This window comes from Chitinophaga pendula (assembly GCF_020386615.1).
GTDB classification, from domain to species: Bacteria; Bacteroidota; Bacteroidia; order Chitinophagales; family Chitinophagaceae; genus Chitinophaga; species Chitinophaga pendula.
In genome coordinates this window covers 4,729,062-5,190,434 of sequence record NZ_CP077769.1, presented here as the reverse complement: position 1 = coordinate 5,190,434, position 461,373 = coordinate 4,729,062, and the positions used below count along the sequence as shown (strand labels likewise).

393 protein-coding genes, 7 tRNA genes, 1 other RNA gene and 2 riboswitches (1 of these 403 cut by a window edge) are annotated in these 461,373 nt (G+C 47.2%); of the genes, 296 read left to right on the top strand and 105 right to left on the bottom strand.

All coding sequences use genetic code 11. From position 1 onward, the window contains the following. The first annotated feature begins 277 nt into the window (after positions 1-277). Genes KTO58_RS18975 through KTO58_RS18965 form a run of 3 tightly spaced genes read left to right on the top strand, consistent with a single transcriptional unit; the run spans position 278 to position 8,462 of the window. On the top strand, positions 278-3,526 hold the full coding sequence (locus KTO58_RS18975; RefSeq protein ID WP_157752858.1) for a hypothetical protein: 3,249 nt from the start codon (positions 278-280) through the stop codon (positions 3,524-3,526). Positions 3,527-3,544: 18 nt separating this feature from the next. Beyond that, a complete protein-coding gene (locus tag KTO58_RS18970) occupies positions 3,545-8,020 on the top strand; it encodes a DUF6443 domain-containing protein (RefSeq protein ID WP_198315188.1) in 4,476 nt (1,491 codons plus the stop codon). Beyond that, on the top strand, positions 8,007-8,462 hold the full coding sequence (locus KTO58_RS18965; RefSeq protein WP_095837873.1) for a hypothetical protein: 456 nt from the start codon (positions 8,007-8,009) through the stop codon (positions 8,460-8,462). The genes KTO58_RS18970 and KTO58_RS18965 overlap by 14 nt, the downstream gene beginning before the upstream one ends. Positions 8,463-8,583: 121 nt before the next feature. Here KTO58_RS18965 and KTO58_RS18960 read toward each other — a convergent pair whose 3' ends face one another. Then, positions 8,584-8,814 (bottom strand): helix-turn-helix domain-containing protein, encoded by a 231-nt coding sequence (locus KTO58_RS18960; protein ID WP_095837874.1) that lies wholly within the window; start codon positions 8,812-8,814, stop codon positions 8,584-8,586. A 19-nt stretch (positions 8,815-8,833) separates the two neighbouring features. Here KTO58_RS18960 and KTO58_RS18955 point away from each other — a divergent pair, with 19 nt between their 5' ends. The 4 genes from KTO58_RS18955 (at position 8,834) to KTO58_RS18940 (ending at position 10,194) form a co-directional block, all read left to right on the top strand. After that, positions 8,834-9,001 (top strand): hypothetical protein, encoded by a 168-nt coding sequence (locus tag KTO58_RS18955; protein WP_157752859.1) that lies wholly within the window; start codon positions 8,834-8,836, stop codon positions 8,999-9,001. Positions 9,002-9,009: 8 nt separating this feature from the next. Next, a complete protein-coding gene (locus tag KTO58_RS18950; RefSeq protein ID WP_095837875.1) occupies positions 9,010-9,258 on the top strand; it encodes a hypothetical protein in 249 nt (82 codons plus the stop codon). A gap of 1 nt (position 9,259) precedes the next feature. Further along, on the top strand, positions 9,260-9,616 hold the full coding sequence (locus tag KTO58_RS18945; RefSeq protein WP_095837876.1) for a hypothetical protein: 357 nt from the start codon (positions 9,260-9,262) through the stop codon (positions 9,614-9,616). A 65-nt stretch (positions 9,617-9,681) separates the two neighbouring features. Continuing rightward, complete coding sequence (locus KTO58_RS18940) at positions 9,682-10,194, top strand: HEAT repeat domain-containing protein (RefSeq protein WP_095837877.1); 513 nt, start codon at positions 9,682-9,684, stop codon at positions 10,192-10,194. 30 nt (positions 10,195-10,224) lie between these two features. Here the strand turns inward: KTO58_RS18940 and KTO58_RS18935 are convergent, their stop codons facing one another. After that, positions 10,225-10,818: a DUF4291 domain-containing protein gene (locus KTO58_RS18935; RefSeq protein ID WP_095837878.1), complete on the bottom strand. Its 594-nt coding sequence runs from the start codon at positions 10,816-10,818 to the stop codon at positions 10,225-10,227. A 336-nt stretch (positions 10,819-11,154) separates the two neighbouring features. On the opposite strand from KTO58_RS18935, the gene KTO58_RS18930 reads away from it, so the two are divergent. Then, complete coding sequence (locus tag KTO58_RS18930) at positions 11,155-11,469, top strand: hypothetical protein (RefSeq protein WP_095837879.1); 315 nt, start codon at positions 11,155-11,157, stop codon at positions 11,467-11,469. A 131-nt stretch (positions 11,470-11,600) separates the two neighbouring features. Here KTO58_RS18930 and KTO58_RS18925 read toward each other — a convergent pair whose 3' ends face one another. The 3 genes from KTO58_RS18925 to KTO58_RS18915 form a co-directional block, all read right to left on the bottom strand. After that, positions 11,601-11,831, bottom strand: coding sequence for a helix-turn-helix domain-containing protein (locus KTO58_RS18925; RefSeq protein ID WP_095837880.1), 231 nt, complete (start codon positions 11,829-11,831; stop codon positions 11,601-11,603). 240 nt (positions 11,832-12,071) lie between these two features. Continuing rightward, entirely contained in the window at positions 12,072-12,548 is a 477-nt protein-coding gene (locus KTO58_RS18920; protein ID WP_095837881.1) for a bactofilin family protein, read from the bottom strand. A 14-nt stretch (positions 12,549-12,562) separates the two neighbouring features. After that, a complete protein-coding gene (locus KTO58_RS18915; protein WP_095837882.1) occupies positions 12,563-13,645 on the bottom strand; it encodes a ParM/StbA family protein in 1,083 nt (360 codons plus the stop codon). Between the two features lie 223 nt (positions 13,646-13,868). On the opposite strand from KTO58_RS18915, the gene KTO58_RS18910 reads away from it, so the two are divergent. From KTO58_RS18910 to KTO58_RS18895, 4 genes are all read left to right on the top strand, one after another. Then, positions 13,869-15,794 carry a 7TM diverse intracellular signaling domain-containing protein gene (locus KTO58_RS18910; protein ID WP_225859826.1) on the top strand — a complete coding sequence of 642 codons (1,926 nt, stop codon included), beginning with the start codon at positions 13,869-13,871 and terminating at the stop codon, positions 15,792-15,794. A 543-nt stretch (positions 15,795-16,337) separates the two neighbouring features. Next, positions 16,338-19,292, top strand: a complete 2,955-nt coding sequence (locus KTO58_RS18905) for a SusC/RagA family TonB-linked outer membrane protein (RefSeq protein ID WP_225859825.1) — start codon at positions 16,338-16,340, stop codon at positions 19,290-19,292. A 20-nt stretch (positions 19,293-19,312) separates the two neighbouring features. Next, positions 19,313-20,788 carry a RagB/SusD family nutrient uptake outer membrane protein gene (locus KTO58_RS18900; protein WP_095837884.1) on the top strand — a complete coding sequence of 492 codons (1,476 nt, stop codon included), beginning with the start codon at positions 19,313-19,315 and terminating at the stop codon, positions 20,786-20,788. An 84-nt stretch (positions 20,789-20,872) separates the two neighbouring features. After that, complete coding sequence (locus tag KTO58_RS18895) at positions 20,873-22,327, top strand: glycoside hydrolase family 30 protein (protein ID WP_095837885.1); 1,455 nt, start codon at positions 20,873-20,875, stop codon at positions 22,325-22,327. A 58-nt stretch (positions 22,328-22,385) separates the two neighbouring features. Here the strand turns inward: KTO58_RS18895 and KTO58_RS18890 are convergent, their stop codons facing one another. From KTO58_RS18890 to KTO58_RS18870, 5 genes are all read right to left on the bottom strand, one after another. Further along, entirely contained in the window at positions 22,386-23,585 is a 1,200-nt protein-coding gene (locus KTO58_RS18890; protein WP_095837886.1) for a DUF3570 domain-containing protein, read from the bottom strand. A gap of 20 nt (positions 23,586-23,605) precedes the next feature. Next, the gene (locus KTO58_RS18885; RefSeq protein WP_095837887.1) at positions 23,606-23,818 is read right to left on the bottom strand and encodes a DUF4266 domain-containing protein; all 213 of its coding nucleotides are present in this window, start codon (positions 23,816-23,818) and stop codon (positions 23,606-23,608) included. Continuing rightward, on the bottom strand, positions 23,811-24,743 hold the full coding sequence (locus KTO58_RS18880) for an FAD:protein FMN transferase (RefSeq protein ID WP_095837888.1): 933 nt from the start codon (positions 24,741-24,743) through the stop codon (positions 23,811-23,813). Before KTO58_RS18880 ends, KTO58_RS18885 begins: the two co-directional genes overlap by 8 nt. Further along, positions 24,691-25,179 (bottom strand): thioredoxin family protein, encoded by a 489-nt coding sequence (locus tag KTO58_RS18875; RefSeq protein WP_095837889.1) that lies wholly within the window; start codon positions 25,177-25,179, stop codon positions 24,691-24,693. Before KTO58_RS18875 ends, KTO58_RS18880 begins: the two co-directional genes overlap by 53 nt. A gap of 84 nt (positions 25,180-25,263) precedes the next feature. Further along, complete coding sequence (locus KTO58_RS18870) at positions 25,264-27,870, bottom strand: mechanosensitive ion channel family protein (protein ID WP_095837890.1); 2,607 nt, start codon at positions 27,868-27,870, stop codon at positions 25,264-25,266. Between the two features lie 137 nt (positions 27,871-28,007). Here KTO58_RS18870 and KTO58_RS18865 point away from each other — a divergent pair, with 137 nt between their 5' ends. From KTO58_RS18865 to KTO58_RS18780, 18 genes are all read left to right on the top strand, one after another. Beyond that, positions 28,008-28,358 carry a PadR family transcriptional regulator gene (locus KTO58_RS18865; protein ID WP_095837891.1) on the top strand — a complete coding sequence of 117 codons (351 nt, stop codon included), beginning with the start codon at positions 28,008-28,010 and terminating at the stop codon, positions 28,356-28,358. 28 nt (positions 28,359-28,386) lie between these two features. Then, positions 28,387-29,886: a glycerol kinase GlpK gene (gene glpK, locus KTO58_RS18860; protein WP_095837892.1), complete on the top strand. Its 1,500-nt coding sequence runs from the start codon at positions 28,387-28,389 to the stop codon at positions 29,884-29,886. 463 nt (positions 29,887-30,349) lie between these two features. Continuing rightward, positions 30,350-31,921 (top strand): glycerol-3-phosphate dehydrogenase/oxidase, encoded by a 1,572-nt coding sequence (locus tag KTO58_RS18855; protein WP_095837893.1) that lies wholly within the window; start codon positions 30,350-30,352, stop codon positions 31,919-31,921. Positions 31,922-32,178: 257 nt separating this feature from the next. Then, positions 32,179-35,382 carry a SusC/RagA family TonB-linked outer membrane protein gene (locus tag KTO58_RS18850; RefSeq protein ID WP_198315191.1) on the top strand — a complete coding sequence of 1,068 codons (3,204 nt, stop codon included), beginning with the start codon at positions 32,179-32,181 and terminating at the stop codon, positions 35,380-35,382. A gap of 21 nt (positions 35,383-35,403) precedes the next feature. Continuing rightward, positions 35,404-36,852: a SusD/RagB family nutrient-binding outer membrane lipoprotein gene (locus KTO58_RS18845; RefSeq protein ID WP_198315192.1), complete on the top strand. Its 1,449-nt coding sequence runs from the start codon at positions 35,404-35,406 to the stop codon at positions 36,850-36,852. A 71-nt stretch (positions 36,853-36,923) separates the two neighbouring features. Beyond that, positions 36,924-38,402 (top strand): calcineurin-like phosphoesterase C-terminal domain-containing protein, encoded by a 1,479-nt coding sequence (locus tag KTO58_RS18840; protein ID WP_095837896.1) that lies wholly within the window; start codon positions 36,924-36,926, stop codon positions 38,400-38,402. Positions 38,403-38,426: 24 nt separating this feature from the next. Then, complete coding sequence (locus KTO58_RS18835; RefSeq protein WP_095837897.1) at positions 38,427-39,113, top strand: GDSL-type esterase/lipase family protein; 687 nt, start codon at positions 38,427-38,429, stop codon at positions 39,111-39,113. A gap of 21 nt (positions 39,114-39,134) precedes the next feature. After that, positions 39,135-40,034, top strand: a complete 900-nt coding sequence (locus KTO58_RS18830; protein ID WP_095837898.1) for a glycerophosphodiester phosphodiesterase family protein — start codon at positions 39,135-39,137, stop codon at positions 40,032-40,034. A gap of 246 nt (positions 40,035-40,280) precedes the next feature. Next, on the top strand, positions 40,281-40,880 hold the full coding sequence (locus KTO58_RS18825; protein WP_095837899.1) for an RNA polymerase sigma-70 factor: 600 nt from the start codon (positions 40,281-40,283) through the stop codon (positions 40,878-40,880). 90 nt (positions 40,881-40,970) lie between these two features. Next, a complete protein-coding gene (locus KTO58_RS18820; protein WP_095837900.1) occupies positions 40,971-41,978 on the top strand; it encodes a FecR domain-containing protein in 1,008 nt (335 codons plus the stop codon). A gap of 202 nt (positions 41,979-42,180) precedes the next feature. Beyond that, positions 42,181-45,762, top strand: coding sequence for a TonB-dependent receptor (locus tag KTO58_RS18815; RefSeq protein ID WP_198315193.1), 3,582 nt, complete (start codon positions 42,181-42,183; stop codon positions 45,760-45,762). Between the two features lie 18 nt (positions 45,763-45,780). Beyond that, positions 45,781-47,517 (top strand): DUF4397 domain-containing protein, encoded by a 1,737-nt coding sequence (locus KTO58_RS18810; RefSeq protein ID WP_095837901.1) that lies wholly within the window; start codon positions 45,781-45,783, stop codon positions 47,515-47,517. Between the two features lie 5 nt (positions 47,518-47,522). Continuing rightward, positions 47,523-48,716 carry a hypothetical protein gene (locus KTO58_RS18805; RefSeq protein ID WP_095837902.1) on the top strand — a complete coding sequence of 398 codons (1,194 nt, stop codon included), beginning with the start codon at positions 47,523-47,525 and terminating at the stop codon, positions 48,714-48,716. Positions 48,717-48,758: 42 nt separating this feature from the next. Next, positions 48,759-49,814: a fasciclin domain-containing protein gene (locus KTO58_RS18800; protein WP_095837903.1), complete on the top strand. Its 1,056-nt coding sequence runs from the start codon at positions 48,759-48,761 to the stop codon at positions 49,812-49,814. A 29-nt stretch (positions 49,815-49,843) separates the two neighbouring features. Next, on the top strand, positions 49,844-51,112 hold the full coding sequence (locus KTO58_RS18795; protein ID WP_095837904.1) for a fasciclin domain-containing protein: 1,269 nt from the start codon (positions 49,844-49,846) through the stop codon (positions 51,110-51,112). Between the two features lie 11 nt (positions 51,113-51,123). Then, on the top strand, positions 51,124-52,122 hold the full coding sequence (locus KTO58_RS18790; protein WP_095837905.1) for a fasciclin domain-containing protein: 999 nt from the start codon (positions 51,124-51,126) through the stop codon (positions 52,120-52,122). Between the two features lie 33 nt (positions 52,123-52,155). Next, on the top strand, positions 52,156-55,449 hold the full coding sequence (locus tag KTO58_RS18785) for a TonB-dependent receptor (protein ID WP_225859824.1): 3,294 nt from the start codon (positions 52,156-52,158) through the stop codon (positions 55,447-55,449). An 18-nt stretch (positions 55,450-55,467) separates the two neighbouring features. Beyond that, positions 55,468-57,633 carry an IPT/TIG domain-containing protein gene (locus KTO58_RS18780; RefSeq protein WP_225859823.1) on the top strand — a complete coding sequence of 722 codons (2,166 nt, stop codon included), beginning with the start codon at positions 55,468-55,470 and terminating at the stop codon, positions 57,631-57,633. 94 nt (positions 57,634-57,727) lie between these two features. Here the strand turns inward: KTO58_RS18780 and KTO58_RS18775 are convergent, their stop codons facing one another. Genes KTO58_RS18775 through KTO58_RS18760 form a run of 4 tightly spaced genes read right to left on the bottom strand, consistent with a single transcriptional unit; the run spans position 57,728 to position 59,931 of the window. Then, entirely contained in the window at positions 57,728-58,327 is a 600-nt protein-coding gene (locus KTO58_RS18775) for a nitroreductase family protein (protein WP_198315194.1), read from the bottom strand. A 34-nt stretch (positions 58,328-58,361) separates the two neighbouring features. Next, positions 58,362-58,799, bottom strand: a complete 438-nt coding sequence (locus KTO58_RS18770; protein WP_095837908.1) for an acyl-CoA thioesterase — start codon at positions 58,797-58,799, stop codon at positions 58,362-58,364. A 28-nt stretch (positions 58,800-58,827) separates the two neighbouring features. Further along, positions 58,828-59,406 carry an RdgB/HAM1 family non-canonical purine NTP pyrophosphatase gene (gene rdgB / locus KTO58_RS18765; protein WP_225859822.1) on the bottom strand — a complete coding sequence of 193 codons (579 nt, stop codon included), beginning with the start codon at positions 59,404-59,406 and terminating at the stop codon, positions 58,828-58,830. Between the two features lie 24 nt (positions 59,407-59,430). Then, positions 59,431-59,931 (bottom strand): hypothetical protein, encoded by a 501-nt coding sequence (locus KTO58_RS18760; protein ID WP_157752860.1) that lies wholly within the window; start codon positions 59,929-59,931, stop codon positions 59,431-59,433. A gap of 205 nt (positions 59,932-60,136) precedes the next feature. On the opposite strand from KTO58_RS18760, the gene KTO58_RS18755 reads away from it, so the two are divergent. From KTO58_RS18755 to KTO58_RS18720, 8 genes are all read left to right on the top strand, one after another. Further along, positions 60,137-61,246: a branched-chain amino acid aminotransferase gene (locus KTO58_RS18755; RefSeq protein ID WP_225859821.1), complete on the top strand. Its 1,110-nt coding sequence runs from the start codon at positions 60,137-60,139 to the stop codon at positions 61,244-61,246. A 224-nt stretch (positions 61,247-61,470) separates the two neighbouring features. Then, positions 61,471-61,764: a hypothetical protein gene (locus tag KTO58_RS18750; RefSeq protein WP_095837910.1), complete on the top strand. Its 294-nt coding sequence runs from the start codon at positions 61,471-61,473 to the stop codon at positions 61,762-61,764. Between the two features lie 180 nt (positions 61,765-61,944). Beyond that, entirely contained in the window at positions 61,945-62,325 is a 381-nt protein-coding gene (gene rpsL / locus KTO58_RS18745; RefSeq protein WP_012789278.1) for a 30S ribosomal protein S12, read from the top strand. A 31-nt stretch (positions 62,326-62,356) separates the two neighbouring features. Next, positions 62,357-62,824 (top strand): 30S ribosomal protein S7, encoded by a 468-nt coding sequence (gene rpsG, locus KTO58_RS18740; protein WP_095837911.1) that lies wholly within the window; start codon positions 62,357-62,359, stop codon positions 62,822-62,824. A gap of 266 nt (positions 62,825-63,090) precedes the next feature. Then, on the top strand, positions 63,091-65,238 hold the full coding sequence (gene fusA, locus KTO58_RS18735) for an elongation factor G (protein ID WP_198315195.1): 2,148 nt from the start codon (positions 63,091-63,093) through the stop codon (positions 65,236-65,238). A gap of 157 nt (positions 65,239-65,395) precedes the next feature. Further along, on the top strand, positions 65,396-66,613 hold the full coding sequence (locus KTO58_RS18730) for a glycosyltransferase family 87 protein (protein ID WP_095837912.1): 1,218 nt from the start codon (positions 65,396-65,398) through the stop codon (positions 66,611-66,613). 50 nt (positions 66,614-66,663) lie between these two features. Beyond that, positions 66,664-67,455, top strand: a complete 792-nt coding sequence (locus KTO58_RS18725; RefSeq protein WP_095837913.1) for a glycosyltransferase — start codon at positions 66,664-66,666, stop codon at positions 67,453-67,455. A 6-nt stretch (positions 67,456-67,461) separates the two neighbouring features. Next, a complete protein-coding gene (locus tag KTO58_RS18720) occupies positions 67,462-68,247 on the top strand; it encodes a polysaccharide deacetylase family protein (protein WP_095837914.1) in 786 nt (261 codons plus the stop codon). Here KTO58_RS18720 and KTO58_RS18715 read toward each other — a convergent pair. Continuing rightward, the gene (locus KTO58_RS18715; protein WP_095837915.1) at positions 68,244-69,359 is read right to left on the bottom strand and encodes a PQQ-dependent sugar dehydrogenase; all 1,116 of its coding nucleotides are present in this window, start codon (positions 69,357-69,359) and stop codon (positions 68,244-68,246) included. The genes KTO58_RS18720 and KTO58_RS18715 overlap by 4 nt on opposite strands. 355 nt (positions 69,360-69,714) lie before the next feature. Between KTO58_RS18715 and KTO58_RS18710 the strand changes: the two genes are divergently transcribed. Further along, on the top strand, positions 69,715-70,332 hold the full coding sequence (locus KTO58_RS18710; protein ID WP_095837916.1) for an outer membrane beta-barrel protein: 618 nt from the start codon (positions 69,715-69,717) through the stop codon (positions 70,330-70,332). 932 nt (positions 70,333-71,264) lie between these two features. Here the strand turns inward: KTO58_RS18710 and KTO58_RS18705 are convergent. Both KTO58_RS18705 and KTO58_RS18700 read right to left on the bottom strand, forming a co-directional pair. Further along, complete coding sequence (locus KTO58_RS18705; protein ID WP_095837917.1) at positions 71,265-71,453, bottom strand: hypothetical protein; 189 nt, start codon at positions 71,451-71,453, stop codon at positions 71,265-71,267. 302 nt (positions 71,454-71,755) lie between these two features. After that, positions 71,756-71,962: a hypothetical protein gene (locus KTO58_RS18700; RefSeq protein ID WP_157752862.1), complete on the bottom strand. Its 207-nt coding sequence runs from the start codon at positions 71,960-71,962 to the stop codon at positions 71,756-71,758. A 352-nt stretch (positions 71,963-72,314) separates the two neighbouring features. Between KTO58_RS18700 and rpsJ the strand changes: the two genes are divergently transcribed. From rpsJ to carA, 32 genes are all read left to right on the top strand, one after another. Beyond that, positions 72,315-72,620, top strand: a complete 306-nt coding sequence (gene rpsJ, locus KTO58_RS18695) for a 30S ribosomal protein S10 (RefSeq protein ID WP_012789286.1) — start codon at positions 72,315-72,317, stop codon at positions 72,618-72,620. A gap of 277 nt (positions 72,621-72,897) precedes the next feature. Beyond that, a complete protein-coding gene (gene rplC / locus KTO58_RS18690; RefSeq protein WP_095837919.1) occupies positions 72,898-73,515 on the top strand; it encodes a 50S ribosomal protein L3 in 618 nt (205 codons plus the stop codon). A 1-nt stretch (position 73,516) separates the two neighbouring features. Then, a complete protein-coding gene (rplD, locus tag KTO58_RS18685) occupies positions 73,517-74,161 on the top strand; it encodes a 50S ribosomal protein L4 (RefSeq protein ID WP_095837920.1) in 645 nt (214 codons plus the stop codon). Between the two features lie 101 nt (positions 74,162-74,262). Next, complete coding sequence (gene rplW, locus KTO58_RS18680; RefSeq protein ID WP_095837921.1) at positions 74,263-74,562, top strand: 50S ribosomal protein L23; 300 nt, start codon at positions 74,263-74,265, stop codon at positions 74,560-74,562. A 90-nt stretch (positions 74,563-74,652) separates the two neighbouring features. Beyond that, a complete protein-coding gene (gene rplB / locus KTO58_RS18675; RefSeq protein WP_095837922.1) occupies positions 74,653-75,486 on the top strand; it encodes a 50S ribosomal protein L2 in 834 nt (277 codons plus the stop codon). A gap of 99 nt (positions 75,487-75,585) precedes the next feature. Continuing rightward, the gene (rpsS, locus tag KTO58_RS18670; protein WP_225859820.1) at positions 75,586-75,852 is read left to right on the top strand and encodes a 30S ribosomal protein S19; all 267 of its coding nucleotides are present in this window, start codon (positions 75,586-75,588) and stop codon (positions 75,850-75,852) included. Positions 75,853-75,941: 89 nt separating this feature from the next. Beyond that, positions 75,942-76,292 (top strand): 50S ribosomal protein L22, encoded by a 351-nt coding sequence (gene rplV, locus KTO58_RS18665; RefSeq protein WP_095837924.1) that lies wholly within the window; start codon positions 75,942-75,944, stop codon positions 76,290-76,292. Positions 76,293-76,355: 63 nt separating this feature from the next. Continuing rightward, on the top strand, positions 76,356-77,141 hold the full coding sequence (rpsC, locus tag KTO58_RS18660) for a 30S ribosomal protein S3 (RefSeq protein WP_095837925.1): 786 nt from the start codon (positions 76,356-76,358) through the stop codon (positions 77,139-77,141). Between the two features lie 74 nt (positions 77,142-77,215). Continuing rightward, the gene (rplP, locus tag KTO58_RS18655) at positions 77,216-77,635 is read left to right on the top strand and encodes a 50S ribosomal protein L16 (RefSeq protein WP_095837926.1); all 420 of its coding nucleotides are present in this window, start codon (positions 77,216-77,218) and stop codon (positions 77,633-77,635) included. Positions 77,636-77,718: 83 nt separating this feature from the next. Next, a complete protein-coding gene (rpmC, locus tag KTO58_RS18650) occupies positions 77,719-77,919 on the top strand; it encodes a 50S ribosomal protein L29 (protein WP_095837927.1) in 201 nt (66 codons plus the stop codon). 103 nt (positions 77,920-78,022) lie between these two features. After that, positions 78,023-78,280 carry a 30S ribosomal protein S17 gene (gene rpsQ, locus KTO58_RS18645; protein ID WP_198315196.1) on the top strand — a complete coding sequence of 86 codons (258 nt, stop codon included), beginning with the start codon at positions 78,023-78,025 and terminating at the stop codon, positions 78,278-78,280. An 82-nt stretch (positions 78,281-78,362) separates the two neighbouring features. Continuing rightward, positions 78,363-78,731, top strand: coding sequence for a 50S ribosomal protein L14 (rplN, locus tag KTO58_RS18640; protein ID WP_012789297.1), 369 nt, complete (start codon positions 78,363-78,365; stop codon positions 78,729-78,731). 186 nt (positions 78,732-78,917) lie between these two features. After that, positions 78,918-79,256 carry a 50S ribosomal protein L24 gene (gene rplX / locus KTO58_RS18635; RefSeq protein WP_095837928.1) on the top strand — a complete coding sequence of 113 codons (339 nt, stop codon included), beginning with the start codon at positions 78,918-78,920 and terminating at the stop codon, positions 79,254-79,256. Beyond that, complete coding sequence (gene rplE / locus KTO58_RS18630) at positions 79,256-79,831, top strand: 50S ribosomal protein L5 (protein WP_095837929.1); 576 nt, start codon at positions 79,256-79,258, stop codon at positions 79,829-79,831. The genes rplX and rplE overlap by 1 nt, the downstream gene beginning before the upstream one ends. 64 nt (positions 79,832-79,895) lie before the next feature. Continuing rightward, positions 79,896-80,165 (top strand): 30S ribosomal protein S14, encoded by a 270-nt coding sequence (rpsN, locus tag KTO58_RS18625; RefSeq protein ID WP_095837930.1) that lies wholly within the window; start codon positions 79,896-79,898, stop codon positions 80,163-80,165. Between the two features lie 66 nt (positions 80,166-80,231). Beyond that, positions 80,232-80,630 carry a 30S ribosomal protein S8 gene (rpsH, locus tag KTO58_RS18620; RefSeq protein ID WP_095837931.1) on the top strand — a complete coding sequence of 133 codons (399 nt, stop codon included), beginning with the start codon at positions 80,232-80,234 and terminating at the stop codon, positions 80,628-80,630. Positions 80,631-80,769: 139 nt separating this feature from the next. Then, a complete protein-coding gene (gene rplF / locus KTO58_RS18615) occupies positions 80,770-81,324 on the top strand; it encodes a 50S ribosomal protein L6 (protein WP_095837932.1) in 555 nt (184 codons plus the stop codon). An 88-nt stretch (positions 81,325-81,412) separates the two neighbouring features. Continuing rightward, complete coding sequence (gene rplR, locus KTO58_RS18610; RefSeq protein WP_095837933.1) at positions 81,413-81,766, top strand: 50S ribosomal protein L18; 354 nt, start codon at positions 81,413-81,415, stop codon at positions 81,764-81,766. A gap of 97 nt (positions 81,767-81,863) precedes the next feature. Further along, entirely contained in the window at positions 81,864-82,382 is a 519-nt protein-coding gene (rpsE, locus tag KTO58_RS18605) for a 30S ribosomal protein S5 (RefSeq protein ID WP_095837934.1), read from the top strand. 64 nt (positions 82,383-82,446) lie between these two features. Beyond that, positions 82,447-82,632 (top strand): 50S ribosomal protein L30, encoded by a 186-nt coding sequence (gene rpmD, locus KTO58_RS18600; RefSeq protein WP_095837935.1) that lies wholly within the window; start codon positions 82,447-82,449, stop codon positions 82,630-82,632. Positions 82,633-82,745: 113 nt separating this feature from the next. After that, entirely contained in the window at positions 82,746-83,192 is a 447-nt protein-coding gene (gene rplO, locus KTO58_RS18595) for a 50S ribosomal protein L15 (RefSeq protein WP_095837936.1), read from the top strand. Between the two features lie 183 nt (positions 83,193-83,375). Then, positions 83,376-84,719, top strand: coding sequence for a preprotein translocase subunit SecY (secY, locus tag KTO58_RS18590; protein WP_095837937.1), 1,344 nt, complete (start codon positions 83,376-83,378; stop codon positions 84,717-84,719). 135 nt (positions 84,720-84,854) lie between these two features. Further along, a complete protein-coding gene (map, locus tag KTO58_RS18585) occupies positions 84,855-85,655 on the top strand; it encodes a type I methionyl aminopeptidase (RefSeq protein WP_095837938.1) in 801 nt (266 codons plus the stop codon). Between the two features lie 108 nt (positions 85,656-85,763). Next, positions 85,764-85,982: a translation initiation factor IF-1 gene (infA, locus tag KTO58_RS18580; protein WP_012789309.1), complete on the top strand. Its 219-nt coding sequence runs from the start codon at positions 85,764-85,766 to the stop codon at positions 85,980-85,982. A 40-nt stretch (positions 85,983-86,022) separates the two neighbouring features. After that, positions 86,023-86,139: a 50S ribosomal protein L36 gene (rpmJ, locus tag KTO58_RS18575; RefSeq protein WP_074240009.1), complete on the top strand. Its 117-nt coding sequence runs from the start codon at positions 86,023-86,025 to the stop codon at positions 86,137-86,139. A 52-nt stretch (positions 86,140-86,191) separates the two neighbouring features. Beyond that, a complete protein-coding gene (gene rpsM / locus KTO58_RS18570) occupies positions 86,192-86,572 on the top strand; it encodes a 30S ribosomal protein S13 (protein ID WP_095837939.1) in 381 nt (126 codons plus the stop codon). A gap of 122 nt (positions 86,573-86,694) precedes the next feature. Then, entirely contained in the window at positions 86,695-87,096 is a 402-nt protein-coding gene (gene rpsK / locus KTO58_RS18565) for a 30S ribosomal protein S11 (protein WP_095837940.1), read from the top strand. A 164-nt stretch (positions 87,097-87,260) separates the two neighbouring features. Next, complete coding sequence (rpsD, locus tag KTO58_RS18560) at positions 87,261-87,866, top strand: 30S ribosomal protein S4 (RefSeq protein ID WP_095837941.1); 606 nt, start codon at positions 87,261-87,263, stop codon at positions 87,864-87,866. Between the two features lie 89 nt (positions 87,867-87,955). Continuing rightward, positions 87,956-88,951: a DNA-directed RNA polymerase subunit alpha gene (locus KTO58_RS18555; protein ID WP_095841500.1), complete on the top strand. Its 996-nt coding sequence runs from the start codon at positions 87,956-87,958 to the stop codon at positions 88,949-88,951. A gap of 86 nt (positions 88,952-89,037) precedes the next feature. Then, a complete protein-coding gene (gene rplQ / locus KTO58_RS18550; protein ID WP_095837942.1) occupies positions 89,038-89,538 on the top strand; it encodes a 50S ribosomal protein L17 in 501 nt (166 codons plus the stop codon). Positions 89,539-89,671: 133 nt separating this feature from the next. Then, positions 89,672-90,508 (top strand): hypothetical protein, encoded by an 837-nt coding sequence (locus KTO58_RS18545; protein WP_095837943.1) that lies wholly within the window; start codon positions 89,672-89,674, stop codon positions 90,506-90,508. Between the two features lie 147 nt (positions 90,509-90,655). Further along, positions 90,656-91,765 carry a glutamine-hydrolyzing carbamoyl-phosphate synthase small subunit gene (gene carA / locus KTO58_RS18540; RefSeq protein ID WP_095837944.1) on the top strand — a complete coding sequence of 370 codons (1,110 nt, stop codon included), beginning with the start codon at positions 90,656-90,658 and terminating at the stop codon, positions 91,763-91,765. A 621-nt stretch (positions 91,766-92,386) separates the two neighbouring features. Here carA and KTO58_RS18535 read toward each other — a convergent pair. Next, on the bottom strand, positions 92,387-93,583 hold the full coding sequence (locus tag KTO58_RS18535) for a pyridoxal phosphate-dependent aminotransferase (RefSeq protein ID WP_095837945.1): 1,197 nt from the start codon (positions 93,581-93,583) through the stop codon (positions 92,387-92,389). A 225-nt stretch (positions 93,584-93,808) separates the two neighbouring features. Beyond that, positions 93,809-94,213 (bottom strand): DUF1573 domain-containing protein, encoded by a 405-nt coding sequence (locus KTO58_RS18530; RefSeq protein WP_095837946.1) that lies wholly within the window; start codon positions 94,211-94,213, stop codon positions 93,809-93,811. Between the two features lie 200 nt (positions 94,214-94,413). Between KTO58_RS18530 and KTO58_RS18525 the strand changes: the two genes are divergently transcribed. The 3 genes from KTO58_RS18525 (at position 94,414) to KTO58_RS18515 (ending at position 98,858) form a co-directional block, all read left to right on the top strand. Next, the gene (locus tag KTO58_RS18525; RefSeq protein WP_095837947.1) at positions 94,414-96,813 is read left to right on the top strand and encodes an alpha-ketoacid dehydrogenase subunit alpha/beta; all 2,400 of its coding nucleotides are present in this window, start codon (positions 94,414-94,416) and stop codon (positions 96,811-96,813) included. 301 nt (positions 96,814-97,114) lie between these two features. After that, positions 97,115-98,122: a FecR family protein gene (locus KTO58_RS18520; protein ID WP_095837948.1), complete on the top strand. Its 1,008-nt coding sequence runs from the start codon at positions 97,115-97,117 to the stop codon at positions 98,120-98,122. A 61-nt stretch (positions 98,123-98,183) separates the two neighbouring features. Further along, the gene (locus KTO58_RS18515) at positions 98,184-98,858 is read left to right on the top strand and encodes a beta-helix domain-containing protein (protein ID WP_157752863.1); all 675 of its coding nucleotides are present in this window, start codon (positions 98,184-98,186) and stop codon (positions 98,856-98,858) included. Positions 98,859-99,182: 324 nt separating this feature from the next. Here the strand turns inward: KTO58_RS18515 and KTO58_RS18510 are convergent, their stop codons facing one another. Continuing rightward, the gene (locus tag KTO58_RS18510) at positions 99,183-99,713 is read right to left on the bottom strand and encodes an RNA polymerase sigma-70 factor (protein WP_225859818.1); all 531 of its coding nucleotides are present in this window, start codon (positions 99,711-99,713) and stop codon (positions 99,183-99,185) included. A 250-nt stretch (positions 99,714-99,963) separates the two neighbouring features. On the opposite strand from KTO58_RS18510, the gene KTO58_RS18505 reads away from it, so the two are divergent. From KTO58_RS18505 to KTO58_RS18495, 3 genes are all read left to right on the top strand, one after another. Further along, the gene (locus KTO58_RS18505) at positions 99,964-101,094 is read left to right on the top strand and encodes an AI-2E family transporter (protein ID WP_095837952.1); all 1,131 of its coding nucleotides are present in this window, start codon (positions 99,964-99,966) and stop codon (positions 101,092-101,094) included. A 78-nt stretch (positions 101,095-101,172) separates the two neighbouring features. Continuing rightward, entirely contained in the window at positions 101,173-102,132 is a 960-nt protein-coding gene (locus KTO58_RS18500; protein ID WP_095837953.1) for a D-2-hydroxyacid dehydrogenase, read from the top strand. A gap of 330 nt (positions 102,133-102,462) precedes the next feature. After that, positions 102,463-103,182, top strand: a complete 720-nt coding sequence (locus KTO58_RS18495; RefSeq protein WP_095837954.1) for a response regulator transcription factor — start codon at positions 102,463-102,465, stop codon at positions 103,180-103,182. A 109-nt stretch (positions 103,183-103,291) separates the two neighbouring features. On the opposite strand, the gene KTO58_RS18490 is transcribed toward KTO58_RS18495, so the two are convergent. Next, positions 103,292-104,002: a YebC/PmpR family DNA-binding transcriptional regulator gene (locus KTO58_RS18490; RefSeq protein WP_095837955.1), complete on the bottom strand. Its 711-nt coding sequence runs from the start codon at positions 104,000-104,002 to the stop codon at positions 103,292-103,294. Positions 104,003-104,203: 201 nt separating this feature from the next. Further along, positions 104,204-105,661 (bottom strand): amino acid permease, encoded by a 1,458-nt coding sequence (locus KTO58_RS18485; RefSeq protein WP_095837956.1) that lies wholly within the window; start codon positions 105,659-105,661, stop codon positions 104,204-104,206. A gap of 196 nt (positions 105,662-105,857) precedes the next feature. On the opposite strand from KTO58_RS18485, the gene KTO58_RS18480 reads away from it, so the two are divergent. From KTO58_RS18480 to KTO58_RS18470, 3 genes are all read left to right on the top strand, one after another. After that, the gene (locus tag KTO58_RS18480) at positions 105,858-107,117 is read left to right on the top strand and encodes a dicarboxylate/amino acid:cation symporter (RefSeq protein WP_095837957.1); all 1,260 of its coding nucleotides are present in this window, start codon (positions 105,858-105,860) and stop codon (positions 107,115-107,117) included. 112 nt (positions 107,118-107,229) lie between these two features. Beyond that, positions 107,230-107,910, top strand: a complete 681-nt coding sequence (locus tag KTO58_RS18475; protein WP_095837958.1) for a DedA family protein — start codon at positions 107,230-107,232, stop codon at positions 107,908-107,910. Between the two features lie 43 nt (positions 107,911-107,953). Then, on the top strand, positions 107,954-109,195 hold the full coding sequence (locus KTO58_RS18470) for an MFS transporter (protein WP_095837959.1): 1,242 nt from the start codon (positions 107,954-107,956) through the stop codon (positions 109,193-109,195). Positions 109,196-109,197: 2 nt separating this feature from the next. On the opposite strand, the gene KTO58_RS18465 is transcribed toward KTO58_RS18470, so the two are convergent. Further along, positions 109,198-109,659, bottom strand: a complete 462-nt coding sequence (locus KTO58_RS18465) for a MarR family winged helix-turn-helix transcriptional regulator (protein ID WP_095837960.1) — start codon at positions 109,657-109,659, stop codon at positions 109,198-109,200. Positions 109,660-109,941: 282 nt separating this feature from the next. Next, positions 109,942-110,511: a YceI family protein gene (locus KTO58_RS18460; protein WP_095837961.1), complete on the bottom strand. Its 570-nt coding sequence runs from the start codon at positions 110,509-110,511 to the stop codon at positions 109,942-109,944. Between the two features lie 372 nt (positions 110,512-110,883). Here KTO58_RS18460 and KTO58_RS18455 point away from each other — a divergent pair, with 372 nt between their 5' ends. The 3 genes from KTO58_RS18455 to KTO58_RS18445 all read left to right on the top strand — a co-directional run bounded on the left by KTO58_RS18455 (position 110,884) and on the right by KTO58_RS18445 (position 113,315). Next, positions 110,884-111,720 carry a sporulation delaying protein family toxin gene (locus KTO58_RS18455; RefSeq protein ID WP_095837962.1) on the top strand — a complete coding sequence of 279 codons (837 nt, stop codon included), beginning with the start codon at positions 110,884-110,886 and terminating at the stop codon, positions 111,718-111,720. A gap of 97 nt (positions 111,721-111,817) precedes the next feature. Further along, on the top strand, positions 111,818-112,366 hold the full coding sequence (locus tag KTO58_RS18450) for an SdpA family antimicrobial peptide system protein (RefSeq protein WP_095837963.1): 549 nt from the start codon (positions 111,818-111,820) through the stop codon (positions 112,364-112,366). Further along, positions 112,347-113,315, top strand: coding sequence for a sporulation-delaying protein SdpB family protein (locus KTO58_RS18445; RefSeq protein ID WP_095837964.1), 969 nt, complete (start codon positions 112,347-112,349; stop codon positions 113,313-113,315). Before KTO58_RS18450 ends, KTO58_RS18445 begins: the two co-directional genes overlap by 20 nt. Positions 113,316-113,395: 80 nt before the next feature. Here KTO58_RS18445 and mdh read toward each other — a convergent pair whose 3' ends face one another. Continuing rightward, positions 113,396-114,334 carry a malate dehydrogenase gene (gene mdh / locus KTO58_RS18440; protein WP_095837965.1) on the bottom strand — a complete coding sequence of 313 codons (939 nt, stop codon included), beginning with the start codon at positions 114,332-114,334 and terminating at the stop codon, positions 113,396-113,398. Between the two features lie 213 nt (positions 114,335-114,547). Further along, complete coding sequence (locus KTO58_RS18435) at positions 114,548-115,072, bottom strand: peroxiredoxin family protein (protein WP_095837966.1); 525 nt, start codon at positions 115,070-115,072, stop codon at positions 114,548-114,550. 237 nt (positions 115,073-115,309) lie between these two features. Here KTO58_RS18435 and efp point away from each other — a divergent pair, with 237 nt between their 5' ends. The 8 genes from efp to KTO58_RS18395 all read left to right on the top strand — a co-directional run bounded on the left by efp (position 115,310) and on the right by KTO58_RS18395 (position 125,858). Next, a complete protein-coding gene (efp, locus tag KTO58_RS18430) occupies positions 115,310-115,876 on the top strand; it encodes an elongation factor P (protein ID WP_095837967.1) in 567 nt (188 codons plus the stop codon). Positions 115,877-115,930: 54 nt separating this feature from the next. Further along, complete coding sequence (gene accB / locus KTO58_RS18425; protein ID WP_095837968.1) at positions 115,931-116,407, top strand: acetyl-CoA carboxylase biotin carboxyl carrier protein; 477 nt, start codon at positions 115,931-115,933, stop codon at positions 116,405-116,407. A 115-nt stretch (positions 116,408-116,522) separates the two neighbouring features. Continuing rightward, the gene (gene accC / locus KTO58_RS18420) at positions 116,523-117,860 is read left to right on the top strand and encodes an acetyl-CoA carboxylase biotin carboxylase subunit (protein WP_095837969.1); all 1,338 of its coding nucleotides are present in this window, start codon (positions 116,523-116,525) and stop codon (positions 117,858-117,860) included. Positions 117,861-118,254: 394 nt separating this feature from the next. Beyond that, positions 118,255-120,630 carry a TonB-dependent receptor domain-containing protein gene (locus KTO58_RS18415; protein ID WP_198315197.1) on the top strand — a complete coding sequence of 792 codons (2,376 nt, stop codon included), beginning with the start codon at positions 118,255-118,257 and terminating at the stop codon, positions 120,628-120,630. Between the two features lie 248 nt (positions 120,631-120,878). Then, a complete protein-coding gene (locus tag KTO58_RS18410; RefSeq protein WP_095837971.1) occupies positions 120,879-121,133 on the top strand; it encodes a hypothetical protein in 255 nt (84 codons plus the stop codon). Between the two features lie 102 nt (positions 121,134-121,235). Beyond that, entirely contained in the window at positions 121,236-122,612 is a 1,377-nt protein-coding gene (locus KTO58_RS18405) for a radical SAM/SPASM domain-containing protein (protein ID WP_095837972.1), read from the top strand. Between the two features lie 35 nt (positions 122,613-122,647). Beyond that, positions 122,648-123,655, top strand: coding sequence for a hypothetical protein (locus tag KTO58_RS18400; RefSeq protein ID WP_095837973.1), 1,008 nt, complete (start codon positions 122,648-122,650; stop codon positions 123,653-123,655). 16 nt (positions 123,656-123,671) lie between these two features. After that, positions 123,672-125,858: a peptidase domain-containing ABC transporter gene (locus KTO58_RS18395; protein ID WP_095837974.1), complete on the top strand. Its 2,187-nt coding sequence runs from the start codon at positions 123,672-123,674 to the stop codon at positions 125,856-125,858. Between the two features lie 157 nt (positions 125,859-126,015). On the opposite strand, the gene KTO58_RS18390 is transcribed toward KTO58_RS18395, so the two are convergent. After that, complete coding sequence (locus tag KTO58_RS18390; RefSeq protein ID WP_095837975.1) at positions 126,016-128,208, bottom strand: glutamine synthetase III family protein; 2,193 nt, start codon at positions 128,206-128,208, stop codon at positions 126,016-126,018. A gap of 374 nt (positions 128,209-128,582) precedes the next feature. Here KTO58_RS18390 and purL point away from each other — a divergent pair, with 374 nt between their 5' ends. The 4 genes from purL to KTO58_RS18370 all read left to right on the top strand — a co-directional run bounded on the left by purL (position 128,583) and on the right by KTO58_RS18370 (position 133,873). Beyond that, entirely contained in the window at positions 128,583-130,808 is a 2,226-nt protein-coding gene (gene purL, locus KTO58_RS18385; protein WP_095837976.1) for a phosphoribosylformylglycinamidine synthase subunit PurL, read from the top strand. Positions 130,809-131,603: 795 nt separating this feature from the next. Then, positions 131,604-132,506, top strand: coding sequence for a hypothetical protein (locus KTO58_RS18380; protein WP_095837977.1), 903 nt, complete (start codon positions 131,604-131,606; stop codon positions 132,504-132,506). A gap of 121 nt (positions 132,507-132,627) precedes the next feature. Further along, positions 132,628-133,080 (top strand): MarR family winged helix-turn-helix transcriptional regulator, encoded by a 453-nt coding sequence (locus tag KTO58_RS18375; protein ID WP_095837978.1) that lies wholly within the window; start codon positions 132,628-132,630, stop codon positions 133,078-133,080. A 208-nt stretch (positions 133,081-133,288) separates the two neighbouring features. Then, positions 133,289-133,873: a YceI family protein gene (locus KTO58_RS18370; protein WP_198315198.1), complete on the top strand. Its 585-nt coding sequence runs from the start codon at positions 133,289-133,291 to the stop codon at positions 133,871-133,873. A 93-nt stretch (positions 133,874-133,966) separates the two neighbouring features. Here KTO58_RS18370 and KTO58_RS18365 read toward each other — a convergent pair whose 3' ends face one another. Then, complete coding sequence (locus KTO58_RS18365; RefSeq protein WP_095837980.1) at positions 133,967-135,208, bottom strand: aminotransferase class I/II-fold pyridoxal phosphate-dependent enzyme; 1,242 nt, start codon at positions 135,206-135,208, stop codon at positions 133,967-133,969. A gap of 329 nt (positions 135,209-135,537) precedes the next feature. Here KTO58_RS18365 and pafA point away from each other — a divergent pair, with 329 nt between their 5' ends. From pafA to KTO58_RS18350, 3 genes are all read left to right on the top strand, one after another. After that, a complete protein-coding gene (gene pafA, locus KTO58_RS18360) occupies positions 135,538-137,205 on the top strand; it encodes an alkaline phosphatase PafA (protein WP_095837981.1) in 1,668 nt (555 codons plus the stop codon). Positions 137,206-137,366: 161 nt separating this feature from the next. Continuing rightward, entirely contained in the window at positions 137,367-138,143 is a 777-nt protein-coding gene (locus tag KTO58_RS18355; protein ID WP_095837982.1) for an enoyl-CoA hydratase/isomerase family protein, read from the top strand. A 77-nt stretch (positions 138,144-138,220) separates the two neighbouring features. Beyond that, positions 138,221-138,886 carry a hypothetical protein gene (locus KTO58_RS18350; protein WP_095837983.1) on the top strand — a complete coding sequence of 222 codons (666 nt, stop codon included), beginning with the start codon at positions 138,221-138,223 and terminating at the stop codon, positions 138,884-138,886. Between the two features lie 76 nt (positions 138,887-138,962). On the opposite strand, the gene KTO58_RS18345 is transcribed toward KTO58_RS18350, so the two are convergent. Further along, entirely contained in the window at positions 138,963-139,379 is a 417-nt protein-coding gene (locus tag KTO58_RS18345; RefSeq protein WP_157752865.1) for a hypothetical protein, read from the bottom strand. A gap of 150 nt (positions 139,380-139,529) precedes the next feature. On the opposite strand from KTO58_RS18345, the gene KTO58_RS18340 reads away from it, so the two are divergent. The 4 genes from KTO58_RS18340 (at position 139,530) to truB (ending at position 143,505) form a co-directional block, all read left to right on the top strand. After that, positions 139,530-140,978 carry a tetratricopeptide repeat protein gene (locus tag KTO58_RS18340; protein ID WP_095841501.1) on the top strand — a complete coding sequence of 483 codons (1,449 nt, stop codon included), beginning with the start codon at positions 139,530-139,532 and terminating at the stop codon, positions 140,976-140,978. A 267-nt stretch (positions 140,979-141,245) separates the two neighbouring features. Beyond that, a complete protein-coding gene (locus KTO58_RS18335) occupies positions 141,246-142,010 on the top strand; it encodes a phosphosulfolactate synthase (protein ID WP_095841502.1) in 765 nt (254 codons plus the stop codon). Between the two features lie 57 nt (positions 142,011-142,067). Continuing rightward, on the top strand, positions 142,068-142,805 hold the full coding sequence (locus tag KTO58_RS18330) for a shikimate dehydrogenase family protein (protein WP_095837985.1): 738 nt from the start codon (positions 142,068-142,070) through the stop codon (positions 142,803-142,805). Between the two features lie 16 nt (positions 142,806-142,821). After that, the gene (truB, locus tag KTO58_RS18325) at positions 142,822-143,505 is read left to right on the top strand and encodes a tRNA pseudouridine(55) synthase TruB (protein WP_095837986.1); all 684 of its coding nucleotides are present in this window, start codon (positions 142,822-142,824) and stop codon (positions 143,503-143,505) included. A gap of 75 nt (positions 143,506-143,580) precedes the next feature. Here the strand turns inward: truB and tamL are convergent, their stop codons facing one another. Continuing rightward, the gene (gene tamL / locus KTO58_RS18320) at positions 143,581-145,980 is read right to left on the bottom strand and encodes a translocation and assembly module lipoprotein TamL (protein ID WP_157752866.1); all 2,400 of its coding nucleotides are present in this window, start codon (positions 145,978-145,980) and stop codon (positions 143,581-143,583) included. A gap of 158 nt (positions 145,981-146,138) precedes the next feature. Here tamL and KTO58_RS18315 point away from each other — a divergent pair, with 158 nt between their 5' ends. Further along, a complete protein-coding gene (locus KTO58_RS18315; protein ID WP_095837988.1) occupies positions 146,139-146,891 on the top strand; it encodes a TrmH family RNA methyltransferase in 753 nt (250 codons plus the stop codon). Here KTO58_RS18315 and KTO58_RS18310 read toward each other — a convergent pair whose 3' ends face one another. Beyond that, entirely contained in the window at positions 146,892-148,127 is a 1,236-nt protein-coding gene (locus KTO58_RS18310) for an ABC transporter permease (protein WP_095837989.1), read from the bottom strand. A gap of 156 nt (positions 148,128-148,283) precedes the next feature. On the opposite strand from KTO58_RS18310, the gene KTO58_RS18305 reads away from it, so the two are divergent. Then, positions 148,284-149,588: a type IX secretion system plug protein gene (locus KTO58_RS18305; RefSeq protein WP_225859817.1), complete on the top strand. Its 1,305-nt coding sequence runs from the start codon at positions 148,284-148,286 to the stop codon at positions 149,586-149,588. A gap of 79 nt (positions 149,589-149,667) precedes the next feature. On the opposite strand, the gene KTO58_RS18300 is transcribed toward KTO58_RS18305, so the two are convergent. From KTO58_RS18300 to ffs, 5 genes are all read right to left on the bottom strand, one after another. Then, positions 149,668-150,978, bottom strand: coding sequence for an NAD(P)/FAD-dependent oxidoreductase (locus tag KTO58_RS18300; protein ID WP_095837990.1), 1,311 nt, complete (start codon positions 150,976-150,978; stop codon positions 149,668-149,670). A gap of 428 nt (positions 150,979-151,406) precedes the next feature. Next, the gene (locus KTO58_RS18295) at positions 151,407-152,114 is read right to left on the bottom strand and encodes an MIP/aquaporin family protein (RefSeq protein ID WP_095837991.1); all 708 of its coding nucleotides are present in this window, start codon (positions 152,112-152,114) and stop codon (positions 151,407-151,409) included. A 65-nt stretch (positions 152,115-152,179) separates the two neighbouring features. Further along, positions 152,180-153,676, bottom strand: coding sequence for a glycerol kinase GlpK (glpK, locus tag KTO58_RS18290; protein ID WP_095837992.1), 1,497 nt, complete (start codon positions 153,674-153,676; stop codon positions 152,180-152,182). 483 nt (positions 153,677-154,159) lie between these two features. Beyond that, positions 154,160-154,810 carry a fructose-6-phosphate aldolase gene (fsa, locus tag KTO58_RS18285; protein WP_095837993.1) on the bottom strand — a complete coding sequence of 217 codons (651 nt, stop codon included), beginning with the start codon at positions 154,808-154,810 and terminating at the stop codon, positions 154,160-154,162. A 153-nt stretch (positions 154,811-154,963) separates the two neighbouring features. Continuing rightward, positions 154,964-155,063, bottom strand: an RNA gene (gene ffs, locus KTO58_RS18280) — signal recognition particle sRNA small type. Positions 155,064-155,360: 297 nt separating this feature from the next. Between ffs and KTO58_RS18275 the strand changes: the two genes are divergently transcribed. The 3 genes from KTO58_RS18275 to KTO58_RS18265 all read left to right on the top strand — a co-directional run bounded on the left by KTO58_RS18275 (position 155,361) and on the right by KTO58_RS18265 (position 156,865). Beyond that, positions 155,361-155,762: a DUF5684 domain-containing protein gene (locus tag KTO58_RS18275; protein WP_095837994.1), complete on the top strand. Its 402-nt coding sequence runs from the start codon at positions 155,361-155,363 to the stop codon at positions 155,760-155,762. Positions 155,763-155,901: 139 nt separating this feature from the next. Further along, positions 155,902-156,330: a DUF5684 domain-containing protein gene (locus tag KTO58_RS18270; protein ID WP_095837995.1), complete on the top strand. Its 429-nt coding sequence runs from the start codon at positions 155,902-155,904 to the stop codon at positions 156,328-156,330. A gap of 82 nt (positions 156,331-156,412) precedes the next feature. Then, entirely contained in the window at positions 156,413-156,865 is a 453-nt protein-coding gene (locus KTO58_RS18265) for an RDD family protein (RefSeq protein ID WP_225859816.1), read from the top strand. 4 nt (positions 156,866-156,869) lie between these two features. Here KTO58_RS18265 and KTO58_RS18260 read toward each other — a convergent pair whose 3' ends face one another. Beyond that, the gene (locus KTO58_RS18260) at positions 156,870-157,601 is read right to left on the bottom strand and encodes an RDD family protein (RefSeq protein WP_095837997.1); all 732 of its coding nucleotides are present in this window, start codon (positions 157,599-157,601) and stop codon (positions 156,870-156,872) included. 81 nt (positions 157,602-157,682) lie between these two features. Between KTO58_RS18260 and KTO58_RS18255 the strand changes: the two genes are divergently transcribed. From KTO58_RS18255 to KTO58_RS18235, 5 genes are read left to right on the top strand one after another with little or no spacing between them, the layout of a single operon-like run. Beyond that, positions 157,683-158,681, top strand: a complete 999-nt coding sequence (locus KTO58_RS18255; RefSeq protein ID WP_095837998.1) for a stage II sporulation protein M — start codon at positions 157,683-157,685, stop codon at positions 158,679-158,681. Between the two features lie 10 nt (positions 158,682-158,691). After that, positions 158,692-159,561: a hypothetical protein gene (locus KTO58_RS18250; RefSeq protein ID WP_095837999.1), complete on the top strand. Its 870-nt coding sequence runs from the start codon at positions 158,692-158,694 to the stop codon at positions 159,559-159,561. Then, entirely contained in the window at positions 159,558-160,766 is a 1,209-nt protein-coding gene (locus tag KTO58_RS18245) for a DUF4350 domain-containing protein (RefSeq protein ID WP_157752868.1), read from the top strand. Before KTO58_RS18250 ends, KTO58_RS18245 begins: the two co-directional genes overlap by 4 nt. After that, positions 160,766-161,746, top strand: coding sequence for an AAA family ATPase (locus tag KTO58_RS18240; protein WP_095838001.1), 981 nt, complete (start codon positions 160,766-160,768; stop codon positions 161,744-161,746). The genes KTO58_RS18245 and KTO58_RS18240 overlap by 1 nt, the downstream gene beginning before the upstream one ends. Positions 161,747-161,767: 21 nt before the next feature. Then, positions 161,768-163,108, top strand: coding sequence for a DUF58 domain-containing protein (locus tag KTO58_RS18235; RefSeq protein WP_095838002.1), 1,341 nt, complete (start codon positions 161,768-161,770; stop codon positions 163,106-163,108). 3 nt (positions 163,109-163,111) lie between these two features. Here KTO58_RS18235 and KTO58_RS18230 read toward each other — a convergent pair whose 3' ends face one another. The 3 genes from KTO58_RS18230 to KTO58_RS18220 all read right to left on the bottom strand — a co-directional run bounded on the left by KTO58_RS18230 (position 163,112) and on the right by KTO58_RS18220 (position 165,634). Then, on the bottom strand, positions 163,112-163,834 hold the full coding sequence (locus KTO58_RS18230; protein ID WP_095838003.1) for a hypothetical protein: 723 nt from the start codon (positions 163,832-163,834) through the stop codon (positions 163,112-163,114). An 81-nt stretch (positions 163,835-163,915) separates the two neighbouring features. After that, positions 163,916-164,518, bottom strand: a complete 603-nt coding sequence (locus tag KTO58_RS18225) for a riboflavin synthase (protein ID WP_095838004.1) — start codon at positions 164,516-164,518, stop codon at positions 163,916-163,918. A gap of 192 nt (positions 164,519-164,710) precedes the next feature. Further along, positions 164,711-165,634, bottom strand: a complete 924-nt coding sequence (locus tag KTO58_RS18220) for an alpha/beta fold hydrolase (protein ID WP_095838005.1) — start codon at positions 165,632-165,634, stop codon at positions 164,711-164,713. Between the two features lie 394 nt (positions 165,635-166,028). On the opposite strand from KTO58_RS18220, the gene rpsU reads away from it, so the two are divergent. From rpsU to nusG, 11 genes are all read left to right on the top strand, one after another. Further along, positions 166,029-166,226: a 30S ribosomal protein S21 gene (gene rpsU / locus KTO58_RS18215; RefSeq protein ID WP_095838007.1), complete on the top strand. Its 198-nt coding sequence runs from the start codon at positions 166,029-166,031 to the stop codon at positions 166,224-166,226. Positions 166,227-166,289: 63 nt separating this feature from the next. After that, positions 166,290-167,252, top strand: coding sequence for a tyrosine-type recombinase/integrase (locus tag KTO58_RS18210; protein ID WP_225859815.1), 963 nt, complete (start codon positions 166,290-166,292; stop codon positions 167,250-167,252). Positions 167,253-167,721: 469 nt separating this feature from the next. After that, entirely contained in the window at positions 167,722-168,021 is a 300-nt protein-coding gene (gene hpf, locus KTO58_RS18205; protein WP_095841505.1) for a ribosome hibernation-promoting factor, HPF/YfiA family, read from the top strand. 231 nt (positions 168,022-168,252) lie between these two features. Next, positions 168,253-168,326, top strand: a tRNA-Thr gene (locus tag KTO58_RS18200). Between the two features lie 87 nt (positions 168,327-168,413). Continuing rightward, positions 168,414-168,496 (top strand) — tRNA-Tyr (locus KTO58_RS18195). Positions 168,497-168,588: 92 nt separating this feature from the next. Next, positions 168,589-168,661, top strand: a tRNA-Gly gene (locus tag KTO58_RS18190). Positions 168,662-168,762: 101 nt separating this feature from the next. Then, positions 168,763-168,834, top strand: a tRNA-Thr gene (locus KTO58_RS18185). 209 nt (positions 168,835-169,043) lie between these two features. After that, positions 169,044-170,231, top strand: coding sequence for an elongation factor Tu (gene tuf, locus KTO58_RS18180; protein WP_095838008.1), 1,188 nt, complete (start codon positions 169,044-169,046; stop codon positions 170,229-170,231). A gap of 140 nt (positions 170,232-170,371) precedes the next feature. Beyond that, positions 170,372-170,445 (top strand) — tRNA-Trp (locus KTO58_RS18175). Positions 170,446-170,555: 110 nt separating this feature from the next. Next, entirely contained in the window at positions 170,556-170,744 is a 189-nt protein-coding gene (secE, locus tag KTO58_RS18170; RefSeq protein WP_095838009.1) for a preprotein translocase subunit SecE, read from the top strand. 3 nt (positions 170,745-170,747) lie between these two features. Next, positions 170,748-171,320, top strand: coding sequence for a transcription termination/antitermination protein NusG (gene nusG / locus KTO58_RS18165; protein ID WP_095838010.1), 573 nt, complete (start codon positions 170,748-170,750; stop codon positions 171,318-171,320). An 88-nt stretch (positions 171,321-171,408) separates the two neighbouring features. Here nusG and KTO58_RS18160 read toward each other — a convergent pair whose 3' ends face one another. Further along, positions 171,409-171,993, bottom strand: coding sequence for a DUF1579 domain-containing protein (locus KTO58_RS18160; RefSeq protein WP_095838011.1), 585 nt, complete (start codon positions 171,991-171,993; stop codon positions 171,409-171,411). Positions 171,994-172,282: 289 nt separating this feature from the next. Between KTO58_RS18160 and rplK the strand changes: the two genes are divergently transcribed. The 17 genes from rplK (at position 172,283) to KTO58_RS18075 (ending at position 195,319) form a co-directional block, all read left to right on the top strand. Beyond that, positions 172,283-172,726 (top strand): 50S ribosomal protein L11, encoded by a 444-nt coding sequence (gene rplK / locus KTO58_RS18155; RefSeq protein ID WP_095838012.1) that lies wholly within the window; start codon positions 172,283-172,285, stop codon positions 172,724-172,726. 41 nt (positions 172,727-172,767) lie between these two features. After that, the gene (gene rplA / locus KTO58_RS18150) at positions 172,768-173,457 is read left to right on the top strand and encodes a 50S ribosomal protein L1 (protein ID WP_095838013.1); all 690 of its coding nucleotides are present in this window, start codon (positions 172,768-172,770) and stop codon (positions 173,455-173,457) included. A gap of 81 nt (positions 173,458-173,538) precedes the next feature. Then, the gene (gene rplJ, locus KTO58_RS18145; RefSeq protein ID WP_095838014.1) at positions 173,539-174,075 is read left to right on the top strand and encodes a 50S ribosomal protein L10; all 537 of its coding nucleotides are present in this window, start codon (positions 173,539-173,541) and stop codon (positions 174,073-174,075) included. Positions 174,076-174,183: 108 nt separating this feature from the next. Beyond that, complete coding sequence (rplL, locus tag KTO58_RS18140) at positions 174,184-174,558, top strand: 50S ribosomal protein L7/L12 (RefSeq protein ID WP_095838015.1); 375 nt, start codon at positions 174,184-174,186, stop codon at positions 174,556-174,558. Between the two features lie 215 nt (positions 174,559-174,773). Then, positions 174,774-178,583, top strand: a complete 3,810-nt coding sequence (rpoB, locus tag KTO58_RS18135; protein ID WP_095838016.1) for a DNA-directed RNA polymerase subunit beta — start codon at positions 174,774-174,776, stop codon at positions 178,581-178,583. A 103-nt stretch (positions 178,584-178,686) separates the two neighbouring features. Beyond that, the gene (rpoC, locus tag KTO58_RS18130) at positions 178,687-182,982 is read left to right on the top strand and encodes a DNA-directed RNA polymerase subunit beta' (protein WP_095838017.1); all 4,296 of its coding nucleotides are present in this window, start codon (positions 178,687-178,689) and stop codon (positions 182,980-182,982) included. A 153-nt stretch (positions 182,983-183,135) separates the two neighbouring features. Continuing rightward, positions 183,136-183,837 carry a DUF4397 domain-containing protein gene (locus KTO58_RS18125; protein ID WP_095838018.1) on the top strand — a complete coding sequence of 234 codons (702 nt, stop codon included), beginning with the start codon at positions 183,136-183,138 and terminating at the stop codon, positions 183,835-183,837. 124 nt (positions 183,838-183,961) lie between these two features. Then, complete coding sequence (locus KTO58_RS18120; RefSeq protein ID WP_198315200.1) at positions 183,962-185,011, top strand: glycerophosphodiester phosphodiesterase; 1,050 nt, start codon at positions 183,962-183,964, stop codon at positions 185,009-185,011. A gap of 164 nt (positions 185,012-185,175) precedes the next feature. Beyond that, positions 185,176-185,784, top strand: coding sequence for an OmpH/Skp family outer membrane protein (locus KTO58_RS18115; protein ID WP_157752869.1), 609 nt, complete (start codon positions 185,176-185,178; stop codon positions 185,782-185,784). A 429-nt stretch (positions 185,785-186,213) separates the two neighbouring features. Then, positions 186,214-187,638 carry an APC family permease gene (locus KTO58_RS18110; protein ID WP_095838021.1) on the top strand — a complete coding sequence of 475 codons (1,425 nt, stop codon included), beginning with the start codon at positions 186,214-186,216 and terminating at the stop codon, positions 187,636-187,638. Between the two features lie 871 nt (positions 187,639-188,509). After that, positions 188,510-189,115: a DUF4254 domain-containing protein gene (locus KTO58_RS18105; RefSeq protein ID WP_095838022.1), complete on the top strand. Its 606-nt coding sequence runs from the start codon at positions 188,510-188,512 to the stop codon at positions 189,113-189,115. A gap of 39 nt (positions 189,116-189,154) precedes the next feature. Then, complete coding sequence (locus tag KTO58_RS18100; protein WP_198315201.1) at positions 189,155-190,213, top strand: glycosyltransferase family 9 protein; 1,059 nt, start codon at positions 189,155-189,157, stop codon at positions 190,211-190,213. Between the two features lie 133 nt (positions 190,214-190,346). Next, a tRNA-Gln gene (locus KTO58_RS18095) sits at positions 190,347-190,417 on the top strand. Between the two features lie 329 nt (positions 190,418-190,746). Beyond that, a complete protein-coding gene (locus KTO58_RS18090) occupies positions 190,747-192,093 on the top strand; it encodes a TolC family protein (RefSeq protein ID WP_095838023.1) in 1,347 nt (448 codons plus the stop codon). 12 nt (positions 192,094-192,105) lie between these two features. Next, positions 192,106-193,338: an efflux RND transporter periplasmic adaptor subunit gene (locus KTO58_RS18085; protein WP_095838024.1), complete on the top strand. Its 1,233-nt coding sequence runs from the start codon at positions 192,106-192,108 to the stop codon at positions 193,336-193,338. Further along, positions 193,335-194,084 carry an ABC transporter ATP-binding protein gene (locus KTO58_RS18080; RefSeq protein WP_095838025.1) on the top strand — a complete coding sequence of 250 codons (750 nt, stop codon included), beginning with the start codon at positions 193,335-193,337 and terminating at the stop codon, positions 194,082-194,084. Before KTO58_RS18085 ends, KTO58_RS18080 begins: the two co-directional genes overlap by 4 nt. 14 nt (positions 194,085-194,098) lie before the next feature. Next, complete coding sequence (locus tag KTO58_RS18075) at positions 194,099-195,319, top strand: ABC transporter permease (RefSeq protein WP_095838026.1); 1,221 nt, start codon at positions 194,099-194,101, stop codon at positions 195,317-195,319. 56 nt (positions 195,320-195,375) lie between these two features. Here KTO58_RS18075 and KTO58_RS18070 read toward each other — a convergent pair whose 3' ends face one another. Further along, complete coding sequence (locus KTO58_RS18070; protein WP_095838027.1) at positions 195,376-196,941, bottom strand: malate:quinone oxidoreductase; 1,566 nt, start codon at positions 196,939-196,941, stop codon at positions 195,376-195,378. A 190-nt stretch (positions 196,942-197,131) separates the two neighbouring features. Between KTO58_RS18070 and KTO58_RS18065 the strand changes: the two genes are divergently transcribed. The 4 genes from KTO58_RS18065 to KTO58_RS18050 all read left to right on the top strand — a co-directional run bounded on the left by KTO58_RS18065 (position 197,132) and on the right by KTO58_RS18050 (position 199,517). Beyond that, complete coding sequence (locus tag KTO58_RS18065) at positions 197,132-197,665, top strand: OmpA family protein (protein WP_095838028.1); 534 nt, start codon at positions 197,132-197,134, stop codon at positions 197,663-197,665. A gap of 129 nt (positions 197,666-197,794) precedes the next feature. Next, positions 197,795-197,865, top strand: a tRNA-Gln gene (locus KTO58_RS18060). Positions 197,866-198,252: 387 nt separating this feature from the next. Continuing rightward, positions 198,253-198,747, top strand: a complete 495-nt coding sequence (locus KTO58_RS18055) for a hypothetical protein (protein ID WP_157752870.1) — start codon at positions 198,253-198,255, stop codon at positions 198,745-198,747. Positions 198,748-199,004: 257 nt separating this feature from the next. Further along, the gene (locus KTO58_RS18050; RefSeq protein ID WP_095838030.1) at positions 199,005-199,517 is read left to right on the top strand and encodes a hypothetical protein; all 513 of its coding nucleotides are present in this window, start codon (positions 199,005-199,007) and stop codon (positions 199,515-199,517) included. 51 nt (positions 199,518-199,568) lie between these two features. On the opposite strand, the gene KTO58_RS18045 is transcribed toward KTO58_RS18050, so the two are convergent. Continuing rightward, on the bottom strand, positions 199,569-200,642 hold the full coding sequence (locus KTO58_RS18045; RefSeq protein ID WP_095838031.1) for a type I restriction endonuclease: 1,074 nt from the start codon (positions 200,640-200,642) through the stop codon (positions 199,569-199,571). A 472-nt stretch (positions 200,643-201,114) separates the two neighbouring features. Here KTO58_RS18045 and KTO58_RS18040 point away from each other — a divergent pair, with 472 nt between their 5' ends. The 32 genes from KTO58_RS18040 to KTO58_RS17885 all read left to right on the top strand — a co-directional run bounded on the left by KTO58_RS18040 (position 201,115) and on the right by KTO58_RS17885 (position 233,788). Then, complete coding sequence (locus KTO58_RS18040) at positions 201,115-201,672, top strand: RNA polymerase sigma-70 factor (RefSeq protein WP_095838032.1); 558 nt, start codon at positions 201,115-201,117, stop codon at positions 201,670-201,672. A gap of 23 nt (positions 201,673-201,695) precedes the next feature. Continuing rightward, the gene (locus tag KTO58_RS18035; RefSeq protein ID WP_095838033.1) at positions 201,696-202,700 is read left to right on the top strand and encodes a FecR domain-containing protein; all 1,005 of its coding nucleotides are present in this window, start codon (positions 201,696-201,698) and stop codon (positions 202,698-202,700) included. Next, a complete protein-coding gene (locus KTO58_RS18030; RefSeq protein ID WP_157752871.1) occupies positions 202,687-203,973 on the top strand; it encodes a hypothetical protein in 1,287 nt (428 codons plus the stop codon). The genes KTO58_RS18035 and KTO58_RS18030 overlap by 14 nt, the downstream gene beginning before the upstream one ends. A 79-nt stretch (positions 203,974-204,052) precedes the next feature. Beyond that, entirely contained in the window at positions 204,053-205,066 is a 1,014-nt protein-coding gene (locus KTO58_RS18025) for a radical SAM/SPASM domain-containing protein (protein WP_095838035.1), read from the top strand. Positions 205,067-205,174: 108 nt separating this feature from the next. Then, a complete protein-coding gene (gene xseA / locus KTO58_RS18020; RefSeq protein ID WP_095838036.1) occupies positions 205,175-206,602 on the top strand; it encodes an exodeoxyribonuclease VII large subunit in 1,428 nt (475 codons plus the stop codon). Then, positions 206,592-206,789: an exodeoxyribonuclease VII small subunit gene (xseB, locus tag KTO58_RS18015; protein WP_095838037.1), complete on the top strand. Its 198-nt coding sequence runs from the start codon at positions 206,592-206,594 to the stop codon at positions 206,787-206,789. Before xseA ends, xseB begins: the two co-directional genes overlap by 11 nt. A 92-nt stretch (positions 206,790-206,881) precedes the next feature. Beyond that, positions 206,882-207,187 carry a DUF3817 domain-containing protein gene (locus tag KTO58_RS18010; RefSeq protein WP_095838038.1) on the top strand — a complete coding sequence of 102 codons (306 nt, stop codon included), beginning with the start codon at positions 206,882-206,884 and terminating at the stop codon, positions 207,185-207,187. Between the two features lie 96 nt (positions 207,188-207,283). Then, positions 207,284-209,563, top strand: a complete 2,280-nt coding sequence (gene bglX, locus KTO58_RS18005) for a beta-glucosidase BglX (protein ID WP_198315202.1) — start codon at positions 207,284-207,286, stop codon at positions 209,561-209,563. Positions 209,564-209,862: 299 nt separating this feature from the next. Next, entirely contained in the window at positions 209,863-210,717 is an 855-nt protein-coding gene (gene hisG / locus KTO58_RS18000) for an ATP phosphoribosyltransferase (RefSeq protein WP_198315203.1), read from the top strand. Positions 210,718-210,735: 18 nt separating this feature from the next. Continuing rightward, entirely contained in the window at positions 210,736-212,028 is a 1,293-nt protein-coding gene (hisD, locus tag KTO58_RS17995) for a histidinol dehydrogenase (protein WP_095838040.1), read from the top strand. A 29-nt stretch (positions 212,029-212,057) separates the two neighbouring features. Beyond that, positions 212,058-213,134, top strand: a complete 1,077-nt coding sequence (gene hisC / locus KTO58_RS17990) for a histidinol-phosphate transaminase (RefSeq protein ID WP_095838041.1) — start codon at positions 212,058-212,060, stop codon at positions 213,132-213,134. Positions 213,135-213,137: 3 nt separating this feature from the next. Continuing rightward, a complete protein-coding gene (hisB, locus tag KTO58_RS17985) occupies positions 213,138-214,274 on the top strand; it encodes a bifunctional histidinol-phosphatase/imidazoleglycerol-phosphate dehydratase HisB (protein ID WP_095838042.1) in 1,137 nt (378 codons plus the stop codon). A 187-nt stretch (positions 214,275-214,461) separates the two neighbouring features. Further along, the gene (locus KTO58_RS17980; RefSeq protein WP_225859814.1) at positions 214,462-215,979 is read left to right on the top strand and encodes an anthranilate synthase component I family protein; all 1,518 of its coding nucleotides are present in this window, start codon (positions 214,462-214,464) and stop codon (positions 215,977-215,979) included. Between the two features lies 1 nt (position 215,980). Further along, positions 215,981-216,550 carry an anthranilate synthase component II gene (locus KTO58_RS17975; RefSeq protein ID WP_095838043.1) on the top strand — a complete coding sequence of 190 codons (570 nt, stop codon included), beginning with the start codon at positions 215,981-215,983 and terminating at the stop codon, positions 216,548-216,550. Positions 216,551-216,603: 53 nt separating this feature from the next. Beyond that, positions 216,604-217,596, top strand: coding sequence for an anthranilate phosphoribosyltransferase (gene trpD / locus KTO58_RS17970; protein WP_095838044.1), 993 nt, complete (start codon positions 216,604-216,606; stop codon positions 217,594-217,596). Positions 217,597-217,632: 36 nt separating this feature from the next. After that, positions 217,633-218,436, top strand: a complete 804-nt coding sequence (trpC, locus tag KTO58_RS17965; protein WP_095838045.1) for an indole-3-glycerol phosphate synthase TrpC — start codon at positions 217,633-217,635, stop codon at positions 218,434-218,436. After that, the gene (locus KTO58_RS17960; protein WP_095838046.1) at positions 218,433-219,068 is read left to right on the top strand and encodes a phosphoribosylanthranilate isomerase; all 636 of its coding nucleotides are present in this window, start codon (positions 218,433-218,435) and stop codon (positions 219,066-219,068) included. The genes trpC and KTO58_RS17960 overlap by 4 nt, the downstream gene beginning before the upstream one ends. Positions 219,069-219,074: 6 nt before the next feature. After that, complete coding sequence (trpB, locus tag KTO58_RS17955) at positions 219,075-220,283, top strand: tryptophan synthase subunit beta (RefSeq protein ID WP_225859813.1); 1,209 nt, start codon at positions 219,075-219,077, stop codon at positions 220,281-220,283. A gap of 11 nt (positions 220,284-220,294) precedes the next feature. Beyond that, a complete protein-coding gene (gene trpA, locus KTO58_RS17950; RefSeq protein ID WP_095841509.1) occupies positions 220,295-221,068 on the top strand; it encodes a tryptophan synthase subunit alpha in 774 nt (257 codons plus the stop codon). A 24-nt stretch (positions 221,069-221,092) separates the two neighbouring features. Beyond that, positions 221,093-221,686: an imidazole glycerol phosphate synthase subunit HisH gene (gene hisH, locus KTO58_RS17945; RefSeq protein WP_095838048.1), complete on the top strand. Its 594-nt coding sequence runs from the start codon at positions 221,093-221,095 to the stop codon at positions 221,684-221,686. Between the two features lie 8 nt (positions 221,687-221,694). Next, positions 221,695-222,837, top strand: a complete 1,143-nt coding sequence (gene hisA, locus KTO58_RS17940) for a 1-(5-phosphoribosyl)-5-[(5-phosphoribosylamino)methylideneamino]imidazole-4-carboxamide isomerase (protein ID WP_095838049.1) — start codon at positions 221,695-221,697, stop codon at positions 222,835-222,837. Positions 222,838-222,869: 32 nt separating this feature from the next. Next, on the top strand, positions 222,870-223,625 hold the full coding sequence (gene hisF / locus KTO58_RS17935) for an imidazole glycerol phosphate synthase subunit HisF (protein ID WP_095838050.1): 756 nt from the start codon (positions 222,870-222,872) through the stop codon (positions 223,623-223,625). 19 nt (positions 223,626-223,644) lie between these two features. Beyond that, complete coding sequence (gene hisIE / locus KTO58_RS17930; protein ID WP_095841510.1) at positions 223,645-224,241, top strand: bifunctional phosphoribosyl-AMP cyclohydrolase/phosphoribosyl-ATP diphosphatase HisIE; 597 nt, start codon at positions 223,645-223,647, stop codon at positions 224,239-224,241. Positions 224,242-224,322: 81 nt separating this feature from the next. Continuing rightward, on the top strand, positions 224,323-225,408 hold the full coding sequence (locus tag KTO58_RS17925) for a TlpA disulfide reductase family protein (RefSeq protein ID WP_095838051.1): 1,086 nt from the start codon (positions 224,323-224,325) through the stop codon (positions 225,406-225,408). Between the two features lie 129 nt (positions 225,409-225,537). Continuing rightward, positions 225,538-226,677: a TlpA disulfide reductase family protein gene (locus KTO58_RS17920; protein ID WP_095838052.1), complete on the top strand. Its 1,140-nt coding sequence runs from the start codon at positions 225,538-225,540 to the stop codon at positions 226,675-226,677. A gap of 152 nt (positions 226,678-226,829) precedes the next feature. Then, positions 226,830-227,357, top strand: coding sequence for a carboxymuconolactone decarboxylase family protein (locus tag KTO58_RS17915; protein WP_095838053.1), 528 nt, complete (start codon positions 226,830-226,832; stop codon positions 227,355-227,357). Positions 227,358-227,373: 16 nt separating this feature from the next. After that, entirely contained in the window at positions 227,374-228,180 is an 807-nt protein-coding gene (locus KTO58_RS17910; protein WP_095838054.1) for a mycofactocin-coupled SDR family oxidoreductase, read from the top strand. A 31-nt stretch (positions 228,181-228,211) separates the two neighbouring features. Beyond that, positions 228,212-229,450 (top strand): dicarboxylate/amino acid:cation symporter, encoded by a 1,239-nt coding sequence (locus KTO58_RS17905; RefSeq protein ID WP_095838055.1) that lies wholly within the window; start codon positions 228,212-228,214, stop codon positions 229,448-229,450. A gap of 100 nt (positions 229,451-229,550) precedes the next feature. Next, positions 229,551-229,913 (top strand): BlaI/MecI/CopY family transcriptional regulator, encoded by a 363-nt coding sequence (locus tag KTO58_RS17900; protein ID WP_095838056.1) that lies wholly within the window; start codon positions 229,551-229,553, stop codon positions 229,911-229,913. Positions 229,914-229,940: 27 nt separating this feature from the next. Beyond that, entirely contained in the window at positions 229,941-231,749 is a 1,809-nt protein-coding gene (locus KTO58_RS17895; protein ID WP_157752872.1) for a M56 family metallopeptidase, read from the top strand. A 140-nt stretch (positions 231,750-231,889) separates the two neighbouring features. Continuing rightward, on the top strand, positions 231,890-232,306 hold the full coding sequence (locus KTO58_RS17890) for a hypothetical protein (RefSeq protein WP_095838057.1): 417 nt from the start codon (positions 231,890-231,892) through the stop codon (positions 232,304-232,306). Positions 232,307-232,399: 93 nt separating this feature from the next. Continuing rightward, positions 232,400-233,788 (top strand): GH1 family beta-glucosidase, encoded by a 1,389-nt coding sequence (locus KTO58_RS17885; protein WP_095838058.1) that lies wholly within the window; start codon positions 232,400-232,402, stop codon positions 233,786-233,788. Between the two features lie 5 nt (positions 233,789-233,793). On the opposite strand, the gene bamG is transcribed toward KTO58_RS17885, so the two are convergent. Together bamG and KTO58_RS17875 are read right to left on the bottom strand one after the other, a co-directional pair. Further along, a complete protein-coding gene (gene bamG, locus KTO58_RS17880; RefSeq protein WP_095838059.1) occupies positions 233,794-235,026 on the bottom strand; it encodes a BamG family beta-barrel-assembly machinery protein in 1,233 nt (410 codons plus the stop codon). A gap of 9 nt (positions 235,027-235,035) precedes the next feature. Further along, positions 235,036-236,376, bottom strand: coding sequence for a DUF4270 family protein (locus KTO58_RS17875; RefSeq protein WP_095838060.1), 1,341 nt, complete (start codon positions 236,374-236,376; stop codon positions 235,036-235,038). Positions 236,377-236,626: 250 nt separating this feature from the next. Here KTO58_RS17875 and KTO58_RS17870 point away from each other — a divergent pair, with 250 nt between their 5' ends. The 4 genes from KTO58_RS17870 to KTO58_RS17855 all read left to right on the top strand — a co-directional run bounded on the left by KTO58_RS17870 (position 236,627) and on the right by KTO58_RS17855 (position 240,293). After that, a complete protein-coding gene (locus KTO58_RS17870) occupies positions 236,627-237,613 on the top strand; it encodes a Kelch repeat-containing protein (protein ID WP_157752873.1) in 987 nt (328 codons plus the stop codon). A gap of 13 nt (positions 237,614-237,626) precedes the next feature. After that, entirely contained in the window at positions 237,627-237,959 is a 333-nt protein-coding gene (locus KTO58_RS17865; RefSeq protein WP_157752874.1) for a DUF4907 domain-containing protein, read from the top strand. A 188-nt stretch (positions 237,960-238,147) separates the two neighbouring features. Further along, positions 238,148-239,617 (top strand): sensor histidine kinase, encoded by a 1,470-nt coding sequence (locus KTO58_RS17860; RefSeq protein WP_095838063.1) that lies wholly within the window; start codon positions 238,148-238,150, stop codon positions 239,615-239,617. Then, a complete protein-coding gene (locus KTO58_RS17855; RefSeq protein ID WP_095838064.1) occupies positions 239,589-240,293 on the top strand; it encodes a LytR/AlgR family response regulator transcription factor in 705 nt (234 codons plus the stop codon). The genes KTO58_RS17860 and KTO58_RS17855 overlap by 29 nt, the downstream gene beginning before the upstream one ends. Here KTO58_RS17855 and KTO58_RS17850 read toward each other — a convergent pair whose 3' ends face one another. Together KTO58_RS17850 and KTO58_RS17845 are read right to left on the bottom strand one after the other, a co-directional pair. Continuing rightward, positions 240,294-241,340 carry an SO2930 family diheme c-type cytochrome gene (locus KTO58_RS17850; protein ID WP_198315205.1) on the bottom strand — a complete coding sequence of 349 codons (1,047 nt, stop codon included), beginning with the start codon at positions 241,338-241,340 and terminating at the stop codon, positions 240,294-240,296. It abuts the gene before it with no gap. 5 nt (positions 241,341-241,345) lie between these two features. Continuing rightward, positions 241,346-242,572 (bottom strand): parallel beta-helix domain-containing protein, encoded by a 1,227-nt coding sequence (locus tag KTO58_RS17845; protein WP_095841513.1) that lies wholly within the window; start codon positions 242,570-242,572, stop codon positions 241,346-241,348. A gap of 338 nt (positions 242,573-242,910) precedes the next feature. On the opposite strand from KTO58_RS17845, the gene KTO58_RS17840 reads away from it, so the two are divergent. Continuing rightward, positions 242,911-243,060, top strand: a complete 150-nt coding sequence (locus KTO58_RS17840) for a hypothetical protein (RefSeq protein ID WP_157752875.1) — start codon at positions 242,911-242,913, stop codon at positions 243,058-243,060. A 497-nt stretch (positions 243,061-243,557) separates the two neighbouring features. On the opposite strand, the gene KTO58_RS17835 is transcribed toward KTO58_RS17840, so the two are convergent. Both KTO58_RS17835 and glmM read right to left on the bottom strand, forming a co-directional pair. Beyond that, positions 243,558-244,685: a cysteine desulfurase family protein gene (locus KTO58_RS17835; RefSeq protein WP_095838065.1), complete on the bottom strand. Its 1,128-nt coding sequence runs from the start codon at positions 244,683-244,685 to the stop codon at positions 243,558-243,560. A 167-nt stretch (positions 244,686-244,852) separates the two neighbouring features. Continuing rightward, positions 244,853-246,235: a phosphoglucosamine mutase gene (gene glmM / locus KTO58_RS17830; protein ID WP_095841514.1), complete on the bottom strand. Its 1,383-nt coding sequence runs from the start codon at positions 246,233-246,235 to the stop codon at positions 244,853-244,855. A 292-nt stretch (positions 246,236-246,527) separates the two neighbouring features. Here glmM and KTO58_RS17825 point away from each other — a divergent pair, with 292 nt between their 5' ends. From KTO58_RS17825 to flxY, 29 genes are all read left to right on the top strand, one after another. Beyond that, positions 246,528-248,540, top strand: a complete 2,013-nt coding sequence (locus KTO58_RS17825) for an LTA synthase family protein (RefSeq protein ID WP_095838066.1) — start codon at positions 246,528-246,530, stop codon at positions 248,538-248,540. Positions 248,541-248,543: 3 nt separating this feature from the next. Continuing rightward, a complete protein-coding gene (locus KTO58_RS17820) occupies positions 248,544-249,335 on the top strand; it encodes a class I SAM-dependent methyltransferase (protein ID WP_095838067.1) in 792 nt (263 codons plus the stop codon). A 2-nt stretch (positions 249,336-249,337) separates the two neighbouring features. Further along, entirely contained in the window at positions 249,338-249,916 is a 579-nt protein-coding gene (locus KTO58_RS17815; protein WP_095838068.1) for a phosphatase PAP2 family protein, read from the top strand. Then, on the top strand, positions 249,913-250,656 hold the full coding sequence (locus KTO58_RS17810; RefSeq protein WP_095838069.1) for a ZIP family metal transporter: 744 nt from the start codon (positions 249,913-249,915) through the stop codon (positions 250,654-250,656). Before KTO58_RS17815 ends, KTO58_RS17810 begins: the two co-directional genes overlap by 4 nt. A gap of 24 nt (positions 250,657-250,680) precedes the next feature. After that, complete coding sequence (locus tag KTO58_RS17805; RefSeq protein ID WP_095838070.1) at positions 250,681-251,979, top strand: hemolysin family protein; 1,299 nt, start codon at positions 250,681-250,683, stop codon at positions 251,977-251,979. Positions 251,980-252,378: 399 nt separating this feature from the next. Further along, the gene (gene flxA / locus KTO58_RS17800; RefSeq protein WP_095838071.1) at positions 252,379-253,917 is read left to right on the top strand and encodes a flexirubin biosynthesis tyrosine ammonia-lyase FlxA; all 1,539 of its coding nucleotides are present in this window, start codon (positions 252,379-252,381) and stop codon (positions 253,915-253,917) included. Between the two features lie 26 nt (positions 253,918-253,943). Further along, the gene (flxB, locus tag KTO58_RS17795) at positions 253,944-254,672 is read left to right on the top strand and encodes a flexirubin biosynthesis SDR family reductase FlxB (protein WP_095838072.1); all 729 of its coding nucleotides are present in this window, start codon (positions 253,944-253,946) and stop codon (positions 254,670-254,672) included. A 54-nt stretch (positions 254,673-254,726) separates the two neighbouring features. After that, a complete protein-coding gene (locus KTO58_RS17790; protein WP_095838073.1) occupies positions 254,727-255,953 on the top strand; it encodes a beta-ketoacyl-[acyl-carrier-protein] synthase family protein in 1,227 nt (408 codons plus the stop codon). Positions 255,954-256,155: 202 nt separating this feature from the next. After that, positions 256,156-256,413 (top strand): phosphopantetheine-binding protein, encoded by a 258-nt coding sequence (locus tag KTO58_RS17785; RefSeq protein WP_095838074.1) that lies wholly within the window; start codon positions 256,156-256,158, stop codon positions 256,411-256,413. Further along, positions 256,413-257,336 carry a lysophospholipid acyltransferase family protein gene (locus KTO58_RS17780; RefSeq protein WP_095838075.1) on the top strand — a complete coding sequence of 308 codons (924 nt, stop codon included), beginning with the start codon at positions 256,413-256,415 and terminating at the stop codon, positions 257,334-257,336. Before KTO58_RS17785 ends, KTO58_RS17780 begins: the two co-directional genes overlap by 1 nt. Positions 257,337-257,453: 117 nt before the next feature. Beyond that, positions 257,454-257,876, top strand: a complete 423-nt coding sequence (locus tag KTO58_RS17775; protein ID WP_095838076.1) for a hotdog family protein — start codon at positions 257,454-257,456, stop codon at positions 257,874-257,876. Positions 257,877-257,915: 39 nt separating this feature from the next. Further along, the gene (locus tag KTO58_RS17770; RefSeq protein ID WP_095838077.1) at positions 257,916-258,350 is read left to right on the top strand and encodes an acyl-CoA thioesterase; all 435 of its coding nucleotides are present in this window, start codon (positions 257,916-257,918) and stop codon (positions 258,348-258,350) included. A gap of 39 nt (positions 258,351-258,389) precedes the next feature. Further along, entirely contained in the window at positions 258,390-259,541 is a 1,152-nt protein-coding gene (locus tag KTO58_RS17765) for a beta-ketoacyl-[acyl-carrier-protein] synthase family protein (RefSeq protein ID WP_095838078.1), read from the top strand. 62 nt (positions 259,542-259,603) lie between these two features. Then, the gene (locus KTO58_RS17760; RefSeq protein WP_095838079.1) at positions 259,604-260,671 is read left to right on the top strand and encodes a class I SAM-dependent methyltransferase; all 1,068 of its coding nucleotides are present in this window, start codon (positions 259,604-259,606) and stop codon (positions 260,669-260,671) included. Between the two features lie 52 nt (positions 260,672-260,723). Beyond that, entirely contained in the window at positions 260,724-261,971 is a 1,248-nt protein-coding gene (locus KTO58_RS17755; protein WP_095838080.1) for an NAD(P)/FAD-dependent oxidoreductase, read from the top strand. After that, positions 261,968-262,579, top strand: a complete 612-nt coding sequence (locus KTO58_RS17750; protein ID WP_095838081.1) for a hypothetical protein — start codon at positions 261,968-261,970, stop codon at positions 262,577-262,579. Before KTO58_RS17755 ends, KTO58_RS17750 begins: the two co-directional genes overlap by 4 nt. 31 nt (positions 262,580-262,610) lie before the next feature. Beyond that, positions 262,611-262,874: a phosphopantetheine-binding protein gene (locus tag KTO58_RS17745; protein WP_095841515.1), complete on the top strand. Its 264-nt coding sequence runs from the start codon at positions 262,611-262,613 to the stop codon at positions 262,872-262,874. Next, on the top strand, positions 262,871-264,070 hold the full coding sequence (locus tag KTO58_RS17740; protein ID WP_095838082.1) for a beta-ketoacyl-[acyl-carrier-protein] synthase family protein: 1,200 nt from the start codon (positions 262,871-262,873) through the stop codon (positions 264,068-264,070). The genes KTO58_RS17745 and KTO58_RS17740 overlap by 4 nt, the downstream gene beginning before the upstream one ends. 25 nt (positions 264,071-264,095) lie before the next feature. Continuing rightward, the gene (locus KTO58_RS17735; RefSeq protein ID WP_095838083.1) at positions 264,096-265,160 is read left to right on the top strand and encodes a beta-ketoacyl synthase N-terminal-like domain-containing protein; all 1,065 of its coding nucleotides are present in this window, start codon (positions 264,096-264,098) and stop codon (positions 265,158-265,160) included. Further along, positions 265,154-265,930 (top strand): polysaccharide deacetylase family protein, encoded by a 777-nt coding sequence (locus KTO58_RS17730; RefSeq protein WP_095838084.1) that lies wholly within the window; start codon positions 265,154-265,156, stop codon positions 265,928-265,930. The genes KTO58_RS17735 and KTO58_RS17730 overlap by 7 nt, the downstream gene beginning before the upstream one ends. After that, positions 265,923-266,561 carry a flexirubin biosynthesis/transport protein LolA2 gene (gene lolA2 / locus KTO58_RS17725; protein WP_095838085.1) on the top strand — a complete coding sequence of 213 codons (639 nt, stop codon included), beginning with the start codon at positions 265,923-265,925 and terminating at the stop codon, positions 266,559-266,561. Before KTO58_RS17730 ends, lolA2 begins: the two co-directional genes overlap by 8 nt. Then, the gene (gene lolB2, locus KTO58_RS17720; protein ID WP_095838086.1) at positions 266,539-267,159 is read left to right on the top strand and encodes a flexirubin biosynthesis protein LolB2; all 621 of its coding nucleotides are present in this window, start codon (positions 266,539-266,541) and stop codon (positions 267,157-267,159) included. Before lolA2 ends, lolB2 begins: the two co-directional genes overlap by 23 nt. Continuing rightward, complete coding sequence (locus KTO58_RS17715; RefSeq protein ID WP_095838087.1) at positions 267,159-267,530, top strand: ApeI family dehydratase; 372 nt, start codon at positions 267,159-267,161, stop codon at positions 267,528-267,530. Before lolB2 ends, KTO58_RS17715 begins: the two co-directional genes overlap by 1 nt. Continuing rightward, on the top strand, positions 267,527-268,741 hold the full coding sequence (locus tag KTO58_RS17710) for a DUF2062 domain-containing protein (protein ID WP_095838088.1): 1,215 nt from the start codon (positions 267,527-267,529) through the stop codon (positions 268,739-268,741). Before KTO58_RS17715 ends, KTO58_RS17710 begins: the two co-directional genes overlap by 4 nt. 115 nt (positions 268,742-268,856) lie before the next feature. Next, positions 268,857-272,648: a trifunctional MMPL family transporter/lysophospholipid acyltransferase/class I SAM-dependent methyltransferase gene (locus tag KTO58_RS17705; RefSeq protein WP_225859811.1), complete on the top strand. Its 3,792-nt coding sequence runs from the start codon at positions 268,857-268,859 to the stop codon at positions 272,646-272,648. Next, complete coding sequence (locus KTO58_RS17700) at positions 272,635-274,146, top strand: phytoene desaturase family protein (RefSeq protein ID WP_095838090.1); 1,512 nt, start codon at positions 272,635-272,637, stop codon at positions 274,144-274,146. The genes KTO58_RS17705 and KTO58_RS17700 overlap by 14 nt, the downstream gene beginning before the upstream one ends. 18 nt (positions 274,147-274,164) lie before the next feature. After that, complete coding sequence (locus KTO58_RS17695) at positions 274,165-275,850, top strand: C45 family peptidase (RefSeq protein ID WP_225859810.1); 1,686 nt, start codon at positions 274,165-274,167, stop codon at positions 275,848-275,850. 5 nt (positions 275,851-275,855) lie between these two features. Next, on the top strand, positions 275,856-276,233 hold the full coding sequence (acpS, locus tag KTO58_RS17690; RefSeq protein ID WP_095838092.1) for a holo-ACP synthase: 378 nt from the start codon (positions 275,856-275,858) through the stop codon (positions 276,231-276,233). 54 nt (positions 276,234-276,287) lie between these two features. Continuing rightward, the gene (flxY, locus tag KTO58_RS17685) at positions 276,288-277,592 is read left to right on the top strand and encodes a flexirubin biosynthesis putative acyl-CoA ligase FlxY (protein ID WP_095838093.1); all 1,305 of its coding nucleotides are present in this window, start codon (positions 276,288-276,290) and stop codon (positions 277,590-277,592) included. A gap of 11 nt (positions 277,593-277,603) precedes the next feature. Here flxY and KTO58_RS17680 read toward each other — a convergent pair whose 3' ends face one another. Further along, complete coding sequence (locus KTO58_RS17680) at positions 277,604-278,092, bottom strand: DUF6702 family protein (RefSeq protein WP_095838094.1); 489 nt, start codon at positions 278,090-278,092, stop codon at positions 277,604-277,606. Between the two features lie 68 nt (positions 278,093-278,160). Here KTO58_RS17680 and KTO58_RS17675 point away from each other — a divergent pair, with 68 nt between their 5' ends. Together KTO58_RS17675 and KTO58_RS17670 are read left to right on the top strand one after the other, a co-directional pair. Beyond that, the gene (locus tag KTO58_RS17675; RefSeq protein ID WP_095838095.1) at positions 278,161-278,754 is read left to right on the top strand and encodes a HupE/UreJ family protein; all 594 of its coding nucleotides are present in this window, start codon (positions 278,161-278,163) and stop codon (positions 278,752-278,754) included. Positions 278,755-278,803: 49 nt separating this feature from the next. Beyond that, complete coding sequence (locus KTO58_RS17670) at positions 278,804-281,131, top strand: M1 family metallopeptidase (RefSeq protein ID WP_198315206.1); 2,328 nt, start codon at positions 278,804-278,806, stop codon at positions 281,129-281,131. Between the two features lie 35 nt (positions 281,132-281,166). On the opposite strand, the gene KTO58_RS17665 is transcribed toward KTO58_RS17670, so the two are convergent. From KTO58_RS17665 to KTO58_RS17610, 12 genes are all read right to left on the bottom strand, one after another. Then, positions 281,167-282,480: a hypothetical protein gene (locus KTO58_RS17665; protein ID WP_157752876.1), complete on the bottom strand. Its 1,314-nt coding sequence runs from the start codon at positions 282,478-282,480 to the stop codon at positions 281,167-281,169. 12 nt (positions 282,481-282,492) lie between these two features. Continuing rightward, the gene (locus tag KTO58_RS17660) at positions 282,493-282,678 is read right to left on the bottom strand and encodes a type II toxin-antitoxin system antitoxin (RefSeq protein ID WP_095838098.1); all 186 of its coding nucleotides are present in this window, start codon (positions 282,676-282,678) and stop codon (positions 282,493-282,495) included. Positions 282,679-282,716: 38 nt separating this feature from the next. Next, positions 282,717-283,586, bottom strand: a complete 870-nt coding sequence (locus KTO58_RS17655) for an SPFH domain-containing protein (protein WP_225859809.1) — start codon at positions 283,584-283,586, stop codon at positions 282,717-282,719. A gap of 298 nt (positions 283,587-283,884) precedes the next feature. Continuing rightward, positions 283,885-285,474, bottom strand: coding sequence for a SusD/RagB family nutrient-binding outer membrane lipoprotein (locus KTO58_RS17650; RefSeq protein WP_095838100.1), 1,590 nt, complete (start codon positions 285,472-285,474; stop codon positions 283,885-283,887). A gap of 57 nt (positions 285,475-285,531) precedes the next feature. Then, on the bottom strand, positions 285,532-288,648 hold the full coding sequence (locus tag KTO58_RS17645) for a SusC/RagA family TonB-linked outer membrane protein (RefSeq protein WP_095838101.1): 3,117 nt from the start codon (positions 288,646-288,648) through the stop codon (positions 285,532-285,534). A gap of 614 nt (positions 288,649-289,262) precedes the next feature. Then, positions 289,263-290,846 carry a SusD/RagB family nutrient-binding outer membrane lipoprotein gene (locus KTO58_RS17640; protein WP_095838102.1) on the bottom strand — a complete coding sequence of 528 codons (1,584 nt, stop codon included), beginning with the start codon at positions 290,844-290,846 and terminating at the stop codon, positions 289,263-289,265. A 40-nt stretch (positions 290,847-290,886) separates the two neighbouring features. Continuing rightward, positions 290,887-294,009, bottom strand: a complete 3,123-nt coding sequence (locus tag KTO58_RS17635; protein ID WP_198315207.1) for a SusC/RagA family TonB-linked outer membrane protein — start codon at positions 294,007-294,009, stop codon at positions 290,887-290,889. Between the two features lie 394 nt (positions 294,010-294,403). Beyond that, positions 294,404-295,969, bottom strand: coding sequence for a SusD/RagB family nutrient-binding outer membrane lipoprotein (locus KTO58_RS17630; protein WP_095838103.1), 1,566 nt, complete (start codon positions 295,967-295,969; stop codon positions 294,404-294,406). A gap of 28 nt (positions 295,970-295,997) precedes the next feature. Continuing rightward, the gene (locus KTO58_RS17625) at positions 295,998-299,441 is read right to left on the bottom strand and encodes a SusC/RagA family TonB-linked outer membrane protein (protein WP_157752877.1); all 3,444 of its coding nucleotides are present in this window, start codon (positions 299,439-299,441) and stop codon (positions 295,998-296,000) included. A gap of 62 nt (positions 299,442-299,503) precedes the next feature. Beyond that, entirely contained in the window at positions 299,504-300,523 is a 1,020-nt protein-coding gene (locus tag KTO58_RS17620; protein ID WP_095838105.1) for a FecR family protein, read from the bottom strand. 146 nt (positions 300,524-300,669) lie between these two features. Next, complete coding sequence (locus tag KTO58_RS17615; protein ID WP_095838106.1) at positions 300,670-301,260, bottom strand: RNA polymerase sigma factor; 591 nt, start codon at positions 301,258-301,260, stop codon at positions 300,670-300,672. A 378-nt stretch (positions 301,261-301,638) separates the two neighbouring features. Next, positions 301,639-302,514 carry an AraC family transcriptional regulator gene (locus KTO58_RS17610; RefSeq protein ID WP_095838107.1) on the bottom strand — a complete coding sequence of 292 codons (876 nt, stop codon included), beginning with the start codon at positions 302,512-302,514 and terminating at the stop codon, positions 301,639-301,641. Positions 302,515-302,970: 456 nt separating this feature from the next. Here KTO58_RS17610 and KTO58_RS17605 point away from each other — a divergent pair, with 456 nt between their 5' ends. From KTO58_RS17605 to KTO58_RS17590, 4 genes are all read left to right on the top strand, one after another. Further along, positions 302,971-304,008: a LacI family DNA-binding transcriptional regulator gene (locus tag KTO58_RS17605; protein WP_198315208.1), complete on the top strand. Its 1,038-nt coding sequence runs from the start codon at positions 302,971-302,973 to the stop codon at positions 304,006-304,008. 621 nt (positions 304,009-304,629) lie between these two features. Next, entirely contained in the window at positions 304,630-307,935 is a 3,306-nt protein-coding gene (locus KTO58_RS17600; RefSeq protein WP_095838109.1) for a SusC/RagA family TonB-linked outer membrane protein, read from the top strand. A gap of 30 nt (positions 307,936-307,965) precedes the next feature. Further along, positions 307,966-309,678, top strand: coding sequence for a SusD/RagB family nutrient-binding outer membrane lipoprotein (locus KTO58_RS17595; protein WP_095838110.1), 1,713 nt, complete (start codon positions 307,966-307,968; stop codon positions 309,676-309,678). A 298-nt stretch (positions 309,679-309,976) separates the two neighbouring features. After that, positions 309,977-310,135, top strand: coding sequence for a hypothetical protein (locus KTO58_RS17590; protein ID WP_157752879.1), 159 nt, complete (start codon positions 309,977-309,979; stop codon positions 310,133-310,135). Positions 310,136-310,494: 359 nt separating this feature from the next. On the opposite strand, the gene mutS is transcribed toward KTO58_RS17590, so the two are convergent. After that, entirely contained in the window at positions 310,495-313,251 is a 2,757-nt protein-coding gene (gene mutS / locus KTO58_RS17585; RefSeq protein ID WP_225859808.1) for a DNA mismatch repair protein MutS, read from the bottom strand. 17 nt (positions 313,252-313,268) lie between these two features. Here mutS and KTO58_RS17580 point away from each other — a divergent pair, with 17 nt between their 5' ends. The 10 genes from KTO58_RS17580 (at position 313,269) to KTO58_RS17535 (ending at position 319,957) form a co-directional block, all read left to right on the top strand. Beyond that, a complete protein-coding gene (locus tag KTO58_RS17580) occupies positions 313,269-313,811 on the top strand; it encodes an RNA methyltransferase (protein ID WP_307728738.1) in 543 nt (180 codons plus the stop codon). Continuing rightward, positions 313,808-314,674: a UbiA-like polyprenyltransferase gene (locus KTO58_RS17575; RefSeq protein WP_095838111.1), complete on the top strand. Its 867-nt coding sequence runs from the start codon at positions 313,808-313,810 to the stop codon at positions 314,672-314,674. Before KTO58_RS17580 ends, KTO58_RS17575 begins: the two co-directional genes overlap by 4 nt. A gap of 47 nt (positions 314,675-314,721) precedes the next feature. Further along, positions 314,722-315,132, top strand: a complete 411-nt coding sequence (ruvX, locus tag KTO58_RS17570; RefSeq protein WP_095838112.1) for a Holliday junction resolvase RuvX — start codon at positions 314,722-314,724, stop codon at positions 315,130-315,132. Positions 315,133-315,193: 61 nt separating this feature from the next. After that, positions 315,194-315,772 (top strand): peptide deformylase, encoded by a 579-nt coding sequence (gene def / locus KTO58_RS17565; RefSeq protein WP_095838113.1) that lies wholly within the window; start codon positions 315,194-315,196, stop codon positions 315,770-315,772. A 123-nt stretch (positions 315,773-315,895) separates the two neighbouring features. Continuing rightward, entirely contained in the window at positions 315,896-316,399 is a 504-nt protein-coding gene (locus KTO58_RS17560) for an RNA polymerase sigma factor (RefSeq protein WP_225859807.1), read from the top strand. A gap of 4 nt (positions 316,400-316,403) precedes the next feature. After that, positions 316,404-317,318, top strand: coding sequence for an anti-sigma factor (locus tag KTO58_RS17555; RefSeq protein ID WP_095838115.1), 915 nt, complete (start codon positions 316,404-316,406; stop codon positions 317,316-317,318). Positions 317,319-317,511: 193 nt separating this feature from the next. After that, a complete protein-coding gene (locus tag KTO58_RS17550; RefSeq protein ID WP_095838116.1) occupies positions 317,512-318,063 on the top strand; it encodes an RNA polymerase sigma factor in 552 nt (183 codons plus the stop codon). An 11-nt stretch (positions 318,064-318,074) separates the two neighbouring features. After that, a complete protein-coding gene (locus KTO58_RS17545; RefSeq protein WP_157752880.1) occupies positions 318,075-318,302 on the top strand; it encodes a hypothetical protein in 228 nt (75 codons plus the stop codon). Between the two features lie 54 nt (positions 318,303-318,356). Beyond that, on the top strand, positions 318,357-318,911 hold the full coding sequence (locus KTO58_RS17540) for an anti-sigma factor (RefSeq protein ID WP_095838118.1): 555 nt from the start codon (positions 318,357-318,359) through the stop codon (positions 318,909-318,911). 107 nt (positions 318,912-319,018) lie between these two features. Beyond that, a complete protein-coding gene (locus KTO58_RS17535; protein ID WP_095838119.1) occupies positions 319,019-319,957 on the top strand; it encodes a hypothetical protein in 939 nt (312 codons plus the stop codon). Between the two features lie 20 nt (positions 319,958-319,977). Here KTO58_RS17535 and KTO58_RS17530 read toward each other — a convergent pair whose 3' ends face one another. Further along, positions 319,978-321,675, bottom strand: a complete 1,698-nt coding sequence (locus KTO58_RS17530; protein WP_095838120.1) for a T9SS type B sorting domain-containing protein — start codon at positions 321,673-321,675, stop codon at positions 319,978-319,980. A gap of 388 nt (positions 321,676-322,063) precedes the next feature. On the opposite strand from KTO58_RS17530, the gene KTO58_RS17525 reads away from it, so the two are divergent. Continuing rightward, entirely contained in the window at positions 322,064-323,257 is a 1,194-nt protein-coding gene (locus tag KTO58_RS17525; RefSeq protein WP_095838121.1) for an ankyrin repeat domain-containing protein, read from the top strand. A 17-nt stretch (positions 323,258-323,274) separates the two neighbouring features. Beyond that, positions 323,275-324,633: an ankyrin repeat domain-containing protein gene (locus KTO58_RS17520; protein WP_095838122.1), complete on the top strand. Its 1,359-nt coding sequence runs from the start codon at positions 323,275-323,277 to the stop codon at positions 324,631-324,633. Between the two features lie 374 nt (positions 324,634-325,007). On the opposite strand, the gene KTO58_RS17515 is transcribed toward KTO58_RS17520, so the two are convergent. Further along, positions 325,008-325,559, bottom strand: a complete 552-nt coding sequence (locus KTO58_RS17515; protein WP_095841519.1) for a dihydrofolate reductase family protein — start codon at positions 325,557-325,559, stop codon at positions 325,008-325,010. Positions 325,560-325,669: 110 nt separating this feature from the next. Between KTO58_RS17515 and KTO58_RS17510 the strand changes: the two genes are divergently transcribed. After that, entirely contained in the window at positions 325,670-326,665 is a 996-nt protein-coding gene (locus tag KTO58_RS17510; RefSeq protein WP_157752881.1) for a phosphotransferase enzyme family protein, read from the top strand. 74 nt (positions 326,666-326,739) lie between these two features. Here KTO58_RS17510 and KTO58_RS17505 read toward each other — a convergent pair whose 3' ends face one another. Further along, positions 326,740-327,801 (bottom strand): RluA family pseudouridine synthase, encoded by a 1,062-nt coding sequence (locus KTO58_RS17505; RefSeq protein ID WP_095838124.1) that lies wholly within the window; start codon positions 327,799-327,801, stop codon positions 326,740-326,742. Positions 327,802-328,015: 214 nt separating this feature from the next. Here KTO58_RS17505 and lipB point away from each other — a divergent pair, with 214 nt between their 5' ends. Then, the gene (gene lipB, locus KTO58_RS17500) at positions 328,016-328,726 is read left to right on the top strand and encodes a lipoyl(octanoyl) transferase LipB (RefSeq protein ID WP_095838125.1); all 711 of its coding nucleotides are present in this window, start codon (positions 328,016-328,018) and stop codon (positions 328,724-328,726) included. Continuing rightward, the gene (locus KTO58_RS17495) at positions 328,723-330,042 is read left to right on the top strand and encodes a flavin monoamine oxidase family protein (protein WP_095838126.1); all 1,320 of its coding nucleotides are present in this window, start codon (positions 328,723-328,725) and stop codon (positions 330,040-330,042) included. The genes lipB and KTO58_RS17495 overlap by 4 nt, the downstream gene beginning before the upstream one ends. Here KTO58_RS17495 and KTO58_RS17490 read toward each other — a convergent pair. From KTO58_RS17490 to KTO58_RS17475, 4 genes are all read right to left on the bottom strand, one after another. After that, the gene (locus KTO58_RS17490) at positions 330,030-330,737 is read right to left on the bottom strand and encodes a hypothetical protein (RefSeq protein ID WP_095838127.1); all 708 of its coding nucleotides are present in this window, start codon (positions 330,735-330,737) and stop codon (positions 330,030-330,032) included. The genes KTO58_RS17495 and KTO58_RS17490 overlap by 13 nt on opposite strands. A gap of 147 nt (positions 330,738-330,884) precedes the next feature. Continuing rightward, positions 330,885-331,796, bottom strand: a complete 912-nt coding sequence (locus tag KTO58_RS17485; protein WP_095838128.1) for a 1-aminocyclopropane-1-carboxylate deaminase/D-cysteine desulfhydrase — start codon at positions 331,794-331,796, stop codon at positions 330,885-330,887. After that, entirely contained in the window at positions 331,789-334,071 is a 2,283-nt protein-coding gene (locus tag KTO58_RS17480) for a family 20 glycosylhydrolase (RefSeq protein ID WP_157752884.1), read from the bottom strand. Before KTO58_RS17480 ends, KTO58_RS17485 begins: the two co-directional genes overlap by 8 nt. Before the next feature lie 39 nt (positions 334,072-334,110). Beyond that, a complete protein-coding gene (locus KTO58_RS17475; RefSeq protein ID WP_095841520.1) occupies positions 334,111-335,454 on the bottom strand; it encodes an alpha-L-fucosidase in 1,344 nt (447 codons plus the stop codon). A 244-nt stretch (positions 335,455-335,698) separates the two neighbouring features. On the opposite strand from KTO58_RS17475, the gene KTO58_RS17470 reads away from it, so the two are divergent. The 8 genes from KTO58_RS17470 (at position 335,699) to ilvA (ending at position 345,964) form a co-directional block, all read left to right on the top strand. Beyond that, positions 335,699-336,601 carry a sugar phosphate nucleotidyltransferase gene (locus KTO58_RS17470; protein WP_095838130.1) on the top strand — a complete coding sequence of 301 codons (903 nt, stop codon included), beginning with the start codon at positions 335,699-335,701 and terminating at the stop codon, positions 336,599-336,601. Positions 336,602-336,749: 148 nt separating this feature from the next. After that, positions 336,750-337,829, top strand: a complete 1,080-nt coding sequence (locus KTO58_RS17465) for a phosphotransferase enzyme family protein (protein WP_095838131.1) — start codon at positions 336,750-336,752, stop codon at positions 337,827-337,829. 445 nt (positions 337,830-338,274) lie between these two features. Next, positions 338,275-339,177, top strand: a complete 903-nt coding sequence (locus KTO58_RS17460; protein ID WP_095838132.1) for a branched-chain amino acid transaminase — start codon at positions 338,275-338,277, stop codon at positions 339,175-339,177. Positions 339,178-339,451: 274 nt separating this feature from the next. Further along, positions 339,452-341,131 (top strand): dihydroxy-acid dehydratase, encoded by a 1,680-nt coding sequence (gene ilvD, locus KTO58_RS17455; protein WP_095838133.1) that lies wholly within the window; start codon positions 339,452-339,454, stop codon positions 341,129-341,131. Then, positions 341,097-342,857, top strand: a complete 1,761-nt coding sequence (gene ilvB / locus KTO58_RS17450; protein WP_095838134.1) for a biosynthetic-type acetolactate synthase large subunit — start codon at positions 341,097-341,099, stop codon at positions 342,855-342,857. The genes ilvD and ilvB overlap by 35 nt, the downstream gene beginning before the upstream one ends. Before the next feature lie 53 nt (positions 342,858-342,910). Next, positions 342,911-343,513: an acetolactate synthase small subunit gene (gene ilvN, locus KTO58_RS17445; protein WP_225859806.1), complete on the top strand. Its 603-nt coding sequence runs from the start codon at positions 342,911-342,913 to the stop codon at positions 343,511-343,513. Between the two features lie 51 nt (positions 343,514-343,564). Then, complete coding sequence (gene ilvC, locus KTO58_RS17440; protein ID WP_095838135.1) at positions 343,565-344,608, top strand: ketol-acid reductoisomerase; 1,044 nt, start codon at positions 343,565-343,567, stop codon at positions 344,606-344,608. A 99-nt stretch (positions 344,609-344,707) separates the two neighbouring features. After that, a complete protein-coding gene (ilvA, locus tag KTO58_RS17435) occupies positions 344,708-345,964 on the top strand; it encodes a threonine ammonia-lyase IlvA (RefSeq protein WP_095838136.1) in 1,257 nt (418 codons plus the stop codon). A 73-nt stretch (positions 345,965-346,037) separates the two neighbouring features. Here the strand turns inward: ilvA and KTO58_RS17430 are convergent, their stop codons facing one another. Then, the gene (locus tag KTO58_RS17430; RefSeq protein ID WP_095838137.1) at positions 346,038-346,760 is read right to left on the bottom strand and encodes a LytR/AlgR family response regulator transcription factor; all 723 of its coding nucleotides are present in this window, start codon (positions 346,758-346,760) and stop codon (positions 346,038-346,040) included. An 8-nt stretch (positions 346,761-346,768) separates the two neighbouring features. Continuing rightward, positions 346,769-347,776 carry a sensor histidine kinase gene (locus KTO58_RS17425; protein ID WP_095838138.1) on the bottom strand — a complete coding sequence of 336 codons (1,008 nt, stop codon included), beginning with the start codon at positions 347,774-347,776 and terminating at the stop codon, positions 346,769-346,771. A gap of 215 nt (positions 347,777-347,991) precedes the next feature. Here KTO58_RS17425 and KTO58_RS17420 point away from each other — a divergent pair, with 215 nt between their 5' ends. The 9 genes from KTO58_RS17420 (at position 347,992) to KTO58_RS17380 (ending at position 361,139) form a co-directional block, all read left to right on the top strand. After that, on the top strand, positions 347,992-350,403 hold the full coding sequence (locus KTO58_RS17420; protein WP_095838139.1) for an outer membrane beta-barrel family protein: 2,412 nt from the start codon (positions 347,992-347,994) through the stop codon (positions 350,401-350,403). A 131-nt stretch (positions 350,404-350,534) separates the two neighbouring features. After that, a complete protein-coding gene (locus KTO58_RS17415; protein ID WP_095838140.1) occupies positions 350,535-351,665 on the top strand; it encodes an NAD(P)/FAD-dependent oxidoreductase in 1,131 nt (376 codons plus the stop codon). A 41-nt stretch (positions 351,666-351,706) separates the two neighbouring features. Next, complete coding sequence (locus KTO58_RS17410) at positions 351,707-354,073, top strand: glycoside hydrolase family 95 protein (protein WP_095838141.1); 2,367 nt, start codon at positions 351,707-351,709, stop codon at positions 354,071-354,073. Between the two features lie 130 nt (positions 354,074-354,203). Next, positions 354,204-355,877, top strand: coding sequence for a sodium/sugar symporter (locus KTO58_RS17405; protein WP_095838142.1), 1,674 nt, complete (start codon positions 354,204-354,206; stop codon positions 355,875-355,877). 22 nt (positions 355,878-355,899) lie between these two features. Next, positions 355,900-357,384, top strand: a complete 1,485-nt coding sequence (locus KTO58_RS17400) for a xylulokinase (RefSeq protein WP_095838143.1) — start codon at positions 355,900-355,902, stop codon at positions 357,382-357,384. A gap of 8 nt (positions 357,385-357,392) precedes the next feature. Further along, on the top strand, positions 357,393-358,721 hold the full coding sequence (gene xylA, locus KTO58_RS17395; protein WP_095838144.1) for a xylose isomerase: 1,329 nt from the start codon (positions 357,393-357,395) through the stop codon (positions 358,719-358,721). A gap of 138 nt (positions 358,722-358,859) precedes the next feature. Next, the gene (locus KTO58_RS17390; RefSeq protein ID WP_095838145.1) at positions 358,860-359,843 is read left to right on the top strand and encodes an aldose 1-epimerase; all 984 of its coding nucleotides are present in this window, start codon (positions 358,860-358,862) and stop codon (positions 359,841-359,843) included. A 194-nt stretch (positions 359,844-360,037) separates the two neighbouring features. Further along, complete coding sequence (locus KTO58_RS17385; RefSeq protein ID WP_095838146.1) at positions 360,038-360,223, top strand: CsbD family protein; 186 nt, start codon at positions 360,038-360,040, stop codon at positions 360,221-360,223. A gap of 181 nt (positions 360,224-360,404) precedes the next feature. Further along, positions 360,405-361,139 (top strand): carboxypeptidase-like regulatory domain-containing protein, encoded by a 735-nt coding sequence (locus tag KTO58_RS17380; RefSeq protein WP_095838147.1) that lies wholly within the window; start codon positions 360,405-360,407, stop codon positions 361,137-361,139. Between the two features lie 74 nt (positions 361,140-361,213). Here the strand turns inward: KTO58_RS17380 and KTO58_RS17375 are convergent, their stop codons facing one another. Both KTO58_RS17375 and KTO58_RS17370 read right to left on the bottom strand, forming a co-directional pair. After that, the gene (locus tag KTO58_RS17375) at positions 361,214-362,311 is read right to left on the bottom strand and encodes a S1C family serine protease (protein WP_095838148.1); all 1,098 of its coding nucleotides are present in this window, start codon (positions 362,309-362,311) and stop codon (positions 361,214-361,216) included. A 15-nt stretch (positions 362,312-362,326) separates the two neighbouring features. Then, a complete protein-coding gene (locus tag KTO58_RS17370; protein WP_095838149.1) occupies positions 362,327-362,893 on the bottom strand; it encodes an RNA polymerase sigma factor in 567 nt (188 codons plus the stop codon). Positions 362,894-363,173: 280 nt separating this feature from the next. On the opposite strand from KTO58_RS17370, the gene KTO58_RS17365 reads away from it, so the two are divergent. The 8 genes from KTO58_RS17365 (at position 363,174) to KTO58_RS17330 (ending at position 371,683) form a co-directional block, all read left to right on the top strand. Next, positions 363,174-363,407 (top strand): hypothetical protein, encoded by a 234-nt coding sequence (locus tag KTO58_RS17365; protein ID WP_095838150.1) that lies wholly within the window; start codon positions 363,174-363,176, stop codon positions 363,405-363,407. Positions 363,408-364,094: 687 nt separating this feature from the next. Continuing rightward, positions 364,095-364,922, top strand: coding sequence for a prephenate dehydratase (locus tag KTO58_RS17360; RefSeq protein ID WP_095838153.1), 828 nt, complete (start codon positions 364,095-364,097; stop codon positions 364,920-364,922). A 36-nt stretch (positions 364,923-364,958) separates the two neighbouring features. Then, complete coding sequence (locus KTO58_RS17355; protein ID WP_095838154.1) at positions 364,959-366,125, top strand: pyridoxal phosphate-dependent aminotransferase; 1,167 nt, start codon at positions 364,959-364,961, stop codon at positions 366,123-366,125. Between the two features lie 30 nt (positions 366,126-366,155). Next, complete coding sequence (locus KTO58_RS17350) at positions 366,156-366,998, top strand: prephenate dehydrogenase (protein WP_095838155.1); 843 nt, start codon at positions 366,156-366,158, stop codon at positions 366,996-366,998. Between the two features lie 75 nt (positions 366,999-367,073). Next, on the top strand, positions 367,074-368,171 hold the full coding sequence (locus KTO58_RS17345) for a chorismate mutase (protein WP_095841522.1): 1,098 nt from the start codon (positions 367,074-367,076) through the stop codon (positions 368,169-368,171). Between the two features lie 98 nt (positions 368,172-368,269). Further along, the gene (gene aroB / locus KTO58_RS17340; RefSeq protein ID WP_095838156.1) at positions 368,270-369,295 is read left to right on the top strand and encodes a 3-dehydroquinate synthase; all 1,026 of its coding nucleotides are present in this window, start codon (positions 368,270-368,272) and stop codon (positions 369,293-369,295) included. A 49-nt stretch (positions 369,296-369,344) separates the two neighbouring features. Further along, on the top strand, positions 369,345-370,628 hold the full coding sequence (gene aroA / locus KTO58_RS17335) for a 3-phosphoshikimate 1-carboxyvinyltransferase (RefSeq protein WP_095838157.1): 1,284 nt from the start codon (positions 369,345-369,347) through the stop codon (positions 370,626-370,628). 47 nt (positions 370,629-370,675) lie between these two features. Then, on the top strand, positions 370,676-371,683 hold the full coding sequence (locus tag KTO58_RS17330; protein ID WP_095838158.1) for a chorismate synthase: 1,008 nt from the start codon (positions 370,676-370,678) through the stop codon (positions 371,681-371,683). An 82-nt stretch (positions 371,684-371,765) separates the two neighbouring features. On the opposite strand, the gene bamJ is transcribed toward KTO58_RS17330, so the two are convergent. Then, positions 371,766-372,485, bottom strand: coding sequence for a BamJ family beta-barrel-assembly machinery protein (gene bamJ / locus KTO58_RS17325; protein WP_095838159.1), 720 nt, complete (start codon positions 372,483-372,485; stop codon positions 371,766-371,768). Positions 372,486-372,661: 176 nt separating this feature from the next. Between bamJ and KTO58_RS17320 the strand changes: the two genes are divergently transcribed. Further along, a complete protein-coding gene (locus KTO58_RS17320; RefSeq protein WP_095838160.1) occupies positions 372,662-373,843 on the top strand; it encodes an acyloxyacyl hydrolase in 1,182 nt (393 codons plus the stop codon). Positions 373,844-373,857: 14 nt separating this feature from the next. Here the strand turns inward: KTO58_RS17320 and KTO58_RS17315 are convergent, their stop codons facing one another. Both KTO58_RS17315 and KTO58_RS28935 read right to left on the bottom strand, forming a co-directional pair. Then, entirely contained in the window at positions 373,858-374,583 is a 726-nt protein-coding gene (locus tag KTO58_RS17315) for a membrane or secreted protein (protein WP_095838161.1), read from the bottom strand. A 166-nt stretch (positions 374,584-374,749) separates the two neighbouring features. Continuing rightward, on the bottom strand, positions 374,750-374,998 hold the full coding sequence (locus tag KTO58_RS28935) for a winged helix-turn-helix domain-containing protein (protein WP_095838162.1): 249 nt from the start codon (positions 374,996-374,998) through the stop codon (positions 374,750-374,752). 644 nt (positions 374,999-375,642) lie between these two features. Between KTO58_RS28935 and KTO58_RS17305 the strand changes: the two genes are divergently transcribed. After that, positions 375,643-376,758 carry a hypothetical protein gene (locus KTO58_RS17305; protein WP_095838164.1) on the top strand — a complete coding sequence of 372 codons (1,116 nt, stop codon included), beginning with the start codon at positions 375,643-375,645 and terminating at the stop codon, positions 376,756-376,758. Positions 376,759-376,763: 5 nt separating this feature from the next. Further along, positions 376,764-377,297, top strand: coding sequence for a hypothetical protein (locus KTO58_RS17300; protein ID WP_095838165.1), 534 nt, complete (start codon positions 376,764-376,766; stop codon positions 377,295-377,297). A gap of 203 nt (positions 377,298-377,500) precedes the next feature. On the opposite strand, the gene KTO58_RS17295 is transcribed toward KTO58_RS17300, so the two are convergent. From KTO58_RS17295 to KTO58_RS17265, 7 genes are all read right to left on the bottom strand, one after another. Next, on the bottom strand, positions 377,501-378,619 hold the full coding sequence (locus KTO58_RS17295; RefSeq protein WP_157752886.1) for a hypothetical protein: 1,119 nt from the start codon (positions 378,617-378,619) through the stop codon (positions 377,501-377,503). A gap of 245 nt (positions 378,620-378,864) precedes the next feature. Further along, positions 378,865-380,757 carry a CocE/NonD family hydrolase gene (locus tag KTO58_RS17290; RefSeq protein WP_095838167.1) on the bottom strand — a complete coding sequence of 631 codons (1,893 nt, stop codon included), beginning with the start codon at positions 380,755-380,757 and terminating at the stop codon, positions 378,865-378,867. 140 nt (positions 380,758-380,897) lie between these two features. Then, positions 380,898-381,236 (bottom strand): MmcQ/YjbR family DNA-binding protein, encoded by a 339-nt coding sequence (locus KTO58_RS17285; RefSeq protein WP_095838168.1) that lies wholly within the window; start codon positions 381,234-381,236, stop codon positions 380,898-380,900. Positions 381,237-381,326: 90 nt separating this feature from the next. After that, positions 381,327-382,406, bottom strand: coding sequence for a PP2C family serine/threonine-protein phosphatase (locus tag KTO58_RS17280; RefSeq protein ID WP_095838169.1), 1,080 nt, complete (start codon positions 382,404-382,406; stop codon positions 381,327-381,329). Between the two features lie 70 nt (positions 382,407-382,476). Further along, positions 382,477-383,190 carry an HAD family hydrolase gene (locus tag KTO58_RS17275; protein ID WP_095838170.1) on the bottom strand — a complete coding sequence of 238 codons (714 nt, stop codon included), beginning with the start codon at positions 383,188-383,190 and terminating at the stop codon, positions 382,477-382,479. 105 nt (positions 383,191-383,295) lie between these two features. Then, positions 383,296-383,973: a TerD family protein gene (locus KTO58_RS17270; RefSeq protein WP_095838171.1), complete on the bottom strand. Its 678-nt coding sequence runs from the start codon at positions 383,971-383,973 to the stop codon at positions 383,296-383,298. Positions 383,974-384,356: 383 nt separating this feature from the next. After that, positions 384,357-384,872 (bottom strand): hypothetical protein, encoded by a 516-nt coding sequence (locus KTO58_RS17265; protein ID WP_095838172.1) that lies wholly within the window; start codon positions 384,870-384,872, stop codon positions 384,357-384,359. Between the two features lie 336 nt (positions 384,873-385,208). On the opposite strand from KTO58_RS17265, the gene KTO58_RS17260 reads away from it, so the two are divergent. Then, positions 385,209-386,279, top strand: a complete 1,071-nt coding sequence (locus KTO58_RS17260) for a serine hydrolase domain-containing protein (RefSeq protein WP_095838173.1) — start codon at positions 385,209-385,211, stop codon at positions 386,277-386,279. 326 nt (positions 386,280-386,605) lie between these two features. On the opposite strand, the gene KTO58_RS17255 is transcribed toward KTO58_RS17260, so the two are convergent. The 3 genes from KTO58_RS17255 to KTO58_RS17245 all read right to left on the bottom strand — a co-directional run bounded on the left by KTO58_RS17255 (position 386,606) and on the right by KTO58_RS17245 (position 388,970). Further along, positions 386,606-387,370 carry a hypothetical protein gene (locus KTO58_RS17255; RefSeq protein ID WP_095838174.1) on the bottom strand — a complete coding sequence of 255 codons (765 nt, stop codon included), beginning with the start codon at positions 387,368-387,370 and terminating at the stop codon, positions 386,606-386,608. A gap of 55 nt (positions 387,371-387,425) precedes the next feature. Continuing rightward, positions 387,426-388,037, bottom strand: a complete 612-nt coding sequence (locus tag KTO58_RS17250) for a class I SAM-dependent methyltransferase (protein ID WP_095838175.1) — start codon at positions 388,035-388,037, stop codon at positions 387,426-387,428. Between the two features lie 78 nt (positions 388,038-388,115). Further along, positions 388,116-388,970, bottom strand: coding sequence for a helix-turn-helix domain-containing protein (locus tag KTO58_RS17245; RefSeq protein ID WP_095838176.1), 855 nt, complete (start codon positions 388,968-388,970; stop codon positions 388,116-388,118). Between the two features lie 186 nt (positions 388,971-389,156). Between KTO58_RS17245 and KTO58_RS17240 the strand changes: the two genes are divergently transcribed. Together KTO58_RS17240 and KTO58_RS17235 are read left to right on the top strand one after the other, a co-directional pair. Further along, the gene (locus KTO58_RS17240; protein WP_095838177.1) at positions 389,157-389,360 is read left to right on the top strand and encodes a hypothetical protein; all 204 of its coding nucleotides are present in this window, start codon (positions 389,157-389,159) and stop codon (positions 389,358-389,360) included. Between the two features lie 134 nt (positions 389,361-389,494). Beyond that, positions 389,495-389,644 (top strand): hypothetical protein, encoded by a 150-nt coding sequence (locus tag KTO58_RS17235; RefSeq protein ID WP_157752888.1) that lies wholly within the window; start codon positions 389,495-389,497, stop codon positions 389,642-389,644. Between the two features lie 208 nt (positions 389,645-389,852). Here KTO58_RS17235 and gcvP read toward each other — a convergent pair whose 3' ends face one another. After that, entirely contained in the window at positions 389,853-392,720 is a 2,868-nt protein-coding gene (gcvP, locus tag KTO58_RS17230) for an aminomethyl-transferring glycine dehydrogenase (protein WP_095838178.1), read from the bottom strand. 206 nt (positions 392,721-392,926) lie between these two features. On the opposite strand from gcvP, the gene KTO58_RS17225 reads away from it, so the two are divergent. Continuing rightward, on the top strand, positions 392,927-393,418 hold the full coding sequence (locus KTO58_RS17225; RefSeq protein WP_095838179.1) for a YkgJ family cysteine cluster protein: 492 nt from the start codon (positions 392,927-392,929) through the stop codon (positions 393,416-393,418). An 8-nt stretch (positions 393,419-393,426) separates the two neighbouring features. On the opposite strand, the gene KTO58_RS17220 is transcribed toward KTO58_RS17225, so the two are convergent. Next, on the bottom strand, positions 393,427-394,689 hold the full coding sequence (locus KTO58_RS17220) for an MFS transporter (protein ID WP_225859805.1): 1,263 nt from the start codon (positions 394,687-394,689) through the stop codon (positions 393,427-393,429). A gap of 174 nt (positions 394,690-394,863) precedes the next feature. Here KTO58_RS17220 and KTO58_RS17215 point away from each other — a divergent pair, with 174 nt between their 5' ends. The 6 genes from KTO58_RS17215 to KTO58_RS17190 all read left to right on the top strand — a co-directional run bounded on the left by KTO58_RS17215 (position 394,864) and on the right by KTO58_RS17190 (position 405,182). After that, complete coding sequence (locus tag KTO58_RS17215; RefSeq protein ID WP_095838181.1) at positions 394,864-395,439, top strand: RNA polymerase sigma factor; 576 nt, start codon at positions 394,864-394,866, stop codon at positions 395,437-395,439. A gap of 96 nt (positions 395,440-395,535) precedes the next feature. After that, positions 395,536-396,495, top strand: a complete 960-nt coding sequence (locus tag KTO58_RS17210) for a FecR family protein (RefSeq protein WP_198315209.1) — start codon at positions 395,536-395,538, stop codon at positions 396,493-396,495. Between the two features lie 30 nt (positions 396,496-396,525). Beyond that, positions 396,526-399,912: a SusC/RagA family TonB-linked outer membrane protein gene (locus KTO58_RS17205; RefSeq protein ID WP_225859804.1), complete on the top strand. Its 3,387-nt coding sequence runs from the start codon at positions 396,526-396,528 to the stop codon at positions 399,910-399,912. Between the two features lie 19 nt (positions 399,913-399,931). Further along, on the top strand, positions 399,932-401,443 hold the full coding sequence (locus KTO58_RS17200; RefSeq protein WP_095838184.1) for a RagB/SusD family nutrient uptake outer membrane protein: 1,512 nt from the start codon (positions 399,932-399,934) through the stop codon (positions 401,441-401,443). A gap of 175 nt (positions 401,444-401,618) precedes the next feature. Further along, entirely contained in the window at positions 401,619-402,821 is a 1,203-nt protein-coding gene (locus tag KTO58_RS17195) for a PQQ-dependent sugar dehydrogenase (protein WP_095838185.1), read from the top strand. Positions 402,822-403,049: 228 nt separating this feature from the next. Further along, positions 403,050-405,182 (top strand): carboxy terminal-processing peptidase, encoded by a 2,133-nt coding sequence (locus tag KTO58_RS17190; protein WP_095838186.1) that lies wholly within the window; start codon positions 403,050-403,052, stop codon positions 405,180-405,182. Positions 405,183-405,307: 125 nt separating this feature from the next. Here the strand turns inward: KTO58_RS17190 and KTO58_RS17185 are convergent, their stop codons facing one another. Then, entirely contained in the window at positions 405,308-406,180 is an 873-nt protein-coding gene (locus tag KTO58_RS17185; protein ID WP_095838187.1) for a transglutaminase-like domain-containing protein, read from the bottom strand. Positions 406,181-406,346: 166 nt separating this feature from the next. Then, complete coding sequence (topA, locus tag KTO58_RS17180; RefSeq protein ID WP_095838188.1) at positions 406,347-408,701, bottom strand: type I DNA topoisomerase; 2,355 nt, start codon at positions 408,699-408,701, stop codon at positions 406,347-406,349. Between the two features lie 474 nt (positions 408,702-409,175). Between topA and KTO58_RS17175 the strand changes: the two genes are divergently transcribed. From KTO58_RS17175 to KTO58_RS17160, 4 genes are all read left to right on the top strand, one after another. Continuing rightward, the gene (locus tag KTO58_RS17175) at positions 409,176-409,955 is read left to right on the top strand and encodes a Rossmann-like and DUF2520 domain-containing protein (RefSeq protein ID WP_095838189.1); all 780 of its coding nucleotides are present in this window, start codon (positions 409,176-409,178) and stop codon (positions 409,953-409,955) included. An 87-nt stretch (positions 409,956-410,042) separates the two neighbouring features. Continuing rightward, complete coding sequence (locus tag KTO58_RS17170) at positions 410,043-410,564, top strand: KdsC family phosphatase (protein ID WP_095838190.1); 522 nt, start codon at positions 410,043-410,045, stop codon at positions 410,562-410,564. 106 nt (positions 410,565-410,670) lie between these two features. Further along, positions 410,671-411,612 carry a geranylgeranylglycerol-phosphate geranylgeranyltransferase gene (locus KTO58_RS17165; protein WP_225859803.1) on the top strand — a complete coding sequence of 314 codons (942 nt, stop codon included), beginning with the start codon at positions 410,671-410,673 and terminating at the stop codon, positions 411,610-411,612. Further along, positions 411,612-412,181 (top strand): Maf family protein, encoded by a 570-nt coding sequence (locus KTO58_RS17160; protein WP_095838193.1) that lies wholly within the window; start codon positions 411,612-411,614, stop codon positions 412,179-412,181. Before KTO58_RS17165 ends, KTO58_RS17160 begins: the two co-directional genes overlap by 1 nt. Positions 412,182-412,289: 108 nt before the next feature. Here the strand turns inward: KTO58_RS17160 and KTO58_RS17155 are convergent, their stop codons facing one another. Next, positions 412,290-413,471 (bottom strand): homoserine dehydrogenase, encoded by a 1,182-nt coding sequence (locus KTO58_RS17155; protein WP_095838194.1) that lies wholly within the window; start codon positions 413,469-413,471, stop codon positions 412,290-412,292. 87 nt (positions 413,472-413,558) lie between these two features. Beyond that, complete coding sequence (locus tag KTO58_RS17150; protein ID WP_095838195.1) at positions 413,559-414,737, bottom strand: trans-sulfuration enzyme family protein; 1,179 nt, start codon at positions 414,735-414,737, stop codon at positions 413,559-413,561. Between the two features lie 232 nt (positions 414,738-414,969). Then, positions 414,970-415,087, bottom strand: a riboswitch (SAM riboswitch). Between the two features lie 431 nt (positions 415,088-415,518). Between KTO58_RS17150 and KTO58_RS17145 the strand changes: the two genes are divergently transcribed. Next, positions 415,519-416,805: a DUF2851 family protein gene (locus tag KTO58_RS17145; protein ID WP_095838197.1), complete on the top strand. Its 1,287-nt coding sequence runs from the start codon at positions 415,519-415,521 to the stop codon at positions 416,803-416,805. 123 nt (positions 416,806-416,928) lie between these two features. Here KTO58_RS17145 and KTO58_RS17140 read toward each other — a convergent pair whose 3' ends face one another. Then, positions 416,929-417,336 carry an OsmC family protein gene (locus KTO58_RS17140; RefSeq protein ID WP_095841523.1) on the bottom strand — a complete coding sequence of 136 codons (408 nt, stop codon included), beginning with the start codon at positions 417,334-417,336 and terminating at the stop codon, positions 416,929-416,931. A 230-nt stretch (positions 417,337-417,566) separates the two neighbouring features. Here KTO58_RS17140 and KTO58_RS17135 point away from each other — a divergent pair, with 230 nt between their 5' ends. The 11 genes from KTO58_RS17135 (at position 417,567) to KTO58_RS17085 (ending at position 431,842) form a co-directional block, all read left to right on the top strand. After that, positions 417,567-418,418 (top strand): hypothetical protein, encoded by an 852-nt coding sequence (locus tag KTO58_RS17135; protein ID WP_095838198.1) that lies wholly within the window; start codon positions 417,567-417,569, stop codon positions 418,416-418,418. 41 nt (positions 418,419-418,459) lie between these two features. Further along, positions 418,460-419,356: a lipoyl synthase gene (lipA, locus tag KTO58_RS17130; RefSeq protein WP_095838199.1), complete on the top strand. Its 897-nt coding sequence runs from the start codon at positions 418,460-418,462 to the stop codon at positions 419,354-419,356. Between the two features lie 94 nt (positions 419,357-419,450). After that, positions 419,451-420,791, top strand: a complete 1,341-nt coding sequence (locus KTO58_RS17125) for a SecDF P1 head subdomain-containing protein (protein ID WP_095838200.1) — start codon at positions 419,451-419,453, stop codon at positions 420,789-420,791. 288 nt (positions 420,792-421,079) lie between these two features. Beyond that, positions 421,080-422,429 (top strand): TolC family protein, encoded by a 1,350-nt coding sequence (locus KTO58_RS17120; RefSeq protein WP_095841524.1) that lies wholly within the window; start codon positions 421,080-421,082, stop codon positions 422,427-422,429. A 20-nt stretch (positions 422,430-422,449) separates the two neighbouring features. Further along, entirely contained in the window at positions 422,450-423,604 is a 1,155-nt protein-coding gene (locus KTO58_RS17115; RefSeq protein WP_095838201.1) for an efflux RND transporter periplasmic adaptor subunit, read from the top strand. 77 nt (positions 423,605-423,681) lie between these two features. Next, positions 423,682-426,864 (top strand): efflux RND transporter permease subunit, encoded by a 3,183-nt coding sequence (locus KTO58_RS17110; protein ID WP_095838202.1) that lies wholly within the window; start codon positions 423,682-423,684, stop codon positions 426,862-426,864. Positions 426,865-427,010: 146 nt separating this feature from the next. Next, positions 427,011-429,857, top strand: coding sequence for an outer membrane beta-barrel protein (locus tag KTO58_RS17105; RefSeq protein WP_095838203.1), 2,847 nt, complete (start codon positions 427,011-427,013; stop codon positions 429,855-429,857). 42 nt (positions 429,858-429,899) lie between these two features. Beyond that, the gene (locus KTO58_RS17100; RefSeq protein ID WP_225859802.1) at positions 429,900-430,481 is read left to right on the top strand and encodes an RNA polymerase sigma factor; all 582 of its coding nucleotides are present in this window, start codon (positions 429,900-429,902) and stop codon (positions 430,479-430,481) included. A gap of 47 nt (positions 430,482-430,528) precedes the next feature. Continuing rightward, a complete protein-coding gene (locus KTO58_RS17095) occupies positions 430,529-430,867 on the top strand; it encodes a hypothetical protein (protein ID WP_095838205.1) in 339 nt (112 codons plus the stop codon). A 2-nt stretch (positions 430,868-430,869) separates the two neighbouring features. After that, positions 430,870-431,382 (top strand): Spy/CpxP family protein refolding chaperone, encoded by a 513-nt coding sequence (locus KTO58_RS17090; protein WP_095838206.1) that lies wholly within the window; start codon positions 430,870-430,872, stop codon positions 431,380-431,382. A gap of 46 nt (positions 431,383-431,428) precedes the next feature. Continuing rightward, positions 431,429-431,842: a hypothetical protein gene (locus tag KTO58_RS17085; protein ID WP_095838207.1), complete on the top strand. Its 414-nt coding sequence runs from the start codon at positions 431,429-431,431 to the stop codon at positions 431,840-431,842. 123 nt (positions 431,843-431,965) lie between these two features. On the opposite strand, the gene KTO58_RS17080 is transcribed toward KTO58_RS17085, so the two are convergent. Further along, entirely contained in the window at positions 431,966-432,451 is a 486-nt protein-coding gene (locus KTO58_RS17080; RefSeq protein ID WP_157752890.1) for a hypothetical protein, read from the bottom strand. A 459-nt stretch (positions 432,452-432,910) separates the two neighbouring features. On the opposite strand from KTO58_RS17080, the gene KTO58_RS17075 reads away from it, so the two are divergent. Beyond that, a complete protein-coding gene (locus tag KTO58_RS17075) occupies positions 432,911-433,174 on the top strand; it encodes a hypothetical protein (RefSeq protein WP_095838209.1) in 264 nt (87 codons plus the stop codon). A gap of 68 nt (positions 433,175-433,242) precedes the next feature. Here KTO58_RS17075 and KTO58_RS17070 read toward each other — a convergent pair whose 3' ends face one another. Both KTO58_RS17070 and KTO58_RS17065 read right to left on the bottom strand, forming a co-directional pair. Then, entirely contained in the window at positions 433,243-433,620 is a 378-nt protein-coding gene (locus KTO58_RS17070) for an SdpI family protein (protein ID WP_095838210.1), read from the bottom strand. A gap of 86 nt (positions 433,621-433,706) precedes the next feature. Then, complete coding sequence (locus KTO58_RS17065; protein WP_095838211.1) at positions 433,707-436,391, bottom strand: AsmA-like C-terminal region-containing protein; 2,685 nt, start codon at positions 436,389-436,391, stop codon at positions 433,707-433,709. Between the two features lie 170 nt (positions 436,392-436,561). Here KTO58_RS17065 and KTO58_RS17060 point away from each other — a divergent pair, with 170 nt between their 5' ends. Further along, positions 436,562-437,152 (top strand): TrmH family RNA methyltransferase, encoded by a 591-nt coding sequence (locus tag KTO58_RS17060; protein ID WP_095838212.1) that lies wholly within the window; start codon positions 436,562-436,564, stop codon positions 437,150-437,152. 69 nt (positions 437,153-437,221) lie between these two features. On the opposite strand, the gene KTO58_RS17055 is transcribed toward KTO58_RS17060, so the two are convergent. Further along, positions 437,222-438,757, bottom strand: a complete 1,536-nt coding sequence (locus tag KTO58_RS17055; RefSeq protein ID WP_095838213.1) for a RagB/SusD family nutrient uptake outer membrane protein — start codon at positions 438,755-438,757, stop codon at positions 437,222-437,224. A 21-nt stretch (positions 438,758-438,778) separates the two neighbouring features. Then, positions 438,779-441,883, bottom strand: coding sequence for a SusC/RagA family TonB-linked outer membrane protein (locus KTO58_RS17050; protein WP_095838214.1), 3,105 nt, complete (start codon positions 441,881-441,883; stop codon positions 438,779-438,781). Between the two features lie 512 nt (positions 441,884-442,395). Between KTO58_RS17050 and KTO58_RS17045 the strand changes: the two genes are divergently transcribed. Further along, positions 442,396-442,575 carry a hypothetical protein gene (locus KTO58_RS17045; RefSeq protein ID WP_095838215.1) on the top strand — a complete coding sequence of 60 codons (180 nt, stop codon included), beginning with the start codon at positions 442,396-442,398 and terminating at the stop codon, positions 442,573-442,575. A gap of 60 nt (positions 442,576-442,635) precedes the next feature. On the opposite strand, the gene KTO58_RS17040 is transcribed toward KTO58_RS17045, so the two are convergent. Beyond that, positions 442,636-443,016, bottom strand: coding sequence for a winged helix-turn-helix transcriptional regulator (locus KTO58_RS17040; RefSeq protein WP_095838216.1), 381 nt, complete (start codon positions 443,014-443,016; stop codon positions 442,636-442,638). A gap of 119 nt (positions 443,017-443,135) precedes the next feature. Here KTO58_RS17040 and KTO58_RS17035 point away from each other — a divergent pair, with 119 nt between their 5' ends. After that, complete coding sequence (locus KTO58_RS17035) at positions 443,136-444,131, top strand: MBL fold metallo-hydrolase (RefSeq protein ID WP_095838217.1); 996 nt, start codon at positions 443,136-443,138, stop codon at positions 444,129-444,131. Positions 444,132-444,210: 79 nt separating this feature from the next. On the opposite strand, the gene KTO58_RS17030 is transcribed toward KTO58_RS17035, so the two are convergent. Continuing rightward, positions 444,211-446,589 carry a ribonucleoside-diphosphate reductase subunit alpha gene (locus KTO58_RS17030; protein WP_095838218.1) on the bottom strand — a complete coding sequence of 793 codons (2,379 nt, stop codon included), beginning with the start codon at positions 446,587-446,589 and terminating at the stop codon, positions 444,211-444,213. 73 nt (positions 446,590-446,662) lie between these two features. Next, the gene (locus tag KTO58_RS17025; RefSeq protein WP_095838219.1) at positions 446,663-447,634 is read right to left on the bottom strand and encodes a ribonucleoside-diphosphate reductase small subunit; all 972 of its coding nucleotides are present in this window, start codon (positions 447,632-447,634) and stop codon (positions 446,663-446,665) included. Positions 447,635-447,769: 135 nt separating this feature from the next. Continuing rightward, positions 447,770-447,998: riboswitch (cobalamin riboswitch) on the bottom strand. 374 nt (positions 447,999-448,372) lie between these two features. On the opposite strand from KTO58_RS17025, the gene KTO58_RS17020 reads away from it, so the two are divergent. Next, the gene (locus tag KTO58_RS17020) at positions 448,373-449,014 is read left to right on the top strand and encodes an ABC transporter ATP-binding protein (RefSeq protein WP_095838220.1); all 642 of its coding nucleotides are present in this window, start codon (positions 448,373-448,375) and stop codon (positions 449,012-449,014) included. A 16-nt stretch (positions 449,015-449,030) separates the two neighbouring features. Next, a complete protein-coding gene (locus KTO58_RS17015; protein ID WP_157752891.1) occupies positions 449,031-450,155 on the top strand; it encodes a hypothetical protein in 1,125 nt (374 codons plus the stop codon). A gap of 60 nt (positions 450,156-450,215) precedes the next feature. Here KTO58_RS17015 and KTO58_RS17010 read toward each other — a convergent pair whose 3' ends face one another. After that, positions 450,216-450,773, bottom strand: a complete 558-nt coding sequence (locus tag KTO58_RS17010) for an NADPH-dependent FMN reductase (RefSeq protein WP_095838222.1) — start codon at positions 450,771-450,773, stop codon at positions 450,216-450,218. A gap of 450 nt (positions 450,774-451,223) precedes the next feature. Between KTO58_RS17010 and KTO58_RS17005 the strand changes: the two genes are divergently transcribed. Beyond that, positions 451,224-452,147 carry a terpene synthase family protein gene (locus KTO58_RS17005; RefSeq protein ID WP_095838223.1) on the top strand — a complete coding sequence of 308 codons (924 nt, stop codon included), beginning with the start codon at positions 451,224-451,226 and terminating at the stop codon, positions 452,145-452,147. Between the two features lie 260 nt (positions 452,148-452,407). Next, complete coding sequence (locus KTO58_RS17000) at positions 452,408-454,060, top strand: ATP-binding response regulator (RefSeq protein WP_198315210.1); 1,653 nt, start codon at positions 452,408-452,410, stop codon at positions 454,058-454,060. 13 nt (positions 454,061-454,073) lie between these two features. Here KTO58_RS17000 and KTO58_RS16995 read toward each other — a convergent pair whose 3' ends face one another. Both KTO58_RS16995 and KTO58_RS16990 read right to left on the bottom strand, forming a co-directional pair. Continuing rightward, positions 454,074-455,165, bottom strand: a complete 1,092-nt coding sequence (locus tag KTO58_RS16995; RefSeq protein ID WP_095838225.1) for a FecR family protein — start codon at positions 455,163-455,165, stop codon at positions 454,074-454,076. A gap of 49 nt (positions 455,166-455,214) precedes the next feature. Next, a complete protein-coding gene (locus tag KTO58_RS16990; RefSeq protein WP_157752892.1) occupies positions 455,215-455,760 on the bottom strand; it encodes an RNA polymerase sigma factor in 546 nt (181 codons plus the stop codon). A 274-nt stretch (positions 455,761-456,034) separates the two neighbouring features. On the opposite strand from KTO58_RS16990, the gene KTO58_RS16985 reads away from it, so the two are divergent. The 3 genes in view from KTO58_RS16985 to KTO58_RS16975 are tightly spaced (at most 15 nt apart) and all read left to right on the top strand, a layout consistent with a single transcriptional unit that may run on beyond the window. Continuing rightward, positions 456,035-459,394, top strand: a complete 3,360-nt coding sequence (locus tag KTO58_RS16985; RefSeq protein WP_095838227.1) for a SusC/RagA family TonB-linked outer membrane protein — start codon at positions 456,035-456,037, stop codon at positions 459,392-459,394. A gap of 9 nt (positions 459,395-459,403) precedes the next feature. Further along, entirely contained in the window at positions 459,404-460,810 is a 1,407-nt protein-coding gene (locus KTO58_RS16980) for a RagB/SusD family nutrient uptake outer membrane protein (protein ID WP_095838228.1), read from the top strand. 15 nt (positions 460,811-460,825) lie between these two features. After that, positions 460,826-461,373: the 5' portion of a DUF3738 domain-containing protein gene (locus KTO58_RS16975; protein WP_095838229.1), read on the top strand. It continues 328 nt past the right edge of the window; only the first 548 of its 876 coding nucleotides appear in the window; it begins with the start codon at positions 460,826-460,828; its stop codon lies beyond the right edge, outside the window.

The following is a 461,373-nucleotide window of genomic DNA, read 5'->3' as shown; positions in this document are numbered from 1 at the left end:
GATAAAAATATTTGTTTATTCAAAAAATCTTATCTTTTTTTGTTAGCGAAATGCTTTGTATACACCTATATTCTGATTATTGTAAGTTTTTGTGTCCTGATCTATGAATTTTAGCTTGTCATTCTGTAATGCCTATGTGTTGACAAGTGATTAATAATCAGATATATAGAAAAAGTGTGCCAATGACTAAAATACTTAGTCAATCTTCTTTAAATTAATACTTGAAGTAATTATGCCCAGCAGTTTAATGCTCATTCGTAGTTGGAAACCCCAGCTAATGTTGTTAGTATTCATTTTAGTAGTTAGCTCATCTGCATTAGCACAATACGAAGACAAAGTCTCTGTGACTTTACCGTCCCCTAACAACATATTTGCCACTTCTTATTTGAATTCCAATATAAACCTTTATACCGGAGTACCAGATATCGGCATCCCCATCTACACTGTACCATCTAAAGAGTTATCAGTTCCTATCAGCCTGAGTTATAAGGCAACAGGTGTGAGGTTACAAGATATTGCTTCGTACGTGGGTATGAATTGGACGCTTAATGCCGGAGGAATGATTACCCGTATAGTTAGAGGACTACCAGATGAATCAGAGAAAGGATACATTGGAAAGAATAAAGCTGGTGTAGAGATCAATGACGGAGCGGAACATAATTCGGCTCGTGCTGATAAAATAGGAAAAGGGGACCTGGATGGAGAACCAGATCTTTTTTATGTTAACACACCATCCGGTAAATATTCATTTGTTTTTGATGAAAATGGCAATGCAGTGTTTAATAGACCAACCCGGATTGAAGTGGTGATGGATGTTACGAATAGGGGAACAGACAATCTGGGAATATTCTTCAAGGTAACAGATGAAAAAGGAGTAAAATACATTTTTGGGGCGAATGCTGCAGAGAGGGAAATCGCTGCTGTGACAGATGGATCGGACCCCAAACCTGATTTTATCTCTACATGGTATCTAAGTACTATGGAATCCTTCAATGGTACCGATAAAATAGAGTTTAGTTATGTAGCCGGGAGTAATATTGTTACCAAAATTTACAACAAAGTACGCATTCGCTACTCAACTTCCGGAAGTTGTTCCGGCCCTGGTGAAACTATTAGTACTTCAGATAATAACCGGACGTATAAAGCACCAAAGTATATCTCTACGATAAAGAGTAATACTGCGCTTGTTAAGTTTAACTATTTGACAGACAGAAAAGATGTCAGCAATGGATACCAGCTATACCGGATAGATATCCAAAGCATTTCAGATAATATTATCCTGAAAAAGTACATCTTGAACTATGAGTATTTTCATCCTGTTAATGCAGATATAGACTTAAACAGACTGTGTCTTAAGAAAATCTATGTAGCTTCTGGTGATGGTAATGCTTCAATGAGATTGTATGAATTTAAGTATTTCAATAACCCGCAGTTAAAATTCCCTTCCAGAAGTAGTGTAGCCTACGATCATTGGGGATTTTATAATAACAATAGCGAATCTACTCCTTTCGTCCCGGAAGCTGATAAACAGCCTGATTTAGATAAGACATTACAATATTCCTTGCAAACTATAGAACATGCTCAAGGTGGCAAGACTGAATTTGAATTTGAGTTGAATAGTTGTTTTGATGCTGCCACAAACATGAATAAGGTGATAGGCGGTCTCAGGGTCAAAACGATGAAAGAGTATGACAATTTAGGTAATGTATACACCCGCTCGTATGAGTACAAACAGCCTAGTGGAATCTCTTCTGGACAGCTCTTTATGAAAGCATTTAATTACTCAAAAACAATTTCACTTGGAGTGCCAAGTCCTGGAGGAATCTGTGTTATTTCCGGAGAGAGTGTTAACGCTGGTGTACTATTTAATCTGGCTGATGTAAATGGGACTGTAGTTGGATATTCCAATGTAAAGGTGACGAATGGAGATGGAAGCTATGAGATCAGCACATTTAATAACTTTAATGACTTCCAGGATAATTTTGCCATTACAGATCGTGTTGGTAACACAATAAGCGCGGATGCTATCAGGCAGTTCAGCTTTCCTACGTCAAATGCCTATAAACGTGGATTACTCGTTAATAAAGCAGCTTATACGGCATCTAATCAATTGGTGACTTCTACTGCCTATAGATATGGCCCTCTATCTGCTCAACAAAAAAAGGCAAGAGGAATAGGAGTTACGCTGTTTTACAGAGTGGGTACTGGAACCAACGGTTGGTTTGAAAATGCCTATTATCAACCAACAGAAACTTACAATCTCGTTAGTGAAACCGAACGTACTTACGATCAGCTGAATACAGCATTGTATCAAGATCGGGAAAAGACATATGAGTATAATCCAGATGGTTCATTGCTTAGAAAAGTTACTTATAACACATCGGAAGGACAACAGTTTTTTGACAAATATTACTATCCGGAAAACAGAGCTGAGTTACCGAACTTGAGCCCTGAAGAAATAGGTGCTTACACCAGAATGAACTTACAGAGTATACCCATACGTGAGGAGCGTCACCATGCCGATGGCAGTGTCGATACAAAGTATACTATGTTTCAGCTAAAGCTGGGAGGGCAACCAGTAGTTCCCAAAGTATTTCCTGTCAAGGCACAGAGTACACGAAATACAACACCTTTTACGGATGAGGTTATCTATGCATATGATTTCGAGACAGGAAATATTATTACCGAAGCAAAACGGAATGGAACGCTTAACGGTTATCTATGGGACAAAAACAATGCTTTAGTAGCAAAAAGTACGCAGGCTGCGGGCAATGAGATATATTTCCAGAGTTTTGAAGATATGGCTGGGGCATCCATAGGTAATGCATATTCTGGAAGAAAATATTTTAACGGTAGTTTCCCTATCCCTTTTACAAAACCTAACAATAAAGTATATAACCTTACTTACCGCAGGCTGATAAGTGGTAAATGGGAATTTGTTACTAGAAATTATACAGATAACTATACAATTAATGAATCATACCCGATAGATGATATCAGGATTGCTCCAGTAGGGACGAGGATGAATACGTATACTTATATACCATTGATCGGAATGAATTCCGCCTGCGACGAAAATGGTGATATAAAGTACTATGAGTACGACCACTTCCAGCGACTGAAGGTGATGCGGGATCTTAACGGAAATATCCTCAAGCAATTGGAGTATAAATATGCCTATGATAACCCATTACCTGTATTGTATGCTCGCTTGGAGGAACGGAATGTGATAGAGCGATCAAATACTAGTCTCCACTATTGGAAAACGGGCAATATATATGTGGTGCTGGAAGATGAAGCTGGCAACCGCGTAAATAACCCGGGAGTCACTATTAATTATGTACTTACCGAATCTAGAAATGGAAATACGACTACAACCAATCAGATTGCTGCATTTTCAGACAGCGAATTCAGAATATATTCAGGTACACTATTGGAATATGATATAGACGGTAATGGTACTCCATTCAATTATGTAAATATAATGTTGAACCTGGCACCAGGAGAAGGGTACAAAATTAGATAAGACCTCACTAAGATATTTATGCGTAACATCATATTATTGCTGATCCTCCTTTTCAATTGTCATATAGCTGGTGCCCAGTATAAACCAGCTCCTTATGGTAGTGACGTAAAGGTGAATTATATGCGTAGCTGGGAACCGGTAATGCCTGTGAAGGATACTGGATTCTTAATTTCAACAGCTAGAACTATTGATGAAGTAAAGCAAACCTTTGAATATATCGACGGTATGGGACGTGTAATCCAAACCGTAGATAAAGGACTATCACCAGTAGTGAATGGATCGGGGAAACTCGATATGGTCAAGCCCGTAGTTTTTGATGCCGTTGGTCAGCAATCCTACAAGTTTGCGCCTTATGTTGCAAATACATCGTCCGGTAATTTCAGATTTGATCCTTTCGGAGAACAGCGTACTTTTTTACAGACACAATATCCTGGAGAAAATTTCTTTTATGAACAAACCATTTATGAAAAATCTACTTTAAAACGTACGATTAAAAGCCTTCCTGTCGGTAACAGCTGGGCAGGAAGCGATAGGGGAACTGTACAGCAGCACCTCTACAATACGTCTGCCGACGCGGTACGTATATGGACTATTGAAAATGCAGCCGGCAGTATTCCTAAGAGTACCGTTATATATCCCGCAGGTACCTTATCAAAGTTGGTGATGATCAACGAGAATGGCAAGAGAACGGTGGAGTTTAAGAGTATGAAAGGGAAGACGATACTCAAAAAAGAGGAGCTCACGACTACTGTTGATGGACACAATGGTTGGTTATGTACTTACTTTATATATGATGTTTTCGATCAGCTACGCTTTGTAATTCCGCCTAAAGCGGTAGCAGCCATTTCAGGCGACTGGTCATTAACTTCAAAACCGGAGTTGGTAGATGAACTTTGTTACAGCTATGCTTATGATGATCGGAATAGAATGATCCTTAAGAAAATTCCTGGATCCACTGTTGAAGAAATGGTTTATGATAGCCGTGATCGATTGGCATTTAAGAGAGACGGTAATCTGAAAAGTGCTAACAGATGGTTTGTGAATTTTTACGACAATTACAACCGGACGATTATGACCGGTTTTTACAAGTCTGCTGTCAGTAGAGAAGCCTTACAACAGTCACTGAATACGGCGACGGGAACAATAATTATAAACAATATCATTGCTGATAAAGGATATTACGATCTTGTTGTGCCTTTAAAGCAACCTGGAATTACAGTATATAAGGCAAGAAACAGCATAGATTTTATAGATGGATTTGATAGCGGAGCAGAAGAGATGGAGGGTGTAATTACAAATGAGGGGAGTAACAGTAATATAAGTTTAAGCGTAAATAACCCATTACCAGGGATTAGTGAAGCCGATATTATGCCGCTAAGTTACGCTTATTATGATGATTATAGTTGGCCGGGAGTTAAAGCATATGAAGGGGGATATGCTGCTAAATTGATTGCAGGTAATAATCCCTATCCGGTTGCCGTAACAAAGTCGGATCGTGTTATAGGAAAGCTAACAGGTACCAAGACCAGAGTGCTGATTCCGGGTGGAGGTGAACAATGGTTATCCCGCACCGCATATTTTGACGAAAACAACCGTGAAATTCAAAATTTAAGCGATAATATAACCGGCGGTGTTGATATTTTAACCACCAGATACAACTTTATAGGCGCAGTTATCAGTACTTACATGCATCACCGTAACCCGCAAAGTAGGAATACACTTGAGATGAAGGTACTGACAGTAAAGGAATATGATCATGGCGGGCGTCTTATGACAGTCAAACGTCAGCTGAATGATGCAGGTAGCCTGAAAGATGTTGTAAAATATACCTACAATCCGGTAGGGCAGATGGCGGCCAAAGTTTTTGGAGACAACCTGCAGCGGATGACGTTTGATTACAATATCAGAGGTTGGAAGACTGGTATGAACAAGTCTTACCTCAACAATGACGATCAAGATTACCGCTTCGGATATGAATTAGCTTATGATAAAGTAGAATCTGTAATTTCTGGTGCAAACTATAGTAATGCAAGCTATAATGCGAATATCGCAGGTATGACCTGGCGTGGCGTGGGAGACGGTTTACCCCGAAAGTATGATTTCCTCTATGACGCCAGAGACCGGTTAATGAAGGCTGATTTCCAGGAAAAGAGAGGGGCCAACTGGAATAATACCGTTATAGACTACACCGTTCGTATGGGAGATGGTGCAAATCCGGGATCTGCATATGATGCAAACGGTAACGTTTTACGGATGCTTCAGAAAGGACTGAAAGGTACTCAGCCTGATGTTATTGATAATCTGGAATATAAATATATCAGTGACTTCTCTAACAGGTTAAAATATGTCGTGGATGAAGCCAATGATGAAAGAAGTGTGTTGGGGGACTTTAAAGAGCCTGCAGCTAATAATACAGCCAATAAAACTCAAGGGATATCGGATTACAGTTATGATATAAATGGTAATATCACGGCAGATAAAAATAAAGGGATTACCAACATAATCTACAATCACCTTGATTTACCTGAGAAAATCACTTTTGAAGGGAAAGGAAGTATAGAGTTTTTCTATGATGAAAAAGGAGAGAAATATCGTAAGAAAGTAATTGACCTGACTACAAGTCCCACCAAGACTACCATAACTGATTACGATGGAGGTTTTGTATACCAGAATGACAGCCTGCAGTATTTTGATCATATGGAAGGCCGTACTCGTATGGTCTATAAAGCCGGTCAACAACCAACCCCAGTATATGATTATTATGTAGAGGACCATTTAGGCAATACCCGGATTTTACTTACGGAACAAACGGATTTCACTATGTATTCCGCTACCATGGAAGCTGGTAGTGCCGAAAAGGAGCTGGCGTTGTTCAGTAACATAGACAACACCCGTAGTGCAAAGCCTAATGGATATCCGGAAGACAATACAACTGATAAAAACGAACAGGTTGCTAAACTCAATGCAAAAGCTGGTGGTCAGAAGATAGGGCCTTCTATTGTACTAAAAGTAATGGCCGGAGATACAGTACAGATAGGGGCAAAAGCATTTTATAAATCAATAGGTCCCAGCGATAATAAGCAGCCAGCTCCCGTCGAAGATATGGTAATGGGACTTGTACAGGCGTTTAGCGGTAATGGGTCGGCAAAAGATATTCATGGAGGCTCTTCTGCAGGCCCAGCCAATCCATTTACAAACGAATTCTACAATAATAATTATCAACGGCTAAAAGAGAAGGATCCGAATCGTTCAACACAAGAAAGACCGAGAGCCTATTTGAACTATGTACTGTTCGATGAGCAGTTTAACCTGGTGGAAGAAAACAGTGGTGTGCGACAAGTAAAAGCTACACCTGATGAGCTGCAATCGCTGGTCCAGGATAAAATGAAGATTCGAAAAAATGGTTTTCTATATGTATATACCAGTAATGAAAGCCAACAGGATGTATATTTCGATAATATTATGCTGGGGATAAATGCCGGCCCTGTACTGGAAGAAACACATTATTACCCCTTAGGACTGACTATGGCTGGTATCAGTTATAATGCATTAAAAGATAGTCGTTATGCCGCGAATAGGATAAAGTATAATAAAAAGGAATTACAACAAAAGGAGCTTACAGATGGTTCAGGATTAGATTGGTATGATTTCGGAGCCCGAATGTATGATGTACAGACTGGTAGATGGAATCATATAGACCCAAAGGCGATGGATGCACCTAATTGGTCGCCTTACAATTCGATGTGGAATAATCCAATTAAATATGTAGATCCGGATGGTGCATGGGCAGGACCACCTTCCACGCATACTGATATGAAGGGAAATGTGATAGCTGTAAGGAATGATGGTCATTTAGGTATTTATCGACATTCCGCAGCTGATATCCAATCCGGAAGGATAAATAATGATCTTCAAAAAATGATAGGATTTACGCTATATGAAAAATCTTTTATGGTAGGAGATAGAATAAATTTCAAATCTTATAGGGCGAAAGAATGGTTGAATGCGTTCGAGGCGAATCAACAGGCAATGCTTGGAGTTCAGCCGATACCACTTATCCGAAAAGCTACATATGCAATGTATGCTAGAAATGGGCAAGTATTTGATCCTAAATCTTATATGGAAGGAGGAGTGAACGGAGGCTCTCAAATTAGTGAAGGTGTGTATATCAGTAATCGTGATCTAGGTAATTATGCAGCTGGGGCATTCGCACGCATTAATGGTTTACATAAGGAAAGTTATTTACTTGAAACAGGAGCATTTAATTTGAGTCGTAATAATTTAAAATCTTTTCTCGCGAACCATGCAAAATATATAGATGAAGCTCAAAGATTTGACCCCCAAGATAAAATTTTTCAAAAGACATATGGTGAAGATGAAAGATCTAATTATTTTATTAGACTTGGCTATGAAAATATACATACCCTAAATGAGTTTAATAGAAATTTCAAAACAATTTTTTATACTGATAATAGGTATTATGGACAAAAATAAAGTAACTCATAAGCTACTCATTATATTGCTAGTGCTCATTACTAATGCTTGCTCAAATAAGGCTAACTGTGACAAAATAAGTAGTGAGGAAAAATTATTGCAAGAATATGAAACAAATGTAGGGCATGTGCGATTGACATATATAGCTCAAGGAGCTCTTGGAGGATATGTTAAACTAAGGATTTGCGATAGGCGGAATATAGTAGTTGAAGAAGTTAGTATGAGAGGGGAAGATTATTATCCAGCTATTGATAGCATAAAGGGTGAAAATGTGTATATGCACTATGAAATGCCTACTTCTCAAATTGTTGGTGAAATAACAATACTTAGTAATAAGAATGTATTTCTTGGAGAGACGTTGTTAAACAGAGACAAGCTAAAATATAAGTATTTCTTTTTAAATATTGTCCCTGATCCTTCAAAAAAACACACACGGTTTTAGGATTAGAAAATGTCTACCTGGATTGCACTCGGATCTAAAACTACCATGTTGATTTATCTAAATAAGTTAACACTGCGATTTTGTACGAAAACTTATCAGACACACTGATTCGTGAAGTAACCTACCCCTCCACATTCAACAATTCCCCCGGCCGTACACCCAGTGCTGCTGCCAACTTCAATATCATGATCATCGTGATATTTTTCTCACCATGTTCTATCTTGTCCAGGGTACTATTGTCGGTATGTAATTTAGATGCCAGGTAGAGCAGGGAGTAGCCCTTCTGTTCGCGTACTGCTTTGATGTGAGCATCTACTTGTTGCAGCAGCTGTCTTTCATGTAAGTCGATCATAACGGGTAAGTATTGCAAGGTGGAAGATGGAAATAAAAGAACTGCCTCGTTGGCGGTTAAAATTTTTGCGGAACAACATGGCTTATCAATTGTTGGACAATCTCAGATTTCAAACGTAGCCTTACAAGTTGCTACTAATCAATTAGTAGATGTGGCAGAGATTTCAAGAATACTGTTTAAAAAATAGAAATACTAATGAAACTATCAGAATTAATAAACAAAGAAATTTTGTCAGCTGGGGATATCCTAAGTATTATCCAACAGGTTGGTGAAAATAAGGATGCAATATTGGTGAAGAACGATCGAATAAGAGAGGAGAACCAGTATACGGTAGTGATTATCTTATCAAGGAAAATGGAAAAGAGCTTTAGGTGTGATGATGGCTCATTGGCGAAGGCAATGAAGATAGTGCTAAAGGAATATGTAAAAGAGTACAATCTTTAGCATGGACATAGTAGCAAACCATATTCTAGATAAATTTCTGTATCTCCTAAAGACCACAGAATCGAATTATTTATTACTCAAACTTTTGAAGAATGATGATTTATTAACAACGGATTTTGAAGAGCGATACATATTAAATGCGATAGATAAACAATTTAAAGACATTGAAATTGCAGAGCTTTCTTCCGAAAATATAATTATCTATTTAGATGCTATAGACAACCTTACCTACAGAATAGAAATGAAAAAAAAAGAAAAGACCTGGAAGATTAAGTCTTTTTTATTTCAATGTCAGGGATGTTTTGGTGAAGATCCATCTCGTGGGGTTTGCGATGGAAGTGGATGGGGCGTTCAATAAGCAGATCATTTAAACCATGAAGCATTATATACCTTTATGTGATATTAGCTTATAAGTAATAATAAATGAAAACATTAGATAGTATAATTGACGAGTTAAATAAACTTGAAAGATTTTTAATAGATGCTCATCCGCTGGACGGAATTTTCGATCCTGAAGATTGGAATAAGTTTTACTATACGGATGAGCTGCTGGAGAAATTCGAACAAGTGATGCTGATGCATGACGAGACAATGCTTATGTATTTGACGCTAATCAGTAGTGAAGATGGACTTAGTAATAAGTATACAGACGTTTTATGTAGACTTTTAAAAGCTTCTTGGCATAATAGTCAGGAGGATATCACCGAAATGTTAGGCGATATTAAAGACCCGGCTAGTATTGATGCACTTTATGAGCGAGCACTGGATATTCCGGAAAATGATGATATGCGGGCTTTGGCAAGGAAATGTATCTGGGCACTACTCGCAATAAATACACCCGAAGCGATAAAGAAGATAGAGCTGCTGGCTGCTTTAGATGATAAGTATATTAGCAATTTCGCAGCTGTTCGTTTGGGATGGAAAGAAGACAAATAATGAAAAGCAATATCCATACAAGAATATTTTTTAATCCGCATTTATTATAGGAGCTATATTTTCAGGCAAAGGATAAAGCTGTTCGTTGGGTAGTAAATCCATTGCTTGATTTATTTCATCCGCTTTAATAAGTTCATAGATCTCTTTACAATGTGTTGTGATATCTTCTATGTCAACGATCCAATCCTCAATATAGCTTGCTACGGCAATACCCGATAGCCCGATTTGAATGGAGCGGTAGCCTAATGGTTGTAGATAAATGTCTTTCTCCGGATCCCATTGAATACGAATAGGAGAATTGTTGAGTACTGCTTTCCAATTATCATAGGAAGAATGAATGGCACTGTCAAAATGTGATAAACAGGAGTTTTTTAAAGCCCATTCAAACCCTGAACGTTTTATTCTGATGGATAAAACATGTTCCTGATTTTCTTTACCTGCCCATCCTGACCGATACATCATCCATAAGAAGGAAGGCTTAATCCAGGTCATTCTTTCTTTTTTAAATGGAGGCGATACAAATGTTTGGTTGTTTACAGCTGATTGAGCTATTTGTTTATTAAATGCCTGATAAACAGTAATCGTGTCATTGTCATAAGAGGCCCTTATTACTCTCTCTTTCATTGGTACTTGATTAGATTTTCGGAATGTAAAATACTTACTTTTGAACTGTTATAATTTGATCTGGTGTATCACTATGAGGAGTGAGAAACAATTTTTTCCCAAGATGCAGCATTTTAGCGAACATACGGAGAAGAAGATGGATCTAACTAGCCTAAAATAATAGTAATAGAATTTCTTCTGCCGGCCTTAGGTATTATGGACAAAAATAAAGTAACTCATAAGCTACTCATTATATTGCTAGTGCTCATTACTAATGCTTGCTCAAATAAGGCTAACTGTGACAAAATAAGTAACGAGGAAAAGTTACTGCAAGAATAGGAAACAAATGTAGGGCATATGCGATTAACATATATAGATCAAGGAGCCCCTGGAGGATATGTAAAACTAAGAATTTGCAATAAGCAGAATATAGTAGTTAAGGAAGTTAGTACGAGAGGGGAAGATTATTATCCAGCTATTGATAGCATAAAGGGTGAAAATGTGTATATGCACTATGAAATGCCTACTTCTCAAATTGTTGGTGAAATAACAATACTTAGTAATAAGAATGTATTTCTTGGAGAGACGTTGTTAAACAGAGACAAGCTAAAATATGAGTATTTCTTTTTAAATATTGTCCCTGATCCTTCAAAAAAACACACACGGTTTTAGGATTAGAAAATGTCTATGATATCTATCTGGATTGTACTCGGATCTAAAACTACCATGTTGAATTTATCTAAATAAGTTAACACTGCGATTTTGTACGAAAACTTATCAGACACGCTGATTCGTGACGTAACCTACCCCTCCACATTCAACAATTCTCCCGGCCGCACACCCAGTGCTGCTGCCAGTTTCAATAGCATGATCATCGTGATGTTTTTCTCTCCGTGTTCGATCTTGTCTAATGTGGTATTGTCGGTATGTAACCGCGAGGCCAGGTAAAGCAGGGAATAGCCTTTTTGTTCCCGTACTGCTTTGATGTGAGCACCTACTTGTTGTAGCAGCTGTCTTTCATGTAAGTCGATCATAACGGGTAAATATTACAAGGTGGAATGTGGAATAAACTACCGTCGGTCGTAAGGTCGTATCGCTATATTCCTAATTTACGGGAAATTCTTCATTTGACAGCATTTCCATTTTATAGAAATTAGCGTGCAAGGCATTCCATCATTTGCATCGGGATGCGATATTTTGGCAACATCCGAATAAAAACACAACAGCCCGGCACATACGTGTCGGGCTGTTGCAATAATGTCAAGGGATAGGTATTACCACCAGGTCTCCTGCTCGTCTTTGGGCTGGCGGATAATAGTATCAGGAGGGATGTCGTTGATGTCAGTTGCTTCTCCTCCTTCAGGAGCAGGGGAGGGGAGGGGGGGGCCTATGAGGGCTGCCATCGCATCCCTCCGGATCTTCCCGTCTATAGTAGCACCTTTGTCAATGTCCAACACCGGTGCATAAATGTCTCCCTGGATGTAAGCCCTGTTACCGACAACAGCTTTGTCCGTTACGATCACATGGCCATATATCTTACCATGCAATACTAAACTCGTGGCAGTCACATTGCCTTTGATGCTGGCATCTTTACCGATCACCAGTTTACCGTTCACTTTGGCATCGCCCTCCACATGCCCGTCTATACGTCCGGGGATGTCGGAGTCCAGCGGCCCATATATGGTGATCTGCCGGGGTAGCAGAAAACCACCTTGACCGGTAGCTTCTCGGATGAGGTCTCTTACAGTCATTAATTAGATTGGATTTAAACGATGGGGGGCGCCGTAGGCGCTGCCGCTGGGGCAGGAGCTACCGGTGCTTCCTTCTCGAAGATGGAAATGATAGAGCTGGCATTACCCAGGTCCATACCTACGCATACATTAGGTTTGTTGTCAGATATACGCAGTGAATTATACAGGTATCCCATGCTGATCAGGTCCTCCGGATTAGGAGCTACCTCCACAGGTATAAAGTTATTGTATTCTTCCGCAAAAGCATCCGTCAGCTCCTTATAGTGAGCACCACCACCCATCAGGTAGATCTTCTCACAGCTCTCAAAGTCACGGTCCGTAAAATACTGCCGCATCAACGGGGAGATCACTTCCTTATAATATTGCGTCAGCAGCTCCTTCCGCATATCCTTCAGGTCAATACGTTTACGGTTAGTGAAGATGGATGCCTTCATAAATGCCTCATCCAGCTGATGCTCGTTCTTCATCTCCAGGTAATACTTCTTACTCAGCTCACGCGCCAGGTTGTTGATAGCATACTTGATACCAAAAGAGCTGAAACAAGTACGGTGTACCAAACCCTCACTGGCAGCCAGTCCACCCTCTACCGTACCAAAACCGAAACTCACCGCGATGAAGTTCTGGTCAGCAGGAATATCCAACGCTTTCTTCAGCCCGATAATACCTCCCACGATCTCCGGAATGATCTCAAACTTCTCAATGTCAAACATCCCTTTCTTTACGCCGCCTTTGGTATTAAAGGTCTGCGTATCGTACTCCATCAGGAAATGACGCTTCGCCAGGAACTGCTCCGCTGCCGTTTTATATACGTTGTAAGTAGAAAAAGGAAAACCCATCGTCAGCGATATAGGCTGCTGTACACGGTCGATCGTATTCAGCATGGCAGCCTTGAATAAAATATCATAATCCTCCTCTTCCGGCGATGCATTCGTCACCCGGCCAGGATTAATGCCGCCACGCTTCGCTAAATTGCCAACCAGGTACCAGGTATTGTCTTTCTTTACCTTCAACCCATTCAGCAAATCTTTGGAAGAATTTTCTGTATTACCGAATGCCGTCTCAAAAACGCTCGGAAACTTAATAGTGGATACTTTCATAGTGCTGTAAATAATGAAGCTGGATGTGTGAATAGTTTAGGATAATTCTTGCATTCTTTTTCCCGAATCTCTAAGTTACATATAAATCAGAGTAATACATAACTTCTTTTTGCTGCCCCTTCTTGATAATATTTTGTTAACAATACCCCCGTTTACCTCCCCGCCTCCTCCACCCATACCCTCGATAAAAAACGCAGAATTCACTATCTTGGACCGTTGTTCTATGATGAAAAGGAGGGGATTAATACAAAAATGTTGCTGGTGGTGGCTACTGTGCATGCTGTGGGGAAAAGGAGCCTCCGCACAACAAGTGGTGCCCATCACCAACACCCTCAAACAACATATCTTCACCTTCGCTGAGATCGAATACCTCGAAGACCCCTCCTCCAGCTTTACCTTCGGTCAGATCACCAGCCCGGAATGCAGCCGCCGCTTTAAACCGAGTGCCAAAAGCACGCCGCAAAATGTACGACGCACCTCCGCTTACTGGTTCCGTATCCGCATACAACACGATCGCTCCCTGCAAAAACACTTCCTGCTGGAGTTCTTCGATCAAACCATCGATGAGATCAACGCCTACATCCCACAGGTAAATGGCAACTACCACGAAGTCACCATCGGCGATAAACTACCATTCCCGCAACGCACCTTCCGGCACAAAAACTTCGAAATCCTCCTCGACGACGATATGGCAGGCACCTATACTTACTACTTCCGGGTACATTCCCTCCAAACCGCCGACGTCATCATCGTCCTCCGCTCCCTGGACCATTTTGTGTCCTACGGACTCACCGAATACCTGTCCTTCGGCATCTTCTATGGCATGATCCTCATCTTCAGCTTCTACAACCTGATCATGTTCATCGCCATGCGCCAACGGCAATACCTGTATTACGTATTATATATATTAAGCGTCGCCCTCTACGAAATGTGTACCGATGGGATCGCCTATCAATACCTCTGGCCCGATGCACCGGCCTGGAACCAATTCGCTTACGGAATACCACTATTCTGCATGAGCATATTCGCCCTGCTCTTTACCCGCACACTACTCCATGTCAGGTTCCGTGCCCCACTGCTCAACAAGATTATCATAGGGGTCATGATCGCCCGCACCACCTTCCTCGTTGGATGCCTGCTGATCAATCCCTCCTGGTTCAACTATAAGTTTGTCGAGATCATCCCCCTGGCCGTCGCATTCGGCACCGGCATATACGTCTGGACAAAAGGATACCATGCTGCCAGGTTCTTCGTCCTGGGATACAGCTTCCTATTCGTTGGCTTCATGCTCAAGTTTTTTATCATGCTGGGATACAGCTGGCTCAACTTCGGCATCATCAGTTACTATAGCCTCAGCTTCTGCTTCATCCTGGAAATGTTCTTCCTGTCATTCGCCATCGGCGATAAAGTACGCCTCCTCAAACGCAAAAAAGAAGTCGCCCAACGCCAGATGATACGCCAGATGACAGAAAACAACCGCCTCAAAGACGATATCAACAGAGAACTGGAATCCCAGGTCCAGGCCCGTACCCGCGAACTGGCGGCCAAATCCGCCGTTATCGCCACCCAAAACGAAGAACTGCTCCAGGTCAATGACCTCCTCCGTGAACAGGCCGATGAGATCTCCCGCATGAACGCCCTCCTCGAACAAGACAACCGTCAGCTACAGACCAATGTGGAAAAAGTATCCCGCGCCCGTGCCCTGTCCACCCCCGTCGACTTCGAAGAGTTCAGCAAAATATACCCCGACAAAGAAAGCTGCTTCGCCTTCCTCGCCTCCCTCAAATGGAAGGATGGCTACCAATGCCGTAAATGTAACAGCGACCACTACTTCAATGGTCATCAACCCCACAGCCGCCGCTGCGGCAAATGCGGCTACGAAGAATCCGTTACCGCCAACACCATCTTCCAAAATAGCCGCATCCCGATCAACAAAGCCTTCTACCTCACCTTCCTCGTATACTCCTCCCGGGGCAAGATATCCTCTCATAAACTGTCCGATATCCTGGAGATCCGCCAAAGCACCTGCTGGGCCTACGCCTCTCGCATCACCAAATTGATGGAACTCCGCAAAAAAGAACTCCGCCAGGATAACGGCCAGGGATGGAGCCGCCTCGTACTCGAAGAAATAGACACCACCACCACCTGACACCCTCCACCATCCCCGACGCTACGCACCCACCCTCTCCACCGTCTCGCTCCACCAACCCCTACACGATAACCACATAATATATTATATACCCTCATTCCCCCCGTCCACCTCCCATATTCAACGGTACTATTCCGTATCAAAACTATCTAGCCCATTTAACCGTATATCTGCCCATTCCTTTATTTATCAAGCAGTTTATCATAGTGGAGATTACGGTATTGAAGCGTATCAATTTTGTTATAACTATTTAATTATCAGTTGATTGTGAGAAATATTTTTGTTTGTTACGATATTTTCCCCATAACTTTACATCATAAGACCACTTTTGTAAAGCTGATTTTTCCACTTCATTAAAGTCATTTTAAGAGATACAAAAAATTCAGGGGGGACTTTTTTTACCACAAAACCACGAGATCATCGTAACCAATATCTGTAAACCGCACATAAATCACGTTAAGTCGCACAACACGCCAATTTCAAAAAACAAATAGCTAACATTCAAAAAACAGCATTTATCCGCTAACCATTTATGATCATGTTATGAAGAAAAGGCTCGCTTTTTTCACAGCCATGCTACTCCTCGTTTGCTCAGTAGTACTGGCCCAGGATCTTAATATCCAGGGACTTGTCCGGGACCGCCAGGGTAATCCGATCCCCGGAGCTACCATCAGGGTAAAAGGTACTTCCAAAGGTGGTACCACCAAACCAGATGGTACCTATGCTATTCAGGCAGCGTCCACTGCTGTCCTCGAATTCTCCTTTATAGGCTACAAAACACAGGAAATCGCCGTCGGCGGCCGCACCCAAGTCAATGTCACCCTCGAAGATGGTAACACCGACCTCGACGAAGTGGTAGTCGTAGGGTATGGTACCCAGAAAAAGAAAGACCTGACCACCGCCGTAGCCGCCATCAGCACAAAAGACATCTCCGAACGTCCCATTGTGATCGCAGCAGGTGCCCTCCAGGGTAAAGCCGCCGGCGTTCAGGTATCACAACCTTCCGGTAAACCAGGCTCCGGATTCTCCGTTCGCGTACGTGGCGCCACCTCCGTACTAGCCGGCAACGATCCCCTCTACGTAATTGATGGAGTACCCACCGGCGATGCCCGTGACCTCAACTCCAACGATATCGAATCTATCCAGGTACTGAAAGATGCTTCCTCAGCCGCCATCTACGGTGCCCGCGCTGCCAACGGTGTCGTGATCATCACCACAAAAAGAGGCCGCGCCAACACTTCCCAGATCAATTTCAGCGCTTATTATGGCGTGTCCAACCTGGCGAAAAAAATCAACGTACTGAATGCCGACCAATACAATGCCCTCATCACAGAAATGGGCATCCCACTGGTAGCAACAAAAGAAACCACCGACTGGAATAAAGAAGTATTCCGCACCAGTATCAACCAGAACTACCAACTGTCATTCTCCGGTGGTACCGACAAATCACAGTACTTCATCTCCGGTGGTATCACCCAGGACAAAGGTATCGTACGCCCCGCCGGCTATAACCGCTATTCCTTCCGTTCTAACACCGACAACCAACTCCGTTCCTGGTTAAAAGTCTCTACTAACCTGAGCTACTCCAACGTACAGTTGAAAGATGTAAAGGATAATGCCAGCGCCGGCCGCAACGCCGTAGTATTAGGTGCCCTCAACGCGCCGCCTACCATCGGTAAATACATGTACGACGCCAACGGTAACAAACAATTTACCCAGAACCCATACAAATCAGGCTGGGATAACCCCCTCGGCGCTATCGAAGGCCCCACACAGGGCACTATCGACAACCGCATCCTGGGTAACGTGGCTGCCGACGTATTCCTCACCAAAGGACTGAAATTCCGCAGTAACTTCGGCGCCGACTACTTCAACCATAAATACGACTACTACCTCGATTATATCATGACCACGCCCGGTCGCCTGGATCACGGTACAGCCACCTCGCAGAAGTTTAACAGCCTGACCACCCTCTGGGAGAATACCCTGAACTACGACAAGAGCTGGAAAAAACACAGCCTGTCCGCACTGGGGGGTATCACAACACAGCAGAATAAATACAACGTATCCGATATCAACGGCCGCGACTTCCCTGCTGACCCAACCGTAAAAACACTCAACGCCGCCAACCAGGTAACAGCATCCACCTTCGAATCAGAGTGGTTCCTGATGTCCTACATCGGCCGCGTAATGTATAACTACGATAGCAAATATCTCCTCACAGCCAACTTACGTTACGATGGTTCCTCCAAACTGGATAAAAGACATAAATGGGGCGCATTCCCGTCCGTATCTGCTGGCTGGCGTATCTCCGGAGAACCGTTCATGAAAGATATCAAAGCCATCTCAGACCTGAAGATCCGCGCCAGCTGGGGCCAGAATGGTAACCAGGAAGGACTGGACCCGTACGCCTCCTACGGCCTTAACACCTTTAACCGCCGTACACCTACCAGCCCGCTCTCCGGTCCTGCAATCGTACCGCCAACCATCGGTCCTAACCCCGATCTCAAATGGGAAACAACCACCCAAACCAACATCGGTATCGACCTGAGCCTGTTCAATTCCAGACTCACATTCACCGCAGACGCATATATCAAAAAGACAAACGATCTCATATTGAATGTACCCTTACCTAACACCGCTCCTTACACATCCATCCCCCGTAACTCCGGTGCTCTGCAGAATAAAGGCCTCGAATTCGTGATCTCCAGCATCAACATCGACAAAAAGGACTTCACCTGGAAAACAGACTTCAATATGACCTTCAACCGTAACAAGATCACCCGCCTCGACCTGAATAAAATATACCGCTTCGCCGGTATAGAAGGCCGCGACGAAGTAATCCTCCTACAGGAAGGAGTACCCCTGGGTACCTTCTTCGGATATATCTCTGAAGGCGTAGATCCGCAAACAGGTAACATTAAATATAAAGATGTAAATGGCGATGGCGCCCTCACTCCCGAAGACCGTACTATCATCGGCAACGCACAGCCTAAGTTTACCTATGGCCTGAACAGTGACCTGCGCTATAAAGACTGGTCATTCGCTTTCCTCATCCAGGGCTCTCAGGGTAATGATATCTTCAACGCATCCCGCATAGAGACAGAAGGCATGTACGATAGTAAAAACCAATCTACAGAAGTATTGCGTCGCTGGACTACCCCCGGCCAAAACACAGATATCCCCCGCGCCAGCAACGGCGATATCAACAACTCCAGGGTATCTTCCCGCTTCGTGGAAAATGGTTCCTTCCTTCGTCTGAAAAGCGCTACCATCGGTTACAGCCTGCCAAAGTCACTGGCAGAAAAGATCAAACTGAACCGCCTCTCTGTATACGTTACCGCACAAAACCTGTTCACCATCACCAAATACAAAGGCTTCGATCCCGAGATCAACGCCTATGCAGCGGATAAGAACAACGGCCCTGCCCTGGGTATAGACTACGGTACTTACCCTACCGCCAGAGCTTTCATCTTCGGTGTTAATATGTCATTCTGATCACCTTTTACATGTGCAATATGAAAAAACTGCTTTTTATATTAGTCTCCGCTGCAACTGCCTCCGGCTTGTTGCCCTCCTGTGCGGACAAACTGGATCTGAAGCCTATATCGCAAACAACCGTTGGCGATGGCGGTCAGGGTACAGCCGGATCATTCATTAAAGATCGCGCTACCGCAGAAGCCGCAGTAGCCGCTTGCTACGCCTACTTCAAAAATGGCGCCGCCGAATACTACGTGCTGGATTATTTTAATGTCGGCGACGCCCAGTCAGATAATGCCTACGCCGGTGCCGACAACGCAGATGGCTTCCAGATAGATGAATTCAAAATACAATCTACCAACGTATGGGTAGGCCGCGACTGGAGATACCTCTACGCACACATCAGCAGCGCTAACGCGGTCATCATCAACGTTCCCAAAGTGACAGACCCTAATCTCTCACAGGCACGCAAAAACCAGATCGTAGCCGAAGCCAAATTCATCCGCGCACGCGCCTACTTCGATCTCGTACGCCTCTTCGGTGATGTACCCCTGGTAATAGAAGAACTGCCGACCATCACCTCCGACAACCTGGCACAGATATATCCACTGCTATATCCGTCCCGCAAACCAATAGCCGATATCTACGCACAGATCATCAAAGACCTGGAAGAAGCAGGCCCCGACGCTCCAACTACAGCAACTAACAAAGGTTTCGTAACTCAGGGCGCTATCTACACACTCCTGTCTAAAGTATATGCGACACAACAACCTGCCAATTGGAACAAGGTTAAAGAAAATACCGATAAGGTCATCGCCCTCGGTTATAGCCTCCTCCCTGTATACGAACAACTCTGGGATGGCGCGCACGAAAACTCCGCCGAATCCATCTTCGAACTCAACTTCGATAGCTGGGAAACAGGTGGCAACTGGGGTACCAACATGTTCAATGGTAACGACTGGAAGAAATTCTGCAACCCGTCCAACGATATGATCAAAGCCTACGACGACGCAGGAGATGCCGTACGTAAAGCATCCACCATCCGCTTCGAAAACGTAACCGGCAAATGGAGCGATAGATACCTGCCGGTAAGCAACTTCCCGTTCTTTACCAAAATGCGTAAAACAGATGGTACACAAAATATCATCATCTACCGCCTGTCAGATGTACTCCTGCTCCGCGCAGAAGCACTCAACGAACTGAGCGACCTCGAAGGCGCCCGCACCCTCGTCAACAGAGTACGCAACCGCGTAAACCTCAACGGTACCACCGCCGCCGATCAGGCGTCCATGAGACTGGCAATAGAAAAAGAACGCCGCCTCGAACTGGCTTTCGAAGGCCAACGCTGGTACGACCTGCTCCGCACTAATAGAGCCATCACCGTTATGCAGGCCGTAAAAGATGGAAATGGTAACAGCCTCGGATACCAGCTCAACGAAAACAAATTGAAATGGCCCATCCCGCAGGGCGAAAAAGATAAGAACGCAAACCTTACCCAGAACCCGGGATACTAATAGTCCCTGTGTAATAAAAGGGTCTGTTATAAGGTACACCACCTCACAACAGACCCTTTTGCTCATCCTTCTAAATCCACGACTATGACAAGACACATCACCGGCCTCTTTGCTGTCGGCCTCTGCGCCATCAGCCTTGCTTGTAGCAGGTCCTCCGCAGACAAAGACACCTCACCCACCCCAAACCCCGCCAACAACACCACCGGAAAAGCCAGCATATGGGTCACCACCGGCGACCAGCAACGGCTGCTCAACAAAGGCTCAGACATCGACATCACCAAACCCACCGCCAACAACCCCGCCGCCATCACCGTCGACTTCTCCCAGTCCCTGCAGGAAATAGATGGTTTCGGCGCCGCCCTCACCGGCTCTTCCGCCTATCTCATCAATAAAAAGTTAAACCCCGCACAACGCGATCAACTACTCCGCGACCTCTTCGATCCCAACACCGGTATCGGTATCAGCTACCTCCGTACCACCATCGGCGCATCCGATTTCTCCTTGTCTGATTATACCTACAACGACCTCCCCTCAGGTCAGACAGACCCCCAACTGCAAAAATTTTCTATCAACAAGGAAAAAGACGATGTCATACCCGTATTCAAAGCCATCCTCGCCATCGCTCCTGCCATTAAAATAATGGCAACACCCTGGAGCGCCCCCGCCTGGATGAAAACAAATGGACTACTGGGAAGAGGCAAACTCAAACCCGAATGGTATCCCACCTACGCCAATTACCTGCTTAAATACCTCCAGGCGATTAAAGCAGAAGGGATCTCCATCGAAACCATGAGCGTACAAAATGAACCACTGCACGAAGCAACATACCCGTCCATGAGAATGGAACCTGCCGAACAGCTGGACTTCATCAAAAATCACCTGGGCCCCCTCTTCAGACAGCAAGGCGTTACCACAAAACTCCTCCTGTACGACCACAACTGGGATCGCCCGGACTATCCACTCACCATCCTCAACGACCCACAGGCCAAATCATTCGTCGCCGGATCCGCATTCCATGCCTACGGTGGCAACGTATCCGCCATGTCACAGGTCCACAACGCACATCCCGATAAAGACCTCTACTTCACCGAAATATCCGGCGGAGCCTGGGCTACCAACTTCTCCGATAACATGAAGTGGAACATGCGGAACATATTTATCGGTACCACCCGCAACTGGTCCCGCAACGCACTCCTATGGAACCTCGCCCTGGATGAAAACAGCGGCCCCACCAACAGAGGCTGTAACAACTGCCGGGGCGTAGTCACCATCCAGGCCTCCGGCAATATCGTTCGTAACGTAGAATACTACACGCTGGGACACATGTCCCGGTTCATCCGCCCGGGCGCATTCAGGGTCAGCAGCACCGCCACCGGCCTGCAAGACGTAGAAAGCGTAGCATTCAAAAATACCGATGGCTCCAAAGTGCTCGTAGTACTCAACGGTAGCACCGACAGAAAAGCCATTACCGTACAGACAACTGATCAGCAATTTATCTGCTCGCTCGAAGGCAACGCAGTAGCAACAATAGTTTGGTAAAAGTGTAGTTGATGTCAAACCAGTAGGAGGGGGGTAGATAGAGATACCTCCCTCTTTTTTATCTCCAGGCTTCCAGTAACAACGACAACATATGCGCCTTCAACTGGTCCGATCGCTGGTAATACGCATATCGTAACGTCACCGCCTTAAAAGTGTAACGACGCAGGAAACGCTGCTGCGGCGCAAACCGGATATCTAACCCGCCCTTATAAGTCTGCAACCGCGATAGATCATAATCAGAAGTATAATAAGCCGCCTGGCTGTCATGCTGGCCATAAGGCTGAAAATAACTGGACCCCGTCTGCGTATGGAACCGTATCAATGGCGACAACGTCAACATAGGTGTCACCTTGATAGGCGCCTCCAGCTGAAAGGTATGCCCCGTAATACCAAAATTATCCGCATAAAACCGGTAATAGGAGCGAAGTACCACCCGGCTCCCCGTAAATGAATTCAGCTGGACACCTATCGGAAACTTCCACCGCTCCCCGGGCAATTTCTCCACCCGCAACGGCGCATCCTTAAAATAAACCCGGTGAAAAGGTGTAGACAACAAACCGCGCTGGTACACCACCTCCGGGAACAACGCCAGCTGCATTCGCGCATTGATCACCTGGTAAAAAGAAGTGTTCAGGTTCACAGAAGTACGCCGGTACTCGCTAAACCATTCCGTATTACGCAGCTCCGCCGGATACACCAGCTTCTCCGGACGGTAATAATCCGGGTCCAGCCGCCCCCAACGCAGATCATCAAAATAACAGAGCAAACTCGCACCCACCTCCCGCATCCCCGATGCCGCCGTATGCGTAAAATGAACACCCACCGGTATCGAGAAATAATCAGACTCAATAGAGAACCCCGACTGTATTCCCAACCGCGTACGCGTACCCTTCAGCCGCCGGCTGTAACCACCATTCATATGTATACGGGCATCCACCCGCGAAGCCGATGACAATACCGCATCGATCCGGTCCGTAGATGCAGAAGTAATAACATCTACTCCGGCATTCAACTGGTAAGTCTGCAACGTATCCCGCTGGTAATTCAGGTTGATCTCCGGTGCATACACCTGCAACGCCTCCGTACCTATACCGCCCGTCACAGCAGAATGATCACCGTCCTGCGTATAATAAGAGAAAAGCACCTGGATATCCGTCTTGGATACCCGCTGTTTTTTGTAAGGCTTATCCACCGGCGCCTGTGCCCGGGCATAAAGAGAAGTAGCCAGTAATCCGAATAACAGGTATCTTTTTTTCATGATCGTTCCTACAGTACAGGTTAATTACAGCCACAACCACCGCTGGCCTTACCAGTGCCACCACCACTGGCGCCCTCCCGGTAAGTATGCACGTTGTCGTCAAATTTTTCGATCATAGCCTTACCTGGTTTCATCTGCTCATCATTGAGATATACCCGCTGGTAAGGCCGAACCGTCGCACAACTGCATAGCAGTAATGCAACGGACAACAGTAGTAATACATGTCTAAGCATGAGTATGTAATTGTATTTGCCGGGAAGTATGGATACGGTTTTCCTCATCTATCACGATCGCATGTACATCAGGCAACTGATCTGTCAGATATAGCCCCGCACATACGCCCATCACCGTTACCGCCGTCGCTAAAGCATCCGACAGCTCCGCACTGGGACTGACAATCGTTACACTCTTAATTCCCTGTACAGGCATCCCCGTTCTTGGGTCTATATTATGTGAATAACGCTCACCGTTCACCTCAAAATATTGCTCGTAATTACCGGAAGTAGCAACAGAAGATTGTTGGATAGGTAACCATAGTAATACCCGCTCTGCCGACACCGGGTCTGCTATTCCCACCTTCCAGGCCTCCCCCGAAGGTTGTTGCCCCCACGCCGTCAGATCACCACTTGCATTGATAACGCCACTCCGCACACCGCGCTGAAGTAATAACGCTTTCACCCGGTCAGCAGCATATCCCTTGCCGATCGCACCAAAACCAATCTGCATACCGCTTTGCCGTAAGAACACCTGCCCCGCTCTCGTCAGGTCTATATGTTGATAACCAGTCTGCCGTTGAGCTGCTTGCAGCTGGCCCTTAGTGGGTAACGCAAATGCCCGGCCTTTAAAATTATATAACGCCTTCAACGCGCCGGTAGAAATATCGAAAGCACCTTGTGTCATCGCCGATAACCGCATACATCGCTGCATCAACGCATAGACTTCTGCCGGTACGTCCACCGCCATACGCCCCGCCGACTGGTTAATGACAGCGGTAACAGATGCCGGGTCAAATACAGTCAGCAACCGCTCTATACGTTGTATCTCCGCCACGCCGGCAGCCAGATGAGCCTGTGCTGACTGCTCGTCAGTATCCGTCACCGTTAGCTCAAAGTCCGACCCCATGAGCCGCTGCCGGAGCTGGTACTTTTGAAGTTGCATATGGCTGGTTTTTGATCAGCGCCTGAATACTAGATATAAAATCAGCGGGCGAGCGCACAGTAGAAGGTACCGTGCCAAGCGACTGCTGAGACGCCGTAAGTAATACAACATAAGGGAAAGCACCGTCCGGATTAAAACGCGAAGCCAGGTCCTCATACTGTGCCCGCAACTCCGCAGCTACCCGCTTACGCTGCGGAAAATCAGCTTTCATCACCACCAGTTCCATACGGGCATACCGCACAAAACTACTGTCAGACAATACCGCCTTCTCCAATTGTATACAGGGAATACACCAGTCCGATCCCGAAAATACCAGCAACACGGGCCGGTGCTGCTCCCTGGCCTCCCGAAACGCCTGAGTGGTATCCGTCACCGCCTGCCCATTCACATGGACCATCGCTGATAAGAGGAACAACAATAACAAACAACTACGCATAAGCTGGTTTTCATGATGCAAATGTAAGGCTTAAGTATATGGCGGCTATATTATCAAACTAACAGGAAAAGTTAAAATAACGGCTTACGATGACGGTACCGGTGGTACTACCGGTGGCACATCTCCCTCCGATACATCTCCCCTCGGTGAGGGTGGATGATCAGGCCCTTTCCCGCTATCCTTCGGGGCCGCCTCCCGCTGCTGATGCAGATCGGCCTCCCATCGCTGCCATAACTTGGGATCTATAGAACGTATATGCAGTTCACGTTGGGGATTGGGAATACGTATACCCGCCGCCTGTAATTGCTGGTAAATGTCCGCCAGGATATCACTTTGCAACGATCCCGCCAGACCAAGATCACTGATCCAGAGGAATATCCGGAAGTTAATGGCATTGTCCCCGAACTGGGAAAGGAACACCACCGGCTCCGGCAACGTCAGCACTCCCTCCCGGCCCACAATAGATTCCTTCATTATCGTGATCACTTGCTGCACATCAGCACCATAAGCCACACCGATCAATAACTCCAACCTGCGCGTACGGCCACTCAACGTCCAGTTGATCAACTGCTGCGATATCAGGTCCCCATTAGGTACCACCACATCCGAACCGTCATAAGCCGATATCTTACTCGACCGGATACCAATCTCCTTCACAACTCCCGACCGGGTCCCCAACTCTATCACATCACCCACCTCTATCGGCTTCTCAAACGCAAGGATAATTCCAGATACCAGGTTGTTCACCACATTCTGCAACCCAAAGCCTATACCCACACCCAACGCACCAATTACAATCGCCAGTTTGTCCATCGGAATACCCGATGCCGCAAAAGCGATCAATACCCCAATAGTAAGCACACCCAATCGCACCAGCAACATGGCAGATCCCAGCTTCCCCTTCTTGAACGTCCCCGAAGGCTCTCCCGTATTACCGAAAAAATACGAGATCAATTGCGTCACGATCGTAGCCACCCAGATCACCACCAGGAACACTAATATACTCCCGTACGAAAATGCCGTATTGCCGATCTTACGCTCCTTACCCAGAAAAACACTCAACGAATCAAATATCGCATCAAATACATACAGGTTACGCGCAATCAGGGTCAACCAGGCTATCGCTGCCAGTATCGTAAACATATTCTTTAACTTCGACTTCACCCGCTGATAGTCGATAAACGAAATGAAAGTACTCGAATTTTTATTCGCCTCCACCTGCAGATACACCGCCTCCATCAATATCTCTATAAACACCATCAGGTTTACCGCCATCACAATGTTAATAACACTGCTCGCGCCAATAATTTTGGCTGCCGTCACCCGCGCTATCAAAACCATCAGCAACGAAATACTACTCATCACAATAAACAACCAGATCACCGCCCGGCTATACCTCGGCAATGCCAGCGTAGTATGTTTCGTAGCTTTCAACAACCGGATACCCAACACGATACAAAAGATCGCGCCGGCAAATAATGCCCAGTGCTCCACAAACGTCGCCTCGATCAATAAGTTGTTAACACAATACAGAAATAATAACACCGTCAGCACAACCCACCAGCGGAAAAAATTACTAGGTAGATAACTGTATAATACCAACGTCAGCGCAGCAATCGTCACACCCCAGTTCAATTCTGTGTACATAAGCGGATACCGTATGGAAATAAAGGAAGACAAAGTAAATACCACAATCAGCATACTTGCCAGCGGAAAACGATACACATACCGCGAATGCTGTAAAATCGACTCCGCTTCCGTCTCCGGATGCCGCTGCCTTATCTTATGAATATTACTGAATATCCACCACGCAAAAAGCACTCCTACCAATATCCAGATCAGGATCACCTGCCACTGCACCGCCAGAAAAATAATCAACACCTTCAGATTTTTGACGATCGAACTACGAAGCACCGGCAGGAACATATGCGCCTTCTTCGCATTCTCCGCCCGCTGCCACAAATAAGTATAGTCCTTGTTGAACATCCGGTTGCCAAAAGTGGAAAGCTGGAAATCCATCTCCTCCAGCAGGTTCGTAACATCAATATAACGGTTCGCTATATTGTTCTGCAGAAAACCCAACCGCAATAAACTTACCTTATTGGCACTGTCCGCTTGCCGGAACTTTTTCACCAGCGTAATGATCTGCCCCTTGTATTGATCAAATAACTCGTCATCCGCCGGTATACTACGCATCGTACTATCCCGCGTGATCTGCACCATCGTATCATTGATCTGTACCAGCTTACTGTAATAACGGTTCACCTCCTCCTGCCATAGATCCAGCTTCCGCTCCAGTTGCACCAACATCACCTTGTTGGTATACAGGTCATGCACATTAGGCGTACTCCCCAGTGTGGCAATATTCCGCTTGATCACATGCAACGACGTATCCACCAACGGCATATTATCAACGATGTAAGAACTGTCATATCCCCGCTTCAACGTACTGATCACCTTATTAAACATCACCGTATAACCCTCTATCCGGTTCAGGATAATAGCCACCACCGTATCCGACTTTCGGAAACGGTTCGTATCCCGCGCAGCCCGGTTCAGGTTTTTACTCATCGCAATACTGTCTAAAGGTTTAGTGTCAACAGGTGGCGTCTGACCTGCAGCATGCAGGCAAAACAAGCTGAGTAAGAACACCAGCCCGAAAAAAGGGGTATTTATTGTGGTTGTACGCATAGCTTAGTTACAGTGAGGCTGCCCTCGCAACCCCAAATACTTTGCCATTTAATAACATTTAATTATTCCATTATGCTTAAATTTATCGCCAGCCGCTATGGATAAAGAATAAAACCATCCTGTAGCCTATACTCTTTATGGATAATAGCCAAAGTGCATATTTCATCAATCGCTGGCAATCGCAGATCAAGAAGGGCCTCTTCGAATATATCATCTTGCTGCTGTTGCAAAAAAAAGAACGCTATGGGTATGAGTTGATCAGCGAGATCAAAAAACTGGCAGACATGGATATAGCAGAGGGCACCATCTATCCGCTCCTCAGTCGGCTCAAAAAAGAAAAACTGGTGGAATCCAGATGGGTTGAAATGGAAGAGGGCGTACCACGCAAATATTACCAACTAACCGAACTGGGTAACGAATACCTGGAAGCCATGTATAAATACCTCGGCGAGCTGATGCAGGCCATCGCAGACCTGAAAAAATTATAATAGGGAACCGTCCGTAAATAGGAAACAGATGCTACAGCAACCGTCATACATTCTCTCCCTCGACCTCGGCTCCAGTACAGCCGGAGCCGTTCTGTTCAATCGCCAGGGAGAAGTCGTCAAACAGTGCCAGAAAGAATACGAAAAATATTACCCGCAACCCGGCTGGATAGAAGTAGACCCGGATGAAATATGGTTCACCATGCTCTCCGTAATCGAAGAACTGGTCGCCGACACCAACCTGAAAGCCGCCCAGATCGCCGGCATCGGCATCGCCAATCAACGCGAAACAACTGTCATCTGGGATAAATCATCCGGAAAACCCATCTACAATGCCATCGCCTGGCAAGACCGCCGTGGCTCCCGCCTCTGCGACGAACTCCGCTACCAGGGATTCGCCGAACTCGTAAGAGGAAAAACCGGCCTCATCCTCGATGCCTACTTCTCCGCCAGCAAAATCCGCTGGATATTAGATAACGTTATCGGAGCCCGGCTCGCCGCCGAACAAGGACAACTCGCCTTCGGTACCATCGACGCCTGGCTCATCTGGAAACTCACGGGTGGCAAAGAACACCTCACCGAGATCACCAACGCCTCCCGTACCATGCTGTTCAACATATTCACACAGCAATGGGATGAAGAACTATTACGCCTCTTTAAAATACCCGTCCAGCTATTGCCCAAAGTATGTGGCAACAGCGAGATCATCGCCCATACCGCCCCCGTCATCCTCGACGCCCCCGTACCCATCGCCGGCGTCGCCGGCGACCAGCATGCCGCCCTCTTCGGACAACTGTGCTTCGAACCAGGTACCGTTAAAAATACCTACGGCAGCGGCTGCTTCGTACTCATGAACATCGGTACCGCACCCATCCTCTCCGCTCATAACCTGCTCACCACCGTCGCCTGGAAGATCAACAACCAGGTCATATACGCCCTCGAAGGCTCCGTATTCGGTGGTAGCTCCGTATTCCGCTGGATAAGAGATGGCCTCGGTCTCATCGACCATACCGCCGAAATAGAAGACCTGGCCCGCACAGAAGAAGACAACGGCGGCGTCATGTTCGTACCCGCCCTCTCCGGACTAGGCGCCCCCTACTGGGACCCCTACGCCAGAGGTATGATCATCGGCATCACCCGCGGCACCTCCTCCGGACATATCGCCCGCGCCGCCCTCGAAGGCGTCGCCCTCGGTATCGACGACGCCCTCCAGGCCATGCAGAAAGATACCGGTCAACGCATCAGCATGCTCAAAGTAGATGGCTCCTCCGCCGGATACGACTGGTTCATGCAACTCCAGACCAATATCATCCAATCCCCCGTACAGCGTCCAGCCGTTATGCCCGTCAGCGCACTCGGCGTCGCCTACCTCGCAGGACTGGCTACCGGCTTCTGGAACAATCTCAACGAGATCCGCCGCAACGAACGGATAAATAGCGTGTTCTCACCCGAACTACCCGCCGAAAGCGTACTCCCCCTCAAACAACGCTGGCAACGCGCCATCGCTCGCGTACAGCAATGGGATATATAATTGATAAACAATGAATTGCAGGTTAGCATCATGCGCATAAGGCTATGATGCTGACCTGCCCCTCGAATCATGCTCGGCTATATTTGCTATATCTCCCGTCCACCTCTTCCATAGTTTAGATATATCATTCCTATATCTCCCGTCCACCTCCGGCCAGCTTCCCGATCGCCCTCCGCTCATCGCCACATCGCTCTTCCCACCCCGCCAGCCGCTCACCAAACTTTCCCTTATCCACCTCCAAATCCCCCAAAAACCACCCAAACTGCACTTAAAATCCCTCCTCTCAGCCCACTAAACACAATAGCAAGTTAATTTTACATTAATCGAGCTTTAACATTTTGTTAAGTATCGTATTCCGATGTATATTGTATTCAAATGAATATACCTTTACTACGTATTCGAAAGTACACCCGATCAATATGGGCCCTTTCTTGTTAATAGTAATGAGGTAATTACCAATCGTATGAACAGAGAGACCATCATTACAACATTGCAACACGATCACCAGCCTTGGGACATCGTGGTGATAGGAGGAGGGGCCACCGGCCTCGGTGCAGCACTGGAAGCAGTGACAAGAGGATACCGGACTATATTACTCGAACAAACGGACTATGCTAAATCAACCTCTAGCAAAAGTACCAAACTGGTACATGGTGGCGTTCGCTACCTCGCTCAGGGTGACGTCTCCCTCGTTAGAGAAGCTAGTGTAGAACGGGGACTACTCCTCCGGAATGCTCCCCACCTCGTCCGCAACCTGTCTTTCGTAATACCCACTTTCAGCCTCTGGGAAAATGTGAAATATACCATCGGTCTGAAACTATACGATTGGATGGCCGGCAGGCTCAGCCTCGGCAGATCCAGACACATATCGAAAAAAGAAGCGCTGAATAGATTAGCCACACTGAAAACAGATCGCCTCGCAGGAGGTGTCCTGTATCATGATGGACAGTTCGACGATAGCCGCCTGGCAATCAACCTCGCTCAAACCATTCACGATAAAGGAGGCATCGCCCTCAATTATGTGAAAGTGACCAGCTTGCAAAAAGATGCCAACGGACATATCAACGGTGTAACAGTAATGGACACACTGGGAAATGTAGAAATGAAATTGCAGACAAAGGCCGTCATCAACGCTACCGGCGTATTCGTAGATGATATCCTCCGCATGGATGATCCCAGTGCCCGTAAGTCCATCACCGCCAGCCAGGGAGTGCACGTCGTCCTCGACAAAGCATTCCTTCCCGGCCACGATGCCCTCATGATACCGCAAACCAGTGACGGCCGCGTATTGTTCGCCGTACCTTGGCACAACAAAGTAGTCGTGGGTACCACCGATACACCGGTCAGCTATATCAGTCTCGAACCGCATGCACTGGAAAAAGAAATCAACTTCATCCTCCAGACCGCTGCACAATACCTGGTCCGCCAACCTACCCGCAACGATGTTCAAAGCGTATGGGCAGGCCTCAGACCACTAGCCGCTCCGAAAGAAGAAGGCCACAAGACAAAAGAAATATCACGTAGTCATAAGATCATGGTGGCAGCCTCCGGCCTCGTCACCATCATAGGAGGAAAGTGGACTACATACCGCCGAATGGCAGAAGATGTAGTGAACAAAGTCGAACAGTCGCAACAGTGGAAGCCGACTCCTTCCGTTACACATCACATGCCCGTTCACGGCGCCGTCGAAGGAATGGACTGGAACGATCCCTGGTACTTCTACGGAACCGATGCACAGGAAATCCGCAAACTGGCTGACAATTCCCCACAAGGAAACGAAATAGTCAGCCACTCACTTGGTATCGTCAAAGCCCAGATCATATGGGCCGTAAAAGCAGAAATGGCGCGACATGTAGAAGACTTCCTGGCTCGTCGCACAAGAGCACTCTTCCTCGACGCCACAGAAGCACAACGCATCGCTCCCTTCGTCGCCAGTATAATGGCAGCCGAACTGGGATACGATAACAACTGGATACAACAGGAAGTAACAGCCTTCGATACATTAGCAAAAGGCTACCTTTTACACCAACAATGAACCAACGTTAGTATTTAACGACGCTATATAACAACTTGGAGAATAAGTAGATCGACCTGGGAACAATGTCGTACGGGATTGCTCGTCCTGTACCCTCCACGTTAACCATTGTATTCCCATAATAAAAAAGAATGAAAAGTTTGTACTCCTGCTTCACTGTCAACAACAGCGGAGGCGGGCAGGGGAATTTATACACATAAAATCAGGAACAGATAAGGGACAATATCGACCTATACTAAAACAAAAATGACCTTCTAATGCGAACATTTACGCACCAAAAGTTGCAGCAATCACTGCATGGACTATGTATGATTGCATTCCTCCTCCTGTGTGCCTCCAACGGTTTTGCACAGGTACTCACCATCACCGGTAAAGTCACCGACGCTAAAAATAACCAGACCATCCCTGGTGTTAGCGTACAACTCAAAGGCACCTCCAAAGGCGCCTCCACTAACGGCGATGGAGAATTTAAAATCAATGCCGAGAAAGGCGATATCATTATCATCAGCTTCGTAGGCTATCTCAAACAGGAAATCACCGTGGGCGACAAAAAACATATCGACGTCTCCCTCAAAGAAGATGTAAGAGAACTACAAGGCGTTGTAGTTACCGCATTAGGTATCAAAAGACAACAGGAATCCCTGGGCTTCGCTACTCAAACCATCGGCGACAAAGACATGACCGATGCACGCGCCAACAACTGGGTATCCGCACTCTCCGGTAAAGTAGCAGGGCTTACCCTCACCTCACCGGGCTCCGGCCCCCTCGGCTCCACCCGCATCACCCTCAGAGGCGATAAATCCCTGTCTCCAAATGGTAACAACGCCCTCATCGTACTCGATGGAGTACCCATGACCAGCGATATCACCAGCTCCGGTGCAGGAAATGCCTACCAGGCAGGTAGCGGCGCAGACGTTCCCATCGACTTCGGTAACGGTATCAATGATATCAACCCCGACGATATCGAAAGCATCACCGTACTCAAAGGTGCCGGTGCCACCGCCCTCTACGGTAGCCGCGCCGCAAACGGTGCACTCATCATCACCACCAAATCCGGCTCCCGCAAAAACAAAGGCTTAGGCGTTACCGTTAACTCCAGCATCGCAGTCAACGATGTACTCAAATGGCCGGCTTATCAATACGAATACGGTCAGGGCGTTGGTAAAACCTTCGATCCGGCTGCTAACTTATACTACTCCTTCGGCCGCTCCGATGATGGCGCCAACACCGGCAGCACCAGTAGCGCCTTCGGCCCTAAATTCAATGGCCAGCAATACTTCCAGTACGATCCAGAAATAGAAGGCCAATCCCTCACCCGCAAACCCTGGCAGCCTTATACCAACAATATCAAAGGCTTCTGGAAAACAGGTCATACCCTCACCAATAGCGTAGCCCTCGAAGGCGGTGGCGAAAAAGGTAGCACCCGCGCCTCCGTGACCCACTCCAAAAACGAATGGATCATGCCCAATACCGGCTTCGAAAGACTCACAGTAGCCCTCAGCACCAACCAAAAAGTGTCTGACAAACTGCGCATCAACGCCAAAGTGAACTATACCAACAAAAAAAGCGATAACCTCCCGGCTACCGGCTATAACAACCAGTCTATCGCATACTTCATGATATTCCAGAACCCTAACGTCGACCTCGATTGGTACAGACCCATCTGGAAAAAAGGTAGAGAACAACTCGAACAGGTACACCCGTTCAGCTCATATATAGACAACCCTTACCTCATCGCCTACGAAATGACCAACTCACTCAACAGTCATAACGTAGTAGGTAACCTGTCCGCCAACTATGAAGTGTCCAAACATTTCGACTTCATGGTACGCTCCGGTATCAACCTCACCGCCGAAAGCCGCCAGCAACGCCGCCCTTATAACACAGCGAACTTCGCTGCAGGTTACTATAAAGAACAAAACATCAATCGCTACGAGATCAACACAGACGCGTTACTGACATACCACCAGGACCTGTCTGCCAAATTCAAACTGTCAGCTTCCATAGGAGCCAACGCATTGCGTAGCCGGTACACCGCTAACAGCGCATATATCAACGGCCTCGTAACACCCGGCGTATACAAACTGTCCAATGGCCAGTATAACATCATCTTTACACCAGACCACGCCAACAAAAATGTAAACAGCGCCTACGCATTTACTAACTTGTCCTACGACAATAAAATATTCCTCGACCTGACCGCCCGTAACGACTGGTCCAGCACATTGCCAAGGGCAAACTCCAGCTTCTTCTATCCTTCAGCTAACACCAGCTTTATCCTCAACAGGATATTCAAATTGCCCGAAGTGATATCTTATGCTAAACTCAGATTGTCCGTAGCTAAAGTAGGTAACGATACCGATCCGTATCGCGAAAGAAAATACTACATCATCAACGAGTTCCCCTCTTCCGCTACTACTGATAATACCTTATATAACGTCAACTTCAAACCCGAACTTACCACCAGCTACGAAGCAGGTCTGGAATACCAGCTCTTCGGTGGCCGCCTCGGTATGGACGTAAGCGTATATCGTACCAACACAGAAAATCAGATCATCCCCATCGCCCTCGAACCCTCCACCGGTTACGCCAGAGCGATCGTAAACGCCGGTACCATCCAGAACAGAGGCGTAGAGATCGTCCTCAACGCCAAACCACTGGCTAAAGGCGACTTCAAATGGAATACCACCATCACCTGGGCCAGGAACGTCAGCAAAGTACTCGAACTGGCAGAACGTTTCGGCGGCGATAAACAACTCCTCATCGGTACCGGCGGTACCGCCAGCGTAATCGCTCAGGTAGGTGGCAGAATGGGTGATATCTATGGCTACGGCTTCGTACGTAACCCCGAAGGAAAGATCGTATACAACAAAGATGGCCTCACCGAAAAACCAGCAGAGATACAATATATCGGCAACGCATATGCCGACTGGAAAGGTGGTATCAGCAACGAATTCTTCTATAAGAACTTCCGCTTTAGCTTCCTCATCGATGGCCAGGTAGGAGGGATCGTATACTCTCAGACACATCATAAAATGAGCGAACAGGGTAAACTGAAAAGCACATTACCAGGCCGCGAAGAAGGATTCATCATCGGCGATGGCGTAGTCCTCAATGCAGATGGCTCCTACTCGCCCAATACGAAAAAAGTAACCGTAGGAGACTACTACGCCGACTACTATCGTCGCGCCAATGTAGAAGCCAACGCATTCGATGCCTCCTTCCTCAAACTGAGAGAAGTACGCCTCGAATACAACTTGCCTAAACGGCTGCTCGCACGCGCACGCATCAACTCCGCCAGCGTAGCACTCTATGGCCGCGATCTCGCAATGATCACAAACTATCCCATGTTCGATCCCGAAACCGCTGCCCTCAACGGCAACACCATCCTCCCGGGCATAGAAATGGGCCAGTTACCTTCCATGAGAACCTTTGGTTTGAATCTCACCCTTAAATTCTAACCGACTCAAATGCTAATGATTATGATGAACATAAAGAAAATAATGGTAGCCGTCCTCGCTGGTATCACACTGGCTGCCTGCACCAAAGACTTCGAAAAGATCAACACAGATCCCGATAACCTAGAGAAAGTAAGTGCAGCTACCTTACTCAATCCTATCCTCTACGAAATGTCCACCTTCAACGCCAGCCGCAGCGAAGGCTTCACCATGGACATCATGCAGGTGAGATTACCATGGCCCAGCGTATCCGGTGGTACACACCGATACGTTGTTACCGAAAATGCCGGCAACTCCACCTGGAACACCTACTACCGCTGGCTCAATAACATCCGCGAAGTAGATGAAGCAGCCATCGCTGACAATAACAACCTGAGCTACCGCGCCATCGCACTCACCCTCAAAGCTTGGGGCTTCTCCCTGCTCACCGACTGCTTCGGCGATGTACCCATGTCTGAAGCACTCAAAGCAGAACAAAACCAGCTGAAACCAGCGTTCGACAAACAGGAAGATATCTATAAAGAACTTCTGAAAAACCTCGACTCCGCCAACAGCTGGCTTACCGCTCCTAAAGATGTCCTCAGCAACAACCGCGAAATGCTGTACGACAACGATCTGAAGAAATGGCGCAAATTCGCCAACTCCCTCCAGATGAGACTCCTCCTCCGTATCAGCAACAGAACGGAAACCAAAGCATACGAAAAACTGGCTGCAATGGTCGCCGACCCAGTGAAATACCCGGTCTTCTCCAACAACGCCGAAGCCGCACTCTATAAGATCACCGGCATTACACCTAATATCTCCCCCTGGAGCCGCGTACAGGACTTCGTCAACTTCCGATGCGCAGGCGAATTCTTCGTGAATACACTCAACGACTTCGCCGACCCCAGAAGGGATAAATGGCTGTCACAAGCCACCGATACCGCCAAAGTGCCTAAAAAGATCGGCTTCAAAGGCATACCCGCCGGCCACGATGGCAGCGATGGACAGTTCTTTTTCAACCCGTCCAACATGCTCGCACCACTGGGGGTAGCTCCTACCATGATAGCTGTAGTAATGACCTACTCCGAAGTAGAATTCATCAAAGCAGAACTGGCACAAAAAGGCCTCATCGCCGGTGGCGCACAGTCCTACTACGAAAACGCAGTAAAAGCCTCCATCGAACAATGGGGCGCTACCGTACCTGCCAACTACTTCCAAAACCCGAAAGCAGCATACGATGGTACCCTCGAACGTATCATGCTGCAAAAGTATATCGCCCTCTTCTTCAACGACTACCAGCAATGGTTCGAATACCGCCGTACCAAACTACCCGTACTACCCGTAGGCCCTGGCATGCTCAACGACAAGAAAATGCCGGTTAGATTCAAATATCCACTCACCGTTCAGACTGCTAACCCTGATAACTACAGACGCGCAGTAACAAACATGGGTGGTGATGACATCAATACCAAAGTATGGTGGGAAAAATAATTAAGTAAAATCCAGCTCGCAAAACGGTATCTTCAAGGATACCGTTTTGCGTTCTTCAAAGTAGATATACTATGAACAGACGAATATTTGTACGCACCGTCTCCCTGCTCGTCGCCGGCGCCATGACGGGCCTCCGCAAAGTAGCAGGGGCAATGCACATCCGCGCTAAAGCCGTAAAAGTAAATGGCCGCGTCACCGCCGCAGGTAAACCCGTAAAAGGTGCCCTCATCTCCGATGGCGTGAATATCGTTAAAACAGACAACCAGGGTAAATACACCCTCACCACCGATGCCGATGCCGAATTCGTATGGATATCCGTACCCGCTGGTTTCGCATTCCCACACCACAACGGCATCGCCGACTTCTACCGCCGCATCAACCAGGAAAAAAATGAACAAGCCATCGACTTCAAACTCGATCGCCTCTCCCGCGACGACAGAAAACACCAGTTCGCACTCTGGGCCGACCCGCAGATCAAATACGATGAAGATGCCCGCGAACTCATCAACGTCTCCGCACCCGATCTGAAAGCAGTAATAGAAAGCTATGGCAAAGATGCCCTCTTCCATGGCGTCGGCTGCGGCGACCTCGTTTGGGACGAACCTCGCCTCTTCCCAGATTACAACAAAGCAGTAGCCATCGCCGGCATCCCCTTCTTCCAGGTCATCGGCAACCACGACATCGACTACAACGTCGACGACAGCCAGTCCGATCGTACCTTCAAATCACACTACGGCCCCACCTACTACTCTTTCAACCGTGGCAACGCTCACTACATCGTCATAGACGACGTATACTACGAAGGAGAAGACAAAAAATATAAAGGCTTCATCACCGACAAACAAATGGCCTGGCTCGAAAAAGACCTGGCACTGGTAAAGCCAGGTTCCCTCGTCATCGTCAATATCCACATCCCTTCCTATACCGAAATGCACATCCGCAACAAGAAGGAAAACCCCGCACCGGGAGGTACCGTATCCAACAGAGAAAAACTGTACGCCCTGCTGGCGCCATTCAACACACACATCCTCAGCGGACATACCCACTACAACGAAAACATCGTCAACGGCAATATCATGGAACACGTACATGGCACCGTATGCGGCGCCTGGTGGACTGGTCCCGTATGTAGCGATGGTACACCTAATGGATATGGAATATACGAAGTAGAGGGCAACGACCTGAAATGGTATTACAAAAGCACCGGAAAGTCCCGCGACTACCAACTCAGCATATACAGCATCGCCCTCGATGGAAAAGCTGCCAACGCCATCATGGCAAACGTATGGAACTGGGACCCGCAATGGAAAGTAGAACTGATCGCAGACAATACCAACATCGGCGAAATGAAACAACATACCGGCCTCGATCCGCAAGCCGTTATACTTTACCAGGGTAAAGACATCCCAGCCAAACATAAATTTGTAGAACCTACCGCTACCAGCCACCTCTTCCTCGGCAACGTACCGGCAGGCACCAAAAAAGCAACCGTAAAAGTAACCGATCGCTTCGGACAGGTATACACCCAATCCATAGCACTCGACGCCTGATAACATTAAGATAATAGATAGCTTATGAAGATCTTTACTAAATTTCTCGCCGGTTGCAGCGCCATACTATTACTGGCCACAACCGCCAATGGACAGACAAACGGTTATGACAGCACCGCACGTCCGAATAGTTTTAAAATGCAGGTAGAACGCTTTAACTCATATCCTAACAGCAAAAAGGATATCATATTCCTCGGTAACAGCATCACCGCCGGCACCGACTGGGCAGAACTCCTGCAGGAACCAAATGCTAAGAACAGAGGCATCTCCGGAGATATCACCTTCGGCGTCCTCGAACGTCTCAGCGAAGTCACAGAAGGCAAACCGGCAAAAGTATTTATCCTCATCGGGATCAACGACCTGGGCCGCAAAATACCCGACGACGTCATCTTCCATAACTATCAACGGATCGTACAACGCATCAAAACAGAAAGCCCGTCCACAAAAATTTATTTCCAAAGCGTATTGCCCACAAACGATAGCTTCCCAGCCAAAAATCAATTCCACAAACAGGAAAATATACACTTCCTCAACAACGGATTGAAACAACTGGCAGCTAAAGAACATTTCACTTTCATCGATCTGCACAGCAGGTTCCTCGACAACGCCGGACAGCTGGATGCCCGCTTTACATACGATGGCCTCCACCTCAACCCGGCCGGATACCTCCACTGGGCCCAGATACTGAAAGAAGGAGGATACCTTAAATGATCGCTTAAAACTCGGATAGATATGGTTAAGAAAAGTATCGCCATCATGTCACTGCTGGCTACCGTATGTACACTGCAAACCGCTACAGCACAACACAAATTCCCCGCCTTCGATACAGAAGGACACAGGGGTAGCCGCGGCCTGATGCCCGAAAACAGCATCCCCGCCATGAAAAAAGCCGTCGACCTCGGCGTTACCACCCTCGAAATGGACGTGGTGATATCCCGCGATAAAAAGGTCGTAGTATCGCACGATGCCTACATCAACAGCATATTCTCCCTCGACCCCTCCGGCAAACCATTCACCAAAGAAGACCAGAAAAAGTATGTCATCTACCAGATGGACTACGCAGAGGTGAAACGTTTCGACGTAGGCAGCAAAGGAAATCCCGGGTTCCCCAAACAAACACTTATTAAAACATACAAACCTCTCCTCGGAGAACTTATCGACTCCGTAGAACAGTACATCAAACAAAAAGGCCTACCCCCGGTTTGGTACAACATCGAAACCAAATCCGAAGAAGGACACGATGGCGAACTGCAACCTGCTCCCGATGAATTCGTAGCTCTACTCGTCGCCGTACTCAAAGAGAAAAAGATCACCGACAGAACCGTCATACAATCCTTCGACAAACGCACCTTACAGGTACTGCATAAAAAACATCCAAAGATCAAAACATCCTACCTCATAGGCCCCGATATCCTCGGCCTGAAAGGTAATCTGGATGCACTGGGCTTCAAACCCTTCGCATACAGCCCCTACTATAAAGGCGTCACCGCACAACTCGTAAAAGAGTGCAAAGAACAGGGCATCAAGATCATTCCCTGGACAGCCAATACCCTGGAAGAACTCAAAGCCCTCAAAGCTTTAGGCGTAGATGGTATCATCACCGACTATCCGGATCTGTTCAAAGATTTATAACTGTCACATTTTTAATTGCAAAGGAGCTGACCACCAAGGTCAGCTCCTTTTTTAATGACTACAATAAAAAGATAAACTTAACATAAACGCGTACCGCAGGTACACCCACAAGTCGCACAGGTAGCAAACCCATTCCTACAATTAGCTGTATAGACGGCAACGTAAGCACCGGTACAGCCGATTTAATATTTAGATAATATACAACATAAATTTTTGCTGGTAAGTTTGCCAAAAAAGTGGGTTGTTATGGGGATAACTTTACAGGAATTGTCAGATGATATGTTATTGGCAGCATGCAGACAGGAAAATGTAAAGGCCTTTGACGTATTATTCGATCGTTACGCTGCCCGCTTATACCACTACGCACTTAAATACATCAAAGACGAAGCCGTAGCCGAAGAAACAATGATGGACCTCATGTGCTGGGTATGGGAAAAAAGACACCAGCTGAATGAAGATATCCGCTTCGCGCCTTACATCTTCCGGGCAATGAAAAATGCAGTGATCAAAGTACTAACCCGGAAACCCTACGCCACCCTACCCCTGGAAGAAAAATTCGCCGACGAAATAACAACCTCCGCTCATGCCGCCGATCAGCGCTTATCCGATATGGAACTCAACGAAGCATACCACGAAATGCTCGATGGCCTCAGCCAGCAACGCCGCCTCGTATTCGAACTGAGCCGGCATAACAATCTCAGCCACGCAGAGATCGCTAAAGAAACTAACCTGTCCCTGTTCACCGTAAAGAACCATATCAAAGCCTCCCTCACCCATTTCCGCCGCCATTTAAAAGATCACCTGGACATCACCACCCTCATACTCTTCTGTTTATTAACACACTAAAAATATTTTCCTCCACAGTAGCCCTCCTACTCATTTTCTGGCCCTTATATAGTATACGGTCATATTTAGTGACCGCCTACATTCATATACATGGGAAAATCAGTCGAGAAACTTTTTATAAAATACCTGGATGGAGCTTGTACACCGGAAGAAAAGGCAATGGTCGAAATCTGGCTGCAGGATGAAGGCAACAGCGCCATATTAGACGCCTTATTGAAGGAAAGACTGGCAGAAGATATGTTAATGGATACGAAAGACACCGTATCCCCCGAACGCGTGGCCGAATGGAAAGAAAAACTGCATCAGCGCATACAACCAAAGGAAATACCCGTACGCCGGTTGTCTTACCGATTCTGGCTACGGGCAGCTATCCTCGTAGCTGTCGTCTGCGGCATGGGCTACTATGCCTTTTATATGCATGGCAACATGCCTGCCGCAACACAGCAAATGGCCTGGGAAGAAACCGCCAACCAAATGGGGAAAAGAGCCACCGTCACACTAACAGATGGAACCGTCGTTCTACTGGGGCCCAACAGTAAGTTGTACTACCCGCAGGAATTCAGCGGCCCCAACCGGCTCGTCAGGCTAACAGGAGAAGCCTTCTTCGACGTGAGCGAAGATGCCGCTCATCCCTTCGTCGTTAATACAAACGATATACAAACAACCGTATTAGGAACCTCCTTCCGCATCAGCGCATTTACAAACATGCCCGTTACCGTCGCAGTAGCGACAGGCCGCGTAAGGGTAGACCGCCGCCAGCAAAATGGATTACAGGAACTGGCCGTCCTCACCCCGGGCCGCGAAGTCACCTGGCTGCAGGAACAACAACAGGCAACCGTATCAACAGTCAATATACAGGACGTAGAAGGTTGGAAACGGGGACGACTGGTGTTTAATAACCAACCACTGAAAACAATAGCAGAAACACTGGAAAGATGGTACGATGTAGATATCCGCTTCCAACATCCCCATACAGCAAAGACAAGAATAACAGTTACACTTTTTGCATCAGGTAGCATCAGACAGACATTAGAGACGTTGTCCGTTGGCAGCAACTTTAAATACACAGTGAAAGATCGCCAAATAATTATTCATTAAAATATCTACTCAGCAGTCATGTAGTAAAAACAAAAAAAACGTTCCCGTTTGCATTGGACCGCTTACAGGAACGCTTTCAGTTTGAATGCTTACCTGTCATGTTTTGGACGACCGACAGGTAAACTGAACATACCGGACATTGGACTGTCCGGTCGTTAACAGATTTCCGGCAAAGCCGGATTAACCAGTAACAATCAAAAATATGAAAAAAGGATTAAAAAATCCTTTAGGACGTACTGCGGAACCCGTTTCCCTAAACCTTCATCATGCGGATGCTGCTGAAGTTGGTGCAGTAAGATCGCTGGTCAATAGCAGACAGCAACGCGCAATTTATTACTTCCTGATGAGATGCTCATTTATCATCGTGGCCGTTCAGCTTACTTTCGTTAGCCTGCTGTTCGCAGATCACGCAAAGAGCCAGGACCTGGATGCACGGCTGAACCTGCAACTAAAGGAGAAAAGCCTGAAAGAAAGCCTCTTGGTTATAGAAGAAAAAACTGGAGTTCGCTTCCTGCTGCCGGAAGAACTATTGGCCTCCGTCAGTAAACGCATTACCATAGATCGCGAACACATCCGCGTCCGCGAAGCACTGGATGCATTACTGGTAAATACCACACTGACCTACCGGCCAGTGAACGGGTACGTCGTACTGACACGAAAACCAATACCCATTAAAATCACCGGCCGCGTCGCAGATGGTAGAACCAAAGAACCCCTGCCTGGCGTATCCATCCGCCTCAAAGGCGCACAACAGGGCGCCACCACAGATGCTAATGGCTACTTTACCATCAACGTACCCGAAGAGGGCGGATCACTCGTATTCGCTTTCATTGGCTATGAAGCCAGGGAACTACGCGTAGACGCCAAAACCGGCCACCTCAATATCCTCCTAAATGCCTCCACCAGACTGCTGGGAGAAGTACAGGTACAAGCTCGCCGTAAAACAAATACAGAAATCACCGTACTCCAGGAAAGAAGAAACGCCGCCATCGTGCAGGATGCCATCTCCGCTCAGCAAATCGAAAGAACCGCCAGCATCACCACCACCCAGGCCCTCCAAAGAGTATCCGGCGTAACCGTAACAGACGATAAGTATGTCGCCATCAGAGGACTCGGAGACAGAAGCGTGATCGGCCAGCTCAACGGCGTACGCCTCGCTTCCTCCGACCCCGATCGCAGCACCATCCCACTCGATCTCGTACCTGCCTCCCTACTCGATAACATCACCATCTATAAAACAGTCACCCCCGATAAACCTGCCGACGCCGCCGCAGGTATCGTAGAACTGAAAACAAAATCCGTCCCCGAAAAACAAACACTGGAAATCATCCTCCAGTCAGGGTTCAATTCCAATATAGGATTGGGCGGAAAAATGAACAGCTTCTACAATAGCGATATGGGTTTCCTCGGACAAAAGGTAAATAATAAAAACCTCTCCCGCGAATTCCTCGACCTGTCAAAACAATACCCGGGCGGATTGGCAGATATACAACGCCTGATCGGCAACAATAACGGCGATCCCGCATTACAACAAGAAGCCGGCCGCATCAACCGCATCATGCACCAATTCGATCCCGTACTGACATCCCGGTATAAAAGCGCCCCTTTAAATCAATTGTTCTCCGTCACCTATGGTAACAATATAAAGGCGTTCAAATCACATCGCCTGGGTATCATCGCTGGCGCAAACTACTACCGCCGCAGTGTAGACATCTATGGCGGCGATCTCAACCAATACAGCATATACCAGGGCGTAATCACCGGCAACCCCGACGTTTACAGCCCACGCAATATCCCCAACTACATCACGCCTAATAACATGTTCATGGGCCGGTACCAAACCTATAAGGAATATACAGGTACCGAAACCCTCAACTATGGCCTACTCACCGGCCTGACCTATCAGTTTAATCCTCGCCACGAGATCAGCTTGCAATACCTGGGCAGCTGGGGCAGCGAATCCATGGCATTACATATGGATGGGAAATATGAATATGCCAGCCTCCCGGGAGAAGTAACCAGCACGATCTATTCCCTTAAACAGACACGTCGTAATCTCAATACCTATAACCTCCAGGGCGAACATAAATTCTTCACAGGCGAATACTCCCCTCGCTTAAGTTACAACCTGGCCACATCCAGCTCCTACCAAAACGATCCCGACTTCCGATTCGTAACACTGACAGACTATGCACCGCGTAAAGGCGCATGGTATAAAAAACCAGTAGTAGGACTTCCCGGCAGTGAAGGATATGAATGGACATTTACCAAACACTTGTATGCACTGAACTCCGGATATGTAAATGGATACGGTACCTACGGCATTATTCAGGCAGAACCCAACGGCCGCCGCTGGCGCCAGCTGAGAGAAACCAACTACAACTACAAAGCTGATCTCGCATTCCCATTCCCGCTGATGAGCCAACGCCAGGAACTGAAAGTAGGATTCAACTACCTGAATCGGGATCGCCGGTTCTCAGAAAATATGTTCTTCCTGCCTGGCTCTAACTTCACCACTTATGGCGCTGCCGCATTATATGAAGTGGAAGGCAACCTGGATCGCCTCGTAGGACCAGGAATAATAGGAATAAGAACACCCACCGGTGGAGTAGGAGAGGGCGCCGATAAAGTAGGCGGATTCCTATACAACAGCCAGAAATCACCCAACAACTATAAAGGGTTCTTTGAAACAAACGCCTTCTACGCAATGCTGGACCTCCGTCCGCTTAAACAATTGCGCCTCACAGGTGGAGTACGCTTCGAAAGAACCAACATACAATCCGCCGTAGACACCGCTAACGTATTCCTAGACCCGGCACTCACAAAAAAAGATGCCGACGGTCATGTCATCCCAGTCGTACTGATCAACCCTAATACAGTATACAAAACGACTTACAAACCTTATTATTCTGCCAATATAACCTATACACTACACGAGAATATGAACTTCCGCCTGGCGTACAATACCACGCTGGCACGTCCCGAACTACGTGAACTGACAAACGTATTCGAATTCGACGCATTCCAGATGGGACTAGTAGTAGGCAATCCGAAACTCGTAAATCAACACACCGAAAACATCGACTTCCGCTGGGAATGGTTCCCCGCCAGTGGCGAAGTGATCTCCGCCTCACTATTCGGTAAACGCATCAACAACCAGCTGGTAAAAGTATTCAGCCTGAAAACAGAAGGACTGGCCGCAAAATATCCCGAATACCCCACCATCCAGTTCCAGAACGACCCGAACACCGGTACCGTTTGGGGAATGGAACTCGAAGTCGTAAAAGACCTGGGTAAAATGTTCGACCCACTGAAAAATTTTAACCTGGGTACCAACCTCTTACTGGCACAAAGCAACATCCTCAAAACCGAAGAACGATACAAAGCAAATAAGTCCCTGGATCGCCATACACCCGAAAACAGTGCCTTGTTCGAACAAGCACCGTATTCAATCAACGTCTGGCTGAACTATGCCAATAAAAAATCCGGTACCGACCTCACCGCCACATTCAACATGGTAGGAGAACGCCTGGTACAGATCAACCTCACCGGAGAACCAGATCTGTATACCCGCCCCGTCCCCGTACTGGACCTCGTATTCAGCCAGCGTATCAGCAAACGTATCCTGTTCAAAGGCTACGCCAAAAATATACTCAACCCGGCCATCGAAACCGTATACGCCAACCCGGGCACCGGTGGGCGCTGGTATGGTGGGAAATATGTGAACAGAAGCTATAAACGTGGCAGCGAGATCATGATGGGCTTCACAGTGAACTTGTTTTAAACTTTAAAAGAATCACGCATGAAATATACTTGTGCAAAACTGCTATCAGCATGGCTGCTGTCCGGGGCGCTTATTTCTTCCTGCGTAAAGGAAAAAGAAGACCTGCGTTCAGACAACCGGGTGATCAACGATGCCCGCAAAGCGTCCAATATCCGGTTAGTCAACCCCATCGGCTACAACCAGGTGGTCATCAATGGAGATACACTCACTAACTATGTCATCATACCCAAATCACCACAGTATCCGCAATGGGAATATCCCGGTACTACCTACTTCCCGTCCAATGGAAGATTAGGTAACAACTGGTCCATACCGCGTTCATTACTGAAAGACGATGGTACCGCAATGCTGAAAGTGGAAATGAATGGCTTCCAGCTACCACTCCGGACACTGGAATTTAAAGTACAGGAAGACCACAGCCGGCCAATGGACTATTACCTGCTGGCACAAAAAGAAGATGCCTTCGTAATAGATGCACCGCCGAGTGTAATGCCAATACCACGCAGCATCAACCCTTCACCACGCCCAGACCATTTCAAAATAAGGGTGGTGAACATGGCCGCTCGCCTCGCCGACCAGGGCGCCAATGTCGAAAATGTAGCATTACCCCTCACACTTACATATGCTGATGGCAACACCGTCAGTGCCCTCACTAGCAATATCGCACCAGGACAATACTCCGAATATGTAGAAGTACCCTACGGTACCTACCAGTTTAAAATATTGACGCCTGCCGGTACTCAAGTAGCAGCACATGGTGGCAGCCTTAACGAAGATGCACACAAAACAGAGCCTACCACTTCTACCATAGCAAAAGATACCTCCGGCCGCCCGCATGCAGTGAGTACCGGACTGACCTATGCACCAATTCGTACCTATCAGCCCGGAGGGATCTATACCATCGTTATCACGCCAAAAAAGTTTATCATACCGTACTACAACGGCAACCCGGGCGAAGAAGTAGACATGATGCAAAATGGCTTCGACGTGATCGCCGACATCAGCGAACCGTATAACTATCAATACACCCGTATACAGTGGGTCAACGCCCTGCCCGGTAGCGCCGGTATCACCATGCACATGAATGGCCGCAAAATGGATGATGGCCTCTCCTTCGCCGCCAGCAGTAATTATATGACCACGGTAGCCGAAAAAACAGCATTCAAAGCAATAGATGCCGCCGGTAAGGAAATAGCCTCAGCAGAATATCAGCTGAAAGCCGGTGACAACTACAGCGTATGGCTATACGAAGACGCAGCAGGAAAAGCAATGATTCATGTAGTAACCAACAACCTCAGCGGAATATATACCACTATTGGCAACGGCGGACAAGATGCCACCTACGATCGCTTCAAACGCAGTTTTTCCACAGACATTCGCTTCCTCAATTACTGCCCCGATCTGCCCTACATCACCTTTACCGGCACAAACGGACAGCCTTTTACCTCCGGTGTGAATATGGCGCTGGCCCAAATCCCGGCAGGTAGCTCTCCCTACGCCAGGTTCGGCGCAACTGCTGTCGGCTATCAGATCATGGCCTACCGCTCCACACCCTCCGTAATACCGGGTAGATGGCTGGAAGACATTCCCGTAGTGAAAAGCGAACAACTCATAGCTCGCAGAGCACTATACGTAAGGAATAAACTGCCCATACAGGAACCAGGAGTGTATACCATCGCACTCATAGGTGGATACAAGAATAACACACCGTCCGCCCAAAAAGCCCGGATGATCATCGTAAAACACACCAAATAAGCAACATGTATAAACAATTGATGCGTTATCTCACCATGACCGTACTGTCTGCTGTTATGGTGTCCTGCAGTAAAGTCAACTACACAAAAGTAGATAACCCCGCATACCTGCGGGTATTCAACAACCTGAACTATATCGTAGGCTTGTCTAACAAAGACGAACCTACGCCCTTCCTCACCATGCTGATAGATCCCGTGCTCGATAAAGATGGGATACCTATAGGAGCCGCTATCAAAGGCGACTTCCTGGATAAACGTGATTGGTATGCACCACCATATCCCTCCCACATCGGAAGCAGTACCTCCGTGAAAAACCCCGAGTACCCGGGTAAAGAAGATGTCCCCGTCGCACCCGTGCTGAATGGTTTCGACCTCTCTAGCTGGGCACAGATACCATCCGGAAAACATCGCTTCCTGTTCTTGTACCGGCCCAATAGTAACACACCCTTTTTCGAACTGGAACCAATCTATCGCCGTAAAGTCATGATAGATACCGTCCTGGAACTATCTCCCAAAGAGGTATATACCATGCACATACTGCAACAGGATTTTAAAACCAAACGCAACGGACTCATACTCCGCCAGGAAAATTTCCATAAACAGTCACTGTCCGATTCCATGATATATGTCAATTGCTACAACATGAGCGCCAAAGGATTCTGGGAAGCAGACAATAGCCTCAAACCACGCCAGCGCACCGGAGGTACCTACCTGATGGAAATGGGATTGAAAGACCAGCTGACCATCTGGTACTCCCTGTTCAAAGGCGACGATCTGAAAGCGCCAGTACCCGGATACTTGTTCAACTATCTCGCCACCGTATACAGAGACACCGAATCATCCGCCGTCGCTCCATACTACAGCATACCCCTGTTCCCCGAAGCAACAGGAGATAAAATATACACCGACGTATGGCAACGGTTCAGCTTCTTCGGTGGTGGCATACACCCCAGCAATAATCCTTACAATGACAACGAAAGTAATACCTACGGCAACTATGGCCTGATCTCCTGTTATAAAAATGGACAAACAGGCGCTATTGGAGAAAGAGGAACTTTCGCGCTGCCTAACATGATTGTAAATATCCATTCCGGTGTATACAATCCCCGATCCTTCGCTACCGTCAATACAATCGAGATCGTAAACGGGGTCGCTTACCTGACCACCATACAGCGAAAATATGCACCGCCAATCTACTAAAGACACGGGCATACAAACTATCACAATTTCAAATCAAGAAGGATGAAGAGGTATCACCACTATCTATATAAACTGCTGTTGTGCCTGTCTGTATTGACAGTAGCCTGTAAACACGAACAGCTGGAAGTATATCAGGAAAATATCAGCTACCGCCCGGGTGCAGATTTCCTGAAAAATAACTATGACCTGACATTTTTTGCCGCAGCAGTAGAAAAAGCAGGAATGACCGAAGAGTTGAATACCAGGAACCCAATCACAATACTGGCGCCCAATAATAAAGCATTCCGCCTGCTGGGTATCCAGTCCGTAGAGGACTTTGATAAAATGAACAAGGATAGCCTCCGCCAGATGGTACAGTATCATATACTCGACAGACGACTGGTCGATGCAGATATCGCTAAAAAAGTCATCGATGCCAGATATACCACACTCGCAGGCGGCCGCCAGTTATTCATCTCTAATGAGTACACCTCCTGGACATCCCGTTACTATTTTAATGGTGCAAAGGCAGATCCTATGAATGCCATCATCTCTAATGGAGTGGTCCATGTACTGAATAAAGTGCTCCGGTATCAAAGCGGCACATTACGCGACTGGCTGAATAAACAGCCTGACTATAGCATCCTCGCCGCCGCCTTTAAAAAATTCGGCTACTGGGAACTACTCGCACAGGATGGCCCGTTCACAATTTTTGCACCCGACAATGCCGCATTCCTGGCCAAAGGTATTGACGCAAATGTTATTAACAGGATGGATACCGCCGCTTACTTCGGACATAGATTATTTGGCGTTTATATCCAACGCAATCGCAGGTACTTCATATCCGATTTCAAAGTGTTTGCAGTCAACAATGGAGAATTTAAACTGGAAGAAGCAATCTGGGGAGACACTTACTACATGACCCTGGGACACAATGAAGATCCGGTAGTAAAAGAACTCCAATATGTTATTTCAATCCGGACAAAAAAAGAATATCCGTTCGAAAGCGTCGGTAGCGCAGTGGGAAAACTACCCCCGTACCAGGACTACCTGTCCGACAATGGAGTCGTACAGCCCTTGACAGACGTGATCGTACTACCCAATCAAGCAAAAAAATAATTAAGATAAAACGAATTAAAATCTGAATCATGAACGGAGCAAAACAAGTATGGCTCACGCTCGTAGTCGTTCTTAGTATCATAACCGGGTGCCGTAAGAAAGAATTTGTACACCTGCCGGAAGGACAGAAGGTGCCCTATGAAGAAGTGAAGGTCACTCTTAAAGAAGTACTGCAAAGACCCGAATATCAATTGTTCAATAAAGCCTGGCTCAAAAGTAATATGTCCGGCATCATCGCTGCCAATGGAAATGCGCCTGTTACATTACTGGTGCCAGACAACGCAGCCATGCGGGCTGCCGGACTGGATGATGCAGGCATCGATAAAACGACACAAACCGCACTCGATACCTTACTCATGTATCATACCCTCACCGCCAGGGTAGAACAACAAGGATTGCAGTCCCTGACCGGCAACGTCGCCTGGCGCACCTTCCTGCTTAACCCCGCATATACAGAAGGTCTCAACGGTGTAGGATCTGCCGTATCGCGGGATAGCATGTACCGATACCGTCACTACCTGGGCCTGAGCCAGAAAAATGAATTGATCGTAGAAGGCAAACAACTAGGTACAGGCGCACCGGTGATCGCAAAAGATGGTAACATCTGGCCAATCAATAAAGTATTACGCCCTGCCACTAAAACCATGTTGGAAACATTGAAAGATGATGGCAGGTTCACCTTGTATCTAGAAGCTTTACAGATGACTGATGATCTCTACGGCACCCTGCCAGAGATCGATGAATACAGCGTAGGACCCTATCTGTTCCTGAGCACCGTCATGAATGCCACCATTTGGGATATAGATTGGGAAGAATGCTTCTGCCCGATTTTTGTTCGTGGAAAAACACAGCGCTTCAGCTTGTTTGCACCTACAGATGATGCATTCCGCCAGGCAGGACTAGCTACCAAAGAAGACCTCCTCGCATTAAATAGCCGCACACCTCCCCGATTCCAGGGTTTCACCTTAGTACATTTTGCTGTATTGGATAGCCTGCTGGGTATAAATGTATGGGGCAAACAAAGGCAAATGTTTGCGACCAGCGCCCCGCCCATTTTTTACTCCAATGACCTGGTACCGGCAATAATGAACGAGTACACCGTCAGTTCCAGCTTCACCGGCAAAACATGGCAACCATTCGAATGCTCAAAAGATGGCAATGGCCGCGTACAGCTGAAAGCAAAGGGCAGCACCGCAGAAAAAGCAACGATCATAGAAGGCGACATCCCTACCATACAAGGACCCATCCATGTAATAGATCGCCTGCTCCCACCGCCCGGTTTTTCATTTACACACTAATCGAATCTGTTATGCGCTTTAAATATGCTTATATCGCCGCACTAATACTGTTGCCCATAGCACAAGGGATGTCCGGCTGTAATAAAGAAGATAATATCCGCTTGCGGGATAACAATATCCTGCCTTCCGTGATCAAGGACAACTTCAACCTGAAAATATTCAGTACCGCACTGGATCGCAGCAACCTCACTCCCCAGGTGTCAAAACCAGGCCCGTTTACCTTACTCGTACCCGCCGATGCCGCATTCATCGCAGCAGGATACAGTAACCCCGGTGCCGTACAGACCGCCAGCCAGGAAACCATCAGACGCCTCACCGCCTATCACATCCTGGAAGGAACATACGAACTGGATAAACTGCCTTTCCTGTTCAATCAGGAAATCAACTCCTACAGCGGCGGAAAATTATTCGTAACAAGATGGGTAAAAGGAAAAGATACCATACTAACCGTCAATGGTAGCCGCATATTGCTCTCCTCCGTAAAAGCCTCCAATGGCATCATGCATATCATGAACCGAGTACTGAATCCAAACCAGTTCGATATACTGGCAGATGCACTCGCAGGAGATCGTAACCTGACATTGTTCTACCAGGCAGTGCGCATAAGCGGCCTCGAACAAATGCTCACCGGACAAACACTTTATACCGTCTTCGCACCCAATAACAACGCCATGACTTCCTATGGATACAACACCCTGGAGGCCATACAAACGGCAGATCCCGCTGCATTACGCGAATTTGTAAAGTATCACATACTGTCAGACCGCCACTTCGTTAACGACTATGTATTGAGCGCCGGCCCCTCCGCCACCGCCACCGCTACCATGCTTAATAACAATGCAGTAAAGGTAACCCTCATACCAAATAGCACCGTACCAGGTGGATACGAAGGCATTACCCTGACAGGTATAGGCAATGGCAACACACCTGCCAAAATATTCAAACAGGATGTCATCACCAACAATGGCGTATTGCACACGATAGATCAGGTATTGAAACTCTCCCAATGATCTGCAGGGCACTAACAAATTAATATGCGAACCATGAACATACAATTACATAGACTTAATATACACTATCTGTGGATAGCAATGCTGGGGCTATTACTCCTGGCACTACCTTTCGCAGGCATCGCACAGGAAACCAGCGGAGGCATCACCGGCAAGATAACGGACGAAAAAGGGAGCCCCCTGGCAGCAGCCGATGTCATCATCGTCCACCTGCCTTCAGGTACCACCTATCCCGTCTCTACCGAAAAAGATGGACGCTACCGCGTACTGGGACTACACCCGGGCGGCCCATACGTCGTTACCGCCAGCACTCCCGGCCTCGCCTCCATACAATTTGACAACCTGTTCGTGAAACTCGGAGAACCCTTACAGCTCAACATCGTATTACGGAAAGGCAATGAACAACTTAAAGAAATAGAGATCAAAACATCCCGCCAGCGAACCACCGCCAATACATATGGCGCAGGTGAATACATCAGTAAAGATCGCATCAAAAACATGCCGGCCATCAACAGAAGCCTGCAGGACATGACACGATTGGTGCCGCAGGGTAGCAAGGACAACAGCTTTGGTGGAACAAACTTCCGCTACAACAACGTCACCATAGATGGTGCCATCAACAACGATGCGATCGGATTCAGCCCCTCCATGGGCGGACAGAACGGTACCTCCGGACAACCGGGCAGCAGCACCCGCACAAACCCCGTCTCCCTGGATGCCATCGAAGACATTCAGGTATATCTCGCCCCCTTCGATGTCAAAATAGGCAACTTCACCGGCGGTAGCGTCAATGCCGTTACCCGCAAAGGAACCAACAAGTGGAGCGGATCCATCTACGGATTTGGTCGCAATGCAACCCTGGTAGGTAAAGACCGCAAAGGAAACTCCGGCAGCATGCCGGCAGACTTCCAGGACTACCAGGCCGGTTTCCGACTGGGATTCCCTATCGTCCGTAACAAATTGTTCTTTTTTACAAATATGGAACTGACCAGGCGTACAGACCCATTACTGCTACGCGTCGGTATCCCCGAAACCAGCGGCATATTAAGTGTAAAAGACGCAGCAGATATTATTAGCACCACCCGTCAACGCTACGACGCTTTCGATCCAAGCACCGGCGGCAATTATAATACCTCCTCCCGCTCTAACAAATTCTTCGGCCGCATCGACTGGAATATCAATAGCAAACACCAGCTGTCCTTACGCAACAATACCATCTTCTCCAACGCCATGCACATGGACCGCGATCAGCAAGACTTCCGCTTCAGCAGCATGGCCTTCGAACAGACCAATAACCAAACCGGAACAGTAGCAGAACTCAAAAGCCGCTTCACAAACACCTTGTCAAACAGCCTCGTAGTTGGCTACTCCTCCGTCAATGACTACCGTACACCACAAAGTAACCCCAACCTGCCGCAAATACAGATCGCCGGCCGCTCACCGGGTACAACCATCTACATCGGTACCGACCGCGAAGCTTCCATCTTTAATATGAAACAACGGGTACTCGAGATCACAGACAACATCACCTGGACTAAAGGTAAACATACCTTCCTGTTCGGTACCCACAATGAACTATATAACATCAACTACGGATTTGTCAACAGCTGGAACGGTCGCGTCGACTACCTGAGCATCGAAGATTATATCGCCAACAATCCCTACCGGGTAAGAGGCAGTTATAACTATATCAACAATAGCCGGGATTATATCCTGAACCATCCCGCAGCAGTATTCCGCGTCAATATGTACAGCGCCTACGTACAGGACGAAATACAACTGAACGACCGCCTGAAGATCACTCCCGGATTAAGGATCGACTACACACACCTGCCAGACAAACCTTCCCTGACAGATCGTGTGCAGGACTCGCCCGCCGACCCCTTCTACGGCAACACTTACTATTACACGCCCTTACAACGGCTATCCGGCAACTACCTCAATCGCGTACAACTTTCACCGCGCATCGGCATACGCTACGACGTACTGGGCGATCAGCGCCTGATAATCAGAGGTGGCGCGGGCATATTCACAGGCCGCATACCTTTCGCATGGCTGGCATATGCCTATTACAATAATGGACTTTCTTATGGCTCCTTTGACCAGCGGGCAGACCAGCAACCATTTGCGCCTGGTAGTGATGCAAACAGACCTGGCAACAATGGTATAGCAGACTTTATCTCGCAGAATGGTGTCCTGATCAATAACCCTCGTACCGGCAAAACACAGGTGGACCTCGTCGACAATAATTTCACCATGCCCAAAGTATTGAGAGCAAGCGCAGCGGTAGCATATACAACAGATAGCCGCTGGAAACTGGGCATCGAAGGAATCATTACCAAAACCCTGAAAGATGTATTCTTCCAACAGGTAAACATCACCGATAATCCCGTGTACTACTATTATGACAAACAACGCCAGCAACCAATATATACAGGTACCATCAACCCGGGTTTCTCAAATGCGTATCTGTTAAGTAATACAAACAAAGGATTCCGGTACAGCATCACCGGTACAATTAGTAAAGACTTCGCCAAAGGATTATCCCTGTCCGGCGCTTACACCTATGGTAAGAGCAAAGATGTATTCAATGGCGTACGTAACTCCATGGAGTCTAACTGGCAACTCAACCAGGCACTCAATCCTAACAATGCCGGCTTGTCATACTCTAATTTCGATATCAGGCATCGCATCATTTTTAATGCGGATTACCGGAAGCCATGGAACGATAAGTGGATAAGCAGCCTGCACCTGTTTGTAAGTGCACAATCCGGTAGCCCCTTCACTTACGGTATCCTCAATAATAGCATACAGGGCCTGCCACAACAAGTGAACCTGGCTTATATCCCTTCCAGCACAGAAGCAGTAGAGTTCTTCAATACCTATCAGGCCGCCAACGGCGCCATCATCACAGCAGCAGAACAAGCCGCCGCATTCAACACCTTTATCGATGGAGACAAATACCTGAGCAGCCGCCGCGGACAATTTACAGAACGTAACAGCGGACGTACCCCCTGGAACGTACAGGCAGACCTGCATTTCACACAGGAATATCACTTCAGAGGTAGTAAAGACAAGTTCCTGAGCTTTACAATAGATGTGATCAACCTGACGAACCTGCTCTACAAAGAATGGGGAATACAATATTTCTCACCCAATACCTTCAACGCTACCGCCAGCATAGGATTGACACCAACACTGTTCCCGCCGCAACAAAATCCGAAACAAGGTCCCGTATACCGGTTCAATCATCCGGGAAAACCCTATGCCATCGACTACTTCGGATCGAGAAGCCAGGTACAGCTGGGCGTACGCTATACATTTTAATCGTGTAAATATTAAAGCATGAGAAACATCATTATAAATACGGCCTTGTGTTGCCTGCTTGCCTTCGCAGCACTCTGGCAATCGTGTAAGAAGGAGTCAAAAGACGTGCAGATACCGCTGAAAGTAGAACAATACTTCCCCAACAGCGGAAAGGCAGGAACATTGGTAACCATCAAGGGCACCGGCCTGCCCACCGATCGCAATAATGTCAAAGTATACTTCGGTAGCCAACAGGCTACCCTGGTAAGCACGCAGGAACAAAAACTGATCGTACAGGCCCCGGTAGAGGGCACCACAGGCGCCGTAACCATCCGCGTAGGAGATCAGACCACGGAAGTAGGTAACTATACCTACCAGTCACTGAGCGTACGGGATGCATTACCAGCCAACGGCCCGGCAGGAGCAAGTATACGTATCGTCGGTGAAGGTTTTAGCAGCCTCAAACAACCGGCTGTAGTCACCATCAATGGCAAGACCGCCAGTATTGTAAGCGCCAGCGATACAGCAATAGTAGCAGAGATACCCCAAGACGCAGGCAATGGCCCTATCGTCGTGGAAGTAGAAGGAAAAACCTCTACAGGCCCGAATTTCCGTTACCAATCAATCACAACAGCCCAGCCTTTGACCGGCGGCACAGGTACGCGTGTAGTTATCAAAGGACAGGGCTTCGAAAGCCTGGCCGCACAAAATAAAGTAACATTCAACGGCCTGGCAGCAATAGTAGAAGAAGCCTCCGCAGAACAATTGATCGTCATCGCGCCTCCCCAGCTCAAAACAGGCGTTCTGGCAGTCACCATCAACGGTCAGCAGATCACAGGTCCCACATTCACAGTCGTGCCACCGCCTGTTATAGTAGCCGTTACACCCCTCAGCGGTCCCGCTGGTACCCGGATGACAATAGATGGCCTGAACTTCAGCACCAACATCACAGAAAATGTGGTGACGCTCAATAACAAACCTATCCCCGTTAAAACCGCCAGCGGCCATGCCCTTACCTTGGAAATCCCCGCCGGTATTGGCAGCGGCGAATTGAAACTGGCCGTTAACGGACAGGAAGTGGCCGGCCCCGCATTTAAAGAACAAACATTGGGCATCAGCAGCATCTTGCCCGACAACGGCCTGGCAGGATCTGAAATAACGATCAAAGGCACCGGCTTCAGTAACGTACCGACAGAGAACATAGTCACCTTCAATGGCCTGACAGCCACCGTAACAAGCGTAAATACCAATGGAACAGAACTGATGGTAAAAGTACCGGCAGGCGTAACTACAGGTAATATCACCGTAACACGGGGCCCACTGAAAGCAGAAAGTCCGGAAAGATTCAGAAGGGCAGGAGTGACCACCCTGGCCGGTGGACCGGGCGATCCACTCATAACCGCCGCCACCAGTTCCATCGTAGTCGACACCAAAGGCAACGTATATGTAAATGGCTACTTCCACATAGTGAAGATTACACCACAAGGCAATACCAGCTTATTTGCCGGCAATATACAACAACCCGGTGCCACAAATGGAACAGGTACCGCCGCCCGCTTTAAATCCATCAAAGGACTGACGATCGATGAAAATGACAACCTCTATATCAGCGATGACTATACTATCCGCAAAATAACACCTGCCGCAGTAGTCAGCAATTATGCCACCTTATCCGTTCAAATGAACAATATATGCCTCGATAAACAATACAACCTATATGGTACCAGCGGCCACGGGGGTATTACTAAACTGTACCCCTCCGGAGAAACAGAGAAAGTAGTGTACAACCTGGTGAACGATAAGTGTCGCCCTGCAGTAGATACAAAAGGTACACTCTACTACTCACCGGATATGTTCGACTCACGCATCGTCCGGGTTCCCAGTACTATAATGTTCACCATGATGGGATACCAGGACGGACTGCTCAGCAATGCCGCCATGATGGATGGAACAGTCGCACTCCAGTTCGACACTAAAGGACGATTGTTTATCATGGACCCAAAGAACTATGCTATTCGTATGGTAGATTTCGCAGCTGCACGCGTAAGCTCTCCAATGAAACTCGCAAATAACCGTGGCTTCGCGGATGGAAGTTTTACAGAAGCAATGATCGGAAGTGTAACCGATATGGCTATCGATAATCAAGGTGTCATTTACCTGCTGGATGCTTCGAACCAGGCAGTCCGCAAGGTATTTGTACAATAGATATACATAAACACTATCAACTATAATAAACCAAAACAAAAAAAAGCCGTCGCATACATGCGACGGCTTTTGCTATCATAGTCAATGACGGATATTATTTCCACACAATCTTCTCACTAAGCGGCTTCACACGTTTACCCGCTGGCAACTCCTCATCGGTATAACCCAGGTAGAATAATCCCATTACCTTATCCTGTTCACCAAGTCCCAGATACTCACGCATAGCAGGCTGTAATGTCATACCACCGGTACCCCAATAAGCACAAAGGCCCATCGCAGTTGCCGCCAGCCACATATTCTGCACCGCACAAGATACCGCTGCGATCTCCTCCATCTCAGGAATGTTAGGCTTGTCACCACGCTTCATAGCAATGGCGATCACATGCGATGCCTGATCTCCCATCTGCGCCAGCTTGTCGAAAGTACCGGCAATAAACCGCTCCGCCGGCGTGTGCGTCCGGTATAAAGCAGCATGGTCCGCACAGAATTGTTGTACAGCGGCACCACTGTATACAGTAAAATGCCAGGGCTCCGTATAACCATGGGTAGGTGCCCAGTTAGCCAGCTCTAACAACTGATGTATTTTCTCGTCCGCAATCTTCTGACCGTTCATACTCGTCGGCTTCACATTACGACGACGCGCGATAATGTCAGCGATCACAGTCTCTTGTTCATTATTGATATTAATACTCATATCTTTCATTTAATAATTGGTTGCTGATGATAAATTATTTTGCCTGGCTTAATCGCTCCTCCCATCCCTCAGGCAAACGCGCCAGCTTACGGACCGTGTAATCAAAACAAAGCATCCCCGTTTTAGCCTCCGCAATAAGAAAGGATCGCCCATCCCGGTCACTGGTAATACGATAATACAACTCAAAACCAAAAGCAGAAAACTCCGTAGCCGTCACCGATATCGTAAACACATCCCCGTGAAATCCCTCCCCTTTAAACACTAATGCCGCATCCGCCATGATCAGGCTCGTATGCCCGGGATCCAATTCCTTCACACCAGCCGCCGTTAGAAAATGTAATCGCGCTTCATGAATGATAGACAGGATAGCATCATTACCTACATGCCCGCCATAGTTCACATCTGTAATACGCACCGGAATATTCGTACGGAACGTGAAATGCTCCGGCATCGTTATTTTTACTCTAGCCATATGTATTGACGAAGATTAAACAGGCAGGTTATCGTTGTGTTTTCAAAAAAGCGATCAACTTGGCAAAGGCCCGCGCACGATGACTATACTGGTTCTTCTCCGGCAGGTCCATCTCCGCAAAACTACGCTCCGTTCCCTCCGGTATAAATATAGGATCATAACCAAATCCCTTATCCCCCCGACGTTGCAACGCAATACGACCCGCTACCACACCTTCAAACTGATGCTCCTCACCATCAAGGATCAACGACAGTACCGTACGGAACTGCGCCCCACGATCCGTTACTCCTTCCAACTGCTGCAACACCAACGCTATATTATCGTCGGCAGATTTCTGATCGCCTGCATAACGGGCAGACAATACACCGGGCGCACCGCCCAACGCAACTACCTCCATACCCGTATCCTCCGAAAAACAATCCCGCCCCGTCATATTATGTATCACCGTCGACTTCTCCCGCGCATTCTCCTCCAGCGTATCATGTGGCTCCGGAATATCAATGTCAATACCCGCCTCCCGCAGCGTAATGATCTCAAACGCATCCCCCAGCATCGAACGCATCTCCTTTACCTTATTCTCATTATTAGTAGCAAATACCAGTTTCATGATCCATTAGTTTATTTGATAGTCTTATATGCCAAGCAACTGCTTCAACGCATTCCACAACCGACCCTTCAACTGCTTATCCTGCCCGATCATTTCCAACGGATCAGAAAAAAGCAACGTAGTCCCCTTCGCCGCCGCCACCACCTGGTACACCGGCACATCCTCCAATCCTAACGAAGATGCCGTAATACCAAAAAAGATCGCCTGCTTCAAAGGCAACGCTTCCTGCCACACCGAAATCGGCTGATTCCCATACTGCACCGTATTAATAAGCGCAATATCCTGCATCCCGAGTTTACAGGCATTCAATATATTTGTAAGAAGGTTAAACAACTCCTCGTTTAAATATGCTTCATTTCCGTTTTGTATGAAGACCCCGATGTTTTTTTGATTTTCACCTAAAAATTTCACTTTGGGAAGCGAATTTTGAACCGGCTCAACAGTAACCGCACTACCGGGAATGATAGGCTGGGCATATATCTTAGCCAAAAAATATGGGTCCAGCTGTACTTGATCTAACGGCATCCTTATTAGTTTAATAATATATATGATGGTCCCGGGTGGGGAAAAAATCAGTTTATTTGCAAAATGGATCGGCAAAAGGCCAACTATACATGAAGCTGGTTGCCTATTGTAAAGGATAACGACAGCTAATCCTTCACCCACTTTTGGGAGAAGCAGCTAAACACCAAAACAAAATGTAAAATTATTGAGATAAAACCGATTTACCATGATGCTTGCAGATTATCCAAACATAAAAACGACAGTAATGGAAGAAGCCCTCAAGCGGATCAAAGTCACCAAAACGACAGACAGCCGATTAGGAGAAGTGGATTTTAACAACCTGGTATTTGGAAAAAAATATGCCGACCACATGCTGGTGGCAGATTTTGATGGACAAAACTGGACCAACGCAGAAATACTGCCGTTCCAAAATCTTTCCGTAAGCCCCTCCAATGCCGCATGGCACTACGGACAGGCTATCTTTGAAGGTATCAAGGCCTATAACGATCAACAGGGCAACCCCATGATCTTCCGCCCCTACGATAACTACAAACGCTTTAACCTCTCCGCCGAACGCATGGGTATGCCCGACGTTCCCGAATGGCTCTTCATAGGTGGCCTCTCCATGCTCGTTTCCATGGACAAAGGATGGGTACCCTCCAATCCCGGATGCTCCCTCTATCTCCGGCCTTTCATGATCGCCGCCGACGAATTCATCGGCGTAAGACCTTCCGATACCTACAAATTCGCAATCATCAACTCACCGTCCGGTCCCTATTTTAATAAACCAATTAAATTACTGGTACAGGACAAATACGTAAGAGCATTCCCCGGAGGCGTAGGATACGCAAAAGCCGCAGGTAACTACGGTGGCGCTATGTACCCCACTATGCAGGCCCGCCAGAAAGGTTTCGACCAGATACTCTGGGTAGATGGATACGAACACAAATACCTGCAGGAATGCGGTACCATGAACGTATTCGTGATCATCGGCAACAAAGCCATCACCCCGGACCTCTCCCAGGGAACCATCCTCGCCGGCGTAACCAGGGCCAGCGTAATGTCCATCCTCTCCGATATAGGCCTCGAACTGGAAGAACGCCCAGTATCCATAGAAGAAGTAGTAGCCGCCTATAAAGATGGCTCCCTCCGCGAAGTATTCGGCACCGGCACCGCCTCCAGCGTAGCCTATGTCGAAGAACTCCACTACCTGGACAACAAGATCACCCTCGACACCACCAAATACAACGTCGGCGCCGAAGTGATCAACCGCCTCGATGCCATCCGAACCGGCAAAGTAGAAGATATTCGCGGCTGGAACTTCATCGTAAAATAAACAATACCAACATCAGATATTATAACCGGCCCGGTACGATCGTCCCAACAGACCTTCCCGCCGGGCCGGATACTTTCCCCTAACTCCCCTCCAGCCGCAGATCCCCCCTCACATCCCCGCCCGCCCAAACCACTTAACAATAACATAATTTCAGTTCCGTACTACTGATGTTCATTCGAACAATTTCCTTATCTTTGCCCCTCTTTATCCGGAATAGCTCGAATATGACCTTATCTGCCTTTACAGCTACGCTCCAGGACAAAACCCCTCCGCAGGAGTTATCAGTGCTCTTACAGGCACTTTGGTGGGACGGCAAAGGCGATTGGGAACGAGCTCACGACCTGGTACAGGACCTCAGCGGCAAAAACGCCGCCTGGATCCATGCCTACCTCCACCGGAAAGAAGGAGACCCCGGCAACGCCGCCTATTGGTACAGCCGGGCCAGTCAGCCGGTATGTAAAGAAGACCTGACCATAGAATGGAACCAAATTACAGGTACATTATTACAAAGCCACTGATCAACAACGAATTAAATAAGAAAAGCGAGAAGGAGAAAAGGTTTGATTGCAGTGTCCGCTTAAAAAAATCTCGAAACAATTTTGTTATTCACATAGATAGTTTTACCTTTGCCCTCCCAAATTCCCATATGGGATGTTTTGGATGTCATTGTAAACCGACAGTAAAAAACTAGGTAAAGAATGCCTACTATACAACAATTAGTAAGAAAAGGAAGAGAAATTATCCGGGCTAAGTCCAAGTCCAGGGCATTAGATAGCTGCCCCCAGCGCCGTGGCGTTTGTACCCGCGTGTACACAACCACTCCTAAAAAGCCAAACTCCGCTCTGCGTAAAGTGGCTAAAGTGCGTCTGACCAATAAAGTTGAGGTGATCGCTTATATCCCCGGTGAAGGACACAACCTGCAGGAACACTCTATCGTACTAATCCGTGGCGGTAGGGTAAAAGACTTACCTGGTGTGCGTTACCACATCGTACGTGGCTCACTCGATACTGCTGGCGTGAAAGACAGAAAGCAAAGCCGTTCCAAGTATGGTACCAAAAAGGAAAAGGCTAAAAAATAATCTTAATAAATAGTTGAAATTTTCTACATAAATGAGAAAGCAAGCTGCTAAAAAACTGCCCCTCGCTCCGGATCCGCGGTTTAATGACAAACTGGTTACCCGTTTTGTTAATAACGTGATGGAGCAAGGTAAAAAAAGCGTAGCCTACAAAATATTCTACGATGCAGTGGATAAAGTAAGCCAGATCACTGGGGATAACGGATACGATGTATGGAAAAAAGCATTGACCAACGTAACACCAGCTGTAGAAGTTAGAAGCCGCCGTATCGGTGGTGCTACCTTCCAGATCCCTGCTGAAGTTCGTGCAGATAGAAAAATCTCCCTCAGCATCAAATGGCTGATCCGTTACGCCGGTGAAAGAAATGGTAAGAGCATGGCCGAGAAACTGGCTAACGAGATCGTAGCTGCCAGCAAAGGTGAAGGTGCCGCTTTCAAAAAGAAAGAAGATACCCACCGTATGGCTGAAGCGAACAAAGCGTTCTCTCACTTCAGAATCTAGTCCGATATCTTATCGCTATCATATTCACAAACGCTTCCTTCTATACGATGGAAGCGTTTGTCGCTTTCTAAAGCATTCATCAGCCTCCAGCCTTGAATGCCTTCAGGTTATCAGTAGGCTATTTATATAATATGTCAGTAGCCTGGCATAACCCCCAAATCATCAGAATTAAATAACATTTTGGAAAGAGGGCAGGTTTCATTTATTGTTAAAAATAAACTACCTTTGCCCCCCAAATTGCATTATTATACAGTCATTTTAATATTATGGCAGACTTAAAATTTCAAAGAAACTTTGGTATTGCAGCGCACATTGATGCCGGTAAGACAACTACCACTGAGCGTATCCTGTACTATACAGGTAAAACGCACAAAATCGGTGAGGTACACGAAGGTGCCGCTACCATGGACTGGATGGCGCAAGAACAGGAAAGAGGTATCACCATCACATCCGCTGCTACCACTTGTTTTTGGAATTTTCCCACTTTGCAAGGAAAAAATACGCCAGATACCAAACAATATAAATTTAATATCATCGATACCCCAGGCCACGTGGACTTCACCGTTGAGGTAGAACGCTCCCTCCGTGTACTGGATGGTCTCGTTGCCCTGTTCTGCGCCGTATCCGGCGTTGAACCCCAATCCGAAACCGTTTGGCGCCAGGCTAACCGCTACCGCGTTCCCCGTATCGGTTTCGTAAACAAAATGGACCGCGCTGGTGCCGACTTCCTCAATGTGGTAAAACAAGTGAAGGAAATGCTGGGCGCTAACCCCGTTCCCCTCGTACTACCCATCGGCGCCGAAGACTCCTTCAAAGGCGTAGTAGACCTCATCACCATGAAAGGTATCATCTGGGATGAAGAAGGTAAAGGCGCTACCTACCAGGAAATCGAGATTCCTGCCGATATGAAGGACGAAGCAGAAGAATGGAGAGCTAAACTCGTTGAAGCAGTAGCCGAATACGATGACACCCTCATGGAAAAATTCTTCGAAGATCCTAACTCCATCTCCGAAGGCGAAATCCACGAAGCAATCCGTAAAGCAACCATCGATATCGCCATCATCCCTATGATGTGCGGTTCCTCCTTCAAAAACAAAGGCGTACAGAAAATGCTCGATGCAGTATGCCGCTACCTCCCTTCTCCCCTCGACCTGGAAGCCGTAAAAGGTACCAACCCAGACACCGGTGAAGAAATCGAACGTAAACCAGATGCTAAAGAACCATTCTCCGCACTGGCTTTCAAAATCATGACCGATCCGTTCGTAGGCCGCCTCGCATTCTTCCGCGCTTACTCCGGTCGCCTCGATGCCGGCTCATACGTACTCAACACCCGTACCGGCAAAAATGAACGTATCAGCCGTATCATGCAAATGCACGCCAACAAACAAAACCCGATCGACTTCATCGAAGCCGGCGATATCGGCGCTGCCGTTGGTTTTAAAGATATCAAAACAGGTGATACCCTCTGCCACGAAGATAATCCTATCGTGCTCGAGTCTATGACCTTCCCGGAACCAGTTATCTCCATCGCCGTTGAGCCTAAAACTCAAGCCGACGTTGATAAAATGGGTATGGCAATCGCTAAACTGGTAGAAGAAGATCCTACCCTCAGAGTGAAAACAGACGAAGAAACCGGTCAAACCGTACTGAGCGGTATGGGTGAACTCCACCTCGAAATCATCGTGGATCGTATGAAACGCGAATTTAAAGTGGAAGTAAACCAGGGCGAACCACAAGTAGCCTTCAAAGAAGCCCTCACCAAAACCATCGAACATCGCGAAGTGTTCAAAAAACAAACCGGTGGTCGTGGTAAATTCGCCGACATCCAAATCGAAATCGGACCCGCCGACGCAGAATGGCTCAAAGAAAATGAAGGTAAAAACCTCCAGTTCATCAACGATATCTTCGGTGGTGCTATCCCTAAAGAGTTCATCCCTGCCGTACAAAAAGGTTTCGAACAGTCACTCAACCAGGGTGTACTCGCTAACTACCCACTCGATAACCTGAAAGTACGTCTCTTCGATGGTTCCTTCCACCAGGTTGACTCCGACGCAATGTCATTCGAACTTTGCGCCAAATCCGCCTTCCGTGAAGCTGCCCGTAAAGCTAAACCAGTACTGCTCGAGCCTATCTTCAAAGTAGAAGTAAGCACCCCAGACCAGTACATGGGTGATGTTACCGGCGACTTGAACCGCCGTCGTGGTATGCTCGAAGGTATGGAGTCCCGCGCCGGCCTCCAGGTGATCAAAGCTAAAGTACCGCTGAAAGAAATGTTCGGCTACGTTACACAGCTGCGCTCCCTCTCCTCCGGTCGTGCTTCTTCCGTAATGGAATTCTCTCACTACTCACCTGCACCTAACAACATCGCAGATGAAGTGATCGCTAAAGTAAAAGGTAAAGTGAACGCTGACTAATCTCAGCCCACTTTATTAAAATAATAAAAGCCGTTCCGTATCCCGGAACGGCTTTTACTTTTTATACCACCCCAGTAATAGGGGTATCCCCCAATTAAGATTTGTTAAGTAGGAAACCGGCTTACATACATACAGCCACCTTAAAGATACTTGACAAATGAACATGCAGACAGCGCCCACCGCTGACATTTCCCCGGCTAGTAAATGGAAAAAATGGATAGACAACCCGTCTGTCATCACCATCATATATTTCCTGGTCACCATCCTACTCTTCATACAGGTAGCCTCCTTCGGCAAATACAACAACTTTATCATCTTCAGAGACTCCCTGCAACACCTCATACACAAACTACCACTCTACAACCTATACCCGGCAGAATATTACGACTACTACCTATACCATCCCTCATTCCCGGTATTATTCGCTCCATTCGCCATACTACCCAAAGAAATAGGCCTCGGCTGCTGGCTCCTCTGCAGCACCGCCATCTTCCTCTACGCTATATGGCAACTGCCATTCGAAAAGAAGACTAATAACATGATCGCCTGGTTCCTGCTCGTAGAACTCAGCAATGCTATCCAATCCTCGCAAACCAACCCGGCTATGACCGCCTTGATGATACTGGCCGTCGTTCATATGCATCGCCGTCAACCCGCCTGGGCCGCACTGTACACCTGCCTCTGCTTCTTTATCAAAGGATACGGCGCTGTCGTCGGTATAGCATTCCTGTTCTTTCCTAAGAAAGGTAAATACCTGGGCTGGTGCGTCATCTGGACACTAATAGGCTCGGCACTGCCACTCCTGTTCCTCTCTCCAACCGAATTAAAACAACAATACATCGATTGGATACAACTCCTCACCAGCACCACCATCAAAGAAGATGGCTCCCTCCTCGGAATGCTGCATGTAATGTTGCACCTCCCCGAATCCATCATCCCAGGCTTCGATAAAATAGCGTTGGCCATCGCAGGCATCTCCCTGCTCTGGATACTGGGTAAAGGCTTCTTTACCAAAAATCCATTATACCCATGGCTTCTGCTCGCATACCTCCTCATCTGGATCGTAATATTTAACCAAAGCACAGAAGCACCCACCTATATCATCGCCCTCACCGGTACCGCCATCGCCTGTTATGCATTACCCCTCTCCTCAACCTGGAGAAAGATATGCCTCTGGTCCCTTTTTATCATCACCTCCCTGTCGCCCACCGAACTGGTGCCTCCTTTTATCCACCAGTACGCAATCGCCTGGCATATAAAAGCATTGCCCTGTGCAGTAATTTTAATTTTGTTGCAATACTACATAGGGGTATGTAATGATTCTGTGTTTATTAAAGTATCCCATAGGGGGCAGGACCTGTATGACCGTAACTAAAAAACGTTGGTGGCCGACGAAAGAGTTCTGTACAAAAACCACAGCAGTCTATGTTTACTAAATATTTAATGTTTCAGTCAGCACCTTTACCTACAATTGTACACTCAAGGCCGGCGTACCATGCTACGGATACGACCGGCTTTGACCTAATATTGCCTTGCTGCAATCCCTCGCACGGCTGGATGGAAACGTTAGTAAAACATTATAAAGAAGTAACTGCCGAATTGTACCCCGTTCGTATCCAGCTCATACTGGTAAACGACGGATCCGTGAAAAACTTCGAACAAGTACACATAGAATGGCTCCGCAAAGCCATCCCCGGCATCATCATAGTAAGCTATACAGAGAATAGAGGAAAAGGGTATGCCATCCGCGAAGGCGTAAAACACGCCCGCTCCCGCTACCAGATATATACCGATCTCGATTTCCCGTTCGGTACCGCCGTAATACGCGAAGTCTATGATCACCTGCTGGCTGGAAAAGACATCGTAGCCGCAGAAAGAGGAACCGGCTATCTCAACGTACTACCCAGAAAACGGAAGATCATCACCCGCCTCAGCCGCGCCGCCAACAAATACCTCCTCCAGCTTAAAGTCAACGACGCACAAGCCGGCCTCAAAGGATTTAATAACCGCGGTAAAGCCATATTACTCTCCACCAGGGTCGACGGATTCCTCTATGACAGCGAGTTTATCCACAGAGCTGGCAAACAGAAAGCACTGTCCATAGTACCCGTACCAGTACACTGCCGCGAAGGTATCGCGTTCTCCTCCTTCAGATTTAAACTGCTCTGGAAGGAATTGAATAATTATTTGCGTATTATCGGCAAAAGTCAAGGATAGCAAATAATGAAATTAACGAATAAGATATTGATCAGTGTGGATGTAGAAGAGTTTGATATACCCGAAGAATTCGGATGGCACGTGCCACTCGATCAAAAACTCGATGTATCCTATCGCGGCCTGAAACGTACACTCGAACTCTTCGATCAGTACGGCGTAACCGCTACCTTCTTTATTACCGCATTCTGGGCAGAACATTACCCCGATCTGGTAAAACAAATGGCCGCCAAGCACGAAATAGCTTCGCATGCCTACCACCATAGCTCCTTCTCCGAATCCGATCTCGAAAGCTCCCGCCTCCTGTTACAACAGATCAGCGGACAAACAGTCACCGGCTTCCGCATGCCCAGGCTCCGTCCCGTAAGCCTGCAAGCCCTCAAACAAGCCGGCTATACCTACGATGCTTCACTAAACCCTACCTGGCTACCCGGCAGGTACAACAACAGACACATGCCCAGGCTGCCCTTCAAAAAAGAAGGCCTGTGGATCATGCCCTCCTCCGTATCGCCCATCCTGCGATACCCTATATTCTGGCTCAGTGTAAAGAATGCCCCACTTTGGGTAACCTCCCACTTCAGCAAAACCATCCTGAAAAAGGACCATATGCTGTCATGCTACTTTCACCCTTGGGAACTGACTAACCTCGAAGGATACCGCCTGCCCGCCTACATCAGACGTGTCTCCGGTCAACGTATGGAAACACGCCTGAAAGGATTCCTGCAAATGCTACAATCCCAGGGCTCCTTCTGCACACATCGCCAATGGCTCAGTAATACAGAAAATACCCACTAAAATTTCGATACCTCTATCAACTTGTCGTTACTGCCATTACTGGTGCACAAATACACACGCCCGGCAGGAGACACACATACATCCCGTAACCGGCCAAATGTATTGACAAAATAGGTCTGTACCGACGATACCTGCCGGCCATCAGCACTTAGCTGTAACTGATACAAACGGCTGCCCTTTAACGTCACCAGCAACAAAGATTGCTTCCACCGCCCGATCCGGTCACTGCCATAATAATCCATCCCCGATGGCGCCACCGTACTACCCCCAGACGACCAAATAGGGGCCTTCACATTGTTCGCATTACAAAACGCCATCTCCGCCGGCTGGTCACATGGCCCATTCACAGTAGGCCAGCCGTAGTTACGCTGCCGCTCAATGATGTTGACCTCGTCTTCTATGTCAGGCCCATGCTCCGCCGCATACAATACGCCATTGGCCAATACCAGACCCTGCGGGTTTCGGTGCCCGTAACTCCATACCGGGTTGCCGGGAAACGGATTGTCAACAGGAATAGTCCCGTCCAGGTTAATCCGCAAGATCTTCCCGTTCGCCACTTGCGTGTTCTGCGCATCCGACTGCCTGGAAGCATCACCCGTACTGATATATAACTTTTGATCCGCAGAGATCAGTAGCCGCGAACCATTATGTATGCCGGATGCATTCAGATTATCTAGTAGCAGCTGCGGCGCCGTAAGTACATTATTGGCATAAGTATATCGGACCACCTTCTCCTTATACACACCGGATTGGTCATAATTATACACAACGTATACATATGGCTGTGAGGAAAAAGAAGGATGCAACGCCATACCTAATAAACCGCCTTCACCTGTACGCTTTACGTCCGCTACCGTCAACAAAACCCGTACAGTCCCGGTTTTTGGATCCACACGACTGATTCGCCCGCCACGCTCCGTCATCCAGATGTGATCATCCGGCCCCCATAATATCTCCCAGGGATACGCTAACCCCTGTACGACCGTACGGATACTGTCCGTAGGCCAGGTCGGATCATCCATCACCGTTGATTTGGAATCTTTTTTGCAGGCAGTAAGCATAGCTAACAGGAAGAGTGTAAATGCTAACGATAGGAGAGGGGTGAATTTCATAAAACAAGTATTAAGGCTGATATGTTAATATAACGTGACCGCATACGCCTGAGTGATGCCAGACAAACCGCGATACAATACACAAATCAAAGACCGTGCAGAACAATTTCGCTCGTTTGGGGTTATAAACAGTTTATTACATTCATTTTCAGTAGTTTTGGCCTGGTGTTTGAGAGCCTACCCATGAAGTGAGTAATGTGAGTGAATAGTGCTGTAACCCTTATCCCCGATACCTCCCTTTTAATAATTAAAAATGTGAACGCAGTGATGCGAACAGGTCCGCTCATATATCCTGTCGCTGAACATAAAATTTTGAATGGCAAGTCTTAAATCTTAAAAACTAAACAAAAAAAACATGAGAAGAATTCATCAATTAACCCTCGCCTTGATCGCCTTATTATTCAGTACCGCTGCGGTAGCGCAAACGCAGAAGGGTAATATGATGGTAGGAGCAAGTTTGACTGATCTTGGATTGAACTTTCAGAAAGACAATACTAGCTTTACGCTCAACCTCAGTCCCCGCTTAGGATGGTTCATAAAAGACGATCTGGCAATAGGTGGTTACGCCAAATTAGGCCTGCAGACAGCAAAAGGTGCCGGTACACAAACCAACTACGGCATCGGTGCATTCGCTCGCTACTTTATCCAGGACAAAAATGTTAGACAACTGGAATTCTCCAAAAGAACCCGCTTCTTCCTGGAAGCTGAAGCAGGTTTCGGTGGTACAAGCAACTCTAAGACCAGTACCAGCACCACCGGTCTGGATTTAGGCATCGGGCCCGGTCTCGCCTACTTCATCACGCCGAACGTAGCCCTCGAAGCGTTGCTGAAATATAACCTGACCGTTGGATTCGGTAGCTCCACCACTTCTAACCGTCTTGGCCTTGGATTAGGTTTCCAGATCTACTTACCTACTGCCCGCGCTAGACAACTGATCAAAGAAGAAACAGGTAGAGATATCCGGGTGAAATAATCCCGTCAATATTATAAATATTTCATGCGCATAGCTTAGCAAAAGATCCCGGCACCAACACGCCGGGATCTTTTTTTATACTTTCTCCTGATGTCTTATAGCTTGATTTGCAAATAGTGAACAGACTAATCCACGAAGGAGAAGAATGAATATAATGAACAGTTTGCAGCTGCTTTTACCGCCATACATTCGCCCTGGCTTTATGTTTCCCCCATAAACCCCTGGGATTGCCGAAAACCAGTATAACAGAGTAGGCATAACACCCATTTAAAACTATACACCATGGATTTATTGAGTGGACTTTCCAATCTCTTAGCCTCAGTCATCGCACTGCTAAAATCATTACTGGGTAGCCTCTGATCAGGTTGCACCAGCCCTGAAGAGACCGGGAGCCAAACCCGGCACCTCTTTCCGCTTGGCTCCGGAAATCATAACCCGGAGCCTTTCCTCTCCATCTTCTAAAACAGACCACTATGGACGCAATTATCAACTTCCTCAGCTTTATCGGCCTCGGCAGCGTGGGCATTTTGCTCAAAACCCTGATCAATGGTTTGACAGGCGGACGATAACCTCGCAAACGTCCGATATAGCAGCCGCTCCAATAACCGGCTGTTGGCAAAAATAACATCATCAACCTTTTATTACTCCGGACCGTTTGGCCGGAGTTTTTTATCCCGTATCAAAAAGATGAACTCGGTCTGTAAATCACTGAACACAGTGAGTTTGAAGTATTTGAATGAACGAAATGAACGAATGCTATCTGGTTAAATGCCCCTACTTTAGCATTCGTTAATCCGGATTTAACACTTGGGGAATTGCCGAAAACCCGCCTAAAAGAGAGTAGGCCTCATCTTACAAAACCTTATAACATGGATCTCGTAAATCAAATCCTCGCTGCAGTATTCGCATTGCTGAAAGCACTGCTGGGTGGCTTACCACTGTAATGAACCACTGTCATTAATCGCATTCTGGGAGGCTGCTTCGGACAGGAAGCAGCCTTTCTTTTTTTCCACGCACTCCCCTATAATATTCCATCCCCCTTGCCGGCCACTCCCCTCGTCGCCCCTGACTGCCTCCATCTCTTCACCTATCCCAACTCCTACAGTAACGTTCCAAACCATGCAAAAGCTTACTGGGTTCGCAGTATGAACCAATGAACAGCTTGTTTAAATGTGTTGATAATGAACAAAATGAACGACTGTAGAATGACCACGAGCCACTATTTTAGCGGCACGTTAATGCTAGCAAAACGTACTAATTGGGATTGCCGAAAACCAAATAACAGAGTAGGCGTAACCTTATGAAAAACCTTATCTCATGGATTTAGGAGGATTAATCACAGGCTTATTGAATACGGTGCTCGGATTATTAAAATCCCTGCTCGGTGGTTTACCGCTGTAATTGCTACTTTAGCGGACAACCCTTATTGCATTCCGGCTGCTTCCTCACAGAAGCAGCCTTTTTTTGCCCATCCCTCCCTTTCTGTCCCGTCTCCCCATCCGTGACCTCCCACCTGCCGCTCTTTCCACCCATGTACGCCTTCCCTTTCTGTCCCGTCTCCCCATCCGTGACGCCCACCTGCCGCTCTTTCCACCCATGTACGCCTTCCCTTTCTGTCCCGTCTTCCCATTCGTGACCCCCCTTAACTGTCCCTCCTATAGCTGCCCAAAACACCTTCCTTTCCTCCTGATTACCCCTGACTCAATAACCCCTTTATATTCCCATATTTTCCCTACCTTTGCCGACCTCCGGCAGAAAACAAACCCTGCCGGAAAAAAAATTTAACATACAGCCTCGGGTAGGGGAGTAGTGATCTAAAAGGATGGCATTCAACTCATAATATTTGGTGTCAACGGTACCCGAAATCAGAAGCAAACACAGGCTGGAATTAAATCTTTGAGAAAATATTTGTCAAATAAAAAAAACGGGTTACCTTTGCCCTCCCAAATTGTAAAGGGTAAACAAGAAGAAGTTCATTGCATATGTCTCAGAGAATTAGAATTAAGCTGAAGTCCTACGATCACAACCTGGTAGACAAGTCTGCTGAGAAGATCGTTAAAACCGTGCGTAACACGGGTGCCGTGGTAACAGGTCCAATTCCTTTACCCACAGAGAAGAAAATTTTTACGGTACTGCGTTCTCCGCACGTTAACAAAAAGGCACGCGAGCAATTCCAGCTGTGCACTCACAAGCGCCTGTTGGATATTTACACCTCTTCTTCCAGAACAGTGGATGCACTGAGCAAACTGGATCTGCCTTCCGGCGTGGAAGTGGAAATCAAAGCGTAGGACATCGGTGTAGGCGGGCAAAAGGCCTGCCTGATCTGATTTATATACGACTGGTCGTATTGCTGCTGTTATACAACAGCACGACCCCTTGCAAGGAACTGGAATGTGAGCCGTTGAACTATTTCAATAGTTCTAGGCCTGACAGATGTAACTTGTAATTTTATTTATATATCATATTAGGTCACGCCTTCTGGGTGGCCGCCCAATAAAGTATTTAAACCGCCCATCCTGGGGAGAGCTAGAACACCCCCAGGCGCTGGGTAATAATTATATAAAAATGAAAGGTATTATTGGTAAAAAGATTGGCATGACCAGCATCTTCGAGCCTAATGGTAAGCAAACAGCTTGCACCATTATCGAAGCAGGTCCCTGCGTTGTAACTCAGGTGAAAACACAAGCCTCAGATGGTTACAATGCTATTCAAGTCGCTTACGGTGATAAGAAAGAGAAACACTCCACCAAAGCCGAAAGCAATCACTTCGCGAAAGCAAACACCTCTCCCAAACGATTTGTAACTGAATTCCGTAACCCGGACGTAGAAAAAGCCCTCGGCGATGCTCTCACCTGTGAAATATTCACAGAAGGTGAGAAAATTGACGTTGTAGGTACCTCCAAAGGTAAAGGCTTCCAAGGTGTTGTAAAACGCCATGGCTTCTCCGGTGTGGGCGAAGCTACCCACGGTCAGCACGATAGAAGCAGAGCACCCGGTTCCGTTGGTGGCTCCTCCTATCCTTCCCGCGTTTTCAAGGGTATGCGGATGGCAGGTCAGACAGGTAACGAACGCGTGAAAGTGAAAGGCCTCAAAATCCTGAAAATATTCCCTGAAAAGAATTATATCCTGGTAAGTGGTTCCGTTCCCGGCCATAATGGTTCAATCGTTTTAATCCAGAAGTAACATGCAAGTTGATATTTTAAATATAGAAGGTAAGAAAACAGGAAGAACTCTCGAACTTCCTGAAGAGATTTTCGGTGTCGAGCCTAACAACCATGTGATCTACCTGGCTGTAAAACAATATCTGGCCGCACAACGCCAGGGCACCCACAAAGTAAAAACCAGAGCTGAAGTTAAAGGTGCGTCCCGCAAATTGCACAAGCAAAAAGGTACTGGTGGCTCCCGTAAAGGTAACATCCGTAACCCGCTCTATAAAGGCGGTGGTACCATCTTCGGTCCTAAACCTCATGGTTATGCCTTTAAGCTGAACAGAAAAGTAAAAGATCTCGCTAAGATATCCGCACTCTCCCTGAAAGCTAAAGAAAACAGCATCATCATCGTAGAAGATGTAAACCTCGAGGCTCCTAAAACAAAACAATTCGTAAGCATCCTCAAGAACCTGAACGTGAACGTAGACGGCCGCAAAACTATGGTAGTACTGCCCGAATACAATGACAACGTTTACCTGTCCCTGAGGAACATACCAAGCGTAGACGGCGTTATGCTCAGCGATATCAATACCTATGATATCATGAACAGCAACTACCTGGTGTTTACTGAAAGCGCTGCCAAGATCTTCACCGAAGAACCCGTTGAAGCAGAAGCTTAATAAATACCAACACACCCGCCCCAGCGGCAGGTACTAGGAGTCTGAATCAAATAAAAAAACAAGCTGTAAGCCTCAACACTCACAGCTCAAAGCAATAAAAGATGAAACTTTCAGATGTTTTAATCAAACCTGTGGTTACAGAAAAGGTGAACAAAGCCACCGAAAAATTCAACCGCTATTACTTCATTGTTGACAAAAAAGCCAACAAACTGGAGATCAAAAAAGCAGTGGAAGAATTCTACGGTGTAGCAGTAGCAGAAGTAAACACAGCTGTGATGCCCGGAAAAACTAAAACCCGCTTCACCAAAGCAGGATTTATCTCCGGTAGAAAACCGTCTTACAAGAAAGCAGTGGTAACACTGGCTCAAGGTGAAACAATAGATCTGTATGCTAACATATAGTGCCCACCCCGCCCGCTAAACACGGAAAGGAGATGGTTGTATATACAGATCACTTTTATAATATCTAAGAAACTAGACAAGAACTAGATTATGGCACTGAAGAAGTTTAAACCGATGACAGCCGGTACTCGCTGGAAAATAGGCAATGCGTACGCAGAGCTCACCACCGATACCCCTGAAAAAAGCCTCCTGGCTCCGGCTAAAAGAACCGGCGGTAGAAATGCTCAAGGTAGAAGGTCCATGCGCTACATCGGCGGCGGCCACAAAAAACACTACCGCGTAGTAGATTTCAAACGTGATAAAGAAAATATCCCGGCTACCGTAAAAAGCATCGAATACGATCCAAACCGTAGCGCATTCATCGCCCTCATCAACTACGCTGATGGTGAAAAACGCTACATCATCGCTCCTCAGGGCCTCCAGGTAGGTGCTACCGTTCTGAGCGGTTCCGATATCGCTCCTGAACTGGGTAACTCCCTCCCCCTGAAAAATATGCCACTCGGTACCGTTGTACACAACATCGAACTGCAACCAGGTAAAGGTGGCGCCATCGCCAGAAGCGCAGGAACCTACGCCCAGCTGTCGAACAAAGAAGAAAAATACGCAGTGCTCAAAATGCCTTCCGGTGAACTCCGTAAAGTACTCAGCACTTGTAAAGCTACTGTTGGTACCGTCTCTAACTCCGATCACGCACTCCAATCCATCGGTAAAGCAGGTGCTAACCGTTGGAGAGGTATCCGCCCCCGCGTTCGTGGCGTTGCCATGAACCCCGTTGATCACCCAATGGGTGGTGGTGAAGGTAAATCCTCCGGCGGTCACCCTAGATCCAGAACCGGCAAATACGCTAAAGGTCTGAAAACTAGGAAACCTCAGAAGAGCTCCGATAAACTGATCATCAGCAGGAAAAACGGCAAAAAGTTATAATAACAACTAACTAGTTCCAATTTCCAGGAAGCTGAAACAACAAGAGAAAGAGAAATAGCAGCAAACACTTTTTGGAAATTGGATTTTAAATAAAGCAACATGGGTCGTTCCATTAAAAAAGGTCCTTACATAGACTTTAAACTCGAGAAAAAAGTAGAGAAAATGAATGAGGGCACCAAGCGTTCCGTGATCAAAACATGGAGCCGCCGTTCCACCATCACCCCCGACTTTGTGGGCCATACTTTTGCAGTGCACAACGGTAACAAATTCATACCCGTTTACGTAACGGAGTTCATGGTGGGTCACAAGCTGGGTGAGTTCGCTCCTACCCGCAACTTTAAAGGACACGCCGCTAAGAAAATGTAATAAAAGTCGCTCGTTTCTGGTTCGCCATCCGTTAGCAAAACCGGAAGCACGAATCCAGAAACAAGAAACATAAACAAGAAATTAATACAATGGAAGCAGTAGCTAAGCTTAACAATAATCCAACATCCACCCGCAAAATGCGTTTGCTGGCAGACCTCATCCGCGGTCTGGATGCGGAAAAGGCTTTGAATATTTTGAAATTCCATCCCAAGCATCCCAGCGTTCCGTTGGAAAAGCTGTTGCTTTCTGCAATCGCTAACTGGAAAGTTAAAAATGAGGGAGTAAGGGTAGAAGATGCTAATCTGTACGTGAAAACAATCTTCGTTGACGGCGGCCGTACCCTCAAAAGAATGCGCCCTGCCCCCCAAGGTAGAGGTTATCGCATCCGCAAGAGAAGTAACCACGTTACAATCGGCGTAGATAGCAGAAGTGCTCAATAATCCGGGCATAGCAAGCAGAAAGAAATAAAAACTATTCAACTAATAGACAAATAAACCAGGAACATGGGTCAGAAAACAAATCCTATTGGTAACAGGTTAGGTATCATCAGAGGATGGGACTCTAATTGGTATGGCAGCAAAAAGGATTTCGCTACCAAACTGATCGAAGATAACAAGATCAGAACTTACCTGAATGCACGTATCAACAAAGGCGGCATTTCTCGTGTAGTGATTGAAAGAACACTCGGTAAGCTGATCGTTACCATTCATACCTCCAAACCTGGTATCATCATAGGTAAAGGTGGTACAGAGGTTGATCGCATCAAAGAAGAGCTGAAGAAACTGACCGGCAAGGAAGATGTTCAGATCAACATTCTGGAGATCCGCCGCCCGGAAGTAGATGCAAATATCGTGGCCGAAACAATAGCTAAACAAATTGAAAGCCGTATCAACTACAAACGCGCTATCAAAATGGCTATCGCTACCGCTTTAAGAATGGGTGCTGAAGGTATCAAAGTAAAGATAGGTGGTCGTCTGGGTGGTGCCGAAATCGCTCGCTCCGAAGAAATGAAACAAGGTCGGGTGCCCCTGCATACCTACCGTATGGATATTGATTACGCTTCTTTGTTCGCCTTAACCGTTTATGGTAAAATAGGGATCAAAGTTTGGATCTGTAAAGGCGAAGTACTCGGTCAACGCGACCTCAACCCTAACGTACTCTCCGGTAAAGAAAGCGAAGGCCGTCCTGCCGGTGGTAACGATAGAAGAGGTGACCATCGCGGCGGCGAAAGAAGAGAACGCGGCGGCGAAAGAAGAGGTGGTGGCGATCGCGGCGGTAACCGCAGATAACCAATAAGTACTGATATCACAATATCAGCACAAAAGCAAGTAACAATAAACAATAACAATTAACTCGTAATAAGATGTTACAGCCCAAGAGAACGAAACACAGGAAGATGCATAAAGGCCGCATCAAAGGAAACGCAAAGCGTGGTGCCGCTCTTTCCTTCGGTACTTTCGGTCTTAAAGCATTAGAACCTAAGTGGATCACCGACAGGCAGATCGAAGCTGCCAGGGTTGCACTGACCAGACACATGAAACGTGAAGGTAACGTGTGGATCCGCATTTTCCCCGATAAACCAATCACCGCCAAACCACTGGAGGTGAGGATGGGTAAAGGTAAAGGTGCTCCGGATCACTGGGCTTCCGTAGTTAAACCAGGCAGAATCCTCTTTGAAGCAGATGGCGTTCCCCTGCAAGTAGCTAAAGAAGCAATGGAGCTTGCCGCTCAGAAACTGCCTATCAAAGTGAAATTCGTAGTACGTCGCGACTTCGAAGCCTAATTACGGCAGATTTGAAACAATGGGCAAAATACACACAAGCCCTGTCTCAAACGTTACATTAACAACGCACAAAAAGCATAACAATGGCAAAAGCAAAGCTGGATCTGAAAGGCCTGAGTGAACAAGACCTGAGGAGCAAAATCTCCGAAGAAGAGTTGCGCATGAAGAAAATTACGTTCAGTCACGCAATCACGCCGATCGAAAATCCAATGAGCATCCGCTCTCTGAGACGTGAGATCGCACGCATGAAAACTGAATTGCGTAAAAGAGAACTCGGCTTCTAAGATCCCCCACACTCCCCCAACAGGGAGAATGGGTAGCAACCGTTTATAAAGATAAATTTATTATAGCCTCCCACCGGGAGGTAGGAGGTTAAATACTTTCAAAATGATCGAAAGAAAATTAAGGAAATCCAGGATCGGTGTGGTTTCTAGCAACAAAATGGACAAAACCATCACCGTAAGCGTCGAGCGTAAGGTGAAACACCCGATCTATGGTAAGTTCGTTAAGAAAACTACCAAATTCATGGCGCACGACGAGAAAAACGAGTGCAGCATCGGGGATACCGTTAGAATAATGGAAACTCGCCCCCTCAGCAAAAACAAATGCTGGAGAATGGTAGAAGTGATCGAAAAAGTAAAATAATTCTTTTTATTGTTTCAAGCTGTCAGCCAGATTAATCTCCGGTAACAGCCGCTGACTAAACAAATTAACAAAACTCATTACGATGATACAACAAGAATCAAGGCTGAATGTTGCTGATAACAGCGGCGCCAAAGAAGTGCTTTGCATCCGCGTGTTAGGCAACTCCGGTCAGGATTACGCGAAGGTAGGCGACAAAATCGTGGTTACCGTAAAAGACGCAATCCCCGGCGGTGGCGTTAAAAAAGGTATGGTAACCAAAGCCGTTATCGTTAGAACCAAAAATAAACTCCGTCGTAAAGATGGCTCCTATATCCGCTTCGACGATAACGCCGTTGTATTACTGAATAACTCAGACGAGCCCCGCGGTACCCGTATCTTCGGACCCGTTGCCCGTGAACTGCGTGACAAGGGATATATGAAAATTATCTCCCTCGCACCTGAGGTATTGTAAGATATTGATAACGAGTGATTTCGTGATTCTAGCGCCGTCTATTTTCCTCCAAAGGAACACCAGATAGCCCTAAAATCACGAAATCCCGAAATTATTCCTATCTTTGCAGCCCGTTTCATAAGACGAAACAAACATTTAATCAAGCGGAACAAGTGTTTCGCTTGGCGTTTATAAATAAACAAAGTAATGAAAACTAGATTCAAGCCGAAGTTCAACATTAAGAAAGGCGACATGGTAGTGGTGATTGCCGGTGATGACAAGGACAGAACCAAGCCACGCAAAGTACTGGAAGTAATTCCAGAAAAATCCCGCGTATTGGTGGAAGGCGTTAACATTATTACCAAACACACCAAGCCCACTGCTCAGAATACCAAAGGTGGTATCGTAAAGCAAGAAGCTCCTATCGCTATTTCCAACATAATGTTGTGGGATGCTAAGGCTGGTCAACCTACCAAGGTGAACAGACAGAGAGAAAACGGAAAATTAGTTCGTATCGCTAAAAAATCAGGGGAGGTAATTAAATAATGGCAAACACTACATATATCCCAAGACTGCAGAAAAAGTACCGCGAAGAAGTGGTGGCTGCACTCATGAAGAAATTCAACTATAAGAGTGTAATGCAGGTTCCCCGCCTGGTTAAGATCTGCTTGAACCAAGGTATCAACGGCGCCGTAGGTGATAAGAAACTGGTGGACATCGCAGTAGACGAAATGACACGCATCTCCGGTCAGAAAGCGATCCCTACTTTGTCTAAAAAAGATATATCCAACTTCAAACTCAGAAAGCACATGCCTATCGGCGCTCGCGTTACCCTCCGCAGCAACAATATGTATGACTTCCTGGATCGTTTGATCGCAGTATCCTTACCTCGTGTACGTGACTTCAAAGGCGTAAACGAAAAAGCCTTCGATGGCCGCGGTAACTATACCATGGGTATCACTGAACAGATCATCTTCCCGGAGATCGACATCGATAAAGTGACCAAAATCACCGGTATGGATATCACTTTCGTAACCACCGCTACTACCAACGAAGAAGCCTACGAGTTACTGAAAGAACTGGGTATGCCTTTCAAAAACGTGAAGAAAGACAATCAATAAAATATAAATCCAATTCCGGACTGATCCCCTAAAGATTGTCCGGAAATTGAAATTAACACAAACTATGGCAAAAGAATCCGTAAAAGCCAGGCAGAGAAAAAGAGAAGCATTGGTGGCCAAATTTGCAGATAAACGTGCTGAACTTAAAGCAGCAGGTGACTACGCAGCATTGGACAAACTGCCTAAAAATGCATCTCCCGTGCGTCTGAAAAACAGATGCCAACTCAGCGGTCGTCCCAAAGGTTACATGCGCCACTTCGGCCTCTGCCGTAACATGTTCCGCGACCTCGCCCTCGCCGGCAAAATCCCTGGCGTGACAAAAGCCAGCTGGTAAATTTTTTAAAGATTCCCTTCTATTACTGAGTGGATATCGCATTGTAAAACATCTAACTTCTAAACAATGGTTACTGATCCAATCGCAGACTTCCTGACAAGAATCCGGAACGCGCAAATGGCCAACCACAGAATCGTGGAGATTCCGGCTTCCAAGCTGAAAAAACGCATCACCGAAATACTGTACGATAAAGGTTATATCCTGAAGTACAAATTTGAGGACGATAACAAACAAGGCCTCATCAAAATCGCCTTGAAGTACGATCCCCAATCCAAAGTACCCGCCATCACTGACTTGCAACGTATAAGCCGCCCAGGTTTACGCCAGTACGCAAAACCAGAAGAATTCAAACGCGTGAAGAATGGTTTAGGTATCTCCATCATCTCTACCTCCAAAGGTGTGATGACAGATAAAGAAGCGAAAGCGCAAAATGTTGGCGGCGAAGTTATCTGCTTCGTTTACTAGACATATACATGGTCGGTTTACCAGGTATACCCGGGTAAACCTGCCGCCTTTACAGATGTCTCTGATATTTAAGCATTCTATACGGCGCTGAACACAGAACATCTCAACAAATTACAAATCAAACTTTTAAACTGAAGTTATGTCACGTATAGGTAAAAGTCCTATCAAATTGGCCAGCGGAGTGACAGTTACTGTCTCCCCAGCCAATGAAATAACAGTGAAAGGTCCAAAAGGTGAACTGAAAAAGAACATCGATAGAGACATCAAAGTGGAAGTAGCAGATGGTACACTCACCGTTAGCCGCCCCACCGACCAGATCCGCCACCGCGCACTGCATGGCCTGTACCGCGCACTGATCTCCAACATGGTGACCGGTGTAACCGAAGGCTTCAAAAAACAACTCGAACTCGTAGGGGTAGGTTATAAAGCAGCTCACCAGGGACAACTCCTGGACCTGTCTTTAGGTTACTCTCACAATATCGTTATCGAAATCCCACAGGAACTGAAAGTGAACACCCTCACAGAAAAAGGTGCTAACCCTAAGATCATGCTCGAAGGTACCGATAACCAACTGCTCGGACAGGTAGCCGCTAAAATCCGTAGCCTCCGCAAACCAGAGCCTTACAAAGGTAAAGGTGTTCGCTACAGCGATGAAGTGGTTCGTAAGAAAGCAGGTAAGTCTGCAGGTAAATAATTAATCTTTATCGGCTGGTACGCCCCAAAGCTACCGGCTGATTTAATAACTTTCCCGGCAGCATCGGGAACGTATAAAAAATAGTGAAATGAGTACAAAAGTTAACAGGAGACAAAAGATCCGTTACCGTATCCGTAAAAAGGTGTCCGGTTCTGCTCAAAGACCCAGATTGTCTGTTTTCCGCAGCAATAGCGATATCTATTTGCAACTGATCGACGATACAAACGGTACTACCCTCGCCGCAGCTTCTACCCGCGATAAAGATATCCAGGCTCAAAGCGGTACCAAAAGCGAAAAATCAAAACTCGCTGGCGTTGCACTTGCTACCAAAGCTAAAGCACTCGGCATCTCCGAATGCATCTTCGACCGTGGTGGTTACCTGTACCATGGCCGCGTGAAAAACGTAGGCGATGGCGCAAGAGAAGGAGGTCTCCAGTTCTAATTTTAGATTGACGATTTACGATATGCGCAAATAACGCAGGCCGTAAGTCGGGAGAAATCAAATCGTAAATCTGAAATCGTAATTTGTAAATAATAAAATGGCAAAGAATTCATTCAATAAAGTAAAGGCTGGTGACCTGGAGCTGAAAGAAAAAGTAGTGGCCATCAACCGCGTTACCAAAACCACCAAAGGTGGTCGTACCTTCAGCTTCTCTGCGCTGGTGGTAGTAGGTAACGAAAATGGCGTGGTAGGTCACGGTCTGGGTAAAGCTAAGGAAGTACAGGAAGCTATCACCAAAGGTATCGATGATGCTAAAAAGAACCTCATCAAAATACCCGTAATGCATGGCACCATTCCGCACGACCAGCTTGCCAAAGAAGGAGCTGCTAAAGTACTGATCAAACCTGCCGCTCACGGTACTGGTGTGATCGCCGGAGGTTCTATGCGCGCCGTTCTGGAAAGCGCTGGTATCACCGACGTACTCGCAAAATCCCTGGGATCCGCTAACCCGCACAACGTGGTAAAAGCAACCTTCAAAGCACTCGGCCTGCTCCGCGAACCAGTTCAGATCGCTAAAACAAGAAGCGTATCCCTGAAGAAAGTATTCAACGGATAATATGCCGTAGTCCAACCGCCGGCATAACACCCGGAGGATTGTTCATAGGAAATTATATAAACAAATGGCAAAGATTAAGATCACTCAAGTGAAAAGTGGTATCGACCGTCCTGAAAGGCAAAAACTGACCTTACAGGCACTGGGCCTCACCAAAATGCACGCGGCTGTTGAAGTGGAAGCTACTCCTCAGATCCTGGGTATGGTGCGTAAGGTAAACCACCTCGTAAAAGTTGAAGAAGTAAACGGATAATCACTGAAGTCAGGGTATAATCCACTAACTTTACTTTTACATTTGTATTTTAGCAATTTACATTTTACATTTATTGCGAGCGGTTAATTTCCGCGTAAGTAAAAACAATTATCATGAATCTGCATTCATTACAGCCCGCTAAAGGCTCTGTACATAAAGAAAAACGCTTAGGTCGTGGTGAAGCCTCCGGTAAAGGTGGCACCTCCACAAAAGGTAACAAAGGTGGTCAGTCCCGCGCCGGCTACTCCAGCAAAAGAGGCCACGAAGGTGGTCAGATGCCCATCCAACGCCGTATGCCTAAACGTGGTTTCAAATCCCTGGATCGCGTTGACTACCAGGTATTCAACGTAGGCCAGATCGATCACCTGGTTGAAAAATACGGTCTGCAGGAATTTACCCTCGAAAACCTGTATATGAACGGCCTGGTAAACAAAACCGCTAAAGTTAAAATATTAGGCCAGGGCGAACTGAAAGCTAAAGTAACCATCAAAGTAAACGCAATCAGCGAAAAAGCTAAACAGGTTGTGGAAGCTGCAGGTGGTACAGTAGAACTGGTATAAGATGTACGACTGAGGAGACGCCTACGGAGTAGTGCGTCTTTTCGTATTTTTATATTTAGCCTGATAGAGAATTAATCAAATGCCGGCTTACAAGTTGTTGGAGGACAGGTAAATGGAGCCTTGAAATTTGGAACTTGGTTTTTGGAATTTTATATAATAGCGCTATTAAACCTTTATCTTCCTGTGAAGAAATTTATCGAAACGATTAAGAACATCTGGAGCATCGAGGACCTGCGTAACCGCATCCTCACCACCCTGCTCCTTGTCCTCATCTACCGCGTAGGATCCTATATCGTATTACCCGGCATCGATGCTAACGCATTGCACAACCTGACCGAAAAATCCAATCAGGGTATCCTGGGATTGATCAACATGTTCGCCGGTGGTTCGTTCTCACGGGCTTCCATTTTCGCGCTGGGGATCATGCCCTACATTTCCGCGTCTATCGCTATTCAACTCTTAACTATCGCAGTTCCCTATTTCCAGAAACTGCAGAAAGAAGGCGAAAGCGGCAGGAAGAAGATTAATCAGTATACCCGGATACTCACCGTGGTAGTGACCGGCTTCCAGGCGAGCGCCTACGTGGCGTATCTCCGCAACCAATCCGGTGGCGCTATTATACCAGAATATGGTGGCTTTTTCTTCTGGTTATCCACTACTATCGTTCTCACCGCCGGTACCCTGTTCGTAATGTGGCTCGGCGAAAAGATCACCGATAAAGGGATCGGAAATGGTACCTCCATCGTTATCATGGTCGGTATCCTCGCCCGTCTGCCGCAAGCCCTCATCCAGGAATTCACCAGCCGTACCACCGAAGCTGGTGGCGGCCTCCTCGTCTTCCTGATAGAGCTCGCAGTATTCATCCTCATTACCATCGGACTCATCCTGCTCGTACAAGGTACCCGCAAGATCCCCGTGAACTACGCCAAACGTATCGTAGGTAATAAACAATATGGAGGTGTACGCCAGTTCATCCCACTTAAAGTAAACGCTGCTGGGGTAATGCCAATCATCTTCGCCCAAGCGATCATGTTCATACCGGCCACCGTTATCGGTTTCGCTACCTCCTCAGAAAGCGCTTCCGGTTTCGTACGCATATTCAGTGACCATACCAACGGTTGGTACAACCTGATCTATGCAGTACTGGTAATCGTATTCACTTACTTCTATACCGCACTCATCTTCAACCCCACACAAATGGCGGATGAAATGAAACGCAACAACGGTTTCATCCCAGGCGTTAAACCTGGTAAAGCAACCGCCGATTACATCGGCGCCGTAATGGACCGTATCACCCTCCCCGGCGCCTTCTTCCTGGCAATGGTGGGTATATTGCCAGGTGTAGCCGCAGCCCTCAAGATCAATAGCAACTTCGCTACCTTCTTCGGTGGTACCTCCCTCCTCATCATGGTAGGAGTAATCCTCGATACGCTGCAACAGATCGAAAGCCAGTTACTCATGCGCCACTATGATGGTCTCATGAGCTCCGGCAGGATCAAAGGCCGCACCGCCCCGGCTAACGCATAAGTGATTGTCTAGCAATAGACACTATAGCGATATAGTAGCCACGGAAGCATAAATGCAACTTTATGCTTTGGTGGCTACATTATTTATTATAGTTACCGGAACACCGCCGGTTACCTTAGCAAAACACTCAGGATCATGATTCATTATAAGACGAAAGAAGAGATAGAACTAATGCGCAAAAGCTCCCTGGCCGTAAGCGCAGCCCTGGCAGAAGTAGCTAAAGCACTCAAACCAGGCATGACAACACGCCAGGTAGATGCATTGGCTGAACAATTCATCAGGGATAACGGAGGTACACCGTCTTTTAAAGGATATAAAGGATTTGCCCATGCCTGCTGCATCTCAGTTAACGAAGCCGTAGTACATGGTATCCCGTCCGACTACGTCATCAAGGATGGTGATATCGTCTCCGTAGACGTTGGCGTATACCTCAATGGCTACCACGGCGATAGCGCATACACCTTCGCCATCGGTAACGTACAGGAAAAAATACTCCGCCTCATGACCGCCACCAAAACAGCATTGTATAAAGGTGTCGAAAAAGCCATCGTTGGTAACAGAGTAGGAGATATCTCCTATGCTATCCAGGATTATGCAGAAAAAGAAAGAGGGTACGGTGTAGTACGCGAACTCGTAGGGCACGGCCTCGGTAAAAACCTGCATGAAGACCCACAGGTCCCCAACTATGGCAAACGTGGCAGCGGCCCCGTCATGAAAGAAGGACTCGTTATCGCTATCGAACCGATGATCAACCTCAGAACCCGCGATGTTGAGTTCCTGGAGGATGGTTGGACAGTCGTAACCCGTGATAATCAGCCTTCTGTACATTACGAACATGACGTAGCCGTTGGCAAAGGCAAACCAGACATCCTGTCCAGTTTCAACGACATCGAAACGGCAGAAAAGAATAATTCCGAGCTAAATGCAGCATATTAAGGGAAAATATGCCCCGAAATGCCTCATTTTCGGCGGTTTCTTAACAGAGAATTATTAATTTTTATTTTGTAAAAGAATAATGCTATCTTTGCATTCCTAAAAATTTTTATGGCAAAACAGGCACTCATTAAACAGGATGGAATAATACTAGAAGCCTTGTCTAACGCTATGTTCCGGGTAAAATTGGAGAATGGGCATGAGATTTTGGCCACCATTTCTGGAAAAATGAGGATGCACTACATTCGTATTCTTCCAGGAGATAAAGTAGGGGTGGAAATGAGCCCTTACGACTTATCCAGAGGCCGTATCATTTTCAGGTATAAATAAACGTTGTAATAATACACACACTTAATAAATACTACAAGTCATGAAGGTAAGAGCTTCAATCAAAAAAAGAAGTGCGGATTGTAAGATTGTGCGTCGTAAAGGTGTTTTGTTGGTAATCAACAAGAAAAACCCCCGTTTTAAACAACGCCAGGGATAATTCCTGCCCGTAACGGGATCATTAATTGAAATCATAAATCTAAAATAGAAATATGGCACGTATAGCCGGTATTGATCTTCCTAAGAATAAAAGAGGAGAAATTGGCCTCACCTATATCTTCGGTATAGGCCACTCTACCGCCAAGTATATCCTTACTAAGGCGGAAATAGACTTTGATAAGAAAGTAAAGGATTGGAACGATGATGAGCAGGCTGCTATCCGTAACATCATTAACAGTGAGTTCAAGGTAGAAGGTCAGTTGCGTTCAGAGGTGCAGATGAATATCAAGCGTTTGCTCGATATCGCCTGTTATCGTGGTCTCCGTCACAGGAAAGGTTTACCGGTTAGAGGCCAGCGTACCCGCACCAACAGCCGTACCCGTAAAGGTAAACGTAAAACTGTGGCTGGTAAGAAAAAAGCTCCTAAGAAATAATATTAATAAATTCCATACCCCAGGTACCAGTACCCCAAAGCCGGGTCGAGTGGTATACATGGAATCCAACACTCTTTGGGGAATGGGAAATCGGAATTTGGAAATTGGAATTTTAAATAATTATGGCAAAAGCAAACAATACAAAAACTGCTGCTAACAAAAAAAGGGTAGTAAAAGTTGATAACTACGGAGATGTACACATCTCTGCAAGCTTTAACAACATCATTGTGAGCATCACCAACAAACATGGTCAGGTTATCTCCTGGTCTTCTGCTGGTAAAATGGGCTTCCGCGGTTCTAAAAAGAACACCCCATACGCTGCCCAGCTCGCAGCAACAGATGCAGCGAAAGTTGCCTTTGATGCAGGCCTGAAAAGAGCAGATGTATTTGTAAAAGGCCCCGGCGCCGGCCGCGAAAGCGCTATCCGGGCAATCGCTAACTCCGGTATCGAAGTAAACATGATCAAAGATGTTACTCCGCTGCCTCACAACGGCTGCCGCCCTCCCAAAAAGAGAAGAGTGTAGGAATACATTATATACCAAATTCCAGCAACCAGATTCCGCATCAAAACGGGGTTTGGTTTTTGGAATTTGGAACGTTTAATTTTATTACGGTGGGTGTATGATCAAGTTTTCAGATTTTTTGAAGAGCATACATCCGTAACTAAAAAATCTAAAGTAAATCAAACATGGCAAGGTACACAGGTCCAAAGACCAGAATTTGCAGAATTTTTGGAGAACCCATCTTAGGTAATGGGAAGTATTTAGGTAAGAACAGCAACCCTCCCGGCCAACACGGTCCTAACCGTAAACGCAAACAAATGGGAGAGTATGCACTGCAGCTGAAAGAAAAACAAAAAGCCAAATACACCTACGGAGTACTGGAACGCCAGTTCCGCAACCTCTTCGAAGAGGCTAACCGCCGTAAAGGTGTTACCGGTGAAGTATTGATCAAATTACTGGAAGCTCGCCTGGACAACACTGTTTACCGCCTCGGTATCGCTCCCTCACGCCCTGCTGCCCGTCAGCTCGTTGCGCACAAACACATCACCGTAAACGGCCAGGTACTCAACGTACCTTCCTATCAGCTGAAACCCGGAGATATCATCGGTCTGAAAAACAAAACCGCTGGTAATACCGCCCTCACTAGCGTAATCCGTGGAAAAAATCCTAAATTTAGCTGGCTTGACTGGAACGAGAAAGAAATGAGAGGTACATTCATCGCCTATCCGGAGAGAGAAAGCGTTCCCGAAAATATCAAGGAACAGCTCATCGTCGAACTGTACTCTAAATAATCCTTAAGTATTTGACCATAAGCACCCCGCTTATGGTCAAATACGTTGGACCGATATATACCCATAAACTACTAAACAAAAACATATCAATGGCAATTCTGAATTTCCAAAAGCCTGATAAAATCGTTTTGCAAAAGTCTACCGACTTTGAAGCTCAATTCGAATTCCGGCCCTTAGAGCCAGGTTATGCTGTGACTATCGGTAACGCCCTCCGTCGCGTATTGCTGTCGTCATTAGAAGGCTATGCCATTGTGGGAATAAAGATAGAAGGAGCGGATCACGAATTCGCTACCCTGAAAGGTATCACCGAAGACGTTACAGAAATCATTCTGAACCTCAAACAGGTACGTTTCAAAAAGATCGTGGAAAATGAAGTGAACAACGAAAAAATCCAGATCTCCATCAAGGGTAAGACCGAATTTCGTGCAGACATGATCGAAAAAGCAACCAGCTCTTTCCAGATCATGAACCCCGAACTTCTGCTTTGTACCCTCGATCCTTCTGCCAAACTGGATATAGAGCTGACCATCGGTAAAGGTCGTGGTTATGTGCCGGCAGAAGAAAATAAGCCGAAAGATGCAGTATTTGGCTATATCGCCATCGACTCCGTCTTTACTCCAATCAAAAACGTAAAGTATAGCATCGAGAATACCCGTGTGGAACAAAAAACGGACTACGAAAAGCTGATCATGGAAGTGATCACTGATGGTACCATCCACCCGGAAGAAGCAGTAAAACAAGCTTCCCGCATCCTTATCCAACACCTGATGATTATCACCGATGAAAACATCAGCTTCGATACCAAAGACGCGGAAAAAGAAGATGTAGTGGACGAACAAACACTCCAACTGCGCAAAATTCTCAAAACACCTCTCGAAGATCTCGACCTCAGCGTTCGCGCATTCAACTGCCTGAAAGCCGCCAAGATCAACTCCCTGAGCGAACTCGTACAGTACGAACAAGAAGAACTGATGAAATTCAGAAACTTCGGACAAAAATCACTGAGCGAAATCGAACAGGTACTCAACGAAAGAGGCCTCCACTTCGGTATGGACCTGTCTAAACTGAAACTCGAAGAAGAATAAACCAGATACCGGCAAATACCGGCATCATTGTATACTAAAATACCCTGTAATTCCTGACACGGTACAGGGGCAAAACAAAAAATGTCATGCGTCACGGAATTAAATTAAACAAATTAAGCAGAACAGCTGCCCACCGCAAAAGCCTGATGTCTAACCTGGCTTGTGAACTTATCAGCCACAAACGTATCACCACCACCTTGGCTAAAGCCAAAGCATTGCGTGTATACGTTGAACCACTGCTGACAAGAGGCAAAACCGATTCTACCCACAATCGCAGAATCGTATTCAGCTACCTGCAAGACAAAGAAGCTATCAAAGAACTGTTCGGTGCCATCAGCGAAAAAATCGCCAACCGTCCAGGTGGATACACCCGTATCATCAAACTCGGTAAACGTGTAGGTGATAACGCCGAAGTAGCCCTGATCGAACTGGTAGACTTCAATGAGATCTATGGCAAAACCACCGAAAAAGCACCGGCTAAGAGAACTCGTCGTGCTGGTGGTGCTAAGAAAAAAGCAGATGACGCAACAGAAGCTACTCCAGCTGCTGAAGCGAAGACGGAAAGCGAAGAGAAAGCTGCTGAATAGTAGTAAGTACTTAGTGAAAAATATCCAAAAAGCCGCTCTGGTAGGAGCGGCTTTTTCATGTTAGCTCATTACCTGCTTTCTTCTGCATTTGATATATTTATTATATATTAGTGCCACATATCAAACCTATCCTATGAATTACCTCCACTGTCATGCCTGTGGTTGCCAAAACCCGGCAACAGAATTCCTCACATTCTGCAACAACTGCCATAAGAAACTTCAAAACAATTACGCCGATTGGAAAGGGAAACATCCGGGACAACCATACGAACAATTCCTCGCCGCCATCGCCACCGCCTCCCGTACACCGCCTGGTACCCCTGGAACAGGGTGGATCAAACGCACAACCCACCATCGCCGCCGCTATATGCTCACCTGCTGCATAATAATCCTGTTATCTATCATCACCGGCACCATAATTGGAAAACGCCTGGTTATCACCTGGTTTTACCCGGGCGTAAACAAAGCCTGGCTATACACATCCTGGGAAAGAATGACTATCGGCCGCCAGGCATTGCAAATCAGCACACCCGCACACCTCCGTATAAACGATAAAGCCTTGCCGCCCGATCTGGCCTCCGGCATCACCTACCATAAACGGTATACCAACGACCAGGATGAAGGAATGAAAATAGAAGTGAAGTTCTTTAGCTACCTCATAAATACGAGCAATAGCCTTCACAGTGCTGCTATCCAATCCGTAAAAAGTATGGAAACCTCACCGGATATCTCAGATATTCAATATAAAGAGTTGCCCGCACAACCGTCCGATAAAACGGAATGCCTGCTGCAACAAGGTACCTACCGCTATAAAGAGGCTATTCTGCTGTCATTCTCCAACCTGGTAATGGTTCGAGGACAACATCGATGGATAGTATCCCTTCATTATCGCGCAGACGACCAGACCGGTCGTGAAATTGCCGATCGTATCCTCCGGACTGTCAACATCAAAGACACCTATGGAGGATAAACATGAGCATCCAGCCAGTCGATAATTATTAATGTAAATAGTGCCGGGAATTGTATAACTTTGCACGGTTTTTTATCCGAACCTTCAGGGAGTCAAACCCTTGAAGGTTTTTTTTAGAAACGTAAAAACAAGCTCGCGAATCAAAAAATGCATCAGACAAAACCCATCCAGCCTGCCTTACTACTGTTAGAAGACGGTACAGTCTTTCAGGGAAAAGCCTTTGGCAAAATTGGCACTGCCGCCGGTGAATTATGCTTCAATACCGGTATGACAGGTTACCAGGAAGTGTTTACAGATCCTTCCTATAAAGGACAGGTATTGATCATGAATAATTGCTATACAGGCAATTACGGCACCAAAAAAGATGATGTGGAAAGCGCCGAAGTAAAGATCAGTGGTCTGATTTGCAAAAACGTAGCGTACAACTATTCCCGGAAACAGGCAGACAACTCTCTGGAGCAATTCCTGGTAGACAACAACCTGGTAGCTATCTATGATGTAGATACCCGCGCATTGGTGTCACACATCCGCAACAAAGGCGCTATGAACTGTATCATCTCCTCCGCTATCACCGATGTGGAAGAACTGAAAACAGAACTAAGCAAAGTTCCCTCCATGGAAGGCCTCGCACTCTGTACCGAAGTATCTACCAAAGAAGCATACAACTATGGGGACCCTTCCGCAGCGATCAGAATCGCAGTACTCGACAATGGTGTTAAGCGCAATATGCTAAAATGCCTGTCCGAAAAAGGAGCATATCTTAAAGTATTTCCTACAGCAACCAGCTTCGAAGAATGTGAAACATTCCAGCCACATGCGTACTTCATTTCCAACGGCCCCGGCGACCCGGCACCATTGACATATGCAGTGGATACCGTGAAGAAGATCTTGGCCGCAGAAAAACCACTGTTCGGTATCTGCCTCGGGCACCAGTTGCTGGCAATGGCACACGATATCCCAACTTTCAAAATGCACCACGGACACAGAGGGCTAAACCACCCGGTGAAAAACATCCTCACCGGCAAATGTGAGATCACTACCCAAAACCATGGTTTTGCCGTTGATCCTAAAGCTGTAGCCGCTAACGAAAATGTAGAAGTAACACATATCAATCTGAACGATCAATCTATTGAAGGTATCCGTATCAAAAATAAACCAGCATTCTCTGTGCAATATCACCCGGAATCAACCCCCGGGCCGCACGACTCCCGCTATTTATTCGACGATTTCTTCCAGCTGATCAAAGCAAATATGTAAATGATCATCGTTATATAAGAAAGGCCTCGCATCAGCGAGGCCTTTCTTATATATATAAACCAATAGCTTCAGTATAAATATATTATTGGCTAGGTAAGGACAAAAAAATACGGCTCTGTGAACAGAGCCGTTTGCCTTTATAAATTCCACGTTATGAAAAACTGATACAAAAATAAGGTATTTAGCTAAAACGTTTTAGTACGTTTTCTCCTTTTTTACAGATCACTGATAATTCGCTCTCTGTATGATATATTCAACTAAATATTATCGTCCTTATAACTACACAACAAAGTTCGCACCAAATCCCTAATCGTAAAAATCCTATAGGTTAAATTTTTGCTAAACCACTTTGTTGCGCATACTAATCAAATGATACTTTTTATTATTTGATTTTTTATCTCGTTCGTCTCTATTTCCATATCAAATATACGACTAAAAATCATTTTTTATAACATTAGTCGTTAAAAAAAGAGCTTTTGTGTTTAAAAACATCATATAAAATTATTTATAATACCTATGATGTTCATGTAAAGTGTAAATTTTACACAAAGTAACGGAAAAATATTTATTCCTAAATGACAGAATACACCTTTTACCCCTACTTTTTAGATTTCTTAACATTTACACCTGGCGGCCAGGATAAACCTCCAGCGCCTCCCGTAAACAAAGCATCGCTTTCGCAATGGCTTCCGTATTCAATACATAAGCGAACCGAACCTCCTGTTTACCCAATCCTGGTGTAGCATAAAAACCAGTACCCGGAGATAACATCAGCGTCTGCTGCTCATAACTGAACTCCTCCAGCAACCACTGACAGAACCTATCCGCATCATCGATCGGTAAACGGGCCATAGCATAAAACGCGCCACCAGGATTAGGACAAAACACATTCGGCATCTCGTTCAGTAGCTTTACCAACAAATCACGACGAGCCTGGTATTCCGCCTTAATACCATCAAAATAATCATGCGGAAGATCCACCGCAGCTTCTCCCGCAAGCTGCGCAAAAGTAGGAGGACTCAAACGGGCTTGTGCCAGCTTCATCGCCGCATCCAACACCGTCTGATTATGCGTAACAAATGCTCCAATACGACCACCACATGCACTATAACGTTTGGAAATAGTATCCATCAGGATCACATGCTGTCCCATCCCTTCCAGTGCCAGGGCAGAAGTATGTGTGCCCTTATAGCAAAACTCACGATACGCCTCATCGCTGAACAGGAACAGGTCATGTTTCAGACATAACTGCTTCAATACTTCCAATTCTTCCTGACTATATAAATAACCGGTAGGGTTATTAGGATTACAGATCAGTATAGCCTTGGTGCGTGGAGAAATAGCTTGCTCAAAAGCCTCCATGGAAGGAAGCGCAAACCCAGTTTCGATACTGGAGGTAATGGTGTTGATCTTAATGCCAGCTTCAACTGCAAAACCATTATAGTTCGCGTAAAACGGCTCGGGAACAATAATCTCATCGCCTGCATCCAGACAAGACATCAGCGCGAAAATAATCGCTTCAGAGCCACCAGTTGTAACAATGATCTGCTGAGGAGTAACAGTCACACCGAAGCGCGCATAATATTCCACCAGCTTCCGGCGATAACTCTCGTTACCAGCACTATGGCTATACTCCAATATCTTGAAATCACTGTGACGTACCGCATCCAGCACCGGCTTAGGGGTTTCTATATCAGGCTGACCAATGTTCAGGTGATAAACAGTAGTACCTTTCTTTTTAGCGGCTTCCGCAAATGGTACGAGCTTTCTGATAGGAGAGGACGGCATCTGCTGACCCCTCTGACTAATGGTAGGCATAATTTCTGACTGCTTTTTTGCGAAGCAAAGGTAAGGCAATGCGCTAACGTGACAATAGTATAATGTGTTAATGATCCCGACTGCAGGCTGGATACGGATAACGAGCACGCCGCTGCCCGGATAAAAAAAGCCTCCGCAATAATAAATTGCAGAGGCTGAATAAGTTTGATATACTGTCTAACCTGCGATCCTATATGGCAGACAGAACATTAAAAAACAGGTAACTTAGTTTTCAACAGTTCCTGTGAGGTGTAATTCTTTGTCCTGATCTACACCCTTGAACTTAACCCAGATGGTCTTGTTCTGCTGACCTAATCCATTTGCACTGTATGTAGCAGTTACTTTACCGGTTTTTCCAGGCAGTATGGGTTGTTTCGTCCAGTCAGGAGTAGTACAGCCACAGCTAGCTCTTGCTGCTTCGATCAGCACCGGCTCCTTGGATGTATTGGTGAACTCAAAATTTACCGTTACAGGTTTGTTCAGGTTAGTTTTGCCAAAATCGATAGACTCCTTCTTGAATTTCACTTTCACATCCAATGGATGAGCATTGCCAGCTCCGTTCTGAGACTGCGCCCATAATGCTGTAGTTAACAGCATACATGCAAATAGGGATAGAATAAACTTTTTCATCGCGTATATTTTGGTTTTAAACGATTGGTTAAAAAATACCTTTCCGTATTCCTCAATGACAAATTTACAGCCAAAAAAGATTTCACATCATACAATTTATTAAAAACTTATTAAAAAAAATCAAATTAAGTGAAGAGCGGTATTGATGCAGGTGTCGTAACTGTATAATTAACCTTACTTTTGTACTTTAACCATCAGGCATGATAGATAATAACGAACTGACTATGAACATGGGTAGCCGGCTGTCATTTGATGAATTCCGCAAAGAAGTCCTGGATGACTATAAGCTGGCCTGTGAAAGCAGGGAAGTAAGCTTACTGGCACGTAAAGAAGTGCTTACAGGCAAAGCTAAGTTTGGCATATTCGGCGATGGGAAGGAAGTAGCGCAGATCGCAATGGCCAAATACTTCAAACCAGGAGATTTCCGCTCCGGGTATTACCGCGATCAGACATTCGTGTTTGCTACGGGAATAGCCACCGCCGAACAGTTCTTCTCCCAGTTATATGCAGATCCCGATCTGGCCAACGAGCCGTTTTCCGGTGGCAGACAGATGAATTCTCATTTCGCCACGCCTAACCTCGATGCAGATGGTCAATGGAGAGACCTTACAAAAATAAAAAATACCGCCACCGATATGGCGCCGACTGCAGCGCAAATGCCGCGTGCACTTGGTCTCGCTTTCGCTTCCAAATTATTCCGCGATGTGGAAGCATTAAAACCATTCACACATCTCTCCAACAATGGTAACGAAGTGTGCTTTGCTACTATCGGTGACGCCTCTACTTCAGAGGGACATTTCTGGGAAACCATGAATGCAGCCGGCGTACTGCAGGTGCCAATGGTCGTTTTCGTTTGGGACGATGGCTATGGCATATCTGTACCGCGTAAGTACCAAACCACCAAAGGAAGTATCAGCGCTGCACTGGAAGGATTCCGTAAAGATGAACATTCCAACGGCTTAGAGATCTATAATGTGAAAGGATGGGACTATGCAGGTCTGTGCGAAACCTTCGAAGCTGGTATACGTAAAGCCCGGGAAACACATGTTCCGGTCTTATTCCACGTCGAAGAGCTGACACAACCACAGGGCCACTCAACCAGCGGATCTCACGAACGGTATAAAACCCGTGAACGCCTCACCTGGGAAAAAGAATTCGACTGCAATACCAAGATGAGACAATGGATCGTCGAAAATGCACTGGCAGACGAAACTACCTTGGTAGAAATTGAAAACAATGCCCGTATAAGCGCCCAGCAAGCCAGGAAAAGTGCGTGGGAAAAATATATATCCCCCATACGGGGTTATGTAGCAACATTTCAGGCGCATGCTAATGCAGTAGCTGCTGACCCGCAGGCCGACACCGCATTGGTAAATAATGTGATAGAGACATTGCAGGCAATCCGCGAGCCGTTGAGAAGAGATATCCTGAAAGCCGCCGCGACCATCGTGTTCCGGCACAAAAAAATATCTTCACCGGCATTGGATGCAATGAAAGGTTTCTATGAACAGATGTTGAACACCCAAAAAGAGACCTACAACACTTTGCTTCATGCTGAAGGTGCTAACTCCGTACTAAATGTACCGGTGATCGATCCGATATATGAAGAAGAAGCACCCGTCATCAATGGGTATGAAGTACTCAACAAATACTTCGATCAGCTGATCACTAACAATCCTAAAGTGTTCGCCTTTGGCGAAGACGTAGGTAAAATAGGAGACGTAAACCAGGGCTTTGCCGGCCTCCAGCAGAAGCATGGCAAGCAGCGTATATTCGATACCGGTATCCGTGAACTTACCATTATGGGACAAGGTATTGGTATGGCATTACGTGGTCTTCGCCCGATCGCCGAAATACAATACCTGGATTATCTGCTCTACGGCCTGCAGCCGCTCAGCGATGATGTAGCCAGCCTCCAGTACAGGACCAAAGGCATTCAACACTGCCCTATCATCGTTCGTACCCGTGGTCACCGGCTGGAAGGTATATGGCACTCAGGATCACCTATGGGCATGACGATACATGCGCTCCGTGGTATGAATGTCTGCGTACCTCGCAATATGGTGCAGGCGGCCGGTATGTACAATACCTTGCTGCATGCTAATGAACCTGCACTGGTAATAGAATCACTCAATGGATACCGGTTAAAAGAAAAATTACCCCATAACCTGGGTGAGTTTACGGTACCACTGGGTGTACCTGAAATAGTACGGGAGGGTACCGATGTCACCCTGGTATCTTATGGCTCTACACTGCGTGTCGTCGAAGAGGCCATGACGACATTGGAAGAAATGGGCATCTCCTGTGAATTGATCGATGTCCAGACATTACTGCCTTTCGATATTCACCATAGTATCGTTAGCTCGCTAAAGAAGACCAATCGCATCCTTTTCGTAGATGAAGACGTTCCGGGTGGTGGTACCGCTTATATGTTCCAGCAGGTGATAGAACTGCAAGGCGGATATCGCTGGCTCGATGTAGCGCCTCGCACACTCAGTGCACAGGCACACAGACCCGCATATGGCTCCGATGGCGATTATTTCTCCAAACCAAATGTGGAAGACGTGATCAGGGAGGTATTAGCAATGATGGAAGAATAGATGCGCAACAAATGATAAAAAGAAAAACGCAAGGTTGTACAGCCTTGCGTTTTTTCTTGGATGCTATTGTAGGTTTAGCAGTATAATAGTGTTATACCACAAATATGGAAAAATAAATCTATAACAGGGGATACCCCGGATTATCTTACTATTATTTCCTGTTTAGGGCTTTAATATTTTATACTATAACGGAGTTATTACGCATATATCGGGAATTTTAGCGGGATAGCTAATATTAAGAAATTGTAAACAGTAATTCTAACATTGGTATTAGCAGGACTGGCCAGCGTACTCTGTATGTATGGCGCCTGCACGAAGTGACCATATAGCAGATGACATGAAAATGGACCAGCAATTATTAGATAAATACTTCAAAGGCAATTGCACCGCACAGGAAGTAGAGCAGGTAGAAGCTTACCTCTCTGGTCACGAGTTGCAGGAAGTGGATGCCTACTTTCAGCAGGCCTGGTCCGCAGTGGAGGCCGAAACCGTTACCGGAATAAATACCGAAAGAACAACAAGGATCACCGGGCTGCGTCGCTACTGGTATGCAGCCGCAGCCGCCGTACTGGCTCTTATTAGTATCCTGGGATGGTGGTGGCAGGGTAAACGTGGCCCGCACCCCGCCGGTATCGAAATGGCTGCAAAGTATGATACGATCTATAACAAAGGAAATGAAGTACGCGTGCTGCAATTACCCGACGGCTCCCGTATCTGGCTGAATGCAAACGCTGCCATCGCTTATACCTATGCATATAACCAGACCAATCGTGACCTCTGGTTAAACGGAGAAGCCTATTTCGAAGTGACTAAAGACGACGCCCGCCCATTCCGGGTACATACGGGCGACCTGGTAACAAAAGCCCTGGGAACAGCTTTTAATATCGCTACAACTAACAAAGTGGATGGCACCATCGATGTAAGCCTGCTGGAAGGTAAAGTACTCGTAAGCCTTAAGGAAAATAACAATGGAAACAGCTATATACTGCAACCTGGTCAGCAGATCAGCTATAACAGGAACAATGTACTCCCAGCACCTGTTTCGTTTAATAAAGAGGTCGTATTAGACTGGAGGCACCGCAAAATTATATTTGAGAAAAGCAGGCTGGTCGATGTCTTTGCAAAATTACAAAGTCGCTATAACTGTAAAATTGATGTGACAGGCAGCAAACTGATGGACAAACAAATATCTGGTGTATTCGAGGCAGGTACCCCGCTTCCCGAAGTACTGTCCTCACTGGCTTATGTGCACAGATTCAGTTTTAAACAACTATCAGATAGTGCATTCACTGTGCATCAAGGAAACTGATAATCAATACTAAATAACCATTTAAGTGCTCCAGCGTATACTACATACAATACGTTACTATTTGGGCGCACTGCATTTGACCACTACTATCCTCCTGATAACGCTTTCTTCTTGTGAGAAAGAGACGACGCATAAATGGTTGGATAGGTCTATGATGCAGGTAGTGCCCGGAAAGGACACTTTACACAATATCATCTCTGAAAATACTTTGCTGACCAACGAACATATTTGGTATATAGATGGGTGGGTGTACGTAGCGAATGAAACAACGCTTACCATTGAACCTGGTACCACCATCCGCTTGTTACCCCGGCCAACATCAGCAAACGAATATGCAACAGGATTGGTCATCACCAGGGGAGCCCGTATCAACGCCGCTGGCACCCCATACAGCCCCGTGAAATTTGTGGTAGCCCCAACCGGAAAAGAAAACAAACTGGGATGGTCTGGTATCATTCTGCTCGGAAGTTCTCCTGATATCTCGGGACCACTACCTGCATCTCAGTCACCCACAGGTATATCACTCGCATATGGTGGCAACCTGATGAAAGACAGTTCCGGCGTCCTCAAACATGTTCGTATAACCCTACCAGATAGCCTGACACGAAAGAAAAGTAACAAGCTGCCTGCAGGTGTATACATGTTAGGGACCGGTAGTAAAACAAAGTTGGAATATGTAGTGGTGGAACAGGCGGGAAAACAACAAAAAGTGGCCGGAACGCTGCCGCTGCCCTAAAAACACATAACGCAATATGTTACCGACAAGTAATTGAGAAAACCCTGTTTGTAACTTTAAATAAAGATAACTAACGTTTTTTTTTGATCAGTTCTTATTCTCCAAAAGAGTCAAATGTGTTGTATCTACAAGACATGTATTTGTTTGTTAACCCCATTTTTTAACATCCCATTCCTGCAGTATCAGGATGGACGAATGATGATGCCCGCATTTATTAGGATGGGTAATAGCCGAAAACAGTTTTAGCCCCTGTAGGGGCCGATAGCAGCGATGGAAATATGATAACAGGATTATAACAGAATTAGGAAGATGTCAATAGGTGGATTATTTGGATTCCATATCGTAATGGGTCAGGATTTCACGACGTATATATTGTAACGCAAGATTAAGATGGTTTCGTACAGTAGCCGGTGATAGCGAAAGCTGAGCGGCAATTTCCTTATGACTCTGCCCATGTTCGCGACTGAGCTGATATACCTGCTTTCGCTGTTCTGGCATTTTCTCAATCAATTTTTTCAACTGTTGCTCAAATTCCTTTCTCATCAGGGAATGGTCGTCTTCATAGGCTTCAGTAACAGGCTGCTGAGAAGAAAGCTGTGCCAGATGTTGCTTTTCCCGGTAAAGCCTACGGGTTTCGTCTATCACAATATGTTTGACATATACAAAAAGCAGGGGAAATACATCTTGACCTTCCTGTACCTTATGCATATTCTCCCAAAGCTTGATGAAGCATTGCTGGGTGATCTCCTGAGCCCTTGAGGTATCTCCTACCAGCTTACAAGCAAACCTGAATATCTTATCCCGGTTAGCTTCAAAAAGCTGTTGAAAAAGGGCCATGGAAGGGGTGTCATGCATAAATGATTCATTAATAATTCCAAGACTAAATGTAGTTAGCCCATGTTACTTGAATGTTAAGCACATAAAGAAAAAAGCCCATGGCGCGGCCTTTTAGCAGAAGATAAAACATACCTACCGGTAAGGTTTGTTGGCATAATTTTTATTTCATTAATAATCAACAAATTGTCAATAACAGTGTTAAAAGAAAAGACCGCAGAATTTCCTAACGACAGCTGTATGACACAGCTTTGTTGATAACTTTTGATATATGAAACAACCATTGCCACTCACCGTAAAGAGATCAGTAGAATTACTGGGCCTCTGCTTGCTGATCCTGCTGTTTTACCTGGGAAAGGACATCATTATGCCACTCCTGATGGCATTTTTTGTTAGCCTGCTATTACTGCCTCTGTTTCGGCTGTTACAACGCTTGAAAGTACCCGAAGTACTGGCTATCGTGTTTTCCATCTTTACTGCAGCTTTATTGGTCCTGGCAGTACTGGGATTTTTCTCCTTCCAGATAGCTACACTTGTAAAAGATTTTCCCCAAATAGAGCGGAATGTCAACTTGCATTGGCAGACCCTTAGCGGATGGATCAATGAAAAGCTCCACTTCTCGGCAGAGGAACAGCTAAAAATGTTGCAGGAACAAGGTACGAAACTACTCAATAACGCCGGTAGCTATATGAGCGGTGCCGCCGTATCCTTAACCGGCGTGTTCGTCTTTTTGGGATTACTGCCCATTTATGTATTCCTGCTATTGTTCTACAAAAATCTATTACTTCGGTTTATCTTTCTCTGGTTTAGTAAAGATCATCATACACAGGTGGAATCTGCCTTGCGGGAGACAGAGGTGATCATCAAAAGTTATCTAATGGGGTTGTTGATCCAGATTACTTATATGACCGTGCTGGTAGGTGGGATACTGATGATAATAGGGATCAAACATGCATTGCTGATCGGTGTTATTTTCGCTATTCTCAACCTGATCCCGTATGTCGGGGCTTTGGTGGGTAATATTATCGGTGTGATACTGACGCTCACCTCTTCCCAGGAACTCTGGCATGTCGTTGCCGTTCTGTTAGTGATCGCAGTAGTACAATTCCTTGATAACAATATTCTTATGCCCAGGATTGTGGGTTCAAAAGTGAAGATCAATGCCTTGGTGAGCATCGTAGGTGTAGTGATTGGAGGAACAATAGGCGGAGTCGCTGGCATGTTCCTATCCTTACCATTGATCGCTATTCTGAAGATTATTTTCGATCGTACCGTAGAATTCCGCCATTGGGGAGTGTTACTGGGAGATGAACGACCTAAGTTGAGCCCTATGACACACCCCGCCCTGCGATTAAGAAATCGTCATATTCGCCGGAAAGATGATGAGGACGAAGAAGGGTAGACGGGATTTTGCCGTTGGAGCTATAGTAACCTAAGCATAGATTACTTAGTTTTAATGGCAGGAATAGTATGATAGCAAATGAAAAAGATTGTTGTATTGGATGGGTATACACTTAATCCGGGAGACCTGGATTGGCAATACCTGCATCAATTGGGAAAAGTTGAAATATATGACAGAACACCGCCGGAATTGGTCGCCGCACGTGCTGCCGGCGCAGAGATAGTTCTGACAAATAAGTCCTTACTTAGTGCTGCAACGATCGCTTTCTTACCTGCGCTCAGGTATATCGGTGTGATGGCGACCGGCTATAATGTAGTGGACATCGCGGCAGCAAAAAAGGCTGGTATTATAGTGACCAATGTACCCGCGTACGGAACTGCCACAGTGGCGCAGTTCACTTTTGCCTTGATACTGGAACTATGTCATCATGTGGGGATCCATGACCAGAGCGTCAAGGCGGGTGACTGGAGCAGACAACCAGATTTCAGCTATTGGAAAACGCCCATGATGGAATTAGCCGGCAAGGTGCTGGGTATCGTCGGCCTGGGAAAAATTGGGCAGGCAGTAGCTGCCATCGCACAGGTCTTTGGAATGAAAGTGATTGCTCATCACCGTCACCCGGAAAGAGATGCGCTGGAAGGAATAACATTCGCAAGCCTGGACGACTGTTTCCGGCAATCCGATTTTATCAGCCTGCATTGCCCCCTCAAAGCGGATAATTACGAGTTCGTGAATAAAGGATTGCTGCAGATCATGAAGCCAACGGCTTACCTCATCAATACCAGTCGCGGGCCTCTTATCCGGGAACAGGATCTGGCAGATGCGCTGAATGAGGGCATAATTGCCGGTGCTGCACTGGATGTATTATCCATAGAACCACCACAGGCAGGCCATCCGTTGTTAAGCGCTAAAAACTGTCTTCTGACCCCACATATCGCCTGGGCGACCCGGGAAGCCAGGCAACGGTTGCTAAATACCGTCGTAGACAATCTAGATAGTTTTATTGCCGGTCAAGTCAAAAACCAGATTACCATGTAAGGTCCTTTGCTGACGGGCTTTTTTTCGACATACTATATGAATTGAGCAAAAAATGCTAAATTCAGTCTAAATACCTTGAATTGACTGTTAGCAGCCCTATTTGAAACAGCAATTATAAAATAAATCCATGTCTTACCAACTGTTTAACTGGTAGTTAGATTTATATTTATATTATTGTTAACTTTATGAATGAACAACATGAATATGCTAGGTGGAAACTGATCAAAATAATTCTTTTAGAAAGTGACACCAGGCGTTAAATTGAGGTTGTTTTAGTGGCCCCTTGAATTGTGCGTTTTACCTATCATTCTCTTTAAACTAACCATTGCTATGAAAGCTGGCATCCTTCTGGTGGAAGACGATCATTTTATGGCCAAACTCGTCAAAAGGCACCTCGAAAAGGCAGGACATTTGGTAACCCACTGTACGGATGGCCGTGAAGCGTCGGGACTATTTAACAGGCAGGCTTTCGACCTTTGTTTACTCGACGTGATCATGCCCGGCAAAGATGGATTCACATTAGCACAGGAAATCAGAAGTAAAGATGAACATATCCCTATTATTTTTACCACCTCCCGTTATCTCGAACAAGACAGGATCAATGGTTTTGAAGTCGGTGGCGACGACTACGTAGTAAAGCCTTTTAACATGCTGGAGCTGGAGTGCCGGATGGATGTATTCCTGAGAAGGACCCGCTTATCAAAAGGCAGCAAACAACTGAAATACAGTATAGGCAAACTGGCCTTTTACTATACAGACCTTCGCATTATTCACGAAGAAACACATAAGACGATCAACCTTCCTCCAAGGGAAGCTGACCTGCTGAAATACCTGTGTGAGAACTCCCATCGTCAGTTGCAACGCGATGAGATACTCCAGGAGGTATGGGGCAACGATGACTTTTTCGCAGGCAGAAGTATGGACGTATACCTGACCCGCCTGCGTAAACACTTCAAACTGGATCCCGATCTCAAATTGGAAACCTTTCATGGCAAAGGCCTTAAACTGAGTTGGAAAGGCGCCATTTGTGAAAACATACGCGTATCATAAACGCCTTCAGCATAATAAACTTCTACTTGCCATAAATAAAAAGATCGTAAGCATGAATAGCCATCGCTAGCATACTTACGATCTTTTTTATTAAAAGGGGAGGTGATTCCTATTTCAGGTTGTGGAACACCTGCTGTACGTCGTCATCCTGCTCCAGGCGGTCGATCAGCTCCAACACCTCTTTCGCCTGTTCGTCATTCAATTCCACTGTCGTAGAAGGAATTCTTTTCAACTCGGCACTGATGACTGCAATGTTTTTGTCTTCCAATGCTTTGGACATATTGCCGAATTCGTTGAATGCCGCACGGATAATGATGTTACCTTCACTATCTTCTCCGATTTCTTCCAATCCGAAATCTATCAGCTCCAATTCCAGCTCATCCAGGTCCTGGCCGTCATTTTTTATCTTGAACTCTCCAACACGGTTGAATAGGAACCCTACAGAGCCACTGTTGCCGAGGCTGCCACCTTCGCGGTTAAAGTGCATACGGATATTAGCCACTGTACGGGTAGTATTGTCAGTAGCAGTATCTACCATAACAGCTACTCCATGGGCAGCATAGCCCTCATATACTACTTCTTCATAGTCCGTCTTGTCTTTACCCATGGCACGTTTGATAGCAGCATCTACGCGATCCTTAGGCATGTTCACACCTTTGGCATTTTGTATGCAACGACGGAGGCTGGGGTTGTTATCAACATCAGGACCTCCCTGCTTCACGGCAATAGCTATTTCCTTCCCGATCCTGGAAAATTGTTTGGCCATCTTGTCCCAACGGGCGAACATAGTGGCCTTTCGTACTTCAAATATTCTTCCCATAACTATGGTAAGTAATTAATAATTAATGATTAACAATTGAGCAGTAAACCACTGGCACGCTAGCAGGAAGGTTCCGGCCTGCAAACCAGCTATTTAAGCCAAGCAAAAATATAGACTTTGCGCCAAAATATAGTCGGCTTAAATGAAAACCGTTCCGGAAGTAACTCCCGGAACGGTCAGTATAAATAGCAGAAGCTACTATTATTGTCCTTGCTGGTTGCTGATGCGGCTGTTCTTTTTACCATAGGTAAAGTAGATCAGCAGGCCCAGTCCTAACCAGATAGCCAACCTGGCCCAGCTTTCGATAGGCAGGGAATACATCAGGTACACGCAGACAATGATACCCATGATAGGTACGAAGGGTACCAGTGGCGTCTTGAACGCGCGGGGAAGTTCCGGCATCCTTTTGCGCATGATCATTACACCTACACAAACCAGCACAAAAGCGAACAGCGTACCGATACTCACCATGTGACCCAGGTCGCTTACGGGCACAAGGCCAGAAAACAGTGATACAAATACCATGAAAAAGGCGTTGGTCTTCCAGGGAGTTCTGAACTTGGGATGTACCTCGCTGAAGAACTTAGGCAACAGACCATCCTTACTCATAGAGTAGAATACCCGGCTCTGACCCAGCAACATCACCAGGATCACCGAGGTATAACCAGCCAGGATCGCAACGATCAGACCTGTTTGTAAGAAGTCATAACCCGTTTGTGCAAAAGCAGTAGCAGCAGGTTTCGCATCGCCGGCGAATAATTTATAATTCAGCAAGCCGGTCATCACGTGTGCAAAAAGTACATATAATACCGTACAGATTACCAGTGATCCAAGGATACCCATGGGCATACCTTTTTGTGGATTCTTTGCTTCCTGGGCAGCCGTTGACACGGCGTCAAAACCAACGAATGCAAAAAATACGACTGCCGCACCCGTAGCAATACCCGTCCAGCCAAAATGCTCATATTTACCGGTATTAGCAGGAATATAAGGCTCATAGTTGGCAGGATCTATATGGCTCCAACCTAAAATGATGAATAATAGTACAACTGACACTTTTAATATTACCAGGAAATTATTCATACCTGCAGACTCCTTGGTACCCTTTATTAGCAGGAGAGAGAGCAGGATCACAATAATAACGGCTGGCAGATTGAACAATCCTCCGCTAACAATCGTACCATCGCTCATCTTTAAGGTTTCCCAGGGAGAAACCACCAGCTGATGGGGAAGATGAATACCAAACTTATGTAGGAACTCCAGCAGGTATCTGGACCAGCTTACAGCAACAGTTGCTGCACCTAACGCATATTCCAGCACGAGGTCCCATCCGATGATCCAGGCAATAAATTCACCCATAGTAGCATAGGAATAAGTATAAGCACTTCCAGCAACAGGTATCATGGAAGCAAACTCAGCGTAACATAAACCCGCAAAGGCACATCCGAAAGCAGCCAGCATAAATGATATGGTTACAGCAGGTCCGGCATTTTCAGCAGCAGCAATACCGGTAAGGGAAAAAAGCCCCGCACCGATGATAGCCCCTATTCCTAAGGCTATCAATGCGCCAGAGCCTAATGTTCTTTTTAATCCTTTTTCTGAATCAGATGCCTCAGAAAGCAAAAGTGACATTGGTTTCTTAGCAAAAAGCTTGCTCATACGATAGAAGTATTGTGGTTGATGTTTAAGAAGGTTTAGCTTGTTGTTTTTTACAGATCGCCAAATATAATATCTAAAATCAAATACACCTTTTTTATTTTATGGGCTGGCAGCGCTTTTTTACGCTAGTAACCTTATTTTTGGGGAATTTTTAAAAAAGGCACAAGCGAGCTAAAAATCAATTAAATAAGACTGCATGAAGAAATCAAACCTGCTTACCTTGTTCATCTTTGGAGCTATGGTGCTTGGTATATTGACAGGATATATCGTGAACAATGTCTACCAAAACGAAGCAGCCAGTATAAAGAAATTTGCAGATAACATATCCATCCTTACCGATATCTTCCTGCGCTTAGTCAAAATGATTATTGCCCCGCTGGTATTTTCCACCCTGGTAGTAGGGGTGGCCAAATTAGGCGATATCAAAGCAGTGGGTCGAATCGGAGGTAAAACAATGCTCTGGTTCATCACTGCCACATTTGTTTCCCTGTTCCTTGGCCTGGTGCTGGTAAATGTCATGCAACCGGGGCATGCCCTGAACCTGCCCCTGCCGGATACCCACGCCGCCAGCGGCGTGTCAAAGACCGATATGACCTTGCAGAACTTTTTTCGGCATGTATTCCCTGATAGTGTCATTAATGCTATGGCACACAATGAGATACTGCAGATCGTGGTATTTTCCCTGTTCTTTGGTGTAGCAACAGCTGCTATCGGAGATATGGGTAAACCAGTGATCAAAGTAATGGATAGTATCGCGCATATCATGCTGAAAGTAACCGGGTATGTGATGAATTTTGCGCCATTTGCCGTTTTCGGTGCTATATCCGCGGTGATCGCACAAAAAGGATTGGGAATATTACTGACGTATGGTAAGTTCATCGGTCAGTTCTATATCGGACTAGCCCTGCTCTGGGCGGTACTGACGACAGCAGGCTTCCTGATACTGGGGAAAGTGGTATTCAGCCTGTTAGGACGTCTTAAAGCTCCCCTGATCCTGGCATTTAGCACCGCCACCAGTGAAGCAGCTTATCCCCGGACCATGGAAGAACTGGAAAAATTTGGCTGCGACAGCAAAATTGTAAGTTTTGTACTGCCGCTGGGTTACTCCTTTAACCTGGATGGTTCTATGATGTATATGACCTTTGCCAGCTTGTTCATCGCACAGGCTTATGGTATGCACCTGGGACTGGAACAACAGATCTCTATGCTGCTGGTACTCATGATCACCAGTAAGGGGATCGCAGGCGTACCCCGTGCCTCCCTGGTGGTGATCGCCGGCACCTTGTCTATGTTCAATATCCCGGAAGCAGGTCTTCTGTTGTTGCTGGGAGTAGACCATGTACTGGATATGGGCCGTTCTGCTACTAACGTGATCGGTAACGCTATGGCAACCGCTGTAGTCTCCAAATGGGAGAATTCTCTGCAGGAGCCACTTCCCGAAGTAAAGAAAGTATAACAAATCAATAACACTTAAATGATTAATTTGCCGGCCCGGGTAGCTATGCCCCCGTTTAGGGTGTTGCATACCTCCTGGCCGGCAATTGTTTAGGAATCAGATAAAAAAAAGCATGGATCAGATTATCGAACTATTTAAACATCTTATTAACCCTCAATGGATCATTGACCACGGGGGCCTTTACCTATTATTGTTGATCGTATTTGCGGAGACTGGGCTGTTTATCGGTTTCTTTCTTCCGGGAGACTCCTTGCTCTTTATAGCTGGTATCTATAGTGAGATGCTGAGCGATAGTTTTTTCCAGATGCCCCTGTTCGTTATCATGTCATTGATCGCTTTAGCCGGTATCCTGGGTAATATGGTAGGCTTCTGGTTTGGTCGTAAATCCGGCCCGACCCTGTTCAATAGAAAAGATACTTTCCTGTTTAAGAAAAAACACCTGTATCAGGCAAAGGAATTCTATGAGAAATATGGTGGCGGTGCTATCTTCTTCGCCCGCTTTCTTCCTATCATACGCACATTTGCACCTATTATAGCAGGTATTGTTGGCATGGAACGTAAGAAGTTCATGCTGTATAATATAGTAGGATCTATCTCCTGGGTGTTTTCCATGATGCTCGCCGGGCATTACCTGGATAAGATCTTCCCGAACCTGAAAAATCACCTCGAACTGATTATCATAGTCATCGTATTAATTACTACATTGCCGGTGATCATCAAGCTGGTATTTGGTAAGACTAAGCATCCTTCGCATCACGCCAACGGTGCTGCTCCTACAGATACTCCGCTATAAGGCCTCACCGTCTTATCAGTCATTACTTTATCAACCAAAATCTATGCAATCCGGGTCCGGCAAACGTTCCGTTTCTGTCATCAATGCTGCCGTTATAGTAGCCTCATTAGGATATTTCGTCGACATCTACGACCTGTTGCTATTTACTATAGTGCGGGTACCCAGTCTTCGTGAACTAGGCGTGCCCCAGGATGAGATAGACAACGGTATCGGCTTACTGCTGATCAGTGTGCAGATGGCAGGACTCCTGGCCGGAGGTATTTTCTGGGGTGTCCTGGGAGATAAACGCGGACGCTTGAGCGTATTGTTTGGTTCCATCTTATTATATTCTCTCGCCAATATTGCCAATGGTTTTGTACATAGTACCAATGCCTATCTGGTCTGGCGCTTTGTAGCCGGATTAGGGTTGGCGGGGGAATTAGGAGCCGGTATAACATTGGTGGCCGAATTGCTGCCAAAGGAAAAACGGGGCTATGGTACGATGATAGTAGCTACCGTAGGGGTATCCGGTGCTATTGCGGCCAACCTGATCGCCAAACTGGTGCAGGATTGGCGGATCTGCTATTTCATCGGCGGTGGCTTGGGTTTGTTACTGCTGTTCCTGCGAATCAGCGTGATAGAATCCGGTATGTTTCATACCGTCAAACAAAGCACGGTTGCAAGAGGCAGCTTCTTTGCCTTGTTTAATAAAAAAGAACGATTCATCAGATATGTGAAGTGCCTTTTCCTCGGGGCACCCACCTGGTACGTAGTAGGGATACTCGTTGCCTTCTCCAACAAATTTGCCGCAGAACTCAAAGTGAACGGAAGTATCAATCCCGGAGACGCAATAGCTTTCTGTTATGCAGGACTGACATTGGGCGACCTGACTTCAGGGCTGATCAGTCAGTTATGGAAAAGCCGCCGTAAGGTAATGTTGCTGTTCCTGCTGATGAGCGTAGTATTCGTCTTTGTCTATTTCCAGCTATCTGGTGCCGAAACCTGGTTGTTTTATACCGTATGTTTTGCATTAGGTTTTGGGGCAGGCTTCTGGGCCATCTTTGTAACGATTGCTGCAGAAAGTTTTGGGACGAATCTAAGAGCGACAGTGGCAATCACTGTCCCTAACTTCGCAAGAGGTATGCTACCGCTGATATCTATGCTATTCGTTGCTTTGCAGTCACATTTTAGCTATCTGGCTAGTGGGGCTATTGTCGGGGCTATCACCTTATTGATCGGTTTAGTCGCAGCTTGGAAGATAGAAGAAACATTTGGTAAAGATCTGGATTATGTAGAAACTATCTGAGCTTAATAGCTATCCAACATCTTGTCCAACAGCTTGTTGAGTTGTATCACTTCCTTTTCGGTCAACGATTGTTTCATGTAATCTTCTAACTGGCCAATCTCTCCATCTATCTCTTTAAGTAATAGAAGTCCTTTCGGGGTTATTTTAACGTCTACCGCACGACGGTCTGCTTCACAACTTTTCCGTTCTATCAGTTCCGCTTTTCGTAACCGCTCCACCAGCCGGGACACATCACTCATTTTATCCAACATCCGTTCCTTTAATGTATTGATACTCGCCGCTTTGGGGTGCTGACCACGCAGAATACGTAATATGTTGAACTGCTGCATGGTGATATCAAACCTTTTGAAAAACTGCTGATGCCGGGATACCACCCAGTTACCGACGAATATCAGGCTGATCAGCCCCTTATTATATTCGCTGCTAAACGTTTTCTGTGCTATCAATTTTTCAATGTTAGACATAGTAAAGCTTAATAATAAAATAACTCCTTAAAAAAGATGGTGAAGATAGGAAAAGACCTGATACAATGAACAAATGGAAGTTATTCACTTTTAAATTGTTAGCTGTAACAACTACACTTAACTAATATAAATTTACAAATTTTAAGCCTAATTATGGGGGAGTAGGGGCTAATTAATATCATATTCGTAAAGAGTACTGGATCGGGATAAAACAAAAATGCAGCAAAGTACATGACCTTGCTGCATACATATGTGTTGTAAAAACTGGTTGCCTTATTGCAATTACGCTTTGGCTTGTACAAACTCCAGGTTCAGTACGATCTCTACATCAGCACCAACTGCTGGTCTGCCACCGGAAACGTTGAATTGAGTACGGTCGATAGTAGTAGTAGCTTTGAAACCGGCGCGGTTGTTACCCCATGGATCTTTAATGCTGCTACCACCGGTAACTTTGAATTTTACTTTCTTGGTTACGTCGCGGATAGTCAGGTTACCTTCCAGTGCATACTCTTTACCATTCACTTTTTTGAAGGAAGTGCTTTTGAAGGTCATCTTAGGATATTTGTCGGTAGCAAAGAAATCATCCCCTTTCAGGTGTTTATCACGACCTTCGCTATCAGTGTCAACGCTATTCACATCTACAGAAAAATTGATCTGAGCATCAGTGAAATCTGGTTTAGTGGCTACGAAATCGCCTTCAAAAGTCTTGAATTTACCCTCTACTTCGGAAATTGCCAGGTGAGATACGGTAAATTTTACGGAAGCATGTGAGTTATCCAGTTTCCAGTTATTGCTTTGTGCAAAAAGAGATATGGGCGCCAGGGCCAGCAAGCTAAAAAGTAATTTCTTCATAGTGATGTGTATTTAGTGTTGCAAAGCTATGGGAAAACATAATATGTTGCAACATATAAGGCAAGATTTTTCTGAATCATAACATCTGGTACCCTGATAATGGTTTATTAGGATAGATAAAATACTGAGTTCCAGGTATTGGTCCCTGGGATAGGATGAAATAATTTAGCGCTATCTTCCTATGCCGCCCACTAGAAGGAGTTAAAAAAAGCATACGTCAGACTATACTGTCGTTAACCATCATTCCTCATTATGTTATTGTATCGAACCCATATGCCCCGCCCAGGCATACTGCCGTCCTATGGCTTTGACCCAAAAAAAGGAACTGTTGCCCACAGATAAAAACGCATCAAATAACCAAATCCAAAAAGCATGGAAAAAGTTTTTAACCGCAAACACGCTATCCTCACCAGTACATTGGTAGTCATTTTATCAGCAATGATAATAGTAGGGTGCCAGAAAGAAACAACCCAGCAACCCGTTGCAGAAAGGGATACCTATAGTGCTGCCGCATTATTTAGAGGCATAATAATGGCCAGTGGAGAAGTGGCTGATCACATCCCTGCTTACAAAGAGCTGAAGGCATTGAATGGTATGGCCAAAGGGGTTACACAGCGGGAAAGAACCGCTGCTGAAGACATTTTGATAGCCCGCATAGAACAATTATCTCCAGGCTACCTGGAAGTATTTAAGAAGGAAGTACTAAGTAAAGATCCTGTAAGAGTGGAAGCAGCTTTACTGGAGGCTGGCAATTTGCTGACTAAAGCGATATGGCTCCAACAGTCTACTACGGGGGTGGATCAAAAAAAGATCGAAAGATTAATCTCCAGCGTCAGAAATCAGAAGCAGCAAGTATTTGATCAATACATCGCTGATATAAGAGATGGCAAACTAAACCGGGAACAAATGATCGCACAAGGTAAACAGCTGTTTGGCGAAGAGATCAGTGTATTATTTGCTGGTACGGAAGCCAATGCCAAGATCGATCCGCAGTATCAGCAGACATGTGGATTTATCAATGTAGCAATAGTTGCCAATTTTGCTCTGGCTGTAAATGCAGCGGCAGCTGTAAATCTGGCCATATACAGCTATGCTGCGGTAACAGAAAACGTTATGATGTTCCGGGAATCCGATCCTATGGACCATAGCAATAATAGTAGATTGAAATCAGAACAATTTGTACAATCCCTCATCACTCATCTTCCCTAGTGAGTAATGATTGTTGACTATAGCCGGCCTGTGCCGGGCAGCAGTAGGGTATAGGCCGGCTATTGGTCCGTATTGATTAATCCGCAAATCATCGATCATGCACTATACACGTTTAAGAATTATACTACTGGTATTGATCACCGGTATTACATTGATGGTGTATTGTATTGCGCTGGCAGCATTACCTCACAGTCCGATTAGTTTTGGCAGGATATCCCGTATTAACACGATCTCATTGGTACCGGAAGGATGGGCATTCTTTACCCGGGACGCCCGGGAAGACATGATCATTGTATATAAAAAAAACAGCGCTGGTATATGGGAGCAGGTCAATGTACCTGGCGCAAGTGCCAGGTACCTGTTTGGGTTGGATCGTAAAGGAAGGGCAATAGGAGTAGAGTTAGCTATGTTACAGGCTGCCATTACTGACAGTATATGGCAGGCTAGTCGGGAGCCGCTTACAGCACACTTTCAGCACGATACTTTGCCGGTACAATTGCTGAAGAATAATGCGGCCCAACCGCTTTGTCTGGGCGATATTATCGTACAGGTGACGCCGCCTGTTCCCTGGGCATGGGCGAGGAACAACAAAAAAGTCATAATGCCTTATAAAATTGCACGACTATATGTGGAAACTGATCACTGATAGTTTGGATACGATGATCCATCGATTAACGGCCGAGAATATATTCACTAATTATCTGGGGTTGGCGAGGTCTATTCTTGCGTTAAGCCTCTTACTGACATTATTGTTCAATCATCCGGATACATTGTTCCGTCCCGGTGGTGTGGCACCGGAAAAAATACATTATCTGGCGTTACACCGGTTCAATTTTTTCTACTTATTACCTTATGAATATATCCATGTATTGACCGGTGTGGCAATGATAATACTACTACTGGTAATAGCAGGCTGGAATATAGGTATAATGGCTGTATTACAGTTTTGGGTAGCTGTCAGCTATTGTAATGTGGCGGTAATGATCGAAGGAGGAGATCAGGTGATTTCCAATATCAGCCTGCTGCTGATCCCAATTTGTCTGTGCGATCCGAGAAAGAACCATTGGTACGCGATCAATTATGAAACACTATCAGCAAGGTTTGCTGCTGAAAGGAAATTAATAGCCAACTGTTTTCACAAGCTGATCAGGATACAGGTGGCTGTAATCTATTTTCATGCAGCAGCGGGTAAGATGCCGGTGGAGCAATGGGCGGATGGGACTGCTGTTTACTATTGGTTTAATAATCCCACATTCGGCATGTGCGAATGGATGCGTACCATACTGATGCCGTTGTTGGTTAATCCATTTACAGTGGTGTTGATCACGTGGGGGGTGATCGGTTTTGAATGGTTACTTTTTATGGGGATGAGCATGCACAAAAGATACCGTGTATACCTGCTGATAGCGGCGTTGCTGTTTCATTTTGGAATAATAGCGATACACGGTCTTTTCTCTTTTTTCCTAGCAATGGCAGGCGCACTTTTACTTTACCTGGCGCCGGTATACAGGAATTTCAGTTATACAGGTATCAGGCTGCGCGGGCGCAAAAAACGATTACCAAATATATCGGACACCCTTTTTACTACCGGATAGATATGCAGGGTATCAAAAAGCGGATCGCCCTGGAGAGATAATCTTCCAGGGCGATCCGCTTAAATAAGAAGAGTTTTATATCAGGCAACAACTTTCATGTTGTCCAGTACATCCATTACTTCTTTTACGTGTTTGGCAGAAGTGGTAAGCAGTTCTTTTTCGCTCTCATTGAGTTGTAACTCGATGATCTTTTCAATACCATTTTTACCCAGTACTACGGGTACGCCCAGATAGATGTCTTTAAGGCCGTATTCGCCGGTTAGCCATGCGCAGCAGGGGAAGATGCGTTTTTCATCTTTCAGGATGGCTTCTACCATTTGTGCGGCGGCAGCTCCCGGAGCATACCAGGCAGAAGTACCCAGCAGGTTTACGATTTCACCGCCACCTACTTTAGTACGTTGGATAATGGCCTCTAGCTTATCACCGGCTACCAGTTCTGTTACCGGGATACCGCTCACCGTTGTATAACGGGGCAATGGTACCATTGTATCGCCGTGACCACCCATCAGGATAGCCTGGATATCTTTGGGCGAGCATCCGATTTCGTCTGCGAGGAAAGCACGATAACGGGCTGTATCGAGGATACCAGCCATACCAAATACCTTATTGCTATCTTTTTTGGCAGTGAGGAACGCGCAGTATGTCATTACATCCAGCGGGTTACTAACTACAATGATGATAGCATTCGGAGAATGTTTAGTGATATTTTCGGTTACTGACTTTACAATATTGGCATTAGTAGAGATCAGGTCATCGCGGCTCATTCCTGGTTTACGTGGAAGTCCGGAAGTAATTACGACAACATCACTGTTGGCAGTTTTCGTATAGTCGTTGGTAACGCCTGTTACCTTGGTACTATAATAGTCAATAGGTGCTTGTTGCCAGGTATCCAGGGCCTTACCTTCAGCAGTTCCTTCTTTGATATCCAATAATACAACTTCCTGTAGAAAATCTCTATGAGCAAGCACATTAGCGCAGGTTGCACCAACATTACCCGCACCTACAACAGTAACTTTCATTTTAACTTAATAATTTAGAAGTGAAGAATATTTGGTATAGACAAATGTAACGATTCGGGTTTAGATTCTTGCCGTTGTTTTAGTAATATCAAAAGAAGTATTAGCAATTTATCATTTGAATTTGTACATTTACGCCCACAATCCGCCAGATGCCCTGAATGGGAGCGGAAAGGCGCCAGCATTAAATTAACCCTTTAGACATTTATCCTAAGTTTAACCCTGTTTGATGGCCTCCAGCATCTGATCTAACTTAACAGTACCTTCATAATTTTTAATAAGCTGCTGCTTCTTGTTGTATATGAAAATACCTGGAAAGTATTTCATGTCATAGAAGTACATGATCTGCCTGGTCGGTTCACTGGCCATGATAATATTTGAATAGTCTTTGATCTTGTATTGGTTATAGTACTCCTTCATCTGTTCTGCCTGGAAAGGAGTAATCATCAGTATCTGGGTTTTCTTGAACTTATCAATATTTTTTAACAGATCTTCGGTCAGGTGTTTACAATGGTCACAGTCTACACTAAAAACGAAGACGATGGTGGGCACGTTCTTTTTGAGATCGTTTTTGGTGATAACCGTACCATCAGGTAATGTAAGTGGGAAAGCAGGTATTATCGGATATTGTTTAAATGGAGCAGTGGTATTATTGTTGACAACGCGATGGCTGCGACCGCTGGATTGTGCCATCAGGAATATCGGGCTAAAGCAGAAACATAATAATAAAAGGTAACGCATGATGCCAATCTGTTTTGTGGTGAAAGCTAAAATTAAACTACTTTCCTGGCACAATTAGTACCGCTATAGTAGAAATTTGACAGACTTTTAGTCTTTTTTGTTCAAAAATAGTCTAAAACCGAGCCAAATTGCCTATGTTTGGTGCTTTTCCGTAAAGGAAATGTTTGTTCATATGCGAAAATTTTTACTTTTGCATCCTAACGTAATTTTTAACTTTAATTAAACAGTAACCTTTTTATGGCTACCACTGCAGATATCAGAACAGGATTGATCATTAAGCTGGATAACGGCTTATATTCTGTTGTAGAGTTTGGTCAGAACAAAACTGCTCGTGCCGCAGCAAAAGTTTGGGCTAAACTCAAGGGAGTTGATAGCAACCGTTCTATTGAGCATACCTGGAACTCCGGAGATACCATCTATCCTGTGCGTATAGAGAAGAGAGCTTTTCAATATCTGTACCAAGACGATACAGGTTACAACTTTATGGACAATGAGACCTTCGAACAGATTGCAATGGCAGAGAGCATGGTAGATGCCCCTCAGTTCCTGAAAGAAGGACAGGAAGTAGCCGTGCAGTTCAATACAGAAACAGAGCAACCCATGTCTGTTGAACTTCCCGATAAGATCGTTGTAAAAGTAACGTATTCAGAACCTGGTGTAAAAGGTGATACAGCTACACGTACTTTGAAACCTGCTACCGTTGAAACCGGCGCTACTGTAATGGTACCCCTGTTCGTGGATGAAGGTGAGCTGATCCGTGTGAACACCAAAACTGGTGAATACATTGAAAGAGTAAAAGAATAATTACCACCCTCCATATCGAACCCGTACAACATTTCTAAACAAAAAACTGTCTACATGGACTTTAAACAGATTCAGGAACTGGTAAAGATGGTAAACAAATCCAATATCAGCGAACTGAGCATAGAACAAGACACGTTTAAAATAACAATAAAGCAAAAAGATAATGAGGTACAACAGGTGTTCACTGTACCTGCAGTTGCTCCCGTGCAGGCTGCAGCAGTACAGGTAGCTCCTGTGGCAGCAGCACCGGCGGCAACTACCGCAGCAGCTCCTGCAGCTCCGAAAGCAGACAACCTGGTAACAGTAAAGTCTCCTATGATCGGTACCTTCTACCGCAGCCCTGGCCCGGACAAACCTGCATTTGTAAATGTAGGAGATGAAATCGCTCCAGGTAAAGTGGTATGCATTATTGAAGCCATGAAGCTTTTCAATGAGATCGAAAGTGAGGTGAGCGGTAAGATAGTAAAGGTACTGGTTGATGATGCTTCTCCTGTAGAGTATGATCAGCCTTTATTCCTGGTAGAACCTTAACCAGTGATAAGTCATAAGTCGTAAGTTATAAGTGAGGGTCAGCAATGTACTGCACGCTTATTCCTTACGACTTATGATTTAGTACGTATTACTTTTTTAAACTTATACAAACAACATGTTCAAAAAAATATTGATTGCCAATCGTGGTGAGATTGCCCTGCGGATTATCCGTACCTGTAAGGAAATGGGGATCAAAACGGTGGCTGTTTACTCTACTGCAGATAAAGACAGCCTGCATGTGAAGTTTGCAGATGAAGCGGTATGTATTGGTAAACCACAAAGCAGCGAATCTTATCTGAACATACCTCACCTGATGGCTGCCGCCGAAATCACTAATGCGGATGCTATTCACCCGGGATATGGATTCCTGGCTGAAAACGCCCGCTTCGCAGAAATCTGTGGTGAGCATGGTATCAAGTTCATTGGACCCACTCCGGAAATGATCCGTAAGATGGGAGACAAGATGACCGCAAAAGAGACCATGATAGCTGCCGGTGTACCTGTAATACCCGGTTCTGAAGGACTGCTTGAGAGCCTGGAAGAAGCTAGGGTGATCGCCAAACAAATGGGCCTCCCTATCATCCTCAAAGCTACTGCTGGCGGTGGTGGTAAAGGTATGCGCGTGGTATGGAAAGACGAAGAGCTCGAGAACGCCTATAACATGGCTAAAAACGAAGCTAGGGCTGCGTTCAATAATGATGGTATTTACATGGAGAAATTCGTGGAAGAACCCCGTCACATCGAAATCCAGATCGCCGGTGACCAATACGGCAAAGTATGTCACCTCAGCGAAAGGGACTGTTCTATCCAGCGTCGTCACCAGAAACTGGTGGAAGAAAGCCCGTCTCCTTTCATGACCCCCGAACTGAGGGAAAAAATGGGAGAAGCTGCTATTAAAGCTGCCAGCGCCATTAACTACGAAAGCGTGGGTACGATCGAGTTCCTCGTAGACAAACATCGTAACTTCTATTTCATGGAAATGAATACCCGTATCCAGGTAGAACACGGTGTTACAGAAGAAGTGATCAACTTCGACCTTGTAAAAGAACAGATCAAGATCGCCGCTGGTATACCCATTTCCGGCAAGAACTATACGCCTCAGATGCACGCCATCGAGTGCCGTATCAATGCGGAAGATCCTTATAATGATTTCCGCCCGTCTCCGGGTAAGATCACGGTATTGCATATACCTGGTGGTCACGGCGTAAGGGTGGATTCTCATATCTACGCAGGATATGTAATACCTCCGTATTACGATTCCATGGTAGCTAAGATCATTACCATCGCCCAGACCAGGGAAGAAGCTATCAATACCATGGAACGCGCACTGAGTGAATTCGTGATAGAAGGGGTGAAAACTACCATTCCTTTCCATCAGCAACTGATGCGTGATGAAAACTTCCGTAAAGGCAACTTTACTACCAAATTCACAGAGACGTTCAAGTTAGTATAAAGGAGGCGATACCCGATCGTCACATCGTTTTGAAGCCGGCCCGGAGCAATTGCTCCGGGCCGGCTTTTTTCTTTTATACAGATAAGAAAATTTAATTTTTTATTAAAGAAAAACCTTATTTTAGCAGTATACCAGTCACGGCCATACCAAATCCGATGAGAGTAACCCCTGAATGAAAAGACATCACTATCCGATTGTTCTGAACTTTATTAGCATCTGATCTTTAGGCCGCATTACGACCACCAATACGATAGACTGTTTGCAAGCGGAACTTAGCTTTAGCTGGGCACTATACTATTTGATACTAAACGTTAAAAGGGCAAATGTCAGCAACCCTGTGGCATCCTGAAAATCTATGATTACTAACAAGGCTACATATTTACTGCTACTGGCAATGTTAACTTGTACAGCTGTATTCAGTCAAAATAAACTGGAAGGAATAGTAATAGATCACCACCAAAAGCTATTGACGGATATTCCGTTAACTCTCACTGCTGCAGATGGCAATACCCGACATCAGATCAGCGGAAAGGCAGGTGGATTCTCTTTCGGATCAATAAATGCAGGCGCCTATTATCTGAAGGTTACATCTTCCAATTATATCGCAGATAGCCTGTATATACAGATAAGTAAAGATACCTTTGTTACGTTTGGCTTGCGGCCCAATCCACAGCAATTAAAAGAGGTAGTAGTACAAACGGCAAAGCCCAGCTTTGAGAAAAAGATCGATCGCTTTGTCTTTAATGTACAAAACAGCAGCCTGGTAACGGGCAACAATGTATGGGACGTACTCCGGCAAACGCCACTGGTCAATGTACAGGCCTCTGGTACACTTTCCATACTTGGATTACAAGGTGTAAGCGTATATATAAATGACAGGAAAAGTATCCTCAGTGGAAGAGATCTGCAGCAATATCTGCAGAACATGCCTGCTGACAACATTGTAAGGATCGAAGTGATCACCGTACCTTCCAGTAAATATGAGGCAGGCAATCCGGGTGGGATCATTAATATCATACTTAAAAGGAACGAAACAGAAGGTACAAACGCCAGTATCAGTATCTCAGACCGGCAGGCTACTTACAATTCACAAAGTGGCAGTGTATTACTGAATATTAGAAAAGGTAAGTTCGGTCAGCAATTGGTTGCAAGTGGCAGCGTAAGACGCGGGTACTTTGATAGTGAAAATAAAATCACTTACCTGGGAGCTTTGAAGCAGGAAGAGCAGATCAATAACGCCACCTTTAAAAAGCCTGAAAACAGTGCCGGGGTTACCTCCGTTACAGATATCGGTTTGAGTAGTAAAGCATCTTTGATACTGGGTGTTGACTTTCGGACTACCCATTCTAATGACTACAATGTCGGATCAAATAATATATCCCAGAATACCAATACCGGTCCTAAATTTTCCTCCTACCGCAATGAGAATCCTGAAGTTACCAATAACAATTTCCTGAGTCTACACCTGGATTATCAGTATGCGGATAAGAAAAACAACAAAGACCTTATCATTGGGGTAGACTATTTTGATTATCAGAATAAACAACGCTCCCGTTTTACTTCTTATGATATAACCACTCCCCAGTTGATTCACAATGGTAACCAATTGGAAGTGGACCAGCATATCCGGAATTATGCCGGCAAAGCAGATTATAGCCAGTCATTAAAGGGAGGGATACAGCTGGAAACGGGCGTACGGTTTGCTCATACTACTACAGACAATAGTCTGGGTGCACAAGCATATAAAAATGGAGACTGGGTATTCAATCCGGTGATGTCCAATGATTTTGTTTACCGGGAAAATATTGGTGCGATATATCTCACTTTGCAGAAGAAATGGAGTAACAAACTTGAAACAAAGATCGGCGGTCGGGTAGAGCATACTGCGCTTCGAAATGAACAGCTGACAACAAAACAGAAATATACCCAGGACTATACTAACTTTTTCCCGACGGTATATATCAGCTATACACCCGCTCCTGCGCACATTTTTTCCCTGTCTGTTAAAAGTGATATACGGAGGCCTGCATACTCCCAGCTCAATCCGTTCGTTTATTATATAAGTGATAAGTACCTGGTGAAAGGGAATCCGATGTTAAGGCCTTCCAATAGCATCATGGCTGAATTATCGTATACACTTAAACGTGATTATATTTTCCTGGCACGTTATACGAATAGTCAACGCCTGTTCGAACAGCTGGCAATCGTTATCCCACCGGATACGACATTGTTGGACCGGTTTAATTATGGCAGTGCAGATAACTGGAGCCTGGTGAGCATGATCAACAAAAACATCGTAAAAAACTTCTGGACTGTAAGGCTCACCAATACGCTGACTTTGCAAAACCAAAATGTTGCAGCACCGCAGGTCAATATCAGAACCAGTGATTACCTGTATATGTGCAACCTGTTCCAGCAATTCAATAACTTGTTTAATACAAAAATAGACGCCACAATCGATGCTATCTATGTTAGTAAGGCTGTATATGCCAATAGTAGTGTCAGTGGTTTTGGGGAGGTAAATATTGGTCTTACAAGAAGGATTCCCCAACACAATCTGCAGATTACCCTATACGGAAGCGATATATTTAATACGCAACGTTTGAAACGTTTCTATGCCCGGAATAATCTGTCATCTTCAGAGATGATTGCCTTTAGTGATACACGGAGTATTAGAATAGCAATAAATAAAAAATTAGGAAGCAATAAAATAAAGACAGCAAAGAAAAAGGAAGCTAGTAACAACGAAGAAGTCGGAAGAGCGCGATAATAATTAACCCTTAAAACCCGTTAGCCCGGAGTACCTGTAAAATCACACGTAGCACACAGCGTATCTATTATTTTATCTAATCGGCAAGACCATCAACGTATACGTTGTTGCCCGTACTGGTATTCCCATGACCCGCTAATATATATACCGGATATATATCAGGCTGTTGTATGCATAAGCAGCCGCATCTGACAGGCATGCAGATGCTAATCGTTATGCCTATTTGTTTTTACCCTAAACTCAAAAACATGAAAAACTCCAGGCTTAAAGCGCTGATGTTACAGAAAAGCCAACAACTGGCGCAACATTCTTCTGATCAGGATGACTTCAGAGTAATTAATGATGAAAACCTCAGCCACCTCCAGGGTGGTCTACGCCCAGCTACTGTCGGCCCCTGTGCTGAAACCGAAGTATTAGAAGCTGGTACCTGTACCGGTAATACCTGCGGTATTTACACATCTTGTAGCGACTGTAACCAGAATGGTTGTCAGAATTACAAGTAATAATCCGTCGTATTAAGGCAACAACTATCCTGTCTGTTGTCCCGTAAGACAACTACGACAGGTATTAACAACAGCTTCTGTATACATCTTAAAATATTTCCTATGGACTTCAAACTTTCCAGATATATACACATCAGTAAAGACGAAGATATATTGCCTGATCACGCGATCTTATATGTAACCCGATCGGGCGCAGCCATCGAGATTGCAAATAATTACCTATCCATCTTACAGTCCGGCAACTTCAAGCAACTACCAGCATCTTTGGTGAAAAACCTCGTGCATTATGAAGTATTGGTGCCCGCCGATGAGGATGAATTAGATACCGTACTGAGCTATAATAAAGCCAAAATAAAAGATCGTAAAACCATCAGTTTTACCATACAGCCTTCCGCTAACTGTCAGCTGGGATGCCATTACTGTGGACAATCTCATTCAAAACATGTAATGAGGGATGATGTGGCAGACCTCATGGTCGCCCGCATCCGGGATATTATTATACAGAAAGCAGCGCAATCCACTGACCTGTTTATCACCTGGTATGGTGGAGAACCCATTACGGGCCTGAGTGCTATAGAAAACAGCTCGGTAAAACTAATGGGGCTAGCGGAAGAATACAAACTGGGATATAAAGCGGAGATTATCACCAATGCGTTGGCCTTAAAACCGGAGTTGTTTGAAAAATTAGTCACGCAGTATAAGATCATGGAATACCAGATCACTATTGACGGTACTGCTGAATTTCACGATAAGCGCCGGATGTTAAAGAATGGTACTCCGTCTTTCGATATCATATTTGATAATGTGAAAAACATCGTACACTCGCCATTCTATCAGCAGTCGGGCGCCCGTATAAATATCAGATGTAATGTAGATGGAGAGAATAGAGAAAATGTAATACAGTTGATTACACTATTCCATGAGGCTGGTATGCTGGATAAGATGGGATTTTATATATCTGCAGTACACGACTGGGGAGATAATGGTGCAAGTAAGGTAAACGGTATCGGTAAAGAAGACTTTGCCCAATTTGAAATAGAAGTACTCATGACCTTACAGGAATATGGGATAACCAACAGCCACAATCTCGTACCGCGAAGAAATACCTATACCTGTATGGTTGTGAGTGATACAGCAGAGGTCTATGATGCATTCGGTAATATTTCTACTTGCTGGGATGTTCCATATACTAATGTCTATGTAGATACGCCCTTTGTATCCGGGAATCTTAAACAAAAGGAAAAGGTAGATACCAGTAAGGCTATTATGCGCCAGTGGTTTGATGAAATACCTACAAACGATAGCTGGTGCAAGAAGTGTACTTTCCTGCCAGTTTGCGGTGGCAGCTGCCCCAAGGAATGGCATTTTGGTACACCGGCTTGTCCTTCCTTCAAGTTTAATATCGATGAGCGTTTATTTATGAGGAAGATGTATCACCTCGAACAGAACGGTCCGTCGTCATCGGTTATTACCCTGTAATCACTCAACAGCTTTTAAGCCTAATAACAATTCTTATGTTTGATCAGTATACTATCAACGAGATAACTACATTCATAGCGCGCTTCGATAGTGTGGAAGCATTGGAACCTAATGGGTCTACCGGCAATTCCTACCACATTTACCATAGGATAGAAGCTGCCTACCGGCAAGAACTTGATCAGGAGGCATTGATGAGTATGTACTATCATTTTACCCGCTATGAAGAGTGCCTGAAACAATACCGGAATCGTGAACTACATACCGGTGCATTTCTATATCAGAAAATAACCGCACAATCCCGGAGTTTTGATGAACGGGTGGACGCGGGTATGGAGTTATTGTACAGGGCGATGTCTGCTTATCACTTGCATGTCAATGGGAAACTGGATGAAGCAATCGAGGAATTGGATATCGCAATACTGCATTGCGAAAAGCAAACCCAGCTAACGCCATTTGTGGTATCGTCTATTCAGGAGCAATGGCTGAATAAAGTGCGTGTATACTTTAGAAAAGGAGACATGGAGCGGGTAAGGGCTGAAGCGGCTGCTCTCCTGCATTTTTCGTTTACAGGTATATACCAGCAGGATAAGGCCTATGTTACGGAAGCTATGTATGCGGTACCGTATGATGAACAGGAATCGATGCTAATGCATATTTTGCTCAATATCGTAATGGGTCTGCAACGGGTAAGAGAGGTGGTAGGCTCCGCTATGGAAGATGAGATATTAAGCGGATTAGCAGCATATCTGGTTAAAGAGGTGGCTACTCCCAGCTGTGCAAAGGCCTCTTTCTGGACCTTTCAATGCCTGCATGCTTTCTACAGTGGAGAGATAACCACTTTTGTGCGCTTATTGAACAATCACTTTGAATCTTTCAAGACCATACATAAAAAACTACAGAAGATATTGATCCACCAGTTCTTCGGACTAGCGCAACAACATGCCTATGATCTGACAAGTTTGAGTAACCATTCGCAGTTTGTTGATCTGGTCGCTAATAAATGGGGATTACCTCAAACGGTTTCGCCATTGGCTGTTGTGTGAACTAATATCGAATATTATGCGTGTATTCCGCCATTTTTCGCAATTGGAGTTATCGGATTGCGGACCTGCCTGTCTTAAGATGATCCTCCGTTACTATGGAAAGGATTGTGACTTGCTTTATTTGCGAGACCTGTGTACGGTTACCCGTACAGGTGTTTCTATGGGAGATATCGTCAATGCTGGACGTGCACTCCACTTCAACTGCATGGCGGTGCAGACAACGCCGGAAGCATTGATGGAGAAAGCCACCTTGCCTTGTATACTGCATTGGCGGCAGGATCATTTTGTTGTACTTTACCGCATTTCCTCACGTTATTTTTATATAGCTGACCCCGGATACGGTAAGATAAGGTTACCCCGTCATAAGTTCTCCCATCTTTGGAAAGGTACAAGTGATAAAGGTGTCGCATTGATGCTGGCGCCCAGAGAAACATTTGAAGGTCTCCTATTACCTTATACCAGTGGATGGGCAGGTAAAAAGAAAGGATTGTTTTTTTTGGTGCAGCATCTGAAAATCCATCGGGGTAAACTACTGTTATTAGCACTGTTCCTTACTATCAGCACTTCGCTGTCCTATCTGTTCCCGAATACGATGCAACGATTAGTAGACGGAGGTATCAATCGTAGTAATTACCAGGTGGTATGGGGAGTGCTACTTTTTCAGGCCGGCATTCTGATGGGACAGCTGATCTTTGATTGGCTGAGAGGATTTGTCAGTGTACATTTCAGCATGCAGGTGAGTTTGCAGGTGATTACTCATTTTCTGCAAAAACTTATCCGCTTACCGATTCGTTTTTTTGATAATCGTCTTAATACCGATATCCTGCAGCGTATCGAAGATCATCAACGTATCGAGAGTTTTCTGACGCAGCAGATCATACAAGCAGTGTTCTCCTGCTTGTTGATCATTACGTTATCGATCCGGTTGCTGCAATACGGCTGGTGGATATTTATTTGCTTTATTGTATTGAGCCTGGCAGCTATTGCCTGGATATTCCTCTTTAATGCCCGAAGGCGCAATCTGGATTACTATAATTTCCGGCTCTCCTCTGAAAACCGGAATGCATTGATCGAATTAGTTACCGGTATGAAGGAGGTAAAGATCAACAATGCACAGGAGAATAAAATAGGTTCCTGGCAGGAGATCAAAAAGCAGATATATGGATTGAAGGTAAGATCGCTATATGTCAATCTTTACCAGGTAGTGGGAGTACATGCAATTACACAGATAAAGAATATTGGTATTAATGGTATTTGTGCTATTGGAGTGATACAGGGAAATCTCACGATCGGGGAGATGCTGAGTATCGGATACATTACGGGCATGTTGTCGGGTCCGTTGACAAATATTACAGATTTTATACAGGCTACTGTGGAAGCGAAGACGGCATTCGACCGTATAGATGAAATACATCGTAAAGAAGATGAAAATACGGCTGGCAAAGTGGCGCCACCAGAAGACTGGGATCATATCTATCTGGAAAATGCGGCTTTTAAGTATGATGGGAGTATGCATCCTTTCGTACTGGAAGATATTACGCTGCAGATACCCCGGGGAAAAATTACTGCTATTGTAGGGAGTAGTGGCAGTGGCAAATCTACCTTATTGAAACTGCTCTTATCCTTCTATTACCCGCAAAAGGGACAATTGAGAGTAGGGCAGCAAGAGATGAAAAACATCGATCCTGATGCGTGGCGAGAGCAATGCGGAGTGGTCTTACAGGACGGATATATTTTTAGCGGTACCATTGCTGAAAATATTGCGCTCACAGATAGTGAACCCGATTCTGATCTGTTATGGTTTGCAGCGCGTACGGCTTGTATAGATGCCTTTATCAGGGAGTTACCCATGCAGTTTGATACGAAAATAGGTAATGCGGGTGCTGACCTCAGTGGAGGGCAAAAACAACGATTGCTGATTGCGAGAGCGATCTATAGGAATCCCAGGATCTTGTTCCTGGATGAGGCTACCAGTTCTCTTGATGCGAGGAATGAAAAGGATATACTGACGAACCTGAGTACTTTTCTGCAGGGCAAAACGGTGATTGTCGTAGCGCATCGTTTAAGCACGGTAAAACATGCAGATCAGATCATTGTACTGGAAAAAGGAAAGGTCATTGAATGTGGCACACATCATCAGCTGGTGACCCAGCGGCAGAAATATTATGAACTGATCCGTAATCAACTCGAACTGGGTACCTGATGAGATAAGATAATTTTAAGTGTATTACATGTACGGCTGGATAACAATGTCCGGACGGATTTGCTGTGTCTGGCGGACGGCATCCGCATATGGACTTTAAAACAAAGCCCCCGGTGAAAACCGGGGGCTAATCATACACCAAAACAATCTTACGGTTTTATCGCAAGAAAAGCAGCTCTCTGTATTTGGGCAGTGCCCATTTTTTGTCATCTACCAGGAACTCCAGTTTATCAGAGTGGTATCTGATAACATCAAAGTAAGGCTTGATCTTCTCACAGTAGTCGATCGCTTTCTGGCGGCTGTCGCTCAGTTTGTTGGCAACTTTACGCGCCTCGATCATAGCCTGTACATTTTCACTGATGACGTTGATATGTTCAGAAATCTTTTCGGCAATTTGTTTTTGAGCTTTTACGGCTCCTTCGCCCAGACCTATTTCTTTCAGGCCGCGGATATTCTCGATCAATTCGTTGAGGTAGCTGATAGCAGAAGGCAGAATGGAATTGGTCGCCAAGTCTCCTATAACGCGGGCCTCAATTTGTACTTTCTTCACATAATCTTCGAGCAATATCTCGTGACGGGCGTGTAGTTCTTTCTCATTGTAAACGCCTACTTCACTGAACAGTTCGGCAGCTTTCGGAGTCGTCATTGCATCCAGTGCCTGCGGTGTGGTTTTCACATTTGGCAGACCTCTTTTTGCCGCTTCTTTTTCCCACTCATCGCTATATCCGTCGCCTTCGAATAAAACTTTTTCCGAATCTACAATATATTTCCGAAGAGTTTGCATAATGGCGATCTCTTTTTTCTCACCTTTTTCTATCAGGCTATCAACTTCCTTCTTGAATTCGGTAAGGGTTTTCGCCATGATCGTATTCAAAACGGTCATCGCAGAGGCGCAGTTAGCAGAGGAACCTACCGCACGGAACTCAAATTTGTTACCGGTGAAGGCAAATGGAGAGGTACGGTTACGGTCAGTGTTGTCCAGCAACAGTTCCGGAATATGACGGTGCAGATCCAGTTTCAGAATAGCTTCGTCCTGCTCGTCAAATTTATTGTTTACGCGGGTTTTAACTTCCTGCAGTACTTCATTCAGGTATTTACCGGTAAATACGGAGATGATAGCCGGAGGCGCTTCGTTGGCACCCAGACGGAAATCATTGCTTGGAGATGCGATAGCTGCGCGCAACAGATCAGCATAGTCATGTACCGCCTTGATTGTGTTCACAAAGAAGGTCAGGAACATCAGGTTGGTCTTAGGCGTCTTACCGGGAGCCAGCAGGTTCACACCGGTGTCGGTAGCCATACTCCAGTTGTTGTGCTTACCAGAACCGTTGATACCGGCAAATGGTTTCTCGTGCAACAACACTTTCAGTTTGTGACGTTTAGCCACTTTATTCATGATGTCCATCAACAGGGAGTTGTGATCCACTGCGATGTTCACTTCTTCAAATATAGGAGCGCACTCGAATTGGGAAGGAGCTACCTCGTTGTGACGGGTTCTCAGCGGAATACCCAGTTTGTAAGCTTCCATCTCGAAATCACGCATATAAGCATACGCTCTTTCAGGAATAGAACCGAAATAGTGATCTTCCAGCTGCTGTCCTTTGGACGGAGCGTGACCTACCACGGTGCGGCCGGTCATGATCAGGTCAGGACGGGCATTGGCCAGGCTTTCGTCTACCAGGAAGTATTCCTGCTCCCATCCGAGGGTGGCAGTTACTTTGGTAACGTTCTTGTCGAAATAGTTACATACATCAACGGCAGCTTTATCCAGAGAAGCCAGCGCTTTCAGCAGCGGAGCTTTATAATCCAGGGATTCGCCGGTGTAAGCAACAAATATGGTAGGAATGCAAAGTGTTTTACCATAACCCTGCTCAATGATGAAAGCAGGAGAGGAGGGATCCCAGGCGGTATAACCACGAGCTTCGAAAGTAGCACGCAGACCACCACTGGGGAAGCTGGAAGCATCAGGCTCCTGCTGTACTAACGCATCGCCGTCAAAAGTCTCCAGAGCAGATCCGTCACTTTTCAACGTGAAGAACGAGTCATGCTTTTCAGCAGTAGTACCGGTAAGCGGCTGAAACCAGTGTGTGTAGTGAGTCACACCCTTTTTCATCGCCCAAGCCTTCATGCCGGAAGCGATCTGCTCAGACATTTTACGTTCCAGCTTGGTGCCGTTTTTGATGGAATTCATCAGGCTCTTATAAGCCTCGTCATTTAAGTATTCCCTAACAACTTTGCCTGTAAATACATTGCTGCCAAACACCTCGGTGATCTTACCATTCAGTTCGGAGCTTAACTTAGAGTCAACGCCTGTCAGATGTTCAAGCGCGGTGAAGCGTAACGATTGCATGCGATAATAGAATTTTACACAAAAAAACGGCGCTTAGGTTATAAAAGCAAGGAAATTGTTCTTTTTAACTAAAAAATTACATTTAATGTCTAAAATCCAACCTTTTTTTATGAGATGACCAAAAAATACAGGTGACCAACTGCTAAAACTGATAAATTAAAAAATTACTAATATGTATGCGGGCTGGTCGCGGAATATAATCCTTTTGACCATTCAAAAAATCACCCCCCTGTTTATCACTCTTTAAACATCCATTCTTACCTCCCCTAACACCGCTCCATCCCGAATTACGCCCGCCAGGTCCTTGTCAATTGGCAGAAAATCATGTAGGTTTGCATCTTCTTTTTAATTTACCTGTATTTATATACCAACACATGCAAACTACCACCGTAGAAACAGCGGAACAGTTAGGTCTTACAGCCGACGAATTTGAACGTATTGAAGGCATCCTGGGCCGTACACCTAATTTTACAGAATTAAGCATGTACTCCGTTATGTGGAGTGAACATTGCAGCTACAAGAACTCTATTGTTTGGCTGAAAACACTCCCCCGGGATGGCGAACGCCTCCTCGTAAAAGCAGGGGAAGAAAATGCAGGCTTGGTAGACATCGGTGATGGATATGCCTGTGTATTTAAAATAGAATCTCATAATCATCCGTCCGCAATTGAACCCTTCCAGGGAGCAGCTACCGGTGTAGGTGGTATCCACCGTGATATCTTTACCATGGGTGCCCGTCCTATCGCCGCCCTCAACTCTCTGCGGTTCGGCAACCTGAAAGATAAAAAGACACAACACCTCGTGAAAGGTATCGTACATGGTATCGGTCACTATGGTAACTGCTTCGGCGTTCCTACCGTTGCCGGTGAAACTTACTTCGAAGATTGCTATGGTACCAATCCGCTGGTAAATGCTATGAGCGTAGGTATCGTAAAAGTAGGCCAGACTGTTTCCGCCACCTCTCACGGTGTTGGCAACCCGGTTTTCATCGTAGGCTCCGCTACCGGTAAAGATGGTATCGGCGGTGCTTCCTTTGCTTCTGCCAACATCACAGAAGAAAGCGTGGAAGACCTGCCAGCTGTTCAGGTAGGAGACCCCTTCCAGGAAAAGAAACTGCTGGAAGCCTGCCTCGAGATCATCCCTACCGGTGCACTCGTCGGCATGCAGGATATGGGCGCAGCCGGTATTACCTGCTCCACCGCAGAAATGAGCGCCAAAGGCGAACATGGTATGAACATCTACCTGGACAAAGTACCTACCCGCCAGGAAAATATGAAAGCATGGGAAATGCTGCTGAGCGAAAGCCAGGAGCGTATGCTGATCGTAGTACACAAAGGACGTGAGGAAGAAGTACTCCGCATATTTGAAAAATGGGATCTGCACTGCGTACAGATCGGTGAAGTAACCAAAGAACAGCACCTGAAATTTTATCTGAATGGCGAACTCGAAGCTGATGTACCTGCTCAAAGCCTCGTACTCGGCGGCGGCGCTCCTCAATATCACAGAGCGTATACCGAACCTGCCTACTTTGAAAAAGTAAAGGCATTCAGTATCCTCAACGTGTCTGATACCAACAGCCCCCGCTTCGTGGCCGAACGTATCGCCGAACTGCCTAACATCGCTTCCAAACGCTGGATCTACAACCAGTACGACAGCATGGTAGGTACCGCTAACGCCAGCACCAACGCTCCGTCTGATGCCGCCATCGTATTGGTAAAAGGTAGCCGTAAAGCACTGGCCGTAACAACCGACTGTAACAGCCGTTACGTATATGCCGATCCGCATACCGGTGGACAGATCGCCGTTGCAGAAGCTGCCCGTAACATCGTATGTAGCGGTGGTGAACCTGTAGCGATCACCAACTGTCTCAACTTCGGTAATCCTTACGATCCGGAAGTATACTACCAGTTCGTACATGCTATCCAGGGTATGGGTGAAGCCTGCCGCAAGTTCAATACACCAGTGACCGGCGGTAACGTAAGCTTCTACAACCAGTCTCCTGACGGTGCTGTATATCCTACGCCTACTATCGGTATGCTTGGCGTACTCGATAGCCTCGAACAACGTATCACCCTGGACTTTAAAGAAGCCGGACATCTAGTATATCTCATCGGCCGCAGCCGTAACGATATCAACAGCTCTGAATACCTGCATAAGATATTGGGCGTTGAACATAGCCCGGCTCCTCACTTCCACCTGGAAGAAGAAGCAAAGCTGCAACAGGCAATCACTAAACTGAATGCCGCCAATCTCCTCCAGTCAGCGCACGACGTAAGTGAAGGCGGTCTGTTCATCACCTTGTTGGAAAGCGCTATGGCAGCTAACATAGGTTTCGATATCCATACTAACCACAACTTCCGTAAAGATGGCTTCCTGTTTGGCGAAAGCCAGAGCCGTGTGGTAGTAACCATTCGCCCCGAGGATAAAGAGGCCTTCGAATCCCTCCTGCATACCCTGGTAGATGCGTCTGACTTCTCCGTACGCCACGAGCTGCTGGGCGCCGTAAAAGGTGAACATGTGATCGTAGATGGTGAAGATTGGGGTACCATCGCCAGCTGGAAACAACGTTATAATACTGCTCTGGAAAGCCACCTGAAGTAATAACAACCAGGCCCTGCTCCGGCAAATCAATATTGACAGGCCGGTCTGTATACCCTACAGGGTGAACAGGCCGGCCTTTTTTATGTGAACAATTGTCATTGTAAGCTACTGGTAATGATGTTGTTATTGATCAAGTCCACCTCTCCCTTAATTAGGGTATAACATTCGTATAACTAAGGTATAAGTAAGGCTATCCGGTTTATTGTGCGTTTAACAACTCATTAACAAAATACCATCTTTGTGTGATGGCGAAGTGAAAAAATGTAAGTTATTTTTGATATACCAGTGCAGAGCTACCATTTGAGACGACCTATTCAACAAAAAAATAATCCTCTTATATATTATTCGGAATACCCAATATGTTCCACATCCTATGAAGACCAATTGTTCTACCATGTCCTAATGAAACGCTAGTGAACAAGTACACCTAGTGAAAGAACGATTTGTTGCGGGGGCTGATCTAACCAATCAGCCCTTTTGATTTTTTAGCCATTTAACTGTTACAGCACATAGCCGGTGATAATGGAAATATCAACTGGCTGGTGTGGAAAATAAAGAATAGTGGAGGAGGTATATTTATGCTTACTTACGTTATTTTTGTTGGAAGTTGTACCAGGGAGTAACTCAATATCTGGTACGGTCCGTATACTTTGTGAAAGTTAAGAGAAGGGATATTGTACTATAGCACATCCAATTACTATTGTCATTAAATTATTACTATTACCTGCTATATCTGTGGGAGAAGGGGGATTTAAACATATTTGTAGCACATTATCTAATTCTAAAACAACATCCATGATAAACAGACGTACTGTACTTTTAGCACTTTTATTTGTTCTATGCTGTAATTACAGTTTCGCACAAAGCGAGTACCTGATCGTAAAAGACACTGCCAGGGCTTACCAGGAGCCACCAAGTTATTTTAAGCAACAAGTTGACTATCGGTTTAAAAACCCTGATGCAGTGGGTTTTTCACCTTTAAGAGGCTATGTAGGTCTGATGACGATCGCTCCCTGGAGAGATAATACCGGTAATAAAAACTATCAGCTGGGCTTCCTGGAGGCTGGTGTATACTACCGGCAAGGGGCTCACGGTGGCACTTGGGAAGACTGGCATAAATTAGTGATGACCGCACCATCAGGAGTTACTACATTGGATGGGTATACGAAAATAACACGTGGAGGCGCCAACTTGGCATTAGGCCCCGGTGTAGCTGACCATTCATTCATGTCTTTTTTTGCCCGCAGTAACACGCCAGAAACCCGCTCCGGATGGATGGGATATGGTGCCAGCGGAGATAAAACACTCAGCATCACTAATGAGATCGATGGAGGAGATATTGTATTGCTTCCCGGCGGTAACGGCAATGTAGGCATCGGTGTACAGGCACCACCTGCTAAACTTACGGTCAATGGCGTTGTACTGGCTACCAGGATGAGAGTAAGCCAGAACCTGACCTGGCCGGATTTCGTGTTCAAGAAGGATTATCAACTTCCCTCCCTGCAGGAATTGGACACCTATATCCAACAACACCAGCATCTGCCGGAAATACCTTCTGCTCAAGACATTGCACGCGACGGCCAGGATCTCGGCGAAATGAACCGGCTGCTGCTTAAAAAACTCGAGGAGGTGACGTTATATATTATCCAGCAAGATAAACGTATCAATGCCTTGGAACAACAGCTAAAAAACAAGTAGTATAATAACCGCTTGAATACGTGTTATTTCCATCCGTTAGTGATGGTTATAACACGTATCCCGTGATATACAAGGTAAAAAAATATGTTGCAACAACAGTTGGATTGCCTATCTTTGTGTTATGAAGATAGGAGAAGTCATAAAACAGGTAAAATTCAGGGACAGTTACCATAAGGCACTGGTCAACCTTATCTATACCAGTAACTGGCTCAGAGACGCTAATGGAAAACTCTTCCGCGAGCATGATATTTTGTCCCAGCACTACAATGTGCTCCGCATCATCAAAGGGAAACATCCCGAACCCATTTCTCCCGGCGAGATCAAAGAAGTAATGCTGGATAAAGCCAGCGATGTGACCCGTCTCATCGATAAGCTGGTAGCCAAAGGTCTGGTAAATCGCGGCCTTTGCGAAGCGAATCGCAGGAAAATGGATGTAACAATCACACCGGCAGGAGAGGAACTTATACAAACCCTGGAGAAGCCGATCAGCAAGCTGCACAACCAGCTGAAGAAACGGATATCACCGGAAGAGGCAGAACAGCTCAGCGCATTGCTGGACGCATTGAGGGGGTAACCCCTTTTTTTAACTTAATATTTGTTGCAACGAATTAAGTATTTACACGCATATATAGCATTTGATCAAGTTCTTAAAAGTGAAACAGTTGTAGGTTTAAGCAGTGACCGGGATAATCCTGTCCCGGTCCATTTTTTACAACTTAGTGTTGATATTAGTTGTTAATTAAGCAGCAGCATCATTCACGCTCATCTTAAAAAAGTGTATTATGAAAAAGTACCTTTTATTCACAGCCTTCGTCCTGTTTTCCGGAATGGCTGCCGTTGCACAAGATAAATGGAATGTGGACCCCGCACACACAGATGTTAACTTCAAAGTAAAACATCTGGGCATCAACTATGTGGAGGGGAACTTTACCAAATTCAACGGTACCATTACTGCACCCAAACCTGATTTCCAGGATGCCAGTATCGACGTTACGGTTGATGTGAATAGCATACAAACGGATGTGGAGCCCCGGGACAAACACCTGAAAAGCGATGACTTCTTCAACGTAGAAAAATATCCGGATATGCGTTTGAAGTCGGTGTCTTTCAAAAAGGTAAAAGGCAATAAATATGCGCTGACTGCTGACCTCACCATCCGCGAGACCACCAAACGGGTCACATTTGATGTGACCTATAACGGCACTATCACAGATCCCTGGGGCAAACAACGGGCAGGTTTTACAGCTGCTGCCAATATCAACCGCCTGGACTTCGGTGTTAAATATGCTGACAAATTGCCCAGCGGTGTATATGCCGTAGCGCCTACCGTAGATATCATTCTCAACGTAGAGGCTGTAAAAGAATAACAGGACAATATAGAAAGAGGAACAAGGGTACAATAAACAAAATGCCCCCTGCGATCAGCAGGGGGCATTTTTATGATAATTAGGTCAGGCAGATTATACCATCGGGATCTCTGCTACCTGGTATTCTTTGTTATCCAGCTTTTGTTTGGTCTCGCTGAATGCCTGCAGGGTGCGTTCGATATCTTCATCGGAGTGTGCTGCGGTCGGGATTAGGCGATAGATGATCTGTCCTTTAGGGATCACCGGATATACGACGATAGAACAGAATACATTGTAGTTCTCACGCAGGTCCAGGCACATCGCTGTTGCTTCAGGAATATCCCCTTGCAGGTAGATCGGTGTAACCGGGGAGTTAGTATGCCCGATGTTAAATCCTCTCTTTTTCAGGCCATCCTGCAGTTTATTTACGTTGTCCCACAGTTGTTGTTTCAGCTCGGGTTTGCTGCGCATCAGCTCTACACGTTTCAGGTGACCGATCACTAGCGGTAAAGGAATGGACTTGGCAAATATCTGCGCACGCATGTTATAACGCAGGTAGTTGATGATCGCTTTGTCCCCAGACATAAACGCACCGATAGAAGCACCGGATTTTGCGAATGTATTGAACAACAGGTCGATCTTATCCTGTACACCTTGTTCTTCACCAGTACCGGCGCCGGTTTTACCCATGGTACCGAAACCATGTGCATCATCTACCAGCAGGCGGAACTCGTATTTATCTTTCAGTGCGGCAATCTCTTTCAGTTTACCCTGATCGCCGGCCATACCAAACACTCCTTCGGTGATCACCAGGATACCACCACCGGTGGTTTTGGTGAGTTCTACCGCACGATTCAGCTGTTTTTCACAATCAGCGATATCATTGTGTTTGAATACATAGCGATGGCCCTGGTGCAAACGCAGGCCATCAATAATGCTGGCGTGGCACTCTGCATCGTATACGATCACATCCCGGCGATTACAGATGGCGTCAATAGCACTCATAATACCTTGATAACCATAGTTCAGCAGGGTAGTATCTTCTTTGCCCATGTAGTCGGACAATTCCTTTTCGAGTTGCTCATGATAGTTGGTATTTCCACTCATCATACGCGCTCCCATTGGCGCTGCCAGACCAAAATCTGCTGCTGCCTTTGCATCGGTGGCACGTACTTCCGGGTGGTTGGCCAGGCCCAGGTAATTGTTCAGGCTCCACACTATCTTATCCTTGCCCCGGAATTTCATACGGGGACCTATCTCACCTTCCAGCTTAGGGAATGCAAAATAGCCATGCGCTCTATCGGAATGCTCACCAATAGGACCCATGTGCTTCAGCAGTTTCTCGAAAATATCCATGTTGTTAAGTAATTATTAAATGTTTGGACATTAAAAATTTGAGCACAAAGGTATTAAAATATTACTTTTTGTAAACTTAGGTTACTTTTGTTGATCTCATGATGGTCTAACGCTACTTATACCAGGCAAGAAATATACCAGTACCAGCCGGTAAGGGACGCCACCGATACGGAAATGGATGGTCCCTCAGGGGCTTTTAGCGGCAATAAGCACCAAACATCTGCGGAAATGTACAGCCATTCCCGGCAATATGGTCTTAAAACAAGGCTGCTCCATCAAAATGTTCATATTGGAATTATTTGATATAACGTTAGCAAACTGTTTTACTGATGAAAGGAAATTATTTACTTATCGCGGTTTTACTATTTATCTCTCAGGGAGCTTGGGCGCAAAAGGCGACATCGCCCAAATCCGGATTTAAGTCTGTTTGGGAAAAAACACCAGCAGCACAGGCTACACGGCCTAAATTGGTAGTAGGAATGGTTGTGGATCAGATGCGTTGGGATTACCTGTATCGCTATGCCAGCCGATATGGAAAAGGTGGTTTTAAACGCCTGGTACAGGATGGTTTTTCCTGCGAGAATACGCTGATCAACTATACCCCGACTATTACCGCCTGCGGTCATACCTGTGTGTATACCGGCTCTGTACCTGCGGTGCATGGTATTATCGGCAATACCTGGTATAATCCCAGCCTGGCGCGTACGGTGTATTGTGCAGAAGATACGACAGTAACAACGGTAGGCAGCAGTTCTGCTGCTGGTAAAATGAGCCCCCGTAATATGCTGGTGACCACCATTGGTGATGAACTCCGCCTTTCTAACAATTTCCAGAGCAAAGTGGTAGGTGTGGCTATTAAAGACAGGGGCGCTATCTTGCCTGCCGGTCATAGTGCCAATGCTGCTTACTGGTATGATAATACCAGCGGCAACTGGGTAACTAGCACTTATTACATGCAGGAGCTGCCTGCGTTTGCGCAGCAGTTCAACAGTCAGCGCTGGCCGGAGACCTACCTGAAAGGTGGCTGGAATACTTTGTATCCTATTGAAACTTATAAACTGAGCACAGCAGACGAAAAAGCCTACGAAGGACGTTATAAAGGAGAAGGACATAGTTCTTTCCCACATCAGATAGCGAATCCGTCTGCTTCTATTGCCGCTTCTCCTTACGGTAATACCATGACCCTGGAGTTTGCCAAAAAAGCATTGGAAGCTTATGAGATGGGTAAAGGCAATGTTACTGACTTCCTGGCCATCAGCCTGTCGTCAACAGACTATGTAGGGCACCAGTTCGGGCCTAACTCTATCGAAGCGGAAGATGTATATCTCCGTTTGGATAAAGACCTGGAAGCTTTCTTCAATTACCTGGACAGCCATGTAGGAAAAGGACAGTACCTGTATTTTATCACCGCTGACCACGGGGTAGCGCATGTACCGGGATTTATGGAAGAAAATAAGCTGCCTGGCGGTACCTGGGATGATAAAGCCACTATGGTACAACTGAACGAGCAGCTGAAAAGCGTCCTGGGTATAGACAAAGCCATTCAGGCTGCGGACAACTACCAGTTCTGGCTGAACCACGATGCGATCGCCAAAGCAGGTAAGAATGAAACAGAAGTAAAACGCTTTATGGTGGCGCAGCTGAAAAAAATACCTGCATTGGCAAATGCTTTCCCGCTGGAAGAACTGCAATATACCGCTCTGCCGGAGCCTATGCGCAGTATGCTGGTAAATGGCTATAACGCCAAACGTAGCGGCGACATCCAGGTGATATTGCAGCCCGGCTACATCGATGGTGGCAAAACAGGTACTACACATGGCCTGTGGTATCCTTACGATGCACACATCCCGTTAGTATGGATGGGATGGGGTATACATCATGGTAAAACAAACCGTACCGTTGGTATGACCGATATTTCTCCTACTATTGCTGCCATGCTGCGTATACAGATGCCCAGCGGTAACGTAGGAAAAGTGATAGAAGAGATCACCCGCTAATGCAGCAAGTACATCTTTGATAGCCGATGGCTAACGGGAATGTCTATATGATGGCAATGTGTCCGCAATATCGTATTATTGAAAAACGGAAAGCGGAGAATATGTCATCATTATAACGGACCGTTAGCCATTTGTCATTCTATAACCAGCGTAAAAAAGTTATGTATCAATACATCGTATACGAGAAGGCAGACAGGATCGCTACTATTACTCTCAACAGGCCGGAGAAACGCAATGCACTCAACGGTGCCATGGTAGCTGAGCTGAAGCAGGCTTTTGCTGCCGCCGACAAGGACGATACTGTAAAGGTAGTCGTACTTAAAGGCAGGGGTGAAGCTTTCTGTGCCGGCGCTGACCTCGAATATCTACAGCAGTTGCAACGTAATACCTACGACGAAAACCTGGCTGATTCCAGGTCGTTGATGCAACTAATGCAACAGCTGTACCAGATGGATAAAGTGGTGATCGGGCAGGTAGAGGGGCATGCGGTCGCCGGTGGTTGCGGGCTGGTGACCCTTTGCGATCTGAGTTACGTGGTGCCGGAAGCCTTACTGGGATATACCGAAGTGAAAATAGGCTTTATACCAGCCCTGGTATCTGTATTCCTGGTGAGGAAGATAGGAGAGGGACGATCCCGGGAATTACTGCTGACCGGGCAGCTGGTATCTGCAGCAAAGGCAAAGGAATATGGATTGATCAACGATGTGGTAGCTGCTGCGGAGATCAATGAGCAGGTACAAAAAATAGCTGCTGCTTTGTGTACGGAAACAGCTGCGAACTCTTTGAAAGTAACGAAACAATTGATCGGTAAGGTATTGGACCAGCCGTTGACAGAAGCATTAGAACAGGCGGCTGCATTGAATGCAGCTACAAGAGAACACCCGGATTGTAAAAAAGGGATACAGGCCTTTCTGCAAAAGGAAAAACCGGGATGGTAAAGTCACGTCGAACTACACACTTTTTAACATTCACTGGCACACATTTTTCACTGTACCTATGTAAAATTCAATACACTATGCAAAGCTTCACACTTATCCGGTTATCACTGCTCCTGTGTCTTTCGGTCACAATTGGGCCGTTGTTCGGGCAAAAGGTGGTATCGGATGCAAAGATTGTCTACAAAGTAGAGCTACCTCCTGAGCAGGCCCAGATGGATGCTATGCTGGAGAACAGCACTTTCACCCAATATATGCGTGGTAATTTGAGCCGGATCGATATGAACCTGAATGTAGCGCATTATACTTACCTGATCAACAGTAAAGAGCAAACCCTGGTGACCCTGATAGATAATCATGGAGATAAATACCTGATCAGGGGGAGCAAGGAAGAATATGAAAAGGACCTGAAGCAGTATTCGGGGATTGTATTTAAAGACGGTACCCAGACCAAAGAGATCGCGGGGTATAAATGCCGGCAGGCGATCGGTACTACGGTAGAGGGTAAGACATTTGAGGTGTACTATGCGATCGACCTGGTACCAGAAAATAAGCAGTATAACCGTCGTTTTGTCAACCTGAAAGGTATTCCGCTGGAGTTTGAGATCATTGCCCGTACCGGTTCCCGTACGCGGATGATCGCTACCAAGGTGGACCTGTTCCCGGTACCTATTTCTTACTTTGACGTTCCCCGTTCAGGTTATAAGGAGATGAGCCGTGAGGAGTTGGAGAAATTGCGGGGTTAATCTGGATACAGCATAGCGAGGATATAAAAAAAAGGCTCCGTAATCACTACGGAGCCTTTTTTTATAAAGAATGATCTTAGTTCTTACGGAGTGGCAGTGTTATCTGCAGGTTGTGAAAGCCCAGGTTCAGGTTAGAAGGCTGCTGGATTTGCACGGCATAAGGCAGTATGTAGGTCACATTGCCTTTTTTGTAGGTAACTACTGATTTGAAGTTCAGTGTACTTACGGTGCTGCTTTCGTTCGAAAATTTGAAGTCAGAATTAACGTTTCCGTTGTGTTTAAAAGCGCCATCCAGGCTGAGGCTGGTCTTTTTCATGGAAGAGCCTAGCCGGAAGGAGGTTTTTTCAATCTTATTAGACATCCGGTCATAGCTATCTCCAGGACCTTCCACCGTGTTGGCGGAGGCTGAAGCCTTTACGGAAGCAAGGGCGAGTGCTCCTGCCATCACGCAAGACAATGAAAAATGCCGGAATATGTATGTTAAAACTTTCATTGTATCACAAATATAGTACTTTTTCGATGTGTTATATAACATATCCTTAACGCAAGGTACGATTAATTCTTAATAAAATGTTAAAAATTACATAACGATTACACAGAGGGCCCTTTTTGCCGGATGTATAAATTGTTTATATTTACATTAATGAATCAGGACTTTCCATTATTTAACGAGGATTTTGATGAATTGAAGGACTTGTTGCAGCAGTTTGAAAACCTCAAGGCTGGCCAGTCACATTCTTTTCTCGATGAGGATTCTTTCGAACAGATCATCGACTACTACGATGAGCACGATGAGTTACCTAATGCCATACAGGCGGCAGAAATGGCCATCGAACTGTTCCCTTACTCTTCTACTTTACTGCTCAAAAAAGCTAATCTCCTAATAGAGTCGAAAAAATACAATGAAGCGCTGGAATTGCTGGAAAAAGCAGCGATCCTGGACAGTACGGATATTAACCTGTACATCTTGCAGACCGATGTGTATCTGGCGATGAACCAGCATGAAAAGGCAGCTGCTGTGCTGGAAGATCAGCTGGATCAGTTTGAGGGAGATGACAAAACGGAGCTGTTGCTGGAGCTGGCGGATGTGTATGATGACTGGGAGGAGTTTGACAAGGTATTTGACTGCCTGAAGATGGTGTTGGAGCACGACCCGAATAACGAAGAAGCGTTACACAAGATCTGTTTCTGGACGGAATTTACCGGCCGGAATGAGGAGAGTATCCGTTTGCATACGGCGGTAATCAATGAGTATCCTTACAACCAGCTGGCCTGGTTTAACCTGGGTACAGCCTATCAGGGGCTTAAGCTGTATGAAAAGGCTATCGATGCGTACCAGTACGCGGTAGCTATTGACGAAAAATTCGATTATGCTTACCGGAACATGGGCGATGCCTATATCCGGTTGCGCAAATACAGCGATGCGGTAGAGGTGTTGAAGAAGCACCTGGAGATCGCCAAACCCGAAGACGTGATCTACGAGGCTATCGGGCATTGTTATGAGCGTCAGCGGAAGTTCACCCAGGCCCGTTATTACTACCGGAAGGCTTCCCATCTCAGTCCGTCGGATGACAAGCTGCACTATAAGATTGCAGTGGCTTACATGATGGAGACCAACTGGGAGAATGCAGTGAAATCCCTGCAGAGCGCCCTTAAGATCAACAAGCAGAACGCAGACTATTATATCGCACTGGGTGAGTGTTACCTGGGATTAGGTAAGAACAAGGATGCACTGATGCAGTTTATGAGTGCGGTGCGTATCCGTCCGAAGAGCTTGCACACCTGGCAGGAATTCATCCGTGGGCTGTATATAGCCGGCTTCCATGACGAAGCGCTGGCACAGTTGCAGCAGGCGGAGCAGAAACTAGGCCGTCGTCCGGTATTTGTGTACTACCGGGCTGCCCTGCTGATATCTGCCGGTAAGACCAAAGAAGGGCTACTGATGCTGGAGACAGCTTTACAACAGGCGCCCCGCCAGGTTAAAAAAATGGTAGAACTGGATCCTACTATACTACAACATATCAGCGTGGTGGAAATGATCGCCCGCTATCGCCGTAAAGGCAAAGACAAATCCGCAGGCAGTACGCAGTAGCCCTGGCTCTGCCTGCTATTTCCCTTTTCAGACAGCTTATCTACCGGAGGTGCATAGCCTCCCTTCCCCCTTATTTTCCACAAAAAAATCTCTGGGATAATTAATTAAGGATACTTCTTATTTTTGCGCCGGTTTTATTTATTGACTAAGAATTGGCTGAGCTAACAATACTACCGGATGTGAATCGTGCATGTGCAGCTTTTCTCCAATGGCTGTATGCGGTAACTATTGCTTCCACTGACCATCCAGATGAAAAAAATGTCTCAAATGAATTTTAATCTGACTCAAATTCCTGAGCGTACGAAGAAGCCCCGTGCCAGTGGCCTGACCATGGTGATGGATAAAGGGCTGAGTTTAGCAGAAACGAAAAATTTCTTGTCCGTCTCATTACCGCATGTGGATATTGTTAAGTTAGGATTTGGCACTGCAGCTGTAACGCCTAATCTGCGTGAGAAGATAGAATTATACCAATCCCACAATGTACCTATTTACTTTGGAGGTACGCTCTTTGAAGCTTTCCTGATACGCAACCAGTTCGATGATTATCTGCGTATGGTAAAGGACTTTGGTATCACTTATATGGAGGTATCTGATGGTTCTATCACCATTCCGCATGCGGAAAAATGCGGTTATGTGGAGAAGCTGGCCAAACATGGCCTGGTACTGAGTGAAGTAGGGTCCAAAGATGCAGAACATATCATTCCGCCTTATAAGTGGATTGAGTTGATGCGTGCAGAGCTGGAAGCCGGCGCCACTTATGTAATTGCAGAGGCCCGCGAGAGCGGCAACGTAGGTATCTATCGTGGTACCGGCGAGGTACGTGAAGGTCTTGTACAGGAGATCCTGACACAGATCCCTGCTGAAAAGATCATCTGGGAGGCCCCACAAAAAGCCCAACAACTGTACTTCCTGGAGTTGGTAGGCTGTAATGCCAACCTGGGTAACCTGGCCCCTCATGAAGTGATCTCCCTGGAAGCTATGCGTATCGGCCTGCGTGGCGATACCTTCCACCTTTTCCTGGATGGAGAATAAATCATTCCCTTATATTAACCGGCAGCCAGCGCGCTGCCGGTTTTTTCCCCTCTTTGTATGAAAGTATACGGACTAATCGGTTATCCGCTGGGACATTCTTTCTCAAAAGGATTTTTTGCCGACAAATTTGCCCGGGAGGGCATTTCTGGTTGTGTGTATGAGAATTTCCCTTTGGCGGATATCAGCGCATTTCCCGCACTGCTGGCTGATCAGCCGGCGCTCTGCGGGCTGAATGTTACAATCCCGCATAAAGAGGTGGTGATCCCTTACCTGGATGAACTCAGTGATGCGGCGCGGCATATTGGTGCGGTGAACTGTATCAAAATAACGGAAGGTCGCAAGACAGGGTATAATACGGATGTGATAGGATTCAGCCGGTCGCTGACTCCTTTGTTACAACCTCATCACACGCAGGCGCTGGTATTGGGTACCGGTGGTGCTGCCAAAGCCGTATTGTACGCTTTGCAGCAACTGAGTATCGGATATACCGTTGTAAGCCGGCAGGCGGGCAATCACACGATCGATTATACAGCGGTAGATGCGGCCTTGCTGGAGACCCATACCCTTATTATCAATACGACCCCGCTGGGTATGTATCCTAAGGTAGAGACAGCACCAGAGCTTCCTTATGCCGCTCTTGGCAGCAGGCACCTGTTGTACGACCTGGTATATAACCCGGCTATGACCCGTTTCCTGGAATATGGTGCGGCACAGGGGGCGGCGACCAAAAACGGCCATGAGATGCTGGTATTGCAGGCGGAGGCCAGCTGGGAGATATGGAACAGGCAGATTTAAAATTTTATCTTTGCAGATGATGCAGACCGAACAAAAGAATATCTATGAGGAAGGTCAGGTGATACTGATCGACAAGCCATTGACGTGGACTTCCTTTGATGTGGTACGTAAGATCAGGAATACAACGAAAGCCAAAGTGGGACATGCCGGTACGCTGGACCCGCTGGCTACCGGATTATTGATCTGCTGTACCGGCAAAATGACTAAAGAGATTAATGAATACCAGGCACAGGAGAAGGAGTATACCGGTTCTTTTACATTGGGGGCGGTAACACCTACTTATGACCTGGAGTCAGCGCCTACTGACTTTAAGGATATCAGTCATATCGATGAGGCGATGCTGAAGGCGACGGCGGTGCAATTCACCGGTGTACTGGATCAGCTGCCGCCTATACATTCTGCTATCAAGCAGAATGGCAAACCTATCTATCACCTGGCCCGCCAGGGGGTGGAAGTAAAGGTAGAGCCACGCCGGGTGACGATCACGGAGTTTGAGATCACGGCGATCGAGTTGCCGCTGGTATACTTCCGTGTGGTATGCAGCACGGGTACTTATATCCGCTCACTGGCGCATGATTTTGGCGCAGCATTGGGTTGCGGTGGGCACCTGAGCAAGTTGTGCCGCACGCGTATCGGCGATTTCAAGCTGGCAGATGCCTGGGATATGCAGGTATTCATTGACCAGTTCAAGAAAGTGTAACTGTACATGCAAACATACCGCCAAGGGGCTGATCTGGTATAGGCCAGGTCAGCCTTTTTTTATGTATGCCGGTGATTAGAAAGGGTAGCCGATGGCGATGTTCCAGATGATGTTCTGTTTACGCCATTGCGGGTCTTTGAGATCCCATTCGCTGAGATACCAGCCGTTCTTGTTGTCGGGATTGTAGATGTTGTAAGGTACTTTGAGTGGGATACCCCAGTCCAGGCGAATGAGGAAGAAGGAGAAGTCGAGCCGTATACCGGCGCCGGTGCCGATTGCGAGGTCGCGGTAGAGGTTACTGATCCTGAATTCGGAACCTGGGCGTACGGTATCTTTCTTCAGCATCCAGATATTACCGAAGTCGAGGAAGGTGGCGCCTTTCAGGTTGACGGTGCCGTTGAACATGCGGAGCAGGTCGAAGCGGTATTCGATGTTGCCTTCCAGTTTGAGGTCGCCGGTCTGGTCGGGGAATATGGCTGCCTGGGCGGTGGTGTCGCGGTAGGAGCCGGGCCCGAGGGTACGGAGCCGCCAGGCGCGTATGCTATTAGGGCCGCCGGAAGTGAACTGCCGGATATAGGGCAATACTTCCGACTTGCTGTAGGGGATACCTACACCGGTGTAAAGGCGGGTCGCCAGGGAGCTGTGCTGGGTCAGTTTCCAGTAGTGACGGTAGTCCAGTTCCAGCTTTACGAAGTTGGAGATGGTGAGTCCACTGGAGGATTCCAGGTCGGTGCGGCCGTTGGTGATGCGGTCTACGAGGCTGCTGATCCCATTGAGCCAGAGCCCGGATTCTTCGATATTCGCCCTGAAGAAAGAATAGTGCCTGTTGTGCAGTATATCGTTGTTGGTGAAGATGAACGTTACGTTTTCGCCTCCTATGAATGCGGGGGTGAAGCTGCGTTCCAGGTAAGGGTTTTTACTTACGACGGAGTCGCGGAAGGCATCGTTGAGGTTGACACCTACGTAGTTGAGGGAGATGGGTTTTACGATCCAGCGTTTGTAGATGGATTCGTTCCACTCATATCCGAAGGAGGCGTTGATGCTGGATATATCGAAGCGGTCGATACGGGACAGGTAGTTGACGCCGGCGCTCAGGCGGGTTTTTACGGTAGAGCGGGCGGTTTGTCCGATGCCGAAGGGGGTGATGAACCTGGGGAAGGTCAGGTTGATCTCTCCGCCAAATTGTTTGGCCTGAAGGTCGAACTGACCTTCGTTGCGGATCAGTTCCAGGCCAGTATTGAGGGTGATACTCAGCTGGTTGGCGGCCCTGTTGAGGTTGATATGCCGGTAGTTAAGTCCTACACCGGAGCCGACGAAGTAATCGGAGCTGGTGCTGACCTCGAAGTTGGCGCCCAGTTCCTGGCGGCGTTTGGGTGTCAGGAAGGCGTAGGCGTCGAGGCTATGTGGCCGTTGTTTGTTTTCTACGTACTGTAAGGTGACGAACTGCCATACCCCGAGGTCGTAGAGTTTATTGATGGTATTGTTATACTGTCTGGGGGAATATACATCACCATCTTTGAGCAGGATGGAATGTTCCAGTATCCTGGGGCGGAGTATATTCTGTTTGGCCCGTATGGTGAGGTCTTTGTACCTGGATGTTTTATAGGCAGTATCGCGGGCATTGCCGTTGATAGGAAAATCGGGGTATGCGAATACGGAGTCGATGGTATATTTCTCGTAGGGGATGTTGGGATCTTCGGGATTTTTGATCTTCACCAGCACATCCATGGTAGGTTTCTCCGGTTGTTTTTTGGCATTGTCGCTGACGGCGTTGGCCATGCCTTCGAAGGGATTCAGCAGGTTACGGAACATGGTCTTGTTGAGCGTATCCATTTGAAATTCTATCGCATCGCGGTTGAATTTGAAGTAGCCGGCATCTTTGACGAGTCTTACCAATCTTTCCCGTTCGCTGCCTACTGTCTCCTGTTTGTAGGGCATATCTTTTTTCAGCAGGGAGAACTGTTGTGCGCCCAGCACGACGGCGCGTATATTCGAGTCCGGTATTTCGTAAGTAATCTTATCGAGGGTAAAGTTTTTGCCTGTATTGACGTGATAGGTGAGGGTGGTTTTCTGGCTTTTTGTTTTCTCTTCATAGCTGACGCCTGCATAGAAATATCCCTGGTTATTGAGATAGCTGATCATGCGGATAGCGGATTCGCGAGTTTTCACGGAATCGTAGATGACTGGTGTTTCTATGTTCCTGGAGGAGAGCAGGAGGTTCCATAGCCAGTTGGATTTTTTCTCGTATTGTTTCTGGTTGTAGAGCCATACTTTGATACGGGTACCTAGGAAGGATTTGTTGGGTTGTTGCAGCATGAGTGACTTAGAGGTCAGGGCACTGCGGAGTTCTTGTTTGTCTGCGGACTGGAGGTCGCCTTTTACTTCTACGTTGGCGGACACGAACAGCCGTTGTCCTTTTTGCAGGTATTTTGTATTGGAGCAGGCAGCCATCGTCCATATAACGATCAACAGCATAACCCGGTTTAGCAGTGTAAATGGGGAGCGTTGTGGCGGCTGCATTATGAATTAAATAGTTAAGAATAATGTTTAAAGGCTGATAATCACTCGCTTCAAATAGCTTCAAACCCGTCCTCAGCTTGGCTGATTAAAAGAATTTAGGTAGGTTTGGCACCATGTTATCAAAGGCGCAAATTAAGTATATTCAATCATTACAGCACAAAAAATACCGTCAAAAATCCGGCCAGTTCATTGCAGAAGGGGAAAAGGTGGTGCAGGAGTTATTACAAACGGGGCTATCGGTAAAGGCGGTATATGCTACGGAAAGCTGGCTGCGTGAGCAGTCGGCGTTGCTGGCGGGTAAGCCTGCTGTGCAGGTGGAAGCGATTGATGAGGCGACATTAAAGCAGTTGTCTGCTTTGTCTACTCCCAACCGGGCCCTGGCGTTGCTGGACATACCGGCGGAGGGGGAAACAAAGGATATAGCCCACTCCGTTACACTTGCGCTGGATACGATACAGGACCCTGGTAATATGGGGACGCTGATCCGGATTGCTGACTGGTTTGGCATTCCGCAGATTGTTTGTTCACCGGATTGTGTGGATGTGTATAACCCTAAGACGATACAAGCTACGATGGGCAGTATTGCCCGTGTGCGTATTATCACCCTGCCTTTATTGCCCTGGTTGCAGACCTGCGGGGTACCTGCTTATGCGGCTACTTTACATGGGCAGGATATCACGAGCTTTGCTACTTTAAAAGAAGGGATCATCCTGATCGGCAATGAGTCGAGAGGGTTGAGCGAGGATGTTATTGCGGCCAGCCAGTACCGGGTAACGATTCCGCGTATTGGTGGTGCTGAGTCGTTGAATGCTGCGGTGGCGGCGGGTATTATCTGCAGTCACCTGACATTGCCGGTAGCGAAGTAATTATTTGAACTGGATAGCTTTTACGGGTGTGATCTTCCGGATGATCAGGGAGGGGATCAGTAGTACGATAGTACATACCAGGAAGGTACCGAGATTGATGAGCAGTACTTCCCACCAGTTGATATTGATGGCGGCTACGGACATATAGTAGGAGTCTTCCGGCAGTTTGAAGAAGCCGGTGGCCTGTTGGAGCCATGCGATCCCCAGGCCGAGTATGTTCCCCAGCAGTACGCCTGCCAGTATAATATATCCTGATTGATAGATGAAGATATGCTGGATGGACCAATTGCGTGTACCTAATGCTTTAAGGATACCGACCATGTTGGTACGTTCGAGGATGAGTATGAGGATGGCGGTGATCATGTTGATGGCGGCGACTACGGTCATAATAATAAGGATGATGACCTCGTTCTTATTCTGTAATTGCAGCCAGTCGAAGATATTGGGATAGATCTCTTTGATGGTGCGGGTGAACAGTTGTTGTGGCAGGAGGCTATCGATAGTGATAGCGGCGGGGTCCATCTGGCGGTAGTCCTGCAGGAATACTTCATAGCCTCCGGTTTCGTTGGGGGCCCACTGGTTCAGTCTGCGGATGAGGTTGAGATCTCCGATGACATATGTTTTATCATATTCTTCTATCCCTGTTTTATAGATCCCGGCGACGGTGAGTTTGCGGGCGCGTGGAGGCTGGCCGCTGGCCTGGATGAAATAGATGATGACCTGGTCATTGAGTTTCACTTTCAGTTCTGCGGCAGTGGCGGCGGAGAGCATGATCTCGGGGGCATAGCTGCTGTCGTTATACTTGATCATGCGGCCTTGCTGGATAAAAGTGGATAGTTTTTTCCAGTCGTAGGCGCGGTCGATGCCTTTGAAGATGAGGCCGGCAATGTCTTTATCGGCTTTGATGATAGCGGATTTGCTGGCAAAGAGGTTGATGCTGGCGATGCCTGGCAGCTGTTGGCGGATATGTTTTAGCAGGTTGGTATCGGCGGCGAAGGGGATTTCTTCGGTGAGGGGGCCTGCATTGGGTTGGAACTGTGTGATGTGGATATGTCCCCAGAAGCTGAATATCTTATTCTGGATCACCTGTTGGAAGCCATTGACGAGGCCTGTAGCCAGGATCATCACGGCCACACTGATAGCAGTAGCTACGATGGCTATGTTGATAATGAACCGGGAGAAGGAGGAGCCTCTGTTAAATGCGATCCGCCGTGCGATGAAAAAAGATAACCTCATGCATTAATAATTCCGCATCAAACCTAATTTATTTTTGTGAAAAGGCGTAATCGGGCAGTCGCTGAGCCGGTGCTCCTGCAGGAGGATATTAGCTGAACCGCCGTACTTTTGCCAGTGGCAAGCCCTTTTTTCGTTTAAAAAATAGTAATTTAAAAGATGTTTACTACTAACAGCAACCATCGTGTCGCCCTGTTAACCGCTGCTATCTTGTTGATGATGGCAGGTGATGTGTGGGCACAGGCAAATATCAATACGCCGGATCATGTTTATCTCAGCAATATCCGTTCTGTGCAGCTGACGCAAAAAGGGGATCAGCTTTCCTATCCTTTTATCACATTGGGAGGCGGCAATCAGCTGGAATTGAGTTTTGACGATATGGAAAATGATGTGAAGGACTATTATTATACCTATATGCTTTGTAATGCAGACTGGACGCCTGCGCAGCTGAACACGTTTGATTACATGCGGGGATTTACGGAGAACCGTATCACGACCTATCGTTTCTCCAGTATAGCGTTACAGAAATACACGCATTATTCGGTAGACATTCCCAATGCCAATACTTATCCTACGCGTCCGGGCAACTACCTGTTGAAGGTGTATCTGAACAGTGATACTTCGCAGCTGGCTTTCACCCGCCGTATATTGGTAGTCAGTAATAAAGCGACGGTGGCTGGCTTTATACAGCAGCCGGTAACCCCGAAGATATTCCGTACGCATCAAAAGGTGAATTTCTCCGTGAATACGAAGGGGTTGAACATTGTGAATCCTTTTGACCAGATCAAAGTGGTGATCATGCAGAATTACCGTTGGGATAATGCGGTGACCAACCTGAAGCCTATGTTCCTGAAAGGAGAGGTGATAGAGTATAATACGGAAGTGGATTGTGTGATACCGGCGGGTAAGGAATGGCGATGGATAGACCTGCGTAGTCTGCGATTGCAGACGGAGCGGGTGAAACATACGGACTATGGACGTACCAGTACCAACGTATATGCGCAACCGGATTTTGAGCGGGCCAATAAGACTTACCAGTTTATCAAGGATATCAACGGCATGTATTACCTGGCGACGCTGGATAATTACGATCCGTATTTTGAAGGGGATTATGCCTCTGTGCATTTTACGTTTCCTGTGCCGGAGCCTTATGCCGGTTATGATATGTACATATTTGGTGAGTTGACGAATTATGAGTGTAATGAGGGTAATAAGCTGACTTTTAACCCTGCTACGCGTGCTTATGAAGGTACACTGTTCCTCAAGCAGGGCTTTTATAACTATGTGTATGGATTGATCGATAATACGGTGGTGGGGTCTAAATTCAGTACGGAGTTGACAGAAGGTGACTGGTGGGAGACAGAGAACAACTATACCATCCTGGTGTATTACCGTCCGCTGGGCGGAAGGGCGGATGAGTTGGTGGCGACGACTACGCTGAACTCTATCTTAAGCAGGAAATAGCGTTACGATATTTATGGTATGATCCGTTCTGTTTACCATGTTTGTCATGGCAGACAGAACGGATTTTTTTATGCGGTCGTCAGTTGACGGATTGGCGTAGTTTGACGATGTTGGCGGCGCCTCTTTTGATAATAATGCGGGTACCTCTGTCGAAGGTGAAGTATCGGTAGAACCAATTGATGAATACGACCAGTTTATTACGGAATCCGAGCAGGCTCATTAGGTGGACGATCATCCAGGCGAACCAGGCAAACCGGCCGCTGATGCGCATCCCGAAGAATTCGGCGACGGCGCGGTTGCGACCTATGGTGGCCATGCTGCCGAGGTCTTTGTATTTAAAGGCGGTGAGTGGTTTGTTTTTGATAATATGCTTGATATTCTGCGCGAGCAGTACTCCTTGTTGTATGGCTACCTGGGCTACCATAGGATAGCCTTTAGGGAAGCGCTCGTCGTTGGTCATCTGAGCAGCATCACCGATGGCGAAGATATCCGGATGGTCTTTGAGTTGGTTGTATTCGTTGACCAGGATGCGGCCATTGGGGATGATGGCATCGGCCGCGAGGCCGGCAGGCGGATAACCCTTTACGCCGGCAGCCCAGAGGAGAGATTGTGTGGCTATCTGCTGGCCATCGTTGAGCGTAAGTGTTTTACCATCGTATTCTTTTACGGCGGTATTGGTCATTACTTTCACCCCCAGTTGGCGGAGGCCATCGAGGGTTTTAGCAGAAGAATGTTCGCTCATGGCGGCGAGCAGTTTTGGGCCCGCTTCGATGAGGTATATGTTCATGAGATGGATGGGTAATTCCGGGTAGTCTTTGGGCAGTATGTATTTTCGCAGTTCTGCGAAAGCGCCTGCGAGCTCTACACCGGTGGGCCCTCCGCCTACCATTACGAAGTTGAGTTTGGCGCGGATAGCTTCTTCATCGGTCAGCAGGAGGCATTCTTCAAATTGTTTTACGACGTAGTTCCTGATCTGAACGGCTTCGATGAGTGATTTCATGCCGATGGCGTGTTCGGCGATGGTATTGTTGCCGAAGAAGTTGGTGTTACTGCCGGTAGCCAGTACAAGGTAGTCGTATCTTACGGCCCCGATGCTGGTTTCGAGCATCTTGGTATTGGGGTCTACACTGGTTATTTCGGCCATCCGGAAGTGGAAGTTCTTCTGGCGGTTGAAGATACCTCTGAGGGGGAAGGCGATGCTATCGGGTTCCAGGCCGGCGGTAGCTACCTGGTAGAGGAGTGGTTGGAAGAGGTGGTAGTTGTTTCTGTCCAGCAACACTACCTGTACGGGGGCGTTCTTAAGATTTTTGGCCAGGTTAATACCGCCAAAACCACCACCTACAATTACTACACGAGGTTGCTGTGTATCCGGAATATTCGGCTGGATCATATATCTGATATTTTGAATGAAGAATCAGCGATTATTACCGGCGACAAATGTTATTCCAATTTCCACTTATTGTGTACCCTTATCGGGCTGGGTCCGGCTTGTCTCCGGCAAACAGCGGTTAGCACTGATGAATGAGTTATCAAAATTACAAAACTTTCAGAAAATAATGAAAGATTAATTATAAAATGTTGCCGGATTGCTACAGTTCCGGTGGAGGTCCCCAAAAGGAGGAAGGATATAGGAATGATACGGGAGAGCTACGGGAGAGGTGGACGTGAGGTATGGGAATGATATAGGAGAGCTACGGGAGAGGTGGACGTGAGATATAGGAATGATACAGGAGAGCTACGGGAGAGGTGGAGGTAGGGAATAAAATAGAGGCTGTCTGTTATGGACAGCCTTTTTTATAGTAGAAGGTTGTTTCGGGTTTATTGTAGTGCGTTCCAGATGACGGCTGCCAGCAATGCACCTGCTATGGGGCCTATGATAGGTACCCAGGCGTATCCCCAGTCGCTGTTACGTTTTTGGGGGATTGGGAGGAGGAAGTGCATGATACGGGGGCCGAGGTCCCGGGCTGGGTTGATGGCGTAGCCGGTGGGACCGCCGAGGGAGAGGCCTATGCCCAGGACGAGGAATGCTACGGGCAGGGCATCGAGGGCGCCGAGGGAGTTGGCCGGGGCGACGATGTATAGCACGCCTAGTATCAGTACCAGGGTACCGATGATCTCGGTGAGCAGGTTATGGCCTTTGCTGCGGATGGCGGGGGCGGTGCAGAACACAGCTAGTTTGCCATCGGCATCATCGGTTTGTTCGAAGTGTTGTTTGTAGCTGAGCCATACCAGCGTGGCACCCAGCATGGCGCCTAGTAATTGGGCAACGATATAGGCGGGTACTTTGGCCCATGCGAATTTGCCCACGGTGGCCAGTGCGATGGTTACGGCGGGATTAAGGTGAGCGCCGCTATATTTGGCGGTGCAGAATACGCCTACAAATACGGCCATGGCCCATCCCATGGTGATGACGATCCAACCGGAGGATTGTCCTTTTGTTTTGTTCAATACGACGTTGGCGACTACTCCATCGCCTAACAGGATGATCATGGCGGTGCCGATCAGTTCTGCCAAAAATGAGGACATAGGAAGATATTAAGTTGATGAATCAGGACCATTGGTTATTTGTTTCACTGTTGGATGTTGGGGGATTATTCTTCTGCCCATACCTGTGCGGAGCGTACTGCCCGTTTCCAGTCTTTGGTGAGCTGGGTACGGCGTTGGTCGTCCATTTCGGGGGTGAAGCGGTGGTCTACCTGCCACTGGCGGCTGATGGACGCTATGCTATCCCAGAAGCCTACTGCCAGTCCGGCGAGGTAAGCGGCACCCAGGGCGGTTGTTTCTGTCACTTTGGGGCGTACTACTTCGGCGTTGAGGATATCGGACTGGAACTGCATGAGGAGGTTGTTGCCGGTAGCGCCTCCATCCACGCGCAGTTCGCTGATTTGTATGCCGGCATCGGCTTCCATGGCCCTGAGTACGTCCATGGTCTGAAAGGCGATGCTTTCCAGGGCGGCGCGGGCGATATGAGCGGCGGTGGAGCCACGGGTGAGACCTACCATGGTGCCTCTGGCGTAAGGGTTCCAGTAGGGAGCGCCCAGGCCGGCGAAGGCAGGTACAAGATAGACGCCATCACTTGTTTTAACAGCTTCGGCGAGTGGTTCTACATCGGCGGAGTGGCGGATGATACCCAGGCCATCACGTAGCCATTGTACAACGGCGCCACCTATAAATATGCTGCCTTCCAGCGCGTAGCTGGTTTCACCATTGATCTGCCAGGCGACGGTGGTGAGCAGGTTATTTTTAGAAGGGATGGGTTTATTGCCGGTGTTCAGTACGAGGAAGCAGCCGGTGCCGTAGGTGTTTTTGACCATACCGGGGGAGGTACACATTTGTCCGAACAGGGCTGCCTGCTGGTCGCCGGCGATACCTGCGATCGGTATCTGGTAGGGTGTGAGTACGGCTTCTGAATGACCATATAGTTCACTCGAAGGTCTTACTTCCGGGAGCATGGAGGCGGGTACGCCCAGTGTGTCGAGCAATTCTTTATCCCATTGCATGGTGTGGATATTGAAGAGTAAGGTCCTGGAGGCATTGGTGACATCGGTGATATGGAGTTTGCCTTTGGAAAGGTTCCATACCAGCCAGCTATCAACGGTGCCGAAGGCCAGTTCACCTTTGTCTGCTTTTTCGCGGACGCCTTCTACGTTGTCCAGTATCCATTTGATCTTAGTACCGGAGAAGTAGGCATCTATAAGCAAGCCGGTCTTATCCCGGAAGAGATCAGTTTTGCCGGCAGCTTTGAGTTGATCGCAGAAGGCGGCGGTGCGGCGGTCCTGCCATACAATGGCGTTGTAGACGGGTTTGCCTGATGTACGATCCCATACGATGGTTGTTTCGCGTTGGTTGGTAATGCCGATGGCGGCGATCTTATCGCCGGCGATGCCGGCTTTGAGCAATACTTCTGCTGCTACGCTGGCTTGTGTGGACCATATCTCTATCGGATCGTGTTCTACCCATCCCGGGTGGGGATAGATCTGTTTGAATTCTTTTTGTGCGATGGCGTTGATACTGCCGTTGTGGTCGAAGATGATAGCGCGGGAGCTGGTAGTGCCCTGATCCAGCGAGAGGATGAATTTACCTTCCATGCTGTTGGATTGTTTTGTTATCGTATGATTGATCCAGTCTGCAACTGCTTACTTACACTCCTGAGACAAGGATAGTTCAATTTCCTGACAATTAGGCTTTCGGGTAAGTATTGCATAACGTGGTGCATTGTTTAACGAGGTATCAAGGTATGGAAAATATTTAGAAAAGCAAATAGGGAGAACGTGTATGGGAGGGAGTTAGGGAATGGCGGCGGCGGGGACGGTAAGTCATGTGTGAAGGCCGGAGGAGTTAGCGGCGTTGCCATTGTGGGAACGGAGGTGGAATGGTGGTAGTGATAGGACGAGACGGCAGCGATGAGAAAGGGGGAAGCGGAGGAAATTGGAAAGGGGATGAGATAGGTAGCAGCGATGTGGATGAGTTGGTATGTTGGGGGGAATGGTATGGGTAGATAAAAAAATTCCCCGGCGCCAAAAGTTGCACCGGGGATAACCCATCTAAAAAGTATGTGATGAAGCCGAGGCTTACATTTTTTTGGCGTCTTCGAGGAATTTAGCCAGGCCGATGTCTGTCAGCGGATGTTTGAGTAATCCGAGGATAGAATCGAGCGGGCAGGTACAGATGTCGGCACCGGCTTCTGCGCATTTAACGATATGGAGGGCGTTGCGGATGGAAGCGGCGAGGATCTCTGTTTTGAAGCCCTGGATGCTGTATATATGAGCGATCTGTGCGATGAGGTCTACTCCATCCCAGCTGCTATCGTCGATGCGGCCTATAAATGGAGATACGAAGGTAGCGCCTGCTTTAGCAGCGAGGATAGCCTGGCCAGCGGAGAACACCAATGTGCAATTGGTTTTGATACCGTTGACAGTGAACCATTTGATGGCTTTTATGCCGTCTTTGATCATGGGCACTTTCACGACGATATTTGGATGAATAGCGGCCAGTTTCTTACCTTCTTCGATGATAGCGTTGAAGTCGGTGGAGAGGACTTCTGCGCTTACGGGACCGTCTACGATCTCGCAGATGGTCTTATAGTGTTGTGCGATGTTGGCTTCACCTTTGATGCCTTCTTTGGCCATGAGGGAAGGGTTAGTAGTTACCCCATCGAGTATGCCCAGGTCGTTGGCTTCTTCTATCTGTTTCAGATTGCCAGTATCTATAAAGAATTTCATTTGCAATAAGATTTATGCTGTTCAATTAAAATATACCTATGCTTAGCAGCTGTTGTATCCACAACGAAATGGCTATTGCAAATTTAAGTTAAGATTTCTTGATTTTCAGGAATAATGCGAAGGGAAAATTGGGGGAGAGGAGAGGGCAAAAAAATAAGGCAAGTTACTTACATCGCACCGCTACAACCACCTACCCTTGCTACATTCCTGTCCTGGGGGAGTTCAGTAGGAGCTGGTCGTATAAGACTTGCCTCGCTGCAAAGGTAATGGAAATTTAACAACTTACAAGTGTCTATGGGAGTTTACATGCAAATCGGGTGTCGGAACTTGTTGTGGGACAAGCAGCTGGATATATGACATGCTTATTGGTAGCGGGTTTGAGAGGGATTGTGTGCGGAGGTGTCTATTTTTCCACATAAAAATGTTGATTTCGTGTGGATACATGTGAATAATGCGTAGAAGGACGGTAGTACTCATTTAAGTAGATATACTGTACTTTACATATTATAAATTACATTATCTTTGCAGGTACTTAACAATCTATATCACTATGTTGGCCACGTGGCTGTTCTTTTTTGTATTCGTACTTGTATTGATGTTTGTAGTTTGTCCCTGGAGGATATATACCAAGGCTGAGCAACCGGGCTGGGCGTCGCTGGTACCTGTTTATGCGACGCTGGTGTTATTGAGGATTATAGGTAAACCCTGGTGGTGGTTATTGTTGATGCTGATCCCGATAGTGAACATTGTTTTTGCGATCTGGGCGACTAATTTGTTGAGCAGGAGTTTTGGTAAGAGCGAGGGCTTTACCGTAGGGATGTTACTGTTACCTTTTGTTTTTATGCCGATGTTGGCGTTTGACAGGAGTGTGCATTACCAGGGGCCGGCAGGAGATCCTGATACTGCTGCATTGCGGGATCAGATATCTGCTATCGGTTCCGAAATAAATTAAAAAATATATATCTTTAAAGGGTTGTTTTTTCCTCAAATGACCGAGTCAGGTGAATATAACGTGGATAAGAGCGTGTAGCGTAGCTAGCATTAAATATCTCTTAATCTATAAACTATCACTATCACTTTAATTAATTCTTATGGAAGATTCATCATCAGTATTCGGGGTACTTTTTGGAGGCGTATTCCTGATCGTTATCCTTGTATTGCTTGCTTTTTATCTGTTCTGTTACTGGAAAGTATTTGAAAAGGCAGGGCAACCAGGCTGGGCAGCCATTATCCCTATTTACAATGCGTACATACTCACCAAGATCATCGGTAAGCCCTGGTGGTGGTTGATATTGTTGTGTATTCCTTATCTGAACATTGTATTCGGTATCTGGGCTACCAATCTGTTGAGCAAAAGTTTTGGCAAAGACATTGGATTTACGCTGGGGCTTATTTTCCTGGGTTTTATCTTCCTGCCGATAATGGCTTTTGACCGTACTATTGTGTACCAGGGACCTGTTGGTAACCCTAATGCGTCTTTCAGAGACCAGATAAATAGTATTGGTGATGACTTAAAATAATTGATATTTGCATGACGTGCGCTGATCCGAGGCAATCGGGTCAGCGCTTTTTTGTACTGTATAGCTATTAATTTCCCTTATCATGGATGTAAATGAATATGCCGCGCCCAAAAAGGATTTGCTGGATGATCTGCAGCATGAAGTAATTATTGAACCGGTAGGAAAGGGGATTCGTTTCGCGAATTTGTTGATTGACACGATATGTGTGTATGTCATCTTTTTTGCCGTTGCGTTTGCGCTTGTTTTTGTAAAAATGTCGAAAGGAGAGCCGGTGGACGACAGCCAGGTATTGTACCTGTTTATATCGTATGTTATCCTTATCGGTTACTTTACGGTATTCGAGGGATTGACCGGGCGTACTATTGGTAAGATCATCACGGGTACGAGGGTATACCGGCTGGATGGACAGCCTCTCACGTGGAAGGATACTTTCTTACGGGCGGTGATCCGGTTGATTCCGTTTGAAGTATTTTCCGGTCTGGGTTTTGCGCCCTGGCATGATGAGTGGACGAAGACGACGGTGGGAAAGCGGTAATAGCCTAGTTTTTTGTAGTGTAGTAGTTGTAATCGTTCAATACTGTTTCCAGGAATACCATTGGTTCCATATCTGTTTCGATATGCAGTACTTCACGTACGCGGGTGGCAACACGATATGCCAGTTCGTTGTTGCCCGACAGGATGGCTTTGTCGAGTAGCTCTTTTACCTTATTGAGGTCTTTGTCGGATAATTTGAGTATTTGTGGGAAGTGGGGTTGATAGTCGATCTGCGACATATCGCGGAAGATGGTATCGTTGATGCTGTTTTTGTTGCGGGTGTTGACAACGATGGTACCGGCTACGATATCCCCGATACGCTGGTGATAGGAGGATCGTACCATGGAGATCAGTGTGGGTATCCCAAATAGCAGGAAGGGGGTTTCAACGAGGCGGAATACCCAGCGGAGCAGGTGTTGACTGAAGGTCGGTTGATTGCCGGAGAGGCTTACTACGGTAATGCCCAGGGCGCGTTTGCCGGGTGTTTGTCCATGCATGCTGATCTCTGCAATAATGAAATAAAAGCTGAGTGGTAGTATCACCAGTAGAAACAATACTACGCTATACAAGGTGGCGGGCAACCCGGCAGCGGATAATGAGATCAGGGTGAGGAACAGGTAGAGCAGCCGTACTGCCAGGTCTATCAGCCAGGCCAACAGGCGCTGTCCTACGTTGGCAGCTTCGAATTCCAGGTCTATATTAAAGGCAGTAGGTATTTTTAGCTGGATGGTGCTCATTGCCCAAATTTACATACTAATGTACTTATTAATGTGGACTGATTTAGTAAGTTTGTATCATTACCCGAGTAAGCCAGCCCAATGAGAGAATCATCGTTTATTAAAAAGAACTTACCTCGCTGGCAGCATTACCAGCAGGAGCAGGCAGAGGATCCTGATGTCATGGCGGAACGTTTTACCAGCTTACTGGACGACCTCGCATATGCAAAGACTTTTTACAGTTACAGTAAGGTGACCCGTTATATTAATGGGATGGCGGCTGCTATCTATCAGCATATCTATCGTAACCGTAAGACGGAAGAAGGCCGGTTGCGTACTTTTTTCCGGTATGAGTTGCCTTTATTATTCCGTAAGTATCATCGTCAGCTTTTATTCACTTTCATTTACTTTTTGTTGTTCTGTATCATTGGTGCTTTTTCAGCGGCCCATGATGAGACGTTTGTGCGTGGGGTGCTGGGGGATGAGTATGTGAGTATGACGGAGCAGAATATTACCAATGGGGATCCTTTTGGTGTGTATAAAGGAGAGAATGAATGGACTATGTTCCTGTTTATCGGGTATAACAATATCCGGGTGGCGATGATGTGTTTTGTGAGTGGTATTACTTTTGGTGCGGGTACGTTGTGGTTGTTGTTGCAGAATGGGATCATGCTGGGATCTTTCCAGTATTATTTCTTTGCGAAGGGGTTGGGTATGAAGTCGGTGCTGGTGATCTGGATACACGGTACGCTGGAGATATCGGCTATTGTGATTGCGGGTTGTGCGGGTCTGATCATGGCCAACGGGTTGCTTTTTCCGGGTACGCGTAAGCGGGTGGATGCTTTGAAGGCGGCAGCGAAGGACGGGATGAAGATCATCGTAGCATTGGTGCCGGTATTTATTGCAGCGGCTTTTCTGGAGGGTTTTGTGACGCGGCATACTACGATGCCGTTGGTGTTGAGTGTGAGTATATTGTTATTGTCTTTCTCGTTTATCGTCGGATATTTTATGCTCTATCCTATATACCTGCATCGCCGGGGTTATCAACTGGATGCGGCTGGTAAGGTGGTTAAACCGGCACGAGGCCGGCGGGCGCATTAAAAGAAGATCCATGCAATTAACAGCACAGATAAAACTATGGATACTGGTAGCGGCATTGGCAGGTATGTTTGTATCTGCCAGGGCACAGTCTGGGGCTACGCCGTCGATTACGGTGGATAGTGCGGAGCTGTTTTCCGGAAATGCCGGTGTAGAAGAGGAGGACTTGTCTGCTACCGAAGCTGCGGAAGCGGAAGATACGGTGGCTACGCCGCCGCCTCATCATTTATGGGATGCGGAGATGCCTTTGAGTACGGATACATCTTCTGACTGGTGGCTGCTGAACCGGCCTATGATCCGTTCTGTAGATTCTTCTATAGTGAAGGAGATACAGGGGGATAAGCGTTTTAATTACCAGGATAAGGTGCCTAAGCAGACCCGTAACTGGGCGGCGGAAATACTGATGCATATTATCCATTACCTGCTATCTGTGAGTGACCTTATCATCATACTGGTGGTGTTGGGATTGCTGGCCATACTGTTCTATTTTCTGCGGCATCAGGGGGTATTCCGGAGACATAGTAAAAAGATAACGGAAGAGCTGCCTGGCCAGGAAGAGGAGGAGATCACCGTTGCCGGCGCTTATGAGCAGAAGATACAGGCAGCTGTGGCAGCCGGTCAGTACCGGCTGGCAGTACGTTTGTTATACCTGCAGGCTTTACGTATCCTGGAGTCCAAGCAGCTGATTGCCATTACCAAGGATAAAACGAATGCCGACTATCTGCGGGCATTGTATAAAACGCAGTGGTATAGTTCATTTGCGGGGATCACGCTGGATTATGAATATATCTGGTATGGGGAGATGCTGCTGAATGATGAGCAATTTAAGCAGGTATACGGACAGTTCCGGGCATTTAAAAACGAATTAGGTTATACAGCGTGAAAAAGGTGATCATCTTCATAGGTATTGTGGTGGGTCTTTTTGTGATCCTGCTGTTGATCGCCGGCGGGCAGGCTGCGCAGCAGGAGGCGAAGTACCTGGACCTGAGCCGGCTGGGTTATGGCTATAAAGATAAGAAGCCCGGGGGTACCTATGTACTTTATAAGTACCTGCCTTCTTTATTCTACGGTAGTACTCCCAAGGTCGTTACTAAACCATTTGCACGTACGATGGACCGGGATGCAGACATCCGGCAGTCGGACGATATTGTGTATATGTTGGTGGCTGACAAATTATATGCGTCGGAGCGGGATATTAAACGTATGCTGGAATTTGTGCAGAAGGGTAACCAGCTTTTTATGGCGGTGCGTCAGCCGGATTCATTGCTGGCAGATCGGTTGGGATTTGAGGTGGCGGACACCGATGCAGGCGGCAATACGCAGCATTTTGTGAACCCGAACTTTGCGCCTGATACTGCATTTGCAGCATCGAGGCTGGCGGGTGGCAGTTACTTTACGAAACTGGATTCGGCGAATACTACCATATTGGGGCGGCAGCAAAACCAGCGGGTGAACTTTGTGCGCATTCATTATGGCAACGGTAGTGTGTTGTTGTTGCTGAACCCTGCTTCGCTGACGAACTATTTCCTGGTGCAGCCGAAGAATATCCGGTCGCTGGAGCGGGAGGTAGCGTATGCGAAGGAAGGGTACCGGTTGTATTGGGATGAATATTACAAGTACCAATACACGAAACAATCGGATGATTTCAGTGAGTGGCAGGTGCTGATGCGGTATCCGGCGATGCGGTGGGCGTTGTGGCTGGCGTTGTTATTATTGGTGTTGTATGTGCTTTTTGAGAGCAAGCGGCGGCAGCGTATCATCCCGGAGCGTCCGGTGCTGGCCAACCATTCATTGGAGTTTGTAGATACGTTGGGGCAGTTGTATTATCAGCAGCATGACAATAAAAACCTGGCGCAGAAGATGATCGCGCATTGGCTGGAGTATGTGCGTAGCCGTTTTTATCTGAACACCCAGCAGCTGGACCTGGTATTTGCGACTACACTGGCGCGGAAGTCGGGTATGGAAGAGGCGGCGGTGCGGCATATTGTGGATTGTATACATGACATACAGTTGTCGGAACAGGTGAGTGATACTTACCTGATGGACTTTTATAAAGTGATCAATCAGTTTTATCTAAACACGAAATAATGGAAGGGAATTTCTTTCAACCTAAGTCCGATCTTTCGGGCCTTCATGCGGCGGTGGCTGCGATACGTGAGCAGATCGGCAAGGTGATAGTAGGGCAGCATCAGATGGTGGATCTGTTGATCACGGGATTGCTGACGCAGGGACATGTATTGATAGAGGGGGTACCCGGGGTGGCCAAGACCTTGACGGCGAAGTTATTATCCCGTTGTGTGGACGCTGGTTTTTCCAGGATACAGTTCACGCCGGATATCATGCCGGCGGATGTGTTGGGTACGTCCGTTTTCAATCCGCAGAGTCGTGATTTTGAATACAAGAAAGGGCCTGTTTTCAGCAATATGGTCCTGATAGATGAGATCAACCGTGCGCCTGCGAAAACGCAGGCTGCATTGTTTGAGGTGATGGAGGAAAGGCAGGTGACCAATGATGGGGTATCTTATATATTGCCTGCACCTTTTATGGTGATCGCTACGCAGAACCCGATAGAGCAAGAGGGGACTTATCGTTTGCCGGAGGCGCAGCTAGATCGTTTCCTGTTTAAGATAGAGGTAAAGTACCCGACGCAACCGGAAGAGGTGGCTATGTTGCAGGCGATGCATCAGCACCAGGGAGTACGGGATATGACCGAGCTGATAGACCGGGTGGTGACGGCTGCTGATATACAGTCGTACCAGGCGATCGTGCGTACGGTGCATGTAGAAGAGCGCCTGATGCATTACATCGCTGCGTTGGTACAGGAGACCCGTGCGAATGCATCGTTGTACTTGGGCGCTTCGCCACGTGCATCGATTGCCGTGATGAACTGTGCGAAGGCGACAGCTGCCATGAACAACCGCGACTTTGTAACACCTGATGATATTGTAGCGATATTGCCGCATGTGCTGCGGCATCGTATTATGCTGACACCGGAGCGTGAGATGGAAGGTATCAGTACAGATGAAGTGATTGCACAGATCATCAAATCGGTAGAAGTACCGCGATAATTTACCTTTTAATCAGCTGACATGATCCAACGGTTTTACAAAGCGTTATTCTTCAGTACCCGGCTTTATTTGTCGCTGGGTGTGCTGGTGTTGCTGTTTATCAGTTCTTTTTTCTGGCCGGCGTTGTATGTGATCGCGCTGATCGCTACGGGTCTTTTCGGGGTAGTGGTGCTGGTGGACCTGGTATTACTGTATGGTACACCGGAGCATCCTTTGAAGGCGGAGCGGCAGGTAGGACAGCGTTTCAGCCATGGGGATGAGAACGAGGTAAAGATCGTATTGGATCATGGTTACCGTTTTCCGGTGCAGGTGGAGTTGCTGGATGAGTTACCGTTTCAGTTCCAGGCCCGTAATTTCCGGTTGACGGCCTTACTGCAACCTGGGGAAGTGCGTACGTTGACGTATATGTTGCGTCCGTTGGAGCGGGGAGCGTATGATTTTGGTGTCATGAATATTTTCCTGACCAGTCCGTTGGGGTTAGTGCGCCGGTATATTGCCGGTGGTGAAGCGGTGACGGTGAAGGTATACCCTGCATATCTGCAGTTGCGTCATTATGAGTTATTCTCTGCTATGAACCGGTTGAATGAGCTGGGTGTGCATAAGCGGAGAGTAGTGGGGCACAGTATGGAGTTTGACCATATCCGCGAGTATAACCGTGGGGATGATGTACGTATGTTGAACTGGAAGGCGACGGCACGCCGGGGTACGTTGATGGTGAATAACTATGTGGAGGAGAAGGCACAGCAGGTGTACTGTGTGATCGACAAGGGGCGTACGATGAAGATGCCTTTTGACGGTATCTCGTTGCTGGATTATGCGATCAATTCTACCTTGGTATTCAGTAATGTTGCGTTGCAGAAAGGGGATAAGGCCGGGCTGGTGACGTTGTCGGCGCAGACGGCTGAAATACTGGCGGCCAGTAACAAGAAGGTGCAGCTGAGTAAGGTACTGGAGATGTTGTATGGGCAGACCACTTCCTGGCAGGAGAGTGATTATGAAACGTTAGGCGTGACTTTACGTAATAAGATCTCGCAACGTTCGCTGCTGATCTTCTTTACCAACTTTGAGTCGATGACGGGTTTACAGCGGCAGTTGTCTTATCTGCGTCAGTTATCGAAATATCATTTGGTACTGGTGATCTTTTTTGAAAATACGGAACTGAAGAAAGTGACGCAGGATACTGCGAGAGGTGTGGAAGAGGTGTACAAGCAGGTGATTGCGCAGAAATTCGCTTATGAGAAAAAGCTCTTTGTACGGGAGCTTTCCAAATATGGTATTCTATCTTTATTGACCACTCCTGAGCATCTTACATTGGACCTGATCAACAAATACCTGGAGTTGAAATCACGTATGCTGATCTGATGATCAGGGTCTGTTACGGTTACGTTTATTATTCCTGCCTGCGGGCATTACATCCTGTACATTTTTAATCTGGGATTCGTCGTCTGGTAGTTGTTTGACTGGTATGACGGATGATGCGCTGATGGCCGGATCGGTGCGGCTGATCGCTTTGAGGGAGATCATGCGGGTGACGGTATCTTCTTTTTCGAGGAGGAGATCTTGTCCGATGAGGTGACCGGTAGAGCTTTGGAAACGCACGGCGGCGGTATCCAGCGGTAGTATCTTGCCACTGCTGAAGACCCCTTCTACATTGAGATAGAAATGCACATTCCTTTTGAGGCTGTCGGCATAATGGTTGAACCGTATGCGTTCGAGGCGAGGGAGTTGTAAGGTAGTGCTGAGTGGGGTGTCGGTATTGGGAAAGGTGACGCTGAGCGATAGCTGGTATTGTTGTTGTGCCAGCTGGCGGCGATCGAGGGTAAGGAAGCCATTTTCTAATTTGCCACTGCTGCTGGTGATGTGCAGGCGGCTCCAGCGGTAGTTGCCTTTGAGCAATCCTTCTGTTTTTTTGATGCTGCCATCGCTGAAGGTGATCTCCAGGCCTACGGATAACTGGTCATACAGTTCGGGGAGGGCGGTGCTGTCGTATACTACCCGGATGTTGGTGGGTACGGGTTGTTGTGCCCGCGTGGCAACGGACGATGTTATAAGCATGATAAGCCATATCAGTTGTAGGCGAAGGAGCATAAGCGTACTATTTAGTGATTCGGGTGGACCGTTTCCCTCCCTCCCTGCCGGGGGGGAAGGAAACGGTCAGCGATGCCCTGCTCAGGCAGGGTGGAGGGCGGTTACTTGTAGTTGTCGTTGTACGTATTTGCCCAGTATATCAAATTCCAGGTTCACGGTGCTGCCGGCGCTTATGGCGGACAGGTTGGTGTGCTGGTAGGTGTATGGAATGATGGCGACGGAGCATTCGTTGTGGGTGACATCGAATACGGTGAGGCTGACGCCATTGACGCAGAGGGAGCCTTTTTCTACGACGAGAGCGGCGAAAGCGGTGGGGAAGCGGAAGCGGTAGAGCCAGCTGCCATCCTGGGCGGTTTTGCTGATGCATTCACCTACGCTGTCGACGTGGCCTTGTACGAGGTGTCCGTCTATGCGGCCGTTGAAAGCCATTGCCCTTTCGAGGTTTACTTTCTGACCCGGGGCCAGCTGGCCGAGGTTGGTCTTCTGTAAGGTCTCTGCTACGGCAACGATCTCGTAGCTATTTTCCTGTATAGCGGTAACCGTGAGGCAGACACCGTTGTGTGCCACGCTTTGGTCTATTTTCAATTCCGGCGCCAGTGAGGACTGGACGCTGATGACGAGGTTGGTGCCCTCTTTCCTGGTGGTGATCACTTCTCCCAGTGATTCTACTATTCCTGTAAACATACCTGCTAATTTAGGGATAATTGTTAAGGTGCGGGGAAGGGAAGGGAGGAGTGGGGGTAATGACGAGGCACTTCCGGCACGCCAACGGGGCGTTGGGCCGGACAGCGGGCGGGGGAAAGCAGGGGTGAGTGGATTGCAAAACGCCCGGTAGCGGTAGCTTTCCGGGCGTTAGTGGTGGTTGTGTGTAGTGGTCTACTGTGCGAGGAATGCCGATGTACGTTTGACAAAGTCGTCTGTATGCTGGAATAGAGCGGCATGGGCAGCATCCGGGTAGACGATCAATGTGGCGTTGGGAAAGTTTTGCGACATATTAACGGCGTTTTGTACTGGTACGGGTAGATCTTCTTTACCCTGTGCGATGAGTACGGGTTGTTTGACGGTTTTGAGTTCATTGAGTGCATCGGGGTTGGGTTGTGCCCAGCCCAGTACAGCTTGAACGGCGGCGCTAAAGCTTTCGTTGGTGATGGCGGCATCGCGGTTTTGCGTTCGTTGTTGCACCCGTAGCCAGGAAGCTTTACCCGCTTGGATGCTTTGTTCGGACTTGGTGAAGCCGAAACGGAGGAAGTTGTCTTCTGCGCTGAGGTTGGCGCCTGCGGCGAGAAGTGCTGGCAGGTTGGACAATCCGGTAGCACCTTTGGGGCCGGTACCGGTGAGGATGATCTTGTTGACGAGGGCTGGTTCGGTGAGGGCGATCTGCTGGGAGATGAAGCTACCGAGGGAGAAGCCCAGGAGGTTTACTTTGGGGATGCCCAGGGCTTTGATGAACCCGGTGACATCTTTGGCCATATCGGCGATATTGTTAGGGGTGGTACCGGTGGAGGCGCCTACGCCCTGTATGTCGAAGAGGATCACTTTATATTGTTGTGCGAGGCCATTGGTGATAGCCGGGTCCCAGTCGTCCATGTTGCTGCCGAGGGGGGCGACCATGAGGACGGGGGTACCGGATGAAGCGCCCAGTTCGCGGTAGGCATGTTTGGAGCCATTGACATCGACAAATTTTGTCGGGGCGTTTTGGTGGTAGTCTACCGGTGCGGGCGGCGGTGTATCTTCTTTTTTACAAGCGCCGAGGCCGAGGCTGATAAAGAGTGCGGCGGTAAGTGGTTTGAAAGTGTGCATGTGATAATGGTTTTAATTGGATGTTTAATTGGGTGAAGCATCGAATACGCCGCAAAAGTATGGGGAGGGGGGAGTGGGGGCAATGACGGGGGCCTTTAGTCAGGCAAACGGGGAGGTGAACCGGACAGTGGGGGTGGTTAAAGGCGAAAGATGCTTTAATGAACGCTTGCATCTCCATGCTGGAGGACCGGGCAGTAGGATGGGGAAAGGGGGGCTGGGGTGATATTTAAATGGAGGCAGAGGGGATGTGAGGAACGGGCGGGCGGGGTAAGCTACTGATAATCTGGTTATTGCCGGTATATTTGCTGGAATCTTTGGAGGAAAGATTGGAATGCTTTTGTTTTTTTGAAATACAGTCCGTATCTTTGCCATCCTTAAAAATGGAGCAAAAATTATGTTGATTATCGATTCTAAAGATTGCGAAAATATTGACAAGGCGCTTAAGAAATACAAGAAGAAATTCGAGAAAGCGCGTATCCTGATGCAATTGAGAGAGCGCCAGTCATTTACTAAGCCTTCTATCAAGCATCGTACAAAAGTGCTGAAAGCTGTTTACCGTCAGCAGATTGCTAGTGGTAAAATTGAACTGTAGGCCTTTATAGGAATAAGTCAACTTCAAAATATTTGATGATCATAAAGTTATTTGTGTAACTTTATGATCATCAATTTTTTTGTGTTGAACGAAGTTTTGTACCCGTTAGGGCAGTCTTTTCTTACCTATATCCGTTTGGAGAAGCGCTACTCGGCGCACACGGTGACTGCTTATGAAAATGACCTACGTCAGTTTTCTGATTTCCTGATTACTACATATGGTGAGTTATCCCTGGGCGATATTACGCATTTGATGGTGCGTTCGTGGCTGGCTGCGTTGATGCAGGCGGAGGTGAGTCCGAAGAGTATTCACCGGAAGTTATCGTCTTTAAAATCGTTTTTCCGGTATGCGGTAAAGCAGGGTCATGTGCGTCAGACGCCGATGACCCGTATTGTGGCGCCTAAGTTGAGTCGTCGGTTGCCGGGGTTTATTGATGACAAGGGGATGGAGGCGGTGCAGGAGAACCGTAGTTTGCGGAAGGGGCAGGAGGCTTCGGTGATTTTTACGGCTGATCTGGCGGGGATGACGCATTACCTGGTGTTTGACATTTTGTATCATACGGGGGTGCGGCGATCTGAGCTGATCGGGTTGCAGGAGCGGCATATTGATGCGGGTAATCTGACGATCAAGGTATTGGGGAAGGGGAATAAGGAGCGGTTGATACCGATCAGTGGGGAGTTGTATGGGCGGATGTCGGCTTATATGCAGCGGAAGCGGCAGGAGCTGGAGGCGCCGGATACGGGTGTATTGTTGGTGCATCCGCGGACGGGGCGTGCGTTGGCGCCGCGGTATGTGTATGAGTTGGTGCGGCATTATCTGAGTGTGCATCAGTTGACGACGATTGCGGCGAAGAGTCCGCATGTGTTGCGGCATACGTTTGCGACACATTTGATGAATAACGGGGCGGATTTGAATGCGGTGAAGGAGTTGTTGGGTCATTCGAGTCTAGCGGCTACGCAGGTGTATACGCATAATTCTATTGAGCAGCTGAAGGATGTGTTTCGGAAGGCGCATCCGAAGGCGTAAGTTTCCCATTTACATACGGTTCGGTAATATACCATCAGTTTGAGCGGGCGGGGTGCTGCTGGCAGTGGGAGTGGTGTTTTCTGAAAGCTGTGCTGGTAGCGGATATGGAGGAAAGTGAAAAGATGAGTAATGAGGGTTGCTTATAGGATGATTATACGAATGCTATACGAATGTTATAGGAATGATATAGGAGAGGTGGAGGAGGAGGGGAGGTCATCTGGTGTTATTTTCTCCAGGTTTGACAATTGGGTAGAGGGAGTCGAAATTGTGTAATATGGGCGAGCTCTTGGGAGGGAGAGGGGGAGTATGGATGGTTTAACAAAACATTAAATAATCGTTACGTAAAAGAACGTAAAGTTTTTTAAATTAGTGATGAAAGTTCTTTACTTAACTATTAAAACAGAGTGCCTATGTAGCAATGCTTACCCGAACAGAGTTTAGATTGTTAAATATTAAAATTTCAAGTGCTATGAACGTTCAAATTCAAACTGTGCATTTTGATGCTGATTCAAAACTGATCGACCATGTGAACAAGAAGATCCAGAAATTAAACACTTTTTATGATCGTATTGTAAGCGTAGATGTTTTTTTAAAGTTGGATAATATAGCGCATCAAATTAAGGACAAGATAGCCGAGATAAAAGTCCGAGTACCCCGCCAAGACCTCTTTGTAAAGCATGAATCTAAATCCTTCGAGGAGTCGTTCGACTTAGCTTTTGATTCTCTTGTAGCCCAGATCAAGAAGCAGAAGGAGAAAAAATTTCAGTAATTTTTCAAAAATATTTTGGAATTAAATATCTCTTTGCTACCTTTGCCATCCCGAATTCAAAAGGGATCGGCGAAGGTAGTAAAGTTCTTTACTGTAGGGCGTTTTAGCCTAATCGATAATTACTTTTAAGGGTTGTATCGAAGCGTTTAAAAAAACATTTTGAAATTAATTTAAACCGTTTAATTTTGCGCTTCCTTTTAATACACATACAACTGATTAAAAGCATGTTATGCCAGCATAGCTCAGTTGGCCAGAGCTACTGATTTGTAATCAGTGGGTCGGGGGTTCGAATCCCTCTGCTGGCTCTTTGAAAAATCCACGATGTGAAATGAGCTGGCGGTGATCGCTGGCGAGTAGACGGAAGGGGTTTTGGAATGGAGAGTTTTAAAAATGGGCAGGTTCCAGAGTGGCCAAATGGGGCGGACTGTAAATCCGCTGTCTTTCGACTTCATAGGTTCGAATCCTATCCTGCCCACTTCAAACGGTAAAGTTCCGCTTTTGTTTAAGGCGGAACTTACTTGTTGAATAGAAGTGGGAATTGTTCTTTGTATACGTTTTCATTGATATGCGGGAGTAGCTCAGTTGGTAGAGCGACAGCCTTCCAAGCTGTAGGTCGCGGGTTCGAACCTCGTCTCCCGCTCATTGCGTAGCTAAATAATCTGGTGTCTTGTCTGGATTGACTTTAGTTATGTAAATTTTTGGCGATAGTCTTTTGTGCTATATGCTGCGGTCTTTAGAAATGCTGTTGTAGCTCAGGGGTAGAGCACTTCCTTGGTAAGGAAGAGGTCGTGAGTTCAATTCTCATCAACAGCTCTATTCAAGTTTCGGACTTCGGATTTCGACATTCCAGCTCCGGGCTTCGGATTCGAAGTTTAAACTAAGCGTTGTAGCTCAGTGGCAGAGCATTCCGGTGTGTGGCCGGGAGGTCATGGGTTCAATTCTCATCAACTGCTCCAGTTTGTAAAACGGTTTTTAAACAACTATCAATACAATCTTTACAAACCATCTAAAAAGAAAATAAAATGGCAAAAGAAACCTTTAAGCGGGATAAACCCCACGTAAACATTGGTACCATTGGTCACGTGGACCACGGTAAAACTACCTTGACTGCTGCCATTACTACCATTTTGGCAAACAAGGGCTTGGCTGAGAAGAGAGGTTATGATGAGATCGATGCGGCTCCTGAAGAAAAAGAAAGAGGTATCACTATCAATACAGCACACGTTGAGTATCAGACAGCTAACCGTCACTATGCACACGTTGACTGTCCAGGCCACGCTGACTATGTGAAGAACATGATTACCGGTGCTGCTCAGATGGATGGTGCTATCCTGGTGGTTGCTGCTACAGATGGTCCGATGCCACAAACAAGAGAACACATTCTGCTGGCTCGCCAGGTAGGTGTACCTCGTATCGTTGTTTTCATGAACAAAGTTGACCTGGTAGACGATCCTGAACTGCTGGAACTGGTAGAAATCGAAATCCGTGATCTGCTGTCTAAGAACGGCTTTGACGGTGATAATGTGCCCATCATCAAAGGTTCTGCGACAGGTGCGCTGGCTGGTGATGAGAAATGGGTTGGTGCTATCGACGAACTGATGGATGCAGTTGACTCTTACATTCCGCTGCCTCCGCGTCCAGTTGATCAACCGTTCCTGATGTCTGTAGAGGACGTATTCTCTATCACAGGTCGTGGTACTGTTGCAACCGGTCGTATCGAGCGTGGTCGTATCAAAGTGGGTGAGAACGTTGAGATCGTAGGTCTGATCCCTGAGCCGCTGAAATCCACTTGTACTGGTGTTGAGATGTTCAAAAAACTGCTGGATGAAGGTGAAGCTGGTGACAACGCTGGTTTGCTGCTCCGTGGTATTGAGAAAACTCAGATCCGTCGTGGTATGGTTATCTGTCAGCCAGGTACTATCACTCCGCACACTGAATTCAAATGTGAGGTGTATGTACTGAGCAAAGATGAAGGTGGTCGTCACACGCCATTCTTCCAGAAATACCGTCCTCAGTTCTACTTCCGTACTACGGATGTAACTGGTGAGGTGGAACTGCCAGCTGGTGTTGAAATGGTTATGCCTGGTGATAACATCGGTCTGACTGTTAAACTGATCGCTCCGATCGCTATGGAAAAAGGTCTGAAATTCGCTATCCGCGAAGGTGGCCGTACCGTAGGTGCTGGTCAGGTAACTGAAATCCTGAAATAAGCCATCTCGCCCTTTAAAGAAGGGAACTACGAGGTAAGTTTAATATCTTTACAAAGTACCTGGAGTTTTATCCAGGTACTTTGTTCTCTAAAGCAGCGAATACAACCGGTTCTGCTGTGAGAGGGTCAGAAAAATATTCTACGGGCATAGTTCAATGGTAGAATAGCGGTCTCCAAAACCGTTGATACGGGTTCGAATCCTGTTGCCCGTGCCAGATAAAACATATAGGTAAATGGTTGAATTGTTGTATGGTCATCAAATCAGTAAACAATTCAACCTTTTAGCCGTTTAATAACATCTGATTCACAGTTAATTTGTTTACTCATGAGTATCAGAACTTACTTCCAGGAATCCTATCATGAACTGGTACATAAGGTGTCCTGGCCTACCTGGAAGGAACTCCAGTCTTCCACTATGATAGTACTGATCGCCACTATCATCATTACTTTACTAGTTTGGGGCATGGACGCTCTTTCCAATACTGTACTAACACAATACTATAAATTATTTTAATATATGGATGCAGCCAATAACACTGCGCCTGCCCAGGAAACGAAATGGTATGTGCTACGGGTGGTAAGTGGAAAGGAAAAAAAGGTGAAGGAGTACCTGGATATTGAGGTACGCCGCTCCGATTGGGGAAATGTAATCACCCAGGTGTTTCTGCCGGTAGAGAAGGTGTACAAGGTGCAAGCGGGTAAGAAGGTGATGCGGGAAAAGAACTTTTATCCTGGTTATGTGATGATCGAGGCGATAGATGGTAAAATGACCGATGAGGTGATCCAGTCTATCCGTAACGTATCGGGTGTTATTCACTTCCTGGGTAAGGATAAACCGATCGCTTTGCGGAAGGCAGAGGTGAATAAGATGTTGGGTAAGGTGGACGAGTTGAGTGATCAGGGTATGACGATGAGTGAGCCTTTCATCGTGGGTGAGACGATCAAGATCATTGACGGACCGTTCAACGACTTTAACGGGGTGATAGAAGAGGTGATAGAGGATAAGAAGAAGTTGAAGGTGACGGTGAAGATCTTCGGCCGTGCTACTCCGGTAGAGCTGAACTTCATGCAGGTAGAGAAATTGAGCTAGTCAATAGCTTTATAATATTAAGAGAACGGCTGTCCTTTTCGTGGGCAGCCGTTCTTTTGCTTTGGATGGTGGGTGCGGAGCGGGAGTGTTATTTTTTCTTCCGGGTGAATTGGATCTCCATCATTTTCATTTCCTGGCCATTGATATCGCAGTACATTTCCATGGTTTGGTGGTCGTTGTCGACGAGGCGGAAGACTTCGCGCATGCGGAGATCTTTGCCGGTGGAGGGGTCTACGGATATGCCTTTGAATTCGATGGATTTGGAGGTTTCGTCCCAGGTACCTTCCATGTTCATGATACCGGTACCCATATTGTCCATGTAGGTGCTTTGGAATACTTTTTTAGCATTATCGTAGGCCAGCATGCCGATCCCTTCGTAGGGCATGTTCATGAACTGGGCTTTGTTGTGGGTTTCCTGGTAGCGGCCGCCGAGGATCATTTTATTGACGGCGGTGCCTTTGCTTTTGGAGGGAGGGGCGCCTGGTTGCATCCAGGCTGTCATTTCGAAGTCCCATTCTCCGTCGGCGGCGGCGATCATTTTATGAATGGGGCCAGGTGTCATGTAGGCGGTCCAGGCTTTTTCGTTGTTTTGCTGATCGTTTTGGGCTTTTGAGGGGAGGAAGGAGAGGAGAAGTCCTGCAAGCAGGCAGGTTATTACGGACAGACGTTTCATAATTACAGGTTTTTGGTGTGTAATAGAGAACAAACCGGGGGGAGGGAAAGTTGTGTGTTGGAGAGTGATATGGCTGTGTTGGGTGGTGGTGGCGGAATTGCTATAGAATTGTAAAAAAAACGGAAAAAATAGGAGAGATCAGCAAAAAGAATGCCCAAATCGTTTTTCTTTTTGTGAACTTAATATTATTATATACCTTTGCATCCCCTTTAAAAGGTTATTTCAGACCTTTTAGTGTTTGGGAGTCCTCGGTTTGCGGGGACGTTTTCACCAAATTAAATAAAAAAACATGGCAAAAGAGATCGCAACGTACGTGAAATTGCAGGTAAAAGGCGGCCAGGCCAACCCTGCACCTCCGATTGGTCCCGCTTTGGGTTCCAAGGGTGTGAACATCATGGAGTTTTGCAAGCAGTTCAATGCCCGTACCCAGGATAAAGTGGGTAAAGTATTGCCTGTATTGCTGACTGTTTACACTGACAAGTCTTTTGATTTCGTAATTAAGACGCCGCCCGCTCCGGTTCAGTTGCTGGAAGCAGCCAAATTGCAAGGTGGTTCTAAGGAGCCTAACCGTAACAAGGTAGGTAAAGTGACCTGGGAACAGGTGGAGGCAATTGCTAAAGACAAGATGCCTGACCTGAACTGTTTCAAGCTGGATAGCGCTATGAGAATGGTAGCTGGTACAGCTCGCAGCATGGGTATCACTGTAGAGGGTAAAGCTCCCTGGGAAAACTAATTGTCACCCTGCAAGCAGGTAAACTTTTAAAAAACTGACTAATGGCAACTAAGAACAGAAAAGCGGCTGAAGCAAAGGTGGACAAGAATAAAGTGTACACCCTGAAAGAAGCTTCTGCGCTTGTTAAAGATATCAATTGCACTAAATTCGACAGTTCTGTCGATTTGCATATCCGTTTGGGCGTAGATCCCAAGAAGGCTGACCAAGCTATCCGTGGTTCTGTAACGCTTCCCCACGGTACTGGTAAGACAAAGCGCGTACTGGTGCTTTGTACGCCTGAGAAAGAGAACGATGCTAAGAACGCGGGTGCTGACTTTGTAGGTTTGGATGAGTTTATCCAGAAGATCGAAGGTGGCTGGACTGATGTGGATGTGATCGTAGCTACTCCGGCAGTGATGCCTAAGATTGGTAAGCTCGGTAAGATCCTGGGTCCCCGTAACCTGATGCCTAACCCTAAGACCGGTACTGTTACTAACGATGTAGCAGCTGCTGTGAACGAGGTAAAAGGCGGTAAGATCACCTTTAAAGTAGACAAGGCTGGTATTATTCACGCTTCTATCGGGCGTATATCTTTTGCGCCTGAGAAACTGGAGCAGAACTCCCAGGAGCTGATCAATGCGATCATTAAGCTGAAGCCTGCTACTGCAAAGGGCATTTACCTGAGAGGTTTATCCATGGCGAGCACTATGAGCCCTGGTATCGTTGTAGACACTAAATCTGTTCAAAACTAATTGATACGGTCCATTGTGTAGGCATCGGTTCCGAATGGAGAGGGTGATTTACAGGCAGCATCAATACCAAAAGCAAAAGCTATGAACAAAGATCAAAAAAATGAAGTGATTGAACTGCTGAAAAGCAAGTTCACACAATATAACAACTTCTATATCACCAATACAGAGTCATTGTCTGTAGCGCAGATCAACCATTTGCGCCGGGTGTGTTTCGATAAGAATGTGGAGATGAAAGTGGCTAAGAACACTTTGATCCGCAAGGCACTGGAGTCTCTGGATAACGAGAAATACGCTGGTATCTACGATGCGTTGCATGGTGTTACTGCGCTGATGTTCTCTGACAGTCCTAAGGAGCCTGCAGTGATCATTTCTACTTTCCGTAAGGAGAATGCGAAACTGGAGAAACCTGTGCTGAAAGCTGCATTTGTGGCTGACGAGATCTACAGCGGCGACGAGCAACTGGTGAACCTGACGAAGATCAAGACCAAGAACGAGCTCATTGGCGAAGTTATCGGTCTGTTGCAATCTCCTGCCAAACGCGTTATTGCTGCGTTGTTGGAGAAAGCTAAGAAAGAAGAAGAAGGTGGTGCAGCTGTTGAGGCAGCTCCTGCTGAGTAATTTACCCGGCCTGGTAGCTTCCGGAGAGGGAGCGATGGCCCAAGAATATGGCTTCCAAGTCACAATATAATTAACAACTTTACAAACATTATCTTAAAACATTATACAATGGCAGACGTAAAAGCATTAGCTGAACAATTAGTAGGCTTAACTGTTAAGGAAGTACAAGAACTGGCTGACGTACTGAAGAATGAGTACGGCATCGAACCAGCAGCAGCAGCGGTAGTAGTAGCAGCTGGTGGCGACGGTGGTGGCGCAGCAGTTGAGGAAAAAACTGCCTTTAACGTTATCCTGAAATCTGCAGGCGCTAGCAAACTGAACGTAGTTAAGGTTGTAAAAGATCTGACTGGTTTAGGTCTGAAAGAAGCGAAGGAACTGGTAGACGGTGCTCCTAAAGCTGTTAAAGAAGGCGTAAGCAAAGCTGAAGCAGAAGATCTGAAGGCTAAGCTGACTGAAGCTGGAGCTGACGTTGAAATTCAGTAATTCTTTGCTTAGTATACATCTTTTATAGGTCAAAAGTGCCCGGCACTTTTGGCCTTATTCCCTTTGGGATAGTGTCTTTTCAAGGCGTCAAAAATGGGGAAATCATCTGAACAGGGTGGCTTGGCGCGACAGGATGGCACTAAAAACGGGGTGTAAATGGTAAAGAAGTCTTAATTTCCCCTATTCATAAGTTATTATAACTGCTAACTTCGAATATGTCTCTAAAAAAAGCCCAAACAAACGAAAGAGTAAATTTTGGAAAGATCAAACAAGTTACTGAGACACCGGATCTGTTGGCTATCCAAATTCAATCTTTCAAGGATTTCTTCCAATTAGAAACCACACCAGACAAGCGGAACAACGAAGGCCTTTTTAAAGTATTTAAAGAGAACTTCCCGATTACTGATACGCGAAATATCTTCAATCTGGAATTTCTGGACTACTTTGTAGACCCTCCGCGTTACACAATCGAAGAGTGTATTGAACGTGGGCTTACCTATTCTGTACCGTTGAAGGCGAAACTGCGCCTCAGCTGTAACGATGAGGAGCATGTGGATTTCCAGACGATTGTACAGGATGTGTTCCTGGGTAATATACCTTATATGACCCCGAGAGGAACATTCGTGATCAACGGTGCTGAGCGTGTAGTTGTATCGCAGCTGCATCGTTCTCCTGGTGTATTCTTTGGTCAATCCGTACACCCGAACGGTACGAAGATCTACTCTGCCAGGGTGATCCCGTTCAAGGGCGCATGGATGGAGTTTGCTACTGACATCAACAATGTTATGTATGCATACATCGACCGTAAGAAGAAATTCCCGGTTACTACGCTGTTGCGTGCTATTGGCTACGAAACAGATAAAGACATTCTGCAGCTGTTCGGCATGGCAGATGAAGTAAAAGCAGAGCGGAAGAGTCTTGAAAAATATACCGGCAAGAAGCTGGCTGCCCGGGTGCTGAGAAGCTGGGTAGAAGATTTCGTAGATGAGGATACCGGTGAGGTGGTGAGCATCGAGCGTAATGAGATCATGCTGGAGCGTGATAGCATCCTCGACGAGGCGAACATCGAGACTATCATCGATATGGATGTAAAGAGTGTTTTCGTGCAGAAAGAAGAGGTGAGCGGTGACTTCTCGATCATCTACAATACTTTAAATAAAGATACATCCAACTCTGAGCTGGAAGCCGTTCAGCACATCTACCGCCAACTGCGCGGAGCTGATGCACCGGATGATGAGACAGCAAGGGGTATCATTGATAAATTATTCTTCTCCGATAAGCGTTATGACCTCGGGGATGTAGGCCGTTACAAGATCAACAGAAAGCTGGGACTGCCTACTCCGCTGGACATGAAGGTATTGACCAAGGAGGATATCATTTCTATCATAAAATACCTGGTACAGCTGACCAACGGTAAAGCGGAGATCGACGATATCGATCACCTGAGTAACCGTCGTGTGCGTACTGTAGGGGAGCAATTATATGCGCAGTTCGGCGTGGGGCTGGCCCGTATGGCCCGTACCATCCGTGAGCGTATGAACGTTCGTGACAATGAGGTGTTTACACCGGTAGACCTGATCAATGCGAGGACCCTGTCTTCCGTGATCAACTCTTTCTTTGGTACTTCTCAGTTGTCACAGTTCCTCGACCAAACCAACCCGTTGTCTGAGATCACGCACAAACGTCGTATCTCCGCTCTCGGACCCGGAGGTCTGAGCCGTGAGAGAGCGGGCTTTGAGGTACGTGACGTTCACTACTCTCACTATGGCCGTCTCTGTACGATTGAAACGCCGGAAGGACCGAACATCGGTCTGATCTCTACCCTTTGCGTACACGCGAAAGTGAATGAGATGGGCTTCATCGAAACACCTTACCGTAAGGTAAAAGAAGGTAAAGTAGATATGAACCGCGTAGAGTTCCTGAGTGCTGAAGAAGAAGATACCGTGAAGATCGCACAGGCAAACGCTCCGCTGGATGATAAAGGACACTTTGTAAATGATAAAGTGAAGTCCCGTGAGACCGGTGACTTCCCGATCCTGGACAGAGAAGAGGTGGAATTCATGGACGTAGCACCTAACCAGATCGTGGGTCTGAGTGCTTCCCTGATTCCGTTCCTCGAGCATGATGATGCCAACCGTGCGTTGATGGGATCGAACATGCAACGTCAGGCAGTACCGCTGATCAACCCGCAAGTGCCTATCGTAGGTACAGGTCTGGAAGCAAAAGCTGCCCGTGATTCCCGCCTGCAGATCACTGCTGAAGGCAAGGGGGTGATAGAGTTCGTAGATGCGAACGAAATCCATGTACGTTACGAGCGTGACGAGATGCAGAAACTGGTATCTTTTGAAGATGACCTGGTAGTATACCAACTGACTAAGTTCGTTAAGACTAACCAGAGCACCTGTATCAACCTGAAACCTTGTGTGAAGAAAGGACAGCGTGTGGTAGAAGGCGACTTCTTAACAGAAGGTTACGCTACCCGCGGTGGTGAGCTGGCACTGGGACGCAACCTGAAAGTAGCGTTCATGCCTTGGAAAGGTTACAACTTTGAGGATGCTATCGTGATCTCCGAGAGAGTAGCCCGTGAAGACCTCTTCACTTCCATCCACATCGATGAGTATGAGCTGGAAGTACGTGATACCAAACTGGGTGAGGAAGAACTGACACCGGATATTCCGAACGTGAGCGAAGAAGCCACCAAGGACCTGGATCAGAACGGTATCATCCGTGTAGGTGCGCATATCAAAGAGGGAGATATCCTGATTGGTAAGATCACCCCCCGTGGTGAATCCGATCCTTCTCCGGAAGAGAAACTGCTGAGAGCTATCTTCGGCGATAAGGCCTCCGATGCGAAAGACGCTTCTCTGAAAGCACCTCCGAGCACAGAAGGTGTGGTGATCGACAAGAAACTATTCTCCCGCGCTAAAAAGGATAAGAACTCCAAGACCCGTGAGAAAGCTTCTCTGGAGAAACTGGAGAAGATCCACCAGAAGAATGAAGAAGACCTACTGGAAGTGCTGATGAGCAAACTGCTGGTACTGCTGAAGGATAAAACATCTCAGGGTATTACCAACACTTACGGTGAGGTATTGATATCCAAAGGCTCTAAATTCTCCCAGAAGAACCTGGTGAATATAGATTTCCAGAACGTTAATCCGTTGAACTGGACCACTGACGAGACTACCAACGAACAGATCAACACCCTGTTGCACAACTATAACATCAAGTACAATGAAGAACTGGGTCGTTACAAACGCGAGAAGTTCAACATCTCTATTGGTGATGAGTTGCCGGCCGGCGTATTGAAACTGGCGAAAGTATACCTGGCCAGCAAGCGTAAGCTGAAAGTGGGTGATAAGATGGCAGGCCGCCACGGTAACAAGGGTATTGTTGCAAGGATCGTGCGTGATGAAGACATGCCGTTCCTGGATGATGGTACACCGGTAGATATCGTACTGAACCCGCTGGGGGTACCTTCCCGTATGAACCTGGGTCAGATCTATGAGACTGTACTTGGATGGGCAGGTCTGAAACTGGGTATTCGTTTTGCTACGCCGATCTTTGATGGTGCTACCACCGAGGAGATCGCAGAATATATCAATCAGGCTGGTCTGCCTAGCTTCGGTCATACTTACTTGTATGATGGTGAGACCGGAGAGCGTTTCCACCAGAAAGCGACGGTGGGTGTTATCTACATGCTTAAACTGAGCCACATGGTGGATGACAAGATGCACGCCCGTTCTATCGGACCTTACAGCCTCATTACCCAGCAGCCGCTGGGAGGTAAGGCGCAGTTCGGTGGTCAGCGTTTTGGTGAGATGGAGGTATGGGCACTGGAAGCATACGGTGCATCCAATATCCTGCAGGAGTTGTTGACGATCAAGTCGGATGATATCGTAGGTCGTGCAAAAGCCTATGAGTCTATCGTGAAGGGAGACAACATTCCGAAAGCAGGTGTACCTGAGTCCTTTAACGTATTGATCCACGAGTTACGTGGTCTGGGTCTCGACCTGAAATTTGAATAACTATCTGTCTATTGTCCATAGGTCGCTGCCGGATCTGATAAGATGAGCAGTGACCTGTGGACTGTCGGCATCCTATAAGAATTTTCTTTAAACAACATACGCGATGGCCATAAAGAAAGAAAATCGTCCTAAGTCTAATTTTAACAGTATCACCATCAGCCTGGCTTCTCCGGATGCAATCCTGGAGCGTTCCTACGGTGAGGTACTGAAACCGGAAACCATCAACTACCGTACTTACAAGCCGGAGCGTGATGGTCTTTTCTGTGAAAGGATATTCGGGCCTGTTAAAGACTACGAATGCTATTGCGGTAAGTATAAGCGTATCCGTTATAAGGGTATTGTATGCGACCGTTGTGGTGTAGAAGTAACGGAGAAGAAAGTACGTCGTGAGAGAATGGGTCACATCCGTCTGGTAGTGCCCGTTGTACATATATGGTATTTCAAATCCCTGCCTAACAAGATTGGTTACTTGTTGGGTATGAGCTCCAAGAAACTGGAAACGATCGTATACTATGAAAGATATGTGATCATCCAGGCTGGTGCTAAACAAGAGAAGGGAATGAATTACGGTGATCTGCTGACAGAGGAAGAGTATCTGGATGTACTGGATACTTTGCCGAAAGACAATCAGCTGTTGCCGGATGAAGATCCTAACAAATTCATCGCTAAGATGGGTGCGGAAGCGGTGGAAATGATGCTGGCCCGTATTGATCTGGACAGCCTTTCTTACCAGCTGCGTAACCAGGCAGCCACTGAAACTTCCCAGCAGCGTAAAGCGGAGGCGTTGAAACGTCTGAGCGTAGTGGAAGCTTTCCGTGATGCTAACAATCGTGTAGACAACCGTCCTGAGTGGATGGTGATGCAATATATTCCTGTAGTTCCGCCGGAATTACGTCCGTTGGTGCCTTTGGATGGTGGCCGTTTTGCGTCTTCTGACCTGAACGATCTTTACCGCCGGGTGATCATCCGTAACAACCGTTTGAAACGTCTGATCGAGATCAAGGCGCCTGAGGTGATCTTGAGAAACGAAAAGCGTATGCTGCAGGAAGCGGTAGACTCCCTGTTCGACAACTCCCGTAAATCCAATGCGGTGAAGGCAGAGGGTGGCCGTGCGCTGAAATCCCTTTCTGACGTACTGAAAGGTAAACAGGGTCGTTTCCGTCAGAACTTGTTGGGTAAACGTGTGGACTACTCCGGTCGTTCTGTAATCGTGGTAGGTCCTGAGTTGAAACTGCATGAGTGCGGTCTCCCAAAAGATATGGCGGCAGAGCTGTTCAAACCGTTTATCATCCGTAAGCTGATCGAAAGAGGTATCGTAAAGACGGTAAAATCTGCGAAGAAGCTGGTAGATAGGAAAGAAGCGGTGGTTTGGGATATCCTGGAGAATGTACTGAAAGGGCATCCGGTGATGCTGAACCGTGCTCCTACCCTCCACCGTCTGTCCATCCAGGCATTCCAGCCTAAACTGGTGGAAGGTAAGGCGATACAGCTGCACCCGCTGGTGTGTTCTGCGTTCAACGCCGACTTTGACGGTGACCAGATGGCGGTACACGTACCGTTGAGCAACGCAGCGATACTGGAAGCCCAGTTGCTGATGTTGTCTTCACATAACATCCTTAACCCGCAGAACGGTACGCCGATCACCCTGCCATCTCAGGACATGGTACTCGGTCTGTACTATATCTCTAAGGGTAAAAAATCTACCGATACTGAAATCGTAAAAGGAGAAGGTAAAGCATTCTACTCTGCCGAAGAGGTGATCATCGCCTACAACGAGCAGCGTGTAGACCTGCATGCGCATATTCGTGTAAAAGCTACCGTTCGTACTGAAGCGAATGAGCTGGAAACGAAACTGATAGAAACAACCGTAGGTCGCGTGATCTTCAACCAGTTCGTACCAAAAGAGGCTGGTTATGTGAATGCACTGCTGACGAAGAAATCACTGCGTGAGATCATCGGTGATATGATCAAATACACCGACATCCCGAAAACTGCGAAGTTCCTGGATGATATCAAGCAGTTAGGTTTCCGTACGGCGTTCCGCGGTGGTCTGTCCTTTAACATTAATGACCTGATCATCCCTGAAGTGAAGCAACTGATGATTGACAGTGCTTCTTCCGAAGTGGATGAGGTGTGGGATAACTACAACATGGGTCTGATCACGAACAACGAGCGTTACAACCAGATCATCGACATCTGGTCACGTGTGGATACTAAAGTAACCGAAACGCTGATCCGCGAGCTGGCAACAGACAAACAGGGCTTTAACTCTGTGTACATGATGCTTGACTCCGGTGCGCGTGGATCCAAACAACAGATCAAACAGCTGGCGGGTCTAAGAGGATTGATGGCGAAACCACGTAAGAGTGGTTCTACCGGTTCCGAGATCATCGAGAACCCGATCCTTTCCAACTTCAAGGATGGTCTGAACGTATTGGAGTACTTCATCTCTACGCACGGTGCGCGTAAAGGTCTTGCGGATACGGCATTGAAAACGGCGGATGCGGGTTACCTGACCCGTCGTCTCGTGGACGTTGCCCAGGACGTGGTGATCAACGAGGAAGATTGTGGTACCCTGCGTGGTATTGCTACTTCTGCCCTGAAAGATAACGAAGAGGTGGTAGAGCCGCTGTACGATCGTATCCTGGGTAGGACTTCCCTGCACGATGTATTTGATCCTCAGACAGAAGAGCTGCTGGTGGCTGCCGGTCAGCAAATCACAGAAGATATCGCTAAGCACATCGAAGAAAGCTCTATCGAGACCGTAGAGATCCGTTCTGTACTGACTTGTGAAAGCCGTCGTGGTGTGTGTGTAAGATGTTATGGTAAAAACCTGGCAACAGGTTATACCGCTCAGCGTGGTGATGCTGTAGGTATCATCGCGGCCCAGTCCATCGGTGAGCCTGGTACACAGCTGACACTACGTACCTTCCACGTGGGTGGTGTGGCTGGTTCTACTTCCGTTGAATCAGCGCTGCCTGCTAAATTTGAAGGTACTGTACAGTTCGATGGTCTGAGAACCACTACCTACGAAAACAATGAAGGTGAAAAAGTACAGGTGGTAATCGGTCGTACCGGTGAGTTGCGTATCATGGACGTGAAAAACGATCGTCTGCTGATCACCAACAACATCCCTTATGGTTCTACCCTGCTGGTGAAAGATGGCCAGAAGGTAGCCAAAGGCGACGTGATCTGTACATGGGATCCATTCAACGCCGTAATCGTATCTGAGATTGCTGGTAATATCCGTTTCGATAGCATCATAGAAGGTATCACCTTCCGTGAAGAAGCGGATGAGCAGACTGGTCACCGTGAGAAAGTGGTAATTGAAACCAAGGATAAGAACAAGATCCCGTCTATCCTGATAGATGGTAATAAAGAGGTGAAATCTTACAACCTCCCGGTTGGTTCTCACATCGTTATTGAAGAAGGCGATGCAGTAAGAGCTGGTCAGGTAATTGTGAAGATACCTCGTGTGATCGGTAAACTGCGTGACATCACGGGTGGTCTGCCGCGTGTAACTGAACTGTTTGAGGCGCGTAACCCGAGCAACCCTGCTATCGTCTCTGAGATCGATGGTGTGGTAACCTTTGGTAACATCAAACGTGGTAACCGCGAGATCATCATCGAAAGCCGCGAGAGCCAGGTGAAGAAATACCTGGTGCCATTGACACGTCACATCCTGGTACAGGACGGTGACTTCGTGAAAGCGGGTACTGCACTGTCTGATGGTTCTATCACGCCAGCCGATATCCTCTCTATCAAAGGTCCGTTTGCCGTACAGGAGTACCTGGTAAATGAGATCCAGGAGGTATACCGTCTGCAGGGGGTGAAGATCAATGACAAACACATTGAGGTGATCGTTCGCCAGATGATGCGTAAGGTAACTATCGAAGATCCGGGAGATACCCGCTTCCTCGAGGGGGATACTACCGATAAGTTTGAATTCTTTGAAGAGAACGATAACATCTATGACAAGAAGGTAGTAACAGAAGCAGGCGAATCTGCGGTATTGAGAGCTGGTCAGATCGTAACCCTGCGTCAGGTAAGAGAAGAAAACTCTGCCCTGCGTCGTTCCGATAAGAAACTGGTTGAATTCCGCGATGCGAATGCTGCTACTTCCAGCCCGCTGCTTCTGGGTATTACCAAGGCGTCACTGGGTACACATAGCTGGATATCTGCCGCATCCTTCCAGGAAACCACCAAAGTATTGTCTTCTGCCGCAATCAACGGTAAGACGGATGATATGCTGGGTCTGAAAGAGAACGTAATCACCGGTCACCTGATACCTGCAGGTACAGGTCTGCGTGAGTTCGAAAACATGATCGTAGGTTCCAAAGAAGAATACGACATCCTGACCTCTTCGAAAGAAGTGTTCCAGTTTGACGAAGAAGAATAGTATTAACTTCCTTCAGATAAAGCAAAGGCTCCTTCACGGGAGCCTTTTGCTTTTATAGACCTGTCGGGCAGATAATTTTCACAGCGATCAGCACGTTTAAATAGGCGGAATTTCCAAAAAAGCAGTTTACTTTGTAAGCAAATAACTCTCTGTATGAAGCATTGGCGCACGGGTATATGGATGGTAGCGATCGTAGTGACCTTTATCGGTTGTGGTAAAAGGGATGATAAATTTATTCCGGATACCAATTCTGGTATTAAGCTCCTCAATGCTGTGCCGGGTACCGAGAGCTTTGATGCTTTAATAGATGGAAAGGCGTTGGTCACTAATTTGAAATCGGGTGAGCAAAGTGCTTATTCTTATTTCCGGGCGAAAAAATATATCGTTTCTGTGCGTCCTAACGGGAGCCAGAACCAGTTTATAGGAGGAGAAGTGAGCCTCCGTAATCAACACCTGACCACTATCTTTCTAGGGCGTGATTTCAGGGCGATCCCAGGGGCGGTAGTAGTAGACGACGATGTTACTACGCCTACCAAAGATGGTAATGCCAGGGTAAGATTCATCTCGATGAGTAATATTGTTATCAGTGCTAATCAGCCTATGTCGCTGGACCTGGTGGTGGATACCACGATTGTACAGCGTAACCTTGGCTTTACTGCGGTGGCGATACTGGATATACCGGCAGGTGATCATACGTTGGACCTGCGCAGGGCCAACGATCTAACCAAGACCAGCCAACTGAAAGGCGGTAAAATTCCTTTCTCCGTAAAAGCGGGAGAGCGTCATACAGTATGGTTCGCGGGTGACAATACTACCAGTGACCTCAAAATATTCACCTATCAAACCGGCAAGTAGCAATACATCCATACAAAGCGCGCCGGGCTTTATTCTCCACTGATATATCTTCCTGTTAATTTACCGTAGGGGGCTTTTATTTTCAATACCTGCGCGCTATTTTTAGTGCAAAAGATTATTCATTATGGGGCAACAATGGAGACGAGTGCTGGCATTATCAGCGACTGCATTACTGTTAGTTTCAGCAACCACGCTTATGGCACAGGACCGGAAGATATTCCTTGACAACTACACTGTACCTGCGGGTACAAAAGGCGCTAAGGCCGGACAGGTGATCGATCTATCCGGCAGTCCGATCAGTGCCCGTATTATAAAAGACAAGGCAGGTTTGTTTACTATCAGTAAAGAGGGAGCGCTGCAGCTGAAGCCTAAGGTAACATTACCTAAAGAGGGGGTGTTTGCTTACCAGGTGACCGTAAAGGCCGGAGAAGACACGGCGACCTTTACCATCGTAAAAGATCAGTTTATCCGTAACCGTGTAGTGGCGCACAGAGGAGCGTGGAAGAACCAGCCAGGCAGCCAGAATTCCCTGAGTTCTCTGAAAGATGCTATTCGCCTGGGATGTGCAGGATCGGAGTTTGACGTATGGTTATCAGCTGATGAAGAGCTGGTATTATCGCACGACCCGCAGATAGGCGGTAAAGTACTGGAAGAGACGCCATTAGCTGAATTGCAGACAGTGCAGCTGGACAATGGCGATCATGTACCTACCCTGGAAGAGTATATCCGTGAAGGTAAAACGCAGGCGCATACCAAACTGGTACTGGAGTTAAAACCATCCCGCAAAGGAAAGGAGCGGGGCGCACTGCTGGCGGCCAAAGCGGTAGCCATGGTGCATGAAATGCAGGCACAGGCCTGGATCTACTATATCAGCTTTGACTACAATATCCTGAAGACCGTAGTGGCTTTAGATCCATCTGCACACGTAGCTTACCTGAATGGAGAGAAGCAGCCGGAGGAGTTGAAAGCAGAAAAGATATGGGGGCTGGATTATCATCAGTCTGTATTTAAGAAGGATACGCAGCTGATGGATAAAGTCCGCAAAAATGGTATTACCACTAACGTGTGGACAGTGAATAATCCGGAAGATATGGACACATTCCTGCAAGCTGGTGTTGATTTTATCACCACTGACGAGCCTGAGAGGCTGCTGGAAAAGGTAAAAACCAAGTAGTATACCCCGAAAGGGGGATGTATAAAGGTAAAGCGGCGATCACACTTTCGTTAAAACATGCATAAAAATGCGATTGGAAAGGACTAAAATCGACCAAATACCTTATTTTAGCCGTTCAAAATTTTTTAATGTTTAAAAAGGGAATGCTAAATCCAGCTATCAACATGCAGAACTTTAAACAAATAGTGAAAAAAGGATGCTTAGCTGCACTGGCAGCCGGTACTTTTATGGCTTGCCAGCAGGGAGCTAAAACTCCTGCCACTGACGGTAAGGATACAACTGGTAACGTAACAACGGCTGGTAGCCAATTCAGGATTGCTTATGTGGATCTGGATTCCCTGGAAGCTCACTACGATTATTTTAAGGAGAAAAAGACAGAATTAGAAAAAAGGCAACAGGCGATTGAGAATGAGCTGAGAGGTAATGAAACTGCTTTGCGGAATGAATATGCTGACCTGCAGCGCAAAGCGGCTACATTGACACAGTCAGAAGGCGAAGCGGCACAGCGTAGCATCCTGCAGAAGCAACAGCAACTGGAGCTGAAAGCGCAGAACCTGCGTGGTCAGTATGCAGAACAGGAAGCCAAATTCAGCGAAGAGCTGCAGAAGCAGTTAAACAGCTTCCTGAAATCGTTTAATTCTAATAAAAAATACGCTTATATTTTCTCTTACAGAATGAGTGCTACCAACATCCTCTATAAGGATGAAGCATATGACATCACAGCAGAAGTGATCAAGGGTATCAATGCCTCTCCTAAACCGGAGAATAAATAACTTCTTTGATCTATAGAGATATTAAGAAAAAAGCTATAATTTAAAGTCCTGGTACGTGTACCAGGACTTTTTTTGTTTGGCCGTCTTTTACAGATCAATGCGAACGAACAGCGAAAACAACCAAAATCGGCCATTCATCGGCAGCTAACCGGCAGGTGGCGTTAAATAGTGTTAAGAAGGTACAACAACCTGGAAATATAGTATTAGTATTGAGCTTTCTATGTTCCAACCATCATGTTCGGCAGATGTTCCTGTCTAAAACATCGGCGCAGTATACTACTGTATTTGTTATTGTCCATCTGTTATACGCCGGCGAGCGATCGTATGGCGGCCGCTATCTGAATAGTCGAACTTCTATCTATAATAACTAATCATTTCTATTGAGCACCTAATGGTGATCACTCATCAAACATTTGCAACGCGTTCATTATGTTAGTTGATCAATCTAATGAGTTTAAGCCCAGCCTGAGTCTGCTGGATGCCACGATGATAGTGGCTGGTTCTATGATCGGATCCGGAGTATTTATTGTATCTGCCGAGATCACCCGCAGTTTAGGTAGTGCAGGGTGGTTGACCCTGATGTGGGTGTTGGGAGGTATCGTTACCTTGATCGCTGCGGTCAGCTACGGTGAATTGTCTGGCATGTACCCGCGTGCGGGTGGTCAATATGTGTACCTGCGGGAGGCCTATAATCCGTTTATAGCTTTTCTGTTTGGCTGGACGCAGTTCAGCGTGATCCAGACGGGTACCATTGCCGCGGTAGCGGTAGCATTTGCCAAGTTCACAGCATACCTGATACCTGCTTTCAGTGAGCAGAACATCCTGCTGGATGCCGGTGTTGTGAAGATATCTGCCGCGCAGATACTGGCGATCATTTCCATTATAGCGCTTACCTATATCAATACCAGAGGGGTGCAGAACGGGAAGATCATACAGCTGGTGTTTACGTTGGCGAAGTTGGCGTCTTTATTCGGACTGATCATTTTCGGATTCCTGCTTGGCGCTAAACAGGAAATATGGGATGCTAACTGGGCGCATGCCTGGACGGCGGTATCGCTACAACCTGGTGATGCCGGTTCGGTGATCACTTCGGTGTTGGGCGGTGCGGCATTGATGGGCGCCATTGCGGTGTCTATGAAGGGATCTTTGTTCTCCAGTGACGCCTGGAACAATGTGACGTTCATTGCGGCAGAGATTAAGAATCCAGGCAAAAATATCGGCCGGGCATTGTTCTTCGGCACTTTGGTGGTGACTATCATTTATGTGAGCGCCAACCTGATGTACCTGGCGGTATTGCCATTGAATGAGATTGCTTTTGCAGCCAATGACCGTGTGGCGGTGGCGGTTGCGGAAAGGATATTCGGCAGCAGCGGTTCACTGATCATTGCGGTGATGATCATGGTATCTACTTTTGGCTGTAATAACGGGCTGATATTATCCGGGGCGCGTATTTACTATACGATGGCGCAGGACGGTCTGTTCTTTAAAAAGGCAGGAGAGCTGAACCGTTACAATGTACCGCAGCAGGGATTGTGGATCCAGTGTTTCTGGGCTTCTTTACTGTGCTTGACTGGTCGTTACGGTGATCTGCTGGCTTTGGTGATATTCGGGGTGTTGATATTTTATGTACTGACCATTGTGGGGATATTTATCCTGCGCCGCCGGCAGCCAGATATGCCTCGTCCATATAAAGCATTTGGTTATCCTGTGTTGCCTGCTATCTACATCGCTATTGCGAGTACGCTGGCGTTGTTACTGTTACGTTTTGAAATGAACTACACTTTGCCGGGGTTAGGCATTATTTTGCTCGGTATCCCGCTGTATTACCTGGCCATGCGAAGGAGCAAGGCATAGGTGTTATTTATCCCTTATAGCTGGGCGTTTCCTGTAGGAGACGCCCTTTTTTGTTGATAGGGGTAGGGTAGACATCACTTATAGGAATATTATACGGGACTTATAGGAAAGGCGGACGTAAGAGCGGGTGGTGGTTATAACTATATTGTTTTCAATTACTTAAAGGAAGATTGTATAGGAATGTAGGAACGGGCGCGGTAGTATAATCGCAGAATGAATGTCAAATTCAAGAAAAGAATAGTGTAGCGATGCTAATACGGACAAAAAACTATTGAAAATAACACAAAAGTTGTATGAACTAACTTACTGACTGCGGTATTTTTTGCAGTGAGCCCGCGTAACTTGCATACAGACTCTTGAGAACCCGAAGAAAGTTAAGTGATTAACCCTGGAGAGATGTCATATGAAAAGGAACCCTTTGCCAACACAGGTGTGCATGTAATTTAGCAGCCGCGACTTTAGAGGGCCTTTCTTATCATATTAGCAAAAAAATCAGCACTGGTGTGTCGGTGGAAGGATCATTGTATTGCAGTGAGTTCAAATACCATTCAATTTGAGCAATCGCAATCCTGTGATGCCAGTATGCGCACGGTTGCTATTATGTCAACTTATAAATTCATTCAGAACAATATATTATTACTATATATCCCGATAGAGATATCGTACATATTGCCAGGCTTTTAATATTAAGATATTAAAGTGATCTCAACCCCAAGATAACCATTAAAAGCCTACACGATTTGCATTCTCGAACATTCACATGACAATCTTTTACAATAAGCGTAAGGTCTCTACCTTACGCTTTTTTATTGCTGTCAGGATGGGAGGGGGCTACCGGTATTTTATTAGCATTTTCTTTTATTTTTGCGCCATGTTAACGACGCTTTGCAACCAGATATTTAGTGCGAGCATAGCTGATTACCATCGTTATAATGACGTGTATCAGCTTATCTCCAACCCGTATGAGAAGAGCAGTATTGAGCACCTACTCTATCTGAAGAACTGGATCGATACGGTACAATGGCACCTGGAGGATATTATCCGGGATCCTAATATTGATCCTGTTAAAGCATTGGATATCAAACGTTGGATTGATCGTTCTAACCAGGAGCGTACGGATGTGGTGGAGTATATCGATAGTTATTTCCTGGACAAATTTAAGGAGGTGACGGTAGAGCCAGCTGCTACAATTAATACCGAAAGTCCGGCATGGGCGATCGATCGGTTGTCTATACTGGCGCTGAAGATCTATCACATGGAAGAGGAAACAAAGCGGGAAGATGCTGCTGCGGAGCACCGGGCGGCTTGTCAGCGTAAGCTGGACACTTTGTTGGAGCAGCGGAAAGATCTCAGTACAGCCATTGAATTATTACTAGAAGACATTGCTGCCGGCAGGAAGTATATGAAGGTGTACAAACAGATGAAGATGTACAATGATCCTTCTCTGAACCCGGTGTTGTATAATAAGCAGGCGTAGAGCAGCGCTACGTTCATTATTGGTTGAATATTTATTGATTTGGAAGCGCAACAGCTAAAAACGATATTGGCTATACGATTTTCTGCATTGGGAGATGTGGCGATGACCATACCTGTTATGAAGCGGGTATTGGAGCAGCATCCGGATATACAGATCGTATTTGTGACCAATAAAAATTGGGGAGCTTTATGTAAGGGAGTTCCGCGGCTGATATTTTATCCGGCTGACGTGAAAGGGGTGCATAAGGGCTTTCCTGGCTTGTTCCGGTTATTCCGGGCTATACGGAAGGAATATACGATCAGTGCTGTTGCTGATCTGCATAATGTGTTGCGTGCGAAAGTGGTCAGTACTTTGTTTGCCTTAAGCGGTAAACGGGTGGCCAGGATCGACAAGGGGCGTACGGAAAAAAAAGCGTTGACCCGTCAGGAAGATAAGATACTACAGCCTTTGATGACGACGATTGAGCGGTATGCGATCGTATTCCGGCAGTTGGGTTTGCCATGTGATATGTCGGAAAGTAAGCCATTGGCGAACAGGTTGCCTTTGTCCGAGGAGATGTTGCAGCTCACAGGCGAAAAACATGCGGATAAATGGATAGGCATAGCGCCTTTTGCAACTTATAGGGAGAAGATGTATCCGCTGAATAGGATGGAGGAGGTATTAGGCGTATTATCCCGGCAGCCGCAGCATAAAGTATTACTTTTTGGTGGTGGAGCAGCAGAGGTAGCACAACTGAGTGTCTGGGCGTCACAATATCCCAATACAGTATTGATCGCCGGTAAGTGTAAACTGGAGAGTGAGCTGCATATCATCAGTCAGCTGGAGGTGATGGTGAGTATGGATTCTGCAAATATGCACCTGGCTGCTTTGTTCGGTATCCCGGTGGTATCTGTATGGGGAGCTACGCATCCCTATGCGGGTTTTATGGGGTATCAGCAGTCGCTTGCAGATGCGGTACAGGTAGATGATCTGTCATGCCGGCCTTGTTCTGTATTTGGCAATAAACCCTGTTTCCGGGGAGACCATGCCTGTATGGAGTGGATACCTGCACTTAACATTGCTGATAAGGTATTAAAACGGTTGGAAACACCGATATAAATTTGTGCTTATAGTGGCTATTGGGCAGTGCTGAAGCGGGTTGGCATCGAACGCTGGAAAAAAAGTTAAAGAAACTTGAAAGTTTTTTTTGCAGAAATAAAAAAAGTTCTAATTTTGCCATCCCAATCGATGATGTCCCATAGTATAATGGTAGTACGACAGATTTTGGTTCTGTTTGTCTTGGTTCGAATCCAGGTGGGACAACAAAGAATAGAAGCCCGCTCATTGAGCGGGTTTTTTATTTCCCCAATGTTATTTACTGTTAAACCTTCCCGTCTCATTTCTTCGTTACGGCAGCTGATTTGCAATGATCAATGAAGACCCTCTTCAATGACTGTTTTTGAGTACCCACCTGCATTTGGTTGTTTTCTTCGATCATAAGATCTGCCGATAACAGGTTGAACATTCTGCTGATAAGCATTGTTTGATAGGGTAGGTGATATCGGGGCAGTGTTGTTTTTTTCGTTAAATTGGTATTACCATTTAAGTTTCATTCCTACTAGTAGATATTCCTAATCATTAACGAACATGCAATGGCGTTTCTTAGACGTCCGCAGACAGTGCTGCTGATCTTATTGGCAGGCATTAATAGTCAGTTGTTGATGGCACAGGACAGTACGGTAACGAACCTGCCTGCCAGATGGGAATTACAGGATTGCCTGGATTATGCTATGCAGCATAATATACAGTTAAACAATCTACGCTTGAGTCGTATGAGCAGCGAGCAGGATCTGTTACAATCCAAAGCAGCCAAACTACCAGACCTGAATGGTACCCTCTCCCAGAACCTCCGGGGTAGTAAAGTATTAAACGAAGCAGGCCGCACTCCTTATACTATCGGCAGCGCCGGCAATTATTCCGTCAATTCGTCGGTGACCATTTTCCAGGGAGGCATACTCAATTACGATATCCGTCAAAAGCAACTGTCCGTACAGGTAGCAGATCTGAATATCGCACAACAGATCAATGACATCACTATACAGATCACGCAGTCTTACCTCAATATCCTCCTCAGTAAAGAAAACATCATCTATGTAAATGATGTGGTAACTACTTCGACCGCACAGGTACAACAGGCGCAGCAACGTTACGACGTAGGCAGCATCGCACTGAAGGACCTGGCAGCGTTACAGGCACAGCTGGCAACCGACCGCTATAACCTGGTGGTAGCGGAAAGCCAGTACCGGCAAAACAAACTCGTATTAAAACAGCTGCTACAATTGCCATCGGCCTACGACTTTGAGATCAATGCACCGGATACACTGGGTGCTATGGCCTATGTGCTCCCGTTAAGAGATGTACAGGCTGCAGCACTGGCAACCCGGCCGGAGATCAGAAGCGGAGAACTAGGTATTGAGATCGCTCAACTTAACCTGGCCAAAGCTAAGGCGGCTTATTTGCCGACTCTCTCTGCCAGCGGCGCTATTGGAAGTACAACAGCACGGGACCCTGACAATACCTTCTTTAAACAACTGGATAATAACTTCTACCAGCAGATAGGGCTTACACTATCCATACCCATCTTTACACGGCGGGTGAACAGAAGCAATGAAGAACGTTCCAGGATAGCGGTGGATCAGTCGAAACTTGTTTTACAAAATACCCGGACCAATCTCTCACAGGCTATAGAGCAGGAGTACATCAATGTACAGAACGCACAGGCGCAATATGATGCGGCAGTGGTACAGCTGCAATATACCCGGGAGAGTTATCGTATCGCCTCTGAACAATTGAAGGTGGGTGTTGCGAACATGGTGGATTTCCTGCAACAGAAGAATTTATATATACAGTCCTTTCAGGCATATATACAAGCGAAGTATAACACTGCCATGACTATACGGATATACGACTTTTACAGGGGGATACCTGTAAAGCTATAAATGTGATGACGTATGAGAAAGTATAAGCGCATTATTATCGCCATTGTCATATTGCTGGCGTTGTTCCTTATCTGGTATCTTTTTATCAGAAAAAAGCCCGTACCTATTTCTTTCGAGACAGCACATCCTGCCTATGGACCGATCGCCACCACTGTAACAGCTACAGGGACAATACAACCGGTAGATACAGTAGCAGTAGGTACACAGGTATCGGGAACGATCAAATACATCTATGTTGACTTTAATGCCAAAGTGAAGAAGGACCAGCTGCTGGCGGAACTGGATAAAGCACTTTTTCAGGCCCAGGTAGATCAATACCGGGCTAACCTGCAGGTAGCACAAAGTAACCTGGCATATCAACAGAATAACTACCAGCGACAGGAGCTGCTGTTTAAAACCGGTGCGATCAGTAAAGCCGACTATGATATTGCCACCAATCAGATCAACCAGGCAAAAGCGAATGTGGCCAGCGTTAATGCACAGCTGCAGACGGCTTTGAAGAACTTCTCTTTTACAGAGATCTACTCTCCGATAGATGGTGTAGTATTAAACAGAAACGTAAGTATAGGACAAACGGTAGCAGCGAGTTTTAATACGCCAACCTTGTTTGTAATCGCGAAAGATATTACCCGTATGCAGGTAGAATCGAAAGTAGATGAAGCGGATATCGGTAATGTAAGAGATTCGCAGCGGGTATCGTTTACGGTGGATGCCTACCTGGATGATGTATTCGAAGGTAAAGTACAGGAAATCCGTTTGCAGCCTTCTGTATCTTCCAATGTGGTTACGTACAATACCATCATCAATGCACCTAATAACAACATGAAGTTGAAGCCGGGTATGACGGCTAATGTAACTATCTATACGGCAGAAAAGGATTCGGCTTTGTTGCTGCCTGTAAAAGCCTTGAAATACCGTCCGGATTCTCTGGCCTTAAAAGATTATGTGATCCTCAGCGCAGTCCATAAGCATCAAGTGGATCAACGTCCTGGTAATGATACTGCGTTAAGTAATAAAGGCCGCAAGCGGATGGGATCTTCTAACTATGTATGGCTACTACGAGGGGACACATTGCAGCAGAAACGCATCAGGACAGGATTGAATGACAATACACATATAGAAGTGTTATCAGGGCTGATGGCCAGCGACGTAGTGATTGTGTCGATGAATGGCAGCAGTGGGCCGGTCGCTGCTGCTGGTAATAATAGTCCGTTTTTACCGAGGATGGGAGGCCGCAGACGATGAGCAACAAGATATTGGAATTACAGGAGATCAAGCGTGAGTTTGTAATGGGTACCGAGATCGTGCGGGCTTTAAAAGGTGTGTCCTTTGATGTACATGCGGGAGAGTTTGTTACGATTATGGGGAGTAGTGGTTCCGGTAAGACCACTTTGCTGAACCTACTGGGATGCCTGGATAAGCCGACTTCCGGTAATTATATACTGGATGGGGTAAACGTAAAGGCACTTTCCCGTAATGACCTGGCGAGATTGCGCAATCATAAGATAGGTTTTGTATTCCAGGCGTATAATCTTCTTCCGCGAACATCGGCGTTGGAAAATGTGGAGTTGCCGCTATTCTACAATCCGGCCTTGAGTACGCAGGAACGGAAAGAGCGGGCGATAAAGGCATTACAGGCCGTGAAGCTGGGAGATCGGCTGGATCATATGCCCAATCAGTTGTCTGGCGGACAGCAGCAACGGGTAGCGATTGCAAGGGCATTGGTCAACCAACCTGTGATGATATTGGCAGATGAGGCGACGGGTAACCTGGATACCCGTACCTCTTATGAAATCATGTCGCTGATGCAGGAGTTAAATCAGCAGGAAGGGAAAACGATCGTATTTGTAACACATGAACCGGACATCGCTGCTTTCAGCAGTCGTACTGTGATGCTAAGAGATGGCAAAGTGATAAAGGATAATATCAATGAAAATGTCCGATCTGCCAAAGAGGCGCTGGCATCACTGCCTTCATCTGATGATTACTAATTGATGTATTGCCCATGAATGTAATGAACCTGATACGGATTGCTTTAAAGGCTTTACAGCGTAATAAGCTGAGGGCTTTCCTTACCATGTTGGGTATCATTATCGGTGTGGCGGCGGTAATAGCAATGGTGGCGATCGGACAAGGGTCGAAAGAAAGCATACAGAGTCAGCTGAGTAATATGGGCTCCAATATGATCACTATCCTGCCCAGCAGTAATGTGGCCGGAGGTGTGCGTATAGAAGGAGCCAGCTTTCAGAGCCTGACCATCGAAGATGTAAGGGCAATAGCACGGAATGCAGAGTATGTCGGTGCGGTATCTCCCGTAGCATCTACAAAAGGACAGGCTATCTATGGCGCTTTGAACTGGCCAACATCCTTGCAGGGTGTAGCGCCCAGTTACTTTGATATCCGTAAGCTGACCATACAGGATGGTATCAGTTTTTCTGATGCGGATGTGACAACAGCAGCCAAGGTATGTGTACTGGGACAAACCGTTATCAATAACCTGTTCCCCAGTGGAGAGAGCCCGGTAGGCAAGGTGATACGGCTCAACTCCATCCCTTTGCAGGTGATAGGTACTTTAGTCCCTAAAGGACAAAGTTCTTTCGGCCAGGATCAGGATGATATCATACTTACCCCTTATACCACGGTGCAAAAGCGTATCCTCGCTACTATTTACTTCCAGAGCATATATGCCTCTGCCGTGAGTGAAGGTACTTCGTCCAAGGCAACAGATGAGATCATCGAGATACTGAGAGGCACACACCGCTTGCGCGCCGCTGATGAGAATAACTTTCAGGTGAGAACGATGGAAGAGCTGATCAAAACACTTAGTTCAACCAGCAGCCTGCTGACGATCCTGCTGACTGCTATTGCGGGCATTTCACTCGTGATAGGTGGTATCGGGATCATGAACATTATGTATGTATCGGTAACAGAGCGTACGAAAGAAATAGGACTACGCATGTCTATTGGTGCCAGGGGAATAGATATCCTATTACAGTTCCTCGTAGAAGCAATCATTATCAGCATTACAGGAGGCCTGATAGGGGTTGTATTGGGGATCAGCACAGCGAAGGTGATCACGCTCACATTGGGATGGCCTACGCTGGTATCAGAATCATCTATCGTATTGTCGTTTATGGTATGTGCGCTGACAGGTGTCTTTTTCGGTTATTACCCGGCACTGGCAGCATCAAGACTTGATCCTATAGAAGCATTACGCTATGAATAAAAAAGCGCTTTCGGGTCACATGCCGAAAGCGCTGTAAAAGCATTAACAGGATATTTTTATGCCAGAGAAGGCGCTTGTTGCTCCAGGTTCAACACGTCACTGGTCCATCTTCTCATCTCATCGCAAAGGGCCGGATTATCAGAGAGTGACTTACCATAAGAAGGGATCATTTCCTGCAATTTGTGTTGCCACGCTGCAGATGCTGCCTGTTCTTTAAAGCAGCGCTTCAGTAATCCCAGCATAATAGATACAGAGGTGGAGGCACCGGGAGAAGCGCCCAGTAATACTGCCAGAGAGCCATCAGCGGCACTTACTACTTCTGTACCAAATTCGAGGATACCACCATGTTCTTCATCCTTTTTGATCACCTGCACACGTTGTCCGGCAATTTCCAGATCCCAGTCTTCCATCTTTGCATCAGGGAAGTATTCTTTCAACGCTTCCAGCCTGTCTTCCGGTGACTGACGTACCTGGTTGATCAGGTATTTGGTCAGCGGAATATTGTCCCATCCAGCTGCCAGCATCGGACGGATGTTATTGAACTTGATAGATAATGGCAGATCGAGATAAGAACCGTGTTTGAGGAACTTAGTGGAGAATCCGGCGTAAGGGCCGAACAGCAAGCCTTTTTTGCCATCGATCATTCGTGTATCGAGGTGAGGTACAGACATGGGAGGGGAGCCTACTGCTGCTTTTCCATATACTTTGGCCTGGTGTTTTTCTATAATATCCGGGTTGTTACATTTCAGCCATTGTCCGCTTACGGGGAAGCCACCGTAGCCTTTACCTTCCGGGATATCAGATTTTTCCAGCAGGGGGAGAGAGCCACCACCAGCGCCTATAAAGACAAACTTAGTACGTACGGTACGTTTGCTGCCGGTATGGATATTTTTTACAGCCACATGCCAGTAGCCTTCTGCATCTTTTTTCAGATCACGCACTTCGTGGTTGAGGTACAAGCCTACACCCTGATGTGCTTTCATGTGGTTGATCATGCCTTTGGTGAGGGCGCCGAAATTAACGTCTGTACCCATTTCCATCCGGGTTGCTGCCACCTCTTGTGTATGGTCGCGGCCTTGCATGATGAGAGGTACCCACTCTTCCAGTTGCTGTGGATCTTCAGAATATTGCATCTCCTTAAAAAGGTGATATTGTTGCAATGTCTTATAGCGTTCTTTTAAAAAAGAAACATTTTCCGGCCCCCATACAAAACTCATATGAGGAATACTATTAATAAAGGAGGAGGAATCAATGATCTTCTGTTCTACGAGGTAAGCCCAGAATTGTTTTGATATTTCAAATGATTCAGCAATCTTAACGGCCTTTGAGCAATCTACGGTGCCATCTGCTTTCTGCGGGGTGTAGTTGAGCTCGCAGAAAGCGGAGTGGCCGGTTCCGGCGTTATTCCATGCATCAGAACTTTCAGCAGTAACTACGTCCAATCTTTCAAATATCTCTATCGTTATGTCGGGTTGCAATTCTTTCAGCAGCATCCCCAATGTAGCGCTCATAATGCCTGCACCGATCAAAACCACGTCGGGACCTGCATTGGCAATGTTATCGTATGTACTCATGCTAATGATTGAAGGGTACAAAGATACACTGAAAAAGAAAAGTAGCATATTAATTGCATCATTTGCAATGATATAGTAATACAGATGTGTAAAATTTGTGCACAATAATGAACTATACTTTCCGCAGATTGTTTTGTGAAATATGTATACTTCAAAGGTGCCGTAAATATAACCCGCTACCTTTGTAACATGTTGATATTATTGTTTTTAGATACCTTTGCGCCAAATAAGTGGACATATGAAGAAAATAGCAAATAGAATGACCGGTAGTATATTGACTGCCATTGTGGTGTTATTGTTCGTTGCATGCAGCTCCGCCAGGAAGACCGGTGGCAGCCAGCAGCAGTACATGAGCAAACAATACAGAGAACTTAAAAACGTGCTGAATGAAGCAGAAGTAAGTATCATCAAAGACAGTGTCAAGGTGATCTTCCCCAATAACGTATTGTTCGCTTCCTCTTCAGACCAACTAAAGGAAGAGATAAAGCCTACTTTTCAGCGTTTTGCCAATGTGTTGACCAAATACGGTAAGACCAAGATATTGGTGACCGGGCATACTGATAACACCGGCGCCCCCAGCTATAACCGCGAGCTATCCGAACGCCGCGCTGCCAGCGGTAAACAACTGCTGATAACAGATGGTGTAAGCGCCGACCGGATGCTGACCTGGGGACTGGGCGACCGCGCACCCGTCGCGACCAACGACACCGATGAAGGAAAAGCGAGAAACCGCCGCGTAGAGTTCGTTATACTCTACGACGTAAAGCAATAAGTTAAAGTATCCTTAAAATAGTAAGGCCTCTTATCCATCGGTAAGAGGCCTTACTATTATCCCGACTTTTATTTGAAGTAGAATTGTTTTTTTCGAAAAAAAGTATAATTTTGCCATCCCTTAAATAATTGCCCGATAGTATAACGGTAGTACGACAGACTCTGACTCTGTTTGTCTTGGTTCGAATCCAGGTCGGGCAACAAAAGGTCAAAAACTTCACCTATAAGTTTTTGACCTTTTTTTATGTGCCTGTAACTAATGCAGCATTTGAAAACGTTGACGCTTTTAAAAGCAAGACGCCTTCCCTTTAGTTGCAAATAAAGTGACCTTAACATCTTCCTCGGCCATTGAAATTCACGCTTTCTTCTACCGGCAAAAAACGGAGAATGGAATACGGTTTTACCCTCCTGTCATCATAGGCTGAAAAATGCAAAAGATAGCCGTTAATGAAATATTCAGTACCGTTTATGAACTATATAGGGGAGGTGTTTCCAACTAAGGTAAATTCGATTGATAACAATTACGATTCCCTGCCCTTTTAGAACGTTTGTTAATACATAGCTCATCAATTAAACCCAAATAAAACTATGAAAAGAGTAATTTGTATTTTTACCTTGACTACACTGGTAACCACAGGTCTGTTAACCTCTTGCAAAAAAGACAGTACTGTTCCCGTCGCTAAAAACAAGCCTGCCACAGAGCAATTGGCAACTACCGGTCCAAACATCTTTCCTTATGAGGGCACCCAGGAATACGCAACATTGGATGTATTTGGACAAAAGTTATCTCGATTCTTAAATGAAGGAACTAATAAACTGGCTTCTTTGGAAGACTCAGATAACTATGATGTCGTTGTCAGAGTAAGTGCCATATCTGATAGTGACAAAGATAACTATTACACTATTGTTAACACCGCTCGTGTGTTAACGGAGCGGGAAAGGTATGTGGTCACTGGCCTGGGAAGCGCATTGAAATGTATCGCCCTTATAAAGAAATGGATGAACGATCATAATACTTCTGATATAGATATCCATATCCGTTGGGATAGAAAAAATAATTCTGCTATCGTCACTTGGGGATGATGTTTCCAATAAGCAATAAGTGAGCGTCTTGAAACTTTTGAGACATTCACTTATTGACGAGATAGCGGGATTGACAAGTAGTTAATTGAAAACAGGCTGTATCAGACTGCTGATACAGCCTGTTTTTTAATATGGCAATATCATCATAGCTAGGCCGCCGTCATCGTTCCTGGCATACGGATACAAGAAAATGTTAAAGGAATAATACTTTCAGCATGAATACATTATATCCGTTAATTTTAGGTAAAACAGTGCATATGTATACAAAAAGGAGACCGTATCATTTATTCGCCATCGGGGCCGCTATGATCATAGCAACCGCTTGCCAGTCAGGAACAAAGACTGCCGAAACACAACATGATTCACTTATTGGTAAAGTAGATACGATCCCTGAGCAACCAGCAGCGGAAGTGGCAGCCTCGCTGATGGATGCCGCGCTGGCAGATACTACCATCAAAAATTGGGAAGCCTCCGGAATGGCCAGCCAAACAGAATTTATCATATTCTTTAACAAGTTTAAAGAATGGGTAGCAGCAGACCAGAAAGACAGCATTATCGCCAATATTGATTTCCCCATTGCTAAGTATAAAACCGGTACCCAGTTCAAAACACGTTACGAAAAGATTTTTGATAATGAACTGAAAAAAGAGGTCGCTGCCGCCGAAGTGAAAGATCTCTGGGCCAACTACCAGGGAGTAAGCATGAATAATGGTATATTCTGGTTCAACCAGATCAAAGGCCGCTACGTAGTGACCGCCGTAAATAAGTAATAGCTACAGGGTAAGGAACGGTGCGAACCGTTCCTTACCCTGTACCATAAGCTACACTTCTAATGTTTTAAGGTAGCTTTTGGCTGTTTCCAGCAAATGGTCTGCATGCTGAAAGATATCGTCCAGAGAGCTTAACTCCTTCTTCACTTCCGTCCTGTCTGCACCGAAGAGCCCGATTTGTTTTTTTGTCGCCCCTATGTACAACCGACACAATGGTTTCCGGTTATTGTCATCATATAGAATGGCGAAATAAGACTGCGCATCCCGGTAATGTATCTTGTCCACAGGAACAACCTGTCTTAGTATTGAACGAATGATCTGGAATGAATCCAACTCCTCTTGGGTCGTCTGGATTTTACTTTCCGGTTCCATAATAAGCTCCACAGCCTCTGCTGGCGGTTGATCATTTTCCTCCTTTTGTAAAGCAGACTTCAGCCGTTCCGTAATAAGGTCAGAAATGTATATCTGGAATGCTTTTTTGGTAAACTGGGTGAACTGATCAAGTACCTTCTGGGTGACGCTGCCATTTGTATATACCTGGCGTGCAAAGTGCCGCACAAAGTCCGGACTGGGGTTGTTTACCTCGGTATTGAATAACTGTTTGATCAGACCCAGATATTTTAGCTCGCTGGCAGTCGAAACAATAGTGTCAGAGTCAAAATAGTTCTTGTGAAACTTTTTTAACTCCTCTATCTGGTTATCTCTGATATCCTGAAGGTCAAAAATGAAAAAAGGCTTTTGATCCATCTTATTCGGCTCATCAAGATCAGTATAAAACCAGGACTCAAAGCCATTGGTTAAAATGGAAAATTTAGCTTTGGTAGTGTGAAAATAACGGAATAACTGAGAGTTATGAGGATCTAGATTTGATGACCAATGCTTGCATTCTATCAGGATGACCGGTTGCCCTTCCTTTACAATGGCATAGTCGACCTTTTCACCTTTTTTTATCCCAAGATCCGCAACGAATTCAGGAACTACTTCCATAGGGTTAAAAACATCGTAACCTAACGCTTGGATAAATGGCATTACAAACGAATGTTTGGTTGCTTCTTCCGTTTGTACCAATTCTTTGTGTTTGAGAATTCTCTCTGCTAATTGTTTAATGGTATCTTTAAAATCCATAAAATAAAGGGGTATTAAGTATAAGGAATAAGAGTTTCGATATGTAAAAGAACGGGGTTGCTACATTACTGCATTCTTAATTACAAGATTAAGGAAAAGTATGGTATAATTGGCAAATCTTTCATTTTGTGACTGATTATCAATCATATAACTTCATTTCTGCCCACCTTGTCACCTCAAAATACCTCCTAACTATTTGATAATGAGTAAATAAAGTCTCAGGTCCACCTCTCCTATAGCTCTCCTATAACATTCCTATAAGCTTCCTATAGCCAACGCCTAATTCTCCGCTTATCCGGCTTTTCTACTACAGCATTGATAATTAGCTACTTATATAAAAGTTGCCCGGCTTAATACTACGAACACAGCAGATTATCCAGTATTTTTGCGCTGGCGGTAAGGGTAAGCTGCTGAGAATGTGTTTTAATGGTATATAAGCCAATAACCCTTCGCATATAGGTAAGCAAAAGCATTGGATAGAAACGGTAACAAGAAGATCACTGTGGTGTTTGGGGCGCTTTTTCATACATATTATGAAAAGCTGCATCGTTATGCCTATACGATACTGAAAGACAATAACGAAGCCAATGACGTCGTACAAACCGTATTTACCCGCCTGTGGGAAAAGCGGGACGAGATCGTTTTCGAAGATGCTATCAAAGGATATCTGTACCGGGCTACGCACAACTATTGCCTCAATAACATCAGGCAGGCAGATACCCGGGGACGCTATATACAACATCAGAGCAGAGATGAACATGCCGGAACGACCAGAGATGCGATGGATAAGGTCGTGGCATCCGAATTACAGGTACACATCCACAACGCGATAGAAAGTCTTCCCGCACAGTGTAAATTGATATTTCGCAAAAGTCGGGAGGAAGGCCTCAAATATGCAGAAATAGCAGAAGAATTATCCCTCTCTGTCAAAACAGTAGAAGCACAGATGAGCAAAGCCTTGCGTATCCTGAGAGAAAAATTAGCTGCCTACATCGAAATAATACTGATCTTACTATACTATAACTTATAACAGCTGCATGAAATAATTTTAACGTGAGTAACGAAACTAACATAGAAGTGTCTGAAGAGGTTATCGTAAAATACCTCGCTGGCGAAGCCAGCCCGGAAGAGGCGATAGCAATCGATGACTGGTGCGCACGTGCTGAAGCAAACCAGCAGTTGTTCGACCGGTTATCCCATACCTGGCAACAGACAGGCAGCACTATGTCTTATCGTACTCCGGATCTAAAACAGGAATGGCAACACTGGAAAACAGCTAATACCACTTCCTCGGGTACAAAAAAATCAAAAGTACGTACCCTGCGCTGGCAACTCGCTGCCGCAGCTACGGTGATTATCCTGCTGGGAGCCGCATTGGTTACCTTCCTCCTGCGACAGCCAGGACCTCGGCAACAGCAGGTGCTAGTCAGTGCCAATTCCCAACAGGTACAGACCTCCCTGCCGGATCAGTCCCAGGTGAAGATACATCCCGGTGGCAGCATCGCCTACGCAGATAATTTCCATACAGGAAGAACGGTACAGCTACAAACCGGAGAAGTGTACTTCGCAGTACAACACGATCCGCAACGCCCGTTCAACATACAGGCCGGTGAACTGAATATCCGCGTGATCGGTACCGCTTTTACAGTAAATAAGAACAGCGATAGCATCGTCGTAAAAGTAGATAATGGCGCCGTGATGCTCTCCACTATGAAAGATAGTATCGTGCTGAAAGGAGGAACGAAAGGATGTTATCTCATCGCTGATAAACAATTAAAGCGAACAGAAGCTATTACACGAACAACGGTCAACACAACGACCATTCATAGAAGCCTTCGCTTCGAAGACAAAGACCTGGGCGCCGTAATCCGGCAACTCGAAACTGCCTATGGCGTACCTATCGTGCTGTCCAATCCACAGCTGGCAAAATGCCGTATCAGCACCGCATTCGATGATAAACCCCTCCAATACGTACTCGACGTGATCAGTGCCTCTCTGGACCTGACCTACCATGCTTCATATGATACAATCTACTTAGACGGTTATGGATGTGATTAAATTTTATGGCTGCTGCCTCACCTTAATGGTGGGTATCAGCATACATACTTATGCACAAACACAGGTACTGCAGCGAAAGATAAACGTACCGGCTAAAAAAATAACAATAGAAATGCTGGGCAATATCATCTCCCGGCAGGCAGGACTGGTATTCTCTTTTGATGCCAATAAGATCAATGGTAGCAACATGGTCCAGCTGACGAAAAATAGTTATACAGTAGAAGAATTACTCTCCCTCATAAAAGGTACATTCAATACACAATACAGGATATATGGTGACCATGTCATTTTTAATCGCCAACGGAGTCAACCGGTAGTAGCCAAAATTACCAGTACAGAAGCACCACCAAAAAATACGACCATACGAAAGACCGGCAACGTATTGAAAAGTACTGCCGCAGTTAAAATCATAACGGATAAAAGCACATCACATAAGCCGTCTGTTAAAACAAATAGCCACGCAAGAACAGCTTCACCTATATCAGACGATACACAGCAGCCGGTTATTGTAAAAATACCATTGACAAGCCTACCAACACCGGCAAATGTCAATGTTGGCAGCACAAACAGATATACACCGTCCTTAACCACTCCCTGGGTATCATCGCCTTTCACGCCGGAAAAGGAAGCCAACACGACAGGTAATAAAACTGCGATAATGGAAGCTGATAGCCGGCCAAATGCACCTGCTCGTCCAAGGAGAGAACGCCGCCGCCTACTAAATAATCCATGGACACGCTACGCTGCCGCTGGCCTCACCGTAGACGAAAACCTCTTCTTCACCCCAACCGTGAAGGTCGGAATTCCATATTTGTACGCCATCGCGGCCTACTCCTCCAACTTCAGAATAGGTGGTTTCAGATATGGATTAGGCGCACAATTACCGGTAGCCGATAACTGGAATATACAGCTGAATGCCACCACCGGCAAACTTTCCCAGATCAAATCCATTGACTCTTCGACGATGATAGTATCAGTAGACCTGAGAGGAAAACATCACATCGTCGCACTGGTAGCGGAAAGAAAGATCAATGAACGCCTGACCGTGCAGGCTGGTATAAGCTATAATCGCATACAATACCAATACTACCAAAACGGAAGGAATGTGCCATTGGATAGCATACAATTCCCGCTCTCAATGTATGCAGGCGAATCCATATTCCGGTACTTCAAACCGTTGGTGGAAATATCAAATGATTTCTCCAAGAACAAACCTGGCTACAATCAATCCTGGATTGGTTTTCAGATAGGTGTTTATTACAGGTTCAGATAAGGATGTCAACATTAATTTGAACGGCATCAGGGTACATTTTTTTAAGTGTGTTTTATAAGTATAAAACTTACGGAGAACAATGTACATCACCATTAGAAGACACCTGAAACAATGGTTCTATCATACGCCGTTGATATGGAGATCAATTGAAGCAATACAAGGACTGGCATACTTAGCAGACTACTATTATTACTACAAATTACCTGGACACCAACACCGGTTAAGTGTACGTGAGATCAATATAGAGTTTGCCAGCCAATGTAACCTGAGATGCAGATTCTGCTCGCTAGACCACTTTAAGCCTAAGCAAGTTATCGCGGCAGATACCTTGGAGCGTTTCTTCCAACAGTTCATTCAGGATGATCGCTTTCGCAAGGTAGAGGTCATCAACCTGCACAATGGTGGAGAAATACTCCTGCATCCCAAACGTATGGAGATGCTGGCCATCATCAAAAAATACAAAGACCAGGCAGCACAGCAACAGCTGAAATTCCCGGAAATAAGAATGCTCACCAATGCCATGCTCCTTCGGGAACAACTGTCTGCCGACATCATCGCGATGAAAGTGATCGATGTCATCGGGGTAAGTTTTGATGGAGGTACCCCTGAGCTGTTCGAACAGATGCGCACCAACGCCGTATGGTCCCGGTTCTATGAAAATGTACGCGCCTTCCGTCGTATTAATGACGAACAGGCACACACCGTGAAGATGTATGCCATCACCTGCATCCCGGAAGGTAAACCATTGCACACACAATGGATGCATCCCGAATTTAGAGAACTATACAAATTGATGGATTGGTTCGAACTACGCCGCCTTCATAACTGGGCAGGAGAGATATCCACCGTTCAGCCTCGCAGGAAATGGCATAAGATAGGATGCAGTATGCTGATGAAACAAATGGTACTCCTCCCCAATGGCGATATTACAGTGTGCTGTAGTGACCTCAATTCCAAAGGCGTTGTAGGCAATGTAATGCAGCAGGATATCGTCTCCATCTACAAGTCCAGAGAACGTATGAACTACCTCGAACGCCTGCTCAAAGGACGCAAATCCGAACTGGCACTTTGCAGTAATTGTGAAACATTTTAGGTTCATTTTACTTCCAATAAACAGATACTCAGGCTGATCATCAGAATGGGCGTGTGTTTGATGTCTAAGAAACTGTTTATCTTTGCACATTAACACCACGGACTTTTAGTGACTGAACAGCCGTTTATAAAATTATCACAACTCACTGCCGATATACAGGCCACCCTGCAGGATGTCTTTGCAGGGCGGTCGTTTTGGGTAGTGGCAGACATTACCAACTTCTCCTACTACGCTGCAAAAGGGTATTACTACTTCGATCTGGTAGAAAAGGAAGAACAGAGCAGCCAGATGCTGGCCCGTATCCAGGCTTCCGCCTGGGGTACCGGTGCCGCACGCATCCGGGAATTCGAACAGGTAACCGGACAGCCGTTTAAAAATGATATCCACGTACTCGTAAAAGTATCCGTGGACTACCATCCCGTATTCGGCCTTAAACTAAACCTGCAAGACGTAGACGCCGGCTTCACCATCGGCCTGCTCGAACAACAGAAACAGGACACCCTCCAGCGTCTGCTCAAAGAATGCAGCGACTTCATTCAATACAACGCAGGCAGGTACCTCACCACCAATAACCAGCTGACACTACCTGCCGTCATACAACATATAGCGGTCGTATCCTCCGATGTCTCCGCCGGATTCCAGGACTTCATGCATACACTCGAAAACAATCCCTTCGGATACCGTTTTCGCATCGATACCTACTTCACTCAAGTACAGGGCGCTGCCAATGCAGAACAACTATACAACAAACTACTCGAAGTATACGCTACCCGCAAACCTTACGATGCCGTTGTCATCATCCGCGGCGGTGGCGCACAAACCGACTTCCTCCTCTTCGATCAGTTCATGCCGGGTAAGATAGTAGCCAAATTCCCTATCCCCATCATCACCGGTATCGGACACCAGAAGAATGAAACGATCGTCGATCTGATGGCCCACACGCCCACAAAAACACCTACCAAAGCAGCCGAATTTATCATCGCACACAACAGAACCTTCGAAGAACGTATGCAGCTGCTACAACAACAACTCATCATCAGGGCACAACAACTCTGCGCCACCCGTGTACAACAACTGGCACAACTGAACAATATCGTCGTTAACAAAACCCGGGATATACTCAGCCGCCAACGCGACAGCCTCGCTGCCCTCAATAGATCGACCGTCAACGCCAGCAGCAATATCCTGCATAAACGGCATACCGCTTTGCTCAATATCTCCAGCCAATTGCTCGGTCAGTCCCGTATCCTCGTCAGCAACAAACAGCACGAACTGACCAGCATACGGTTACAATTGCAATCACAGGCACAGCAATACCTGAAAGATCAACGCGCCGCCGTCAGCCAGCACGCTACCGTCATAAAACTGATGAACCCGGTCAACCTCGTGAAGAAAGGTTTCGCCATCATCTCCCACGAAGGCCGCATCCTCAGCAATGCAGCACAACTCAAACCAGGACACGAAATCACCGTCCAACTACCCGATGCCTTATTAAGATCAATAATTACCGAAAAACAGCCCGTAAATGGAAAATAACATCACATACGAAGCCGCTTATAACGAACTGAAAACCATCGCCAATGAGATAGAAACGGAATCCGTATCCGTAGATGTACTGGCCGCCAAAGTAAAACGAGCCTCCCAGCTCATTACCTTCTGCCAGGCCAAACTCCGCGCCACCGAATCAGAAGTTTCCAATATCATCAAACAAATGGAAGCCTGATCAGAATTGAAAAATGATGTTCCTGGCACGATCTTTTTACACGTACCCAACAGGGAACAAACTATCTTTGGAACACGCTAAAATTATCGATCGTGGAAAATTATCTTAAGACGGGCATCGGACGCTTCCGCCTCGTCGGAACACTGGAAGGCATCTCATTCCTCCTCCTCGTATTCGTCGCCATGCCCCTCAAATACTACGCAGGACAACCCGGCATGGTCAAGATCGTAGGAATGATACATGGCCTCCTTTTTGTACTCTACGCCCTGCAAACCTTTCAGATGAGAGACGAATACAACTGGCGATTCAATAAAATACTCCTGGCCATCATCGCCGCAGTACTACCGTTCGGTACCTTCTACTTCAACCGCAAATGGCTGAATAAAGACTTTAAATAACACCCGAAGATATATTCCTCGCATTCCGGTCAGCAAACATTGCTGACCGGCGTCGTTATTTGTATATTTGAACTCCCAAAAAAACACGTTATCCGTATGAGCATAATCAAACTTCACGTTATCGCATTCCTGGCCCTGTGCATAACGGGCATGTATATACCCGCATCTGCACAGCAACAGAACAAACAAACCTTCATCCGTACCCTCATGGCCAAAATGACCCTCGACGAAAAGATCGGTCAGCTGAACCTCCTCACCAGCGATATGGATGTGACCGGGCCGTTTATGCGCGAAGGCTACAAAAAAGATGTCGAAAGCGGCATATGCGGCGCCATCTTCAACGCATACACCCCTCAGTTCACCCGGCAACTGCAGGATATGGCCCTCAAAACTCGCCTTAAAATACCCTTACTGTTCGGGTACGACGTGATCCACGGCCACAAGACCATCTTCCCCATCCCCTTGGGGGAAGCCTGTACCTGGGATATGACATTGCTGGAAAAAAGCGCCCGCATCGCCGCCACAGAAGCCAGCGCCGATGGCCTCCACTGGACCTTCTCCCCAATGGTAGACATCGCCCGCGACCCCCGCTGGGGCCGCGTAGCCGAAGGAGTAGGAGAGGACACCTGGTTCGGATCACAGGTCGCTAAAGCCAAAGTAAAAGGATACCAGGGCAACGACCTCTCCGCCAACAACACCATCATGGCTTGCGTAAAACACTTCGCACTATATGGCGCCATCGAAGCAGGTCGCGACTATAACACCGTAGACATGAGCAAACGCCAGATGTTCCAGTTCTACCTGCCACCCTATAAAGCAGCCATAGATGCAGGCGTAGCCACCGTCATGACCTCCTTCAACGAGATCGATGGCATACCCGCTACCGGTAATAAAGCACTTCTCACCGACCTCCTCCGTAAACAATGGGGCTTCAAAGGTTTCGTAGTCACCGACTACACCTCCATGAATGAAATGATCCCCCATGGCATCGTAAAAGATGAATACGAAGCAGGCGCCCTCGCCCTCAACGCCGGCGTCGATATGGACATGCAGGGAAGCATCTATGCCGGACAACTCAAAAAACTCCTGCAGGACAAAAAAGTAACACTCGCACAGATAGACGCCGCCGTATACCGCGTCCTCGCCGCCAAATACGACCTGGGCCTCTTCAAAGATCCCTACCAGTACTGCGACCCCGCCAGGGCACAACGCGAAATACTCTCCCCCGCCAACCGCCAGGCCGCCCGCGAAATCGCCCAACGATCCATCGTATTACTCAAAAATCAAGGACAACTACTCCCCCTGCAGGAAGAGGGTAACATCGCCGTGATAGGCCCCCTCGCCAACAGCCAACGCGACGTCATCGGCAACTGGTCCGCAGCAGGAGACCCGTCCAAAGCAATATCCCTCCTGCAAGGTATCACCTCCCGCATAGGCAACAAAGCCAAAATAGCCTACGCGCAAGGTGCCCACCTCACCGCCGATACCACCTTGTTCCTCCGCGCCATGCAAAAGGCCGCTATCGAAAAAGCCGATACCGCCAACACAGACAAACTGCTGTCAGAAGCCGTAGAACTGGCCCGCAAGTCAGATAAAGTAATACTGGCACTGGGCGAATCCCAGGGCATGACCGGAGAAGCCGCCAGCCGCTCCGATATCAGCCTCCCCCCCGGACAACGCCGCCTGCTCGAAGCCATCCTCGCCACCGGCAAACCTGTCGTACTCGTCCTCATGAACGGCCGCCCACTCACCCTCGAATGGGAAGACCAACACGTACCCGCCATCCTGGAAACATGGTTCCTGGGCACTGAAGCCGGCAACGCCATCGCAGATGTCCTCTTCGGCCACTACAACCCCGCCGGTAAGATCACCATGACCTTCCCGCGAAATACCGGCCAGATACCCGTCTACTACAATCATAAAAATACCGGCCGCCCGCTCAACCCCTATAATAAATACTCCTCCAAATACCTCGATATCCCCAACGACCCGCTCTATCCCTTCGGTTACGGACTGAGCTATACCTCATTCAGCTACAGCCCCGTACAACTGGATAAAACCACCATCACCGCACAACAGCCACTACACGTCAGCGTAAAGGTCAAAAATGTAGGGAAATACGATGGGGAAGAGGTCGTACAACTATACCTCCGCGATCAGGTCGGTAGCGTCAACCGCCCCCTCAAAGAATTGAAAGGCTTCAAAAAGGTATTCCTCAAAAAAGGCGAAGAACAAACCGTCTCCTTCACCCTCACCAACGAAGACCTCAGATTCTACGATAAAGACATGCGCTGGACAGCCGAACCGGGCGACTTCACCGTATTCATAGGTACCAATAGCCGCGATACACAGCAGGCCGACTTTAAACTCCAGTAATAACCACCTCCCCTAGCCCCTTACAGAGGTATTAACATAAGGTTAAAGAATTCAGGGCTTGGATTTGTCATAATAGTTATTACTTTTGTACTCGAATTATGATTATTAACATCCATACACATCATCATCATACTTACTGCACAGGTAAGCAGAGATGATATTGTATGTATCCAACATATTAAAACATCAAAGGCTTACCGGTTCGGTAGGCCTTTTTTGTTAGATCGCCTGCCCATCATACACCGGACCATAAGCTGCTTATTTATCACTTAAAAAACCGCCGCTGCGGTATCAGGATCATGAAACTGAAAATAGCTATTCAAAAATCCGGACGTCTCCACGAAGACTCTATCAAACTGCTCAAAGAATGCGGTATCGAAGTGAGCAACGGAGTGAACAAACTGAAAACAGAAGCAACCAACTTCCCCCTAGAAGTGTTCTTCCTCAGAGATGATGATATCCCGCAATACGTAGAAGATGGCGTAGCAGACATTGGTATCGTAGGAGAAAATGTAGTACTGGAAAAGAAACGCTCCGTACAGATCGTCGAAAAGCTGGGATTCGGTAAATGCCGCCTCTCCATAGCCGTTCCCAAAACGATCGAATACAACGGCATCACCGACCTGCAACAACTCCGCATCGCCACCAGCTATCCCGAAATAGTAGCCGATTTCCTGGCTACACACAACGTCACCGCCGATATACACGAGATCAGCGGCTCCGTCGAAATAGCGCCTGGCATCGGCCTCGCAGACGCAATATGCGACCTCGTAAGCAGCGGCTCCACATTATTCATGAATGGCTTGAAAGAGGTAGAAACCGTCCTCAAATCCGAAGCAGTCCTCGTAGCCAACGCCGCCCTCAACGAAACACAACAGCTACTACTGCAGAAATTGCTCTTCCGCATCAAAGCAGTAAGAAAAGCAAAGAATAATAAATATATCCTGCTCAACGCGCCAAATGATAAACTACACGAGATCATCGCACTCCTCCCGGGCATGAAAAGCCCTACCGTACTGCCACTGGCAGAAGCTGGCTGGAGCTCCGTACATTCCGTACTGAATGAAAACGAATTCTGGGATATCATCGAAAGCCTGAAAACCGCTGGCGCTCAGGGAATATTGGTAGTACCCATCGAAAAGATGGTACTGTAATAAGATCAAATGACTGACATGGATATTATCGAATCTCCTGATAAAAGCACCTGGGCACAGCTCCTGCAACGCCCGGCATTAGATACACAGGCACTGGAAGATAAAGTGAACACCATCCTCACCGCCGTAAAAGAGGAAGGCGACACCGCCGTCCGCCGCTATGCCCAACAGTTCGATGGCGTAACACTCGATACCCTCGAAGTGCCGGTGGCCGACTTCGCCGCCGCCACCGCTGCCATCGATCCCGCACTCAAACAGGCCATCCAGACCGCTATTCAGAATATTACCACCTTCCACAAAGCACAACATGAAACCGGCCGCATCATCAGCACCATGCCCGGCGTCGACTGCTGGCGCAAACCAGTCGCAATAGAAAAAGTAGGACTATACATCCCGGGTGGCTCCGCTCCGCTCTTCTCTACCATCCTCATGCTGGGCATCCCGGCCATGATAGCAGGTTGCAAAGAGATCATCCTCTGTACACCCTCCGATAAAGCAGGCAACGTACACCCGGCCATCCTCTACGCCGCACAGGAAGTAGGCATACAGAAAGTATACCGCATCGGTGGCGTACAAGCCATCGGCGCCATGGCCTTCGGTACCGCCTCCATCCCACAGGTATACAAGATCTTCGGCCCGGGAAACCAATATGTCACCTGCGCCAAACAACTGGTCAACAAAGCAGGCGTCGCCATCGACATGCCCGCCGGCCCCTCAGAAGTAGCCGTACTGGCAGACGATTCCTGCGTACCCGCATTCGTTGCCGCTGACCTGCTCTCACAGGCCGAACATGGCCCCGATAGCCAGGTAGTATTGGTAAGCACCAGCAAAGATATACTCCAAGCCGTTAAAACAGCAGTAACCACACAGCTGGCACACCTGCCACGCCAGAACGTCGCCGCTCAGGCATTACAGCACAGCCGCCTCATATACATGCCGGACACCGCCAGCGCCATGGAACTGCTTAACGCATACGCACCCGAACATCTCATCATCGCCTGCAAAGACGATATCCGTATCGCCGATAGCGTAACCAACGCAGGCTCCGTATTCCTGGGCAACTACTCCCCCGAAAGCGCCGGCGACTACGCCTCCGGTACCAACCATACCCTCCCCACCAACGGGTATGCCAAAGCATACAGCGGCGTATCATTGGATAGCTTCGTGAAAAAGATCACCTTCCAGCGCATCACCAAAGAAGGCCTGCAACAAATAGGCCCCGCCATCGAAGCAATGGCCGCCGCAGAAGGACTCGATGCCCACAAACAGGCCGTCACCGTCCGGCTCAACAGCCTGACAACAGAAGCCTGATTTTTTGACGAGGATAATAACTTATTTATATGTTCAATCTGGAAAGTTTACTACGCGATAATATTAAAAGACTTACTCCATACTCCTCCGCCAGAGACGAGTTCAAAGGAGAAGCAAGTGTGTTCCTGGATGCCAACGAAAATAGCTTCGGCTCACCGCTAAAGACCGCCTACAACCGCTACCCCGATCCCATGCAATGGCAGATCAAATACAAACTGGCAGATATCAAAGGCGTACCGCCACAAAATATCTTCCTGGGCAATGGTAGCGACGAAGCAATAGATATCCTCTACCGCGCCTTCTGCAACCCGGGTGTCGACAATGTCGTACTATGCCCACCCACCTACGGCATGTACGAAGTAAGCGCACATATCAACGATGTCATCATCCGGAGTGTAAGCCTCACCGAAGACTTCCAGCTCGACCTGGAAGGACTCCAGCAGGCCATCGATGAAAATACCAAACTCCTCTTCATCTGCTCACCCAACAACCCTACCGGCAACTCGATCAACAGGCACGACATAGAACTTATACTAAACAACTTCGACGGCATCGTTGTCATCGACGAAGCATATATCAACTTCTCCCGCCAGCAATCATTCATACGCGAACTCACAGAATACCCCAACCTCGTAGTGTTACAGACACTCTCAAAGGCCTGGGGGCTGGCAGCACTGCGCATCGGTATGGCCTTCGCCGGCGAAGAGATCATCAATGTCTTCAATAAGATTAAACCACCGTACAATATCAGCCAGGCCGCACAGGAACTGACCTTACAGGCATTGGAAAATGTCAGCCAGGTCAATGAATGGATACGCGAGATCGTCATCGAAAGAGATAAACTCTCCGCCGGCCTCGAATCCCTGCAACAGGTAATACACGTATATCCCAGCGATGCCAACTTCGTATTGGCAAAAACGATAGATCCTAAAGGTATCTACAGCCACCTCACCGCTCAGGGTATCGTAGTACGCGACCGCTCCAGGATAAAACTGTGCGCCGGCTGCCTCCGCATTACCGTAGGCACCCCGGAAGAAAACGAGCGTGTCATCCAAGCCATCAAAGCCTATTCCTCCACCAACATTCCATCATCTACGTCAAACTGATATATGAAGCGCGTATTGTTTATAGACCGCGATGGTACCCTCATCAAAGAAGTACCTCCCACCTACCAGATCGATAGCCTGGAAAAAGTAGAGTTCTATCCCAGGGTATTCACCTGGATGTCCCGCATCGCCGCCGAAATGGACTATGAACTGGTCATCGTCACCAACCAGGATGGCCTGGGCACCGCTTCCTTCCCGGAAGATACCTTCTGGCCCGCCCACCAGCATATCCTTAAAGCATTCGAAAATGAAGGCGTAGTATTCGCTGCCGAATATATCGATCGCAGCTTCCCGGCCGATAATGCCCCTACCCGCAAACCCGGTACCGGCATGCTCACCAAATACCTCAGCGGCGACTACGACCTGGCCAACTCATTCGTCATCGGCGATCGTATCACCGACGTACAACTGGCTAAAAACCTGGGCGCCAAAGCCATCTGGCTCAATGAAGGTACCGGCCTCGGGGCCGCCGAGATCAGCGATGCCGCAGCAGACCTGCAGTCCGTCATCGCCCTCGAATCCACCGACTGGCGCAAGATCTATGAGTTCCTCAAACTGGGCCTCCGGCAAGTATCCCATACCCGCACCACCAAAGAAACAGATATCCGCATCGAACTGAACCTCGATGGCAAAGGTCAGTCCAATATCACCACCGGCCTGGGTTTCTTCGATCATATGCTCGACCAGATCGCCCGCCATGGTAGCATCGACCTCACCATCAACGCCAAAGGAGACTTGCACATCGACGAGCATCATACCATCGAAGATACCGGCCTCGCACTGGGCGAAGCCGTAGCCTTGGCACTGGCAGATAAAAGAGGAATAGAAAGATATGGCTTCTGCCTACCCATGGACGACTGCCTCGCTCAGGTAGCCATCGACTTCGGTGGACGCAACTGGCTGGTATGGAACGCCGAATTCAAACGGGAAAAAATAGGAGAGATGCCGACAGAAATGTTCTTCCACTTCTTTAAATCATTCTCCGACGCAGCCAGATGTAATCTCAACATACAAGCCTCCGGCGATAATGAACATCATAAAATAGAAGCCATCTTTAAAGCGTTCGCCAAAGCCATCAAAATGGCCGTACGCCGCAACCCGGAAAATATGCAACTCCCCAGCACCAAAGGCGTACTGTAGCCGGGGAAAAATAATTTGCATTTTCTGAAAAAACCTCGCATATTTGCTCTCATTATGGCAAATAACTTAATTAACAAACATTGGTGGTGGCATAGAATCAATTCCTGATCTGTGTTACAGTGCCATGTTTTGTATAAAACATATTCTCGGAAGGCCCGCTGTTACACAGCGGGCCTTCTGGCTTTTAATGGGTCAGGAGCGCACCACGAAAGACAGTACAGGCGCTGCAGCCCTCACCGTCTTCGCCAGCACTCCCTCCCGGTATAATACCACCTTCAAATCGAATCAAGCCGTCATGCGTACCATCAATGTAAAAACTAAATACCGGCAAATGTTAGCCGATGTATTCACGCCGGTCAGCATATATCTGCGACTCAGAGACCGCTTCCCGGGATCTATACTCCTCGAAAGTACAGACTACCGCGCCAGCGAAAACAGCTACTCCTTTATCTGTATCAAACCAATCGCAGGCATAGAAGTCACCAGCACCAACGAATTCGAATTCAAATACCCTAACCTGCCGGTAGAAAAGAAACAGCTTAAAAGCCCCCAGCTCGTCCTCGACGAACTACAACGATTCCTGGGCAATTTCAGCTTCGAAGGCACACCCCCACTACCCGTCGTACACAGCCTGTTCGGCTACTCCACCTTCGACTCCGTACAGTTCTTCGAAAAGATCACCTTCAATAAAGACAAACAGAACGGTAACACCATCCCCCTGATGAGATACCGGTTCTATCAATATATCATCGTCATCAATCACTTCAAAGATGAACTCTATCTCTGCGAAAATGAAGTGGATGGCATCGATAGCGAATTCGACCTCGTCACCTCCCTCATCCATCACAAAGACTGCCCCAACTACCCATTCAAAGTACAGGGAGAAGAAAGAAGCAACATGACCGACGATGCCTATATGGAAATGGTAGAGAAAGGACGCCAGCACTGCTTCAGAGGAGATGTCTTCCAGGTAGTACTCTCCCGCTCCTTCCAACGGCCTTTCAAAGGCGACGAATTCAACGTATACCGCTCCCTTCGCTCTATCAATCCTTCCCCTTATCTCTTCTATTTCGACTACGGCGATTATAAATTGATGGGCTCTTCCCCGGAAGCTCAACTGATCGTGAAAAATGGGAAAGCCATCATACATCCCATCGCAGGCACCTTCCGCCGCACCGGGAATGATGAACAGGATAAACAACTGGCTGATAAACTACTGCTCGATCCTAAAGAAAATGCAGAACATGTCATGCTCGTCGACCTCGCACGGAATGACCTCAGCCGGCATGCCACACAGGTAGAAGTAGCTTCCTACCGCAAAGTGCAATACTACAGCCATGTCATCCACCTGGTCAGCGAAGTAACGGGCAAAACAGATACCGCCATGAACCCGTTCAGCCTCCTGGCTGCCACATTCCCGGCAGGTACCTTGTCTGGCGCTCCCAAGTACAAAGCCATGGAGATCATTGATCAGTACGAACCAACATCCCGCGGCTTCTACGGCGGATGCATCGGCGCAGTAGGCTTCAACGGCGACTTCAATCACGCCATTATGATCCGCTCCATGCTCAGCAAAGACAATATACTCTATTACCAGGCCGGCGCCGGCGTAGTCGCCAAATCAGTGGCCAGCTCCGAACTGGAAGAAGTGAACAATAAACTGAATGCCTTAAAACAAGCCATCCTCCAGGCGCAAAATATTTGATATGAACATACTGGTGTTTGACAACTACGACTCTTTTACCTATAACCTGGTACACCTGGTGGAAAAGATCACACACGGAAAAGTAACCGTGGTGCGCAACGACGAAATACCATTGGAACAAGTGAACCAATACGATAAAATCATCCTATCCCCGGGGCCCGGTATTCCCGAAGAAGCAGGGCTTTTACTCCCCCTCATTAAAGAATACGCCCCGACCAAATCCATATTCGGCGTATGCCTCGGCCTACAGGCTATCGGGCAGGCATTGGGAGGCTCCCTCATCAACCTGAGCGATGTATTCCATGGCGTCGCCACACCCGTAACCGTCGTATCCCGCGAAGGCCGCCTGTTCAACGGGCTGCCCGATCAGCTCGAAGTAGGCCGGTACCACTCCTGGGTAGTAGATGAAAATAATCTGCCCGCAGCACTCACCATCACCGCACGCGATAACCAGGGCTTTATCATGGCCATGCAACATCAACAATACGATGTCTGCGGAGTACAATTCCATCCCGAAAGTGTACTCACCCCCGATGGCGAACGCATACTGAGGAATTGGCTGGAACTGTAAACCATCAAACCGACAGACTTCCTCCCTTTCCCAACGCTAAAAAGTATCAGATCATGAAAAAAATTCTTCACTATCTATTCGAACATAAAACCTTCAGCCGCGACGCCGCAAAAGAAATATTGATCAGCATCTCCAAAGGAATGTACAATGAAAGCGAACTCGCGGCCTTCATGACCGTCTTCCTCATGCGCAGTATCACCATCGACGAACTGCTCGGCTTCCGCGACGCCCTCCTCGAACTATGCGTACCCGTTAACCTCAATGGCTACGATGTCATCGACATCGTCGGCACCGGTGGCGATGCGAAAAATACATTCAATATATCCACACTGTCCTGCTTCCTTGCGGCCGGAGCCGGCGCCAAAGTAGCCAAACATGGCAACTACGGCGTCTCATCCATCAGCGGCGCCTCCAACCTCATGGAGTCTGTAGGCTATAAATTCAAAAACCAGGACGACAAACTGCGCGAAGAACTGGAACAAGCAGGCGTATGTTTCCTGCATGCCCCCTTATTCCACCCCGCCCTCAAACATGTCGCCGGCATCCGACGCCAACTGGGCATACGCACCTTCTTCAATATGCTGGGCCCCCTCGTAAATCCCGCATTCGCCAAATACCAACTCATCGGTGTCTACAATCTCGAAATGGCAAGAGTATACAACTACCTCTTCCAGCAAACAGATAAACAATATGCCATCGTACACAGCCTCGATGGCTACGATGAAATATCACTGACCACCGATACCCGCGTCATCACCAACCACGGAGAACGCGACTGGACCCCAGAACAACTGGGCAAAAGAAAAGTACACCCGGAAGATATCTATGGTGGCAACTCTGTAGAAGAAGCAGCTAAAATATTCATGAAAATACTCAAAGGCGAAGGCTCCTGGGCACAAAACGCTGTCGTATTAGCCAACTCCGCAATGGCACTACATTGCGCAGGAAAGTACGATAGCTACGACGACTGCTTCCAGGCAGTAGTCACCTCCCTGGAATCCGGCGCCGCCTTACAATCGTTTAAAAAACTCATCAGCTTACAATAAAATTGTAGCTGAGCATCACACAAAAAAGATAGCTGGATGAAAAATATACTGGCCGAGATCGTCGCTCACAAAAAAGTGACAGTAGCCGCAGATAAAGAGAAAAGAAGCATACAGGAACTGGAACGCGCCAGCACCTTCTCCCGTACCCCCTTATCACTCTACAACTTCCTCAAAGACGAAACCCGCACCGGTATCATCGCTGAGTTCAAAAAACGCTCCCCTTCTAAAGGTATCATCAATCCCGATGCTACCGTAGAAGAAGTGACCACTGCCTACGCCCGTCATGGCGCCTCCGGACTGTCCGTACTCACCGACGAAAAATACTTCGGCGGCTCCGTATCCGACCTGATCGCCGCCCGCGCCGTCAATGGTATACCCATCCTGCGCAAAGACTTCATCGTCGATGAATACCAGATAGCAGAAGCAAAAGTGATCGGCGCCGATGTCATCCTCCTCATCGCCGAATGCCTCCGCAAAGAAGAAGTAGCCCGCCTAGCAAAATATGCCAATGGCCTGGGCCTCGAAGTATTACTCGAAGTACATAGCGGCGATCAACTGGAAAAAATTACCGATCATATCCGGCTCGTCGGCGTAAACAACCGCGATCTCACCACCTTCCAGGTCGACTTCAACCGCTCCTGCGAACTGGCACCGCAAATACCGGCAGACAAGTGTAAAATAGCAGAAAGTGGTATCAACGACCCCGCCGCTATCGTTACCTTAAAACAAGCGGGCTTCGAAGGTTTCCTCATAGGAGAACATTTCATGCGGCAAAACAACCCGGCAGAAGCCTTCGCTACCTTCGTCTCCACATTACGGCAAAAAGAAAAAGAAATATGAAGATAAAGGTCTGTGGTATCACGCGGCGGGAAGACCTGCGCGAACTGATCGCTAACAAAGTAGATCTTGCCGGCTTCATATTCTATGAACAATCCCCCCGGTTCGCCGGTAATAAACTGGACGCCCGCAGCGTCCGCGAACTTACCGGCATTCAGAAAGTAGGTGTCTTCGTCAACGCCGCCAAAGAACAGGTGCTCCGTACCGCAGCAGACTATCAGCTCGATATGGTTCAACTGCATGGCGACGAATCTCCCGAATATTGCGCCGCCATCCGGGAAAAAATACCGGTAGTGAAAGCATTCCGCGTCGGCGCCAACATCGACTGGGATAAAGAGATCGCTCCCTACATCCCCGTCACCACCTACTTCCTGTTCGATACCGCCTCCGCCAAAGGATACGGCGGCACCGGCGAACAATTCGACTGGTCCCTGCTGCAACACTATCCATACCAACATCCGTTCTTCCTGAGCGGTGGCATCGGCCTGGAACACACCATCGCATTACAGCAACTGGACATACCCGCCCTGTACGCCGTCGATGTCAATAGCCGCTTTGAAAGCAGCCCGGGTATCAAACACATACCACAGGTCGCTGCCTTTGTAAAACAGATTCACGCAACCGCATTAAAATAACTGAACATGGAGATAGCTTTAAATACAAAAGGCTCCAGGTATCACGTAGACGATAAAGGATACTATGGCAGGTTCGGTGGAGCCTACATCCCGGAAATGTTATTTCCTAACGTAGACGAACTGCAACAGCAATACCTGAAAATACTGAGCGACCCGTCCTTTCAGCAGGAATTCGAAGACCTCCTGCGCGATTACGTAGGCCGCCCTTCCCCGTTATATTTTGCCAAACGCCTCTCCGAACACTACCAGGCCAAGATCTATCTCAAAAGAGAAGACCTCAACCATACCGGCGCCCACAAAGTGAACAACACCATCGGTCAGATACTCCTGGCAAAACGCCTGGGCAAACATCGCATCATCGCCGAAACAGGCGCGGGGCAACATGGCGTCGCCACCGCTACCGTATGCGCCCTCATGGGAATGGAATGTGTCGTATACATGGGAAGCATCGATATAGAACGCCAGGCCCCCAACGTATCCCGCATGCAAATGCTGGGCGCTACCGTAGTTCCTGCTACCAGCGGCAGCAAAACCCTGAAAGATGCCACCAACGAAGCCATCCGCGACTGGATCAACAACCCGGTAGATACCCACTATATCCTCGGTACCGCCGCGGGCCCACATCCATATCCCGATATGGTCGCCCGCTTCCAGTCCGTGATCAGCGAAGAGATACGCCGGCAGTTACAGGAAAAAACCGGTAGCCCCGATCCCGACTACGTCGTAGCGTGTATCGGTGGTGGTAGCAACGCCGCCGGTGCCTACTACCATTACCTCGACAACGAAAAAGTAAAACTAGTAGCAGTAGAAGCGGGCGGAAAAGGCGTACATAGCGGATTCTCCGCAGCCACCACACAACTGGGCGAAATAGGCATCATTCATGCCAGCAAAACATTGCTGATGCAGACAGATGATGGCCAGATCGTAGAGCCGCATTCCATCTCCGCAGGCCTGGACTACCCGGGCATCGGACCTTTACATGCACATCTCTACGAAACAAAAAGAGCCGTCTTCCTCAACACAACAGATGAAGAAGCCCTCGCCGCCGGCTATCAGCTGAGCAGACTCGAAGGGATCATCCCCGCATTGGAATCCGCTCACGCACTGGCCAAACTGAAAGACCTGCCTCTCAACCCGGATGATGTAGTCGTAGTATGCCTGTCCGGCCGCGGCGACAAAGACCTGGGCACCTATATCAAGCACATGCAGCCTTAACACTAATGACCATGAACCGTATAGATAAATTATTCGCCGAAAAAAAGGACAACGTGCTGAACATATACTGTACAGCAGGTTTCCCCAATCTGGAAGATACCCTACCCGTCATGACAGCCCTGCAAACACATGGTGCTGACCTCATCGAATTAGGCATGCCGTTCTCCGATCCGCTGGCCGATGGCCCCGTAATCCAGGATAGCAGCACACGGGCACTGCATAACGGGATGAGCCTACACAAACTGTTTGAACAATTACAAGGCTTCCGCAATAAAATACAGGTCCCCGTCATCCTAATGGGATACATAAACCCCGTACTCCGATACGGCGTCGAAGCCTTCTGCGAAAAATGCGCCGAAGTAGGTGTCGATGGCGTCATCCTCCCGGACCTCCCCATGGACGAATACGAAACCGATTACAAACCCGTATTTGAAAAGAACGGATTACACCTTATCTTTCTGGTCACTCCCGAAACCAGCGAAGCACGCATCCGCCGCATCGATAACCTGAGCAAAGGTTTTGTATACGCCGTATCCAGCTCGTCTACCACCGGCAAGGATAAAAACATGGGCGATCAACAGGCGTATTTCGAAAAGCTCAAAGCATTACAACTGCAAAATCCGGTACTGATCGGATTCGGTATCAAGGATAAAGCTACCTTTGATGCAGCTTGTAACTACAGCAACGGCGCCATCATCGGCACAGCTTTTATCAAAGCCATCGCAGATAGCTCCGACATCGATAATACTATCGCAGCTTTTATCGCACAAGTAAAGGGTAATTGATATCGTCTTTTATCATAAGCATATATGAAAACAGTCATCATAAAATACAATGCAGGCAATATCCGCTCCGTACTGTTTGCATTGGAACGCATCGGCGCCACCGCAGTGGTTACCGATGATGCAGAAGAGATAAGGTCCGCCGATAAAGTGATCTTCCCGGGCGTAGGCGAAGCCAGCACAGCCATGCAATACCTCCGCGAACGGAAAATGGATCAACTCATCCGCGATCTGCAACAACCCGTACTGGGCATATGCCTGGGCCTGCAACTCCTCTGCCGCCACTCCGAAGAAAATAATACCGATTGCCTCGGTGTATTCGATGTCGCCGTTAAACGCTTCGAATCCCCCGTAGACAACCTCCTGAAAATACCTCAGATCGGATGGAACAACATCACCGGCCTCCATAGCAACCTGTTCGAACATGTTCCTGAAAACAGTTACATGTATTTCGTACATAGCTACTATGCCGCCCTCTCCGCCGATACCGTAGCCACCGCCAACTACGTGATCAACTACAGCGCCGCATTACAGAAAGATAATTTTTACGCTACACAGTTTCACCCGGAGAAATCAGCAGATGCCGGACAAACCGTATTGGCTAACTTCCTAAAACTATAGCTCGGCACATGAATATCAGCAGGATCAACGTAGAACAAGCCCTCCCGCTTAGGAGAGATCGCTTGTATCCGGGACAGTCACTGGAGATCGCAAAAGTAGATAACGATGTGGATGGCCTCCACTTCGGCGTCTTCGTACAAGGCCAGCTGGTCACCGTCGGTTCCTTGTTCCTGCAACAGAAAGTCGCTCAGTTCCGCAAACTGGCCACACTCGAAGCCTGCGAAGGCAAAGGATACGCCTCCGCATTGCTCGAACATATGGCACAGTGCTGTCGCCGCGAACATATCAACCTGCTCTGGTGCAACGCACGCAAAACAGCCGAAAGCTTTTACGCCAGATTAGGATATCAACGCAACGGGGAATACTTCCTCAAAAATGGGATCACCTACTGCAGAATGGAATTATCACTCAATACAACAACAGCAACCAATACATTCACTATCATACCAGCCATCGACATCATCGATGGTAAATGCGTACGCCTCACACAGGGGGACTACGCCCAGCAAAAAGTATACAACGAACACCCGCTGGAAGTAGCCATGGCCTTCGAAGATATCGGCGTTCGCCGCCTGCATCTCGTAGACCTGGATGGCGCCCGCAAAGGCGCAGTAGTCAACTGGAAAGTACTGGAAGCCATCACCGGCAAAACTGGCCTGACCGTAGACTTCGGCGGTGGTATCAAAACCGGCAAAGACCTGGAGATCGTATTCGAAAGCGGCGCCGCCCTCGCCACCATCGGCAGCATAGCCGTAAAAGAACCAGCACTGTTCTTTAGCTGGCTCCGCCAGTACGGACCCGATCGTATCTTCCTGGGAGCAGATGTCAAAGAAGAAAATATAGCCGTCGGCGGATGGCTGGAAACAACCTCCCTGTCCATCTACGACTTCCTCGAACGTAACCAGGCCGCAGGTATCAAACATGTCTTCTGCACAGATATCGCCAAAGATGGCCTGCTGCAAGGACCTTCTATAGAACTATATCAGCGCATACTGGACCGTTTCCCCGATATGCAACTCACCGCCAGCGGCGGCGTAAGCAACATCGCCGATGTAGCCGCCCTCCGCGAAGCAGGTTGCAGCGGCGTCATCATCGGAAAAGCCATCTACGAAGGAAAAATTACAACAGACGAACTCAAAGCCTTTCTGTAAGCCAGTTTTAAACGACCAACAAATCAACAGCAATGTTAACAAAGCGCATTATACCGTGTCTCGATATTAAAGATGGCCGCACCGTAAAAGGGGTCAACTTCGAAAATATACGCGATGCAGGCGACCCGATCGAATTGGGCGCCCTCTACGCCGCTCAGGGAGCAGACGAACTGGTATTCCTCGATATCACTGCCACTAACGAACGCCGGAAAACACTGGCCGATCTCGTTACCCGTATTGCACAACATGTCAATATACCATTCACCGTAGGAGGAGGCATCTCCTCCGTAGAAGATGTACAGGTACTCCTCCAATCAGGGGCCGATAAGATCTCCGTTAACACCGCCGCCTTCAAACGACCCGGACTACTCAACGAACTCTCCCGCGAATTCGGTAGCCAATGTATCGTACTGGCCATCGATACCAGGTTCGAAGAGGGCAACTGGTACGTATACCTCAATGGCGGCCGCGTGAAAACAACTACAAAAGCATTCGACTGGGCCAAAGAAGCAGTAGACAGAGGCGCTGGCGAAATATTGCTCACCTCCATGAACAATGATGGCACCAAACAGGGCTTCGCATTAGACATCACCGCACAACTGTCACAACAGCTCAACGTACCAGTGATCGCCTCCGGTGGCGCCGGCAACATGCAACACTTCCGCGAAGTGTTCGAAACAGCACAGGCAGACGCCGCCCTCGCCGCCAGCATCTTCCACTATAAGGAAATTGAAATACCGGAACTTAAAAAATATCTATATCAACAGGGTGTCAACATCCGGTTCTAAATTGTTAATGAACAGCAGTATGCAGATAGATTTTCAGAAGTCAGCAGATGGACTCATACCAGCAATCATTCAGGATGCCGTAACACAAAAAGTACTGATGCTGGGATACATGGACCAGGCAGCCTTCAACAAAACCCGCACAGAAGGAAAAGTGACCTTCTTCAGCCGCTCCAAAAACCGGCTGTGGACAAAGGGAGAAGAAAGCGGCAACTTCCTCCTCGTACAAGACATAAAAATAGATTGTGATAACGATACCTTACTCATAAAGGTCAATCCCGTTGGCCCCGTTTGCCATACCGGCACTGATACCTGCTGGCAGGAGAACAATGTAAGCAATGACTTCCTCGCCAAACTGGAAGGTATCATCGCCGATAGAAAACAAAATCCAAATGGCGACTCTTACACATCCCGCCTCTTCGCCAAAGGCATCAACAAAGTAGCACAGAAAGTAGGAGAGGAAGCCGTCGAAGTAGTGATCGAAGCCAAAGACAACAACGAATCCCTCTTCCTCAACGAATCCGCTGACCTCCTGTTCCATTATCTTATCCTCCTCCAGGCCAAAGGATACCGCCTCGACGACGTGATCAATATATTGAAACAGCGCCATAAAAGCTAACCAACCCGCCGTTCATACCAACTGGGTTGTTAGATATGTACTATTTATTATATTACAGCCCTATAGCAAAAGGATAAAGTGATGAAGTATATTTTATTTGCAGTGGCTGGCCTGCTGTATGCCAACCTGGCCACCGCCCAGTCTCAGGTCAAAGGCACCGTGAAAGGAGCCGACGGGAAAACCCTCTATCTCTTTAATGATGAAGATAATACGCCCGACGACTCTACCGTGATAAAGAACAACGCCTTCAGTTTCCAGCTGAAAGCAGCGAAGACGCCTTCCGTATATGCCCTCATCCTCTCCGGCACCGATTTCCCCATGTTATTCGTACCAGGAGAAGGCACCACCGAACTGCATACCGAGATCAATAAGTTTCCCGTAGCTACCACCATAAAAGGTACAGAGGATACAAAAGCCATGCAGGCCTACCAGCAGGCTTTTCAACCCCTGATCAAACGCGCCCAGGCACTTAACGCAGAGGCTGCCGGTATCAAGGAAGATGATGAACCTGGTAAAGCCACCTTCCGCAAAAAAGCCGAAGCGTTCAACAACGATGTGATCAGCACCGGTAAAGAATTCATCAAAGCAAATCCCAAACGATTAGCCAGCCTCTGGCTGCTCATCAATGAACTGCGCAGCAGACTGGAACCAGCCGATTTTGAAGCACTGTTCAACGGCCTCGACAGATCCCTCCAGGAAAGTAAATACGGAAAAGGCATCACCGCCTATATCAAAAGCCTGCGCGCCAACAATGTAGGCATCATGGCCGACGACTTCGCCCAGTACGATCCCGCCGGAAAACTGATCAAACTGTCCTCTTTCCGGGGTAAATACGTACTGGTAGACTTCTGGGCCAGCTGGTGCGGCCCCTGCAGACAGGAAAATCCGAATGTTGTCAAAGCCTATCAGCAATACAAAAACAAAAACTTCGCGATCCTGGGCGTCTCCCTGGACAATGATAAAAGCCGCTGGCTGCACGCTGTCGAAAAAGATGGCCTGGAATGGACCCAGGTATCCGACCTCCGTGGATGGGGAAATGAAGTGGCAGTACAGTATGGCATTCAATCCATCCCCGCCAATTTCCTGGTAGATCCCGATGGGAAGATCATCGCCCGCAATCTCCGTGGTAGCGCACTCGAAGCCCGCCTGGCACAAATATTTAAATAGCCGCCCAGCTTACCCGCATATAGCTCAGTCCCCTCCTGCAACGGGATCATAGCTGCCGTTTATCACATACCATTTGACATTAAGGGCAGCTTTCCCCAAATTTGTGGCAGGCTAAATACTAGATTAAACATGAAGAAGGCGACGTTGATGGCGGGTTTGCTATTACCATTAGCCTTGTTGGCACAAAAAAAAGGCGAACTGCCTTATACCATACAAGGACAAGTGGAAAGTCAAAAACCTGGCAAGGTGTATCTCATGCTGCGCAACGGAGATAAACCCGTGATAGACAGTGCAGAAGTAAAAGATGGGCAATTTACCCTCACAGGTACCATTATCGAACCCGTGCTGGCCAAATTACAACTGGTCACAAAAGATGCAGCACTACTCAATGCTGCTAACCCAGGCCCACATTCAAAAGATATACTGTCATTTTTCCTGGATAAAGGTACTACCAGCATCCAAACACCTGACTCCCTCTTTAAAGCCACCGTGCAGGGCTCAAGAGCCCAGAAAGACCTCGACCTGCTCAACGGACAGCTAAAGGGCGTAACAGACGAAATGAACGCACTCAAACTGGAATACCGGCAATATTACATCGCCAGAGACCAGGAAAATATGAACCGGCTCCAACCTCGGTTCGATGAGCTGGAAGCCCGGCAAAAAGCCGTTTTCGGCGACTTCCTGAAGAAACATCGTAACTCTTCCATCGCCATGTTCGTACTCGCACAATATGCCGGCTACGACCTGGATGTCAAAGATGTTACCCCCCGCTTCAAAAGCCTCGCCAAAGAAGTCCGTAACTCATTCGCCGGCAAAGCGTTCGCCAAACGACTGGATGCAGCCCAAAAGACCGATATCGGTCAGCAGGCGATGGACTTCTCCCAGGCAGATGTAGATGGTAAACAGGTCAGCCTCGCTTCCTTCCGGGGTAAATATGTACTGGTGGATTTCTGGGCCAGCTGGTGCGGACCCTGCCGGGCAGAAAACCCCAACGTCGTAAAAGCATATAGCAAATTCAAAGATAAAGGCTTCGATATCCTCAGCGTCTCCCTCGATGAAAAACGCGAAAAATGGCTCGCCGCTATCGAAGTGGATAACCTCACCTGGACACATGTATCCGACCTCAAAGGCTGGAGCAACGCCGCCGCAGAACTATACAGCATCCGCGCCATCCCGCAGAATCTCCTGCTGGATCCGAAAGGCCGCATCGTCGCCAAAAACCTGCGGGGCGACCTCCTGGAAAAGAAACTCGAAGAAATCGTAAAGTAAGTACAAGTACCATAAAACGTATGCCGGATGGAGATAGCAACACTATTTTCATCCGGCTTTTTTTATGCAGACATAAAATAGATTAGTCTACTGCATTTGTGGGGTATTTTTCTTTTTTGTATTTTACGGACTCAACACCCTATCAATATCTTATGGCAAGGATTAACCCATTGTCGGAAACGGCCGCCCCCGAACAGACCAGACAAGCATTTGAAGACCACCGCAATACCTACAACGCCCGCATCACCAACATGAAAGCAACTTTAGGGCATTCCCTGGTCGCATTCGAAGTATATATGCAATGGTACCGCCTGTATCAGAACATCAAAACAATACTGGGCGAACGCCTGGCCTACCTCTATGCCTACACGGTATCAAAAGGGAGTAACTGCCCTTTATGTACCACCTTCTTCCGTAAGATCATTATCGATAATGGAGAATCCCCGGAGTCATTACACTTCTCCGACCAGGAACAACTGTTGATGGACTTTGGCAGCGCCATCGCCCGCCACCAGGGACGGATCGACCAGGAGCTGTTCGACCGGGTCAGCCAGCTGTATCCTACCGCCGAACTGGTCGATCTTATTGCCTTCGCCGGCCAGATGATCGCTACCAACGTTTTCAGCAACGTCATAGAAACAGATATCGATAACTACCTCTTCTCTTATCTGCCTAAATAAATAAAATCACCCTAATATGTCTTCAGATCTGAAGGATAAAGTCGCCTTTATAACAGGCGCCGCCCATGGCCAGGGTCGCGCAACAGCATTAGCACTGGCCGCAGAAGGTGTGCATATCGCCGCCTTCGATATCGGCCGGCAGCTGTCCTACCCGGGATATGCCATGGGTAGTAGTGAAGAGCTCAATAGCTTGCAACAACAGTGTGAAACACGGGGTGTCCGCTGCCTCACATTCACCGGCGATGTCCGAGACGATGCTGCCATCATAGCCGCCGTTAACGGCACCCGGGAAGCATTCGGCCGCATAGATATCCTCTTCAACAATGCTGGCATCTGTGCATATGGCCTCACCCACGAAATGCCGGAAGAAGAATGGGACGCCATGATCGATATCAACTTGAAAGGCGCCTGGCTCGTAGGCAGAAGAGTGATCCCGCTCATGATCGAACAGCAGGCAGGCGTGATCATCAACAACTCCTCCATCGCAGGCCTGCGGGGAATGAACCGCCTGAGCCACTACGCAGCCTCCAAATGGGGACTCACCGGCCTCACCAAATCTTGGGCCATCGAACTGGCACCCTATAATATCCGCGCCATCGCCTTGCATCCCACCGGCGTGAACACCCCCATGAACGATGGGCTGGCAGCACTCGAAGGCGCAACCCCGCAGGAAATAGCCGAACGTTCCGCCGGCAACCTGATCAACGTACCCTGGGTAGAAACCGAAGATGTGGCACATGCCGTCGTGTTCCTCGCCTCCGAAAAAGCCCGCTATGTCACCGGCTCCTCCTTCGTCCTGGATGCAGGCTTGCTGACCCGGTAATATCATCGCTCATCCTACAACACTTGCGACCATGCCCCATACCGGCAAACAGTCCTTCCTGTACCATTATGCTCCCATCCTCTGGCTCCTGGCCGGTATCGGCGGGGGCTCCCTGTTAGGCCTCCTGTGGCCCGGACAGGTATCGGTGATCAAACCACTGGGTGACATATTCCTGAACCTCCTCTTCACCGCCGTTATACCGCTGGTGTTCTTCGCCATTGCCGCTACGATCGCCAATCTAAGCAATACCGGTCACACCGGCCGTCTTATCAGCATAATGACCGTCGTATTCCTGACCACCGTATTGCTGGCATCCCTGATCACCGTCGTAGCTACCTGGGGCTTCCCCGTCACCCAGCAGATCGCCAGGATCACTGCCGATGCACCCCCGCCCGTAGCTGGCGCCGGCGATCAGATCGTACAACTGATCAGCGTGAGCGACTTCTATGAGCTGCTATCCAGAAAACATATGCTGGCATTACTGCTCTTCGCCACCCTCACCGGGATCGCTACACGCAGGGCCGGCATCGCCGGCGAACGCTTCCGCGAATTCCTGCTCTCCGCCAACGAGGTCATGAAACAACTCCTCACCTTTATCATGAAACTGGCACCCGTTGGACTGGGCGCCTACTTCGCTTACCAGGTAGCAACGATCGGCCCCCAGCTCTTTGGTACCTATGCACAGGCGCTGGCCGTCTGCCATGGCGTGTCCCTGTTCTATTACCTTTTTTGCTTTTCCGCTTATGCATTTATCGCCGGGGGCTTGCGAACAGTAGCCCGATACTGGCGGTATAACCTGCTGCCATCCGCAACCGCATTAGGCACCTGTAGCAGCATCGCTACCCTCCCGGCCAACCTCCAGGCCGCCGCACAAATGAATATACCCGTCACCGTACGCGATGTAGTCATCCCACTGGGCGCTACCCTCCATAAAGAAGGCTCCGCCATCGCCGCCGTATTGAAGATCGTAATCGCCTTCGCTATGGTACAACAACCCTTTACCGGTATACCTACCATACTCCTCGCACTGCTGATCGCCTTGCTGGTAAGTATCATCGAAGGAGGAATCCCCAATGGCGGGTATGTCGGACAACTACTCATCGTGGCTGCGTACAACCTGCCGGTAGAAGTATTACCCGTGATCATGATCATCGGTACCCTCATGGACCCCATCGCCACACTGCTCAACGCCACGGGTGATACCGTGGCTGCCATGCTGATCGCCCGCTGGGTTCCTGCCTCCCCACCACCTGCCCCCATCACACCATAACAGCGCCTCCCAAAAAAAATAAATATTAGTTTGGATATCTACGAATGTTTCGTAGATTTACGAAAGAATCGTAATTAAGATATTCAAAATAGAAAATACTATGGAGAAGCTCACCCAGCAGGAAGAGAATGCTATGCTCGCCATCTGGAAAATAGGAAAGGGGTTTGTAAAGGATTTTTTGGAGGTGCATACCGCACCGGCGCCTCCTTATACTACTCTCGCTTCCACCATTAAAAACCTGGAAAAGAAAGCCTATCTGCAAAGCCGGAAAGTAGGGAACGTATATGAATACAGTCCGCTGATCGCGGAGGAGGATTATAAAACGAAATTCATGAGTGGTTTTGTAAAAGACTACTTCGAAGATTCCTACAAAGCGCTGGTCACTTTTTTCGCGAAAGAGAAAAAGATCAGCTCCGACGAACTGCGCGAGATCGTAAAGATGATCGAACAAGGTGGACACTAATTCTTCACGTTATAATCCGGATCAGATATGTTGCTGTACCTGTTAAAGGCCAATATTGCGCTGACAGTATTTTACCTCGTGTACCGCTTCGGCCTGCGGCGCCTGACCTTCTATACGCTTAACCGCTTTTTTCTGCTGGCAGGCATCGCCTTCTCCGCTATACTCCCCCTGATAGATGTTAATCAGCTATTACATGGAAGAGCGATCGATCCGGGGATGGCAGCTTATGTACTCGACTGGCAACAACTGCAACTGGTACAGGCGAAAGAAGAATTTACGATCTGGCAGCTCCTGATATGGCTGTTCTGGGCGGGCGTACTGGTAATGTGTGTAAGGCTCCTCGTACAGCTGCTGTCCCTGTGGCAGGTACATCGATCTGCCGAAAACAGGGAGGTGTTGTCTCAGCCTGTCAAAGTATTACGTAAAGCCGTCAACCCATTCTCTTTCTTCCGGAATATCTATCTCAATCCGGAACTGCATACACTCCCCGAACTGGAAGCGATCTTAAAACATGAGCGGGTGCATGTGCAGCAATGGCATACGCTGGATATACTCGCAGGAGAGGTAAATAACGTGTTCTACTGGTTTAATCCGGGTGCCTGGATGATGCGGCTGGCGATAAGGGAGAACCTCGAGTTCATCACCGATCGTAAGATGCTGCAACAGGGGGTAGATGCAAAAACATATCAATACAGTCTTATAAAAGTAAGTGGAATTCCATATGCGACGGCCATCGCAAACAACTTCAATTTTTCACATTTAAAAAGCAGAATTATGATGATGAATAAAAAGCGGTCATCCCAATACCACTTGCTGCGGTATGTAGTATTCGGGGGAGTGGCCGGCGCTATATTACTGTCACTGAACATTAGCCCAGAGGCTTTCGCGCAGCAGCAACCGAAGGATACGGACTTACCATCCGTAACGATGCCGGATGCTAAAAGTCCCGATGCCGGTAAGGTAAAAGTAAAATGGTTGGGCGTGGAAGATGGGGCGATCGACAAAGGTATTCACCCACTGTTTGTAGTAGATGGTAAAGAAATGGATGTATCAGCATATGTGAAGTTCGCCAGAAAACATGAAGATGAAGAACACTATAGCGTGAAAGTAGTAGAGGCCAAAGATGCCATGCGCAAGTATGGTAAGAAGGCAGAACATGGTGCATTTATCATTGCTTCCAATCAGGGTAAGAGCAAGTTACCTGCTCCGCCGCCGCCGCCACCACCAGCGCCACCGGTAATTGATGGCAAAATGCCGCCACCACCCCCACCTCCGCCACCCGCACCATCTCCCGAAGCTGCGCCGGCAGCGGCCGCCACTCCTTCCGCCATGAAGAATGATACCAAGGGAGCTGTATTAGGCATCACCGGTACCAATGCAGCCACTGAAGGTACCATACAGGTGAGAGGCAAAGGTCAGCCGCTATATGTAGTTGATGGCGTAAACATGGGCACCTACCTGCCGTCCAACATCTCTCCCGATGATATCCGTTCTGTCAACGTAGTGAAAGGGCAGAATGTAGCGCAATACGGTTATGGCGATCAGGCCAAAGACGGGATCATATTTATCTGGACCAAAAACAGTGCTGCCCGGATGGAGGATGTGCTGGTAAATGATAAGTCCGCAGCCGCAGCGACCAGCAATCCTGCCGTAGCCACGACCCTCAACAAAGACGAAATGAAATTCGTAGTAGATGGTAAAGAACTCAAGGAAAACGAAACCAAAAAATTCACGCTCACCGATAAAAACCAGGTAACGGTAATTGGATATAAAAATGCAGACGGTGGCCTGATAGACGTTCAAACCAATACCGATAAGAAGAAAAGTAAAAAATAATATGATCACAGGTATCCATTAAGACGTCACTTATCATAGCAAAGGGTATTACAAGTACGACAGTGCTTGTTATACCCTTTGTGTTTTAATGCAGATAGATTTGTATTTTACGTTGAACAGATTATCTAAACCGCCGTCGTATGCAGAGAGATTATATGTTGGAAATAGTAGAAGAGATAGGCCGCCTGTTAAGAGCGATCATCTTATTGAAAAAAAGCCATCCTGCCAAAGCGATGGAGGAGATACAAGTAGCCTTTAATGCTACCAGGTGGAAAGACAAGGCCGCATTTGATCAACTGGACCTGGAAGGCGTGAAAGACCATCTCGCCCATAATGATATTTCACCGGCTACCCTGGATCTCATCATTGATCTCCTGCTGGAAGAGATAGATATCAAAACGACAACACCCGATACAAATAATATAGACGTATTGTTGGCAAAGACCGACTGGTTGATCATTGCCACAGAAGAAAAAGAGCGCCGGTTAAAACAACATTCCCTAAAAAGGAACCTGCAGCGTAAGCGCCTGCAGGAACTGATCACCCGGATCAGATAAAGGATATGTTAACAATTAAATAATCCGCCGTTCGTTCAAAGTATTGTAAACTGCAGGTAATGCCGGATAAACTGACCGGCGCTGCTTTTTGTGATGCAATCATTTACCGCACCATTCCGGCGAGAAGATTTCGGAGATGATTTCTTGTGGGGAGTGACTATATCCGCTTTTCAGAATGAAGGGGCTTGCAGCCATGATGGTAAAGGCGCCTCCATATGGGATACATTTACTGCCCGCAAAGGAAAGATCAAGGATGCCGCACATGCTGAAATGGCTTGTGACTTCTACAATCGTTATCATCAGGATATACTGCTGGCTAAGCTGCTCGGCTTCAGCATATTCCGTTTCTCCTTATCCTGGAGCCGTATCATGCCCAAGGGCACAGGGCCCGTTAATGAAGCTGGTATCGCCTATTATCACCGGGTGATAGATGCCTGCCTGGAGCTGGGACTGGAGCCTTACATCACCCTATATCACTGGGACCTGCCGCAGACGCTCGAACATAAAGGTGGGTGGTGCCACAGAGGTACCGTATTTGCTTTTACGGACTATGTCAGCGTCTGTATGAGAGAGTATGGACATAAGGTGAAGAACTGGATCGTACTGAATGAACCCTTCGGATTTACCGCATTGGGATATATGCTGGGGGTACATGCGCCCGGTAAATTTGGCCTTTCGTATTTTCTGCCGGCCGTACATCATGCTGCATTAGCACATGCCGAAGGCGCCCGGGTGATCCGGGAAGAAGTCAAAGATGCGAATATAGGCACTGCCTATTCCTGCTCTAAGATCATTCCCTTTACGCAAAGTCAGCAGGATGTGCAAGCGGCCCGACGTGCCGATGCCTTGTTCAACCGGCTGTTCCTGGAACCTGCATTGGGTATGGGTTATCCCGTAGCAGACTTTCCCTTGCTCCGGCGTATAGAGCGCCGTTATGCCCTGTGGCGGGATTGGGATAAGCTGGCCTTCGACTTTGATTTCATTGGTGTACAGAACTATTTTCCGCTGGTAGTAAAATACAATGCCTTTATGCCGGTGGTCAATATATCAGAGGTAAAACCCCGCGCCCGCAAGGTGCGTACGACCGGGATGGGGTGGGAGATCAGTGGTAATGGCATGTATGAGATACTCAAACAGTTTGCTGCTTATAAAGGTGTCCGTAAGCTGATCATCACTGAGAGCGGTGCCGCTTTCCCTGATCAGCTGATAGATGGACGTATACATGATACCGAACGTGTCCAATACTATGAAGAATACCTGGGGGCCATATTACAGGCCCGGCGGGAAGGCATCCCGGTGGAGGGGTACTTTGCCTGGACATTGACGGACAATTTCGAATGGGCGGAAGGATATCGCACCCCTTTCGGCCTCGTACATGTTAACTTTGAAACCCAGCAACGTACGATCAAAGACTCCGGCTATTGGTTCCGGCAGCTCCTCACCGCAGACACTCACGCGGCGATGCCTACCCTCGATAAATAATCCTATTAATCGTATACTCTTCTTATAAACCACATATCCCGCAGCGAGAAGTGGAATACCGCGTTGATATAATTCTCCCTGATCAGGCCGCTGGCGGTAGTACCCCGCTGACCCACTTCCAGTCCCAGGTAGTAACGCAGGTTGCCGCCCCGGTTAGGAAGGGATACACCCACCGTACCTGATACATCTTTTATCTGGTTGCCCTTGATCACCAGGTTGGTCCGGTCGTAGGCGAAACCTGCCTGTAGAACAGCGCCTTCGACAATGCCATTGCGATAGGTGCGTTTGAAGCTATATTCCAGGCCACCTGCAAAACGATCCGCATCCGTGTACCGGTAATCCGTTTCTACGTTCTTCACACTACCCCATAGCTGCCGCCTGTAGTCGAACACCCAAGTAATATTACCATTTGCGAAAGACAGTCCCGCACCGTATTGCTCGGGTAAACGGAACACCTGGTCCGGCAGTTTCTTGTCGAACAGCACGGTCTGATCATTGTTGGTGATGGTGGTGTGTTGCTGCATGGTCAGGTTGGTACGGAACCGGTAGGTAAGGCCCAGTCCGACTTCCCAGTCTTTGATCTTACCGGTGTACTGCATCCCTGCTGTGAAGTTGGTATTGAAGGCGTAGCGGTTGTAATTGGTATGGATCGAATCGTCGCCCAATGTCTCGGAAGCATTGACAGGGCCGAACAGAAAGGCTGTAGAAACGCCTACGGAGAGATTTTTGGTCAGCTGTACCCCGTTGCTGATGAATACCCGGTTGATACCGCCGGTACCTTCCTGGTTGTTAGTCACCGGTTTGGTAGTACCCTCGATATAGCGGGTATTGGCCAGTTTGTAATCTACCGTGCTGAAAGGAGTGATGCCGGCGCTGATACCCCAGCGTCTATTGGCTTTGAACCCTATAGCAAGGCGTTTGAAATTAAAATCCAACCCGTTCTGTTTAACGGCATTGCTTTGGTAATTGACGGATTGTCCGGCAATGGCAGCGTCCAGGATGAAATGTTTTTGAGGGATCGCATAGTACGAAGCCGGATTCAGTTCATTCAGGTAGAAAAGGGAGGACCTGGCGATACCGGCGCCTCCGGTGCCGAAATTCCGGCTGTAATCGCGGGACGCTATTGTACCTATTCCAAAGGAGGAATAGAGCGAATTTATGCCTCTCTGCGCGGTTGCACGGGTAGGCAACAAGGCGGGGAGGATAAACAGGAGCAGATATATATAACGGTAGTTCATGTGCGGTGATTAGTTATAGGTCATGTAGTACAACTGCAATTTGATGACGTTCTTGTCACGTTTGCTGTCGCCGATGATCAGGCGATCGAAACGGGTACGATAGGTACCTGGCGGCGGCGCCAGCATAATACCCCTGCTGTTGTAGTTGTCACTGGCCATTTCATGCAGGCAATAGTTGGTCAGGTCATAGGTGTACCGGGTGTTGATATGCAACAGGTTGTCGATGACCAGGTTGCCATATTGGATACCACCGCCTTGCGGTACGAAGAGGGAGTCGGTCACTTTATTGTCGGCCGTTACTTCTGTTAATGACATGCGCGGCGGCAGGGAATAAATATCATAGCTGCCGGCTACCGGTTCTATTGTCAGGGTAGCAGAGAGCAGCTTGAAGAATTTGTTAAAGCCTTTGAAGTCCCGGAGGTGAGGGAAGTCTATACGTGTGGTCACCTGCGACAGTAGTTGTACGAAGGTCTGATTGCCGGTCAGGGTAGAGGAGAGCGACCGGTTGTTGGCAGATAATGCGCTGAGCGTAGTACCGCTGCGGTCAGTGCTGACGTGATTGAAAGAGAGGTCTGACTTGTACAGCGGGAAGTCCATGGTCTTGGGTTCCGGCAGTACATTATCCAGGTGGTAGTACAGCCTGGTGATCAGCAGGCCATCGCCCAGCCGGAATCCCACTACCGCTTTGTTGCCGGCGCCGCCTTTCAGCGACAATCCCTTCAGGTAGTTGAGGAACTGATCTTGTGTAGACACTTCATCGGTCTGCCGTTTGAGCAGGTCGAACAGGGCCGCTCCTTTTGCTGCCAGTTTGATACGTACGGTATCTCCCCTCGCAGGGTATACGAGACCTTTGAAAGAACCCAGTGGTGTGGCGCTGGTTTTAAACTGGCTGGTATTATAAAATACCACGGAGTTATCAGGTAGTTTGATAGGTTCTGTTACTTCATATATGTTAAGTTCCTGTTGATTGGTGGAGTCGCCGTAGATACCGCCATCCGGCACGAGCAGTACTACGAGGGAGTCATACACGGCCCTGTCATCCAGTTTTTTATCGGCCGGTAATGTCAGCTGGAAGTAGCCATCTGCGGTAGATTTGCCGAACGCCGGATCCTGGTGTGTACCGGCAAGCAGCACGCCGGTGTTGGAAGTTACGATGGAATCCAGCAATACGGTCTGGGTATTGATGGTCAGCGTATCGGTAGTAAGGTAGTTGGAAGGCGGGACGTTCGTCTGGTTATCATACGGCAGGCTGGTCTTCTCGCAGGATGTTGCACCAATCAGGAGAAATATCATTACCGTATACCACCACAAGCAACGCATCGAGCGTCCGTGTAATATCGTCTTGTACATGAGGCGCAATTTTAGACAGCTAACCTTCTCAGCAGGGTATTAATATGCCAATTGGAGTTTTTTATCGATGAATGACCGGAGATGTTCGTTATATGCCTAAAGCGGTGCTGGTGGGCTATTTTGATCTAAATGTGGACTGGTCGATAAAATTGGGCGCTTGGTCCGTTAAAAGTCGTCAAGTATCTATTTTATGACGGTGTAAATAAACAGGCGGATAATTTTGGGACCATCTAAAAATGTAAAAATGTCCATGCGAAATTTTAAAGGGTTAAGTCTGGCGATACTCCTGTTGAGTGCTGCGTGTTCTAAAGACAAGAATTCAGCTGATAAGATCGGCAACTGGGTAAAACGCTCTGATCTGAAGGGAGTAGCGCGTGGCGAGGCAGTTAGTTTTGTGATCGACGGTCTTGCTTATATGGGTTCCGGGTACGATGGTAAAAAGCGATTACAGGACTGCTGGTCTTATAATCCGGATACGGACGACTGGAAGCAGGTAGCAGATATCCCGGGGGCAGCACGTAGCAATGCAGTGGGAATGGCTATCGGCAGCAAAGGATATGTAGGTACCGGATATGATGGCGTGAACTATCTGAAAGATTTCTACGAGTTCGATCCCGTAGCACAGACATGGACAAAGATAGCAGATTTCGGTGGTTCTGCCCGTTATGATGCCGTGGCATTCTCTGCTAAAAATAAAGGGTATGTAGCCACCGGTTATGATGGTAACTACCTGAAAGATAACTGGCAGTATGATCCGGCTATCAAGCAATGGAAAGAAATGAAAGGGGTACAGGGTACCAAACGTAAGGATGCTTCCGTATTTGTGATCAATGATATTGCTTACCTGGTAGCGGGTTCCAACAATGGATCTGCTAATGTGAACGAGTTCTATTCCTATAATGGAGATACAGATACCTGGACCCGTCTCCGCGAGATCTCTAACGTAAGCTCAGATAGTTACGATGATAACTATAATAATATTATGAGTGCCAATGCCAGTGCATTTACGATAGATGGTAAAGGTTACCTGGTGAATGCTGCTGCTACCTGGGAGTACAATCCGCAAAATGATCTGTGGACGGAAAAGACGGCATTGGAAGGAAGTGCGCGTATCAGTGCAATAGGTTTTACAGTAAAGAACAGGGGCTTCTTTGGTACAGGTCTCAGCGGCTCATTGCCATTCGACGATCTGCGGGAATTCCAGCCTAACGCGACAAGGAATGATAAAGATAACTAAACAGAGGGTCTTCATGATAGCAGGTTTGCTGCTGCTGGCAACTATCCTTTTTCAGGGATGGCAACGCCAGCAGTCTGCACCTGCGAAGATGGCGGTGACCGGCAATATCCGGCTGGAACCCTATGCAATAGGGGCTGGCTGGGGATACCGCGTATATGTAAATGACCGCCGCTTCATCAACCAGGACCAGGTACCTGCTTTATCTGGCAAACATGTATTTGCCAACAGAGACGAAGCCATGCGCGTGGGCAACCTGGTAGTGGAGAAGATAAGACACCAGGAATTGCCTTATGTGACCATCGCAGAATTGCAGGCATTACAGGTGAGTGCGGCCGTTAAAGAATGACTTTAGAGAAACTTTAACATCTGTCCTATCCGGTTAACATATTTTAACATTATTGCTATTTTTTATTGTTATGAAACCCTTTGCTGTAAAGGGTTTCATAATTTTAACATTAGCTTAAACACTGTGGCGGAACTTTAACAATGAGTTAACCCATAACACTGTAAGTTTACCGCGCTTTTGACGGCGCCATGACCAAACTAAAACGCATTTTTCAACACCGCTTTTTTCAGATAGGCTTGCATCTAGTGGTGTGGGCATTATTCCTGTCTTTCCCGTTCCTGATATACCGCATACGTATACAGAACCATTGGTTTCTTGCCAAAGAGATCGTAGACAACCTGTTCCTCATAGGGATATTCTACCTGAATATCTATGTGCTGATCCCGCTGTTTTTTACGCTGAAGAAGATCGTATACTACTTCGGCTGTGTGGTGGTACTGATGTTGTTTCTGATCATACAACAGGCTACTACAGAGTATCTGTTGATGGAAGCCTTGTCGAAGGAGACTGGTTTTCCCTATGGGGTGACGATGCCGGCAGTAGCTATTTCCAGAGTGGCGCCGTTAACGAAGACAGTATCGATCTCGAATACAGCCGGTGTTGCTGCCGCAAGACCGGTGGATGATTCTTCTGTGTTTAGTACTTACAACGTTGCTGCTGCTACACCTGTCAGACCGACAATTACACCGGATGTAACTTTTCCGCCGGCAGATACGTTAAGTATGGACACGGTGCAGGATCGGCCATTTACGCGGGTAACAGCAGCCTTACCTTCGGTACCGCAAGTGACGCCTGGGATACCAGCGATACCAGCGATGCCATTAGTTTCGAAGGGCGTGATGCTGAGAGCACCAATGATGTGGGGTAGAACAGATTCGTTAGGACGACCACTGACAAGGAAGGATCGTATCTTTTTTACCGCCCGTTATTTCTTCTTTCCGGAGGTGTTGAGAAGGACGGTGATCGCCGGTTTGCTGATGCTGTTCATGAGCGGGTTCATCAAGATTGCACGGCAGTGGTTCCGGAGTGAGCAGCAAAGGGAAGAGTTGAAAGTGGCCAACCTGAATGCAGAGTTACGTTTTCTGAAATCACAGATCAATCCACACTTTTTATTCAATTGCCTGAACACGATTTATTCGCTGGCGCATAAACGTTCTGAAGAAACGGAGAATGCGATTGTGAAGTTGTCTACGATCATGCGGTATATGATCTATGAGTCGAACGAAGATAAGGTGCCGTTGCAAAAAGAACTGCTGTATCTGCAGGATTATATAGACATCCAACGATTACGATTACCGGAAGCGATATCAGTGAAGTATGAAGTGAAGGGAGATCCAGGGAGGCTTACCATCGAACCTATGTTACTGATACCTTTTGTAGAGAACGCGTTTAAACATGGTGTTAGTTACGCAGAGCATTCGTTCATCGATATCGACATATCGATCGTGCGGAAAGAAATTGTAATGGAGATACGTAACAGCGTATTTAAACAACGGGTGGCAGAGCAGGGAGGTATAGGACTGCAGAATGTACGGAAGCGACTGGAACTACTATACGAAGATGATCATGAGATCAGTATTGTAACACGTGACGATCAATTTATTGTGAATTTAAAAATGATGTTGAAAGATGATCAAGTGTATAGCAGTGGACGATGAGCCGCTGGCGCTGGAAATCATGGCAGATTTTATCAACAAGGTGCCTTACCTGCAACTGGTACAACAGTTCAATAATGCGGCGACAGCGCTGCATTTTCTGCAGGATGAACAGGTAGACCTGGTATTCCTGGACATCAAGATGCCGGATATCACGGGCATACAATTCCTGAAGTCACTGAAGTATCCGCCGATGGTTATATTCACCACTGCTTATGATGAATATGCAATGGATGGTTTTAACCTCGATGTAGTAGATTATCTGCTGAAGCCGGTACCTTTTGAACGGTTCCTGAAAGCTTCTGCCAAAGCCCAGGAATATATGAGTGTGACATCGCAGAAGAACGGCGATCACAACTATGTAAGTGACTATATCTTTATTAAAACGGAATACAAGATCATCAAGATCAACCTGGAAGACATATTGTTCATCGAAGCCTTGAAAGATTATACGAAAATATATACTCCATTTCAACCGGTATTAACCCTGCGTAGCCTTAAATCTTTTGAAACGAAACTCCCTGCAGACAAATTTATCCGTGTACACCGGTCTTACCTGGTATCGCTTAATAAGATCAACAGCGTCGAAAAGAATACGGTGATGATCGCTAATCAGTCTATTCCTATCAGCGACGGTTACCGGGAACGGTTCTACGATCTTATCAACCGTAATTCCTGATCACTTCATTTTTTTGATCCATTCCTGCACGAGGGCGATGCCTTCGTGATGAGTGAGTTTGCGGCTCAGTTCCGGCATCATGATACCGGGATCGGTGGATAACATCCTGTATACGAGGATCGACTGGTCCGGATGGCCGGGTACGATATCGTACAGCAGGTTGGCTGCGCCGCGGCCTGCCGCCACGGGTGTTTTCATGACCCCCATTTTGGTAGGGTCTTTCTCTGCTATCTGGAGGAACAGGCCGGAGGTACTGGCGGGGCCGCCTGGTTTATGACAATGGGCGCAATTGATATCGAGCCAGGTACGTGCGCGCGCTTCGAGGGTGCCCGACTGTGGATCGTTCCATACCGGCGCTTTCGGCGCCCGGGATACGTCGTCCAAGCCGGATAATAGTCCTGCCTTTATCCAATGCTGCAGTTGGTTCTCTTTACCACGGGCATAGGCGAAGTCACCATTCAGCTGGCGGGCGCCGGGGCCTATGGGTGTCAGCACTTCATACGTGTTATGACAGCCTTTGCATTGATTCTGGTTGGGAACGATATAGTCGAAGCTCACTGTTTTGCCTTTTGGATCGACGAACTGTACTGGCTGTTTATCGCCTGCTACTTCGAGGTAGGCATCGGTCTGTTCGGCGTTCCAGATATAGGTCCATGCTTTCCAGCCGTTGGCCTCATGTATCAACAGGCGCGTTTCCATCAGCCGGCGTCCTTTGGAAGGGTCGCGGAAATCGTGCGGATAATAGAAGGTTTTGATGAGGGTAGTCCCTACCGGGAAGCTGAATACGCTGTCGCTGTTATAAGTGGCTTTGGTGCCGGGAGGGAGGCGGACGAACCGCAGTTTTTCGGCATAGTCTGAGAACAGCGGGGTGTTCAGCTGATAGGGGGTGACATCCGCTGCGGGCAGTTGCCGGGCGATGTCGCCGGTAAAAAAGCCGTAGGCGGATAGTTGTTCATGGGGGGCAGTGGCCTGCGGAATAGCTGACGCCAGCAATGCTGCCAGCAGCCCTGCCAGGCAGGTGAGCCGGATGAGTTGGTACAGTCGCAAATCGATTATTTTACAAGTGCCTGATAACTGAGTTTTCCTGCTTCGGTCTGTGGACCGTTGCAGTGATAGGGGGCCACATTGCGGGATACGTTCCGGAATTTGTTGGCCGCATCCATGTTGGCGAAACTTTCATTGTTGTTACCGCTGATACAGATCCGGTAGGCCGGTTTATACTGGCCGTTGCTGTCTACCCACTGTTCATTGAGGATACCATCGTAGAGGATATGGGGTACCTTTTTGCCGAAGCGGAGTTTAAATCTGAATAAAAGCCCCATACGGCCCTTTCCCTGGAATTTAACCGCTTCCCGGAGGTAATCATTGTTATGTATAGAGATCGCCGCCGGATAGGGTGTATAAAGCGAATCTTTGATAGGTTTCTCCGTCATGTAGTAACTGATGACGGCGGTACCGACGCTGTTGTTATAATGGATCTTGTTGTTGTACAGTTCCACGTTGTTGGTAGCGAGGATCATCACGCCGGTACCTTCGGGTACCTGGGCGACGATATTGCCTTTAGGGGCGAAGTTGGGCAGGTTGTTATGATGGATGTTATTTTCATAGACCTTGACATGTCCGCCTTTTTTCTCTACGAGGTCGGGCAGGTCGAATACCAGTACGCCCCCGGTGTTTTCGGTAGCTTCATTGTGATATACGGCGGCATGCAGGGAGTTTTCTATTTCGATACCGGCTACATTGTGCCGGGCGAGGCAGTTACGCACGATGATATCGCGGGACTGTCCGACATAGATGCCTGCATCGGAAGCGCCGATGGCTACACAGCTGTCTATCAGTACTTGTTTGCATTGTACAGGGTATAGTCCGTAGGCGCCATTGTCCTTACTGGGCGGACCGGTCCATTCGGTTTTTACGTTGAGGAAGCTGATACCGGAGACCTGCATGGTCTTGATGGCATCGCCTTTGGTATCCTGTACGGTGAGGTCGCGGATGATGATCTGTTCCGCATTGGATACCCGCAGGCCTTCGGCGCCTTCGGTCTGTCCTTTGAAAGAGAGGATGGTCTTGTCCATGCCGGCGCCTTTGAGGATCACTTTTTTCTTACCCTCCAGGCTGAGGGTGGAAGAGAGCTGAAAGGTACCTGCCGGGAACTCTACTGTACTGCCATCTTCGGCAAGTATCAGTTGTCGTTGCAGTTTTTTCTGGATGTCCTGCTGGGCGGTAGCAGAAAAGGAGGTGCTACCGATACATAGGCCGATGAGGAGGAAGTAACGCATAGTAACGTGGTTTAATACAGGGGTTGCCGTCTGTATAAATTTACGGAAAAAAAGCGGTAATCCGCCGGCAGTGTGGAGTACACACCTGGTGGAAAATTTATATGTTTTTAACTGTTTGACAGGCAGCGGGTTGCATACTTGTTGCATATAGGTCGTATAAGCGTTGTATAAGCATTCTATATGCAACTATATGCCTGGCTTATACAATGACTATACGAATGCTATAGGAATGCTACAGGAATGATACAGGAAGTATGGGGAGGAATATCCTGTTTTAGGGGTATTGTTGTATCCGGTGGATTGTGGTAACTTTTTCTCGTTCACCTAAAACCATTGTTATGAAAAAGCAATCCACCAAAAAATTACAACTCGGTAAGCTGACGATCGCCGGTCTCAGCAAAGGAATGGTCCATGCTGGTAAAGACGTATTCGGACCTAATACGTTGTATCACTCTATTTGTCCTTGCACGGGCGGTTGTCCGCGATAAACCAGTGGCCTGATATGACCGGCATTTTATAAAACAGTTGGGCTGTTCCTTTCGGGGAGCAGCCTTTTTTGTTGGGGGGATCCGTTTTTTTTAAGGCATATCTGTAGGGGGGGAGACTGCATCTTATGGGGATGCGTGGGTGCACCTGTTTAGATGGCTGGTATAAATTTCGGGGGAAGGTGGTTGTTACCGCCATTGCCGGAGGCTGATCCGCTGCGGATAGCAGGCATGCCTGCTATCTGTGTTTATGGAAGGTGTTCCTGACAGGAGTGCTTTATTATGCGTTATGGGCGGGAAATTTCCGGGTGTCGTCATGTAAAGCAAGGCATATATCGATTAGCCGTTACTGTTACTATTTATTTCAGGTACATTCAGTATATCATTTTTCGTCAGTACCCTTAAAACCAGATTCACTACAGTGCTCACTATAAACGAAGCCGGGAGTATTTACTTCCGGCTTCGTTATGATGGATCATGTCTATTATGATGGACAGTGTCTACATCAGTTCTTTTAGTTTGGCGACTACGGTATCTACTTCTGCTTTGGTATTATTTTTAGAGAAGGAGAAACGTACGGCGATCTGGTTAGGGTTGGAGCTGATGGCGCGGATGACGTGGGAGCCGGCATCGGCGCCGGAGGTACACGCGCTGCCACCGGAGGCGCAGATGCCGTTGATATCGAGGTTGAACAGTATCATTTCGCTTTTTTCTGATTTAGGAAAAGAAACGTTCAATACGGTGTAGAGGCTGCGGCCATAGAGGTCGCCGTTGAATTCTACGCCGGGGATGTGTTGCTGTAGTTGTTCGGCCATATAGAGGCGCAGGTCCTGGATGTAGGCGCTGTGTGCTTCCATATGTTCGGTAGCCATTTCGAGGGCTTTGGCGAAGCCGGCGATGGCGTATACGTTTTCGGTGCCGGCGCGCATATTGCGTTCCTGGGCGCCGCCCTGGATGAAGGGGGTGATCTTGACGTTTTCGTTGATATAGAGGATGCCTACGCCTTTAGGGCCATGGAACTTATGACCGGCGCCGGTGATGAAGTGTACCGGTGTGTTGCGGAGGTCAAAAGGGTAGTGGCCGACCGTTTGTACGGTGTCGGAGTGGAAGATGGCATCGAATTCCTTGCAGAGGTTACCTACGGCGTGGATGTCGAGGAGGTTGCCGATCTCGTTATTGGCATGCATGAGGCTGACGAGGGTCCGTTCGCTGGAGCTGGCGAGCAGTTCGCGCAGGTGGTCCATATCGATATGCCCGTCGGGCAGCACTTTTACCCAGGAGAGGGCTACACCGTAGCGGTGGTGGAGCAGCTCTACGGTATGGAGGGTGGCATGGTGCTCCAGGGGGGAGCTGATGATATGACGGCATCCCAGGTCATGTACGGCAGCGTTGATGGCGGTGTTGCTGCTTTCGGTACCACCGGAGGTGAAGAAGATCTCACCCGGGTGGGCGTTCAGGATGCGGGCCACCGTTTTACGGGCAGTTTCTATGCCCAGGCGGGCTTCCCGGCCGAAGGAGTAGATGGAGGAAGGATTACCGAACTTTTCAGTCATAAAAGGCAGCATCGCTTCCAGCACGGCTCCATCCAGCGGCGTGGTAGCTGCATTGTCAAAATAAATTCTTTCCAATGGTGGTGGTTTTTGATATCAATAAAATATCCGCAATAAAAAACGGTAACAAATGTCGGAAATTTTTTCATAAGGGGAATAAGAAGCCGGGACGAGCGGTAGGGGGGTAAAATAATTACGCCACGCGGAAGGCGTGGCGTAACGAATATGTTCGGGTCCGTCGGCTATCAGATGAACTCTTTAATGTCCTGCATGATGCGGCGGGCGATATTGTCGGCAGTGGTTTCGAACTGGCTTTCGGCATAGATACGGATGATCGGTTCCGTATTGGAGGTACGCAGGTGTACCCAGTCGGTGTCGAATTCTATTTTGATACCATCTTCGGTGTTTACCGGCTGGTTTTTGTATTTGCCTTTGATTTTTTCAAAAATAGCTTTTACGTCTACGTTTTTGTCCAGCTCTATCTTGTTTTTGGAGATAAAATAGTCCGGATAGCTGTTACGCAGGGTTTTGATGCTCTTTTTGCTCTGTGCGAGGTGGCTGAGGAACAGGCCGATACCGATGAGGGCATCACGGCCGTAGTGCAGGTCTGGTACGATGATACCGCCGTTACCTTCTCCACCGATGACAGCATTTACTGCTTTCATTTTGGTCACCACGTTTACTTCTCCTACTGCGGAAGGGAAGTATTCGCCCCCATGTTTCAGCGTCACATCTTTGAGTGCGCGGGTAGACGACATGTTGGACACGGTGTTGCCTTTGCGCTGGCCCAGCACATAGTCGGCTACGGCTACGAGCGTATATTCTTCGCCAAACATGCTGCCATCTTCACATACGAAGCAGAGGCGGTCTACATCAGGATCTACGGCAATACCGAGATCAGCCTGGGATTTATTCACTTCATTGGATAAAGCGACCAGGTTTTCCGGCAGTGGTTCGGGGTTGTGGCTGAACTTACCGTTTACTTCTCCGAAGAGCACTTCTACCTGATTTACGCCCAGTGCTTTGAGCAGAGCGGGTACGAAGATGGCGCCGGTAGAGTTGACAGCGTCTACTACTACTTTGAAGTTGCGGGCTTTGATAGCGGCCACGTCTACCAGGGGATAGTTAACGATCAGGTCAATATGTTTCTGCAGGAAAGACTCGTCCTGACGGTAGCTGCCCAGCTTGTTGACATCGGCGAAAGAGAAGTCCTCCCGGCTGGCGATGTCCAGTACTTCGGCGCCGTCGGCACCGGAGATGAATTCGCCTTTTTGGTTCAGGAGTTTCAGTGCATTCCACTCTTTCGGGTTGTGGCTGGCGGTGAGGATGATCCCGCCGGCAGCTTTTTCCAGCTGTACGGCTACCTCTACGGTAGGTGTGGTGGAGAGACCCAGGTCTACCACATCGAGGCCGAGGCCGTTGAGGGTAGATACGACCAGGTTGCTGACCATCTGACCGGAGATACGACCGTCGCGGCCGATGATCACAGTTTTATTGTCGGGTTGTTGTCTGGTTAACCAGGTGCCGTAAGCGGCCGTAAACTTAACTACATCCAATGGAGAAAGTCCTTCGCCAGGCTTACCGCCTATGGTACCACGGATGCCGGATATCGATTTGATCAGTGCCACTATATTCAATTTTTAAGGAAGGCAAATATAAAAATCCAAAGTCCAAAGACCAAAATACCGCGTTTAATTTCCGGAAAACAATTCCGGATAGCCTTCAAATCCGCTGTGATGGAGGTTATGGCGGCAGGTTGATATTATGAAATAAAGGTATCTGTTTGGCGGTTAAGCGGTCTCCACGGCCCGGTCAGGCCCTGGGCCGATGGTTGGCGCAGGCAGTATGCCTGTAATGGATACTGCTTTTTAACTATATTTGCAACCACGCTTAAGAAATAAAAAACGGCTGACCTTTTACATGAAGCAATTATGGAAGAATATACCCCGGTATATTCGTTATGTGTTTGTAGAAGCACTGTACCTGTATCTATTGATGGTGCTGTTCCGGCTTATCTTTTACATTTTCTTTTTCCAATCCACGATCAAGGAGGGAAGTGTTATTGCCAAGGCGTGGTATATAGGGTTGAAGTTTGATCTGCGGTTGGCGTTGATGCTGGTGATCCCCCTGGGATTGATGGCGCTGATAGCGCGGGACAAGTTCTTTACCAAGCCTGTATTCCGCCGGATACATTTCGTATATCTGTTCGTGATATACGTGGGATTGATCTTTACCTATTTGCTGGATTTGGGGCATTATGCTTACCTGGGATTGCGGTTGGACCCTTCTATCCTGCGTTTCCTGGCGGCAGGGGAGCGGGCAGACAATGCCCGTATGGTATGGCAGAGTTACCCGGTGATACGCGGGTTGATCATCGTACTACTAGCCCTGTGGTTGCTGTATGTACTACAGCGGGCTACCTGGCGGCGCCTGGCAGCGCAACCGCCACATCCGCTGCGCAGGTGGCGGTATACCGGCTGGTTTGCCGCCTTGGTGATATTGGTAGCCGGCGGCATCTATGGCAACTTTGCTTATTTCCCTTTGCGCTGGAGCCAGGCCATGTTCACCCGGGATAACGGGGTGACCAGCCTGGCGCTAAACCCGGTGTTGTACTTTGCTTCCAACCTGTCGGTAAAAAGCGACTCGTATGACCTGGAGCAGACCAAAAAATACTACGAGCTGACGGCCCGTTACCTAGGTGTGGATACACCGGACCTGAAGACGATGAGCTATGTGCGGCAGGTAGCCGGCAAAGAGCAGGCACGGCCTAACATCATCCTGGTAATGATGGAGTCGACAGGCGCTGCAGTGACCAGTATGTTCAACAACCCGATGCAGGCTACGCCCAATATGCAGCAGCTGGCAGACGCGGGCTGGCTGTTTGAGAACTTTTACGTGCCGGCTATCAGTACCGCCCGTACGGTATACGGGGTGACGACAGGACTGCCGGATGTGACCACTATAAAAACTGCTTCCCGCCATCCGCAGATGGTAGACCAGCGGGTGATCATGGACCAGTTCGACGGATATGAGAAGTTCTACCTGCTGGGAGGTAATACCAACTGGGCCAACATCCGGGCGGTATTTACCAACAATGTGGCGGGCATCCAGATATTCGAGGAAGGATATTATAAAGCGCCGAAAGCCGATGTGTGGGGAGTATCGGATTACGACCTGATCACGGAGGGCAATGAGATCTTCCGTGCGGCCCATGCTAAGAAGCAACCTTTCATTGCTTTCCTGCAGACGGCGGATAACCATCCGCCCTATACGACGACTGCCGGTGCAGGGGACTTCCGGAAGGTAACGGAAAAGGATATAGACATGAAAAAGTTCAAGGACGCAGGTTTTGTATCGATAGATCAGTTCAATGCGCTGCGTTACCTGGACTATAACATCGGGCACCTGATGCAGCTGGCGAAGGCGGGTGGTTACCTGGATAACACCATTTTTGTATTTTTCGGAGATCATAACTGCGCGCTCAACCCGTATCATTTTATGCCTTACCCGGAATATGAGCTGGCTTCCGGCGGGTTGCACGTACCCTGTATCATCTATGCGCCGGGCCGGCTGGCGCCCAGGAAAGTGAAAGAGATCGGCAGCCTGGTGGATATTTACCCCACGGTAGCCGGGATGGCCGGTATTCCTTACAAGAACTATACAATGGGTACTGACCTGATGGATAGTACGCGTACGGGCCGGTATGCACTGATACAATATGTGAAGAACCTGCAGCATTATAAAGCGGTGATCGGCGATCAGTACCTGTATGAGATCAACAACGATACGGGCATCACCGGCTTATATGATCTGAAGGGGGATCCACTCAAGAACGTACAACAGCAGTTGCCGGATACGGCGAAAGCGCTCGATAATTTAACGCGGGGTATTTACGAAAGCACCCGATATTTGATGTTTAATAACAGGAAATAGTTGATGGAAGTGAAGGATGCAGTACATAGCAGTACCGGAACTATAAACGATATGGATACAGCAAAACAATGGTTTAAAGACTGGTTTAATTCTCCCTATTATCACCTGCTTTACGAGCACCGGGATGAGCGGGAAGCGGCTGCTTTTATTGACAAGTTGCTGGCCTACCTGGAGCCTGCTCCGGAAGCGCTGATGCTGGATGTGGCCTGTGGAAAGGGACGTCATGCCAAGTATTTGGCCGACAAAGGATTTACGGTAACGGGTATAGACCTGTCTATCGACAGTATCAATGCTGCCAAGAAGCTGGAGAATGAGCAGCTGAGTTTTTTTCAGCATGATATGCGGCTGCCTTTCCGGGTCAATTATTTCGATATTGTGTTCAACTTCTTTACCAGTTTCGGTTATTTCGATACACAGCGGGACAACGACAATGCGCTGAGGACCCTGCGTAATGCGCTGAAGCCGGGAGGGCGGTTGGTGCTGGACTATCTGAACAGTCATTATGTACAGGAGCACCTGGTATACGATGAAGTAAAGGAGAAAGACAATGTAGTATTTGATATCAAACGTACGGTCAGTGACGGCAAGTTTGTGAAGCAGATCAGTATACTGGATAAGAACAAGCCGTTGCGGGCGACTTTTTCCGAGCGGGTGAGTGCTTTTACCAGTGAAGATTTCGAGGCGATGTTTGCACACCAGGGGCTGACCATTACGGAGATCTTCGGGGACTATCATTTCAATAGCTACGATGAGCAGCGATCGCCGCGGCTTATACTCATTGCCACAAAATCATAGACATGTTAGAGAAGCTGCTCCGGTTTGACACGAAATTGTTCTTTTATATCAATGGGAAATGGATACATCCCTGGTTGGATACTATTTTCCTCTGGTTGCGCGAACCTTATTTCTGGGCGCCGTTGTATTTATTCCTCGCTTTGTTTGCCGTAATTAATTACCGGTGGAGAGGATTCTTCTGGATCGTGTTCTTCATCATCACTTTTGGTCTGGCTGACCAGAGTAGTTTATTCATTAAGGAAGCAGTGGGGCGTATACGGCCCTGCCGTGATCCGCTGATCGGCCAGTTTGTGAGAGTACTGGCGGCACATTGCCCGTTTAGTGGCAGTTTCACCTCTTCACACGCCGCCAATCATTTTGCGCTGGCGACATTTTCTTTTTTAACTTTAAAATCAGCTTTTCGCCGTTATGTATGGTTGTTCTACGTATGGGCGCTGGCCATTGGCTATGCGCAGATATATGTAGGCGTGCACTATCCGCTGGACATCACCGGAGGTGCAATACTGGGCTTGTTGCTTGGTACCTTCAGCGGCGGATTCTTCCAGCGGCGTATACGACTGGAAACTGAAACTACCATATGAACTGGAGTTATCTGATACTTATTCTGGCGGCTACCATTGCTGGCGGGCTGATACCCATGACTGTAAAACGGATACACCCCAGCCTGCCTATTTACCTGCTGGCATTTACCGGGGCTTTCCTGTTTGGCGTAACGATCATGCATCTGTTGCCCGAAGTATATCATCAGCTGGGGCACCAGGCCGGTATTTACGTAGTACTGGGTTTCTTCCTGCAGGTGTTTTTACAACAGCTGTCTCATGGGATGGAACATGGTCATACGCACCTGCCGGCTGCCGAAGGGCACCACCCTCACCACCATATCGCTATCATGCCACTGCTGGTAGGATTATCCATACATGCATTTATGGAAGGTATCCCACTGGGATTTCATTATGAAGACCGTTCTGCTATGCCGTCCCTGGTGATGGGAGTGGCCGCGCATAAGTTGCCCGAAGCGCTGACATTGATCACCGTGATGATCCATGCCCACCAGCGTACCGCCAAACTATGGCGTATATTGATCACCTTTTCGCTGATGACGCCGCTGGCCGCCGTACTGGCTGCTCAGCTGGGAGATCGCTTCGAAGGGATCACACATTACCTGGTATATATCATCGCACTGGTGATCGGCGCCTTTTTACATATCTCAACTACTATCTTTTATGAAAGCGGTACCAAACATCACGAACTCAGCCGTAAAAAGGTACTTGCGATCGCAGGGGGAATTGTTTTGGCATTTCTTACCCTGATATTTGAATAATTCTTTATTTTTAGCCTTAATATCATGGAAGTCGTCATTATCCTGGTTCTGATCCTGCTTAACGGTTTATTCTCTATGTCGGAGATAGCTATGGTTTCTGCGCGTAAGGCGCGGCTGGAGCATCTGGCAAATAAAGGAGACGAAAAGGCCAAGGCAGCGCTCAAACTAGCCAGCAACCCGGACATCTTTCTTTCCACCGTACAAATAGGCATCACCCTGATCGGTATCCTCACCGGTATTTACTCCGGTGAAAAGATCAAAGGAGACCTGGTCCTCATGTTAAACAACGTGGAGGCCATTCGTCCTTACAGTGGTGGTATCGCCACGGTCATCATCGTGATCGCCATTACTTACTTGTCACTCGTATTAGGCGAGCTGGTACCCAAAAGGATAGGGTTGGCCCGTCCTGAGTCCATTGCCAAGACTATGGCAGGCCCGATGAACTTCCTGTCTAAACTGACATTCCCCTTTATCTGGTTACTCTCTGCCTCTACCAATACCATCGTGCGGATATTCCGGCTGAAACCGGCCGACGCGCTGGTCACGGAAGAAGAGATCAAAGCGATCATCAGCGAAGGAACCACTTCCGGTGCCATCGAAGAGACCGAACAGGAGATCATCGAACGCGTCTTTTACCTGGGAGATCGTAATATCACCTCGCTGATGACCCACCGTACCGACATCGTATGGCTGGATATCGACGAGACAGCGGAGAGCTATAAAGAAAAGATCCATGGCAGCGTACACTCCGTATACCCGGTATGCGAAGGCCAGATCGATGCCGTAAAAGGGATCATCTCCATTAAAGATCTCTATACCCATGTCAACAGCAATACCCCTTTACAGGATATCATTAAAAAGCCCCTGTTTGTGCCGGAGAACAACTCCGCTTATCAGGTGCTTGAGAAGTTTAAGGTAACGCAGATCCACGCTGCTTTTATCGTAGATGAATATGGTACCTTCCTGGGTATGATCACCCTGAACGATATCCTGGAAGCCATCGTCGGCGATATGCCGGAAACCGGCCAGGGCGATGATTATGAAATGACCAAACGGGAAGACGGCAGCTACCTGGTAGATGGCCAGATACCTTTTTACGATTTCCTCAGCGAGTTTGACAAGGAAGACTGGATGGCAGAGTTCGAGCAGGAGTTCGATACACTGGCAGGTTTTATCCTGCATCACCTGGAGCATATTCCACATGTGGGCGAAAAGTTCAGCTGGAGAGGTTTTACCTTTGAGATCGTGGATATGGACGCACACCGTATCGACAAAGTGCTGGTAGACACACCGGAGCCCAGGGAAAAAGAAGGGCATGCGTAGAAATACGTCATAGCGCGTAGAATTACTTAACCAATTGATAATGTTGTAATTAATTATATGAAGGGCTTATCTTTGATAGGGGTAGGCCCTTCTTTTTTATAGTCAATATCAGGTATTGTGAGATGCAGAATCTTCAATTATCTTTGGCCTTTCAAAAAAAAGCGAGGTGCAATAACAAGGGCGTTGCAAATCAAAGCCAACAACTGAAACTGTTTTTCCATACCGGGACTAATGAGTATCTATGAGGCCCCCATAGCGGGGTAATCGCTGAATAGTGGTGGGTATAACCTCATTCGCTGTATACTTAAATAAAAAGAAGCTGTCTATATATAGAAAAAATCCATCTTTGTACTATTTTTGGGCACTTTTTTACATAAACAAATAATATAATTTAATAGAATGGTCGTATTAGGAGGTGAGACGCTTACCCTCAATGAAGTATACAGGGTGCTGTTTGGAGGGGAAGAGCTGACACTTGAAGCGGGTGCGCTGGAACAGGTGAAAGCGAATTTTGAGTTCCTGCAGCAGTTTTCTGCCAAGAAGCTGATCTACGGTATCAATACCGGATTTGGTCCGATGGCCCAATATCGTATCAGTGAAGAAGATACCTTGCAATTACAGTACAACCTGATCAGGAGTCACAGCTCCGGTGCGGGTAAATGTATGTCTCCCCTGCTGGTGAAAGGGCTGATGATTGCGCGGCTGAATAGCTTTATGCAGGCGCATTCTGGGGTACATCCGGAGGTGGTGCATCTGCTGAAAGACCTGATCAATAAAAATGTTACGCCCTGTGTATTCGAACACGGTGGTGTAGGCGCCAGCGGCGACCTCGTACAGCTGGCTCACCTGGCGTTGGTGCTGATAGGAGAGGGCGAAGTGATCTACCAGGGGGAGACCAGGCCTACTGCAGAAGTGTATGCCAGCCTGGGCTTACAGCCGATCAGCATCCATGTACGGGAAGGTTTGGCGATCCTGAATGGTACTTCTGCGATGACAGGTATCGGTCTGGTGAACCTGATCGAAGCGCGTAAGCTGCTGGGATGGTCCTGCATCCTGTCCGCCATGATCAATGAAACCGTAGAGGCATTTGACGATCATTTGTCCTATGAGCTGAACGTGGTGAAGAAACACGAAGGACAGAACAAGATCGCGGCCCTGATGCGGGACATACTGAAAGACAGCCAGATGGTGCGTCATCGTCCGGATCATCTGTATAAAGAACTGGAAGAAGAGATCTTTAAAGATAAAGTACAGGAATATTATTCACTACGTTGTGTGCCCCAGATACTGGGCCCGGTATATGATACCCTGCAGTTTGGCGAGCGCCTGGTGGTACAGGAGCTTAACTCTGTAAGCGATAACCCCGTAGTGGATCATCATCATAAGAATGTATATCACGGTGGTAACTTCCACGGCGACTATGTATCGCTGGAGATGGACAAGATCAAAATAGCGATCACGAAACTGTCGATGCTTTCTGAGCGTCAGCTGAACTACCTGATGAATGATAAGCTGAACCATAAGTTCCCGCCGTTTGTGAACCTGGGAAAGCTAGGCTTTAACTTTGGTATGCAGGGGGTACAGTTTACCGCTACTTCTACGGTAGCTGAAAACCAGACCCTGTCATTCCCGATGTATGTGCACAGTATTCCCAACAACAATGACAACCAGGATATTGTGAGTATGGGTTGTAATGCGGCATTGATGGCTAACCGGGTGATCGGGAATACATTTGAGGTATTGGCGATCCAGGTGATGACGATGCTGCAGGCGGTTGATTACCTGCAATGTGTACCACGTTTATCTTCTTTCTCCCGTAAGATCTACCAGGAAGTAAGGGCTATTTTCCCTACATTTATTCAGGACACACCGAAGTACAAGGACATTCAGCAGATCAAGGAATACCTGGTGAAGAATGAGCCGGTACAGTTGTGGTAATATCAAATATAAAATTATAGAGCTTCATGAAATGTGCTTTAGTAACTGGCGGATCCAGAGGCATAGGCCGGGCCATTAGTGTCAAACTGGCGTCGCTGGGATATTATGTGCTGATCAATTATAAAGGGAATCTGGCGGCAGCGGAAGAAGCGTTGGCAGCGGTACGTGCGGCAGGAAGTGATGGCGAGCTGTTGCAGTTTCACGTAGGTAATGCGGTCGAAGTGCAGGAGGTATTGGGTACCTGGGTGGAAAATAACAAAGAGAAGTATGTAGAGGTGCTGGTGAATAATGCCGGTATCCGGGAAGATAACCTGTTGTTTTGGATGAATGCGGAGCAATGGGGGAATGTGATCAACACCAGCCTGGATGGTTTCTTTTTTGTGACTAAACAGGTGTTGAATGGTATGTTACTCAAACGGTTCGGACGGATCGTGAATATAGTATCCCTTTCTGGTATAAAAGGGTTGCCCGGGCAGACGAATTACTCTGCTGCGAAGGCAGGTGTAATCGGTGCTACGAAGGCCCTGGCCCAGGAAGTGGCCAAACGGGGCGTTACTGTTAACGCCATCGCCCCGGGATATATCAAAACCGATATGACGGCAGCACTGAATGAAAAAGAGTTGGCGGCCCATGTGCCGATGAACCGCTTCGGTACACCGGAAGAAGTAGCAGAAGCGGTTGCCTTCTTCGTATCGAAAGGGGCTGCTTATATCACCGGTGAGGTATTGTCTATCAATGGTGGACTGCATACCTGATCGGTAGCTGGCAGGCATCACATTTTAGAATTGTCTGGATAAGGAATATTGAACATGAACAGAGTAGTGATCACCGGCTTAGGCATCTATTCCTGTATAGGGAAGAACCTGGAAGAGGTGAAGGATTCGTTGTACAAAGGCAGGTCTGGTATTATACTGGACCCCGAAAGGAAGGCATTTGGGTATCGCTCAGGCCTTACCGGCTATGTGGACCGTCCTAATCTCAAGGGATTACTGGATCGCCGCGCAAGGTTGATGATGCCGGAGCAGGCGGAATTTGCATTCATGTCTACCACAGAAGCATTGCATAACGCTAAATTGGACGCTGATTATATAGATCGGACAGAAGTAGGGTTGTTGTTTGGTAACGACAGCTCTTCCAAACCTGTGATCGAAGCGACCGATATTATGCGGGAGAAAAAAGATACGATGCTGGTGGGTTCAGGCTCTGTATTCCAGACGATGAACTCTACGGTGAACATGAACCTGGCGACTATCTTCAAGCTAAAGGGTGTTAATTTCAGTGTCAGTGCAGCTTGTGCCAGCGGCTCTCACGCCATTGGCCTGGGATATATGTTCATCCGCAGCGGTATGCAGGATTGCGTGATCTGTGGAGGGGCCCAGGAGATCAATATTTATTCGATGGGCAACTTCGACGCGATTGCCGCCTTTTCTATCAGAGAGCAGGAGCCGACAGCAGCTTCCAGACCATTCGACCGCGACCGGGACGGACTGGTACCCAGCGGTGGTGCTGCAACCGTCATACTGGAAAGCCTGGAATCGGCACAAAGCCGGGGAGCACCTATCCTGGGAGAAGTGATCGGCTATGGCTATTCTTCCAATGGTGCACATATTTCCAATCCAACCGTAGACGGACCGGTACGTTCTTTGCAGATAGCATTGAAAGATGCAGGATTACGTCCGGAAGATATCGCCTATGTCAATGCACATGCTACCTCCACACAAGCAGGAGATGCCAGCGAAGCCAAGGCTTTATATGAAGTGTTCGGTTCCGCCAGACCACATATCAGCTCGACCAAGTCTATGACCGGTCATGAATGCTGGATGGCAGGCGCCAGCGAGATCGTTTATTCGATGCTGATGATGCAACACGGGTTTATTGCACCGAATATTAACCTGCATAACCCCGACGAAGACGCAGCGAAGCTAAATATCGCTACATCCACGATCGATCAGGATTTTAATATATTTTTGTCTAACTCGTTCGGATTCGGAGGCACCAACTCCTCCCTGATCGTCCGGAAATGGGATGGCAAATAATTGATTACAAGGGAAATATACTAGGGAGGACCTATTATCAGCAAGGGCCATATTATGAGCATCGTTTTTCATCATTCGACTGCTGATATTATTGCTTAATTTTGTACTATAGCCGGGTTTTCGAATAATATAAACTGTCACGCGAATTACAATAAACCATTTACTTATTTTTAAATCGACCTATACCTGAGAGTACACTATTATGGATATTAAAGAAGTAATAAAACGAACAAATGCTTTCCTGGTAGAGGAATTTGAGGCTGAACCTGCAGCCATTACGCCAAGTGCCAACCTGAAAGCTACCCTGGAACTGGATAGTTTGGATTACATCGATCTCGTTGTCGTGATCGAAAACAACTTTGGTTTCAAAGTAAATCCGGAAGATTTCCAGAGCATTATCACCTTCCAGCATTTCTACGATTACGTGCTGGCTCGTGTAAAACAAAAAGAACTGGTGTAATGCCTTCCTGGCAGGGAAAGTCAAAAGGTAATAAACTTGGATATAGTATCTTCATTGCGATACTACGTTATGGAGGCGTATATCCAGCGTATATATTGCTGAGGTTCGTAGCAGGATATTATTTCCTGTTTTCTTACAGCTCTTCCCGACCTATCTATCACTATTTCCGCACCAGGATAGGGTATAGTCCCCTGCGTTCTTTGCGTAGCGTATATCGCAATTACTATGTGTTCGGGCAGACATTGCTGGATAAGATCGTAGTGATGGCGGATATGGAAAATAAATTCAGCTTTCATTTTGATGGAGAAGAACACCTGCGTTCCATCGTTTCTTCCGGTAAAGGAGGCATATTGCTCAGTGCCCATCTGGGCAACTGGGAAGTAGCAGGACATTTGTTCCGCCGCTTACAGGCGCCTATCAATATCGTCATGTTTGACGGGGAACACGAAAGGATCAAAAAATACCTGTCCGGCGTAACCGGCGGCAGGCATGTGAATATCATTGTTTTGAAAGACGACCTGTCGCATATATACGCCATTCATGAAGCGTTGAGCAACAAAGAACTGGTATGTATGCATGCCGACAGGTTCCTGCCAGGTAATAAGACCATTACAGCGCCATTCCTCGGTGCTGCGGCCCGTTTTCCGGCAGGGCCATTCATACTGGCAGCTGCCTTTAAAGTACCCGTATCATTGGTATTTGCCTTTAAAGAATCTGCCACCCACTATCACCTGTATGCCACTTCCCCAAAGACTTATCAGCGACAACCCAAAGACGGCAGCGCCGGAGCGGATGTACAGCATTTTATCACCGAAATGGAGCAAAAGGTGAAGCAATACCCGGAACAATGGTTTAATTACTACGACTTCTGGGATATGCCGGAAGGACCCACTACGGACGCGATAAATATACATAACAAATAATTAGTACTTATACGTATGTGATAAGTCGTATAATTAGTTTTAATTCGCAGTTATTATCAGTATCACTTTTAAAGCCCCCTTCAATCGGGGTATACAGGAACCAGCTAAGTACTTGATATGCAATATATTCATACAGACGACATTACGAATTACATTCCGCAACGTACCCCTATCGTCATGATCGGCGGTATCCTGGAAGTAGGAGAGAAGATCACGCGTACTGCATTGGAAATAAAAGCCGATAACGTTTTTGTGGAACATAACGTGCTCACGACGCCCGGGCTTACGGAAAATATCGCGCAGACAGCGGCTGCCAGGATCGGCTATATTGCATTGCAGCATAATACACCAGTGCCGGTAGGATATATCGGCGCTATCAAAGACCTGGAAATATTTGATTTTCCTCCGGTTGGCGCGTTTATTGAAACGACCGTAGAGATACAGAATGAAGTCTTCAACGCTACCAGCGTATTGGGTAAGGTAGTATTAGATGGTAAAGTGATGGCACAGTGCGAAATGAAGATCTTCACCAATCCCTGATCAGATAAGAGTATCAATAAGGCGTTAAGCGGAATATTTATGGAACAGGTTTTAACCGAAAGAACGACCATCCGGGTGAGATTTAATGAGGCAGATCCACTAGGGATCGTCTGGCATGGACATTATGTGCGTTACTTTGAAGACGGACGGGAAGCCTTCGGCGAAAAATACGGATTACGGTACCTGGATATCTTTGAACAGGGCTATACCGTACCCGTTGTTAACATACAATGTAATTACAAGCGGTCACTACGTTATGGCGATACCGTAGTTGTGGAAACGACATACATCAGTACGGCGGCAGCCAAGATAAAGTTCGAGTATCGCCTGTTCAACGAAGCGACAGGCGAACTGATAGCAGATGGCTCTTCCATACAGGTATTCCTGGATGCTGCCTCTTCTACGCTTCAACTGACCATCCCTGCATTTTTTGCAGCATGGAAAGAAAAGCACCAGGTAGGTGCAGGGCATTAAAGAAGGAATCTATTATAATCGATCATTTAAAGCGTGTAGGTGAAAAAGGTATATGCAGTAGCAGACAACATTGTGTCGGCGCTGGGCAACACTTCAGGGGACAACTTCAGGCAGGTCGTAGCAGGGCATAGTGGCATTCGGCTGCAGGAAGATAATGACATGTCCGCCGGACCTTTTCAGGCGGCTATGCTGTCGGCAGCGCAGCTACTGCAATATAGTACCGGGCATTCACTTGACGGATATACGAAGTTCGAGCAACTGATCATACTGTCTGTACAAGATGCATTGTCTCATACCAATATCAACCTGGGAGACGAACGCACCGCTTTTATCATCTCCACGACTAAAGGCAACATCGAGCGGATCGAGCAACAGTATCCACAGCAGCCGCCAATGGAACAACTGGAGCTGTATGCATCCGCACAACGTATCGCCGGTCATTTAGGGTATCTGCAACGTCCGATCGTAGTAAGCAATGCGTGTATATCCGGATTGCTGGCTATCCTGATCGGACAACGCCTGATCGCCTCCGGGCAATATGATCGTGCGGTGGTGACCGGTGCCGATGTGATGACACAGTTCGTATTGTCAGGCTTTCAGTCTTTCCAGGCTGTCAGCGCAGCGCCCTGTCGTCCTTTCGATGCTGGTCGTAACGGGGTGACGCTGGGAGAGGCGGCCGCAACGGTGATCCTGAGTACGGACCCGGCACAGGCCCTGACACAACCGGCCATACTGACCGGCGGTGGTGCCGTAAGCAATGATGCTAATCATATATCAGGACCTTCCCGCACCGGAGCAGAGCTGGCGACCGCCATGCGCCAGGCAATGGAAAGGTCAGGACTCGAGGCGGCCGATATCGGCTTTGTCTCCGCACATGGTACCGCTACCGTTTATAACGATGAAATGGAGGCCAAAGCATTGAACATAGCAGGACTGCAGCATACCCCCGTCAATAGCCTGAAAGGATACTACGGGCATACACTGGGGGCAGCAGGCCTGGTAGAGGCGATCATCAGCATGCATGCCATGACAGCAGGACTGATACTGCCCACAAAAGGATTTGAACAATTGGGAGTCACGCAGCCTGTCAATGTCTGTTCAACACTGCAACGACAGCCGGTGAAACATTTTCTGAAAACAGTATCCGGCTTCGGCGGCTGTAATGCTGCCATGATATTTTCGGTCGCATAAGACCAGTTCAACAGGGGGATCAATAACTGTTACTGACAGGGTAGCATATATATATCACAACTATGCAATTTTTTACCAAAGAAACAAAGACGGCTTTAGAGGCGAAGGAGACAGCGCTGCGGATCGCATTTGCGCCGGTAGCATTCCAGGCCGCCAGAGCATTGCGCGACCTGGGAATACTGAAAGTGATCAGCGACAGCGGAATGACCGGCATTACCATCGAAGGTATCATGGAGCAGGTAAAACTCTCCAGATATGCCATCCGCGTACTGCTGGAAGCAGGTCTGGGAATGGAGATGCTGATCGTCAATGATAAGAAATATATATTGACAAAAACCGGGTACTTCATAGAACATGACAGGCTGACCCGTATCAACATGGATTTTACGCAGGACATCTGCTACAAAGGGATGTACCATCTGCAGGAAAGTCTCATAGAAGGGAAGCCGGCGGGCCTGAAAGAGTTAGGCCCCTGGGATACGATCTATCCCGGCCTCTCCCTGTTGCCGCCGGAAGTGGGTAAGAGCTGGTTCGACTTCGATCACTACTACTCCGACCTGGCATTTCCGCAGGCACTGCCGATCGTGTTTGAACATAAACCTGCACGTATACTCGACATAGGTGGCAATACCGGTAAATGGACATTGGCATGCACCGGATACGATGCAGACGTGGAAATGACCATCTTTGACCTGCCGGGACAGGTAGGACTGGCACAGCAGAAAATGCTGGATGCCGGCGTAGCGCATCGTGTACATTTCCATGTCGCCAATATACTGGATGAATCATTGCCATTCCCCAAAGGATTCGACGCCATATGGATGAGTCAGTTCCTGGACTGTTTCTCCGAGACAGAGATCACCTCTATCCTCAAAAGATGCCGGGAAGCGCTGACAGACAATGGCACGATTTATATCCTGGAGCCGTTCTGGAACAGGCAAGTGTTTAAGTCCGCCGCCTTCTGTCTGCAACAGACCTCGCTTTATTTCACCGCGATGGCAAACGGCAACAGTCAGATGTATCATACCGACGATTTCTTCCAGTGTATAGCCGACGCTGGACTACAGATCATATCGGAGAATAATCAGATGGGCTTGAGCTATACATTACTTCAATGTAAAAAAGCCTGAGGTCGCAAGACCCCGGGGTAATAATTAACCGCAGCTATAAATCCCTGAAAAAATGAAAACTGAGCAGGTAGACGTATTAGTGATCGGAGCTGGCCCTGCCGGAACGGTGGCCGCTTCTATCATCCATCAGGCCGGATATAAGGTCAGGATCGTCGAAAAACAACAGTTCCCGCGTTTTGTGATAGGCGAAAGCCTGTTACCCCGCAGTATGGAAGCGCTGGAAGAAGCAGGATTTTTGCCTGCCATTAAAAAGCAAGGCTTCCAGGAAAAGTTCGGCGCCAAGTTCGTTAAAGACAACAGCGTCTGCGACTTTACTTTCAAGGAGCAATATACACCGGGATGGACTTGGACCTGGCAAGTCACCAGGGCCGATTTCGACAAGACCCTGGCCGATACAGTAGCCGAAATGGGCGTGCCTGTATCCTACCAGACGACCGTTACCGGCATACGATTTAATGGCTCCGACTCAGTGACCACCATCGTCGATGAGCAGGGAAATGAAAGTGAGATCGCTGCCCGCTTTATCGTGGATGGCAGCGGATATGGACGTGTGATCCCCCGTTTGTTCAACCTGGAAGGTACCTCCGTACTACAACCCCGTAAAGCACTCTTCGCACATACCGTAGACCAGCGCCGTTCTATGGCAGACGAACCCAACCGGATCACTGCTGTAGTACACAAAAAAGGCGTCTGGATATGGATCATCCCCTTCTCTACCGGCGTAACCTCCGTAGGCTTCGTAGGAGATCCTTCCTTCTTTGAACAATATGGTGGCAATGCCGAACAACAATTCCGGGCATTGCTCGAGGCTGAACCCTACACCCGTGAACGTTTCAGGGATGTACCCCTGGTATTTGAACCGCGGGTGCTGGAATCCTGGTCTGCCACCACAGAGAAATTCTATGGTGAAGGATATGTACTCACCGGCAACGTAACCGAATTTCTGGACCCGATTTTCTCTTCTGGCGTAACTTTGGCCTGTGTATCCAGCCAGACGGCTGCAAAACTTGTGATCCGCAAACTGAAAGGTGAAGATGTAGACTGGGAACAGGAATATATGGCGCCGACATTACAAGGTGTTAATACCTTCCGCTCCTATGTGACAGCCTGGTATGAAGGAACGCTCGACACCATATTTTTCTGTAAAGAACCGGACTACGAGATACAGAAACAAATATGTTCCGTATTGGCAGGATATGTGTGGGACATGAGCAACCCATACGTCAAAGCACATGGTACTGCCTTGAAACGACTGGCCAGGACCATCGAGCTTACAGAAAGAATAAAAGAAAGTAGTTGAGTAACCTAACAACATATATCACCGCTACCTGCACCATCAGGGACCACCAGGTTGCCGTCAACGGAGCACCCCGCTGGCAGCAACCTGGTATGGCTTTACCCGATTTCCTGAGAGCCGGATACGACCACTTCGGCGGGCAGTACCCTAAGTTCCACAAGATGGATACCCTCAGCAAACTGGGATGGCTGGCAGCAGAAGTACTGTTACAACAGCGTCCGCTCAGCCAATATAACCCAGAAGAGGTGGGCATAGTATTGGTCAACCGGAGCGCCAGCCTGGATACAGACCTGCGCTATTACGATACCGTACAAAGCATCGCCAGTCCGGCAGTATTTGTCTATACCCTCCCCAACATCGTTATGGGAGAGATCAGCATACGTCATGGTTTTAAAGGTGAACAGACCTTTTTTACCGCAGACCGTTATGACGCAGCGTTGATGCACACTTATGTCCAATACTTGCTGGATACAGGTGTCATGAAAGCCGCTATCTGTGGCTGGGTGGAAGTAATGCAGGATGCATACGAAGTAGTATTATACCTGGTAGAACAGCAACCCCAGGGCTTGCAGCAAGCGTTTACCAGTGAAGCGATCAGCGCGTTATGCTGAGATAGTGGATATCTCTTATCAAATATTGAATATGGAAAAATTGATGGCAGATCTGAAAGCACAGATCATTGAGCAGTTGAATTTACAGGAAGTAAAACCGGCAGACATCGACAATGATGAACCTTTATTCAAAGAGGGACTGGGACTGGATTCTATCGATGCACTCGAACTGATCGTATTGATGCAGCAGTACTATAACGTACGTATAGCCAACCCGGACGACGGACCGGCTATCTTCAAGTCTGTTCGTTCAATGGCGGAATATATTACTGCACATCAAAGTAAACAAGGATGAGTGACAAAGTATGGATAGCAGGCGGAGGGGTGATCTGCGGTATCGGCTTTAACCTGAATGACTGTCTGCAGTCTTTCCGCCAGGGCCATACAGGTATGGCAGTCATGCAATACCTGCGGTCTATACATCAACCTGTTTTCCCGGTAGCAGAAGTAAAAGCGGACAATACTACGCTGGCTGAGATGGCTGGTATGTCGGCGGTATGGAGCCGTACCGCCTTGCTGAGCGCCATAGCAGCCCGCGAAGCCTGGAAGGCAACAGGATTGGGCGATATCCGGCAATACCGCGTAGGATTCGTATCTGCCAATACCGTTGGGGGCATGGACAAAACGGAAGATTTTTTCGAACCTTTCCTGCAAGACCCGCAAAAAGGCCGGCTGCATCAGGTTGTACATCACGAATGTGGTACCGTTACCGAAGGAGTAGCAGATGCACTGGGTATCACTCATCACATCTCTACCATCAGCACTGCCTGTTCTTCCGGTGCCAATGCCATTATGTACGGCGCCCGCCTGTTAAAGAATAACATCGTCGATATAGTGATAGCCGGCGGTACCGATGCCCTCACAAGATTTACGATCAATGGCTTTAATACCCTGATGATACTGGACCAGGAACCTTGCCGCCCATTCGATGACTCCCGTAAAGGGCTTAACCTGGGAGAAGGCGCCGGCTATGTAATACTGGTACGCGAATCGCTCCTGGACCAACAGGGTATCACACCCTGGTGTCGCCTCAGTGGTTATGCCAATGCCAACGATGCCTATCACCAGACAGCTTCATCCCCCGATGGTACCGGCAACTACCTGGCGATGAAAGGCGCACTGGACATGGCAGGACTATCGCCTGCAGACATAGCATATATTAACCTGCATGGTACCGGCACCCAGAATAATGACAGCTCCGAAGCAACCGCCATCCAACGGTTGTTTGGAGCGCAACTACCGCCGATGAGCTCCACCAAATCATTCACAGGACATACCCTGGGAGCCAGCGGTGGCATTGAAGCCGTATTCGCTGCCAAAGCCGTACAGGAAGGGATCATTTATCCCAATGCACGCTTTAGCACCCCCATGAAAGAATTGCCGGTGATACCGGCCACAGCGTATACCTCCGGCGTTCAGTTATCCCATGCCATGTCCAATTCATTTGGATTTGGGGGTAACTGCTCCAGCCTGGTGTTCTCTGCACAATAGTTGACTGACAAGTAAGAATATACAGATGCGTATCTACATACACGGAGCCGGTGGAGTATCTCCGCAGGATATGACAGGCGAAGCGCCTTTGCAGGCTGCTATACCAGCTTCAGAAGGTATGCGCTTCAAAGTAGCCGAACCTGATTACAAACAATGGATCGATGCCAAAATGATCCGCCGCATGAGTAAAGTGGTGAAGATGGGAGTAGCTGGCGCCTATCGCGCCCTGGAAGCAGCTTCCATCACCCAACCGGATATGATCATCACCGGCACTGCCTATGGCTGCCTGGATGATACCGGCGTGTTCCTGGGTAAAATGGTCCGCCAACAGGAAGAAATGCTGACACCAACAGCGTTCATACAGTCTACCCATAATACCGTCGGTGGACAGATCGCACTCATGCTGGGTAATCATGGCTATAACAATACATTCGTACACAGGGCCTTCTCATTCGAAAATGCTTTGCTGGATAGTATAATGTTGCTCCATGAAAAAAGTGCCGATCAGATACTGGTAGGCGGCGTGGATGAGATCACCACCTATAGCCATCAGATACTGTCACGCTTCGGCCTGTACAAAACATCATACAATGAAACAACAGGACTGTTACAAAGCAACACGACAGGCACCGTTGCCGGCGAAGGAAGCGCCTTCTTTGTACTGGGTCATACCCCATCAGCAACAACAAAAGCAGCTATCGTAGGTCACACCACGTTGTACAAGCCTGCTGATATAGATACTGTCATCCGTTTTATTCAGGACTTCTTAACGAAACACCGTATTACGACAGCAGATATCGACCTGCTACTGGATGGCCGTAACGGAGACCACACCACCGATAGCCTATACGACACGATCGCACAACACTTATTCACATCGCATTGTATTGCCGCATTTAAGCAACTTTGTGGAGAATATCCTACGGCCACCGCCTTCGCGCTCTGGCTGGCTAATAAGATAATAAGCGATGGTCAGTTGCCTGCAGCAGCTATCTATAGCGGAACGGCTAAACAAGCGATCAAAAACATATTGATATATAACTGTCATAGTGGTACGCACCACACTTTGATATTATTAACCGCATGCTAAACTACCGGCGCACAAATATTATCACGGGGATACTGTTAGGTATCCTGCTCCTGGTGCACATGGCCTGGCAGCCTGTACCCTGGTGGCTGTGGATATTGCCGTTGCTGGCCTGGACCGGGCTGACAGCATGGGGAGCATGTAATATCAATGCGGGGTTTTACCTGCCCGTAATATGTAAAAGCGATATCCCAGACAAACGTATGGCGCTAACCTTCGACGATGGCCCGCTGCCACAACATACGCCTGCCATACTGGATATACTGAAAGCCACAGAAGTACCGGCTACCTTTTTTTGTATCGGCGAAAGGGCCGCACAGCATCCGGACCTGCTGACACGTATACAGGCGGAAGGGCATGTGCTGGCAAATCATAGTTATTCACATCACTTCTGGTTCGACTTGTTTGGACCGGCAAAGATGTTAGCTGAATTACGCCAGACAGATCAGGTGCTGGAGAAAACAACGGGGCTGGTACCGAAGCTATTCCGGCCTCCTTACGGAGTAACAAACCCCAATCTGAAAAAAGCCATCCTGCAGGGAGCCTACCTGCCGGTAGGGTGGAGCATACGATCATTGGATACTGTTGCTACCAACGAACAGGAACTGCTGCAACGTATCCTGCAAAAACTACATCCGGGTGCCATCCTGCTGTTACACGACACCTGCGAAATAACCCGGAAAGTATTGCCCGAACTGATCACCCGTATCAGACAACAGGGTTATACCATCGAAAGGATTGACAAGTTATTAAACATACCTGCTTATGCGTAGAGGATGGATGATATTGAGCGGTTTTTTACTGCTTGCCGGACAACTACTGGCACAGAACTCCGGATTTAAACCGGTCGCAGATGTTACCGCTTTCAGACAACAGTTTGCAAAAGCTGCCCAGCAAACCCGTACCATACAGGCTGATTTTGTACAGGAAAAGAATTTAAGCATGCTTTCCGATAAGATCACCTCAAAAGGGAAGTTCTGGTTCAAAAAAGAAGACAAGGTACGGATGGAATATCAACAGCCCAGTTATTATCTGCTGGTCATCAATGGAAAAGATATCCGTACAAAAGATGGTCACAAGGAACATAAGGTATCTGCAAAATCCAACAAACTATTCGAACAGATCAATAAGATCACAATAGACTGTGTAAAAGGCAGCGTACTGGATAACAAAGACTTCACCAGCCGCATACTGGAAAATAACCAGCAATATCAGCTGGAGATGGTACCGGTTGCTGCCGCCTTGAAGCAGTATTTTAAAGCAATACAGCTACTGGTAGATAAAAAGGATTTCAGCGTGTCCGGTATCCGTATGCTGGAAGTATCCGGCGATGATACCAACATCACATTTTTACATAAACAACTCAACACGGACATCCCGGATGCGATCTTTGCGGTTAAATAGTATGTTGTGTATAATGGCCTTGTCCGGCTGTGTATCTGCCTATCGCTCTTTAAGACCGGCGGCGGGAGATCCTGCATGCGTAGCCCGTTTTAAACCACGCTTCACACAGGCCTTATACAGTACACAGGTCGACGTACTGAAACACCACTTGAGCGGATTGCTCTTCTTTAAGCAAATGCCGGATAGCAGCCTGCGGATAGTGTTTACAAACGAAGTCGGATTCAAGTTCTTTGACTTCGCCTTTGCACAGGATGGTAACTTTACCAAACATTATATGATGCCTAAAATGGACAAAGCCATCATAGTGAACGCCCTGCGTAAAGACTTTGAACTGGTATTGCTGAATCCGGATTACCGGCAGGCACAGTTACTCAGAGACAGCAACTATCAGTACGTGAAGATGCCGACCGAAAAAGGTGCCAATTATTATATCACCGACCCGCATTGCACCCGCCTAGAACGGATTGAAAAATCCTCCGACAGGAAAGCAGTCGTAAAGGTCTGGATGAGCCACTATCAGGACGGTGTACCCGATAGTATCTGTATTCAACATCAGAATTTTAAATTTAATATTTCACTACAACGCGTACAACAATAATGCTGGCAGGAACATTTTATACCATCGTGCAGGAGCACGCAGAAGAAGGACAGCCACTACGGTTGTCAATAGCATTAAATGCTGCTCACCCGATTTTTGAAGGACATTTTCCGGGCCAACCGGTTGTTCCGGGTGTTTGTATGATGCAGACCATCCAGGAGCTGCTGGAAAGAAAATTGGAACGCAAACTGCAGCTGAAAAAAGCGAACAGCATGAAGTTCCTGAACGCTATCAACCCGTTGCATCACCCGGAAGTTGCCATTGAACTGCAACACACCACCCAGGAAGATGGCACTATCAAAGTAAATGCTTTACTGAAAAGTGATCCGTTGACGTTTATGAAATTCCAGGGAGTATTTAAGAACCCATGAGCGGAACAGGAGATACATACAGGCAATTATTTGATAACTACAAGGTCGCGGTACTGATACCCACCTATAACAATGGGACTACCCTGGGTGCGGTACTGCAATCGGTATTAGCATACACGTCACACGTGATCGTCGTAAATGATGGTGCTACCGATAATACTGCAGATATACTGGAACAATATCCTGGTATACAGCTCGTTACCTATATGCCCAACCGGGGCAAAGGGATTGCGCTGCGCCGGGGTTTCGCCTATGCATTACAACAGGGATATGATTATGTGATCACTATCGATGCGGATGGACAACATTTCGCATCCGATTTGCCGGTATTCCTGGATAAACTCCAAGAAAACAACCAGGCATTGGTAATAGGTGCCCGCAATATCCGCGAAAAGAATATGCCGGGTAAAAACACCTTCGCCAATCGCTTCTCCAACTTTTGGTTCTATGTGGAAACTGGTATAAAGGCACCCGATACACAATCGGGATATCGCCTTTATCCACTGTTACTCATGAAAAAGATGAGGTTCTTCTGCACGCGCTACGAATTTGAAGTAGAGGTATTAGTGCGCTGCGCATGGAGAGGGATCAAAATAGACTGGACACCGGTACAAGTATATTATCCACCTGCCGAAGAAAGGGTCTCTCACTTCAGACCTTTTCGAGACTTCTCCCGTATCAGCGTATTAAATACCGTACTGGTACTGATCACCTTCCTGTACATAAAACCGAGGGACTTCATCCGCTTCCTGTTCAAAAAAGAAAGCTGGAAAAAGATATGGCACGAGCATGTACTGAACCCCAACGAGTCTAATATAAAAAAGGCGTTGTCAATAGGATTTGGTGTATTTATGGGGATCGTACCGGTATGGGGCTTTCAAATGCTGATAGCATTACTGCTGGCTACCTTATTCCGGCTCAACAGGGTATTGGTGATCATTGCCGCTAATATCAGCATACCTCCCATGATCCCGCTGATCGTATTCGCCAGCTTCATGATGGGTAAATATTGGGTAGGTACAGACGCAACCTTCCTGGTATTCACAAAAGCACTTACGCTGGAAACAATCCAGCAAAATGTTGTGCAATATCTGTACGGCAGTATCACCCTGGCAATACTGGCCGGCCTGGTCGCAACAGGTATCACTTACCTGCTGTTGCAATGGTTCCGTACCAGCCGTACAATTACTACTGGCCCGCCAGCCACTTAAATAACACATGTTGTAAATCGGAATGTTCTAAGTAATGGGGAGTTTCTTTATTTATATCTACCAATTTTTTGAAAAACGCAAAGGGCTATTGTGGTTTTGTGCAATAGCCTGTTTCATGATAGCTGGCTACTTCGCTTCTCGGATCAGACTTGAAGAAGATATCACCCGCATCCTGCCCCGCGACGAGAAACTCAACAAACTGCAACAGGTCTTCCAGGATTCTAAATTTGCGGATAAACTTGTACTGACGTTATCCCTGAAAGATACTACCGGCATCCCCCAACCGGATAGCTTAACCACTTTCGCTGCCGGATTCTCTTCCATAGCTGCTACACAATTGTCCCCCTATATCAAACAACTGCAGGGACAAACAGAAGATGCCTCCGTAATGGACCTGATGACGGTCATCCGTACACATCTGCCTGTTTTCCTCGAAGAAAAAGATTATGATTCCATTGATGCATTAATTACCACAAACAGATTACAACAAACTTTACAGCAGGACTATCAAACCCTGATCTCTCCGGCAGGATTGGTCATGAAACAAATGATACAGGCCGACCCGGTAGGTATCAGCTGGTTAGGTATCCGTAAGTTACAACGTCTTCAGTACGATGAACAGTTTGAATTGTACGACGGGTACGTGATGACCAAAGATCAACGTCACCTGCTGCTATTCATCACCCCTGTATATCCTCCCGGCGCTACAGGCAAAAATGCCCCTTTCCTGCGCTTACTGGATACAACGTTGGATAGTCTCCAGCAACAGCATCCTTTGCTGAAGGCAAGCTATTTCGGCGCTACCGCCGTATCTGTTGGTAATGCCGCCCAGCTTAGACGCGATACCTTATTTACGCAGGGTATCACAGTCGTGCTGCTGGTTGTGCTGATCGCGTTTTTCTTCCGTAAGAAAAGAGCACCATTGCTTGTGATGATACCAGTAGCATTCGGTGGACTGTTCTCCCTGGGAGGAGTAGCCTTATTAAAGGGAAGCATTTCAGTAATTGCATTGGGTGGAGGATCTGTAGTGTTAGGTATCGCTGTCAACTATTCCCTGCATGTCTTTAATCACTATCGCCACTTGCCCGATATCCGCGAGGTGATAAAAGACCTGGCCACTCCAATGACAGTTGGCAGTTTTACCACCGTCGGCGGATTCCTGTGTCTTCAACTGGTCAAATCCCCTATTCTGCAGGATGTCGGCTTATTCGCCGCCCTAAGCCTGGTGGGAGCCGCCTTATATTCACTGATATTCCTGCCCCATTGGATAGTAATGGGTAAACAGCCTGCAAAAGACAGCATACCCCGGCACACCTGGTTGGATAAGATCGCTGAATATCGCCCGGAACGCAGTAAGCTATTGATAGCGGGAATACTACTGCTTACCGTCGTATTTTTCTTTACCGCCCGGTATGTATCTTTTGAAAGCGATATGATGCGGATGAACTTTATGTCGCCTGCGTTACAGGACGCAGAAGCCCGGTTAAATCATATCAATGCCTATGCAGCCCAATCCATCTACGTTGTCACCGAAGGAAAAGATCTGGAAGAAGCACTGCGTCACCAGGAGCAGATGATGCCCCTGATACAGCAGCTAAAGCAGCAGGGATTGGTCAGGAAAGCAGTAAGCGTGGACGGCTTACTACCTTCCCTGCAGCAGCAGCAACAACGTATCCAGCGCTGGAACCGCTTCTGGACGCCGGAAAAGAAACAACGGTTATTAGCGTACCTGCAACAACAGGGACCTGCCGTCGGATTCAGACCTGCTGCATTTACGCCGTTTGCAGAATGGCTGCACAACGACTTCATTACCTTGTCTGCCGAAGACTTAGCCTTGCTTAAAAAAGGACCATTATCAGACTTTATCACAGAGAAAACAGATCGTACCTCCCTGGTAACTCTACTGAAAGTAGAGACCGCGAATAAACCATCCGTCTATAAAGCACTGGAAGGGTTGGAAAATACCACCGCGCTGGATAAACAATATACGGCCAACCGGCTGGCACAGATCATCCGGGATGAATTCAACAGTATCGCCTGGATGACTTCCGTACTGGTATTTCTCGCCTTACTACTATCATATGGCCGTATAGAGCTGGCCCTGATCACCTTTATACCCATGTTGGTAAGCTGGGTATGGATACTCGGGATCATGGGATTATTCGGCATCCGGTTCAATATCGTAAACATCATATTGAGCACCTTCATCTTCGGGTTGGGAGATGACTACAGCATCTTCACGATGGATGGGCTGATACAGCAATATAAATCCGGAAAACAATACCTGTCCTCTTTCCGGTCTTCTATCTTCTTTTCCGCCATTACCACGATATTAGGATTAGGTGTACTCATATTTGCACAACATCCTTCCCTTCGCTCTATCGCATTGATCTCCATTATCGGTATCGGCTGTGTAGTACTCATATCACAAGTACTCATACCTTTCCTGTTTAACTGGCTGATCACTGATCGTGTCACCAAAGGATTGGCCCCCTGGACCCTGACCGGCTGGGGTAAATCAGTATTCGCCTTCTTCTACTTTACCATAGGTAGCCTGTTGCTGACGGTAGTTGGATTTGTATTGATCCGGCTCAACCCATTCAACAAGCAAAAAGGAAAATATCTGTACCATGTAGCTTTGTCTGCATACACACATTCGCTATTGTACATCATGGCAAATGTGAAAAAACGTATTGTCAATCCTTTGAATGAACAGCTGGAAACACCGGCCGTTATTATCAGCAATCACCAGTCATTCCTGGATATACTGGTATCTACTATGCTGCATCCGAAAGTAATACTGTTGACGAATGACTGGGTATGGCGTTCTCCCGTATTTGGTGCCGTCGTCAGGATGGCAGAATATTATCCGGTGGCAGATGGTGCAGAAAGTAGCATAGATAAACTCAGAGAAAAAGTAGAACAGGGGTACTCCATTGTCGTATATCCCGAAGGCACGCGCTCACCGGACCCTGTTATCAAACGCTTTCATAAAGGCGCTTTTTTCATCGCAGAACAACTGAACCTGGATGTTCTGCCAATGGTGATCCATGGTACCGCCTATACCATGTCGAAAGGAGATTTTCTGCTGAAAGACGGACTGATAACCGTAAAATATCTTCCTCGTATCAAACAGGACGATCTGCAATGGGGAGTGGGATACGCCGCCCGCACCAAACAGATCAGCCGCTATTTTAAGAAAGAATATGAACAGCTGAGACAGGCAACAGAGATACCTGCATATTACCGCGAACAACTCCTCTACAATTACCTGTATAAAGGACCGGTATTGGAATGGTACATGCGTATCAAAACCAGCATGGAAAAAAACTATGCTTTGTTCCATGAGTTGTTGCCACAGGAAGGAAGGATTGTGGATGTAGGATGTGGATATGGATTCCTGCCTTATATGTTACACTTTTTGTCGCCGGCCCGTCGCATTACCGGTGTAGATTACGACGAAGATAAAATAGCAACAGCGACACATGCCTACCTCAGAAAAGCACAACTGGATTTCGTTTGTGCAGATATCACCGCATATGACCTGCCACCGGCAGATGCATTTGTGATCAGCGATGTACTGCATTATCTCCAGCCGGAACAACAGGAACATCTACTACTCCGATGTATCAGCCGGCTAAATGACGGTGGCATGATATTACTCCGTGATGGAGATGCTGATATGAAACAGCGGCATAAACGTACCCGCCTGACAGAGCTTTTCTCTACCCGTCTCCTGGGCTTTAACAAGACCAGCCAACCTTTGGCCTTTTTCTCCGCCGCTCATATAGAACAATTGATGGTAAATGCCGGTGCGATCTGCGAACGTATCGATAATACTCGCTTTACCTCCAATATCATTTTTGTTATACGGAAAAATCCCCCCAAGCAACATGAACAACTATGATGTCATCATAATAGGAAGTGGACTAGGTGGTTTGGTCTGTGGTGCCATACTAAGTAAACATGGTTATAAAGTATGCATCTATGAAAAGAACAAACAAATGGGGGGGTGTTTACAGACATATGCCCGCGATAAAGTGATATTTGATTCAGGGGTACACTACATCGGAGGACTGGCGCCCGGCCAGAACCTGTACGAAGTATTCGACTATCTGGGTATTATGCGGCATCTCAAGATCAGGCAGATGGATGAAGATGGTTTCGACAGGATCACCTTCGGAGATAGCAACAAAGAATTTAAAATAGCACAAGGGTACGATAACTTCATCCGTCAGCTACTGGTGGAATTCCCTGAAGAACGGACTGCCCTACATAACTATTGCAGCAAGGTGCGCGAAGTATGCGCAAAGTTCCCATTGTATAATCTACGTGTCGGAGATGGACAGGAAAAAGAATCAGTGATGGGCCTGAACACTAAAGAGGTCATCGCATCCATCACTGACAACGAACGTCTCCGTCAGGTATTGGCAGGAAATAACTTATTGTATGCGGGCGTAGCTGATAAAACACCTTTTTATATACATGCGCTGGTACTGAACAGTTACATTGAAAGTGCCTGGAAATGTGTGGATGGCGGCTCCCAGATCGCCAAATGGCTGGGTCGCTGTATTATGGATAATGGTGGCGTAATACGACGCCACGCAGAAGTGAAACGTATTGTCGATACAGGAGGAAATATATCTCATGTTCAACTGGGCGATGGCCAGATCGCCCGTGCTACACATTTTATCTCCAACCTGCATCCGGCACAAACAATGGCCATCACCGAATCAGACCTGATACGGAACGCCTATAGGGCCCGCGTCAGCAGCCTGGAAAACGGGATCGGTCCCTTCGTGCTCAATGTCGTATTAAAGCCACAGTCCTTCCCTTATCTGAACTACAACGTATACCACCATGAAAGCTCGGATGCCTGGGCCGGAATTGATTATACAACAGATGATTGGCCGCAGACTTTCGCAGTAATGGCTGCCGCCGGTTCGAAAGAACCGGCCTTCGCAGAAAGCCTGGCTATCATGACATATATGCGCTACGGAGAGCTAGACAAATGGAAAAACACCTTTAATACCGTATCACACGAAACAGACAGAGGCCCCGACTACGAGGCCTTCAAAGAAGAAAAAGCAAATCGCCTGCTCGACAGGGTGGAAAAGAGATTCCCGGGACTAAGGAACTGCATTCATAGCTACTATGCAGCTACCCCACTTTCCTACAGGGACTACCTCGGCACCACCGATGGGAGTATGTACGGCGTACTCAAGGACTACAAAGATCCCTTACGTACCCGCATCTCACCCCGGACCAGAGTGCCTAATTTGTATCTTACCGGACAAAACCTGAACTTGCACGGTATTCTGGGCGTTACCATGAGCGCTGTAATGACATGCGGAGAATTCATCGGCCTGGAAAAACTGGTGGATGCTATTCGCAACCGATCATAAATATTTAAATCACGATAGTTGGACAAAAAGAAACGCAGTATCTGGAGGAAAATCGGACGCATATTGTTATTCATAACAGGAACCTTCCTGTTAATGCTCATAGCGCTTGTCATATACGTAGTAAGTGTTGCACATATTAACGCTCCGGAGATAAAAGATAAAACAGCACTAGACTGGCAACGTACACAGCTGGACTCCACCTGCTACACTATAGGTAATAGCTGGTTACGTAAAAGCAAGAGCGGACTCTACGAGATGTATGTCGAAGGTGCTCCCTTCGAAAGAGGAGTGATAAATGGCAAATTATCAGCGGAACTGGTAAAACGGCAAGAACTGCATTTTGTAGACCAGATCAAAAAGATGATCCCCTCTACCTCGTACCTGCGTTTTCTCAAGTACTTCGTAGGATGGTTCAACAGACACCTGGCCGAAAATGTCATCGACGAATACAAACAGGAGATATATGGGGTATCATTCTCAGCAGCCAATGGATACGACTACATCGGCAATAACTACGAACGGATCATGAATTATCATGCAGCCCATGATATTGGACACGCCTTACAAAGCATGGCATTGGTAGGTTGTACGTCGTTTGGGACCTGGGGCTCATTATCCGCAGATAGCAATTTGATCATTGGCCGCAACTTTGACTTCTATGTAGGAGACAAATTCGCAGAAGATAAAATAGTCACTTTCTATCATCCGGAAAAAGGACACCGGTTCATGATGATCACCTGGGGAGGTTTCACCGGCGTAGTGTCAGGTATGAATGAACATGGCCTTACCGTAACTATCAACGCCGCAAAAACAAGTATTCCTTCTGGCTCCGCTACCCCCGTGTCACTGGTAGCCAGGGAAATACTGCAATATGCGCGTAATATAAAAGAAGCCTGGACGATCGCACAAAAAAGGAAGATGTTCGTCTCCGAATCCTTCCTGGTAGGATCTGCAGAAGATAATAAAGCAGTAGTAATAGAGAAAACACCGGAAGGAATGGACCTCTATGATCCTCAACAATCGTTTATAACCTGCACCAATCATTTTCAGGGCGCACAACTAGGAAAACTGTCATCCAACAAAGAACAAATAGCAGAAAGTGCCTCCGCGTACCGTTATGAACGCCTCACTGAATTGTTGCAACGGGGTGGTCCTAACACCGTACAGAAAACAGTGAATATCCTCAGAGACCGTTTTGGCCTGCATGATCAGAATATTGGTATGGGCAATGAAAAGGCAATTAACCAGCTTATCGCGCACCACGCTATCGTGTTTGAACCTAAAAAACATATGGTATGGGTATCCGCCGCGCCTTACCAACTGGGAGAATTTGTCGCCTATAACCTCGACAGTATATTTGCGATGAAAGGACTGAAGTATGACCACGAAGTATACGACAGTGTACAGACAATCCCGGCAGACAGCTTTCTGCTGACTAAACAGTACCGCTCTTTTGTGAAGTATAAATATCTGAAGGAAAAGATCATGTCCGGAAAAGAAGTAAATGTCCGGGAAATAATCGATGCAAACCCGGAACACTACCATGCCTATGTACTGGCCGGAGACTACTCCTTCAAACATAAACAATATACTGCCGCGATACAATACTATGAAACTGCGCTGACGAAAGTTATCGCTACCAAACAGGAAGAAGACCATATCCGCCGGCAGCTGCAAAAGGCAAAAAAGGAAAGCGTAAAATAAAAGCTATGATATATGGTATAGGTACCGATATAATAGAAGTGGCAAGAGTGGAAGATAAAATACGCCGGGTGAAAGGATTCCGCGAAACAATCTTCTCCACCGCCGAGATCACCTACTGCGAACAGCAGGCAGCTCCTTATCAAAGTTATGCCGCCCGCTTTGCTGCCAAAGAGGCTTTCCTCAAAGCATTGGGTACCGGCTGGGGACATGGGAACCTGCACTTCAATGAAGTGGAAATCGTAAATGATAAATATGGAAAACCCATCCTCCACCTGGTAGGAGATGCCGCCGATAAATTGGCATCCCTGCAGATCAAATGTATCCATGCCAGCCTGTCTCATATAAAAGACACCGCCATGGCCATGGTAATTGTCGAAGTCTGAATGATCTCATTTCACGAGAGGAAATCGTAAGTTTGAAATCAGTAAAGTCGAAGAATGTACATCCCGGATATAGAATTAAGATCAAAAACTGCAATAAGACAGTTTCAGGAAAAAGAAATATTGCAATTACTGCGCTACCTGCAGCAATGCTCCCCATTTTACAGAGAATGGCTGGCCAAACACAATATTACCCCGGATGATATCCGCTCGCTTAATGACCTCAAACGGATCCCCCCGGTCGGAAAAGAAGAATTACAACAGCGTAACTGGGATTTCCTGTGCGTCGATAAAAGTAAGATCGCTGAATATACCACCACCTCAGGTACCTTAGGACGACCCGTAATATTACCACTTACCGCTAAAGATCTCGAGCGGCTGAGTTATAACGAATATATCTCCTTCTGCTGCGCAGATGGTTCCAATGATGATATCTACCAGTTAATGCTGACCCTGGACAGGCAGTTCATGGCCGGCATGGCATATTATACCGGTATCAGAAAACTGGGAGCGGGCGTATTGAGAGTAGGACCAGGTGTTCCCTCCCTCCAATGGGAGAATATACAACGGATACAACCCACCACCATCGTAGCCGTCCCTTCGTTTATTGTAAAACTGATCGCTTTCGCCCGGGAACATAACATAGATATCAACGCCACCTCCGTGAAGAAAGCCATCTGTATCGGCGAAAACATCCGCAATACCGATTTCTCACTAAATGTATTGGGTAAAAAGATCACCGAACAATGGAGCATCCAGCTGTATTCCACCTACGCCTCCACAGAGATGCAGACGGCCTTCACCGAATGTAAGACCGGACAGGGAGGACACCACCACCCTGAATTACTCTATGTAGAACTGCTCGATGAAGATAATAACCCGGTAGCACCAGGGCAGGAAGGAGAAGTGACCATCACCACACTGGGAGTAGAAGCAATGCCACTATTGAGATATAAGACCGGTGATATCTGTACCTACACAGAAGAACCCTGCGCCTGTGGACGTAATACACTGCGGCTATCTCCCGTAATTGGCCGGAAGAAACAGATGATCAAATATAAAGGCACTACCTTATACCCACCTGCTTTGTTCGACCTGTTAAACGATATGGAGGAAATCAGGGAATTTGTGGTAGAAGTGTTCTCTAACGAACTGGGAACAGACGAAATACTGTTACATCTCTGGCCCACACAGGAAACAGAAGAGACAGACCGTAAGATCCGTTCTTACCTGCAAGCCAAGCTAAGGGTAATACCCCAGGTGCAATACCATAACCAGGCAGCCATCATGAAAATGCTATTCCCGGAAAATACCCGTAAGCCTATCAAATTCGTCGATAACCGTACCTCCGGTCTCTCTTAATAAAGCTGCCGCTAAAAGTTAAAGACAGTACTGGCCTCCGGATTGTCGAGTTTAGTACTCTTCCGCTGATTGTTGACAATAACATGTATCATATTCACCTGGGAAGAATGTTCCAGGTAGAGAATATCATTACGTATACCGAGTTTAACCGGTTGGGCAACATGAGTCACTTCCAGAAAACACCAGGCAGCATCTTCCTCAATCTGATAACCAACAAACTGGTAAGTTACCGGCTGGTCATTCACCGTAAGTCGCAAATGCTGCCCTAAATAACGATAAAGCAACTCATTCGCCTTCTTCCGGTCTGCCGGATGAATGATGTCAAAAGGGACTTTATATTGTGATTTTAAGGCGTTTTCCAGGTCGTCCGCAAATATACGGCAACTGATCTCCAACGTCTGACGGCTGGCATTATGCCTTACCTCCGTTACACTGACATAGAATGGGTGAAAAAAGGTCAACCACGCAGCAACCCACCATTTGCATAATAATAGCCCCACTTGACTAAAAAATTTTAATAATTGGATCAGAGTTTATATAATTACCAAATTTAGACAAAATCTAGCCAATGAGTGAATTCGACTTGTACTTTCAACTGGGTTGGCAGCATATTGTAGATTGGGAAGGTTACGATCATATTCTCTTCGTCACAGCGTTATGCGCCATATACCTGTTAAGGGACTGGCGAAAAGTATTGATCCTGGTTACAGCATTTACCCTCGGACACTCCATTACGCTCGCCTTAAGTGTGTTAAATATTGTCCGTATACCAGGTGACCTGATCGAATTCCTGATACCTGTAACTATATTTATTACAGCTTTTTCTAATGTGCTGCGTAAAGAAGATCAACCAGGAAAAGTACAGTTGAACTACCTTTTTGCTCTTTTCTTCGGACTGATACACGGACTGGGCTTTTCCAACTACCTGAAGAGTTTGTTGGGCTCCCAGACAAATATTGTACAGCCCTTGCTTGCCTTTAATATTGGGCTTGAATTTGGCCAGATATTGATAGTCGCCGTAGTATTGCTGCTGTCAGGTATTATCGTAAATATTTCCGGCGTAAAACGCCGGGATTGGAATATGTTTATTTCTGCCGCCATTTTCGGTATTGCCTTTATGATGTCTGTCGAACGGTTCCGCTCCTTATTGGTAGGCGCCTGATAAATATCCCGGCGAAATACTGCAAATGTCAATTCATAAATGCTAACTGATGACAAAGAGCAAATTCTGCCTGCTACTGGCAACCTGCTTTGCTACCGCTGCCAGTGCACAAAATCCGGGCTCCAACCATGGTAACCGATTTGAGCAACTAGGTACCATGATCCAAGACCCTAATATGTACCGGTCCGCTTCCGGCGCTCCCGGACCTAAATACTGGCAACAAAGGGCCGATTACGATATCTCTGCCGAACTGGACGATGCCAGGCAGAAACTCACCGGCTCCGAGACCATCACCTATTATAACAACTCTCCTGACCCGCTCACCTACCTGTGGCTGCAGCTCGACGAAAATGAGCACGACCCCAAAAGCGACAACCAAAGCTTTGATGGTAGCAAAATGAGTGAGAAGATGAGCATGCGCGCCGTCAACGCCCTCCTCGGTGGCAACAAAGACCTGGGAGTAAGGATCGTGAAGATCGTCGATGCTGCCGGGAAAGCATTGCCCTATACGATCAACCAGACCATGATGCGTATAGACCTGCCTAAAGCACTGATGCCGGGAGAAAAATATAAGTTCAAAGTAGACTGGTGGTACAATGTGTCTAACCGTATGACAGAAGGTGGCCGCGGTGGATATGAATACTTCCCCGAAGATGGCAACTATCTCTATACCATGACACAGTGGTATCCAAGATTAGCGGTATACTCCGACTTCCAGGGCTGGCAGAATAAACAATTCACCGGCAGGGGCGAGTTCGCACTCACATTCGGCAACTTTCGCGTCCGCATGACCGTACCGGCAGACCATATCATCGGCGCTACCGGTGAATGCCAGAACTACAAGGAAGTATTAACCGGCGCTCAATTCCAGCGCTGGCAACAGGCTCAGTCCGCAAAAGAACCGGTAGAGGTCGTAACCCTGGATGAAGTAAAGCAGATGATGAAAAATAAATCTGCCAACCGCAAAACCTGGGTTTACGAAGCACAGAATGTACGCGATTTCGCCTGGGTATCCTCCAGACGTATTGTATGGGATGCCATGGCCACACAGGTAGAAGGCAAAAAAACAATGGCCATGTCCTACTACGGTCCCGAAGCCTACCCCTTGTACCGCCGCTTCTCTACCAAAGTAGTCGCTCATACCATAAAAACATACTCCAAACATACCATTCCATACCCCTACCCGGTAGCCATTTCAGTAGAAGCTGCCAACGGCATGGAGTACCCTATGATCTGTTTTAACTATGGAAGAGCTGAAAAAGATGGTACCTATTCCGAAGCTACCAAAAATGGGATGATCGGCGTGATTATTCACGAAGTGGGACATAACTTCTTCCCCATGATCGTCAACTCCGATGAGCGCCAGTGGAGCTGGATGGATGAAGGCCTTAATACCTTCACACAGTTCCTTACCGAACAGGAATGGGATAATAACTTCCCATCCCAACGCGGCCCGGCTCATAAGATCGTAGACTATATGAAAATGCCCAAAGACCAACTGGAGCCAATCATGACCAATTCCGAAAATATCATCCTGTTCGGTCCTAACGCATACTCAAAACCTGCCACCGCCCTGAATATCCTCCGGGAAACAGTAATGGGACGCGAACTCTTTGACTTCGCATTCCGTGAATATGCACGCCGCTGGGCATTTAAACACCCTACACCGGCAGACTTCTTCCGCACCATGGAAGATGCCTCCGCCGTGGACCTGGACTGGTTCTGGAGAGGATGGTTCTTTGGTATCGAACCCGTAGATATTGCCCTCGACAGCGTTAAATGGTATCGCCTGGATAACCACGATCCAAGTGTAAACAACCCGGAAAGAAAAGCTGCTTATGATAAAGATATAGACCACATAGCCCGTCAACGTAATAAAGCAGAAGGGATCAAATTTGCAGTAGATCAGGATACCAGCTTGCAGGATTTTTATGTGAAATGGGATCGCTTTGCTGTCAACAACACAGATAAAGCCGCCTTTACAGAATTCACAAATGGCCTGTCTCCGGAAGAGAAAAAACTGTATGACAGCAAAAAGAACTTTTACGAACTGACATTCACCAACAAAGGAGGACTCGTAATGCCGCTGATCATCGAGTGGACATTTGCAGATGGTACAAAAGAAACAGACCGTATCTCTGCCTACATCTGGCGGAAGAATGAATATGAAGTGAAAAAGTTGTTTGCTAAAGATAAAGAAGTGGTAGCCGTGAAACTGGATCCATTACGTGAAACGGCAGATATCGATGAAGACAACAACAACTGGCCACGCCAGGCAAATCCTTCCCGCTTCGAATTGTTTAAACAATCCGTGGCACCCAGAGGTAGCTCCTCCGGCGGTACCAACCCCATGCAGCGGGCAAAAACGAATCAGTAATAATACAACCACAGTTAATAGATCTTTAGCTGCTATCACTCCTCTGGCTGATAGAGCAGCAATATTTCGTTATTCCGCTTCATGTCTGTATTCAAGCCGATCATCCTGCTCTTGTTCCCGTACCGGATACGCAATTCGGCAGTATTTGGAGGGATACTACCCAGGTTGTCCGCCAGGAATAAAAGCCGGTTTTCCCCCGCTTGCAGTTGAATAGAGACCTGCTGCATTTTTTTCCTTACAGGAAACCCGGTCAGGATCCAGCGGTCGTTAAGCCGGATAGAAATACTGTCGCCGTCTTCCGTCTGACCATCCCATAATTCAAGCGTCACATCCGGGCGATCCACGGGAATAGTAATAACCGCCTCACTCTTACGGCTGGAAGCCCGCTGACTGAGCACTGTGGTATCTCCTGGTGTATCAGGTGCCTGCGCAACAGGAGAGGAGGGGAGGACCGTGTCTTTGCCGGGTTGACGGTATATCTGGGCAACCATAAAAGTGGCATACGCATTCGAGCGATGCGTAAAATCAAATCCGTATCGCTTCTCACCCAAGGCCATATGCAGATTACCTGTATTAGGCGGCCGCTTCCCGTAATTATCAGCAAAAAATATAAAGATGTTCATCCCCGTATCCAACGGGATCTCCCGCTGCCGGTTATTGGTATCTATCTCTGCTTTGTCCAGTAAAAGGCGCCCATTGTGCGACAGCGTGACCGTGTCTTTATCGAGTATTTCTTCATCATACAGCCGTAATGTAGCCTTAGCAGATCGGGTATCGATCCGGTCATAAATACCATAATAAATATTATTCCCTTCCGGATGCAGGATACGCTGCGTATGCGGATGCTGCCAGGCGATACGGTTCACCTTCTTCAACGTGTCCAGCTCCCGGTATAACAGATCCCGCAAAAACGTCTTACTGTGAACAAAGATCTCATCATCGTCATACAACCCCCGCATCCATAGCCCAAACTGATTGATCCACATCCGGTGAAGGCTCATTACGGTCCCGGAACGGTCAAGGTCCAATGTACCGTTGAGGTATATCATCCATTGGCCTATTTTAAAAGGAGTCTCGTTAATAGGATACTTTCCTCTGCCTATCCCCAGCTGATGTGCATTCTTTTTGGCCAGCAACACCTCGTAAGTACCGGAAAATACATTATCCCGGATCGTCAGCAGAGCAGGGTATAATCCCTGCTCTGGCTGACCTATCTGCAACTCTGTAGTAATAGCATGATTATATTGCTTCGTCTGTATACGCCAGGTACCTACCCAGGGATCTGACTGGGCATAACTGATAGATAAGCTACCGACCGTCAATAGAATTATGATAAAAACGATTCTCATAGTGTTATCCCTTTATCCCTTTTTCCCTTTTTTCTCTACCTCTTCCTTCTTGGGCATTCGAGATGCACTTTTTAACGCCTGGTGGATAATCCATTCCAATTGCCCGTTAACGCTCCGAAATTCATCTCCTGCCCACTTCTCAATGGCCTCATAGGTCTTTGAGTCGATCCTTAATACAAATGTTTTCTTCTCAGACATGTGCTATCAATTCAGTTCGTATTACACCGGGTAATACATTATGGATGTAAAGTACCCGCATTCACAACAGGGCTTACCTTGGATTCTCCGCAAAGTACCACCAGCAGGTTCGACACCATAGCCGCTTTACGCTCTTCATCCAATTCTACGATCTGTTTCTCAGATAATTTGGCAAGCGCCATTTCAACCATTCCCACAGCACCTTCCACAATCTTCGACCTTGCCGCTACAATAGCTGTAGCCTGCTGACGTTGCAGCATAGCACCAGCAATCTCCGGTGCATATGCCAGATGACTGATACGCGCTTCCATTACCATAATACCAGCAGGAGCCAGCCGGTCATTTAACTCCTTTTCCAACATCTCATTTACTTTATCCCCACCGTCACGAAGCGTAATATCCGCTTGCTCGTCTTCCATCTGATCATAAGCATAACTTACCGCCAGATGACGTACCGCCGCCTCACTTTGCGTCTGCACATACTGCTGAAAGTTAGCTACCTCAAAGGCTGCCCGGTAAGTGTCTTGTACCCGCCATACGATCACCGCCGCAATCTCGATCGGATTCCCCAGCTTATCATTCACTTTCAGCTGCTGGCCGTTCAGGTTCTGCGAACGTAAGGATATGTTGTAACTCTTATACAGTGGGTTTACCCACATTAATCCGTTTTCCTTTACACTGCCGGTATACTTACCGAAAAAGGTCAGCACACGGGAATGGTTAGGACTAATGATCATAATCCCCTTGGCCATAAAAAGGAAAAACAGGAATGACAATATTCCCAACCAAAGGAAAACAGCGGAATGACTTTCTCCAAACAATACAAAACAATAAATACAAATAGGTAAGGAGACCACAGATAAGGCAAATGCGAGAAAACCAGATACCGGTTTAATAATTTTTTCCATAGTGCTACAATTTATTATGATATCAATTTGATATTAAGTTAAATCTTTTTCGGAGAACGGCAAAATAAAATCAGGAGGTTGACTGAACAACCGCCGGAAAAAAACAAAGCCGGTTCTGAAAAGAACCGGCTTGTCATTTGCTGCTTTTATCGCGGTATAGATGATTAGCGTATGGAAAATGTATATACCTAAATATCTTTTTCGCTTTAGAAATCCGTCTGTGAGATCACAAACGGCTAAACGTGTTAAATGTAAGTCCTAATGATGAATGTAATATCGTTGTTAAATACGATCGGTTTTATTGCTTATCCCACCACATACGGGTCGTCATCACATCTGAGCCTTGTCTGGCAACAGCTGCCGCGTAGTTGGTATTGTTAGCTGCTATTTCAGCAGTAGGATAAGGCAGTCTGCGCGGAATAGTACCACCGGTAGCATTACCTACATAGTTCACAGGTACTAATACCGGATAACCACTTCTTCTCCAGTTAGACCATACTTCATACCAGTCCAAGAAGCTGGCTACCCAGTACTGGCTGTTGATTTGCTCCAGCCCTTTAGCACCATCATAAGGATGAGCTGCCAGGTAAGCTTGTATCGCTGCATCTCCAATGTTGGCCTTTGCATCATACTGAGCCAGTTGCTGCATGGAGGCCGTTACACCTTTATTATAGTGATCAGCTGCACTTCCACCTACGTTCCATCCGCGTTGTGCTGCTTCAGCCAACAGTAATTCGGTCTGACCATAGGTCAGGAACACTGTGATACCAGTAGGTTTCAGTAATACGTCTCCACGGATAGTGGAATAGTTCAGCAGATCTCCGGGGTAGTTAGGCGCTGTTTTGATGTCGGTGGCACCGCCGTTGATATCGTAACCGTTAGGTAAGCCGATCTGTGCAGATGGGGTAGTTACACCACTGCCACGAACCAATGCCATATACTGGAGGCGTGGATCGTTATTGTTTTTCAGATAATCGATGAAGGTCTTGCTAAGGAATACCTCTGTTTTTGCACTTTTGCTTCTGTCCCAGCCGGTAGCGTTATAATCGTCAGGACCACCGGAGCCCAGCACATTACTATTCCTGTTCACGGTAACACGGCCACCACCCAGATCATGCTGTATATAAGCATTTTCTTCATTACCGGTGATGATACCACCTTGCGCCGCTTTCTCTACCCATGTCTTGGCAGCAGGACCGTCTATCTTACTGAGACGCATACCCAGACGCACCATCAGCGAATAACCAAGTCGTTTCCACTTGTCAGGATTACCCCCATAGATCAGGTCGTTTTTACCTACTACATCTTTGGTAGCATCCAGCGCCTTAGTAGCTTCATCCAGCTCCTTCAGCATATCGCGGTAGATATCTTCCTGTTTGTCATACTTCGGTGTCAGGATACGATCAGAATAACCACGGCCTGCTTCAGAATAAGGAATATCGCCGTAAATATCAGTCAGACGGTGCATGATAAAGGCACGCATAATACGCCCGATCTGGTGCAGGTTGCTGTACTGTGGCTTGTTCTTCGTAAGATTGATCATATCCACGATGTACTTCACCTGATCATTATAAGCCACATCAAAAGAAGCGGCAGAGTGAGCCGGATTGCTCATATACTTGTCGCCGGCATACCAGGTAACGTTAGCCAGTTGTTGTGTCATCATCCCGCAATAGATGATGTTCACACGCCAGGTATCATAACTGAAGTCATTGTTACCGGAAAACTCTAACTGAGCACGCGTCAGGTTATATTCTGGTTTATAAGTATCAGGAGTAGCCTGGTTCTTATCGGTATTGATATCTTCGAAATTTTTGGTACATCCGGTCAACAGCGTAGCTGTGGGGATCGCCAGAAGTAGTAATGTTTTATATACTGATGCTTTCATGATTTTGTTTTTAAGTGCGCTTAAACATCGCTGTACTTTACTTCGAACACGGGGTGCTTAGAACTTCACATTGAGGTTCACACCAAAAGAACGGGTGCTGGGTAACCCACCATATTCCAAACCTTGAGCGTTGGTGTTGGTGTAGTTAGCCTCCGGATCAATGTTAGGTGTGTTCTTCTTAAAGTAGAAGAGGTTACGTCCTACCAGTGATAAGCTCAGACCCTGGATCTTGTTGTTGAAAGCGCTAGCCGGGAAATTGTAAGTCAGGCTCACAGAACGGAACTTGATGAAAGATGCATCATATACATACAAGGAAGAGATCTGGAATAACCTGTTATAATAATCCTGTGCATTTACTGTTTTTTCCACAGCTACACCTTTTTCATCCACACCTTTTACAGTCACACCACCGTCACGGCCGGGCAGTGTTTCTTTGTGCAGACCATTCTGGTAAGCTCTGGCATTACTACCAGAATAGATCTTACCACCAGATTTGAAATCGATCAGGAAGGAGAGGGTCAGGTTCTTGTAAGAAACATCATTGCTCCATCCACCCGTGGTCGGTTGAATACCGGTACCCATAGAGATCAGGTTACCTTGCAGCGGCAGACCGCTCGCATCCAATACGATAGTGCCTTTAGCATCACGTTTGTAATCGAAAGCCATGATCTGTGCATAGGTCTGACCTACACGCTGCTGGATATAGCCATTTTCTGTACGGGCTTCACCTGTCAGCATGAAGTTCTGTCCTTCTGCCAGTTGTACCACGGTATTTTTGTTATGTGCAAAGTTCACACTGGTAGTCCAGTTGAAGTTTTTAGTCCGTACAGGAACACCTGTTACCAATACTTCCACCCCTTTGTTGTCGATCTTACCTACGTTCACCAGTGCAGTCTGGAAACCGGAAGCCCTGGATACCGTACCTGCTACGATGTCATTCAGTGTTTGTTTGTTATACCAGGTAAAGTCGATACCCAATCTGTTATTCAGGAATTTCAATTCAGCACCTAATTCCAGCTCTTTTACTTTCAGTGGCTCCAGTTTCGGATTGGGCAGCTCATTGCTCAGATTACCCAATGCAGCAGAACCGATCGCACCGAAAGTATTGTAGTACAGTTGTGTTTTGAATACATCCGCATCGCCACCTACCATAGCATAACCTGCTCTGATCTTACCAAAATCAAGGAAGGAAGACTTGAGATGCTCGCTGAACACATATGAAGCATTTACAGAAGGATAATTGTAGGAGTTATTGCCTTTAGGCAGCGTGCTGGACCAGTCATTACGGTCAGTAATGCTCACGTAGAAAGTGCTCTTATAAGACAACTCCACAGATCCGTAGAGGGATTGCACATCCTTACGGGGTTGCTGGAACTGGGTAGACCTCAATACACCTGCAGTAGCAGGGCTGTAAAGTCCGCGGAAAGCCAGTGCACTGGCAGCAAGACGGTTGTCTTTTGCCTGCATTTTCAACAGGTTACCACCTAATGTTACACCTAAGTTCAGGTCCTTTGCGATTTCCTTGTTGGCGCCTACTAACAGGTCCATGTTGGTTTCGTTGAACTGGTAGTTACGCTCCAGGTCAATACGGCCATCAGGGAAGTAAGCAGTACCGGTAGGAGTGATGGAGGTACCATTGAAGGCAAAGAAGTCATTGGTAATACGACCCTGGATATACAACCAGCTCAGCGCCTGGTAGCGCAGACTGGCTACGCCCAGTACACGGTCTTTTTGCGTGTTGTTCTGGAACTTGTTGGCAGCAAAGTAAGGGTTGGTAGTATATACATCGCTGCTGGCGCTGATCTCATTACCTACCGCATCATAACCGGGAGCTAACAAAGAACCCTTGATGTTGGGGGGCAGGAAAAGAATACCATAGTTACCGTTACCGGGAGCATCACTCAGGTTAGGACGGTTCTTACCAGTCTCTTTAGAATAAGTGATATTCACATCACCACTCCATTTATCTGACAGTTTAAAACCTACTGACAGGTTGACGTTGGTACGGTTATATTTGGAATTCGGATATACGGAAGAACTGCGCAAATCTCCCAGACCCAGACGGAATGTGGTGTTTTCATTACCACCGGAGAATGCAATGGAGTTAGTATAAGTAACGCCTGTTTTGTAGAAGTCTTTCAGATTGTCTTTGCTTTGTGCAGTGTATTTACCGGTCTGGCCATTGAACAGCATCACATCAGATCCATCCAGTTTAGCACCCCAGGATTGCAACCCATTTGTACGGGCCTGATCCAGGGTAGTAGGTTTGATACCCCGGCTACCGGATCCGTATTGATCTTGCCAATCGGTGAAGTCGTTGATCTTATCTATCATCACGTTACTGTTCAGCTCTACTCCGAGCCCTTTACGGGCTTTACCACCTTTAGTTGTGATCAGGATCACACCGTTACGGCCGCGCTGGCCATACAGCGCCGCAGCAGCACCGCCTTTCAGAACCGTCATGCTTTCTATATCATCCGGGTTAATGCTGGAGATACCATCGCCAAGATCAGATCCACCCCATTTAGTTGCATTACCCATGTTCTCATTATTCAGCGGCATACCATTTACCACATATAGCGGTTGGTTATCCCCGTTCAGAGAGGTATTACCACGGATCGTTACGCGGGAAGAACCACCCGCACCCGTAGCAGGAGCAGTACTGTTTACACCTGCTACCTTACCTACCAGCGCATTCGCTACACTGATCTCACGGGCTTTGGTGAACTCACCACCGCTCACCTTTGATACAGCATAACCTACACTACGCTCTGCTTTACGTATACCCAAGGCTGTTACTACCAGCTCATTTAATCCCTTTACATTATCCTGTAATACTATGTTCAGACTATTATTCCCGCTTACAGTTACTTCCTGGCTTAAAAAACCAACAAAGCTGAATACCAATACATCACCTTCATTGGCATTGATAACAAATCTGCCGTCTGCCCCTGATTTTACCCCTTTTTTACTGTTCTTTATTACGATGGTAACGCCGGGGAGCGGATTACCCTGGCTATCTTTTACAGTACCGCTGATGTCATTGAAATAGTTGGCATTTGATGACGAAGCCGCATAGGCAGCAGCTGTCATATACGCGCTGTCTGCACAAAGCAGGCTGAAAGCCAATCCCGCAGATACGCATACTTTTGTAAGCCGTAATCTTCTTTTCATACGTACGTAGATTTTTTTTAATTGTGATGAATGGTATGGGAAAACGTAATGCAGGGCGATGCCTTGCGATGTATAAGCAACTTTCTTCTGTCCATGGTGTGACGTACTTTTATGGTTGACAATACTGGTTTGTTTCTCATTTTCCTATTGAGTGGCCCCCTATCTTACAGGTGATCGCTTCTATAGTTTTTTCATATAATCCGTTTTTTCAGGGCAATACTTCTACATACCGGTCTGATGGTCGATCTTACCAGCGATAGCTATATTGTGTTCCCTATAGCATTAGATATGCAGATTTTGTTGTAAGGTAGGACAGCAGCCTGCCTACCTCTGTTCCTCATTTACGTGTGCATAGGTCTGTAACCGTTCAATTGTTTTTCATCTCTATTGTACCTGGAATTTTTCAAACAGGTCTATCCGCGTTAATACAAAGAAGTCGTGGAAGAAAATGACAAGTACCATCCGGATAAAAAAAATTTTTATCCGATCAGATAAAGTGGAGGATTTAATAGGGAAATTACTAACGACGCTCACTCACATGAAAAGAAAAAGAGAATTGCACACAGATCATATGCCAGCATGACCTGCGTGCAATCGATCGATAAAACGGCGGATTACTTATCCCACCATAACTTAGTGCCCCCATTATCCGGGCCTCCCAGTAAACTAACCGCACGCAACAACGCAGCCTGGTTAGTCGCGTATTCATTAATACTGAAATTCAACCGGCTGATAAAATCCCCTTCCTTAATAGCCCCCTGGCTCTTGTTCAACACTACCGGAAACAATTTGGGATATCCTGTACGCCTGAATTCCGCCCAGGCTTCTTCTCCTTCCGGGAACATGGCAATCCATTTCTGCGTAATGATCCGCTCCAGCTTCCGCTCAAAAGCATCCGATTCCTCCCACCGTATAGTCACCGTACTCAAATGAGGATCACCTGCAGGCACATCATTCGCCCGGGCCACAACCGACTTGGGATCTATATATGGCTTCGGCACCTTTTTGTTATCTGTATAGTAACTTGCTGCATCTCCCAGCCCATACTGGTTGAAAGAGGTTTGGATACCGGTATTATAATTGAATAGCGCCTCGCCGGCACCAGCCCACCCTCGTATAGCTGCCTCCGCCTTCAGAAACCAGGCCTCCGCCGCCGTCATCAATAATAACTTGCTGGGCAATTCCGCCAGCACCGAATAATTCTCATACCTGATCTTGGCGTCCAAATCTACGCCGTTACGGATACCTTTGTACTGGCCGGCAACAACAGGGTCCTTGGCAGGTAGGAAATATTTACTTATCCGGGGATCAGCATACCCTCCCAGGATGGATTCCATAGGAGCCCCCATGCGGATATCCGTCCAGCTGCCACTGATCGTGTTCAACGGATGTGTGGTAGTGCCGATGTCTACCTGGAAGTTATCTCCCGCGGCCGACAGCAAACCCGCAGCATTCGCCAGCGCCGCCTCCCCTTCCGCCTTTGCCTTGGCAGGATCAGCAATAGCGATCCGTATCGCCAACCGTAAACGTAAACTATTGGCAAACTGTAACCATTGTTTATAACTGCCCCCATAGACCAGGTCCGCCCGCTTGAATACATCCGATACAGGCTGCGTATATATAGGAGTAAGAATGTCGATAGCCGTCTTCAGGTCTGCAAAAAAAGCGTAATAAGCCTCCTGCTGACTATCATACTCAATACTATTGTCAGGTGTCACCTGATCATATTTAGTATAAATGATAGGGCCGTACAGATCACTTACCCGATGCATCGCCTCCACCCGTATGATCTTAGACATCGCGTAGAGGTCTTTGATCCGCTCTTTAGAGTAGGCAGCAGCCTTTGTAGTTGGATTCATGACATTGGTGTACGCCACATCGAAAGCAGCACTATTCCAGCTGTCAATTAATGCATAGTTGAGATTGTTCCCGCTGGAAAACGGATTGGGAGACATCATATAACCAGCGTACACATCCCCGTTCAGGTTCTGCTGTAACTGGAACAGGTCCACAGGCTGAAACAGGTAAATGCTACGTTGTGCCTGCTGCAACTGCGCAGCCGTTAACGCAAAATCAGGATTGAGATCTGTATCCACCGATCCGAATGGGTTCTTATTGATTTCCTCGAAATTTTTAGTACATCCGGATAACGCCAGCAATACCGGAATACCTAAATACAATAGCGGTCTATATAGCATAATATTTTTTTTAAAGAATAAAGGGTAAACTCAACCTTTCTTAAAGGGAACATTTCACACTGAGGCCAAAACTGCGGGTGGCAGGTAAACTGAACACATCCACACCTTGCAGGCCGTTATCCGTACTCATACTGATCTCCGGATCATAAGGCGCCTTCTTCGTAAAGAAGAATAAATTCCGGCCTACCAGTCCTACCTTCAGGTCTTTTACCACCTTCGAGGTCAGCGGGATCGTATAGCCAATGGCCAGCTCCCGCAACCGGATATTGGTCGCATCATACATGTAGTATTCAGTGATGCCGGCACGGCCACCCACAGTACGGTAAAAGATCTCTGCAGGGATCTTGTCGGTGAACTTACCCCCACTGGCTTTGCTGGCATCAATGCTCACGCCGCCGTTATTACGGGCATCCGCTGTCACCTGCGATACGCCATACTCGTCAAGCATCGCCTGCGTGATACTCATCACCTTCCCGCCAAAGCGACCATCGATCAGAAAACTGCACGTCAGGTTCTTCCAGCTGAAATTGTTACCCCAGCCGAGTAAGAACTTGGGAGTAGGATTCCCCAGGTAGGCCAATGGACCACTTTCCTGTAAGGGCTTACCAGTATTATCTACCAGGATAGAACCGTCAGCAGCCCGCGCAAACCTGCGGCCGTAAATGTCGCCGTAAGAACTGCCCTCCCGGATACGTAAAGAATAGTTATTCACATTTACTCCTTTAGGCCCGATGAGATAATCACCCTTTAACTGCTCCGCCAGCCGTATGATCTTGTTCTTGTTATGTGTAAAGTTCAGCGTCGTCTGCCAGCTGAAAGCACGTTTCTTAATAACATCGTAACTGAGTGTAGCCTCTACACCACTGTTCTGTATCTTACCCGCATTGATAAACACGTTGGGATACAGGAACCCGACAGATATCAGGAAGTCGAAATATTGATCCTGTGTATAGGATTGATACCAGGTCGCATCAAACGACAAGCGGTTATGTAGCATACGCCATTCCATACCCGCTTCAATAGACTGCGTCACCTCGGGTTTCAAGGGCCTGTTCAGATAAGGACCGGCAGTATTGGAAGTAAGTACGCCAGACACGAGCGTATTGGTCGGTAAAGTGGCAAAAGGCTGCACATCATTACCCACACGGGCATACGAGAATCGTATCTTGGAATAATCAATAAAAGAGGGCAGTTTAACCAGCTCATGCAGGATAGCATTGATACCGGCTGAATAATACAGGTAACCTTTTTTTACATCCGGCGTATACGCCAGTGTAGACGACCAGTCGTTCCGGGCAGTCAGGTCCAGGAAAACTTTTTCATCCAGGTTTACACCCGCTGTAGCAAATACAGATTGCAGCTGCCTGCGTACACCGGTAGGCCGGATCGTAGCCGCATTCGTCGGCACCACATTTCCGATATGGAATACATTGGCTGCAACAAGGCCGGGGCCGGAACCTTTGGAATCAATAAATTCCCGCTCCTGTCTCAGATCAGTAATACTCGTACCGAGTGTGAAATTAAGACCTACACGCTGGGACAGCTTGCGGTTGCCCACCAGCAACAGATCGCCGTAATACTGCGTACTGCTGAATTTATCAAAAGTATAGCGTCCGTTCTTATCTGCCAGCGTCGTCTGTGTGGAGGCATAAGCCTTCAGTTCGTATTTATCCCAGGCTTTATTCACATTTCCCCTGGCTTGCAAGAACAGCCAATCGGTCAGCTGGTAGCGCAACTGGAGCGATGCCAGCAGGTTGTCTTTGCTGTTATCCGTAATATTACGGTGCAATACCCAGTAAGGATTTTGCTGTATATCCAGCCCTGCCATATTGTTGTCAAAGTCGATGTTCCACCAGCGTTGCAGATAAGTATTCCTGACAGGAGAGAACTTCTCATAGTCCTTGTAGGTGTCAAAGTTTAAACCTCTGGGAAAGAGATAGAGACCGCTCAGGGGATTGTAGTATAGCCCGGAGGTTGCACGGTTGTGGCTTTTCTGCGTGGTCATCAGCACATTCGCATCCATGGAGAGTTTACCGTCGAGGAACTGTGCGGTCTCCCTGATATTGATAGTATGTTGATTAAAAGTACTGGTAGGTAATATCCCGTTATTGGTTGTATTGGAATAAGAAAAATAGGTTTGTGCCTGATCGCTGCCCGTGGAAAGATTAATAGCATTGATCCATGTATTCCCTGTACGGAAAAACGGTTTTACGTGATCGGGATTACTGCCTTTAGGTCCCCAGCTGTAAGCGCTGCCCTCACCACTCTGGTTGAATTCATACTGCAGATCGGGCTTGTATGCTGCCTGATCTAATGTGAAGTTGGATGAATAATGGATGCGGGGATGACCTGATCTGCCTTTTTTTGTCGTGATCATGATCACCCCATTAGCGGCCTGACTACCATATAAGGCAGAGGCAGAAGCGCCTTTTAGTACGTTGATGTTGTCAATATCTTCGGGGTTGATAGTACTCAGGATATCTCCACCGTCACGACCGCTGGAGCCGGTGCCGGAAGCCTGTCCCCATATGTCGGTAGGTTGCGCTGCGGTGAAGTTGACCATAGGTACGCCGTCTACCACATACAATGGCTGGTTCTCCCGTATGGACTTCTGACCGCGTAATATCACCCTGGCCGAACCCGCGACACCGGAGGCACTTCTGCTGACTTGCAGCCCCGATACTTTTCCCACCAAGCTGTTTACTACATTCGTTTCCTTTACCTGGCTCAGATCGGCTCCTTTCACCTGTTGTGTCGCATAGGTCAGCTCTTTGGGCTTTCTTTGTATACCAAGCGCAGTAACAACAAACTCACTTAATCCACGCACCTGCTCCTCCAGCACAACTGTAATATTACGGTCGTCGCTCACGGCGACTTCTTTATTGACATAACCAACGAAACTGAATACCACCACTTCCCCTGTTTGTACAGATAAGCGGAAGATGCCGTTGGCATTGGTCTGCGTGCCTCGCTTACTATTCTTCAATGCTACTGTTACACCTGGCAAGGGGGTTCCTTTATTGTCCTGCACGACGCCACTTAATTCCTGCGTCTGCTGGAATATCGTCCCGGCGACCGGACGACCGGCCCCCGGCAGGGGATCAACGAGCGATAACAGCAACAGACTGGCTGCTCCGCCGAATTTTAAAAAGGTCATTTTCATACGTGTCAAATGCTTTAAGAATGAATGGATGTATTATTATGGGTGCATAGCATGGTGGTCAATAGCAGACATGAATGGTCCATAGCGCAATGTCTTTGCGTTTTTCGCATCCGATTGCAACGAATACGACAGTGGCGCGTATAACATGCAACACGCGGGGGTACGGGAGTATTTAAATTAAATGGATATTTTTTTAAAAATAGGGGCGCTTCCATTTACCTGTAACGATCAAACAGGTAATGAGGCTGGTAGCATTATTTTAGGTTTAGTTGTTGATCGATACAAACGCTCTATTTACTGTTGGTCATGGGTCTGTACTGTTGGGCATCGCTTGTATCAGCTGCAGAAAGAAGTCGTGGAATAGGCACGCAGGTACTATTGGGGGCATAAAATATCAGCGCTGGTCCCACCATAAACGGGTACCGCCATTGTCAGGGCCTTTCAGCATCCTTACGGCCCGGGCTACACCTAATGGATTGGTTGTATACTCAGATCTGGCAAAATTTACTCTTCGTATAAAATCTTTCGTAGAAATAAGATTACCGCTGTTGTTCACAACCACTGGGAATAGCCTGGGATAACCCGTACGCCGGAATTCACTCCAGGCTTCCTGTCCCTCAGGGAACATAGCAATCCATTTCTGTGTAATAATGCGCTCCAGTTTGCGGGCAGGGGTATCGTCGTTTTCCCACCTGATTGTAATAGTAGAGAGATTTTCATCCCCTGTACTGACATTGTTAACCGAGTTCAGCGGGTCCCGGTATGGTTTGGGAATGGCCGTATGATCAGCTATATAGCTGTTGAAATAGGGTAATAACCCATATTGCTCAAAAGAAGCCCGTATGCCGGCTTCATAATTACTCCTGACATCACCGGCCCCATTCCATCCATACAAGGCAGCCTCCGCTTTCAAAAACCACGCTTCCGCCGTTGTCAGGAACTGGATACGGTTTGGTAATACTGCCAGCTGCGAAAATCCCTCATACGTCTCCTTGGACGTAATACTGATACCATTACGGATACCATGATAAACACGGTCTTCCAGTTTTGAATATTCAAAATACTTCGGCAGACGGGGATCATTGTATCCTGTCAGGATGGATTCCATAGGAGCTCCCATACGGGTATCATCCCAGGTATGACCGATCACATTCAAAGGGTGGGAGAGGGGAGCGGTGTTGATGGAAAAATTTTCATCGGTAGCGCTGAGTATACCTAATGGATGACGTAAGGCGGCCTCTCCTTCGGTTTTCGCCTTTACCGGGTCTACACCAGAGATGCGTATCGCCAATCTCAGACGCAGCGTATTGGCGAGTTTGATCCACTTACGATAGTCCCCGTCATACGCCAGGTCGAATTTTTTGAAGTGTTGTTGGGTGGTATTGGCATATCCTTCCAATACACGGATAGCCCCATCCAGGTCCTTAAAAAAGGCATAGTAGGCTTCCTGTTGTGAGTCATAGTCTATACTATGATCGCTGTTGATCTGCTTATATTTGGTGTAGATCACCGGCCCATAGATATCGCTGATCCGGTGCATGCCGATCACCCGTAATATCTGCGCCCAGGCATAAAAGTCTGCATACTCTCTGCCAGCCCGCTCCATTACATAATTGCAGTTGGCCATGATATAGCCATACGTCCTCTCCCACAACAGGTTAGTCCACTTGTCCAGCAATACATAGGTGGTATTATTGCGATTATCCTCAAATGGCTGCGGACACATCATATAACCTGCATACACGTCACCCAGCAGGTTCTGTGTGACCTGTGCACGATATGGATCTTCCACCACCACATAGTTCAGCATCACCTGCACGAGCGGTTCCCCCAGGAGCTTGAAGTCAGGCTTCAGTTCCTCTTCATTGAAATCGTATGGGTTTTTGTTGATCTCATCGAAATGTTTGGTACAACCACACACCAAGATCGTCAGCATTATCACAACAAAGGTCTGTTTCATTGGACGAACTTTTTAAATAGATAAATAACTAAAAGCCTGCCCGCAGGCTGATACCATAGCTACGGGTAGCCGGTACGCCAAATACGTCTATACCTTGCAGGCCATTCCCGCTACTCATAGATACCTCTGGATCGAATGGAGCTTCCAGTTTGAAAAAACAGAGATTCTTTCCTGTAATGCCAAGCTGTATATACTGTATCCATTTATTATTTATGGGCAACCGGTAACTGAGTGATAGCTCCCGTAACCGGATATTGGTGGCATCATACATATACAATTCACCGATACCGGCCCTGCCTCCTACAGTAGCATAGTATTTCCGGGGGTCATATTTTCCCGGGAAAGGCTGTTGATGCTCATCTTCTGCATTCAATATCACCCCGCCGTTATCCCTGGCAGCCGCACTGGCGGCACTGGTGCCGTATTTGTCCAGCACCGCCTGTGTCACACTCATGACCCGTCCGCCAAACCGGCCATCTACTAGCATACTCAGTGTCAGGTTCCGGTAGCTGAAAGTGTTACTCCACCCCAGTGTAAAACGGGGATTCGGATTACCCACCTTTTTGAATACCGTATTGGTCTTCAAGTTACCATCCGCTCCGATAACGTATTTGCCATCTGTACCCCGCTGTAATTCCTTATTGGCGTATATATCCCCCCAGGAGCCACCTTCCTTCACAAAAGAGCCATACATATTCACCGCAAAATCCGTGAGTATAAAATAGTTGTCTGCATTCGCACCGGGTATGGCAGCATTGCTGAGCTTTACTACCTTATTCTGGTTAGTGGTGAAATTAACATCGGAAGTCCAGTTGAATCGTTTGGTACGTATTGGTGCTACACTTAGCGTAGCTTCGATGCCCTTGTTCTGGATATTACCCAGGTTCAGGTAATAGGTAAGATAACCCGAACCGGGAGGAGCGGGTACTTCCATGTATTGCTGATAGTTGTTGTTCTTATAAAGTGTGAGATCGAAATTGAGGCGGTTGTTAAACAGGCGTATTTCCATACCGGCCTCCAGCGAATGGTTATCTTCCGGTTTCAGGTACATACCGGGGTAAGGGTTATGTGTGTTGAAAGATACACGTGTAACTCCCGCTACCGTCTGCAACATAAACCTGGCAGGTTTAGAAGCATAGGGGGCAATGTCATTGCCTACCCGAGCATAGGATACACGCAGCTTCGCAAAATTGATGACAGCCGGCAATTTGACCAGGTCGCTGATAATACCTGCCATCCCCGCAGAATAGTAGAAATATCCTTTGTTGCGTATAGGCGTATAGGCGAAAGTACTGGACCAGTCGTTACGTCCGGTAAGGTCCAGGAACAGGGCATTTTTATATCCCAGCTGTACATTGGAGAAGATCGCCTGCAGCTGCTTCTGCTCAATAGAACGTTGTGCATCCAATGCTGTGCTGAGTATATCTGCTACTGAGAACTTGTTGGCATAACTCAATCCGTCTTTGACAAACGGGTTTGTACTCACCAGCGTGCGGTCATGCGCCTTTACATCCAATATGCTGGTACCAATGGCGGTAGCCAAATTATAATTGGCGCCCAGTTTGTGGGTCATGTTGACCATGATATCCCCATATATCTGGGTATTGGCTTCTTTTTCCAGGGTATACCGGCCGTTGGCAGGAGCCAGCACCTGCTGGGTACCGGCATAGGCCTTCAGCTCATATTCATCGAACGATTTGTCAAAACTTCCTCTTGCCTGTACTGACAGCCAGTCATTCACCTTATACCGTAATGACATGGAGCCCAATCCGCGATAGCGGCTATCGGTATGGATGTCCCGGTTCAGTACCCAGTAGGGATTCTGCTGATCGTCGTCACCGGTCCAGCCTGCAGAATTACGTATGTTCCACCAGTTCTGTAAAGGCATATTACGTCCGTTGTCAAAGTATTCATATTCCCGTTTGTAGCGGTTGAAATCCAGCCCTCTTGGAAAGTTATACAGCCCGGTGAGCGGGCTGTAATACAAACCGGACGACAGCCGGTTATAAGTACTTTGCGCGAGCAAAGTGGCATTGATGTCTACAGAGAGTTTGTCATCAAATAGTTTCAACGTCTCCCGGAAATTGAAGGTATGCCGGAGAAAACGGTTGGTAGGTAATATGCCCTTGCTGCTGGTATTGGAATAAGAGAAATAGGTCTGCGCTTTGTCGGTACCTGCACTGAAAGAGAGGGAATTGATCGCTGTGATACCGGTCTGGAAAAAAGAAGATACATGATCGCTGGCTTGTACAGCGCCACCCCAGCTATCCGGCGAACCAGGTTGTGGTTTTCTGTTGGCATCGATAAAAGGTACTGTGGTCTGCCCGTAACGATACTGTAGTTTGGGCATGATCGATGGGGATTCCAATGTGAAATCAGAACAGAATTCGAGCCGTCCTCTGCCGGGCCTTCCCCGTTTGGTGGTGATCACGATTACCCCGTTGGCTGCCTGGCTGCCATATAATGCCGCTGCGGATGCGCCCTTCAGTACGCTGATAGTCTCAATATCATCCGGATTGATATTAGAAATACCATCCCCGCCATCTCTGCCGCCACTGCCAATGATGCCGGATGCCTGTCCCCATATATCCCGTGGCTGGGCAGGAGTATAGTTGGCCATCGGTACACCATCGATAATATACATGGGCTGGTTCTCACGGGTGGATTTGTTACCCCGTAATATTACCCGGGCCGACCCTCCAAGTCCCGCACTGCTGCGGTTGACCATCATTCCGGCTACTTTTCCCGACAAGCTGTTGATCACATTGCCATCTTTCACCCGAGTAATATCTTCATCGCCGACCTGCTGCGTAGCATAGGTCAGCTCTTTGGTCCGCTTAGAGAGCCCCAGTGCTGTCACGACAAATTCATTAAGCCCCTTGATAGCCTCATTCAGCGTCACTGCTATCTCTTCCTGTTTATCAATGCTGATCTCCCGGCTGTTATATCCTATAGAGCGGATCACCAGTACATCTCCCTGCCGGATAGCGATGGTAAAACTTCCGTCCTCCTGGGTCTGGGCGCCCCGCTGACTATCCCGTACCCATATGGAGGCGCCTGCCACCGGCTTTCCTGCCGTGTTATAGACCTTACCGGAAACGGACCGCTCCGGAATATTACCACGGATCAGGGTCACCGACGACGATGGCTTTTCCTGACCAACCGGTGTATTGCAGGTGGGCGCGACAATCACTTTCTGCTCTTTGAGGGTAAAACATAAACCTGTTAACTTGGATAGATGCTGTAATACCTCTGTGATCGGCGTTTTTACAAAATGTACGGTGATCTTTTTACGCAGGTCCAGGTCCGACTTATCATAATGGAAATTAAGGCCTGTGATGGCTGCCAATTCAACCATCACCTCCTCAATATGTTTGTGTTTCAGGTGGAGGGTAACGAAAACATCTTCATGTAGTACAGTAACAGCAGCAACCGCCCGGGTACTTGCTCCCTGGTTCAATAAGGCTATCATGGTACATGACAGGGCACAGATCTTTAGGAGGCATGACCATTTGAGCATAGAGACAACACCGATCAGTTTTTATTTTTTAAAAAGATCGAATCCTGGTCGATCGTGTAGGACAGACCTTTTGTAAGACAAATAGTTTCTATAATATCCTGGAGACTTTCATCTTTGAAGAAACCGGTATATTCCCACTGGGTTTTATCACTTTGGTTAATGATCGTCACGCCATAACGGTTTTCTATTTCCTTGATTACTTGTTGGTAAGAAGCATCTTTAAACACCAGGTATCCTTGTTTCCATCCCACTATTTCCTCTGGTTTACTGAAGTTAACTTTTTCCAGTACAAGCGAATGTAGGTCAAAATCCAATTGTTCGCTAGGCAAAAGTATAATTGGCGGCTGCGGCTGACCTTCTTTGACATGGTCTACCTTGACTTTACCAGCCAGCAGCGACACTTTGATCTTTTGTTCATAAGCATAGGCCCGTATGTTGAAGACCGTTGCCAATGCTGTAGTATTGAGCTCTCCGGTGTGTACGACAAAGCTGGCGCCACCATTTTGAGCTACTGTAAAATGTGCTTCTCCTTCCAACAGGTAAATATCCCGGCTGTGACTGCCAAAACCTACCGGATATTTGATCTTGCTGGAAGCATTCACTACCACTGTACTACCGTCGGACAGTACGATACGTTCTGTAGCACCTTTATTGGTAGAGACCTCCACAAAGCCATCCCGGATCATGCGGTTGGTTTTCCCGTTGCCGGATTTAACTGCCAGGCCAGGTAGTGCGGCCGGCTGTTGTGCCATATAGTAACGGATGCCGAAAATACCTGCTGCAATTAACAGTACGGCTGCGGCAGCCAGGGAATATATCCGCCTGAGCCGGTTACGACGAACCGGCGGCTGTATCCGTTCCTGTATGTGCTGATGCACATCATCCAGCTGCTGTTGCAGGTAGTGTTCGTCGACCAGCATGGAATGATGCTGGTTGATCCCCTCAAACCATTGCTCTATAATGGCAGACTCTTCATCTGTGCTGCTACCTTGGTTGTAGCGGTCCAGCATATGTCTGATCTGATCTATATCCACCTTGTTGGTTTTATGATTCTGACTAGTAGTCGTTTAAAAGGGACTAAAGTACTATTGCGGGGTATAAATAGCCGGCTGGCGGGAACGTGGACCATCATCTGTCTAACGTGGAAAACAGACGGCGTAACAGTGCCTTTCCGATAAACTTATAATTTATCCAGTGCCCAGGTCGCCAGTATCAGTAATATCACATCTGATTTGGCATAGTGGGTACGCAATATCTTCAGTGCTTTGGTGATCTGATTTTTTACCGTTTGCTGTGATAAACCCAACTGCTGGGCGATCTGCTCTACGGTAAGGTGCTCCAGCCGGCTCATCATAAAGATCTGTTTCATTCGTTCCGGCAGATGGTTGATAGCTTCAAACAATTCCTGGGTCCTTACCTTGTAGTCCAGGGTTTCGTTGATAGCATGTGGCTGTGTATCAAAGTGTTCGATCAGTTGCTGCAGGTATTTCCGGTAGTTACTGTTCTTACGGTACAGGTCTATAATCTTGTGCCGGGCAGCCTGATAGAGGTATCCTTTCAGAGAATCGCTGATCGTCAACGTCTTACGTTTCTCCCATAGTATAGTAAACAACTCCTGCAGGATGTCCTTTGCAGTTTCTCCTGTATCGGTTTTGCTGAAGATGTAAAGGTACAGCTGCTTACTGTAGCGTTCATAAATAGAATTGAAAGCAGCTACACTATTCTCTTTTAGCAAGCATAGTAATTGGTCATCTGTATAACTGCTGTACATGAGTATAACTAAAACTACAGGCGAAAAAATCTTGGTTGATAAAATAGCAGGAAGGTAAATTAAGGATATTGTTTCGAAAATGCACAAATAATTTTAACAGAAACATCACATATTTCTTTAGGTATTGATAGAGAATATGCTATGTATTTTAGGTAAAAAAAAAGTAATGTGAGTTTCCGCTATTATATGTCGTTATTTTTCTTGCTCGCGGGATTTTAACAGCAAAAAATTCCCCTGTTCCGAAAGAGAATGCCCTCCGGAAAAATGCTTTTTAGCCATCGATAAAATCGTAAACCTATATTTTTGACTGGAGAATAAGTGGAGTTGCACATCTTATTTGCTCATATACTCCGCAGAATGACAGTATTTTAACCCTTGCTATGCTTCTTTCATCCGTAATTCGTTCTTATATTCCTTTGGTGTCTTGCCGACGATCTCCTTGAAAAAGCGGTTGAAGTTCGACAGGTTCTTAAATCCACAGGAATAAGCGATTTCTGCAATCGACCAGTCTTCCTCTGTCAACCGTTTACAGGCATGCCCGATACGCACTTCATTCAGGAACTGCACGAAGGACTTTTTGGTACGGTTCTTAAAGAAGCGGCAGAAGGACTGCGGTGACAGGTTAGTAATGCTGGCGACATCCTGCAGGGATATCTCCTTGGAGAAATTGTTCATGACGTACTTAAACACCTCGTCGATCTTGTGGTTGTCCTTCACGTTGTAGGCATGGGAATAACCGGTGCTGGCCAGGAAATAACAATCCTTGGTCTCGGACAGTGTCTTCAGGATGTGGAGGAGGGAGATGATCCGGTCCAGTCCATCCTTCTGTGGCAATTGCAGGATTTCGTCTTTCAGCATTTCATGTGTATCCCCGATGATCTTCATGCCCCGCTGTGCGCGGTGGAAAAGTTCGGTCAATGCTTTGGTTTCCGGCAAGCCGTAGAACTTCTCCCCGAAAATGTCTTTGGGAAAATAGATGACTACGGACCGTGCTTTCAATTGTTCACTTCCCTGGTAATAGGCCTCGTCATTATACCATACATGTGGTATATGTGGCCCCAGGAATACCATGTCGCCGACCTCAAAGCTTTCAATACTGTCACCGACTATGCGTTTACCGTGGCTTTCTGTCACGTAAACGAGCTCACACTCCGGATGAAAATGAAAGGGTGTGTTGAAATGTGGATCGCATCGCTCAATAATAGTGATCTGATTATCGGCAAAAGCCCCAACTTTAATAAGGATGGGTTTCATTCAGTATAAGATTTTGACTGGCTTTGATAACTCTCTAATGACTCCCGTGTAGGGTATGTTTCCTATGATTGTTGCCAAATTATTAAAATTTGGTTAAAAAAATATCATTTTAATGATCCTCGGGACAAATAATTTATTGGACTGCAGGAAAATATCCCATGGCAGGTAATATAGGGTACACAAAAAAAAGTATTTGGAAAATAGGATTTTTGTATCTTACACTTGGCTAAATCGATTAAGCATAGCATAGTTGCAATTGCCACCAAGACCAACAGCTACAGAACAACCAACTGATCTGGCTCCTTTACGTATTGATGGCTACTCGAATATACTGAAATATCTGACGAAATCAGCTCGCTCAGCCTGCATCCTACATCAGCGACATAACAGAACCTCATGCGGCTGCCGGTTGATTTCAAACACTCTATTAACATTGAAGTAAATAAGTTTTTTCTAATGAAAGGTATATCCATCAAAGATATTGCCCGTCAGGCAGGGGTATCACCAACCACTGTGTCATTTGTGCTCAACGGTAAAGCCAGAGAGAAAAGGATCAGCGAGCAGGTCAGCAAAAAAATACTGAAGATTGCCAGCAAGCTGAAATACAAACCTAATCAACTCGCCAGAGGCCTCCGTACCGGCAAGACCAAGACCATTGGCCTTATTGTCGAAGACATCGCCAACAACTTCTTCGCCAGTGTAGCAAAAGTAGTGGAGGAAGAAGCCGATAAATTCGGATACAAAGTACTGTATGGTAGCACAGAAGACAACGCGGAAAAAGCCAAAGGCCTGCTCGAAGTACTCAAATACAGGCAGGTAGACGGCTACATTATCACGCCGACCAAGAGTCTCGAAAAGGAGATCGCGTTACTGGGAATTGCGCGCAAACCTGTCGTGTTGATGGACCGCTACTACCCTAACATCAATTCTCACTACGTGGTAGTAGACAACTATGGTGGCGCCTTTACTGCTACCAAACACCTGCTCGCACAAGGGTACAAAAATATCGCTATTATTACGACTACGTCGGATCAGATCCAGATGCGCGAACGCCTGGATGGTTTTGTGGCTGCACTGAAAGAAGCGGAGGTACCCTATAACAAGAACATGGTCAAACGCCTGCCTTTCGAAATGGACAGGATCGGCTTTACGCGGGAGATCACTAAGTACCTGCAAACGACACCGGAACTGGATGCCGTATTTTTCGCCACCAACTACCTGGGTATCTGCGGGATCGAAAGCATCCGCTCGCTGGGCCTCACGATCGGTAAAGACCTGGGGATCGTGAGCTTTGATGATCATGACCTGTTCCGGTTGCTTAGTCCTTCCATCACCTGTGTTGCGCAGCCTATCGAAGAAATAGGGCGACAGATCGTGAACGTACTGATGAAAGAACTGAACCAGCCTTCTGCTGAACCACAACAGCTGGTACTCTCACCGGCACTGGAGATCAGACAATCTTCCGTAGGTAAGAAAGTCAGCGTCGAACAGTAATACGCGGATAAACACATTTTGTATAAAACGCCACCGGATCAGTTCCGGTGGCGTTTGCCATTTATACAGCGGGAACGTTCTCGAAAAGAGGACACTGCGGCCCCTATTTTTACTGGTGTTATTTTGCTATCCATATCCATCTTCGTGATCTCTATTGTGTGTTGATTTGTCGGTTGTATCGACCATTTACACTCCCTGCATGATGATCGCTGTCGCCGACTTTCCTGATGTTTTTTTAACATTTCCTTCCTGCCAGTTGCTGGGCTGTTACCGCGTTGTTAAACAATAATCAACAAAATGTTAAATCTTTTTTGCAGCTAGCATAATATTTTCTATGTTTGGCCCCGTTTTCAATGATGAATTAGCTTCCTGTTAGCAACAGTGTGTGTACGATACCTGTTAACAGGTTTTTTTAGTAAACGTTGCTAAAACGTTTTATAACTAGTGTTTTTCGAATTTGTTAGATCAATTATTATTTCACAGGCGGAGGGGACAGATCGCCTTATCAAACCGGATCTTATAATAATATGCTGCTTTAGCAAGTATACAGGACGCGGTACACCATGCCACGGTATGAACAATGATATAACAACCATCTATAACTAAAATCGACAGGTAGCCATGCGAACTTTACGAAGATCACTTCTTCTATTCACGCTCCTATACTTTTGCTGCTGTATCACTGCGCTTGCTCAAAACAAAACAGTTGTTGCAGGTATTGTAAAAGATGAAAAAGGTACACCGTTACCGGGCGTAACCGTTAAAGAGAAAGGCACCGCCAACGGCGCCATGACCACAGCAGAAGGTACTTACAAGGTATCTGTAGCACCTAACGCCACTTTAGTACTATCCTTTGTAGGATATGTAATGCAGGAAATTCCGGTAAACGGTCAAAGCACCGTTAACGTCACACTGCTGGAAGACAAAAAGAATCTCAATGAAGTTGTTGTGACTGCATTGGGTATTAAACGCGAACAGCGTAAACTGGGATATGCTGTTACTGAGCTGAAAGGTGCGGAAGTGGCAAAGACCAACTCTATCAACCCCGTAGCGGCCCTCCAGGGCAAAGTAGCGGGTGTGGATATCTCCGGTGCTGCTGGTGGCCCGCAGGCAGCCAACAGGATCGTACTGCGTGGCGCCAAATCCCTCAATGGTAAGGACCAGCCTATCTTCGTAATAGACGGGGTCATATTTGAGAACGAAGTAAGTGCTGCCGATGTGAACTTCGGTAACGTACTTAAAAACTTCAACCCGGACGACTTTGAATCTGTAACTGTACTGAAAGGCGCTGCTGCTACCGCTTTGTATGGCTCCCGTGCCATCAATGGGGCGATACTCATCACCACCAAAAAAGGAACTACCCGTAAAGGGCTAGGTGTAAACCTCAGCCAGACCGTACAGTTCGAACATGCCTACCGTCAGCCTATCGCTTTGCAGAACAGCTACGGCGCTGGTCGTTTCGGTACTTTCAAACCTAATACCACTAACGAACTGGATTGGGTAGGTGGTCTTAGCTTCGGTCCTAAAATGGATGGTAAAATGGTGAAACTCCCTAATGGAGAAGAAGTAGCCTACTCTCCCAAATCCAGCAATGCACTGGATGGATACCAGCTGGGTAAATACTTCAACACCAACGTATCCATGGAAGGTGGTAATGACAAAGCAACTTTCCGCTTTTCTTATTCCCGCCTGGATAACAACAGTGTATCGCCTGACAATAAATTCAGCCGTAACTCCTTTGCGTTGAAATCTACTGCGCAAATATCCAAGGTGTTCAGCCTGGACGGTGGTGTTAACTATGCTACCAGTATTGCGCGTAATCCTAACCGTCAGGGTGGTGACTATACTAACCTGAACATTGGCCGTAAATGGATATATGTATTCCCACGTAACTATGATCCCGACTACTGGGAGAAACGATACCTCACACCTGCCAATGCCCGTGCGGACCTCGCGCAGAACCCAGGTGCTGACTACTGGTTTGCGCTGAAGAACTATACCTGGGAACGTGACGAACGTCTTCTTTCTGCCAATCTCGCACTGACTGCTACCACTACTGACTGGTTAAAGTTTATTGTGAAAGGCAACTTCAGTAACGAACAGAATACTGACAGGAGAAAAGAAGTAGGTACGCTTGCTAACTTCTCCGGTCCTGATGGTCTTTTCGCCCTTCAGACGGTTAACCGCTCGCAGCATACCTTCACGGGTATGGCTATGCTCACGCCTAAACTGGGTGGTGAATTTGAAGGTAGCCTGAACCTGGGTGTGGAAACCTGGAACAGCGGTATTGGTACTCAAATGGAGAACCGTACACAGGGCGGCTTGCGCATCCCTAAGATGTTCGCTATCAGCAATAGCGTGAACAACCCGGTATCCAAAGAGACGCCCCTGCTGCGCAAACGCATCAACTCGGCTTTCTTTGCTGCCAGTCTGGCTTATAAGAACGCGTTCTTCCTGGATATCACCGGCCGTAACGACTGGTCTTCTGCTTTGACCTATAAGAACGGTACGGGTACTAACTCTTACTTCTATCCATCCTTCAGTGGTGCCTGGGAATTTACCCAGTCCCTGAAGAACAGCATACCTTCTTTTATCAGCTATGGTAAACTGAGAGCATCTTATGCGATGGTAGGTGGCGACACTGATCCGTTCGAGATCAATCCCGGTTACCTCACGGAAGGATTCTGGAACAGCTCTTCTACCGGTCAAGGATTGCCGCAGATCAACATGTTCAACCAGAACACGCTGCCTAACCTGCACCTCAAACCTTCTATTTCCAGGAGCTTTGAAGTAGGTGCGGATATCCGTTTCTTCAACAACCGTATCGGTATTGATGTGGCCTGGTACAAATCCAACATTACCAACCAGATCATCAAGCTGCCTACCTCTATGGAAACTGGGGTGAAAGAGCGTTATATCAACGCTGGTAGTATGCAGAACACTGGTATTGAGGTTGCGATCAACGCTTCTGCCATACAGCATAAGAACTTTACCTGGGACATTACCCTGAATGGTAGCCGTAACAGGAACAAGATCAAATCCCTGGCGCCGGGCGTCAACCAGATCGAACTGAATAACGACCAGGATGTACGGGTGCTCGCTGCTGTGGGACAGGCATATGGTGTGATCGTAACGGACTATGGCTTCACGCCTTACCAGGCTAAAGATGCCAGCGGTAATCCTGTTGCTCACCCGAACAATGGTAAGCCTGTTATCTCTGCTACCGGTTCTGAGCTGCCGTACAAGTACAACCGTGGCTACCAGGTAGTCGGTAACATTACACCTGATTTCAACCTGGGTCTCAGCAATAACTTCACTTATAAGAACTGGTCACTGGGCTTCCTGGTACAGGCCCGTATTGGTGGTGATATCTTCTCTGCTTCTCACCAGTTCGGTACTGGCCGTGGTACTGTTGAAAGCACGATGCATGGCCGTGATGCTGCTAACGGCGGTATTACTTATACTGATGCGAACGGCAAGACCCGCGACGACGGTATGATTCCCGATGGTGTGTTCCAGGATGGTTATAAGATCAGCAAAAATGGTCAGGAGATCAACCTGGGCGGTATGACTTATCGTGAAGCCTATGATAAAGGATATGTGACACCTATGACACCTTATGGCTACTACGGTATGCAGGGCGACTGGGGTATCGGTATCCGTTCCACTTCTGTTTTCGATGCTTCTTATGTAGCACTGCGGGAAGTATCCCTGGGATATACGCTTCCTTCCAACGTGACCCAGCGCTGGAAAATGAACAGCCTGCGTGTAATGCTGGTAGGCCGTAACCTCGGATATCTCTACAACAACCTGCCTGATCGCCTGAATCCGGAAAGTATCCGTAACAACAGTACTTCCGCATTCTCCGAATACGGTGCTGTACCGTTTGTTCGTAACATGGCATTCACCGTACAGGTAGGATTCTAAATATGCAGTCGAACATTTAAACTTGACCACATGAAACTTATAAATAAATTCGGAATAGGAACACTGGCACTGGCATTTACGCTAAGCGCCTGTACAAAAGACTTCGAAGAACTGAATACACGCCCGGATGTAAGTGATAACGTACCGCCGGAGCTGCTTATCACTTCTGCTGTCAAATCAGTGGTGGACCGTGACTTCGAGTGGTTTTACGACAACTATCAATACCTGATGCGCTGGACACAGTTTGCTACTGCTACGCCTACGGCCAGCACCGGCGGCCTGTTCAGCCCTACGAATACCAATAGTTTTTATAAGGCACTTTACGGCGATGGTGAAAAAGCGATCGGCCGTAACCTCTCCGAGATCCAGCGACTTGTGGCTGCCATGCCTGAAGCGCAGCGGACCCGCTATCAGCATGTTGTATCTATCGCTACTGTGATCAAAGTATATGCGGCATGGCGAGTAGCGGATGCTAACGGTAGCATTGTATACACGGAGGGTTGGAAAGCAAAGGATGGCCTATTTACGCCCAAATATGACAACCAGGCCGCTTTGTTCGCCACCTGGGATAAAGAGCTGAAAGATGCTATTGGTCTGCTTGCCCAGGATCTGCCTAACCAGGCTACTTACGGCGGCGGCGATATTTTCTACAGCGGTAACCGTGGTAAATGGGCGAAAGCAGCTAACGTATTACGTCTTAAGATAGCGATGCGCCTGTTGAAACGTGATCAGGAAAAAGTGCGGGCAATCGCGCAGGAAGTGATCGCCAGTCCAGCTGGTTTGTTCACTGCCGTTGAAGAGGAGTGGAAATTTATCGCAGCGGAAAACTCGTTTGCCAATGATGGTAACTGGAATGTGGATGGCAGTCCGATGGTTGCTGCCAAAAATATGATCGATTTCATGTATGATAATGGTGATCCACGTATCCGCTTGTTCTTCCAGAAAAATCAATATACACAGAAAACGATCGATAGCTTGAAGAAGCTGGGTATATTACCGGCCAGCACGGTATACAATCCTCGTCAGTACGTAGGGTTGCCTGCCAGTCCGGATGCCCGCCAGGTAGCTGCTAACGCCCCGCTGTATGCTACCAAGGAATACAAAGTGAAAGTAGACGGCAAAGACCTGACTGTTCGTTTCGATACCCTTTCTCCGCTGCAGAAAAGGTTGTTTGACCTGAGTAAGGACAACATCAGTGGTGGACAGTATACGCAGCCTATCCTGACTTATGCTGAATTGTGCTTTATGATGTCGGAGTTGTCTGTTCGCGGTATCATTGCACAGGATGCACAAGGATGGTTCAACAAAGGGGTGACTGCTTCTGTCAAGTCTTATGATAGAATGGCTGCTATTGCGAAGGTAAAAGACTACGAGGCGGTAAACGACCAGGAGATCCAGGCGTACCTGGCGAAACCTGTAAATCAGCTGAGTGGTTCTACTGACAATATGCTGGAGAAAATAGGTGTACAGGAGCTGATCAACCTGTTCAAGATGCCACATGAGGCATGGGGTACGTACAAACGTACGGGTTATCCTAAAGAAGGTGGTCAGGTGCTTGCTTTTGAGCCATTCTATACTAATGGAATCAAAGTGAATGTGCCCCGCCGCTGGTCACTGCCGCTGCCGAATATCGAGAACCGTCCTAACTTTGAAGCTGCTGTAAAGGAAATGCAGCAGACCGGTGAATATGGAAGTGGTATCGAGGATATTAACAATGGCCGTGTATGGTGGGATAAGAGATAATATCAGATTTTATATCTACCGACGACCCGGGGTTGGCCAACTGGCCAGCCCCGGTTTTTTTCCACACCCCTGCAAAACCCGCGGTCTTAATATGCCACTGCTTTAAAAGCGGGAAGGATGGCCAGCTGGTTACAAGTCAGGAGACCTGCCTCTTTTGTATTGAACAACGCTTCGTGGATTGAGGAGATGTTCATATGGATGTTACATGGTTCGTTTTCCCTTTGTGCTTCCCTCTGTACGTGTATAGTAACCCGTTGAAAAATAGCATGTCACCTTATTGTATTTAAAGAGCAATCTAATGTTAGCGACAATCATTTATCAACCTGTTTATCTGTTGCAGGAATGTAAAGAGCGCTGCCACACTATTTGTGTCACCTTACCCAAGGTGTATGTCGTCGATGAGCAACTGACTACGGGGTATAAGTCCCTGGATAAGTATGTGCTCGACGAAAAATAGTGTAAACATATTGTGTGATATCAAGGGGCTGACCAATAAACTGGTCAGCCCTTTTTTTGTGTGGTTCCTTATACGAATGCTATACGAATGATACAGGAGAGCTATAGGATACTTATACAACGCTTATACAACGCTTATACAACGCTTATACCTTGCTTATACAAACAGTTTGCAATGGGTTGGTAATCAATAAGATGATGAATGTGTAAAGATGCAACTTGCTGGCTGGCAGGTATTTGTGGAGGATAGATGTGCAGATTATCCAACTTGTGTTTAGTCATTTGTGCAGATAGTACCAGGAAAAATAAAAAGGCGGACCGGCAATGGTCCGCCTTTTTGTATAATGAGTTAGATAAAGGTTATTTCAACAGTTCTTTGATCTCGTTCAGTTTCAGCAATGCTTCTACTGGTGTCAGGCGGTTGATATCGGTTGCTGTGAGCATTTCCCGTATTTGCTGGAAGGTATCGCTGTGGGCATCGAAGATATTCAGTTGCATGCGGGCAGGTGTATTTGCCACCTTTTTGATGTTTTGTTGTAAGGGGGCGTCAATATGTTTTTCTTCCAGGTGGGAGAGGACTTCATTGGCACGTTCCAGCAGTTGTGGCGGCATACCGGCCATCTTGGCGACATGTATACCGAAGCTATGGCGGCTGCCTCCTGGCGCCAGCTTACGGAGGAAGATTACTTTATTGCCTGATTCCTTGTTAGTAATATGATAGTTTTTTACCCGTGCATGTTTGTTTTCCAGCTCATTCAACTCATGATAGTGGGTAGCAAATAAGGTTTTGGGTTGATGGGTGGTCATGTCGTGGAGGTATTCCACGATGCTCCAGGCGATGGAGATACCGTCGTAGGTACTGGTACCTCTTCCGATTTCATCCAGTATTACGAGGCTGCGCGGTGTAATGCTGTTGATGATGCTGGCTGTTTCATTCATTTCTACCATGAAGGTGGATTCTCCGCCGCTCAGGTTATCGGAAGCGCCTACGCGGGTGAATATTTTGTCGGTGAGACCGATTACGGCGGCGTTGGCAGGTACGAAGCTACCCATATGTGCCATCAGGGTGATCAGAGCTGTTTGCCGCAGTAATGCTGACTTACCGCTCATGTTAGGGCCTGTGAGGATAATGATCTGTTGTTGTTCTTTATCCAGCAGGATATCGTTGGCGACATAGGATTCGCCGGCGGGCAGTCCCCGTTCAATCACGGGGTGGCGACCTTCTTTGATATCCAGGTCAAATCCTTCTGTCAGTTGTGGCCGGCGGTATTTGTATTGTACGGCATTGTGTGCAAAACATAACAGGCAGTCTATGCGGGCCAGTACCTGGGCATTTTGCTGTATGGGTTGTATATATGCCTGTAGTCCTTGTAGCAGGTTGTCGAACAGTTGTACTTCCAGTGCCAGTATTTTTTCTTCTGCCCCCATGATCTTCTCTTCGTACTCTTTCAGTTCGGGGGTGATATATCGTTCGGCGTTGGCTAGTGTCTGTTTACGTATCCAGGTATCGGGTACTTTGTTTTTGTGAGCGTTGGTTACTTCCAGGTAGTATCCGAATACATTGTTGAAGGCTACTTTCAGGGAGGGGATGCCTGTTTTTTCGGACTCTTCCTGTTGTACGCGTAGCAGGTGATCTTTGCTGGTGCTGGAGATATTCCGGAGGTCGTCGAGCACTTCGTGGATACCTTCCCGGATCACATTACCTTTATTTACCAGCACTGGTGGATTTTCCATTACTTCGTTCATGATACGGTCCTGAATGGCTACACAGGGGTCGAGTTTTGCTGTGAGTTGTTGCAGGTATGGGTTGTCGGTATCTTTCAGCAGTTGTTGGATGTGTCCGGCTTCTTGGAGGGCACGGGCCAGTTGCATTACTTCTCTTGGGTTGATCTTTTTCAGTGGTATTTTGGATACTAGCCGTTCGAGGTCGCCCATTTGTTTCAGGTGATGGCGCAATGCTTTGGAGAGGTCTGTCTCGCGGATGAAATATTCTACTGCATCCAGTCGCTCATTGATCTGGGCGATATCCCGCAATGGGAATACGAGCCAGCGTTTCAGGAGGCGTGCGCCCATGGGGCTTACTGTATTATCCAGTACGTTGAGTAAGGTATAGCCATTTTCTACGCTGCTGTTCAGTAGTTCCAGGTTACGGACGGTAAACCGGTCCATCCAGAGGAAGTCGTCCTGGTCTACCCGTTGTATGCCGGTGATATGTTGTAGGTGGGGATGTTCTGTTTCGCGCAGGTAATGCAGGGTAGTACCGGCGGCTATGATGGCAGCTGACAGACCTTCTATGCCGAATCCTTTGAGGGAATGGGTTTCAAAATGTTTGAGCAGCACTTCGTTGGCATAAGTGGTGGTAAACACCCATTCTTCCAGTGCATACGTATAAAATTTGGTACCGAATACCTGGCGGAAGTGTTTCTGTTGTGGTTTGGCGTATACTACTTCGGCAGGTTTGAAGCTCTGCAGGAGTTTGTCGGCATATTCTTCGTTGCCTTGTGCTGCGAAGAACTCGCCGGTAGAAATATCCAGGAAGGCCAGGCCTACTATTTCTCCATCAAAATGTACGGCTGCCAGGAAGTTGTTACTGGCATTTTCCAGAAGTTTATCATTGATAGCGACCCCCGGGGTTACCATTTCTGTCACGCCTCGTTTTACGATACCTTTTACTGATTTGGGATCTTCCAGCTGGTCGCATACGGCGACGCGGTAGCCTGCCTTGACGAGTTTATGCAGGTAGGTATCCAGCGCATGATGTGGAAAACCTGCCAGGTCTACATAGGAGGCGCTGCCATTGGCACGTTTGGTCAGTACGATACCTAACACCTTGGCGGTGATAACGGCATCTTCGTTAAAGGTTTCATAAAAGTCGCCCACACGGAATAACAGCACGGCATCGGGATATTTGTCTTTGATGGCCTTGTGCTGTAGCATGAGCGGGGTTTCTTCTGATTTGCTTTTAGCCATGCGCAAATATATATTCCAGTAGCCAATTTCCAAGCCGCTTTTAACCCACATTGGTGTTGTTGCCGGCTGGGAGGCAGGAGTGGGGCGGGTTACAGCCGGCATGGCGGGGAGCGTGCCGGTAGTAGGTGGTAACTTCGTAATTGGCACGTATCTTTGTAATGTTTATGCGTAAATTAAATATGGACGAACTGGGCCGCAAAACGGTTACCCAGTTCAAAGAGGCAGATAAAACGCCGTTGCTGCTTGTACTCGACAATATCCGGAGCATGCACAACGTGGGTTCCGTGTTTCGTACGGCAGATGCTTTCCTATTGCAAGGAATTGCTCTTTGCGGATACACGCCTATTCCGCCACACCGTGATATCCACAAGACAGCGTTGGGTGCTACGGAGACTGTTGAATGGCAGTATTTCCCTACTACGGTAGACGCTGTGAACAGCCTGAAGGAGGCCGGGTACTATGTTGTGGCTATTGAGCAGGCGGCTCAAAGTCATATGCTGGACCAGTACCAGCCGCCGGTTGGTCAGCCGCTGGCGCTTGTATTTGGCAATGAGGTATCGGGGGTAGACGCCGAAGTGATGAAGTTGGTGGACGGTTGTATCGAGATACCACAGCTGGGTATGAAACATTCGCTGAATATCTCGGTAAGCACTGGTATTGTAGTATGGGATATATTTGTAAAACTTAAAAATAGCCGGCCGCAATGATTGCCACTGTTAATAAATATCTTTCCTTAGTGAAGTTTGCGCATACCATTTTTGCGATGCCTTTCGCCCTGATTGGTTTCTTTATGGCTACTATCAAGGCGGATCAACCGTTCCGGTGGATGGTGCTGTTGTTGGTGGTGCTTTGTATGGTGTTTGCCCGCAGTGCTGCCATGGGATTTAACCGCTGGTTGGATGCGGAGATCGACAAGCGCAACCCGCGTACTGCTTCCCGGGAGATTCCTGCCGGTATTATCTCTGCCCGTAATGCGCTACTGTTTGTTATTGGCAATGCGCTGCTGTTTATCGTCACCACCTGGTTCATCAACCCGCTTTGTTTTGCGCTTTCACCTGTGGCATTACTGGTTGTATTGGGGTATAGCTATACCAAACGTTTTACTGCTTTGTGCCACCTTGTACTCGGTCTTGGTCTTTCCCTGGCGCCGATAGGCGCTTACCTGGCTGTTACCGGCGAGTTCGCCCTGCTTCCGATCCTGATCTCTATACTGGTTATCTGTTGGGTATCTGGTTTCGATATTATCTATGCTTTGCAGGATGAAGATTTTGACCGTTCCCAGCAGCTCAATTCTATTCCTACCTGGTTGGGAAAGGCTGGTGGGTTACGTTTCTCGGAGTTCCTGCATTTGATATCTGCGGCGATGGTCATCAGTGCTGGCGTATATGGGCAGTTCCACTGGCTTTACTGGATAGGGGCCGGTGTCTTCATTGCTATGCTTCTTTCTCAACATTTGTTGGTGAAGCCAAACGATCTCAGCCGCGTCAACCTGGCTTTTATGACCACCAATGGTATTGCCAGTGTTGTTTTTGCTGTATTTGCTATTGCGGATATGCTGATTTTCCATTAGGGTCACCTGTTTAATAACATTAAATATCACCACAATACTACTTGCATATGGCCCGTGTACTGGCAATTGATTATGGGAAAAAGAGAACCGGACTGGCGGTTACTGATCCGATGCAGCTGATTGCTTCCGGACTTACTACTGTGCTTACACACGAGCTGATCCCTTACCTGAAAAAATACCTGGCGCAGGAATCGGTAGAGCTCATCATCATTGGGGAGCCTAAAGGACTGGACGGTAATGCTACGGATGCTACTGCTATGGCAAATGAGTGTGTACGTATTTTGCAGAAGCATTTTCCGGATATACCGACCCGTCGGATGGACGAGCGGTTCACGTCCAAGATGGCGTTTCGTACGATGATCGACAGTGGATTGAGTAAAAAGGACCGGCAAAATAAGGCGCTGGTAGATGAGATCAGTGCGACGATCCTGCTGCAGGAATACTTGCAGTATAAATAGGAGGTCTTCCCATTCCCGTCAAAATCCGTACTTTTGAAGAATTTGAAAATATATTGATAGAATGATTTTACCAATTGTAGCTTACGGACATCCTGTGTTGAGAAAAGTTTGTGAAGATATTACTCCTGCGTATCCCAACTTGCAGACGTTGATTGATAATATGTGGGAGACCATGTATGCATCGAGCGGAGTGGGATTGGCAGCGCCGCAAATAAACAAACCTATACGTCTGTTTGTTGTAGATAGTGAGCAGATCATCAATAGTCTGGAGGAAGACGAAAGAGCGGAGTATGAGGGTGATAATGGCATTAAGCAGGTGTTCATTAACGCTCATATTGTGGAGACGGATGGAGACGACTGGCCGTATAATGAAGGTTGCCTTAGTATCCCCAAAATAAGAGAGGACGTATATCGTCCTGAAACTGTAACAGTACGCTATGTTGACGAAAATTTCGAGCCCCATGAACGTACCTTTAGCGGCATTACTGCCAGGGTTATTTTCCATGAATATGATCACATAGACGGTAAGCTATTCATCGACCATCTGAAGCCTCTGAAGCGGCGTATGATTAAAGGCAAGCTGGAGGACATTACCAAAGGGAAGATCAAGGTCGATTATAAGATGGTTTTCCATAAATAATAAAATAGGGCAAAATTTTGTAATGTTATATTAACTTGCTATTTTGCTATCTACAACCAATATCCATTATCTGTCTTGGGATCCGCACTCACATATACAGAAGTTGAGCTAGTCCGAGGTTTGATGGCCCGGGACGAAAAGGTCTTCAGCTACTTATATGATCATTATTCTCCGGCTCTGTATGGTGTAGCCCTTAAAGTACTCAACGACGAAACCGTCGCTGGTGATGTCTTGCAGGAGATATTTCTGAAGATATGGCGCAGTATAGACCGTTATGACCCGGAAAAGGGACGTCTTTTCACCTGGATGCTTAACATTGCCCGTAATACGGCGATAGATACCTTGCGTTCGAAAGCTCATAAACTTGGGCAGAAGGTGCAGGAGTTGGGAAGTGGCAGTCCATTGTTTGAGCAGCAACTAACGGTGCATCAATCTGTTGACCACCTGGGATTATCCAAAGTGGTAGAAAAATTGAGCAAAGAACAACGTGTTATTATCGACCTGGCTTATTATAAGGGATGTACACAAGAGGAGATAGCCAAGGTGCTCGATATCCCGCTTGGTACGGTAAAGACCAGAATGCGTAATGCTATCATTCAATTACGGAATATCTTAAAACAGTTTTAAGCTGGTGGATATACAACGCTACATATCTTCCGGGGTCATAGAAAACTATGTCACGGGTCTTCTTTCTGCAGATGACATGCAGGAATTAGAGCGGCTTATGCTGCGATATCCTGAGATCCGTGCTGCGGTAGGACAATGCCAGGAAGATATGGAAGCGCTTGTACATCTCAATGCTGTAATTCCTCCTCCGGAGCTCAAAAAGCGAATTATTCCGGGTATACTGGAGCAACATGCCGTCAGTAACGGTCAGACGAACCATGCGCCTAAGGGCCCCCCAATAACAACAACAACTGTTAAACGTAGCACTAGCACCTCTGCGACCCCTGTCCCCAACAACCTCGAAAACCATAAAAATCATAGTCATGTTGTACCCCTCTCATCAAACAAGATCTGGCGATATGCTGCTGTTGCTGCCCTTGTACTTCTTGCCTGCAGCCTTTACTTCAACTTCATCTATTTCGGCCGGTATAGTACCGTGAAGGGAAGGGTGGCTATATTGTCGGACCGGGAGAACAAGCTAACCAAAAATAACGAGGTTTATCAGACGAAGATGCAGGATATGGAGAAGGAGCTGGATCTGATGAAGGACCCTGGTTTCAAATGGATCAAAATGTCTGGTGTATCGGGTCATGCTGGCAGTGTTGCTACTATTTGCTGGAATCCGCAGACCCAGGTGCTTTACATTCTGCCACAGGTACTGCCTAGGTTGGCTTCCGATCAGCAATATCAGCTTTGGGCTATTGTTAATGATCAGGCGGTAGACGCTGGTGTGTTTTCTCCTGAACATGAAAGTGGTACTATGTTGCGTATGAAGAACATTGCCCGGGCACAGGCTTTTGCCGTTACGCTGGAGAAAAAGGGCGGCAATAGGACCCCTTCTATGGAGCAACTGTTCGTAACCGGTAAAGTAACACAGTAGTATTCCATGACAACACTAGACTGATAGTTTTTTTATTTACAATTGTTACTTTTTTTTCCTAACTTCCAGTCATCTGTACGGTTACCATTAACAAAGACCCCGTTCGATTGTAATTACTATCCATCGTCTAAGTGTGTGCTAGACAACTGATTAACTACACCCATTGTACTAAACATATAACTATCTTATTGATTTGGAATCCGCATTTACATATTCGGAGCCGGAATTGGTACAAGGTCTGAAAGCCAGAGACCAGAAGGTATTTGGTTATCTTTATGACCATTACTCCCCGGCGCTATACGGCGTAATATTGAAAGTCCTCAATGAAGAAAATATTGCTGGTGATGCTCTGCAGGAGGTATTCCTGAAGATATGGAGGAACATTGACCGGTATGACAATGAGAAGGGGCGTCTTTTCACGTGGATGTTGAATATTGCGCGTAATACAGCTATTGATATCCTGCGTTCAAAGTCTTTCAAGCTGGATCAAAAAATCCAAGACATAGGTAATGACGTACATTTATATACTGGTCACCTGGCCGTATACCAATCTGTTGACCACCTGGGTCTTTCCAAAGTACTGGAAAAATTGAACAAGGAGCAACGTGCCATCATCGATCTGGCTTATTACAAGGGCTGTACACAAGAAGAAATAGCGAAAGTACTTGAGATCCCTCTGGGGACGGTAAAGACCCGCATGCGCAATGCCATTATGCATTTGCGGACTATATTAAAGGGATTCTAAACAAAAACTGAGTGAACGACGAACGTTTTATATCATCCGGTATCATAGAGATGTATATCACTGGCATGGCCTCTAAGGAAGACGCCCGCGAGCTCGAAGTAGCCATGTCATTATCCCCAGCCCTTACCGCCGAAGTAGAAGCCTGCCGACTGGATATTGAAAGATATATACAGCTAAGTGCCATCCATCCGCCTATCAGAATTAAGAATAACTTGCTGCAGCGTGTGTCCGTCTCCTGACAGCACCTTAAAACCATATTTCCTAACCGTTAATAATCACAACAACTATCCACCATGACAACAGCATCTGCTCCTCCCAATCCCTGGAAGTGGGTCGCCATAGCGGCATTTGTGCTGCTACTAGCCAGCCTTGCCATCAACTATGTCTACTTCGGTAAATACAATAGTTACAAGGAAAAGTATGACATACTATATGCCCAGCACCAGAACCTGGCGACAGAGAAACAACTCTATCGTACAAGGGCTGAACAACTGGAGCAATCCGTATACGCTATGTCAGACCCCGCTACTAAAACAATACACCTGCCTGGTACGGCTCCTCATCCGGATGCTACCGCTACGGTATATTGGAATACCAGCTCTTCCGAAGTATACCTCCATGTTAATAAATTACCGTTGCCTGCTGCAGACAAACAATATCAACTGTGGGCAATCGTAGATGGCAAACCAGTTGACGTCGGCGTATTCGATATCAGCAGTGACAGAGCACTTGTCCTGAAGATGAGAGCTGCGACCAACGTTCAGATGTTCGCCGTAACACTTGAGAAAAAAGGTGGTGCACCTGCACCAACATTGGATCAGATGTACGTAGCCGGAAAAGTCGACTAATCGCTGACGACACCGGTTTACTATAAAAATCAACGGGCTTGCGGTGTTACAACCGCAGGCCTGTCCTTTTTCTCCTACATCTATCTAAAAATCCATAATTTGCGCATATGCAGAAATTATGGAAAAGCATTGGCCTATGCACCTGCCTGGGCCTCCTACAACTACAACTGATTGCACAGGACACCGCTATTTACAAAGGAATGACTGTTAACCTGGATGAAGTAACTGTTAATGCAAAACGCATTGGCTTCGATATCAACAGTTTCATCAAAAGAGTGGAAGATGATACCACTTTCTACCGTGCCTTTAAAAATCTGCGTCTCCTGGGGTTTACTGCTGACAATGATATCCGTATATTCGACCGTGGCGGTAAAGTACAGGCATCTCTTAAAAGCCGTACCCAGCAAACCATGGAGGGGTACTGTCGTACCATGAAAGTGCTCGACGAGCAGACCACGGGCAACTTCTACACTGCCAAAGGCAACTATAACTTTTATACTGCTGAACTATACGCCAATCTCTTCTTTACAAAAGGTACTGTTTGTACGGACGCCTATGGCAACTCTGCGGAGAAGTCAGGCGGCAGCATGGAAAAGCATAAAACCCAACTTAAGCAGCTGATCTTCAATCCTGGTAAACCTGTACGCGGTGTGCCCATCGTTGGGCATAAGGTAGCCATCTTCGACCGGGATGTGATGCGTTTCTATGACTTTTCCATCACTTCCGAAGAATACCTTGGTACGGCTTGTTATGTATTTTCTGCCAAAACAAAAAAGGATTTGAACCGCATTGACCGTGCAGATGTCGTTATCAACGAGCTGATCACCTATTTCAACAAGGAAAACTTCGAGATAGTAGGGCGTAAATATGCGCTGTCTTACAAGACATTATTGTTCGACTTTGATGTGAAGATGAATGTACAAATGACCAAACACGGTGGTCTGCTCATCCCCTCGCTGGTGACTTACAGCGGTACCTGGGATGTGGCTTTCAAGAAACGGGAAACTGCCGCTTTTATCGCTAAATTCCATGACTTTGCCCGGTAGACATCCGGCGTACTCCGATATTAATATACTACGGTGACGGTACCGGTCTTATGTACTTGCTGACGGGTATCCGCGCTTTTATAATCCAGTATCCAGACATAGGTGCCTATGTCGATAGGGTTGCCGTTTTTATAGCCTGTCCAGGCGAGCTGCGGATCGGTGGTAAAAAACACCCGCTCTCCCCACCGGTTATAGACACTTAACTGGTATTCTGCCAGCAGACATCGGTATACCGGCCGGAACAGATCATTTTTGCCATCATTGTTCGGACTGAATGCCGTTGGTAAATACAGCTGGCATTCGCAATCCTTATATTGTACTGTTACTGAGTCTACGGCACGGCCACAGGTATTATTGGCTACCAATGCATAGATACCAGGTTGTGTAACCGTGTATACCGGTACGTTAGTACTATCCTGCCATTTAAAGTTGCCACCGGCACCTGCGGGGTATAGTCTTAATATTTCCTGTTTACACAATACGGTATCGGGGCCTAGGTTGACCCGCAAGGTATCGTCGTAACGTACCATGATCGTATCTGAGGAGATACAACGGCCTATCTGCGCCCGCACGTAGTAAATGCCCTGCTGCCGTACGTAAAACGTGGCCTGTTCTGAACCATCCTGCCACAGATAGCTGCCTTGCCCGTAATCGGCTGTCAGCACTAGGAATTCCCCTTTACAGATGGTGGTATCATTACCCAGGTTGATATTACGCAACGCATTGAACCGGACGCCGATGGTATCCAATACTTCACACGTATTATCGATCTGTACAAATACCCATACATCGGCGGGGTTACGGACCGTTACGCTGGGCGCTCTTGATCCGGTACTCCAGGTGTAGCGGGTAGCGCCAGGTACATTGGGGGAGAGTGTTACTGATTCACCGGGGCATAGTAGGGTATCCGGTCCTAGGCTGAAAGGTGGATAGGGGCCGCCGGCGATATTGATTGTCACGGCATCCGTATAGGTACCGCAACCCGCGGCATTTACCTGCACCTCGTAATATCCGCTTTTGGTTACGACAATGGTAGAGGTAGTTTCGCCTGTATTCCATTGATAGGTGCTGTTTTGCGAAGTAGCATCCAGCCGTATGCTTTCTCCCAGGCACAATGTATGGTCATCTCCCAGGTCCAGCTTGGGAATAGGTGTAAAGAAGGCATTCACGGAGTCGGGAACCAGGCATCCATTGATCTTCACTTTATAAGTAGTAGTGGTATCTACGACAATGCTGGGACCTGTAGAACTGTCCTGCCACAGGTAGGTAGCACCCGGCACTACCGGGGCATTCAATACGGCCGTTTGTCCTTCACAGAGTATCATATCCTGTGGTCCGAAATCGTGTGGTACGGGCGCTACGATGGTAATATCCTGCGTTGTTACGTCCTGTACGCCATTGCGATTGACGGTCAACGTGACTGTGTAAGTACCGGTGGCGGTATAAGTATGTTCAGGACGGATGTTGGCAGAAGTATTCGCATTTCCGGAGGAAGGGTCTCCAAAATTCCACTGCACGGTCGTAATGCCATTGGTATTATCGATCAGGAAGGTCACTTTATCATTTACACAGGTATTGGAATAACGGAAGGGGGTGAGCCTGAAAAGAGCTGTATTATGTGCAGACGGTAATACAGACCTCGACGAGGCGGGGATGCAGTGAACGATGAGCAGGATCAGCAGACCCGTAAAAAGTACTCTAGTTGACAGGCTTCTCATGAAAGAATGATGTGGTATGGACGAGCGCTAAATTAAGCGAATTATGTAATATATATATAATATTTTTTATGGGAAGAGGGGGGGAATCTGCTTTCTGTTAACTTCCAGTTAGCAAATGGCTGCATTTCAGTTTTTATTTTCGCAAAGAGAGAAGTTAACAGTTAGTGCGCTAACTGCAAGCGGCCTGGCGGCCGCTTTTTTTGTGTTTGTGTCCTACCGGCAAGGGACAATATTATTTGTTAATACGGATAATTCCTGTAAACTTGTGAGGAGCAAGCAGTCATGTACGCCATATCAATATTGACACCTGCCTGCCATCATTCCTGTAATTACTGATCTTTCTGTACAGATCGGATAGCAATATTGTCAACGAAACAACTTAACTGGTATGACTACACAAAGTCCATTGGTAGAAGCCATCAGCAAACGCGATTTCGAGCAGGCCCATTCACTGTTGACCGCCGGCGAACGTCTTCCTGACGAGTTGCAGGAGCATCACCTGTATCAATTATACGACCAGATACTGAATGCCAAAGCTTACGCTGTATTTGATCAGCTGATCGGCAACGGCAGCATTGTGACTGACGTGTATGAGTATGAAAAGTTCGATAAGAGCATCTTCAAGAGTCTGCTGAACAATGTGCGTTATCAGCAGGCGGAGCCGGCATTCCTGGAATACCTGGCTACAGTACTGCCTAAATTTGAGCATATTAATGATGAAGTCAGCGGACAGACACTGTTGAGTTACGCGCTTGAGATCGGGGTAGACCCGGCGGTGATCCGTGTATTGATAGCTGCTGGAGTCCGGACGGACTTCCGGAATACTGCTGAAGAGCACCTGCTCTCGCAGGTGGTCAACAACAATGCCCTGCGGCCTGAAAAGCGGATGCCTTATCTTGATATCCTGCTCGACGCGGGGGTAGCTATCAACGAGCCGAATATCGTCGGAAAAACGGCTTTACACATCGCCGTAGAGCGTAACAATAAGGACATGGTGACCTGGCTGCTTGAAAAAGGTGCCCATCCCAATGAAGGTGATAAAAAAGGACAGACCCCTTTTTATTACGCGCTGGTACATCTGCTTGATCCGCAGATGTATGAACTGCTGGCGGCTCATGAGCAGGCGGACTTCTCCCTGGTTAACAGCGATGGCGAAAGCCCCTTCCTGGGTTATCTGCGGATGCTTAATTATGTGAGTCCCCGGGAGATCGGCCTGTTAAAAAGGCTACTTGACGATGGGGCCGATCTGCAACAGACCGCTCCTTATTATTCCAAAAGTAAATCTGCCCTTCAGTGGATTGCAGAAAAACCGGCAGATATTTTGAAGGCTGTATTGGAGAAAGACGCGTTCGACATAAACGGGCGGGACGAGGAAGGCAATACTATTCTTCACTTGGTATCGCGGATCGATTCCAACTACGAACAGAACGTTGCCAAGGAAACTTACAAAAAGGTCAAGCTGTTGCTGGAAGCCGGTGCGGACGCCACTATCACCAACGACAAGGACGAGACGCCAATGATGCTGGCCGCCCAAGACAATCTGAAAACAAAGACTGTCGAATTGTTATTATCTGTGAAATAATAAACTGGTAGAAACAAATGTCATTATCATTCATTGTAGCATGTGAAGGAGGCAAACGTAAGATAGCAGAACTGCTGCTGGCCAACAACGAAGTCGATGTAGCTTACACCGATGAAAAAGGCCGTACCGCGTTGCATTATGCCGCCCATCGTGGTTATTTAGACCTCGTAAAGTTACTGGTAGAAAAAGGTGCTGTGATCGACTATGAAGATCACCAGGGGGAGACCCCGCTATTCTTTGCCGGGCTACAAAAACAGAAACAAACGGCGCTGTACCTCCTGGAACAAGGCGCTCGTATCGATGTTAACGACCTGAATGGCAACAACCTGCTGCATCTGTCTGCCCTCAATGGACAGATAGAGCTGGTCGAAGCATTGTTGTCGAGAGGTGCTGCCATAGACCAGGAGAACAACCATGCAGAAACGCCCCTGCTTATTGCTGCCGCCCATCGTAATACTGCGATCGCCACGCTTTTGCTGGGCCATGGCGCCAACATAGCAGCGACCGACAAGCAGGGCAATACCCCGCTGATATTTGCGATCCGCTCCGAAAATGTACCCATGGTCACCCTGTTGCTCGAACAGGGCGCTCAGGCTAACCATACCAATCATGCCGGCGAAAGTCCGTTGCTGATCGCCTGTTATGATGCGAACCGAGCACTGATCAAACTGCTGATCGACAAAGGTGCCGATATCTTCATCACCTCACGGGAAGGGCTGTCTCCCATCTGGTATGCTACTGCCAACAACCAGAAGGAGATCGTGGAGCTATTTCTGTCTATGGGGCTGGACGTGAACTACAGCAAGCCCAAATCGGGTGCGGATGAGTCGATGAATGCCTATCTCGATTGGGTGGAATCTACGAACAGCCTGGCAATGGATCGTTCTTTCAACCTGAACAGCAATTACCAGTATGGTGGGGAGAGCATACTGCATGTAGCTGTTAAAAGCGGGCATCTCAGCATGGCCAAACTGCTGATAGAGAAAGGGGCTCAGGTTAACATACAGGACGAATCGGGGAATAGCCCGTTGCACTATGCTGCTGCCAATGGAAAGAAGGATACCGTCAAATACCTGCTGGAACAGGGTGCAGATACGACCATCGTCAATGTAAAGGAGCAGAAAGCGATCGATTATTCCAACATAAAAGGCTTTAATGAGATCACGGCATTGATCCTGCAATTCAGCAAGCCAGGTGAAAAAGCGCCGCAACCGGTGACCGCCACGACCACTATAGCTAATGCACCTGCTGCCAATGAAGGCATGTCTATGGCGGATAAGAAAAAAGCGCTGTTGGATCTGAAAGAGTTGCTGGACGCAGGTATCTTGTCGCAGGGAGAATTTGATACCGAGAAAGCAAAGATCCTGGCTATATGAACTTGGTGGAGGCGAATAAGAGGGTATGCGCGCAGGTAAGCGCGCGCTTATTTAGTGTGCTGATACAGAAAAAGGAGTGATCATAACGGACAGTAATACAATACGAACAATAAAAGCCTCGTCTCAGACGGGGCTTTTATTGTTAAAGGCAGTTGTTCTTATCGGGGCATTCGTAACTTCTTATGGCCCCTAAATACTATTGTCGTCACTGTTAACACCTGTAATTAGCTACATATGTTTACCTGGATTGGTGGCGTGATGGGTATTATAATATCCTTACCAATACCTGTGTATGTCTGCCACCTTACAGAGGGCCGCATTAGGCGGGGACTGATTTGTCTGATCCATTCATAATGAGTGGATCAGACCGCTAATTATTTTCTGACGTAGGTCATCATTGCTACACCTGCCGGGGAGGTCTTTACGTTTGCCAGTTCCAGTCCTACCCGCTCTTTGATGCCGCTGAACAAGGGCTTACCTGCTCCCAGTAATACCGGATGTACCGCCAGCCGGAATATATCTACCAGCCCCAATTTCATAAACGTATGAATGAGTTTTCCGCCGCCATATAACCAGATATCCTTACCTGGTTGTTGCCGGATTTCCTGCACGTGACGCGCGATATCTGATGAGATAAAGGTCGCCTGGCCTTCGTCACTCTTCCTGGTGGAGGAAAATACGTACTTCTTTTGCTGATGGATGATCGCGTATGCCTCACGAATAGTCTTACTCATGGTTTCATCCGGTTGCCAGTTGCCCCACATATCATAGCTTACCCTGCCGTAGAAGATGGTATCGATCCCGTTCAGGAAGTGGATGAAGTCATTCCCTTCTCCTTCTTCCATGATGCACCAGTCTATTTCTCCATTAGGTCCTTCTATAAACCCATCTAATGTGACAGCGAGGTCCAGTATGATCTTTTTCATATCCCTATATTTTTTATGTTTCTTATCGTGATTGCGGTCGTCTGTTGAAGGGGAGTTAACCAGTGGCAAAGATAAAACAGCTGCATGAATTGATTGTGTATCTTCGGGGTATGAACACTGTTTTCCCTGCTACCTATTCTACGCTTTGCCCCGTAGCATTGTCTTCGCTGATCGCCCAAAAATACCAACTGGAAGAGGTACACTGTAAATTTCTGGTCAGAGGGGTGGGGGATACTTACCTGATAGGATCGGCGCAGGGTCAGTTTGTCTTGCGGGTATACCGGTCTTCTCATCGCAGCCAGGCTCAGATAGCAGCTGAAGTAGCGTTATTGCGGGCCTTGCAGCAGGCCGGGGTATCTGTGTCGTATCCGATACAGGACGCTACGGGTACGGCTATCCTGTCGCTGGCGGCAGCAGAGGGAGAGCGACATGCCGTACTGTTCAGCTATGCGCCGGGACAGGTGGTGCGGGTATTACATGACAATCAACTCCGTGCATTAGGACATGAAATGGCGCGTTTTCACAATGTATCAGCGGATCTCCGGCTGACGGAAGAAAGATGGACCTTTGACCTGGAGACGACTGTTTTTGGCCCACTGGAACAATTGGCGTCCCGTTTTACAGCAGACCCGGAAGGATATGCCTGGTTGCAGGAAACAGCCGGCAGGATAAAAGATAAACTATCACAACTGCCGACTTCGCATTTTTCAACAGGCTATTGCCATTTTGACTTCCTACCCAAGAATTTTCATTTCGAAAATGACCAGGTTACTTTTTTCGATTTTGACTTTATGGGTTACGGCTGGCTGGTCAACGACATCATGACTTTCTGGCAACACCTGGTGTTGGATGTCTATACCGGTAGAATGACCCGTGAGGCTGCTGATGAGGCGTATCGTGTGTTTCTGGATGCATATCGTGAATACCGGGACGTCAGCGAATCCGAACTATCGGCTGTGCCTTACCTGGCATTGGGATTCTGGCTCTTTTACATGGGATTTCATACGACACATGATCAGTTTTATGCTTTTAGCCAGCCGGCACAGGTAAAGGCCTATACGGGCATTTTAAGGCATATTGTGGCGACGTATTGGACTAATCAATAAGAGGAATAATTGCATTAAATAAAAACGGCAGCTGATCATCAGCTGCCGTTTCCGCATATACGAATATGAAGATATTAATCGTTCAATGGTCTTGCCGTCACATACCGTTTCCATTTCTCCAATACGGTTACGAAATCTTGCGGTAGCGGACTTTCAAAATGTACCGGCTGCCGGGTACGGGGATGTATAAATCCTAATGTACGTGCGTGCAGGGCATGCCGTGGCATGATCTCAAAACAGTTTTCCACAAACTGTTTGTATTTCGCAAATACGGTTCCTTTCACGATGCGGTTACCACCATAGGTGTCATCGTTGAACAGGGAGTGGCCGATATGTTGCATATGTACCCTGATCTGGTGTGTACGGCCGGTTTCCAGGCGACATTCTATGAGTGTAACATAGTTGAAACGTTCCAGCACTTTATAGTGTGTGATCGCTTCTTTGCCGTATTCCCCATCGGGATAGGCATCCATGATCTTACGGAACCGCTGATGACGGCCGACGTGTGCTATGACAGTACCATCTTCTTCTTCAAAGTCACCCCATGCCAGGGCTATATACCGGCGTTGTACGGTGTGATCGAAGAATTGTTTGGCGAGGTCGGTCATGGCCTTCTCTGACTTGGCTACCACGAGTAGTCCACTGGTATTTTTGTCGATGCGGTGCACCAGCCCGAAACGAGGCATAGCAGGCTCGGCGAGGTTCTTATCGCCGAGGTACCAGGCGAGGCCATTCACCAGTGTACCGGTGTAGTTGCCACAACCCGGATGTACGACCATCCCGGCGGGTTTATCGATGATGAGTATGTCTTCATCTTCGTATACGATGGGCAGCTCCATCTCTTCGGGGATCACTTCTGTGCTCTCCGGGCTTTTGTTGGAATATACGACGATACGGTCTCCTGGTCTTACCTTGTAGTTAGCCTTGATAGGTTTCTCGTTGATAAGTACCATTTCCGCGTCGATGGCCTGTTGTATTTTATTGCGCGTAGCGCCTTCTATCCGGTTCATGAGGAACTTGTCCACCCGCAGTGGCTCTTGTCCTTTATCCACTACCAGGTTGACCCTTTCATACAGCTCCTCGCTGCCTTCGCCGTTTTCTAACTCATCTTCCAGTTCCAGCAATTCTTCCGACATGTGTTATGTTAAATTTTTTGCAAAGATAATCAGGATCGACGGATTAGCAGTAAATGAACAAGGACATACAGAGAATCAACCGGTTAGCACATATGTATAGCTATCTTTTGATATCTGATTCTAGCTCATTTCCAATGCTGTCGAGCTAAAACGTATGATTTCAGGAATATATATGGTAACTTTGCAGGCGCTATAAGAACGGCTAGCAGAAGTTATGAACAACGTAAAACAGCTGATCCATACCGATGATCTGGGAATCGTAGCATATCAGGCGGCCTGGGAGTACCAGGAGCGACTGCTGCAACAAAACATACAGTTGAAGGTAGCAGCCGCTGGCGGCCCGGCAGAGACTACACATCACCTGTTGTTGTGCGAACATCCGCCGGTATATACCATTGGTAAGAGCGGAAAGATGAAGAACCTGTTGATCAGCGAGGAAGAAATGCAGGAGAAAGGCATTGCTTTCGCACCTACTAACAGGGGAGGAGATATTACCTTCCATGGACCGGGGCAGATCGTTGGCTACCCGATACTGGACCTGGAACGTTTTTTCACAGACATCGGCAAATACCTACGTTCCCTGGAAGAAGTGATTATCCGTACACTCGCTGAATTTGAGATCAATGCAGGCCGTTCTGCAGGTGAAACAGGTGTATGGTTAGATCCCGATGATATCAGTAAAGCGCGAAAGATTTGCGCTATGGGTGTACGCTGCAGCCGTTGGGTCACTATGCATGGTTTTGCGTTGAATGTAAATACCGACCTCCAATACTTTAATCATATCATCCCTTGTGGTATTGAGAATAAAAAGGTGGCTTCCATGCACCGGGAAATGGGGCGGGAAGTGCCGGTGACACTGGTAAAACATGCTCTGCTCAAGCACTTCGCTGATGTGTTCGATGCAGAATTGATATTAGGAGAATGAGCTGCCATGTACCATCGCGCCCGGTGAAAATACTGATCATCGGTGCGGGGATGGCTGGCGCCGCTGCGGCCTATCATCTGCGGCAGATGGGATTTGAAGTGACCGTGATCGAAGCCAGAGATCGTTCCGGCGGCAGGATACACACGGCTCTTTCCCTCGATACGCCTATCGATCTGGGCGCCGCCTGGATACACGAAGCCAGCCGCAATCCTCTTACAAAGCTGGCTACCCTATTAAACATCCCACTCGTCAATACGGACTACCAGCAAATCGGCGTATACCGCAACGATGGCACCCGTATTTCCCAACGGCAGATAACACCGGTAGCCCGCAAGTTTGAACAGGCCATCCAGGCTGCTGGCAAGCACTACCATAGTATCGCCACTGATTGCTCTTTCCAGGCAGCCCTGGATGAGGTGCTGAAAGACACATATTTCTCCCCCATCCAACAAGAAATATATGCTTACCTCTGTGCCGATCTAGAAAATGAAATGGGATGCAGTCTGCATGATATCTCCGCCCGGGCATATCTGGACGCGTCTACCTTTACAGACGACGATAACCTGTTGGTGAAAGGAGGGTACCAGCAGCTAATAGACCATTTGCTGCAGGATATCCCTTTATTGTACAACCAGCCGGTGCGGGAAGTCATTGACACACCGGCAGGAGTAAAGGTTCAAACAGATACGCAGGTATTCGAAGGAGATTTTGTGGTCGTCACGGTGCCGCTGTCTATATTGCAGAAAGGAGCGATCCGTTTTTCTCCGGCGTTACCGGCCGCTGCTAAAGCCGCCATGCAACGTATAGGGATGGGCATCATGAACAAGGTGGTGATGCATTTTGAGCAGACGTTCTGGCACACCACTAAGCCCTTTTGGTACCAGATAGCCAGCCGGGCGGCTGACTGCCAGTTGCTGGTCAATTACAAACCCGCTACCAGGCAACCTATCCTGGTGGCGTTGACAGTAGGTGCAGCTGCCATTGCGCAAGAGCATATTCCCATCGACCAGATACAACGGGAATGGCAGGAACGGCTACATCAGCTATTCCCCCGGCAGGACATCATATTCAAAAGCATACAAAAGACAAGCTGGTACAGCGATCCTTTTGCAGGTGGCGCTTATTCACATATGCGCCCGGGAGCTGATACCCGTGATTTTGAAGCACTGGCAACGCCATTAGGCAAAATCCGTTTTGCTGGCGAAGCCACCATTGCAGAGCATCATGCTTATGTGCACGGTGCCTGGTACTCCGGTGTCAGAGAAGCAAAAGCTATTGCAGCCATCGTAAAAGGGAAAGACTATCAGGTACGGTAATTGAGGGGGATGAAAAGGCTCCACTTTTCCTTGAGCTTGCCATCTTCGAATAGCTCGAAGTTGAACCAGCCGGAATGCAGGAAGATTGCCTTCTCCAGGATCATAAAAGGTTCTTTTACCTCTTCTACTTCAAAGAGGAACACCCCGTTGGGCTCGTAGAATTTAATGGTATATTTCTTTTGAGGTGCTTCCGGCAGGCGGATATTCACATTGCCGTCGGCAGTGGTGTAGATATAGTTGGAAGGCCGCCAAGCTATCTTCTCTGGTTCTTTGTCTTTGTTGTTAGCACCGACAGCATCCTTGATATCAGAAAGTGTCAGTTTCTGCGTCGCGCTGATGGTGCTGTCTGGCACAGCCAATATGGTCTTGCTGTATAAGTAGCGGCCATTGTTGAATAAGACGAATAGGCGATAGTAGTTGGTGCCGGGGAGTGGCTTATTGTCGAGATAGACATTCCTGGACTCATTGGGAGCGGCGGCATAACCTATTGTGTTGAAGTTGAGTACACTATCCAGTGAACGCTGTACACCGATCTGTCTTACATCTACAAAACCGGATATCCAGTCCAGCTGTATCTTACCGGTCTTGATCAAAGCAGAAAATTCCGGCAGTACCGGCGGTGTGAATTCTTGCTGTGCTGCTGCTGACGATGCTGTTGCTATTATTATGACTAAAGCTGCTAAAAAACGCTTCATAAATCCGAATACCAGTTTCCAGTTACCAAATCCAATTACCGGCCTTCTCAGATGGCTTTGATGGTTATATCGTGAGCAGTACCGGTAGCTCTCAAGTTGACAAAAATACAATTCCCCTGTCAATAAAGGAATCGGTTTTTATATGCTCTAAAAGGAAAGAACGCCGGGAGGCAAAGAAAGATTGCCTTGCAGGCCACCTGAATGGATAAATAATAATTTGCTGCCTTCCGGGAAGCGGCCATTGGCTATTTCCTGGCGGCATCCATACAGCATTTTGCCGGTATACACGATATCCAGCGGAATACGTGTAGCAGCGTAAAAGTCGTTGATAAAGGCGATCAAATCCGGTGTGGTACGGGCATATCCACCCAGGTGATGATCATGCAGCAATTGCCAGACTGGTAAGGGGGTTGCATGCAACAGTTCGCTGACAGCCTGCTCGAGGTATTGCGCTCCTTTTAACGTGGCAAAGCCCAGCACTTCCTGATGTGGTGTGGCACTGTTGATGAGGCCGGCCATGGTAGTGCCGGTGCCACAAGCGCAGATGATGTGAGTAAAGGGATGGGTATCTGTTACGGTAAGGATGTCTTCGCAACCTTTGGCTCCGGCAGCATTGTGCCCGCCCTCCGGGACGATATAAGCTTCCGGAAATAGCGTTTGCCAGTCGGAGATTTCCTTCCGGCGGTAGTCTTCCCGGCTGACGAATTGCAGCTGCATGCCATTGGCCTGTGCCTGTATCAGCGTATGACTGAGTACCGGTGCTGCTTCGCCGCGTATGATACCGATGCTTTTCATACCGGCTTGCCGGCAGGCTACGGCTGTAGCGGCGATATGGTTGGAATAAGCACCACCGAAAGTAAGGATAGTGGACTTGGCGGTGGCGGCTGCCAGCTCCAGGTTATACCTGAGCTTGAACCACTTGTTGCCGGAAATATCCGGATCCAGCAGGTCTAAACGTAACATGGCTGCCTGGAGTGTTCCGGGCAGCCATGTAGGCGTAAAATATTGTAATGTAATGTTCGTATATGCGGGCAAGGACAAGGCGATTGATTTACTCATGCATAAATGCATTGCGCAAATTTATGGTTTGTTTGCCTTGTAATTGCACACTCAACTGTAAAGTGGCGCCGCCGCCAGCATTGAAGTAGGGTATCCGCACTTTATGGAATCCTTTACGTAAAGGCACTATGGTCTTCTTTTCTGACGGAGCATGTTCGCCGTCATTGTCAATCAGCAGTTCATCATCGATATAAAGCAAAGCGCCGTCGTCGCTAGTCAATCCCAGGTCGTAGAGGCCATCCGAAGGGATATTGATATAGCCTTCGTACACCACCGCATACTCATTGCGCGAGCTGAAAGGGCGGATATCTGGAGTTGGCAGTATACCTGTACTGTCAGGTGTGCCGGAGATCAGCGCGGCTTTTTCTACCGGTTTGAAATAAGCGGCAAAACGCAGCCCTTTGTTGACAGGAGTAGTGGTGACGGATGCTTTGTATTCCCGGCGGATAGCGGTAGCACTGTAGGTCGCACTCTGGCGTCCGCTGCTTGTAACGGTGATACATTTCACTACTACCGGCTGGCCGGAAGTGAGGTCCAGGCGGATAGGCTGCGTATACAACTGGCTAGCAGTGGTCGGAATAGTACCGTCGGTCGTATAGTACATTTTAGCCCCGGCGACCATAGGTTGTAAGGGCATCGTAGCCTGGGCGGCCGTAGTGACCAGGTTGTCCAACCCGGCAGGTTCGGGTATGCGGAAATTCACACCCGTCTTGTCCATATGGGCCAGCTGTGCCTGCAGGCGCTGCAGGAAGTCGGTGTAGTTCTTTTTGCTGGCAGGCGACCAGGTGATCTCAGCTAACGCCAGTGCACGTGGATAGAGCATGTAGTCTGCCTGGTTCCCTTCGGGGATATATTCCGTCCAGAGGTTGCCCTGCACGCCTTTGATATAGGGCTGTTCTTCTTTCGTCAGTGTAGCCGGATAAGGTTCATAGTTGTATACTACCTGCAGTGGCAGGTATCCACCTATGTTGAGCGGTTCTGTGGCCGGGATACCTTGTCCGTAATCAAGATAGAGGTAAGTATTAGGTGTCATGATGACATCATGTTTTTCTTTAGCCGCGGCAATACCACCTGCTTCTCCTCTCCAGCTCATTACCGTGGCATTGGGTGCCAGGCCACCTTCCAGTATCTCATCCCAACCTATGATCTGCCGGCCTTTGCTGTTCAGGAATTTCTCGATACGCTGGATGAAATAACTTTGCAAAGCGTGTTCGTCTTTGAGGCCCAGTGCCTTCATCCGCTGTTGACATTTGGGGCATTCTTTCCAGCGATCTTTGGGACATTCATCTCCGCCTATGTGTATATACTTGCTGGGGAACAGCGGCAGTATCTCTGTCAGCACCTCTTCCAGGAAGGTGAATACGCTATCGTTACCTGCACAGAATACTTCTTTGTGTACTCCCCATTTGGTGCTTACTTCATAAGGGCCGCCGGTACATCCCAGGTTAGGATAGGCTGTTAGTGCTGCTTGTGCATGCCCAGGCATTTCTATCTCCGGTATAACGGTAATATGGCGGGCAGCTGCATACTGTACGATATCTTTCACTTCCTCATGCGTATAGTAACCACCGTGAGGTTTGCCATCCAGCGTATTATTTTTCCCCAGATGGCCTACGATCGTCCCTTTGCGTTGAGATGCAACAGTGGCCAGACGGGGATATTTGTTGATGGGAATACGCCATCCCTGGTCATCAGTAAGGTGCCAGTGCAGACGGTTGAACTTGTATTGGGCCATCATATCCAGGTGGTGTTTTATGTAACTTACCGGGAAGAAGTAGCGGCTCACATCGAGCATCACCCCTCGGTAGGCGAACCTGGGCTGATCGCTGATACTTACTGCCGGTACCTTTGCCTGTCCTTTATTGCCCGTTTGTAAAAGCTGCTGCAGTGTTTGTAATCCGTAGAACAATCCGGCAGCATCTCCTTCCAGCAATATTCTGTCTTTACTTACTTCCAGTTTATAGGCTTCCGCAGGCAGCTTATTGCTTTCCTGAAAATTGATGGCAGGAAGGCGCTTGTCTGCGCTACCATCTTTCAGGGCAATGCCATAGTTGTGTTGCAGGAAATCCCTGAACAGCGACATGGTGTTGGCTGCGGCTTTACTCTGAGCGACATACAAGGTGCCTTGCTGTAATGTGAAAGAGCCTGGCAGTGCTTTCATATCAGCGGGTGCTGGTATTACAGATAAGGGGGTAATAACAGCTTTATCCTGTGCATACAGGGTGCCGATATGAAGCTGTAACAGCAGCCCTAGGGCCAGTAGTACTTTTTTCATGGCATGCATATAAAAGTGTAAGGATCTTATTTTGGTTGATTAGTTGTCGTTGGTAAGGAATCCTCCCTGGCCACGGTATAGTTTTAATCGTTTATCCAGTTTGAGTGCCAGCACGGTCATGTATTTGTCCTGCACATGGGCGGGTACGTCGATGTATACCAGGCCGGGTACGGCGCTCCAGGATATCTTTCCTACTATTTTGTGTGTCAGGGAGCTGCCTTCGCCTACTACGCTGATCTGTTCTATCTTATTGCTCAGTCCTTTTACTACTACCTGTCCGCTCACTTTACCAGGGAGGAACAAGTACAGGGTGGTGCTATCTTTGGAGAGGGTGGTAGGACCATAGAAGTGGCCTTGTGGTAGGCCTGCTACCGTATTGAATATGGCGGCAGCATGTTTTTTATTCCAGTTGCCCAGTTCCTGTAGTACTTGTACTTGTTGTTCCGGGATGGTACCATCTTCTTTCGGGCCTATGTCCAGCAGCAGGTTGCCGCCATTGCTGATGGCATCTGCGAAGATGGTGATGACCTCATAAGGTGTTTTCCAGGCGGTATCTTGAGGCTGGTAGCCCCAGTTATTGTTGATGGTCATACAGAGCTCCCACCAGTGGTATTTGGGTCTGGTAACCGGGAAGTTCTGTTCTGGGGTATCGTAGTCGCCATACCCTTGCAGGCGACCGTTGATGATGGTATTGGGATTGCGATCGGTCAGCAGTTTTCTGACATCTTCGGCTTTCCATTCGGCAGCGCTATGTTCCCAGTCGCCGTCAAACCACCACAGGTCCGGATTGAACTGGGTACTTAGTTCTGTGAGCTGTCCAAAGTTGAACTGTAGGAATTTGGCCCATTTGGCAGGGTTATCTTTTAGGCTGTAGCGGCTGCTATCTTTCAGGAACCCGGGATAGTCGGGATGGCTCCAGTCCAGCAGGGAGAAGTAGGCGCCGCATTTGATGCCATTTTTACGTAAGGCGGCAAACAGGGGGGTGAGCACATCTTTTTTTGCAGGGGTGCTGTTCACGACGTCCAGTTTGCTGTACTTGGTATCCCAGAGGGCGACGCCATCGTGGTGTTTGGTGGTCATCACGGCATATTTGGCCCCCGAAGCCTGGATAAGGTCGGCCCATTGCTGCGGATCGTACTTACTGGCTGTGAAGCCTTTCAGCTGTTGCATGTAATCCTTGTAGGAGATTTTTCCATTGTGGAAAGACCAGGATTCATCGACGCCTTTGACTGCATAGATGCCCCAGTGGATGAAGATACCCAGTTTGGCATCGGCAAACCACTGCATTTTTTCTTTGATCTCCTCCGGACGGGTCTTTTGCTGCGCAATACCGGGTTGCAGGCATGAAAAGGCCATTGCGCCCAGCATGAGTAATTTTTTCATTGTTATTGTCGGTTTGTTTTTTTCTTTGTTCACTTTAGCTCATTGTTCAAAAAAAGGCTGGCTGGCAGCTACCGGCCCGGTTTTGGCTATCACCTGTTGCCGGCAATGTGGACTTACGGGCTTTAAATAATGTTTAAATAAAACCGGTTTCATTAAAAAGAAGATGTGAAAATACTTTTAATGATTAAATTTATCGCCGATATTTTCAGTTAAGCAGTTGAAAATTAAAAACTAATATCACACAATGCAACCGACTTTATTGATTTTGGCGGCCGGGATGGCCAGTCGTTATGGTAGCTTGAAGCAAATCCAACAGTTTGGCCCTAGTGGGGAAACAATTGTCGACTATTCAATTTTCGATGCAATCCGTGCTGGTTTCGGCAAGATTGTATTTATCATCCGCAAGGACTTCGAAGCTGAATTTAAAGAGATATTCGAGCCTAAACTGAAAGGTAAGGTAGAAACTGCCTATGTATACCAGGAAATGACCTCTTTCATGCAGGGCCACAGTGTGCCTGCTGACAGGAGCAAGCCCTGGGGGACCGCACATGCCGTATTATGCGCCAAAGATGTGATCAATGAGCCGTTTGCAGTGATCAATGCAGATGATTTTTACGGACGCGATTCTTTCGAGAAAATGGCAGACTTCCTGCAGCACAAGTGTAGCAAAGAGGTATATAGCGTAGTAGGATATCAACTGAACAAAACGATCAGCGAACACGGTTCTGTGTCCCGCGGTGTTTGTGAGGAAGATGCACAACACAACCTGGCTGCTATCAACGAAAGGACCAAAGTATACCAGGACGGAGAGCAGATCGTATACGAAGATGCTGACGGCAGCAAACACCCGCTGGCGCCTAACACTCCGGTTTCAATGAACTTCTGGGGTTTCCATCCTTCTGTATTTGATCTCAGCGAAAAACTGTTCAAGACGTTCCTGGATACCCGTATCAATGAAGCCAAATCCGAGTTTTTCATTCCTATTGTAGTAGATAGTTATATCAAGCATAACCTCGGTGTGGTAAATGTGATTCCTACCAGTGCACAATGGTTTGGTGTAACTTATAAAGAAGATGCTCCGGGCGTACAGGCCAGCTTGTCCGCATTGGTGGAAAGTGGAGAATATCCTGACAACCTCTGGAAATAATAAGTAGCAGTATAGCCATGGTAACAATGCATGGCTCAAATATATGCGGTCCACGGTAAGTTGTAATTAGTTACATCAAGCTGTGGACTGCTTTTATAGGCGACCGCGCCGGAACAATAACAGTGAACAATTAACGTATTTCCCGTTTATGGAGATCAAACCTAATGTAGCCATACTACAGGCTTTTGGCTTTGAACCGGACGAGCTATCCATCCATCGTTTCGGATCCGGCCATATCAACAACACTTTCCTATTGCAACAAACTGATGGCAGCAAATACGTATTGCAACGTATTAACGCACAGGTCTTTAAAGAACCAGTTGTGATTGCTACCAACCAGCGGCTGGCGGCGAATTATCTGGCGGCACATCAACCAGATTACCTGTTCATTACACCTATCCCGACGGTTACCGGAGAGGACCTTTTCATACTGGATGAAGAGTATTGGCGGATGATCCCTTTTATAGATGACTCTATGACCGTCGACCAGGCAGACGATCCGAGGCAGGCGTATGAAGCGGCGCAGCAATTTGGCCGTCTTACCCGGTATCTCAACGGGGTGGACCTGCAGCCATTCAGGGCTACTATTCCTAACTTTCATAATCTGACCCTGCGTTACAGCGCCTTTCAGGACGCTATCCGGCAGGCAGGCGAAGAAAGAAAACATAAAGCAGCTGCATTGATCACGGCTTTCCTGGGGCACTCTGAAATAGCAGTGACTTATGAAAAACTTAAGACAGATCCGGATTTTCCTGATCGTCTGATGCATCATGATACCAAGATCAATAACGTATTGCTGGACAAGGATACCAACAAAGGCATTTGCGTCTGTGATCTGGATACCCTGATGCCAGGTAAGATCATTTCTGACCTGGGTGATATGGTGCGTACCTATGTATGTCCGGTATCGGAAGAGGAAAAGGACTGCGACCTTATCAGTATCCGTGAGGATTACTATCGCGCGCTGATAGAAGGTTATCTATCTGAAGTAGGTGAAATACTGACTGCTGTCGAGAAAGAGCAGCTGTTCTATGCCGGTAAGTTCATGATCTATATGCAAGGCATTCGTTTTCTGGCAGATTACCTTAATGGGGATATTTATTACCCTGTAAAACATGACACACATAATTATGACCGTGCCAGGAATCAGTTAGTATTGTTAGAGCAGCTGATTGCGAAAGAAGAGGTGCTGCAGGGCATCATTAACGACGTATTAACAAGTAAATAGTTAATAACCGCTTGCCTGTCGCATTAACTGATAAGACGATTTATAACAAATGATGATAATGGTTAGAAAAAAGGCAAGTAATGCGTATTTATTTTCAATATTTTCAAAAACGTTTATTTTGATTGAGAAATATCTAAATATTTACCGGATTATTGTTTTTTAATTTATCTGCCAATACATTTGTAGTCATCAGCAAAAATTATCTCCTCCCATGTGGGTAAATAAGGAAAATAACAAGATTAATCACATCGTGTCTCAGTTGAACTGGGCTATCACATTGGTCGTGATTGTCATTGTCATTATTAGCCACCATACCGGAGGATAGGTTGACGTGTATATTCACTACTGAAAATATAAAAAGCCTTCCTCCAACGAGGAAGGCTTTTTTTTTGAACTGTAATTCCTGGTCTCAACATACTTAACAACATCGTTTAACTTTTAATTTATGTATAGCTATTACAACGAGAACACCATTCTTTACTTGGACGGCGCCTATGCCAAAGCGTCTGAAACGAAAATGGACCTTTACGGTCAATCATTGCACTATGGATATGCGGTATTTGAAGGTATCCGCGCTTATAAGACTGCCAGTGGTGAGGTGAAGGTATTTAAAGCCAAAGAGCACTTTGACAGGTTAAAACGGTCTTGTGAGCTGATACATATCCCTTACAAGTTCAATAACGATGAGTTGATTGCTGCTTGTTACAAAGTACTGGAGCTCAATAATCTGGAGGAAGCTTATATCCGTCCGTTGGTGTTCTGTCCTCCTAATATGACATTGAAAGCTGCGCAGGATGCGCATGTGATGATCTGTGCATGGGAATGGGGAGCTTATCTGGGTGAGAAGCTGTTGCGTGTGATGACGTCCAGTTTTCAACGTCCTAATCCGAAGGCTTTCCAGATTGAATCTAAGTCTGCTGGTTTGTATGTAAACTCTATCCTGGCCTCTCAGGAAGCAAAACAGCAAGGATTTGACGAAGCTTTGCTGTTGGATATCAACGGATTTGTAGCAGAAGGTCCTGGTTCCAACATCTTCTTCGAGAAAGAAGGTAAAATATACACCCCACCAGCTGGAAATATACTTCCTGGTATCACTCGCGCTACGGTGATCGAGATCTGTCATGAGTTGAATATTCCTATTGAGGAAAAGCTGTTCATGATCGAAGAGCTGAAGACAGCGGAGAGTGTGTTCTATTGTGGTACTGCTGCTGAGTTAGTAGGATGGGAATCATTGGATGACCAAACCTTCAGCAAGCCCTGGTCGGAGTCGCTGGGTAAAGTGCTGCAACAGGCTTATAAAGCAAAAGTATTGGAGAAAACATTCAATCGCGAAGCCCAGGTAGCATAACGGCCATGTAATAGCTACCCGCACCGGATTTTAAGTGCCTTGTTCCGGTAAAACAGGGAGGGGTATTTAAAATCCGGTAGTTGGGAGTTGTAAATACGGCTTTGCTATATCCGCCGTGATAGCGGATTTGGGACGGTTTTAAGCAGATTTGGAGAACGGGTAAGCCCAAATTGTAGGTTTGGAAATTGCTTTAACTACCAGGTATTTTGTATCCTACTTAATAACTAACGTTGGCATCCAGATAAGGCAAGCAAACAGGAAATACATTATTCAGATGGAATTGAACAAATACAGCAAAACGATCACGCAAGACCCTACACAACCTGCAGCGCAGGCGATGTTGTACGGTATAGGACTTACAGAAGAAGACCTGAAAAAGGCACAGGTAGGCGTCGTGAGTATGGGATATGATGGCAACACCTGTAACATGCATCTCAACGACCTCGCTCAGCAAGTGAAGAAAGGGGTGTGGGCAAACGACCTTGTAGGACTTACCTTTCACACGATTGGTGTGAGTGATGGTATCAGCAATGGTACAGAAGGTATGCGCTACTCTCTCGTAAGCCGTGATCTGATTGCCGATTCCATTGAGACTGTATGTGGTGCACAATACTATGATGCACTCATCACTGTACCGGGATGCGATAAGAATATGCCAGGTTCACTGATGGCCATGGGGCGTCTGAACCGTCCGGCTATCATGGTATATGGAGGCTCTATCGCGCCAGGTAAATACAAAGGTCAGGATTTGAATATCATTTCTGCCTTTGAAGCGTTAGGACAACGAATAGCCGGACAGCTGGAAGAAGGAGACTATAAGGGCATTATACAACATTCCTGCCCCGGAGCAGGTGCCTGTGGCGGTATGTATACGGCTAATACGATGTCTTCTGCTATTGAAGCGATGGGAATGAGCCTTCCTTACAGCTCTTCCAATCCTGCGCTAAGTAAAGAAAAGCAGGAAGAGTGTGCTGCTGCCGGTAAATATATCCGTCTGCTGCTGGAGCGGGATATTAAGCCCCGGGACATTATGACCCGCGAGGCATTTGAAAATGCGATTACTGTAATTATTGCACTCGGTGGAAGTACCAATGCTGTACTGCACTTGATCGCCATCGCGAAATCCGTTGGTTTGCCATTAACCCTTGAAGATTTTCAACGGATCAGTGACAAGACACCACTGATCGGTGACCTGAAACCCAGTGGTAAATACCTGATGGAAGACCTGCATCATGTAGGTGGTGTACCACTGGTGATGAAATACCTGCTGAAGCAGGGGCGCCTGCATGGACATTGTATGACTGTCACGGGTAAAACAATTGCAGAAAACCTGGAATCAGTACCGGATATAGACTTTGATACCCAGCAGATCATTTTACCGCTGGAGCGTCCGCTGAAAGCGAACGGTCATATCCAGATATTGTATGGTAACCTGGCTGAGAAAGGTTCTGTGGCCAAGATCACCGGTAAAGAAGGAGAACGTTTCAGAGGTCCGGCCCGTGTGTTTGATGGTGAGTTTGAATTGATCGCAGGTATCCAGAATGGTCGTGTACAGGCTGGTGACGTGGTAGTGATCAGACAGGTAGGACCTAAAGGAGCACCAGGTATGCCGGAGATGCTGAAACCGACTTCGGCTATTATGGGTGTCGGCCTCGGTAAGAATGTGGCACTCATTACAGATGGTCGTTTTTCTGGTGGTACGCATGGATTTGTGGTCGGCCATATTACTCCCGAAGCGCAGGAAGGTGGAACGATCGCACTCGTAAAAGACAACGATATCATTGAGATAGACGCAGTGAACAACAAAATACAAGTAGAGGTTAGCGATGAAGAGCTGGCAGCGCGCAGAAGTCTGTGGAAACAACCCGCACTCAAAGTATCAAATGGTATATTATTTAAGTACGCAAAACTTGTAAAAAATGCAACAGAAGGATGTGTTACCGATGAAGACTGAAGTGTCTGAAAAACGGGTTGTCACTACCCCTGCAACTGTTCAAACCATGACTGGCTCAGAAGCGGTCATCCGCTCGCTGATAGCAGAAGGAGTGGACACTATCTTTGGTTACCCCGGCGGCGCTATTATGCCTATTTATGATGCGCTGTATGATTTTCAACAGGAAGTTCACCATATACTGGTCCGTCATGAGCAGGGTGCTACACACGCTGCTCAGGGATATGCCCGTAGTTCCGGGGAGGTCGGCGTTGTTTTCGCTACCTCCGGCCCTGGTGCTACCAACCTTGTAACGGGTTTGGCAGATGCCTATATGGACTCGACCCCGATGGTATGTATCACCGGTCAGGTAAATGCTGTCCTGTTAGGTACCGATGCCTTCCAGGAGACCGATGTGATAGGTATCACTATGCCCATTACCAAGTGGAACATCCAGGTAACACGCTCTGAAGATATTCCCGGCGCTATTGCCAAAGCATTCTACATTGCCCGCAATGGCCGTCCCGGCCCTGTGTTGGTAGATATTACCAAAAATGCACAGGTAGGAAAGCTGGATTTCAACTATAAAAAGTGCGAATATATCCGTAGTTATCACCCGGTACCTGAGCTAAGCGAAGAGGCTATAAAGGATGCCGCTGCTTTGATCAATCAGGCCCAACGTCCCTATATACTTTGCGGACATGGGGTATTGATCTCCGGCGCTGAGAAAGAGCTCATTGCACTGGCAGAAAAAGCGAATATTCCTATTGCATCTACTTTGCTGGGATTGTCCGCTGTACCGGTAGATCATCCGCTATATGTAGGATATCTCGGTATGCACGGCAACTATGGCCCTAATATCAACACCAATGAATGTGATGTATTGATTGCAGTAGGTATGCGATTCGACGACCGTATCACCGGGGAGGTAAGTTCTTATGCCAGCCAGGCTAAAGTGATACATATAGAGATCGATGCAGCGGAGATCAATAAGATCATCAAGGCAGATGTGCCGGTGCATGCGGATGCTAAAACTGCATTGCAGGCATTGCTACCACACATAGCGCCGACACAACACAAAGAATGGCTGCAAACCTTTAAAGAAGCAGACAAACAGGAATACGATAAGGTAAAACACCGGGAACTATATCCGGAAGAAGGCATGCTGAAAATGGCAGAGGTGGTACGTATCATTTCCGAAAAGACCGGTGGACATGCGATACTTGTAACGGATGTAGGACAGCACCAGATGATTGCTTCCCGCTACTATCAGTTCAAAGACCCTAACACTAATATCACTTCCGGTGGTATGGGGACAATGGGATTTGCATTGCCGGCAGCGATGGGCGCCAAAATGGGAGCTCCCGAAAAAGAGGTAGTAGCCGTTATTGGAGATGGTTGTTTCCAGATGACCTTACAGGAACTGGGTACGATCTATCAGTCTGAAATAGGTGTAAAGATCGTGATCCTGAACAATAACTTCCTGGGTATGGTTCGTCAGTGGCAGCAGTTGTTTTTTGACAAACGTTACTCTTCTACGGAGATGATCAATCCCGATTTCGTACAGATCGCTAAAGGTTTTTATGTACCGGGCCGTAAGGTAACTGATCGTGCGGAGATAGCAGCAGCAGTGGAAGAGATGCTGACACATAAAGGAGCTTATCTGCTGGAAGTAGTGGTAGAACAGGAAGACAACGTATTCCCCATGGTGCCTGCAGGCGCTCCCATCTCTCACATCCGGTTGGAATAGTGAACGGGGAATACTATCAGTAACCTAATTTATCACCTTGAATTCATCAGACAGTGGATAATAATACATCACATACGGCGGCAGCTTCTAATGGCACTACCCACAGTGGGCTGCGGGAATATACGGTAACAGTGTATACGGAAGATCGTATCGGTATTACGAATCGTATTACCATCATCTTCACCCGCCGTCATATCAACATCACCAGTCTTACGACTGCACAGACGGAGATCCCCGGCGTATACAAGTTCATCATCACCGTGCTGGCAGAAAGGGAGAAGCTGGATAAAGTGATCGGACAGATCGAAAAACTTATCGAAATACATCGTGCGTTTGTACACGACGAAAGTGAGGTAGTGTACCAGGAGCTGGCTTTATACAAGATATCAACAGCCTCTCTGCACAACGGTAACATAGAACAGCTGATCCGGGATAATAATGCCCGTATCCTAACCATTACCTCGGAGTATTTTGTAATAGAAAAAACCGGGCACCAGCAGGAGCTGATCGATATGCTGCAAAAGCTGGTTCCATACGGCGTCATTGAATATTCGAAGAGCGGGCGTGTTGCCATTGTAAAATGGAGCCGTCGTTTCCACGATCACTTAAAAGATCTGCAACGTAAAGAAGCAGATAATCTGAAACTTGTGCACTAATCAGTAATAGCACTTTATTAAATTATAAAAACAAAAAAACACTATCAGAACATGGCAACCATCAATTTTGGCGGGGTACTGGAAGACGTAGTAACCAGAGAAGAATTCCCCATGGAAAAGGCGAGAGAAGTGCTGAAGAATGAGGTGATCGCAATCATCGGTTATGGCGTGCAAGGCCCCGGTCAGGCATTGAACCTGAAAGACAATGGATTCAACGTGATCATTGGTCAACGTAAAGATTCCAAAACCTGGGATAAAGCTGTCGCTGATGGCTGGGTACCAGGTGAAACCCTGTTCGAAATTGAAGAAGCTGCAAAGAAAGGTACTATTATACAGTTCTTGCTCTCTGATGCAGGACAGATCACGCTGTGGGGTACTATCAAACAATACCTCACTCCTGGTAAGGCATTGTATTTCTCTCATGGCTTCGGTATTACTTATAAAGATCAGACAGGTATTATTCCTCCTGCTGATGTAGATGTGATCCTGGTAGCTCCAAAAGGTTCCGGTACTTCTCTGCGCCGTTTATTCCTGGCCGGACAAGGTCTGAACTCCAGCTTCGCTATCTTCCAGGATGCTACCGGTCGTGCCCGCGAGCGCGTGATTGCACTGGGTATCGGTGTAGGTTCCGGTTATCTGTTTGAGACAGATTTCAAAAAAGAGGTGTTCTCTGACTTAACCGGTGAGCGTGGTACGCTGATGGGGGCTATTCAGGGTATCTTCGCTGCCCAGTATGAGACACTGCGTAAAAACGGACACTCTCCTTCTGAAGCATTTAATGAGACTGTAGAAGAGCTGACTCAATCCCTGATGCCACTGGTAGCAGAAAATGGTATGGACTGGATGTATGCTAACTGTTCTACCACTGCTCAGCGTGGTGCGCTGGATTGGTGGAAAAAATTCAAAGATGCCACACAACCGGTATTTGAAGAATTATACAGCAGTGTAGCTGCCGGTAACGAGGCTGCCCGTTCTATCGCCTCCAATAGCACAGCTGACTACCGTGACAGACTGAACGATGAGCTGAAAGAACTGCGTGAAAGCGAAATGTGGCAGGCAGGCGCAGCTGTTCGTAAGCTGAGACCTAATAACTAATATTTACAAGGCTAAAATGGTAAGGTTGTGAGGCTGCCGGACTTTGGTCCGCACTTTACAACCTTACTTGTATTATAGCCATATCAAACAGAGAATTGCATGAGCCAGGTGCTGAACAATATCAACTCACTGAACATCCTCGATGCAGCGGTGAAGTTGAAAACAGTGATCAATCGTACGCCACTGACGTACAGTGCAACTTTATCCCGGCGTTATAATTGTGATGTATATCTGAAAAGGGAAGATATGCAGATCGTACGCTCTTACAAATTACGCGGAGCTTACAACCTTATCAGCAGTCTTCCTGCAGAGCAGCTGGCCAAAGGTGTTACCTGTGCCAGTGCGGGTAATCATGCGCAGGGTTTTGCCTATGCATGCAAACAGTTGAATATACAGGGAGTTGTGTTCATGCCGATCATTACACCGAAACAAAAAGTAAAGCAGGTACGTATGTTCGGAGGAGACAATATCAGTATACAGCTGGTAGGTGATACCTTCGATGATTGTGCGGCCGAAGCGCAGGTATTCACCCAACAAAAAGGGATGACCTTTATTCCTCCTTTTGACAATCCCAAAATTATAGAAGGACAAGGCACGGTAGCCGTTGAGATATTGGAAGACCTCAGTAAGATCGATTATCTGTTTGTTCCTGTAGGGGGGGGCGGATTAGCTGCCGGTACAGGTACTTATTTCAAAACTTACAGCCCGCAAACCCGCATTATAGGTGTAGAGCCGGAGGGGGCTCCTTCTATGTCTCAGGCCCTGGAGAACGGTAGTCCTGTTACCTTGCCTGACATCGACCGTTTTGTAGACGGTGCAGCTGTGAAACGGGTAGGGCAGCTGAATTACGATATATGCCGGGAGGTACTGCACAAGATGCACCTGGTGCCGGAAGGCCTGGTATGTTCTACCATACTGAAGTTATACAATGAGGACGCTATTGTAGTAGAGCCGGCAGGTGCATTGTCCATGGCTGCATTGGAAGCCTATGCCGAAGAGATAAAAGGGAAACGGGTGGTTTGCATTGTCAGTGGTAGTAATAACGATATTGACCGTATGCAGGAGATCAAAGAACGCTCCCTGCTATACGAGGGGCTGAAACATTATTTTATCGTTCGTTTTGCGCAGCGGCCGGGTGCATTGAGAGAGTTCCTCAATCATATACTGGGGCCGGATGACGATATTACCCGCTTCGAGTTCATTCAAAAGCACAACAAGGAGACAGGTCCGGCTCTGGTAGGGATAGAACTTAGAAAACGGGAAGACTATGATCAGCTGATCGCTAACTTCCAGAAGTACAATTTCCAGTATACAGAACTGAATAAGGACGATAATTTATTCGGCTACCTGGTGTAAGGGGGCATGGATCGTCCATTTGTGTAGTAGTATATTCCCGGGTGAATTATTATGATAAATAGCTGGGGATATACTACTGTCGCTGTTCTATCTGCCGGAAAAACGCATCCCGGTAGGTATCTCCGATAGGAATAACCTCATTGTGTATAAATAACCTGTTGCGTTCTATGGTATCTATCCTGGCCAGCGAAACGATATATGATTTATGTACCCGCATGAAGGCAGGATAAGGAAGGATGGTTTCCATACGTTTCATATTCTGCAGGGTAATGATCTTATCAGTAGTGGTCTGTAAAGCCAGATAATCTTTCAATCCTTCTACATATAAGATATCTGCCAGCATCACTTTTACCATCTTACTATCTGTTTTTACGAATATGAAATCCGGCAGGATAGGAGTAGCCGGTTTTTCGGCAGGTGATGGCACTATCCCAGGTTGTATAGCGGACATGGCCTTTTCTACCGCTTTATAGAAACGATCAAATGCAACCGGTTTAAGCAGGTAGTCCACTACATTATGTTCGTAGCCATCCAGTGCATATTGTGGATAGGCGGTTGTCAAGATTACACGGGCCTTATTGCCTATGATCTTCATGAACTGTAAGCCGCTCAGTTGCGGCATTTGTATATCGAGGAACACCAGGTCTATTTGGCCGTTTTGTACCAATTGCAAGGCTTCCAGGGCATCCGTTCCACTATGTATGAGTTGCAGGAACGGGAGTTTACTGATATAGTCTACAATAATATCCAGTGCGAGCAATTCATCATCTACTGCTATACAACGTATTTTCTGCATAAACTTTATTAATCTAACTGAAGGGTCAGTTCACAAATGTAATGACTGTCTTTTTGTGCCGTACTAAGCGTATGTTTGCCTGGATATAGTAATGCCAGGCGCCGTTGTATGTTGGGCATACCGATCCCTCCGGTTTCGTCCTTTTGTTCCTGATTGATCTTGTTTTGTACATATAGCTGCAAGGTACGCTGTTCAATAGTGATCTGTATCAATACGGGGTCTGACGGATCCTGCAATACGCCATGTTTAAAGGCATTTTCAACAAAGGCAATCAGTAACAGCGGTACGATGTACAAACCATTAGTATTCCCTTCTTCCAGCAGATCTACATAGATCGTGTCCTTAAATCGCACTTTCTGCAAAGAAATATAGCTATGCAGGTATTGCACTTCTTTATCCAACGGCACTTTTTTGTCTTCGCTATCGTAGAGCATATACCGCATGATCTCGGAAAGTTTCAAGATGGCCTGTGGGGCCTGGTCGGACTTCTGATAGGCCAGGGAATAAATGCTGTTAAGTGTATTGAAGAGGAAGTGCGGATTGATCTGCGACTTCAAAAAGGCCAGTTCAGCATCTGTTGTTGCCTGTTCCAGGGTTGCTCTTTGTCTTTCATGTGTGAGCGCTGTCTGGCCAAACCGTATCAGGGTACTGAGTATGATATATGGTGAAAGCCATAAAAAGTTGTCTTCTATATAAAAGGCGATGGTCGTGCCTTCTCCATAGTTGTGAATACCTAAAAATATGCGGGCCAGTACCTCTTCCAGGGTGTATCGTAACAGTGTTGTAGCGAAAACGAGCAGGAGTGCTGCTATGATCCATTGAATGTATTTCCGCTTTTGCAATAATAAGGGGTATAGCCACAGGTAATTGACATAGAATAGGATTAGTTTCAGCAAGGTAAAGTTGTATACGAATATATTTGGGTGAAAATCGAACCTGACCCTTATATTCAATGTCATCAACAATGCTAACAGGAATATAATGACTTTGCTGACCCATTTATGCTGTGGCTTCATCCTTCTATGCGTTTGCCCAAATTTATCTATCTCAGGGGTTTATACGGGATTTTGTTAGACAAACGCCTCAATTTATCCGATAAACGGTTACTGGGGATGAAAAGGAGGCAAAACGGCCATCAAGCCGGTTTGTCGTACTAAACCGGGCGCTTGTATAAAAGAAAAATAATCGGGCTGACTGTTTGAGACTTTTGGGGAGTAAAATATTATCAACCATGAGATCAGCGCTAACCGCTTTATTATTATTGCTACAGATAGCAGGATGGGCACAACATGTTATCACCGGACACACTAAAGATCCTAATGGACGGGATTTACCCTATGCAAGTGTTGCCTTGTTAAAGACAAAAGATTCTACCCTGATAAAGGGAACTGTGGCTGATAGTGCCGGCAGTTATCGTCTGGAAGGTATTGCTGCCGGTAATTATTTACTATTGGGCAGATTGACCGGATATGCACCACTTTATATGAGGGTAATGGTACCGGATGGGCAAGCTAAGGTAATAGCTACGGACCTGCTTATGAAAACGGCTGTCACGGCACTGAAGAGTATAGACATCACGGCAAAAAAGCCGTATATCGAGATGCTGGCAGATAAAACGATCCTGAATGTGGCCAATAATATTGCGGCTACGGGTAGTACGTTATTTGAGGTATTGCGGAGCGCACCCGGCATGAGCGCTGACAAGGATGATAACCTTATTATGATGGGTAAAAAAGGCGTAGAGGTATGGATAAACGGCAGGCCATCTTTTCTCAGTGGGGAAGCATTGATCAATTGGTTAAAAGGGCAGCCGGCAGAAACTGTCAATAAGATAGAGTTGATCACGCAGCCTTCTGCGCGTTTCGATGCTGCCGGTGGCGCCGGGATCATCAACATCAGGACGAAGACGAATCCTGGTAACGGATTGAATGGTTCTTTGTTTGGCAGTGCCGGTATAGGACGTTATGTGAAAGCCAGTGCGGGTACATCTATCAATTTTCGTCAGGATAAATGGAATGTTTTTGGCGACTATAACTATAACTATAGCGAATCCTATAATGAGCTGGACGTGAATAGTACCGTACGTAGGGAAAAGGGCGAGGAGTATACGAACCGTAACAGCTACTGGCATCCTTTTACACATAGTTCTAATTTTAAAATGGGTATCGATTATCAGCTGACAGCCCGTACCACCTTAGGTGTATTGGTGAATGGTTCGTTGGTAAATACTAACAGTATGACCGATGGTTTGACTAGGTTGAGAACGCCTGAACGTCCGTCGGCCGACTACCTGATAGCGGGTACAGAACGTAAAGAGCGGCTGCGTAATTTTCGGTATAACCTGAACCTGGCCAGTGAGTTGGATACGTTGGGAAGCAGCTTTAATACCGATATAGATGTGGCTACGTATGGCAAGGACCGCATGGAGCAAATAGAAAATAAGTTTTCTGATCAGGGTAAACCTGCGACCTGGCAGGCTACGATACGGAATCTCGTTCCTGCTGATGTGGATATTTTTTCTATCAAAGCGGACTATACGAAGTACTTTAATAAGTCTTTGAAGTTAGAGACTGGTTTTCGTTTTAGCAATGTGAAAACGGATAGCGATATACGCTATGACTCATTATTGGGAGGGAAGTGGATATCTGATATTATACAGACCAGTCATTTCAAGTATACTGAGCAGATAAAGGCAGCGTATTTTAATTTGTCGAAAGAGTGGACGCACTGGAGTATACAGGCCGGACTGAGAGGAGAACATACTTTATCGGAGGGTATTTCACTTACGCTCAACCAGCGGGTGAAACGAACTTATCTCAATTTATTTCCATCCCTCTTTATATTACATAAGATCAATGAGCAGCATCAAATCAGTTATTCCTATGGGCGCCGTATCGATCGTCCGTCTTACCAGGAATTGAATCCATTTGTATTTTTCATTGATCCGTACAGCAGGATGGTCGGCAACCCGTATCTGGCACCTCAGTTTACCAACAATATAGAAGTGAAATACGGCTTCCGGCAGCTATTTTTCGCCAGCATACAATACAGTCGTACCAATCAAGCTGATAACTCTCTGGTGATGTTAGATACCTTGACCAATATTATGTCTACCCGTAGTGACAACAATGCATTGTCTGAAAAGGGAGCGTTGAATCTGACAGCCACTTTGCATCCTGCTTCCTGGTGGCAACTGGATGCTACTACATTGTTGTCCTATGATCATTACAGGTCGACTACACCCGGATTCCAGTTTGTTAATGAGCTTTTTTCCATGAGTGCTACGTTGGATCAGACTTTCAGTTTAAAACACGGCTGGAAGGTACAACTGACCAGTTACTATAATACGCCGATGGTAAACGGGCAGTCCCGGATGGTGTCTATTTTTAGTATAAATGTGGGTATTCAGAAAAGTATTTTTGACGGTCAGGGAAGGCTAAGGTTATATTTCCAGGACCCGCTTAATCAGCAACGTTGGGATTCCTATATCGATCAGGGCAATACGAAGATCCGGTGGGTGAATCGTTGGGAGAACAGGCGGGTCAGTTTGAGTTTTAACTGGAAGTTTGGCAACAAGCAGGTAAAAAATGCCCGTGTACGTACAGGCGGAGGAGAACAGGAGCGGCGGAGGGTGAATCTATAAAGTGTGGTTTATATTTTAATAATTTATATATTTGTGAGATAATTGTTCATGACAATGCCGGTTGCAGGTAAAATGGCAGCCGGCTTTTTTGTTTGCGGGTACCCACGTATGAATTCACCTATCTTTAATGTATGTTAAGTTATTGGGAGAAACAAAGTCTATTGCAATATGACTATATCATTATTGGTAGTGGTATAGTAGGTTTATCTACTGCGATCAGTATACGGGAGCGGGATGAAAAAGGTCGTATACTGGTATTGGAAAGGGAGGTATTGCCTACTGGTGCCAGTACGAAGAATGCGGGGTTTGCCTGTATTGGCAGTCTGACGGAAATATTAGCAGATCTTAAAACGATGTCTCCCGGCGAAGTACAATCGCTGGTGGCTTTAAGAAGGCGGGGGCTGTTGGGATTGCGGGCCCGGATAGGGGATGCGTGTATGGATTATCGTGAGCAAGGCAGTTTTGAACTGATCAGCGATAAGGAGTTGCCTGCTTTGGCGCAGCTGGACGAGGTGAACCGGTTATTGCAGCCGGTACTGGATGGAGCAGCGTTTAGCCTGGCTACGCCGAAACTGGCCGGCTTTGGTTTTGATGGTAGTTATGTAAAGGCCCTGGTGAGTAATAACTATGAAGGGGAGTTGAACACGGGTAAGATGATACGTACTTTGATAGACCTGGCCATCGTGCAAAGTATTGAGATCAAAACGGGATGTCCGGTAGTGCGTATTGCTGATACGGGAAAGGGGGCAACTGTTGTCGTGCGGCATGAGACGTTGCAGGAGGAGATCGGGTTCAGCTGCCGGGAGTTGGTGGTATGTACTAATGCCTTCGGCAAGGAGCTGTTGCCGGAGTTGGATATTCAGCCAGGCAGGGGGCAGGTATTACTTACGGAGCCTGTTCCGGATCTCCCGTTCCGTGGCATATTCCACATGGATGAGGGGTATTTTTATTTCAGGGAGTTGCATGGGCGGGTATTATTTGGTGGCGGGCGTCACCTGGATATGCAGGCGGAGGAGACGACGATATTTGCATATAATGATCATCTGCAAGGGATATTAGAAGAAAAACTGCGCACGATATTATTACCCGGCCGGGAGGTTCGTATTGCGGACCGCTGGACGGGTATTATGGCTTTCGGGCCTAATCGCCAGCCGCTGGTGCAGCGTTATAGTGAGCATATCTGTATTGGTGTGCGATTAGGAGGGATGGGGGTGGCTATCGGTACCGCGGTAGGACAACAGCTGGCTGATATGCTGAGATAATCCGATGTAATTTTCGGATTTCTGTTTTGTATATTTAGTCTATGCGTTGGATCTTATTATTGCTGCTAGGTATACACACTGTACAGGCGCAACAGCCTGTACCGAAATTATGGTATAGACAACCTGCTAAAGACTGGTTACATTCGTTGCCACTTGGGAATGGCCGTTTGGGGGCTATGGTACAGGGTAATCCTCAGCATGAGGTGGTACAGATTAATGAGGAGAGTGTATGGGCGGGAATACCTTTTAATGATGCGAATCCCAATGCGCGGAAAGTACTGGATTCCGTGCGGCAGTTATTGTTTGCCGGTAAAAATGAGGCTGCTACTGCATTGGCAGCGCCTAATATGATAGCGGTAAATGCAGAAAATTCCACACAGTTAGCCCGTAGTTTTCGTTCCTACCAGACATTGATGAATCTGCATATCGGGCAGAGTGACCAGCCTTTTACCGGGTATTACCGGGAGTTGGACCTATTTACAGGAGTGGCAACCAGCCGTTACGAGCTCGCTGGTGTACATTATACCAGGGAGGCTTTTATCAGTGCGCCAGCCAATGTGGTCGCTATCCGTATCCGTGCAGATAGGGCCGGGCAGTTACAGCTCGCGCTGTACCTGGACCGGCGGGACCCTACTGATAGTACTGTTACCTGTAAGGATGCACGGACGACGGTGCGTAATAACCAGCTTCTTTTGTCCGGGCATATACAGGATAGGAATAATGACAAGGGGCCGGAAGGCGCCCATATGAAATTTGCCGGTGCTGCCAGGGTGTTTGCGGAAGGAGGAAAGACTGTGGTGTCTGGTGATACTCTGAACGTATCTCAGGCAAACGGTGTAGTGATCTATATAGACGGTGCGACGAACTATGACTTTGCGCACTTGGGGCTCAATGATAATATTGTGCCTGTGAATGAGCTGGAAAAGCGGTTGGGGCGTTACCGGGCAGGCGATTATGACCGGCTGAAAGCGGCGCATGTCGCTGATCATCGCCGGCTGATGGAAAGGGTGAAATGGCGGTTGGGGCCAGCGGTCTTACAGGACACTATTCCTACGGATGAGCGGTTGGCGGCAGTGAAGCGGGGAGCATTTGATCCTTGGTTAACCAGTCTTTATTTTCAATATGGGCGTTACCTGTTGATGGGTAGTTCCCGTTCGCCAGGGGTGTTACCTGCGAACTTGCAGGGAATATGGAATTATCACCTGGATGCACCCTGGCAGGCAGACTTTCACACCAATATCAATCTGCAGATGAATTACTGGCATGCGGAAGTAACGGCATTGCCGGAGACGACAGCTCCTCTTTTTGCTTTTTTGGATCATATCCGTCCGCAAGGGCGTATCACTGCCCGCAAAATGTACGGGGCCCGAGGATGGGTGATGCATCATGCCACGGATGCTTTTGGTAAGACCGGTTTGCAGAATGCGATGCACTATGGTACGTTTCCTATGGCTACGGCCTGGATGTGTCTGCATTTCTGGGAGCACTACTTGTTTACAGGTGATACGACGTTCCTGCGGCGACAGGCATACCCTATTATGAAGGAACATGCTGAGTTCCTGAAGGACTTCCTGGTAAAGAGTCCGGAGGGGTATATGGTAACAGTGCCGGCTTATTCTCCGGAAAACCTGTTTAAGCATCCGGTAACCGGTAAGCCGGAGTCTTTGACGTATGGGCCTACTATGGATAACCAGATTGCGCGGGAGTTTTTACAAGACTATGTTGCTGCCGCCCACTTGTTGCACGCAGACAAGTCTTTTGCGGATAGTATGCAGGCGATACTGGCACAGTTGCCGCCGACCCGCCTGGGGAAGGATGGCCGTATACTGGAGTGGATACAGGAGTATGAAGAGACGGAGCCGGGGCATCGGCATATTTCGCATTTATTCGGTTTGCATCCTGGCACGCAGATCAACGACAGCACGCCGGCTTTGCTGGAGGGGGCACGTAAAACACTGGCCTATCGCCTGGCTCACGGAGGCGGGCATACAGGCTGGAGCCGGGCCTGGATCATCAATTTTTACGCCCGTCTGAAAGAGGGGGACAAGGTGCAGGAGAACATGCAGGCTTTGTTGGCAAAATCGACCTATGACAACCTGTTTGATAACCACCCCCCTTTTCAAATCGATGGCAACTTCGGAGGTACTGCCGGGCTGGCGGAGGCTATGTTGCAAAGTAATGAGCATGGTATAACCCTGTTGCCTGCATTACCGGCTGCCTGGTCAGCAGGAGCGATCAGTGGGTTGCATGCCCGGGGAGGGTATGTAGTGGATATGGAGTGGGAGGGTAACCGGCTGCAAAAGGCATGGGTCCGCTCAATACTGGGAGGTACGGTAAAACTATACTATGAAGGCCAGGTCCGAAGTATGTCCCTCAAGAAAGGGGAGCGTCGGGAAGTCCATTTTTGATACTCCAGTTGCTGCTATTGAGTGGAAATATTAAAATAATACGCGTACATTGTACATTTAAAATAATTCTTTCTATATTGATTCGTTAATTAACTGACCACGTTCATAACTGACCACGTTTTACCATTTTATGCAAAAGAGCTTACATTTTTATGATTATGCGGTTTTCTTGGTGTATTTTATTATTGTAGCCGGTTATGGTTATTATATATACCAAAAGAAGAAACGCGCGACCACTGACAGCAAGGATTTTTTCCTGGCAGAAGGTTCCCTTACCTGGTGGGCGATAGGAGCTTCCTTGATCGCTTCGAACATTTCGGCAGAGCAGTTTATTGGTATGTCTGGTTCCGGCTTTGCGATGGGGCTGGCCATTTCTACCTATGAATGGATGGCGGCGGCTACCTTGCTGGTAGTGGCGATCTTTTTTCTGCCTATTTACCTTAAGAACAAAATATATACGATGCCGCAGTTCCTGCAACAGCGGTATAACCAGACGGTGAGTACTATTATGGCGGTGTTCTGGTTATTGTTGTATGTGGTGGTGAACCTGACCTCTATATTATACCTGGGGGCGCTGGCTATTACTACTATTTCGGGTGTGAACTTTTATACCTGTATGGTGCTGTTGGCGGTATTTGCGATTTTCATTACGCTGGGTGGTATGAAGGTGATAGGATATACGGATGTGATCCAGGTATTTTTCCTGATATTAGGGGGATTGGCTACTACTTATCTGGCTTTGCAGTTGGTGGCCAGTCATTTTGGCGAAAGTGGTGTATTGAAAGGTTTCTCGTTGCTGACGGAGCACGCGGATGATCATTTCCATATGATCTTTCACAAAGATAACCCGCATTACCTGGATCTGCCGGGGTTGAGTATTCTGATAGGCGGTATGTGGATTGTGAACCTGAACTATTGGGGATGTAACCAGTATATCACGCAGCGTGCATTAGGTGCTGATTTGAAGACGGCCCGTAACGGCTTGTTGTTTGCCGGTTTCCTGAAGATGTTGATGCCGATCATCGTGGTGTTGCCAGGTATTGCGGCTTACGTATTGCATCAGCAGGGTATGTTCCAGGCAGAGATGATGAAAGGCGGAGAGCTGAATCCGGACAATGCTTATCCGGTGTTGCTGAACCTGTTGCCTGTTGGTCTGAAGGGGCTGGCTTTTGCGGCATTGACGGCGGCGGTAGTAGCATCGCTGGCAGGTAAGGCGAATAGTATCTCTACGATCTTCTCGCTGGACATCTATAAAAAGATATACAATAAAGATGCGGATGAGAAGCAGGTGGTGAAGGTAGGGCGCCAGGTGGTGGTAGTGGCGATGATCATAGCGATCGTTATCTCCAACTTCCTGGGTATTGATAAAAAAGGCGGTTTCCAGTTTATCCAGGAATATACCGGCTTTGTATCTCCCGGTGTGTTCTCTATGTTTATTATGGGTTTTTTCTGGAAGCGTACTAATTCCAGTGCAGCGATGTTTGCGTTGATTGGTGGGTTTATACTCTCTATTGTGTTGAAGTTCCTGCCGATGTGGACAGATCTTTCTTCTCTGTATGATATAGGGCTGGCGACTGCCAATGCTAAAGGTGTGTATGAGATACCTTTTATTGACCGTATGGGGATCGTTTTCGTGATATGTATCATTGGTATGGTGGTGATATCGCTGGCAGATCCTAAGAGTAAGCACAATCCCAAGGGGTTGGATGTGGATGCAGGTATGTTCAAAACTTCTGCTCCATTTACTATCGGTGCGTTGATCATTTGCGGATTGCTGGTGGCTTTATATACTTTATACTGGTAGCAGCTGTTGTAAATTCTTCTATATGCGATTACTGTTGGGATATGACATAGGGTCATCCTCTGTGAAGGCCGCATTGCTGGATGCCGACAGTGGTATATGTCTGGCGACGGCGAGTAGTCCTGCCCGGGAGATGGCCATACAGGCACCTCAGCCAGGCTGGGCAGAGCAGGATCCGGAGCAATGGTGGCAGGAGGTGATCCACGCTACCTCTTTACTACGAAAAAAATATGCTTTTGACAGCCGGGATGTGCGGGGTATCGGGATTGCTTACCAGATGCACGGCCTTGTGTGTGTGGATAAGGATCAGCAGGTATTACGGCCTGCTATTATCTGGTGTGACAGCCGGGCGGTGGGTATTGGAGAGCGGGCGGCGCATGCGTTGGGGGAGGCGTACTGCCATACCCATCTGCTGAATGCACCCGGTAATTTTACTGCCTCCAAGTTGCGTTGGGTGCAGGAGTACGATCCGGCGTTGTATGCGCGTATTGATAAAGTGATGTTGCCCGGTGATTTTATTGCAATGCGTCTTACCGGTGAAGCCTGTACGACGGATACCGGATTGTCGGAAGGTATCTGCTGGGATTTTCTGGCACAGGAGATTGCGTTGCCACTGTTGTCACATTACGAGATAGCTCCCTCCTTGTTAGCCACGCAGGTACCGGTATTTGGCATACAGGGAATGGTGACCGCTCATGCAGCGGAGCAGCTGGGGTTGGCGGCAGGTACGCCGGTTTGTTATCGAGCGGGGGACCAGCCTAACAATGCATTCTCGCTGAATGTATTGGAGCCCGGAGAAGCCGCTACAACGGCAGGTACCTCCGGTGTGGTGTATGCGGTGCATGATAAGGCGGTGGCGGATAAAGAGAACAGGGTCAATACGTTCGTGCATGTGAATAATAAACCGGAAGTGTTGCGGAATGGTGTGTTGATGTGTTTGAATGGTACCGGTATTATGAATAGCTGGTTGAAGGACATTTGTGGGGATGTGGATTATGATACGATGAACCGGCTTGGTGCCACGGTACCTGTAGGTAGTCATGGTCTGCAGGTGTATCCATTCGGGAACGGAGCGGAGCGGATACTGTTGAATAAGGATATTGGGGCGACGGTGCGGGGATTGAACTTTAATATACACCAGCGTGCACACCTGATGAGGGCTGCGCAGGAAGGGATTGCGGCGGCATTGAGTTATGGGATGTCGGTGATGCAGGGGATGGGTATGAACATCCGCCGGGTGCGTGCGGGGCATGCTAATATGTTCCTGAGTCCTTTATTTGCGGAAGCATTTGCCAATATTGCCAACGTGGAGATCGAGCTGTATAATACGGATGGTGCGCAGGGAGCTGCCAGAGGCGCTGGTGTGGGAGCGGGTTGTTATCCGTTGGAGGAGGCACATAAAGGTATGAGTTGTATTGGTACGGTTGTACCGGATGCAAAGTTGCGGTCTATTTATCTCCCTACCTATGAGCAATGGGTTCATCAACTGCCTCTTCACCTCTTTAAATAGTTTAGTTTATGAGTTTCACGTTAGGTAACAGGGAATATTTTAAGGGGATCGGAAAGATCTCTTATGAAGGACCGACATCTGATAATCCGTTAGCATACAGATGGTATGATGAGCAGCGGCAGATCGGAGGTAAAAGTATGAAGGAATTATTCCGTTTTGCGGTAGCTTACTGGCATAGCTTCTGTGGCACCGGTGCTGATCCGTTCGGGCCTGGCACTAAGGAATTTCCCTGGTTGACGGCGGCGGACACGGTACAGCGTGCCAAGGACAAGATGGATGCTGCTTTTGAATTTATCACCAAACTGGGCGTGCCGTATTATTGTTTTCACGATATAGACCTGGTGGACGAAGGCGATTCTTTGTCGTCTTATGAAAGTCATCTGCAGCAGATCGTGACTTATGCGCAGGAGAAGCAACAAGCCAGCGGAGTAAAACTATTGTGGGGTACTGCGAATGTGTTCAGTCATCCGCGTTATATGAACGGGGCGGCTACCAATCCTGATTTTTCAGTGCTGGCATATGCGGGTACGCAGGTGAAGAATGCGTTGGATGCTACTATAGCGCTGGGCGGAGAGAACTATGTCTTCTGGGGTGGTCGTGAAGGTTATATGACGCTGTTGAATACTGATATGAAAAGGGAGCTGGATCACCTGGGGCGTTTTCTGGGTATGGCAAGGGACTATGCGCGTAAGCAGGGTTTTAAGGGTACTTTCTTTATAGAGCCTAAGCCCTGTGAGCCGACCAAACACCAGTACGATTTTGACAGTGCCACTGTGATCGGTTTTCTGCGGCAGTATGGGTTGGATAAAGATTTTAAGCTCAATATCGAAGTGAATCATGCGACGCTGGCGGGGCATACATTCCAGCATGAGTTGCAGGTAGCTGCTGATGCGGGTATGTTAGGCAGTATGGACGCGAACCGGGGTGACAGTCAGAATGGCTGGGATACGGATCAGTTCCCGATGCATCTGAATGAGCTGGTAGAGTGTATGCTGATCATCCTGGAGGCAGGTGGTTTTGCTGGTGGTGGGGTGAACTTTGACGCCAAGACCCGTCGTAATTCCACTGACCTGGAGGATCTGTTCCATGCACACATCGGCGGGATGGACGCTTTTGCGAGGGCTGCTGTGGTAGCGGAAGAGATACTGGCCAAGTCAGGTTACCGGCAGTTCAGACAGGAGCGATATGCTTCATTTGACAATGGTCAAGGTAAGGCTTTTGAGGAAGGGAAACTGACGCTGGAAGACCTGCGAACGTTTGCTGTTGAAAGCGGTGAACCGCAACAGCGCAGTGGCCGGCAGGAATGGTTGGAGAATATCATCAACCGTTATATTTGATCCGTATATTATTGCCATAATCAAGCGAAAGGTCAGTTAGTAATAGCTGACCTTTTTTATTATTTTTAGTGTCAGAACACGTTTTAACCCTATCGATATATTTATTAACAGTGAACAATTAAAAACATATTTAGCATTATGTTCAGGATTGATGTATTGCAGCAGGATGGCTTTGATATCGTTCGTTTATCAGATGGAGGATGGCAGCAGGAAGAGATAACGGTGGATATCGTTCCTTCTCACGGCGCGTTGTTACATGCCTTTAGTGTACCGTATGGCAGTAATGGCCGTATCAATGTAATTGATAGTTACAGGGATGCTACGGATCTACAGCAGCATTTTACCGAATCTTTTAAAGGCGTTAAACTCAGCCCTTTTGCCTGCCGTATCCCTGACGGGAAATATGCCTGGGGAGGGAAGGAGTGGCAGATACAGCGTGCTGCGGTGCCCGGTGTTTGTTTACATGGTTTGTTATACAATGCGGTGTTTAAGATGGTCGATCATTATGTGGGGGAAAGCGAGGCGGCTGTTACCCTGTTGTATGCTTATGAAGGGGATGATGTGGGGTATCCTTTTGCGTATGACTGTAAGGTGGTGTATCGGTTGTTGGCCGACCGGATGCTGGAGATAAAGACAACGGTATTTAACAAAGCTGAGGTGACTATTCCAGTGATGGACGGCTGGCATCCTTATTTTACGACGGGCAGCCTGGTAGATGAGTTGGAGTTGCAGTTTCCTTCGGAAGCATTGGTGGTGTTTAATGAGCAGATGGTCCCCAGCGGGGAGTTGATCCCTTACCAGGAATTTACGACGTTAAAAAAGATAGGTGCATTATCGCTGGATAATTCTTTTATTATTGACAGGCAGGCATCGGAGAAAACAGTTTGTGTATTGAATGATCCTAAAAGAGGGGTACGTATTGATATCTGGCCGGATGAGAGTTATCCTATTTTGCAACTGTATATTCCTCCTCATCGTCAGAGCATTGCCATTGAAAATCTAAGCGGAGCTCCTAATGCGTTTAATAACGGGATGGGGGTTGTGGAGGTGCGGCCGGGTGAGCAGGCTGATTTTGCTACGCGGGTGCAGGTAAATGCGATTTGGGGGGATTTTGGGGTATAGGTGGTTTGCGATTTGGGGTATTTTAGCGTTTTTTCCCAGGTACCTGTGGTATATATTCCTCAATATTATGGAAAATGATGCTGTTGTATACGGCCTGTACCTATATTGTACCGGCTGGCATAGAGTTTGAATTTTGGGTAGTCATACAAGGCCTGTAGATTATTCGATTATTTCATCTCTAAAAACAATCTTTTATGGATAAGTTAGAACTTAAAGGCAAATGGAATGAATTGAAAGGTACGCTCAAACAAAAATATGCTGACCTGACAGACGACGATCTGCTATATGAAGAAGGGCAGGAAGATAAGCTGTTAGGTAAACTCCAGCAGAAGCTGGGCAAGAGCAGGGAAGAAGTAATCGACCTGCTGAAGGGAAAATAATTTGTGAGTGTTGAAGTAAAAAGAGTCTTCCAGGAATAGCCGGAAGACTTTTTTTATTTATTTGAACAGGAAGGCTAACTTTAGGATAGAGACCCGGTTGAATGCGTTATGGAAAGTAAGGAAGGGATGACCGCTGATAGCAGATCCGGATTTAAGAAACAACAGCAAAAAGAATATCCATATGAAGATTTACGCAAGTGTGCTGGCCGTAGTATTATTGATGGCAGTACAAACATTGAAGGCGCAGGTGACGGTAACAGGTATTATTACCGATAAGGACAATAAGTTGATATTGCCTTATGCGACTGTTATTAACAAAACAACGGGTAAGCGGTCTTTTTCTGATAAAGGGGGATTTTATAAAGTGATCGCCAACCGGAATGATGTGTTGATCTTCAACTTCCTGGGTTATAGTCCGGATAGTATTACGGTGGTGCAAAATATGGGGACAGAGACACGGGATGTGCAGTTGACGGTGGGTAGTAAGTTTCTGCGGAGTGTGGAGGTATCTTCCAAGTATTCTCCTTATCAGCTGGATTCCATTGCGCGCCGGGAGCAGTATGGTTATATACTGGATAAATCTGACGTAGGTCTGATTGGTGGTAATGGTAATACACCGGAGGGCGCTGGTATTACGATCAGTCCTATTACGCGTTTTTCCCGTAAGGAGAAGCAGAAGCGGGAATTCAAGAAGAACTTTGAAAAGGCGGAGCAGGAGAAATATGTAGATTCCCGGTTTACGCCGTTGCTGGTATCCCAAGTGACGGGGTTGAAGGGAGATTCTTTGCTGTATTTTATGCGGGATAATCATCCGGATTACAACACGATGCGGACAATACAGCGGCACGAAGACCTTTTATATTATATTACTGATCTTTATAAGGCTTGGTTACAGCGACCTCCTAAGAAGAAATAGTGGACGATATTGTAATTAAAAAGAAAGGCTGACCATTTGGTCAGCCTTTCTGCTTGTATGTCGAGTTAAAGTGATCAGTTATATACTTTGACCATGTAGACGAATTCTTCCAATTTTTTGATCTGGTCTACGCGATTGAGGTTGTCCAGGTGGCTTTTGCGGTTCCAGTCTTTTTTGGACAGTTTATCTTTCGGCATTTCTTCCATTAATCTTTTCAGGTGGGCTGATTTAACGGCGAAGGCGATGCCATCGGAGGTAGTTTGTTTGCCGGTGACGATGCCGATAACGTTGCCCTTATTATCGAGGAGGGGGGCGCCGCTATTGCCCGGGTTGACGGGGATGGATACCTGGTAGGCGGCAGTATCTCCGTTGAAACCGGTCTGGGCACTGATATATCCTTTGCCATAAACCACTTCATCGCGGGGGAAACCCATGGTGAACACTTCTTCGCCTATCCTAACGGATTGGGGTTTGAGTGCGTAGGGGAGTGGTTGTGCTTTGAAGGAGGAGTCGGTTACTTTGATTACGGCCAGGTCGCTGGATACATCTTCGAATACGCTGATGGCTTTGTAGGCTTCTCCTTTTGTATTTTGGATGTAGAGGGAGTCAGCACCGGCTATCACGTGATAGTTGGTTACGATGTACCCGTTGCCGGTGATGGCGAATCCGGTACCGCCGTAGGTACCTGGGTTGACGGGCGCTTTGCTTTTGTTGTTGATATCTTTAATAAGGGCGTTTTGGGAGCGCTGGATATTGTTCAGCGTTCTTCTGACGTCTTCATATTGGGCGGTAGATTTTTTGCGGGCAGCGTTCTGTAATACGGCAATGGTAGACAGGGAAGTGACCAGCGCGATACAGGCGGCGGCGGCGATGCTTTTGAGGGTTCTTCTGCGTAAGAGGAATATGCGGGTGCCGGAGTCTGCGGCAGCGGCGGCTTCTTTTTTCACCTCGGTCAGGTCCATTTTTTCATGGATGCGCTGCATTTTTTTCTGGAAGTCGAGGCGGCGGCCATAGGCTTCCATTTCCCGGAGGAGGTGTTGGTGTGCCACTACCTGCTGGTCTACTTCCGGGTTGCTGTTTCGCAGCATTTCGAAGTCGGCCTTTTCCTGGAGGGACATTTCTCCCTGCAGGTAGCGTTCTATATTATTAGATAATTGATTCATGTCTTTCATCCTCACTACCCTTTATTATTGGTATATGTCGAAAAATATCTTTTTGAGCCTTACCAGGCACTTGTACTTTTGATTTTTGGCATTTTCGGCGTTGGTATAGCCGAATTTGTCAGCGATCTCCTGCATGGACTGTTTATATATATAGTAGTCCTGGAGGATCGTTTTGCAAGGTTCTCCTATTTGTGCCATTGCTTTTTCCATGGAGCGGAACTGCAGGTCCTTTTTCTGGTGTTCTTCCAGGTCGTCTTCGACTGGGATGATTTCTTCCAGTTCGGTCGGCAGGGACCGCTGCAAGGTACCGGACTGTAGTTTTTTAAGCCAGAGCCGGCGGCAGACGGAGTATAAATAGGTTTTCAACTGGCTATACAGTTCAAAATCCCCTTGCTGCACTTTTTCAAAAAGTACGATCATTGCTTCCTGGAACAGGTCTCTGGCGTCGTCTTCTGAACCATTATGTTGGAGGATCATTCTCAATATGACCGGAAATTGTTCTGTATAGATCGTTTCCAGCGCTTTATCTTCATTCCGGGCCAAACCCTCCAGTAATTCCCTATCCCTTTCTATGTTCTGATTATACTTCACTTATTAATACGATTATATGGCTTTTGGTAACCCAAAGTACCAAAAAATATTTTTTATCAAACTTAGGGTTACCTTTTTAAAGATCTGGTATAAAGTATAAAATTCCCTGTGGCGGGGTTACCTTTTGAAAGAAAGGGTATAAAGTAAAAAAGCGGGTTTGTGAAAGGTTACCTTTTCCGGATCCTGGTATTAAAAATAAATTTTCCCTGGCCGGGTTACCTTTTTAAAAACCTGGTATAAAGGAATAAATAAACATAAAAAACCTAAAAAACGTAATACAATGAAGAACGCTATTAAACTCGGTTTCTTTGCTCTTTCTTTCGGTCTGTTCGTAGTAGCTTGTGGCGAAGGTAACAAAACTGCTGAAGCTACAGATTCTACTGCTACTGAAGCTAGCCAGACTATCGATTCAGCTGCTGCTGTTGCTGATTCTGCAGTTAACGCTGTAGTTGATTCTGCAAAGCAAACTGTTGATTCAGTTGCTAAAGCTGCTACTGATTCCATTAAACACTAATTAGATTAGTAAGCAAAAAAGGTTATAATAGGCCGCTCCGGATTCCGGAGCGGCTTTTCCTTTTTGAGATGGGCTGGTGGTTTTGGGGATTTTGGGGAGAGCCAAGGGGAGTAGCCGGGCTTTTGCGGGTTGGTTGATGTTTAATTTCATTATAACAAGGATTTTGTTCAGCCCGGAATCGTTAAAGGAGTTAAATATTTGAAAAAAATCACCAATCAAGTGGTGTCATTAAAAAAAATGTAATTTTTATAGCTACTGCTTGGAAAATTAAAATCACGCCGTATTTTTGCTTCCAGATTCAAATAGACAAAATGATACAGCACTCGACCTTTGGTTACTTTTATGGTTTCTACTTTTTCTGGTACCAGGAATAGTAAGGTCGTTTGTAGTATAAACATAAAAAAACTAACAAAAGGGCCTTTCGGATACGAGAGGCCCTTTTAAATTTAAATAGTTACCGATCACAGATCACATGCAACGTTTCTGCCTTTATAGCACTTATTTTTTTTATTACTTCTTTTACGTCGTAAAGGCCGGGACTCTTTTGTAATGAACCAACAGCATCAACATAAAATTCTTACAACAGAAAGGGTCCCGACTCACCGGGGCCCTTTTTTATTTCAGGTAGCTAGTTGCTGTAGCAACTAATCTACTGTAAACCAATCACACCCGATAATCGAATATAAAATGAAAATAGCTATACAAGGATTCGAAGGATGTTTTCACCAGGTGGCAGCGGAGCGATATTATGGTAAGCAAACAGAAATTGCTTCCTGCGCTTCTTTTGCTGAACTCGTAAGAAGGGTTAAGCAGGAGGATGAAGTGGATGGAGGGGTGATGGCCATCGAGAATTCTATTGCTGGCAGTATACTGCCCAACTATACCTTATTAAAAAATTCCGCGCTTCATATAGTGGGAGAGCTTTATCTGCAGATCAACCAGCACCTGATGGTGTTGCCGGGTCAGACCATGGAGGATATCCGGGAGGTGCATTCTCATCCGATGGCATTGTTACAATGTGCGGATTTTCTGGAGAAGTATCCACATATTAAGCTGGTGGAGACGGAGGATACGGCGCTGAGTGCCAAACATGTGCGTCATAAGAAGTTGAAGAGTGTGGCGGCTATTGCGGGTAAGCTGGCAGCGGATATTTTCGATCTGGACATTATTGCACCGAATATTCATACTGCGAAGAACAACTACACCCGTTTCCTGGTGATCTCCCGGAATGGAGTGGAGGCGGCGGAGGATGCTAATAAGGCCTCTGTTTATTTCCAGACTTCTCATGACCGTGGTAGTCTGGCGAAGGTGTTGGGTAAGATCGCGGATGCGGGTATTAACCTGTCCAAGCTGCAGTCTTTTCCTATACCGGCGAAGGAGTGGAATTATTATTTCCATGCTGATATGGAGTTTGAGGACCTGCAGCATATCCGCCGGGCGTTGGAGAAAATAGAGCCGTTGACGGAGCACCTGAAGGTATTAGGTATCTATAAGAAAGGCAAAACACACGCATAACTCAACGCATATAACGCAGACCACCATAACGATTTTATGAAAATAGCAGTAGCCAAAAGATTACAACATACAGAAGAATACTATTTCTCCAAGAAGCTGCGGGAAATAGATGAGATGAATAAGGCAGGGGCGCAGGTGATCAACCTGGGGATCGGAAGTCCTGATCTGCCTCCTCATCCTGATGTGGTAGCTGCCTTGCATGAGCAGGCGCAGAAGAGTAATGTGCATGCTTACCAGGGATATAAAGGTATTCCGGCGTTGCGTGCGGCGATGGCTAGCTGGTATCAGCGTTTTTACCAGGTGCAGTTGGAGCCGGATACGGAGGTTTTGCCACTGATAGGTTCTAAGGAAGGCATCATGCATATCTGTATGACTTATCTGCAGGAGGGGGATGAAGCGTTGATCCCTAATCCGGGTTATCCGACGTATCGTTCTGCGGTGCAGCTGAGTGGCGCTACTGTGAGGGAATATGCATTGGATGAGGCGCATGGATGGTTGCCGGATCTGGAAGCATTGGCTGCGCAGGATCTGAGCAAGGTGAAACTGATGTGGGTGAACTATCCGCATATGCCTACCGGGACTAAAGCAGGCGCTGATTTCGGCCGTCAGCTGGTGGCTTTTGGCAAGCAGCATAACATCCTGATCTGTCATGACAATCCGTATAGTTTCATTCTGAATGAGCACCCGGAGAGCCTGTTGCAGGTGGAAGGTGCAAAGGATGTGGTATTGGAGCTGAACTCTCTGAGTAAGTCTTCCAATATGGCCGGATGGCGAGTGGGGATGTTGGTAGGTAAGGCGGAGTTCCTGAATGAGGTATTGCGGTTCAAGAGCAATATGGATTCTGGTATGTTCCAGCCGGTGCAGATGGCAGCGGTGAAGGCGCTGGAGCTGGGTAAGGAATGGTATGATGAGCTGAATGCTATTTACCGTGGCCGGAGGAAGAAGGTATTTGAGTTGCTGTCGCTGCTGGGTTGCACTTTTGATGAGCAGCAAGTGGGTATGTTTGTATGGGCGAAGATACCGGCTGATGTGAAAGACGGGTATGTGCTAACGGACAAGATATTGCAGGAGGCGAAGGTATTCATTACTCCCGGCGGCATTTTCGGTAGTAACGGTAACGGTTATATACGTGTGAGTCTTTGTAAGGATGAAGTTGTTTTTGAAGAAGCTATTCAGCGTATCCGTGCTGTAGTAAATGCATAATAATTATTAAAGGTCAATTATTCAGATAAAATGATAACAGCAGTAGTAGGTGTGGGATTAATAGGAGGTTCTCTGGCGATGAGCCTGAAGGAGAAGGGTGTGACGAACTGGGTATTAGGTGTGGATCTTTCCCAGGAGAACCTGGACATGGCGCGGGCGTTAAAGATCATTGATGAGGGCAGTACGCTGGAGGATGCTTTGCAACGTGCGGACCTGTTGATACTGGCGATACCGGTGGATGCTTTGTTGAAGGTACTACCCGGTATACTGGACAAGGTGCGTCCCGGGCAGGTGGTGATGGATGTGGGATCTACTAAGGAGAAGATATTGGAGCTGGTGGCTGGCCATCCGAAGCGGGGTCGTTTTGTGGCAGCGCACCCGATGGCGGGTACGGAGTATTCCGGTCCGGAAGCAGCGGTACGTAATCTTTTCACGCATAAGACGATGGTGTTGTGTGATGTGCGGAACAGTGATGAAGATGCGCTGGAGGTGGTAGAGCAGTTGGTGGACCGGTTGCAGATGCGGCTGGTATATATGAATGGTGTGGAGCATGATCTGCATACTGCTTATGTATCTCATATCTCGCATATCACTTCATTTGCGCTGGCGCTGACGGTGTTGGAGAAGGAGAAGGAGCAGGGGCGCATATTTGAGCTAGCGAGTGGTGGTTTTGAGTCTACGGTGCGTCTGGCAAAAAGTTCACCGGATATGTGGGTGCCTATCTTCAAACATAACCGGAGTAATGTGCTGGATGTATTGGAGGAGCATATTCACCAATTGCAGCATATGAAGCAGTTGTTGGAAGGTGAGGATTACGAAGCGTTTCACAAGCTGATACAGAAATCGAATAAGATCAGGAAAATATTGAAATAGTAACAAGTACAATCAACATCAAATATTATCTACATGGACCATGGAGTATGGGCCATGGTCCTAAACAAAAAAAATATGGAACAGATTTTAGCCAAAACCAAATTCGCCGATCCTTCCTCCGACAAGAAGCCGTTGATCATTTCCGGTCCATGCAGTGCGGAGACAGAGGAACAAGTGTTAGCTACAGCACTGGCGTTAGCCAAGACCGGTAAAGTAGACGTATTGCGTGCCGGTATCTGGAAGCCCCGTACACGTCCTGGTTCTTTTGAAGGGATAGGTACTAAAGGTTTGCCCTGGTTACAGAAGGCGCGTGAGTTGACAGGACTGCCGCTGGCGGTGGAAGTAGCTACTGCCAAGCAGGTGGAAGATGCTTTGCACTTCGATGTGGATATTCTGTGGATAGGTGCGCGTACAACTGTGAATCCTTTCTCTGTGCAGGAAGTAGCGGATGCACTGAGAGGTGTAGATAAGACGGTGTTGATCAAGAATCCGATCAATCCTGACCTGGAGTTGTGGATTGGTGCGGTAGAGCGTGTGCAGAAAGCTGGTATTAAAGAGATAGGTCTGATCCACCGTGGATTCTCCAGCTATGGTAATACGGAGTTCCGTAATGCGCCGATGTGGCATTTGCCTATTGAGCTGAAGCGTCGTATGCCTGAGTTGCCGATCATCTGTGATCCCAGCCACATCACTGGTCGCCGTGACATCCTGCTGGATGTAGCGCAGGAGGCTATTAATCTTGATTACGATGGTCTGATGCTGGAGTCTCACGTAGATCCTGATAATGCATGGAGCGATGCCAAACAGCAGGTGACACCTGAGCGTCTGGCGGAGATACTGGACAGCATTGTATGGCGTCATGAGCACTCTGACAAGAAGGAGTTCAACAGTGCGTTGGAGAAGCTGCGCGCGCAGATCAACCAGATCGATGATGAGATCATGCTGTTGCTGAGCAATCGTATGAAGGTAGCTGAGAAGATCGGTATTTACAAAAAAGAGAACGACATCACTATCCTTCAGACGAACCGCTGGAATGAGATATTGGATCGCAATATCAAGAAAGGTGAGAAGCTGGGTCTGACGAAAGATTTCATCCTGAAATATTTTGATGCGGTACACCTGGAATCTATTAACCGCCAGAACAAGGTGATGAGTGACGAAAAAAATGCATAATGCAGCAGCATAGCGTTGTGTGTCTGTGATGTGTTAATATTGTGATCTGCAATTTTACACATTACAGGCATGCGGCAAGTGCCATCCATTCCGTATATATGAAGACATTAACGAATCAATTTCAGCATAGCACGACGAAATACCATCTGGGAGAAAGCCTGGTCAATCTTGGTAATTATGTAGACATGTCCCGCACTATATTGGTGTTGGATGAGAATGTGGATAAGCACCATGCGCATAAGTTGCCCGGATGGAAGAAGCTGGTGATCCCTGATGGGGAGGAGCACAAGGCGATGGATGTTTTACAGCAGATCATAGACGGGCTGATAGCGTTGGAGGCGGACCGGAAGACTATGCTGGTGGGCATTGGCGGTGGTATGGTCACGGACCTTACCGGCTTTGCGGCGAGTATTTATATGCGGGGTATTCCATTTGGTTTTGTGCCCAGTACTTTACTGGCGCAGGTAGACGCTTCTATTGGCGGTAAAAATGGTATCAATCATGGTCAGCATAAGAATATGCTGGGTACTATTAATCAGCCCTCTTTTATCTTGTTTGATTATACCCTTCCGGCTACGATGCCTGATGAGGAGTGGCACAATGGGTTTGCCGAGATCATCAAGTATGCCTGTATCCTGGATGTGCAGTTGTTCGACTACCTGGAGCAGCACCGTGATAAGGCGTTGGCCAGGGATGTGGCTGTGTTAGAGTACCTGGTGGAGCGATCTGTGGAGTTGAAGACGCAGGTGGTATTGAATGATGAGTTTGAGACGGGGCAGCGTCGTTGGTTGAACTTCGGGCATACGTTGGGGCATGCGGTAGAGAAGTTAGAAAATATTGCGCACGGTAAGGCGGTGGCTATTGGTATGGTGGCGGCGGCGAAGTTGTCTGAGAAGTTGTCGGGATTGCCGGTGGAGCAGACTAACCGGTTGATCCGGTTGATCAACGATTACCAGTTGCCGGTAACGATGAGTACAGATAAGGAGGCGGTATTCAACCTTTTTAAACTGGACAAAAAGCGGGATGGGGCGGCGATACATTTTGTATTGTTGAAAGAGATTGGTCAGGCATTGACCCAACCTATTCCGATAGATGATCTGAAGCAGTATTTACAGGAGCTGTAATGGGAGGATCATTGGTTAATTATTTATTCAGCGTCAGAACATACAACATATGAAAGTAACTGTATCACCAGGAGTAATAAAAGGAACGGTAACAGCGAATCCGTCCAAGAGTGCTATGCAACGTGCTGTGGCGGCGGCGTTATTGAGTCAGGGGAAGAGTATTATCCGTAATCCCGGATTGAGTAATGACTGTCTGGCGGCATTGGAGGTAGCGGAGAACCTTGGTGCGAAGATCCGCCGGGTGGAGGATCATATAGAGATCACGAGCCAGGGGGTACGACCTTTTTACGATGAGATCAACTGTGGTGAGTCGGGGCTGGGTATACGTATGTTTACGCCCATTGCTGCGCTTGCTGAGTTGGCGATTACGATTAACGGGCATGGCAGTTTAACTACTCGTCCGATGCATTTCTTTGAGGAGGTATTGCCTCAGCTGGGGGTGCAATGTAAGACGCAGGAGGGCAAGTTGCCTTTGCAGATACAAGGGCCTTTGCAGGCGAAGGACATTACAATAGACGGTTCGTTGAGTTCTCAGTTTCTGACGGGTTTGCTGATGGCATTCGGGTCAGTGGCGGAGCATGTGACTATTACGGTGAAGGACTTGAAGAGCAAACCATATATTGCTTTGACGTTGCAGTTGATGGAGCAGTTTGGAGTGAAGGTGGAGCAACATGATTTTGAACAATTCCGGTTTGGTAGCAAGCAACGTTACCAGGCTGGTGACTATACGGTAGAAGGTGATTGGAGTGGTGCTGCTTTCCTGCTGGTGGCTGCTGCGGTAGCTGGTAAGGCGGAGGTGCATCATCTGAATACACATTCTGCACAATCGGATAAGGCGATCCTGGAGGCATTGGAAAAGGCCGGTGCGCAGCTGTTGCCCGGTATGTTTACGATGATCGTGGAGAAGAGTGGGCTGCGTGGTTTTGATTTTGACGCTACGGACTGTCCTGATTTGTTTCCTCCGTTGGTAGCGCTGGCGGCTAACTGTGAGGGGGTGACGCGTATCCAAGGTGTGAGCCGGTTGGCGCACAAGGAGAGTGACCGTGGTATTACTTTGCAGCAGGAGTTTGGCAAGATGGGAATCCTTATAGAGCTGAACGGTGATGAGATGCGGGTGCATGGCGGTACTGGTATCAAAGGCGCGGTGGTGCATTCACATAATGACCACCGTATTGCGATGGCTTGTGCGGTAGCTGCGTTGACGGCAGACGGTCCGGTGGTGATTGAAAATGCGGAAGCGATCAATAAGTCGTATCCTGAGTTCTATGATCACCTGGAGCAGCTGGGTGGGCAGGTGAGTAAGGTAGACAGCGAGGCGGTGCATCATTCTTAATTTTACTGTCTGCGTAAGCGGATGGCGTCATAAAAAACAACAATCAGGTGAATAGTTTCGGCAGAATATTCAGGGTAAATGTATTTGGGGAATCGCACGGAGAGAGTGTAGGTGTTAACATCGACGGTACGCCGGCGGGTATTCCTTTGCAGCAGGAGGATTTCCTGGCTGATCTGGGTCGCCGGAAGGCGGGAGCGAAGGGGACTACTCCCCGTAAGGAAGATGATCTTCCTTTCCTCAAGTCTGGTGTGTACAATGGGCATACGACCGGTGCGCCTATTACGATCTTATTTGAGAACAACAATACGCGCAGTACGGATTATGAGAAGCTGCGGGAGTTTCCCCGGCCGGGACATGCTGATTTTGTGGCGACGGAGAAGTTCGGAGGTTATGAAGACTACCGGGGAGGTGGTCACTTCAGTGGCCGGTTGACATTGAACCTGGTAGCTGCCGGTGTGATTGCCAAGAAGATACTCGGCGGCGGTATACAGGTGCAGGCAAGGATCACAGAAGTAGGAGGTTTACCGGATGCGGAGCAGGGGTTGGAAGCGGCTATTGCTGCGAAGGATTCTGTGGGTGGTATTGTGGAATGTGTGGTGACGGGACTACCTGTGGGATTAGGGGAGCCCTTCTTTGATTCTGTCGAATCTGCTATTGCGCATGCGGTGTTTGCTATCCCTGCTATTAAAGGTATTGAATTCGGTGCTGGTTTTGCGGCGGCCCGTATGAAAGGTGTGGAGCATAATGATGCGATCATTGACAGTAAGGGGACCACTGCGACCAACCATGCCGGCGGTGTGGTGGGAGGTATTACCAATGGTAATCCGTTGGTGTTCCGTATTGCGGTGAAGCCTACGTCGAGTACGCCGAAGGAGCAGCATACGCTGAATATCAAAAGCGGGGAGGTGGAGTCTTTCAGTGTGAAGGGCCGGCATGATCTGTGCATTGCGTTGCGGGTGCCGGTGGTACTGGAGGCGGTGACGGCGATGGTATTAGCGGACTTTATGTTGCTGGAGCAGCGGGTATCGCGGGTATATAAGCCAGGCAATATCTAATCAGACCATATCTTGACTAAATAATAAAGCGCCGTACATATTATTTGTACGGCGCTTCGCTTTATATAGAAAAAGGGAAAAACTATTTCTCTATTTCCAGCAGTTCCACTTCGAAAACGAGGGTGCTACCGGGGCCGATCTTCGGGCCTGCCTGGCGTTCGCCGTAGGCGAGGTCGGAAGGGATAAAGAGGCGCCATTTGGAGCCAACGGGCATGAGTTGCAGGGCTTCTGTCCAGCCTTTGATCACGCCGCCTACGGGGAAGGAGATAGGTTCGCCTCTGTCTACGGAGCTATCGAAGGTCGTACCATCTATCAGGGTGCCGTGGTAGTGTGTTTTTACTTTATCATTGGCGGTTGGTTTAGGGCCGGTACCTTCTTTGAGGATCAGGTATTGGAGACCGCTAGGCAATGTTACTACGCCAGGTTTGGATTTATTATCCTGCAGGAATTTCTCTCCCTCTGCTTTATTCTTTGCTACTTTCTCAGATTTTAACTGTTGCAGATAGTTACTAATACTCATACTTCCTTGTTCTTTAGTTAGTAAAGTGGGATTATTTTTCAGTGCATCCTGTACTGCTTTGAGCATCAGGTTGGCATTAATATTGTCTAACCCCTGTACTTTGAGGTTATTACCTATATCCAATCCTATAGCGTAGCTTACAGAATCTATTTTCGTTTTCATGGCTGCCTGTTGTTGTTTGGCAGCAGGTGTTGTTGCTGTTTTAGGTTTGGCTTTAGCCTGGCTATATCCTTCGAGGGAAGTCAGCAGCAGTATGCCTGGTAACAGGTATTTTTTGATCATAAGCGTTAATTAATAAAGACCATGCTTGGTTGGCATAGCGCTGCAAGATAATAAAATTGGCGGATGCCGTAGACGCTCCGGGGGCTTTTTAGGGCCATGGAGCGGTGTTTTTAACAAAAGGTTGTGTTAAAGTGTTAACAACGAAGGGTATAAGGCATATAGATAGCAGGCATTTTATGAAAAACGTTTACGGAATCGTATTACTGTATCTACTCGGCGCTGGTTTGTCGGCTTCGGGGCAGCAGGTAGATCTATGGCAGAAGGCAAAGCAGAATCCTAACTTGGGCCGGCATAAGTACATTGCCGTTAAGTTTCACAGTGGCAGTCATTTGTATAATGGGGAGGAGCTGAAGCAGTTCCTGCAGAAGGGGTATACTTCTGTGGAGGTGCGGATGGGCTGGCAGAGTACGGGGAAAAAGGTGTGGCAGCGTGTGTACAATTATCCCAGCTATGGCATCGGGATGTATAGCGGTAATATTGGCGATCCTAGTATATTAGGGAATCCCAGTGGTATTTACGGTTTTTTTGATTTCCCTTTTTTGCGGCGGAGGCGTCATCATTTCAATGCGGAAATGGCGTTGGGGTTTACTTATGATCTGAATGGGTATGATCCGAAGAACAATCCTTTAAACGATGCGATCAGTTCGAAGGTGGATGTGTATTTCAATGTGAGTGTGGGAGGGGTATTCAAGGCTTCGGAGTTGTTTGACCTGATATATGGTATAGATATGACGCATTTTTCGAACGGACGTACGCATACGCCTAACCTGGGATTGAACATGTATGGCTTGAACGTGGGGGTGCGTTATCACTACAATGCGATCCGGCGTATTGTGAAGCAGCAGATCGATTCTACGTATGAGCCATTGCGGCGGCCGGTGTTTGTAACGACACTGATACCACCCGTGAAGCGGGTGAGCAATGTAGATATCTACGGTGCTTTCGGGGTGGTGCAGAATGAGAGTTCGAAGAGTTCGGGTTCGTTTTACGGTACGGTATCGCTGGTATTGGATTATGCGCGCCGTTACAGTCATATGGGGAGTTTTACGGCGGGGTTGGACGGCTTTTATGATGCGTCTTTAGGCGGGATTTACAGTATGGAGGGGAAGCAGGCGCATACCAGTGATAAGATGCTGGGTGGTGTGCATGTAGGGCATCTGTTGCATATACAGCGATTCGACCTGGTGACGCAGGTAGGGACGTATTGGTTCCGGCGGGATAATTACAAGGGGAATGTGTTTATGCGGATAGGGCTGCGTTATAATACGCCTACGAAGACCTTTGTCCAGATAGGGTTGAAGACGCTGAATGGAGCGGCTGCGGACTGGATAGAATGGGGGATCGGTTACCGGATATAGTTATTGTTTGTTTGTTAGTCCCGACTCCATATTTCGGAGATCTTATCGCCTTTGGAGCTGAGGCCGAAGTGGTGCCAGTTTTTACCATCCACTTTACCATCGAAGCTGAGGGACATGCCTACGCGGCTGTTGTCGCGGGAGAAGAACTCTATTGTTTCTGTGTATTTACCATCTTTGAATGTATAGGTGCCGCCGCCGGTGCCGGAGAAGGACTGTGTGCCGGGGTCTATGGCGGCCCACTGGAAGCGGGTGCCGGACAGTATTTTTACTGTCTTGCGGGTGCCGGTGGTGTGGATAGCGCTCATTTTACCATCCTGTTCGCGTGCGGTGATGTGCCAGTTGCCAGCGAGCGGAGCGTTGCCATCGTCGAGGCGTTTCCAGGTTTCCTGTTTGCCGTTGCGGACAATGGTGAGGTTGCTGCCATCCAGGGAGAAGGTGGTGTTGGAGGTGCTACCTACGGTGCCTTTATTATCGGTATTGAACTCAATACGTTCTTCGATAGCGTCGGTAGTGGCTTTGATGGTGCCACCATGGGAGCGGATGAACTGTTTGGCTGTCATATCGTAGGCGGTTTCTACAAAATAGTTGTCGGCGATGATACGGACGGTCTGATGGACTTGCCCGGGTGTGGAGAGTTGCCAGGCGCCTTGCAGTTGCTGGGCGGTGGCGGCAATAGCGGTGAGGAGCATCACGGCAATGAACAGGCAGGCGATCCCTACCAAAAGCAGTGGTCTTTTCATAACATGGACATTTACAGGAGGACTAAAGTTAAGAAAAATATCGGGGGGAGGGAAGGGGGGATGGCAACGCAGAGAACGCCGGTTTATATAACCAGTTTATAACCAATGCCACGTAGGCTTAGAATCTGTACAGCAGGATCATCTTTGAGTAATTTTCGCAGGTGCGTCATGAATACATTATGCTATTGACATTGTAGATGCTGTCATTGCCCCATATTTTGATCAGGGCTTCGTGTCTTTCGAGTACTTCATTTTTGTGTTGCAGTAATAACTCTAATAGTGCTGCCTCTTTGTAGGAAAGGTCATAGGTTGTGAGGGGCGTGGTTAGTTGTCGGCTAACGGTATCCAGTTTACAGCGGCAATTAAGCTGATTTGATGGGCATAAATTGGGAATACCTGTATCATGAAGGTGCAACCCTTGCCTACAAGTTTAAATGGATGAAAAAAGTTCAATTAAAGCCCCATGATTGAAGCTGTTGCATTTATTTCGCACCGTGATTGATGTAATAACTATTACATTAATCACGGTATTTTATCTATATGCTGGTAATAGGTTATATATATGCTTATCTTGCTGCTATCTGTATTGAAGAGGTTACCCCAATACCATGTGTTTTCCAGGACTCAATTAAATCATTAGTTCTTCTGTCTATGGCTAATCTTGTATTTACGGCAAAAGACAATACCGCGTTGGCCCTTGTCAAAAACCTATTGTTTGGAATGCATCACCAATAAATATCGTTTTATGACCCCAAAAACATCCCTTATTTTACTACTGCTAGTTTTTGCAGTTCCATGAGTTGTAAGAAGCCTCAACAAGATTATCAGGCGGGTGATCATGCCCAAACATCGAATTTTATCCAAGAAGTAAAGTCATTCTTTGATCTTGAACTGGCCTCCAGGACCCCCAAAAAGAACCTGTTTTGAAAATATGTCGAGGATATTCCCAAACTCTCCATTTGGAGCGCCGCCAAAATAAAGAAGATCAGTATTGGCGAAGCGGTGGTTGTCCCGATTTTATATGCGAGGGATTTAACAATTGAATATGATGCCGGCAAAATGCGACTAACGACCTCACAGGTTACCGATCTGCTTTTCTATAAAGATGCTCAAAATAAAATCCATGCGGAATTGGTCACAACCCTTCCCAATGCCGTTTTTTTGGAAAATAAAGGGAAGAAGTGTCTTTTTACTGGAATGGTACTGGTCACAGATTGGTTTGGAAAACAGATCAAGAATTTTGAATATGATGGTAGTGGCCGATATAGGCAATTCGAGACTTGGGGAAACACATCAAATCCCCATCCAGAAGTCGTTGTAATGACCAAATGTTATATCGACTATTACAGTTGTACCTATTCCGGCGGTCAAAGCTATTGCCGTTATGAGTTTAGTAAACAAGTTGCCTGTGACGGTGGAAGTGGTGGCGGAGGATGGAATGGCGGCAATGGAAATCCGTCAGGCGGACCAAATGGGGGTGGAACTGGCAATAGCCCTGGTCCAAATGATTATCCCGGTGCAACACAAGGAGAACCCCAACCTTCCGAAAACCTGAAGAAAATTGCTAAATCAACGACAACAATGATGGTTCAACAGGTTGCGATCCTAAATAGGGTACTAGAGCAATTTTTAGAGTGCTGCATTAATAAAGCGTTTTTCAACCAGATGGTAACTGCCGGAGTAAAGCTTGATTTCAAAGTAACCCCAATGCAACTCAGCGAAGGAGGGTTTAAACCAATTGAAATGTCAGTTTCCTTTAAGGGTAATTCAGCGATTAATTATGATGTACTAACAGAGGAACTATTTCATGCATATCAAAATCTGTATTATCCTGGAGGAATTGCCGGAAAGCATGGGACGATAGGAGGTTCGAATTTAGAGTTTGAAGCAAAGCTCTTAAGAGATATCGAAATAATGAAGAAATTTATGCCTTGCTGTTTGACGATTCAGACAACTAATGAAGATAACGCCGCTTACTTTGACTGGCTCCGGAAAATTACTGCGGACGTAACAAAACATCCTACCGATTTTAGCGAATTACAAGATAAATACTTCGATTTTTTGGAGTTGTTTAAAAAGTCATGGCCCGCATATTTTCTTCCGACAGATCCTAATTTAAAACCCGAAGCTTTATTAAATTTGTATAAGAATAGTGGATGCACTATTGAAAATTAAAAGCTATGCAATACAAGACGCCATTTTTGTTACTAGCCTCTTTTTTCATTCTAGAGAAATCTTATTGTCAGTTTGACGAAGGAATTGTGAAAGCAGGCAATAAAACATATCAATGCAAGCTGATTGACTCTAACAGACTCTATATCAGCAATTCAGAGAATATTCTTGGATCAAAGCAACCACAAATTCCTGCAGGCGTAGAAGATTTAACGAGTATTGAGTGCAAAGGGGTGAATGAGGTCGGCGAACTTATCAGAGGTGTCATTCCAAAAGATAAACTACAAAAGATTGCCGATGAGAAAGCCATGGTTATAACATATTCTATTGATAATACCGGTAAGGTTTTGGAAACGACTTTTGCAATTGACGCGAATACTCAAATTGCCCCAATGGAGCTTTCCAAACTGGAAGACAAAATAAAAACGGTCACTTTTACTTTTAAGAACGATCAGCTTAAAGGGGTCAATTTCATCCGTTTTAATAGCATGTTCCCGCTACGCAGGGTGTTAAACAAAGAGAAACTGTGCGGCATGAACTAAATAAGGAATGTTATACATGACCATAGTAGAAAAGGAGGCAATTGCCTCCTTTTCCGTTATCAGTAGCGCCCATACAGACAGGCCATGCCACCTCTAAAGAAGACTGTTCATTGCAATTTATCCTTGCCGGATATCGGATTGAAGACCCAATCCTTCCTGGTTTAGATCACTGCATTGTAGCGAGAAGGAGAAGCTTACAAATGCTAATCGTTTTTTGATAAATATTTGAACTTTACTTCCGGATATTTTATGTAGGTCATAATACGCCCTTTGTCATTGACGATTTCATCAAAATTATGAAGCCGTATCCGGTTATTGTCCAGTTGTTCAGCAAAACAGGCGACGTAAACAAATTTTGTTTTACCACTATGCCAAAACTCATCTACTTTGATATATTCCTGTTCAAACGTTACTTTCCCGTCATGTTTAGTACTTGGTATTTCCAAGATTGCTGTATCATTCTGGCCAGTTATAGCCCGCATGAATAGTAGTTTGAGTTTATCTCCGTCTTTGGTTGTTTTGAAGAAGTAGCGGCGGCTTTTATCGTCATTGAGTCCCCAGAATTGAACATAATTTCTTTTGGTTTCTCTTTGCATTTGTGGTCTGGAGGCGTCCAGAATGGTGTACTCATTCACTACGTTGGTACTGTTGTTGTAAAAATGGATCCAATAGTCGTCCCATGTTTTTCCCCTGGCAGTTAGTATAGGAGGATTTCCTTCCATAAACTCAACGAACCTGGCTTTGAAGTATACGTTAGGATTAACGATCAGAATTCTTGCAGCTAAAGAATCGTTTGTATTAAGGCTTAATTTTTTTACTACTGTTGTTATCCCACCTGTTAGTTCTTCTGGTATACCCACTGCGCCAAGAATTTTGTCTAATAGTTCTTTGAAGTCCAAATCAACGCCGGATTTTCTTTTCACCGTTACTATAACGCTGTCTGCTGTTTGGCCTGCATAGGCGAATTTTGTTCCAATGGCCAGGGTACCATCTTTATAATGATCCGCCTTAATGGACCTGTATTTGATCCGGGTTACCTCTATGTTGCTTAACGTGTGGGTATTTATATTGATGATGCCTGTTAAATATTTTCTGAATTTCTCTTTATAATCCGTGATGCTTTCGGCACCATCTACGACCTCGTAGGTCAGATGAGGAATACTGGCGTTGGGTACAAATACAGGTGAGCCGTTGTTAACGTTGGTGATCATCCGGCCCAGTAAATTTGTCTGGGGATCTTGTAAATCAATCCAATTACCTTGAGCAGAGCAAATACCTGTAAGAATAAGGCATATGGAAGTTAATCCTATTAATCTTTTCATTTGGGAGCTTTTAGGAAGTGATAATAGCAGCAATATTGGGATTGCATGTTTTTTTATTGGGATAAATTATCAGGTACTGCGTAATAGAGATTTCCTCTGTTTATTCGCTAAGCCTTTTACATTTCAAAATTAGAATGGGTCGGACAGATCGCCAATACCAAGTAGTTTGTATTTTATGTATAAAAGGCGAAGGCCGGTCTTGTTATAAGACCGGCCTTCGCCTTTTATTTATGTAATTGACTTTATTATTTCACCACAGGCAGCTCGAGGCTGGAAGGGTATTTTGCGTCGTGGTAGATACGGATGGTTGCTTTCTGGAAGTCTTTGGCATCGCAGTGGTAGATATCGGTGAAGACCTGCGGGTTGCGGTCTACTAGTGGGAACCAGCTGCTTTGTACCTGTACCATTACGCGGTGACCTTTTTTGAAGGTATGTGCGATGTCGGGGAGGGTGAACTTCACCGGGGTAGGTTTACCAGGTTCGAAAGGCTCTGCTTTTTCGAAGCTGTTGCGAAACTTACCTCTCATTACTTCGCCACGTACCAGCATTTGGTAGCCACCCATCTGGTAGGTGGTGGACGGTACGCGGTAGTGCTCAGACGGTTCGCTGGGACCGTAGGAGAAATCGTTCGGGAAGACATCGACGAGTTTCACGATGAAGTCGGCGTCGGTGCCGGTGATGCTGGCGATGAGGTTTGCTACCAACGGACCTGCCAGTGTGAGATCTTCCTGGAGGATATCTGTCTGGAAGGTGAGTACATCCGGACGTCTGGAAGCGAAACGCTGGTCGTCGGTCATGTAGTTGATGGTACGTGCCAGGTGGATACCGTCGGTGTAGGGGACTGGTTTGTCCGGATCGCTGAGGTATTCATCGAAGCTGTTATTACCGGTAGGTTGATTAAAGGAGAGTCCTCCTTTTTCCTGCAGGTATATCGGTGTTGCTTTTGCTTCTGCAGGCGGCCATTTAGGCAGCTTTTTCCATTCGTTAGCGCCAGTGAAGAAGATAGTTGCTTCTGCGATATCGGGTGCATTGCCTTTGCCTTTAAGGTAGTGATTGAAGAAAGGCACTTCGATGTTGTCGGCGTACCATTTGCTGGTAGCGCTACCGAACTGGATATTACCGAGATGGGTACCATCACCACGAGACCATTGACCATGGTACCAGGGGCCCATTACAATGCGGTTGTTAGTATTGGGGCTTTGGTGTTCGATCGCCTGGTAGGTGGTCCATGCGCCGAAGCAGTCTTCTGCGTCAAACAGGCCGCCTACTTCGAGCATTACGGGTTTAACATTCTTCAGGTAAGGGCGTACGTTGCGTGCTTTCCACCAGTCGTCGTAGGTTTCGTGTGCATAGAGGTCTTTCCAGAATGCGATGCTGTCGCCGGTAAGTCTGTCAAAGTCTTTGAGGGTACCTACTTTTAGGAAGAAGTCATAGTTATCATCGGATTTGTAATCGAAGCCATGGGGGCCAACTGTTGTCGGTTTAGGACGAGGTTTGCCGAAGGCGGTGTAGAAGGAGAAGGCATCGGCGAGCATGAAGGCGCCGTTATGGTGGAAGTCGTCTCCCAGGAACCAGTCGGTCACGGGGGCTTGCGGGCTTACTGCCTTGAGGGCCGGGTGACCGCTGAGGGCAGCCATGGTGGAGTAGAAGCCTGGATAAGAGATACCGAATACGCCGATGTTGCCGTTATTGCCTTCGAGATTTTTTACCAGCCAGTCGACGGTATCGTAGGTATCGCTGGCTTCGTCGATATCTTTTTTAGTCTTCTTATTAGGATTATAAGGGCGTACGTCTACGAAGGTGCCTTCACTCATCCAGCGGCCGCGGACGTCCTGGATGATCATAATGTAGCCTTCTTTCATGTACTGCAGGTAGTGATTGGACCAGAAGGCACGGAATTCATTTTCACCATAGGGCGCGCAGGAGTAGGGGGTGCGGCTCATGAGCATAGGATGTTTTTCCGACTTATCTTTTGGCAGGTAGATGGAGGTGAAGAGGCGGATGCCATCACGCATGGGGATATAAACTTCCTTTTTCGTGTAGTGTTCGCGTATCCATGCGGAGTCTGGATTGGAGGCTTGGGTTACTGCGGGGAATACCAGCAGGATGGCCGAAGCGAGGAGCAGCCATTTTCTCATAATCAGCTAAAGGTTTGGTTAATATACGACGTTAAGATGCGGGCTAATGTACGATTTTAACCGCAGTGGTGGGTGTATAATCTGGATGGATGGAATATATGTATGTAAATCTTGATGGGCGGGATATGTGTGGTTGAGTTTTAGAAGCGGAGTTTTTTGGGGAGGGAGGCTACTACGAGGTCGTAGGAGTTTTTGATCCATTGGAGGATCAGTTTATTGGGGATGTTGGATTGTACGCTGACGGTGTTCCAGTGTTTTTTGTTCATATGCCAGCCGGGTGTGACGCCTTCATATCTTTCGCGTAGTTCTATGGCTTCTTCGGGCTCGCATTTGAGGTTGATGCTTTCGAACCATTCGATGTTGGTGAGGGCGAATACTTTGCCTTTTACCTTGTAGACCAGTGTTTCGGGGCCAAAGGGAAATTCTTCCGTTACCTGGGGAAGGGAGAGGCAGTATTCGCGGAATTGTTCGATGTTCATGGCAGCAATTTAGCAAAAATATTGCAGCGCAAAAGGGAATGCTTTTGCGCTGCATGGCTGATGTGCTAGTTGCTATATGCGGAATGGATGTCAGTATAGGATGGCGATGGTTCTGTCGTCGGGGATATCCGGCGACCAGCTATCGAGCCATTGGACGAGCATTTTAGCGACCTGTGGTGCTGGCAGGGAGAAGTCTACTTTTCTGCCTTTGTTGTTTTTGCCGTTGAGGTCGTCCCAGAGGGCGAGCCAGCTGGCGGGTTGGTAGATATTGCCATCGGGGTCGAATTTGCTGTTGGTGATACCATCTGTCATGAGGATGAGGGCGGTGAAGTCGGGGATGATGGTGAACCGTATGCGGTTGGAGTAGGAGCTGTCTGCCAGGATATCTGACATGGACAGGAGCCTGGTCCGGCCGGCGAATTCTCCTTCTTCGGGAGCGCCGAGCACGGCGACTTCGTGTAGTTCCTGATTATAGAGCCCGATGGCGCCATCTCCGATCCAGAAGGAGCAGATGAGGTATCCGTTGTCGAATTTTTTGGTTAGTGCGAATATGAGAGTAGTAGTATAATCATTCGAGTTAGTTTGTTTACGGGAGGCTTCTTCGTTGATTTTTTCCTGTGCGAAGGACGCTACTTTGCCTAATTGTTCGATGAACAGGTTGCTGAGGCGTTGTTGTCTTTCGATGGAAGGATCGGCCATACAGGCGAGTATGGCGTGGTCGATGGCTTCTGTCTGGTTGCCGGCGATGAGGGAGTTGAAGTACTCGATGGTGGCCTGGCAGGCGATATCGGCGCCTTTGCGGCCTTGCGGTGTGATGCCGGTGCCATCGGAGAGGGCGATGATGCCCCATCCGGTAGCGGATGAGTAGTGGCATGCGAATGCATCTTCGTGTGCATCGGGCATGTTGGTCAGGTGATTTCCTTTTTTGGAGGCGATGACGAGTTTACGTTTACCGAAGGAGAGTGCGTAGCTTTCCTGTAGTGGCTGTTTGTGGCGTGCGGGCACTGTATGCGGGTGGTGATCAGTTGTTTCGTTAATTCTTATTCTATCACAGGCGGTGTTGATTTCGGCTGCGGACAAAAAGTTATTGAACAAAACCTGCTGTCTTGGCGGTACATTGAGCGCATATTTGTGCATCAGGCTTTCCACATATCTGTTTATCTGGCTCATATGCTATCAGTTGTCTCTTTAAAAAGTGTCTTTTGAGGGTGTGTTAAAGCAAACGCTGGATGTTGTGGTCTTATGCGAGATATACTCCGCTGGCGTGTAGCCATTTGCTTAAGGGTTGCCTGCAGGTATTGATCAGGCTACCTTGCATGCCAGCCTGGAGGGCGCCGCCGAGGTCTGCGTGGGCGTTATCTCCGATGTGGAGTATTTCGCCATTGAGGAGGCTGCCCTGGTATAGGGTGGCGGCAGCGGCGTGCATGGCAGCGAACATGGCGGGTGCTGGTTTGGAGCAGCCGGTTTCGTCGGAGTAGAGCTGGAATTGGAAATATTGGTCCAGTTGTTCGTGACGGAGTACACGTCGGAGTAGTTCTCCTTTGATGAAGCCGGTATTGCAGAGGATATTGAGTGTATATCCTTGTGCCTGCAGTTGTTGCAGCAGGAGGGCGGTATCCGGCAGGATGAGTTGTGGTGGAAAGCGATTGAACAATGCTTCTGTTTCTTCCTGGAACTCTTGTAGTTTTTGTCTGTCTACGATGCGGAGGTTGACCTGGAGGCGATCGAGTATCATGAGATACATTTCCTGCGGGTGTAGGTTGCGGCCGGTTATTTCGTTGATGGCGTTGCATACGCCATCGGTGTCGCGGAATACGGCGGCTACTTGTTCGATGGGCAGGTGTTTTAGCTGGAAGCGGTTCCGGAACAAGGAAGCTCTTTCTTTAATGAAGGCTGGGTTGGGCCGGATCAGTGTCTTCCAGAGGTCGAATGAGATGTGTTTGATTGCGGACATAGGATAGGACTGTTTCGATTGAAAAAAAGGGTTTGGTCTGGATGTCACGGTCTACACAGTTGTAAGTTAGCCGATGCTACTGCGAGAGGAAATACAACCGGGTAGTTAGTGTTGGGTATATACGTAATGTTTCAGTATGTCTATGAAGTTGTCGGATGCTTGTGGATCGCCCATTGGGTGGAATATCCAGGAGTTGTCTTGCCGGTATACTTCTGCGAAGAGCATGGAGCACATGCCGTTATAGTTTTGGTCGGCGGAGAGGTTGAAGCGAGTGATCTCGACGCCGTTATTGTCTACGGCGCGGATGTAGGCATTTTCTACGGCGCCGAAGTGCTGATTTCGTTGGCGGCCCTGGTATACGGATACGAGGAACAGCAGTTTATGATATTGAGGCTGGAGGCTGTCGAGGTGGACGATGATCTGTTGGTGGTCGCCTTTGGCGGGGATATCGTCGATGAGGCGGATGTGGCCGGAGGGATGTTGTTTGTTATTGAAGAAGATGACATCGCCTTCGTAGAGGCCTACTTTGTTGCCATTGTTCATTTGAACGGTTCTGCCGAGGTTAGCGACTTTGCCATTGGCATCGAGGAGGAAAGCGACGGCGTCGAGATTGAAGTCGGTATCTTTTTGATGCTGGCCGAACCATTTGCTTAGCAGGCTACCATTATTCCGGCCTGGGATATCCCAGCCGAGACCTACAGTAACGGTGGTAATATCGAAATGTTGGTTTTCGTTGTTATTACGCAGGTCGATGGTTTGACCTTTGACCAGATTAATAGCCATAGTATATTTTTTAAACTGACTAATCGAGTAGTTACTATGCTATGTACATATACACCCATAGGGTCGGGCTTTTGTCCGCAGCATTGCGGAGTGGTTCTCATAAGCCTCTCATGATACCTGGACAGGGAAGGATCATGGACGGATAGGTATAGGGAATGCGCATAGGCAACACACCCGGAGGTGCTGTTCCTCAAATATATAGAAAAAATTTATTCTTTAAGTAATATTTTTAATTTGTTTGTAGCTGAAATTGATCTGCTTGTTGGTGTGAGGGGAGGTGATGATCGGTGAGGAAAGCCGGAATATCAATGGAATAGGTTGACATTCCGGCTAATGATGCGGTGTGTGAACAGTTAGTATGTCTGCTAAAGGGAGGTGTATGATCAACGTTTTTTGTCGATGGTGAGGATGACGCGGGAATGGCGGGCGTAGGTGATTTCTACCTGGTCGCCGGTGCGGAATCCTTCGAGGGCGCCTCTCATCCAATAGAACAGGCGTTTGCGTTTGTTTTCGAGGAGTACCATGAAGTTGGTCTGGGTGTCGTTATTTTCCAGGTATACGGCTTCGAGTGGTACGTCGATGCTACCTTTTTGTAGCGCCATCAGGTCTTTTTTAATGGCCCAATAGCGGATGTCCGTTACTTTGATGAGGGCGAAGATAAGTGCTACTACAAAGGAGAGGAGCCATACCCAGAACCAGATATTCTTGTAGGAGAAGATTGATTCGTTGGCTTCATCTGTTTCGCTGTTGGAATATAGGTAGATCTGTGGTATGATGGCGGCTACTATCAGGAGTGCGATGCCGATCAGTATGAATTTCGTAAGCTGTTTCTTATTCTTTTTGAGCGCATCCTGCAATAAAAATAGTTCTTCAGTAGACATAAAGGAGTAAGCCTGCATAGGTATAGTGGTTTTTCAGGTCGCTAATATATGTAAATATAGTTAATTATTATAATTATTAAATATTTGAATAGTGTAAATAGTGTTGATGGAGGAGGGAGATATGTAAAGACGGTAATGAGGTGATGTAGGAAACGAAGCAAGGGGGAGATATGAACTCCTGGGAATAGGAGGCCGATACTGGCAGGCACTTTGGTAAGAAGGCCCCATAGATGAAGGTGTATTAATGACATTTATTCTACTGCCGGTACTGATAAGATTTTGCAGGCATGGTGATAGATTATCTGGCTACAATTTTTATATTGTGTATACTTAACTGTCCCTTTAACTATTTATATGAAACTATTGCGCCTCGTTGTGCTATTGTCCCTGATTGCTACTTATGGGAAAGCGCAGCTCAAAAAAGTCGATCATGTTATTGATTCCTGTATCCGGCATCGCAACTTTAACGGCGTGGTATTGATCGCTCAAGATGGGAAAGTGAAATACCAGCGTTATACGGGGTTGGCTAATCGTCATTATGATATTCCATTTTCAGATAAGATCAGGTGCCAGATATATTCTGTGACCAAGACCTTTACAGCCGCCCTGATCATGCAGCTGTATGAAGAAGGCAAGATCCAGCTGGATTCCACCATCGCCTATTATTACCCGGAATACAAAGGAGAAGCGGCGCACAAGGCCACTATCCGGAACTTACTGACCTATAGCAGCGGACGTATCACCAAAGAGATGGACCCTGCGTATATACGTGAGGCTTATGATCAGAACCTGTGGCCGGTAGATTCTTTTATCAGCCGATATTGTTCGGAGCCGCTGGCATATAAACCTGGTACCAAATCCAACTACAGTAACGGAGACTATGTCTTGCTGGGTAAGATCATCGAGATCATCTGCCAGCAGCCGTATGATGAAGTGTTAAGGGAGCGGATACTGCGTCCGCTGAAGATGACCAACAGCGGTTACTGGCATCATGAAGACATCGTAAAAAACCTGGCAGAGGGCTATTATTATAAGGATGATAATGTTGACTCGCTGATCATGCCGACGTACCATTATATAGACAATCACTTTTCGGCAGGGGCTATGTATTCGACTGCGCAGGACCTGTTAAAATTTGACCAGGCTATTTTCCATCATACCTTGCTGAAGCAATCGACTGTTGACCTGATGACAAAGGGTTATCCTGAACTGGACGATGTGGCATTTGGTTTCTGGGTATATCCCAAGAAGATAGGCGGTATCAATACCATTTTTGCGGAGCGCCAGGGTGGCGGGTATGGTAATGAGTCTACCTGGGTACACCTGGTCGATAAAGGCGTGACATTGATCATACTATCGAATACTAGTACTGCCAATCTGAACCAGATCCGGCTGGCGGTATTGGATGCGTACCTGCATTCGTGAGGGGGGATCTCCTGGAATTATTACAAGGCACTTCCTTACCTGAGTAATAAGTTTACTATAGCCTTATTATACAGGACTTACAGCAAAATTACGAGATAGGTGGAGGAGAGGTGGACTTGATCGAAATGGTCGATTTTTGTGATTTGCCGGGTTGCAGGCGCTGTGTTTATCGTCCTTTTTTGTGTTAGTGGTTAATTTTTAGCGTAGCGACATAGCTGAAAAGGAGTGTTTTCCTTTGTCTTTTAGTATATGGGACATAGCTATCCGGGAAGTGCTGCACTCCTGTTATTTTTTACCATCGATTTTACTGGTGAGCTGATAGTCACTCATTCTTTGAGCAGTCTGAGAATGGCGTTGGCTTGGGTATTGACCGGCAGTGGGCTGTAAGGCTGTACGCGTTTGATATGTGGCGCCTGATTCCTGATACGTACCGGTTGTGGCCGGGGTGTTGGCGATTGTACGGCTACGATATCGGCGGCGATGGCCATTTTGTTTGTCTTCGGTGTTTTGTGGTTATATGCCTGTACCTGTACGGTCAGGAGCAGCGTACCATTGCCGGCGAGGTCTACAGACAGGGATAAGCCGGAGAATGTTGATTGCAGATCGATCCAGGCGGATATACACTGTGTACCGGTGATACGGCAGGTGTTAAAGTCCATCCTGGTGGCGATCAGTTTGACGTGCAGGCGTGTTGCGCCTTTCACTGCAGGCAGGGTCTGTGCCGGAATTTCTACCTGGCCTTCGACTGTACATACGGGCGGTATGGAGAAAAACTTTTCCAGGCCGGTATGACGGTTGAAGCGGAAGCCGCAGAGTTCCTGGTGCGTAAGGGCAGAGGACTGTAACAGTACCTTATTGAGTCTATTCACCAAGGTACCATCGTAGCGGGTATTGAGCAGTGATAAGTTGGCTTGCCTGATGAGTTTTCCTTTACGGCTGGCCTGGCCGAAGAGGCGGGCAGCGATCTTAGTGGCAGTGGTTTGACGTACGGATGTAGGTTTGCTCCGGAAGTAGTGGAGGCCGTTGCGGTAGTAGCCTATCATGTTACCGAGGCGGCCAGTAAATGTAATAATGCCGTTTTGGGTTGCCATGGGTTATGGGGTGTTTTACTTAAAGTTACGGCAAAAAATCGGCGTATCATACCCACTATTTTTTCCGGCCTACAAAACGGATCACGGCACCTTCGCCGATATGGAACATTCCTTCGTTGAGGCGGATGATCTCATCCCGGAGGGTTAGTATTTCGAAGTTGGGAAAGTCGAGAATGATTTCTTCTTCGGAGAAGAGGTCGTCTAATCCTCTGGGACCGCCTACTTGTGGGTTGCGGGTGACGAATTCGAGGTGTCTTTTGCTGAAGGCTTCGAAGATGACGATACCGCCTGGGCGGAGGTATTCATTTAGTTTACGGTGGTAGCGGGATTTTTTATCCGCGTCGAAATGTGCATATATAAGTCCTATCGCGTCGAAACTTTCCGGTTCAAGGTGGAGGTCTTCGAGATCACTGACGATATAATCCAGGGATACGTTGTGTTCGGCGGCCAGCTGTAGGGCTTTGCGCTGGCCAACGCTGCTCTGATCGAAAGAGGTAACCTGCCAGCCTACCGTAGCAGCGAATACACCATTGCGGCCTTCTCCATCTGCCGGCATTAATATATGGCCAGCTTCAAAGTGAGGGAGGGATTTTTCAAAGAACACATTGGGGGCTTTGCCATAGGCGAATTCGGGATGCTGGTATCTGTCGTTCCATTTCTGTGCCATGTTATTATTGATTTTGTAGATTAAAGGTAGGACTGTGGCGAGTTTCGGGGATAGGACAAACATAGAGTTCCGCAGGACTTATCTGTATTTATTCCGGAAGGCATCGGGGGAGAGGCCGGTGTGTTTTTTGAAGAAGCGGATAAAGTAGGAGACATCTTCATAGCCGAGGTGCCAGGCGACCTGGTTGACCTGGTTGGTGGTAGCGAGCAGGTATCTTTTGGCTTCGAGGATAATATGATCGTTGATGAGGGCGGAGCAGGTCTTGCCGGTGGTCGTTTTGGTAATGGCGTTGAGCTGGTAGACGGACAGGTTGAGGAGGGCGGCATATTGTGTTACCTGCTTATGGGTGGTGATATATTTATCCAGCAGTTCCGTGAGTTCGTCGAGGCGTTGCTGTGTATAGCTATGTTGTAGGGAGGGAGCGTCCTGTTTTTGTTGCCGGGCGAGATGGATGAACAGGATATGGAGGTGGGCTTTGATGACCTGGAAGTAATCGTTTTTTTGTTCATTGAACTCTGTGGCTATGTTGTTGAGCAAGTTCCAGATGCTGGCGAAGGTGTCGGGGGAGAGGCGCTGGTGATTGGTATTGGCCATTGTGCTGAGGGAGCGGGCGGAGTCGGCGTTGTAGGGAAAGAAGCCAGGGCGGAAGGATAAGAGATAACCTTTGCTGCCAGCCAGGAGGGTGAGGCGGTGTACCTGTCCGGGACGCATAAAGAAGAGGGTATTGTCGGTGACGGGGAGGGGGGTAAAATCGATCTCGTGTGAGCCGACGCCTTTTTGGAGTACCAGGAGGTAGTAGAAGTTATGGCGATGTAGTTCCTGGATCATGTCTTGTTCATCCATGAGGGGGCGGAGGTCGTGTATATTAAACTGGCCGGCGAGGCCAGGTTCTTGTTGGGAAGTAGGTATTTGTCTTACCGGGATGTCTTTCATGATCAGTATGGGTCGAAAAGGAGGGATGAAGGTAAGGAGAAAAGCTATGTTATTGACAGTCAATGGGAGTGTATGCCGGGCAATTATATTATAATTTTTTTAACACTTACAAAGGTGAGGGGGTGCGTGGGGGGGATGTTATAGAGGGGAACAGTTTATTAAACATCCATTTAAACATCAAGTCAAATGAAAAAACTCAGCATTCTGTTTTTCGCAGCCGCTATTACTTTTGGTGCTTCCAGCGTATTTGCTCAGCAGGCACCTGTAAAGAAAGACAAGAAAGCCGGTAAAGAGAAGACTGTACCAGCTACTGAAGCAAAACCAGCTGCTGAAGCTAAGCCTGCTGCTAAGGCAGACAAAGCTGCTCCTGCTGCTAAAAAGCACCACTAAGGTATATACGGGACTGCGTTAGAATAAGGTTATTTTAGGGGATAGCAGTCCTTGTATAAGTAATCTAATGGCCCTGGAATACATGTATAGCATGTTTTCCAGGGCTATTTGTTTTTAGCGGATATCAGACCTGTATGATGAAGGTTGACGCGGCTGTTGGTGATTTCATCGGCAGTGACGGTGTGTGGGGCGTGGTAGGCGTGGTGGGCGAGGTGAGTGCAGTAGGGGGGCAGCGGATGTGGCGGGGGGTAGCGCTGGTACAAAAGAGGGCGATTGAGATGTAAAGGAACGATGATAAGCTTTTCATAAGGAGGAATTTGAGGGGGGTATTGAAAAGCTGTTGATCGAGGCCTTCCTGATAGGTTGATATTGGGGCTATTATCCTGATGGGCGATATAGGTGTGGGAAAGTTTAAAGTGGGTAGGGGGGAGGTAAAAAAAATGCCGATGAGTATTACTCACCGGCATTTGCTCATTTTATAATTATCGTTTATTACGCTTCTGCTGTTTCGTAGGCGCTTACGGGCTCGCAGGTACAGATCAGGTTTCTGTCGCCATGGGTGTTGTTGACACGGCTAACGGAAGGCCAGAATTTGTTTTCCTTTACGTAAGGCAGTGGGAATGCTGCTTGTTGGCGGCTGTAAGGTTTGGTCCATTCGTCGGCGGTGATGACGAACTGGGTATGCGGTGCATTTTTCAGTACGTTATCCTGTTTGTTGCTGGAGCCTTCTTCTACGGCGCGGATTTCTTCGCGGATGGCGAGGAGGGCGTCGCAGAAGCGATCGAGTTCTGCTTTGTCTTCACTTTCTGTCGGTTCGATCATGATGGTACCGGGAACGGGGAAGCTCATGGTAGGGGCGTGGAAGCCGTAGTCCATGAGGCGTTTGGCGACATCTTCTGCTTCTATACCGGCGGTATTTTTGAATGGGCGGAGGTCTACGATGAACTCGTGAGCGCAGGTGCCCTGGCTGCCGGTGTAGAGGATATCATAAGCTTTTTCCAGTTTGGCCTTCATGTAGTTGGCGTTGAGGATAGCGTACTGTGTGGCTTTTTTGAGGCCTGCATATCCGAGCATGCGGATGTAGGCGTATGATATGAGCAGGATGCTGGCGGAGCCGAATGGTGCTGCGGAAACGGCCTGGTTTTTCTCTTTACCGTTGATGACATGTCCGGGGAGGAAGGGAGCCAGGTGTTTGGCTACGCAGATGGGTCCCATTCCAGGACCGCCGCCACCGTGAGGTATTGCGAAGGTCTTGTGGAGGTTGAGGTGGCATACGTCGGCACCTATGAGGCCCGGAGCGGTCATACCTACCTGGGCGTTCATGTTGGCGCCATCCATGTATACCTGACCGCCATGCTGGTGGATGGTCGCGCAGATATCTTTTACGCTCTCTTCGTATACACCGTAGGTTGAAGGGTAGGTGATCATGATACCAGCCAGTTTATCGGCGTGGGTAGCAGCTTTTGCTTTGAGATCGTCTACATCGATGTACCCATTCTCCAGTGCTTTTACTACTACTACCTGGAATCCGGCCATTACGGCGGAAGCGGGGTTGGTACCGTGGGCGGAGATGGGGATGAGCATTACGTTGCGATGTGTTTCGCCACGGCTTTCGTGGTAGTCGCGGATGGTAAGCAGGCCGGCGTATTCGCCCTGGGCGCCGCTATTAGGTTGGAGGCTGCACGCGTCGAATGCGGTGATCTTGCAGAGGTAGTCGCTCAGTTCATTAACGATCTGGAGGTAACCGGCTGCTTGGTTTTGCGGTACGAAGGGGTGCATTTTGCTCCAGTGTGCCCAGCTGAGGGGGATCATTTCAGAAGCTGCGTTGAGCTTCATGGTGCATGAACCCAGGGATATCATGGAGGTATTGAGGGAGAGGTCTTTATTTTCCAGTGACTTCATGTAACGCATCATTTGCGACTCGCTGTGGTGGCTGTTGAAAACCGGGTGCAGGAGGTAAGCGGAGGTACGTTGGAGGTCAGTGGGGATGTGATCGGGAGAGAATGTCAGCTGATCTTCGGAGGGCAGTTTGTCGGCACCGAATATGGCGAGGATATCGTTCACATCGGCGGAGGTGGTGGTTTCGTCGAGGGCGATGCTGATGGCGCCGGAGGGCAGGTAGCGGAAGTTGATTTCTGCTGCTTCTGCTTTAGGGCGGATGGTGTTAGCATCGGCATTAACGACGATGGTATCGAAGAACTGTCCGGACTGGAGGGTGATTCCTTTGGCGGTGAGGTTATCGGCCAGTGCTTTGGTGAGCAGGCTCACACGGGAAGCGATCTGGCGGAGGCCGTGGGGACCGTGATATACGGCATACATGGCAGCCATGTTGGCGAGTAGTGCCTGTGCGGTACAGATATTGGACGTTGCTTTTTCGCGTTTGATGTGTTGTTCGCGTGTTTGCAGGGCCATTCGCAGGGCGCGGTTGCCTTGAGCGTCGATGCTTACACCGATGATACGACCTGGTATGGAGCGTTTGAAGTCATCTTTGGCGGTGAAGAAAGCGGCGTGGGGGCCACCGAATCCGAGGGGAACGCCGAAACGTTGAGCGGAGCCCAGGGCTGCGTCGGCGCCGAGGTCGCCGGGGGAGGTGAGGAGGGTGAGTGCGAGCAGGTCGGTAGCCATGGCTACGAGTGCGCCTGCTGCATGCACTTTCTCTATAAAGCTGCGGTAGTCTTCTACGCTACCGATATTGTTAGGATATTGGATGAGTGCACCGAAGTACAGTTCATCGAATTGAGCGGTTTTATAGTCGCCTACTACTATCTCGATCTGGAGGGGGGTAGCTCTGGTAAAGAGTACATCGAGGGTTTGCGGGAATACTTCTTTGTCAACGAAGAATTTAGGTTTGGTGACATGTTCATGATCCCTGTTGAGGGTATTGAAGAACATGGTCATGGCTTCTGCGGCGGCGGTCGCTTCGTCGAGGAGGGAAGCGTTGGCTAGCGGGAGGCCGGTCAGGTCGGAAACGAGTGTCTGGTAGTTGAGTAAGCTTTCGAGGCGGCCCTGAGAGATCTCGGCCTGGTAGGGGGTATACTGGGTATACCATCCCGGGTTTTCGAAGACGTTGCGAAGGATCACGCTGGGCGTGATGGTATCGTAGTATCCCTGGCCGATATAGGTACGGAACACTTTGTTTTTCAGGGAGATGTCCTTGAGTTGGCGGAGGTATTCGCTCTCGCTGATGGCCGCTGGAACATCCAGTTCCTGTTGCATACGGATGGCAGCAGGTACGGTCTGATCTACGAGTGCATCGGCGGAAGAGGCGCCGATCACTTCGAGCATTTCAGTTGTCTCACTGTCATTAGGCCCTATATGGCGGTGTACGAACTCGTTCTGTTGAGTATCAAAAAGGTTCATGATATAAGCAGGTAGTAGTTTGAAAGATTCGCAAAGCTATGACCTTTTTAAGCAATGGCCAAACCGGCGGGGGGAGGGTGGATAGTACGGTGATAAATGGTAATGAAGGAGTTAGGTGATTGTCATGTATTTGTCTGGTAAATATTGGATATGGGTGGAAGGGGGCTTTTCGGGATCGGTCATTTTAGCGCTATCTTTGTGAGTAAATGAACGAGCTGTTACAAAACTGGGAAGTGAAGGCCAAGGAGAAGCAGAAGGCCAACAAGCAATTTTTGCAGAAGTTGCAGACCAAGAAGGGGAAGGGTGTAGAGAAGCTGTTGCCGGACCTTCATGAGGAGGCATTCAGTCATATTGACTGCCTGCAATGTGCGGGGTGTTGTAAGCGTATCAGTCCGCGGTTTAAGACGCCGGATATTAAGCGTATTTCCAAGTATTTGGGTATGCGGGAGTCGGTGTTTATTGAGACTTATCTCCGGTTGGACGAGGACGGTGATTATGTGGTGAGGCGTTCTCCCTGTCCGTTTCTGGGAGCGGATAATTACTGTAGCATTTATGACGTGCGTCCCGGGGATTGTCATAACTATCCTTATACTGACAGTTACGAGTTTTTCAAGCGACCTAACACTACTTACCTCAATAGTACGATCTGCCCGGCTGTGTATTATGTGCTGGAGCGGTTAAAGGAGGAGATGAAGTAGTATTTTTTCTAATCAGCTTTCAGGTCTAGTTTCCGCATAGCGGGAGATATGACGTAGGTGGTGACCACTACGCCGAGGGTAATGCAACCACCTACTACGACTGACGGTATGAGTCCGATGGCTCTGGCGGCGAATCCGCTTTCGAAGGCGCCCAGTTCGTTGGAGGAGCCGACGAACATAGAGCTTACGGAGGCGACGCGGCCTCTCATTTCGTCAGGTGTTTTGAGTTGGAGGATGGTTTGGCGGATGATAACGCTGATGCCATCGAGCATGCCGCTGATGAGCAGTGCTGCGAGTGACAGGTAGAAGCTGGTGGAGAGGCCGAATACGATGATACAGATACCGAATCCGAATACGGCTGCCAGCAGTTTAAGGCCAGGTTTATTGACCAGTGGGCGATAAGCCAGTATGAACATGGTGACGAGTGAGCCTACGGCAGGTGCGGCCCGCAGCATACCGAATCCGAGTGAGCCTACGTGGAGGACATCGGTGGCGAAGGCGGGGAGCATGGCTACGGCGCCGCCGAACAGTACGGCGAACATATCGAGGGCCATGGCGTTGAGCACTACTTTGGTCTTCCATACGAAGCGCATACCCTGTGTGAGGCTTTCCAGTATCCCTTCTCCTTTTTCCTTATAATAGATCGGTTTGGGTTTGATATGCAGCAGGCTATATAGCGGTGCGAAGAAGATGAACATGACCAGCAGCATAGACCAATGTACGCCTAAGAGGTGAATGCATACGCCACCTAGTGCGGGGCCGAGCATGCCGCCTATCTGCCAGGCACTGCTGCTCCAGGTGGAGGCGTTGGCGTAGTGTGTGCGTGGTACGAGTAATGATAGTAAGGTGAAGTTGGAAGGGCTGACGAAGGCTCTGACGATACCTCCCAGGAATACGAGTATGTAGATGAGGTTGAGGGTCCATGCTTTGGATATGCCGACGGTGGCTTTATCCCAGGTGAGGAGGAAGAGGCCTGCACTGATGATGATGTATGCGATGATACATTTGAGCATCATTCCTCTTTTTTCTCTTTTATCTACTATATGGCCGGCGAAGAGGGCGAGGCCGACGGCAGGGATTACTTCTGCGAGGCCAATGAGTCCGAGGGTGAAAGGATCGCGGGAGATCTCGTATACTTTCCATTCTACGATAGCGAACTGCATGGTGAGTGCGAATACTACTGCAAAGCGGATCACCAGATAATAGTTGAATTCAGCAAATCTTAACGAAGCGTAAGGATCATTCCTATTGGGTGTTGCCTGGTCTTCCAATCGTATGAAATTTTGGTGAAGCGGTGCCGCAAAGGTAACCATTTTACATAAGGAGTGCGGCAACAAAATGGATGATATGTGGATAAGTGTGTTGTATGCGGCTTAACAATTTGATAAATCCGACGGCCGGGTTTGGTGGGGAAACCGGGATAACTTTGTCCTGTTAATGTGAATATGCATCAAGTTACCGAGCACACTTTATGGGGACAGTTAAAGGCCGGGGACGAGGCTGCGTTCCGGGAACTATTTGATCTGTACTGGGAGGAACTATTATCCTATGCCTATCATATCACGAGGGACATGCCGCAGGCGCAGGATACTGTGCAAGGTTTATTCATTCACCTATGGGAAAAGCATGATAGTTTACCTGCGGTAGTTAGTATTGCCGGTTATCTGAAGACGGCATTAAAGAACCGGTTGCTGAATGCTATCCGGGATGAGCAGTTGTACCAGGATCACGTGGAGTTGTTCGTGCAGGTGGTGAATGAGGGGGATCATTCGTTGCTGGAGCAGTTGCAGGCCAAGGATACGGAGCAGGAGTTGCTGCGTACTATTGACATGTTGCCCGGTAAGATGAAGGATGTATTTTACCTGCATAGGATAGAATCGTTGACGGTGGCGGAGATTGCGCAGCGTACCGGTGCTTCTGAGCAGACGATCCGCAATCAGCTGAATACGGCGCTGCATCGTATCAAAGCGCAATGGGGATATGGTGTGGTGATCGTTGTGGTATGGTGGTTATATCAATAATGTGTGTGTCTATATTACCAAAATGTTAAGCCCTGTTTCCCGATAGTTATTCCATTTATAAGCCGTGTCTAGGTGATGAAAAGGGGATCATCACGGATGGACAGCACCACACTTTCACAATTACTGGGGAAATACAGACAGCAGCGATGTACGGAGGCGGAGCTGCAATTGCTTTATCGCTGGCTGGATGCTGTAGATGCGCATAGTCAGGAGCAGCTTGCTTTTACTGATGAGGAGCGTCAGCAGGTGAAGGCGGTGATGCTGGCGCGTATATTACAACGGCCGGTGCCGGTGCGCAGGAGTGGCGGATTGCTTCGTAAGTGGCTGCAGGCGGCGGCTGTGTTGCTGCTGATTGGTACGGCAGTTTATTTCCTGTTGGGCAGGACAAAAACTACGGTACACGGTGAACGTTGGGTGACGCAGCAGACCGGTGCGGGGCAGACCCTGCGAATGATACTACCGGATAGTTCGGTGGTGGTGCTGGCGCCTAATACTACTATACAATATGCTGATGCTTATGGTGTGCGCGTTCGTGCATTACGCCTGGAACGGGGGAAGGCCTTCTTTGATACCCGTTCTGATATATCCCATCCATTTACGGTAACGGCGCAAGGTATTACGACTACTGTACTCGGTACATCCTTTACTGTTGAGAACATGGCGGCTGAGCGAGTATGCCGTGTGTCGGTGGCTACAGGTAAGGTGAAGGTAGCGAGCAAGGCACGCGCCTATGGCGAATTGTTGCCAGGCAAGCGATTTACGGTGCAGGCGCAGGATGATCTGGTGATGGAAGATGAGGTTTCTGTGGCGGAAGACGTGGCCTGGACAAAAGGGGAGCTGGTGTTACGCAATGCCAACCTGGGTCAGCTGGTACAGTTGCTGGAGCGTGAATACGCGGTGAAGGTGACGACCAAGCTGGATATGAAAGCCGGCAGTTATACGCTGCGGGTGCCTGCTAATACTTCATTGGAGGAGTTACTAGTTATTCTGCGACGTATCAGTTATCAACCTAAGTTACACTTTACTCACAAGGCTGCTGTACTGACTATCTACTAATTGGTACAGGTTACTTTAATCATAATAAATATGCAACGCACACCACAATCGTTTTTTATGCGTGTTAACAGAAAGAAGCTGGCAGTGTCATTGTCACTGCTGATGGCTACTTCTGTTGCGACTGCGCTGCCGCTTTCGGCGCAGGTGTTACAACAAGAGGTATCGAGGCTGGACATTACCAGCGGGCATTTATCGGCTGCCTTACGACAGCTGGAAGCCAGCACCGGTATCAGGCTGGCGTATGATGAAGCGGCTCTCCGTAAGGTGCGGGTGGCGAAGACCAGTTACCGTACGCGTACGGTAGAAGACATTTTGCATGATCTTTTGCAATCGTCTTCGCTTAAATATGAGGAGCGCTCAAAGACCATCCTGATCTTCGACAGTGCGGATGAGAGCGTGGAGTACAAAAATCAGCTCGCTGACAAGATCACTATTACCGGTAAGGTGACTGATAAAAACGGTCCGTTGCCAGGCGCCAGTATTATGATCAAAGGCACTGCACAAGGTACCAGCACAGACGGTAAAGGAGATTTCCGTATCAGCACGGACTCCCGTAGTGAGCTGACGCTGGTAGTAAGTATGTTAGGTTACAAAACCCAGGAGATCACCGTAGGTGTTGAACGCAGTTTTAACATTGTGATGGAAGAGAGCACGGTGAGTCTGAACCAGCTGGTGGTAATTGGTTATGGTACACAGAAACGTTCTACTGTGAGTGGTGCAGTGGCAGATGTGCAGTTGGATAAGATCGGTTCCCGATCATTAAACGATCTGGCAGAAGCGCTGCAAGGTAAGGCACCCGGAGTGATCGTACAGAACCAGGGTGGTGATCCGACCTCTGTGCCCAAAGTATATATACGTGGTCTGGGAGGTATCAACGGTGAAGGGCCTTTGTATGTGGTAGACGGAGCGATCTACACTGGTGGTCCGATCAATCCGAATGATATAGAATCTATCAACGTACTGAAAGATGCTTCTGCTGCTATTTATGGTGCGAGAGCATCCGGCGGGGTGGTATTGATCACTACCAAAAAAGGAAAACAAGGTGCTACGACGGTAACGGCTGATGTGAAGCTCGGTTTTCAGCAAGCGGCCAAGAAGTTGCAGACCCTTAACGCCAAAGAGTTTGCCGATGTGATGAACCAGGCCGCTGATGCTGCCGGTAAGCCACGTCAGGATGCGTTTGATCCTGCTAAATATCCTGATGGACAGATCACCCGTACTAACTGGCTGGATGAGATCTTCCGTACCGGTAAGATACAGGACTACAACGTTAACGTGAATGGTGGTAATGATAAATCCAGGTATTATATGGCACTGGGATATCGCAAAGGCGATGGTATCCTGCTCAATACTTACAGTGAGCGTTTCTCTTTCCGTATGAACTCCGACGTACAGGTGAAGCCCTGGCTGAAGATCGGTGAGAACATGTCTTATACCTATACTAACGGTAACGGTGCTAATACTACCAGTCCTTATGCCGGTGCTATTTTTGCTGCATTGGGATATCCCCGTAATATCACGCCTTATCAGCCGGATGGCAGCTACAGCGGTATGCCGGAAGGTATTTCCAAAGCATATAGCGACCTGGCCAACCCGGTGGCGCTGCTGCAACGTGTGGACTTAAAGAACCCGGTTAACAATATCAACATCAATCCTTACATAGAGGTAAAACCTATTAAGGACCTATTGTTCCGTTCCAACTTTGTCATCACTAAATCTTTTACTGACACCAAGAACTTTACACCCAGATTCCCGGAGATCGGTAAGCCTAACCTGAGCAATGAGTTAAGCTATCGTACTTCTAACTATTCTGAATACCTGACTGAGCAGACGCTGACCTACAATCATAACTTCAACGGTCACAACCTGACCGCCTTGGCTGGTTATACTTATCAGCAGCGTGAGGGTGATTTCCTGACGGTGATAGCCAGTGGTTTTGAAGATGAGCGTATGGAGTATCGTTACCTGATGAATGGTAGCATCTTTAACAACCCGGTGCCTTCCAGCGGCAAAGACAAATGGGCGCTGGAGTCTTACCTGGGACGTGTGAGTTATGATTATAAAGGCCGTTACCTATTGTCCGTACTGGGACGCCGGGATGGTACCTCGAGGGTAGGTAAAGCTAACCGTTATGCGAACTATTATGCCGTGACCGGTGGATGGGTATTGACGGAAGAGCCATGGCTGCGTAACAATGGCTGGTTGTATTATGCCAAGATCCGTGGTAGCTATGGTCTGTTAGGTAACCTAGGAAGTTTGCCCGCCAATGCTATCAATATCAACATGCGTCGTACGCAGTCTTATATGGGTAAAGACCCGCAGACGGTTACCGGTTATGCAGAGGATGCGATCTCTAATCCGAACATCAAGTGGGCACAATCCCGCCAGGTGAACATTGGTGCTGACCTGGGTTTCTTTGAGAACAGGCTGAACGTGATCGCTGACTATTTTATCAAAACTACAGAGGATATGTTATTCCAGACCAGCCCTACGGCTACGCAAGGTGTGAGCAACGGTGCCTGGAAGAATGCCGGTACTTTCCGCGATAGAGGTATTGAGTTGGGAATAAACTATAACAGTGCAGCTAACAAGGAATTCCAATACGGTGTAGGTGTAACATTGACGAAGATCAACAACAAGCTGTTATCGCTGACGGAGTCTGTTTCCAGCATCAACTATCCAGGTGTGAACGTACGTAGTACGCTGGCGCCTATTTATTCTCAGGTAGGTAGTCCGCTCTATTCTTACTATGTGATCCGTACCAACGGTATCTTCAAGACGCAGGAAGAAGTGGATAACTACAAGAATGCTGCTGGACAGAAGATACAGCCTAAAGCGAAACCCGGAGATATCCGTTTCGTAGACAGGAGCGGTAACGGTTCTATCGGTAATGAAGATCGCGAGATCGTAGGTAGTCCTTATCCTGGTTTTACTTATGGATTCAGCTTTAATGCCAGCTATAAAGGTTTTGATCTGAACATTGCTGCACAAGGTGTACAAGGAAACAAGCTATTCAATGCGTTGAAATATACCAACTTGAATACCAGTGTGGGAGCTAACTTCAACCTGTTGCGTGACATCCTGAATGCCTGGTCTCCCAGCAATCCTAACAGCAACATTCCCCGTATCACTGCGGATGACAGCAACAACAACTACGGTAATGCCTCTGATTGGTATATAGAAGACGGTTCTTACCTGCGTATCAAGAACGTAACGCTCGGTTATACCGTGCCTGCCAGCGTTCTGAAACATGCCGGTATTAAAGGGCTGCGTGTATATGTAACAGGTGGTAACCTGCTGACCTTTACCAAATACAAAGGATTTGATCCTGAAGTAGGGATGGATGAATTTGGTATTGACAAGGGACGTTATCCGCAGGCGAGAAGTGTATTGTTTGGTCTGAATGTGAACTTCTAATCATTAAAGAAAGCGAATTATGAAAAGCATTATAAAGCAACTGACCCTGTCGATCGGCATGATAGCTACGCTGGGTGCTTGCAGCAAAAAACTGGATATAGTACCGGAAGGCGCTCCTACTACCGGTAACTTCTGGAAGACGGAGAAGGACGCGGTATCTGCGGCGAACAGCTTGTATGAGAAATTTGATGATGAGAACTTTTACGGTCGTGGTTACTGGTGGTTCATCAATGCCAGCGATGATATGGTGACGGGCAGGATCAAGGCGGAAGGTGATAACATCAAAAACTTCAACCGTGGTTTCATCGGGGGGTCTTATACCGAAGGTCAGTGGCAGCTACGTTATATTGTGATCAAACGTGCGAATGATATCATCACCAAGGTGCCTGGTATTACGATGAATGAGGCGCTGAAAAAGCGTATCCTCGGAGAGGCTTATTTCTTCAGTGGTCTGATGTACTTTGAGCTGGCCTATACTTATGGTGATGCCCGTGCGGGAGTACCGCTAGTAGACCGTAACAATATGAGCAGTGACAAACCACTTCCCCGTTCTGAGAATGTGAACAAGGTGTATGAGTATGTGGAGAAGGAATTGTTGCAGGCTGTGGATTTGTTACCTTATTTCGACCAGTACCAGGGACCTGACTATGGCCGTCCGCATAAGACAGCTGCATATGCTTTCCTGAGTAAGATGTTCCTTTATAAGAAGGATTATGCCAATGCGGAGAAGTATGCGGACATGGTGATGCAGAGCGGTAAACATAAGCTGCTGGATAACTTTGCAGACGTATTTACTATTGCCAACAACTGGAGCAGCGAGTATATCTGGTCGGCTTACGGTACGGCATCCGGGCCTAACGGTTGGGGTAGCATATTGCCCGGTGTGATGCTGGACTATAAAGGATGGGACCTTTATAATGGCTGGGGTTATTACATGCCTACAAAGGAGTTGTATGATACGTATCTGCCCGGTGATAAACGTCGGGAAGCGACGATCCTGAAGCCTGGTGACAAGTTTGTATATTTCGGTAAGGAAAAGGTGTTTGATAAGCCGCAGAGCTTATCCGGATACCAGTTCCGTAAATACATGGAGCCATTTACCTATGCTGACGGTGCGAGACTTAGTAAGAACGGGGATCACCCTACGACGGATCTGAATGTACCGTTGCTGCGTTATGCGGAGGTGATACTGATCAAGGCGGAGGCTAAACTGATGCAAGGGAAAAATGCGGATGCGGAGATCAACATGATCCGCCGTCGTGCGGGGCTGGTAGAGATAACTGGTGCAGACATGAAGGAGCTGAAGTTACAACGTCGTTGTGAGCTGGCAGGAGAGTGGGCTAACCGCCATGTGGACCTGGTGCGTTGGGGAGATGCAAAGGCTGCTTACGGACAACCGTTGCACGGTGCAGATGGTAAGGTGGTATGGCCAGCGCGTGACTTTGATCCTGCTATACATCATGTATGGCCGGTACCGCAGAGCGAGATCATCAGCAGTGGTGGTATCGTAAAACAAAATGCAGGCTGGTAAGACTGGAATGATTACATAAACCGCGGCCCCCTTTGCGATTGCAGAGGGGGCTTTCTTATTTCCGGGCGGTATTATTGTTACGAACGGTAGGAAGTATGCGAGCAAGATGATTATTTTTATACTCAATACTATTATACCACGTATGACCAGATATTGCTTATTAAAGACCGGACTTATGTTCGTTTTGCTGACCGGACCGTTTGTCAGCCAGGCCAATGGACCCGTTGATCCTGAGAAAACAGTTACACCTACTGCTGCACCACCTTACGAAGCGAAGTTGCAGCTGATCACTGATCGTATATTGTCTCCCGTTGCGTTGGGGGTACCGCGGGATGGTACGGGGCGAATATTTATTTGCCAGAAGGAAGGGAAGGTATGGATCATACAGGGAGGTAAGATGCTGACGACCCCTTTCCTGGATGTTAGTAATGAGATGGTGAAGATCAACCCTGGTTATGATGAGCGAGGGTTGTTAGGTATTGCATTTCATCCGCAGTTCAAGAGCAATCACAAGTTTTATGTGTACTACAGTGTGCCTTCTTCGCAGAAGGGGAGTAATCACAAGAGCCGTATTGCGGAGTTCACGGTATCTGCCGGTAATGGGAATGTGGCGGATGTACAATCCAAACGTATTGTAATGGAATTTGAGCAGCCGGAGTCTAACCATAACGGAGGGGATATTGTGTTTGGTCCGGACGGTTATCTGTATATCGCCAGCGGAGACGGTGGCGGTGGTGGTGACAAACACGGTACGATCGGCAATGGGCAGGATCTTAACACTTTGCTAGGTAAGATATTGCGTATTGACGTTAACGGTGTGCCGTATAAGGTGCCCCGTGATAATCCATTTGCAGGAAAGGAAGGGGTGAAGCCGGAGATATGGGCTTATGGGTTGCGTAATCCCTGGCGGATATCTTTTGACCGGGGTACCCAGCGATTGTTTGCCGGTGATGTAGGGCAGAACAAGTATGAGGAAGTGGATATTATCGTGAAAGGAGGTAATTATGGCTGGCGGATCATGGAGGGATACCATGATTTTAAGGTGCCGGCGGGTGCTGATAAGCGTAAACTGATCGCTCCTATTGATGAATATGACCATGACCTGGGTATCAGTATTACCGGAGGGTATGTGTATAGGGGGAAGGCATTGCCGGCGTTGAAGGGGAAGTATGTATATGGGGATTATAACGGTAAGACCTGGGTGCTGGTGCAGCATGGGAATAAATGGCAGCGGGAGGATCTGCAGTTGAGTGGTCGTCCTTCTCAAAGTCTGCAGATACTGAGTTGGGGGGAAGATGAGGCTGGTGAGTTGTATATGCTGACGAGTTCTTCTACCAGTAATGGTTTTGTGGGAGCTATATATAAGCTAGTGAAGTAGGGCGATGTGGAATGGTGGTTCTGGTCTGATTTTAGCAGCGTAATCGTGCCATAGGCACAAATGCCAGTTATTTTCGTTAATTTCAGCAGTTGTGTGCAAGGATAGGTGTTGCCCTGGTGCCTGCGAAAAGCGGAATACTCCGGCTAATGTTTTGTTAAAAGCGAGGCCTGTTCACCTAAGCGGTGTATTTATAGGTAAATTTGAAATATCAATGCTGAACATATGAGAATGAAAGTGATTATACCGGCCCTATTGCTAACTATATCTGCCGGCGTGCTGGCTTTTAGTAAGCTGGGTCATGCGGACGATCCTCCCGGCAAATACGAGGTGATCATGAACCTGGTAGGCCAGGTGTTGAAGGAGGGACATTATCAGCCAAAACCCATCGATGATGCCTTTTCAAAAGCTGTTTTTACGAAATATTTGAAGGACCTGGACTCGGAGAAGAAGTTTTTCCTGAAGAAGGATGTAGATAGTCTGGATGCATTGTCCACTCATATTGACGATGAGTTGAAGGGAGCACCGGTGGAATGTTTTACGGCTATCAACGGTGTTATCAAGCGCCGGATAGCGGAGGCGGCAGCTATCTATCCTGCTATTCTGAACCAGCCATTTGACTTTACGAAGGATGATAAGGTGGTGTTAGACCCTGACAAGCTGGATTATCCTGGGAGTGAGGATGCGCGTAAGGATGCCTGGTACAAGGTGCTGAAGTATCGTACACTGGAGAAGCTGACCGACCTGCAGGATATCCGTGATAAGGAAAAGGAAAAGGCGAAAGCGGGGACAACCCCTAAAACGGACGTGCAGCTGGAAGTGGAGGCCCGTGCGAAGGTGAAGCAGATATACGACCGTTACTTTGATCGTTTGAAGAACAAACAGGATGATAACGAACGTTTTAGCATGTACGTAAATGCTATTACTACTACGATGGACCCTCATACGGACTTTTTCCCACCGGTGGAGAAACGTTATTTCGAGGAGCAGATGTCTGGTAAATTCTTTGGTATAGGTGCACAACTGCGGGAAGAAGACGGTAAGATCAAGATCGTAAGTATTGTAACGGGAAGTCCCAGCTGGAAGCAAGGTCAGCTGAAGGCGAATGATGTGATCATTAAGGTAGCAGAGAAAGGGAAGGAGCCATTGGATATTACCGGTTATGCGGTAGATGATGCGGTAAAAGTGATCCGCGGTGCGAAGGGATCTACGGTGATATTGACGGTAAGAAGTGTGGATGGTACGGTGAAGGATGTGCCTATTGTACGTGACGAGATCGTATTGGATGAAACTTTTGCCAAATCGGCTATTATACAAGGAAAACACAAGATCGGTTATATCTACCTGCCGGAGTTTTATGCTGATTTCCAGGACAGGAATGGCGCCCGTTCCGGTGATGATGTAGCTAAAGAGATACAGAAGCTGAAAGCGGAGCAGGTGGAAGGTATTATTCTGGACCTTCGCTTTAACGGTGGTGGTTCTTTGCAGGATGTGGTGCAGATGGCAGGTCTCTTTATCCCAGAAGGCCCGGTGGTACAGGTGAGATCCCGTGGTGGCGAGAACGTGGTATTGCGTGATCGTGATAAGAATGTGCAGTATGATGGTCCGCTGGCGATTATGGTGAATGAGTTCAGTGCTTCGGCCTCTGAGATCATGGCAGCTGCTATGCAGGATTATAAACGTGCGGTGATCATCGGTAGTCCGACCACTTATGGTAAGGGTACTGTGCAGCGTATGCTGAACCTGGATGACCTGTTGCCCGGCAAGCTGGCTGACCTGGGGAGCCTGGGGGCTTTGAAACTGACCGTACAGAAGTTTTATCGTGCGAATGGAGGTTCTACGCAGCTGAAAGGCGTGTCTTCCGATATCGTATTACCAGACCCTTATTATGAAGTGGCTGAGCGTAAGGACAAGGATGCACTGGCCTGGGATGAGATCCCGAAGGCATCTTATACACCCTGGCATAGTCCGGTGAATGTAGATGCATTGAAAAAGAACAGTACACAACGTGTGAATAGTAGTGAGGCGTTCAAGATGGTGAATGAGAATATCAACACTTTGAAGAGCATTGAGAAGAAGGAATCTTATTCTTTGAATATGCAGACTTTTAAGGCGGAGCAGAAAGCAAATGCTGCTGCATTGAAGAAGTATGATGTGGCGAATGAGAAGATCAAGGAACTGAGTATTTCCAACCTGAAGATTGATTTGGACAAGTTGGGAGCAGATTCTGCCAAGATTGCGAGGAATAAGGATTGGATCAAGTTCAGGTCCAAGGATATCTACCTGGATGAGGCGGTGAATGTGATGAATGATTTGATCAATATGTCCGGGCCACACCTGAACAACAAAGCAGGTAACAGATAGTATACTACTCCTTTAGTATAAGTATAAGTCCGCTGCCGGTAACAGGCAGCGGACTTTTTTTGGCTTTATGCCAAATGCAGGCGGCTGATGGTATGAATAACGGGATGATCTGATCCGGGAGGGGATCAGGTAGAGAGGAGGTTGGCGAGATTCTGCAGTTCGTCTTGTTTGTAGGCATCTTTATCTTCCTGGAAACATTTGGAGAGTTCTTCCAGCAGGGTTTGTATGATGCGTTGGTTGGATTGTGGTTTATAGTAGGCCGGTATGGAGGGTACGGATACTCTTTTCAGGTAAGTTTCTACATCCTGGTGGGAGTAGATCTGGCCCTGAATGGGGTCTACGAAGAAGAGGATGCGGGCTTCATCTTCTGAGCCAGGCACATCGAAGTCGATGAAGGAGTCGAAGTAGGCCAGTATATATTGCCGGGGAATGTTGACGGCATATACGGGGAGATCGAGCATGGCGCAGAGGCTTTGGAAGATGATGCCATTGGTCAGGGGGTTTCCTTTTTTGGATTCCATGACCTGGTTGATAAAGAACTGGTTTTTGCGCAGATAGGAGATCTCTTCGCCTTTGAGGCCGAAGTAGTTATAGATCATGCTATTGAGTACGTTGACCTGTTCCAGTGGGGTGAGGTAGTTATTGAGTTCGAGCCAGATATTGCGTTTGATGCGTTCTATTTCGACCATGATCTGTGCGGATTGGAGGTCGGGGAACTGGTATCTGGCGGCGAGGATGGCTCCCTGAAGGAGTTCGGGTGATTCGGAGCGGCCCCATTGGCGGACGGCTACCTGGAGGTCCTGGTAGTGTACGCGATGTATGAGGAGTTCTATTCTTTCCTGTATGGATTCGTCTATGGTTGTTTCCCAGAGATGTTCGAGATTGGGGATAATGTCTTTCCCAAAAAGGAGGATCTTACTGGCTACGGTATCAAACACTTCCTGGTCCGGATCGTCCAGCAAATGGAATAAGGCGTTTATCTCTCTTGTTTCGTGCATGGTACTATATCAATGTGCAGCATATGCGGATGTGCAGCATCATACAGGGTGTATGGGTGCGCGTGAAAAGCGAATACTGCTATTAAGTTAACTATTAAAATCAACAAACGGAAATTCCAGCGGGCAGTATGGCTGCCTTTTCACGCGCGTATATTTGGCATATCGGTTATTCCGCTTTTTTCTTGCGGGCCGGTGCTTTTTTCTTTGGTGGGTTGGCTTTGACATCTTCTATGATGGCTTTGGCTTCTTCTACCGTTATTTCTGCTGCGTGATCTATTCTTTCCTTTGGTATTTTGAAGTTCCTGAGGCCCTGTTTGATGTAGGGGCCATATGGACCTTTAAGGATTTGTATTTTTTCTTTTTCGAATACTTTGATGGTACGTTCGTCTTTGGCCGTACGTTTTTCTACGATCAGCGGAGCTATTTCGTCGAGTTCTACTGTGTAGGGGTCCATTTCCTTTTTGAGGGAATAGAATTTTTTATCGTGTTGGGCGTACGGGCCGAAGCGGCCGATGTTGATTACGACGTCGGTGCCTTCGAACAAGCCGAGGTTGCGTGGCAGGCGGAATAGTTCCATGGCCTCTTCGAGGGTGATGGTTTCTATGCTCTGGGTAGCTTTCAGCTTGGCGAAGCGTGGTTTTTCCTCGTCGTCCACTTTACCGATCTGGATCATGGGGCCATAGCGGCCCATGCGGGCTACGATGGGTTTGCCTGTTTCGGCTTCTTCACCGAGGAGGCGTTCTCCTTTTACTCTTTCGGCATTCTCCAGGGTGTTTTCCACATCTTTATGGAAGGGCTGATAGAATTCGTTGAGCATTTTATTCCAGATCTTTTTGCCATGTGCTATTTCATCGAATTCTTCTTCGATTTTGGCGGTGAACTTATAGTCCATTACCTGGTCGAAGTATTGGTTGAGGAAGTCGGTGACGATCATTCCGAGGTCGGTGGGGAAGAGTTTGGACTTTTCGGCACCGGTATTTTCGGAATCGGTATGTTGAGAGATCTTGTCGTTTTTGAGGGTGAGGATGCGCAGGTCTCTTTTTACGCCCTCTTTGTCGCGTTTTTCTACGTAGTTACGTTTTTGAACGGTGGTGATAGTAGGCGCGTAGGTGGATGGGCGACCGATGCCTAGCTCTTCGAGTTTCTTTACCAGGCTGGCCTCTGTATAACGAGGGGCGGGGCGGGTAAATCGTTCGTTGGCTTTCATCTCTTTGAGTTCCAGGGCTTGTTTTACCTGCAGGGGAGGTAAAACGCCTTCCTGGCTATCTTCGTCATTTTCGTCTTCTTCGTCGCGGCCTTCCATGTATATTTTGAGGAAGCCATCGAATTTGAGGACTTCACCGCTGGCGGTGAGTTCTTCGTGGTTGGTAGAGATATCTATTTTGGCGATGGTCTTTTCCAGTTCGGCATCGCTCATCTGGCTAGCGATGGTACGTTTCCAGATCAGTTCGTAGAGTTTTTTGGTATCGCTGTCTTCTACGGTAGCATTTTCCATGTAGGTGGGGCGGATGGCCTCGTGTGCTTCCTGAGCGGATTCGTTTTTATTCTTGAACTTACGATGCTGGTGATATTTTTCGCCATAGTTATTATATATGGCGTTTTTGATATCGGTTTGCGCGGTCTCGGAGAGGTTTACCGAGTCGGTACGCATGTAGGTGATCTTACCGCTTTCATAGAGTTTCTGTGCCAGCAGCATGGTTTTGGAAACGCTGTAGCCGAGTTTGCGGCTGGCTTCCTGCTGGAGGGTGGAAGTGGTGAAAGGGGCTGCCGGGGATTTTTTGCCCGGTTTGATCTGTATGTCTTTTACGGAGTAGGCTGCTCCAACACATTGCTGGAGGAACTTTTCCGCATCTTCTACTGTTTTGAAGCGGGTGGGCCCTTCGGCTTTGAAGGTGATGGGCTTACCGTTGATATCTTTGGCGATAAAGAAGGCTTCTACTTTAAATGAGCTCACGGCGGTGAAGGCGTTGATCTCGCGTTCGCGTTCGACGATAAGGCGAACGGCTACGGATTGTACGCGACCGGCGGACAAGGAGTTGCGCATGCTCATTTTGCGCCATAGGACGGGGGATAGTTCAAAACCTACGATACGGTCGAGGATACGTCTGGCTTGTTGGGCGTTGACCAGGTTCATATCCAGGAGGCGGGGTTGCTGCACGGCTTTTTCGATGGCAGGTTTGGTGATCTCATGGAAAACGATACGTTTGGTATTTTCCGGGTCGAGGCCGAGTACCTCGCAGAGGTGCCATGAGATGGCTTCTCCTTCCCGGTCCTCATCCGTTGCGAGCCATACCTCATCGGTATCTTTCGCCAGTTTTTTGAGTTCCTTTACCACCTTTTCTTTGTCGTCAGGGATAATATATTTTGGCTTGAAGTTGTTCTGAATGTCAATACCCATGTCATCCTTCTCCAGGTCACGGATATGCCCGAAGCAGGATTTGACTTCAAAGTCTTTGCCCAATATTTTTTCTATGGTCTTAGCCTTTGCAGGTGACTCAACTATAACAAGGTTTTTTGCCATGAATGCCTTCTTTATTAGCTACTAGATACGCAAATTTTTAACAAAAAAGGGATTTGCGATTTATGCAAGTATATAAAAGTAGGTTGAGAATAAAAAATGAGGGGCAGGCAAGACATGGTGATTATTGCTAATATAGGATGTGCATGGGGGAGGAGTTATGGGAGTGGTGGATGAGGTGTAAGACATGCCCAGCGGGTATATTATATATATAATGGCGTGTGGGGTGGGGAGGGCGAACGGGGGTATATTATTTTTTCTGCCATACTGACACCCTTTTGCTGCCGGAATGTGTATGTGGGTATAAAAACCATAATGATTTATTATCCGTTAATAGTAAATTGCCGGATGGATATCCTGTTGAAAAACCGATGTTGGGGTGTTTATTTCCTACCTTTTTGATAATAAGACGACCATTCCTTTTATAATTTTGATCATCAACGAACCACTAATTTTGATCATTAACGAATCACGTATATGGATGTTGTTATAGTAGGTGCGGGCAATATAGCCCATTGTTACGGGCAATTGTTAAAGCTGCACGGGCATCAGATCGTGCAGGTAATGAGCCGGGATGCGGCGCATGCTACCCGGTTGGGGGAGGTGCTGAATGCTCGCTGGAGTACTGATCTGGCGGATATTAACATGGATGCAGACGCTTATATATTGGCGGTGAGTGATGCGGCTTTGCCGGTATTGAATGATACGTTGCGGTTGGGTAAACGGATTGTGGCGCATACGGCGGGGGCGGCACCATTGTCGGTGATCAGCAAGATATCTACGCATACGGGGGTAATGTATCCTTTACAATCGATCCGAAAGGAGTTGAAGAACTATCCGCCGATACCGGTGCTGCTGGAGGCCAGTAATGAGGAGACATTGCGGCGGATACAGCAGTTGGCGCAGAGTATTGCATCGCAGACGGCTGTGGTGGATTCGCGGCAGCGGTTGCAGTTGCATTTATCGGCGGTGCTGGTGAATAATTTTACGAATCATCTGATGGCGTTGGCGAAGTCGTATTGTGAGCGGGAGGGGCTGGATTTTTCGTTGCTGGCGCCTATTATACGGGAGACTTTTGAGCGGCTGGAGAAACATGCGCCGGAGCAGGTACAAACGGGGCCGGCATTGCGGCATGATGAGGCGACGATGGCGTTGCACCGGGATTTATTGGAGCAGGAACCTCATCTGCGGTTGATGTACCAGGTGATGAGTGACAGTATACAGGATTTTTATGCCCGTCAGCAGGCGGATGCTTAGGGAGGGGGTTGTCAAATTGATGGATAACGGATACTTTTGCGGCGGCCATGGGTTGCGAGGGAGCGCCTGTGGATCTAAAACGATCAGATGAACCTGCTTTCACTATTTAAGCCAATCAACACTTTTGTATTTGACGTAGACGGTGTGCTGACGGACGGCACGGTACAGTTGTTGCCCGGTGGGGAGTTGTCCCGGCGGATGAACATTAAGGACGGTTATGCTTTGCAGCTGGCGGTGAAGCGTCGTTACCGGGTGGTGGTGATCTCTGGTGGTAAGTCGGAGAGTGTGGTGCAGCGTTTGCAGGGATTGGGGATCACGGATATTTACATGGGGATTACGGATAAGCAGGAGAAGCTGGAGGAGTATGTGATTGCTCATGATCTGCGTTGGGATGAGATCTTGTTTATGGGGGATGATATACCTGATTACCGGCCGATGCAGCTGGTGGGGTTGGCTGCCTGTCCGGCGGATGCTGTTCCGGAGATCAAAAGTATCAGTCAATATATATCGCCGGTGACCGGGGGGCGTGGATGTGTGCGTGATGTGATCGAGAAGGTCCTGAAGTTGAACGGTGACTGGGTGATTGACGAGGGGATTGCTTCGAAGTAGACGATTGATTTATATATATTATCGGACATCTTTTGGCTATTGTGTGCCGGTGCCTGCCGGGGGCCAATAATTTTCTGCTTACATTTACGGTCAATTTTAGAAACCCATGAAGCTATTGACTGCTTTTTTCAAACTGATCCGATATCCTAACCTATTATATATAGCGCTTACCCAATTTTTACTGCAGTACTGTGTGATTGCGCCTGTGCTGATCCGCAACGGGGAGACGCCTTCGCTGACGCCGGTATCTTTTTCTTTATTGTGTCTTTCTACGGTGTTGGTGGCAGCGGCTGGTTATATTATCAATGATTATTTCGACATTAACATAGATATTGTCAACAAGCCGGATAAGATGGTACTGGATAAGATCATCAGCCGGCGTTGGGCGATGGCCTGGCATACGATCCTTAATATGGGAGGGGTGTCTTTGGGTTTTATTGTGGCGTGGCAGATCGGGCAAATTTACCTGGGTTTTACGCAGGTGATCTGTTCTTTGTTGTTATGGTTTTATTCTACTTCATTCAAGCGGCAGCCTTTGATCGGTAATGTCGTGATCTCTTTGCTAACGGCGTTGGCGGTGGTAGTGGTTGGTTTTTATGAGAAGCAGATATATGAAACTTTCGAGGCGATATTATCGCATGTGGGGGGGAAGCTGATCAAGATCATCGGGGTGTATGCGACGTTTGCTTTTATCATGTCGATGTTGCGGGAGGTGGTGAAGGACTTGGAGGATATGATAGGGGATAGTAAGGACGGGTGTCGTACGGTTCCTATTGTGTGGGGAGTTGATCCGGCGAAGCAGCTTTGCAAGGCGCTTGTTATTCTGGCGGAGTTATTGATACTGATTGTACAGATCAAGGTATGGGGGCCGGGTTGGTATTGGGCGGTATTGTATTTGTTGTTGTTTGTGCAGGTGCCATCGGCGTATGCCTGGGTATTATTGAAAAGAGCGCATTTGCCGGCGCATTATCATAAGGTTAGTTCGTTGGTGAAGCTGATTATGCTGACGGGAATTTTATCTATGATCTTCTTTAAAATCATATTGTAATGTATACAGGACGACCTATCATATTAGCGTCACAGTCGCCCCGGCGTAAGCAGTTGCTGGAGCAGGCGCAGGTACCTTTTACGGTGAAGGTGGTAGCTACGGAAGAGACTTATCCTGACGGGATGGAGATTGCGGAGGTGCCGGTACATATTGCGCGTCATAAGGCGCTGGCGGTATCGGCTCTTTGTGATGCGAACGATGTGATATTGGCGGCGGATACGGTGGTTGTGCTAGATCATACGATCATCGGGAAGCCGAAGGATGAGGCGGATGCGATCCGGATATTGAGTGCATTGAGCGGGCGTACGCACCGTGTCGTAACGGGTGTGGTAGTACGTGCAGGGGAGGAGGAGCGATCTTTTTCGCAGACGACGGAAGTGTATTTCAATGAGTTGACGATGGAGCAGATTGTTTATTATGTAAAGGAGTATCAGCCATTTGATAAGGCTGGTGCGTATGCGATACAGGAGTGGATCGGTGCGGTGGGTATTGCGGGTATCAACGGTTGCTTCTACAATGTGATGGGATTGCCGATCAGTAGTGTTGTGGCATTGCTGGAGGGGAGGTAGGCACGGGTACGGGATATACCATAGTATTAAAAATAAGTAAGGATTGCTGCATACGAAGATGCGGCAATCCTTTTTTTATGGTTGGTGATTGAAAAATGCGAAACGGTATTATTCGAGCACCAGCAGGTTGACATCTTTATTTTTGAGCCAACCGGAGGATTTTAATTTTTCGAGATTGATGATACCTACTACGTAGCGGTATTCGGGTGATTCATATTTTTCGGAGATGCTGTAGAAGGCGGTGAGGTCTACCTGGTCCGGTGTTTTGTAGCGGAGGTATATTTTGAGTTGTACGTCGTTGGTGAACGCCGGTTGGTTAGACTGTTTGATCTTTTTGTATTCGTAGCGGTAGTTGTAGAGCAGTGCGGAGATATCGGACAGTACGGCGCTGCCGGTGGCGGTACCTCCTGCTCCTTTGCCTACGAAGAACTGTTTGTCGGTGAAGGCGCTTTCGAGGAGGATGCCATTGTACTCATTGTACACATCATAGAGGAGGTTGTGTTCTTTTATGAGATGTGGGAGTACGTATGCGAATACGTTGCCGTTCTGGCGGCGGCAGTTACCGATCAATTTGATGGTAGAGCCACGTTGGCGGGCGAATTGTATATCGAAGTCGTTGAGGTGGTGGATACCGAAGTTGAATACTTCTTCGGGTTTGACGAAGGTGCCGAAGGCGTGGAGGAGGAGGATAACGATTTTAAATTTGGGATCGTATCCTTCTATGTCGAGGGTTGGGTCTGTTTCGGCGAATCCTTTGTCCTGTGCTTGTTGCAAGGCTGTTTCGAAGCTGAGATTTTCCTCGAATATTTTGGTAAGGATGTAGTTGGTAGAGCCATTGCAGATGCCTTCTACGGCGTTGAGCAGGTCATTATCGTAGTATTCTTCCAGGTTGCGGATAATGGGTATACTGGCGCAGCTGGAGGCTTCGTAGAGGAAGGGTACTTTATTTTCGACCTGAAGTTGGTATAGTGCCGGGAGGTTTTCGGCGATCATCCGTTTGCTGGCGCTTACTACGGCTTTACCATTACGGAGGGCAGTGCTAACGATCTCGAAAGCTGCGTCGGTTTCATTGATGAGTTCTACTACTACATCGATGGTAGGATCCTGGAGGATCTCATTTTTATCGGTGGTAAAGTAGCTCATGTCAATAGGGCGGGGTTTGTTAGGATCTTTGATACATATTTTTTTGATACGTGCATTGATTCCTTTGGTCCTGTTAAGTACTTCGTAGAGGCCTTGTCCGACGCAACCGAATCCGAAAATTCCCAGATTGATGATCTTGTTTTCCATACTTGTTTTAAAACTTGATTTTATACGTAACGTGCTTTGGGCATCTGTTGTGGATGCTGAAGGCCGGCGTTTTGTACGGCTATTGCCTTATTGTAATACTGTCATTTGTTTGCCTGCCGGATGATTGAGTTTGTCGAGTGCCTGTCTGAGGTCGTTGATGAGGTCATCAGCATCTTCGATGCCTATGGACAGGCGTATACAGGAGTCTTGCAGTCCTGTTTTTTTGCGAAACTCTTCCGGGATATTTCTGTGGGTCATGGTGACCGGGTGATCGAGCATGCTTTTGACGCCGCCGAAGCTTTCTGCTAGTTTGAATAGTTTGGTGGCGTTGACGATGCGGATCGCGTTTTTGATGTTATCATTTTTCAAGGTGAAGCTCACCAGTGCGCCGTATTGTTTTTGTTGTTTGCGGGCGATGTGGTGGTTTTTATGTGTGGGCAGGCCCGGGTAGTAGACTTTATCTACGAGTGGGTGAGCTGCGAGCCAGTTGGCGATGGTGGTGGCGTTGCTGCATTGTTTATCGAGGCGGAGGCAGAGTGTTTCTATTCCTCTGATGGTGAGCCAGGCTTCGAAAGGGCTGAGGATGCTACCGGAGATGTTCTGGTTGTATCTCAGCTGGTCTGCCAGCGGTTTGCTGTTGACTACTACGAGGCCGGCTATAACGTCGGTATGGCCGGCGAGGTATTTGGAGGCGCTGTGCAGCACGATATCGGCGCCTAGTGGGATGGGTTGGAGTAGTAGCGGTGTGCTGAGGGTGTTATCTACTACCAGGAGGATATCGTGTTGTTTGGCGATTTTGCTAATGGATTTGATATCTGAGATACGCAGGGTCGGGTTGGTGGGTGATTCCAGCCAGATGATGCGTGTGCGCGGGGTGATGGCCGCGAGTACTTTATCGAGGTTGCTGGTATCTACGAAGTTGACTTTGATACCGAAGCGTTCGAACATGTGGTTGAACATCTGGAAGATGCCGCCATAGGTATCTTCTACGGCCATGATCTCATCGCCGGATTTGAGTAGTTTGAGTACAGCATCGATGGCAGCCATGCCGCTGGCGAAAGCGAATCCGGCGTAGCCTTCTTCGAGTCCGCATATGATGTCTTCGAGTACTTTTCTCGTGGGGTTATTGGCCCTGGAGAATTCGAAGCCTTTGTTGATGCCCGGCGATTCCTGGACGAAGGTGGAGCTCTGGTAAATTGGTACTGAGATCGCGCCTGTCAGTTCGTCGACGGGGATGCTGTGAATGAGTTGCGTCGCTGTTTTCACCGTTCACTGATTTTAGTAGGTTATACTGTGGTTGATGTTGGCATCCGGGGGCTTGTATGGTGTGGGCCTGGCCGGTATTGCAAGCTTATTACAATATAACAAATTCGGCAGATCATTGCACGACAAACATTATCCAGATCGGGTGGGGAGGGGGGGAGCGGGCATAAAAAAGGCCCTTCCTGGTGTTGGAAGAGCCTTTAAGTATTTTTATACATGAAGAGTAATCTCTGCCAACTTATCTATCTCTGGTATTGCTACCGGAGCCGGAATTAGCACCTTTTCCTGTTGTGTGAACAAGATGGTTGCTAAGGCATCGCAGGGCCAAGTCCCTCCGCCTTTCTGGATAAGTCTTGTGTAAGAACTGGGTGCAAAGGTAACAGTAGTTTGACGAGAATTCCAAATACTCGGGGAAAAAGAAATATCCGGAAATACTTATTGGTTTGAAAATCATGAGGTTGTACACTGGTTGCTTATAGGATGTATAAGTGTTGTATAAGCGTTGTATAAGTGTTCTATATCCAATCTATATCCAACCTATAGTGATTGTATAGGTGATCTATATGTTTTGTATATCGATGCTATAGGTAGCTATATGCTTTGCTTACAGGATGATTATACGAATGCTATAGGAATGATACAGGAGAGCTATAGGGAAGGTGGAGGTGAGGATTAAGCGTGGATAAAAAAGGCAGGCGGATTAACATTTGCGAGGCGAATTTTTTTGTTTATTTGTTTTGTTTGAGAAAAACTGATTCGTAACCCCTGAAAATCAAATAATAAGATGATCTCCGTTGGCCCCGGATGTACGGAATCGCTGCTGCAGCATATCTGGCAGTTCCGATTGTATAATGCTATTTCGTTGGAGACGACGGCTGGTGAGCCGGTGGATGTATTGCATCCGGGTGTTCGTAACCGTGATGCGGGTCCGGACTTTACGTCGGCGCGGGTTCGTATAGGGGCTGCGTTGTGGGCGGGGCAGGTGGAGTTGCATATGCGGACATCGGACTGGTACCGGCATGGGCATCAGTATAACCGGCAGTATGACAGTGTGGTATTGCATGTAGTGTTGGAGCATGATATGGCGGAGGTGGACCGGCTGGGGATACCCTGTGTGGAGTTGGGGCAGCGGATACCGTTACGGGTGTGGCAGCGGTATGAGCAGTTGTTGACGACGATGGATCGGTTGCCTTGTGCGTGGGGTGCGGCGAAGGTGCCGGCGTTGACGTGGCAGAGCTGGAAGGAGCGGTTGCTGGCGGAGCGTTGGGAGCGGAAGACGCAGATGTTCCAGGCGTGGTTGCTGCATACGAGGTATAACTGGGAGGAGGTTTGTTTTTGGGCGGTGGCGCAGGGGTTGGGGGTGCCGGTGAATGCGTTGCCTTTTTTGCAGCTGGCGCAGTCGTTGCCGCATACGTTGCTGATGCGTCACCGGGGGAACCTGTTGCAGCTGGAGGCGTTATTGTTCGGGCAGGCGGGGATGTTGCATGCGGGGTTAGCATCGGGGTATCCGCAGCAGTTGTATGAGGAGTACAGTTATCTGCGTCATAAGTATTCGCTGGAGCCGATGGAGGCGTATCGCTGGAGGTGGTTGAGGATGCGGCCTTCGGCGTTTCCGAGTATGCGTATTGCTATGTTGGCGGCGTTGTTACACGGGCCTTCTCATTTATTTTCCCGGATATTGGAAGCGGGTGATATAGGGGTGTTGGAGCGATTGTTTACAGTGCCCTTGTCGGCTTACTGGCAACAGCATTACCGGTTTGATACGGAGGATGGGCGTACGCGGCAGCCGGGCAGGACTGCGATCCACAATATCCTGATCAATACGGTATTGCCTTTATTGTATCTGTATGGGCAGGAGAAAGCGCAGCGGTATTACCAGGAGCGGGCATTGCAGTTGCTGGGGCAGTTGCCGGCGGAGGAGAACCGGGTGGTGCAGGTATGGGAGGAGGCTGGCATCGGGGTACGTACGGCGTTGGATACGCAGGCGTTATTGCAGCTGAAGCAGCATTACTGTGATGAGAAGCGATGTTTGGCGTGTGCGGTAGGGGCGAAGTTATTACGGGAGGAGTGAGGTGGCGGAGGGTTGCTGACAGGGGGAGGTGGGCGGTGCTGAGACGAGGGTAGGATTGGTTGTGTGTGGATGGGAGTAGATTGCCAGACCAACTGGTGGGCTGGTCTGGCGGGATGATTTTTCTTACCAATTGAAGGTAACATCCTGTATGATATCGGGATGGATGCTTTTAGCTACGGGGCAGTTGAGTGCGGCTGTTTCCAGTATTTTTCTTTCTTTTTCGCCCAGGTTGTGGCCTGTGGGAAAATCGATGACTACTTTGAGCTGCGTGATACGGCGCGGGTCTGTTCCCATTAATTTAAGAACGCCGACTTTGGTACCTTCCAGCTGCCATTTATGCTGGTTGGCGGTGATGCCCATGATGGTGACCATGCAGGTGCCTAGTGCGGCGGCTACGAGGTCGGTTGGGGAGAATCGTTCTCCTTTGCCGTTGTTGTCTACCGGGGCATCTGTTTCGATGGTGGTTTGGCTTTTAACGTGTGTGGCGGTGGTCCTGAGTTGTCCGTTGTATACAATTTCGGCTGTTTGCATGGCTGTGATGTTTTTTTCGGGAGGTAAAGTAACTATATTTCTGTTAAATGCTATGGCCATGAGGGGGAGTGGGAAAAATCTTGTAGGTTTGTAGGCAGCCGTGTAACAATAGCGTAAAACCGGCGTTTATATATTAGCCTTTCCCGGTACATCATAGTTATGTTTTGGTGGAAGCGGATTTATTAATCACAATCTGAAGTAATATATTTGATATATAATAGCCCATTACTGTGAAAAAAATACAATTATTCTTCCTTTTATTATTGATTGGTGGCGGTCTGCAGGCGCAGTCTTCGCGTACATCCTCTAAAGAAGCCAAGCGGGAGGAGAAAGAGCAACGGCGGTTAAAGCGTATATCCCTGTTTAAGGAGCGGGAGGAAGGTGATAATGTGTTTGAGCGGGAGTGGTCTTTGGGTGCCCGGTTGAATACGGACGGGTATGGTGGATTTTTTGAGTTGGGTTATCGTAAGACGAGAGAGAAGGTGACCTATTTCCAGTTTGAGTTGATGGAGAAGAAACATCCGAAGGAGGATCGTAAGCCGGGGGATTTCCGGGGAGTGGATGGATTTGGGTATGTGTATACGGAGCGTCCTTATATTTTTGGCAAGCAGAACAATTTTTACCAGGCTAAGTTTGGTATAGGTCAGCGCCGGTTGATAGGTGGAAAGGGGAATAAGAACGGGGTGGAAGTGAGTGGTGTATATTACGGAGGTATATCTGTGGGGTTGTTGAAGCCTTATTATGTGATGGTGCAGGACCCTTTGAATCCCCGGGAGACGAAGTCGATCAAATATGGTATGAGTCCGTTGTATGACGGGGTGTTCCTGTCCCGGCAGTCTATCATTGGTGGTGCCGGATTTGGCAAGGGTTGGGGAGAGTTGTCGGTGGTACCGGGATTGCATGCGAAAACGGGTATACGGTTTGACTGGGCCCGGTTTAACGAGATCGTCAGTGCGCTGGAGGTGGGTGTGAATGCGGAGTATTATACGAAGAAGGTGCCTATTATGGCATTGATCGATAATAAGCAGTTTTTCTTTAATGCATATGTGAGCCTTCAATTTGGTAAACGCTGGAATAAGTAGGAGAAGTAGTAACTTTGTTAGTCTAAAGAAAGGAATAAGCGATGCAAGAATTACCCGTAATAGCCGCAGAGCCGGCGAGCGCCAGGGTAAAGAAGCCTGACTGGTTGCGCGTAAAACTACCGATCGGTGAAAGTTACAAGCAAGTAAGGAACCTGGTTGATACACATAAATTACATACGATCTGCGAGAGCGGAAACTGTCCGAATATGGGAGAGTGCTGGGGAGCTGGTACGGCGACCTTCATGATCCTGGGAAACATTTGTACACGCAGCTGTGGTTTCTGCGCGGTAGCGACGGGCCGTCCTGAGGCGGTGGATTGGGATGAGCCGCAGCGGGTAGCGGAAGCTATTTACTTGATGAAGGTAAAACATGCGGTATTGACTTCTGTAGACAGGGATGAGCTGAAAGACGGTGGTTCTATCGTCTGGGCGAATACCATTAAAGCTATCCGTGCCTTAAATCCTGAGACTACGCTGGAGACCCTGATCCCTGATTTCAGAGGGCAATGGGAGAACCTGGCAAGGATCATTGAGGTAGCACCGGAGGTGGTGTCTCATAACCTGGAGACGGTAGAACGTTTGACCAAACAGGTGCGTATACAGGCTAAATATCATCGTAGTCTGGAGGTGATCCGCCGGTTGAAGGAAGGCGGTATGCGTACCAAAAGTGGTATCATGCTTGGATTGGGAGAGACGAAGGAAGAGGTGGTACAGGCGATGCAGGATCTGTATGACAATGGGTGTGATGTAGTGACCCTGGGCCAGTACCTGCAACCTACGCCGAAGCACCTGCCGGTGATCCGTTTTGTACATCCAGATGAATTTGCGGAATTGCGCGAGATCGGTTATGCAATGGGGCTGGACTATGTAGAATCTGGTCCGTTGGTGAGGTCTTCTTACCATGCTGAAAAACATATTTTCAGCGGCAGAAACAAGTAAGTATAGTATTACGTTTAATAATCGATAGAAATCCAGCCTTCGAGTAAGGCTGGATTTTTTTATTTATATGCAACGGAGGTACTGCATTATTTTTTTGCTGTTATATATCCTGGTGGCCGGTTGCGGGCAGCAGCAGCGGTCTGCGCCGGTGCTGGACCGTTTTTCTGTGCGGTGGCCGAAGGCATTGCGGTTGCAGCCTGCTATGCAGCATGTGAGTAAGGATTCCCATCATATACAGACCCGGTGGGTGAGTGGTGAAGGGCCGATGGCGGGAGAGCAGGTATCGGTGGTATTGCGGCAGACGGTGAAGGGGTTGGACAGTACGGGGTTGCGGACGGTGGTGGCGCGGTTGTATGCACAGGCGTTGAAGGAAAATTCCAGTGCGGTGCCTGTATATCTGGAGCAACGGGAGCAGGGAGGGTATCCATATGTACTTTTTAAGGTGGAGTATGACGCGGCCAGCGGAGAGCGTACGCCAGCTACGCTGTATTATATCATGGATGGGGAGACTTCCCGTCATATTCTGAGTGTGACGGTGCCTCAGCCGAGGTTAAGCCTGTCGACGACGTTGCGGTGGGCGAATATTTTCAAGGGTCGTCATTTTGTGCCCGGCCAGTTGAATACGGTGACCTATACGCTGGTTGCTTCGGATGGGCGGTCGTTGACGGTAGCTGAGCAGGACAGTATCCGCCGGGTGGTGTTGCATCGTTTTGGAGGGACGCCGGTAAAAATTGGACCGCAGGATATACACGTGCAAGGCGATAACGTATGTATTACGATGCGTGGCCGGTTTGATACGTTGGCTGCTCGGGAGTTGCTAGAGCGTAATGCTGGTATTGTCGTGTTGCCGGTGGCGGATAGTACAGGGAGGTGGTTGCAGCAGGCGGATGCTGTATTGAGGCGGCAGCGGCTGGGGGTGGTATCGCCTCTGATTATTGCGGAGCAGGGCAGTTGGCCGGCAGTGAGTGGATGGATACATACGGAAGATACTGGGCGGGTATTATCATTATTGCGGGTGGCGTTACCTGCTATTGGGTTGACGAGGAGAGTGTCTGTGCAGTTGGGGGAGGCGGATGAGGGGCCTGCGGCCTGGGCGATGTACTTGCTGGATACCTCGAAGGTGATATTAGGTAATCAGGACATTGCGGGTTGTGTGATGGTGGAGGGGCAGGATGATGCCAGTACGATGACTTTATCGTTGACGGTGGCGGGTGCGGGTAAACTGGCAGATCATACCCGCGAGCATATAGGACGTTTTATGGCGGTATCTGTGAATGGGCAGGTGATAGCGGCGGTGCGTATCATGGATGTGAGCAAGGGGCGCCATTTGGCGGTTTCCGGTGATTTTGCGGTGGCGTCGGCGGGGAGACTGGCGAGGCAGATTGCATATCCCTATCCGTTGGCGTTGAGGGTAACGGGAGTGGCGGTACGGTGATGGGCCAGATAAAGCGGGAGAACTGTACCGTTTGTGTAAATTAACACTAATTAACAGTCGTGGAATCTGGTGTAGAACCTATTGATTTAGAACTAGTGAAACCTTTACTGTGCTTTGTTTGTGTGCGCTAAAATTTTAGCAGAAATAGACATATTCCAGGTAAGTTATAGATAATAACTATAAAGGGCAGTAAGAAAGTTAACCGAGTTGACTATATCTTTGCCGCTCAAATAGCCTCTTTTCTTTTCAGATTGGTTTAATGAAGATTTGATTGTCCAAATGTCTTTTATGAAAACATTATTCAGTGTGACGACTGCCATTGTGATGTTCCTAACCGCGGGGCTTGCATACGGGCAGCAAACGTCAGATTCTCTTTTAACCAGGGCAACTTTACAGGACTGTATTCAGTATGCCCTGTCCCACCAGCCTGTGGTCCGGCAATCCCAGATTGATGAAACCATTACGGAGCACAGTATCAAGAGTAAGTTAGCAGACTGGTATCCTCAGATTGGGTTGGATTATAACCTGCAGCACTATCTGGAGCTGCCGACTTCTTTGTTTCCGGATGCGAATGGTGTAAGGCGACCGGTACAGATCGGGGTGTCTAATACTTCTGCGGCGTTGTTTACGTTGAACCAGAACATATTCAACCGGGATCTATTGTTGGCGAACCGTACGGCGAGGGACGTACGTAAGCAGGTACGTCAGACCACGGAGAGTAACAAGATCGATGTGATCTCCCAGGTGAGCAAGTCCTATTATGATGTGTTGTTGTCGCAGAAGCAGATGGAAGTGATAGAGGCGGATATTATTCGTCTGGAGCGTAGTCTGAAGGATGCTTATAATCAATACCAGAGTGGTGTGGTAGATAAGATTGATTATAAGCGGGCTACGATTGCATTGAACAATGCGAAGGCGCAGCGTAAGAGTGCGCAGGAGCAGATTGTGGCGAAGCAGGTGTATCTGCGTGAGTTGATGGGGTATCCTGCATCGGCGACGAGTTTACCATTAGTATATGATACGGTTGGTATAGAGTCGAGTGTGCTGATGGGAGATACGTCTATGGGAGTAAGTTATGATAAACGAATTGAGTATCAGTTGTTGGAGACCCGTCGCACGTTATTAGAGGCTGACCTGCGGTATAATAAATGGAGTTTTCTGCCCACGTTATCAGCGTTTATCAACTATTCTTTCAACTACCAGGATGACAAGTTCAGCAAGTTGTATAACCAGAACTATCCCAGTTCGCTGGCAGGTTTGAAGATCTCGTTGCCGATATTCCAGGGTTCGAAGCGGATACATAATATCCGTCAGGCGGAGTGGCAGCTGCGTCGTGTAGATTATGATTTTTATGCGTTGAAGAATCGTATCAATACGGAGTATTCGCAGGCGCTGGCGGCATATCGCAGTAATTTGAATGACTATACTACATTGAAGGAGAATGTGACGGTGGCGCAGGATGTGTATAATCTGATAGAGATGCAGTATAAGGAAGGCGTAAAGACTTACCTGGACGTGATCATTTCACAGACGGATCTGCGTAGTGCACAGCTGAATTATTTCAATGCTATGTACCAGGTATTATCGAGCAAGATAGATCTACAGAAAGCGCAGGGTTCATTAACTGCTAATTATTAAAAAAGGTAACCGGATCGGATATGAAAATACAGCAACACATTGTACCTATTTATGCATTAGGCCTGCTGACGTTAGCGGCCTGTAAAGGACCCGCTGCGAAACAGGCGATGGTCTTTCCACCTACACCAGTTAACCTGACGGAGGTGACGGTGGGCAATGCCATTTATTATGATAAATATCCTGCCACGGTGGTGGCATTGAACCAGGTAGAGCTGCGTTCACAGGTAAGCGGATATATCACCGGTATCTTTTTTAAGGAAGGTGAGGTAGTGCAGAAGGGGAAGCCCTTGTATGAGATAGACCGTCGTAAGTATGAGGCGGCATCGCGTCAGGCGGAGGCTAATATTGCCAGTGCCCGTGCGAATTTTACGAAAGCGAAGAAGGATGCGGACCGTTATAACCGTTTGGCGGAGCAGGATGCGATTGCGCGTCAGACGCTGGACAATGCGGAAGCTGCGTTGGAGACTACCCGTAGTTCGTTGGCAGCGGCAGAGGCTAGTTTGCTGGCAGCGCGTACTGATCTGGACTATTCTTTGATCCGTGCGCCATTTACTGGTCGTATCGGTATTTCGCAGGTGAAGTTGGGAGCGCAGGTGAGTCCTGGTAATACCTTATTGAACACTATTTCGAGCGAGCATCCTATTGCGGTGGATATTGTGGTGAATGAGATCGATCTGTCGAGGTTTTCGAAGATGCAGGGTAAGACGATTGCGGACGGGGATTCTACTTTCCGCCTGATATTACCTAATGGTACTCCTTATGCGCACGGTGGCCGTATTGGGGCTATTGACCGTGGGGTGGATGTACAGACGGGGACTATACGTGTACGTATCGAGTTCAACAATCCTGATAATGAGTTGGTGTCTGGTATGAGTTGTGTGTTGCAGGTATTAAACGATCAGTCCGGCGACCGTATCATTATTCCTTACAAAGCGGTAGCTGAGCAGATGGGTGAGTTCTTTGTATTTGTGGCCAAAGATTCTGTTGCGGAGCAGCGTAAGGTGATACTGGGACCAAGACTGAGAGAGCGTGTGGTGGTGATGGATGGTCTGCAGCAAGGGGAGAAGGTGATCGTAGAAGGTTTCCAACGTCTGCGTGATGGTGGTAAGATCCAGATCGGTATACCTCCTCAGCAGGGGCCAGGAGCTCCCGGAGCGCCCGGTGGTAAGAAGTAGGGAATGACCTGCGAAGTCCAGATATAAGAAGGGGTATTTCCTTTCACCCATTAAAAGAATCATTAGAAGAGAAGATCATGATTGCAGATACTTTTATACGCAGACCTGTTACCGCGATAGTAATATCTATCGTGTTGGTACTGGTAGGTCTGCTAGCTATGACGAGCCTGCCTATAGGACAATATCCGGAGATCTCGCCGCCGACGGTACAGGTTACGGGTACGTATGTAGGTGCGGATGCGCAGACCGTGGAGCAGACGGTGGCTACGCCGGTGGAGGTACAGGTAAACGGTACGCCTGGTATGACTTATATGTCCAGCAACAGTACGAGTAGCGGACAGATGAGCCTTACGGTGAACTTTGAGGTAGGTACGGACATCAACATTGCGGCATTGGATGTGCAGAACCGTGTGGGTATTGCGCAGCCGACGTTGCCACAGGAAGTGCAGCGTTTAGGTCTGACGGTGAGGAAGCGTAATCCCAGTATTCTGATGCTGGTAGCGCTGTATTCTCCTAAGGGATCGCACGATATTACTTTCCTGGATAACTATACGAACGTATACGTAAAGGATGCATTGCTGCGTGCGAAAGGGGTGGGTGATATCTTCACCCGTGCGGATGATTTCAGTATGCGTGTGTGGCTGAAGCCGGATAAGCTGGCGGAGATGGGGGTGACGGCGGATGATATCCGTGCGGCGCTCCAGGAGCAGAATGCGCAGATCACTGCCGGTGCGGTGGGTGCTCCTCCTCAGCAGGCGGGACAGACCTTTGAGTATAACATTCTGGTAAAGGGACGTCTGACCACTCCGCAAGAATTTGGAAATATCGTTGTGAAAACGCGTCCTTCTGATGGTACACTGGTGTACCTGAAAGATGTGGCGAGGATTCAGCTCGGTAAATTTAACTATACCGGTAACTCTTTCGTAGATAACAAACGTGCGTCTTACCTGCTGGTATACCAGGCTCCGGGTAGTAATGCGATTGAAACGGCGGAGAATGTGTATGCCACTATGAAGGAGCTGAAGAAACAGTTCCCTACGGATGTGGATTACGTGGTGCCTTTTGAGTCAGTGACGGTGGTAGAGGTTTCTATTCACGAGGTGGTAGAGACGCTGTTGGAAGCGTTAGGACTGGTGGTATTGGTAGTGTTCCTCTTCCTGCAAAGCTGGAGGGCTACATTGATCCCGATACTGGCGATCCCTGTGTCTATTATTGCGACATTCATCTTCTTCATACCATTAGGATTTACGATCAATACGCTGACCTTGTTTGGTTTCGTACTGGCGATCGGTATAGTGGTGGATGATGCGATCGTGGTGGTGGAGGCTGTCCAGCATAATATGGACCATGGGAAGATGAGTCCGAAGGAAGCGACGGTACAGGCGATGAAAGAGATATCCGGGCCTGTAATTGCGATTGCGCTAATATTGGCGGCGGTGTTTGTACCGGTGGGCTTTATCCCAGGTATCGTAGGCCGGTTGTACCAGCAGTTTGCGATTACCATTGCGATCTCTGTATTGATCTCTGCATTTGTGGCGTTGTCACTGACACCTGCGTTGTGTATATTGATATTACGTCCCAGCCATCTGGATAAGAATTCCAGAGGTCTGAACCAGTTCTTCTACCGGTTCAATGTATGGTTCGGGCATATTACTTCCCGTTATTCCCTGGGTGTTAAGAAGAGTATCCGTTTCAGCCGGTATGTGATCATCCTGCTGATATGTATCATTGTAGGTACTTTATTCCTGTTCAAAAGCAAACCTACCGGCTTTATCCCGACGGAGGATGAGGGTCGTGTGTATATCACCTTTGACCTGCCGGAGTCTTCTTCTACGGAGCGTACGGTAACGGTGTTGCATGAGATGATGAATATCCTGGACAGTGTGCCTGGTATACAGCACTATGCGGCATTGGGAGGTCTGAACGTGGTAAGTTTTGCGACCAAGTCGAACAGTGCTACGATCTTCTGTCAGCTGAAGCCATGGGATGAGCGTAAGGAGAAGTCGCAACAGATCTTTGGTTTGGTGGGCGTGTTGCAGCAGAAGCTGGCTAAATTCAAGGAAGCCAATGTGGTGGTGATCCCGCCGCCGGCGATCCCTGGTTTGGGTAGTACTGCCGGTTTCTCGTTTGTATTACAGCAGCGTACGGCTGGCGATATCAAGGCATTTGAAGGGGTGTTACAGAACTTCCTGATGCAGGTGAACCAGCGTCCGGAGATAGCCAGGGCGTTCTCGTTCTTTACGGCGAAGACACCAGGTTATCAGTTGGAGATTGACCGTGAGAAGGCTAAAAAGCTGGGTGTGAGGATCTCTGATATTGCCAGTGCGTTACAGACTTACATGGGTAGTAGCTATATCAATGACTTTACGGTATATGGCCGTAACTTCCGTGTGGTGGCCCAGGCGGACAGTATGTATCGTGGGGATATTAAGCATCTGGGGCAGTATTATGTACGTAATCAGCAGGGAACGATGGTGCCGTTGAGTACTTTGACTTCTTATAAAGTGATAGAGAATGCACCTATCGTGCCGCATTATAACCTGTTCCGTTCTGCGGAGATCAATGGTAGTCCGGCGCCGGGTTACAGCTCCGGCGATGCTATCAATGCATTGAAAGAGGTAGCGGCGCAGACGTTGCCGGAAGGTTATGGATATGAGTTCTCCGGTTTGAGCCGTGAGGAGTTGTTATCCGGTTCCAAGACGGTGTACATTTTTGCGTTGTCGGTGATCTTTGTGTTCCTGTTCCTGGCAGCGTTGTATGAGAGCTGGTCGGTACCTTTCTCGGTACTGCTGGCAGTACCTATCGGCGCCTTTGGTGCGATACTGGTATTGACCTTCCTGCCATCACTCAGTAACAACGTATATGCCCAGATCGGTCTGATCACCTTGATTGGTTTGTCGGCGAAGAATGCGATCCTGATTGTGGAGTTTGCGAAGGAGCGTGTGGACAGGGGGATGGAGCTGGTGCCGGCGGCTGTAGAAGCAGCGAAGCTGCGTCTGCGTCCGATCATCATGACGTCGCTGGCGTTCCTGTTAGGTATATTACCGTTGGTGCTGGCCAGCGGTGCGGGTGCGGAAGCCCGTAAGACAATGGGTTGGACGGTATTGGGTGGTATGTTTACCGCTACGTTCCTGGCCATCTTCATTGTACCAGTATTATTTGTATTGATTACCCGTATGGCTTATGGTAAAGCTGGCCTCGCTAAACTGCGCGAAGGTTATACTACTGTACCGGAGCGTGATGTACAGGGTAAGTTGTAAAGGATTGTTGAGTACACCATAGTTTAAAAAGGGCGTTGCGGAAGCAGCGCCTTTTTTTATTATGTATTTCCTAAAAAAAATATAGCAAACTGCGAAGGATTTTTCCTGTTATGTCGTCCAATGTAGTATAACATCACGGAGTGCATATGCGGAGTCTTTACATTGCTGTCATTTTGCTATTGGGCGGTCTGTCTTTACAGGCGCAACAGCTGAAGCTTATAGGTGTCTTAAAGGATAAAACGGAAGGTATTCCCCTGATAGGGGCGACGGTAAAACTGAGCCCGGTGCAGGATATGGGTAAGCTGCTGCATGCGGTGACCGGAACGGAGGGCAGTTTTCAGATCAGCGGAGTACAAGCTGGGCGATACAATATGAGTATCAGCTTTATCGGGTACCAGGAGTTGCGCAGAACGGTGGACGGAGGCCAGGGTAACTTGGGTACCCTTTACCTGGAGAATACGGCTACCAAGTTAAAACAGGTGGTGGTAAAGGGGCAGCAGCCGCCCGTGCAGGTGAAAGGAGATACGATGCAGTACAATGCCAGTGCTTATAAGACCAACCCGGATGCGAGTGGAGAAGACCTGGTGAAGAAGATGCCCGGTATTACGGTTGACGGAGGTACCGTAAAAGCGCACGGAGAAGACGTAAAAAAGGTATTGCTGGACGGAAAAGAATATTTTGGGGAGGATGCGACATTGGCATTGCGTAACCTGCCGGCGGAAGTGATCGATAAGATAGAGGTATTCGACCGGTTAAGCGACCAGGCGCAGTTCACTGGTTTTGACGACGGAAACAGTTCTAAGACCATCAATATTGTGACACGCGGTGGCATGCAGAATGCCCGTTTCGGGAAGGTCTTTGCCGGTTATGGTACGGATGGGCGATATAGTGCAGGCGGTAATGTCAGCTTCTTTAATGGCAATCAGCGTATATCTGTAATAGGTATTGCCAACAATATCAATCAGCAGAACTTCTCCAACCAGGACTTGCTGGGGGTACTGAGTAATGCCAGTGGTAACCGTGGAGGATTCCGCGGAGGCGGTGGTGGTCGTGGTGGAGGCGGAGGCCGTGGTGGTGGCGGTGGTAATTTCGGTGGCGGACCCGGAGGTGGGGGCAATGCATCCAATTTCCTGGTAGGTCAGCAGGATGGTATCAGCAAGACGAATTCCTTTGGTGTGAACTTCAGCGATCAGTGGGGTAAAAAGCTGACGGTGAGTGGTAGTTACTTTTTCAATAACAGCAATAATAACAATGAGCAGGATCTCCGTCGTCAGACTTTCCTGACCGGCGACAGCAGCCAGTTTTATACCGAGAACCAGACTACTGCTACAAAAAACTACAATCACCGTATCAACATGCGGCTGGAGTATAAGATAGACTCGTTTAATACGATCTTGTTTACGCCAGGGGTTAGTTTTCAGAACTTCCGTTCTTTCTCCCAGACATCCGGAGATAATACGGAAGCTGACGGTGCTAAGCTGAGTGAACTGGTTAATCAGCAGAACAGCAGTAACTCGGGTTTCAATACGAATAATGGCATCTTATACCGGCATGCTTTTGCCAAACGCGGCAGGACATTATCTGTAGGACTGAATATAGGTGCGAATAAAAAAGACGGCAAAAATTACCTGGAGTCTTTCAATACCTACTTCAAAGGTTCATCGGCGTTGAATGATTCTTTACGTCAGCAATCAGCACCCGAGAGTGACGGATATCAGTTGTCTGCCAATATCGCTTATACGGAGCCTATTGGCAAGAACGGGCAGCTGCAGTTAAACTATAATCCTTCCATATCCAAGAGCAGGGCAGATCAGCAGACTTACTCCTATGATCCGGCGAGTGGTAAATACAATAGTCTGGATACCAGTTTGAGCAATGTGTTTGACAGCCGTTATACTACACAGAACGGAGGTGTTAGTTTCCGGTATGGTAATCGAGATAAGATGTTGGTGTTGGGGGTGAACTACCAGCAGGCTACGTTGACCGGCGACCAGGTGTTTCCGATGAGCAGTCAGATCAGCAAAACTTTTGTCAACCTGTTGCCCAATGCGATGTTGCGGTATAAGTTCTCCAACTACAGCAACATTCGTTTTATGTACAGGGCATCTACCAATCAACCCAGTATCAGCCAGTTGCAGGATGTTATCAACAACCGGAACCCACTGTTCCTGTCTACTGGTAATCCTGATTTGAAGCAGCAGTATACGCACTCGCTGATCACACGCTATAGTTATACGAATACGCATACGGGACTGAACTTTTTTGCCAATATATTCTTTCAGAATACGCAGGATTATGTGACCAATGCAACCTATATTGCTTCGAAGGATTCGGTGTTGTCGCCTAGTGTTACCCTGTTTAAGGGTTCACAATTATCCCGTCCGGTGAATATGGATGGATATTGGAGTGCCAGGTCTTTCCTGACATTGGGTATACCGGTAAAAGCGATCAAGACCAACCTGAACTGGAATGCAGGATTTACCTATGCCCGTACGCCCGGTCTGATCAATAATGTCAGTAACGTATCGGACAATTTCAACTATAATCTTGGATTGGTAGCATCGAGTAATATCAGCGAGTATGTCGATTTTACGTTGTCTTACTCTGCTAATTTCAATGTGGTGAAGAACAGTATTCAGCCACAGTTGAACAACAACTATTTTTCACATGCTGCCGGTCTTAAGCTGAACCTGTTATCGAAGAATGGGTGGGTGTTCCAGAATGACCTTACCAACCAGTTATATAGTGGTCTTACAGATGGATTCAACCAGCAATATTGGTTATGGAATATCAGTGTAGGAAAAAAATTCCTGAAGAGCCAGCGAGGGGATCTGCGGTTGACGATATTTGACCTGCTTAATCAGAACAGGAGCATTACGCGTACGGCTACAGAGACTTATGTAGAGGATGTACAGACCCAGGTGTTGAAGCAATATTTTATGGTTACATTTACTTACAAGCTCAATCATTTTGTGCAGAAGAAGAATGGTTAGCATAGTGCGGGTCATCTGGTCATGTTAATAAATGAGAAAATATTGGCCACTAGCAGCGAACAGGAGTTGGTACGTCGGATGCAGTCGGGCGATGCCGGTGCCTTTGAAGGTATCGTAACGGTCTTCAAGGACATGGTGTATAATACCGTGATAGGTATTGTGCAGGATGCTGCCGATGCGGAGGACATTTCGCAGGAGGTGTTTGTGCAGGTGTATGAGTCTATTCGTTCATTTCGTGGAGATGCCAAGTTCAGTACCTGGTTGTATCGCATCGCGGTGACGCGGTCATTGGATCATCTTAGGAAGAAGAAGCGAAAGAAGCGCTGGGGGCTGGTATCCGGTTTATTTGGCGGGGCCGCGGAGGAGGAGATTTCATTACCTGATTTTGAGCATCCCGGCGTGACATTGGAGAATAAGGAGCGTGCGGCTGTATTGTTTTACGCTATCCGGCAGTTGCCGGAGAAACAGCAAGCTGCTTTTGTGCTGCAACAGCTGGAAGGATTAAGTCTTAAAGAGATCAGCGAGGTACTAGAGACTTCGGTAGCTGGGGTAGAGGGATTATTACACCGTGGTAAGGAGCAGTTGAGGAAGAAGTTAGGAGTGTATTATAAATCTTTGGATTGAGCGAATGATTTTCGGAAAAAGGACGTCTAATTTAAATATATGCGAGTATGAAAAAGAAGGCAGACATAGCAGCAGAAGTATCGGCTACATTAGATAGTTTACGCGGGGCATCCCGTGCTATGCCCGGTGATTTCTTTTTTACCCGTGTGCAGGGGCGATTGCAACAGCCGAGCAGCGGATGGGGATATCTGGGAAATATTATGGCCCGACCGTTGATTGCGGTACCGGCATTGATATTGATCCTGTTATTGAACGGATGGATACTGGCCAAACAGTTCAGCAGCAATAAAGGTGCGACGGTTGCAGTAGAGCAAGGTGCTATGCAGGCATTTGCTGATGAATACAATTTGCAGGTAACTACTTTTTATGACGGGGAAAAACAGTGAATATGACAACAGTTACAGCTAAGAACAGGATATTGATCATCATGGTCGTGATATTGCTACTGACCAACTTGCTGATGTTATTCTTTTTCGTGTGGTTGAAGCCTGGTAGCAGGCATGATGGCAGAGGGAAAAGGGGAGTGGCTATATTCCTGGAGGAGCAGGTAGGATTTACAGAAGATCAGATGAAATCTTACCAGGAATTGAGGGAGCAGCATTGGGGCCGTATGAAGCCGGTGTTAGGAGATATCCGTACTACGAAGGAGCGGTTTTACAACTTGCTGGCGCGCGCAGCCGTGCCGGATAGTGTGTTGCAGCAAGCGGCCGATAGTATAGGCCGGCGGCAATCCGCGATTGATTTGTTGACCTTCCAGCACTTCAGGGAAGTGAGGGCTTTGTGTACACCGGAGCAGCGTCCTCGTTTTGACTCGCTGGTACACCAGGTCATGCTTAAGATGTCGGGACCTTACAGGAGAGGTAACCGCCCGGATGCGCAAACGGGCAAAACGCGGCCATAGTGGCGCTATATCAAAACATTAACGATAATCAACAAAAACAATTATTATGAAGAACAAGATCCTTTTATTGCTGGTATTATTACTGGCGGGAAGTGCGGGAGTATATGCACAACAGGGCGGTGGATTCCAGCGTCGTACGGTAGAGGAGCGTGTGAAGATGACCGTAGAGAAGTTGAGTCCGGCGTTGTCGCTGAACAAAGACCAGCAGACGCAGCTGGAAGCTGCCTATACGACTTATTACAAGGGGATGGACGGTTTACGACTGGGAGGTGACAGACCTGACCGTAGTGCTTTTGAGAAGCTGGCAACAGAGCGGGATGAGAAGGTCAAAGGATTTCTGGATGAAGGGCAGTACAAAAAGTACCAGGAGCAGCTGGAAGCGATCAAGCAGCAACGCCGGGAAGGGCGTAATGGCGGTGGTCGCGGCAAGGGGGATACTACCCCTCCTTCAACGAAATAGTTATTATTTAGCAGGAACAGGAACTAAAAAAGCGAAGGTCTGAAAGGCAACGGGAGATTGCATTTCGGACCTTCTTGACTTTCACAGCGCCGGTCGCGCCTTCAGGCTAAAAATTGGCAAAGATTAGTGGCCGGCTTGTTCAGTAGCAGCAGGTTTTCTGCCAGCTGACTGTTGTTTATACTTAAAAAAATAGAACAAAGAGACCATCAGCGATAAGCTGATGAGTAAAAACAATACAACTACCAAAGTTTTCCATCCTTTATGGACAGAAATATACCTTTCTTCTGCGGAAGGTACGTCTATGTAGGTATAGGAATCGTTACCGGTGGAGTAACTGGCATGTATATATTCGCTTTCCTTACGGATTTGCTGAAAAAGTTGCTGTTTGATGGGCACGGGAGGTAGCGGTGCTTCGGCTAGTGCTATTTTCTCTATTGTATTTTCTACAGCGTCTATTTCTACTTGTAGTAAGGGATAAATAGGCGCTGCGGTAAATAAAATAGTTTCTTCTTCGGGCGTCGCAAGTCCCAGTAAACACTTTTCAATGATGCCGTCGAGCACGAGGGCATCCATTTGAGCGGCAGGCGTATGGATATATTTTGTATCCAATGGAATAATGTTGGGTTTGTTAGCTGTTGCTGCTAATATCCTAAAATGCAGTTGGAAAAGTTGTCCAATTTAGCTTAGTGGCAAATTAGTGATTTTACCGGTATCAAACATTCGGGAAGCGCCGGGGATATATAGATTATTTTAAGAAATAAATTACTGATTCATAGTTTTATGCGGCCTCTACTGGTGGAAGAGGCTGTTTGGTGCGGTAAAAAGGTTAACTATAGCTTTACATACAGTTTCCCACTTTCGTGTTATAGCGATATGCCTGGTTTGCAGAAAGAAAGCGGTGGTTTTAGTTAAGGCAAGGATAATAATATCCGGGTTTGGTGATAGAATAGGGGAGCCGGAAGCTGTTCTTTTTAACAGTATTTTTTATAAAGAAATCTTAAAAAGAGCAATTACTGGCATAGCAGGAATGATGTTTGGTCTATTATCATCGAACCAAAAATGTGAACCATGTCTAAAAAGGAAAACGTTAAACAGGCGATACAGGAATTGGCAATGGGTAATTACAACAGTTATCCGGAAGAATACAGCATAGATACCGCTCCTGCAGAGACAGTTGAGAACATTGAATCTCTTGCCAGAGGATATTGGGATTGCCGGGATGATAAAGAAGTAGTAAGGGATGAGAAGCTGGGCATTCATCTGAATGATTATCAGAGCTGGGCGAAAGAGGCATTTGCTGCTTTTGCAGAGAGAGAACGGTCACTTAACTAATTAATAAGCTGCCATAATTATATTGTGGGGTGCTATGTTGAACATGGCACCCCACTTTTTTTATGGCTTTATTCTTCCATGCGATTACCTTCTTCATCGAATTCCTGGGAAAGTCTCCATTCTGTGTATCCTGCCATATAGAGTACGCTCATAATAACGGGAGTGATCGTACAATAAAAGAAGACTTCTGTCTGACGGGTGAAGAAAATGGCGCAGCCAATGCCGAAGATAATCAACAGAGTACCTAAGCGCCGGGAGATATAAGCAGCGTGGTTGTTGGCAGCATACCACATGGCTGTGTTTTTTGTGGATAATGTGCTACGGTATCCATACCAGGTGTTCTTGCTTTTAGGGGGAAAACGCCTGATAAAAAAGCCCATCGTGAGGAACACTATACCAGCTAGAAGGCTGGCGTTGAAATAAGTGCTTTGGATGATCTCTTTCATACCTATAAGGTACAAAAAAAAGCAGAAAGAGGTCATCGTAAGTGTACACAGGGATGCGCAGCTCACATCCCTGTGTAGTTATACGACTATTGTTCTTTTTTCTTGAAGAGATTATTCAGTGTGTTCTTCAATGTTTGTTCCGCCTGTTTGCCTACCTGTTCCAGGGGTTTTCCATTGTTTGTATTTGCGGTATCCTTCTGCCCGCTTAGTTGTCGTTTGAGTTCTTCTTTAAGCGAGGCGACCGCCTGATTTTTCACCTGGCGTACGGAATCTTTCAACGTATTTTTAATGGTATCTACTTTGTTCTTTACGATTGATACTGCCTGATCTTTCAGGTTATTGATGGTTTTGGAGGTACTTTCCCGGAGATCTGTCTTGAGGGAAGGTTTCATAATGTTGCCCGCCATTAATACCTGCAGATGTATGCTATCGCTGATGTTCAGCGGGATACCTTTTTTTGTGGCTTCGGCGGATAATTGGTTGACCAGGTTATTAGCTTGCTGGCCTATAATACTGCGGGGTAAGGCAAATTGCAGTATATAGTCCAGCGACTGATCGAAACCGTGGGAACCACCGATATTCATTTTGATGCCATTGATATTAACATTAAAGGGATTGACCTTTACTCTGCCATTTTCAAAAGCGAAATAGTTTTTGATATCGCGTAATGAGATATCTTTCAGCTGTGAGATGTTGAGTTGATTGGCCAACTGATCTACCGGTGCGAATTTTTTAAGGAAACCTTCTATGAGCAGCAGGTTACCATCGCCGCTCAGTGTGTTGAGCTGCGGGCTCATATCTTTTCCCAGTTTGCCTTGTACGGTGAGATCGGAGCTGATCTTACCGGATAGGAACTTACCGATAGGCATTAGTTTCTGTACGGTATTGAAAGCGGTAAATGTCTGTTGTACGTCCAGCTGCTGTACATGGTATTGCAGCAGGATATCGGGATGCAGACGGTCCTGACGGGTACTGTAGCTACCACTTACTTCCATCGTTCCCTGTAGTGCTTTTCCTTTTACAGATTCGAGCAGGACTGTTTCATCTTTGATCAGCAGTGCACCGGTGATATCGCTCATATCAAGCTTATCATAGTGTATTTGCCCCACAGCTGCCTGTAGTGCGAAGCGCAGGTTAGCGGGTACTGCGAAGGGGATAGCGGCAGTGTCTATGTGGGATGTTGATGCATTGTTGCTGGTGGTGCTGAGCCCCATCCATTTATTGAGGTTCATAGCATCGGCTTGTACGGCCAGGTGACCATCTAACGGGGCATTTTTCAATACATAAGCCAGCAGGTTATTTACGGCGCCCTTTGCGTTGAATTTTGTACCCAGGTATTGACCATTGAATTGGTCTACGGTGACATTTTTGGGATTGAAAGTAAGCTGCAGCTGGTTGACCCTGATGTCATCGGGATATGTTTTACTGTGATACAGCAGGTTGTTGACCAGCATCGTACCGGCGGCATAGAAGCGGTCATATTGTTGTTTCTCTACTGCGCTCATATACCCTTTGGCGTTGATATCTGCATCGAGGATACCTTGTAATTGTGTGCCTGCTTCCAGTTTAACAAACTGGGTGACTTTGGACAGGTCCAGTTTACCTTTGGCCGCGCCATCCACATACATATCGGATATGGGTGTTTTTATCAGCAATCGCAGATCGACGGGGGTATGATCCATTTCAAGATGTGCAGCGGGGATGTCTACTGTGGTATGATCCGGCACCCCATCCGGATTGGAGACATGCATGGCTACTTGGATGTTGCTCACAGGTTTGGGTAGATCAGGATATTGGAAGAAGCCATTTTTAATTGCCAGTTCCAGTCCGAAGGCGGGCCAGCCTGCACTGCTGTAGGTACCTTTTACAAAGCCGTTGAACGCGGCAGTACCAGATGTTTTGATCTTGTCAAAATCTTTACGATATACAGCAGGGACGAGAGAAAGCAGGTCTTTGAAGTTGGTGGAAGGTGTTTTAAAAGAAGCATCCATATAATAGCTGGAGTCTGATACAAGTTTGAATAACCCTTTGACAGCTACTTCCAGGTTATTGAGCAACAGCTTACTGTCATTCAATGTATAGGTATTCTCTTTATTGTTTATTTCAATGTCAGCATCCAGTGAGGTCTTGGTGTCTTTAAAGTAAGGAATGGCGCCATACCTGAAGCTGATACCCTGTGCTTGTGTGTTGGTCTGTAATGTAAAAAGGTCCTGGGTAAAATCGCCTTTACCCTGGTGGTTGAGACCTTGTATTTCCAGGTCCATATTGGATTGCCGGTCTTCGTATCTGATCGTGGCGTCCTCTATTTTGTATCGCTGTAATTGTAAAGCAAAGGTAGAGGGCTTATCAGTGGCAGGTGCTGAAGTAGTATCGGGACGGGTGATGTTCCAGTTAGCTGCACCATCGGCGAGTACGATCGCATGGATGCGAGGTTGCTGGATATCTACCTGGTAGATATCCATTTTACCACCTTTGATCACGCTCATGAGGTTGAGTGCCACGTCGAGTTTACGGATGGCTGCCAACGTATCATTTGCAAAAACGCCGGTGCCGGTAACGGAGAGGCCTTCCAAGCCTACGGACAGACGGGGAAAATGGCGAAACAGGCTGATGTCGACGTCGGTGAAATCGACTTTAGCGATTAGTGCTTTATTTATCTCTGTTTTTACGGTAGAGATAATCTTGTCTTTAAAGAAAAAGGGAATGGCGACAGCGGACAGTAGTAGTACCAAGAAAACCAGCCCAGTGATCTTCAGGATCTTTTTTAGCATAGGAGTGAAGTGTGTTTTAGCGGCGTGAAGGTAAGCATTCGGGGGTATTAACGCCAGTGGCGGGTGTAAAATTATCTTAAAAAACGGAATTTAGTGTAATAGGGTGTTGGTCAGTAGATTAGATAATCTTACGTAATTTGCGGCTATTATTAATTTGTTTGTATCATCATATGACACCGGAACGTACCGAAAGATTATTATCTGTATTAAATAAGCGTCAGGCTAATTTGACGGTTGTATTGGAGAATGTGCAGGATCCGCATAATATTTCTGCGGTGATGCGCACTTGTGATGCTGTGGGTATACAGGAGATCTATGTTTTGAATAATAAGATACCCCGTCATAAGAAGTGGGGGGCAAAAAGTTCATCAAGTGCGGCCAAGTGGCTGACAGTACATCAGTTTACGGAGGTAGAGGAATGTATGACTGCGTTGCGGGCCAAGTATGACAAGATCTTTACCACGCATTTATCCAGTGATGCGGTGAGTCTGTATGATATTGATTTTACGGGTTCTGTAGCCTTGGTATTCGGGAATGAGCACGGTGGTTTAAGTGAGGAGATACGGGCATTGGCGGATGGTAATTTTATCATTCCACAGATGGGGATCATCCGGTCTTTGAATATTTCTGTGGCGTGTGCGGTAAGTATATATGAGGCTATGCGGCAGAAGACAATTGCCGGGCATTATAATCAGCGAAGTTTGCCGGAAGGTCAGTACCAGACCTTATTGGAGCAGTGGGGATTTGAGGAAGAGCTATAGTGCCGGTATATAATATATAAAAAAGCGTTCAGCGTATATCTTACGACATACGCTGAACGCGGGAGGAGGTTATTTAGTACCACCCCATTCTTTTGTCTGTTCCAGTTTTGTATTTTCCATTTCCAGTAATGGTATAGGTAATATTTCATGTTTGCCGGCCTGGAATCCTCTTCCGCCCAGCACGGTGGCTGCATCACCCCAGCGTACCAGGTCCAGCCAGCGATGGCCTTCTCCCGCAAGTTCGAGTCTCCTTTCCTTCTTGAGGTTTTCCATAGTAGCGGCTACATGGTGCAGGTTGTCGCCATAGGCACGATCCCTTACGGCATTGATCAGTGCTGCTGCGCGGCCTAGATCTCCACCACCCAGGATCAATGCTTCTGCTTCCAGCAGATAGGTATCTGCAAGGCGCATATCATACATATTACGAGGGAAGTTCAGTTCCCAGTTGCCAGACCCGGTCCATTTGTAGGACTCGCGGCCTGCAAATTTTTCCATGAAATAGCCGGTGTTCATATAACCTTTTTCGTAGGTGACCTTACCTGCAGCTTCCAGTGCCTTCAGGTTGGCAATAGTAGCCGGCAGACGGGGATCGCCTTGCATGGCGTTGAACAGATCTTCGGTTACAGGGAGGAAGCTCCATCCTGATACATAGTCGGGTGCTGACTGGTCCTTACGGTTGTAGTTACGTGGGCCTACCATTACACCCAATACATTACCTTCTGTACAAGCCACACATCCCCAGGAGCCTACGGAAGTATTGGTATATACTAATTCGAAGATAGATTCAGCGTTGAACTTGTTGTTGATCAGGAACAGGTCTGCATAATTGGTCAGCAGTTTGTTGCCATATTGGCTTTCACCGCCCGGAGTACCATTAACGGCTGCCAGTTCGGTTATCGCCTGCGGATATTTTTTCTGCTGCAGGTATACTTTACCCAGCAGGGCTTGTGCGGCGGCTTTGGTGGCGCGTCCTCCATCTACTTTGATATCTATTCTGGCCGGCAGGTCGGTGAATGCATCTTTAAGATCCTGTTCGATCAGTTTGTATACGTCTGCCGGGAGGGCTTGGGTTACGCTGGTTTCTTCGCCCATTTTAACCGGCACTGTGAATAGAGGAATGGATTTGAATAAACGTACCAGGTCGAAGTAAAAATATGCGCGGAGGAACTTAGCTTCTGCTATATAACGTTTTTTGAGATTGTCATCCATGTTTACGCCCGGCATTTTTTGCAGGAGGATATTAGCCCTGAAAACACCTGAGTAACCTTTGCGCCAGAGTTCACTTTGAGGGCCTGTGGCCGGGGTCAGGGTATAGTTGGAGAAGACCTGAAAATCTGAAACGTCGTTGGGGCCACCACCGCCGGCGAAGTTGTCATCGGAGGCCGCATTGAGTGCACCAATTTTGGTGATGTAGCCGCTGCTCTGCCAGCCCACAATATCATATACTGCTACCAGGCCATTGAATGCTTCCTGCTGATTGCGATAGTAGTTGTCCTCCAGGAATGTTCCTTTGGGATCTACTTCGATAAAACTCTTGCTACAGGAAGAGGCTAGTTGCATTCCGGCAGCGAGTAAGGTGATATAGCTGATGTATTTTACTTTCATAATGATCAGTTTGAACGTGAATTAAAACCCGAGATTAACACCAAACATAAAGGAGCGAGCCTGTGGATAGATACCGCGGTCTATACTTAATACTGCCCCTCCTATCTCAGGATCATAACCCGTGTATTTGGTAATGGTGAAGAGGTTCTGTGCCATTACATAGAGGCGGGCTCTTTGAATGCCGGCTTTTTTGGTCATTGCAGCAGGTAGGGTATAGCCCAGTTGTAATGTTTTCAGGCGGAAGTAGCCGCCATCTTCCAGGTAGAAGTCGGAAGGATTGGTGAAGTTTTTATTGGGATCGTTAGTGGTCAGCCTGGGGAAGGTATTGGAAGTGCCTTCTCCGTTCCATCTGCCTAGTGCTTTGGTTTGCCAGTTGGCGTTACCGATGTCGAGCCTGCGAAGTCCCTGGAATATTTTGTTACCGGCAGCACCCTGGCCGAATATGGTCAGGTCGAAACCTTTTGCTGCTGCTGTGATGGTAAATCCATATGTCCATTTTGGAGTGGGGTTGCCTAGGAATACGCGGTCTCTGTCGGTGATAACGCCATCGCCATCGGTATCCTGCCATCTGAAGTCGCCGGGTTTGGCACCTGGCTGGATTTTTTTGCCGGTTTTATCCACATAGTTATCTACTTCCTGTTGATTCTGGAAGATGCCCATTGTTTTGAAACCATAGAAAGCACCGATGGGCTGACCGATCTGTGTACGGGTGATCGGGTAAGTGCTTGCCTGGAAGGATTGTCCACCGGAGAGATATTCCACGCCGTTGCCGAGGAAAGTCACTTCATTTTTCACGTAGGATACGTTACCGTTATACGAGAGGTCTACGATGCCTACTTTATGTCTATATCCTAATTCCAGTTCTACCCCGGTATTTTTCATGCTACCGACGTTTTTGGCTGGGTTAGAAATGGCTCCCAGGAAGAAGGGAATGCGTGGGTTCTGGAGGATGTCCGTGGTTTTTTTATTGAACCAGTCGAAACCAACGGTAAAGTTATTGAACAACACCGCATCAAAACCAACGTTGGCACTGGCAGTCTGTTCCCATTTCAGGTTCGGGTTGGCCGGCGCATTGGGGCTGTATCCATTGATGTAGGTGCCAGAGGTACCCAGACTATAGTTCCTGCCGCTTCCTACTGTACTCAGGTAAGCCAGATCGCCGATATCGTCATTACCTACTACACCGTATCCACCTCTGATCTTCAGGAAGTTAAGGAAGGTATTGCTCGGGAAGAAGTCTTCTTTCGTCAACACCCAACCAGCGAGGAAGGAGGGGAATACACCATATTTGTAATTAGCACCGAAGCGGGTAGAACCATCTCTTCTTACCAATGCCTGGAACAGGTATTTTTCTTTGTAATCGTAAGTAACACGGGCAAACAGCGAGGCTACTCTATGCTCAATGCCTTCGGAACCGTCAGCATTACGTTGATCGGATGGTACTTTAAAGTTCAGGGATGCTTCTTTAAAGGTATTTACCGGGATATTGAAGAATGTTACGCTGGTAGAGTAGCTGTTATTCTCCATATAGGCACCTTGTCCGAGTAATACGGCCACTTTATGGTCGTTGAAATTGCGTTCGTATGACAAGGTGTTTTCCAGGTTCCAGTTCAGTTGTCTGTTGGTAGTGCGATTGAAGCTGGTCTGTGAAGTGCTTGTAGAGCTGTTGAGATAGAAGATCGGAGTAAAGGATTCTCCGCCCCAGAAAGCCATTTTAGTACCTAAAGTAGAACGGAGTCTTAATCCGGGGATAGGATTGGCTTCCAAGTAAGCATTACCTACGATATTATCGCTCCAGCTATAGTTGCCCAGGCGGGTTTTAATATATGCGAGCGGGTTAGTCATCTCCTGACCAACGGTAGTTGAGATACCATATGGGCGACCCAACTCGTCACGTACAATACCTCTGTTAGTATAGGGGGAGGCGTTGGCGACAGCGGGATCCGTTATAACTACAGGGGTGATCGGATCCAGGTTGATAGCTGCGCTTAGCGGGCCACCAAATTCGCTGTTGGTATTACCCAGGCCTATGGATTTGTCATGTGCATATCCGAGGTTTTGACCGAATGTTAGCCAGGGCGCGATTTTGTGTGTAGAGTTGAGCCGTATGTTGGTACGTTTGTATTTGGAGATATCAGTTGCCACGATACCCTCTTGATCCAGGTAACCGAAGGAGAGGTAAAAGGTGGAGCGGTCGTTACCGCCGCTTACGCTTACTTCGTGGTTTTGCCTTTTAGCGTTATTGTTAAATATAACGGATTGCCAGTCAGTGCCTTGTCCAAGCGATTCCGGATTAGCATAAGGTTTGGCAACATTACTGTTGACGGCTGCCTCATTTCTAAGGGTCGCATATTGGGTGGCATTCAGCAGGTCCAGTTTTTTGGCTGGAGCAGATACGCCATAGAAGCCGTTGTAATTAACGGATATACGACCTGCTTTTCCTTTTTTGGTAGTGATCAGGATTACACCGGTAGCAGCCCGGGCACCATAGATGGCCTGTGAGGCAGCATCTTTCAGTACTTCAATGGATTCGATATCTGATTGGTTAAGATATCCGATACCACCAGCATCTACGACTACTCCATCTACTACCCAAAGCGGGTTGTTGTTGTTAAGCGTCGTTACACCACGCACGCGAACAGTAGCTGCTGCACCGGGCTGGCCATTGTTGGAGGCAATGGTAATACCAGAGGCCCTACCCTGCAATGCATCTTCCACCCGGTTGATGGGCATACTTTCGAGGTCGGCCGCCTTTACTTTGGAGATGGCGCCTGTGGTGACGCTCTTTTTCTGGACGCCGTATCCTACGACAACGATATCATCCAGTTCGGCCACTTTAGGAGACAGGGAAATCACGGCAGGTACTTGTGCCGCGATATATTCCTTTGGGGAGTAGCCTATAAAATTGAAAACCAATACGGCATCTTTGGCCGTTGGGATAGTAAACTTTCCACCTGCGTCGGAGGTGGTCCCTTTTGAAGTTCCTTTGATCGTAACAGTTACGCCAGCAAGCGTTTCGCCCCCTGTTTCAATAATTTTACCACTTACTTGTATTTGTTGGGCGTTAAGTAGCGGCGGCAATAGCAGACAGGTAAAAAATAAGGCATAGTGGATCAATTTTTTCATACACTGGAATTTTTAATACGTGATAGATTAAGAATGGTTGATACCCCTTGTAGTGGGCACTAAAAATACATTTACCCGTTGGCCCATTCTGCATACCTACCTACGTCAATACTACTTCAGTAAATTATAAAATGCTGACAATCAGTATTTAGTTGTACATCATTACCACTACACCTGATAGACTGCACTGGTATCTCTGTAAATCTGACTTGATATTTTCGGTGGTCTGTGACATAAGTTCATGTGCAGATTACCTCTACAGATTTGATAAGCAGGTGTGGGAAAAACATATTATTATCTAATGATATAGTATCAGGAGACTATAAGGACGACAAAATGAAATGGTATTGCTGACAGGGTCTATTTAAAAGAGAGGGCGTTTGGAGGTAATATATATACTGCAGCAACACTACAGCGATAGTCATTAATTTAACAGGGATAACCTGAATTCCACGAATGGGGCACTTATTGAATGATGCTGTCTCCATTCAAACCATTAAATTAATCTTGAGATGAAAACCTTGAAAACTTTCGGTATTCCGATGAGCCGTACAGAAATGAAAAAAGTGAACGGTGGCACTCAAAAAGACATTGTGGCTGGCTGTTCTCCCAAGGCTTGTAATGCAAAATGTATGGCGGAAGCCGGTTTTGGTGGTCAATGCTATAACGGTTCCTGCTACTGCCTGGGTTAATCACAGACCGTATACTGTTTAAAAACACCAAGGGCTGACGAAAGTCAGCCCTTGGTGTTTTTATGATAAGGTATTATTTGGAGGAGGGCAGGGGAGACAGGTAATAGTGGGTTTGTTTTCCCGGATCAATTGTTTTTCACCCCATATACGCAGGTGGTCGATAAAAGGGATCAGTTCTTTACCTACTGGTGTAAGCGTGTATTCTACCCGTGGCGGTACTTCGTGGTATACCTGTCTGTGCACTAATTCATCTTCTTCCAATTCCCGGAGCGTCTGTGTCAGCATTTTAGGAGTGATATCGATGATCGCTCTTCGCAGTTCGCCATAGCGAAGTACGCTATGCTGATGGAGATACCATAGTAATCTTCCTTTATACTTTCCTCCGATACGTCGGAAGGCATAATCAACGGCACAGATGGGATTGTCTATATTTTTGTTCATTTTGGATTTCCTTATCAATTGATTTTCAGCAATAGTATATTTTAGGTATGTAAGATACTAAAAAGTGCATACTTGTCAGGTAGATAGTAGTCCAATAAATTTGTTTGTAAATAGGTAAAATGCAAAGGCGGACATTATTTAAAAATATCTTCTTACTAGGATTGGGGGTGGCCATGCCGTTAAGGCGTTTATGGGCTGCGCGGGATTGTTCACGTATAGAGAAGTTTCCTTTCCACCGGTTTAGTTTAGGAGAGTTGGAATTGACGGTTGTCACGGACGGGTATTTGCATATGAGCCCGGTGCAACCATCCTTCGCACCTGGGATAGATTCGGCGGTTGTCAATCAGTTATTGCGGGAAAGTTTCCGGCCGACGGATGCTATTGATCTTGGTATGAATATCCTGGTGATCAGGAAGGGGGAGCGGCGGATATTGGTAGATACGGGTGCCGGCGCCGGGTTTGGTCCGAAGTCAGGCTGGCTTCCACGGACATTGGAAGATGCCGGTATCCGGCCGGAGAATATTACTGATATTGTATTTTCTCACGCTCATCCTGATCATATAGGTGGTTTATTCAGGCAAGATGGGAGTCTGGTATTTCCTCATGCAAAGTTGTATCTGTCTGCCCTGGAGTATAATTTTTGGACAGGGGATCATCCGGACTTCTCCCACAGTAAGTTCCCGGACAAGCAACAGTTGTCGCAGATGATTGCTGATATCAGGAAAACGTTGGTGGCCTTAAGACCCCGGTTACATTTGTTTGAGGATGGGGATGAGTTATTGGGTTGTATCCGTTTGGAACTGGCGGCAGGGCATACTCCGGGTCATACGTTGGTCCATATTTTTTCCGGTGGCCGGGAGTTGGTACATATTGCGGATCTGCTACATTCAGACGTATTGTTGTTCCCGCATCCTGAGTGGGGGTTTTTCGGGGATACAGATTTTAATCAGGCTGTGGCAACCCGTCATCAGGTGTTGGCAAGGTTGGTGGAACGAGGGGAGTCTGTTTTCGCTTATCATCTGGCCTGGCCTGGTTTGGGCCATGTGCGTAAGAAAGGGGCTACTTATGAATGGGTAGGCGAAACCTATGCAATTCCTGATCCGGCAAAAGGATAAGATATATATCATAAAGAAGGCCGGCTTCTATCTGTAAGGATTCGAAGCCGGCCTTTTATCGTATACTTAAATGGTTTGTTTAGGCGCTGCAGGTTACGCAGCCTTCTTCCATTGTACATACCGCACCTTCCGGGATATCGTCGATGGCTATGGTGGAAGCTCCTTGTACAACTACTGGTTCTATTTGTTGTCCGCCTTGTTTTTCGACAGTGAATTGTACTGCCTGGGTAGCGGCTTGTGTACGCAGATAGTACATCCCGGTCTTGAGACCTTTTTTCCAGGCATAGAAGTGCATGGAGGTGAGTTTACCGGTATTAGGCGTATCAACGAACAGGTTGAGAGACTGGGATTGGCAGATGTAAGCACCGCGATCTGCCGCCATATCTATGATCGTACGTTGTTTGATCTCCCAAACAGTTTTGTACAGCTCTTTGATATTAGAGGGGATCTCTGGTATTTGCTGGATGGAACCGTTGGCGGCAATGATCTTGTTTTTCATGTCGTTGTCCCACAATCCTAATTCCACCAGGTCTTTCAGTAAGTGTTTATTCACCACTACGAATTCGCCACTCAGTACGCGGCGGGTGTAGATATTGGAGGTGTAAGGTTCAAAGCACTCGTTGTTACCAAGGATCTGAGAGGTAGAAGCGGTAGGCATAGGAGCGAGCAGCAGGGAGTTGCGAACGCCATGTTCTATTACTTCAGCTCTTAATGTTTCCCAGTCCCAGCGAGAGGTAGGTGTTACATCCCACATATCGAATTGAAATATACCTTTAGAGATGGGTGATCCGGGGAATGTATCGTAGTGGCCATCTACTTTTGCCAGGTCTTTGGAGGCGGTCATGGCAGCGAAGTAGATCGTTTCGAATATCTCTTTGTTCAGTTGTTTGGCCTCTTCGCTTTCGAATGGATAGCGCATGAGGATAAAGGCATCTGCCAGGCCTTGTACACCGAGTCCGATGGGACGGTGACGTAGGTTACTGTAGCGGGCTTCATCAACCGGGTAGTAGTTGTTGTCGATGATTTTGTTGAGGTTACGGGTAGCCTGGTAGGTTACATCGTATAATGCTTGATGATCGAAGTGACCATCTACCACAAAGCGAGGTAGTGCGAGGGATGCCAGGTTACATACTGCTACTTCGTTTGCATCGGTATATTCTATGATCTCTGTACAGAGATTAGAACTTTTGATGGTGCCGAGGTTCTGCTGGTTGGATTTACGGTTGGCAGAGTCTTTATACAGCAGGTATGGTGTTCCTGTTTCGATTTGTGCATCGAGGATGGCGAACCAAAGGTCTTGTGCTTTTACAGTTTTGCGTGCGCGGCCTTCCTGTTCGTATTGTGCATAGAGTTTCTCAAATTCTGCACCCCATGTTTCGTGCAGTCCTGGTGCTTCGTGTGGACAGAACAGGGACCATTCGCCATTGGATTCTACTCTCTGCATAAACAGATCGGGTACCCATAAGGCGAAGAAGAGATCGCGTGCACGCATTTCTTCTTTACCGTGGTTTTTACGGAGGTCGAGGAATTCGAACACGTCTGCATGCCAGGGTTCGAGGTAGATGGCAAAAGCACCTTTACGTTTACCACCACCCTGGTCTACATAGCGGGCGGTGTCATTAAATACACGCAGCATGGGAATGATACCATTGGAGGTACCGTTGGTGCCGCTGATATAGGAACCGGTGGCCCGGATGTTGTGAATGCTTAAGCCGATACCGCCAGCGCTTTGAGATATCTTGGCTGTTTGTTTGAGGGTATCGTAGATACCTTCGATGCTATCATCCTTCATGGTGAGGAGGAAGCAGGACGACATCTGTGGTTTAGGTGTGCCGGCGTTAAAGAGGGTGGGGGTCGCATGCGTGAACCAGCGTTCGCTCATGAGATTGTAAGTTTTGATAGCAGCATCAATATCATCTTTATGGATACCTACGGCTACGCGCATGAACATGTGCTGAGGGCGTTCTGCTACTTTACCATCTAATTTGAGGAGGTAGGAACGTTCCAGGGTTTTGAAGCCAAAGTAGTCGAAAGCGAAATCACGATCGTAGATGATGTTAGAGTCCAGTATTTCCGCATTTTTACGGATCACTTCGTATACATCGTCTGATAACAGCGCTGCTGGTTTATTTATCTTCGGATCGATGTAGTCATACAGTTTTTTCATGGTCTTAGAGAAAGACTTCACTGTATTTTTATGCAAGTTACTTACTGCAATGCGGGAGGCCAGCAATGCATAGTCCGGATGTTTGGTTGTGAGGGAGGCGGCTGTTTCTGCAGCCAGGTTGTCCAGTTCTGTGGTCGTTACGCCATCATATAAACCCTGAATCACTTTCTTGGCCACGTCTATTGCGTCTACATATTCCGCATTAAAGCCATAGCACAGCTTTTCTATGCGGGCGGTGATCTTATCAAATTTCACCGCTTCTTTTCTTCCGTCTCTTTTGATTACGAACATGGGAAGTGAATTTATTAGGTTAGTAATTAAGTATATGGAATCCGGAAGGTATTTATTCCGGGCAGGATATATATTAGAAGTCTTCTTCCAGGCTGAAGGTCTGGGTTTCTTTATTCCCCATTACACCCGCTTTCTGGTAGTCGCCCACACGTTTTTCGAAGAAGTTGGTTTTACCCTGGAGTGAGATCATCTCCATGAAATCGAATGGATTGGAAGCGTTAAATATTTTATCGTATCCCAGTTCTTTGAGCCATCTGTCAGCAACGAATTCGATGTACTGTTGCATGAGCCGGCTATTCATACCGATAAGGTCTACGGGTAGTGCATCTGTAATAAATTCTTTTTCGATGTTCACGGCATCCATGATGATGGCATGTACGGCTTCCTGGGTCAATTTATTTTCGAGCATGCTGTACAGGAGGCACGCAAATTCGCAATGGAGACCTTCATCACGGCTGATGAGTTCGTTGGAGAATGTCAGCCCTGGCATTAATCCTCTCTTTTTAAGCCAGAAGATGGAGCAGAAGCTACCGCTAAAGAAGATACCCTCTACGGCGGCGAAGGCGACGAGGCGTTCGGCAAAATTGCCATTTTCGATCCAGCGCAGTGCCCACTCAGCTTTTTTCTTTACAGCAGGTACGGTATCGATGGCATGGAACAGTCTATCTTTTTCTGCAGGATCTTTCACATAGGTATCGATCAGCAGGGCGTAAGTTTCGGAGTGTATGTTCTCCATCATGATCTGGAAACCGTAGAAGCAGCGCGCTTCCGGTATTTGTACTTCGCTCATGAAGTTGACGGCGAGGTTTTCATTTACGATACCGTCGCTAGCTGCAAAAAAAGCAAGTACATGTGATATGAAGTGGCGTTCGCCATCGTTGAGGTTCGCCCAATCTTTCAGATCTCCGCTCAGGTCAATCTCTTCCGCTGTCCAGAAACTGGCCTCGTGACGTTTATATGTTTCCCAAATTTTAGGGTAATTAATTGGCAACAACACAAAACGGTCTTTATTCTCTTTCAACAAGATTTCATTCTCGTAATTCATATGCAGCGATTTTAAATATTTGAATTCTTTTTCCTGTCCCTATTGTTGGCGGATCCTGGAGACACGAAGGCTGACAACTATCTTGTGGGAGAGAGCAGTGTCACTTTCGCCAATACCCTGATACGCGAAGGTTTTGACAAATATGTTGCGTTGGCAGGTATGCTGGCTTTCCGTTATTACAACTTTCCCCTTTTCAAGATAGAAAACGGTGATTTTCAGGTAATATCAGGTTGAATTTGCGGCTTCAACCTCTTCCTGGTATATGGAAGTGGATCACAGTAGCGCGTCTGCCCGTGATTTTCACACGGTTCCCCCCATTAATCCCGGGTTTGCGCGCCCGGGAACCAATGCAACAAAGTCAAGAACTGCTACAAATGTACAGACCTGCGATTGCGTGAGCAGATTTAATTGCTCACAGCCTGTGGAAAAATGATGTAGGTAAAAATAGAACAATCCGGAAGATGTGCAGGGGTGGGCATTTCGTGTCAAGATACCCTACAGCGGTTGAAGATTATTAGAAATATTACTATTTTATTACTTGTTTTCGGAATGGTATATTAATTGTAAATGTTGTTAATTAAATTAATACATTAATAGTTCAGACCTATATTTATGTCATATTTTTTAAATATACGTGTCGTTTTGACGAGTGGAAATATTTTTAATAAGGGTTGCTGAGACCGGCTTGTTTTTTTGGACTTCCGGCTTTTCAGGTTTTCGGAATCTTAGACAAATTTTATGTCAGCTATTTTATTAAAGGATATAAAAAAATATTACGGGGATACACTTGCCTTGGATATAGGGCATTTATCACTGGATGAGGGCATCTATTGGGTACAGGGGGGGAATGGCGCCGGTAAGACTACCTGGTTGAAGGTGATGGCAGGTTTGCTTTCCTTCCGGGGGGAGATCCTCTTACAAGGAGCCGTGAGTAGCCTTCATCATCCGGTTGCTTACCGGCGGAAGGTCAACTATGGAGAGGCGGAGCCGTTGTATCCAGGGTTTCTGACGGGCAGGGAGTTATTACGGTTGTACCTGAGTACCAAGGGTGGAGATGCTGACCGCATTCTGGAATTGGGGGCGGCGATGGGGGTAAATGATTTTTTGTTACGCCCGGTCAGTACGTATTCCAGTGGTATGTTAAAAAAGTTGTCCTTATTACTAAGTTTTACGGGAGTTCCTTCGTTGATATTATTGGATGAGCCGTTGATCACGCTAGACGTACAGACGATCCCATTATTATATGATATGATCAGGGAGTGGCGTGAGGAGTATGGTGTCACTTTTTGTATTACTTCTCATCAGGTGATTGCGGAAACGGAGTTTGCTGTAAATGGAACGCTCCTGGTGGAGAACCGTCAGGTGCGGATAATCGGATGAGAAAAAAATGAAAGGTATGTTTGAGTCATTTCGTTTGTTGAGTAAGATATTTACAAGTCGTTTCTATATTACGAATACCGGCTTTTTTCTGCTGCTGTTCTACCTGTTATTTGGGGTGGTGGAAGGTGGACAACTATTGCAATATCACGTGGGGTTAATGAAAGGATTTCTGCAGCACCGGGGCTTTTTGTTGGTGGTATTGGGATTATGGTTGTTGTATAACGGAAAGTGTCTGTATTTTATATTAAAGACGATACAGACACCTGGGTATGGTTTTCTCTATCCTGTGATAGGGTCTTTGTCAAGATGGCGAAGATATATACTCTGGTGTTCAATACAGATCACTATTTACTTTCCGGTACTTGTTTATGCCGGAATTTCAGCAGGGGTGGCCGCAAAGATGGGATTGTCGGGTACTGCGTTCTTATTGTTGCTATTCAATATACTGATGTGTATACTACCGGTGGCGATATACGATAGAAAACTGTGGCGTCCCGAGTTGGCTGATTTTACCGGTCATTTTCAGCAATGGTTAAACCGGCGTTGGGTAAGGCCATTTTCGCTGTATTACATATTTGAGTTACTGACGAATCATACCCGGATGTTGCTGAGTACAAAAGTATTTTCAGGTGCTATATTATTGTTGACCTTTATGTTAATGCGCACAACGGTTTATGATGATCGGGTAGTGCTGTGTGGTGTATTGTTGAGTTGCATCATTCATACGGGCGTGATATTTTATCACCGTTTTTTTGAGGACCAGTATCTGCAGTTCACGCGTAACCTGCCGATGCAGTTGGCACAAAGATACCTGCAGCTTTCGTTCACTTATTTCTTTCTTTTTCTGCCTGAATACCTGTTGATCGTAGTGAATACCTGGCGATTCGCGGGGGTATTGCCATTGTTAGGAATATTGTTTTTTGCACATTCGTTGTTACTGCTATTCCGTTGTCTGATGTATTTTCCCCGTTTTAATCCTGATCTACATTTGCGGTGGGCACTGGCTGTTTCTTTTGTAGTGTTGTTCCTGGTGTTGGGATATTGGTACCTGCTTACCGCATTGGTGTTACAGTTGGTAGCATTGTGGATATTTATACGGCGTTACGACAAGTATGAGCCGTTGAATGCTGCTATTATCTGATCTCGTTTTTATATGGTGATCGATACCTGCTTAAATAACAGGCAGGTATCGATCAGGTTATTATTGTTTATCACTTAATGTGGCCAGGGCATGTAATAGTACCGGAATCTGTTTGCTGGTGGTTTCATCAGTCAGGGTACCTTCTTCATTGAATTTCTGCTGAGCGGCGCTGATCATGATCTCTGGTTTGTTAACCACATTGGCATTGAGGCAGACTAATACCTGTCTGAGGTGATATTGCATACGGGCTGTGCCCAAAGTGCCTATACTGGCGCCCATAATAGCTACTGCTTTTCTGTCCAGCGGTTTTGCCGCATGGCGGGATAATACATCGATAACATTTTTGAGACCGCCTGGTATGGAATAATTATACTCCGGAGATACGATCAATAAGCCGTTGGAGGCGATTATTTTCTGTGCTAATTCTTCCGCAGCTGCCGGATATGCTGCAGCGTGAATGTCCGTATTATATATCGGAATATCGCTGATATCCACCTGTTCTATCGTAATGTTTGCTGGTGCTAATTGTTGGGCAGCTTTGAGTGCGAAGGTATTGAATGAGCCTTTACGGAGGCTACCGGAGATAGCAATAAAATGGTAATTCTTTTCAGCAGTCATGAATGTAAACTATTTAGGATCGCTGCAAATATATAAAAAGTAGCAGGAGTGGATGCAGAGGAGAAGCAGCGTGTTAATGAAGCGTTAATGCCTCCCTGTAACACGGATTATTAATTATTTTAGCGTTCTAAGAATGCTTCTAATTGACATGGTATCCCGCACTGCAAAGTGTGGGATACCTATTTCAGAACAATGATATCAGGTTATTATCTGTTGATGGGCCCGTATATCCTTATACTATGATGCGAATAATACGAACTGTCCTTAATCATTAATGTTATGACCCGGTTAGCTCAGTGTTTTCTACATAGCGGGAATCGCTTGTAGTTGTTGCTTATTTGATTGTTTATGAAGATGATCGAATTTCCTGTTTAAATGTGATTGTCATTTTTAAGGCATCTTATGGAGATGTCATTGAATGAATTTTCCTATTCAAAATAATCATGCCAGATGATACCAGATATGTCATTGCTTTATTATCCTATGGAGGATACCAATAGTTTATTTGCTAATGAGATCGAGTTACAGATGACCCGTTGGATTGATGAGTACGAGCTTCCAGACTCTCTTTCGGAAAAGTACAAGCGTTCGCGTTTCGGAGATCTCACCACCCGTTTTTTTCCCCATGCCCGCAGGGAGGTATTGGAGGCAGGAGCACTACATATGCTGGTGTTTTTTGCTTTTGATGACTTATATGCCGGTAAACAATTAGATGAGTTGCGCGCCGCCTGTGAGGAGGCCATTGGCTACCTGGAAGGGTATATGTCGCCACGCAACCGGCATGTAGTCGTCGAACAGTTCGGTTTGCTGCGGGAGTATCTGTTGCCGATGTCTTCTGCGGAATGGATGTCGAGGTATATACAACATGTACGGCAGTACTTCGACGCGATGCTGACTGAAGCCTTTCTGGCAGGGGCTGCTATCTATCCCAGTGCGGATTATTATAAAATATTACGGGAAAACCTGGTCGGGCTATATCAGTTAGTTGATTTTGTAGAGTTGGAGATTGGGTTGATTCTGCCACCGACATTGGTTGCTCATCCCTTTACCAGGAAGTTGCGGCAATTGGCAGTATTGATCATGAGTTGGTGTAATGACTATTACTCGGCATTGAAGGAAATGAAGGATGGAGAGTTGATGAACCTGGTGTTGATTATATGCCAGGAGCAGGGTTGTACGCTGGAGGCTGCTTACGACCAGGTAATATCCTTACATAATCAGCAGATGGATGTTTTTATGCGCATGTGTAATAATCTGCCAGCCTTATTCAAGCAGGACGAAGGGTATCTGCGTTATGTTGCACATTTACAATTGATGGTGGGTGGACATAAGACATGGACGGAACATACCTTCCGGTATAGTAGTGCTTTTTGATGAGGCAGGTAGGTTGGGATAAGTATATGGAATTGGAAAATAATATTGATTAAATTCGTGTATCATTTTATTTGGCTTCGGGACAGAATGAAGCATGAAAACCTCCAAAATCTTTCTGTATGTACTGATTTATTAGTATTATTTTAAATTAATCCTATATGAAAAGCCCTCAACTAGCTACCCACATCCGACTACCCCTGAAAGTATTATATAAATCCTTTATGTACCTAAAGCGCCCCGTTTTTTTAAGATTTCTGTTGATGACCGGAGTTACTCCATCTTGTGATGTAGAGACCAGGAGTAATATTATCACTGTTAATACGCTTAGCTGGACTACAGCGATTGTTGCTGTTTGCGGGCCTGCATTTATTTATTTTTTTATGTCGCCTGAGCGGTGGGTATTGATACCCGGTGTTATTGAGGCATTAGCTTGCTTGTTAGTAGTATATCTTAATAAGCTCAAGCAGTACAGGGCAGCAACGGTGATATTTTATTTTTTACAGTGTGGGGCCATCTTGTATTTTGGGATGGCTTTTGACCGGAATGCTGGAGTACAACAGATGGCTTTTTTTCTGGGGGGGCTGGCATTACTTTTATTTAAGCGATGGTCATCGCGGATAGCTTGTTTTTTTCTGACACTTGTTACTTTATACTTACTGGAATTTAACTATAACAATCGGTTCTTTCCTCCGTTGGCAGGGGAGGAGTTGCCGGTACGTTCTATCGTTTTTCCTGTTATCCTGTTGCTGAATTTTATGGTGATATTACTATATGAATACAGTAAGGATCAAAAGCGGAAAGAAGCGGAGCGGATGAATAAATTGTTGGGGTTGTACATGCAGAAGTTATCGCATGAGGCTGGTAATTCTCTGAACCTTTTATGGGGGGCTATACAGGCGTATATGCCGGCGGACGGAGCGGAAGAGTCTCATATTCCTGTAGAGGATATGGAAGCGATGTATGTGACTTGTGCTGACCTGAAGCAGTTGAGCAGCAATTTGCTGTCGTGGTCGAAGATACAATCGGGTGTGCCGGATAGTGTATATAAACAGCCGTTGGTATTGAAGGATTGGTTGTATTCTATGGTAGACGCTTATCAGATGTTGGCGCGGCAGCATTCAATCCGGGTAATGCCGGATATCGCGGATGATCTGCCGCCGGCAATCCTGACAGATGTTAATAAGTTAAGTCGTATAGTCAATAATCTACTTTCCAATGCATTGAAATTTACAGACAAGCGATCGGTGATAAAATTAAGTGCAGGCTGTGAAAATGGTCGTTTATTCATCTCGGTAACGGATCACGGTCCTGGTATTGCGGATGATATGAAGGAGCGGATATTTGAACTGTACGTAAGCCAGCAAGGCCAATTACAGGTAGCTACCGGATTGGGGTTGCCTATTGCGTTACATTGGGCGAGATCCTTGGGCGGAGATATTACTTTGCAGACTACTAAAGGCTATGGTAGTACGTTTACACTGACGATGCCGATCGAAGAGGCGATTATCCCGGAAAAACGGAATAATCCGCAGCATTATCGTCCTTTTGATGATTTTGTAGTGTTAGTCGTAGATGATAACAACATGAGTATACGTATTGCCAGACTGGCGATGGAGCCATTGGGAATAAAGGTGATTGGGGCTGAGACGGCAGAGCAGGCTTATAACCGGATAGAACAATATTATCCCAATGCAGTATTGCTGGATCTGAACATGCCGCATATCGGGGGGCGGGAAATATTGGAGCAGTTAAAGGCCGATCGTCAAACCCGGCATATACCGGTGATCATTTCTTCGGCCAGTCATGAGCTACCGGAGATAGGTAAGGCGGACGGTGTATTGGCGAAACCATTCAAATTTGCTGATCTGTATCAATTATTGGATAAATTCCGGCCTCGGCAGGTTGTTGCCTGACGAGGGGGCGGTATTAACGCAGGTGTAATATTTTTTGCTGATCAAAGTAGTAGGATATCCCATCTGTAGCCCGCAAGTCTTCGAGAAAAGTTTCGATAGGTTTGTGCCGATCGATGATACCGAAGAATTGTTTTTGTCCTGCAGCAGGATCATCGATAACAATCTGTATACCGTACCAACGTGGTATGATATGGCTTACCTCTTCGAGTGTGGCGCCATAGAAAGTATAAATCCCTTTTCTCCAGCTCAATACTTCTTCTGTATCGAACTGCTGTGTTGTCAATTGGCTTCCTGTTTTGTATATCGATTGATAACCAGGTTGGAGGAGTACGCTATCCTGTGCTACTTTCATTTTTACTGCGCCGCTGACGAGTGATACCCTGATAGCTTGTTGTTCATAAGTGTTTACGTTGAATGCGGTGCCCAGTACCTGTACTTCCCCCTGTGGCAGCGCTACTATGAATGGATGTTCGGATTGTGCTGCGACCTGAAGATAAGCTTCACCGCTGATAGTGACCCTGCGGGCCTCACCCGAAAATGATAATGGGAATTTTAGTGTTGACGAGGCATTAAGCCATATTTCTGTGCCATCTGACAATTGCACATGATAATCTTTTCCAGGTGGAATAGATAGTGTGACCCATTCACTGGAGGCACTACTAGTGGCTGGGAGGGTAAGGGTCTGTTGATGATTGAGGAATGTTGTTCCGTTTTGCTTTAATGTGCCCTGGTGTGCGGACAGGTCTACTTTGCGGCCGTCGGCCATGGTAAGCAGGATTTGGTGTGAGTCTGTTGCTTTGTTTACCGGCTGCCACAGGTAATACCCGCCTGCTGTTATGATAAGCAGTAATAGGGCCGCTGCGGCAGACAGAAGGATTCGTTTGCGTTGTTTACGCGTTTGTATGACGGTCAGCACTTTGCCGGTACGAGCGGATAAGGAGGCGAGTATTTCAGGTGTTAGCGTCTGGTAGATATCGTCTTTCAGCCTGGCGGCGGTGGTGTTTTCGGCAAGTAGCTGATCCAGCAGGGATTTGTCTGCCGGGGAAATAGTACCTGCTATATCTTCCAGGATAAGATTTTCTATATGATCAAGGTCTGGATGCATATGTTCTAATATAGACAATGAAAAGTGTAACAGGTGATATTCTTATTTTCTATTTGATAGGTAAGAGCTTTTGGCGAAGTGTTTTGAGTGCTTTGCTTACTTGTAGTTTTACGGTGCCAACGGTAATATTCATTTCGCTGGCTACTTCTTTATGATTTTTGTGTTCCAGGTAGACGAGTTCGAAGGCTTTCCGGCTGGCGGGAGCGGTTACTTCGTTAATGGCGGTGTGGAGTATGTGTGAGAGTTCTTCGTTTTCTATTGGTACGAAGGAGGTACTGGCATCTTTGCTGTAGCGGTACAGGTCATGATCTTTTTGCTGGCGTTGCAATTTTTTCAGGCGATTGATGCATTTATTCCGCGTAGCGTTGAGCAGGTAATGTTTCAGGGAGGTATTGATCTGTATGGAACTTTTTTTATCCCATAGTGTGATGAAGACTTCCTGGACGATATCTTCTGCTTCCTGTTCGTGCCGTAGCATATAGTATGCTTTCATGAGTAGTAAGGTATGGTACTCATCAAATATGCGGGCATAGGCAAGGTCGTTACCTTCTTTACAGGCATTAAAGAGGTCGGTATCTGTTGATATTTCTTTCATAACAGCGGCATATACAGTGCTTGTGGACATACGCGGATGTAGGCGTATGGAGAAAGTCATACGGGCAAGTTATTGATACAAAGGACGAAAGGATTGGTGGTTAAGATTTGATTTGGTCGCTCGAACTAATACCTGAAGGTGCAATTTTTTTCTTAATAATCAGTTAACAATTAGTTAATGCCTCTATCTGGAAAAGTTTGCCAAAAAAAGTGTAAAAAGAATATAACCTCCTTATTTGATTCTTGTCTCTTATAGTTTATCAAGGGGACAACACATGAAGATAATTCTACGTTACCAATGCTTAAGCCGGGGGAGCTGGCTGCTTATTATGCTGTTATACTTTTCTGTGCATACTGCTGCGCAATCGGTAACGGTACCGCGTGTGAGCATACAAGTGAAGAACGTACCGATACAAAGTGTATTAAAAGAGATTACGCGACAAACGGGACTATATTTTGTAGGTTATGCCAATCAGCTGGATATTAAGGAACGGATTACCGTAAATTATTCCCAGCGTACCGTAGATGAGATATTACAATCGTTATTAGGTAGCAGGGGATATACCTGGAGCTATCGTGATAATGTAGTACGTATACGACGGCAATCTCCACCGGAAAAAAAAATCCCCTCTGAGCCTTCAGCGGTATCTGCTATTGTTCCCGCATCAGCGGATAGTACCGTACCTGCTTTTATGGTTACGGGAAAGGTGAGCACACCTGATGGTACGCCGTTGCCGGGGGCAACGGTAAAGGTAAAGGGGAGCAACCGGGGTGGGATCAGTAATGCGTCGGGTATCTTTGTTCTCAACGGGATGAGGGTCGGAGATAGAATAACGGTCAGCTATACCAGTTATGAAAATGCGGAAGTCCTTATCAGCGGTAATACGACATTGGATGTGCATTTGAAAGAGGCGATGAGTAACCTGGATGAAACCGTCGTGATCGCATACGGTACGACGACCAGGCGTTTGAATACCGGAAATGTCAGTCAGGTGTCTGGTAAAGATATAGCGCAGCAGCCAGTATCTAATCCGCTGGCGGCGCTGGAAGGCAGGGTGCCAGGTATGGTGGTGACCCAGAATAATGGAAATCCTGGTGCGGGTTTTAAGGTGCAGATAAGAGGGGTAACATCGGTAGGCGTCGTAGTACCTGGTATTACACTGAATGTTTCGAATGATCCACTATTTATCATTGATGGAGTACCTTTTGCACCTAATAATACCAGTTTAAGCTCCATTGGCAATTTTGCCTTGGGAGAGGAAGGATTAAGCCCTTTTGCCAGTATTAATCCTAGCGATATTGAAAGTATTGATGTGTTGAAAGATGCGGATGCAACAGCTATATATGGTTCAAGAGGTGCAAACGGGGTGGTACTGATCACTACGAAGAAAGGAAAACCTGGCAGGACACAATTGAATGTTGGGATGTACACTGGTTTCTCCAAGGTGGGAAGAATGATGAAGTTGATGAATACGCAGGAATATTTGCAAATGAGAAGAGAGGCTTTTGCGAATGATAACGTGCCGGTAAAAGGTCCTGAGTTTGATGTTTTTGATACTACCAGATATACTGATTTCAGCAAGTTATTGTTGGGAGAGCCGGCCCCCGTAACTCGTGTTAATGTTAGTCTGTCTGGCGGGAATGAAAGGACACGATTCTTGATTGGCGCACAATATAGTCAGGATAAGATGGTCTATAAACACTTGCCCGGTCAAAATGGTTTTACGAATCGATTGATGTCAGTTAATACGAGTCTTAATCATAGCTCTGTTGATAAGAAATTAAATGTTATGTTAAGTGCCAGTTATTCGACCTATGATGGTAATCTGGCCGCCACTGATCCTGCCAAAACTGTTGCCAATTTTCAACCTAATTACCCCTCTTTTTTTGACAATAACGGGCAGTTGGTATGGCAGTATAAAGGTGTTTCGCTTAATAATCCCTTTGCAGATCTTTATAATCGCTATGAATCACATCCCGATAATTTACTGGGTAATCTGAATGTCAGCTATGAATTAATCCGGGGGCTTACGATCAGGTCTTCATTCGGGTACAGTAATTATCTCGTAAAGGAGAGCGTACTACGCCCCAGAAAAGCGCTGGACCCTTTGTTTAGTGCTGTACGTACAGCAACTTTTAGCAATAATCAGAGCAAGAGTTGGATTGTAGAGCCTCAATTAGAATATATAAAGGGAATTGGACGAGGCACATTACAGGTATTAGTCGGAAGTACCTGGCAACAGAATACGACGGATTATTCTCAACAATATGGAGAAGGTTATATATCTGATGATCTTTTGAAAAGTATTCGGTCCGCTACTACGATACGGGTTAGTAATAGTTATCAGCAATACAGATACCAGGCTGTTTTCGGAAGGATTAATTATAACTGGGAAGACAAGTATATTTTGAATATTTCCGGACGAAGGGATGGTAGCAGCCGTTTTGGTCCGGATCGTCAATTTGCCAATTTCGGGGCGGCGGGCATTGCGTGGCTATTTTCTCGGGAGAATTTTGCATCAAACTACCTTCCCTTTTTAAGTTTAGGGAAAATAAGAGGAAGTTATGGAAGTGCTGGTAATGATAAGATAGGGGACTATAAATACCTGGATAGCTGGGCTTCTATAGTTGCCTATCAGATAGGCAATGGATTATACCCGGACGCTTTGTTTAATCCGGAATATAATTGGGAGGTGAATAGGAAGTTGGAAGCTGCACTGGAATTAGGTTTTTTTAAAAACCGTATACTTTTTACTGCATCCTGGTATCGTAATCGCAGTACCAATCAACTGGTGGACTATCTGTTATCAGCACAAACGGGCTTCAGCAGTATTGTCCAAAATTTACCTGCTAAAGTTCAAAATACAGGATTGGAATTGGAGTTAAACACCGTTAATATAACAACACGGGACTTTAAATGGAAAAGTGGATTTAATATCAGTTTTAATCGAAATAAGCTACTGTCTTTCCCGGATCTTGGAACATCCTCTTATTCCGGTAGTTTAGTTATTGGTGAGCCATTGACTGTTCTACGAGGTTTTCACTTAATAGGTGTGGATGCTAATACCGGCTTATTCCAATTTGAAGATGTAAATAAAGATGGAAAGGTAGATCAATCAGATCGGAGGGTGCTGAATGATTTAGCTCCAAGATACTTTGGAGGGCTTAACAACGAAATAACCTATAAAGGGTGGCGCCTTTCCTTCTTCTTATCCTTTAAAAAGCAAATCGGTAAGAATTATCTCTCAGTTTATCCTATACCTGCTCTTGGGGATAAAAATCCGCCTGCATTTATTATAGGTCATTATTGGCGTAAACCTGGTGATCAGGCAGAATTACAGCGTTTAACGCAGAATTACTGGGATGCAGATATCCGTAGCCGGAATACGATGTTGCGGCAAAGCGATGGGATCTACGGTGATGCATCCTATATACGGTTGAAAAATATCTCGCTGGGATATGCGCTTCCTGCTAAATGGATGAGCAGATTACATCTGCAAGACGGAAATATTTCTTTCAGCGTACAGAACCTGCTTACGATAACAAATTATAAAGGAGGTGATCCGGAGGTTCTCAATTTCAGTGCGCTTCCCGTCTTTAAAACTTTTGCCATTGGTATTAATCTCTCACTATAAAATTATTTCATGACAGCAAGAAGAATCAAACCGCTATCTTTTGTCCTCCTTGTCATGATAGGGACGGTATGTTTGCTGGGTAATACCGCGTGTAAGAAATTTTTACAAATAGACCCTCCGATAGACCGGTTGAAGTCCGATCTTGTTTTTACTGATGATGCATTGGCTACTGCAGGCATAACAGGATTGTATAGCAAGATGGCATACGAACAAAATGCTTTCAGTAGTTATTCCTTTACTTTATATCCTGCGCTTAGTGCAGATGAGATGATCAATACCTATGTTGATGCTGAGCTTACTGCGACTTATGAAAATGCAATTCCAGCTACAGCCATTATGCCGGCAAGTACATGGACGAAGGGGTATCAGTATATTTATCACACAAATGCATGTCTGACAGGCCTAGCCGGGAGTAAGTTATTGACGACGGAAGTGAAACAACAACTGGAGGGGGAAATGAGATTTATGAGAGCATTTTGTTATTTCTATATGGTTAATTTTTTTGGAGATGTGCCACTGTTACTTTCTACCGATTTCAGATTAAATAATCAACATCCACGTACTTCTGCAGATAAGGTATATGAACAGATCATCACTGATCTCGAACTAGCGGTCAATAATATGTCATCGGCCTATGTGACGAATGGCAGAGCAAGACCCAATAAGTGGACTGCAGCGGCATTATTGGCGAGGGTATATTTGTATCGCAAGGAATGGGAAAAGGCAGAACAATATGCCAGTAATATTATTAACTCCAAGTTATATCAGTTGGTAGAGGATCCAGGTACAATATTTGCCAATGCCAATTCTGAAGCAATCTGGCAACTGGTGTATTCCGTACCGAATAATTTGCGTGAAACACAATATTTTATACCGGCCGATTTAACTACCAGCCCGCTGATCCGGCTATCAGACCAATTGGCAGGAATGATGTCTGATCAGGATAAGCGCAAGCTAAGTTGGGTAGGTACCGTAACGCTCCCTACAGGGGACAAGCAATACTATGTCTATAAATACAAGGTGAAAATACCTGTGATCAATGTTAGTGAATCGATAACCGTATTTCGGTTGGCAGAGCAATATCTGATCAGAGCAGAAGCAAGACTGCAACAACGAAATATATCTGGTGCTATTGAGGATATAGACGTCATACGAAAGCGAGCCGGATTACCTGCTGTGAGAGAGATTATGCCGCATGCAACAATAACTGATCTTTTAGCATTAACAGCTCGGGAAAGGAATATAGAATTGCTTGCAGAATGGGGCCACCGGTGGTTTGATCTGAAAAGGACAGGCAGCTCCACCGCTGTATTGTCGGCCATTAAAAAGGACTGGCAACCTGCAGATACACTGTATCCATTGCCACAAGATCAATTATTAATGAATAGCACATTGACTCAGAATCCCGGTTACTGATTAAAAGTTTATTTTATGAAAATATTTTTTCTTATTGTGGTTTGTTTTTGCTCCATTGGATTATACGCACAAGACACGACTCGCACCCCCTCTGTCGTAAAAGCGATATCTTTAATGGATAGCCGTCAGCCTTTGCTAAAGGAATATAACGGCACCTATCTTAGTAGTTTGTTATACTATTCATATTTCCTTAAACATGTGCAAGTAGAAGGTGGGTTAGTTTCCTATAACCGTGATTCGATAACAGGGAAGCGCATTGGAGTACGCATTGTAAACCTGCCACTAATGAATATTATAGAAAATGCGTATAGAATTGAAGAGATAGGCCCCTTTCAACTAAACAGAATTGTGGTGGAGAAAAAAGAAATAATCAATGACTTATTGCCTCTCGAGAGCATGAACATTGACGATCCCTTATATAGAAAATGGATTGTAGATCATACCTGGTGCTATGATCTTCGCATACCGATGTCTCAATCAGATAATATTTCTAAAATAATGCAGCAAGATATAGAACGATATTTTCGATTAAGAGGTACTTATGAAGAAAGAAAGGTGAAGTG

What these genes read in the sequence shown, in the direction of transcription:
- KTO58_RS17090 (WP_095838206.1), top strand. Translation starts at nt 430,870, where the DNA reads ATGACAACAGTTACAGCTAAGAACAGGATATTGATCATCATGGTCGTG.
- KTO58_RS18270 (WP_095837995.1), top strand. Translation starts at nt 155,902, where the DNA reads ATGGAAGATTCATCATCAGTATTCGGGGTACTTTTTGGAGGCGTATTC.
- KTO58_RS18885 (WP_095837887.1), bottom strand. Translation starts at nt 23,818, where the DNA reads ATGCTTAGACATGTATTACTACTGTTGTCCGTTGCATTACTGCTATGC.
- KTO58_RS18710 (WP_095837916.1), top strand. Translation starts at nt 69,715, where the DNA reads ATGAGAAGAATTCATCAATTAACCCTCGCCTTGATCGCCTTATTATTC.
- KTO58_RS18395 (WP_095837974.1), top strand. Translation starts at nt 123,672, where the DNA reads ATGCGTGTATTCCGCCATTTTTCGCAATTGGAGTTATCGGATTGCGGA.
- KTO58_RS17060 (WP_095838212.1), top strand. Translation starts at nt 436,562, where the DNA reads ATGACACCGGAACGTACCGAAAGATTATTATCTGTATTAAATAAGCGT.
- rpsM (WP_095837939.1), top strand. Translation starts at nt 86,192, where the DNA reads ATGGCACGTATAGCCGGTATTGATCTTCCTAAGAATAAAAGAGGAGAA.
- KTO58_RS17075 (WP_095838209.1), top strand. Translation starts at nt 432,911, where the DNA reads ATGTCTAAAAAGGAAAACGTTAAACAGGCGATACAGGAATTGGCAATG.
- tuf (WP_095838008.1), top strand. Translation starts at nt 169,044, where the DNA reads ATGGCAAAAGAAACCTTTAAGCGGGATAAACCCCACGTAAACATTGGT.
- KTO58_RS17660 (WP_095838098.1), bottom strand. Translation starts at nt 282,678, where the DNA reads ATGTCTGAGAAGAAAACATTTGTATTAAGGATCGACTCAAAGACCTAT.
- rpsS (WP_225859820.1), top strand. Translation starts at nt 75,586, where the DNA reads ATGGGTCGTTCCATTAAAAAAGGTCCTTACATAGACTTTAAACTCGAG.
- KTO58_RS17065 (WP_095838211.1), bottom strand. Translation starts at nt 436,391, where the DNA reads ATGCTAAAAAAGATCCTGAAGATCACTGGGCTGGTTTTCTTGGTACTA.
- KTO58_RS18830 (WP_095837898.1), top strand. Translation starts at nt 39,135, where the DNA reads ATGGTTAAGAAAAGTATCGCCATCATGTCACTGCTGGCTACCGTATGT.
- KTO58_RS18865 (WP_095837891.1), top strand. Translation starts at nt 28,008, where the DNA reads ATGGATAATAGCCAAAGTGCATATTTCATCAATCGCTGGCAATCGCAG.
- KTO58_RS18400 (WP_095837973.1), top strand. Translation starts at nt 122,648, where the DNA reads ATGTTTGATCAGTATACTATCAACGAGATAACTACATTCATAGCGCGC.
- KTO58_RS17920 (WP_095838052.1), top strand. Translation starts at nt 225,538, where the DNA reads ATGAAGAAGGCGACGTTGATGGCGGGTTTGCTATTACCATTAGCCTTG.
- KTO58_RS17245 (WP_095838176.1), bottom strand. Translation starts at nt 388,970, where the DNA reads ATGAAAGACATCCCGGTAAGACAAATACCTACTTCCCAACAAGAACCT.
- KTO58_RS17185 (WP_095838187.1), bottom strand. Translation starts at nt 406,180, where the DNA reads ATGCACGAAACAAGAGAGATAAACGCCTTATTCCATTTGCTGGACGAT.
- rplC (WP_095837919.1), top strand. Translation starts at nt 72,898, where the DNA reads ATGAAAGGTATTATTGGTAAAAAGATTGGCATGACCAGCATCTTCGAG.
- xseB (WP_095838037.1), top strand. Translation starts at nt 206,592, where the DNA reads ATGGAAAATAACATCACATACGAAGCCGCTTATAACGAACTGAAAACC.
- KTO58_RS17895 (WP_157752872.1), top strand. Translation starts at nt 229,941, where the DNA reads ATGTTGCTGTACCTGTTAAAGGCCAATATTGCGCTGACAGTATTTTAC.
- KTO58_RS17610 (WP_095838107.1), bottom strand. Translation starts at nt 302,514, where the DNA reads ATGAAACCCATCCTTATTAAAGTTGGGGCTTTTGCCGATAATCAGATC.
- KTO58_RS18225 (WP_095838004.1), bottom strand. Translation starts at nt 164,518, where the DNA reads ATGTTTACAGGAATAGTAGAATCACTGGGAGAAGTGATCACCACCAGG.
- rplF (WP_095837932.1), top strand. Translation starts at nt 80,770, where the DNA reads ATGTCACGTATAGGTAAAAGTCCTATCAAATTGGCCAGCGGAGTGACA.
- KTO58_RS18260 (WP_095837997.1), bottom strand. Translation starts at nt 157,601, where the DNA reads ATGAGCACCATCCAGCTAAAAATACCTACTGCCTTTAATATAGACCTG.
- rplW (WP_095837921.1), top strand. Translation starts at nt 74,263, where the DNA reads ATGAAACTTTCAGATGTTTTAATCAAACCTGTGGTTACAGAAAAGGTG.
- KTO58_RS18480 (WP_095837957.1), top strand. Translation starts at nt 105,858, where the DNA reads ATGAAGAAATCAAACCTGCTTACCTTGTTCATCTTTGGAGCTATGGTG.
- KTO58_RS17305 (WP_095838164.1), top strand. Translation starts at nt 375,643, where the DNA reads ATGCGACTAACGACCTCACAGGTTACCGATCTGCTTTTCTATAAAGAT.
- KTO58_RS18725 (WP_095837913.1), top strand. Translation starts at nt 66,664, where the DNA reads ATGTTTACTAAATATTTAATGTTTCAGTCAGCACCTTTACCTACAATT.
- KTO58_RS17030 (WP_095838218.1), bottom strand. Translation starts at nt 446,589, where the DNA reads ATGTTCGTAATCAAAAGAGACGGAAGAAAAGAAGCGGTGAAATTTGAT.
- xylA (WP_095838144.1), top strand. Translation starts at nt 357,393, where the DNA reads ATGAGTTTCACGTTAGGTAACAGGGAATATTTTAAGGGGATCGGAAAG.
- rpsC (WP_095837925.1), top strand. Translation starts at nt 76,356, where the DNA reads ATGGGTCAGAAAACAAATCCTATTGGTAACAGGTTAGGTATCATCAGA.
- KTO58_RS17155 (WP_095838194.1), bottom strand. Translation starts at nt 413,471, where the DNA reads ATGGAAAACAAGATCATCAATCTGGGAATTTTCGGATTCGGTTGCGTC.
- KTO58_RS17215 (WP_095838181.1), top strand. Translation starts at nt 394,864, where the DNA reads ATGCATCAAGTTACCGAGCACACTTTATGGGGACAGTTAAAGGCCGGG.
- KTO58_RS18525 (WP_095837947.1), top strand. Translation starts at nt 94,414, where the DNA reads ATGATAGATAATAACGAACTGACTATGAACATGGGTAGCCGGCTGTCA.
- KTO58_RS18255 (WP_095837998.1), top strand. Translation starts at nt 157,683, where the DNA reads ATGAGAGAATCATCGTTTATTAAAAAGAACTTACCTCGCTGGCAGCAT.
- KTO58_RS18935 (WP_095837878.1), bottom strand. Translation starts at nt 10,818, where the DNA reads ATGAAAGAGAGAGTAATAAGGGCCTCTTATGACAATGACACGATTACT.
- KTO58_RS17260 (WP_095838173.1), top strand. Translation starts at nt 385,209, where the DNA reads ATGAAACTATTGCGCCTCGTTGTGCTATTGTCCCTGATTGCTACTTAT.
- trpB (WP_225859813.1), top strand. Translation starts at nt 219,075, where the DNA reads ATGGAGATAGCTTTAAATACAAAAGGCTCCAGGTATCACGTAGACGAT.
- KTO58_RS18050 (WP_095838030.1), top strand. Translation starts at nt 199,005, where the DNA reads ATGTATACAAAAAGGAGACCGTATCATTTATTCGCCATCGGGGCCGCT.
- rpsH (WP_095837931.1), top strand. Translation starts at nt 80,232, where the DNA reads ATGGTTACTGATCCAATCGCAGACTTCCTGACAAGAATCCGGAACGCG.
- hisB (WP_095838042.1), top strand. Translation starts at nt 213,138, where the DNA reads ATGAAGCGCGTATTGTTTATAGACCGCGATGGTACCCTCATCAAAGAA.
- KTO58_RS18405 (WP_095837972.1), top strand. Translation starts at nt 121,236, where the DNA reads ATGGACTTCAAACTTTCCAGATATATACACATCAGTAAAGACGAAGAT.
- KTO58_RS17535 (WP_095838119.1), top strand. Translation starts at nt 319,019, where the DNA reads ATGCAGAAATTATGGAAAAGCATTGGCCTATGCACCTGCCTGGGCCTC.
- KTO58_RS17415 (WP_095838140.1), top strand. Translation starts at nt 350,535, where the DNA reads ATGTTAAGTTATTGGGAGAAACAAAGTCTATTGCAATATGACTATATC.
- KTO58_RS17740 (WP_095838082.1), top strand. Translation starts at nt 262,871, where the DNA reads ATGAGTGACAAAGTATGGATAGCAGGCGGAGGGGTGATCTGCGGTATC.
- KTO58_RS17345 (WP_095841522.1), top strand. Translation starts at nt 367,074, where the DNA reads ATGGAACAGATTTTAGCCAAAACCAAATTCGCCGATCCTTCCTCCGAC.
- KTO58_RS17465 (WP_095838131.1), top strand. Translation starts at nt 336,750, where the DNA reads ATGGAGATCAAACCTAATGTAGCCATACTACAGGCTTTTGGCTTTGAA.
- KTO58_RS17715 (WP_095838087.1), top strand. Translation starts at nt 267,159, where the DNA reads ATGCTGGCAGGAACATTTTATACCATCGTGCAGGAGCACGCAGAAGAA.
- KTO58_RS17055 (WP_095838213.1), bottom strand. Translation starts at nt 438,757, where the DNA reads ATGAAAGTAAAATACATCAGCTATATCACCTTACTCGCTGCCGGAATG.
- KTO58_RS18555 (WP_095841500.1), top strand. Translation starts at nt 87,956, where the DNA reads ATGGCAATTCTGAATTTCCAAAAGCCTGATAAAATCGTTTTGCAAAAG.
- KTO58_RS17625 (WP_157752877.1), bottom strand. Translation starts at nt 299,441, where the DNA reads ATGATAGCCTTATTGAACCAGGGAGCAAGTACCCGGGCGGTTGCTGCT.
- rdgB (WP_225859822.1), bottom strand. Translation starts at nt 59,406, where the DNA reads ATGAAACTGGTATTTGCTACTAATAATGAGAATAAGGTAAAGGAGATG.
- KTO58_RS18335 (WP_095841502.1), top strand. Translation starts at nt 141,246, where the DNA reads ATGAATTTTAATCTGACTCAAATTCCTGAGCGTACGAAGAAGCCCCGT.
- KTO58_RS17025 (WP_095838219.1), bottom strand. Translation starts at nt 447,634, where the DNA reads ATGAATTACGAGAATGAAATCTTGTTGAAAGAGAATAAAGACCGTTTT.
- KTO58_RS18295 (WP_095837991.1), bottom strand. Translation starts at nt 152,114, where the DNA reads ATGTCCTCATTTTTGGCAGAACTGATCGGCACCGCCATGATCATCCTG.
- KTO58_RS17265 (WP_095838172.1), bottom strand. Translation starts at nt 384,872, where the DNA reads ATGCAGGCTTACTCCTTTATGTCTACTGAAGAACTATTTTTATTGCAG.
- KTO58_RS18755 (WP_225859821.1), top strand. Translation starts at nt 60,137, where the DNA reads ATGATGCTTGCAGATTATCCAAACATAAAAACGACAGTAATGGAAGAA.
- KTO58_RS18520 (WP_095837948.1), top strand. Translation starts at nt 97,115, where the DNA reads ATGGCGCCTGCACGAAGTGACCATATAGCAGATGACATGAAAATGGAC.
- KTO58_RS18375 (WP_095837978.1), top strand. Translation starts at nt 132,628, where the DNA reads ATGAAGATAGGAGAAGTCATAAAACAGGTAAAATTCAGGGACAGTTAC.
- KTO58_RS17745 (WP_095841515.1), top strand. Translation starts at nt 262,611, where the DNA reads ATGGAAAAATTGATGGCAGATCTGAAAGCACAGATCATTGAGCAGTTG.
- KTO58_RS18715 (WP_095837915.1), bottom strand. Translation starts at nt 69,359, where the DNA reads ATGAAATTCACCCCTCTCCTATCGTTAGCATTTACACTCTTCCTGTTA.
- KTO58_RS17385 (WP_095838146.1), top strand. Translation starts at nt 360,038, where the DNA reads ATGGATAAGTTAGAACTTAAAGGCAAATGGAATGAATTGAAAGGTACG.
- rplX (WP_095837928.1), top strand. Translation starts at nt 78,918, where the DNA reads ATGAAAACTAGATTCAAGCCGAAGTTCAACATTAAGAAAGGCGACATG.
- KTO58_RS18410 (WP_095837971.1), top strand. Translation starts at nt 120,879, where the DNA reads ATGAAAAACTCCAGGCTTAAAGCGCTGATGTTACAGAAAAGCCAACAA.
- KTO58_RS17755 (WP_095838080.1), top strand. Translation starts at nt 260,724, where the DNA reads ATGAAAACTGAGCAGGTAGACGTATTAGTGATCGGAGCTGGCCCTGCC.
- KTO58_RS18925 (WP_095837880.1), bottom strand. Translation starts at nt 11,831, where the DNA reads ATGATCGACTTACATGAAAGACAGCTGCTACAACAAGTAGGTGCTCAC.
- KTO58_RS17115 (WP_095838201.1), top strand. Translation starts at nt 422,450, where the DNA reads ATGAAAATACAGCAACACATTGTACCTATTTATGCATTAGGCCTGCTG.
- KTO58_RS17640 (WP_095838102.1), bottom strand. Translation starts at nt 290,846, where the DNA reads ATGCTATATAGACCGCTATTGTATTTAGGTATTCCGGTATTGCTGGCG.
- def (WP_095838113.1), top strand. Translation starts at nt 315,194, where the DNA reads ATGATTTTACCAATTGTAGCTTACGGACATCCTGTGTTGAGAAAAGTT.
- KTO58_RS18450 (WP_095837963.1), top strand. Translation starts at nt 111,818, where the DNA reads ATGCACTATACACGTTTAAGAATTATACTACTGGTATTGATCACCGGT.
- nusG (WP_095838010.1), top strand. Translation starts at nt 170,748, where the DNA reads ATGGATGCAGCCAATAACACTGCGCCTGCCCAGGAAACGAAATGGTAT.
- truB (WP_095837986.1), top strand. Translation starts at nt 142,822, where the DNA reads ATGATGCAGACCGAACAAAAGAATATCTATGAGGAAGGTCAGGTGATA.
- KTO58_RS17510 (WP_157752881.1), top strand. Translation starts at nt 325,670, where the DNA reads ATGAACACTGTTTTCCCTGCTACCTATTCTACGCTTTGCCCCGTAGCA.
- KTO58_RS18030 (WP_157752871.1), top strand. Translation starts at nt 202,687, where the DNA reads ATGGATGTGATTAAATTTTATGGCTGCTGCCTCACCTTAATGGTGGGT.
- glpK (WP_095837992.1), bottom strand. Translation starts at nt 153,676, where the DNA reads ATGGAAGGTAAATTCATCCTCTCGCTGGATCAGGGCACTACCAGCTCC.
- rpsK (WP_095837940.1), top strand. Translation starts at nt 86,695, where the DNA reads ATGGCAAAAGCAAACAATACAAAAACTGCTGCTAACAAAAAAAGGGTA.
- KTO58_RS17860 (WP_095838063.1), top strand. Translation starts at nt 238,148, where the DNA reads ATGACCAAACTAAAACGCATTTTTCAACACCGCTTTTTTCAGATAGGC.
- KTO58_RS17890 (WP_095838057.1), top strand. Translation starts at nt 231,890, where the DNA reads ATGCAGAGAGATTATATGTTGGAAATAGTAGAAGAGATAGGCCGCCTG.
- fsa (WP_095837993.1), bottom strand. Translation starts at nt 154,810, where the DNA reads ATGAAATTCTTTATAGATACTGGCAATCTGAAACAGATAGAAGAAGCC.
- KTO58_RS18840 (WP_095837896.1), top strand. Translation starts at nt 36,924, where the DNA reads ATGAACAGACGAATATTTGTACGCACCGTCTCCCTGCTCGTCGCCGGC.
- lolA2 (WP_095838085.1), top strand. Translation starts at nt 265,923, where the DNA reads ATGCGTAGAGGATGGATGATATTGAGCGGTTTTTTACTGCTTGCCGGA.
- KTO58_RS17865 (WP_157752874.1), top strand. Translation starts at nt 237,627, where the DNA reads ATGATAGCAGGTTTGCTGCTGCTGGCAACTATCCTTTTTCAGGGATGG.
- KTO58_RS17255 (WP_095838174.1), bottom strand. Translation starts at nt 387,370, where the DNA reads ATGGCAACCCAAAACGGCATTATTACATTTACTGGCCGCCTCGGTAAC.
- mdh (WP_095837965.1), bottom strand. Translation starts at nt 114,334, where the DNA reads ATGAAAGTTACTGTTGTAGGTGCGGGTAATGTTGGTGCAACCTGCGCT.
- KTO58_RS17105 (WP_095838203.1), top strand. Translation starts at nt 427,011, where the DNA reads ATGCGGAGTCTTTACATTGCTGTCATTTTGCTATTGGGCGGTCTGTCT.
- KTO58_RS18355 (WP_095837982.1), top strand. Translation starts at nt 137,367, where the DNA reads ATGTATCAATACATCGTATACGAGAAGGCAGACAGGATCGCTACTATT.
- rplE (WP_095837929.1), top strand. Translation starts at nt 79,256, where the DNA reads ATGGCAAACACTACATATATCCCAAGACTGCAGAAAAAGTACCGCGAA.
- KTO58_RS17675 (WP_095838095.1), top strand. Translation starts at nt 278,161, where the DNA reads ATGAGTGAATTCGACTTGTACTTTCAACTGGGTTGGCAGCATATTGTA.
- rplQ (WP_095837942.1), top strand. Translation starts at nt 89,038, where the DNA reads ATGCGTCACGGAATTAAATTAAACAAATTAAGCAGAACAGCTGCCCAC.
- KTO58_RS18940 (WP_095837877.1), top strand. Translation starts at nt 9,682, where the DNA reads ATGAAAACATTAGATAGTATAATTGACGAGTTAAATAAACTTGAAAGA.
- KTO58_RS18435 (WP_095837966.1), bottom strand. Translation starts at nt 115,072, where the DNA reads ATGCGTTACCTTTTATTATTATGTTTCTGCTTTAGCCCGATATTCCTG.
- KTO58_RS18475 (WP_095837958.1), top strand. Translation starts at nt 107,230, where the DNA reads ATGGATCAGATTATCGAACTATTTAAACATCTTATTAACCCTCAATGG.
- KTO58_RS17200 (WP_095838184.1), top strand. Translation starts at nt 399,932, where the DNA reads ATGAAAAGCATTATAAAGCAACTGACCCTGTCGATCGGCATGATAGCT.
- KTO58_RS18770 (WP_095837908.1), bottom strand. Translation starts at nt 58,799, where the DNA reads ATGGCTAGAGTAAAAATAACGATGCCGGAGCATTTCACGTTCCGTACG.
- KTO58_RS17390 (WP_095838145.1), top strand. Translation starts at nt 358,860, where the DNA reads ATGTTCAGGATTGATGTATTGCAGCAGGATGGCTTTGATATCGTTCGT.
- KTO58_RS17665 (WP_157752876.1), bottom strand. Translation starts at nt 282,480, where the DNA reads ATGAGAATCGTTTTTATCATAATTCTATTGACGGTCGGTAGCTTATCT.
- bamJ (WP_095838159.1), bottom strand. Translation starts at nt 372,485, where the DNA reads ATGATCAAAAAATACCTGTTACCAGGCATACTGCTGCTGACTTCCCTC.
- KTO58_RS17870 (WP_157752873.1), top strand. Translation starts at nt 236,627, where the DNA reads ATGCGAAATTTTAAAGGGTTAAGTCTGGCGATACTCCTGTTGAGTGCT.
- map (WP_095837938.1), top strand. Translation starts at nt 84,855, where the DNA reads ATGATTCATTATAAGACGAAAGAAGAGATAGAACTAATGCGCAAAAGC.
- KTO58_RS17035 (WP_095838217.1), top strand. Translation starts at nt 443,136, where the DNA reads ATGCAAAGGCGGACATTATTTAAAAATATCTTCTTACTAGGATTGGGG.
- KTO58_RS17375 (WP_095838148.1), bottom strand. Translation starts at nt 362,311, where the DNA reads ATGAAAGACATGAATCAATTATCTAATAATATAGAACGCTACCTGCAG.
- KTO58_RS17145 (WP_095838197.1), top strand. Translation starts at nt 415,519, where the DNA reads ATGATCTCCGTTGGCCCCGGATGTACGGAATCGCTGCTGCAGCATATC.
- rplB (WP_095837922.1), top strand. Translation starts at nt 74,653, where the DNA reads ATGGCACTGAAGAAGTTTAAACCGATGACAGCCGGTACTCGCTGGAAA.
- KTO58_RS17855 (WP_095838064.1), top strand. Translation starts at nt 239,589, where the DNA reads ATGATCAAGTGTATAGCAGTGGACGATGAGCCGCTGGCGCTGGAAATC.
- KTO58_RS18160 (WP_095838011.1), bottom strand. Translation starts at nt 171,993, where the DNA reads ATGAAACGTCTGTCCGTAATAACCTGCCTGCTTGCAGGACTTCTCCTC.
- KTO58_RS18470 (WP_095837959.1), top strand. Translation starts at nt 107,954, where the DNA reads ATGCAATCCGGGTCCGGCAAACGTTCCGTTTCTGTCATCAATGCTGCC.
- KTO58_RS18730 (WP_095837912.1), top strand. Translation starts at nt 65,396, where the DNA reads ATGAACATGCAGACAGCGCCCACCGCTGACATTTCCCCGGCTAGTAAA.
- KTO58_RS18975 (WP_157752858.1), top strand. Translation starts at nt 278, where the DNA reads ATGTTGTTAGTATTCATTTTAGTAGTTAGCTCATCTGCATTAGCACAA.
- KTO58_RS18350 (WP_095837983.1), top strand. Translation starts at nt 138,221, where the DNA reads ATGCAAAGCTTCACACTTATCCGGTTATCACTGCTCCTGTGTCTTTCG.
- KTO58_RS18230 (WP_095838003.1), bottom strand. Translation starts at nt 163,834, where the DNA reads ATGCTCCTTCGCCTACAACTGATATGGCTTATCATGCTTATAACATCG.
- KTO58_RS17925 (WP_095838051.1), top strand. Translation starts at nt 224,323, where the DNA reads ATGAAGTATATTTTATTTGCAGTGGCTGGCCTGCTGTATGCCAACCTG.
- rpmJ (WP_074240009.1), top strand. Translation starts at nt 86,023, where the DNA reads ATGAAGGTAAGAGCTTCAATCAAAAAAAGAAGTGCGGATTGTAAGATT.
- KTO58_RS17910 (WP_095838054.1), top strand. Translation starts at nt 227,374, where the DNA reads ATGTCTTCAGATCTGAAGGATAAAGTCGCCTTTATAACAGGCGCCGCC.
- KTO58_RS17350 (WP_095838155.1), top strand. Translation starts at nt 366,156, where the DNA reads ATGATAACAGCAGTAGTAGGTGTGGGATTAATAGGAGGTTCTCTGGCG.
- KTO58_RS17235 (WP_157752888.1), top strand. Translation starts at nt 389,495, where the DNA reads ATGATGAAGGTTGACGCGGCTGTTGGTGATTTCATCGGCAGTGACGGT.
- hisF (WP_095838050.1), top strand. Translation starts at nt 222,870, where the DNA reads ATGTTAACAAAGCGCATTATACCGTGTCTCGATATTAAAGATGGCCGC.
- KTO58_RS18795 (WP_095837904.1), top strand. Translation starts at nt 49,844, where the DNA reads ATGAACGGAGCAAAACAAGTATGGCTCACGCTCGTAGTCGTTCTTAGT.
- lipB (WP_095838125.1), top strand. Translation starts at nt 328,016, where the DNA reads ATGAACAACGTAAAACAGCTGATCCATACCGATGATCTGGGAATCGTA.
- KTO58_RS18750 (WP_095837910.1), top strand. Translation starts at nt 61,471, where the DNA reads ATGACCTTATCTGCCTTTACAGCTACGCTCCAGGACAAAACCCCTCCG.
- KTO58_RS17915 (WP_095838053.1), top strand. Translation starts at nt 226,830, where the DNA reads ATGGCAAGGATTAACCCATTGTCGGAAACGGCCGCCCCCGAACAGACC.
- efp (WP_095837967.1), top strand. Translation starts at nt 115,310, where the DNA reads ATGGCTACCACTGCAGATATCAGAACAGGATTGATCATTAAGCTGGAT.
- KTO58_RS17650 (WP_095838100.1), bottom strand. Translation starts at nt 285,474, where the DNA reads ATGAAAGCATCAGTATATAAAACATTACTACTTCTGGCGATCCCCACA.
- KTO58_RS17775 (WP_095838076.1), top strand. Translation starts at nt 257,454, where the DNA reads ATGCAATATATTCATACAGACGACATTACGAATTACATTCCGCAACGT.
- KTO58_RS18065 (WP_095838028.1), top strand. Translation starts at nt 197,132, where the DNA reads ATGAAGAAAATAGCAAATAGAATGACCGGTAGTATATTGACTGCCATT.
- rpoC (WP_095838017.1), top strand. Translation starts at nt 178,687, where the DNA reads ATGGCCATAAAGAAAGAAAATCGTCCTAAGTCTAATTTTAACAGTATC.
- rpsU (WP_095838007.1), top strand. Translation starts at nt 166,029, where the DNA reads ATGTTGATTATCGATTCTAAAGATTGCGAAAATATTGACAAGGCGCTT.
- ilvC (WP_095838135.1), top strand. Translation starts at nt 343,565, where the DNA reads ATGGCAACCATCAATTTTGGCGGGGTACTGGAAGACGTAGTAACCAGA.
- KTO58_RS18340 (WP_095841501.1), top strand. Translation starts at nt 139,530, where the DNA reads ATGAATCAGGACTTTCCATTATTTAACGAGGATTTTGATGAATTGAAG.
- KTO58_RS17085 (WP_095838207.1), top strand. Translation starts at nt 431,429, where the DNA reads ATGAAGAACAAGATCCTTTTATTGCTGGTATTATTACTGGCGGGAAGT.
- trpA (WP_095841509.1), top strand. Translation starts at nt 220,295, where the DNA reads ATGAACCGTATAGATAAATTATTCGCCGAAAAAAAGGACAACGTGCTG.
- KTO58_RS18070 (WP_095838027.1), bottom strand. Translation starts at nt 196,941, where the DNA reads ATGCTACTTTTCTTTTTCAGTGTATCTTTGTACCCTTCAATCATTAGC.
- KTO58_RS18915 (WP_095837882.1), bottom strand. Translation starts at nt 13,645, where the DNA reads ATGAAAGTATCCACTATTAAGTTTCCGAGCGTTTTTGAGACGGCATTC.
- rpoB (WP_095838016.1), top strand. Translation starts at nt 174,774, where the DNA reads ATGTCTCTAAAAAAAGCCCAAACAAACGAAAGAGTAAATTTTGGAAAG.
- rpsQ (WP_198315196.1), top strand. Translation starts at nt 78,023, where the DNA reads ATGATCGAAAGAAAATTAAGGAAATCCAGGATCGGTGTGGTTTCTAGC.
- secE (WP_095838009.1), top strand. Translation starts at nt 170,556, where the DNA reads ATGAGTATCAGAACTTACTTCCAGGAATCCTATCATGAACTGGTACAT.
- trpC (WP_095838045.1), top strand. Translation starts at nt 217,633, where the DNA reads ATGAAAAATATACTGGCCGAGATCGTCGCTCACAAAAAAGTGACAGTA.
- KTO58_RS18870 (WP_095837890.1), bottom strand. Translation starts at nt 27,870, where the DNA reads ATGCGTACAACCACAATAAATACCCCTTTTTTCGGGCTGGTGTTCTTA.
- purL (WP_095837976.1), top strand. Translation starts at nt 128,583, where the DNA reads ATGCAAACTACCACCGTAGAAACAGCGGAACAGTTAGGTCTTACAGCC.
- KTO58_RS18310 (WP_095837989.1), bottom strand. Translation starts at nt 148,127, where the DNA reads ATGAGGTTATCTTTTTTCATCGCACGGCGGATCGCATTTAACAGAGGC.
- KTO58_RS17300 (WP_095838165.1), top strand. Translation starts at nt 376,764, where the DNA reads ATGCAATACAAGACGCCATTTTTGTTACTAGCCTCTTTTTTCATTCTA.
- KTO58_RS18880 (WP_095837888.1), bottom strand. Translation starts at nt 24,743, where the DNA reads ATGCAACTTCAAAAGTACCAGCTCCGGCAGCGGCTCATGGGGTCGGAC.
- KTO58_RS17825 (WP_095838066.1), top strand. Translation starts at nt 246,528, where the DNA reads ATGAAGCAATTATGGAAGAATATACCCCGGTATATTCGTTATGTGTTT.
- rpsE (WP_095837934.1), top strand. Translation starts at nt 81,864, where the DNA reads ATGGCAAAGAATTCATTCAATAAAGTAAAGGCTGGTGACCTGGAGCTG.
- KTO58_RS17790 (WP_095838073.1), top strand. Translation starts at nt 254,727, where the DNA reads ATGAACAGAGTAGTGATCACCGGCTTAGGCATCTATTCCTGTATAGGG.
- KTO58_RS17595 (WP_095838110.1), top strand. Translation starts at nt 307,966, where the DNA reads ATGAAACTTATAAATAAATTCGGAATAGGAACACTGGCACTGGCATTT.
- rplL (WP_095838015.1), top strand. Translation starts at nt 174,184, where the DNA reads ATGGCAGACGTAAAAGCATTAGCTGAACAATTAGTAGGCTTAACTGTT.
- KTO58_RS17400 (WP_095838143.1), top strand. Translation starts at nt 355,900, where the DNA reads ATGCGATTACTGTTGGGATATGACATAGGGTCATCCTCTGTGAAGGCC.
- KTO58_RS17605 (WP_198315208.1), top strand. Translation starts at nt 302,971, where the DNA reads ATGAAAGGTATATCCATCAAAGATATTGCCCGTCAGGCAGGGGTATCA.
- KTO58_RS17975 (WP_095838043.1), top strand. Translation starts at nt 215,981, where the DNA reads ATGAACATACTGGTGTTTGACAACTACGACTCTTTTACCTATAACCTG.
- KTO58_RS17015 (WP_157752891.1), top strand. Translation starts at nt 449,031, where the DNA reads ATGTTTGAGTCATTTCGTTTGTTGAGTAAGATATTTACAAGTCGTTTC.
- pafA (WP_095837981.1), top strand. Translation starts at nt 135,538, where the DNA reads ATGAAAGGAAATTATTTACTTATCGCGGTTTTACTATTTATCTCTCAG.
- rpsD (WP_095837941.1), top strand. Translation starts at nt 87,261, where the DNA reads ATGGCAAGGTACACAGGTCCAAAGACCAGAATTTGCAGAATTTTTGGA.
- KTO58_RS17845 (WP_095841513.1), bottom strand. Translation starts at nt 242,572, where the DNA reads ATGCGTTACTTCCTCCTCATCGGCCTATGTATCGGTAGCACCTCCTTT.
- KTO58_RS17525 (WP_095838121.1), top strand. Translation starts at nt 322,064, where the DNA reads ATGACTACACAAAGTCCATTGGTAGAAGCCATCAGCAAACGCGATTTC.
- gcvP (WP_095838178.1), bottom strand. Translation starts at nt 392,720, where the DNA reads ATGAACCTTTTTGATACTCAACAGAACGAGTTCGTACACCGCCATATA.
- topA (WP_095838188.1), bottom strand. Translation starts at nt 408,701, where the DNA reads ATGGCAAAAAACCTTGTTATAGTTGAGTCACCTGCAAAGGCTAAGACC.
- ilvA (WP_095838136.1), top strand. Translation starts at nt 344,708, where the DNA reads ATGAGCCAGGTGCTGAACAATATCAACTCACTGAACATCCTCGATGCA.
- KTO58_RS17020 (WP_095838220.1), top strand. Translation starts at nt 448,373, where the DNA reads ATGTCAGCTATTTTATTAAAGGATATAAAAAAATATTACGGGGATACA.
- bamG (WP_095838059.1), bottom strand. Translation starts at nt 235,026, where the DNA reads ATGAACTACCGTTATATATATCTGCTCCTGTTTATCCTCCCCGCCTTG.
- KTO58_RS17805 (WP_095838070.1), top strand. Translation starts at nt 250,681, where the DNA reads ATGGAAGTCGTCATTATCCTGGTTCTGATCCTGCTTAACGGTTTATTC.
- KTO58_RS18850 (WP_198315191.1), top strand. Translation starts at nt 32,179, where the DNA reads ATGCGAACATTTACGCACCAAAAGTTGCAGCAATCACTGCATGGACTA.
- KTO58_RS18390 (WP_095837975.1), bottom strand. Translation starts at nt 128,208, where the DNA reads ATGCAATCGTTACGCTTCACCGCGCTTGAACATCTGACAGGCGTTGAC.
- KTO58_RS18815 (WP_198315193.1), top strand. Translation starts at nt 42,181, where the DNA reads ATGAAAAAAGGATTAAAAAATCCTTTAGGACGTACTGCGGAACCCGTT.
- KTO58_RS18025 (WP_095838035.1), top strand. Translation starts at nt 204,053, where the DNA reads ATGTACATCACCATTAGAAGACACCTGAAACAATGGTTCTATCATACG.
- rpsG (WP_095837911.1), top strand. Translation starts at nt 62,357, where the DNA reads ATGAGAAAGCAAGCTGCTAAAAAACTGCCCCTCGCTCCGGATCCGCGG.
- bglX (WP_198315202.1), top strand. Translation starts at nt 207,284, where the DNA reads ATGAGCATAATCAAACTTCACGTTATCGCATTCCTGGCCCTGTGCATA.
- KTO58_RS18380 (WP_095837977.1), top strand. Translation starts at nt 131,604, where the DNA reads ATGATAAACAGACGTACTGTACTTTTAGCACTTTTATTTGTTCTATGC.
- KTO58_RS17575 (WP_095838111.1), top strand. Translation starts at nt 313,808, where the DNA reads ATGATTGCCACTGTTAATAAATATCTTTCCTTAGTGAAGTTTGCGCAT.
- KTO58_RS18315 (WP_095837988.1), top strand. Translation starts at nt 146,139, where the DNA reads ATGTTATCAAAGGCGCAAATTAAGTATATTCAATCATTACAGCACAAA.
- KTO58_RS18530 (WP_095837946.1), bottom strand. Translation starts at nt 94,213, where the DNA reads ATGAAAAAGTTTATTCTATCCCTATTTGCATGTATGCTGTTAACTACA.
- KTO58_RS18075 (WP_095838026.1), top strand. Translation starts at nt 194,099, where the DNA reads ATGAATGTAATGAACCTGATACGGATTGCTTTAAAGGCTTTACAGCGT.
- KTO58_RS17360 (WP_095838153.1), top strand. Translation starts at nt 364,095, where the DNA reads ATGAAAATAGCTATACAAGGATTCGAAGGATGTTTTCACCAGGTGGCA.
- KTO58_RS17140 (WP_095841523.1), bottom strand. Translation starts at nt 417,336, where the DNA reads ATGCAAACAGCCGAAATTGTATACAACGGACAACTCAGGACCACCGCC.
- KTO58_RS17120 (WP_095841524.1), top strand. Translation starts at nt 421,080, where the DNA reads ATGAAAACATTATTCAGTGTGACGACTGCCATTGTGATGTTCCTAACC.
- rplD (WP_095837920.1), top strand. Translation starts at nt 73,517, where the DNA reads ATGCAAGTTGATATTTTAAATATAGAAGGTAAGAAAACAGGAAGAACT.
- KTO58_RS18500 (WP_095837953.1), top strand. Translation starts at nt 101,173, where the DNA reads ATGAAAAAGATTGTTGTATTGGATGGGTATACACTTAATCCGGGAGAC.
- hisH (WP_095838048.1), top strand. Translation starts at nt 221,093, where the DNA reads ATGAAAACAGTCATCATAAAATACAATGCAGGCAATATCCGCTCCGTA.
- KTO58_RS17285 (WP_095838168.1), bottom strand. Translation starts at nt 381,236, where the DNA reads ATGAACATCGAACAATTCCGCGAATACTGCCTCTCCCTTCCCCAGGTA.
- KTO58_RS17770 (WP_095838077.1), top strand. Translation starts at nt 257,916, where the DNA reads ATGGAACAGGTTTTAACCGAAAGAACGACCATCCGGGTGAGATTTAAT.
- KTO58_RS18465 (WP_095837960.1), bottom strand. Translation starts at nt 109,659, where the DNA reads ATGTCTAACATTGAAAAATTGATAGCACAGAAAACGTTTAGCAGCGAA.
- accC (WP_095837969.1), top strand. Translation starts at nt 116,523, where the DNA reads ATGTTCAAAAAAATATTGATTGCCAATCGTGGTGAGATTGCCCTGCGG.
- rplV (WP_095837924.1), top strand. Translation starts at nt 75,942, where the DNA reads ATGGAAGCAGTAGCTAAGCTTAACAATAATCCAACATCCACCCGCAAA.
- KTO58_RS17160 (WP_095838193.1), top strand. Translation starts at nt 411,612, where the DNA reads ATGTATACAGGACGACCTATCATATTAGCGTCACAGTCGCCCCGGCGT.
- KTO58_RS17380 (WP_095838147.1), top strand. Translation starts at nt 360,405, where the DNA reads ATGAAGATTTACGCAAGTGTGCTGGCCGTAGTATTATTGATGGCAGTA.
- KTO58_RS18045 (WP_095838031.1), bottom strand. Translation starts at nt 200,642, where the DNA reads ATGGATTTTAAAGATACCATTAAACAATTAGCAGAGAGAATTCTCAAA.
- rpsL (WP_012789278.1), top strand. Translation starts at nt 61,945, where the DNA reads ATGCCTACTATACAACAATTAGTAAGAAAAGGAAGAGAAATTATCCGG.
- KTO58_RS18820 (WP_095837900.1), top strand. Translation starts at nt 40,971, where the DNA reads ATGGGAAAATCAGTCGAGAAACTTTTTATAAAATACCTGGATGGAGCT.
- lipA (WP_095838199.1), top strand. Translation starts at nt 418,460, where the DNA reads ATGCAAGAATTACCCGTAATAGCCGCAGAGCCGGCGAGCGCCAGGGTA.
- KTO58_RS18115 (WP_157752869.1), top strand. Translation starts at nt 185,176, where the DNA reads ATGCAGAACTTTAAACAAATAGTGAAAAAAGGATGCTTAGCTGCACTG.
- tamL (WP_157752866.1), bottom strand. Translation starts at nt 145,980, where the DNA reads ATGCTGTTGATCGTTATATGGACGATGGCTGCCTGCTCCAATACAAAA.
- KTO58_RS18415 (WP_198315197.1), top strand. Translation starts at nt 118,255, where the DNA reads ATGTTAACTTGTACAGCTGTATTCAGTCAAAATAAACTGGAAGGAATA.
- KTO58_RS17615 (WP_095838106.1), bottom strand. Translation starts at nt 301,260, where the DNA reads ATGTACAGCAGTTATACAGATGACCAATTACTATGCTTGCTAAAAGAG.
- KTO58_RS18920 (WP_095837881.1), bottom strand. Translation starts at nt 12,548, where the DNA reads ATGACTGTAAGAGACCTCATCCGAGAAGCTACCGGTCAAGGTGGTTTT.
- KTO58_RS17295 (WP_157752886.1), bottom strand. Translation starts at nt 378,619, where the DNA reads ATGAAAAGATTAATAGGATTAACTTCCATATGCCTTATTCTTACAGGT.
- KTO58_RS17630 (WP_095838103.1), bottom strand. Translation starts at nt 295,969, where the DNA reads ATGAAACAGACCTTTGTTGTGATAATGCTGACGATCTTGGTGTGTGGT.
- KTO58_RS18125 (WP_095838018.1), top strand. Translation starts at nt 183,136, where the DNA reads ATGAAGCATTGGCGCACGGGTATATGGATGGTAGCGATCGTAGTGACC.
- KTO58_RS17195 (WP_095838185.1), top strand. Translation starts at nt 401,619, where the DNA reads ATGTTCGTTTTGCTGACCGGACCGTTTGTCAGCCAGGCCAATGGACCC.
- hisC (WP_095838041.1), top strand. Translation starts at nt 212,058, where the DNA reads ATGTTCAATCTGGAAAGTTTACTACGCGATAATATTAAAAGACTTACT.
- KTO58_RS17270 (WP_095838171.1), bottom strand. Translation starts at nt 383,973, where the DNA reads ATGGCTATTAATCTGGTCAAAGGTCAAACCATCGACCTGCGTAATAAC.
- KTO58_RS17225 (WP_095838179.1), top strand. Translation starts at nt 392,927, where the DNA reads ATGAACGAGCTGTTACAAAACTGGGAAGTGAAGGCCAAGGAGAAGCAG.
- KTO58_RS17820 (WP_095838067.1), top strand. Translation starts at nt 248,544, where the DNA reads ATGGAAGTGAAGGATGCAGTACATAGCAGTACCGGAACTATAAACGAT.
- KTO58_RS18910 (WP_225859826.1), top strand. Translation starts at nt 13,869, where the DNA reads ATGATGAAAAGGAGGGGATTAATACAAAAATGTTGCTGGTGGTGGCTA.
- KTO58_RS18120 (WP_198315200.1), top strand. Translation starts at nt 183,962, where the DNA reads ATGGGGCAACAATGGAGACGAGTGCTGGCATTATCAGCGACTGCATTA.
- KTO58_RS18705 (WP_095837917.1), bottom strand. Translation starts at nt 71,453, where the DNA reads ATGGTTTGGAACGTTACTGTAGGAGTTGGGATAGGTGAAGAGATGGAG.
- rplK (WP_095838012.1), top strand. Translation starts at nt 172,283, where the DNA reads ATGGCAAAAGAGATCGCAACGTACGTGAAATTGCAGGTAAAAGGCGGC.
- KTO58_RS17980 (WP_225859814.1), top strand. Translation starts at nt 214,462, where the DNA reads ATGGGTCAGGAGCGCACCACGAAAGACAGTACAGGCGCTGCAGCCCTC.
- KTO58_RS17780 (WP_095838075.1), top strand. Translation starts at nt 256,413, where the DNA reads ATGCCTTCCTGGCAGGGAAAGTCAAAAGGTAATAAACTTGGATATAGT.
- KTO58_RS17540 (WP_095838118.1), top strand. Translation starts at nt 318,357, where the DNA reads ATGACAACAGCATCTGCTCCTCCCAATCCCTGGAAGTGGGTCGCCATA.
- KTO58_RS18080 (WP_095838025.1), top strand. Translation starts at nt 193,335, where the DNA reads ATGAGCAACAAGATATTGGAATTACAGGAGATCAAGCGTGAGTTTGTA.
- KTO58_RS16995 (WP_095838225.1), bottom strand. Translation starts at nt 455,165, where the DNA reads ATGCATCCAGACCTTGATCATATAGAAAATCTTATCCTGGAAGATATA.
- ilvB (WP_095838134.1), top strand. Translation starts at nt 341,097, where the DNA reads ATGCAACAGAAGGATGTGTTACCGATGAAGACTGAAGTGTCTGAAAAA.
- KTO58_RS18845 (WP_198315192.1), top strand. Translation starts at nt 35,404, where the DNA reads ATGATGAACATAAAGAAAATAATGGTAGCCGTCCTCGCTGGTATCACA.
- KTO58_RS17760 (WP_095838079.1), top strand. Translation starts at nt 259,604, where the DNA reads ATGCAATTTTTTACCAAAGAAACAAAGACGGCTTTAGAGGCGAAGGAG.
- flxB (WP_095838072.1), top strand. Translation starts at nt 253,944, where the DNA reads ATGAAATGTGCTTTAGTAACTGGCGGATCCAGAGGCATAGGCCGGGCC.
- KTO58_RS18090 (WP_095838023.1), top strand. Translation starts at nt 190,747, where the DNA reads ATGGCGTTTCTTAGACGTCCGCAGACAGTGCTGCTGATCTTATTGGCA.
- KTO58_RS18535 (WP_095837945.1), bottom strand. Translation starts at nt 93,583, where the DNA reads ATGCCTACCATTAGTCAGAGGGGTCAGCAGATGCCGTCCTCTCCTATC.
- KTO58_RS18785 (WP_225859824.1), top strand. Translation starts at nt 52,156, where the DNA reads ATGAACATACAATTACATAGACTTAATATACACTATCTGTGGATAGCA.
- KTO58_RS18900 (WP_095837884.1), top strand. Translation starts at nt 19,313, where the DNA reads ATGAAAAAACTGCTTTTTATATTAGTCTCCGCTGCAACTGCCTCCGGC.
- KTO58_RS17470 (WP_095838130.1), top strand. Translation starts at nt 335,699, where the DNA reads ATGCAACCGACTTTATTGATTTTGGCGGCCGGGATGGCCAGTCGTTAT.
- KTO58_RS18455 (WP_095837962.1), top strand. Translation starts at nt 110,884, where the DNA reads ATGGAAAAAGTTTTTAACCGCAAACACGCTATCCTCACCAGTACATTG.
- KTO58_RS17290 (WP_095838167.1), bottom strand. Translation starts at nt 380,757, where the DNA reads ATGAGAAAATGGCTGCTCCTCGCTTCGGCCATCCTGCTGGTATTCCCC.
- KTO58_RS18345 (WP_157752865.1), bottom strand. Translation starts at nt 139,379, where the DNA reads ATGAAAGTTTTAACATACATATTCCGGCATTTTTCATTGTCTTGCGTG.
- hpf (WP_095841505.1), top strand. Translation starts at nt 167,722, where the DNA reads ATGAACGTTCAAATTCAAACTGTGCATTTTGATGCTGATTCAAAACTG.
- KTO58_RS17785 (WP_095838074.1), top strand. Translation starts at nt 256,156, where the DNA reads ATGGATATTAAAGAAGTAATAAAACGAACAAATGCTTTCCTGGTAGAG.
- KTO58_RS18875 (WP_095837889.1), bottom strand. Translation starts at nt 25,179, where the DNA reads ATGCGTAGTTGTTTGTTATTGTTGTTCCTCTTATCAGCGATGGTCCAT.
- KTO58_RS18330 (WP_095837985.1), top strand. Translation starts at nt 142,068, where the DNA reads ATGAAAGTATACGGACTAATCGGTTATCCGCTGGGACATTCTTTCTCA.
- KTO58_RS17875 (WP_095838060.1), bottom strand. Translation starts at nt 236,376, where the DNA reads ATGTACAAGACGATATTACACGGACGCTCGATGCGTTGCTTGTGGTGG.
- KTO58_RS17175 (WP_095838189.1), top strand. Translation starts at nt 409,176, where the DNA reads ATGGATGTTGTTATAGTAGGTGCGGGCAATATAGCCCATTGTTACGGG.
- KTO58_RS18905 (WP_225859825.1), top strand. Translation starts at nt 16,338, where the DNA reads ATGAAGAAAAGGCTCGCTTTTTTCACAGCCATGCTACTCCTCGTTTGC.
- KTO58_RS17095 (WP_095838205.1), top strand. Translation starts at nt 430,529, where the DNA reads ATGAAAAAGAAGGCAGACATAGCAGCAGAAGTATCGGCTACATTAGAT.
- KTO58_RS18800 (WP_095837903.1), top strand. Translation starts at nt 48,759, where the DNA reads ATGAAGAGGTATCACCACTATCTATATAAACTGCTGTTGTGCCTGTCT.
- KTO58_RS17635 (WP_198315207.1), bottom strand. Translation starts at nt 294,009, where the DNA reads ATGAAAATGACCTTTTTAAAATTCGGCGGAGCAGCCAGTCTGTTGCTG.
- KTO58_RS17730 (WP_095838084.1), top strand. Translation starts at nt 265,154, where the DNA reads ATGCTAAACTACCGGCGCACAAATATTATCACGGGGATACTGTTAGGT.
- KTO58_RS17655 (WP_225859809.1), bottom strand. Translation starts at nt 283,586, where the DNA reads ATGGAAAAAATTATTAAACCGGTATCTGGTTTTCTCGCATTTGCCTTA.
- KTO58_RS18855 (WP_095837893.1), top strand. Translation starts at nt 30,350, where the DNA reads ATGAACAGAGAGACCATCATTACAACATTGCAACACGATCACCAGCCT.
- KTO58_RS18490 (WP_095837955.1), bottom strand. Translation starts at nt 104,002, where the DNA reads ATGGGAAGAATATTTGAAGTACGAAAGGCCACTATGTTCGCCCGTTGG.
- rpmD (WP_095837935.1), top strand. Translation starts at nt 82,447, where the DNA reads ATGGCAAAGATTAAGATCACTCAAGTGAAAAGTGGTATCGACCGTCCT.
- KTO58_RS17165 (WP_225859803.1), top strand. Translation starts at nt 410,671, where the DNA reads ATGAAGCTATTGACTGCTTTTTTCAAACTGATCCGATATCCTAACCTA.
- KTO58_RS17900 (WP_095838056.1), top strand. Translation starts at nt 229,551, where the DNA reads ATGGAGAAGCTCACCCAGCAGGAAGAGAATGCTATGCTCGCCATCTGG.
- KTO58_RS18055 (WP_157752870.1), top strand. Translation starts at nt 198,253, where the DNA reads ATGAAAAGAGTAATTTGTATTTTTACCTTGACTACACTGGTAACCACA.
- KTO58_RS18240 (WP_095838001.1), top strand. Translation starts at nt 160,766, where the DNA reads ATGGAAGGGAATTTCTTTCAACCTAAGTCCGATCTTTCGGGCCTTCAT.
- KTO58_RS17645 (WP_095838101.1), bottom strand. Translation starts at nt 288,648, where the DNA reads ATGAAAAGAAGATTACGGCTTACAAAAGTATGCGTATCTGCGGGATTG.
- KTO58_RS17320 (WP_095838160.1), top strand. Translation starts at nt 372,662, where the DNA reads ATGAAAAACGTTTACGGAATCGTATTACTGTATCTACTCGGCGCTGGT.
- KTO58_RS18445 (WP_095837964.1), top strand. Translation starts at nt 112,347, where the DNA reads ATGTGGAAACTGATCACTGATAGTTTGGATACGATGATCCATCGATTA.
- KTO58_RS18790 (WP_095837905.1), top strand. Translation starts at nt 51,124, where the DNA reads ATGCGCTTTAAATATGCTTATATCGCCGCACTAATACTGTTGCCCATA.
- KTO58_RS17050 (WP_095838214.1), bottom strand. Translation starts at nt 441,883, where the DNA reads ATGAAAAAATTGATCCACTATGCCTTATTTTTTACCTGTCTGCTATTG.
- KTO58_RS18265 (WP_225859816.1), top strand. Translation starts at nt 156,413, where the DNA reads ATGGATGTAAATGAATATGCCGCGCCCAAAAAGGATTTGCTGGATGAT.
- KTO58_RS18945 (WP_095837876.1), top strand. Translation starts at nt 9,260, where the DNA reads ATGGACATAGTAGCAAACCATATTCTAGATAAATTTCTGTATCTCCTA.
- KTO58_RS17490 (WP_095838127.1), bottom strand. Translation starts at nt 330,737, where the DNA reads ATGAAGCGTTTTTTAGCAGCTTTAGTCATAATAATAGCAACAGCATCG.
- KTO58_RS18895 (WP_095837885.1), top strand. Translation starts at nt 20,873, where the DNA reads ATGACAAGACACATCACCGGCCTCTTTGCTGTCGGCCTCTGCGCCATC.
- rpmC (WP_095837927.1), top strand. Translation starts at nt 77,719, where the DNA reads ATGGCAAAAGCAAAGCTGGATCTGAAAGGCCTGAGTGAACAAGACCTG.
- KTO58_RS17530 (WP_095838120.1), bottom strand. Translation starts at nt 321,675, where the DNA reads ATGAGAAGCCTGTCAACTAGAGTACTTTTTACGGGTCTGCTGATCCTG.
- KTO58_RS17040 (WP_095838216.1), bottom strand. Translation starts at nt 443,016, where the DNA reads ATGAACAAAAATATAGACAATCCCATCTGTGCCGTTGATTATGCCTTC.
- KTO58_RS17430 (WP_095838137.1), bottom strand. Translation starts at nt 346,760, where the DNA reads ATGCAGAAAATACGTTGTATAGCAGTAGATGATGAATTGCTCGCACTG.
- rplN (WP_012789297.1), top strand. Translation starts at nt 78,363, where the DNA reads ATGATACAACAAGAATCAAGGCTGAATGTTGCTGATAACAGCGGCGCC.
- rplR (WP_095837933.1), top strand. Translation starts at nt 81,413, where the DNA reads ATGAGTACAAAAGTTAACAGGAGACAAAAGATCCGTTACCGTATCCGT.
- carA (WP_095837944.1), top strand. Translation starts at nt 90,656, where the DNA reads ATGCATCAGACAAAACCCATCCAGCCTGCCTTACTACTGTTAGAAGAC.
- KTO58_RS18275 (WP_095837994.1), top strand. Translation starts at nt 155,361, where the DNA reads ATGTTGGCCACGTGGCTGTTCTTTTTTGTATTCGTACTTGTATTGATG.
- KTO58_RS17905 (WP_095838055.1), top strand. Translation starts at nt 228,212, where the DNA reads ATGCCCCATACCGGCAAACAGTCCTTCCTGTACCATTATGCTCCCATC.
- KTO58_RS18965 (WP_095837873.1), top strand. Translation starts at nt 8,007, where the DNA reads ATGGACAAAAATAAAGTAACTCATAAGCTACTCATTATATTGCTAGTG.
- KTO58_RS17000 (WP_198315210.1), top strand. Translation starts at nt 452,408, where the DNA reads ATGACCGGAGTTACTCCATCTTGTGATGTAGAGACCAGGAGTAATATT.
- KTO58_RS17365 (WP_095838150.1), top strand. Translation starts at nt 363,174, where the DNA reads ATGAAGAACGCTATTAAACTCGGTTTCTTTGCTCTTTCTTTCGGTCTG.
- KTO58_RS17495 (WP_095838126.1), top strand. Translation starts at nt 328,723, where the DNA reads ATGAGCTGCCATGTACCATCGCGCCCGGTGAAAATACTGATCATCGGT.
- KTO58_RS18365 (WP_095837980.1), bottom strand. Translation starts at nt 135,208, where the DNA reads ATGGATATTTTCGAGAAACTGCTGAAGCACATGGGTCCTATTGGTGAG.
- KTO58_RS18810 (WP_095837901.1), top strand. Translation starts at nt 45,781, where the DNA reads ATGAAATATACTTGTGCAAAACTGCTATCAGCATGGCTGCTGTCCGGG.
- KTO58_RS18510 (WP_225859818.1), bottom strand. Translation starts at nt 99,713, where the DNA reads ATGCATGACACCCCTTCCATGGCCCTTTTTCAACAGCTTTTTGAAGCT.
- KTO58_RS18775 (WP_198315194.1), bottom strand. Translation starts at nt 58,327, where the DNA reads ATGAGTATTAATATCAATAATGAACAAGAGACTGTGATCGCTGACATT.
- rpsN (WP_095837930.1), top strand. Translation starts at nt 79,896, where the DNA reads ATGGCAAAAGAATCCGTAAAAGCCAGGCAGAGAAAAAGAGAAGCATTG.
- KTO58_RS18700 (WP_157752862.1), bottom strand. Translation starts at nt 71,962, where the DNA reads ATGGGAAGACGGGACAGAAAGGGAAGGCGTACATGGGTGGAAAGAGCG.
- KTO58_RS17710 (WP_095838088.1), top strand. Translation starts at nt 267,527, where the DNA reads ATGAGCGGAACAGGAGATACATACAGGCAATTATTTGATAACTACAAG.
- KTO58_RS17960 (WP_095838046.1), top strand. Translation starts at nt 218,433, where the DNA reads ATGAAGATAAAGGTCTGTGGTATCACGCGGCGGGAAGACCTGCGCGAA.
- KTO58_RS18960 (WP_095837874.1), bottom strand. Translation starts at nt 8,814, where the DNA reads ATGATCGACTTACATGAAAGACAGCTGCTGCAACAAGTAGATGCTCAC.
- hisA (WP_095838049.1), top strand. Translation starts at nt 221,695, where the DNA reads ATGAATATCAGCAGGATCAACGTAGAACAAGCCCTCCCGCTTAGGAGA.
- rplP (WP_095837926.1), top strand. Translation starts at nt 77,216, where the DNA reads ATGTTACAGCCCAAGAGAACGAAACACAGGAAGATGCATAAAGGCCGC.
- KTO58_RS16985 (WP_095838227.1), top strand. Translation starts at nt 456,035, where the DNA reads ATGAAGATAATTCTACGTTACCAATGCTTAAGCCGGGGGAGCTGGCTG.
- KTO58_RS18970 (WP_198315188.1), top strand. Translation starts at nt 3,545, where the DNA reads ATGCGTAACATCATATTATTGCTGATCCTCCTTTTCAATTGTCATATA.
- hisG (WP_198315203.1), top strand. Translation starts at nt 209,863, where the DNA reads ATGAAACTGAAAATAGCTATTCAAAAATCCGGACGTCTCCACGAAGAC.
- KTO58_RS18105 (WP_095838022.1), top strand. Translation starts at nt 188,510, where the DNA reads ATGTTAACGACGCTTTGCAACCAGATATTTAGTGCGAGCATAGCTGAT.
- accB (WP_095837968.1), top strand. Translation starts at nt 115,931, where the DNA reads ATGGACTTTAAACAGATTCAGGAACTGGTAAAGATGGTAAACAAATCC.
- KTO58_RS17210 (WP_198315209.1), top strand. Translation starts at nt 395,536, where the DNA reads ATGGACAGCACCACACTTTCACAATTACTGGGGAAATACAGACAGCAG.
- KTO58_RS17405 (WP_095838142.1), top strand. Translation starts at nt 354,204, where the DNA reads ATGCAAAAGAGCTTACATTTTTATGATTATGCGGTTTTCTTGGTGTAT.
- acpS (WP_095838092.1), top strand. Translation starts at nt 275,856, where the DNA reads ATGATATATGGTATAGGTACCGATATAATAGAAGTGGCAAGAGTGGAA.
- KTO58_RS17480 (WP_157752884.1), bottom strand. Translation starts at nt 334,071, where the DNA reads ATGAAAAAAGTACTACTGGCCCTAGGGCTGCTGTTACAGCTTCATATC.
- KTO58_RS18780 (WP_225859823.1), top strand. Translation starts at nt 55,468, where the DNA reads ATGAGAAACATCATTATAAATACGGCCTTGTGTTGCCTGCTTGCCTTC.
- KTO58_RS17110 (WP_095838202.1), top strand. Translation starts at nt 423,682, where the DNA reads ATGATTGCAGATACTTTTATACGCAGACCTGTTACCGCGATAGTAATA.
- KTO58_RS18760 (WP_157752860.1), bottom strand. Translation starts at nt 59,931, where the DNA reads ATGCCGTTAGATCAAGTACAGCTGGACCCATATTTTTTGGCTAAGATA.
- KTO58_RS17590 (WP_157752879.1), top strand. Translation starts at nt 309,977, where the DNA reads ATGTTAGCGACAATCATTTATCAACCTGTTTATCTGTTGCAGGAATGT.
- flxY (WP_095838093.1), top strand. Translation starts at nt 276,288, where the DNA reads ATGTACATCCCGGATATAGAATTAAGATCAAAAACTGCAATAAGACAG.
- KTO58_RS18085 (WP_095838024.1), top strand. Translation starts at nt 192,106, where the DNA reads ATGAGAAAGTATAAGCGCATTATTATCGCCATTGTCATATTGCTGGCG.
- KTO58_RS17425 (WP_095838138.1), bottom strand. Translation starts at nt 347,776, where the DNA reads ATGAAGCCACAGCATAAATGGGTCAGCAAAGTCATTATATTCCTGTTA.
- KTO58_RS17840 (WP_157752875.1), top strand. Translation starts at nt 242,911, where the DNA reads ATGAAAAAGCAATCCACCAAAAAATTACAACTCGGTAAGCTGACGATC.
- KTO58_RS17670 (WP_198315206.1), top strand. Translation starts at nt 278,804, where the DNA reads ATGACAAAGAGCAAATTCTGCCTGCTACTGGCAACCTGCTTTGCTACC.
- fusA (WP_198315195.1), top strand. Translation starts at nt 63,091, where the DNA reads ATGGCAGACTTAAAATTTCAAAGAAACTTTGGTATTGCAGCGCACATT.
- KTO58_RS17070 (WP_095838210.1), bottom strand. Translation starts at nt 433,620, where the DNA reads ATGAAAGAGATCATCCAAAGCACTTATTTCAACGCCAGCCTTCTAGCT.
- KTO58_RS17520 (WP_095838122.1), top strand. Translation starts at nt 323,275, where the DNA reads ATGTCATTATCATTCATTGTAGCATGTGAAGGAGGCAAACGTAAGATA.
- glpK (WP_095837892.1), top strand. Translation starts at nt 28,387, where the DNA reads ATGCTACAGCAACCGTCATACATTCTCTCCCTCGACCTCGGCTCCAGT.
- KTO58_RS17250 (WP_095838175.1), bottom strand. Translation starts at nt 388,037, where the DNA reads ATGGCACAGAAATGGAACGACAGATACCAGCATCCCGAATTCGCCTAT.
- KTO58_RS17505 (WP_095838124.1), bottom strand. Translation starts at nt 327,801, where the DNA reads ATGTCGGAAGAATTGCTGGAACTGGAAGATGAGTTAGAAAACGGCGAA.
- KTO58_RS17045 (WP_095838215.1), top strand. Translation starts at nt 442,396, where the DNA reads ATGAAAACCTTGAAAACTTTCGGTATTCCGATGAGCCGTACAGAAATG.
- KTO58_RS18505 (WP_095837952.1), top strand. Translation starts at nt 99,964, where the DNA reads ATGAAACAACCATTGCCACTCACCGTAAAGAGATCAGTAGAATTACTG.
- KTO58_RS17810 (WP_095838069.1), top strand. Translation starts at nt 249,913, where the DNA reads ATGAACTGGAGTTATCTGATACTTATTCTGGCGGCTACCATTGCTGGC.
- KTO58_RS17580 (WP_307728738.1), top strand. Translation starts at nt 313,269, where the DNA reads ATGCGTAAATTAAATATGGACGAACTGGGCCGCAAAACGGTTACCCAG.
- KTO58_RS18460 (WP_095837961.1), bottom strand. Translation starts at nt 110,511, where the DNA reads ATGAAGAAATTACTTTTTAGCTTGCTGGCCCTGGCGCCCATATCTCTT.
- KTO58_RS17700 (WP_095838090.1), top strand. Translation starts at nt 272,635, where the DNA reads ATGAACAACTATGATGTCATCATAATAGGAAGTGGACTAGGTGGTTTG.
- KTO58_RS17010 (WP_095838222.1), bottom strand. Translation starts at nt 450,773, where the DNA reads ATGACTGCTGAAAAGAATTACCATTTTATTGCTATCTCCGGTAGCCTC.
- KTO58_RS18250 (WP_095837999.1), top strand. Translation starts at nt 158,692, where the DNA reads ATGCAATTAACAGCACAGATAAAACTATGGATACTGGTAGCGGCATTG.
- KTO58_RS17885 (WP_095838058.1), top strand. Translation starts at nt 232,400, where the DNA reads ATGCAATCATTTACCGCACCATTCCGGCGAGAAGATTTCGGAGATGAT.
- rplO (WP_095837936.1), top strand. Translation starts at nt 82,746, where the DNA reads ATGAATCTGCATTCATTACAGCCCGCTAAAGGCTCTGTACATAAAGAA.
- KTO58_RS18300 (WP_095837990.1), bottom strand. Translation starts at nt 150,978, where the DNA reads ATGATCCAGCCGAATATTCCGGATACACAGCAACCTCGTGTAGTAATT.
- KTO58_RS17705 (WP_225859811.1), top strand. Translation starts at nt 268,857, where the DNA reads ATGATAGCTGGCTACTTCGCTTCTCGGATCAGACTTGAAGAAGATATC.
- KTO58_RS17815 (WP_095838068.1), top strand. Translation starts at nt 249,338, where the DNA reads ATGTTAGAGAAGCTGCTCCGGTTTGACACGAAATTGTTCTTTTATATC.
- trpD (WP_095838044.1), top strand. Translation starts at nt 216,604, where the DNA reads ATGAAAAAAATTCTTCACTATCTATTCGAACATAAAACCTTCAGCCGC.
- aroB (WP_095838156.1), top strand. Translation starts at nt 368,270, where the DNA reads ATGAAGACATTAACGAATCAATTTCAGCATAGCACGACGAAATACCAT.
- KTO58_RS18110 (WP_095838021.1), top strand. Translation starts at nt 186,214, where the DNA reads ATGTTAGTTGATCAATCTAATGAGTTTAAGCCCAGCCTGAGTCTGCTG.
- KTO58_RS18950 (WP_095837875.1), top strand. Translation starts at nt 9,010, where the DNA reads ATGAAACTATCAGAATTAATAAACAAAGAAATTTTGTCAGCTGGGGAT.
- rplA (WP_095838013.1), top strand. Translation starts at nt 172,768, where the DNA reads ATGGCAACTAAGAACAGAAAAGCGGCTGAAGCAAAGGTGGACAAGAAT.
- infA (WP_012789309.1), top strand. Translation starts at nt 85,764, where the DNA reads ATGGCAAAACAGGCACTCATTAAACAGGATGGAATAATACTAGAAGCC.
- KTO58_RS17735 (WP_095838083.1), top strand. Translation starts at nt 264,096, where the DNA reads ATGCGTATCTACATACACGGAGCCGGTGGAGTATCTCCGCAGGATATG.
- ilvD (WP_095838133.1), top strand. Translation starts at nt 339,452, where the DNA reads ATGGAATTGAACAAATACAGCAAAACGATCACGCAAGACCCTACACAA.
- KTO58_RS17410 (WP_095838141.1), top strand. Translation starts at nt 351,707, where the DNA reads ATGCGTTGGATCTTATTATTGCTGCTAGGTATACACACTGTACAGGCG.
- KTO58_RS18235 (WP_095838002.1), top strand. Translation starts at nt 161,768, where the DNA reads ATGATCCAACGGTTTTACAAAGCGTTATTCTTCAGTACCCGGCTTTAT.
- KTO58_RS17560 (WP_225859807.1), top strand. Translation starts at nt 315,896, where the DNA reads ATGGCCCGGGACGAAAAGGTCTTCAGCTACTTATATGATCATTATTCT.
- KTO58_RS17475 (WP_095841520.1), bottom strand. Translation starts at nt 335,454, where the DNA reads ATGAAAAAATTACTCATGCTGGGCGCAATGGCCTTTTCATGCCTGCAA.
- ruvX (WP_095838112.1), top strand. Translation starts at nt 314,722, where the DNA reads ATGGCCCGTGTACTGGCAATTGATTATGGGAAAAAGAGAACCGGACTG.
- KTO58_RS16990 (WP_157752892.1), bottom strand. Translation starts at nt 455,760, where the DNA reads ATGAAAGAAATATCAACAGATACCGACCTCTTTAATGCCTGTAAAGAA.
- KTO58_RS17515 (WP_095841519.1), bottom strand. Translation starts at nt 325,559, where the DNA reads ATGAAAAAGATCATACTGGACCTCGCTGTCACATTAGATGGGTTTATA.
- rplJ (WP_095838014.1), top strand. Translation starts at nt 173,539, where the DNA reads ATGAACAAAGATCAAAAAAATGAAGTGATTGAACTGCTGAAAAGCAAG.
- KTO58_RS17460 (WP_095838132.1), top strand. Translation starts at nt 338,275, where the DNA reads ATGTATAGCTATTACAACGAGAACACCATTCTTTACTTGGACGGCGCC.
- KTO58_RS17170 (WP_095838190.1), top strand. Translation starts at nt 410,043, where the DNA reads ATGAACCTGCTTTCACTATTTAAGCCAATCAACACTTTTGTATTTGAC.
- KTO58_RS17190 (WP_095838186.1), top strand. Translation starts at nt 403,050, where the DNA reads ATGAAAGTGATTATACCGGCCCTATTGCTAACTATATCTGCCGGCGTG.
- lolB2 (WP_095838086.1), top strand. Translation starts at nt 266,539, where the DNA reads ATGCGATCTTTGCGGTTAAATAGTATGTTGTGTATAATGGCCTTGTCC.
- KTO58_RS18210 (WP_225859815.1), top strand. Translation starts at nt 166,290, where the DNA reads ATGATCATCAATTTTTTTGTGTTGAACGAAGTTTTGTACCCGTTAGGG.
- KTO58_RS17355 (WP_095838154.1), top strand. Translation starts at nt 364,959, where the DNA reads ATGAAAATAGCAGTAGCCAAAAGATTACAACATACAGAAGAATACTAT.
- hisD (WP_095838040.1), top strand. Translation starts at nt 210,736, where the DNA reads ATGGATATTATCGAATCTCCTGATAAAAGCACCTGGGCACAGCTCCTG.
- KTO58_RS18370 (WP_198315198.1), top strand. Translation starts at nt 133,289, where the DNA reads ATGAAAAAGTACCTTTTATTCACAGCCTTCGTCCTGTTTTCCGGAATG.
- KTO58_RS16980 (WP_095838228.1), top strand. Translation starts at nt 459,404, where the DNA reads ATGACAGCAAGAAGAATCAAACCGCTATCTTTTGTCCTCCTTGTCATG.
- flxA (WP_095838071.1), top strand. Translation starts at nt 252,379, where the DNA reads ATGGTCGTATTAGGAGGTGAGACGCTTACCCTCAATGAAGTATACAGG.
- KTO58_RS17315 (WP_095838161.1), bottom strand. Translation starts at nt 374,583, where the DNA reads ATGAAAAGACCACTGCTTTTGGTAGGGATCGCCTGCCTGTTCATTGCC.
- KTO58_RS17485 (WP_095838128.1), bottom strand. Translation starts at nt 331,796, where the DNA reads ATGAGTAAATCAATCGCCTTGTCCTTGCCCGCATATACGAACATTACA.
- KTO58_RS17240 (WP_095838177.1), top strand. Translation starts at nt 389,157, where the DNA reads ATGAAAAAACTCAGCATTCTGTTTTTCGCAGCCGCTATTACTTTTGGT.
- KTO58_RS18220 (WP_095838005.1), bottom strand. Translation starts at nt 165,634, where the DNA reads ATGCACACTTTCAAACCACTTACCGCCGCACTCTTTATCAGCCTCGGC.
- KTO58_RS17005 (WP_095838223.1), top strand. Translation starts at nt 451,224, where the DNA reads ATGATACCAGATATGTCATTGCTTTATTATCCTATGGAGGATACCAAT.
- hisIE (WP_095841510.1), top strand. Translation starts at nt 223,645, where the DNA reads ATGCAGATAGATTTTCAGAAGTCAGCAGATGGACTCATACCAGCAATC.
- KTO58_RS18485 (WP_095837956.1), bottom strand. Translation starts at nt 105,661, where the DNA reads ATGAGCAAGCTTTTTGCTAAGAAACCAATGTCACTTTTGCTTTCTGAG.
- KTO58_RS18720 (WP_095837914.1), top strand. Translation starts at nt 67,462, where the DNA reads ATGAAATTAACGAATAAGATATTGATCAGTGTGGATGTAGAAGAGTTT.
- KTO58_RS17275 (WP_095838170.1), bottom strand. Translation starts at nt 383,190, where the DNA reads ATGTCCGCAATCAAACACATCTCATTCGACCTCTGGAAGACACTGATC.
- aroA (WP_095838157.1), top strand. Translation starts at nt 369,345, where the DNA reads ATGAAAGTAACTGTATCACCAGGAGTAATAAAAGGAACGGTAACAGCG.
- rpsJ (WP_012789286.1), top strand. Translation starts at nt 72,315, where the DNA reads ATGTCTCAGAGAATTAGAATTAAGCTGAAGTCCTACGATCACAACCTG.
- KTO58_RS18890 (WP_095837886.1), bottom strand. Translation starts at nt 23,585, where the DNA reads ATGAAAAAAAGATACCTGTTATTCGGATTACTGGCTACTTCTCTTTAT.
- KTO58_RS18825 (WP_095837899.1), top strand. Translation starts at nt 40,281, where the DNA reads ATGGGGATAACTTTACAGGAATTGTCAGATGATATGTTATTGGCAGCA.
- KTO58_RS17600 (WP_095838109.1), top strand. Translation starts at nt 304,630, where the DNA reads ATGCGAACTTTACGAAGATCACTTCTTCTATTCACGCTCCTATACTTT.
- KTO58_RS18835 (WP_095837897.1), top strand. Translation starts at nt 38,427, where the DNA reads ATGAAGATCTTTACTAAATTTCTCGCCGGTTGCAGCGCCATACTATTA.
- KTO58_RS18495 (WP_095837954.1), top strand. Translation starts at nt 102,463, where the DNA reads ATGAAAGCTGGCATCCTTCTGGTGGAAGACGATCATTTTATGGCCAAA.
- KTO58_RS18805 (WP_095837902.1), top strand. Translation starts at nt 47,523, where the DNA reads ATGTATAAACAATTGATGCGTTATCTCACCATGACCGTACTGTCTGCT.
- KTO58_RS18305 (WP_225859817.1), top strand. Translation starts at nt 148,284, where the DNA reads ATGTTTACTACTAACAGCAACCATCGTGTCGCCCTGTTAACCGCTGCT.
- KTO58_RS17205 (WP_225859804.1), top strand. Translation starts at nt 396,526, where the DNA reads ATGCAACGCACACCACAATCGTTTTTTATGCGTGTTAACAGAAAGAAG.
- KTO58_RS17280 (WP_095838169.1), bottom strand. Translation starts at nt 382,406, where the DNA reads ATGAGCCAGATAAACAGATATGTGGAAAGCCTGATGCACAAATATGCG.
- KTO58_RS18545 (WP_095837943.1), top strand. Translation starts at nt 89,672, where the DNA reads ATGAATTACCTCCACTGTCATGCCTGTGGTTGCCAAAACCCGGCAACA.
- KTO58_RS18930 (WP_095837879.1), top strand. Translation starts at nt 11,155, where the DNA reads ATGCGATTAACATATATAGATCAAGGAGCCCCTGGAGGATATGTAAAA.
- KTO58_RS17420 (WP_095838139.1), top strand. Translation starts at nt 347,992, where the DNA reads ATGAGATCAGCGCTAACCGCTTTATTATTATTGCTACAGATAGCAGGA.